Genomic DNA, 461,373 nt, shown 5'->3' on the forward strand with positions numbered 1-461,373 from the left:
AACACCATCGGGTGCTGTAATAGCAGGCTGATTACGAATCACTGGTGTTGCCAGTCTGTTTCCTGCTGTATCGAATAGGATAGGAGTACCACCTAAAGAGGTGAATGTCTCAGCCACAGGTGGCGTTACTCCAAATGCTGGTGTTTGTTGATAATATGCAGCCCCTACACCCTGACCGTTAGCAGATTGATTGTGTCCAAAGGAAGCTGAACTATTGGTGGCAAATTGATATGTGGTATTAAATCCAACATTAACATATTTGATGATGGATGGGTCTGGTCCGCCTACGGAGTTACGTTTGCCGATTGCTAGGTATGCCGTGCCAGAACCACTGGCTTGTAAAAACTCAAATGGGTCGGCATTCAAGTTATTACTTGTACTAGAGCTAATGAGATTGCTTGTAAAGCTAGGAGCTGCGAACAAAAACATATCCAAGTCGCTTTGGGAACCTGCACCGCCAGTGCTGGCAGAGGCAAAGGGCTGATCCCATTGCAGAACAGGTGTAAATTGACCGTTGTTGAGAGTAACTGCCTGGAAAGTATTTACTGTCCCACTGGGATCGAAATCATGAAAGGTATAGGATCGTCCGCCAGCAGTGATAACAGTACTGGGTCTGAACACGCTTTCATAGGATTGACGGGCTTGATTACCTGCTGAAGAAAAATAGGCAACGCCAGTTGATGCCACTTGATCTACTGCTTGGGTGACAATACCATCTTGGAAAAATGGTTCGTTGAAATAGAATACATCATCAACAATCACACTTGCCCCTGCGCCACCATTAGCTACTGGTTTGGCCAGATTCAAAATGCCATTGGCAAAACCAGCTTGTCCACCAACGAAGGCAGTATTAAAAGCAAGTGTCGCTCCTGGGGCTACGTCAGCGACAATCTGCAACATTGCCCGACCTTCGTCACTACCACCTGAACCTAAATCTTGCAGTACAATTACTCCTGATGGCAAATCCCCAGAAGTAACATCAGCAGCAGCACCACCTAAGTTATTGTAACTATCCGAGAGAACACCAATGGTGATACCTGCTCCATTCACACCATATAGTGAGCGAGCAATGTCTGAACGTTGAGCGGTGTCGCCCTGACTGGTAACGGAACCAACATTTGTTACAAATCCATCAGACGGACTGCTGACTAAATCGACATTTGTGCTTGGCTTGTAAACGGGACGAACTAAACGCAAGCTTGATAATGCAGCTACTTTATCCAGTTCTGATATGGGAATCAACCCTGAAACTACACGACCAAAAGCAGAAGTCTGTTGTAGTCCTAGTGCTTGTAAGTCAGACAATAATTGAGCAGGGTCACTATCTGCTGTCGCTTCAATGGCAATATTATCACCGATTATCTGTAGTGATGAATCATTAGCAACAAGACCACCAGTTGAGCTATTTACCGGGGAAGATGACGGATCAATTCCTGTGAATAGGGTAGCCAGATCCGAGCTAAGTTTTGCTAGTAGTCCATCTGTCAGAGCAAATAAGTTATACAAGTTTTGCTGTGCTAGTGGAATTACTGATAAGGTGTTTTCGTCATTGGTCAAATCGGGCAATGGGTTGATGTTGCTATCCATATAATTGATTAATTGGGTAAATGGTTGTCGAAAAAGTCAAATTGCAATCAACTAGTGTTAAGACGTTAGGAGGGAAGAAATCCTGAATAGTCAGCTTTGTTAGCCTTTTTTAACACTATTAATCATGTTTTATTTATGTATGCTGCTACTTCTAATTCATCATAATCACAAACATATTTATGAGTAAATACAGAAAGTTCAGGCATTAATACATATATGTATATAAAATTAATATCAATAACAAATTTCAACACAAGGTTAAAATTTAGGGCGTTGCATAATTGCGGGATGATTTGAGAATCTGCATCAATATATAATCACCGCGTCTCCCTGTCTCCGCGTCAGCCTCAATCATCCCCTTATTCAGCAACGCCAAATTTAGCTATGAATAATAGGGTGCAGGAATTTCTTCACCTACACCCCGTTTCCGGTTAACAGACTACACAACCAAACTCAAATCGTTAGAGAGTCCAGCAGTTTGAAACAAAGAATCACTACCAAATAGGCTAGACGGCGTTAATACAGAGGAAAAATCATCATTAATGATAGTTCCAGTTTTAGCAGTCGTCGTCCCAATGCTATAACCAGTTCCGGCAACTATTCTGATAGCCACGGTTTCATTACTTTCAATGACAGAGTCTGCGGTGGGGTCAATAATCAGATTGGCTGTATTTGCACCAGCAGCAAAAATAATGCTACCAGTTGTTGAGGCAAAACTTGTTGCACCAGTTTGGGTATAGTCGGTGTTGAAGATGGCTGTACCCCCAACTGCATAGTTCGTGGTTAGGGAATTGGTAGTGTCTCCTGTGCGGGTGAAGGTATAAACCAGATTGGTGGTTCCATCTTCAGTGACACTAATAGGATCTAAGGCTAAGGTGACTGATGTCGGCAAAAAATCATTATCAGCGATAGTGGCAGTAGCAGTGCCGGAACCACTAATACTGTAGCCAGTAGGAGCAGTAATAGTAGCAATGATGGTTTCATTAGGATCAACAACTGCATCATCAATGGTTGGTAAGGTGATGGTAGTTGTGGCTGCACCTGCGGCAAAGGTAGCTGTTCCGGCACCAGAGTCGGTATAGTCGGAACCAAATGTGGCTGTGCCACCAAGACTATAACTGACATTTAAAGCTGCTGTCAGATCGCCTGTACGAGTGATAGTAAATAGGCTGCTAACTGTCCCTGTTTCTGTACCATCTGTGGTTTTAGCGATGGACACCGTAGATGGTACAGCCAAATCATCGTTGATAATAGTTCCAAAAATAGCAGTCGTGTTGCTAATGTCATAACCAGTTCCTCTGATTAGTCTGACAGCAACTGTTTCATTACTTTCAATGGTGGTGTCTGCGGTGGGGTCAATAATCAGATTGGCTGTATTTGCACCAGCAGCAAAAGTAATTCGCCCGATGTTTGATGTGCCAATTGATCGGACAATTTGTCCACCAGTTTGGCTATAGTCGGTGTTGAGAGTGGCTGTACCACCAAGCACATAGTTCGCGGTTAGGGCATTGGTAGTGTCTCCTGTGCGGGTGAAGGTATAAACCAGGTTAGTTGTTCCATCTTCAGTGACACTCATGGGAGTTAACGCTAGGCTGATAACTGTCGCCAAAGAATTATTATCAGCAATGGTAGCAGTAGCAGTGCCGGAACCACTAATACTGTAGCCAGTGGGAGCAGTAATAGTAGCAATGATGGTTTCATTAGGATCAACAACTGCATCATCAATGGTTGCTAAGGTGATGGTAGTTGTCGCTGCACCTGCGGCAAAGGTAGCTATGCCAGCACCAGAGTCGGTATAGTCGGAACCAACAGTGGCTGTACCACCAAGACTATAACTGACATTTAAAGCTGCTGCGGTGTTTGTGCGTACTAGTGTAAAGACGCTGCCAACTGTACCTGATTCAGCCCCATCTGTAGTTTTGACGATCGCTATATTAGAAAGTGAAGCGATCGCCGCATCTACTTGAATTAATCCACTCCCGGTGAGAAAGTCATATCCAGGAGTATTCATGTCTAAGGCTGTATTCTTCAAGGCGTTGTAAATCTGGGTATTAGTTACGCCTGGAATTGCTTGACGGATTAAAGCTGCTGCTGCCGCCGCTGAGGGTGCTGCTGCTGATGTACCACTGAAATTGGGCTTACCATTGCCATCTCTATCATTTCCAAAGAATGTAGTATCAACACCATCGGGTGCTGTAATAGCAGGCTGATTACGAATCACTGGTGTTGCCAGTCTGTTTCCTGCTGTATCGAATAGGATAGGAGTACCACCTAAAGAGGTGAATGTCTCAGCCACAGGTGGCGTTACTCCAAATGCTGGTGTTTGTTGATAATATGCAGCCCCTACACCCTGACCATTAGCAGATATACTGTGTCCGTAGGAAGTTGAACTATTGGTGGCAAATTGATATGTGGTATTAAATCCAAAATCAACATATTTGATGATGGATGGGTCTGGTCCGCCTACTGTGTTACGTTTGCCGATTGCTAGGTATGCCGTGCCAGTTCCAGTGATATCGGAAAACTCAAATGCATCGCCATTCAAGTTATTATTTGTACTAGAGCTAATGATACCGCTGGCAAGGTCAGGAGAACTGAACAAAAACAGATCCAAGTCACTTTGGGAACCTGCACCGCTGGTGCTGGCAGAGGCAAAGGGCTGATCCCATTGCAGAACAGGTGTAAATTCACCGTTGTTGAGAGTAACTGCCTGGAAAATATTTACTGTCCCACTGGGATCAAAATCTTGAAAGGTGTAGGCTTGTCCGCCAACAGTGGCAACAGTACTGGGTCTGAACACGCTTTCATAGGATTGACGCGCTCCATTACCTGCCGCAGAAAAATAGGCAACGCCAGTTGATGCCACTTGATCTACTGCTTGGGTAACAATACCATCTTGGAAAAATGGCTCGGCGAAATAACCTATATCATCAACAATCACACTTGCCCCTGCCCCACCGTTAGCTACTGGTTTGGCCAGATTCAAAATTCCATTGGCAAAGCCCGTTTGTCCGCCAATGAAGGCAGTATTGAAAGCGAGTGTCGCTCCTGGGGCTATGTCATAAACAATCTGTAACATTGCCCGACCTTCGTCACTACCACCGATAGGTAAATCTTTCAGTACAATTACTCCTGAGGGCAAATCCCCAGAAGCAACATCATCAGCAGCATTACGTAAGCTATTGTAACTATCCGAGAGAACGCCAATGGTGATACCTGCTCCATTGACACCATATAGTGAACGAGCAATGTCTGAACGTTGAGCTGTGTCGCCTTGATTGGTAACGGAACCAACATTTGTTACAAATCCATCAGCAGAACTACTGGACAAATCAACATTTGTGATGGGCTTGTAAACGGGACGAACTAAACGCAAGCTGGATAATGCTGCTATATTACCCAGTTTTGATATGGGAATCACTCCCGAAATTACACGACCAAAAGCAGATGGATGTTGTAGTCCTAGTGCTTGTAAGTCAGACAATAATTTGGCTGGGTCACTATCCGCTGTGGCTTCAATGGCAACATTACCATCGATTATCTGTAGTGATGAATCATTAGCAACAAGACCACCAGTTGAGCTATTTACCTGGGAAGATGACGGATCAATTCCTGTAAAGAGGGTAGCCAGATCCGAGCTAAGTTTTGCTAGTGGTCCATCTGTCAGAGCAAATAAGTTATACAAGTTTTGCTGTGCTAGTGGAATTACTGATGAGGTGTTTTCGACGTTGCTGAGTTCGTCATTGGTCAAATCGGGCAATGGGTTGATGTTGCTATCCATATAATTGATTAATTGGGTAAATGGTTGTCTGAAATTTTTAGTTGTTACTCAGAGGATGTCTGAGAAGTCAAATTGCAATCAACTAATGTTGGTTTGATCAGTATTACCAACAGTCACTAATGTCACAATTTTCGTTAACTTATTTTTGTGACATTCTACTGAATATAAATATGACGTAATACTGTACCGATGTCAACTCCAGATTCTGGATACAGATTTTTAATTTGGGTACATTTGACTAGAAGAAGTGACGGAAACAGCGCAAATCAGTAACTGGGTTGGGTGATCTCAGTCTGTAATTCCTACTTATCGTGTTTTATCTATGTATATGTAGGTAGATGATTCCTCGTCATCACAAACACATTTACGAGTCAAGATAGAAAGTTCAGGGACTAATACATATATATGTATAAAATTAATATCAATAATAGATTTCAACACAGGGTTAAAATTTAGCTATGAATAGTGAAGAAGCATTAAGCTTGGTATGTAAACTATTTACTACCAAATACGAGATGCCCTTGACTCCTCTTGAACAAGAGATTATTCGTCAAAGCTGGGAAGGTAGAGAATATAAAGATATGCAAATTGCTGGCTATTCTTCTGCTTATGTTAAGACTAATATTGCACCGGAGTTGTGGAAAAAAATTTCTAAAGTTTTAGGAGTGACAGTAGGAAAAAAGAATTTGCGGGTGGTGTTCCATAATTTACCATGGGAGAAGTTTTCAACTAAGTTAGAAACACGGAAGGAATTTGTTCACAATTGGCAAAATATGTCCGATTTAGAAATATTTGGACGTGATCAAGAATTGGCAACTTTGCAAAAGTGGATTTTACAAGATGAATGTCGCTTGGTGGCAATTTCTGGAATGGCAGGAATTGGTAAAACCACATTAACTGGAAATCTTTTACAACGTTTAGCCAGTAATCAAGAGGTTAGATTTGCAAATATTATTTGGCTTTCACTGGAAAATGAACCGACATTAGAAAGTCTTTTGACAGAACTTATCGATTTGCTTGCACCTCAACAGTGTTTAGTTCCATCTATTGGAAATCTGATCTATCACTTGCGTTTACATCGCTACTTAATTATTTTTGATGCTGTAGAAAACATTTTTGCTAAAGCTAGTTTAGCTGGTAAGTATCGCCAGGGTTATGAATCCTATGGTAATTTGTTTAAACAAGTAAGTAAATCTCAACATCAAAGTTGTTTGTTATTAACAAGTATTGAGATTCCTAGAGAAATTAGTGTTTTAGTAGGCAATAATAGTCCTGTCCGCTTATTAAAACTTCAAGGTTTAGCGATTCAGCCCGCTAAGGAAATATTTCGCAATAGAGGATTAACAGAAGAAGGAAATTGGGAAAATATGATCAACTTATATCGCGGTAATCCTTTAGCATTAAAAATGTTAGCAATAATGATTTGGGAATTATTTAATGGTAAAGTGGGAAATTTTTTAGCAGAAAATACCATATTTATTGGACAAATTTTAGATTTATTAGATAAGCAATTCGTGCGATTATCTAATCTAGAACTCCAACTAATATACTGGTTAGCCAATATAAAAGAACCAGTTAATTTCACTTACTTGTGTTTACATTTTGAGCCAAATATATCTAAGTCCGAAATCATAACAGTTTTGGAGTCTTTAGTCATGCGATCGCTGATCGAAAAAAATCTTGAAAATGACGAATTTCTGTTTAGTCTTCAACCAGTAATTCAAAAGTATGTTCGGAATTATTATACTAAGTGATATCACAGTCGGAAAGTCAATAAATCAGATATAAACAGGAGAATAGAAAATTTTTAACTTTTTCTTTGCTTACTGCTATTTTCAGCTAAAAACCCATAACCCACGCCTGATTTGCCCAAAACATAGCATAATATTAAGTTTAAATATTCCTCGCCATCTAGCTTTCTTGACTATAAGGGAGAAATCCGCACCTTAAACAAGGCAAGCATCACGCTAGGATGTATTACAGTTAACGGCATAGTTTCAGGCGATCAGTTGCTATGGACATTTCCCAGATCAACGCTGTTCAATCCCCTTATTACGGCGATAGTTCCTATCGGACACCTCCACCAGATTTACCTTCTCTACTTTTGAAGGAGCGAATTGTCTATCTAGGAATGCCACTGGTTCCCTCTGTAACGGAATTAATCGTTGCCGAATTGCTTTATTTACAATCCGACGACCCCGAAAAACCCATTAAAATCTACATCAACTCTACAGGAACTTCTGGTTACAGTGGCGAACCTATCGGTTTTGAAACCGAAGCCTTCGCTATCTATGACACTATGAAATACATTAAGCCACCTATCCACACCATCTGTATTGGTTCAGCGATGGGTATGGCTGCAATGCTTCTTAGTGCTGGTACACCAGGTTGCCGTGCTAGTTTACCCAATTCCAGCATCATCTTACATCAGCCCAAGAGCTACGCTCAAGGACAAGCAACCGATATTCAAATTCGGGCTAAGGAAGTTTTGGTCAACAAAGCGGCAATGGTTGATATTCTATCTGTCACCACTAAACAGACAGCAGAAAAAATTAGCAAAGACATGGATCGTCTTCTCTACATGACACCCTACCAAGCCCAGGAATATGGTTTGATTGACCGAGTTTTTGAAAAAGAAGAACTCGCTAATCCCCCACTTCCTGCAAGTGTGCTTTAAAGAAGGTGACAGGTGACAGGTGACAGAAAGTAAGCGGCAAAAGTTTATTTTTCCTTTCTTCCGCTATTACCAATTACCAATTACCCATTACCCATTACCCATTACCCAATTACAAACGGAGTACCGAAAATGCCTATAGGCGTTCCTAAAGTTCCTTACCGGATGCCCGGAGGACAGTATACAGATTGGATTAGCATTTATGACCGTCTCTATCGGGAAAGAATTATTTTTCTGGGACGGGATGTTGATGATGAAATTGCTAACCAAATTATTGCCGTCATGCTTTATTTGGATTCAGATGATCCAGGTAAGGATATTTATTTATACATCAATTCTCCTGGTGGCATGGTTACATCTGGATTGGCAATTTATGACACCATGCAACACATTAAATCTGATGTTGTCACTATTTGTGTTGGGTTAGCAGCTTCAATGGGTTCGTTCTTGTTAGCCGCTGGAACTAAGGGCAAACGCATGGCTTTACCTCACTCCCGGATTATGATTCACCAACCTTCCGGTGGTACTCGCGGCCAAGCTTCTGATATCGAAATTGAAGCCAGGGAGATTCTACGGATTCGCCACCAACTCAATCAGATTTATGCTAATAATACTAGTCAAGCTTTAGCCAAAATTGAAAAAGACATGGATCGTGACTTTTTTATGTCTGCTCAAGAAGCTAAAGAATATGGCTTAATTGATCGTGTGATTGAAGAAAGGATGTAAATAGGGCAAAATTAATTCAAAATTTGAAGTTGAAAATTCAAAAGTAGGAATTCTTCATTTTGAATTTTTAATTTTGAATTTTGAATTGGAGTAAAGCGAAATGGATCTGGGAGATTGTTACCGTTTATTGGGGTTAAGGTCAGGAGCCTCTTTTGCTGATATTAAGTCATCTTATCGCCGACTGGTGCAGCAATATCATCCCGATATGAACCCAAATGATGAAAAAGCTAAAGATAAATTTATTGCTTTGACGGAGGCTTATAGATTCCTACAAACGGTAGTACCATCTGAGGAAATAGCCCTAAAACCGAATATTCCATCAAATTCTGTAAGTAGTTACACGGAGGTTAAAGCCCAAAGTCCAGCAACGGCAACTTCTGTAATGCCTCACCCACCAACATTAGAAGATATAGAACAACGGTTAAAGTGGAAAACTTATGAACAGTTGCAGCGGTTTTTGCAAGAAAAACGTTTTCCTCAAGCGATCGCTCTTGTGGAAGCTTTAGCTGCTAGATTACCAGAAGATATCGAAGTGCGCCAATGGCAAGCGATCGCTTATCAAATCTGGGGAAGGGCGCTAATTGCGGCAAAACAACTGCCCAAAGCCCGAATTTATCTCAAAAAAGCTGTGAAAACAGATCCCCACAACAAAGCTCTTTTGAATGAAGTCCAGCTGGATTTCCAGCGCTTGGGGCATAAGTTTTAACAGTTAACAGTTATCAGTTTTATGGCTGGCTACAAGTCCACCATTTACCTGATAGTTGCTAACTGTTTATTAAGTTATTTTTCTGCATGAATATAATCAACAAAATAAAATTGAGGAATGAGCCTGAATTTTAGCCAAGAATAAGCTCCCAGTCCCAAAAGTGCTGTAATTACTAGTGGTAGACCTAAATGCATACGTAAAGAATCAGGCAGAATCGCCACACCAGAAATAGTAATCACAAAATATACTAAGAGTAATATTTGCAATCCATGTATATTTTTCACGGCATTGCGACAACTACGACAATGTTGAGTATGTTGTTTGTAACGATCCAAAATTACAGCCCGATCATCATTGATTTTTGAGCTTTCTACAACACTAACTCCTGCCTGACTCCAAGGTAGCTGACCTTGACAATATTTATCAAACCAGTTACGAAACTCAATTACTAAACGGTCTGCACTTGTAGGTAACTTATAGGCAGTTTTCCAATTTTCACTGAATTGTTTTTGTTTCAAGAAATACTCTTGCTGATGTAGCAAAATCATATCTCCATCTAGAACCTGATTCCGAGTTTTGATGTGATTCCACCAACGGGGTATGAAACGATGCAGTGTTTTTGCAAAGTTGCGGGGAAACTGGGCGACAATTCTGCATTTACCTGGAGATACAGGAATACAGTAGGTGACAAGTCCCAGTTGCTTGTCTGAGTTGGGAATACTAATTGCGTATTCCAAGCGACAAGGTGGTTCAAAGGTGATTGTGGTTTGAAAGCTTCCAGCAGTAGCTACTTCAATCAAATTTGCTGTCGATTTAACAATGTTTATGGGTATGGGTGTTGCTGTTTCTCGATTACCCTGCACCCCATGATGTGCAAAAGAAACATGGCTTGGATCTGCTAAATTTTCTACCAGGGTTGCCCAATCGTATTCTAAATCCCGAACATAAGAAGACCACACAAAACCTTTAGTTGCATCTACCTGTGGAGATAACGGTAGCGGTGTAGTTGCAGCTAGTTCTGCTGATTTAGCATCAGGCCAGACCCAGAGTAAATCATTTTCCTGGCGTACTGGTAGGGAAACTACACAGAAATTTTCCTGATTTTTCCCGACAAGTTCAGGATTTTCAGCTTGGGGAATGTGTGTACAGATACCTTGCTGATCAAATTGCCAACCGTGATAACTACACATTAAGTTACCTGTTTTATCATCCACACGTCCTTCACTCAAGGGAGCAAGACGGTGAGGACATTGATCTAAGAATACTCGGTAATTCTCAGATGACTTAGGCTTCCAAATCACTAAGCGGATTCCCAGAAGAGTTACGGGAACTGGACGCTGTGGATCAAGGTCTTCAACTGGTGAGAGGGGATACCAGTGCTGAAAAAAGTTGAAATCAGCTTGCATTTAACTTCTTCTCATCATCAAATAAATTAGGGTGTAGAAAAATTGTATGTCGAAATCTGCAATTACTGTAACCGTTAAATTGTTCGCTGCCTATCAAGAGGCTTATGGCATGAGTGAACTAGTGCTGGAATTGCCTCATGGTACACCAGTCAAGGCGGTATGCGATCGCTTGATCACCGAACACCCAGAACTAACCAAATGGCGTGAAATTACTCGTTTTGGAATTAATCTCCTATTTGTTGAACCAGATACTTTGTTAACAAATGGTGATGAAGTCGTACTAATTCCACCTGTTAGCGGTGGTTGAGGGAGCAGGGGAGGCAGGGGAGGCAGGGGGGGAATTATCTATAACCTCTTCCCAATCACCAATCACCAATCACCAATCACCAATCACCAATGCCCAATGCCCCTTATAAAACAATATCCGACAAAAATAGTCGGGTATGTTTGACGTGTATTTTAGGGCGTGCTAGAGTAATCCAAAGTTGACGGATATACGGGGGACGCTAGTTTATGACTCAGGCGATTGCAAACCTAAACAAAGCAAATACATCTATACTGCAAGCCTTGAAGTGCAAGGAATGTGGTGCAGAATATAAACTCGAAGCTAGTCATGTTTGTGAATTATGTTTTGGTCCGCTAGAAGTTAAGTATGACTACGATGCCTTGCGTCAGTCCGTCAGCCGAGAAAAAATCCAAGCAGGGCCAAATTCAATTTGGCGTTACCGTCAATTTTTACCTGTTGCAACTGATAATGTTATCGATGTAGGCACGGGGATGACTCCTTTGGTGCGATCGCACCGTTTAGCCCGTCGCCTCGGTTTAAATAAACTTTATATTAAAAATGATGCCGTCAATATGCCCACCCTGAGCTTTAAAGATCGGGTGGTGTCAGTTGCATTGAGCAGAGCTAGAGAATTGGGTTTTACCACAGTTTCTTGCGCTAGTACAGGTAACTTAGCAAATTCTACCGCTGCGATCGCCGCCCATGCCGGTTTAGATTGCTGCGTATTCATCCCCGCTGACCTAGAAGCCGGCAAAATCCTGGGTAGCTTAATCTACAGTCCCACCCTCATGGCTGTAAAAGGCAACTACGATCAAGTCAATCGTCTTTGTTCAGAAGTAGCCAATACACACGGTTGGGGTTTTGTCAATATTAATTTACGCCCTTACTACTCCGAAGGTTCCAAGACATTAGGCTTTGAAGTAGCAGAACAACTTGGTTGGGAACTACCAGATCATATAGTTGCTCCCCTAGCCTCTGGTTCCTTGTTCACCAAAATCTATAAAGGTTTCAACGAATTCGTAGAAGTCGGTTTGGTAGAAGGCAAAAACGTTCGTTTCAGCGGCGCTCAAGCTGAAGGCTGTTCACCCATTGCCAAAGCCTTTAAAGAAGGACGTGACTTTATTCAACCAGTGAAACCAAACACAATAGCTAAATCAATCGCTATTGGTAATCCAGCAGATGGCGTTTATGCTGTAGAAATAGCCCAGAAAACTGGCGGTAATATTGAATCAGTCAATGATGCAGAAATTATCGAAGGCATGAAGTTACTGGCAGAGACAGAAGGTATCTTCACCGAAACAGCAGGTGGTACAACCGTTGCCGTCCTGAAAAAATTAGTAGAAGCCGGCAAAATTGATCCAGATGAAACTACAGTTGTTTATATCACTGGCAATGGCTTGAAAACCCAAGAAGCAATCCAAGGCTACGTTGGTGAACCTTTGACAATTGATGCCAAACTGGATAGTTTTGAACGGGCGTTAGAAAGATCCCGCACACTTGATCGCCTAGAATGGCAACAAGTCCTAGTTTAGTAACCAGTTAATGGTCATTATTCATGAGCAAATGACCATTAAGAATTGACCACTAATAACCGATCACTGAGAATTGATAGATAACTAAAGATGGCTGTAAAAGTTTTAGTTCCCACAGCACTGCAAAAATTTACGAATAACCAAGCTACCTTAGATTGCAGTGGTAGCAATATTTCTGAGTTATTTGATTCCTTAGAACAAAGCTGTCCTGGTATCAAGTCGCGTTTGTGTGACGAAGCCGGAAAACCAAGACGATTCTTGAATTTGTACGTCAACAGCGAAGATATCCGCTTTTTAGAAGGGACAGAAACCGCTCTAAAAGATGGCGATGAAGTCAGTATTGTTCCAGCCGTTGCAGGTGGTTGAGATATCTGCAACCTAAGCCTCCCCTGCCCTGAAAGCGAAGGAGTATTTTTTTATTTGGAAGTCCCTTGGGAAAGCACTAACAGACGGTGAGATGTAAATAGTTATAGCCATGCTTTGGTATGTCAAAATAAAAATAACTGACTATCCAAAGGTGAGCAACTCGCTCTCAAAGCTAGATTAAAGGATTAACCTGAGCAATGGCAGAAGAAACCAATCAAAATCAGGCGGGAGATGCTCCCAGTGTTGCTGCAACCGCCCCAGAAAAATCCCCAGCAGCCGCCAAAACTCCTAAAAAGGAAAAACCTCCAGCAGTCGAAGACAAGCCCTTTGAAGAGTTTATCCAGCAAGAATACTTACCAGCTTTGCAAAAAGCAATTGTTGCGGAGGGAGTACCAGATGTAGAGCTAACTTTTGCCAAGCAGAAATATCCTATTACTGGGTTTAACTTTGCAGAAGAATGCTGGCAAATTATTGGTAGTTGGCAAAATGGACAGCGCCAATTTAACGTTTATTTCCCTGATGCCGATATTCAAGGCAAAAAAGGCTTTTCCTGTAATGAAGGTAAAAAACCTAGTACCCTTGAGTCATTCTTAATCGATGAGCGCAAAATTACCCTTGACTTACTAGTATCTCGGTTGGTTTATCGCTTAAACGGTCAAAAATGGTTAGGTAGAAATTAATTATTGGTCATTAGTCATTAGTTCTAGACAAATGCCTATTGACTTTAAATTACGTGAAAATGATAGATATCGGCTCCAGTAATGGGGTCGTTGTCTATTTTAAGCTGTCGCGCATTTAAATTGTTGTTTGAGACAAGGGAACAGGGAACAGATAAGAGTTTGATAGCTTATTTTCTCACTTCACTAAATCCAATTTAGCTGCGTATTAGCTTAAGACTTACGCAGTGACAGCAAACATCAAATATGAGGTATGGGTTTCAGTATCTTTCGGGTGCGTCAGATATAGCAAATCTGTTAATTCTGCCAAATTATCGAGTCTGACGCACCCTACTAAATATGCTGTCCCAAAAGAAATTAAGAGAAATTTTACAACTTCTGTCCTGCATAAATTGATCGTACTTCTCCATTACGACGGATAATTGCCTCACCTTTACTCACATCTACTAGCGTCCAGCCACTAGAACCAATACTCTCTCCCAGATTAATCCGGCGAGTTACACCATTAACTTTAAACAAAGCAGCGGATTTATTACCCAATTCTAGCAATCCCTCTAACTCTGCCGAATAGCCAGGTAAAGATGCCTGTGCCTGGATAATAGTTGGGGCTTTTTCTGGAACCGCTGTTGGTGTAGTGGCTTTAGCAGTAGGCAGTTTTGGTGGTGCTATTTGCAGTGGCTGAGGATTTACTGCTGGTTTCGTAGCCGTCGCTGGGGTTTTCACAGATGTAGTTGAAACTTTTTCTGGTATCGGCTTGGCTACTGGTTGTACAGGATTAGGTGCAGAACCCTGTGTGGGAATTGGCGGAACCTGTGGCAATGGGCGCATAGGTTGGGGTGCTTGATAAACGGGGATATAAATCCGTTCAATCACGTTTGTTGTCCGACTCGGAACTGGAGGGACATTGTTAGCAGCCAAAGGTGGTGGTAGAGTCCCCACCGGTTGGGTACTGGGCAAAGCCAAAGAGTTTGTCTGGTTCAGATTTACATCTGGAAATCCAGGTTTAGCAGGTGTCTGATTATTGGTTACTCCTTGCTGGTCTATTACTGCCAGGGCTTCCAGCATATAATTAACCAACTCTGCTTGCGGGTCTGGTTTTAGTACCACTGGTGATGCTAGTTGGTCTGTTGGCAGCGTCTGGGAAGTCAATTGGGCAATAGGATTAGTTATTAATCTCGAATTTGTTAAGTAGACTGTACCGACAATTGCCAAGCCTAAGGACGCTCCCAAAATTAGCAGGTTGTTTAAACCACGACTTTTTTGCTCAGTTCTGCGACTAATTGCCGTCACAGTGGGAGCATTAACTACCAATGCACTCCTTTGCTGGTTTTTGCTTGGGGATATTGCCTTGACTGCTTGTTGTATTCTCTGTGGTAAAACTACTTCTGGCATCTTCACTGTGACCGTTTGCACAGATGCGTATTCTGTCCTTACGGTTTTGGCAGGTCGCTTCCTTCGACCGTCCAGAATGTCATCGATATCGGTGAAGATATCATCCATCAAGCCTTCAGCGTAAGTCTCTATCGACCAAGGCTCATTGGTGATTAAGTCCTCTGATGCTTCCGAAATAATAAGATGGGTGCTGGCTTCTGGTATCATAGACTTCTTCGGTTGTAGCTGCTAGGACGGGGAAACGACACTTTGATTGCCGGGAAATCGAATTTTTTAATCAAACAGCTAATAACTTATCCCAGAGGAAAAAGTTGATTGAGCCGTGGTATTAAATTCTACTGTGATTTGGAAATGATTGATAGATCACTTCCAAAATTCATGTCATCGATCATACCGATCCCCTATCCTACACTATACTCAACCTTGGTGATATTTGGTGGAAACTAGTACCGAAAAATCTGACGGAGTTTTGGTTTTACGTATTTCTAAATAAATGAGTAAGGCGTTGATATCAGCTGGATTAACTCCGCCAATTCGCGCAGCTTGACCCATAGTTAGGGGTTTTACCTTGTTGAGCTTTTCTCTGGCTTCTTTAGAAAGAGTATCAATTGTGGTGTAGTCTAAATCAGCAGGTAAGGGGCGGTTTGCTTGACGTGCAGTTTGCTCGATTTGGTGTTGTTGTCTGACTAGATATCCAGAATATTTAATGTCAATTTCTGCACCTTCTTTTTCCCCTTGGTTGAGGGTGGTGTTACCTAGTCCATACCTTTCCAAATCAACATAATGTATGCCTGGACGACGCAATAAGTCAGCGAGGGTAATTGAGCCTTTAATGACTTGTTGGGTATCCTGTGCGATCGCTCTCCCCACTTCCTCAAGTTCTTTAATTCTGGTAGAATGCAGGCGTTCTTTCTCCGCAATAATCTGTTCTTGTTTGCTGGTAAACAAATCCCAACGTCTATCATCAATTAAACCAATTTCTCGTCCCAAAGGTGTCAAACGTTGGTCAGCATTATCAGAACGCAGTAACAAGCGGTACTCAGACCTACTCGTCAGCATTCGGTAAGGTTCCCGTAAATCCTTCGTACACAAATCATCAACCAAAGTCCCAATATAACTTTGCTCACGGGGGAAAATAATCATTTCCTCACCCCGCACAAATCGCGCTGCATTAATTCCCGCTACTAAACCCTGTGCAGCGGCTTCTTCATAACCGGTTGTTCCATTAATTTGTCCCGCGCAAAATAACCCTTCTACCTTCTTTGTCATCAACGTCGGATAACACTGAGTTGCAGGTATATAATCATATTCCACCGCATAGGCAGGGCGCAGCATTACGCAGTTTTCCAAACCCGGAAGACTCCGCAACATCAGCAATTGCAGATTTTCCGGTAAACCCGTAGAAAAGCCTTGGATGTATAATTCCGGAATATCCCGTCCTTCTGGTTCTATAAAAATTTGGTGGCTTTCTTTATCAGCAAAGCGGACAATCTTATCTTCAATACTCGGACAATAACGCGGTCCCTTAGCTTCCACCCAACCACCATAAACAGGTGATAGGTGCAAATTTTCCCGAATCAAACGATGAGTTTCCGCAGTAGTTCGGGTCATGTAACAAGCCATTTGTTCCCGTTCTACCCACGCTTGGGGGTCAAAGCTAAACCAGCGGACTTCTTTATCCCCCGGCTGGATTTCCATTTTACTATAATCTGCCGAGCGTCTATCTACCCGTGCTGGTGTTCCTGTTTTTAATCTTCCCGTTTCAAATCCTAAGCGATTAAGAGTTGCTGTCAATCCTTCAGCCGCAAATTCTCCCGCACGTCCTGCTGGCATTGACTTGTTACCCACCCAAATTTTACCACCCAAGAATGTGCCGGTGGTGAGAATTAAGGCTTGACATTGAAACGTCATGCCAAAGTAAGTTTGTACACCAATAATTTCATCGTTAGCACCCAGCACCAAGTCGGTAGCCATTCCTTCCCGAATTGTCAAATTGTCTTGATTTTCGACAATGGTCTTCATGACTGTCGCATATTCGCGCTTATCGGTTTGCGCCCGTAACGCCCAAACAGCCGGACCTCGTGAAGAGTTGAGGACACGTTTTTGTAGATAGGTGCGGTCTGCGACTTTGCCAATTTCTCCACCCAAAGCATCTACTTCATGGGTTAATTGAGATTTGGCTGGGCCACCTACTGCTGGGTTACAAGGTTGCCAAGCGATTCTATCTAGATTAAGGGTCAACAGCAGAGTCCGACAACCGAGGCGGGCAGTAGCTAAAGCTGCTTCGCAACCTGAGTGACCTGCACCGACGACAATCACATCAAATGCGTCTTGGAATTCTGGGGAATCGTGCATGGTCATAAGCAGTTAAGAATTAAGAATTAAAGATTTAAAAATAAAAGCTAGTTACAGTCAGTATTTTAGCGTATATTTTGGTTAATTGTCTGAATCAGGATATCCAGGATTTAAGGATTTACAGGATTAAAGGATTTACAGGATGTTTATTTGCTCACCGGTAAAGGCAGAGGGCAGGAGGCAGGAGGCAGAAGGAATGTCTCCTCTGCCCACGACTGAAAGGAGTAAGGGTATGAAGCCCCTCCCAAATCGAAAATTTGGGAGCTTCCGATTGGGAGGGGTCACAATCCCTTTCCAATTGGTTCCTTCTGCCCTCTGCCCTCTGCCTCCTGCCTTCTTGAAATCTTGCACCTGGAAATAGAGATGTCAAAACCAGAACTACGTGTGAGAGGAATTAATCGCTCAATTTCCAGTAAAATAAGAGACACAACTATTTTGGGAAAAAGTGATTCAAGAGCAGTTTGTGCAGCCTTACCTGTTAGCAGGTGGTAATGGGAACTGAGTCTGCAAATAACTCCAGTGAGCTATAAGATAAGCAGTTAAAGAAAGAATTAGCCAGCGATACATCCCCAGGATTGTACTTTGACCAAAACGGTGTAAACCGAATACGAATTAAATCCCGTGTTGACCAAGGGTTGATATTTAAAAATCGGCTGTCCGGCACTTGAAGACTTTGTTTGAGAATGTATGGCTTACCGTTATTTGTAATGCCACCAAAAGACTTGACCGAGTAGTATTGAGACTGTAACTCATCACAAAGTAATTTGCTGTAAATCGCAAAAATTCAGATTTGTGAGGCAAGGATACCCGTGCAAAAACTGACTTCATCCTACGAATACCAAGTTGGTGGTCGTCTCAGAATTGATGCACCCAGCTATGTAGTCAGACAAGCAGACGAAGAACTCTACAATGCTCTAAAGGCAGGTGAGTTTTGTTATGTTCTCAACTGTCGTCAGATGGGCAAGTCTAGCTTACGGGTGCAGGTGGCTAAACGTCTACAAGAAGATGGTATCGCTTGCACAACAGTTGACCTGTCAGGTATTGGCAATAGCAATATTACAGCTGACCAGTGGTATGCAGATATTATCATGCGGTTGGTGAGGAGTTTTCGGCTTTCCACTCAAATTAATGTTCGTAATTGGTTAAAAGAAAGACAAGATTTTTCTCCAGTCGGTCGATTAGGTGAATTATTACAATGTGTTTTACCTGAATTAATAGAACAGTCGATGGTGATTTTTTTCGATGAAATCGACAGTACCATTAGTTTACCATTTAATACAGATGACTTTTTTACTTTAATTCGTGCTTGCCACGAACATAAACGTTTAACTTTTGCCCTGTTAGGAGTAGCCACACCTTCAGATTTAATTACAGATAAAACTCGTACACCTTTTAATATTGGACGTGCAATTGAGTTAAATGGATTCAAAATTGCAGAAGTTAAACCATTAGAAATAGGTTTGGCAAATCAAGTAGAAAATCCGCAAATAGCACTAAAAGAAATACTTAATTGGACGGGAGGACAACCATTTTTAACTCAAAAAATGTGTCAATTAATAGTACAGAATTGGGATGCAGTAATAGGACAAAAGGGTAATATTTCTGCTATAGAATCGCCCTATTTAAAGAAACTCATGCAGGAAATATTGACACCAAATGAAGCTATAGCTGATCAAGTTTCTGCCATAGTGCGATCGCATATTATAGACAACTGGGCTTCTTTAGATGAACCACCCCATTTAAGAACCATCCGCGACAGATTACTTTGTCATGAACAACGCGCCAGCAGATTATTAGGATTGTATCTACAAATATTACAAAACGGTAGTGTTCCTGCTGATGATTCACCCGAAAAAATAGAATTACTACTATCAGGCTTAGTTGTAAAAAAAAACAAGGTAACTTACAAGTTTATAATCGCATTTATCAAGAAGTTTTCAATTTAGAATGGGTGGAAAAACAATTAAAAAAGTTACGTCCCTACGCCGATTTAATTAACGCCTGGGTGGCATCAAATTATCAAGATGAAACCTATCTTTTGCGAGGACAAGCCCTCAAAGATACTCAAAACTGGGCAAAAGGCAAGAGTTTAAGTAACATAGATCCCACATTCCGCAGATGTGACCCAGATAATTGATATTTTTGAAAAATCCCAGCCAGAAAAATTTTATTTACCTAATTTTTCTGGTTGATTTTAACTTTATCTGCCAAAAAATAGAGAATATTACCAAAATGAATTTCACGAGGTTTTAAAATAGATTCTCTCTCTCAATCAAAGCAGTCATTTTTGGTAAAATCAACATGACAATTATAGCCAAGAATATTTCTATCCCCGCTAAAAATTTATATTTAACAATTTTACCCTTGAACTATCTGTATCTTTTCGTTCAAATAAACTTTCATCAAATAATTAGATAATATTTACTGCAACTCTTTCCTAAATACCTGACAATCTTTTCACGTTCCTCTGTTAAATTACTCATTTGTTTTTGTCCATTTATGATTACTAAGTGTACAGCCTGAAACATCTGAAATACCCACCTCATCGTCGGTTTATTTGTGATTTTCTTAACTTGATTTCTAATCCCAGCCTCAAATTTAGCTAGTTCTTGCCTTAACTTTCTTTGTGCAAGATTATAGACTAACAAACATAATCCCATTATCATGGCAATTGCTTCCACTCTTTCAGGTGTTTTCACACATACGCTTGATGTAAAAAACAACGGGTCTTTCAAAAATCTAAATCCTCTTTCGTTAGATTGTTGGGCTTTATATTCCTCTAATACCTGCTCATCACTCAATTCATTTTTATCTAAGATATTCGTTGCTAATATAAATCTCCCGGCTTTAATTTTTTCAGTTTTTATTGCTGATTCTGAAGTTTCTATCTTACCTGTAACTTGATATCTTATTTGATTGGGTTCGGCTAATTTATTTGGTCTACCTGCTGTTTTATATTCTGCCTTTTCTATGTATTCAATTTCTTTGATTTGGTGATATTTCCAGGATTTAGATAGCTTTTTTATTGCTATTTTAGCGTCTGGTTGACAAGCAAACTATTTCTTGTTTTATTTGATCTATTTCTTCTGTCTCTTGTCTGTACTCTCCTTCTCGTCTATTATTCCTGCTACTATTCCTAAATGGTCTATATTTAGGATTTGCATGGCAACTTGAGACTCTTTCATGGTTTTTCCTTTATCTATTTGACGCTTATTATTTTACAAAAAAATAGCCTGAAATGATTACCAGATAATCTTTTCAGGCTTTGCAATTTTACAATTCATAATTATTTAATCTGCTTCAATATCTGCGGAATGTGGGTTTTATTAACGGTGTTAGTCATTTTTTCAGGAATGAGTTATGGTTAGAAATTTATTTTTTTCTCTGTAGTGGATCTGGGTATTACGTTTTTTAAGGTTAAGTTACTTATATGTACCACCCGACTGCACGAAGATTGCACCACCATGTCCTTGACCATTCCGAAAGCCAGTACCACCAACAGCAGAATTGAAGAGAAATGAACTGTTGATGACGTTGAAGGTTGCGCGGTTAGAGACAAAAACTGCACCTCCTAAACCTGCACCACCGCCGTTACCTGGACTGTTGACGATGGTATCAGTTCCAGGTAAGGCTTCTGCCGCTGCTACAGCCTCTCGTAAACTTAACAGCCCGTCTGTAGAACTAACAACATCATTTAATGTAGTAATGGTAAAAATTGCCATTTTGATTATCCTTTAATTAATAAATTTATTCACTTTTTTGCTTTCGCTACGCTTGATTATCTAAGGCAACAATTTAATCTGTCGATACAGAAAAGTTAAGGATTCAATAGTCAGGGTTTGTTTTTATAGCAGGTGACAGGTGACAGTTCTAAAAAACTTTGCGCCTCGTTGCCATACTCTGTATGGGAATTTTTAGAAGGCTCTGCCTTATATTCAAACAGAGGTAGAACCTCTGAAATGACATTCCCAGTCGGAGACTAGGAACGAGATAAGAAGATAAAGTTGGTGATTGGGCATTGGGCATTGGTAAAAATCTGCCTCCCCATCTCCCCATCTCCCCTATTTCCTGTCACATATTATCAACTACTGCGCCTAAAGATTGCAAAGTGAAAATTGTCGCATATGTTAACCCTTTTACACCTGTAATATTCATTCCTTCATAAAGTCTTTTTGCCCTTAATAATCTTACACATTCACCTGTTTTCACATTCCAAATTCTCACGGTTTGGTCTTGAGAACCACTAGCGATAAAATTCCCATCTAAACTAAATGCTACTGCAGAAACTAAATGTGTATGTCCAATACAAATATGACAACATTCTCCTGTTTTCACATTCCAAATTCTCACGGTTTGATCATGGGATGCACTGGCTAGGGTTTGTCCATTGGGACTAAAAGAAATGGCAAATACCCAGTTTGTATGACCAATAAATGTATTAAGACATTCACCTGTTTGCCAATCCCATAATTTCACTGTTTGATCTGTGCTACAAGTTGCAATTATTTTTCCATCTGGGCTAAAAATAACTGAGTAAACCCGGTTGTTATGTGCTGGTAATGTCTTGATGCAATTTCCTGTAGCATAATCCCAAAATTTTACTGTTTGATCTGCACTAGCACTAGCTAAAATTTTTCCGTCTGGACTCCAATTAATTCCTAGTATTTTATCTGTATGTTCATTCCAAGTTTTCAGACATTGACCTGTATTAATATCCCAAATTTTAATTGTACAATCGGCGCTACCACTAGCAATAATTTTATCTTGGGGATGAAAAGCAACAGTATATAGCCAGTCTGTATGTCCTTGTAGAATTTGAAAACATTTACCTGTATTAACTTGCCATAATCTGACTGAAGAATCTGTACTAGCACTGGCTAAAATTTGTCCATCTGGACTAAAGGCAATACCATAAATAAAGTCTGTATGTCCTTCTAAACTTCTGATATATTTGCCTGTTTGCCAATCCCACAATTTCACGGTTTTGTCGTTACTACCACTAGCTAAAATCGCCCCAATTTCCTTTTTTAAGGGCGAAGAAATAGGACTAAAAGTTACAGGTAATGCCCAATCTGTGTTACCATACCAAGTTTTTAAACATTGACCTGTTAGAGAATCCCATAGTTTAATACTTTGGTCTAAACTAACAGCTACGAGTGTATGAGCATCGGGACTAAAGGCAACAGAACAAACTTCATTGGTGTGACCATGTAGAGTTTTAATGCAAGTATGGGTTTGAGTATCCCAAAGTTTGATGGTGCGATCGCCACTTCCACTCACTAAAATTTCACTATCAGGACTAAAAGCAATGGAATAAACGCTGTTAGTATGTCCGGTGTAGGTTTGCAGACATTCACCTGTATGATAATTCCAAATTTTAATAGTGCGATCGCCACTTCCACTAGCTAAAGTTCTGCCATCGGTGCTAAAAGCTACTGAGCGCACCCATCCTTTATGTCCTGTCAAGGTTCTCAAGCATTGACTCTCATGTACATCCCAAAGTTTAATTTTATGATCAGCACCACTACTTGCTAATATTTCACCATCTCCACTAAAAGCAACGCAGCGCACCCAGTCGGTATGTCCTGTCAAGGTTTGCAAACATTGACCATCACGGATATCCCACAGTTTTACCGTCTTGTCACCGCTTGCACTAGCTAAAATCTCACCGTCAGGATGAAAGGCTACACAAAAAACCTCATGTTCATGACCAGTTAAAGTTTTTATACAAACACAATCTCGGACATTCCATAGTTTCACATTCTGATCAGCACCACAACTAGCCAGAATTTCCCCATCTGGACTAAACACTACAAACCGCACCCAATTTGTATGACCTTGACAAATGAGTAATAATTTACCTGTTTTTACTTCCCATACCCGTATATGACAATCAGTATCGCAGGTTGCTAAAAGTTGACCATCTGGACTAAAAGCAGCAGCTAAAATATTACCTAAAGTTTCCGTAAAAACACAGCGAGATAAATCTGAATCTGCAAAATTAACATCATGCAAATTCACACCTTGAAGATAAGCTTGCCAAAGAGTTAAACCGGAAAAATCATAACCACTAACATTAATTTGTGCATGATGCAGTAAATTTAAAGAATTTCCCCCAGCATAACCTGTAATTTGTGGTGATTTTCTTCGCAGACTAGAAAGGATTTGAGTTAGATGATCAACTATATTTTCTAAACTGCCAATTTCGTTAATTAATTGATTAATAATAGGTTGAAGAATGAGGTTAATTTGAGTTTCCCTCACATAATCTTTAGCCTGTGCTTTAATTATTGCATGAGTTATAAATATGTGAGATTTTTGATTATTTTCCTTTTCCCCAGTCCCTAATCCCCAATCCCTAATTTCTTCAGCAACTTGATCAATTAACTGATTGCTGACATACTCCATAACTACAGGTTGTTGTGTAAACCCATTGGTGGTTTTTTCAATTAAAGAACGCCGTTGTAAAGAACTGAGTGATTCTAATATTTCTCTTATGGGAACTTTAGCAATCATATCTGTTTGCAATTCTGGTAAAGATACAGGTTCTCGGTTAATAGCTAACCAATACATGATTTCTGTTTCTAAAGCGGTGAGACGTTGAAATTGTTGATCCAGCAGATCACGAATATCATCAAAGATAAATGTACTTGCTTGAGAAATTTCCAAAAATTGGGCAACATCGCCATCAAAAAAGTCTCGAATTGAAGAGGCAACAATTTTTAAAGCTAGAGGATTTCCACTATAACGAGAAATTAAAATTTGCCATTGATCTTCAGAAGCAATAAATTTACCTTTAACATTAAATAATTCCCGTCCTGCGGTTTCTAATAAACCTGTAAGTTGTAGAGAACGGACTGGTAAACTATCACCTTCAAATTTAGCTAGTCCTTGGGGTTTTTCCCGTGAGGTAAGAATTAAACAACTTTGGTGAGAAGTTTCTGCGATATATTGTAAGAGTTGACCATAACCTTCACATCCTGGACGATAACGACCATTGCGATCGCCAGCCTGTAAAATTGATTCAGCATTATCAAGAATAATCAAACAACGTGAATTTCTTAAATATTTTAGTAATAGTGAAATTCTACCGTTTAAATGATTTGATAAATCTGTTTCTTGTTGTGCAGATAAAAATTGAATCAATTCTGCCAAAATATCATCCACTGGTGGCGCATTACGCAAACTTCGCCAGATGATATATTGAAGGGACTGGGGACACTTCGACAAGCTCAGTGCATCGCTGGTGACTGGGGACTGGGAATAATTTTCAATTATTTTTTGTGCTAACTTAACGGATAATGTTGTTTTTCCAATCCCACCCATTCCCAACAATGTTACTAGGCGGCAATTTTCCTGTATAACCCATTTTTTAACAATTTCTAATTCTTCATTTCGACCATAAAAAATAGATACATCAGGCGCTTCCCCCCAGTCAATAAGAGGAACGGGAGCAGGGAGCAGGGAGCAAGGGGGACTATTTTTTTCTCTGCCTCCTGCCTCCTGCCTCCTGCCTTCTGCCTTCTCTTCAACTACTTCTTCCCAATTTAAACCCAACACCTGACAATAGGCTTTAAAAGCTTGGGCGTTAATGGCCTGCTTTCCTGCTAAGAAACGTTTCCAAGTTCCTTCTGATATTCCAACCGCAAAAACTCCGTTATTTTCCCAAGAAACTCCTAATATTTCACTGGCTAATTCTAACCATCTCAAATCGTCAACAGACCAACCTTTCTCTGTTCTGGCTTGTTTAATTCTTGCGAGTCCTTGTTGAGAAGCTTTGAGAGTAGCCACGATTTATGAGTACGTTTTACTATACCTGAATCATTTATAGATATATTTACCGAATCTTAATGTTTTTTGCAATAGCATAAAATTCTGTAACTGCCAAGATCAATTATCTTCACCCCCAGCAAACCAAAACTGATCTTGGAAAATTCGGGTTATATAACGAATATTGAATAAATGTATAGAAATTATACGATGTTATTTCTTTACATTTCTTAATTACAAATTACCAATTAATATAATGTCTTTTCATTCTGGAGAACTCAGAGTTCAAACCCAAGCGGGGGTGAGGGAAGAAGCTCAACGTCTGTGTCATCTCATCAATGATACTATTAAGTCATCAGCCCAAGAATTTCTGCACACGCAACAACTCGCAGTTGCTAGTACAGTGGATGCAAAGGGCAAAGTTTGGGCATCTTTATTAACAGGAAGTCCAGGTTTTATACAAGTATTAAATACACAAAACTTACAAATTAATTCTACTCCTTTACAAACCGATCCAATCAACCAAAACTTACTTGTAAATCATGATATTGGATTATTGGTTATTGATTTAGCCAACCGCAGACGATTAAGAGTAAATGGAAAATCACAGTTAAATAAAGAGAATATAAAAGTACAAATTCAGCAAGTGTTTTTTAATTGTCCTAAATATATTCAAACCCGACATATAGAGAAATATGTAACTGATTTATTAGGAGAGTCTGAAGCTTTTAAAAAAAATGCTTTAAGTGCAGAAAATCAACTGTGGATAAATCAAGCTGACACATTTTTCATTGCTAGTTATCACCCAAAAAGTGGGGCTGATGCTTCCCATAGGGGAGGAATGCCGGGATTTGTACAAGTTTTAAACAGTAATCAATTACTGTTCCCCGATTATTCTGGGAATAATATGTTTCAGACATTTGGTAATTTGATTGTTAATTCCAATGCAGGTTTATTGTTTATTGATTTTGAGCAAGGTAATACTTTACAAATAACTGGAAAAGCAAAAATAATCTGGGATTTGGAAAGATTAAAAGAATTCACAGGAGCGCAACGTTTAGTAGAGTTTGATATTGAGCAAGTTTTAGAAACTAAAAATGCCTGTTCTCTACGTTGGCGATTTGGCGAATATTCTCCTGCAAATCCTGGATAATTTGTTGATAATTTGGGGATAAAGGCTTTAGGCTGAATTTAAGCAGTACCAAATCTGGTTAACAATTCCTCCCGTGATAATTCCAGTAACAAGCGACTATATTCTAGCGGTGATAACCTGAGTAAAGGTTCAACTATTCGTTCTAATTCTTCATCTAATGAACCAAATCGAACACGCAATAAGTTTTCTACTACTTGGCGCTGTCCTTCTTGTAAGGTAGTTTACCGCCATTCTAAATAAGCTTGCGATAAGTTCATAATTACCTCTTGGTCAAGAAAACAAGATATCTACTTGTCGAACTTCATCTGTGACTTCTCGACTTACTTATACTTTTCCAAAGGGGGAAAGTAATTCTTCTAAATATTGTTTAGCAAATTGGTCGTGTGGTTGTCGAGTCATGCGATCGCCAGTAGTTGATCATAAATCAAGCTCAAAAAATTTCTTGTGCATATTATTGCATGAAATTTATTACACTCATGCGTACCTTATGTCAAGGCCAGTTTTCTCAGTATTTCCTCCCTACAAAACTGATCTTTCATTAGGTAGTGCGATCGCGTCATCCTAGAAAGATAAACATCCGCAGACTACCAGGCGTTGATGACATGGAGTTAAGTTATGTCCCAACATCCTCTTAATATCAGTGAAGCAGTCCCCAGCAAGGTTATTAACTTCTCTACTTTCAAGAAAGCAGCAAAACATAGCGGACTTATAGCTTTTCCCAGCAAGAAGGATACAGAAAATTTACAGGCAGAACTAGCAGCTTTACAGCAAGAATTGGCAATTGTTAAACAAGAAAAAGCTGAATTAGAAAATCTCTTAAAACAAAAAAATCAAGATCATAAAATCCACGGAATACAAATCGAGATTGATGTCAATAAACTTGCACATCAAGTAGAAGAAATTACTCAAAGTGATTATTTTCAACAGTTACAACTAGAGGTTAAATCATTGCGGAATAACCCAATAGCTTAATTTAAAATGAGTCTTTTATGTCTAAAATTATTGCGATTCACTCATTTAGAGGTGGAACGGGGAAATCTAATTTAACAGCCAATTTAGCAGTAGTGACGGCACTACAAGGAAACCGAGTTGCTATTGTGGATACAGACTTACAATCTCCAGGTATTCATGCTTTATTTGGTATTGATGAGACAATTACTAGTAATACTTTAAATGATTATTTATGGAATCGTAATTCTATTGCGGATACTGCCTGTGATGTTACTTCTCATTTAGGGATTAATAAAGGAAAGGTTTTTCTCATACCTTCTAGTATCAATGCTGATGAAATTGCCAAAATTCTCAGTGAAGGATACAATATGAGCCTACTTAATAGTGGATTTCAGAAATTAATTAAAGAATTAGATTTAGATTATTTATTTATTGATACTCACCCTGGTTTAAGTCGAGAAACTTTACTGTCTATAGCTATTTCTCACCTTTTAATTGTGATTCTCCGTCCAGATCGCCAAGATTTTCAAGGTACAGCAGTCACAGTTAATATTGCCCGTCAACTTCAAGTTAGTAAAATGATGATGCTAATTAACAAAACCCCAAATCGCATAGATTTTATATCTTTACAGCAAAAAGTTGAAGAAACCTATAATGTGCCAGTTGCGTAAGTCCTGAATACATAGAATGTTGAACCAACTAACCCTGTACTTAATCCAAAATCTAGTTTCCTCCACTCACTTCCTTTTAACTGTAGAGCAAGCATGAAGCTCTCCTAAATCTTAGGACTTCTTGAGAAATAGGCTAAAAGTTATAGAAATTATCAAAGACGCTCAAACACACAATTCCACAATAATTATTACTTGTAATTAACAAATACAAAACAAAATCTCTAAAAAACATCTTTCTCAAGATTGAGATTAATATCATATTTCACTAAAGTTACAAATATTAATAAAAAAGACATAACTTTTTCATCTCCATGACAAACAATTGAAACATCAAGCTATTGAACTTATTAATAATATGTTCTCTACTCCCAAAATAATTATTAATTTGATGTTTCTTTTGATAGATTAAGTAGATACGATAAATTTATTAACCTAGAAATAGGTTGAAATTACCAACGTCCTGCTGCACATAACATAAATCTCGCAATCACCGGTAAAGGCAGAGGGCAGGAGGCAGGAGGCAGAAGGAATGTCTCCTCTGCCCACGACTGAAAGGAGTAAGGGTATGAAGCCCCTCCCAAATCGAAAATTTGGGAGCTTCCGATTGGGAGGGGTCACAATCCCTTTCCAATTGGTTCCTTCTGCCCTCTGCCCTCTGCCTCCTGCCTTCTTGAAAAAGAGTCTGTAATTCTCTTGGTATTAGCTATCTGCTGGCGGTATGGCGAATTGATATAACTGTTTATTTTGAATTTTGAATTGATTCATGCCTACGAAAGTTATTATTAATTCTGGTCTAATTACCATAAATGATGGTTCATCGTTTTTGGTGACAGCTAGTGATGGTTCTATCAATAGCAATTTACCCCAAGGTTTTTTTGTGAGGGACACACGCCTGATTTCTTACTATGAAATTTCTCTCAATCGCTATCCACTCGTACTATTAGCCTCTAGTAATATCACCCATCATAGTGCGCTTTACCAATTTACTAATCCCCAATTTCCTACCGTCAAAGGGAATTTACCTTCTGGTTGTTTGCTGATTAGCATTCGCCGCGACATAGTTGAGGGTATGCACGAAGATATTGATATTATTAACTATTACCATGAACCTGTAGAGTTCCAATTAATGCTGGCTCTGCGATCAGATTTTGCCGATATCTTTGATGTGAAAGCCCAGCATATCCTAACGCGGGGAGTCACAAACACAATATGGCAAGATGGGGTTTTAAAGACTGAGTATTGTAACGGTTCTTTTGTGCGGGGGATTGTGATTGAGGCTGTATGTTCTAGTTCTCAGGTGCGTTACGCCAATGGCCGTTTAATGTTTGATATAGACATCGCCTCCGGCAAATCATGGCACACTTGTATTAAGTTTACAGCTTTGGTTAATGGCAATGCCCTCAAACCCCAAATTACCTGCTGTGTAGACCACAATACCAAAGCAGGAAAAGTCCGAGATGAGTTTCTGACTCATGCAACCAAGCTCAAATCATCTAATGCAGAGATTCAAGAATTTTATCAGCAAGCATTGACTGACTTGGCCGCAATGCGGATACGGGTAGATGACAATGGACAAGAATTTTGGATGCCTGCGGCTGGTATACCTTGGTTTGTAGCTGTTTTCGGACGCGATTCAATTATCGCTAGTTTGCAATCGATGGCTGTTTATCACGAATTTGCTCGTGGTACATTGTTGAGACTAGCTCAATTACAAGCAAAAGAGTTAGATGACTGGCATGATGCTGAACCAGGCAAAATGCTACACGAGCTACGTCACGATGAATTAACTAAAATACATCAACTTCCTTATGATCCTTACTACGGCACAGTAGATAGTACCATCTTATGGATTGTGACTTTAGCTGAAGCCTACTCTTGGAATGCCGACTTGAGTATGCTGAACGAGTGTCGATCACCATTAGAGAAAGCCCTGATTTGGATCGATAAATACGGTGATTTTGATGGTGATGGATTTGTAGAATATTTAACTCGTTCTACTCACGGATTACGCAATCAAGGCTGGAAAGATTCGGGTGATGCGATCGTTTATCCCAATGGCGAGTTAGTTGAGCCACCAATTGCTTTGTGTGAAGTTCAAGGTTATGTTTACGAGGCTTGGCAAAAAGCCGCCTTTATTTATGAAGTGTGGGGAGAACAAAAACAAGCAACAAAATTCCGCCAAAAAGCAGAGGAACTTTATCAACGATTTAATGAACAATTTTGGATGGAGTCAGAAGGCTTTTATTGTCTTGGGTTAGATAATCAGAAACAACAAATTCAATCGATTGTTTCCAATGCTGGACAACTATTATTATCCGGTATCGTACCCCAAGAACGAGCGAAAAAGCTAGTTGAGCGACTTTTTCAAGCAGATTTGTGGTGTGGTTGGGGTGTACGAACCCTTTCAGCTAAAAATCAAGGGTATAACCCCATTAGTTATCAACGCGGTAGTGTCTGGCCTCACGATAACTCTATCATTGCGGCTGGCTTGAAGCGATACGGTTATCACCAAGAAGTTAATCGCATTGCTGAAGGAATTTTTGCGGCTGCTAGTTATTTTCAAGCTGGAAGAATGCCGGAATTATTTGCCGGAATTGAACGCCAAGACAATAACTTTCCTGTTCCTTATCCAGATGCCAATATACCCCAAGCTTGGGCTGCTGGCTCAATTTTACTTCTGATTCGCAGCATTTTAGGACTCGAAGCCAATGCACCACAACATAAATTAAAAGTACAGCCTCATCTCCCGGAGTGCTTACCAGATTTAGAACTGAAAAATCTAGCTGTAGGAGATGTTAAAGTGTCACTGCGTTTTTGGCGAGAGGGTGAACAAACACAATGGGAAGTTACCCATCAAGACGGTGAATTACAAGTTTATAAGTAGGTTGGCGTTAAAAATTGTCGTTATGACAAGGGAACAGGGAACCAGGGAACAGGGAACAGAGAAGAGGTTTTGGGAGATTTTACTTTTCGTTACATAGTAAGTAAATATTTCTCAATTTAGAATAGGACTTACGCAAGTGTCACACTCAAAATCTGTTGTAGGGTGCGTCAGACTGCATAAATCCTGCAAATAACTAGATTATTGATATCTGACGCACCCTACCAATGTGCCAGTTGCGTAAGTCCTGTAGAAATTGAGTTTGCTCAGGATTTATCAGATGAGTAAATAGCATTAGCTGTAGAGAGTTTAGAAGCTAAAATTTGTCAGAAGAAACATTCTGAAATTAAACAAATATTTATTGAAGTATTTATTGAAACGAAGTCTTTATCGAGTAGTGGAAAATATTCTCAAAAATACTAATTAACTCTCATATTTATATGACTATCTGTGCCTAATATATGGGAATAGTTAACAGCAAATACGTCTTTAAGGGATTTAAAAAAATTAGATTAAGTAAAAAAAAATAAACTTTACTAGTTAAAAAAACATCAATCATCATTCACAAAAAAGTAGATTATATGAGCGTATCAAAACCTGAAGTTGTTGTTATTACTGGAGCATCAGCCGGTATAGGAAGAGCCACCGTCCAAGCATTTGCCAAGCGGGGGGCGCACATCGGATTAGTCGCCCGTAGCCATGATGGGTTAGATGGAGCGCGTCAGGAAGTCGAAAAGGCTGGTGGTAAAGCGTTAGTGCTACCAACGGATGTATCTGATCCCGCACAAGTGGAAATGGCGGCGGCGATGGTAGAGAAGGAGTTTGGCCCTATTGATATTTGGGTCAATGATGCAATGGCATCGATTTTGTCGCCATTTTTAGAGATTACCCCAGAGGAATTTCGGCGCGTTACCGAAGTGACATACCTGGGATATGTGCATGGCACAATGGCAGCTTTGCGGCGGATGAAGCTACGAGATCGCGGTACAATTGTCCAAGTCGGTTCTGCCCTAGCCTATCGCTCAATTCCTTTACAGTCTGCCTATTGCGGTGCGAAAGCTGCCATTCGCGGCTTTACTGACTCCATTCGTTGCGAACTGCATCATGACCATAGCAATGTTCACATCACAATGGTACAAATGCCCGCAGTCAACACGCCGCAGTTTGACTGGATTAAGAACAATATGCCTCATAAATCCCAGCCAGTGCCGCCAATTTTCCAACCAGAAGTAGCGGCTGAAGCGATTGTCTGGGCAGCAACACACAAACGGCGGGAACTTTATGTAGGTACTTCCACAGTCGAGGCCATCTTGGGTACAAAAGTCGCCCCTGGATTACTTGATCGCTACCTTGGTAAAACTGGATATAAGAGCCAGCAGACAGCACAACCAGAGAACCATAACCGTCAAAGTAACTTGTGGCAACCATTACCGGGAGACCACGGGGCGCACGGTAGATTTGATCACCAAGCGCAGGATTATAGCACTCAACTTTGGGCAACTGAAAATCAAGATTGGCTGGTTTTAGCGTTAGGTACTGGTGTCGCGTTAGTCGCACTGGGGGCTTATTTGGGATATCAAGAAAAACCTCAGCGAGAGGATGAAGACAACAAAATCACTGAGTCAGATATTAATACTGAAGTAGCGCGACAGTTACATCAAAGCCTAAATCGCGGCAACAAACTAGATAACTGGAATTTGCTCACAGGATTGGCTCAATTTGCTTGGAAAGCATTGACCAAATAATTACTAATTACTAATTCGTAATTACGAGTAAATTTTGTCGATATATCTGTTTCTGAGCATCAGCAGCAGTCAATTATATCATGTCCAGTTGAATACTTATCATTTAGACTGACGTGGGGACGCGGAGAATTTTTTTTGATAAGTGATTAGGCGGACATGATATTATCTTTACCTTCTTTTGGATTGATAGCAATAAATGGGAAGAGCATAATTATACAGTTGCAGTTGATTAGATTTAAAATTTTCATACCTGAGTTAGATGTTTTGGCTCTAATATTCCAGTCACTTAGATAATTAAAAACTCTTTGAGCGCAGGAGAATATTAGTATGCCCCAATGGCTTGACAATCTAGCGATTATTTCATTAATCACTGCTGGCATTTGCTCTTTGATTATTGCGCTTGATATCTTGACTAAACATCCACAAAATATGTGGATTATGCAAGTAGTTTGGCCAGTTACAGCTTTGTGGTCAGGTCCATTGGGGCTTTATGCTTATTACAAAATAGGTCGATTAAGTACCAAGCAACGAGTTCAAAGAGCTAAAGAACGAGACGAAGAACCTCCCAATAAGAAAAAACCATTTTGGCAAAGTGTTGGTGTAGGAGCAAGCCATTGCGGCAGTGGTTGTACTTTAGGAGATATTATTGCTGAATGGTTCGTTTTTTTCGTGCCAATTGTCATCTTTGGTAGCCACATTCTTGGTACTTGGGTATTAGATTATATTGTCGCATTTCTTTTTGGTATTGCTTTTCAATATTTCACCATTAAACCGATGCGGGATCTCTCGATGGGTGAAGGTTTGAAAGCGGCGGTGAAAGCGGATACCCTCTCATTAACAGCATGGCAAGTTGGGATGTATGGCTGGATGGCGATTGCATTTTTTCTTCTTTTCTCACCAGAAACCTTACGCCCGAATAATCCCGTATTTTGGTTGATGATGCAGATTGGTATGGTCTGCGGTTTTCTTACTAGTTACCCGGTAAATTGGTGGCTACTGAGTAAAAAAATTAAAGAAGTAATGTAGATGTACAGCCGCAAGGCGGACAGCGATCGCCTCCATAGGGAAGAAGGCCGTACATCATGACTTTGTTTCAATTGACGGATAAATAACTATTTAGTCAGAGCAAATTTATGTCTACCAAAATTGTCAATCTGGTAGCACGCGATATTCGTTTCCCCACCTCCCGGACTCTCACAGGTTCGGATGCAACGAATAAATCACCTGACTACTCAGCCGCTTACGTGATTTTGCAAACAGACCATCCAGACGGTTTAGAAGGTCACGGTATGACTTTCACCATCGGCGAAGGGAACGATATCTGTGTCTTAGCCGAAAAGGATTTAAGCCATTTGGTTGTAGGACACACACTAGAGTCCTTTACAAAAAATATGGGCGAATTCTGGCGACATATTACCAGCGATAGCCAACTACGCTGGTTGGGTCCAGAAAAAGGTGTGATTCATCTAGCGACAGCCGCGATAGTGAATGCAGTCTGGGATCTCTATGCCAAAGTCGAGGGTAAGCCACTCTGGAGGCTATTATCAGAGATGTCGCCAGAAGAACTTGTGCGCTGTTTAGACTTCCAATATATTACTGACATGATAACGCCAGAAGAGGCGCTATCAATTTTTCAAGACAAGTTTCCCACACGGAGCGATCGCATTCAAAAAATTCAACAATCGGGCTACCCAGCGTACACCTCAGCCGCAGGTTGGTTGGGCTACTCTGATGATAAACTGCGCTCTATTTGCCATGATGCTCTAGCCGAAGGTTGGCAGAATTTCAAAATTAAGATTGGCGGCGATTTAAAAGATGATTTTCGGCGTGCGGAAATCATTCGCTCGGAAGTTGGCTACGATTGCAAATTAATGATGGACGCTAATCAAGCTTGGGAAATTAGCGAAGCTATAGAAAACATCCAACAATTAGCCAAATATCAACCATTTTGGATTGAAGAACCAACCAGTCCTGATGATATTCAGGGATATGTGGAAATTGCCAAAGCGATTTCGCCAATCAAATTAGCAACTGGCGAACAATGCCAAAATAGCATCCTTTTCAAACAATTTATCCGTTCTGGTGGCATTCACTTTTGTCAGATTGATGCCTGTCGCTTGGGTGGCGTTAACGAAGTCCTAGCAGTGTTGTTAATGGCAGCAAAATTTGGTCTACCTATTTGTCCTCACGGCGGCGGAGTTGGACTACCGGAATACGTCCAACATCTATCCATCTTTGACTATATCTGTGTCAGTGGCACTCTCGAAAATCGTTTCATCGAATATGTCGAACATTTACACGAAAACTTTTTAGATCCAGTCACAATTCAAAACGGTCATTATATGCCACCCAGCAAACCCGGCTTCAGCATCCAGATGAAACCTGAATCTCTAGATAAATACGAATATCCCAAAGTCAAAGCCTGGCAATGAAAAAAGCTAAGTACAGCCTTGCATAAGTTCGCAGTGAATTCTCCGCGTACCTTTGCGCTTACCTCCGCGTACCTCTGCGTTTAAATTTCAACCTTCAATTCACAAATGAGTATGAGTCTCTCCCCAATGCCAGATGTAGGTGAGAAAAATCAATCTCAACATGAAAGAAAGCTTGCAAAAGAATTTTTACACTGTCACAAACTTGATGTAAATGCGACACCACGTTTAAAAAGCACTAAAGTCTTAGGAAATTAAACATGGCAACTACAGCATCCGACGTTCTCGTTGACACCCTCATTGATTGGGGTGTCGATACTATCTTTGGTATTCCTGGCGATGGTATTAACGGTGTCATGGAAGCATTGCGCCAGCGTCAGGACAAAATCCGCTTTATCCAGGTACGTCATGAAGAAGCAGCAGCTTTTATGGCTTGTGCCTACTCTAAATACACAGGTAAATTGGGTGTGTGTCTAGCAACATCAGGTCCGGGTGGTCTGCATCTGATTAATGGTCTTTATGACGCGAAAATGGATGGTCAATCAGTGTTGGCAATTACAGGTCAACACTTCCATGATTTAATTGATACTCACTCCCAGCAAGATGTAGACCTTGACAAAGTATTTATGGATGTTGCGGTCTATAATACTCGTGTCATGGGGCCTGACCATATCGAGACTATTGCAGATTTAGCTTGCCGTGCTGCTATCTCTAAACGTGGTGTAGCTCATATCACCTTTCCCATTGATTTCCAAACGGAGAAGGTGACAAGAAAGCATTCCATGCACAACGTTCTCCATCATACATCTGATGTGAGAGGTAGTAGCGCCCAACTGCCCGGTGAGCATGATTTATTGCGTGCGGTGGACATACTCAATGCTGGCAAGAAAATTGTGATTTTTGCTGGTCGCGGAGCTTTAAAGGCAACAGATGAATTAGAACAACTGGCACAAAAGCTAGGCGCACCAATTATCAAAGCAATGTTGGGTAAAGCAGCTGTACCAGATTTCAGTCCCTATACTACAGGTGGAATCGGTTTGACTGGAACTAAACCATCCCAAGATGCAATGGAGGACTGTGATACTTTATTTATGGTAGGTACATCCTTTCCTTACATGGAGTTTTTACCGAAGCCAGGACAAGCAAGAGGTATCCAGATTGACATTGAGCCTCTAAAAATTGGATTGCGTTATCCCGTCGAAGTGGGGTTAGTCGGTGATAGCCGTCGCATTTTACAAGCAATTCTCTCACTAGTGGAAGCTAAAGAGGATAAGAGCTTTTTAGAAAAGGCTCAATCTGGGATGAAAGATTGGTGGGAGTTAATGGAAGAAAGGGGTACGCGACAGGATAAGCCAATGAAACCTCAGGTGGTGGCGTGGGAGTTGGGCAAACGTTTATCTGACACGGCGATTGTTTCTGCTGATTCCGGTACAAATACGACTTGGTGGGCGCGGCAAATTCCTGCCAAGCGGGGTCAAATGCACTCAGTATCGGGAACTATGGCCTCAATGGCTTGCGGTTTGCCTTATGCGATCGCGGCTCAAGTCGCTTATCCTGAAAGACAATGCGTGGCTTTTGTTGGGGATGGTGGCTTCTCGATGTTAATGGCAGAGTTTTTAACTTGTGTTAAATATCAACTCCCCATTAAGATTGTCATCATCAAAAATAACTCCTTGGGTCAAATTAAATGGGAACAGATGGTGTTCTTGGGTAATCCAGAATATGCTTGCGAACTACAACCAATGGATTATGCTGCCTTTGCTCGTGCTTGCGGTGCAACTGGCTTCACCATTGATGATGCTGCAACTTGTGGTGATCTTCTTGATCAAGCACTGGCTACACCAGGTCCGGTAATAATTGAGGCAGTGGTTGATCCCCACGAGCCACCTTTACCTCCGAAAATTACCCTAAGTCAAGCCGCTAAGTTTACCGAATCTCTGATTCGGGGTGAGCCTAACCGTGAAAAGATTATCCTCACAGCTGTGTCAGATAAAGTGAGGGAGTTGATTTAGAAAAATGCTCCTCATCTCCCTCTCACCTTCATCCCCACTAATGTTGCCTTTGGTCGGGGAGAGGAAAACCATGTACTCTATATCACGTCTGGTAAAAGCCTTTATAAGATACAGACGATGCACACTGGTTATTATTTACCTTTAAAGCAACCAGCCGCATCATATTAATTTGTTAATTTGTATTCCAAAGATAGAGGTGTGGGCTGGTTTCGCCCTACTTCAGATGGAGTTATAGCTATGTGAAGATGATACATGATTAAGGTAAGCGATGCCTATGGTGAGCGATGCCTATGGCGAGCGATCGCTAAAACTGCGGCAAGTGTTCATACCCCTGTTGTTGCCATGCCAAATGGAAATGTGCAGGGTAGTCAAGTCTTAATCTGTAACTAATTTTGTGGGAGTCTCCAGAAAAATGCAACCCAAGCACGACCCAGAGACTGGATTAGCATTGAAGACATTTTTGCATGATAGGAGGCTTACCAAGATCAAAACTTAAAATCAGGAATTAATAATTATGACTGGAAATCAACAATCTTTAAATAAACGAGACGAAGTTATTGACCTAACTGAAAGTACACAACCTTTAGCTAAACATCAAGAGAATTTAGAGTCAGAGCAACATCAGGCTGAGTCGTCAGGTACAGGTGTCGGTGCTGGGATAGCTGGAGCAGCAATTGGTGGTGTAGTTGGTCGTCAAGTTGGCGGAACTATTGGTGCTGTCGCTGGTGCTGTCGCTGGTGCTTTAGTTGGTAAAGGTACATCTGAAGCTGTTAATAAAACTGTAGAAGGGATAGTTGATGCAGCCAAAAGTGTGGCTGAGGGTGTTACCGAAACTGTAGAAGGTGTCGGAGACAAAGTTAAAGATGTAGTTGGCAATGTGAATGAAACTGTAGAAGGTGTCGGAGAAGCAGTTCAAGATACAGCGCAAGATGTCAGACCTGCGATTAAGGATGTCGCTAGTTCTGTTAGAGATACAGTAGAAGATATCAGACCCGCGATCGCCGAGGGAGTTCAGGGTATTGCTGAAGAAGCCAGACCTGCGGTTAGAGATATCGCCAATTCTGTCAGAAATACAGTAGAAGATGTCAGACCAGAGATAGTAGATGTAGCCCATAAAGTGAAGGAAACTGTTGAAGAAAGTAAGCCTGCTGTAGTTGAAGGAGTGAAGAGTGCAGCACAAGAGGTCAGACCTGCTGTTAGAGATGTAGCAGACTCCGTTAGAGACACAGTTGCAGATGTCAAACCTGCCGTAGTAGAAATCATCAGAACTACAGCCAAGCAAGTTACACCTGCTGTTAAAGAGGTAGCAGACTCTGTAAGTGAGACAGTTGCAGATGTCAAACCTGCTATCAAAAATGTGGCAGATTCAACTAAGAATATTGTGGAAAATATTCAGCCGATGACTAAAGATGTAACAGAGTCTCGTCACGAAATTGTTGAGGATGCTAATTCTTCAGAATATAAGTTTACCCTTGATCAGTCTGATGCTCCCAATGCCGAACCACATTGGCATTTACAGAAAAACGAATAATCTGGTGGACTATAGCATTAATTTTGAGATGCAAATGGGTTTGTAGTCAAGATTTTAGGGCTTCAGTATTTAAAAACTAAAGTGCTGACTACAAGCCTATAAATAGAAAAGTTTTTGTTAATAACTGCTCAATTTAAGGGAGTCATGATTATGCAGAAAAATCAATCTCACAAACCAATCATAGATTACTGGCGTGTCTGGACTGATGAAGAAGGTGTAAGTCACCAGTCCCGTCATCAAATTGAGGACTTTGTGCAAAAAGGTATAGCACCGGATACCTCTCCTCAGTGGCTGTCTCAGTTGAAGCAATCTGGTGCTACAGTCACTTTTACTGTGTTACCTGTTGGATGGCTAGGAAAATGGCATGAAAACCCCAAGCCACAGTGGATTATCCCGTTGTCTGGACGCTGGTTTGTAGAGACTATGGACGGAAAGCGCGTAGAGATGGGTTGTGGTGAGATTTCATTTGGAGGAGACCAGGGAACAAAAGCAGACGCGCAAGACCATAAGGGTCATCTCTCTGGAACAGTAGGTGATGAGCCGGCTGTTTTGATGATGGTGCAATTTGAAGAAACTCCAAGTATGGAGTAGCCATACTATCTAGTTCAATGCGTAGGGAATGTATTCTGTAATAAATTCTTTATTGCTTCATTAATTAGTTTGATTTTTTGACAAGTTTTCTTCATCTATTGCCTAAATATTTTGTTGTAGTTGGTAGTAGCTAAATTTATCATCTATCACTTTTTGAGATATCAAGTTTTTGAATTAGGAGTATTTACAATGAAAGCAGTTGTCTTTCACGGAATCGGAGATATTAGATTAGATTGGGAAATCTTGATAATTATTCAAAGTTATCTCTTGTCTAAATTAGGTTAGCTATGCCATCTAAACTTTGTAGTCATTCTTATTTTTTAACGCCCCGATCATATCAACCTAATTATCCACTATTTGTATTTTTACCAGGAATGGATGAGACTGGTAAGGAACTGATGTATATTCAAACAGCAGGTTTAGAAGCTGCTTTTGATGTCCGTTGTTTCGTCATTCCACCTGATGATTTAACAAGTTGGGATGAAATGACAGACGAATTAGCAAGTTTGACTCAAATTGAACTCAAAAAAGTACCACGCTCATCTGTTTATCTCTGTGCTGAATCATTTGGTTGTTGCTTAGGAATAAAAGTTTTAGAAAGATTTCCTCAACTTTTTACAAAAATTATTTTAATTAATTCGGCTTCTTCATTTCATCGCGTACCTTGGTTAAATTTAGGTTCGCGGTTATTTCCTTATACACCAAATTTTTTTTATAAAATATCTTCATTTATATCTTTGCCCTGTTTAGCGAATTTAAATCGTATTTCTCCTGCTGCTAAAAAAGCTCTTTTAAACTCAACCCGTTCTGCACCAAAAGCAACTGCTAGTCAGCGTCTAACTTTGATGAGGGAATTTGAAATGAACGAAATGAAATTAACTCAAATTACTCAACCTGTTTTACTAATTGCTAGTAAAAATGACCGACTTTTACCTTCAGAAGCAGAGGCAATAAGGTTAAGTAATATTTTTCCTAATTTCCAAATCATCAATCTACCTCATAGTGGTCATGCCTGTTTAGTTGAAAAAGATGTGAATATTTATCAGATTTTAATGTCAGTTAATTTTATTTTTATGTAATGGTAAAACTACATATAGCGACCTGCAATTATAAGTCCCCCAACCTGCAATCATCATTTTCTCCAACGTGGTTGTTGAATTTAGTAATCCTTTAGCGTTCATAGTAAAAAAAATGAGTCAGATTCAAGAGTTACATAAACAGGCTATGGATTTAGCTGCTAATTTAGTAGGAGAACCAACTCGTTCAATATTATTAGGTTCAGTAATATTTCTACTGTCCAACGCATTGATTAGTCTGCAATCCCTTTTGGCTCGATGGTTTGCAGTATTTCTTCTCCCGATTTCTGACTCGAATCTATTTTTGCGTCATGTCTCATATTTTATGATATTGCGTGTCCCTCGCGGACTTTATTTTTTTCTCCTACCCCTACTTATTGAGCCGATACCTTTTTAAGTATTTCTGAAAATCTGTAATATAATTAAAACCAAGTTGTCAATCAATTTTTTAATGAAACGTCATTCCCAACTAAAACGCCGTTTAAGAAAGATAACTTTTATTACCATCATTACTTTCATATTTTTGACTCTAGTTGCCAGTAGTGACATTAACTACTATGAATCATTAGAAAATACGGCAGTAATAAATAATGTCAATACAATACCATCTACACCATTTATTCCCAATCAGCAATTAGACGAACAACAGCGGTTTCTAGCTACCATTACCAATCAAATAGCAAATCTTCCCCAACCTAATACATTTGAATATATCATCCTGCGTGCTTACGGTACAGTATTTATCAATCAACAACCAGAAATTAAACTACCACCAAAAGTTATCTTAGAGAATGAACAACAAACCCAAGAATATCAGGGTAATATGCGAGTAGATTTAGTAGAGGGAACTACAGAATGTTATTTACAAAAAGTTGCTGCTGAAGCTTTTAATAAAGCTAGACATTTGCAAAAAATTTCTCTTAAATCTGGATATTCTGGTGACTGTACGCGAAGTTTTGCTACCAATTTACGATTTTGGCAAAAATACACTAATAGTCAAACTTTATCACAAGTAAAACAAGGTAAAGAAACAAAAATTTTGGGTACAGTTGCACCTCCAGGAACTTCACAACATCTCTGGGGATTAGCGATTGATTTACGGGTATCTAGCGCAGCACAGAGACAAGCCTTAAATCAAAATGGTTGGTTTCAGACTGTCGAAAATGATCTTCCTCATTGGACTTATCTTGGTTGGAATGAAGAGGATTTACCTAAGTTTGGGTTGAGGAATAAAACTGTTAACGGTATTACCTATTGGGTGACACCACTTTAGATAATTATCGAATTAATGAATACGCATTTTTACTAATTAGTATTATCTAACTTCTACATAATAAAATTCAGAATTTTTACTAACTTCATCAGCAGTTTCTAGGTATGCTTGAATAGCATATTTCATCTTATCTAAAGCCTCTTGTTCCGTTTCTCCAACTGTCCAACATCCAGGTAAAGCAGGACACCAGATAGCATAGACTTTATCTATTTTATTTAACTTGACTTGATATCGCATATCTCAATCACCGCTATTATCTCTAATTCTATATTAATAATTAAGATCAAAAAGGATTGGTTGATACTGCACAATCTCACACCCTTGCTAACTATAGGTAGAAAAGGCAAATCTCAGGAAATTTAGATAATGATGATACAAAATTATGCAATTTAATATGATTATTTTCCTATTTGTAGTAGCGTCAAAATTTTAATTAGTTGATTGGCATCAACTAAGAATTTTGCATTCATTCATGTATACACCATCAAAGTATGATTAAGTATAGTGCAATTGTAAAACTTCGATTTATTAAAGTAGCAATGAGATAAGTAATTCGGTAGTAAAAATAATTTACTTTATCACCCACGATAAAAATGATTACAATAAAATAGTTACACACCTAACATTTGGAGTTTTGACAGTGGGCTTATTTGATGATTTAAGTCGGTTTTTAGAAGAACGTTTAGAAGAATTCTTGCGTAATAATCCCCATTTGGAATTAGAAATGCTGTTAGAACAGCTACGAGAGCAAGAAGAAGATACTTTAAAGTTGATTGCTGAGTTACAATTACAGGAGAAGCGATCGCAAGACGACATTCTCTCCACAGCCCAAGAAATCCAACGTTGGCACATTCGCGTACAAAAGGCCAAAGCCTCAGGTAGACAGGATTTAGCCACAGCAGCACAAGATAGAGAAGACGCACTTCTGCGCGAAGGAAATCAGCGTTGGGGACAAATGCAGGGTTTAAAAGAACGCATTATCCAATCTCAGGAACTTCTACGCAAAATTCAGCAGCGTCGTCAAGAAGTACAAGCTAAAGCCACTGAAGCACAGACAGCGCGTGCAAAGACTCAAACTCAGCAGCGTTTAGAAACCAATGCTTGGCAAACTTCACCTAATAGTTTTGACGATTTAGAAGATACATTTCAGCGTTGGGAAACTCAAGACGAGTTAGAACAAATGAAACGTAATTTAGGGAAATAATTCCAAAAATATGAAGGATGAAATTCCCATGAGACAATTTCATCTTTGATAATTTATATATAGCTGTTCTATTTTGTGTGTGGAAATTATTTTTGTTTAACGAACCACAGAGACGCAGAGGACACAGAGTAAATAAAGTCTGGTTTTTATGCATGATTTAGGATTGCTATATTATTGATAATTGCTTTTACATAAATAATTTTGTTAAATCAGGTACAGTTTTACGTTTGTCTTATTTTCATGACACTCAATTATTGAAAGATTATTTAATTTCTTTATTAAAGTTTTCTTTAATGATAAATTTTAGTTAGGATATTTCATCTGCTTTTGAGTTTTCCTTTCCGCAGCTATTGAGTATTATTGCTTTCGTATTTATTCCCCAGCCGTTTCAGATCATAACTGAGGAATGGAAAATAGTATCTTGTTAGACGTTTTAGCTACCTTGCAATTGTTGTTTGTAGGTTATATTCCTGCTGCTGTTCTGGGTCTGTTTATCGGTTTTATCATTGGTATTAATGGTATAGTTTATCAGCTATTTACGCGGATATTTCAAATACCCAATAGCATCCCTGCTATAGCATTTTTACCTCTGGCGCTCATTGTATTTAAAGAGAAAGAACCTTCCGCTGTGTTCGTTGTTTTTTTTGGTGTCTTCTGGTCAATTATCATTGAAACAGCAACAGGTATCCAACAATTTCGCAAACAAGATAATAACTTTCGTGTAGCTATCTATCATATATTCAAAGCTTTGAGAATTGGCCTTTGGATAGCTTGGTTTACAGTCATTGCCACAGAAATGCTCATCGGCTCAAAAGGGCTTGGCTTTTTGGCTTGGAATGCTTATAAAACTGGCAACGGTAAATACATTCTTGAGTGCATACTCTATATCGCTATTATTGGCGTTTTGTTAGATCAGTTGCTGGATTTCACTAGCTATATTCTCTCGCAAATGGTTACAGATAAAGGTAAAAAACAATCACCATAAATTTGATTTTCATAAATTATTTCATCTTGCGAATTGCACCTTGCCAATTAAGAGTTTGTTGTGCAGAACGTCCCCCTAAAGAACGAATTGCCACTAATTTAATGTCCACATTTGTACCCGATTGCAGCGCCTCTCTAGGAATTTTGAGCTTACCTAAAGCCAGGGTAAAACGGTTATAATCACGAGTTACAAGTGTGGATGGAATTTCTCCTTCATAGAAAGTTTGGTAGTCAAAAGAACCAGAAAAATTGTCTCTTGCCCGATATTTAACCCGAAATTGAGTATTAATTAAATCAGATTTTGCAGCTAAATCAACAATTTTCAAATTGAGGTTTTGTCCTGAATCAGCAAACTCAGCTACTGCTAACCGTGTCACCTCTTTTTTGGGAATTGCATAATTAACAGTAAACTCTGTCAATTTACCCTGATTTGTGGCATTACCATCAACCCACAAATCTTCAGGAAAAGTAACTTCTACTTGTTCACTGTTATTTAAATTTAATGTTGCAGTTTGATTAGCAAAGCTGGTAATGGGTTGTTTCTCTTGCCAAATTAATTTAAAAGTTCCTTCTAGCCGCTTTTCAAACTCTCGATATTCATCAGCAATTACAGAACCAACAGCTAACAGAGAATTTGCTCCTTGTCGCTGCTGCCATTTATTTTTGGAAAGGTTAAACTGTTTATTTGCTAATTCACCAATTGCTAATTTTAAAGTTGGTGTATCATCCTTCAAAGGTTCTTTGCTGTTAATTAGACTTAAACTTCCTAAGCGTCCTAGCTTACCGTCTTGACCATAACTACCATCACGTCCATCGCTGCCATCGTAACATCTGTAAACTTGATTAGTACACTTATAATTGGGACTACCGGGAGTTCCTGTGCAGGTTTTTATTTCCCAACTCCGACGACGACAGTTACAACCTGCTGTTCCTCTACCACCTTGTCCACCGCGTCCACCTTGTCCCCCAACAGCGCGAACAAAAATTTTCTTTAAATCAGCCAAATTGCTGTAATAGACGGTGAGAGAGCCACCATTACCCCCATCTCCACCTTTACCACCAGCACCACCAACACTACCATCTGGTGCATTGATGTTGTAGTTGACGTTTTCACGTTCTTCTCTACAGCGAGGTCGAGAACCACGTTCTCCGTCTTCCCCGTCTTCACCATCTTGACCCGACAAATCAAGATTTACAGGTGTACCATCAGCAGATATAGTTTGATTTTGACCACTGCGACCATCTCGACCAGCCCGTCCATTGCTTCCTCTATCTCCATCTCTATCATAGCGGTCGGCTATTTTATGGTCTTTTTCAGAGCGATTTGCTGGACATACAACCGCAGCAGAGGCAGGTAGAAAGTTAGTAAATAGGCAGAAAGTCAACAGGAGTGGCAATTTACTTTTAAAAGTTTTGTGCATTAAATTATACATTTAATTTTTACTTGCTATATGGAACTGCTATTTGTTATCTCGTTCCCAGTCTCTGACTGGGAATGCTATCACAGAGGCTCTGACTCTACTATCACGTTAAGGCAGAGCCTTCTAAAGTTCATTCCCATACAGAGTATAGGAACGAGAAAAAAGTTCATTCCCATACAGAACATGGGAACGAGAAAAGAATTTAGGATTGCTATACTACTGCTGACGCTGACTTTCTGTAATTTGCTCCCTAAATATACTGATGAAAACAAAAAAAGTGGCTCTGTAGATCACAGAACCACCAAAGTTTTTGTAAAACTAGTCTAAATTAGCGAGCTTGACCATGAGCAGAAACCGCATCAATGGGTTTCATCAAGTAAAGCTTTAATAACTGCCAACCATGAGATAGGTAAATTGGAGCTTTTTGGAAGAATTGCAGGAATTTCGGAGTGCCAGAGTTGGAAATTGCAGTCAATTTTTCGTTATTTTTGACACAAACATCCAAACGCTGATAAAACTCTGGATTTTCTACATCTAGCATCAGTGGGAAGACTCTACCTGCGGTTTCGTTAGTCTTCTTAATCACATGGATGTCATATTCTCTCGCATCTAAGCCCAGAGAAGCATAAAAATCTTTGCGCTGGATGTCATTGAGATACATTGTCGCAAACACTGACAACAGGAAGAACCGACTCCATAGTTTGGCTTTCCAGTCATTGAGCATTTGTGGCTGCGCTCTCATGACGGCATCAAAGAAATCGCCATGACGGTTTTCATCCTGACACCAATTCTCAAAGAAGCGGAAAATTGGGTAAATCCGGTCTTCAGGATGTTGTTCTAAATGGCGATAAATTGTGATATAGCGCCAATAACCAATCTTCTCAGAAAGATAAGTAGCGTAAAAGATGAATTTGGGCTTAAAGAAGGTATAACTACGGCTCTTGGTCAAAAACCCTAAATCTAAGGACAGATTAAAGTCTGACATTGCCTTGTTTAAAAACCCAGCATGACGCGCTTCATCTCGTGACATCAAGTTAAAACACTCAGCCAATAGAGGGCTTGTATCCTTCAAGCGCCGGCCGAGTTCTTTGTAGAGCAAAAAGCCGGAAAACTCTGCTGTACAGGAACGTTCGAGAAATTCAACGAACAATTGGCGAGTTTCCCCATCAATATGATCCCAGGATTGCTCAAATTCGGAATCTCGGACAAAGTGATGGCGGTTGTAGTCAACACGAAATTCTTCCAGGATGGCTTTTAGCTCGTCTTCGTTGACGGAAATATCCATCCGAGCCATTTCATCGAAATCCGTTGTGTAAAAGCGGGGTGTTAAGAGGCTTTCTTTTGACGGGACTTTAATCCCGGGACGCATTTCTTCAAAGCCTGGTTTTTTTAGGGAATCTACCATGTCTTGACTGCCATGAGTGTTTTTCTTAATTTTTGAGTACACCAGAAAGCCAAAGCTTATGCTCTCACAAGGTGCAGCTAAGGACAATAATTACATTATGTATAAAGTTCAGTCTACCAAGCAGTTGGCGGGAAAAAGGCAAATAAAATATTAAGAGTTGCAACAAAACTTTATTTGTTACGGAATTACTGGTTGAAAATCGTTAGTCAGCTTGAATATTCAGCTTTTACAGGACTTACGCAACTGGCACATTGGTAGGGTGTGGTTCGGCAAGCTCACCAACCACGTCAGATATCAACAATCTGTTTATTTGCAGGATTTATGCAGTAGTAAAGCACCCTACAACTGGTTGAAAATCGTTAGTCAGCTTGAATATTCAGCTTTTAGCATCCTGTCTGTAGTCATCATCTTGCACCATAAGGACAACTCCCCTCTTTCCTGTTCCCTGCTCACACAAACAAATAGAGCTACGGCAACAGCAATCAAATGGGATCATATTTGTCAAGACAGTCGCTACAAATCAAGACTTTTTTTGATTTGGACAAGGTATTGCTACTTATAGCAGGTGACTCTTAACAGGTGACAGGTGACAGTGCTAAAACTCTTTTGGTGTCTAAGTTTTAGCATTGGTTGATGTCCTAACCGCCTTGTCTGTTGCTATATAAAGTATTTTGAGTTGCAATCATGAATTTAAGCTCATACACAGCAGGACACTTGTGTGGGCACATGTTCGGACTTGTAGACGCAATAGTGGTTTACAAAAGTACGCAACGTGTAAGTCGCTCAAAAAATAAGGGTTGGGAAGATACTATGAAGATACTATTATTGATTTTCATCACCCGATTCACCAACTCTATCTCTATAGATAGATTTTTTTATTAAAACTAAAGCTTTATCTATGGATTTACTCTCTTCTATCTATCAAATTAATATTTTGATAAAAAAATCCGTGATATCCGCACTTACAATAATTACGATCAAATGCTATGTTGAGATTTACTAAATAATTTGGCGAAAAATATTTATTTTTTCATCAAATCCACTTCATAACTTTATCTCAAATTGAAATTAAAGTCAATTTACTAAAAAGCCTTATGTCCAACTTTAATTCATCACTTAATGCGTCTATTCAGGCGCATAAACAGCATTCATTCATAAAAAATTCTCGAAATGTGATGGAAATGCTAGTTGTAGAGGAAGTAGAAAAACAAATTCAATCCTTACCCTTAAAAACTGCCAATTACATTAAAGCATCGGAAGTAGTTGCTTATGCATTAAATCGCTTGCCATGTCTCTATGCTACTAGTAAACGAGGGTGGCAGAGGCAATGGCATTATGGCAAAACAGACTTGTACCAGAAAATTTCTACAGCTGTACGTCAGGGACTTGCAGCTGTACAACGAGATCCTCTCCGCATTAACGAGCCACTAAATTTTTTAGAAGATCAGGCTGCACAGACTGCTTTGGAAGGATTAAGAGTATTACTGCAACGTGAAGATATATCCTGGGAAAATCTCAACAAGGTGGTTGAGCAAACCTTACTTAACACGCTGAATGGGAATATAACTTGGCGCAATAGTCGTTCAGAAAATCAATCATTTGACTGGGATAAGCATCGACAATAAATATAAAATGCAGTAAGTTCTATCGCTAAAATGTGACTGAATTGCTTCACTAGCATTTAAGGCTAAATCAATATTTAGGGCTTGTTAACATTAGCTTCTAATATTTTGACCTGAGTTTGCAGTTCTTCCACTACTTTTAGATGAGATTGCTCTAACAAGTAACCTGCCCAAACAAAGCTACCAGATAACACAGTAGCTGCACCAATTAAAATACTCGTGAGCAATTTTACCTGGGAACGAAGATGTTTCACTTCGTAAGTTTGGTAAGTTTGATATTGAGTCTGGGAAAGAGAATTTAGATTGGTATCCTGATTTTGTCTGACTATTTCTACTTTTGCCGTTTCTACTATTTTGAACTCAATTTTGCTTCGCAGCCAATTAGCAATTAAGTCAGGGCAATTCTTCTTGAACCATTGCCAAGCAATCATCCTGAATGTCGATTTAGACATTTTGGAAATTACTTTTAGCGTTCTATTGAGAGTGTGAAACTGAACCTTTTGATTAATCAGGTTAGTTGCTCCTACATCGTAGAGACAGTTCAAGATCGACTTAATTGTAGTTTCCTCCCTCTCAATTAAATTTTCTAACAAGAGGAGAACATCTTGCATGAGTCTTTCTTCTCTTTCCTTTTCGGTGGACAGTTTTGTTAATTCATTTGAGGTTTTTACTGGATTAGACATTTTTGTATAAAAAAGTATTGTGCATTAAATATTTATCTATAATTATATCCATATACAAAAATATTGTAGGGTTTGCTGAGAAAGTCTTTTTGTGGAGGTAGGTGACTCTTAACAAGTGATATCATGTCCGACTAATCACTTGTCAAAAAAAATCTCCGCGTAAGAGCATCTCTCTGTCTTGAGCGTCAGTCTAAATGATAAGTATTCAACCGGACATGATATGACAGGTAACAGTTTCAAGAGTTGGATGGGAACAATTTTTCCTTTGAGTAGGAATTAAATGCCAGGTTTTTAAGTTCCCACCTTATCAAAGCTTACACTTTTTTTCCTGTTTATCAGTCTCAACCCTTTGATTTTTGTGGTTTTTGGTTTTATTTGGCTAACGCCACGCTACGCTATCAGCAACCCCTATTGTAAAACTTTACTGGAAATAGACCCACTGTAACAGGACTTACGCAACTGGCACATTGGTAGGGTGCGTCAGATATCAACAATCTGTTTATTTGCAAGATTTATGCAGTAGTAAAGCACCCTACAACAGATTTTTAGTGTGACACTTGCGTAAGTCCTATGTAAGCTACACCCTTGACCCATGTCCAAATCATACATTTCGCCAAAGGCGAGGCTGCGCCAACGCGCAGCGTCCCCACTAAAAGAAAGTTTTATCCAGATTTGGTTTGAGACAAATTGCCAAAAAAGTCATAATAATCCAAAGCTTCCAAAATGCCCCAAGCATAATGCCCCTGAGCAAAATAAATCTGTGGACAGCCTCGCAGCTTTTCAATTTCTTGGCTGTAATTCCCTACTACAACGGCTAATGTATTACCCGCCAGCATAGATTCATCATTACCTGATGCCCCTGCCACCAAGAACCGTTGAACAGGTAAACCCCATTTCAAAGCCGCATAACGAATTGCATCTCCCTTAGAAGCGCGAATAGGAACTAAGTCAAGATACATATTACGGCTATAAATGCCTTTAACAGGAAGTTGATGGCGACGTAAATGACGGATAATTTCTCTGAAACTAGGCGATTTTTCTTCATCCACAAAATAGCTGATTTTAAATTTACCTTGAGCTTCTTGTGGCTGTAATTCAACTCCCGGAATATCCTTCATCGCTTCATGAATGATATTGGATTTCCAATTATAACCAATGTGTTTTTGCCAACTTGTGTCTAGTACAACCTGAGGTCCATAGTAGATTTCAGTACCTGCTGATGTAATTAGCAAATCCGGCATTGGAAATCGCCATTTCTCCAACATACTCAAGGTACTTTTGAGGCTGCGACCTGTTGCAATACCAACTCCTGTTGTATTGCCCTCATTCTCAATTCGCGCAATTAACTGTTGCAAGGCTTCTTCATCACCTAATAATGTGTTATCTATTTCACATACGAGGAAACGATCAGCAATTGGTAGGTGGTTTCTCTCAGGTATATTCCAATCTGGATGGTCGGTTGCTGGAGATGCACTCAGGGGACTCAGTAGAGATTGAACTCGTCGTTGAGGAAATAAATGCACTTGCTCCAGATATTGTTCTACGTGACTATCCCAGGAGAAATGTTTGCAGACATTAACCAAGCCATTGCTAGACCAGCGTTGCCATTTTTCAGTATCTGTCAGAGCAGTTCGCAAAGCATCTTGTATTTCTTGAATATTCAGAGGATCAATCAGTAGCCCATTCTTGCAAGCTGAGAGGATATCCCTTGGACCACCGTCAGCAGTAGCAATAATGGGGACACCACAAGCACTTGCTTCAATTAGAGTTAGCCCAAATGGTTCGGTCAATGCGGGATTGATGAAAACTCCTCGTGTTTGAGCAGACAATCGATATAAATCGGGGACATCGTCAGCATTATGATGTTTGGGATAAGCGATATGACCATAAAGATCATAGCGATCTATTAATTGCAATATCTCGATAAATACCTGGCGTGGTCCTGATTCCATCGTCATGATATCCTCGCGTTTGCCTAGTATAATTACCAGGTTAGCCAAGTTACGCAGTTCAGGATCTTCGCCATAAGCTTTTATGAGACTACTCACATTTTTACGAATAGCCGGGCGAGAAATTGCCATGATGATCGGCTTTTGTGGCTCTTTAAGAAAACGCTCTAATTCCTTTTGAATCGGTGGTTGCTGCCAATTATCTGCTGCTGGATAGAAACGCTCTAGAGTTACACCTGGAGGTATTACCACCATTCTTTGTGGTTGATAGTGGTCATAAATGCTGTACTGCTGCTCAACTTCTTGATGAGTACTAGCTATCACTAGGGCTGCACTACCAAGGGTAGTTTCCTCTGCTTCAATTCGCGTACTGATATGAAAGTGATCTTCAATGGTTTCTTGTTTTGTTCCCTGTTCTAGTAATCGTTGCTGCTTAACACGTCCGAGGGAGTGACCCGTATGTACAAGGGGCGTTCCTAACCAGCCAGCAACTCGACAACCTACATAGCCAGCATCAGCATAATGTGTATGAATCACATTTGGTATTTTTCCGACTTTGCGAATGTGTCTAAGCAATTCATCTGCAAAGGTATCTAAATGCGGCCAGAGAACTTCTTTGCGGAGATAGCGGCGAGGACCACAGGCAAGACGAATAATTTGGGCTTTGTCTGAGAGAATTTCTATTGGTTGAGCATAGTCAGAACTCACTTTTGGGTCATTTACCAACCGAGTGACTAAATCAACTCTTTCTACTTCTGGGTTTTTGGCTAATGTGCAAGCAAGCTCCACTACATATTTTGTTTGTCCACCAGTGTCAGCATCTCTTCCTAACTCTAGATTGTTACCACGAATTAAACCATGAACACTAACAAGTAAAATGTATAACCCTGGATTTTGTGACATCTTGTCTTCCTCCATAATTAATCGTATTGCAGGCTATGTATAACCTTTTTATACTGAATGGACTTGACTGTTATAAGTGAAACATCCATCATACAGGCAGGTTGAGCAGTTTAACATCCTAAGGACGAAATATCTGGTTAAATTGGGATTTATACAACAATTTTCCGAAACTACTGATTTTTCGCAGTGCGTTCAAATAGTTGATCTAAAATTTGTAGACTTAGTGCTTTTTCTAACAGCCCACGAAATAAAATTTTTGTTTTACTGAGCGATTTATCGCTTTTTTGCTAGGTTTGATAGGACTAAAGCCCTTACTACTTACAGCGAATCTCAGCGCTTACCTCTGTAAACCTCTGCGTTTAAAAACCTCCCGCACCTCCACCCCATGAGAATCCTCAAACCTTGATAAATCAAAGATGATAGATAGTGAGTACAATATTAATATTAATATAGATAGGATATTTACTACCTGCTAATCTTTAAAATATTGGCTATAAGTCGTCATAATTCATAATTAATAATTTGCAATTAATAAAAATGTAGGAAATAGCACAAATTCACTTCCTGAGTTTAGCTATTTACAATGCTTATCTTTTTGGTTTCTCTGCATACAGTTTAAACAACCAGAAAAGACACAGGAAGAAAAATCATGAACAAATATTATGCCACAATTGATGGTAATGAAGCCGTTGCGCGTGTAGCTTATAAATTAAATGAAGTAATTGCTATTTATCCTATCACCCCATCTTCAGCAATGGGTGAATGGGCTGATGCTTGGATGTCGGAAAATAAACCAAATCTTTGGGGTACTGTTCCCAGTGTCACCCAAATGCAAAGTGAAGGAGGAGCAATTGCTGCGGTACATGGGGCATTACAAACAGGGGCATTAAGTACAACTTTCACTGCTTCCCAAGGTTTGTTATTAATGATTCCCAATTTATACAAAATTGCGGGAGAATTAACAAGTTTTGTCCTTCATGTTTCTGCCCGATCTTTAGCTACACACGCCTTATCTATTTTCGGTGATCATAGTGATGTTATGGCTGCCAGAGCGACTGGCTTCGCTTTTTTATGTTCAGCTTCTGTCCAAGAAAGTCATGATTTTGCTTTAATCTCTCATGCTGCAACCCTAGAAACAAGAGTACCATTTATGCACTTTTTTGATGGGTTTAGAACATCCCATGAAGTGCAGAAAGTTGAGTTATTATCAGATGAAGATTTACAAGCACTTATTGCTTTTGAATTAATATCTGCACATCGTCAACGCTGTTTAACTCCAGATAAACCAGTATTACGAGGAACAGCCCAAAACCCCGATGTTTATTTTCAATCTCGTGAAGGTGCAAACCCTTATTATCACCATTGTGCTGATATTGTCCAAAAGATTATGGATAAATTTGGGGAACGCACAGGTAGATATTACAAACTCTATGAATATCATGGCGCACCAGATGCAGAAAGAGTAATTGTGATTATGGGTTCTGGTTGTGAAACTGTTCATGAAACCGTAGATTATTTAAATAACCAAGGGGAAAAAGTTGGAGTTGTTAAAGTGCGACTTTTTCGCCCTTTTGATGTAGCTAGATTTATAGAAGCATTACCAAATAGTGTTAAATCTATTGCTGTTCTTGACAGAACTAAAGAAGCGGGAAGCGCCGGAGAACCATTATATTTAGATGTGGTGACAGCTATTTATGAAGGCTGGAAAAAAACCACATTTCCAAAAATAGTGGGTGGTAGATATGGACTTTCTTCTAAAGAATTTACTCCAGCAATGGTGAAGAGTATTTTTGATAATCTCACTCAAATTAAACCAAAAAATCATTTTACTATTGGTATTAAGGATGATGTCAGTTTCACTTCTTTGAATTTTGATCCCAATTTCTCTACAGAACCAGATCATGTAGTTCGCGCTATGTTTTATGGTTTGGGTTCAGATGGTACAGTTGGTGCAAATAAGAACTCTATCAAAATTATCGGTGAAGGTACAGAAAATAACGCCCAAGGTTACTTTGTTTATGATTCCAAAAAATCTGGTTCCATGACAGTTTCTCACCTGCGTTTTGGAACTGGAAAAATTCGTTCAACTTATTTGATAGATAAAGCTAATTTCATCGGTTGTCATCATTGGGGATTTGTGGAAAGTATTGATATTTTAAAAGCTGCTGCACCGGGGGCAACTTTGCTGTTAAATAGTCCTTATGATGCAGATACAGTTTGGGAAAATCTACCACCAAAAGTCCAAAAACAAATCATCAACAAAAATCTGAAAGTTTACACTATTAACGCCAGTCAAGTTGCAAAAAATAGTGGCATGGGCAGAAGAATTAATACTATCATGCAGGTATGTTTCTTTGCTTTAGCAGGAGTTTTACCAGAAAAAGAAGCAATTGCTAAAATCAAACAAGCCATAGAAAAAACCTATGGTAAAAAAGGTGCAGAAATCGTCCGTATGAACCTACAAGCTGTAGATAATACTCTAGAAAATCTGCATGAAATCGAAATTCCCAAAAAGGAGAATTACCAATTACCAATCACCAATCACCAATTACCAATCATCAAACCCGAATTTGTAGAGAATGTTCTTGGGAAAATCATGGTCTGGGAAGGTGATGATTTACCTGTCAGTGCTTTACCTGCTGACGGAACTTTCCCCAGTGGAACTGCGAAATGGGAAAAACGCAACGTTGCGGAAGAAATTCCCGTTTGGGAGGCTGATGTCTGCGTACAATGTGGTAAATGTGTGATGGTATGTCCTCACGCTGCTATTCGTGCGAAAGCTTATCAACCTGGAGAGTTAATCAACGCACCTATCACTTTCAAATCAATTAACGCCAAAGATAAGGATTTTGCTAACCAGAAATTTACGATTCAGGTAGCCCCAGAAGACTGTACAGGCTGCGAAATTTGCGTGAGTGTCTGTCCTGCAAAAAACAAAGCAGAACCCACCCGTAAGGCTATTAATATGAGTCTGCAATTACCTTTGCGGGAACAAGAACGGGAGAATTGGAACTTCTTTTTGAGTTTACCAAATCCAGACCGGAGGACGTTGAAATTAAACCAAATTCGTCAGCAGCAACTTCAAGAACCCTTGTTTGAATTTTCTGGGGCTTGTGCTGGGTGCGGAGAAACGCCCTACCTTAAATTATTAACACAATTATTTGGCGATCGCTCACTCATTGCCAACGCCACAGGTTGTTCTTCCATTTACGGGGGAAATTTACCCACCACACCTTGGAGTCAAAACGCTGACGGAAGAGGTCCGTCCTGGTCTAATAGTTTATTTGAAGATAACGCCGAATTCGGTTTTGGTTATCGTCTATCTATAGACAAACAAGCAGAATTTGCAGGGGAATTATTGTCGCAATTCAGCAGTGAAATTGGCGATAATTTAGTTAATGAAATTCTCCAAGCTGAACAAAAAACCGAAGCTGATATTTGGGAACAACGGGAAAGAATTGTCATTCTCAAACACAAATTAGATGAGATTGCGGAAACTACAAAAGACGCAAATCTAAAATCCAAAATCCAAAATCTAAAATCCTTAGCTGATTATTTAGTCAAGAAAAGTGTGTGGATAGTTGGGGGTGATGGTTGGGCTTATGATATAGACTTTGGTGGAATTGATCATGTCCTTTCTACAGGCCGTAATGTCAACATTTTGGTCATGGATACAGAAGTTTATTCTAACACAGGTGGACAATCTTCTAAAGCCACACCAAAAGCCGCAGTTGCTAAATATGCGACTGGTGGAAAACCAGCACCAAAGAAAGATTTGGGTTTAATGGCCATGACTTATGGTAATGTTTATGTGGCGAGTGTGGCATTAGGTGCGCGAGATGAACATACACTCAAAGCATTTTTAGAAGCGGAAGCTTTTGATGGTCCATCAATTATAATTGCCTACAGTCATTGTATTGCTCATGGTATTGATATGACCACTGGTTTACAACAGCAAAAGGCTTTAGTAGACGCAGGAAGATGGTTATTATATCGCTACAATCCGGCATTACAATCACAGGGAAAAAATCCCTTACAATTGGATATGAAAGCGCCTTCTGAATCGGTGGAAAAGTCAATGTATCAAGAGAACCGATTTAAGATGTTGACGAAAAGTAAACCAGAAGTGGCGAAGTTGTTGCTAGAACAAGCGCAAATGGAAGTTAACGCAAGATGGGAAATGTATCAATATTTGGCGAATAGGTAATTATCACGAGATTGTAGGTTGGGTTGACGCAAGGAAACCCAACATTACCAACATCAATTATATAATTTCTGTAAAAGTTCTTGATAAGTGACAATTTCAGTATTTTCAAATTTTGCAATCACTAATAAATCTTGATCACCTGTAATTAAAAAATTAGCATCACTATCTTTTGCTAGTGCTAAAAGATAATTATCCTTCGCATCTCGACATATAAAAACTTCTGATGTTATATTTATAAATACACCGATAGTCTGTAAAAGTTGAATTAATTCGTGGACTTTGTGAGACGGGAAATATTTTTGTAACTTAGGACGTTGAGTTACTAAAGTAATCTCTTCTAATATTTGCTCAGAAATTACTACTTGAATTGTTTCTTGAACTAAAAGATTTTTTAATTCTTTCAATTCCTTACCAATCAAAAAACTAATCCAAAGATTAGTATCAATAATTATCTTAACTGTTGTGTTTTCTAGCATAAATTTGAGAACGGACAATTTCAACTTCTTCCGTAATTTCCTCTAATGACAATTCATCAGTTTGAAATATTTCTAATAACTCTGTTAATTTATTATTCAAGGTTTCTTTTTCTAGTTCTTTACTAAGTAATAATTTTTCAGAGTCAGAAAGTTGTTTAACTAAGGTAAGAATCTGATCAAATGTCAAAGGAAGTTGATAGATATTTTGTAACATAGTGGCAATTATCCTGTTTTAATACATTATTCATTTATTTTCATTTTATATAGTTCTATTATAGCAAGATTTTTTAAATCAACGTCTAAATCAGTTTCATCATAATGAATATGAGTGTTTCTCATAGCCAATTCATTTTAAAATTGCAGTAAGGGCATTTTAGCGAGTTGGGATGCTTTACCGATACTAATTTTTTTACTTTGAAATAAGAGGATAATCAATTCTAAAACTAATTCTTTTTCTGATAATCCACTTGCTTGGACAATATCTTCGGAAATGACTAAGCTCATTGTGATCCTTCTGTTGAAATAACTTTAGATTAATTATAACTTAACAGATTTTATTGATCGCTAAAACCCACGTTGAGAAACTACAGGTTTTTTGGAAATATTACAGGTGTAGGAAGATTTGATAGAGGGTAGGCGAATCCAACCTACCCCTGAAAAATACTTATTTCTTCGCAATTATCCAAACTGCGTGAATGATTCCCGGAAGATATCCGCACAAAGTCAAAACTATATTAATCCAAAAGTCTAGACCAAAACCAACTTGTAGAAATACTCCTAAAGGTGGCAGAAAAACCGCGCATAAAATCCGTACTAAATCCATTTCAGCCTCCTGTTAATCTCAAAGATAAACTCACATCTTACAACTATAATTCCTGAAAAGATACGGGAAACCGTACTCTTCAACCACCGCTAATTTTGGCTTTGTAACCAAGTTTGACCAAAATCTCTAAAATCTTCTGTTTATGGTCTCCCTGAACTTCAATTTCGTCATCTTTCACAGTTCCACCTGTACCGCATTGGGCTTTCAACTGTTTTAATAAAGCAGCCAAAGTTTCGGGTTTAGTTTGAAAACCAGTAATGACTGTGACAGTTTTACCTTTGCGTCCAGCACGTGTGGCTTGGATTCTCACATTTTGCTGATTTGGGGGTAAATCTTGGATTCCGCGTTCTACAGCGCGTTCGAGTGCGGGTGAACTACCGTTACCAAATTCTTGGTAGACAAAGCGTTTGTCAGATTTGGGATTAGAAGCCATAAAATTTAATGCAGATCAATATAGACTTGGGACATTCTAATTTTATAGACAAATATCTTTTACTTTCACCTTCAAAACTCTCTTTGCACCTCTGCGCGACGGACACTTTGCACAAGTCGGGAAACCTACCCAAGCAAGTGTCCTCCTCTGGTTCTTTCTCATTCCACCAGCCAAGAAAACACCATCCCCACACCTGTAAATGCTAAAATCAATGACTTGAATAATAAAGAGAAGAATTATTTATGGCATCCATCCGCGAGTTGCACGAACAGCTAGTAAAAAAAGAACGTTCTGCCGTTGAAATTACCCAAGAAGCCCTAGATCGCATTCAAGCATTAGAACCAAAATTGCACAGTTTCTTAACTGTCACGGCACAACAGGCTTTAGAACAGGCTCGTACTGTGGATGCAAAAATCGCCGCTGGGGAAGAAATTGGTATCTTAGCAGGAATTCCCATTGGTGTAAAAGATAATATGTGTACCAAGGGAATTCGCACCACTTGCGGCTCGAAAATTTTAGAAAATTTTATCCCCCCTTATGAATCAACGGTAACACAAAAACTAGCCCAAGCTGGGGCAGTAACGGTTGGTAAAACCAATTTAGACGAGTTTGCAATGGGAAGTTCTACAGAGAACTCTGCTTATCAAGTTACGGCTAATCCTTGGGATTTATCACGGGTTCCCGGTGGTTCTTCTGGAGGTTCGGCTGCGGCTGTTGCGGCTGAGGAATGTGTTGTATCGCTGGGTTCTGATACGGGGGGTTCGATTCGTCAACCGGCTTCTTTTTGTGGTGTGGTGGGGATGAAACCAACTTATGGGTTAGTTTCCCGTTATGGTTTGGTAGCTTATGCTTCCTCTTTGGATCAAATTGGTCCCTTTGCTCGCAGTGTGGAAGATGCGGCGATTTTATTAAATGCGATCGCAGGTTATGATCCTCAAGACTCCACCAGTTTAAAAGTCGAAATTCCTGATTACACCGCCAATTTAACACCAGATTTAGAAGGTAAAAAACTCAAAATAGGCGTAATTAAAGAAACCTTTGGTGAAGGTTTAGATTCTGAAGTAGAAGCATCTGTAAAAAGTGCGATCGCTCAACTAGAAAGTTTAGGTGCAGAAATTCATTATATTTCCTGTCCCCGCTTCCGTTATGGCGTACCCAGCTACTATATCATCGCCCCATCGGAAGCATCTGCGAATTTAGCTCGTTACGACGGCGTTAAATACGGTTTGCGTTCTCCAGATGCAGACAATTTACTTTCCATGTACACCCGTACACGCTCCACCGGATTTGGTGCAGAAGTCAAACGCCGGATTATGATTGGTACTTATGCTCTTAGTGCAGGTTATTACGACGCATATTATTTACAAGCCCAAAAAGTCCGCACATTAATTAAAGAAGACTTTGAAAACGCCTTTGCACAAGTTGATGTTTTAGTTTCTCCTACTGCACCCACCACAGCATTTCAAGCCGGTGAAAAAATCACTGATCCCTTGAGTATGTATTTAAATGACTTGATGACTATTCCCGTCAATCTTGCCGGTTTACCTGGTATCAGTGTCCCCTGTGGTTTTGACAGCAAAGGTCTACCAATTGGATTACAGCTAATTGGTAAAGTTCTCAGAGAAGACCAATTATTACAAGTAGCCTATGCTTATGAACAATCAACTAATTGGCATCTTCAAACCGCAAAAATAGCTTAACAGGTATAAGTTGTCAGTGGTTTGTGGCTAATTAGAACATACCTATGGCAAACTCCCCATCAGCGGTTATACGAACAAGCTTCTAAGCAGGTAGACTTAGTTTGTGTAGCCGCAATTTCTATTGATCCAGTGTTATTATTTGCCATTTGGTACATGAATATAAGAACTACCAAGGTGGTCAAGACATTAACTGATCATAATACTTAGACACAAATAGACTTTCAACCCTGTTAATACTCACCTGCTATCATTACGAGTATTTGCCATTAATAGCAGAAAATGATACCTAATAATCCGGATGAGTCAGCCATATCTAGAAGAACTGACACAGGTAAAACCATTTTTGGCTCTAGGACAGGGAGATACTTAGATCATGACTATGGCATCTGCATACTTATTCAAGATTCCTGGCAATCCTACTATTCAAATTAGTCAAGATGAATTGCGATCGCTTCTGACTAACATCGAAGCTGAACTACATCGTAGTCAAGTTTACAACCGTGCGGTCGCTAACTTACAAAAATTGCTTGGCTCATCAAATGAACAAGCCCGACTTTTATTTAAAGCTGTAGGTAGAGAAGCAATTACTTTAGCATTTAAGCAATTCGCACGACAGCATAAGTTAGATGCAAATATCAATTCACCTACAAATAATACTGAGTCACAAAATGTAGATTTAGAACAATCTAGCAACTTGCCACAAAGTAGCGAAAGTATTAAATTAGACTCAAAATTGGAGTTGGTAAATACTAGCCAAGAAAATTTACCATCACAACCTCAATCTCATGTATTAGAAAATACAGAACAGGAAAGTCATCGTCCAAAGCACAATCCAATCAAGTGGTCTTGGCCACATCAAAAACTAGGAAAAATTAAATTAGCTGATCAAATAGCGGCAGAAAAGCGGTTAGAAAGCCTACGTCAAATCGGTGAACAACTCAAGCAAGCAAGGGAGTCACAAGGTCTGACTCTGCAAAAACTGCATATCTATACCCATATATCAATTCATCAAATGGAAGCAGTGGAAAATGCTAATTTTGATTTATTGCCAGAGGATGTTCTCATTCGTGGTTTTATCCGTGTCATGGGCAATGCTTTGGGGATAAACGGTATAATTTTAGCTGCTTCCTTACCCATGTCTAATCAAGCTAAATCAGTTTTGCCCTCTTGGTATCACGTCAAAAAATCCGTTAGCATATTGGACTTAGAAATCCGCCCCGTACATTTGTACATGGGATATACAGCCCTTGTCGCTGGGGCTATTGGAGGATTATCATTCATGACTCAGCAATCACAAAATAATTCTGTATTAAATTCAGAAATAATTATTCCTACTACCTCATCACTATGTCAGTCCACTCAAAAAACTCAAGCAAATATTAAGCCCGGTATCAACTCTAGTAGTACTGGTGTCTGTGTGGGATCTGATATTTCTCCACCAGAGGCTTTTTAGCTATAGTAGTTCTCATGTCCACTTACAGCAATTTTAAAAATTACGGAGATAGATAATTACTCTCTCAGGATTCTCTTAACACATATCCCACACCCCGCACCGTTTGAATCAGACGCTTGAGACCATTTTCTTCAATTTTTAACCGCAAGTAGCGAATGTATACTTCAATCACATTTGATTCACCCATAAAGTCGTAGCCCCAGACATTTTCTAAAATTTGTTCGCGGGTTAATACTTCACGAGGATGTTCCATTAAGAACTTTAATAGTTCAAATTCCTTCATTGTCAAGTCAATCGCTCTACCATTGTGGATAGCGCGACGGGTTCCTATATCTAAAACCAGCTCGCCAAAGCGTAATTGCTCTGTAGTATCAACATCAGGTTTAAGATAGAGGCGAATCAACTTCAAAAAATCTTCCGCGCGATAAGGTTTAAGAATGTAATCGTCGGCACCTGCTTCTAGACAAGCTACTCGGTCATCAACGGTATCCCTAGCCATTAAAATTAGCACAGGGGAACAGTTACCCATGGTGCGAAGATTTCTACACAAAGATAGTCCGGATTCTCCTGTCAGCATTCTGTCTATAACTATTAAAGCCGGTTGGCGATGGTTATGACTACCGTCGGTATCACGGCAGTGTTCTAAACCGCTAACCGCATCATGAGCCAAAATGGCATCATAGCCAGCTTCTTGTAAATCAAAAGCTAGTTGATTACCTAGACTTTCATCGGGTTCGATCACCAAAACACAAGGACTGTGAGCAAGTATCATATTAATGGGTAATTGGTAATTGGTAATTGGTAATTGGTAATTAGTAATTAATTGGTAATATGAGTTATAACCTATTACCCTCTTACTGAATATTTCACACAATACTAACTCAAGTTATTAATTTTCCGATTACACCTGTATACAAAGTACCGCCACTAAATCAGAACAATAATAATTTTTGCTCAAGTGCTGTCATACATAGAGCAACACGGGTATTGATGTCTTCTTGCTCAAATTCATCAACACCCAATTTCACTTTCAGGTGTTGGACTTGATTCTGCACAGCCCTAAGTGATATGTGAAGACGATGCGCTATGGCTTGATCTGTCAAGGATTCATCACATAACAGCCTGAGAACTTCCAACTCTTTCTCATTCAAGTTTAACTCTTGACGTAACTCTCTAGGAAGTTTCAATTCTCCATTCAGCGCACTTTCAACACCCTGTAAAAAATATTTGCGTCGTTCCATCTTATTTACCACCACAAACCCACCACAGTGGTGATTAATAGATTTGACAAGTTTGATCATCCAAGCTGGTTCACTGCTATAGATAAGAATATTTAAAGAAGTATAAGTATCAATAATTAACTCTAACAGTTCTAAAGAAGATTTAGCCGATTGAGAGCCAGAAGGTAAAGCAAATTGTAAATCAAGGACAATTAAATCTGGTGTTTCTATTTTTAGACGTTGTATTGCTTCTTGGGGAGTAGAAGCAATGACACATATAGCAGAAGAGTCGAATTTTGTCAAAAAATCACAATTGTTTTGGGCTACTTCTGGATGATCTTCTACAACGAGAAACCGCAGAGGCTTGATATTCATGTCCTGGGTGATGATTATATACGTATATTTTACATTAAGTACGTATACTTTTCACGACTTAGATCCCCGACTTCTTAAAGAAGTCGGGGATCTGATGAATATTTTTAGCGGTTTCAACGAAAACCCATATTTTGATATATAGAATCACGTAATCTATTAAGAGTTTTTGGGTCATGTCCAGCAACTACAATAAAGACTGTATCGTTTTGACAAGATATTTTTGCTCTATTATTGTTAATATCTCCTTGTAAAATGTAACCTAAATTAGAATTTCCTCCTGTTTTGAGATTAATAAAATTTGCTCTTTCTATAGCTTTATATCCTCTTTGCTGGCATTCTTGAAGACTCATATTATGCTTGACAATTCTCCATTTTATCTCAGGAGGATTTGCTGTTTCTGAAGGGGATGTATAGCCTGTCCAGTTGGGTGGTGCTGGTGGTCCACAGGTAATGTCACCAAAAGCATTCACGGTACATACACCACCTTGCCAATCCGCACATTTCATATCTCCAAATTGATTTTTAACACAATTATAGCCACATAGTTGTCGCCCAAAGTTATTAGTAATACACTGTCCTTTGGGAATTTCTTCAGCAGCAGCATAAGGTATTGGGTTACTAACTACAGTAGTTAAAGTTAAGGTTGCAATAAGATAATTGCGCCAATTATTTTTTTTCATTAAATTCATAATCAAATATTATTCCTACTCTATGTAGCTACATGGGTACAGCAGTTCTTCTTCTGATATTAAGTTACCATTATTGGTCATAATTTTACCATTGGAATAGTACCAGGTTGCTCCTTTTTCTCCTGCACGAGTTGTCATAATTTTACCATTAGAATAGTACCAGGTTGCTCCTTTTTCTCCTGCACGAGTTGTCATAATTTTACCATTAGAATAGTACCAGGTTGCTCCTTTTTCTCCTGCACGAGTTGTCATAATTTTACCATTGGAGTAATATAGAGTGTCCCCATTACCTCTTTGGGCTGCTTTGCATAACTTATATAGTTCTTTTGTTTCTAAACTACTATTTATGCCAGATTGAAAAGCACTGGAACAAGCCTGTTGTGCTTTATTTTGTGAAACACCAAGGGGAATTAGTTGGTTGATACAGTCACTTGTATCAGCCTTTGCAGATCCAGCAAAGAAGGTCAGACTAGCAACAGTTGTAACAGAGAAAAGAGTTTTTAACAATTTCATCATATTTTGTAAATAGATTTTATTAGCTATTTAGGGAGACCAGATCCCCGACTTCTTTGAGAAGTCGGGGATCTGAAAGAATACTAAAGATAACATCTTATAGTCAAAGCTTATGCCGCAAAGACAGATTTCTCTACAAATTGGGAACTTTTATCATGTTTATAATCGAGGAAATAATCGCCAAGCAATTTTCTTTGAGCGTGAGAACTATATTTATTTTCTCCGATTGGTAAGGGAACATCTCATCAGCAATGCAGTAGATATTGTTGCTTACTGTTTAATGCCCAATCATTATCATTTTTTGGTCTATCTAAGAGATGAAACCCTATCTGATGCCATGAAATCTCTCTCTCTTGCCTACACAAAGGCAATTAATAAGCGTTTTAATCGTTCTGGGGTACTATTTCAGGGCAGGTTTCAAAGTATTCATATTTTAGAAACTGATTATCTGATCAATCTCTCCCGTTATATTCATCTCAATCCAGTTAAAGCAGGACTGGTACAGCAACCTGGAGAATGGGAGTTTTCCAGCTATTTGGAATATGCAGGATTACGAGCAGGAACACTACCCAAAATAGGGTATATTAAAACGCAAATTGAGCAAGAGTCAGTTTACCAACAATTTTTGGCAGATCATAACCTACCTGATAGCACTGGCTTCAAAAAACTGTTGCTAGATGATTAGTCTGCGAGATAGATCCCCGACTTCTCTAAGAAGTCGGGGATCTGAATACTAGGATCGCCCAAAATCATCCTATTATCGAAAGAGCGATCGCTTAGTTACTCATTAACGATGTATGAAGCTGTAGTACCATCCCAACTCCAACCAAGCCATTCATCCCTTCCACTTCCACTCGATAGGGTTAGCCTTGACGATACTGCTCCCAAATTTCGACCATCAAAGGGACGTACATAAAGAACGGTTTTTGTTTTTGATACCCTAGAGTTTTGAGCGAAGGCGCTTGAGTTGATGGAAGGTGGTATTAGAGTAGAAGCTGTTCCTAAAATACAAGCTGATAACAGCCCAGACAAGATAAATAATTTCTTCGGTGACTTAAGATTTTTAATCATTTGCTTATTGCTCCAAAAAAAAATTACTGTGAATTGCTAAGTTATTGATTTAGATTGCGATTAACTAAGCTTTTACCGATAGTATTTTTACCCACCAAAAAAATCAATGTGTATCACCGCAGAAAAATGTGCGAACTCCCGCAAATTTATTTGCGAACTTACGAACCCATCTAAAAACCCAAATCTGATAAGTGTGAGAACATCATTTCTCCACCTGTTCAGACAGCAATTATGAAATTCCCTATCCAAACACTGCATATCATCCTCACAGCATCGTTACTGTGGGGACTCAGTACACCCGCTTTAGCTCAACAAATTTGGTCAGGAACAGGTAAAATTGTCAGTGGCGCTGGTGAAGGTGGCACAGTTGGGTTAAAATTGGAGATTACAGACAACAACGTGCAGTTTCTCTCAGGTCCCTCAAAAAATGAACCACCATTTCAGCTAAATAACACTACAAATATCAATGAAACTGTAGAAACAAAAGCCGGAACTTGGCAATTTTTCCAAACAGAGAAAGAATTAGGAATCAGCTTGTCTCAAAATAATCCCTATCGAATTATTCGCTATCGTCTATTTCCCAAACCTTAACCAGATGTTGTGGAGCAAAAGTTCGCAAATTAAATTTCTCAGTTTAGGAATCACTTGCAGTGTATTCTACAATTTCATCTTTTACCAAATTCCTGTAGTTCAGAAATTGGAATTACAACTTCAAGATACTTTCCTGAGATTGAACCAGCCAAAAACTCCACCACCAGAAATTATATTAGTCAAAATTCAACCAAAGGATTTAGCGAATCAAAAGCTATCGTTAGGAAGATTATTCTATGCAGATTTAGTTGAGCATCTTTTAGAAGCTGGTGCTTCTGTAGTCGTTTTGAACCTGCACAATGACTGGGAAAAATCACCAGAATTGGAGTACCCAATCAAAATTACTGAAACAATAAATAAACCTTTAAAAAATCTCGTGAAAAATCATAGTCAGCAAATTGTTTTAGTCACACGCACCAATTCAATTACTAATTCTAAAAAACCAAAATTTTTTATCTACAATCATCTTATTCCTTTCGATAGCGAACGACTTCAACCTTTAATACAACCTGAAACTATTCAGGGGTTTTTTGAATACGAACCTGAAGCAGAAGCACCCACACATTTAAGTAGCACGGCTCGCAGTTCTCATTTAGTTGGGAGATTCTTTCTCTCAGAAAAAATTGACGAAATTCAAACTTTTAAATCTGTTCCGCTTCTAGCTTTAGAAAAGTGGGAACATCAACAGCAAAAAGTTCAGCTTTATTCACGACTTGCTAAAATTACAACTCCCGTAGAAATCAAATTTTGGGGAAAGTCGGGAACTTTTCCTTTTCTAGAATTAACATCTATTTGTCAACCAAATAAAGACAAAAAATGTCTAGTTGTGTCTCCTCAAAAACTCTCTCAGCAAGTCCGCAATAAGGTGGTTTTTATTGGTTTTGTAGAAGCGAATAACATCCAAACAATGGCTATGTTGTCACCTTTCGGTGATAGTATGGCGGGGGTAGAAATTCAAGCCAATATCATGGCTAGTTTAATGACAGATTCATTTTTACAAATTCCCAGCCAATGGGTTGAGTTAATAATTGTTATTTTGGGAGGATTTTTAATCAGTATAGGTATTTATAATTATCAAAATTGGCGGTTATTATTCATAGTTTTCGCAATATTTAGCGGTTACTTGGGACTATGTTTAATTGTATGGAAATATAAATGGATATTATTGATTATTCAACCTTTATTTGTGTGGACAGTAACAGGAATATCTATTTTTATCTATTTGATTTTTGGACGACAAAAAGAAGTTATTGCATTACAAAACTATCAAATTACCCAACTCAAAGCGGCTGAACAAGAAGCGATTCTTTCCCGCACCCGTAAAATACTCAATCGCATTGCTGCTGATATCCATGATGGGGCTTTACAAGAATTAAAATTGGTGATGGATAAAATCGAATTAGAATCTAATTTAGATATAGATTTAATTTTAGATAAGTTGACAGCTTTAGGGCAGGAAATTAGGGATAAATTGAGCAATATTCGAGATTTAACTGAGAAAATGGCAATGAATCCAATACTTCAAAAAGGATTAGATATAGGAATAAAAACCACATTAGAAGAATTAGAAAGTTCTGGAAAATTAACGCTGAAAGTAATTACAGAAATTCAGCCTCTTCAAGAACCACAATTCAACAGTATTTGGATTGAACATAGAGAGGAAATTTACCGCTTTTTCCGTGAAGCATTGAATAATGTCATCCAACACGCTCAATTACCTCACGGTACGGCTACCCAAGTATTTGTTAGTTTAGAACAAAAGGGAGATAAATGTACTTTAGTAATAGCTAATGATGGAGTGATTTCAACATCTACTATCTATGGAAGCAAAAAAGGTGGCTATGGTACGAAAATCATGGATACTATAGCCGATGAACTTATCAATGGTGTATGGGAAATATCAACTTTACCTCATGAAGAAGTGCGAGTTACATTAAATTGGCATTTACCACCAAAGAAAACACTAACTGACAACTGACAATTAAGGCAATTCTACAGAATTGGGTTTAGCAATATGTGGTAAACCCCAACCGAGTTTTTCACGAAGAACACGGAAAAATTCTGGTGACTGGAGACGAATAAACCTAGCAGCGTATGGCGATCGCTCTAAATATACCCGATCTTCTGACATTACATAACATCCTCCATTGCCATCTACCACCATCACCAATCGCTGAATGTTGACAGGATAGATATTAACTGGTTCATTATCGGGAAACACCAAAGCCCTAGAAGCCAGGGAATGGGGACAAATTGGGACTAACTGCAATACAGGAACACCAGGAGTAATTACTGGACCACCTGCGCTTAATGCATAAGCAGTCGAACCTGTTGGGGTAGAAACAATTACACCATCAGCCGCAATATCCACAGGTGAATGTCTTCCCACCGCGATTTCAAAATGGCACATACAAGTTAAAGGTTCTCGATGTAGCACCATTTCATTTAAGCAGAGGGCTTCCCACTTCACCGCATCTCCCCGAATAACTTTGACGGTGAGCATACCTCTATCTTCAACTTCATATTCACCCGCCATCACCTGTTCTATGGCTTGGGGCAATTGGTTAAGATAAGTTTCCGTCAAAAATCCCATGTGACCAGTATTAACTGTCAGCATGGGGATACCACAAGGGGCGACTAGGCGTGATGCTGCTAATACAGTTCCATCTCCCCCTAGCACCACTGCAAATTTCATATCTGAGTCAAAGCCAGGGGGCGTAAGACCTTCAATGGGGGTGTGAAAGACAGGACTATCTGGTTGAGAATAGCCCAATATACCACCGATACTCGCAGTGATGTAAACATCCCAACCAGCAGCGGTGAGTTTGTCTTTTAGTTCAATAGCGACACTAGTCGCTATCGGTTTAATGTCGTTGTAGATAATGCCTGCTTTCGGCACACTCAAATATCCAAGTTTAGGCGATGCTTGACGTTTTTTAACTTCTCTCCGGTCTATAGACGGGGAGATTCTACAATCATGTGTAAAAATTAGGTTAAAACCTAATTTCTTTCACTTTTTGCCCCTAATTCCTACCTGAAAGTTCTGCATGATTTAAGCAGGATTTTCACGATGGTAGAGGAGTTTCACCTTGGCGTTTTAATTTTACCAGATTTTTGACAGCACCTAAGTAGAAAGGTGTTTTGCACCCATCCCAATCCCAGAAGGAGCGGGATGAACAGTTCAGTCACTGTAATAGTTACACATTTTTGACTGATGTAGTCATCAATCTTAAATTTATTGACTATTGACTATTGACTTTTGAAGATTGTTTAAAAGGAGTCTTTTTATTGTTCTGTTTTTTGGTTTTAGTTTTCTGGTAATCTAACTCCTTCAGTTTTTTCATAATTCGGCTGAAGTATTCTTGCAAATAGGTTTCTACAGTAGCCGTTTGTTCTTTGTCTAAACCAAATACTGTATATACTTCATCCATTGAGGCATTGAGGGGGGAACCACTAGCTAATACTTCAGTAAAGGCTAGTCTGTCAGCAACATTCCATCCCCACTGAAAAGACCGCAGTAAACGCTGTACGGTACGCAGTAAGCCAATGGGCATTCTTGTGACTCTGGCATCTTTTCCAGATAAGCGTTCGCAAATGCTAATAATTTCTTCTGCACTCCAAGCACGAGTACCAACAACAGGGAATGATTGCTTACGGGTTTCAGGTACACTCAAAGCACGGATAGCAAATTTAGCGATATCCTGAGTATCCATATAGGCGATTGGGGAAGATGCTCCTGTCACCCACACCGGCTGGTTTTCTAAAATAGGGATGCCATATTGACCAATTAAGCCTTGCATAAAGCCAGCTAAACGTAAAATGGTGTAGTTTAAGCCGGACTCAGTTAAGAATAGTTCTGTACAGCGCTTAATTTCCATCAGCGGTACATTGGGATACTTCTCGGCATCTAAAATCGAGAAGAAGACAAATTGTTCAACGTTAGCAGCTTTCGCAGCTTGAATTAATGCTACTTTGCCATCCCAATCCACCTGCTTAATAGTGAGTGAGTCTGTGGGGCGAGATGTAGACGCATCAATAACTGCGGTTACACCTTCTAATGCTCCCTCTAAGGTTTGGGGATAACACAAGTCACCTCTTACGAGTTCTGCACCCCATTCTTTCAGAAAAGCAGCTTTTTTGGGACTGCGAACTAAACAACGCACTTTATACCCCTCATCGATTGCACGACGAGCCACTTGTCTTCCTAAGGTGCCAGTGGCACCGACGATTAATAATGTCATGGGGTCTTTATAAATTTTAATGTTTTATGAAAAGAATCTTAACAGAATTATCCTATGTAAATAAAAATTTACATTAATTTTTAGAAAAAGGAATTGGGGATTAGGGACTGGGAACTGAAAAAATCATCTCTTCTTCCCTCTGCTCCCTGTCCCTCTGCTCCCCGCTCGTCTATTCTTCTGCACCCTGGATTTTAAGTAATAATGCACCTAAGGCCCAACCTACGAAGATTAAACCGAAGGATAATAAAGCTGCATTTAAGATTTCGCCGCCCATTTGCTGTGATTCTCCTTTGTGAATGGCTTGTTTATGTTTCCCGTTGTGGTGACTACTCGATTTGACTTGAAGGTTCAAATCTCATTTTTGCTAGTCCAGGGACTCAGGTAAACTAGGTCTAATAGAAACTCCACAAGAGGTACTTTTAGATTAGACCTGTGTGAACAATTTTAAACTACTTTAGCAGTTAATCTCCACGGGTTGGGCGGCAAATCCTTGTGCTTGTCGGAAGAGGGGTAAATTAATGACAATTACTATGAATGCGATTTAGGTAGCAAATGAATCCTTTTAAAGATAAACGTCCACGTTTGGCGCTGACGCTGGGAGATCCTGCGGGAATTGGCACAGAGGTAATTTTGAAGGCTTTAGCAGATCCGGAAGTTGGCAAAAACTGTGATCTGGTTGTGGTAAGTAGCGGGGATTTACTGTTACGTACTTACAAAAATTTAACAGCAAGTTCAGTATGTTTGGCAAATCCAGCAGAATTGTCTGTGATTGATGTGCCTACTACGGGTGAAATTATTCCCGGTGTGGGTAATGCAGCAAGTGGGACGGCGAGTTTTGCTTATATGGAATATGCCATATCTCAAACTTTAGCTGGTGAATTTGATGCTATTGTGACAGCACCGATTGCTAAATCTGCTTGGAAATCGGCTGGTTACAATTATCCTGGACAAACGGAACTTTTAGCCCAAAAGGCTGGTGTTGAGCGTTTTGGAATGTTGTTTGTAGGGCGATCGCCTTTTACTGGTTGGACAATCCGCGCTCTACTTGCTACCACACATATTCCTTTACGTCAAGTAGCTGATACTTTAACACCGCAATTATTAACTCAGAAACTTGATTTATTAGTGGAGTGTTTAGAGAGAGATTTTGGGATCAAAAATGGGAGAATTGCGATCGCAGGTTTGAATCCCCACAGCGGTGAAATGGGACAACTGGGAACCGAAGAAATAGATTGGTTAATTCCCTGGATAGAGTCAGAAAGGTGCAAGCGTCCAAATATGCAGTTAGAGGGACCAATACCACCAGATACGATGTGGGTGAAACCGGGTATTGCTTGGTATGGAAATGCTGAAATCAAAAATCCGGCTGATGGGTATTTAGCACTTTATCACGACCAAGGTTTAATTCCGGTGAAGTTGATGGCTTTTGATCGGGCTGTAAATACTACGATTGGTTTACCTTTTGTACGAACTTCCCCTGATCATGGAACAGCTTTTGATATTGCGGGTAAGGGAATTGCTGACGCGACGAGTATGAAAGAGGCGATTAATTTGGCGGTAGAATTGGTTAATCGCAGGTTGGCTGTGTAAGTTGTGGTGTGTCTTATTCACCCACCCTGAATATCTAACCTAGAGAGATGTAAGTTGTGAGGTGTAGTTTAAATACTAAACACCATGAACATCCAACCCAGAGAACTCAGGAATTACCTAAAAGTAGATGGTACAAATCCTTTTGATAATTGGTTTGATTCTCTAAGAGATAGAAAAGTCAAATCTAAAATTAGAGCCAGACTTGATAGAGTTGAAGATGTTAATTTAGGATACTGCGAATCTGTACGGTTGTTTTTAAGAAAGCCTACAGTGTAGGTTATCGGGTGTACTTTCTGACAAAAGACCCCCATGAACATCCAACCCAGAGAACTCAGGAATTACCTAAAAGTAGATGGTACAAATCCTTTTGATAATTGGTTTGATTCTCTAAGAGATAGAAAAGTCAAATCTAAAATTAGAGCCAGACTTGATAGAGTTGAAGATGGTAATTTAGGAGACTGTAAATCTGTTGGAGAAAGTGTATTTGAACTTAGAATCGACTATGGACCAGGCTACCGTATATACTTTGGACAAGAAGGGTTAAAAATTATTCTGCTCTTATGTGGTGGTGACAAAAGCACTCAAGTCCAAGATATTCGTAAAGCTAAAGAATATTGGGAAGATTATCGGAGTCAAAATGATGTCTAGAAGTACAAGCTATCACGAAAAACTAATTAAAGACTTACAAGATCCACTAGAAGCAGCAGCTTATATTGAAGTAGTTATAGAAGAAGGCGATCCAAAAATGTTAAATAAGGCGCTCAAAAATGTGATTGAGGCTCAAGGTGGAATTGATAGATTTTCCGTAGAAGTACAGCAATCTTACGAAAAATTTGCACAAATTCTTTCTGAAAAAGGAGAAATTGAATTTTATTCTTTAAGTACCTTACTTGATGCTTTAGGATTGCAGTTAGCAGTAACAGTGAAGTCAGCTTAAATTATCCGAATTATATGATCAATGACATTCCCGGCTTCATCTGTAAAATTGTGAGGGGGATATTGTAATTTTTCTGATTTTTATCTGCAAGAGAAAAATTAAAGCTTTGTATTGAGGCTTGAGTAGACACAAATTCCCTGGGTTTTGGTGGTTACAATGTACAAAAATAACATGAATTATCTAATCAAGCCTCAATAAACGTACTTAGGGAATTCAAGTATTAAAAGCAAGTTGTTAAGCAAGAACAGCAATATTGTGGTGATGAGTTGCTTTTTCTAAAGTTTAAATTTTGCTACCTTCGGGTGGTTCAAACTTGTAACCATATCCCCGTACAGTTTTGATAAACTCTGGCAAACTAGAATCAACTTCCATTTTTTTCCGTAGCTGACCAATATGGACATCGACAACTCGTCCATCTCCTACGTAATCACAACCCCAAATTTTTTGGATCAGTTGGGGACGACTCCAAGCTTGACCTGGATGACTGGCTAAAAAATGTAAAATGTTAAACTCCAAAGCGGTTAAGGCTAAAGGTTTATCGTTTAGCGTTACCTCTCTACCTTCTGGGTTAATCGCTAACTGTTTAAAGATCAGGCGCTGTGATTGACTGGGATGGATATAACGAATGCGTCTTAAAAGTGCTTCTACTCGGACTTCTACTTCTGCTAAACTAAATGGTTTAGTCATGAAATCATCTGCACCTGCTGCCAGAACCCTAATTTTATCAGCTTCATCATTCCGGCTAGTGAGTATCAAAACTAAAACATTGGTACGACTTTGCATTTCTTGACAAAGTTTGTAACCATTAGCGTCTGGCAAATTCCAATCCAGAATTACTAAAGCGGGGTTGAATTGTTCAAATAAAGCCAGCGCAGTTTTACCATCTGCGGCTGATTCTATTTGATATTTCCGACTTAAAAACCTGTATACGAGATTTCGGACGCTGAAATCATCATCTACAATCAGAATTTTGGGAGTATTAGTGGAAAGCGTATCCATAAGGCAATGCAGTCTATGATTGGTTTGGCAATTTGCTGTAGCGATAGATGGGGGTTTAAGTGTTGTTTTTCAGAGTTCATTCGCTCCTAATGTAGCTTGAAGTGAAAAATCCTGTAATACTACCTGTATATCCTAAATTTTCCATAAAGTTCATCAAAACTTCAAACATGATAATGCTTAAAAGATGTATGCGTAATGTATGATTTAAGGATTTTTTGCCAAAGTTTAGGTATAAATTCGACAATCAACCCTGGAAAGTCATGTAATTTTTAAGCATCCCTAGAACTGCAAACAGCCCAAAAAACTGATAGACATCATTTATCTGTAGCAATCATGATTATTTGAGTCAAATCGTTACATTTTATTATTCAAATCAGATTAAGTGAATCGGGTCATAAATCTATACAGTTCGGTTAAGAAAAATTATCTGTCTCAGGAAAGATAAATAAAGTTTATGTATTTTGTTAAGTTGCTGTTAAGGTAATCAACAATTAAAACAATGACTAATAACCTTTTCAGTAGTATTATTTCCCACCAGCAACCCATAGAAGCTGAGTCTGATGTTCATGCAATTAAATCTCGCTTGGAATGGGGGGAACCAGCTTTTACAATTTTAGATGTGCGCGATCGCTCAATTTATAATCAGGGTCATATTATGGGAGCAATGTCTATGCCCATAGATGAACTAGCAAACTCGGCAAGATCATCTTTAGATCAAAAGCGTGATATTTACGTTTATGGTCTCAATGATGGGCAAACTGCTCAAGCTGCTCAAATACTCCGTTCTGCGAAGTTTTTCAATGTCTCTGAGATCATTGGTGGTCTGAATGCATGGAAAGCTATCGGTGGTCCAACAGAAGGTATTATTGAATCCACCACTCCCGCAGATACAGACAATGATAATTTCGTATCTAGGATACAAACTCTCTTAGAAAAATAACAAAAATGAAATTCGTAATTAATAATTGAATTACAAATTACGAATTTATCACTGGCGCTGTATGAATTTTCAATTTTTGAAGAATGAATCCTCAATGTTCAAATAAATCTTTGAATTGCAACAAATCCAAAGACACGATTGTTGGCAAAACTTGAAAGCATTCTTGGGCTAGTTGCCAACGCCCTTCTCGTTGCAGCATTTGCGTCAGCTTTTGCTGTATCTTCAGTAGGTAACGAACATCATTGGCAGCATAATTCAGTTGGGCTTCAGATAAGTTAGCAGCGTTACCCCAATCAGAACTTTGAGAGCTTTTATCTAGTTCTACTTGTTCCAACTCTTGCACTACATCTTTAAGTCCGTGACGGTTAGTATAAGTACGGGCTAACTTACTGGCAATCTTGGTACAAAAAACAGGCTGAACCTTAATTTCTAGGTTGTGAAGCAAAGTAGCAACGTCAAAACGGGCAAAGTGAAATACTTTGAGGACATGGGTTGCTTCCAAGAGTTTTTTTAAATTTGGGGCTGTTGTTTGTCCTTTAGCGATGCGGATAGCTGTGACTTTTCCCTCTAGATTACACAACTGGACGAGACACAAGCGATCGCGCTGTGGTAGTAATCCCATTGTTTCGGTATCGACTGCGATTGCATCAGATTCTAAATACTGCGAGAGAGTAGCCTCATCGAGATCGTGATCGTTAACCTGAAAATCTGGTAATGTCATGAATGGTTCACAAAATAAATGATTGTGTCTAGCAGACAAATTATTCATCAGACACTACATCATTATTGTGCAAGAAATTCAGTAATAAAAACTATCTTGCGTTCAAAAATATTTGCGTGAGGTAGACTTCTCCTTTTGCATTAGTGGCTACACCGACTCCTGTCAGCTTGTATTTTCCTTGTATATTTTTCAGATGTCCAGGACTATTAAGCCAACCAATCACAGCTTGGTTAGCCGGATTGCTATATCCAATGTTAAAAGCCACATTTTCGGCTGCACTGTCCAGAGTCAGAGGGATGGCCTTGACTCTCTGTTCAAATCCATGATGACTAAACTTAACTACTCCTTTAGCCATGTTTTGACTGTGAATTCTAGCCTGCTGAGTAATATTGGCATTTAAAATTAAGTTTGGTAGTCCCTGAGAAGCCCGATATTGATTAATTTGCTCAAAAACTGATTTTTCTAGTTTAGTAGTTTGAAAATTAAGATTCGATATTGCTGCTTGACTAGAAGTATTCAATGACTGCTGATTTTGAGCGTTTTTTTTGGTAGAACTATTGCTGGTTACAGGGGCGGTCATGAATCCACTAGCAAAGACAAGCATACTTAAAGCGATGCCAAAAGCAGTTTGTCGAAACATAGAGAATTAAGTAGTGTATGGATTTATCAGACATATACTCTATCTTCTGATTCTGAGAATACATACCAGGATACTATTAAGTCTTCATGATCTGAGTAATTATCGACATTTTCAGAGTTATGAGTTTATTTTTATGACTATTGCATTTTACTTCTCTGAAAATCTGCCAATTTTATGACTTTTTCATCACCATAGTATCCATTGGTTGATGTCTCTGGTAGATGCCGCTGAAAATGTTCCTGAAACTACATTATTAATCAAAAAATCTCCAAAAAATAGTATCCACTGACAGATGTCGTGGACACTAAAACTCTCAGGAAAACATTTCTATAAAAACTGATCTGGTGTGAATGACTTACTAAGGAATTAGAAATTTTGCTACTGTTTGTACGTCTTTGTCACCCCTTCCAGAACAGTTGATGATAATTTTGGGACTACCGGCAAGTTGCGGACAGAGGGTTTCTAGATAAGCGATCGCATGAGAAGTTTCCAAAGCTGGTATAATCCCCTCTAATTTCGATAGCCGTTGGAATGCCTCCAAAGCCTCAGCATCGGTAACACTGTAATATTCAGCCCTGCCAATATCCTTCATATAGCTGTGTTCTGGACCCACACCAGGATAATCTAAACCAGCACTAATGGAGTGAGGTTCAATAACTTGTCCGTCATCATCTTGCAAAAGATAACTCATCGAACCATGCAATACACCAACTTGTCCTTTTGTCAAGGTAGCGGCGTGTTTGCCAGTATCCACACCTTCACCAGCAGCTTCCACTCCAATTAACCGCACAGATGGCTCTTTCACAAATTCGTGAAATAGTCCCATGGCATTAGAACCACCACCCACACAAGCCATGAGAATATCAGGTAAACCGCCCCATTTTTCTAATGCTTGAGCGCGGGTTTCTTCACCGATCACAGCATGAAAATCCCGTACCATCATCGGGTAAGGATGGGGACCAGCCACGGAACCGAGGATGTAATGGGTAGTTTCTACATTCGTTACCCAGTCCCGAATGGCTTCAGAAGTGGCATCTTTGAGAGTTCCCGTACCGGCAGACACTGGGCGAACTTCTGCCCCCATTAACCGCATTCTGAACACGTTTAAAGCTTGGCGTTCCATATCGTGAACACCCATATAAATCACACATTCCAAACCAAACCGAGCGCAAACTGTGGCCGTAGCTACGCCATGTTGTCCTGCACCGGTTTCCGCAATTACACGCTTTTTACCCATGCGCTTGGCTAATAATACCTGACCAAGAGCATTATTAATTTTATGTGCGCCAGTATGATTTAAATCTTCACGTTTTAAGTAAATTTGCGCTCCTGTACCATCAGGACGGGCATAATGAGCGGTGAGGCGTTCGGCAAAGTATAAAGGTGTAGCCCGTCCTACGTAATCTTTTAATAAACCTTGTAATTCGGCTTGAAAACCAGGTTCATGGCGATATTGCTGATATGCGGTTTCTAATTCAGCTAACGCCGGCATGAGGGTTTCGGGAACATACTTACCACCAAAGCGGCCAAAACGTCCTAGAGTATCAGGAACTGAAGCAGTTTGTGAAAAATTAGGAGAGAGGGGAGTAATAGTCACGGATTGGGTAAAATAAGAGAACAAAGTTAATTTTAATTCTAGAACTGTTGAGGATGCCCACAAAGAGCATTATTCCCTCGTTCCCAGTCTCCAGACTGGGAATGCCATCTTAGAGGTTCTACCTCCAGGTATAGTATAGGCAGAGCCTCTCAACTGCATTCCCACGCAGAGGATGGGAACGAGAGATAGGCAGAGAACTACATTCCCACCCAGAGCATGGGAACGAGAGAATTCCTTTATTCCTGAGATTGCTCTTTTTGTAAAGCCTGAATTTGCTCAAGAGATAATTCCGTAATTTCGGCAATTTGTTCTAAACTCATGCCAATTCGTAACAATTTTAAAGCAAACAGTCTTGTTGCTTCAGTTTTACCTTCTGCTACAGCTTCTTGATAAACCTTAGTTTGTTTCAACTCACTTAAACCTAACATAGCTTCAATCTCCTCTCGGCTCTTTTTGGGTAATTTATAGACGATAATTGTCTCAATTAGATTAATTAAATCCCGTTTAGTATTTGCATTCGTTAGTTGTTGGTTTGCTTGGGCAATTAAGCGTTTTGCTAATGCTGGTGCAGCTTCTTCTGTTTCTATCACCAGTTTAACAACTCCCACTCCTAAAGAACTCTCTCCCAACTCATCTAAATAAATGCGTCTAACTCGCTCAAGCAGCAAGATTTCCCCAAATTGTAAATTCTGTTCTCTTTCTATATTACGACTAGGATAGATAATCACAACCTGCCAAGGATGAGAAGTTTTGTATTGTCGCAGATAGAGAAAAAGTTCTGCAAATAGACGATAATATAAATCATCATCGGGCTGAAATTGAACTTCAACAATATAAAATGGTTTTTTGGGATCTTTGGTGGTTGGTAGAAATAAACCATCTAAACGAAAAGCTAGTTGTTTGACTTCACGAGATGTGAATTCATATGTACCTGCTTCTGTAGGAGATTGGTTAATTAATTCAAAGAAAATGCTAGGAAATGCTTGAAATAAGCTATAGAAAATTGTATCTGTTTTCACGGTAATTGAGTAATTTTTATATCTAATCTAGTTGAGGTTTCGCGCAAAGATACAAAGGTGCAAAGATGCAAGAGCCGAAAATTCTAGTTCCCACGCAAAGCATGGGAACTAGAGAATGCCACATATTCTTATTCGATCCTGTATACTATTATTCATATATTTTTAAGCACTAATAGCCGTATTGTGACTAAACTGGCAGGACGTTACCAAATTATAAGAGAATTAGGCGGGGGGACTTTTGCCGTTACTTACCTCGCTCAAGACGATATGCAGCCAAGCAAACCCTTTTGCGTTGTCAAGCAATTGCGTCCTATTTACACAGATGCTCAAGTTTTAGGACTATTTGAAAAAGAAGCTGTAATTTTAGAGAAATTGGGTAAACATCCCCAAATTCCCACATTATTGGCACACTTTCAAGAAAATGATAAATTTTATATAATTCAAGAATATATTGATGGACATGACTTGAGCAAAGAAATCTTTGCAGGTAAGCGGTTGAGTGAAGGTTATGTAATTAAGTTATTGCAAGATATTTTAGAAGCGTTGGCTTTTGTTCACACGCAGGGAGTTATTCACCGTGACATCAAACCCGCAAATCTGATGCGCCGTAAGGAAGATGGTAAAATTTGCTTGGTAGATTTTGGAGCAGTTAAACAAATTGGTTCAATTATTCTCAACCCCCAAGGAGGAATTACACCAAGTATTATTATTGGTTCTCCTGGATATATGCCTGGTGAGCAAGGAATTGGTCAACCCTGTTATGCTAGTGATATTTACGCTGTAGGAATGACAGCTATTCACGCTTTGACAGGTATTAATCCCACCCATTTACAAGAAGATCCGCCCACGGGTGAGATAATTTGGCCGTATGATCAATTACAGATTAGTGAATATCTAGCGGAAGTTTTAACTACAATGGTGCGGCGTTATTTTAAAATGCGCTATCCTTCGGCTTTGGAAGCATTAGCAGCTTTAAAACCCCTGTTAGAAGCATCTACAGGAACAATTCTTTTTACTCCTGCCAAAACTGCATATTGCAATGAAGTTCTGAAACGCCTGAAACAGGGAAATGGTAAACTATCTCCTGTGGCGTTACAACTATTAGAAACGGAAAGGAAAAAGTTAAGCTTATCTTCAGCAGAAGCTAAGGAAATGTATGAGTTTGCATTTTCTCAAGCACAGGAATATGCACGGAAACTAAATGAATATGAAGACTTATTTTTTAAGGTTGTTAAAGTCCAATTTCCCTTTAATCAAGAAACAGAAGCAGAATTACAAGAATATCGTGATTCTTTAGGTTTAAAACCGGAAGATGTGGCTAATATTGAAGAACGGGTTTTGGCACAAAGGCAGCTAGAATATGAACGTCAACCAAAAAAACCAAATCCTCCACCACCACAACCAGAAAGATTTATAGGTATTCCTGTTACTACTTTTGAATTTGAAACAGCTAAGTTAATTTTAAAATCTGGTGTTTTTGGTTTAGGAAAAGGTTGGGAAATTCAACGCAGTCGCAAAAAAGCCAGATTATTTATTCAAAACTTGGGAAATGGTGTAAATCTAGAAATGGTGGCTATTCCTGGAGGGACTTTTTTCATGGGTTCTCCAGAAAATGAGGAAAGTCGAAGTTCGAGTGATAGTCCACAACATCAAGTTAATGTTCCCCCGTTTTTCATGGGTAAATATCCAGTTACTCAGAAACAATGGCAAGCTATAGCTGCTTTACCAAAGGTTAAGATTGATTTAGAATCTGATCCATCTAATTTTAAAGGTGATAATTTACCAGTTGAGAGGGTATCCTGGGACAGTGTTCAAGAATTTTGTGCCAGACTGTCTCAAAGAACAAGTAAAGCCTATCGCTTACCTAGTGAAGCTGAATGGGAATATGCTTGTCGCGCCGGAACAACTACCCCGTTTTATTTTGGGGAAACAATTTCCACCGATTTAGCAAATTATAATGGTAACTACACTTATGGTAGTGGTGTAAAAGGAGAATATCGAGAAAAAACTACAGATGTCGGAAAATTTCCGGCAAACGCTTTTGGTTTATACGATATGTGTGGTAATATATGGGAATGGTGCGAAGATGAGTGGCACGAAAATTATATAGATGCGCCTACTGATGGTAGTGCGTGGCTTGATGGTAGCAACAATAACACACGGATGCTGCGTGGTGGTTCGTGGGACTTCGATCCCTGGTTCTGTCGCTCGGCGCTTCGCCTCGGGAGTTGGCGCGGCGCTAGGTACAGCCACCTGGGTTTTCGTCTTGCGGTTTCTCCCCCCAGGATTCTGTAGCTCTTTATACTCTTGCTCTTTTGCGCTCTGCGCTCTTGATTCTTTATACTTCCCTAGCGTAACGGAGTGGAGCGATCAAAAATATTTTTTTAGATTCGGGAATGCATGATGAGTGATTTACCTATAATACAGAAAACTTACGATTTAGTCAAGTGGTATGTACCAATCATCAATCGTCTGCCCAGAAATCATAAATATCTGTTAGGTGATAGAATCATTACAGGACTCTATGATTTACTAGAAGGGTTAGTTGTCGCTCGTTATTCCCAAAATAAGTTAGTGCAATTAGAAAACTTAAACACAAAATTGGATGTTATTAGATATCAAACTCGGCTTTTGCTAGATTTTGATTTAATTAAAACAGAGCGTTATGAATATGTGCAAAAATTAATAAATGAAATTGGTATAGATTTAGGTGGTTGGATAAAACAACAAAAATCTACTGGGCGGTTAGAAACCGCGTCTAGATAAGCAAAACCCACCTGCGTAGGTTCAAAACCTTAATTTTTTATTAGTTTGTATAGCCTCGACTTCTCATCACCAGGGCATAAAATGAAAAGACATGGTAATCTCTGGGAGGATATCACAGGTTTTAGCAATTTATTAGCAGCAGCTAAACAAGCACAAAAGGGTAAACGTTTTCGAGATAATGTTTTAGAGTTTAACTACAATTTAGAAAGAGAACTATTTAATTTACAAGCAGAACTCATATCCAAAACTTATTTACCAGGAAATTACAAAACATTCTATATTTTTGAATCTAAACCCCGCCTGATTTCTGCTGCACCTTATCGAGATCGGGTGGTTCACCATGCGCTTTGTCATGTAGTTGCACCAATTTTTGAACGCACATTTATTGATACTTCTTATGCTAATCGAATTGGATTTGGTTCTCATCGGGCGTTAAAAAAATTTACAGAGTTTGCGCGTTCTAGTCAATATGTATTATTAGCTGATATTTGTAAATATTTTCCGAGTATAGACCATGAAATATTAAAGTCAATTATTCGCCAAAAAATTAAATGTTCTGATACCCTATGGTTGATAGATAATATCATTGATCATAGTAATCCTCAAGAACCAGTCAATTTTCATTTTATCGGTGATGATTTATTGTCACCTTTATATAGAAAACGCGGTTTACCAATTGGTAATTTAACTAGCCAATTTATGGCTAATGTCTATTTAAACTACTTTGATCATTTTATCAAAGAAACCCTAAAAATCAATAAATATATTCGGTATGTTGACGATTTTGCTTTATTTGCTGATAAAAAAGATTCATTAGAAAAAGCGAGATTGCAAATTGAAGCATATTTAGCAACTTTAAGGCTCAAAATTCATCCAGTTAAAAGCCAAATATTTAGAACTAAATATGGAGCTAATTTCGTTGGTTTTCGAGTATTACCAGATAGGATTAGAGTCCGTAGTGATAGTCTGCGTCAAGGAATGAAAAAAAGAAAGATGATGCTAACAGACTACAATCAAGACAAAATTAATGATGAAACATTATCTCAATCAATACAGAGTTGGTTTGCTCATTTAAAGCATGGTGATACATGGCGATTAAGAGAGAATCTTATTAACTCCTTAGCTATTTTCGGAGAGTTCATGATTTGAATATTTTATGTTAATCTAATTATTGGGGTAGGCAATTTCGGATGCTGCGTGGTGGTTCGTGGAACAACAATCCCAGGAACTGTCGCTCGGCGAATCGCAACAGGAATAGGCGCGACAATAGGAACAACAACCTGGGTTTTCGTCTTGCGGTTTCTCCCCCCAGCACTCTTCTAATGTCAGAACTGATAAATGGGAATTTATCGGGCGTATCCAAGAAGAGTCCAGACCTACTCCAGTGATATTGGTAACAATATCCGAAAATAAAACCGAGTCGGATAGCTTAGTAGGCTGTAAAGTTGAACGGTTGTCCGATTCATTAAAATTATAGGCGTTGCTGAATCATCGGATGATTTCATCCAATTTTGAATGAACTTTCAATGGTTTCAACAGCCAATTCATCCCGCATTTATGCAACGCCAACAAATTTAGAAATTTTTAAAAGCTAAGTAATATGGTTAAGATAATTACACGAAATTACGTTGGTAAAGAAAATGTCTATGACATTGGAGTTGAGCGTGACCATAATTTTGCCATCAAAAATGGTTTAATCGCCTCTAATTGTTTCAATAAATCTCACTCTACTGCCTACGCTTACGTAACTTATCAAACTTCATACTTAAAAGCCAATTACCCATTAGAATATATGGCGGCGCTGTTAACAGCTAACAGTGGTGACACCGACAAAGTGCAGAAATATCTAAACAACTGCATGAGTATGGGTATTCAAATAGATCCACCAGATATTAATCGCTCTGGCTTGGATTTTACACCCGCAGAAGGGAAGATTTTATTTGGATTTTCCGCAGTGCGTAACGTGGGACAAAATGCAATCGCAGGTATTTTAGAAGCGAGAGCAGAGGGAGGAGAATTTAAATCCCTGGGCGATTTTTGCGATCGCATTGATTTGCGTGCTGTTAACCGTCGGACATTGGAATCACTGATTCACTGTGGAGCCTTTGACAAAATTGAATCTAACCGCCAACAATTAATTAGAGACTTAGAATTAGTCTATGATTGGGCGCAATCCCGCGCTAAAGATAGAGCCAGTGGACAGGGAAATCTATTTGATTTAATGGGGGGTGGATTTGCAACTAATAATCATCAACAAAAAACTAATAATGCTTTTGAATCTGCTCCCAAAGCTGAACCAACTCATGATTTTCCCCAACAAGAAAAACTGCGATTAGAAAAAGAATTATTAGGATTTTATGTATCTGCTCACCCACTCAAAGACATTAAACAATCCTCATCACTACTTGCACCAATTAACCTTTCACAGCTTGGGGAACAAAAAGAGAATATAATTCTTTGTGCCGTTGTCATCCTCAATAATGTCAAAAAAGTGGTGACAAAAAAAGGCGATCCAATGGCAATTTTACAAATAGAAGATTTAACCGCATCATCAGAAGCAATAGTCTTCCCCAAAAATTATGACCGGGTTGGTTCACTACTTAAAGTTGATGACAGACTAATTATTTGGGGTAAAGTAGACCGACGCGATGAACAAACTCAATTTATAGTAGAAGATGCAGAACCAGTGGAAACAGTCCAGATGGTAATGGTTGAATTAAATCCACAAGAAGCAGGTACTATTGAAATCCAACATCGACTGCGATCAATTTTAAAGGAACAATCAGGAGATAAAGATAAAGCCAAAGTTCCAGTAATTGGCATTATTCAATCAGGAAATAATCGTCAATTGGTGCGATTCGGAAAGCAATTTTGGGTACAAGATTCCGTCACGACTAAACAAGTCCTACAAAATGCTAGATTTAATGCTCACGTCAAGCAACTGACAGATAATTAACTTGACATACTCCCCACGCCTTCAGGCGTGGGGATTCTAGGCTCAAACAGCAATTGCAGGCATAGCCCGACTTACATCACCTAACCCAATGGTCGATGCCCCAACCATTTGAATGTTTTTAGCGGCGTTCTCGTCCCTGCCATTAACTGATTGACACTCCTGGCAACGCCATTCTCTAACTGATAAATCTAAACTTTCTAAAACGTGTCCACAACAAGAACAAGTTTTGCTGGATGGATACCATTGGTCTATGAATACAACCAGTTTGTTTTTCTTTTTGGCAATCCATTCTAGAATTTGCAAAAACTCACCAAAAGCCAAGTCTGATATTTTTCTACCCCAAAGACGCTGCATTCCCTTAAGGTTTAGGGTTTCAAAACACAGCACATCAAACCTATCGGTTAATTCATGGGCTAACTTCCAAAACCAATCGCGTCTGCGGTGAGAAATATCTTCGTATTTGCGTACTATATCTTTTCTTGCCCGTTCTCGGTTGGCTGAACCTTTTAGTTTTTTGGAATGACACTTGCTGGCTTTTTTAACAGCATTTAATGATTGCTTGAAGAATTGGGGAGACTCAATTTTTGTGCCATCTGTTCGCGTAGCGTCTCCGGAGGAGAAACAAGTGAGGAATGTCTTTAAACCAAAGTCAAAACCAGCGATTTTACCCGTCTTAACTTCAACCTCTGATTTAATACAGTCATCAACCACTACAACCATAAACAATTCACCCAACGATGTGCGTTTAATGGTTAAAGTTTTGACTGTTCCCTCAATCTCTCTAGACTTCCAAAGTTGATATACTCTATTACCAATTTTTACTCTGTTGCCACCTAAAAACTTATAGCCTGCTTGCTTAAGGGTGAATGATTTATACTTTTTAACTTTCTTAAATCCCGGTGGTCTAACTCCTTTTTTGTTGTGTTTAAAAAACAATTGGTAGGCTTTCTCAATCCGTTGACAAATATCTTGTACTGCTTGAGAGCCTACGGATTGCCAAAACGGGTTACGCTTCCTCTGCTTGGCGATATGAGACTGAAGTTTTGCACAACTCAAATGCTTACCCCACATTCGGTAGTACCGACGATGAAGAGCAATGCAATGGTTATAAATCACCCCAGAAGCGTTAATCATTCGCTTGAGGTGTCTATTCCGCTTGTGTTGATAGAGCTTAAACTTCAGTGTTTTCATATTACCTATGATACCATAAATGGGTAGCCATTGGATAGCAACATGAAAGAAAGACTGAGTATACGGGTTGACCCCCAGAGGCTTGAAAAATTAAGAAGAGTTGCCAAACAAAAGCATAAGACGATGACTCAGTTGATTGAAGACTGGATTGACAGGCTACAGGAAGAAAAGCCGTCCTAGAAAGACGGAGCTTTAGACCCAGTTTTTCGGTAAGCTGCTAGTTAGAAGAAGAAGAGGACGCGGGGAAAGAGGGAAAGAGGTATTAACGACTGGGGTTAATTAGTAATTCACAATTTGTCATAAAAATCGTCATCTCCGATGATGTAACAGTTATGCTAGTTAAATTGAGAAAAATATCAATCAGAGCAAAATAGAGGTAAATATGAAGGTGTTAAGTAATTGGACAAAAATATTTACAGTCATTGCGAGCGAAGCGAAGCAATCCCAGCCCTTGCGATTGCGTCATTCCACTGCGTTCCATTCGCAATGACATTGTGTAATTAATTCTGTCCTAGTACTTATCTAGAAGGTGTAGGCTATTTAGTAGGCGATATTAGTTGCCAATTTAATGCTCGCTCTGGTTACATCCGTTGTGCTGTCAATCCTAGCGGTCCCTGTCAAGACTGCCGCTACTATGAACCCAAAGAATTAGCTAGTACCGCAGGGTAGAATTAAAAATTAAAAATTAAAAATTGAAAATTAAAAAAGCTGATGACAACATCAAAATTTTGAATAATTACGACTAAATTAGCCGATACTTTTTCTCGCTGCTAATTTATATATTCTCAATTCCAAATTGACAGGTAATGTACGAATTCTATGACAATCTATTTTTACAGCAGTCGTGAGGAATATGGTTGTTTTTCTAACTTCTCACCACACGGCTTTACTCTAGATGATTTATATTGGACTACCAGCGAACATTACTTTCAAGCACAAAAATTTATTGGTACACCCCATAGCGAACAAATTCGCCTCGTTAAAACACCAAAAGATGCAGCAAGAATGGGTAGACAAAGAAATCGTCCCCTGCGTTCAGATTGGGAACAAGTGAAAAACAATATCATGCGGAAAGCATTGCTATGTAAATTTTCCAGCCACTCAGATATTCGAGAAATTCTCCTTTCTACAGGCAATCAAGAATTAGTTGAAAATTCGCCCATAGACTATTATTGGGGATGTGGATCTGATGGTAGTGGTAAAAATATGCTGGGCATAATTTTAATGGAAATAAGAGATACACTCCGCAATAGCTAATACCTACTATAGAAACATTGCTAATTTTCAAGTATAATACTCTTATTCCCATCAATCTTTGGCGTAGTTAATCTGTTAAGTATGTATTTAATGGATTGTTGGGTAAATCATAAAATTTAAAGTAGTAATTACCGTATTAGGAGTATAAATACTATGTCTACATTACAAAAAGTCAAGAAATATTACAAATGGTTCTGGGATGTAACTCTTGGTGGTGACTATGACGCTTGGGGTACTAGTACCTACTTTATGGAAATTGGTGGCGATTTGTATGCTCGCAGACAAATAGAAGTTTATGAAAATGGCAATGTATTATTTTATGATAGTAGCCATTTTTCCGATAATCATGGGATGTTATGCGATAAAAAGATAGATGATGGAAATATTGAAGAATTTGAAATTTCCAAAACCGAATTTGAACAAGTATGGCAAAGCAAAACTCCCATTAATAAATAACAAGATCAGGAGGTGACAAAAAACAAGGTTAGCTTTTATATAAGTCAAGCAAATGCCAGGCGCTAAACAATCTTTTCGGATCGATGATCTCCTAGTGCAGATTTACAATTCTGAAGCGGAAATGGCGCAAGATGTTGCCGAAATCGCACATCAGTATTTACTGCAACTACTCCAACAACAGGATACCGTTGCTGTGTTATTAGCGACGGGAAACTCCCAAGTTAAATTTCTCGATGCTTTAATCGCTCTAGGTGGAATAGATTGGTCAAGAACTACCTTATTCCATTTAGATGAATATTTGGGAATTACAGCTGACCATGCTGCTAGTTTCCGGCGTTATTTGCGAGAGCGTGTCGAGCAACGGGTGTTTCCTAAAGAGTTTTATTATATAGAGGGTGATACATTAGAACCGATAGCAGAATGCGATCGCTACACAAAACTTCTGCAAGCTCAACCAATTGACTTATGCTGTCTTGGTGTTGGTGAAAATGGACACTTAGCTTTTAACGACCCAGCAGTAACTAATTTTCAAGATCCCGCTAAAGTTAAACTCGTAAAACTTGATCAAGTGAACCGTCTCCAACAAGTGAATGCAGGACAGTTCCCTAATTTAGAAACCGTTCCCCAATATGCATTTACTGTGACAATCCCCATGATTTGTACAGCTAAAAAGATTATCTGCCTAGCACCAGACACACGCAAAGCCAAAATAGTAAAAGAGATATTGCATGGGTCGATTAGCACAAACTGTCCAGCTTCTATTTTGCGTAAACAACCTCAAGCTACTTTATTTTTAGATGTACATTCTGCTAACTTATTATAATTTGTAATTTATAATTTGTAATTTACTTCCTTGGTGTTGAAGCTTCCAAGCAGATAAGCAAGCTTCCAGATGAGAACATTCTTCACATTTAATTTCTTGTCCAGGATTAGAACATCCGCAAGGGGGATTTACAAAACATTCATCAGGATGTTTAGGAATCCAAGACCTTTTAAAGATAAAGTATGAAGTTGCTTCCTGTAGGCAAACAATCAAATCTTGAACCATAATGAATATAACCTATATAAGTACCGGAATTCACATTCTAAAACTATGAATACGCAAATATTTGGACAATGCTTATATTGTCCCTAACCAAGAAAATCATCACATCATACTTAAAGTAGATAAATAGCGATCCTAAGTAAGATGTCATATAGAAGTCATATTTGATTTTTGAGAAAAATTAGGTATTGTAGGGTGCGTCAGATATTACAAATCTGTTTATTAATAGAATTTATGGAGTCTGACGCACCCTACGTATCTTTTCATAAATCAAATATTATTCCTATAGCTCTTTTTTCTCTGCATCTAGAGTAGTTGATTAAATAAATCCAGTCATGTCTACGATCACCATTAGAGATACGCAAATCAGATAGGATGGCTATATAATTTTAATAATTTTACCCTTGAGAAATAACTTGATCAACAATCAAACTTGTTTAATTATCCGACCATCTTCCATATGAATAATGCGGTCAGCAATATCTAGAATTCGGTAATCATGAGTGACAATTAAAATAGCACAACTCTGCTCCTTAGCTAGTGCTTGCATAAGTTGAACAACATCTCTACCTGATTTACTATCTAAAGCCGCAGTAGGTTCATCAGCTAAAACTAATTTGGGATGACTAACTAAAGCACGAGCAATAGCTACTCGTTGTTTTTGTCCTCCTGAAAGATCAGATGGGTAGTAATTAACCCTATTTTCCAAATTCACAGCATGAAGCATAGCTTCTGATTGTTTACGAGCTTCCCATTCAGAAATATTTTGTTGTAGTTCCAGCGACATTTGTACATTTTGTCTAGCTGTCAAGAAATCCAGTAAATTGTGAGCTTGAAAAATATAGCCAATTTGGCGACGCACCTCCACTAACTTTTTATTGCTGGCTCCAAATAATTCCTGTCCAATAAATTTGAGACTTCCCTCTTGAACAGAACGCAAAGCACCAATTAGACTTAATAGAGTTGTTTTTCCTGAACCAGATGGTCCAGTCATAATCACAATTTCCCCAGAATTCATTGTCAAATTAATGTCAAATAAAATCTGGTTACGCAATGTGATTTTACCAAAATATTGATTGAGGTTTGAGACCTCTAAAATAAATTTTGATGGCAACATTTTTAATGAGGTTTTAATTATGTTAAAAAATTTCTGCTGGATCTACTTTGCGGAGCTTATTTGTAGATAAAAATCCCGAAACCAAACACATGATAGTTGCAGATATCAAGACGGAGAATGCTTTGTTTATATCCATATTAATTGGTAATTTAGTTACATTCTTCGCAAGATCATAAAGTCCAATAGATATAGCAAAGCCGGGAATATAACCCAAAGCTGCTAAAATTAAAGCTTGTTGAAAAACTACAATCAAAAGATATTTATTTTTAAAACCCATTGCTTTGAGAGTGGCGAATTCCACAATGTGCATTGCGACATTACTATAAAGTATTTGATAAACAACAATAACACCAACAACAAAACCCATAACTACCATCAAGTTAAACACAAAACCAATAGGTGTTCTGAGAGTCCAATATTTTTTTTCAAAATCAATAAAATCTTTGCGCGTGATAATTATGACATCTTTAGGTAACTTAGCTGATAAACTTGCTAAAACTGTTTGTGGATCTGCATCAGGTTTGAGGCTAATTGTGCCTATATCTATCTTTTCTGCTGAACGTCCTTCAAAGATTCGCATGAAAGTAGACGAACTAACCATCAAATTTCCATCAACCCCAAAAGAAGGACCAAGACTAAATAAGCCACTGACTTTAACTTTATAACCTACTAAACCTTGATAACTAAATATTTCCAAACTCATAGGTTGCTTTTGCTGAAAATATTGAGCAATTGGACCAAACTCTGGACGAGCAGCACGGTCAAAAAACACCTGATCAGGTATTTGCAGTAATTTAAAATTTTCCTGAACTTCTGGTAAGTTAAAGATTGATTTCGCTGGATCAAAACCCAGCACATATATAGGATACTTGCGACCATTAAGCGGATTTTTAAGCTTGGCAAACTGCACATATAAAGGATTGACTGATTCGACACCAGGAAAAGCTAATGCTTGGTATAACCGACTGCGAGAAAAGCTTTGATTGGAAGTTAAAGATTTATACTGAGCGCTAATGATAAATAAATCTCCTTGCAGATTTTTATGTAACTGTGTAGCACTAGCATAGAGAGCATCTTGAAAGCCGATTTGCATAAACATTAAAACAGCAACAAAAGCAATCCCGGCTAAAGCCACAAAAAAGCGTACTTTTTGTTTGGCTAATTGTAGCCAAGCAAGAGGAATATTGAGAATCATGTTAAAAACCTCTGAGAGTCTAGACTATATTTGTCTAATACCGATTATTTATGAATTGGTAAGTAGCTTAACTGAGAGTCTAAGTAAATAGAAAACAACTTTAACCTTTTCCAATTTAAAATTTGAACCTGTTTAACCGCACAGTTTTAACATGGGTATTAATATTAATTGCCAACAGAGTTTATATCTTAATTATTACCTGCACCTGTAAATTAGTTAATGCTGCAACTCGTTGGTTATCTGTTGGTTTATCAATGCGAATTTTGACATCAACTATTTTGTTATCCGTATCGGCTCCAGGATTATTATTGAAGATATTTTGTTTACCAACTTGCAAACCAATATCTGTAACTGTTCCCCCTAACTTACCTGTAAAAGCGTCACTAATAATTACAGCCGACTGACCTAAACGCACTCGTTTAATATCAGTTTCATAAACTTCTGCTACTACATACATCTGGTCAGTACGACCTAATTGAGCTATGCCATTACTACCAATTATTTCTCCTGGCCAAGCATTAATTTTCAGAATTTGACCATCTATAGGTGAGCGGATAGAACTTAAATCTAACTCTGCTTGAGCTTGTTTAACTGATGCTTTTGCACTTTCAACATTAGCTTGGGCTGCTTTGACATCAGTAGGACGAACTTCAGCAATACTCCTAAGTTTAGCCTCACCTTCCGTTAACTGTTTTTGAAGAGTTTCTACAGTCCGGTTGAGGGAAGCATTAGCTTCATTTAGTTGCTGTTGTACCGTATCCCTTCGCAAGCGTTTAGTATCTGCATTAGAAGCAGAAATAGCACCCTCTTGATATAATTTTTGATATCGCTGATTCTCTGTTTCTGCATTTTGCAACTCAGCTTCTAGACGAGCAATTGTTGCTTTTTGGGTAAAAATTTCTCCACGTAACTCAGCTTCTAAACGAGCAATTGTTGCCTTTTGAGCATAAATATCTCCTTGCTTTGCTCCTGCTTCTACTTGCTTAAGACTAGCTTCGGCAACTTGTACTTGTCGTTTGGCTTTTTCTAAGGCTGCCAGATTACGAGCATAACTATCCAGAATTGCTACTGCTTGTCCTTTCCTGACTTTGTCGCCTTTATTTATTAGAAGTTTGGCAACTCTCACACCTCCTCCTTCGGAATTGGGAGCAGACAAACGAATAATCTCTCCTTGAGGTTCTAAACGTCCTAATGCAGCAACAGCAGTCACTTTAGGAGGAGAAATACTAGGAGGAGTTGGAGAATTTAATTTAGATGTGAAATGAAATCGTGAAAAGCTGTAGATAGATACTGCAACAGTCGCCACAGATGTAGCAATTGCCAAAGTTATCGATAACCAACCTACAGGTTTTGTCAATGACTGCTTGTCTTTGTGTACCATAATTTTGCCTTTTAAATTAGCAATTAGCACGTCGTCTTACTCCCTCTTAGGAGTTGACATAAATTCCTGTCTCTTCGCTTGAGACAAAGAAGTACACTCGATAGCATTCCCTGATAACTTTGGTTCAATTCTAAATATTTGGCAAAGATAAAGATAGTATCGCAAGGCGGAATTAAAAATTAAAAAAGCCAGCCGAACCAGCTTTTTATAAACTTCTTATTGTCTATCTATTTACGCCATGATGTACTAGAAAGATGGATAATATCAAGTTCGGATGAACACTTATAATTAGCGTTGATGGGTGGTAGTTTTGAATTTTAAGTAGTTAACCGAACTTGATATAAATCCTAAAATTATCCATCGATTATACCAAATTAGGATAGTTGATATTGTTTGAGATTTTTATAACAGTCTTTTAGTAAAGACAGTTAATGTGAAATCTAAAATCCAAACTTGGTATGATCTTTATCGACTGTCACTAGAGTTATTTATTAAGCATCACTTCTTTTTTCTTTTTGACAATTGCTAAGTATTCGTTGCGAGTTCCATCGACACGATAATGGTCACAAATTTGGCAGAGTTTGAGGATATCCAATCGGCTGAATACTTTTTGATGCTCAATACCATTGTCGTTGCGCCACCGCCAGAAAGTTGTTCTATCAATCCGGCGGTTGCTTTCAGTCCATCTTCGCCGTGATAGAAAATCTACCAATTCGTCTTCATAAAATGAGTAGCCTTTTGGTAATTTGATAAGTTCTTCTCTCAACTCATTTAGCGGTATGAGTGGATCTAGTTCAGATAGTCTCATGCCAGCAAGCCCTTATAGTTTCTTGTAAGTCCAATTTGTCACAAAGCTCAACGCAATACGGTTAAACTACATAAAGTTGTGCTAGAGTACTGCACGGTTAAGAGTGGATAGAGTAATGAATTGATCAGGTGAATTTATATATTGACTCTACCTAACTTTCTATCTAACCACTACCTTCAACCAACAGCATGGATTTACATTATTTAATCACAAACAATAAACTGATTAATACTCAATTTCAACCCATATGCAACAATTTTATTCAGAAATATTCAGTGATATGTCTAGATAAATGTTGTGGTCAGTTGTGTTAAATAATTATTTGCTATTTAACTAGATTTATCTTTGTTACTCATGTCCTGAAAATCATGAGATTTTTTATTGAAAAGACTAATTTTTTCATACTTTAGATATAGTAACTAGTTATTAACTTTACATTAATTTTCAATTATTGCTCAGAAAAAAGATTCTTTTTTCTAACAATCAAGTAGTTGATAAATATGGAAAATGTAAATTAGATATTAACTTAAGATAGATGCACAGTTTTCTCTTTGATGGCAAGAATTTACAAAATCTTAACTTAAAAATTCTGACTCTGTGGCTTACGGTTAATACAATGTTTGTAATATTGTAATAAATAAAACAATATGTATAGCCAGTAAAAAATAATTAACATCAAGTCAGGTATTGATAATTATGAAGATTTCAATAATCTTAAATAAAGAATATTTTTAATTAATGCAACATTATTAAAAATTCGTTGATATTAGCTCATACTTGATCAGTAATTGGATTAGGAAATATCTCTCAAAGATGACTCTAGTAACTTTATAGTTTGCACGACTTTATTTAGTTGCATCTAAGTTGCATATGAGTTGTAAAAGCTTTGTCACTAGCCTAATATAAACCTAAGCGGCAATTTCAGGAATGATACAGGGAAGAAAATTGATTTTTCTGCATAAAGCTGTTTAAGCTTTAGCCGCAAAGCGATGCATCATACCAAATTTTAGCTAACAATCAATAATTTATTAGTTAGTGAGAGAAGATTGTTGTCTCTAGATTCTGACTTTTAATAGTTCTAATTACCAGAGAGAACAACTATTTCAGCCCCTATACATTGCATGAGCAAAATAGTGAAGATATAGTCATGGCTGCTTGCCAATTTGAAGCTGCATTCGCACAATTGCAATCTGAAATTAGCAATTGTGAAAAAGCCCTGCTTAAGCTGATTAAGGTAAAAAAAAATATGCATACAAACAAAAATAATCTCAGTCAAATTAATGCAAAATTGCAGCAAACTAATGTGGCAATTATTGGCATGGCTTCTATATTTCCCCAATCAAAAAATTTACAGGAATATTGGGACAAAATTATTCAAAAAGTTGATTGTATTACTGATGTTCCTCCTTCTCGTTGGAGTATAGACGATTATTATGATCCCAACCCGAAGACACCGGATAAAACTTACTGTAAACGGGGTGGATTTATTCCCGATATTGATTTTAATCCTCTGGAATTTGGCTTACCTCCCAATATCTTAGAGGTGACAGATATTTCCCAGTTACTAGGATTGGTAGTTGCTAAAGCAGCGATAGAAGATGCTGGTTACGGGGAATCTCCACAGTTGAACCGCGATATTTACGATCGCACTGGGGTAGTCTTAGGAGTAGCCATTGGTAGACAATTAGCAATCCCTCTCAGCAGCAGGTTACAATATCCAGTCTGGGAAAAAGTCCTCAAAAGCAGCGGTTTATCAAACGAAGACACCCAAAAAATCATTGCCAAAATCCAAAGTGCATATGTGCAATGGGAAGAAAATGCCTTCCCCGGTATGTTAGCTAACGTCATTTCTGGACGTATCGCCAATCGCCTCGACTTAGGAGGGTTGAACTGTGTAGTTGATGCAGCTTGCGCCAGTTCCTTAGGTGCGTTAAAAATGGCAATTAGCGAGTTAGTTGAACATCGCGCCGATATGATGATTACAGGTGGCGTTGATACCGATAACTCCATTTTGGCCTATATGTGTTTTAGTAAAACACCCGCCGTTTCTCCTAGTGAAAACGTCAAACCCTTCGATGTCGATTCTGATGGGATGATGTTGGGAGAAGGGGTAGGGATGTTGGTACTCAAGCGTTTAGAAGATGCCCAACGAGATAATGATCGCATCTATGCAGTTATTAAAGGCATTGGCACTTCTAGCGATGGCAGGTATAAAAGTATCTATGCACCCCGTTCGGAAGGACAAGTTAAAGCCTTACACCGTGCTTATGAAGATGCGGGATTTTCACCGTCGAGTGTGGGTTTAATGGAAGCACATGGTACGGGAACGATGGTGGGAGATCCTACAGAATTCAGTTCTATCAAAGAAGTTTTTGGGGAAAACAATCCTAAAAAACAATATATTGCTTTGGGAACTGTCAAATCTCAAATTGGACATACCAAAGCCGCCGCAGGTGCAGCAAGTCTGATTAAAACTGCTTTAGCATTACATCACAAAGTATTACCACCCACAATTAACATTACTAAACCACATCCAAAACTGAATATTGAGACTTCTCCATTTTATTTAAATACAGAAACCAGACCTTGGATTACTAACCAACCCAGACGGGCGGGGGTGAGTGCTTTTGGCTTTGGGGGAACTAATTATCACGTCGTTTTGGAAGAATACGAACCTGAACATAATCACTCCTATCGTTTACACAATACTGCCAAATCAATACTGTTATTTGCACCCACAACTCCAGAGTTATTATCTCGCTGTTTAGATATCCAACAAAAGTTGCAATCAGAAGATAAAGAACGGCATTATCAACAATTAATTACAGAATGTGAATCTGTAAAAATTCCTGTCAATCATGCCAGAGTGGGGTTTGTCGCTGATTCTTTGACGCAAGCTGGAGAATTTTTGCAAATCATTATTGACTCGCTGAAAAATAAGCCAGAAGCCGAATCTTGGGAACATCCGAAAAGAATTTACTACCGCCAAAGAGGGATAGAAACTTCAGGTAAAGTGGTGGCTTTGTTTTCTGGGCAAGGTTCCCAATATTTAGAAATGGGGCGGGAAGTTGCAGTTAACTTTCCTTACTTGCGTCAAATCTATGCTCACATGGATAACTTGTTGTGTGAAGATGGGTTACGCCCCCTATCCGAAGTAGTTTTTCCACCGCCAGTGTTTGATACAACACAAAAAGCCAGTCAATTAGCAGCATTGCAAATGACGGAATATGCACAGCCTGCAATTGGTGCTTTTAGTGCTGGGTTGTACAAGATATTGCAACAAGCTGGGTTTAAGCCAGATTTTGTTGCCGGTCATAGTTTCGGAGAATTGACGGCTTTGTGGGCTGGGGGTGTGTTGAGTGAGGAGGATTACTTGTTCTTAGTGAAAGCTAGGGGACAAGCGATGGCTACACCAGCAGATTCTCAATTTGATGCGGGAGGGATGTTAGCGGTACAAGGGGATGTCATTCAGGTGACAGAATTGATTCAGAATTTCCCCCAAATTGCGATCGCTAATTGCAATTCTCAGCGTCAGGTAGTATTGGCTGGGAAAAAGACCGAAATTGCCCAAGTGCAGGATTTTCTCAAGCAGAAGGGTTTTTCTACTGTTTTACTGGGAGTTTCCGCAGCTTTTCACACACCTTTGGTAGCCCATGCACAGAAACCTTTTGCTAAAGCAATTGAAAAGGTGACTTTCAACGCTCCACAAATTCCAGTTTATACCAATGTCACAGGCGGATGTTATCCCAATGAAGCCTCAGCAATTCAAAAAATTCTCAAGGAACATTTGCTAAATCAGGTATTGTTTCAGCAGGAAATTGAGAATCTTTATAAGTCTGGTGGGTATTGTTTTGTGGAGTTTGGCCCCAAAAATATTCTTACCAAGTTGGTGAAAGATATTTTGAGTGGAAAACCACATCTAGCTGTGGCTTTAAATGGGAATCCTACTAAGAATAGCAGCGACGATGATCGCACTTTACGAGAAGCAGTAATACAGTTGCGGGTGGCTGGATTACCGTTGCAAAATTTAGACCCTTACCAAATTTCTACCAAAATTCCCAAAGTTGATCAAAAGAAGGTTTTGAATGTGCGTTTGAATAGCACTAATTTGGATGACAAAACTCAACAAGCTTTTGCAAAATCACTGCAAAATGGGCATATAGTTAATGTCCAAACAGCCACAGTCAAGGATTTAGAAGCAGTTAACAATAACGGTAAATCTGTAAATAACGGACATCATTTAGAAGCAGTTAACAATAACGGTAAATCTGTAAATAACCAGAAATTGGATCAAGTGGAAATTCAACCGCAGAACTACGAACGAGTGATTGACAGTTTAGAGTACTCTCTGTCAGAATTCGAGCGCCAGCAACGTGATATTATGCACGTTCATGAACAATCTTTGACAAATCAGACAGAGTACACAAAAAACTTTGTCCAGTTAATGCAACAGCAGCATTCCTTATTAAAAAATTGTCAAGTAACTGAAGATCAGACACAACAAAATGCGATCGCTAGTTCTGAGCGTAGCATAATGCGGTTTCACGATCATCAAACTGACACCCTCCACATCCATCAGCAATATTTAAACTATCAGCAAGAATACATTCACAAATACTTCCAACTGATTCAGGAACATTATCAGGTTTTACTTCCAGATGATACTTCTCAACCTCAACCAGAATCCAGAGATATTACACACAACATCACCACAATATCACCATCCTCAGCACAGGAAGAGTTATATCATAATCCATTAAATGCTGATCATCAAGACAGCAAGGAGTATGAAAAAGAAGAGTTTAGCAACTTCTCCACAACTACGGGAATTATCACTAATCAACCGGACTTGATATTAGAAGAAAAATCCCACCATGATCATCATATAGAAGCAAAAGACATTGCCACTATCACCGTAGCACCCACAACACTCAACAGTATTGATCTTAATCATCTCCAACCCACTCTACTCAACATCGTTAGTGATAAAACAGGTTATCCAGTAGAAATGTTAGACCTGTCAATGGATATTGAAGCAGACTTGGGAATTGATTCCATCAAACGGGTAGAAATTCTCGGTGGTTTGCTAGAATTATATCCCGATTTACCCAAACCAAACCCAGAAGAATTAGGTCAATTACGTACTCTGGCACAAATTGTCGAGTATATACAAACTCAAGTGCGAGACTTACCTAATAATCAAGTAGAAGTTTCAGAAACAACTATTTCTCCACCACAGACTTTAATTGAAATTCCTCACCAAATCCCCAAATCTAACTCAGAAAATATCTCCACACCTCCCATAGATTTTGTAGCAAAAGAATTAGCAACAAATATACCCGCAGACTTGAGTAATGTTCTCCTCAACATTGTCAGTGATAAGACAGGTTATCCAGCAGAGATGTTAGACCTGTCAATGGATATTGAAGCAGATTTGGGAATTGATTCCATTAAACGGGTAGAAATTCTCGGTAGTTTGCTAGAAATTTACCCCGATTTACCCAAACCAAACCCAGAAGAATTAGGTCAATTGCGAACTCTGGGTCAAATTGTCGAATATGTACAACATCAGATCAAGGGAATATCATCTGCGGTTGAACAGGATAATAAGGCGACACAAAAAGTTGTTTTTGATCAGCAATTAGCGGAACTTGATATTAATCCTAATCCTAAAATTTTCCGCAGTCCAGCCAAATTAAAGCAACTTCCCCAACCAGACATTTTAGATTTTACCATTCCTGACAACCATATCATCTTGATCACTGATGATGGTTCCACCACCACAGAGAAATTAGCAGCAGCTTTAACAGCACAGGGTTGGAAAACTGTAGTTTTAAGTTTTCCCTCTCTTGAATCAAAGTTAGCTGAAAATATTAATCGAGTAGTACTGACTGATTGGAATGAAGAAAGTTTACAATATCAGTTGGAAAATATCTCTCATCAATATGGCGCTGTAGCTGCATTTATTCACCTGCACCCCTTTCACAATATCAACCATCTGGAAACAGAAAAAAATATTCTCCGCCATGTCTTTTTAATCGCCAAACATCTCAAAGAACCACTCAATCAAGCCGCAAATCAAGACCGCAGTTATTTCTTTACCATAGCACATCTAGATGGACAATTTGGACTCGGACACACAACCAAATTCAGCGCCATTACGGCGGGACTATTTGGACTTACTAAAAGTTTAAATCAAGAATGGGAAAATGTATTTTGTCGTTCCTGTGATTTAAGTCCTGATTTAGATGAAGAGACATCATTAAAACAGATTCTCGCTGAACTTAAAGATCCTAATCTGTTAATTACAGAAGTCGGATATAGCGACAAAGGAAGATTCACTTTAGTTGCGGATACTCCCATCCAATTACCCATTAGCAATGATCCATTATTTATTACCAAAAATCAAGTATTTTTAGTCAGTGGTGGCGCAAAAGGAATTACCGCCCAATGTGTAATTAAACTAGCCCAAGAATCGCAATGTAAATTTATCCTTTTGGGGCGTTCGAGTACAGAATCAGAACCTGTATGGGCTGAAGGTTGCGAAAATGAAGCTGAACTAAAACAGCGGATTATGGAGGATTTTCAGGCGAAAGGAGAAAAACCAAGCCCAATAATGGTGCAGAAAAAATATCAAGCGATTTCTGCCCAACGAGAAATTCAAAATACTCTCAAAGCTATTGAAAAAGCCGGAGGAAAAGCTGAATATTTGAGTGTAGATGTGACTGAAAGAGTTTTGTTACAAGAAAAACTTGCGCCTGTAATTGAACGTTTAGGGGCAATAACTGGAATTATTCACGGTGCGGGTAATTTGGCAGATAAGCGAATTGAGAAAAAATCTATTCAGGATTTTGAAACCGTTTATGCCGCCAAAGTCAAGGGTTTAGAAAATCTGCTGCACTGTGTACCACCTAGCCAACTGCAATATTTAGTTTTGTTTTCTTCTGTGGTTGGCTTTTATGGTAATGTTGGACAATCGGATTATGCAATTGCTAACGAAATCCTCAACAAATCTGCCCATCTTATCAAACTTAATCACCCCGATTGTCATGTAGTTGCTATTAACTGGGGTCCTTGGGATAGTGGCATGGTATCACCAGAATTAAAGAAAGCTTTCGCAGAACGCGGAATTGAAACTATTCCCATAAAACTCGGCGCACAGATGTTAGTTAATGAACTGAAAAATCAGAATCACGAAACCGTGCAAGTGGTAATTGGTAGTCCTTTAGTTTCTGTCCCCACTACCTTAAAAAGCGAATTAAAAAAATATCGCATTCACCGCCAATTAACATTAGCAGCTAATCCATTTTTACATGATCATGTAATCGTCGGTCGCCCCGTTCTTCCTGCTACTTGTGGACTATCATGGATGGCTAATAGTTGTGAACAACTTTATCCTGGTTATCAAGCTCTTTGTTTTCCCAAATTCAAAGTTTTGAAAGGAATTATATTTGATGAAACTTTAGCCAAGCAATACACTTTAGAATTGCAAGAAATTGCTAAGATTGAAAACAAAGAAATAGAATTTACTGCTAAAATTAGTAGTAAGAGTCCAGATGGAAAAATCCGTTATCATTTCAGTAGTAATATTATCCTGAAACGGTCAGCTTCTACTCCCCCTAACTATGAATTCCTGAACTTACAGCAGGATGACCAATTCCTTTCTAAGAATCAATTACTTTATCAACATGGGGCAAGTAGCTTATTTCACGGAACTACCTTTCAAGGCGTTAAATCTGTATTAAATGCCAGTCCCGCTAAACTCACTCTAGAATGTTATTTACCACAACCAACATCACAGCAACAGGGACAGTTTCCAGTCCAGACATTTAATCCCTATATTGCCGATGTACAGATACATTTCCTCTGGATTTGGACACAGCAATTTCATCAATTAGGTTGTTTACCGGCAGAGATACAAAGTTTTGAACAGTTCGCACCTGTCCCATTTGATGAAACGTTTTATGTTACTTGTGAAATTAAATCTCAGACTGCATTAACTGCAATGGCTGATGTTATTACTCACAATCGTCAAGGGCAAGTTTATAATCGCATGATTGGTGCTAAGGGAACTATTTTGAGTCAACCAATTTGAGGATTTTTAACCGCAGATTTTTATATTACAGCGATTTTCAGCAAAAATCTGTTGTAGGGTGCTTTACTACTGCATAAATCCTGTAAATAAACAGATTGTTGATATCTGACGCACCCTACCAATGTGCCAGTTGCGTAAGTCCTGTTGATAAGTGATTAGGCGGACATGATATCAGACCTCAAATACAGCGGATTCCTTTGTTATAAGGTACATCATAGCCCTCTCATTGCTTGCTTGGGGGTGGGGTTCTTGTACCTCATGAAACTGAGAAGTGCTGTAAGGACTAAAGTCCTGACTACAAACCTTGAATTATTCACCCTGCTCTACTTAACTGAACCAGATTGCAACATAATGGAGAATAATAATGAAAGAATTTTACCAAAATCAATCTCAGAAAATGGCAATAGTGGGGATGAATTGTCATACTGCTGGTTGTCAGGAATTAGATGCCTTTGAACGCTGCATTTATGAAGGTAAACAGCATTTTGTTTCTGCCAATTATGCCAATGAAGCATTACCTTTAATTGATTTTTACAAATTGCCAATTACCCCAGAGGAAATTAATCAACTCCCACTTCCACAATTGTTAATGCTGAAAGTGGCTGCTCGTACTCTCCAAGATGCCAAACTGCAACCAGAAACAAAAATAGCAGTGATCATGGTGAGTACACCTCAAGGTGATAAACCCAATAAATTAGCTAGTTATATTTCCCGTCTTTGGGATGCCACTAGTCCTGCTTTCGGTGAAGAAAATTCAGTTTTTTCTGCCTTACATTTGGCACAAAAGTTATTAATTAATCAGCAAGTAGATGCTGTTTTAGTTGCCGCAATGGATTTTGCTAGGGAGAAAAATCACGTCGCAGGTGTCAATACCCTTAGTTATGATCAAAAAGCTGATGGTATTCTAGTAGGAGAAGGTGCCGGCGCTGTGGTCTTGCAACTTCACAACATAGCCAAACAAAAACATCACCGCATATATGCAGTAATTGATGGTTTGAGTGTGGTGCAGAATTCCCTACACAACTCAGAAGCAGTCACCCAAGCTTGTGAAATGGCTTTTAATCTTGCAGATATTCAACCTCAAGATATTAGCTATTTGGAACTTTGTGCTAGTGGTATTCCTCAACAAGATAATGCGGAAATTCAAGGTTTAGTTCAAGCTTATGGAACTACAAATGCAAAATTAAGTTGTGCAGTTGGTAGTGTCAAAGCTAATATTGGTCATACTCACGCCGCTTCAGGAATTATCAGCCTCATTAAAACAGCACTTTGTTTATATCACCGTTACATTCCCGCTGTTCCCCAGTGGTCTAGCCCCAAACAGCCGGAAGTGTGGAATGACAGTCCCTTTTATGTAGCCACACAATCTAAACCTTGGTTTGTAGAACCAGGTGCAGATAAAAGAATAGCTGCTGTTAATAGTTTGGAATTAGATGGCAGTTATGTACACGTAATTTTATCAGAAGAACCCACTCAGATAGAACGTCACAGCCAATATTTAGCACAAATACCTTATTATCTTTTTGCTTTGGCTGCTGATAATCGCTCTTCTCTATTAGAGCAGCTAAATAGACTCCAACAAACTATCCAAGATTCTCTCTCCCTATCTCACACCGCCAGCCAGAACTTTAGAGAATTTCAGAAGCGTCAAACAGCAACCTACGCTTTAGCAATTTTGGGACGGAATCAAGATGAATTAACACGAGAAATTCAGCGAGCAATTCAAGGTGTTACAGTTGCTTTTGATACTGGCAAAGACTGGCAAACCCCTATCGGAAGTTATTTTACACCCAAACCACAAGGAAAAATTGGTAAAGTCGCCTTTGTTTACTCTGGTTCTTTCACTTCTTATATTGGACTATGCCGTAATTTATTTCATATGTTTCCTCAACTTTATGAGGACAAAATAGTTAAAAGTGTTTACAACCGCGTTGCTAACATTGAAAAACTTCTTTATCCCCGCAGCGTCAATAAATTATCAAATAGACAACTAGAAGCCTTAGAACAGCAATTAATTGATGACCCAGTAGCAATGCTGGAATCAGAAGTTGGCTTTGCTGGACTCATAACCGCAATTCTCAAAAATTATTTCCAAATCCAACACCAATGCGCCTTTGGTTACAGCCTTGGCGAAACTAGTATGATGTTAGCCCAAGGTGTCTGGACTAGCTTTAAACAAACTAGTGATTACTTAAACTCATCACCCCTTTTTAAAACCCAGCTATCCGGTCCTAAAAATGCCGTTCGTCAATGTTGGGGATTACCATTAGATAATCAAAATCTAGGATTCTGGAGTAACTATATTCTCATCTGTCCAGTATCCCAGGTCAGGGAAGCTATTAAACATGAGAAACGGGTCTATATACCTTTAATTAACACACCAGAAGAAGTTGTAATTGCTGGAGAAACACAAGCTTGTCAAAGAGTAATTCAACAACTAAATTGTGATGCTTTTCCCACTTCTATCGATCATGTAATTCATTGCGACCCCATGCGCTCTGAATACAAAGAACTGCAAAAAATTAATACTTTACCCATTCAAAACATCCCCGATTTGACTTTTTATTCCGCCGCCGAATATGAACCAATTACCATCGATAGCCAAACAATTGGCAACAACATAGCTAAATCTCTTTGTCAAGAACTTGATTTTCCTCGCTTAATTAACCGGGTCTACCAAGACAACTACAGAATATTTATTGAAGTAGGTGTTGGTGGTAATTGCTCCAGATGGATTAGTGAAACACTCAAGGAAAAAGAACACGTCGCCGTATCTATAAATAAAAGAGGCGTAGATGACCATACCTCAATTATTAGAGCCTTAGGTAAACTCCTCAGTCATCGAGTTGCATTAGATATATCACCTTTGTATGTTCCTTCTTCAGCAGACAATCAGCCAAATTTCAAAGTAGAAAATAACCCACAGCCTCAAAATCAATCTTTAACTTCTCATCCCCATAAAATTTGGAAATCAACCCCCTCACAACTTCCAAATTTACGCAAATACCACCGACAAAAATTGAGTCATAACAATGCAGTTATGACAAAAACGCACAGTTTTTTATTAAAGTCTCGCCAGGAATCACTAGAGCAAATACATCTCTTGATTCAGCAACAAATAGACTTTTATAAACGGATAGTTTAAAGGTATTCATAAACTCTCCAATGATTGTCATAGCATAACTAAAATACTATGGGTTGGGCTGAAAAGCCCACCCGAATAATACCAAAATAATACCAATTAGATTTCCAGAGGAATACTAACGTGTTAAACACAAAAAATATCCTAGAACAGCAGAATAATTCTCTCAAAATATCTAGCTTATTGAGCCACTATCACCAACCTTGGCAAGGAAATATAAATACTGTTTCATTTGATGCAGAAGGTATTAAATCTAAACTGAGGAATTTAGAAAAACCATGTTATATACTAAAAAAAGAAGGGCAAATAGGAATTAGCAATGAATTAAATATAGTCCATTATAATCATAGCAACTCAGCCAAAATAGAAACCTTAATTTCTGTTCCATCTTTATCAATTCAACAATTAGGTGATCCAACCTTTCTTGATTTTTACGGAGTCAAATATGCCTATGCTACAGGTGCAATGGCTCAGGGAATTGCTTCCGAAGAATTAGTAATTGCGTTAGGAAAAGAAAGGATTTTAAGTTCATTTGGTGCAGGAGGTTTATCTCCTCACCGTGTCGAATCAGCCATTAACCGCATTCAACAAGCTTTACAGCAAAAACCTTACGCATTTAACTTACTTCATAGTCCCAGTGAACCAGCTATTGAACGTCGTAGCATAGATTTATATCTGCAATATCAAGTCAGCATAATTGAAGCTTCTGCATTTTTAGATTTGACTGATAACATCGTTTACTATCGAGCCGCAGGACTAAGTTTAAATTCAGCCAATCAAATCGAAATCAAAAATAAAGTCATTGCTAAAGTTTCACGTCGAGAAGTTGCAACTAAATTTCTTCAACCTGCTCCCGTAAAAATTCTCAAACAATTAGTTAAACAAGGTCTTATTAGTGAATTACAAGCCACTCTTGCCGAAAAAATTCCGATGGCTGATGATATTACCGTAGAAGCAGATTCTGGAGGTCATACAGATAATCGTCCGCTCATTTGTTTATTACCTTCTATTTTGGAATTGCGAGATGAAATTCAAGCTAAATATTGTTATAAACAACCAGTAAGGATTGGTGTAGCAGGTGGAATTTCTACCCCACAATCAGCATTAGCTGCTTTTATGATGGGTGCAGCTTATGTAGTCACCGGCTCTATTAATCAATCTTGCATTGAAGCTGGAACTTCTCAATATACCAAAGAATTACTAGCTCAATCAGAAATGGCTGATGTGATGATGGCTCCCGCAGCGGATATGTTTGAAATGGGAGTAAAATTGCAAGTTCTCAAACGTGGAACACTCTTTCCTCTCCGCGCTCAAAAATTATTAGAATTATACAAAAACTATAACTCAATTGAAGAAATTCCTCCAGCAGAACTGGAAAAATTAGAAAAGCAAATTCTGAAAAAGACAGTACAAGAAGTTTGGCAAGAAACTGTTACTTATTTATCTCAACGTAACCCAGAAAAATTAAACAAAGCACTTAGTAATTCCAAGCTAAAAATGGCTTTAATTTTCCGCTGGTATCTGGGACTATCTTCCCGCTGGTCTAATACTGGTGAAAAAGGTCGAGAAATTGATTACCAAATTTGGTGTGGTCCAGCCATGGGTAGCTTTAATAATTGGGTGAAAGGTTCCTATTTATCTGAATCCAAAAATCGAAAAGTCGTGGATATTGCTGACCATATTATGACAGGTGCAGCATTTTTGTACCGCATTCAAAGTTTAAAAATTCAAGGATTAACAATTCCAGATGAATATGGTCAATATCGTCCAGAAGGTTGATAAATATGTCCGATAATAGAAAATTGGGCAATGTAGAACAAGCGATGGAAATCCTCAATAGGCGTGCTAAAACCTGGAATTTAGTCACTATTAGTCGCATCAGAGGTAATTTCCAAGAAGCAGTTCTCAGGCAATGTATAGACATTATTCAGTATCGTCATCCTCGTTTAAATTCACACATTCTTCATTTGCGAAAAGGTTTTTATTTTCAAACCACAGGTACAGAAAAAATTGGTTTACGAATTGTTAATCATATAAATGAGGAACATTGGCAAGAAGTTGTTAATGAAGAGATGAATCAGGAAATTGATAGTAGTAAATCTCTGATGCGAGTAGTGCTAGTTCATATCCTTAATGAGCAAAAAATTAGTTACTTAATTACTACCCTACACCATGCAATTTCCGATGGCTTATCAAGCATTCAACTGCATTCAGAAATATTGAATTATTATCAAAGGCTGACATCTTGTGAATCCATTCAACCAGTTAAAAGATTAGAACCTTTGCCACCTATTGAAACCCTAATACCCAAATCTAAACAGGGGTTTACAGGTAAGATTAGCGGACTTTTATGTTTGTTAAAATTGGGATTTTATAAAATATGGAATCAACCCCAAACATTAGGATTTGAAAAATATGTCTCCGTCTCTCAGCGTCGTTCCGCTATTATTCACAGACAGATAGACACAGAATTAACTCAAAAATTTGTTCAGCGCTGTCGGCAGGAAAATACCACAGTACATAGTGCGTTATCTGCCATTCTCATGTTTACAGTAGCCAGAAAAATTATCAAAAAAAATCAAAAAGATGTGCGAGTAAACAGCTTATCATATCTTGATTTAAGAAAACGATTGGAACCTAATATTAATGAAGAAGATATGGCTGTTTTAGCCACATCAATAATGGGATTTTACAGTATAAAATCCAATACATATTTCTGGGATATAGCACGGGAAGTTAAGCAAAATCTAGAAGCTGGAATCAAGCGTCAAGATATCTTTAACATGATATTAATTGCCAAACAACTTATAGACTTTAGTTTAATTTTTCCCAAACAAATAGCTGCTACAGTCTCAGTATCCAATATTGGCAAAGTAAATATTCCCGCAGCTTATGGAGAGTTAGAACTAGAAGAGATTAGTTTTGCAGGTTCCCATAGTTTGTATGCAGGTGTTTTAGTAATTCATGCTGCAACATTTCAGGGAAAAATGCTATTAAACTTTGTATTTTCTCAGCCTTCAATTAGCAAAAAAACAATGGAAATACTTGTCACAAATGTTATTAATCTTATCGCTGATGTCACGTTTAATTCTTTACAACTGAGAGGTACATAAATGAGTAATTCTCTTTCTAATTCTTCACAAAAACCAGCTTACTCTACTTTAGAGATTCAAGCTTGGCTCGTTTCTCATATTTCCTCTTTATTGGGAGTCAATCCAGATGAAATAGATATTCGAGAACCTTTGGATAGCTATGGTTTAGATTCAGCACAAGCAATGACTCTTGCTAGTAAAGCCGAGAAAATGATGGGAATTAAGTTATCTCTTATCCATCTTTGGTACTACCCTACTATTGAAGAACTTGCTCAACGGTTAGCCGAAGAATTGGAAAATTCCCAAACCGAAATTTTGCAGATGTGAACTCTCATAGTAGTTGTTTATTAGCTACAACAAGAGCAACTACTATGCATCTAAAGCAATATAGAATTTTAAGTTTTTTCCTCCTATAAGACGGACACTTCGCAGGATTGGGGGAAAACCATTCCAGTGAAGTGTCTTCTTTTTTTCTCTTCTTTGTACTTCCTTAAAAACTGGGAGATTTAGTAATGAACGCATCCGAAATTCTCGCAAAACTTACTCAACAAGGTGTTCAATTTTGGGTAGAAAATACTAAACTAAATATTCGCTCTCCCAAGGGTGTAATTACACCCGAAGTACAGGCAGAAATAGCCGCCTATAAAGCAGATATTCTGGCATTAATACAGGAAATGAATATCACACCCAAATGCGAATCTGAGCCTCTAAGTCAAGGAATTAGCTTAGAAACTATTGGCAGATTAATTGGTGGCTTTGCAGGAGAATCATCTCTGGAATATCAACCACCAGTTATTAACCCTAAATCGATGGCTCAAAATCTCAGTGTTACATTTAGGCCTTTACCTAATGGTTATCAAAATCTAATAATTATTAAATTTCGTCAAGAATTAGCTGTTAAACTCAAAAACTTTGGCGTGAAAATTCTGCCTTGGCAGGAAGCTACAGCAGATTTTTTTTATGATATTAAAATTCCCATACTTAACAAAAAAATCTCCTTTAAGTTCCGGGGAGTAAAAGCAGAAATTAATGCAGTTATAGATATTGAAAGACCGAATTCTTGGCTTAGAAACATAGGAATATTCATAGCAGAGAATCTATATAAATTTTCTTCTCGCTGGCTGGCGAAAAATCGCCAAATGTCGGTTGTGCAAATTGCTAAATTAAGTAGTTGGGCTGAAGATCATGTAGCCAAGTATGTTGAAAATCCAACAAATACACAAGTGGTTATTCTTAGCGAAATAGATCATAAATTTGTGAATCCAATCACACCATATCCAGAAAAAATTAGCATTGGCATCAACACATTAATTAGAACATTTTCAGAAATTGTTATTGGCGTATCTAGTAATCAGATTTCTATCCTGAATATGAATTTATCAGATTCTATTTTTTCTAAATATGAACTAGATAATTTTGTCTCCAAATCCCTAATTCCTAAAGTTTTCGTTCCCATTGCCCCACTATTAATGAGTCGATTTGAAATAGGAGCTTATAATCCTCATCTATCTAAATATGCGAAAATCCTAGGAAATTTAGGACGAGAATTAGCCTCAACTGGCTTATTTCCGGCTGGCTTTAAACTAGCTGAAGTTATTAAAAGAAAGTCTCATAGAGATATTGTCAACATCATCGTCAATGGTAGGACAGGAGTTTCTTATGGTTTCGTGGCTTATGCAGAACCTCCTCACTATGTAGGCAAACTAGAAATAACTAATTATGAATGGGAAAATTTATTACCAACACCTGGATTTAGTAGTGATGAAATTCGCCAAAATGAAGCAAATAGACGTTATATTAAAATTATTATTGACGGGAAATATGTATTTAAGCAAATTCCTGATATTTGGCTGGTTAGTTCTCGTTCAGGCTCAAATAAAACCGATTTAAATCTTGAACAAGATATCATCCGCATTGGGTTGCAAGATAAATTACATCTGCAATTACCAATAGAAGCACAGCAGCAAAAAATAGATGTCAAACCTTCTTATGATATCTATGTCATGCTGGCAATTAGTCTTTCTGCTGCCTTGTTTACACCGGAATTAATTGAAAATGGTGCGCCAATTGTTCACTTTCACGGCTATCCTGCATTTGATTGGTTTCAAGAAAATGAATATTGCGTTGGTGTCACTAATCCTTCAGTACCCTGTGGCACATATGAATCAGGTGTATTGAATTTTTTGGGTTTCTCTAATTTAGCTAATCAAAAAATCAAAAATATCAAGTTAGTAAGTTTGATAGAACCAGATCATGGCACAAATTTTATCGCTCATGATGTCGAGTATCTAATTGATAGGTTAAAATATGGTTGCATCGCGGATCAAATTGAACTAGGTGGTAAAAATTTTGCTTCTCTCAAAGCAAATTTAGGTCATGGTGATATTTAAATTTATCAGCTTACAGTAGCACTCAGTAGAGGTTTAGCATTTTGCTTTACCTCTACATCAACATTGTGGAAAAATTTTGCACTTTATTTATAGCAACAGACAGGGTGATTAGGATACCAACTGATTATCAAACCTAGACACCAAAAGACTTTTCAGACTATCACCTGCAATCTGCTGTACACAAATATACTAAAAATGAAATTTTAGAATAATTTATTTTTTGAATTACTCTTACATTAGTTTTCATGTATTTGTATCACACGCTAATTTTTCTATTCCTTTCTTCCTTTGCATGAAATAGAAAAATGTGGTTAATTTACCCGAAAATCGCTGTAATTACAAGTCTGGTTGTGTCTAATCAGATATTTCCCAAGTTTTCGGCAAATATGAATTTAGACTTAATACTATTTTCCACTTCTTTATCTAACTAATCTTCCTGTACCCCCTTCTCCGTATTCTCAATAAACAATTCTATTCAGTAGTTAGATTGACTATATATTTGCGCCATAAAGCGAGAATTATGGCAGGATGGAGAGAAGATCATGCAACGAGAAGTTCTCAAGCTGGTTTTCACTCTTATGGAACTTCAAAGGCGTTTTCCTCCTGGGAATCTGCGAATAAAGAAGCGGGTAAATCTCCCTGTCTAGTAGTACCTTATGAATTGCGGGTCATCCAGACGATCAGATTCAACCTTTATTGTCAATTTTTTCCCCAGGTACTCCTACTTTACCTGCCAATGAGAAACTAGATCAAGGTTTTCATGAAAGCCATCACCTGGCAAAATGTCGTTAGTTTCGTATTGTCGGCAAAGATTCTGGCAAAAGAATATTCATTATCGTCGGAATGTTTGTCTTTGACTGCGAAAACAGAATATATGTACTCCAACCTTGACTATTAAATGAATCCAGACTACTCAGAAACTTACATAAATCATCCTACGTGGGGTTTGCTATATAGGATCTGTCTGGTTGATGATAACCAGGATCTGTTCACTACACTTTATGCCCAACGTTTATTTTTCTTGGTCACAAATGACGTTAAAGGGATTAAATTTCAGTCAATTGGACGTACTGAAGCCAGAATGATGCTGGAAAATCGCTTACGTACTTTACGTCGCAATGGCAAGTCCCAGGAGTACGATCAGCTTCAGAGTGTTTTCCAACGCACCTTCCAATGAGTAGTTCAATTAGTGAACGTATTGCTGTCATTCGTGCCTCACTTCCTGATTCAGTGCGGTTGATTGCTGTTAGTAAACAAGTTCCCACCGCACTAATCAGGGAGGCATATGCCGCCGGAATTCGTGATTTTGGCGAAAATCGCATTCAAGAAACTGCCAGTAAACAATCCGAATTGCAAGATTTATCGGATATTACCTGGCACTTGATTGGCAATTTACAAAGTAATAAAGCTAAAAAAGCTTTAGAACTATTTGACTGGATTCATTCTGTCGATAATTTACAGATTACCCAGCGTCTTGATACTCTGGCGCAACAAATAGGTGTTAGTCCCCAAGTCTGCTTACAGGTCAAAATTCTCCCCGATGCCAATAAATCTGGTTGGATGGTTCCAGATTTATTAGCTGACTTGGCGGCACTTAACCAATGCAAAAATTTACAAATTCAAGGTTTGATGACAATTCCTCCCTGTGGCTTGGCTGATGCGGAGATACTCAATGTATTTAATAGTACTAATAAATTAGCAAAAGCCATAGAATCACAAAATTGGTCAAATATTACAATGCAACATCTATCAATGGGTATGTCAGGGGATTATCAATTAGCAGTGCAAGCAGGTGCAACGATTGTTAGATTAGGTACTATCTTATTTGGGGAGAGAACCTGATCTTTTTGTCTCTAGTTTGGGGTTAATTATCAAAATAGAGACTCAGCTTACTTAAAACCAATTCAGTAACTTACGGTGAAGTCCGTGTCTTGAAGATATAATATTGACAAATGTAATTACTAAGACAAAATGAAATAGAAAGGATTTTACGTTGACCAAAACTTAGGATATAATTTTGACTCATTGTTGTGTCCAGTTAAGGTATAGTCCTTTCTAGAACTGTCTTTTTTTTATGAAAACCTGTACTAGAGGCTACTAAGGGCAATAAAACTGCCCTTGTTGAGCAGCTAATATAGCAATTTCCACTGGCTGTCAATAATCAATCGAAAGCCAAAGCAATTAAGGTAATTTCCACTGGGAGCGTACAAAATGAACAATATATTTTCCAAACTTAGAGACTTTGTAGGGTTGAATGAGCAAGTAGAGTACGAGTACTACGAAGAGGAAGCAGATACTGATAGCTACCAAAATATGTATCAGCAGGAAAATCCTCAACCTGTTCCACAAGAATCCACAACTCCCAATCGACGTTGGCGCGAACCCATGCCTACAATGGGAGAAGAAGTAGCCGCAGCAGGATCAAAGCCTATGAGTAATGTGATTGGTATGCCAGGTGCAATTAATGGAATTTCCGAAGTTTTAGTACTTGAGCCACGAACTTTTGAAGAAATGCCTCAGGCAATTCAAGCATTACGCGAGCGCAAATCTGTAGTATTAAACTTGACGATTATGGACCCGGATCAGGCTCAACGGGCAGTCGATTTTGTGGCTGGTGGTACGTATGCTCTAGATGGACATCAAGAGCGGATTGGTGAAAGTATCTTTTTGTTTACTCCCAGTTGTGTGCAAGTTAGCACTCAAGGCGGTTTTTTACATGAAGTACCGCAACCAGCAGCACGTCCCGCTCGTCCCGCAAGTACAACTCCAGCTTGGGGAACCGAAGTTAACCGAGCAGCGCAATAATCAAGTTAAATTAGTCATTAGGTGGACTAATGACTAATATCTATTCACAAATGACTATTAAATTTGGTTTGATTGGCGGTGGGGTAATGGGAGAAGCATTGTTATCCCGCCTCATAGAGCGAGGAATTTATCAAGGTTCAGAAGTTATAGTTAGTGAACCACAAGCTTCTCGCCGCAGTTTTTTACAGCAGCAATATGGTGTAGGTGTGACGACGGATAATTGCCTGGTTTTAGCTGAGGCTCAGGAAGCTGTGATGTTGGCAGTTAAGCCCCAGGTATTTAGTGCGATCGCTCAAGAATTTGCAGATATACTACCTACAAAACATTCACCCCTCATTATTTCTATCTTGGCAGGTGTGCCTTTAAAACCTCTAGAAGCAGCTTTTCCCCAACTGCCAGTGATTCGCGCTATGCCTAATACACCCGCTACAGTGGGAGCCGGAATAACAGCAATTTGTTTGGGTGCTTACACACACCCTATCCACCAGCAAACAGCACAGCAAATTTTTTCCGCAGTAGGGGAAGTTGTTGAAGTTCCAGAAACGCTGATGGATGCGGTGACAGGTTTATCTGGGAGTGGTCCTGCTTATGTCGCGTTGATGATAGAAGCTTTATCTGATGGTGGAGTTGCAGTCGGTTTACCTAGAGCAGTTGCTAAACAATTAGCTTTACATACGGTGTTGGGAACAGCCAAACTCATAGAGGAAACAAAAATCCACCCCGCAGAATTGAAAGATAGAGTTACTAGTCCTGGTGGAACCACAATTGCTGGTGTGAGCGAATTAGAAAAGGCTGGATTTCGTTCCGCTTTAATTGAAGCCGTCAAAGCCGCTAAAGAACGTTCTCAAGAATTGGGGAAAGGGTGATAGGTGAGGTTGTTTATCTTAGCCCTTTCAAGGTGACTCAAAAAATATTTTTTCTACTCTGCGGTTCAAAGATAATTTATCTAACCACAGAGGCGCTGAGAACACAGAGAAAAAAGGTTAGAAAACTCTTTTTTAACCAAATTTTTTACTCACCTTGAAAGAGATAGATGCTTAGAATTAAGAATAATGAAGAGGACTTTAGTTATGAGTATTATCATCTCTGATGAACTTCTAACGGCGACTCGAATGAATGAAGCGGAAATGAAGCAAGAAATTGCCGTTTTGTTGTTTCAGAAGGAAAAACTTACTCTTGCTCAAGCCAGTCGATTTGCAGGGATGAACCGTATCGCTTTTCAACATCTACTAGCAAGCCGTCAAATTCCGGTGCATTATGGTGTTGAAGATTTTGAACAAGACATTAAGAATCTGCGGGAGATGGGTAGGTTGTGATCATTGTCATTGTCAGCGATACATCACCAATCAATAACCTTGCAGCAATCAACCAACTCTATTTACTTCAGCAACTTTACGATGAATCACAATACTGGATGCCTAGTATTGGAACTTGGACAAATGGAACAGGTGATCATCCTCATAAAGACTTCTTATTTTCACCAACTTGGTTGGTTTGTGAAGCATCAGGGACAGCATCTGGTGCTAGAAGTATTGCAGGGGATAGTATGCGTACTTTCATTGCTATTCTTTGCTCTTGTTTAGATGATCAAATACCTAACCTTCTAACTAAGAGTGGAGCAGATCCAACTTCCTATTCAATTCAATTTCCAGATGATGCAAGTCGAGCAGGATGCGGTTCTATAAGTGCAGGAATAGGTAATCTATTTCCACCTTTATTGGTTGACAATTGTCTTCATGTATCATCCGATATATTATCCGAAATACAAAATTGGTATGCGTTAAAGGATAATACTTCAGACTTGGCTGCACAACGAGCGACTACGGCTGCCCATTTTATTAACTATGGAATTGTTTATGATGGTACAGAGCGTTTTATTCACTTCTTCATTGCCTTAGACGCTCTTTTTTGTGAACACAATAAAGTTCGTAAAAATCTTAAAGAAGGTATCAGAAAAACATTTCCTGATCAAAACGACTGGGAGAAGCGTATAGATGAACTTTTTCAACTTCGGAACGAACTTGTACACGGTGGTATAAGTAGTATTAAAAAGTGGGATGGTTTAGATAATTATCGACAGCGTTTTAAGTCCCATCCTATGAAAGATATACAAACTGCTGCTATGACTGCATTAAGGGTCTACTTCAGTAACCAAGTTTTTGAACATCTTTTTGTGACTGAAACTATCACTACTATCGATGAAACAGAAAAAAGATTTGGTTTGAATCGCAGTGAATCTCAGGATTTTTTTACAGAATGGCATGATCAATTACCTGAGATTAACCCTAATGACCGCACTAACCTAGAAATTTTAGGTCAGCGTTATATTTATCACCGATCTGGCGGGCATTTATTAGAAAGTACGGTGATGCTATTACTCGTCTCTCCATTACTGACCGTTGCAGGTTTATACGACCCACCTTTTCGCATCAAAGCTGAAGAATCTGTGCAAATAACAGTAGCTGATAGCGAAGAAACTCTACAGGGTCGAATAGATGTGCTGGTATTGCGCGATGCCTCTGGCGAGCGAAGCTATCGCTTTTGGATAATTGTTTTAGAGTCCAAAAAAACCATGCTATCAGTTTGGTCAGCATTGCCACAAACACTTGCTTACTTGATGGCCAGTCCAAATGTTGATGTGCCTAATTTGGGAATGCTAACCAATGGTGACGATATTGTCTTTGTCAAGCTAGAAAATCAACACTATGCCATATCACGAGTATTTGCCCCCCTGTCTACCCAAAGCGAATTAGAGAGTGCGTGTCGAGTCCTACGGAAAATTGCAGAAACATTGAGATGACTAACAAAGGCTAACTCATGCCCCCAGAACTTGTGGTTTTACTCTCAACGTAGCAAATCACGAATCACGTTATGATAGTAGACAGTCTGGTTGCAAAAGATGATTGAGTGAACTATCCTGTCCCATCTTCAGAAATTGACTTAAAGTCAGTATTTCCCTTTGAATTAGATCAATTCCAACAAGAAGCGATCGCCTCCCTCAATGCTGGACGCTCCGTAGTTGTCTGTGCGCCCACTGGTTCAGGTAAAACATTAATTGGCGAATATGCCATTTATCGCGCCTTGTCGCGGGGAAAACGTGTATTTTACACCACTCCTCTGAAGGCATTGTCAAATCAAAAATTACGTGACTTTCGAGAAAAATTCGGTTTTGATCAGGTCGGACTATTAACTGGAGACGCTTCTGTAAACAGAGATGCGCCCATTTTAGTCATGACCACCGAAATCTTCCGCAATATGCTCTATGGCACACCCATAGGACAAATTGGCATCTCCTTAGTAGACGTTGAAGCAGTGGTGCTAGATGAATGCCACTACATGAACGATCGCCAACGGGGTACAGTTTGGGAAGAATCCATTATTTATTGTCCCCGCGAAGTGCAACTAGTAGCCCTTTCCGCCACAGTTGCCAACAGTGACCAACTCACCGACTGGTTAAATCGTGTTCATGGTCCGACAGACCTGATATACTCCGATTTTCGCCCGGTTCCCTTAGAATTCCACTATTGCAATCCCAAAGGGCTGTTTCCCCTACTCAATGACAGCAACAGCAAAATTAACCCCCGCCTCATTAAGCGTGGTAAAAAAGGATCAGGAGAACGGGGCAAAGCTGGCAGACCAGAAGCCCCCGGCATTATTTATACCCTCAGTCAACTCCAGCAACGGGATATGTTGCCAGCCATTTACTTTATCTTCAGCCGCAGAGGATGTGATAAAGCTGTGGAAGAAGTTGGTGATTTATGGCTAGTAAATAACGACGAATCCCAAATATTACGGCGACAAATTGATGACTTTTTAAGTCGCAATCCCGACGCTGGACGGACAGGACAAATTAAACCCCTATACCGAGGCATTGCCGCTCACCATGCCGGCATCTTGCCAGCATGGAAAGTGTTAGTAGAAGAACTATTTCAACAGGGGCTGATTAAGGTGGTATTTGCCACAGAAACCCTGGCAGCGGGAATTAATATGCCCGCCCGCACCACAGTTATTTCCACCCTTTCTAAGCGGACTGACAACGGACATCGTTTATTGAAAGCTTCCGAATTCCTGCAAATGTCGGGTCGGGCAGGTCGTCGAGGCATGGATCTCCAAGGTTATGTAGTCACAGTCCAAACTCCCTTTGAAGGGGCAAAGGAAGCAGCGTATTTGGCCACATCGGCAGCAGATCCTTTAGTTAGCCAGTTTACGCCTAGCTATGGCATGGTACTTAACTTACTGCAAACCCACTCCTTAGAGCAAACCAGAGAACTGATCGAACGCAGCTTTGGCCAGTACATGGCGACTTTGCATTTAAGACCAGAGTACGACGAAATTGCGGAAATACAAGCAGAATTAACGCAAATACAAGATGAATTAGCCGCAATTGATGAAAATGAATTGGCGCTATATGAAAAATTGCGTCAACGCCTGAAAGTAGAACGCCATATACTAAGAACCTTACAAGAGCAAGCGCGGGAAGATAGACAAGAACAATTGGTGATGATGCTGGATTTTGCTGTGTCTGGGACATTGTTGAGTCTTAAAGACAAAAACATCACAGCGACTTTACCGATGACAGCGGTATTAGTTCACAAAGCGCCAAATACAGGTCAAGCTTCTTACTTCGTATGTTTAGGGCAGGATAACCGCTGGTATGTAGTCACAAATGCAGATGTAGTTGATTTATATGCCGAATTGCCAAGAGTTGAAGTGTCTGTTGACATCATCCCACCCTCAGAACTGGCATTAAAACGGGGACAGTGTGTTCGTGGTAATCAAGAAACAGCAGCGATCGCACAAAGCATACCCGATCCTGGCGAATTTATGTATATGCCACAGGAAGTGGTAGAACAACTCAGTCGTGTTAACGCCGTGCAAGCCCAATTAGAAAGCCATCCCTTACATCAATCAGGGAACATTGGCACGATATTTAAACGCAGAGCGCGTTGTGTAGAATTAGAAGCAGAACTGGAAGAAATTCAAGGACAAATAGAACAACATTCCCAACGACATTGGGAAGAGTTTCTTAACTTAATTCAAATCTTGCAGCACTTTGGCGGTTTAGATAACTTAGTCCCCACACAATTAGGACAAATGGCCGCCGCTATTCGGGGCGAAAATGAATTGTGGTTAGGTTTAGTCATCGCTAGTGGTGAATTAAATAATTTAGATCCTCATCATTTAGCGGCTGCAGCTGCGGCTTTGGTGACAGAAACACCACGTCCAGATAGCAAAGTAAACTTTGGACTGAGTGAGGATGTAGCCGATGCTTTGAAGAAATTACAAGGGATTCGTCGGCAAATTTTCCAACTGCAACGGCGTTATAATGTGACGCTGCCTATCTGGTTGGAATTTGAGTTAATAGCGATGGTAGAACAGTGGGCTTTAGGTGTGGAGTGGGTAGAATTATGTGCTAATACCACCTTAGATGAAGGTGATGTAGTCAGAATTTTACGCCGGACATTGGATTTATTATCCCAAATTCCCCATGTTCCCCATGTTCCCGACTCTCTGCGGCGCAATGCTCAACGGGCTATGCAGTTGATTGATAGATTCCCTGTCAATGAAACAATGGAGTAAGGGACAGACACAGTGACAGGAATATTCGGCGTTCCTGAATAAGGAGATGATTGAGGCTGACGCGGAGACACGGAGACACGGAGACGCAGTGATTATGTATTGATGCAGATTCTCAAATCATCCTGCAATTATGCAACGCCGAATATTCATTTGTAGCTAGAACTTACGCACTATACAAATATGATACAAATCAACCATAATTGGTGATTGTAGGCTTTTGACAGAGAATATTAGTAGGGTGCGTCAGACTTGATAATTTGACACAATTAACAGATTTCCTATATCTGACGCACCTGACAAGAGACGGAAACCCACACTCTATATTTGATGTGTTCTATCAATGCGTAGGTACTATAAGTCCACGATTTGATTGATTTTTGAACAAGCTGTAAACCATAAACCTGATCGAATCAACTCAGTATAATTAACAAGAATCAAACCGGATTCCTATAGCAATACCTTGTCCAAATCGAAAAAAGTCTTGATTTGTAGGTTGGGTTGAAGCATGAAACCCAACAAATGCGTCGGGTTGCGCTGTCGCTTAACCCAACCTACAAAAAATGGACAAGGTATTGCTGTAGATAACTACTCGTACAAAATAAATTATCAGGAAGTTAAAATGTTTAAGCAAAAAATATTACTAAAACTTCAATTTTGTACAGGAATTTTTCTTGCTGTTTCACTGAGCATCATCTTACTTTTTCCCCCGCCAGCATTATCGCAGAAAGCAGTTGTTTTGAATATGTTGATGACTGCACCTGATGCCCAACCTTGGCAGCAAGGCATCATCAAAGACTTTGAAGCCAAAAATCCCGGCATTCGGATCAATCTGATTGAAGGTCCAAATGCGACAAACTTGCTAGAAGATTTGTATACTTCAGCATTTATCTTGGGAGATTCTCCCTATGACTTGGTCAATATGGATGTGATTTGGTCATCCAAATTTGCATCTGCTGGATGGTTGTTAGATTTAAGCGATAAATTGACGAAAGAAGAATTAGCTGCATTTTCGTCCAAAGATATAGAAGCGGGACGTTACGAAGCCAAGCTCTTCAGAATTCCGATCCGAAGTGATTTGGGAGTCCTTTACTACCGGAAAGACTTACTCAACCAAGCCGGGTTTCAACCACCAGAAACCTTTGCAGATTTGCTAAAAATTTCTAAGTCTTTAAAAGAACAAGGAAAAATTAAATGGGGTTATCTTTGGCAGGGTCGGCAGTATGAAGGACTAGCTGCCATGTTTGTCGAAGTTTTGCAAGGTTTTGGTGGATTTTGGGTCAATCCTGATACTTTAGAAGTAGGTCTAGATAAACCTGAGACATTAAAAGCGATCGCTTTTCTCAAAGACACCATTCAAGAAGGAATTTCTCCCTCTGGAACCACAACATATATGGAGGAAGACACAAGACGTATATTTCAAAATGGTCAAGCCGCATTTTTACGCAGTTGGCCTTATGTTTGGCCTCTAGCCAATGCTGAAGATTCTGCTATCAAAGATCAAATCGGCATTAAACTCATGGTTGCTACTTCTGGCAACAATGGAGGAACCTGTTTAGGAGGTTGGGGTTTGGGAATTGCCAAATCCTCTCAACATCCTCAAGAAGCTTGGAAAGCAATTCGATACTTTACGAGCGAAGAAGTACAGCGCCAATTTATTTTGCAAGCCGGTTTTGTCCCCAGCCGACGCTCACTGTTTACAGACCCAGAAATTATCAGTAAATACCCTCATTATTCTCAGCTACTGAAGATATCTGATAGCGCCGTTTTACGTCCACCTATCGCCCAATATGCTCAAGTATCAGATATTTTGCAACGTTACCTCAGTGCGGCACTCACAAATAGCATGACTCCTGCAAGCGCGATGCAAGCTGCTGCTAATGAAACCCGGCGACTACTGCGGACTGGAAAGTAATAATCAAGAAACTTTGTATACAAGGTCAATAACTAATGACTAATCTACAAACAATCAGCAGTCGAAAACAACGAACAGCGTGGATTTTTTTGTTACCCGCTTTGCTGTTGCTGTTACTCGTCTTTGGCTATCCCATAGTTCGAGCTTTTTGCTTAAGTTTCTTTACTCAAAATTTAGGAACAAAGCTGGAACCTGTCTTTTCTGGTTTTAGCAATTATGTGCGAATGGCGGGGGATGGTCGTTTCTGGGAAAGTTTCAGGACAACAACAGTATTCACTTTATCAACAGTATTTCTAGAGTTACTCCTGGGATTAAGTATTTCCCTAGTCTTGAATAAGCAGTTTTTTGGCAGGAGTGCAGTCAGGACAATCGCCATTTTACCTTGGGCTTTACCTACTGCCCTCATCGGTCTTGCTTGGGCTTGGATTTTTAATGACCAGTTTGGAGTTGTCAATGATATTCTCCTGCGGGTAGGTTGGATTGAAACTGGAATTAACTGGTTAGGAGAACCAACATTAGCAATGATCGCTGTGATAGTTGCAGATGTATGGAAAACGACTCCATTTATTAGTATTTTGCTATTAGCTGGTTTACAGTCAATTTCACCTGACTTGTATGAAGCTCATGGGATTGATGGAGCAACACCCTGGCAAAGCTTCTATCAAATTACCCTGCCCCTGTTGATGCCACAAATTCTTATTGCCATGTTGTTTCGGTTTGCTCAGGCTTTTGGAATTTTTGACTTGATTGCTGTGATGACTGGAGGCGGTCCTGGAGGTTCAACAGAAGTAGTATCACTTTATATTTACTCTACCGTGATGCGCTACTTAGACTTTGGATATGGAGCAGCTTTAGTTGTAGTCACTTTTCTTTTATTGATTGCAGTAGTAGCTATTACTAGTTTTTTACTCAACAAATCCCGAATGAAGACGTTTTACTAATCTCTACACCAAAATCTCATACCAATTTTATGTGAGGTTGCACATAATTCTAAAATTCATTGATTTATCTGTCTTTATCCGCGTTTATCTGCGTGCATCCGCGTTCAATTATTCTATGTAGCTTCATATTAATCTCGTATCACATTGGGAATTTTTATGACTGTCACGCCAAAAAAATTGATTACAACTCCCAAAATCAACACAAGAGTCAAAAATTTAGGTAAAAACATCATACTTTGGATGGTAATTGCCTTAGTAGTGCTTTTCTGTTTAGCACCAGTAATGTGGCAGTTATTAACCTCATTTAAGTTAAATCAGGATATTGCCAAAATTCCTACCGTTTATTTTCCTGCTCGAATTACTTTCAATCACTACATCGAATTATTCACCCGTCATCCGTTTTGGCGCTATATATTCAATAGTGCTTTTGTGTCTATTGTTTCTACAGTTTTATCTTTAGGATTAGGTGCGCCGGCTGCCTATGCTTTAGCACGATTGCGTCCTTGGGGTGGCAAAGCCATCATTGCAGCTATTCTGATTGTCACTTTATTTCCAGGAATCTTATTGTTTTTGGGAATGTTAGAAATTGTCAAAGGGCTGCATTTAGGTAACAACTATTTATCGCTGATTATTCCTTATACTGCGATCAATTTACCATTAACAATTTTGGTGTTACGCAGCTTTTTCCAGCAATTACCAAAAGATTTGGAAGATGCTGCCAAAGTGGATGGCTACAATACCGTACAAATGTTATTGCAAATATTACTACCCATGACAATTCCTGCTTTGGTAACAACTGGAATTCTCACATTTATTTTTGCCTGGAATGAGTTTATTTTTGCGCTCACATTTATTACTCGTGAAGAGATGAAAACCATCCCTGTTGCTGTGGCACAACTAGGCGGTGCCACAGTATTTGAAATTCCCTATGGACCTATTGCTGCTGCGACCGTTGTTGGCACATTGCCGTTAGTTTTACTCGTTTTGTTCTTCCAGCGCAAAATTATTCAAGGTCTTACATCTGGTGCTGTCAAGGGATAACGATTATAAATAATTCGTAATTCGTAATTCGTAATTCGTAATTCGTAATTCTTCAGAGGGAACAGGAAGCAACTCTTAACAGAAAGAACTCATGTTTAAAAACATGAGATTGAAATAATGACACTGTTTTTTTCGTGTCACTCTCCTTGTAAAAACATCCTTTTTTTTGACTGAGCTTTAAACTCTTAAACTTTAGTTTTTTATTTGTTCCCTGTTAAGAGTTCCCTGTTCCCTTCTTTTGTAATTCGTAATTCGTAATTAAGTTTTGTAATCGGGATTTAACCTTAATACAAAACTTGCTAACTGTAGAAGTAGGGGTATTCAACCCTTTCATTTACTGTCATATCCTTCATTCCGTGAAATCGATACAATTAATAATTAAAACCGGAAAAATGGCGAAACTAGAACTGAAAAGCTTAAATAAGACCTATAGTCCGAAAAATATACCAGTTAAAGACATTAATTTGACTGTAGATGACAATGAATTTCTGACTTTACTTGGTCCGAGTGGCTGTGGCAAGTCTACAATACTGCGAATGATTGCCGGGTTAGAGGAATTGACTCGCGGTCAGATATTGCTTGGGGATGAGGATATCACATTGAGGCGACCAGGCGATCGCAATATGGCAATGGTGTTTCAAAGTTATGCCCTTTACCCCCACATGACTGTATACGAAAACTTAGCCTCTGGACTGAAGTTGAAAAAAATCCCTCCTGTTGAGATTCAGCATCGAGTCACAGAAGTTTCAAAACTGCTAGGATTGGCAGAACTATTACAGCGCAAACCCGGACAATTATCAGGGGGACAAAGGCAAAGAGTCGCTGTTGGTCGGGCTTTAGTCCGTCATGCTCAAGTTTACTTACTAGATGAACCACTGAGTAACCTGGATGCCCTTCTGCGTGAAAGAGTCCGGGCTGATATTAAGCAAATATTCGCTACCCAAAAAGCTCCAGTGGTCTACGTCACTCACGACCAAACAGAAGCAATGACACTTTCCACAAAAGTGGCTGTACTCAATGATGGTTTTATTCAGCAACTTGACTCACCAGAACGCATATACAATCAGCCAGCTAATTTATTTGTAGCTGGATTTGTTGGTAGTCCACAAATGAATTTGCTAACACTACCCTGTAAAGGGCGATATGCAATGTTAGGTAATACAAAAGTGCTTTTGCCAGATATGCCCACAGTACCACCGAAAATTATCTTGGGTATCCGTCCCGAAAACGTCTGTATTGCACAACCAGATGATACAGAGATGATTCGAGGAAAAGTGCATCTGGTGGAAAACTTGGGTATGCACAATTTGGTAACTGTGCGTGTTGATAGTTCTGAAACAGAACCGTTGACCGTGCGTGCCTTATTAACTCCAGATCAAAAGTGGAATGAAGAGATTGAATTAACTCTGTCATCCAAGAGTATACACTGGTTTGATATTCAATCAGGGGATCATTTGTGGTTACACTAGTACCGCTTTCTCGGAAGTCAAAAATCACAAGTCAATCAAATTGAGTCAACATTGAAATTCGTGTTAATTTATACGATTTTAAATTCCGACAGTGGTTATACTCATTGCTTAGGTTCTACCTGGGAATTGATGAAGTGGCTTCGCCACTTCATTTTTATTGGCAAAATGTGAGATTTTCAATCATTAACTAGCTCATCACGCCATTTCTCCCGGTTTTCTCGTTTTTCTATATCTCGCACCTCAGCATCACGCGATAGCTCCCCTGAACGAGGGGATCGCTCTGAATTCCCAATTGCCCAAGTCTCCCATTGTAAGCTTTTTTGTCTTTCTAGGTGGTTGATAAAATGTATAATCGACTGGTCAGCCTGGATGGGTGTTTTTAAATTAAACTGAATTGTCTGGAAAATTTTGCTGTCATTCTTAATGAAGTAGTTAATTAAAATTTCAGTTAGCCAGAGCAGAAATCGATTATACATTTTTCCAAAAATACTTGTGCGTTTCTTAGTAATAAAAACTGCCTGACCCTCTGTTTTTGCATTTTCTATGAGACGTAAAGTAAACATAATATAGAAATGCAGGAAGTCTGGACCAATCGTCATCATTCCAGTCGTACCATACCAATAACAAAGACTGTAAGTAATAGAATTTTTATAGAAAGGACGAATCAGTTTAATCAAAAAAGCATCTTCGCTATCCGGTGTATTTTTACTGAAAGTAATGGCATTCTCATTTAGTTCTTGTTTCTCAAAAATAAATTCTGATAGCAGCTTGTGGACTGTATTAAAATGCTGAGTATCAATGGCATTAATCATCACGACATTAGGGTGGCAGTTCGTAATAAAACGCGCTCCAAAACTACTATCACACTCCTCCATTTCTAACTCTGGAATAAAGGGTAAAGGTTGTTGTGGTGTTTCTCCAGTCCAAACCCAAATCATGCCATATTTTTCGGCGGTAGGCCAAGTTTTGGCTTTGACATTAATCGGCTCATCTAAACAGGGAACATCGACACAGAATCCTTCTGCATCGTATTGCCAATGATGAAAAAAACATCGCAATTCATTACCCTCAACTTTACCTTCGGCAAGATGAGCGCCCATGTGTGGGCAGTAAGCATCAAAAATAACTGCTCGTTTATCTTGACCACGATAAATTACTAATTCTTTCCCTAAAACTGTTACAGGTTTTACTTCATAAACCCTTAATTTTCGGGAGGGTATTACCCAATACCACCCCTCAATAAAACGTTCTGGGTTATTGAAATTTTTCAGTTTCCGGGGGTAACTAACATTCTCAGCGTTGACGTTCATTTTTATGGTTTCACTTGCCGTGAAGCGGTTAATCTAGAACTATCATGGCAAGCTAATAAAAACAGTTATTTTCAGTACTAAGCTAAAACGTAAGCAGTCAGATGCGTGAGGACAAAAGTTATAAGAACAAGGTCAATTGAGGATATGGGAATCATAAATAAGTAGTCGTGCAAAATAAATTGTACATTTAGGAGAGGGAACAGGGAACAGGGAACAGGGAACAGGGGGCAGGGGGCAGGGGGCAGGGGGCAGGGAACAAATAAAAAACTAAAGTTTAAGAGTTTAAAGCTCAGTCAAAAAAAAGGATGTTTTTACAAGGAGAGTGACACGAAAAAAACAGTGTCATTATTTCAATCTCATGTTTTTAAACATGAGTTTTTTCTGTTAAGAGTTGCTTCCTGTTCCCTCTGAACTAAAAAGTCTTCTCTGTTGCCTGTTGCCTGTTGCCTGTTCCCTTGTCATAACGATAATTTTTAACGCCCACCTACTTACAACAAAGGATAAATTGCATCTTCATAAACAAACGCTATAATCCCTGGTTATTTGCGCTAAAAAGCAAAGGAACAGGAGAAAAAGTTTTTCTGGCGTTGCATAATTGCGAGATGATTTGAGAATCCGCATCAATATATAATAATCACCGCGTCTGGAGCGTCTCCGTGTCCCCTGGTCAGCCTCAATCATCCCCTTATTCAGCAACGCCGTTTTTCTCTCTGTTCCTCCATTAACATGACTTTTAGGTTACAAGTGCGGATTTACCATAATTTCCAATCTATAATTTGCTCCGTCTGAGATTCCAGTATGTTAAGTTAAAACGGAGCAATATTCACCGTTATGATTATCAAGGAATATACTGAGCTAGAGTTTTAGCTAAACTAGTTTTTGGTACAGCACCCACAACAGTATCAACTTGCCGACCTCCTTTAAATACCATCAACGTGGGAATGCTACGAATACCGTAATGGCTGGCAACGGTGGGATTCTGATCTGTATTCAGTTTTACCACTTTCACCTGTCCTTCATATTCAGCAGCGACTTCATCTACAACAGGAGACAGCATTCGACAAGGGCCACACCAAGGGGCCCAAAAATCCACTAAAACTGGAGTCTCACTTTCCAAAACTTCTTGCTTAAATGTGGCTTCTGTGACATTGGTGACAGACATATTTGTCCTCGTGATTTAATTCACTAATTCGATATTATCGAATAAACCTGAAAGCGGGACATTTTCCTATGGTTAAGGGAGTTAATCTCGATGGCTTAATTTGAGAGCAAATTTCAGATTAATGCCTGTAGGGCAAGTTGGCCAGACTCTACAGCCTAAATATCTGAGTTATTTAGCGATTTTACTCCAGAAACTGTTTTTTTTGGGAATAGAATTACTTAAATCATTATTACAATCCATCTGTATCCAGAGGAGGTGTTATTACCTAACAGTTAAAATAGAAACAGAAAAATTATGAAAGGAATTTATGATGAGCGATCGCGACTATACCTTAATCCTTGACAAAAGTGGTAGTATGTCAACCCCTGACCAAGCAGGTGGTAGAAGTAGATGGGAAATAGCTCAAGAGTCTACCTTGGCTTTAGCTCGCAAATGCGAACAGTTTGACCCTGATGGACTGACAGTTTACGTCTTTTCCGGCAGATTTAAACGTTATGAAAATGTGACATCATCTAAAGTCGCACAGATATTTCAGGAAAATGACCCCGCTGGAACAACCAACTTAGCTAGTGTACTTCAAGACACTCTGAATAATTATTTTCAACGCAAAGCTTCTGGTCAAACAAAAGCCAATGGAGAAACAATTTTAGTTATTACTGATGGTGAACCAGATGACCGCAAAGCAGTATTTGAAGTCATCATTAACGCTACGCGGCAAATGGAACGAGATGAAGAATTAGCAATTTCTATGATTCAAGTCGGTTCAGATCCTCAAGCTACAAAGTTTCTCAAAGCTTTAGATGATCAGCTGCAAGGTGTTGGCGCTAAATTTGATATTTGCGACACCGTAACTTTAGATGATTTAGAAGACATGAGCCTTGCAGATGTGTTGATGAATGCCATCAATGATTAATTAGTGAATAAACATCTTGCAAAAGTACATTTTATTTGCATCTATCTGCGCTTAGTTATTCCTTTTTTGTATTTTTGTATTTTTACAAGATGTCTAATTTTGATGTTTTTTAAAGATACTTACCGGAGATTTATTTGGGACAACATGAAAAACCACAATATCAAATTAAATCACTCATTACTGGAGCTATCTAAATGCTAGAGAATCGGGATTACACACTCATTATTGACCATAGTGCTAGTATGGCTAAACCATCTGAAAAAGGTGACACTAGCAGATGGTTATCATTACAGGAGTCTGCCTTTGCTTTAGCTCGTAAGTGTGAGGAATTTGATCCTGATGGGATAACTGTGTATCTGTTTTCTCGAAAATTTGAACGTTTTGATTATGTTACATCAGCTAAAGTCAAGCAGATTTTTGAAGAATGTATTCCTGCTGATACGACAAATTTAGTAGGTGTTCTTCAAGATGCCATTAATAATTATTTTACCCGCAAAGCCGCTGGGAAAAGTAAGCCGAATGGGGAAATAATTTTAGTTATCACTGACGGTAGACAAGATGACAAGCAAGCAGTATGTGAAGTTATCATCAATGCTACTCATAAGATGGAACATGAGAAGGAATTGGGAATTTCCATTATTCAAGTAGGTAATGATCCTCAAGCTACAAAGTTTCTTAAAGCTTTGGATGATCAGTTACAAAGTATTGGTGCTAAATTTGATATTTGCGATACTGTAGCTTTAGATGATCTGGAAAACATGAGTCTTGTAGATGTTTTGATTAATGCGATTAATGACTAATTTTAGTTTATAAAGTTTGAGTTAAAAATGGAGAACTTATCAATGCTAGAAAATCGTGATTACACCTTGATTATCGACAAAAGCGGTAGCATGGCTACTCCTGATCAAAAGGGTGGGAGAAGTAGATGGGTAGTAGCACAAGAATCTACTTTTGCTTTAGCTAGTAAGTGTGATCAATTTGATCCAGATGGTATAACTATTTATTTATTTTCTGGTAGATTCAAACGTTATGAAAATGTCACAGCCAGTAAAGTTGTGCAGATTTTCCAAGAAAATGATCCTTCCGGGACTACTGATTTAGCAGGTGTATTGAAACACGCCACTGATGATTATTTTCAACGCAAATCAGCTAATCAAACTAAGGCAAATGGGGAAATAATTTTAGTTGTTACTGATGGTGAACCAGATGATCGTAAAGCAGTGATGAAGGTGATTATAGAAGCTTCTCGTAAGATGGATAGAGATGAAGAGTTAGCTCTTTCTTTTATTCAAGTAGGTACAGATCCAAATGCAACCAGATTTCTGAAAATATTAGATGATGAGCTTCAAGGTGCTGGGGCAAAATTTGATATTTGCGACACAATTACAATGGAAGATATGGAAGATATGAGTTTATCTGAAGTGCTGCTAAATGCAATTAATGATTAACTCTTTACTAAAGCATATTCTTCAAAGCGAAAATCCACATTTTGCTGACATTAAAGCAAATTGAATTATCATGAATTAAAAAATTTTCAAACAACCTGAAAAAACTGCTTAGTAAGCATTTCAGGCTGTTTGAAGATTAAAATAATCTGCTCAAGAAAAAAAGAGGTAAAAACTTGATCAACCTGTGATCTACCACACCGACTAGCGGCACAAATTTTTTTCAATTTTTTTCCCATATTCGATATTTTAACCATATTTTAAAAATTGTAACCCATGATATAATCGTCCATTACAAAGCCACAACCAAAATCCTTGACTTGACTATCAATAATTCTAAAACCAAATCGAGAATAAGCTTTAATCCCTTTTTCATTCCTTTTATTGACATTGAGGATTATTTGTTTCAAGTCCATTTCTAGTGCTTTTTTGTATACATGAAATAACATATTTTGACCATAGCTAAAACCATGGAGTGATGTTAATAAATAACATTTATGTAATTTCAAATAATTAATATTATCTTTTGTTTCTGAACCATAGGATAAATAACCAACAAATTCAGAACCATGCAAGACTTTATCATAAAATATCCCTTGGTTATAAATTTCATCTTCAATTACTCCGGTTCCGTACATTTTAGTCAGCATATACTCGATTTGTTCATTGCTGATGATTGTAGAATAATGAGTACACCAAATTTCTCGACTGACTTTTCTGAGTTTTTCTAAATCTGTATCTAATAACTGGGTAATGGTAATTGATAAATCGTTCATAGTGAGAATTATATTTTAATAAAAATCAGTTGTGAGAATTCCCAGATTTAATTTACCATTTAATTGACTATCGTTACCAAAAAAAATTATGATGATTTAAATAAATCATCACCAAGGATAATTCTATGAGTTACTATATTGCTCCTAGCTTTCTTGATAAACTTGCAGTTCATATCACCAAAAATTTCTTAAATATTCCTGGTATTCGAGTTCCTCTGATTTTAGGAATTCATGGCCGCAAAGGAGAGGGAAAATCCTTTCAATGCGAGTTAGTCTTTGAAAAAATGGGTATTGAAGTGACTTTGATCTCTGGAGGAGAATTAGAAAGTCCAGATGCTGGAGATCCTGCGCGGTTAATTCGGTTGCGTTATCGAGAAACAGCAGAATTAATCAAAGTGCGAGGGAAAATGTGCGTACTGATGATTAATGATTTAGATGCAGGTGCAGGACGCTTTGATGAAGGAACTCAGTATACAGTAAATACCCAGTTGGTAAATGCCACACTGATGAATATTGCTGATAATCCCACAGATGTCCAGTTACCGGGAAGTTATGACTCAAATCCTTTGTGTCGTGTACCGATTATTGTCACAGGAAATGATTTTTCTACTCTCTACGCACCATTAATTCGTGATGGGAGAATGGATAAATTTTACTGGGAACCTAACCGCGATGATAAGGTAGGAATTGTGGGGGGAATCTTTGCACCTGATGGACTTTCACAAAAAGAAATCGCACAATTAGTTGATACTTTTCCTAATCAATCAATTGACTTTTTTAGTGCTTTGCGTTCTCGAATTTATGATGAACAAATCCGTCATTTTATCCATCAAATTGGTTTTGAAAATGTTTCTTTGCGGGTTGTGAATAGTCTGGAAGGACCACCAGTATTTACCAAGCCAGATTTTACGTTATCTCATTTAATTGAGTCTGGTAAATTTATGGTGGGTGAACAAAAACGGGTGGAAACTTCTCATTTAGTTGATGAATATAATCGCTTAAATCGAGGTAAAGGTTCTCAAGTAACTTCACCAGTTGCAGAAATTTCAGTTAGTAAACCTGTGGTTAATCAAACTACTCATTTAACTTTAGAAACTCAAGAACAAGTTCGCCAAATTTTATCTCAAGGTTACAAAATTGGGATTGAACACGTTGATGATCGGCGTTTTCGTACTGGTTCTTGGCAAAGTTGTGGTTCTTTTAATATTGATGCCCATTCCGATGCTATTTCTACTTTAGAATCTTGTTTATCTGAATATAGTGGTGAGTATGTTCGCTTAGTAGGAATTGATCCGCAAGCAAAGCGTAGAGTAGTCGAAACGATTATTCAGCGTCCGAATGGCAAGTAATTAGTATTGTTTGGATGTAGAGACGTTCTATCAAACGTCTCTAATTTAATTTAAAATTAGCTAATTGGTGTTAAAAACAGTTTAGCTTCTGCCTGTCTTCTCCGTTTTAATCCTGCTTCTACATTGCTGCCCGGATTCCTATATTTTAGAAAAGTTGTTTCAATCTCATCCCACTTCTTATCTCTCAAAACTCTAGTCATACTTTGGAAGTTGGAACTACCATAAAAATTAGCGCCCAAATTATAAGCAAAACTCAATAAAGCACCCTGTTGATTGACGTTTAATTCATTCCAAACGGGAATTTTGGTTAGAGGTGGTAAATACTTAGTTTCTAACTGTAGAATTAAAATTTCTTCTGCTTCTGCTTTGGTAATTGTTTCACCTAATTTCCATTCACTACCATCTTTTTTGCGAGTAGTTCCCCAACCAATGGTGATAGGTTTACCTCCAGAGAGAGGATCAGGATAAGCTTTGAGAAATAACCCTTCAAATTCTTTAATCAGCGCAACTCCAGGAAGGGGTACTTTTCCAGATGAACCACCATAAAGACCTGTTAGATTAGTATTGAGACTTATTTCCTGAACTACTGCTGGTTCTTGGGATTTATTTGGTGTGACTATGAAGTTTTTGAGAGATTTATTTAAAGCATTTTGAGTTATTTCTCCTACTACTCCATCTGCTATTAAACCCTGTTGTTGTTGAAATTGTTGTACTGCTGCAACAGTCTTATTACCAAAATCACCATCTATTTGACCAGGATTAAATTTCAAATCTGTTAAAATTCTTTGTAGCTGTTCAACTTTTGAACCTTGAGAACCTTTTTTGAGAATTTCATTAATAAGATAAAGTTCAGAAATAGGTGGTTTTTCAGAGAATGAAGCATTCGTACTTATTTCCGCAACTACTGCTGCTTCTTGAGATTTATTTGGTATGACTATGAAGTTTTTCAGAGATTTATTTAAAGCATTTTGAGTTATTTCTCCTACTACTCCATCTGCTATTAAACCCTGTTGTTGTTGAAATTGTTGTACTGCTGCAACAGTCTTATTACCAAAATCACCATCTATTTGACCAGGATTAAATTTCAAATCTGTTAAAATTCTTTGTAGCTGTTCAACTTTTGGACCTTGAGAACCTTTTTTGAGAATTTCATTGATACTGAGGATTAAGGGTGTTGTCATGATGCTTTCCTTACACGGTTAATTTTTGGAAACCTTATTTTCCAAATAATCCATCATTAGTATCTAGCTAATAATATCTTTCAGGTAAATCTTCGTAAAAAAAATCAACATACTGGCTGCTTTAAATTATTAAATCTCTAGTGAAGAGTAAATGTGTAATGATTTGTACTGAGATATTACATAAATTATCCAAATCTATGAATTAGCACAAATACGATAACAAATCATGATCATTTGTGCTAGACGAGAGATTGCTAATCTACAATTTAAAATTGATATGCCTTGGTTTGTAAAGATTGAAGCAGGTAAAGTGGATAAAACCACCTTTGATCAATATGTACCCGCCCACAGAGCTTATGTACAAGACTTGATAAACAAAGGACATAAAGCTAAAACAGGCTATTGGTCTCAACGGGGAGGTGGGATGATGCTGTTTGAAGCGGCATCAATGGATGAAGCACAGGCGATAGTGGCTGGTGATCCCTTGGTACAGAACGGTTGTGTCAGTTATCAGCTTTACGAATGGAAAATTGTTATGGAATGACACACAATTACTGACTTTTGATGTTATTCTTATAGAAGACCTGGATCTATGCGACTTCAACGCCCAAATCTTGTCAGGACCGGAAGGTAGCAGCAATACGGGATGCTTGTGGTAGGCGTAGTCTCCGGGTCGCCCCATTTTTAGGAGCGCTCTACAGCAATGCCTGGTTTTGGAGATATTGTTCAAAAAGCTTTTTACCTCGGTGTTGGGTTAGCTTCTTACGCTGGCGAAAAAGCTGGGGGGAAATTAACTGAACTGCGATCGCAAGTCCAAAAACTAGCTGATGAAATGGTGGCTAAGGGCGAAATGAACACCGAAGAAGCTCGTCGTTTCGTAGAAGAGATGATGAAGCAAGCCCAGCAGCCCGCAACATCTAGTACACAGCCTGAAAAAACAGCCCCTTCTGAACCTCGTCGCATCGAAATTTTGGAGGTAGATGAAGAACCAACTGTGAAACAAGCTGCACCTGAAAATGTTGATCATTTACGGGAACAAGTTTTAGAACTGCAAAAGCAGCTAGAAAAATTGAAACATGATCAGTAACATCTATATTTTGCTTTGATCATCAGCACAGTCGGTAAGTTAGAAATAGCGTGATACTTAAAGCTGGGTTAATGTGTATCAATGTGTATTTTAGCACCACAAACCAAGCCTAATCAAGCGCTCTATTTGTAGGCACTAAGGGCGTTAGTTTTATGGAACCGTGGCAAAAAGATTTAATAGACATAATCGAAACTGTGAGTGATGAAGTAGAGCGCTTCTTCCTAGGAATAAATGACATGGTTGATGCATTTTTTGAACTAACGGAAGAAATTACTGAGCAAGTAAGCACCAATATTGGCACTGAGATTGATCAGTATTTACAGGAATTGGCTGAACCACTTATGGAAATTTACTGGGAACTGGAAGACGTAGTAGCCGATGTAGATCCGGGTTTTCCTTACTCAGTTGCAGCTACAACAGAAAATAATTCTGCTTGCATAGGTTGTAGCAATTATCATGGTCAAGTTTATGGCGGTAATTTGTTAGTTTGTGCTATGCACCCAACTGGTTGGGACGATATAAGTTGTCCAGACTGGGAAAAGGGGACTGAATTATGAGTGAGTAATAAGTGTTAAATTAATGTTTATGAATCTCTGCATTTTTTTGGCATAAGGCATAATTTTATGAGTAGTTCCTTACCTGAGACTGTAACCCCAGCTAGTCAAGAAATGAAATATGGTGAACGCGAGATTGAGGAAGGAAAACTAATTACATTTCCAAATCCGCGTGTAGGTCGGCGTTATACTATAGATATTAGTTTGCCAGAATTTACCTGTAAATGCCCATTTTCTGGTTATCCTGATTTTGCAACGATATATATTTCTTACATACCTGATGAACGAGTGGTAGAGTTAAAGGCTTTGAAACTTTATATTAACAGCTACCGCGATCGCTATATTTCTCACGAAGAAACAGCTAATCAAATTTTAGATGATTTTGTTGCGGCTTGTGACCCTTTAGAAGTAACTGTGAAGACAGATTTTACTCCTCGTGGGAATGTTCATACAGTGGTTGAGGTAAGACATCAAAAGTAAAAGATATTTGGACAGAGGTATTAAAAAAAATACAAAAATCTTAACTCCAACTGAATAAAACCCTACTGATATTTTTACTTAGCAAAGCCATCTCAGGAGATTTGTTATGAAACAAGCTCTTGACTTTTAGAGAATATATGGCAAACTAATATTTAGGGAATCTAATTATTTGAATAAGGAAGTAAATCCTACTCGTGACGAAACTTACGGGAAAAACAGAATCTGCGGAAATACCTGCACAAGTTCCAAAGCCAGTAATATTGCAAACATTGGAACTGACACGTCGATTTGAAAAGTTTACAGCCGTTGATGCGTTAAATATTTCCGTAACAGCGGGAGAAGTTTTTGGTTTACTCGGTCCGAATGGAGCAGGGAAAAGTACAGTAATTAAGATGTTAACTACCTTGCTACCAGCCAGTAGCGGGAAAGCACACCTAGCCGGTTATGATGTGACTCGTCAACCTGATGCAGTCAGAAGAGTAATAGGTTATGTACCCCAGGCTTTATCCGCAGATGGTAGTTTGACGGGTTATGAAAATCTGTTAATATTCTCTAAATTGTACGATATTCCCTCTCGACGGAGAAAACAGCAAATTGCGGAAGTGCTTGAATTCATGGGTTTGGAGGATGTGGCACATCGCTTAGTTGGTACTTACTCTGGAGGGATGATTCGTAAATTAGAAATTGCTCAAGCCATATTACATCAACCGCAAATATTATTTCTAGATGAGCCAACTGTAGGATTAGATCCCGTTGCCAGAACGCAAGTATGGCAGCTGATGGAAGAATTACGGGTAAATTTTGGCACAACTATCTTTTTAACTACCCACTTTTTAGAAGAAGCCGATCATCTTTGTCACCGAGTAGTGATTATGAACCAGGGTAGAGAGATGATCACTGGTTCACCCGCAGACTTAAAAGCAGCTATAGAAAAACCAGACGCAACCTTAGATGATGTTTTCATCCACTATGCAGGAAATAAATTAGTATCAGGAGTGAGTTATCGTGAAACCGCAAGAACTAGACGTGCCACTCAAAGGTTGGGCTGAAACAAGATATAATCGCCCTAAGGGCATTTTTTATGCCATTAAAGAACTATTTACCAAAACCCTAGTGATTACTGAATTGGAAGTGCGGAAACTCCGTCATGATCCTAGTAATTTAGTGATTCGGGCTATACAACCAGCTTTATGGCTGCTGATATTTGGGCAAGTATTTACCCGAACTCGCGCTATTCCTACAGGTAATATTCCTTACTTAGATTTTATAACTCCGGGTATTTTGGCTCAGAGTGTGCTGTTTGTTGCTATTTTTTCTGGGGGAATGGCATTAATTTGGGAACGTGATGTAGGGATTTTGCATAAATTCTTGGCTGCTCCCATACCCCGCGCAGCGATTGTGATGGGTAAAGCATTTGCTGCTGGTATTCGTTGCTTTTCCCAAGTGATATTTATTTACATTTTAGCATTGTTGTTAGGCGTACATCTCAATCTCAATCCTTGGGCTTTTTTACAAGTAGTGATCATCATATTTTTGGGAGCAGGTTGTTTTTGTACTTTTTCACTCATCATTGGCTGTTTAGTAAAATCACGGGAAAGGGTTATGGGAATTGGGCAATTGATGACTATGCCATTGTTTTTTGCCAGTAATGCGATCTATCCTATTTCACTAATGCCCAATTGGTTACAGCTCATTTCCCGATTGAATCCTTTGACTTATCAAGTGGATGCCTTACGCGGTGCAATGCTGGTAAATGGCTCAAGTATTTATGGGTTTGGGTTAGACTGCACAATTCTCTTGCTAACATTAATAATTTTGATCTGGATTTGTGGACGACTTTATCCACGGGTGGTGATGTAATCTGGAGAAAAATAGTTTTATGAGTTTGGATAAACTCTCTGAAGAATGTGCCGCTAGGGTGATGGAAACAGTCCCATTATTGATTCGGTTTATCCGAGCAGAGATGCGGACTCATAGTGCTGACTCTTTATCTATATCTCAGTTGCGATCGCTCTCATTTCTCAATCACAAACCTGGTGCTTCTTTATCTGAGGTAGCAGATCATCTCGGTGTCACCTGTGCCACAGCATCAACAACTATCGAAAGATTAGTCCAACGTCATCTGGTGCAACGCACTGATAACCCTCAAGAACGACGACGAGTAGTCCTGAATTTGACAAAGACAGGAAAACAGTTGTTGGAGCAATCCCAGGAAAAAACTCGTACTGAAATTTCAGAGATTCTAGAGGGTTTGACACCAGAGCAAGTATCACATATCGAATCCGGCTTGACTCTACTAAAAAATGTCTTCGAGCAAACAGAAACCAAATAACCATAACAATCAGGCTGCACAACACGATCCTTTTGCAGCCATACGATTTCGAGATTATCGGCTATTTACCATTGGACGTGTACTCCTCTTTACCGCCGGACAAATGCAAACCGTGGCCTTGGGTTGGGAGCTATATGAACGGACGAATTCAGCGATGGTATTAGGTTTGATAGGTCTGATGCAAGTTTTACCAATGATTGCGCTGACTTTGATAACGGGACACTTTGCTGATAAAAATGACCGGAAAAAGATTACTTTATGCTCAATTTTACTATTAAGCCTTTGTTCAATAGCTTTAGCGGTTATTTCCTATTTTCAAAGTGCAGTCTTTCTAGTTTATGCCTGTTTATTATTAACAGGTGTAGCCAGGGCATTTCTCAAACCTGCCGGTGATGCGCTGATGTGGCAGTTAATACCAACAAGTGCTTTTACCAATGCAGCCACTTGGAATAGTAGTACCTTTCATATAGCGTCGGTAATTGGTCCGGCTTTGGGAGGATTTAGCATAGCTCTTTTTAGGAGTGCGACATGGGTATATATATTGTCAGCCTTGGCGGCACTATTATGTTTTTGTCTCACCGCAGCAATCAAACCCCAAAAAACCAACTTTGTCAAAGAACCAATATCCCTGAAATCCCTGGCTGCGGGTGCTGAGTTTGTTTGGAATAATCAACTAATTCTGGCAGCCATTACCCTAGATTTATTTGCAGTCTTGTTAGGTGGTGCAGTAGCATTATTACCCGTTTTTGCTAAAGATATTCTACACGTGGGGCCTGTGGAATTAGGCTATTTACAAGCGGCTCCATCTATAGGTGCATTGATTATGGGCGGATTGTTGGTATATTTACCACCTATCCGCAAAGCCGGTCCAGCGTTGCTTTGGTCGGTTGTTGGCTTTGGGATTGTGACAATTATTTTTGGATTATCCCGTTGGGTGTGGTTGTCATTATTAATGTTGGCATTAAGTGGGGCATTAGACAGCATTAGCGTAGTCATTCGTCATACCTTGGTACAAATTCGCACTCCTGACCATTTACGAGGTCGAGTTGCGGCTATCAATAGTGTATTTATCAGTGCTTCCAATGAGTTGGGGGGTTTTGAGTCTGGTTTGACTGCGGCTTTATTTGGTCCGGTGTTGTCTGTTGTTGGTGGGGGTATTGGGACGATTTTGGTGGTGGTGGCTACGGCGATGATTTGGCCGGAGATCCGCAAGTTGGGGGCAGTGCATGAGGATTTATAGCAGGTGACTCTTAACAGGTGACAGTCTGAAAACTCTTTTGGTGTCTAGGTTTTATAATCAGTTTGTGTCCTAACTGCCCTGTCTGTTGCTATAAGTACTAGGACAGAATTAATTACACAATGTCATTGCGAATGGAACGCAGTGGAATGACGCAATCGCAAGGGCTGGGATTGCTTCGCTTCGCTCGCAATGACTGTAAATATTTTTGTCCAATTACTTATAATAGTTGAAACCCTAGGACAAGCTACCTTTAACCATTGTAACCCGTGGCGATCGCACACCGTCCTGAGTTTCTTATTAATGCCTTAAATTTAGCTGAATATCTGGCTTTACGTAGGCATGATTTACGTTCCCTACTTCAGAGGTAACTCTTAATGGGCAATTCTTAACAGAAAAAACTCATGTTTAAAAACATGAGATTGAAATAATGACACTGTTTTTTGACTGAGCTTTAAACTCAGAACTAAAGTTTTTTATTTGTTCCCTGTTCCCTGTTCCCTTCTTTTGTAATTCTTTTAACCCACAATCGGAAATACAGCATTAATTAACCGGAATAATTAACCGGAATAATTAATTGCAAATATGACGTTCATCTTCTCTCACATTTGGATTATTCTGAAGATAGTTTTTTATCTTTGCACATCCTCTTCCCAACAAATCATCTAAATCTAAATCCCACACCATTACCCCAGCATTTTTACCACCACTCACTAATATTTTGTTGTCAGAACTGAAGCTAATACTGTTAATTTGATTTGGATATCCTAATAAAGTTTTGATTAATGCACCTGTTTCCACATTCCATAATTTGATAGTATGGTCAGCACTTCCAGAAGCTAAAATCTGACTGTCAGTAGTAAAACTGAGACTAGTTACACCGTCATTATGTCCGCTGAAAGTATTTATTAGTTTTCCTGTAGCTACATTCCAGATTTTGATAGAATTGTCCCAACTAGCAGCAGCAATAATTTTACCATCAGGACTAAATTTTACAGATGAAATAGCTAAACTATGTCCTATACAATCTCTAACTAAAGTACCATCTATTCGCCAAAGTTTTACCGTATTATCAAAACTACCAGAAACTATCATTTGACTGTCAGGACTAAAATCAACACTTGTCACTTCATCAGTATGTCCTGTGAATGTTTTTAATAATTTACCATCAGCTAAACGCCAAAGTTTAATGGTTTTGTCAGCACTACCAGAAGCAAGCATTTGATTATCTGGACTAAAACTAATACTTGTAACTCGGTTTTGATGTCCGGTAATTGTTTTCAGGAGTTGATAATTTTGAGAATTCCAGATTTTAACAGTTTTATCAGCACTTGCGGTGGCTAAGATTTTACCATCATTACTAAAACTTACTGCATTGATAATATCTTTATGAGCTTGAAATTTAGTAACCTGATCTTTTTGCCAAATGCTCACTTTTCCATCCCAACCAGCAGCAGCAAGGACTCTATTTTTACTAAAATTCACACTATTAATATCCTCAACTTGAAATTGATTACTCCCTTCTTTCTTCTTTCTTCTTTCTTCTCTTCGAGACGCTACGCGAACGCGCTCTTCTCTTCGAGACACTTCGTGAACGCGTCTTTGCGGTTCATTTAATCCATATTCTTCTAATAGAAAAGGAGTAAGTATTACTTGCCAGAATCTAATAGTTTTATCAGCACTTGCAGAAGCGATATATTTACCATCTAGACTAAAACTCACATCTCTAACTTGTTCACCATGACCTTTCAAAGTAGTTAATAAACTACCATCTAAACGCCAAAATTTGATATTATTATCAGCAGAGGCAGAAGATATAATTTGATTATCTGGGCTAAAATCAATACTATTTATTTGTTCACTATGTCCTGCTAAAGTTTGTAATAATTCACCTTGATTATCCCAAAGTTTAATAGTTTTATCACCACTAGCAGAAGCGATATATTTACCATTGGGGCTAAATTTAACTTTAGTAATACGTCCTTGATGTCCAGATAAAATTTTAATTAGCTTACCATTGTTAGTTTGCCAAAGTTTGACCAAATTATCTTCACCACCAGAAGCAATAATTTTGTCATCAGGACTAAAGCTAACAGTATTTACCCAACCATTATCAGGATTCCATGTTTTAATTAAAGTACCATTAACACGCCATAATTTAATCGTTTTATCTAAACTACTAGAAACAATTAATTTACCATCATGGCTAAAACTGATATCAGTAATATTATCAGTATGTCCAACTAATTCATAAATTAACCTACTATCAAGAGTGTAGATTTTAATATTATGACCTTCACTAACAGCCAATAACTTACCATCTGGACTAAAATGAATTGCTGTAACTCTATTTTCAAAACCTGTAAAAGTTGTGATTAACTTTCCCTGAAAATCCCAAATTTTTACCGTTTTATCATCACTTGCAGAAGCCAATTTTTTACCATCTGGGCTAAACTTAACTGCATTAACTTGTTGACTATGACCTTGCAAACGATTTATTTCTTGAGTTTGCTGAATAGCTTGTTGTAAAGTAGCCGCAGTTGCGATTTGAATATCCTTCCCTGGTACAAAAACTGATTTAAGTTCTCGTCCAGCTTTCAGACTAGCAATTACAGATTCTAATTGTTGATTAGATAATAATAATGCTGTTGATGAAGCATTCAAAGCCGAAATTTCTCGAAACTCGGCTGCTTGTTTTTGGAAATATGCAAAACCACCTAAAACACTAGCAGAAATTCCTAAAATACTAATAACTGCGACAGCCCTTTGTGCTTGTTTGAGGCGCTTTTTTTGCTCAAATTCTTGTTGTTTTCTAGCTTCTAAACAAGCAGCAATAAAGTGTTGGACAGCTTGAGATAATTCATCTGTATATTTAACATATATTTCTTCAGCTTCAGCCAAACGAATACCCTGTAACAAAAAATCAGCTTGTTCGTGGTGATGTTTCCATAAACTAGCAGCTTGTTCAATTTGGCGTTGCGATCGCAGTCTACTACGATTTTCCTCCAACCACCAGCGTAATGTTGACCAATGACGAATCAAAATTTCATGGGCTACTTCAATTGTCACCAAACCCGTTGAGGGAAGCGGTTGTATCTCTGTACCTTTTCCACTTCCTATCTCCTCTTCTACATTCACCACTACCAATTTTCCCGCAGTTAAAGTTTGCAGAGTTCTATCTATCAAAGCTGCGGGATATTTGTTCACCACCAACTCAGATTTAAAAACCCTGCGTCTGGTATCTTCCGTTCCTTCTCCCAATTGGGTTAATGACAGAAAAATCCAGCGGGTACACTCTTGCGCCGACTTATCTAAACTTTCATAAACTGCTTGTGCTTTTCTTTCCAACGCACCTTTAATTCCTTCTACTTGCTGCTGATAAGCCGTTAAAGTTAACTCACCCTCTTGACGAAATTCCCACAACTGTTCCAACACAAATTCTAAAAGTGGTAAATCTCCTGCGGAATGATTTAATTCCTGTAACAAAATTTCTACCAGTCCCGCTTCTACTTTTAAACCTACTTGTTCTGCTGGGTTAACAATAACACGGCGATAATCATCATCACTCAATTTTGGTGGAACTAAAACACTAGAATTTTGTAATAAATTAGCTAATTCTGGAACTTCTAAACAAGGAGAAATAAAATCAGCCCTTAAAGTAATTACTAATTTAAACCTATCCGGTGCATATTCTAACGCCCCCAAAATCAATTCTAAAAATTTGTTTCTATCTTCAGTTGGTGCAAGAGTAAATAATTCTTCAAATTGGTCAATTACCAAAACTATCATTGGTTCTGGTCTGTTACGTAACCAATAAACAAAACCTTCTACACCTTGATATAACATTCCTTCTAACAAGAGGTGTGGAGAACTAGAAGTTTCATTTTCTGTAGTTCGTATATTTGCAAGTTTCTGTACTAAGGCTTCTAAAGGAAGTGAACCAGGGCGTAAACTTTTTATCAACCAAGAATCACTCCCAGGAAGTTGTTTACCTAAACGTAATTTAGCAATTAATCCTGCATTAACTACAGAAGACTTACCACTACCAGAAGCACCGACTACAGCCAAAAAAGATTTCTTTCCTAATTCATTAATTAATTGTTGAGTTAAAGATTCTCGGCCATAAAAAAACTGTGCGTCTCCTTCGCTAAAAGCGCGTAAACCTCGGTAAGGACAAATTTTTAAATCTAATCCTGATTTTTGAGTTCGTGTACCAATAGTTGCGGGAATTATTTCTATGACTCCCTGTATACCTGAAAGCCAAATTTGCAAATTTAACAGCCCAGCTAGATATACTTGTAATTGAGTAATCCAACCAGCTACCGATAAACCAGAGGGTTGAGATACTGATTTTAAAGTATTACTGAGTGCTTCTATAAATTGTTCAGAATTATTTTTCGGAGAGTTTGCAGCAATAATACATTGTCCTTTTACAGTACCAATTTGTAAATCTTCTACCCATTCTTGAAGAACCGAAATATCAGCCCCTGGACAATCTAAAATAATGATTTGTTGAGTAACTTGAGAACGGTGTAACTGTTGACGCAACCAAGAACGACTCAAATGTATTTCTTCTAATAAAATTAATGCTGCTTCACCTGTGGGAGTTTCCTCTAATCTTCCCCACAAATATAACAAAGCTGTGCGCTGTTGTTCAGTAGTTGAATTTAAAAGTTCTTGAATTTCTGTCTGCACATTTTCAGATGTTTTCGGTACTGTATAAGATAAATACTGTAGCTCAAAATCTCCAGCACTAGCCAATATTTTACTAAAATCTAGTACTATTTGTGTGTTACTACCTCCGGCAATTACTAACGCAGTTCTGGAAGGATAAGATGCAGTAATTTTGGGAATTTTCCCTAAAATTAATTCTCCGACACTTTCCACAATTCGCTTCGGCGTTTGTAGTGGATATTCACTAAAAAGCTGAGTTTCTCCTTTGCCTCTTTTTTGCTGATTAATTAACCGTAATTGCTGATTAATTTTATCTATATATTGTAAAGTTTGGTGAAAAACATAATTGTAAATTCCATCAACAGAAATCATTCCTTGTGCATTTGCAGATTTCCCATTTAAAGCCTGAATTAAATAATAAGTAAATACTCCATGTCCTAGTTCGCTAAATTCCCAGGATTGCTGGTTTACGTCACATGAAAGTAAGGCATAAAAACCTTTACTTTTGGCTGCACGTTGTTGTAGTATTTCTAGTAATTGCCGTGTAGGGTTTATCCCTTTTAGGGTCATTCCACCGCTATGACAAGCATCAAGCCAAATCAACTGATTTTCTGCTCGACTATTGTCTAATATTTGTAATAGTTCTTTAACAGCTAACCCTGTATTTTGAATGTTATCTTTTTGGGTATCTGCTAAACATAAAAATGCTTCCTGTGTCTCTGGTTTTATGATCCCATGACCAGAAAAATAACAGAGAATTGTATCTAGTGGTTGAGCAGTAGCAGTAATTTGTTTTAAACTGGTAGTAACAGTTGATAAAAGTGGCAATTCTTGAGTAAAATCATGAAAAATTACCACTTCTGTTTGGGAAAATTGCTGCTGAGTAGCACTAGTTAAAGCTTCAGCTAATCCCTGACAATCAACTGCTGAATAACGCAAAGGAGGAAGTTTTTGATCTTGATATTGGTTCACTCCTACTAGTAACAACCACAGTTTAGCAGTGATTGTTTTTTGAGCTTGATATGATTGACTGGTAGTAATACCGCGTGGACACATAGATACTATGTTTAAAGTTTATTCAATAAAAATTGAAGGTTGGGAAATCATCACTTTAGACGGGTTTCCCTGCTGGAGTCGAATGGGGTTTGACACAAGAAAATCCAACATGATTAAGATTTTATTTGGTTACGCTGTCACTGAATCCAAATCAAGCAGAAATTTACTTTTAGTTCCATAATAACCACATTTTTTACAAATAGGTAACAATCTGAAAATGAATGAAGATAATCATCAGCAAAATAGTAATTCTTCAAAAAAGACCTCCTTCCCTCTCAGTATGTTTTTATTAATGGTAATGATTTTTCCATTACTCAATCCAGGCTATAATCCACCAACTATACCTATTTTAGGCTTTCATCGAATAGTTTCTCAAAGTAATATTCGTAAATTTCAACAATTAGATATGGACTATAAAAAACAAGAAATGGAAAAATTATTAGAGTATTTAGTTGTTCAAGATTATTGGTTTTTAACTAGCCAAGATTTATATGATTTTTTTATCACTAAATCTAGAGAAGTCCCCTATGAGTATCGTAACAAAAATGCCATTATGTTGACATTTGATGACAGTTATAAAACAGTATACACAAATTTATTGCCTATTTTATCTAAACTGGAAAAGAAATATGGTAAAAAAGTCAAGGTAGTTTTGTTTGTCAATCCAGGTACGTTAACAAATGAGGATAGGGTCAGTTCAACTCACTTAGGATGTCGGGATTTAAGGGAGGGTTTGCAAAAAGGTTTTTTTGATATTCAATCTCATGGAGATAATCATAAAAATCTGACAGAAATTTCTCAGCAGGAAATAGTAAGCGAACTATTATTGGCTAGAATTAAACTCAGAAAATGTACAGAAGATTTAGACCCCGAACAAAATGTTGCATCTCATCTTGCTTATCCCTATGGTGCTTATAATAAACAAGTAGAGCAGTATGTAAATAAGTATTATTTATCTGCATATCTATATAATGATAAATTACTAAACTATAGTTGTTTAAAGGATAATTACAAAATTCCTAGATTAATGGTTAATGGACAAAAATCTAGTCAAGAGTTAATAGAAGCCATTCAAAAATTTTCGCCAAACAAGAAGAATATTTTTAAAGAGCAATGCTAGAAAACTAATTTTACTATTAAATCAGCATTTTCATGAACAATCGATATAAAATACCTAGAGAAGGCATATTGAAATTTTTAATTTGAGCTAAATTTTCACTAACTTGTGTATAATATTATTGGTTAATTGTGAAAATCAATTCCTAAAGTATGCCAGCTTTAACCAACAATTACAGGAGATGCATTAATGCCGAGCATTTTGAGAATCAAGGATAATATTGGTACTACTACTTTCAAACAAAGTACACAACAATTTAAAGATTTGAAAAAAAATGACCCGACATTTTTAGCACGAGCAGGTCAGACATATTTTGCCTCGATTATTGATCGCGGTTCTAGTGATCCTAAAAGTGCTAATTACTATGGTGGTGATCATTGGAAAGTTACTTTTAAGGATAGCTTGAAACCTCAAGAAGGAGGTAACTCTATTTCAACTTGGTTTGTTTTTAAGGGTGACGTAGAAGAATATAGACTTGTTCCTTAGTATTTACAGTTAGCGCCATAGCGCTAACTACAAACTTAAATTTGCATGATCAATTGAGGAAAATCAATTAATCAAATATCGGAAGAATTTTTCAGAGGGAACAGGAAGCAACTCTTAACAGAAAAAACTCATGTTTAGAAACATGAGATTGAAATAATGACACTGTTTTTTTCGTGTCACTCTCCTTGTAAAAACATCCTTTTTTTTGACTGAGCTTTAAACTCTTAAACTTTAGTTTTTTATTTGTTCCCTGTTCCCTGTTCCCTGTTCCCTGTTCCCTGTTCCCTGTTCCCTGTTCCCTGTTCCCTGTTCCCTGTTCCCTGTTCCCTTCTTTTGTAAGAATACCGTAAATATCCGCTGTAAGTCTCAGATTATAGTTAAAGAAACTTGGTTCGGTAACATCCGAATTCTGGGAAAATTACGCAACTGAATCCGAAAAAATTGTTAAGCCCTCTCCTCTGCTCCGGGAAGCAGCTATAGTCCTTTGCGGTTTGTTTATTTCATATCTTCTGCCTTCTTGCACTAGCAACTACCCCTCAACCTCAAAAATCCTCTTGCTATTTATTGTCAAAACAACAATATTTGTGACAATTACGCTAGAATTATTAAAGGTTCGTTACAGATTTGGTAAATCACCTCCAATTCTGTTACAGCAGCCAAACATTTAGCTTCTTAATCTAAAAACCCTAAAGTTCACCCCAAGCCTCTATGACGCTCCCAATTCGTAACGTCGCCATCATCGCTCACGTTGACCACGGTAAAACCACCTTGGTTGATGCTCTCCTCAAACAGTCCGGCATTTTCCGCGAAGGCGAAGACGTTCCGGATTGTGTCATGGACTCCAACGCTTTGGAGCGGGAACGAGGAATTACTATTCTTTCCAAAAATACAGCAGTCCGCTACAAAGAAACTCTGATCAATATAGTTGATACCCCTGGACACGCTGACTTCGGCGGAGAAGTAGAACGGGTACTCGGAATGGTTGACGGTTGTCTGCTCATTGTTGATGCCAATGAAGGACCAATGCCCCAAACCCGCTTTGTGTTGAAAAAAGCGTTGGAAAAAGGGCTGCGTCCTATTGTCGTAATTAATAAAATTGACCGTGGACAAGCTGACCCTCACGTGGCTGTTGATAAAGTCTTGGATCTGTTCTTAGAATTAGGTGCAGATGAAGACCAGTGCGACTTTAAATATCTATTCGCTTCCGGTATGGCTGGTTTCGCTAAAGAAACTTTGGAAGAGGAAGGGGTAGATATGCAGCCCCTATTTAATGCTATTCTCCGTCACGTCCCTGCACCAGTGGGAGATCCTAACAAACCGCTGCAATTGCAAGTTACCACCCTAGATTATTCTGAATATTTAGGACGGATCATCATTGGTAAAATCCATAACGGGACTATCCGCGCTGGACAACAAGCTGCTTTGGTAGTAGAAGATGGCAGCATTGTCAAGGGGAAAATTACTAAGCTGATGGGATTTGAAGGCTTGAAGCGGGTAGATATGGAAGAAGCTACCGCAGGTTATATTGTGGCTGTAGCTGGTTTTGCTGATGCTTACATTGGGGAAACCATTACAGATCCCAATGAACCCCAAGCTTTACCACTAATTAAAGTTGATGAACCAACTTTACAAATGACCTTCTGGGTGAATGATTCACCTTTTGCAGGTCAAGAAGGTAAGTTGGTGACTTCTCGCCAAATTCGCGATCGCTTATTCCGTGAATTAGAAACAAACGTAGCTTTGCGCGTTGAAGAAACCGACTCTCCCGATAAATTCCTAGTTTCTGGTCGTGGTGAATTACACTTAGGAATCTTAATCGAAACCATGCGTCGTGAAGGTTTCGAGTTCCAAGTATCTCAACCTCAAGTAATTTACCGCACAGTTAACGGTCAACCTTGCGAACCGTTTGAACTTCTGGCTTTAGACGTTCCCGCCGATGCAGTTGGTAGCTGTATTGAACGTTTGGGACAACGGAAAGCAGAAATGCAAGATATGCAGCCTGGTGGAGGCGATCGCACTCAACTAGAGTTTATCGTTCCCGCCCGTGGTTTGATTGGTTTCCGGGGTGAATTCATGCGGATGACTCGTGGTGAAGGCATCATGAACCACAGTTTCCTTGATTATCGTCCCTTATCAGGAGATATTGAAGCCCGTAACAAAGGCGTTTTAATCTCCTTTGAAGAAGGTGTTTCTACCTTCTACGCCATGAAAAACTCTGAAGATAGAGGCGCATTCTTTATCAGTCCAGGAACCAAGGTTTACAGAGGCATGATTATCGGTGAACATAATCGTCCTCAAGACTTGGAATTGAATGTTTGTAAAACCAAGCAGCTAACTAACCACCGTGCGGCTGGTGGTGATGAACTTGTCCAGTTACAAACACCGATAGACATGAGTTTGGAACGGGCGTTAGAGTACATCGCTCAAGATGAATTGGTGGAAGTTACACCTGAATCGATTCGTCTCCGCAAGATGGCGAAGAAGTTAGCAAAACGCTAATCTATCAAGGGTGGGTTTTTCCCACCCTAATTTTTTATCTGCGTTCTATTAAATTAACTTATCTCTGGTTTTCCGAAATTCCTGAAAAAAAGATTTTCGCAATAAACTCCCCCCTATTCTCAATATTATTGATACTATTCTCAATTATTTAACGAAGTTTGGTTTTTTCAGCGATTGATTATTGACATTGTTCTGACTTTTTGGTAAATTTAGTTAAAATACCAAGGGATTGATATTTGGTTTTTGGATCTTTTTATCACGCAGAGACGCGGAGAGAAGAAAGATTGAATATTTATAAACTATAGCCAAGATAAAAACCTGATGATAAAAAATCTTGGGTTAACACAAGGAAAAATTATTTTTCCAGAAACCATGACTCTAGAGGAGTTTTTTAAACTTCCCTATATTGAAGAATCACCTGCTTGGGAATATATTAATGGAGAAGCAATTCAAAAACCGATGGGTGGTGGTAAACACAGTCTTTTACAAAAGCGTTTAGTTGCAGTGATTGATCAATTGGGAACCAACTATGAAGCCTTTCCTGAATTGCGCTGTACCTGCGGTAATCGTTCAGTTGTTCCCGATGTGGCGGTAATTTCTATTAATCAAATACCGTTGGATGATAGTGGTGATATTATCAGCAGTGGTATTGATTTTGCACCCGCTTGGGTAATAGAAATTCTTTCTCCTGGTCGGTTATCGGTTGAGTGAGGTATAACAACCCCACCCCGCAAGCGATGAGGTACTTATGATGTACCTCATGTGAAGAGGAAACGCTATATACTAATAACTATCTACCATCCAGATGCACCTATCTTTTTGCACACTGCTACCATTGGTGATCCTAGTATAGATTTTGGATTAAATTCTATTTCTTCTACTTTTGTATCTTGACTTAAAAGTTTTGGTTGATTGTTGTCAACTTTATAAAGAGCATAGTTGATTATAAATAACCTAGATTCATTACATGATGCCTGAAGAGTTATTTCAGTCATTCTTCCGCCATTTCCGATATATATTTTATAAGTAGTTCCAGCCTGACTTTCCGTATCGAATAGGACAGGCATTCCTTGATGATCTCCCAGATAGATGTATCTTGGTACATTTTGGGCAGATGCTACTCTGTTTAAGCCAAAAATTGCTGAAACAACTATCAATAAACTTGTAAATAATTTTAAATAATCCATATTGACTTCATGAGTTAATAAAAACGGCTAGGATAAGTAAATCGGCACGATAAAAAGAATGTTTCTTTGGGTTTGTATAAACTGATTTATTTGTTATCTATTTCAGTATCAAATTCTTCTTGACTTAGAAATTTAACTTCATTATCCTCCAGTATTTCTGTAAGTAAAGACTTGTACTTATCCTCAAACGCATCACTCCATTTAGAATAATACTTTATTTTTTCTAGAAGAGATTCTCTGGCTCCATAGGGTTCTTCTTTTGTTCCTTCTAATGCTTTAGACATCTTAGTAAAGTGTTCACTGAATTTTTCTGCATCTTGAGTTATTAACTTCAACGAATCTTTCTTTAACAAATCATGAGCAATCTGATTACGATATTTATTTACATCTTTAGCATATTCTATGATTTCCTTTTTTTTATCAAAATCAATAGAACTCTCAATTTCTTGAATGAAGCCATTGAGATGCAAATTATCAGTTGATTTATGTTTGATTCTTTCTGGATAAAGCATTAAATCAATTAAAAACCGAATAAGTTCCAATAAATCATATAACCACTCTTCTGCAATTTGATGATATATAATGACAGAAGATATAGCTCCCTCTATAAAAGAATTATCAATATTTTCTGCACTATTTAAAAGTTGATCAAGAATCCCTTGCTTCGTTTTGCTGCGACCGTTTTCCATATATTGGCGGTTAATAAGCTTTTGGTATAGAGAGTGAGAGTATTCAATCTCGTCATCTGATAAACCAGCGTGTTGGATCTTATCATGCAAATATTCTATATAATCTGTCATAATACCTTATAAAATAAGTTTTTAGGGTGAGTTAATCACTTAATTCTCCATTTTAATCAACAATCTCTAAATCAGCAACAATGCCAAAATGATCAGAAGGATAAAGATAACGATTATTTGCTGCTGGTTGATTGAGAGTTATTCGACAATCTTTCACTTGTAAATGTTGATTGATAAAAATATAATCTAAAGTTCCCTGCCAGCGTTTCCAAGTTTTATTAAAAATTAAAGTTCTCCAAAATAGCTTAAATCTTCTTCTCCAACTAATCTTATCTAAATGATCTAAAAGTGTAGGACAAGTATATTCTGGCTCATTTCCATGATATACTTCATAAGCTGACCTATATTTTTCTTTAATTAACTTAATTCCTGATGTATCGGGAGTACCATTAAAATCTCCCACTGATATAATTGGCATTGTCTCAGGAAATTCTGATAACCAATCTAACATCATTTGTATTTGCTTATTTCGTTTTTGGTGTGAACCTGGATGCCAAAAATAATGACCATTACAAATTACTATTGATTTATGATTATCTAACTTAATTTGTGCATATTGGGCTATTCTTCCCTGATGTTCTAAATTTAGTGCTGCTGTATTTTCAATCGGATAACGACTGAGAATAGCTAACCCAAATGGTAAATCACTTTCTGCAACTTCTTGGGGAATAACTTTGTAAATATGGGGAATATTTAATTGTTCAGCAATCCACGCGGCTGTATCTTCTGATAAACTCACTTCTTGTAATGCAATAACATCAGGATTTTCAGCTTTGAGTCCTGCTATTAATAATTCTCGGCGTTGTGGCCAATGGTCTAGTTTAAAAAGAATATTAATTGTGATAATTTTCATGATTTTATTGTTCAATTGGTAAATAGCTATTATCTAATAATTGTGTCATAGTGTAAGGACATTTTTCAGTAGAAATAGTTAAATCAGTTTTAATCTGCACAAAATCAACTGCACTTTGATAAACATTTTCTAAATCCTCCTGTAGCTTGTTTATTAAATTCGTCGTTAAATGATTATTTAAGTCATATCTAAAAGTTTTAATTTCTCCAATCCAATGACGATAGTTTTTATCATATTCTACCTGCCAATATTGAAGTAATAATAAATGAATAATAATTTGCCTTAAAAAACTTTTCCCTTTAGCTAAATCTCTTTTACCCCAACGGATTAATTCCTCAATTAAGTTTTCTACATCAAGTTGGTTAAACTGTTTTTGTTTTAATAATTCAATAGTTTCTTCCAACCATAAATTATCATCGGTATCATAGAGTTGTTTTAAGTTGGTAGTAATTGTCATATTTTAAAATTCCACCTACATTCCTTAATTTAATCATACACACTTACAAATTTATCAATGCAAATGGCTAAAATACTGGGCATTTCAGCCATTTTTGAGTTAAAAAAGAAACTATGAAAATCACCAAAAACATCACCAATTGGTTAGAAACCCACGCCTCATCTCCTACCTACGGGGGTTGGGTATTAATAGGCGTGGCAATTTGTTATTTAGGCGCTGCAATCAACACAATGGCGGGCTGGTTATATGTAATTAGCGGGGTCTGTCTTGCCCTTGTGGGTGTATCAGCTTTTTTAGCACCGCGATCGCTCAAAAATTTAATTGTTAACCGCTCTCCCATCCCACCAGTCACCGTCGGTGACGAACTCACCATTGAAATAGAAATTCATAACCCCACCCAAACACCTATTACCCTATTGCAAGTATCGGATATACTTCCCTTTGTCTTGGGAAAACCAGTCAAACAACCAATTGACACCATTGGTGCAAAAGACTCTCACCGTTGGATATATTACCACCCGACCCAACGCCGAGGCTTGTATCGTTGGGAAACAGTAGAATTGGGAACAGGTGCGCCATGGGGCTTATTTTGGTGTCGTCGGCAGCGAAAATCTCCAATTAGAGCCATTGTCTATCCCACCGTTTTACCCCTGACAAACTGCCCCCTCATAGATGAAATCGGTCAAGACGAAAGTCAAAAAAACGATCCTCGTGGTGTACCATTACAATTAGCCACGACAGGATTAGTGCGATCGCTCCGTCCTTACCGCATTGGAGATCCCACCCGTCTCATCCATTGGCGTACCAGCGCTCGTTACGGAGAATTACGAGTCCGGGAATTAGAACTAATTACAGCCGGACAAAAAATTATTATTGCCCTTGATAGTGCTGACAATTGGCAACAAGAACAATTTGAACAAGCCGTCATCGCTGCTGCATCCTTGTATTTCTACGCCCACCGCCAAAAATTACAAGTAGAACTTTGGACAGCAGCCACAGGTTTAGCCAAAGGTGATATTCCCGTTCTCGAAACCTTAGCAGCAACCAACCCCCTAGAAGAAACAAATACCCCACCAGATAACTGCCCATTAATTTGGCTCACCCAAAACCCCTTAACCCTATCCGAGTTACCTCTGGGCAGTCGTTGGATTTTGTGGGAGAATGTAACTTCACCCTCAGAACCAATCCTAGTCAGCCGAGATTATCCCGGCATAACCTGGGAAAATGGACAAGAAATGCAACTTCAGTTACAAAAACCATTAAGTTCATTCTAGAGAACAAAAATCAATTAATAACAAATAAAAAACTTCTACCTCCTGCCCCCTGCCTTCTGCCCCATGGTTACTGCCCCATGGCTCCCGCCTGTTGTACAATGCAAAGAAATATTTAAATTTATGAGCGTCCGAGCCAATGATTCCATCAGAAGTTAACACTAAATCCAGCGATAAAAGCCTAGAGGCAATGCGGCATTTTTCCGAGCAATACGCCAAGCGGACTGGAACGTACTTCTGTTCAGAACCTTCCGTTACCGCAGTTGTGATAGAAGGACTAGCCAAACATAAAGACGAACTCGGTGCGCCTTTGTGTCCCTGCCGCCACTATGAAGACAAAGAAGCGGAAGTCAGCGCTGCCTATTGGAACTGTCCTTGTGTACCCATGCGAGAACGCAAAGAATGTCACTGTATGCTGTTCCTCACCGCCGAGAGCGACTTTGTTGGTGACACACAAGAAATATCTCTCGAAACCATCAAAGAAGTGCGAGAAAGCATGGGATGAGTGAAAACCTGCCCCAAGAGTTTTGGCAAGGAGTAGAACAGTTCAACTCTGGGCAGTTCTACGCCTGTCATGACACCTTAGAAGCCCTGTGGATTGAAGCAACTGAACCAGAAAAAAGTTTATATCAGGGTATTCTGCAAATCGCTGTAGCACTCTATCATCTGGGTAATCGCAACTTACGAGGAGCAATGATTCTATTGGGAGAAGGTAGCAATCGTCTGCGACGTTACCCAGAAAGTGACTACGGCATCAATGTGGAAAAATTATTCACTCAGAGTGTGGAATTGTTGAAAGTACTCCAACAAACAGATCCCGAAAAAATACTTAGTAGTGATGGGGGTGAAAATATAGCCTTGCTTTTACCCACGATTTCTATAAATGAAAGATAACTTTGGGGTTTTTCCTGAATGCAACCTTCTGGGGAGAAAAACGTCAATAGTTTTCAGTAGCCAGCAAATATTTATCTACAAGTATTCTTGATAGTAGATTTTATTTTTGGATAAACTGCTGGAGATAATAAGAACATAACCTCAAGATTTCTATCCCCAATTACTATGATACCTCCCTATAAATTGCCAAATTCACAAATACGGCGCTTTGGTTTAGCCTTGATGCTACCAGTTGCACTGTTGGCAACAATTGCCTTCCCTAGCCAAGTGCAAACCGCTACCGCGCAATCAGCAGGAAATCGCCCACTCACCATTCGCTCTGATGTGCAAGAATATGATGCTAAAACCCAAGTAATTACCGCCCGTGGTAATGTGCAGATGTTGTATCCCGCTCGTCAGTTGCAAGCAACATCTGCCCAAGCACAATACTTTAGTAAAGAACGGCGAATTGATTTCAGTGGCAACGTTTATATTTTGCAACAAGGTAACAATAGTATTCGGGCTGAGAAAGTAACTTATTTGATTGACGAAGGCCGATTTATCGCCTTACCCCAGTCCAACCGTCAGGTAGAATCTGTCTACATGGTGGATGACACTAATGTGAACGGACAACCTGCTAAACCGGCTCCAAAAACACCAGCCCTCAAACGTTCTAATTAATAATATCTACCACCCAAACAAGACACTAATAGTGAAAATTTTTTTAGAGAATATTCACAAATCTTACGGCAAGCGCGTCATTGTCAATCGCGTTAGCCTTTCTGTTGCTCAAGGTGAAGTGGTTGGCTTACTCGGACCAAACGGAGCCGGTAAAACAACAACATTTTATATCGCCACAGGCTTAGAAAAACCGAATCAGGGAAGAGTTTGGTTAGATAATTGGGATATTACAGGAATGCCAATGCACAAACGAGCAAGATTAGGCATTGGCTATCTGGCACAAGAAGCCAGTGTTTTTCGCCAACTCTCAGTCCGGGATAATATTCTCCTGGTATTTGAGCAAACGAATGTGCCACGATGGGAGTGGTCGAAGCGGTTACACAATTTACTAAAAGAGTTTCGCTTGGAAAAAGTGGCAAATAGTAAAGGTATTCAACTTTCTGGGGGTGAACGACGACGAACTGAGTTAGCCAGGGCTTTAGCAGCAGGTAGAGAAGGTCCAAAATTTCTCTTTTTAGATGAACCATTTGCGGGAGTTGATCCCATTGCCGTTGCGGAAATTCAGGAGATTGTGGGACAATTGCGCGATCGCGGTATGGGAATTCTGATCACAGATCATAATGTCCGCGAAACCTTGGCTATCACTAATCGTGGTTATATTATGCGGGAAGGGCAAATACTTGCTTTTGGTACTGCCGATGAACTTTACAATAACCCACTCGTGCGACAATATTATTTAGGTGATAACTTTTTTAACTAAATCAACTTAGGAAATTTGAAACAGGAAATACGGCTAACATTTTCTGATCAAGAATTTAGCACTTATCAATGAATTCTCATCATCAAACATTTAATTTCTTAACTAAAAATTGTCATCAATCTGTTTTTATTAGCAAGTTAAATCACAATAATCAATATACTTGATAATCTCTATTTAATTTTTAAACTTACTTATGATATCTAAACAGCTTAAATCTTTTTACGGCCTTAGTTCACTGCTGCCTTTTTCCATCATGGATCGCTACTTGGCTGTACAGTTGCTTCCCCTATTTTTATTTGGTGTCGGGGCATTTACTTCTGTAGTTTTGGCGATTGATAGCTTATTTGAATTATTGCGAAAAGTCGTAGAATCTGGGCTACCAATTACTATTGCTATGAAAGTTTTTTTATTAAAGCTGCCCTATGTAATGGTTTATTCTTTTCCCATGTCTACCTTACTGGCTACTTTGATGACCTATAGTCGTCTTTCTAGTGAGAGTGAACTGATTGCCCTACGTGGGTGTGGGGTAAGTGTCTATCGTATGGTACTAACTGCTGTGTTATTGAGCAGTTTAATTACAGGGATGACATATGTTTTTAATGAGCAAATTGCACCAGCGGCAAACTATGAAGCAACTCGTACCCTAGAAGCAGCCTTAAAATCAGATCAGCCTTCATTTAAACGAGAAAATATTTACTATCCTGAATATCGGGATGTTAAACAACCAGATGGTACTAAAAATAAGGTACTTGCACGCCTATTTTATGCTGACCAATTTGATGGCAAGCAAATGATAGGTTTAACAATTATAGACCGTTCTCGAGAAGGACTGAATCAAATTTTAGTCTCAGAATCTGCCCAATGGAATGCCTCAAAACAAGTTTGGGATTTTTATAATGGTACTATTTATCTAGTCGCCCCAGACCGTTCTTATCGCAATATTTTGCGGTTTGAACATCAACAATTACAACTACCACGTACACCTTTAAATCTAGCAGAAAACAGCCGAGATTACGGCGAAATGAATATTTCTCAAGCCCTAGAACAACTACAAGTAGAACGCCTAGCAGGAGATCCTCAAAAAATTCGGAAATTAGAAGTACGGATTCAACAAAAAATTGCCTTTCCCTTTGTATGTATAATTTTTGGTTTAGTTGGTTCGGCAATGGGAAGCATACCGCAACGCACTGGCAGAGGAACTAGTTTTGGTATTAGTGTCATAGTTATTTTCAGTTATTATCTACTGTTATCAATTTCCGGTGCTTTAGCACAGGCAGGTATTCTCTCTCCCTTGATAGGTGCTTGGTTGCCTAATTCATTCGGTTTGGTAACAGGTTTATTCTTGTTGATGCGAGTTGCACAAAGATAAATCAATCTACTAGTAAGTAGCACAGGTTTGAATTAAAAATCAAAAAAGCAAATTAAACAAGCTTTTTAAATATTTTCTATCGTCAGTTATTTTCGCAATTGTCAAAGAATATTTATCACTAACATGGCAGTATAAACTTTGATGAGTTAGTATAAGGTTGCATGACTTTATACTCTAACCCAAGTTATTATATTATGCCAGATCGTAACTATCCTCCTGCTTACTTACGCTATTTCAAAGCCAGGTTATCGAATTTATTGCGCCCTAGTTTTTGGGGAACTGGAATTTTTTTATTGGTTATGGGAATAGTAATTCGGGAATATTGGATAAATCCAGACTTTTTTACTAAAGTGCAACCTAAAGAAATTGCTGCTGAAAAAACTGCTGATACTTCACTTTCACAAGAAGATCAAGCTATTGCCGCCGATATTGATAATGTGCCGACTTTGTTGAGTGATTTTGAACAAACAAATTTATCTGCAAATGTAACTACCTTCCCAAGTAATCTTCAGTTAAAGAATAGTGATTTTTTTGTAGAGGATTTAATTAATCAAAAAAATGCTTTTACTGATGAAGAAAAATTCAAATCTAATGTGGCGATAACTAATAATATTAGCTCACCACCTGCAAAAAATCTTGTTGTGAACCGACCAGAAAATTTATTGAAGTCGGACAATGGTGATTATAAAAATCAGTTTTTAGATATTAACAACTTCGCTATATCTCCAGAAAGAACAGAAATCACAGATGCCTCTAATTTGACTAGGGGATTAACTACTCAGACTACAAATAGTCAAAGTCAAAACACTGAGGTCATGAGTCCTTTAGCAGCAGCGATGAAAAAATATAGTAATACAAATAAACTCAGTTTTTCAGGTAGTAATGTAGGAGTAAAGCCAATTTCACCTACTAGTAGCTTACCTAATCAGGGTTTATCCTCAGGTTCAATTATGGGCTATAATCAACTAAAACCAACTAACTCACCACAAAATTCCTACGGTAATTTGAATACCATTGCCACACCGCCTAATGTAGGAACATCAATAACAGGAACATCTGCTATACCAAATTATCCTGTTCCAATTCCTAGTCCAGGTGTGAGCAACTCGACTTCTCCAGTAGGATATGGAATTAATAGTAATGTACAACAGCCTAATCAAATACCGCCAGCTAATTTAAATTATCCTGGACAGTTACAACAGTATCCTACTAGATAATCTTTATACCAATTTATTTTCAAGGGTCATCACTATTTCATGTCATTGTTTTCATGCTGTTTACATCTGATACTGAAAGAGATTTTTGACAATTTTTCCGACTTTGCAAACATTCTCTTAGCAAACTTGCAATTCAGGTTTCTGTACTTGCTGATTCTTGACCCCATAAAAAATTAACCCAGACTGTTTGTATCAATCTGGGTCAACTGAAAATATTGGCGTTGCTGAATAAGGGGATGATTGAGGCTGACGCGGGGACACTCCAGACGCGGTGATTATATATTGATGCAGATTCTCAAATCATCCCGCAATTGTGCAACGCCAAAATATTTAAACCTATTTCAGAAACGGAGAGGGAGGGATTCGAACCCTCGTATACATTTCTGCATAACAGACTTTCCAGGTCTGCGCCTTCAACCACTCGGCCACCTCTCCAGGTGTCATGAATTTCAATAATAAAACAAAAACCCAAAAAATGCAAATATTAAACAAGATATTTTTACAATAAACTTAAAATCCCCCATTCCCACCCCAAAATGAAGATGGTTCAGACCCACACAATCAGAGTATACAATCGCGCTAACGGCACATCATACACCCTACAAGTCCCAGAAGACCGCTATATTCTACACACAGCCGAACACAACGGCGTAGAATTACCCTTCTCTTGCCGCAACGGGGCTTGCACCACTTGCGCTGTCAGAGTCATCTCTGGAGACATTTACCAACCAGAAGCCATTGGACTATCCCCCGACTTACGTCGCAAAGGTTACGCTTTGCTATGTGTCAGTTATGCTCGTTCTGACTTGGAAGTAGAAACACAAGACGAAGATGAAGTGTACGAACTCCAGTTTGGGCGCTTTTTTGGCAAAGGCAAAATTAAAGCCGGTTTACCCTTAGATGAAGACTAAAGGCAAAAAATGAAAATTGTGGCAGGGTGCAGATACTTACAGAGTAGAATGGCAGCTTTCAAAGGGTGTTTGAGCATCTTGGCGCAAAAAATAGCAATATTATCTTGCTTGGTGCTGTTGGTAAGTTGTCAAGGCAAAAATCAACCTACCAACATTCCGGCTGAAGTGAAAGTAGCACGGGTTGTCAGTGGACAAACCTTGGAAGTACTAGGTATGTCAGAACAACCCAATTTAATTTCTCCTCTGCGGTTAATTGGTTTAGAAGCGCCAGATTTACGTCAGCGTCCTTGGGGAGAAGACGCTAAAGAACTTTTAGATAGTTTGATTGGTGGTGCAGATAAACCAGTCAAGCTGGAGTTGGACTTAGAAGCAAAAGATAAATTTGGGCGAACTTTAGCCTATGTGTGGAAAGATCAGCTGTTGTTAAATGAAGAAGTACTGAAACAAGGGTATGCTTTATTTGTAGCGCGATCGCCTAATCACAAATACGACGAGCGCTTAGAACGCGCCCAACAATGGGCTAGACTCATGGGAAAAGGAATTTGGAACCCAGACAAACCCATGCGTCTAACTCCTGCTGAATTTCGCCGTCTTTATCGTTAATTAATTACAAAAAGTGATCAATCACTAATGACTAACTTACCAAATTTCCTAGATATTGCTACTGAAGCTGCTTTAAATGCTGGTATAATTTTACAAGACTATTTAGGGAAAGTAGCAGATGCAACTACCGAAAAAGGACGACCAGGTGATTTAGTTACCGCAGCTGATAAAGCTTCCGAAAAGGTGATTTTAGAAATCTTGCACCGCCATTTTCCCCAACATTCTATCCTCGCAGAAGAATCTGGGAAACTCGGCAACCAAGAGAATGAATACCTGTGGGCAATTGATCCTCTAGATGGTACAACTAACTACGCCCATCAATATCCCTGTTTTGCAGTTTCCATTGGCTTGTTTATTAATGGCATATCGCAAGTAGGTGTGATTTATGACCCTTTCCATAACGAACTATTCCGGGCGGCTGCTGGCTTAGGTGCAACGCGCAACCGCCGTCCGATTAAGGTTTCTCAAACTAATGAATTGAGCAAAAGTTTGTTGACTACGGGATTTGCTTATGACCGTCGAGAAACTTCAGACAACAACTACGCAGAATTCTGTCATCTCACCCATCTTACCCAAGGCGTGAGACGTGGCGGTTCAGCATCTCTAGATTTAGCTTATGTTGCCTGTGGCCGTGTTGATGGTTATTGGGAAAGAGGAATTGCACCTTGGGATATTGCTGCTGGTATAATTTTATTGCAAGAAGCAGGGGGAAAAGTCACTGCCTACGATAACACTCCTTTCCAAATTGATTCCGGTAGAATACTGGCAACAAATTGTTGTATACATAATAATCTGAGTCAGGAATTAATGAAAGTTACCCCTCTTTCAGCTTGGTGAGCAAAGACAATGATAGCTAACTGATAGCTAAACATTATAGGTAGGGTAAACTAATAAAAATTGCTGTTTGGGTGCAACACGCAACACTTATATTCTTATGTCTCTAAAATTAGATTGCGGACTTTTCAAATATGATTTCATAGATCACCATGCAATTTTGTGTGTTCCAGTGGATGCAGATGCCAAAGAGGTTCGCAAACGCTATCTGAAAATCGCTCGGCGCTTGCACCCAGATAGTTCTACTGTAGTCGGTGAAACAGCAAAACAAGTAGCCAATGAGTTGTTATCTAAGTTAGTTAATCCAGCTTACGAAAAACTATCTGTAGAACGTAATCGAGCCGAATATACTTTAGTTTTATCGCAAATAGGCAAGCGTTTGGCACAATCATCAGAGTCAATAGAACTCACCACAGATGTAGCCAAGCAATTATTGAGTGCGCCTAATATAGACTTGTTGTACAAAAATCAACTCACTAAAATTTCCACAACTCAATTTGATGATTTGCAGCAAGCAAGCCAAATAATTGCTCAAATTAGTGAATTAAATTTAGTTTACCTGATGCGGACATCAGGGCATTCAATTATCAAGCCCCAATTACCTAGCTCCAATCCTCCGAGGACAAATATAGCACCACCACCACCGCCACCACCACCTAAAGAAGACTCGGCTGTAGAACAGTACCTTCGTCGCGCTCAAACTTTACTGCAAAAAAACCAATTTGCTCTAGCCAAAGTAGAATTGCAAGATGCCTTAAGGCTAGAGCCGAGAAATAGTCGTTGCCATAGCTTGATCGCAATGGCATATTTAGGGGAAAATCAGCTGAGAATGGCAAAAATTCACTTGGACAATGCACTGAAATTAAATCCTCAAGAGAAATTGGCTTTGGAATGGAAACCCAAAGTAGACAAAGCTTTAGGAATTAAACCCAATGCTACTCAGGTGAATTCGTCTCCAAATCATGGAGATAAGCAACCAGATAAGTCTGGAAGTGGCGGTTTGTTTGGTGGTTTGTTTGGTGGGAAAAAATAATGGTGTATCAACCAGCAGCGGGAGCTAGGGATTTACTCCCTTTAGATGTGGCTCAAAAACGCTGGATTGAAGATAGGTTACAACAAGTGTTTCATCGTTGGGGATATCACAGGATTATCACCTCAACTTTGGAACGCATGGATACTTTAATGGCGGGTGAAGCAATTCAGCGCCAAATGGTGATTGAACTGCAAAATGGGCAAAATGAAGCATTGGGCTTACGTCCAGAACTGACAGCTTCTATTGCCCGTACAGTCGTTACTCGTATGGCTGGTGCGACTTATCCCCAACGGCTGTATTACAATGCCAACGTATTTCGCCGCAACTGGGAAAAACGGCATAATCGTCAGCAAGAGTATTATCAAGCTGGGGTGGAATTGCTAGGATCTGGTGGGTTGCTGGCAAATGCTGAAGTGCTATTGTTGGTAGCTAATTGTTTAGCAGCTTTAGATTTACAGGGCTGGCATTTAATCTTAGGTGAAGCTGGTATTACTCGCTCCCTACTTAATGCTTTTCCTGCCAATTTACAAACTCAGGTGCGGAGTGCGATCGCTCATCTTGATCGCATTACCATAGATACTCTACCTCTAACTGACGAACTCCGCGAACGTGCCAGAATCATGCTGGATTTGCGTGGTAATAGTGCAGATGTTTTGGCCAAAGTCAGCAGCTTAAATCTCGACTCCGAGCAGCAAGAGGCGGTAAATAATCTCAAATCTCTAGTAGATTTACTAGAATCCGACCGCAAATTTCCCTTAATTCTTGACCTGAGTTTGATTCAAACTATTAATTACTACACAGGTATTGTGTTTGAAGTAGTCAGTGATACGGATGGTCAAGCCAAGGTTTTAGGGCGTGGGGGTCGTTATGATCAACTTTTGGGGCTATATCATCCCCAAGGGGACAACATTCCCGGTATCGGTTTTGAATTGAGTATTGATGATTTATACCAAACTCTTCTCTTGACTCAGCAATTACCTCAGGATATACCCGCAAGTAATTGGCTAGTAGTACCAGAAAGCAAAACGGCTGAAGCGGCAGCTTTTGCTTACGCCCAGAAGTTGCGAGATACTCCTGATTTAGTGCGAGTAGAAATCGATTTGGGGGGAAGAGATACAGAGGCTATCCGTCAATATGCAAGCGATCGCTCTATCGCCCAAATTGCCTGGATTAAACCCGATGGAACACCAACAATTGAAGCAGTAAGTTAACAGATAACTTGACAAATTGTGATGCTAAAAACTACTGATTCATTCAAGAGAGGGAATCGATAAAATGCCACATACAATTGTAACTGATGTTTGTGAAGGCGTTGCTGACTGTGTAGGAGCTTGTCCTGTAGCTTGCATTCATGAAGGCCCAGGTAAAAACGTCAAAGGCACTGATTGGTACTGGATTGACTTTGCTACCTGTATCGACTGTGGCATCTGTTTACAAGTTTGCCCTGTAGAAAATGCAATTCTGGCAGAAGAACGCCCTGAACTGCAAAAAACACCCTCTTAGGTGACAGGTGATAGGTGACAGGTGACAGGGAAAAATTAATTAATTCTTGCCTATTGCCTATTGCCTATTGCCTGTTCAGAGTTCCCTATTCCCAATTTATTGCTAATGACTAATGATTATTTATTAGAAGTGGAAAATGTCTACGCTGGATATATCAAAGATGTAGATATATTACAAGGTGTAAATTTTCGAGTATCACCTGGCGAATTAGTTACCGTTATTGGTCCTAATGGTGCAGGTAAATCCACTTTAGCAAAAACCATATTTGGACTTTTAACACCCCATACAGGCACAATTACCTTCAAAGGGGAAAATATTGCTGGGTTAAAGTCAAATCAAATCGTCCAAAGAGGGATGTGTTATGTCCCACAGATAGCCAATGTTTTTCCTTCCCTGACGATTGAAGAAAATCTGGAAATGGGAGCCTTTGTGCGGAATATTCCCCTCAAACCCCTAAAAGACAAAATATTTACCATGTTTCCTAGATTAAGCGATCGCCGTCGTCAACGAGCAGGAACTTTATCTGGTGGGGAAAGACAGATGTTAGCGATGGGTAAAGCTTTGATGTTAGAACCCAGTTTACTACTTTTAGATGAACCTTCGGCAGCTTTATCTCCCATTTTAGTAACGCAAGTATTTGAGCAAATTAAACAAATTAACCAATCGGGTACAGCCATCGTCTTAGTAGAACAAAATGCCCGTAAAGCCTTGGAAATGGCTGATCGTGGTTGTGTATTAGAATCAGGAAGAGATGCTATTTCTGGAACTGGTAGAGAATTGTTAACTGATCCCAAAGTGGGAGAATTGTATTTAGGTGCAGGAAAGGGGCATTAAATCAGTCTTTATAAGACAAACTTTACCACAGATTTAGACATCCTTAAGGTAGCTTCTCGAAATTAGCAATTCTAAAATAGATAGGACTTACGCAAGTGTCACACTAAAAATCTATTAGACATCTCCGGAAAAGAATGTAGAGACGTTCCATGGAAAGTCTCTACAAGGGTTCTAGAAAACGCACATTTAGTTTTCACCAGATGTCTATTGTAGGGTGCTTTACTACTGCATAAATCTAGTAAATAAACAGATTTTTGATATCTGACGCACCTTACCAATGTGCCAGTTACGTAAGTCCTGATAGAAACAAAACGAGTAGTACACAACCTCTAAAAACATATCCTCTTAATCTGCGTTTATCTGCGTTTATCTGCGTTTAACAATCAAAAATGAACCTCAAACTCCAGCCAGAACATTTACAAATTATCAACAATCACGCCGAAAGCACCTATCCTGAAGAATGCTGTGGGATAATGCTAGGCTATATGGCTGAAGATAGCAAAACCCTAATTACAGTCATACCCACAGAAAACGCCTGGAATCAAGAAGCGGTGAATTTTACAGTAGAAGCCCAGAGTACCAAGAGAAGATATGCGATCGCACCCGCTTTCATGTTACAAATGCAAAGGGAAGCCAGAAACCGTAACTTAAGTATAATTGGTATCTATCATTCCCATCCCGATCACCCCGCTATTCCTTCAGAATGGGATAGACTCTATGCTTGGCCAGAATACTCATATATAATAGTTTCCGTTGAAAATGGTAAAGCGGGCAAACTCCAAAGTTGGAGTCTGGACGAAAATCACCAATTTCAACTTGAGACAATCGAACATATAAACTTAACAATTTTAAGTTAACATTAATACTCCGCGCTTTCCCATTCAACTGCTATGCTAAATCCCAATCTGGATGAAATCCAGTTGACAAAAGACGACTACGAACGCTACTCCCGTCACTTAATTTTGCCAGAAGTGGGACTGGAGGGGCAAAAACGCCTAAAAGCTGCCAGTGTATTGTGTATCGGTACAGGTGGACTAGGATCACCATTGCTGTTATATTTAGCCGCAGCTGGTATTGGACGCATTGGTATTGTAGATTTTGATATCGTTGATACCTCCAATCTGCAACGTCAAGTTATTCACGGCACATCTTGGGTAGGTAAACCCAAAATCGAATCAGCGAAAAACCGTATTCACGAAATCAACCCCCATTGTCAAGTTGATTTATACGAAACTCGCTTAAGTTCCGAAAACGCCCTCGATATCATTCGTCCTTACGATATCGTAGTTGATGGTACTGATAACTTCCCCACCAGATATCTAGTTAACGACGCTTGCGTATTGTTAGACAAACCTAACGTCTACGGTTCCATTTTCCGTTTTGAAGGACAAGCAACCGTATTTAACTACGAAGGTGGTCCCAACTATCGTGACTTGTATCCAGAACCACCACCACCAGGAATGGTTCCCTCCTGTGCAGAAGGTGGTGTATTAGGGATTTTACCAGGAATGATTGGTATCATTCAAGCCACAGAAACAGTCAAAATTATTCTTGGTAATGGTAATACCCTCAGCGGACGCTTGCTGTTGTACAATGCCTTAGAAATGAAATTCCGAGAATTGAAACTGCGTCCTAATCCGATTCGTCCAGTCATTGAAAAGTTAATAGACTACGAAATATTCTGCGGTATACCGCAAGCGCAAGCAGAAGAAGCGAAACAGCAAATGGAAATTCAAGAAATGACGGTGACGGAGTTGAAGGCATTAATAGATAGTGGTGCGAAAGACTTTGTATTGGTCGATGTCCGTAACCCCCACGAGTATGAAATTGCCAAAATTCCTGGTTCAGTATTAATACCTTTACCCGATATTGAAACCGGTGATGGTGTTGCTAAGGTGAAGGAAATACTCAACGGACATCGCTTAATTGCTCATTGTAAAATGGGTGGACGTTCTGCAAAAGCCCTTGGTATCCTCAAGGAAGCCGGAATTGTGGGAACTAATGTCAAAGGTGGAATTAATGCTTGGAGTCAGGAAGTAGATTCTTCTGTTCCTCAGTATTAAATTATAGGTAATAGGGAATAGGGAATAGGGAACAGGGAACAGGGAACAGAGAATGGAGAATCGAGAATGGAGAATCGAGAATAAATTAATTCCAAATTAATTCCAAAAACTCCCGTTACCTGTTACCTTTCCTATCCGTAGGAAATCGAAAATCGGATGAATACCTCAAAATCTCAACCAAGTATTTTATGGGTACAAGTTTGGGTTTTAGCAGGGTTACAGGCAGCAATTACCCTCACTTGGTTGGTTTATAATACTTATCTACCCCAACTTTTGACTCAATTTGGTTTTCCGCCATCTTTAGCAGTTGGTATATTAGTTGTAGAAAATGCCTTGGCTGTGGTGATGGAACCACTGATGGGGGGACTTTCAGATCAAGCTAGACTAAAATTAGGAAGTCGCTTTCCTTTCATTTCGGTAGGTGTAATTCTCGCTTCAACTTTATTGATTGCTATCCCCTGTATTGTAACTTTCATCCCACCAACTGAGGTGATACGGGGAATTTTACCCTTAGCTTTGGTAGCTTGGGCTTTAGCAATGACTGTTTTTCGTTCTCCCGCAATGTGCTTATTAACAATATATGCTATGCCGGCTGAGTTGCCTTTAGCATTCAGTTTTGTGACTTTAGCGGGAGGAGTAGTTGGTGCTTTTCGGGGAATTGCAAATCAGTTTATTCTTAGTTTAGGTGCAATTTTTGCTTTTGCGATCGCTTCCTTTGTTCTTCTTGCTGCTGCATTTGCGTTACGCTTTGTCCAACCCCCAGCAATACCAACAGCACAACAAAACCTAGAAACACCCAAAATACCTTTCAAAAACTTAGGTTTAATCCTAGTTACCGGTTTTTCTGTCGGTTGGGGTTCCCGGTTACTCATTGATGCTTTAAGCAAAACCCTGAAAACTCAACTTAATACTAATGATATAACTACAATCATGGTTTGGTTTGGATTAGCTCTCGCTGTTGCTGCCTTACCCGCAGGTTTCTGTGCAGTCAAGCTGGGAAATCGTCGAGTTATGCTCGCAGGTGTCGGTATAACTGTTTGCTCAATTCTGGCAATGATATATCTGCGCGCACAGATTCCCATTATATTTTTTATAATAACTGGATTTAGTTTAATTGTCAATGGGGTAATTCCCTTTGCTTTGGAGTTAATGCCTCAGCGCTGGGCTGGGTTAGGAATTGGGATGTATTTTGGGGGATTTTCCTTGGCAATGAGTTTATTTGGTGTATTTTTTCCGCCAGGGATGACAGCTGTAGCCAGTGGATTTAGAGGTGCGGTGGCGTTTTTGGTGGCAGGTGGGTGTATTTTTTTAACGCAGAGCAAACAGGGGGAAATAATTCGTAATTCGTAATTCGTAATTCGTAATTCGTAATTCGTAATTCGTAAACAGGGAACGGGGAACGGGGAACGGGGAACAGGGAACAGGGAATTTTTAATTTTCCCCGCGTACCCGCGTCCCCACGTCTCCCCATCTCCGCGTCTCCACGTCCCCGCTTCCCCATCCCCGCGTGGGAGTATGAATTAAATACCCAGCCTTTGATAAACCTGATCTAAATGTCTGAGATGCTGCTGTGGATCAAAACAGGTTTCTATTTCTGCTGATGACAAATTTTGAGTAACACGAGGATCTTTGCTAATCAAATCGCGGAAATTACCTTCTGGTTGATTCCAAGCTGTGTGTGCGTTTTGTTGAACGATCGCATAAGCTTCTTCGCGGTTTAGTCCTTTGTCGATCAAAGTCAATAAAACTCTTTGGCTGAAAACTACGCCACCATAGCAGTTGAGATTCCGTTCCATGTTCTGGGGATAAACCAGAAGATTTGTCACCAAGTCGGTGATTTCATGCAGCATAAAGTGAGTTAAAATGCAAGCATCTGGTAAAACTACCCGTTCTACAGAACTGTGAGAAATATCTCGTTCGTGCCATAAAGCTACGTTTTCTAAAGCTGCACCTGCATGACTTCTCACTAATCGCGCCATTCCCGTCAGTCGTTCAGAACGAATAGGGTTACGTTTGTGGGGCATAGCACTGGACCCTTTTTGACCTTTAGCGAAGAATTCTTCAACTTCCAAAACGTCGGTTTTTTGGAGATTGCGAATTTCTACAGCAAAGCGTTCAATGGATGCAGCAACAAGAGCCAATTGCTGTACATAATCAGCATGAATATCGCGGGAAATTACTTGTGTAGAGGCGGTATCAGGTTTGAGTCCGAGCTTTTGACAAGCGATCGCTTCTACACGAGGTTCAATATTAGCATAAGTTCCCACTGCACCAGAGATTTTACCTACAGCTATGGTTTTGCGGAGAATTTGCAAGCGTTCTTGGTGTCGCAACACTTCTGCCAACCACCCAGCTAACTTAAAACCAAAAGTCATCGGTTCAGCGTGAATACCATGCGATCGCCCAATCATCACAGTATAACGGTGTTCTCTAGCTTTATGGCGAATAGCTTGAATTAAATCTTCCAGGCGTAGCAACAGCACATCCAAACTCGCAACCAATTGCAGCGCCAAAGCCGTATCCAACACATCCGAACTTGTTAAACCCAGGTGAATATAGCGCCCCGCATCACCTACATATTCATTGACATTTGTCAAGAAAGCGATCATATCATGGCGGACTTCAGCCTCAATTTCTAGCACCCGCTGAGGGTTAAAATTCGCCTTAGACTTAATTTCTGCAACCGCCTCTGATGGAATGTAACCCAATTCCGCCTGTGCTTCGCAAACAGCAATTTCTACTTGCAGCCAGGTTTGTAGCTTATAGTTTTCATTCCACAGATTGCCCATTTCGGGCAAAGTATAACGCTCAATCACATTCGGGCATATAATACAACCGTCATATTTTACATTTTAATTAGTGTATGGCACGCCATATTGGTGGAGAATAATAAAAAGGCAAAATAAGTATTATTTTATCTAATTAACTCAGTATTTTCCGATTAAGTACAAAAATACTAGCAGCAATTCCCCAAATTAAGTAAGTAAATATATTTAAATCAGTCATTTTAGGACATTTTGTCTGAATTTAATATGAATCCTTAACTTTTAGTTAAAGGCTAGATGCTAGGATTTAATGCATCCGTCCGCTAGATTCTCAATCAATTTAGTTATATGTTTTACCCAAGCCCTCAAATTTCATGTAAGTTCGATATTGCGATTACATAATTCGCTTGTAAAGTTTTAATTCTGCACAAATACTTAGAATAATATCTTGCCTAGCACTAATATTTGCTAAATCATGTTGAAAATACTAGTACCGCTGAACGGAAATAAGATAACTGTTCAAAATTTATAAATAGTCTTTCTCATAAAGCTTTTTTAATTTTGTATACCTAACAGAAGTCTATTTTTCAATTCCGCCCAGCAATATTAGCTTAAGTAGTCATGCAGATTTTAAGAATCACAAATATTAAATATTAAGGATTGTCAAGATGCTGGCTATGCATAGCATGAAAAGTGCTGATGAGTTGAACTTAAAACCAGATTCAACTTTGCAGGAACTACCAGTTTGGATTGTTAAAATTGAGCTAGATCATCCAGGAAACGAATTGGCTAAAATTTTTGAACAAGAGCCTTTACTTCCAGGAATTATCTTGACTAAAAATCAGCAATGTGTGGGCGTAATTTCGCGACGGCTATTTTTTGAACAAATGAGCCGTCCTTATGGTTTAGGTCTATTTGCTGGACGGCCTGTCGAATATCTCTATAATTTTCTCCGCCCAGAAATATGTATTTTACCTGAAGAGATATCAATTGTGGAAGCGACACAGATAGCTTTAGAGCGATCACAACAACTGGTTTATGAGCCAATTTTAATTACCGATTCATCTTGCCAACATGGATTACTAGATTTCCATCAATTACTTTTAGCCTACTCTCGCATCCATATTTTAACAATAGCTCGATTACAAAAAGAAAAAGAACGAACCAGAATAGCACGAGCAGATTTCCGTGATCTTCAACACAATTATTCTCGATTGCTACAGAATGAAAAAATGATTGCCTTGGGACAACTTGTAGCTGGTATTGCACACGAAATCAACAATCCTATGAATTTTATCTATGGCAATCTCAGTTATGCTACTGAATATGTTAAAGACTTACTATATCTAATCCAATGTTATCAACAGGGACAATCTTATTCTGATGTAGTATCGCAAGTAAAACATCAGGGAATTGAAATCGAATTTATTTTAGAAGATTTGCCAAAATTATTATCTTCTATGAAAGTAGGTGCTACTAGAATTAATGAAATTGTCTTATCGCTACGCAACTTTTCTCGGCTAGATCAGGCAGAAGTTAAATTTGTCGATATTCATGAAGGCATAGAGAATACATTAATTATTCTCAGACATAATCTAAAAGCTAAACCTGATCGTCCAGAGATTCAGGTTACTAAAGAATACGGAAATCTACCTTTAGTGGAGTGCTATCCTGGGCAACTTAATCAAGTATTTATGAATATCATAGCTAATGCTATTGATGCTCTTTCAGAAAGTTATAAATCATCAGTTTCTAGCAATAATGTGACTGCCAAAAATCACGAAGAGATGAGAATATGCATTCATACTGAAGTAACTAATGAAAATCAAGTTATCATTAGTATCGCAGATAATGGACTAGGAATACCAGATAATATAAAAAAGCGCTTATTTGATCCCTTCTTTACTACCAAACCCGTAGGTCAAGGAACTGGCTTAGGATTATCAATCAGCTATCAAATTATAGTTGAAAAGCATAGTGGTGAGCTTATTTGTGTATCCATCCCCGGACAAGGTGCTGAGTTTATAATTAAAATCCCTATTGTTTTAGAGGATTTGGGAAATAAAGAGACTAGTTAAATAATCATAAATTTAAGATAGTTTTAGACTCTTATTTATATCAAACCTGTAGCTTGCTTAGAGGATAGTTTAAAAGTATTCTATACAACAAATAAGCCTGAGAAATCGCCGTACACTCATTATATATTCTATCATACTCTCATCTCCTCACACATTAATAATAACTATGCCAATCAGTTGGATTTACCTCATAATGGCAATTATTTTTGAAGTCTTCGGCACAACTTGCATGAAATTGTCTGAAGAATTTACTAAAATAATTCCTTCAATTTTTATCTTTGTCTTCTATGGACTTTGTTTAACTTTTTTGACACTTTCTCTCAGAAAAATTGAGGTCAGCGTCGTTTATTCTATTTGGTCTGGCTTAGGTACTATCGTAATTACTAGTATTGGAATTACCTGCTTTAATGAGTCTTTCTCATTCGTCAAACTTATCTCTATAATTTTAATAATTATCGGGGTGATTGGTCTAAATTTAGGTGACTATTTGGGAAATTAAAAGAATTAATATTGGATTGACAAACCAGGGTTTAGCATCGCTAAACCCACAAAATTTATTGAATTTGTAACAGTTTATTAATAGAGATATAATCAGTAATATCCAATCTCACTTGTGATTTTTATTCATATTTACAATAGTTATGTTATACTGCTGACGGTTGACAATGTAACCAAACAGTACAACCTTCCCCATAGACACGGAGTGGTTTCCCACAGGGTAGACTTCTTGGCAACTGGGAGAGGCTTAGAAATTAATATTTATTTGGATTATACCAAAGTAAGGTTTCTCAGCTTTTTGGTGTATCTTGTGCATGGTTATTTTATGAACGAATGTTAGTAGTAAAAAGAAACTTTAAGCAATTAACAATTTTTTAGCCATTATTTTCAGGAACAACGCAGCCATGAAAAATATAATCGCAGCGAGAATTAAAGAAGACTTACATAAAGTTTTAGGACAATTAGATAGTTTTGAATCATGTGCATTGCTGAACTATCCAGATCATCTAAATTTGGGAGATCATTTAATTTGGTTGGGGACTGTGATTTACTTAACTGATGTACTAAAAACAAAAATTAATTACACTTCTAGTATTGCAGATTTTTCCCCAACAGTAATGGAAAAGAAAATTGGTAAATCTCCCATATTTCTGCATGGAGGAGGTAATTTAGGAGACCTTTGGCCTATTCATCAGCAATTTCGAGAGCAGATTATTACTAAATATCAAGATCGACCAATTATTATTCTTCCACAAAGTATTCTATTTAACAATTTAGATAATCTCCAAAAAACAGCAAATATATTTAATTCTCATCCTAATTTAACTATATTTGTCCGTGATGATCGTAGCTATCAAATTGCTAAGGAGTCTTTTGATAAATGCCGAGTGATTAAGTCTCCTGATATGGCTTTCCAATTATTAAATTCACCAGGTGTATCTACTAACCGTCAGCCAAAACAATCAATTCTCTTTCTCTGTAGAAAAGACAAAGAATTAAATCTTAAATTTTCAGTAGATAATGTAAAAATTCCTAATTTAGTTGTACAAGATTGGGTTTCATATAAATGGGTGCTAGGAGTTCAGTCCAGCGGGATAAAACGTTTTGTGACACAAATGGTAAGGGAGGTTTGGCAACGTGGCTTGATGACTCCAGTGGAGTGGATATATCGGCAGAAATGGCAATATTTTTATGGCAATGCTGATAAATTCAATCAGATGTATAATCCTGCTATGCACAAACTTTTATGGAGTTTTATGTACAGTGGAATTTATCAATTTCAGCAACATCAAATAGTAATTACAAATCGGTTGCATGGACATATTCTTTGCACACTGTTGAGCATTCCTCATGTTTTTCTACCTAATGCTTATTACAAGAATGAATCTTTTTATGAAGCATGGACAAAAGACATCCCATTTTGTAGATTTGTTAAAGATCCTACCCAGATTGAATTCGCTGTAAAAGAATTATTAGAATTAAGTAAATCAGGTAATATAAATGGCTAATTCTGTAATTGTTGTTGATCCAAATCTAGAACAGCAATCGCATTTTCTTAAAACTATTCAACCTTGATTTTTACCAGTGGAAAGACTGTTATTCACAGTAAATCAGATCAAATTCATGAAGTATCTGGAATAAAAACTTTAATCGGATTATCCCTTTGGTCTAAGGAGTATTTATAATGTCTAAAATCCATCTTTGGCAAGAAGAAACTACAGAAGCTGAAGGTTCAATTACGATCAGTGTCACCATTGAAAATCCTCAACAAACTCGCACTCGTCTTTGGTATCGTCTTCCTTCTGATTATAAAGAATCGGTGAGTAATAGTTGTGATGCGTTTATAGTTGCTACTTTGATGATGGCAATGAATCGGTCAACAGATTTAATTGTACATGGTGAAGTTTCTCCGTCTTTGCTGCGAAATTTGACAGAATTTCAACTTGCTTGGAATTGTTGGCTACCCAATGATTACAGTTTAATTGATATCATTGCAGATGTAGAAAAAGAACAAATTAATAATCAAACATCAGAAAAAGCTATTTCAGCATTTTCTGGTGGGGTTGATAGTTGCTTTACTATGTTCCGTCATCGTACAGGTAGTTGTGGAAGATGGCAACGTAACCTTACGACTGGTTTAATGGTTCATGGCTTTGATATTCCTTTACAGCAAACAGAAGTATTTGAAAATGCTGCCCAAAGATCCCAGATTATGTTATCTAGTCTCGGTGTGGAAATGATTCCCATAGCTACTAATTTCCGCGTAAAAGATAGTTTGCCCCCTCAATTAATACAGAGATGGCATAAAATCAAAAATATGAAATCTAAGAAATAACACCAAAAAAATTTCAACATTCAAGCCTTGTAATCAAAAGGCTTGAATGCACATATAGCAGTTCCCATGCTCGTGAGGTACAAAGTTTTTTAGTTTTAGGGAACTCTTAACAGGGAACAGGGAATAAATTTGTGTGTACTTCATTAGATTGGAAAACGCTATATTTTAAATCTATAAATGAATTGCATTTCTTCCATATCTGAGTCTTTGATTTTACTGTTTAATTATTTTCCAATGATAAAAAGGGCTGAGAGATAAACTTAAAAGCAATTCCATTTCTCCATTTATCACCACATCAGTTTTTAAAACATTCTTGTTCTTAATATAAAAATTAATTGCTTTTTGAAAATCATTAATCATGTATATAATACTCATCACTGGTCTTTGCCAAGGTTGATAATTCAGCATTCTAAAATAATATCGACATATCCCATTTTGGCGGAAAAACTTCCTTAAATAGTCTTTTTCAAACCGGGATTTAGGAATTAAATGATCTAATTTCATTTCAGCATTAAACCAGATTTTCCAGTCTTGTTGCCAAAGATAATGTAACATCTCCAAATCTTCATTTGTTTGCGGCAATAAGGGATGTTCAGGAATACTTTCTAACCAAGCTTGTTTACGAATGACTATTCCTGCTCCGGGAGGAAACATTCTTTGTCTATTTGATTGATATTTTTCGTTATAGCAATAAGTTTTATTCCCTTCTATAAGTGCAAAAAAGCGAGCAATTCTTTCAAATCCTTGGGGTGGTTCGACTTCAAATTTGCCATAAATTTGTCCTCCATATGCACCTGCATCTCCATGAATTTGTCCAAATTTATAAGCTTCTATTACCCAATTAGGATATGGTAAATTATCATCATCTAAAAATCCAATTAAATCACTTTGTGCTTCTCTAATAGCACACCTGCGGGCAAAAGCGAGTCCTTGTTCTGGTTCAAAAAAATATTTCAGAGAATAGGTTTCAGTCCAATTAGATAAATAGTTTTTTATTACTTCAGCAGTGTGATCAGTGCTATTGTTGTCGATAACTAGAATTTCCCAAATAAGTTTCTCTGTCCCAATTTGCAATCGCAATTTTTCTAACACATCTAGGACACGGTTTCCCCCATTGTAGGTACAGATAGCAACTGTAAAATCAACCATAAAAACTTATCCCTATTGATTCTATGGGTTAATATCGGTGAATGTAATACCTATACTGAGCCTAAGTTAACACTAATTTCTTGAGTGCTGTAAAAACTCAATTAAATGGGTAATTATCATACTTGTATCGCAAAAAAAGTAATTTGACAATAATATAGCTGATTCAGCACATTATGCTCCTTCATGTTCTCGTGATCAAGCTCGATAATTGTATCCAAAATTTTCAGTACAGCGCCGAAAATATTGTAGATTTTGACTTTTTTATTACAAAAATTTACAATCAAACCCTGAAAATACGACGGTTGTCTAGTTTTGTCTTTCTTTTCCCAAACCCTGGAAGTAATTGTTACTTATATATTGTTAATTCTGACACATTTCGATACTTTATTACATAAGCTATTATTGACCAAAGCTATAAATACTATCTTGCTATATATGAAACTCAGCTTGTGTATGATTGTTAAAAACGAAGAAACTGCCTTGCCAAAGTGCCTGAGTAGTGTTAAAAATGTTGTCGATGAAATTGTAGTTCTAGATACAGGTTCAACTGATAATACACCCCAAATCGCTCAAAAATTTGGGGCTAAGTTACATCATTTTGAATGGTGTAATAACTTCAGTAAAGCTCGCAATGAAGCTCTGAAATACGTCACAGGGGATTGGGTTTTAGTATTAGATGCTGATGAAAGTCTGACACCAGAAATTGTGCCGCATCTGAAAGCAGCAATTAATATAGAGGAATATCTATTAATTAATCTTGTGCGTCAAGAAGTCGGAGCCACACAATCACCTTATTCTTTGGTTTCACGACTGTTTCGTAACCATTCAGATATATGTTTTGATCGTCCTTATCATGCCTTGGTTGATGATAGTATTACTGCTATTTTAGCTCAAGAATCTAATTGGCAAATTGGTTATTTACCAGGGGTCGCAATTCTACACGCAGGATATCAAAAAGCGGTAATTAACCAACAGAATAAATATACTAAAGCCGCTGCCGCAATGGAAGAATTTTTTGCAGCTAATCCTAATGATGCTTATGTTTGCAGTAAATTGGGAGCTTTGTATGTGGAAATGGGGAAAATTAAGGATGGGATGGAGTTATTAACCAGAGGTTTAAAGCAGGTGCTGGGGAATCAAAATACCACAGAAAAAAACCGCCCACGCGGATTTAAAGATTTTCAATCTAAGAGAGGTAGAAATATTATTCATGAAACCATTACGACCAATGAAATAAATTATGATATCTTGTATGAATTACATTATCACTTAGGAATTGCTAATACACATTTAAAAAATGGAAATCAGGCTCTTTCCCATTATCAAGCTGCTGTAAAATTGCCTATTTATCCTTTGTTGAAGTTAGGAGGATATAATAATCTGGGTAATTTATTGAAAGCTGTGGGAGATTTACAAGGTGCGAAAAATGCTTATGAAACAGCTTTAAAGATTGACCCTGGTTTTGTTTTTGGTCATTACAATTTGGGTATGGTAAATAAAGCAATGGGTTTATTTGCTGAAGCTATTGATGCCTATAACCAAGCTATCCTGTTAAATCCTGACTATGCAGAAGCTTATCAAAATTTGGGAGTAGTGCTGTTAAAGGTGGGCGATGTTGAAACCAGTTTAGCAGCTTTTGATAGTGCGATCGCTATCCATGAACTACAAAACCCCCAAGAAGCGCAACGACTCCGCCAAGGTTTACAAGAAATGGGATTAATTCGTAATTCATAATCCTGGATTTCTCATGTTGGGAGAGCTACGCTAATACTAATTCTATGTGAAGCTGCGCCAAATTTATTTGCTAGAGACGTTCCATCGAACGTCTCTACAACAATGAATAATATCATGTCCGGTTGTTCGCGTAGCGTCTCGTCAGAGATATACTTATCATTTAGACTGACGCTCAAGACAGAGAGACGCTCTTACGCGGAGATTTTTTTTGATAAGCGATTAGTCGGACATGATATAAATTGCATTTTCATAAAAAAACGGTATAATTTAATTGCCAATTTTCTAACCTGTTATGTAACCTATGACATTTTTCATCCTCAACGACAGACTAAAGTCATGGTGGTAGTAATGACTTTTGTAACTAGCAAATTCAAAATTCAACTTCTACGATAGCTGGTATGAGAAATCAAACAATCACAAAATTTGATTTACTCAAACTGAAACTATTTGTTAATAGGAGAACTTTGATGAAAAAGATTATTACAGGTATTATGCTAAGTATACCTTTAGCTATGACGACTTTATCAGCACCAGCATCTGCGTTAGAGATTGTCGTTAAACCACAAGCTCGAAATACCAGACAAGTACAAGTTGTTCAATATCCAATTCACAACCGTAGACCAGTACAAGTTGTGAAAACAAAACATAAGGTTTGGGTTCCTGCCCATTGGTCGCAACAAGGTAGACACAGAGTCCGGGTTCCTGGTCACTATGAATGGAGAAATTAATTAGTTAATTATCATTATTTTTTATCTCCCTAACCTTCCAAAATCTGGCTGGTTAGGGAGATATAATTAATTTGTCTGTTTATATGATTATGGAAAATTGATGAGATCATTCATTAAATATATGACTAACAATTAAATTGGCATTTCCTATAACTTTTATAGAGACGTTCCATGAAACGTCTCTACTTTTTTTTCTGGAGATGTCTATTGCTGTTAAATTCGAGAACGCACAAATTTCTCTAACCTATCCATTCCCTTTTCAATTGTCGCCATATCAGTAGCATAGGAGAGGCGAATATTATGATCAGCACCGAAAGCCACACCGGGAATAACTGCAACTTGATGTACTTCTAATAAAGCGTTGCAAAATTCCAGAGAGTTTAAACCGATTTTGCTGATATCAGGGAACAGGTAAAAAGCACCATCTGGTTTAGCAGTACTCAAACCGGGAATAGCATTGAGTCTGTCGAACATTACCTGACGACGTTTAGCGAAAGCTTGGCGCATTTCTTCCACACAGTCTTGGGAACCTTCCAAAGCAGCGATCGCACCATATTGAGCAAAAGTACAGACATTCGATGTACTATGCCCTTGAATGGTACTAGCAGCTTTAATAATTTCCACAGGCCCTGCTAAATAACCAAGTCGCCACCCTGTCATCGAGTAACCTTTAGCAAACCCGTTACTAATCAAAGTACGCTCAAAAATTTCCTTTCCTAGAGAACCAATACTGACGTGTTCTGCACCGTCATAGAGGATTTTTTCGTAAATTTCATCAGAGACAACATAGATATCTGCATCAACTACAACTTTCGCCAAAGCTTTAATTTCCTCCGGCGTGTACACCATCCCTGTGGGGTTAGATGGAGAGTTGAGGACGAATAACTTAGTTTTTGGGGTAATTGCCTTTTTCAGTTGTTCTGGGGTAATTTTATAGCCAGTAGAAGCGTCCGTTTGCACAATTACTGGTTTACCAGCAGCTAAAATCACCATTTCTGGATAACTTAGCCAATATGGTGCAGGGATAATGACCTCATCACCCGGATCAATTAGCGCCATCATCAAATTGTACAAAGAATGCTTACCACCATTGGTGACAATGATATTCTCTGACTTATAATCAAGACCGTTATCTGTTTTCAGCTTTTGGGCGATCGCTTCCCTTAACTTTGGTTCTCCAGCGGCTGCACCATACTTGGTTTTACCTTCATCCAAAGCTTTCGCGGCTGCGGCTTTGATATGGGCTGGAGTGTCAAAATCCGGTTCTCCAGCGCTAAAACTACAAACATCTGTACCCTCTGCTTTCATCGCCTTAGCTTTAGCTGTAATCGCTAAGGTTATAGAGGGCGTTACCTGACTTACTCTTGCTGCCAGCTTCATTCTACTTTATTCGGCGAATCTCTATCCTATCTAAGGATATCTCAGAACCTCAGTCGAGATTTGCCTTTTCCAAAAACCTTAACTCAAATCAAAACTTTCAACCTCAGCGTCCCTCTGCGCTAACCTCAGCGTTCCTCTGCGTTAAAAAAAAAGCGATAGCGCCAAGCACCATCGCTCTTTCTACTAACTAAACCGATTAACCACAGCACTTACCAAGCTGTGAGTAATCGGTAAACTATCAACCACCATCGCTAGACACAACAGCATCATGTAAGAAATCGAATAAAGAAATAACTCTTTAGCCACAGTTCGATCCTCTGGATTTTGCAGCAAGCGCCAAGCCTTGTGAACAAATATCCCCCCCAATGTCAAGGCGACAAACGCATAGACAATACCACTGGCGTGTAAAGGATAAAACAGCAGTACAGTTGCCGTTACGGTAATCACGGTATAGTACCAAATCTGGCGTACCGTGGCTTTATCACCGACTACCACCGGTAACATGGGTATTCCCACTTTGGCGTAATCATCACGAATCATCAAAGCCAAAGCCCAGAAATGAGGAGGAGTCCACAAAAACACAATGGCAAAAATCAGCCAAGCTGCCCAGCTTAAAGTATCTGTTACAGCCGCCCAACCAACTAGGGCTGGAATCGCCCCTGCCGCACCACCAATGACAATATTTTGAGTGCTGTGACGTTTTAGCCAGTGGGTATAAACTAAAACGTAAAATACAATACCAGAAAATGCTAAAAGTGCGGCTAATAAATTGGCAAAAACTGTGAGTAGGGTAAAAGAAGCCACAGCCAGGGCGATCGCAAAAATCAACGCATCACGGGGCTGCACCCTACCAGAAGGCATAGGACGATGGCGCGTCCGCTCCATATCATAATCTATATCTCGGTCATAGATACAGTTAATAGTCTGAGCGCTGGCAGCAGCCAAAGTACCACCCATCAGGGTTACTAGTAATAGGAAAGGGTCCACTTGTCCCTTAGCAGCAATCCACATACTCCCAGCAGTGGTAATTAACAGCAACGGAATAATGCGTGGCTTAGTTAGCTGGTAGTAACTTTGAATTACTTGTAAAAATGTATCGTGGTGGCGAGAGACATTAGTCTCAATCATGTTAGCTCTACTTCCTTTCTCAGTTATCAGTTATCAGTTACCAGTTACCAGTTACCAGTTACCAGTTATCAGTTATCAGTTACCAGTTATCAGTTATCAGTTACCAGTTACCAGTTACCAGTTATCAGGTATCAGTTATCAATTTCATCCCTTGGGTATAAATCTCCCTATAAGACTGGTGGGAGGCTTTCGTGGCGCTTTTTATCTCTCACATAATTACTGATAACTGCGTACTGTTTACTGTGTAATGATTCCATTTGTTCTGTCGCGTAGCCCTAAAACTGTAAACACCACTAAAGTACCCAGCAAAGTAGCACCTACAGCTTGGTGAGTAACGGTTAGCGGCTCAACTTGTAGATGTAAGCGAAAAGTAGCGACTCCCAACAGCAGTTGTAAAATCAATAAGCTTCCAGCCATATTTGCTAATCGGCGCAAAGCTGGGTGTAAAGCTGGAGTGCGCCAAGAGATAAATACGATTGCCAAAGTAGCCAGCGTTGGCGGGATTAAGCCAAAAATATGGCTGTACATGACTCGGCAAAGTTGAGAATCACCAAAGCATTGGTGTAGCGCCCAGCGAGAACCTACCACAGCACCTAGTAAACTTTGTAGGTATACCAAAACAGAAGCTGCTAAACCCACCCAAGGCAGCTTTCCAACAGTTCCAGTCCCCTGATATGGGCTAAGTGCCGTACCGATGACTAAGAGAGTAGTGAAAAACAATAGCGCCGTTCCCAAATGGGCGGTAACGATATCAAATCGCAACAATTCGGTGACAGTGAGTCCACCCAAAACGCCTTGGAAGACGATTAAGAACAGGGCAAATGTAGAAGCCCAAGGTAGCCAGTTGGGTAAAACACGACGATGCCACCAGGATAAACCGGCAAGTGCGATCGCGCTAAAACCAATCAAAGCTGCGTCCAATCTGTGAAACCACTCCAAGAACACCTGGAGATTCATTTGCTTGGCTGGCACCAATTCCCCATAGCACAAAGGCCAATCAGGGCAAGCAAGTCCAGCATTCATCACGCGGGTGGCACTGCCTATCGCCATCAAAATCAAGGTGGCTATGCAAATTTTCCACACCAAGCGACGAATTACTTCCTTGGGGCTATTGTGTTGGGCTGCCGCTTCATTTTGTTGTTGTAGGACAAATTCGTTCATCAACGATACCTTCCGCCCGCTTGAGGTAGATATTCTTAAAATTATCTATTTGATCAGAAAAGACCTATCTACACCCTAACCTATGAGCTAGGGTTTAAAGATTGGCTTTCACTTATACTTTGAATCACTTCAGGTACTTTTAGCTGTAAGATTTAGGTATTTTTTAAGATATGAATTAGTGATGAGTGGCAATTAATTAAAATTTCCTAAAGTTTTCCTTAAATTTTGCTAGTAATTGTCATTTTTTTGGAGGGTTATAGCACATAAATCGGTTTTACTCAAGATTGATTAACTAATCAAAAAAATTAATAAAGATTTCAGATATTCAGAGTCCATATCCTATAGGCTGCACTACCTTAGTAAGTGAGTGACTTTGAGATAACGTCGTAAATTCCATTTAAGTAAGCCGTGAAAATTCCAAGTTCCATCTGGACATTACTAATTGGCATTGTGCTAACCCTAGCCAGCCTTTGGTACGGTCAAAATCACGGTCTGTTACCTACAGCCGCATCTGATGAAGCCGTCTTAGTAGATGGTCTATTCAACACGATGATGATCGTTTCTACAGGTATATTTTTAATAGTCGAAAGTGTTTTAATTTACGCTGCATTTAAATACCGTCGCCGTGCAGGTGACAATGAAGATGGTCCACCCATCGAGGGTAATGTACCTTTAGAAATACTCTGGACGGCGATCCCAGCAATTATCGTTATTGGGATTTCTGTTTACAGCTTTGATGTCTACAACGAAATCGGTGGATTTGATCCTCATGCAGTCCATGCAGCCCCGGAAACACCGATGATGCAACAATCAATGTCAATGCCAGGAACTGCTATTGCTGCCACATTAAGCGATACACCGACCAGCACAGAACCAAATCTGAACCAAGAAAAATCTGATCAGGCCATGGAAGACCCGGCCACAGCAGCAGTCCGCAATCCTGAAATTCCTCAAATTCGCAATGCTCCCGGCGTAGGTAGCGTAGCTCCGACTTTGGGTACAAGTCGTGAAAAAGCTGGACAACCACCACAATTAGTTATTAACGTCTCTGCACTCCAGTATGCTTGGATTTTTACCTACCCAGATACGGGCGTGACCACTGGTGAACTCCATGTACCAGTCGGTCAACAAGTGGAAATGAACATGACAGCTAACGATGTTATCCATGCCTTCTGGGTTCCAGAATTCCGCCTTAAACAAGATGTGATCCCCGGTAGACAAAGTGAGATTCGCTTCACACCCAATAAGGTGGGTGAGTACGCCTTAATTTGTGCTGAACTTTGTGGCCCCTACCACGGAGCGATGAGAACCCAAGTAGTGGTAGAGTCCCAAGAGGCTTATGACACTTGGATGCAAGAACAGCTAGTTGCTAGTAAAGATACCCTGAATCAAGCCGTTGCCGTCTACCCGATAGATGTATCCCCAGATGAATTTCTTGCCCCCTACACTAAGGACATGGGAATTCACTCAGAAATGCTCCATCAAGTTCACCATTAATCAATGGTTAGATAGTCGCAGATCACGGCTAATGAATAATCATTAATGACTAATAACTAATTGACTATGACTCAACTACAGTTGCAAGAAACTGCCAAAATCCCTGATATTGAAGAATTAGGGGAAAGACATTGGCGAGACTTTTTTGGTTTTAGTACCGACCATAAGGTGATTGGCATTCAATACCTAGTCACTTCCTTTGTTTTTTACTGCATTGGCGGTGTGATGGCTGACTTGGTGCGGACAGAACTCCGTACGCCAGAGGTAGATTTTGTCACGCCAGAAGTCTATAACAGTCTGTTTACACTCCACGCCACGATCATGATTTTTCTGTGGATTGTACCAGCAGGAGCGGGTTTTGCTAACTATCTCATTCCCTTGATGATTGGGGCTAGGGATATGGCTTTTCCACGCTTAAATGCGGTAGCTTTTTGGATGATTCCCCCTGCGGGTATACTACTGATCGCTAGTTTGGCGGTGGGTGATGCACCAGATGCTGGTTGGACTTCCTACCCTCCTTTAAGCTTGGTAACAGGTCAAGTGGGTGAAGCGATTTGGATTGTCAGTGTCCTGCTGTTGGGTACATCTTCAATTTTGGGGGCGATTAACTTTCTCGTCACCATCCTGAAAATGCGTGTTCCCAGCATGGGAATCCATCAAATGCCCTTGTTTTGCTGGTCAATGTTAGCAACTTCGGCGCTGGTATTGATATCTACACCAGTTTTAGCTGGGGCGCTAATTCTGCTTTCCTTTGACTTATTAGCAGGAACAACATTTTTTAACCCGACTGGTGGTGGTGATCCTGTGGTTTACCAGCATATGTTCTGGTTTTACTCTCACCCAGCGGTTTACATTATGATTTTGCCGTTTTTTGGGGCAATTTCCGAAATTCTGCCAGTTCATGCCCGTAAGCCGATTTTTGGTTATAAAGCGATCGCTTATTCGTCTCTAGCTATCAGCTTTTTGGGGTTAATCGTCTGGGCGCACCACATGTTTACCAGCGGTATCCCTGGTTGGTTGCGGATGTTCTTTATGATCACAACCATGATCATCGCTGTTCCCACCGGCATTAAAATTTTCGGTTGGTTAGCAACTATCTGGGGTGGCAAAATTAACCTCAATAGTGCCATGATTTTTGCCATGGGTTTCTTGGGAACCTTTGTGATTGGTGGGATTAGTGGGGTGATGTTGGCATCAGTACCTTTTGATATTCACGTTCACGATACCTATTTTGTTGTCGCCCACTTACACTATGTCCTTTTTGGTGGTAGCGTACTCGGAATTTTTGCAGCGATTTACCATTGGTTCCCGAAAATGACGGGACGAATGATGAACGAATTTTGGGGTAAGGTTCACGCGATTTTGACCATTGTTGGTCTCAATATGACTTTTTTACCCATGCACAAACTGGGGATGATGGGTATGAATCGCCGCATTGCCCAATATGACCCCAAATTCACTTCTTTGAATGAAATCTGTACTTACGGGTCTTATATCTTAGCGATTTCGACTTTACCATTTATTATCAATGCGATTTGGAGTTGGTTGTACGGACCAAAAGCTGGTAATAATCCTTGGAGAGGACTCACCCTAGAATGGATGACAACTTCACCACCAGCAATTGAGAATTTTGAAAAACTACCGGTTTTGGCTACAGGCCCCTATGATTACGGCGTGAAAGAGAAAAAAGTTGATGTCAATCAAGTATTAAGCGCCAAACCTGACGAACCATATCCAACTATTGAGTCTGGTGTGTAATTCGTAATTCGTAATTCGTAATTCGTAATTCGTAATTGAAAGAAAATTATGAATTATGAATTATGAATTCTGAATTATCAATTATTAATAACCCATTACCTATTGAGAAATTCATGCAAAGTCAAATAATTGACCCAGCGAAAATTGAACAGAATCATCACCACGCAACCGCAGATTCTCATCACGAAGCACATCCAGACCATCGTCTGTTTGGTCTAGTTATGTTTCTAATTGCGGAAGGGATGATTTTTATGGGTATGTTCGGAGCTTATTTAGCTTTCCGCGCTACCCTACCTGTCTGGCCTCCCGCCGGTACACCAGAGTTAGAACTGCTGTTACCTGGTGTAAACACAATGATTTTGATTTCTAGTAGTTTTGTCATGCACAATGCTGATACTGCAATCAAAAAAAATGATAGCAAGGGAATGCGTACCTGGTTGGCAATTACTGCGGCTATGGGTGCAATTTTCTTGGTGGGACAGGTTTATGAATATACCCATCTGGAATTTGGTTTAACTACCAATTTGTTTGCAAGTACGTTTTATGTTTTAACTGGCTTTCACGGTTTACACGTGACTGTAGGAGTTTTAGCGATTTTGGCTGTTTTGTGGCGATCGCGTACTCCCGGTCATTACAGCAATGAAAAGCACTTCGGTATTGAAGCCGCTGAACTGTACTGGCACTTTGTAGACGTAATTTGGATTATTTTGTTCGGATTACTCTATCTACTGTAGGTATTAATTATTTAGTTGTTCACTCCACTTGAATAACTCATAAACCTCCATTTGGGGGTTTTTTTATTGCCATTAAAATTGAGGTTTAATAAAAGCATTCCATACAGTTTTCAATTGGTTGGCATCTAATTCAGAAATTAGTCCGATTTTCGCTATTAATAAACTCTTTTCTAAGCAATCCAGCCTAGATAAACGTACAATTGAGGGAACACGCAGACCTGCAATTGACCAATCGTTTAAAAATACATCTGTTTGTGAGCGTGGTTGTGCTGAAGTAACTACAGCGGCTACAACATCATCACCATCTAACCAAAGTACAAGGATGGGGCGTTTTTTATAACTTGCACCACTTGTAAAGAGAATATCAGCTACCCAGAATTCACCCGGTTGTATAGTCGTCATAGAGTCCTTCATCTTCTGAGGTGTAGCCTTTTAAAAATGCGTCATGACTGCGGGTAACTGGAGAAGAATTTGGTTTTGGTTGGATAGTAATTATCCAATTTCCTGCTCCTATATTGTTCGTTAAAGATTCAGGTAGAGTCAATTTTTCTCCAGGGTTAAGTTCAATTTCATAAGTTATATTAACTACTTGAGTTTTCATGGTTTTTGGGATAATTTGAGTTAATAGGTGCGATACTCTATCTTAAATTTATTGTAATCCACGCAATTATAGAAACCACCAAGCTGTGTCAAACGAGTTTTATGCCACTGCCATCCATCACTCTTGACATCTCTATAACCACATTCGATTCCAATACGTAAACTGTACCAGAGAACATCTCCAAGTTCTGGTGCTAAATCAGTCACAATCAACCAAGGATCTTGATAACCTTCATCCCAACGTGCAAATAAAGTACAATTCAAAGGATGTGTTTTAAAACAAGTAACAACTCCTGACCAACTCATTCCAGTTTGAGTTACTACTGTGTCGAGAAACCGCCATTCCTTCTCACCTCTAATTTGAAATGTTCCTTGATGATTAATTCTTAAAAAAGGATGCCAATTCAAAGCACAAATATCGGAGAACAACCAATCGGCATAAAGACCTCTATCTGCTAAGACAATTACCTGCCAGTCAGGAGGAATGGCATCTTTTAAGGATTGAAAGAGCTTGTGCCAATGAGGTTTCCAAGAGCCTTTTTCTGTACCTTTGACAATTTTCCAAGCCACGGGAATAGCACAATTTTGATAAAGAACGTGAAGAGAAAGAACTGTAAAATTCTGACCGATATTGGTAGTATCTATCCCTAGTGGCAGCCATTTTTCGTCACTATGCCACATACTCAAAATCCATTTGAGTAAAGGCGCAAAGCATTCATTGACATCTAACTCACTTCGTTTTTCCCCTTTTTTGCTATTGGCATCTTGATACCATTCTTTTAATCTTTGTCTGACTGTATTACTTTTTTCTTGATTTAGTCTACTAATAAATTGTGATACTCTTGTTATACTACTTGAACCTGTCATCACCATTCCAAAACTCCAAGTTGCCAAACCTGTCACTTCCGGTAAGGACAGATGCGGCAGATGATAACTAACAATTCTTGCCCATTCTTTGAGATGTTCATTCTTCAACATTGTTCTACATTTCCCATTGAGAACAATACTCAATTGTTACCCATTAACCAACTTTCTGGATGATTAATCATTTTTACTAATCCACTTAAAACTTGATTGTATGTACTATATAAATCTCTTCCTTCCTCTACGGAAATATATTGACATTTCACTGCAAATTTTAGCCACACTTGGGTTTCTGCTGCTTCCGATTCACAATCATTTAATTTAGCTATAAATGAGGCTTGATACCTTCTTTTTCTCCATGCCTCTGCAAAATTCGCACATACTGAACGAGAAGAACGGCGTATTTGGTCAGTCAGAGAATATCTTTCTTCTACAGGAAACTGTTTTGATAATTCAAAAATTGTCATCGCTGCATTAAACGCTTTTTGATAGATAACTAAATCTTCATGGGTTTTAATTCTTCCTTGTCCACTTTCCTTCCTTGTCTACCTTGTCTTTCTCCATTATAAATCTCTATGTAAAAAACCTACCCCTGTGAGGGGGGTTGGGGGTGGGGTGCTTGTACCTCATAACACCGGGAAGTGCTGTAAGCCACATTTGCGGAAATATGTTGATTAATTTTGAATTTCTATAGTGTAAAAATATTTAAGCCTGAATTAAAATTATGTCTTTGCCACAGTATAAAAAAGGCGGATATCTAGCCGCAGCTATAGGTAGTTTAATAGGTACTTTCCTACTGATGTATCCAGGTTATTTTTTAGGTGTGGGTTATGTGAAAATATTTATGCCCAATGCCACTCTAGACGGATTTATACCCCCTTTTCTCAGTTTTATTTTTGGCTGGTGGGTTGGACAAGTATTGGGATGTTGGCTGTCCTTGAGATTGCTACACTATCACAGGGCAGCAAGAACAGCTAGATTATTAGCGATGCTTACTCCTGTTGGCATTTTCTTTTGGGTGCTATTTCATATCTTCTTGAGCAACTGGATGGGGCGTAATTGGAATCAATTAGATTTATTAGCACAGTTAATGCATATAATTATGCCAATAACTGTCTGTTTTACCGTCATTACTTTAGGTTGTTATGCCAGGTTTTTAGCACAACAAAATACTTTTGAGATGTAGTAAAATTACTGAGCCAGCCAAATATTAATTTTATCGTCAAATCCACCACTGGCCAGCATTTTTCCATCGGCACTAAAAGCGATCGCACTTACCCAGTCACTATGACCATTGAGTGTGTCTTTTAATTCACCTGTTGTTAAATCCCATAATTTTATGCCATCTTTGCCAGCACTGGCTAAGGTTTGTCCATCTGGGTTGACTGCGATCGCATTTACCCAGCTATTATGTCCAGTTAGGGTATATACAGTCTCTCCTGTTTTAACATCCCAAATTTTAATCGTTTTATCCCGGCTGGAACTAACCAATCTTTCTCCGTTAGCTGTAAAAGCTAGAGCAGTAACTAGTTGCGAATGTGCTTTTAACTGCTGGATTAATTTCCCGTTACTCAAATTCCACAGTTTCACTACACCTTTATTATCACCACTAGCTAAAGTCTGTCCATCAGGACTAATGGCTAAGGTGTAAATTTCATTATCAAAGCGGACTAAAGTAGCTAGTGGACGTTGTTGGGGCAAATCCCACAAGCGAATTCCATCTAAACCACCACTGACGAGAACTTTACTATCAGAGGAAGCCACCAAAGATAAAACTTGGGCTGTGTGTTCTACAAAGGAGCGACTAAACGCCAGAGTTCTGAGATTCCACAGGTTAATTTTGTAGTCACTACCACAACTGACAAGGGTTTTACCATCTGGTGTAATTAAGACGGCATTCACAGATGTTTGATGCGCTCTGTTAATCGTACCTACTTTTTTGCCATTTCTCAGATTCCAGAAGTATATTATTCCCTCATTTTCTGCGCCACCACTGACCAGAAGTTTACTATTGGGACTAAAGGTTAAAGATTTAACAGTTCCTGTATGTCCTTTTAAAGTATGAAGCAGTCGGGGATTGGCAAAACTTTTACTATCTGAGGAGTTGGGTATGACTTCGTTAGCAGCATGAGCAGGATGAATATAAAAATCCTGCCCAATATAAATTGCTAAGGCAAAAGCTGCCATAAATGCCGAAATTATCTTTAGGCAAATAACAACATTTCCTCTGCTTTTGGCCTTACTTACCACCAGTTTGCCTCACTTCTTCAATCAAATAAACACTCACCACTTAATAGTCTTTCTTGGGTGGTTTTTTCTTAGCAACCGTCAGTACTGGTAAAGGTGGACTAGAGGACTGAGAAGGTAAATAATGTTGCACTACAGGCTCCTCTGGTAAAGGGGGACGCTGTTGTCTCACCCATACCTTCAAGGCCAGGGCTATTCCTGCTGTTCCTAAGCCAAAAGCAAATAACGACCAGCTATCATCTAAGCCACCAATTAGCGCGTCTACGACTCCCATTGTCGTTAAAGCACTGATTATAGGTTCTTTCCGGTAGGCTGACTTCAAAAAACGAGGTAGTACAGCATTCATCACAGCTTGTTTGTTTCCCGTTAAATTTCTATGTAAGTTTTATCTACAATAGTTCCAAAAGGCATAAAATTTGATCTCATGCTATTTGTTAGCCGGGAATAATCCCCACAGGACGAACTATAACGCCCCCTATCCCTAGACTAAACGCTGTTGGGACTACTGTTGTTAAAATATTTAAACTAGCATTTACATCAGGGTGAATCAATACACTATTCCAGCTAATAACATTATAATTTCCTGCCAAATAAATTATCTAGCTAGGGAAGGGTCAACAGTAACAGAATAGAGCGATTTTATTCCTGTTCAAGAATGTCTAAATTATTTTGCCTAAGTATTTTTTTTCTAGGAATCAGCAAAGCTTACAACTGTATAGGACACATATAACCAGATGGAAGTTCCAACTGGTTAGGATTTTTTTAGTTACTAGTTTTAGTTACTAGTTTAGGACTTACGCATGAGTCACAGAATACTGAATATCAAACCGCAGGGGACGCAGAGGACAGGGGGAAATTAAGTGTTTGAGGGTTTTTTGCGTAAGTCCTCTAGTTGATGATCGCAAGCTTTTGATGTTCGGCTAGAACTACTTCAAACCTAGCCAAGATAATACACCTTGATTTGTGAGGTATTCAATTAGTACCATCAGGATGAAGCCAATCATTGCTGCCCGACCATTTAAACGCTCGGCATATTCATTAAAGCCTAGTTTTGGTTCTTCTAGTTTTGGTGTAACGGTGGGTTGTGTCATGGTCAAAAAATTCCTTTTTTATGAACTGAGAATGAAACTTTACAGTTTGTAATTATTCTTTGTCTATTTTAATAAGACTGGCGGATTAGTCAAGATGTTGTCAAAAAACAATTGCTAACTGTCTATCAATACCTTGTCCATTTTTGGTAGGTTGGGTTAAGCGACAGCGCAACCCGACAAATGCTTACAAGTGTTGGGTTTGATGCTATTGCTTCGCAACGCTGACACGAACAACCCAACCTACTCATCAAGACTTTTTTCAATTTGGAGAAGGTATTAGTGTATGTGAGGTAATTTTACTAATTTTTTAGTTTTATTTTGGCATTTTGAATTAGTGAATACGGAACTAGCGATATAGATACTGGCAGGCTAAAGTGAAACAAAAAAATATCAGAGGCTATAAATGGAAATCGGCGTTCCTAAGGAAACTAAAGATCAAGAGTTTCGTGTCGGTTTAAGTCCTTCTAGTGTGAGAGTACTACGGGAAAATGGACATCATGTGTTTGTTCAATCTGAAGCTGGTATTGGTGCGGGATTTACAGATGAAGACTATAGTGTGGCAGGAGCGGAAATTGTCTCTACACAGGAATCTGTTTGGAATCGGGAACTAGTCGTTAAGGTCAAGGAACCTTTGGTGAGTGAGTATAAATTTCTGCAAAAAGGACAATTATTATTTACTTATTTGCATTTAGCCGCAGATCGTAAATTAACAGAACATTTAATTGATTGTGGCATTTGTGCGATCGCTTACGAAACTGTAGAACAACCTGGTGCGAATAAACTGCCTCTGCTTACCCCCATGAGTATTATTGCAGGTCGGTTAGCTGTACAATTTGGAGCCAGGTTCCTAGAACGTCAACAAGGTGGCAAGGGTGTACTTTTGGGGGGCGTTCCTGGTGTCAAACCGGGCAAGGTGGTGATTTTAGGTGGTGGTGTTGTTGGTACAGAAGCGGCTAGAATTGCTGTAGGTATGGGTGCGACTGTACAAATTCTTGATGTCAGTGTTGAACGTCTATCTTATTTAGAAACTCTTTTTGGTTCTAGAGTTGAATTACTTTACAGCAATTCTGCTCATATTGAAGCCGCAGTTAAGGAAGCTGATTTACTCATTGGTGCAGTTCTTGTCTTGGGACGGAAAGCTCCAACTTTAGTATCCCGCGAGTTAGTTAAACAAATGCACGCTGGTTCGGTAATTGTGGATGTTGCTGTTGACCAAGGTGGATGTGTAGAAACATTACACGCTACATCTCACACCAATCCAGTATATATTGATGAGGGAGTGGTACATTATGGTGTTCCTAATATGCCAGGGGCAGTACCTTGGACAGCAACTCAAGCACTCAATAACAGTACTTTACCTTATGTTGCACAGTTAGCTAATTTGGGAATTAAGGCTTTGGATGTGAATCCAGCTTTGGCTAAGGGTTTAAATGTGCAGAATGGCCGTTTGGTACATCCGGCTGTACAAGAGGTTTTTCCTGATTTGGTCAGTTAATCGTCAGCTTTTTTGCGCGGATGGGTGGGTGTAAAATTTAGATGTTGTCAAATAATGGCTGTATCTCTTGATGGGCTTGGCTTTGCGGCTATTAATGTTGATGAACCATCCGCGCACCTTACACTGACTGGGTTTCAGCGTTTTTTGTTCTTGACACAATTCCTGGAATGGACTATGATGACCATGCTCGCGCAATCGAACCTTGAAAACCAAATACACAAAGGCTTTCAGCTTCCCGCTATTGCAATTTTCATTACTCCCTATTAGGGATTGAAACTATTTAACCATCATTACTATTGATGGGCAGAACAAATTGCAATTTTCATTACTCCCTATTAGGGATTGAAACATAGCTGCATTTACATTCTGTGCCTACCAACCCCGGAGGATTGCAATTTTCATTACTCCCTATTAGGGATTGAAACCTGTGCAATTACCAAAGAATCAAATAATTCACCAGTATCATTGCAATTTTCATTACTCCCTATTAGGGATTGAAACTCTTTGATTATTTGGGTAGGTAAGTTAAGCTACGCAATTGCAATTTTCATTACTCCCTATTAGGGATTGAAACTCCGATGTTTCAGGACTCATCAAAAAGATATCTATTAGTTATTGCAATTTTCATTACTCCCTATTAGGGATTGAAACGCCACCAATCGAGATGAGATTGACGAAATGCTTGCTAGGTATTGCAATTTTCATTACTCCCTATTAGGGATTGAAACGCTGCGATCGCACTTGAGACACTTTTACTACTATTGCAATTTTCATTACTCCCTATTAGGGATTGAAACTGAAACTACGGCATTATATGAAGCTTGGAACGGCAAAATTGCAATTTTCATTACTCCCTATTAGGGATTGAAACTGCAATTTTGGCTTGTTCTTGCTCAAATTCAAATTATTGCAATTTTCATTACTCCCTATTAGGGATTGAAACACAAACTACAATCCAAATTTTTCTAGAGCGAAAAATTCATTGCAATTTTCATTACTCCCTATTAGGGATTGAAACAATTGGTGTAGTTAGTCCTGGATCAGAAATAGCTAAATTGCAATTTTCATTACTCCCTATTAGGGATTGAAACAACTAATCATCTAATAATCCTTCTACTAAATCCTCAAGTAATTGCAATTTTCATTACTCCCTATTAGGGATTGAAACGCATCCAGACTCATAACCAGGAATCCAGAAAGGACAAATTGCAATTTTCATTACTCCCTATTAGGGATTGAAACTTATGGTTGGAGATTTTGGAGGTAATTTATCTTTATTGCAATTTTCATTACTCCCTATTAGGGATTGAAACTCTTGAGAATTCATGACGGATTCTATTTGCATATTGCAATTTTCATTACTCCCTATTAGGGATTGAAACAGCTATGTTTATGAATAATTTTTTTAATGGCATAGCTACCACGCAAGCTATCATACAAAATTAGTATTACAAGAGAGAAATTCTCGACGATGCAACGGTTTAACTAAGCGCAAAGCATACAAAATATAATATATTTTAACTAACTTAATCTATATTAATTGCAACTTATAAGCGCAGAATATCCTGTTACACAAAATTGGAATAAATACAGAAATTAAGAGATTATGGAAATAATTGCAGGTATTTCATAGAGGATCAAGTCATCCATGAATAAATCATTAGATCCAACACTATCAACTCAAATAGCAGAAAGCATCAAAAGTAAAGCTAAAAAGCCCTTTGAAAATGCTTATAAAGCAGCCTTAGTAACTGAGGATTCAAGGTATGTTCAAGGTTTTTTAGTATTAACTGGTCAGCCATATAAACCAGTTGAACATGGTTGGATTGAGTTAGGTGATATTATTATTGACCCCACTTTTCCTTATCTGCAAAGAAATCCTGAAAATATTTGGTATTTTCCGGCTCAAAGTCTGACTATTAAAAAACTAAAAGCCATAATTGAAGAATCAAAAGAAGATTATCCAGAAGATGATCCTTTGCCAATTTATGGTAAAGCACCTTATGAATATTATGGTGATGTCATGTTAGGTGATCATGAATATTTGATAGCTTATCAAGCCGCTGAAGAAAAATGTCGAGAAATTAATCGATTAAATATTGATAAAAATTAAAACCTTGTAATTAGGGCTTCAGTTAAGAAACTTAAATGTAGGTTAATTCAAGGAACGCATAGCGTACCGTAGGCATAACCCAACATTTATAAGACTTACGCAAGTGTCACACCAAAAATCTATTGTAGGGTGATTGTAGGGTGATTGTAGGGTGCGTCAGACTCCATAAATCTGGTAAATAAACAGATTTTTGATATCTGACACACCTTACCAATGTGCCAGTTGCATAAGTCGTGATTTATAAGCATTTGTTGGGTAATTCAATAAAAGAAGCGATCGCAGTTCCGTTCTTAATAGATGTGCGATCGCTCTAATGAATTGATACCTAGCCAAAGGAATCAATCACAATCATTATATCGCCCATACTGTAATATCCGGGTGCAGTGTTAACCCCATCAGGTGTCTCACCCCGCATCTACCTCTATACTAAACACGGTGAGAACATGGACTTTTGCAAGATTACGAAAAACCTGAATGTGTAGGGGTTTAGCAGTGCTAAACCCCTATCTATAGAATTAAATGATTAAACCGTTTTGAGTATAATTTAACTTAAACAAGTCTACGTTTAACTTCTGCGGCTAAATCCACCAAAGCCACTTCTACCTGTTCACCTGATTTCAAATCCTTCAAAGATGATTTTTCCGCTGCGGCTTCATCAGCACCAATAATTACACAAAATTGAATTCCTTGTTTATCTGCGGCTTGAAATTGTTTACCCAAAGGACGTTTTTCAAAATTAGTAACAACATTAATTCCGGCTTGACGCAATTGTTGTGATACCTTTAAATAAACCGGCATTAAATCCTCTTGCATATTCACTACTACAACTTGGGTAGGTGTGGCAGATAAGGTATTAAGAATACCCGCCTTTAACAACCGACTAATTAACCGAGTTAAACCAATAGAAATACCCACACCAGGCATTTTCTCACCTAAAAACATCCCCACTAATTCTTCATATCTGCCACCAGAACAGATACTACCCAAAGCTTCGTGTCCTATTAAAGTAGTTTCATAAACCGTGCCAGTATAATAATTTAAACCACGGGCAATAGATAAATCAATACAGAAACGTTTTTCAGAAACTCCTAAATTTCTAACTCCATTAATTACGGTTTCTAATTCACTAACTCCTAAATTAAATTCTTCAGCTTCTGGTAAATTTTCTGTTAGATGTTTGAGTTTATCTAAAACATCATCAACTATGCCATCAATTTTCACAAACTCGATAATTTTCTCAGTTTTTTCTGGGGAAATACCGGATTTTTCTAACTCTTGTTTAACTTTAGCTTCCCCAATTTTCTCTAAATTATCAATAATACCAATACAGGCTTTAATTTGATTTTCTGCAACTCCCACTGACTGAAAAAAACCAGTCAGAATTTTTCTGTTATTGATGCGAATAACAAAATCACCAATATTAATTGCTTCAAATATTTCAGTGATAATTGCAGGCATTTGGGCATCATATAACAAACTGAGTTTACCACGAGCTACCACATCAATATCACATTGACGGAATTGCCGAAAACGTCCATCTTTTGCCCGTTCACCACGAAAAACCATATCCATTTGATAACGAGCAAAAGGAAAACTTAATTCATTTAAGTGACGCGCAATATAAGCCGCAAAGGGAACAGTTTGATCAAATTTTAAAGCCCTTGCTTCTGAACCAGTTTCCCCTGATTTATCCTTTTCGGCTTGGCGATTTGGTGGTAAAATAGGCTCAATTCCATATATTATGTTATCACCTTGATTTCCCTTCGCTTGCAGCACTTCCAACCGTTCTACTGCTGGGGTTTCAATCGGTGTAAAACCATAGCTTTCAAATACACGCCGAATTATATCAAGTAAATATACTTCTAAGCGCTTTTCGCTGGGTAGAAATTCGGGAAAACCGCTAGGGGTAAAAAAGTTTATTTTGTCGCTTTTTGTCATGCCTATACCTTGTCAAGTCGAAATTTTGGATATATTGCAATCCTACATTAAACAACTTGGGGATTTACAGGCAAGATTTATTCTGAGAACAGAAATTAGGAAATACTCAATTCATTTATAAAGTTTAAGTAAATTTATTACTTGTTATAACTGTTTTTCTAAATTAGCAGTTATACTGAGGGATATAGTAGCAAATAAAAAACCGTAAATTAATATAACTAGGTTACTAAGACTCTCATTTTTTTGATGCAGAATAAAAAAATACCAAGCAGATAAACAGCAGATAGTTGTGAAAGTGACCAATTTGAATAATTCAAATACTGGTCTGCAAGAATTAGCACCGTTAGCAAGTAGTAAATTAGGTAAGGAAGGGCTGGCATTCCCTGAGTCGTTATTATTACCTGCAACTAATCATCATCAACAGGAATCGTAAACAGCCACCAAATACCATCAATACTTTACTATCAATCCGTCTTCAGGGTTTGTGAAATTTGGATGTAGAATATTGACAAAACAGGTAGAAATAATTGATACTTACTTAATATCACTGATATTACACAGTAAAGCGATACCAAAAAGTAATTAAACCTGTTTTGAATTTCTTAAAAAGTTCTTTTGATCAGGCTTACTTAAAAGAAAGTTTTTAACGAAAACGTGCTTAAAAGAGAAAACTTTCACACAGAAATTTGGTTAGTTGTATCAGCTGATTGTTTTATTTACATCAGAAATAAAGTTCCATATCAAATCAACGAGGATAACGACGCATGAAGTACAGGATTAAATCCGCCTTTCAAAAGTTAGCTACTACGGCAATAACTCTGTCTGGGGTTATGACTGCTGCCGGTATTACTCTTTCAGCCGAATCAGCCCAAGCACTTAATTTCACACTCGCTCCTGGGAATTTTAGCGTTACACAAGGTATAGGTGATAACAATGCGTCTTCAGGTATAGCAATCAACACGCAAGCTCCATCAAACGGATTCGGAGGTCTATTCACAAGTAATTTTCTGCTCTTGGGTGCGAATAGTAACGATGCGAACATACCTAATGACTCGCTTAGGAACAATAATAGTACAGCTACTTCAATTCCTTTTGCCATTAGTTCAACTGATGCTGATCAACCGATCACAGTAACCTTTAATTGGGCATTTCAGGGTAACGCCACAGGAGTTATTAATGACGCTGATAGTTTTAGTATCGTCATCCAAAACACTGATCCCAATGCTAATGATGCTGCAATAATTTTCCAGAGAACTCTCGTGACGACTGACTCTATTCCTGGTTATGGCTCTGTAACTAACCAAACAGGAGACATTATTCCCGCAAACTCTTTAACACCTGGAGATTACGAAATATTGATCTCTTTGAATGAAAATACCAATAATAGAAGTTCCGCCGCAGGTTTCAACAACATTACCGTTTCTACCCCTGGCACACCTGTTCCCTTTGGATTTTCCACAAATATGAGTTTGCTAGCATTCGGTGGAATGTTTTATGGCATGAATCAACTGAAAAAAAAGATGGCGGTAAAAAAGTTTCAGGCGTAAACATAAAAAACAATACTCCTGAGTTTAGGTTTTAGCCTCCAACACTTCAATAAATTGGGGGCTAAATTTTTTAAACTATCCTTAAAAAAGTGAGTAAATATATACTCAAAACGGCTTAATCATTTGATTCTATAGGTAAGGGTTTAGCACTGCTAAACCCCTACATATCCAGGTTTTTCGTAATCTTACAAAAGTCCATATCCCAATCGTGTTTAGTATAATGTCTTGTCGTCAACTAAATCTGCATTTGAAGACAGTAAAACTTCACTAACCTCTCATTAGGTTAAGTTGAAAACAAACTTGACATTTTTATTTTTGACTTCTGTAACCTATTATTTTTCTTACTCTCCATCATTAAACCACCAAGGGTCTTTATTAGTATTAGTTTTAATCAAAAAAGCTTTTTTTCGCATAAACCGTTTTAACGCTACTGCACCCATGCGTGAACCTCCTAACCCAGAAAATTTAAAGGAATTTTTTTCTCCTTCGTGCATCATTGATGTTAATCCTGCATCATTAATACTAATAGCACCGACATCTATTTGTCTAGCAACTGCTAATGCTAATTCTTGTGTTTCAGAAAATACAGATGCACTCAATCCATAAATAGAATCATTTGCCAAATCTATTGCCTCTTCTACTGTAGAAAAAGACATCACTGGCATTATCGGACCAAAACTTTCTTCAGTCATAACTTTCATTGAATGGTTAACCTCAGTCATAACTGTAGGACGACACCACCAACCACCACCTAACTCTTCGACTTTACCACCACAATGAATTATAGCTCCTTTTGATATAGCATCTTGGAGATGTTCATTAATAGTTGCAGCTTGGTTTTCAGAAATAATTGGTCCAATTTCACCGCTTTCTAATTTGGGATATGCTAATTGTAAGCGAGCAGCTTTAGTTATTAATTGATGATAAAATTCTTCAAAGATAGATTCAGCCACATAAATTCTTTCTATTGATAAACATGATTGACCAGAATTTACAACAGAACCCCATAAAATCGCTGAAGTTGCTAAATCTAAATCTGCTGATTCTAAAACAATAGCCGGGTCTTTTCCTCCCAATTCTAAAAACGCAGGAATAAAATTTCTAGCTGCGGCTTCTGCAACTGTACGACCAGTTTCAATACTGCCTGTAAAACAGATTAAATCCACATCTTCAATTAAATCTGCTCCTGTTTGTCCCGCTCCTTCAACAAAATTCAACACATCGCGTAGTATAGGAATAGTATTAAGTGTAGTTACTAATGGTGCTACAAACCGAGGCGTAATTTCGCTGGGTTTGACTATCACAGCACAACCAGCTAATAAAGCAGGAATTGTATCAATTGTAGACAATAAAAGAGGAAAATTCCAAGGACTAATTACACCTACCAAAGAATAAGGAACAGCAGTTTGTTGTAAAGCTATAAACGAAATAGATGTATTTTTAGCAGTTTCTTGTAATAACTGAGGGGCTAAATTACACCATCTATCAATACTAGAAATAAAAGAGTTAATCTCTAATTCTGATGTCGATAATCTGCCTGTATCATTTACCAATGCGTCCGTTAGCTGTTTGCGTTCAGATAATATGGCTTGTTTCCACTGTTGTAAGGCTTCGATTCTCCCCTCAATACCCAATTCGTGCCAATGAACTTGTCCTCTGCGAAGACGGTGACATTGCTGGGATAGTAGCTTAGGTGGTGGTGGGATAATGACGTAATCAAATTTTCCAGTGCGGGGGTTACGGACTTCTATGGGTTTCGTCATTGGTAATTGTTGTGTAGCTTGACAAAATAGAATAAACTTTTTGCAGAGTTCAGGAAAAAAGGAAAGACGAGAATTTCCCTTTACCCTTTTCCTAACCATGACGACAAAAGTACCTTTTACAAGAGGTCTAAGTAGGTGAACGGAAAAAACCGTAGACGCGAAGCGGCTTCTCGAAGAGTACAACGAAAAGTAAAATCTCCCAAAACTTCTTCCCTGTTCCCTGTTCCCTGTTCCCTGCCTTCACAGATAACTTTTTCAGCAAGCCCTACTTATTGCTAGACTTACGCCTTTTGTGCGAGGCTGTTTCATTCCCAAATAGGAAAATAGCGTGTCAATTATAGAACATCAGATTAAAGTAGATTCTCTAGAATGGTTTTATCGAGAAGCAGAACCAATTGGTAGAAGTGATTTATTGCCCGTGTTATTGCTACACGGTATAGTTTCCCAAAGTTATAGCTGGAGAAACATCATACCAGCTTTGGCCGCACAAGGAACAAGAGCGATCGCACCAGATTGGATTGGTTACGGATTTTCTGCTAAACCTGAACAACGGGATTTTGCTTATACTCCCGACGCGTTTATTACAGCTTTAGAAGGATTTGTGAAAGCTGTAGAATTAGAACGTTTTTCCTTAGTTGTACAAGGATTTTTAGGCTCTGTGGGCTTACAATATGCCTTGCGTCACCCCGAAAAAATTGCCAACATAGCTATTTTAAATACGCCCATTTCCACTTCTGCTAAATTACCTTGGAAAATCAAACAAATGGGTTTACCCTTAGCAGGAGAAATGATGACTCAAGACCCTTTATTAGTTGACAGAACTTTAGAAAGTGGTAGTCGTTATCGTATTGAAGATCAAGATTTGGATATTTATCGCAAACCCTATTTGAAAAGTTCTTCATCTGGTCGTGGTTTGCTATCAACAATTCGTAATTTGCAGCTTGAACAAGCAATGATGTCCATAGAATCTGGATTTAAAGAATGGCAAAAACCCATTTTAATACAATGGGGAATGATTGACCCTTGGTTGTCGGTAGACACTGCCGAAAGTTTTGTAAAATCTGTTCCAGATGGTGAAATAATCAAACTAAATAATGTTGGACATTATCCCCAAGAACATTATCATCAAGTGATTTTACAAGACCTATTACCCTTTGTCCGTCGTTCGGAATCTAAATAGTGCAAACAGTCAAAAGCAGATTAAGCTTCTTAGAAATTGTGGAAAGTTAGTTAACAAATTCTTCTGAAACAGATGAAAATTGCCATCATTGGATGTGGTTACGTTGCTGATTTCTATCTAAATAACATCAAATCTCATCCTGACTTTGTTGTACAGGGAGCATTTGACCAAAATCCCCATCGACGCGATGAGTTTTGTCGGTATTTCTCACTCAATGCTTATCCGACTTTAGAAGCAGTTCTGGAGGATTCATCAGTCGAAATGATCCTCAATCTAACTAATCCCAGAAGTCATTTCTCTGTGTCTGCTGCTGCAATTAATGCCAATAAACACGTTTATACAGAAAAGCCCTTGGGAATGGATATGAACGAGGCTCGTCTCCTAATTAAGATGGCTCAAGAAAAAAATGTCCGCCTCGGTTGCGCTCCCTGTAATGTGTTAAGTGACACAGCACAAACTGTTTGGAAAGCTATCAGAGATGGTGCTATTGGCAAAGTGCGATTAGTATATGCCAACTTCGATGATGGAATGATTGCTCCTAAAATGCAACCCTGGTCATGGCAAACCCAATCAGGGGCGTGTTGGCCGGCAAAAGATGAGTTTGAGGTCGGTTGTACCTATGAACACGCAGGATACTTTCTGGCCTGGTTAGCCGCCTTTTTTGGTCCAGCGCAAAAAGTCACAGCATTCTCTTCCTGTCAAATACCGGATAAAGGAATTCAGGTTGATCAAATGGCACCTGATTTTTCCGTTGGTTGTATTGAGTACAACGACGGCGTTGTTGCCAGAGTTACAGCTGGATTAGTTGCTCCCCGGGATAAATCTCTAACAGTCATAGGTGATGATGGAGTTCTCTTTGTTCCTTATTTGCGTAATGACCAGGAACCGGTTTTAATTCACAAAGATTATGATTACGAAAATCAACAATTTGTAGAGCGTCTGCTAACAAGAGTCAAGTCCAAAGTTGAGTATGTAGCCAACAAGTTGCAGATAAAAACTGATAAATTGGGCTACTATCAAAAGTATCCAATGGTCAAAGGCAAATCATTTCGTCCAGCTGGGTCTGGAAAATTTGTCGATTTCTTTCGCGGACCTCAAGATATGCTTGATTCAATCCAAAATGACCAACCTCACCGACTTTCTGGTGAGTTAGGACTTCACATAGTTGAGTTGATTGAATGTCTTCAGTATCCGCAGCAGTTTAACTATCACAAGGAAATTCAAACCACTTTTCCCCCCATTCAACCCTTGATCTGAATATCCTACTGAAGTCATTTTTAGAGAACTCCACAAAAAAGATGAACTGCTTGCAGCAGCGCTTCGCTATCCAAATTTCTGCAACTAAAATCACCTTTCCTCCCCCTGCTCCCCGCTCCCTGCCCCCCTGCTCTCAAAAGGACGGGATATTTTTTTATTTGGAAGTCTCTTAGTGACTAGATGATTGAATCGTGTCAAGAAGTTGATGAATTGCCAGGGACTCGTTCAGCGGCATTATGGGACTTTCCGTTAAACCTAAACGTAGGCAGCGCATAGTTTCTTCCGCTTCCCTAATAAGGCCAATCCTGACGGGATTCGTATATTGCGGAAATAACCCAGTTAAAGGTTTGGCCATTCTTCCCAACTTCCTGCCGATTCGCTCTGTTAATCCAATTTCCTGAGCTTGGTTGCTAATCACCTGCATACTGGTTGGATCTATAAATGGTGATGGGATATGAATGCACCCATCTGTACCCACAATGTGAACATCATTGGACTGTGTACCGTTAATAGTGGCAGTGATGGAAACAGTATGGTTCGGATAACCTAGAATGACTGCACAATTGACATCCACACCTGCATCTGTGCGAATTACCTGACACTGGTGATTTTGCGGTTCCCCAAATAAGAAGAATGCAAGATTAAGGGCATAACAGCCAAAGACTAACATTGCCCCACGGCCATCTTCTGGTTGTCCTAACTTTGCTAAATCTTTTTTGTAACCGATTCCCGCGTTCAGCGAACAGATATCTCCGATGTATTTTTGTTGAATTAGTTGTTTGCATTCCTGAATGAATGGGTTAAATCGCATCCACATTGCTTCCATGCAGAATAGACCAAGTGAGCGGGATTGTTCCACTACCTGGTATGCTTCTTCCCATGAGCGAGTAAATGGTTTTTCGCAGAGAATAGCTTTTCCGCTGTTCAGTGCCATGAGGCAGTGTTCCTGATGTAAACTAGTTGGTGTAGCGATGTAAATTACATCAATCTCCGGATCATTGAAGAAGTCCTGAAGCGTTGGATGGGCATTAGCAAAACCGAATTGTTGGGAAAAACGGACTGCGTTATGGGGATTCCTTGAAGCTACTGATTGCTTGACTGCACTCTCAAGCCCTGTCAGACTTAAGGCAAAATTCTCAGCAATCTTACCTGTACCGAGAATTCCCCATCTAATCTTTTGAATATCCGAAGTCATTAAATATCTCCGAAAACTGACAAAATCATACCATTATATTTTTAACTATTGCTTACCCAAGTTTTTATTTCCATTTGGCATCATTTGGGTTGATTTTAATCATAGGTTTTGTAAATTAAGTAGTCGTGCAAAATAAATTTTATAGTTATACCATTTCTTTGTGAGCCTGCGCCAAATTTTTTGATCTTTTATTTCTTTCTTCGCGTCCTTCGCGCCTTCGCGGTTCGTTTCCTATCTAATTTGGCGCATCTTCATAGAGAATTGGTATTAGGAGAGGGAACAGGGAACAGGGAACAGGGAACAGGGAACAGGTAAGAAATACAGACATTCTTGTTTTCAATCAATATGTACAATTAATTTTGCTTGGGTACTTATAGCAATCGTGACGTACTCCACACACTACCTCTGCGCTCTCTGCGTCTGGAGCGGTATGGCTATAACTTGCATGACGACCTAGGAGTCATACGCCTCCCGTCAAGGATACGTTTTAAAAACTCCGTGCATAAATCAAATGTGCTTATCTACTCAATATTTTATCTCATTTTATCTCATTCCCAATCAAAGACTAGGAATGAGATAAAAGATCATCTGACTCTACTATCACTTCACCATGTTATTACAAAAAAAGTTCGATCAAACTAAATCCTTCACACTGGCAATTCCTTCACCACACCACGCTTGTAACAGCCATTTTTTAGATTGTTGATCAAGTGCTGGTAAAATGCGGAAGTTGAAAACATCCTGCCAAATTTCAACGTTATTTTCAGTAACAAAGGCTTTTTCCAATTCTTTAAACTGTAGATAATCACGATCATTAATAGAAATCAGCATGGGAATGATGATGCTGATGGAAATTTGAGTAGCAGCCATGCCTATAGATGTCATTGTGGGTAATCCTCAAAAATACAAATAAATTGATGATTTTAACCAACTCCTGATCTTTGCTGCTGGCAAGTTCCAAATAGATTCATGCCACAACTACTCAAATTATCGCTTTAATATTAGGAATAAGGGCAATAATTAATTCCCTACACCTAAACATAAACACTTATTGTGTATGACTATAGTTAAAGTCCCACCAAAACACTATCCTAAGGCAGAAATTATGCGTCGGGGCATGGCACTGGGGATAGATTTTCTTGGTGTTTGGTTAGTTGCTTCCCTGCTGGGAAGCGGTAATAGTGGCATTCAATTTGCTCAAATTTTCGTTTTTATCCTCACCTGGCTAGTTTTACGGGTGCTAGTGGTGTACAACAATCACGGGCAAAGTTTAGGGCGTTGGGCGGTTGATTTAAAAATTTTAGAACTTGATAATAATGGGCAAATAGTCGGCAGAATACCTCAATTACCAGCATTATTGCAGCGCGAAGTAATTATTTGCCCTTGTTCCTTGCTACTCTCCATTAGCTTGAGCAATATAATAGCTAATCCCACTGCTATACTGCTAGTACTTCCCCTGGCAATTGATTGTGGTGCCGCCTTATCAGATACTCAGATGCGGCAGGCATTACATGACCGCTATGCTAAGACAATCATCGTTTCCTCGCGGCGTGGCTATTCACTGGATTTAAAAATTAAGCGATTAGTTGAAAAAGTGCAGCGAAATGTGAGAAGATAGTCATTTGTGTTAAATCTCTCCAGGCTTTACTGTTTGTAAGATTATGGCTAAGAGTAAAGGTGCCCGCATAATAGTGACACTAGAATGCACCGAGTGTCGTACCAATCCAGACAAGCGTTCTCCAGGCGTTTCTCGCTATACCAGCACCAAGAACCGTCGGAACACCACTGGCCGCTTAGAACTGAAAAAGTTCTGCACCCACTGTAACAAACACACTGTTCACAAGGAAATTAAGTAAAGATGAGTTATTATCGTCGTCGCCTGTCGCCAATTAAGCCAGGAGAACCAATCGATTATAAAGACGTTGATTTATTACGTAAATTTATCACCGAGCGTGGTAAGATTTTACCTCGGCGGATTACTGGGTTGACATCTCAGCAACAACGTCACCTAACATTGGCGATTAAACGCTCTCGGATTGTGGCCTTGTTGCCATTCATCAATGCAGAAGGCTAAGTAGATTTTGGATTTTGGATTTTGGATTTGAGAAATAATCCAAAAAAAAGTAACGTTAGCAATACTTAATTAAACGTTCCTTTGAGTCCAAAATCTAAAATTTGACTAAGAGTAAAGGAATGTATAACAGCATTCCCCATTTCAAATCATCAGATTGGGGATTAGATAGTAATTATTTAATCCAAAATCTAAAATCTAAAATCTAAAATTACTAAAGTGCGAGAGTTGTGGACAAGGGGACGCTAGTTGAATTTAGGGTTCAAGGCGATAGCCGTCTAGGAATAGTAGATCGTCCAGACGGCAAGACCCGTTGGTTTGTAGTAGATGAACGAGGACAATCCCACAGCCTCGCGCCTCGACAAATAACTTATACAGTTAACGGACAAACTTACAAGCCCTCGGAAATTGCCAGCTTTTTAGAACAAGTAAAGCCTTACTTAGATGCTTCTAGCTTAGAAGTAGCTTGGGAATTGCTGGTGGAAGATGGAGAAACTGTCACCCCCAGCCAAATGGCCAATTTGCTGTTTTCTGAATCAAATTCAGTTCAGTGTTACGCTGCTCATTGCTTGTTATCAGAAGACAAACTCTATTTTAAGCAAAAAAGCGATGCTTATGAACCGCGTACAGCTACACAAGTAGCAGAACGCAAACACCAGATTGAAGTAGAAACCCAAAAAGCAAAGGGACAGCAGGAATTTTTAGGACGTGTAGAACAGGCACTTAAGGGTGAAACCGTAGAATGGCAACGCCATGACCGCCAGCGCTTGGAAGCACTGGAAAAATACGCGGTGCTATTGGCAGACATTGTGCGAACGGGGGTAAACTTCGACTCTTTAGCTCGTGCATATCCTCCCGGTGTACCAGTGTTAGAAACTATGAATATGCTGGGACGGTCTGCTACACCCCAAGCAGCCTTTCAACTATTAATAGACATAGGTTGGTGGAATAACCATGAAAACCTGTTCCTGCGTCGTTCTTCAATTCCCGTTCAGTTTCCCAACAAGGTGTTAGAAGTGGCGCAACAACGCTTAGATTTTCCCCCAACTGACTTAGATGTAAATCGTTTGGATCTGACTCATCTGAAAGTATACACAATCGATGACGAAAGTACTACGGAGATAGATGATGGATTAAGTTGGGAATTACTAGCAGATGGTCGGGAAAGGCTGTGGGTACATATTGCCGACCCGACTAGGTGGTTAATCCCAGAAGATGAGTTGGATTTAGAAGCGAGAAAGCGGGGGAGTACAGTTTATTTACCGACGGGGATGATTCCTATGTTTCCGGAGGTATTAGCTACAGGCCCGATGAGTTTGGTACAAGGGAAAATTTGTTGCGCTCTCAGCTTTGGCATTGTTTTAGATCAAACTGGATCTGTAGAAGATTACTGCATTCATCCTAGCTTGATGAAGCCGACTTATCGCCTCACCTATGAAGATGTAGACGAGATGTTGGAATTGGGAGTAGAAGCAGAACCAGAAATTGCTGCGATCGCTAATTCTGCACAACGACGCAAAGCTTGGCGGTATAATCAAGGAGCCATCAGCATCAATATGCCAGAGGCGATGATCAAAGTCAAAGACGATGATATCAGCATTGACATTTTAGATGATTCCTCTTCTCGGCAGTTGGTAGCAGAAATGATGATTCTTGCCGGAGAAGTAGCGGCACGTTACGGTCAAACACATAATATACCATTACCATTTCGCGGACAACCCCAACCAGAATTACCCCCAGAACAAGAATTACTACTACTTCCTGCCGGGTTTGTTCGTTCCTGTGCCATGCGTCGTTGTATGCCCAAGAGTGAAATGAGCATTACACCTGTGCGTCATGCTGGTTTGGGTTTAGATACCTATACCCAAGCAACTTCCCCGATTCGGCGTTACAGTGATTTACTCACCCACTTCCAACTCAAGGCACACTTGCGAGGCGAAGTTTTACCCTTCTCTGCTGAACAACTCAAAGAAGTGATGATGACTGTCACCAGTACCACTCAAGAAGTGACAATGGTGGAACGACAAACTAACAGATACTATGCTCTAGAGTATTTACGTCGTTATCCTCAGCAAGTATGGCAAATAACAGTCTTGATGTGGTTACGGGAAGATAGCAACTTGGCATTAATCTTACTAGAAGATTTAGGTTTACAGTTGCCAATGGCTTTTAGACGTTCTGTGAATTTAGGTGAACAATTGTTAGTTAAGGTTAGTCTGGCAGATCCGCAGAAAGATATGATTCAGTTTCAAGAAATAATTTATCAAGAAGCTCAGTCAACTGCTAATTAAGTCAGGGACGCGGAGAACTGTTTTGATCAGCAATTAAGTAGAGTGAAACCTTCTTTCTCCATACTCCCTGTCTCCTGCCATCTGTCTGTCACCTTCTATATTAGTCACAAAGTAACCACAACACTTATTTTAGAGTTTTAAATCACACCAAAAATGTCTAATTTCCCACCTTCATATAAAGGTGGGATTTTTAATATGATGTTGATCACAAAAAAATAACTTAAAATAGTGAGCTATTTTGCGAAAATTTCTGTAAAATCGAAGTCTAAATTACAAAAACCGCAATTAACACTTGAATTTTGAATAGCTTATGTTCCGTTTGCTAAGTTTGTTTTCTATCTTCCTGAGTGTTTTGCTAATGGGCTGTTCTCCACCAACCATAGCTAACTCTCCCACTACTACTACATCAGATTCCCAAGTGCAAGCACCAGTGTCTAAAGGTCAAAATCTGCCAATTACGGCTCAAGCTACTATCCCTAAAGGAACAAAAATTAAGTTAGAAGTAGCGCGAACACCAGAACAGCAGATGATGGGGTTGATGTATCGGCCTGCTTTACCAGATGATCAGGGAATGATGTTTGTTTTTCCTTCAGCACAACCCGTAAGTTTCTGGATGAAGAATGTACCTGTAGCCTTGGATATGGTCTTTATGGAAAATGGGAAAGTCAAATACATTCAAACCGCTGCACCTTCCTGTCAGGATGAGCCTTGTCCCACCTACGGGCCTAATGTACCCATAAACCAAGTGATTGAATTGCGAGCCGAACGAGCTAAAGAATTAGGCTTGCAAGTAGGTGATCATCTCGAAATTGAGTTCTTAAATCCTGGTAATTCTCAGTAATCAGAATGTGGAAGCTGACTTTGTGAAGGAACTGTAAAGTTTTAATGAAGATTTCTTTGTAAAAAAAATATTACGTAGAATAGTAAAATTCACAGATAAGAGGTTAATATTTACCAGTAGCGTTAATAACATCAAGCTTTATTGCTGCCCAAATCCAATTTTCATCTTTGCTTTCTAGACAGGATAACAATTTCAGAGTTTATGCAAAAATCTTCCCTTTGACGTAAGTGTAACTAGTCGTCAATAGAGGAGTATAGGCTATGAAATCTTTTTAACTCAATGTGACATCACATAAACAGTACAGAAAAGTACACAAGATCAAGTCAAGGAATTTTGGATTTTAGACTGAGGTATTGATCAGTTAACAGCATAGTGACACATAAAATACTGGCTACATAATACTCAGAAATAAGGAACAGATAGATGATAATACACTCTGCTCAAGGAGGTGAGATACAAATGGCACCATCAAGATATTCTCGATTAATTAATTTTCTCCAAGAAGATTTGGCAATTTCTACCGATTCCCTTTCTGTCGCCCTGCGTCATCGTGAGCAAGATCCAGGCTCATTAACCATGATTCTTTGGCAGTATGGGTTAATTACTCTAGAGCAGTTGGAACAAATTTATGATTGGCTGGAGACGGCATAGGTAAGCAATTGAAAATGCCTCTTGCAGAGGAGCTATGTTCACAAAATTAGAAATTCAAAATTAGAAAATGGATTGCTGTTGATCATTGTCAATTTAAATTGAGAACAGTTGAGCTAATTCGGGAGAATTGAAGTATGTCCCATCAACTCTGCCTTGTGCAAAGTTTGATAGATAGAACGATTAATTCAGACAGTTTATCCTCATTGACATTCAAACTAAAAGAGCGTGTTATTTGTTTAACACGCTCTTTTAATAATATTATTGGTCAAAGATTTATAACCAAATGGCCGAAAAATTTTAGATTTTAAATTTTAGATTTTGGACTATAGAATTTTGGGTACAAGCCCCGCCCCTTTAGGACGGAATTAATCCAAAATACTCGCTGCGTTGCTTACGCTTCGCTAACGCCTATTTAAAATCCTCAAGCTCCACACTTGAAGGTGGAGTAAATCCAAAATCCAAAATACTCGCTGCGCTGCGTACGCTTCGCTAACGTAAATCTAAAATTGATTGACTAATCAAGATTTTCCAAAAACTCTTGCTGCTGCGGCTACACCTGCACCAGAATTAAAGTTTTCCAGACCCAGTTCTAAGAGAACTACTTCCAAGGATGCTATACAACTGAGGATATCGCGATCGCTCACAAAACCCAAGTGACCAATGCGGAAAATCTTATTACTCAGATGATCTTGACCACCAGCTAAAGCAATATCAAACCGTTTTTTCATCAATGACCGAATTTTATCGGACTCTATTCCTGGGGTGGCTACAGCGGTAATTGCGGGACTTGCACATTCATCAGCAGCAAACAATGGTAAATTTAGGGCTTTCATTGCTGCACGAGTAGCATTTTTTTGCCGTTCGTGACGAGTAAAGATTGATTCCAACCCTTCTTTTTTCATCATCCCCAAAGTGGTGTGTAATGCCACCATTAAGTTAACTGGGGGAGTAAAAGGAGTTGTATTTTTAGCGGTAGCTTTACGATATTTACCTAAATCTAAATAATATTTTGGCAACTTCGCAGTTTTGTAAGCTTCCCACGCTTTAGGACTGACAGAAACAAATCCTAAACCGGGGGGAATCATGTAGCCTTTTTGAGAACCAGAAGCGACTACATCTAAACCCCAAGCATCTACAGGGACATTGTAAGCACCCAAACTGGTGACAGCATCAACGATAATTAAGGCTTGACCATGTTCTTTGACGTGGCGGTTGATAGCTTCAAGATCATTGATGACACCCGTTGACGTTTCGCTGTGGGTGATAATTACAGCTTTGATTTCCTTGTTGGTGTCTGCTTGCAACTTTTGTGCAAACTCTGCGGGGTCTAAGGGTTGTCCCCATTCTGCGGTAACAGTTTCGACATTAAGACCAAAAGCTTGGCCTACTTCTACCCAACGTTCACCAAATTTACCATTAGAACCAACTAAAATGCGATCGCCTGGTGAGAGAAAATTAATTATTCCAGCTTCCACTGCACCCGTACCACTAACATTCAGCATTAGCACATCACTTGCTGTTTGATGTAGCCATTTGAGGTTTTCTGTCACCTCACCCATCATGTTGCTGAATTCACTGGTGCGGTGTCCAATTGGGTGCTTGGCTAATGCTAGTAAAGCTGCTTCTGGAACTGGGGTTGGTCCAGGAATCATCAACATCAACTTATCGTCCATTATGTCTATCCTAAAAATCAAATAAAAGTCAAAATTGTGTGAGAATGATTAAATCTAATGGCAAATTTTAGATATTCATCTACAAATTTCGTCATCAGTTTATAGTACCTGAGAGAGCGACATATTCACTAGGTATTAATCAGGAGTAATGACTTTTTCCCCATGATGATTAAGTGACCAACGATGGTCAACCGCGATAGCAGCAGCTTGACAAATTTCCTCCAGTCGCTTCTGTTGCGCCGCAGCTTTTCGCATGGTAATAATTAGCTGAGTCACCTGATGCCGTAAATCTTGGTTTTGACTTACTGCGCTCATGGTTTGCTTCTCTAACAGTTGAAGTATAAGTTCATAATGGATAGGTGCAGGTAGAGGAAGTTGCTCCATGAAGTTAGTTTGAGTTGGCTTTCTTTGAGATTTCATCTTACTCAGAGTGTATCTCTTGTCCACTAAATTGTTACACAGCAAACAAAGTTTGGGGAAAAGGTGATTGGGGAAAAGGTGATTGGGGAAAAGGTGATTGGTGATTGGGGAAAAGGTGATTGGGGAAAAGGTGATTGGGGAAAAGGTGATTGGGGAAAAGGTGATTGGGGAAAAGGTGATTGGGGAAAAGGTGATTGGAGAAAAACCAATACCCAATCCCCGCGTCTCCCCCTCTCCGCGTCCCCGCGTCTCCCCCTCTCCGCGTCCCCGCGTCTCTCCCTCCTCGCGTCCCTATTCCCTATTGCTGTTATTTCCCAAAAAGATTAGTAATTGCTAATTTCGGGTCTGGTTGTTTGACTAACGACTCACCAATCAGCACTGCTGAAACACCTGCTGTTTCCACTACACTTATATCTTCTGAGTTATGAAGTCCTGATTCACTGACTACAAAAATATTCTTTTCTTGCAATTGACTACCTCTAGCGGATAGTAGCTGACAAGTAGTTTGTAAGTCTACAGAAAAATCTTCTAGATTACGATTATTTATACCGACTAATTTAACACCATCTAAGGGTAAAACTCGATCAATTTCTTCTAAACTATGGACTTCAATCAAAGCCGCCATTTTCAGCTTATTAGCGATTTTGACAAAATATTGTAAATCTTGATCGCTGAGAATTGCTGCAATTAATAAAATCGCATCTGCGCCATTAATTCGCGCCAAATACATTTGATAAGGATAAATGATAAATTCCTTACATAGTAATGGTAAATCTACGGCAGCACGAACTAAAGATAAGTTTTCAAAACTACCTTGAAAAAACTTAGTATCTGTGAGTACAGAAAGACAACTAGCACCACCTGCTTGATAAGATTTAGCTATTTCTACTGGGTCAAAATCTGCACGTAAAACACCCTTACTAGGAGAAGCTTTTTTAACTTCAGCAATCAGTGCGGGTTTGGTTTTACCTTGACGGAGTGCGGCGACAAAATCACGGGTTGGAGGTGCAGAAAGGATTGTTTTATGCAATTCTGCCAAAGGCTGCCTTTCCCGCATTTGCTCAACTTCTATCTCTTTTTGCCAAACAATTTCCTCTAAAATGTTATTTGGTGTGGAATCTGGCATCGCTATCTGATAGCGCAATATGGAAATATCAATAGCCTGACTAGGTGAACGACGACGAATTTGCATTTTGGGGAATAGGGGACTGGGGACTGGGGACTGGGGACTGGGGAACAGGGAACAGGGAACAGGGAACAGGGAACAGGGAATAGGGAAGCAAAGGAGAAATATTTAACTTTCTTACTTCTTAACTTCTGTCACCTGTCATCTGTTCCCTGTCACCTTCTTCTAACTTGCGATCGCTCTTTTATAGGCTTCATCTAGCACTTCTGACAGTGTAGGATGGGCGTGAATCAAATGAGCAAGGTGCTGTACAGATTGACGGTTAGCAACTGCTGCGGAGGCTTCGTGAATCAAATCAGAAGCGTGTAAACCGAAAATATGTACACCTAAAACTTCACCAGTATCTTTACGATAAATCACCTTAGTGATGCCATCAGTTTCATTTTCTGCCAAAGCTTTAGAATTACCTTTGAAATAACTTTTGCTAGTAGAAATTTCAAATCCTTCCGCTAAACCCAATTCTTGGGCTGCTGTTTCTGTTAAACCCACATAACTAATTTCAGGATGGGTAAAAGCGGCTGCGGGAATACTGCGATAGTCTACTTTTTTGTCTTTACCAAGGATATTTTCCACAGCAATAATACCTTGACCCGAAGCCGCGTGTGCCAGCATCATCTTCCCATTTGCGTCGCCAATAGCCCAGAGGTGAGGGACAACTTCACCAGATGAAAGTACCGCCATACTGTCATTAACAGGAATAAAATTCCGTTTATCCAGTTCCACACCTACAGAATCTAAACCGAGATTTTTGGTAGCGGGAATGCGGCCTGTAGCTACTAAGCAAGCATCTACTTCCAACACATCTACATCTTCTTTAGTTTGGAAGTCTGCTAACTCAATGACGACGGGAGAACCGGGAATGATTCTTTTGGCGTATATTCCCACTCTGGTTTCAATGGGACGAGGGTTAATTAAAACTCGTTCTGCCAGTTTAGCAATATCACGGTCAAATCCTGGCATTAATTGATCTAGGGCTTCAATCATCGTGACTTCACAGCCCAAAGCGGTGTAAATATCAGAAAATTCTAAACCGATGTAACCACTACCAATAATTGCAATCCATTCCGGTAGAGATTCTAATTTTACTCCTTGGTCGCTGGTAAATACAGTTTTACCATCTAACTCAATTCCGGGAGGAACAAAAGGAACAGAACCGGGAGAAAGAATGATATCTTGAGCCGTGATAGTTTTTTCACCTTTGTCTGTAGTGATGGTGACTTTTTGTGTACCAGCGACTTTTCCCCAACCGCGAATGATATCGACTCCCAACCGTTTGAGACTATTGGTTAAGTCTCCTTGAATTTTAGAAACAAGATTATCGGCATGATTTGCGATCGCTTGTCGATCAAATTCTACATTATCAATTTGAATTCCCAAAGATTTCAGGTGGTGGGCATTACGTAAGTCCCGCACCCTTCCAGAAGCAGCCAGCAGCGCCTTAGAGGGAATACAGCCCCGGTTAACACAGGTTCCTCCCATGTCTGCCGCTTCAATAATCGCTGTTCTCAGACCATAGTTAACGGCGTGTAGGGCTGCACCATGTCCACCTACACCTGCGCCAATAATAACTAAATCGTAATCAAATTCAGAACTCACGTTAGTTTCCCCGTTTCTTTAGCCTACTTGTTTTTAACTGTATATCCCCTCTGTTCCCACATTTCCGCTGCTGCGTTAGTGTTCAGAATGGAACTGGGTAAAATTATAGTTATATTTTGATAATAGGTTTTTCATCACACTGTGCAATTTTAGCGGATTTTCCGATAATTTAGAATTTCGGTACAGTGGATGTGTTGAATATTGAGAGTAAGGACAATTTTTGACTCATAATCTATGAGTCAATAGATTTAGTCGTCATTTTTTAAGCCTCCTACTCAACCAAGGTAATTTGTCGAAATTACCAATTTTCAACCCATTTTAAATTTTTAACTTAAGATAATGCCAATTGCTGCTCACAATTTAATTGTAACTGGGTTTCATGCCCTATCTGACCCGATTAGAATTAGCGTTATAGAACTTCTGCGTCAACGTGAACTTTGTGTATGTGACTTATGTGATGCTTTAGAGGTCAGTCAATCAAAACTGTCTTTTCACCTCAAGACCCTCAAAGACGCTGGCTTAGTTAATGCACGTCATGAAGGACGCTGGATTTATTACAGTTTAAATTTGCCCCAATTTCGGGTTTTAGAACAATATTTAGCAGATTTTTCCATCAATAATCTCATGCCAACACCTCGTTCTTGCCGTGATTAACAAGGTCGATAAGACCAAAATCATAAGTCTGCCATCCAACACATCAATTTTTTTTGATTAATTTTTGTATAGGGTGGTATCCTAGTACTTGACACATCAATTTTTTTTGAAATGATATATAAATACTGTCAGTATCAGAATACTTTGTGCAAATCGAAAAAAGTCTTGATTTGTAGATTGGGTTGTGGAACGTGAATGTATCCCTGCGGGACACTGCGTGTTCGCAAAGCAATAGCATCAAACCCAACAAATGCATCGGTTTACGCTGTCGCTTAACCCAACCTACAAAAAAATGGACAAGGTATTGATAAACAAAAGCAATTTGAATTTAATGAAGTCATTTTTCCAAGAAATTTATCAATTTAGGACAGAAGTTTTAGTAGAAGCAATTGGTACTTTTATCTTAGTATTTGCTGGGACTGGTGCTGTGATGGTAAACAACATCAGTCAAGGTGCTATTACCCATTTGGGAATTAGTTTTGTATTTGGGGCTGTAGTAGCGGCATTAATTTACAGTTTAGGACATCTCAGCGGCGCACATTTTAATCCAGCAGTCACACTAGCATTTTGGACTAGTGGATTTTTTCCCAAAAGGAGAGTATTACCCTATATTTTTGCCCAATTAATAGGATCTATATTTGCTTCTAGTTTACTACTAATTAGTTTGGGAAACGTTGCTAATTTAGGTGCAACTTTACCTCTCAATGGTAATTGGTGGCAATCTTTTATATTAGAAATAGTTCTGACATTTATTCTCATGTTTGTGATTTTAGGATCTGGATTAGATCGTCGCGCCCATATTGGTTTTGCTGGTTTAGCTATTGGTTTAACAGTAGCAATGGAAGCAGCTTTTATGGGTCCGATTACTGGTGCAAGTATGAATCCTGCCCGTTCTTTTGGTCCTGCTTTAGTAGGAGGAATTTGGCAACATCATTGGGTTTATTGGGTAGCACCAATTTTAGGTTCACAGTTTGCAGTCAAAGTTTATGGCATAATTTCTCATAACTTTAGAGATTTTCAAGAATAAAGGGAGTAACAATGACAAAATTCGATCATCCACCCAGAATATTATTTTTATATGGTTCCTTGCGCGAACGTTCTTATAGTCGTTTATTAGCAGAAGAAGCAGCCAGAATAATTCAAGAATTTGGTGCAGAAATCCGGTTTTTTGATCCTCGTGAATTACCAATTTATGGTAGTGTTAGTGATACTCATCCCAAAGTTCAAGAACTACGAGAATTGAGTACCTGGTCTGAAGGTCAAGTTTGGTCTTCTCCAGAAATGCACGGTAACATTACCGGGATTTTGAAAAACCAAATTGATTGGATTCCCTTGAGTATTGGTGCAGTTAGACCAACCCAAGGAAGAACTTTAGCAGTAATGCAAGTAAGTGGCGGTTCTCAATCTTTTAACGCCGTTAATACCATGCGAATTTTAGGGCGTTGGATGCGAATGTTTACCATTCCTAATCAATCTTCAGTAGCCAAAGCTTATCAAGAATTTCATGAAGATGGAACAATGAAAGATTCTGCTTATCGTGACCGAGTAATTGATGTCATGGAAGAATTATATAAGTTTACTTTGCTGTTACGTGACCAAGTTGATTATCTCACAGACCGTCACAGTGAACGCAAAGAAAAAAACAACTAGATCCCCGACTTCTCTAAGAAGTCGGGGATATGAAAACCTTTAAAAACCTTTATTTAACAACTACAAGAATCATGAAAAAAGTCATGTTTGTTTGCAAAAAAAATTCCCGTCGTTCCCAAATGGCAGAAGGTTTTGCAAAAACTTTAGGAGAAGGTAAAATTGCCGTTGCTAGTTCTGGTTTAGCATCAAGTCATGTAGATCCCATTACCGTTGAAGTTATGGCAAAAATCGGCATTGATATTAGTAATCAAAGTTCTAAAGCTTTAAGTGATTTTAATCCTGAAGATTTTGATGCTGTAATTTCCTTGTGTGGTTGTGGAGTCAATTTACCAGAAGCGTGGGTATCAAGAGAAGTTTTTGCAGATTGGCAACTTGATGATCCTGAAGGTCACGGTATTGATACTTTTTACCGTGTTCGTGATGAAGTTAAAGAAAGAGTGATGCAATTGATAGAAGATTTAACCTGTTAAATGTTGGTATTAGTTGATTTTTGAAAAAAGACTGACGACATAAATAAATAGCAGAGTTGAAGAGATTCTTTGACAAAAAAGACATTTTATCAATTTCTCTAACAATACCTTGTTCATTGTTTGTAGCGACTGTCTTGAATGTCAAGCGATCGCTCTTGTTGACGCAACAGGGGAACGCTGCGCTAGATTGGGCGGTGGTAGGCACGGGCAATCAAAAGTGTGCATTTTTGGTCTGAGAAATCAGAAAACTTGGGGATGACAGATAGCTGAAACTGTTAAGAGTTCCCTGTTAGGGGAATAAGAAGTTTTTTTTCATGTGTTCTGGTGTACACAGTTCATGATGGCTACTTAATTATATTTTGTGTAAGTAAGGTAAAACAAGTCGAATTTCTCACACTATGTTTGCTACCCCGGAAGAATAAGCCGTTGACAAAGCCTCTCGTCAAGAAAGTATCGCAAAAATACATGATTCTGTAAAATTAGGTAAACTGATTTTTTGACGTAATTCACCAAAGACCATAGTTAACTCATGCAACTGCAACTCAGAGGTTCTAAATCTACCGTAGCTTCCCTACTATTAATTGCCCCCTTTTTCCTTTGGGGTACGGCAATGGTAGCCATGAAAGGAGTCATACCTCATACCACACCCCTATTCATGGCAGGGGTGCGTTTGTTACCTGCGGGTGTGTTAATTCTGATAGCTGCCGCATTCATGGGTAAACCCCAACCTCAAGGGTGGTTAGCATGGCTGTGGATTGTTATATTTGCCCTTGTGGATGGTATGTTATTTCAAGGTTTTTTGGCAGAGGGGTTAGTAAGAACCAGTGCAGGGTTAGGTTCTGTCATGATTGACTCTCAACCCTTGGCTGTGGCTTTGTTGTGTTTATGGTTATTTCAAGAACATATTGGTTTGTGGGGATGGCTGGGGTTAGGATTGGGAGTTATGGGTATTAGTTTAATTGGCTTACCCCAAGAGTGGATTTTTCATCTTCTTGACTCAGGAGTAAATATCACAACCGATAATTGGCAACAATTATTTGCCAGTGGTGAATGGTTGATGTTACTAGCAGCTTTGTCAATGGCTGTGGGAACCGTACTCATCCGCTATGTATGTAAATATGCTGACCCGGTAACGGCTACAGGATGGCATATGATTTTGGCTGGTTTGCCTTTGTGGGGCATCTCCTCAGTGGTGGAAGTACAACAGTGGCAAAATCTAGTAATATCTGATTGGTTAGCTTTAAGTTATGCCACAATATTCGGAAGTGCGATCGCTTACGGTTTATTTTTCTACTTTGCTTCTAGTGGAAATCTGACTAGTCTGAGTTCTCTGACTTTTCTCACTCCCGTTTTTGCATTAATATTTGGTAATATTTTTCTTTCAGAAGTTCTCACCCCTATTCAATGGGTAGGAGTATTCCTGACTTTAATTAGTATTTATTTAATCAACCAACGGGAAACTTTAGCAGGGAAAAATCAGAAAGTTATTATTAGTGAAAACACTAATCAACAGCCACCAGTTTTAGAAGCATCTGTCAGCAAAAAGTAGCCCCAAATCACCTTAGTGCTGAGAGAATCTCAACCAGAAATTTTACCCGAACCAAGTCAGTGGGAGATTAGGCATATGAGGGATAAAATGCAACTACCAAATACCAATTATCAATCAATAATTCCCCAGTCCATTCTAATATTAACTTCTTTTATTGGACTTAGTTTCTACCCCAGCCGCGCTATCACGGCTACAGTTGACTTAACACCTAATTCGGCAACAGTTCTTACTCCAGGGGTTAAAGATGCAGTTGACTTAACACCTAATTCAGCAACAGTTCTTACTCCAGGGCTTCAAGATGCAGAAGTACAAGTCATTCAAGTCCAACTCAAAGCCTTAGGTTACTATAGTGGCTCCCTCGATGGAAAGTACGGTTCCAGCACCCAAAATGCTTTAGCTCAATTTCAGCAATCACAAGGTTTAAAAAGAGCAGATGGTATTGCTGATTGGGCTACTAGACAGCATCTTAAATCGGTTTTATCAGAGAAAATTAAATGTAATACTGCTGCTATCACTGAAGCGAAAAATCCTGAAATACAACACCAAAAAGATAATTTCATCTGGTGGAGATTGATAAGTTTTGGAGTTGTAGGGACTCTGGGTATATTGTTTTATCTTGCACAAAGGTTATCTGAAAGTAAACCAAGTATAGAATCTACAAACTCAGAACAACTACTTTTAAATCCATCCTCTCAAAAAAGTCCAAGATTTTTTTTAAATCCTGCACCCACTATCCCCTTTCCAGGATCAACAGAATTATTAACATCTCAACAATCTACTGTAATTTCCGCATTGAGTATTGCTGATGAATTGATGAAAGACTTACACAGCAATGATGCTACAAAACGACGCAAGGCTATTTGGCATTTAGGTCAGCAAGGAGATTCCCGTGCCATGAAGCCATTAGTAGACTTGATGGTAAGTGCTGATTCTCGACAACATAGTTTAATTTTGTCAGCTTTGGCAGAAATCGGCATTCGCACACTCAAACCAATGAACCGGGCTTTAGCTATTTCTATCCAAGATGAAAATCCCCAAGTCCGACAAAATGCTATTCGTGATTTATCTCGCATTTATGACATGATGGGTCAGATGAGTCAGATGTTACGCCATGCTTTGGAAGACGAAGATCCAGAAGTACAAGCTACAGCACAATATGCTTTAAATCATATCAATCGAGTGCGTGTTTTACCAAAACTAGATGAATATCTGGAAGATTCACGCCCAGAACCGCAAACTTAAGTCTATATAATTACTAATAAGTAGGTAAACAGAAAAATTTAAAGGTATGTGAAGAAAAGTAAATAGGGCTGAAACCCTCTTTCCCCCTGCTCCCTGCCCCCTGCCCCCTGCTCCCTGCCTTACCCCAACGACAATTTTTAACGCCCACCTACTTATTCTGAATGTTCATTCCCCCACCCCTCCAACCTGGTGATTTACTGCGCGTCATTGCCCCTAGCGGTGCGTTACGAGAATTTGAGGCTTTTAATAAAAGTGTAGAAATTTGCAAATCCCAGGGCTACCGTATCGAAATTAGCGATCGCATAGATGATAGATTTGGTTATCTTGCTGGTACTGATGATCACCGTCGTCAACAGTTAGCAGCAGCATGGCAAGACCCAGAATGTCGTGGTATTATCTGCGCTAGAGGTGGTTTTGGTAGTACCCGCATCTTGGAAGATTGGACTTGGCAACAAAATACAGCAGATCCTAAATGGTTGATCGGCTTTTCTGATATCACAGCCCTACTCTGGAGTCTCTATAACGCCGGAATTGCCAGTGTACACGGTTCCGTACTCACTACCCTGATGGATGAGCCAGAATGGTCAATACAGAGGCTATTTGACATTTTAGCAGGTCGTCCCCTCGCACCTTTAAAGGGTCATGGTTGGGGTGGTGGTACAGTTACAGGTGTGTTACTTCCTGGTAATCTCACAGTCGCAACTCATCTTTTAGGGACACCGATTTTACCTAACCTTGATGGTGTAATTTTGGCTTTTGAAGATGTCACAGAACCACCTTATCGCATTGATAGAATGTTAACTCAATGGCGATTAAGTGGAGTTTTATCTAAAGTTCGTGGTATTGCATTAGGAGGTTTTACCAAGTGTGACGCACCATCAAATATACCTAGCTTCAGTGTAGAGGAAGTTTTGCGGGAACGGTTAGGTGATTTAGGAATTCCCATAGTTTCAGATTTATCCTTTGGTCATGATAGCCCCAATGCTGCGTTACCCGTAGGGGTAATGGTTACATTGGATGCAGATCAGGGAATATTGGAAATTCCAGCATACTAGGAATTTTCTTCAAACCCACTTACGGTAACAACGAGCCGTGGTATAGTAAGGGTGAAAAATTTCCACAAACTTACTCTGAATAGTTTTGAAGAAGGCTTCTATTACTTGTGGGTCATCCAAATGAACAGGAAACTCTTGACTAAAGCCTTTGAAAAAATGCCAATTCAGAATTGTTTTACCCTCTGGTGTTAAGGCTTGATGGAACGAAAGCAACTGTTCACAGGGATCTGGTAAATGTTCTAAAACATCAAAAGAAATGATGGTATCAAAAGTTTCTTCTAGAGGCATTTCTGAACAAAAAACTATTTTTTGACTTAGCCCTAATTGTTCAGCTCGATGACGAACAAAATCACGATTCAGAGGATTAATATCACAATAAATTACTTGTTCAACTTGAGGACAAAGGGCAGCACAAATAGTATGAGTGCCAATTCCACCACCAAAATCTAACACCCGACCTTGGGCATGATTTACAATCAAAAATAACGTATTTTCAATATTTTCAGGGCATTCTAAATGCCATGCTCCCAACTCAAATAAATATATTTCTCCCACTTTGTCACGATAAAAAGTAGTTGCAGTTTCCCAATCAAAATCTCTATGTCCTAACTCGGCTAACTGTTGTGTACCTGTGGCTAATTTTTGCTCTAGTGTTTCTGAATCTAAATGCAAAAATTCTTGTAAATGGTGTTTTAAGTTAAATGAATCTTGATAATCATGATTTAAAGAAGCAGGAAGTGATACTTTAACCATAATTTGATAATGAAGTAAATTTTGTCTCTCTATTATAACAAAAATGTTACCATTTTTTTATTTAAATTTAATTATTTTTTTTAATCTTATAAACCTGTATTCTGATATCATCAAGAGTGTAAAATTCCTGTAAATCGGGATAAATTAATAATCGTATTTATTCGAGGAGTAAATAATTTATGGATAGAAACTTAATAATTGATGTTGGTGTTCACACAGGTCAAGATACAGAATTTTATTTAAAAAAAGGCTTTCGAGTTATTGGTATTGAAGCTCATCCTGACATTTATGAATCTGCAAAAAACCGCCTCAAGTCTTATGTAGAAAGTGGTCAACTTACCCTTTTAAATGTTGCTGTTTCACCCAAGGACGAACCTATCACCTTTTACGCGAACTTAGACAGAAGTTTTTGGGGTACTATTTCACCAGAGAGAGTAAAGGAAAGCGATCGCGCTTTTGGGACTCGTTCGGTGGAGATGACTGTCAAAGGACGCAGATTTGAAAGCATCTTGGAAGAGTTTGGTGTTCCCTACTATCTGAAAGTAGACATTGAAGGTTCTGATTTATTATGCGTTAAGGCATTGCAGGAGTTTGATACTAAACCACAATTTATATCCATAGAATCAACCAAAGCTTCTTGGAATGCTTTACTTGAGGAACTGGAGTTGTTGAAAAAACTGGGTTATCAGAAATTTAAAGCTATAAATCAAGCAAAAGTAACTCAACAAGTTTGTCCTTCACCAGCAAAAGAAGGTCAGTATATTCCATATCAATTTGAATATGGTTCTAGTGGACTGTTTGGAGACGAGACACCAGGTACTTGGCTATCAGAAATTGAAGTAATTAATCTATATAAAAGAATTTTTATAAACTACAAAATATTTGGAGTTCATGGAATTATCTATAGTTTTTCTATCGGCAAAATTCTCTTAGAAAGTCTGAACATCAAAGAACCTTGGTATGATACTCATGCTAGTTTATAAAATTACCAACTAATACATAATATTTTCTAGTCTACCGAGATACAAATTAATCTGAGTTTATGTTCTTCTATCTGCGGTTAATACTATTTTCTTGTACCTCATATAGATAGATTCAGATGAAATTCTATCCAGATAATCCAGATAAATTTTCACAGAGAATAATTATATGATATTTATTATTCTCTGATTCAGACTAACTTAACCTTAATTCAATTACTCAACTGACATAAATCTTCTATGACTCCTATAAACTTTGATCCAATTCCTGAAATATCTGTAGTCATCTGTACCTACAATAGAGCAACATATTTGGATAATACTATTAATAGCGTTATCAATCAAACTTTTACAGAATGGGAACTAATTATAGTAGATGATGGTAGTCTGGATCATACATTTGAAGTAGTGAATCCTTATCTAGAAAAATTCAACAATATTCGTTATTTAAAACAGCAAAACAAAAAACAATGTTATGCTAAAAATGCGGGAATTCAAGCATCATTTGGCAAATACATCACATTGCTAGATAGCGACGATTCATATAAACCAAACCATTTAGAATCTCGCATTGAATACCTAAAAGCTAATCCAGATATTGATTTGATTGAAGGTGGTTTCTTTAGTGAAGAAGAAATTATTGTTGCTGATTATTATCAACCAGGTAAATTAATTAATCTAAGAGAATGTGTTTTGGGTCCGACATTTTTTGGCAAAAGAAAAGTCTTTTTTGAACTAGGTGGATTTAAACATATTACCTATGGGGAAGATACAGATTTTTGGGAAAGAGCAGAAAAAATCTTTAAAACTCAAAAAATCACCGAACCAGAAACTTATGTTTATACAAGAGCAGAAACAAGTGTTACCAAAAACTTTTTAGCCACGCAATAATTTTTTTAGTTTATAGCAATTCCCATTCAAGTGAGGTACAAGCAGTAATAATTAAACGCAGCGAAAAGTTCCTCGAAGCCGGGTTTCCCGGCGTAGGAAACTTTTCAAGACAGATGAACGCAGATAAACGCAGATGATTTTGTAGTTCATTAGACTAGGAAATGCTATAGTTTATTTCATTCAATCGTTGTTTCTACTCTCAAATATTCCTGTGTTTACCCTGAATAACCCAATAAAATAGTGAAATCTAATCAGCATATTTGTCATTTAGTTTTGAGTAATATTGGTGGAGCGCCAAGGACTGCTGACTCGCTAATTTCGTCCCAGTCAAAAACTGGATATGAAGTCTCTACTGTAGTATTGACTGATTTAGATTCACGATGGATAGTAAATTTTAAAGCTGCCAAACAACTAATAATCATGAAAGTAGCCGGTAGTTCATTTTACATTGGTGGAGCGATACATCAAATATGGATAGCTATCCAATTAAATAAAGTAATTGCTGACTTAAAACCAGATATTATTGTTTGCCATACTGCATTTATAACCAAACTTTTTTATCTTTCTCGAAGTATTCCTGGGAGTTTATTAGTTCCATATATTAGCTATATTCATACTGATTTTATTTCTGAATTACAGGCTGAAAGCAAGACTAACTCACTGATAGGAATATTTCAAAACTTATCTATAAGTATTGATAATTGGATGAGTTTGCGTAGTCTTCAGCAAGCTAGTGGATTAGTATTTGTTTGTAAAACCCTATATGAAAGATTCTTAAATCTGGGCTTAAATCCTCGTCACATGGCAATATGCTATAATCCCGCTATCCCTGATTCAAATCATCAGCCTCTCAATTCTAGTGCCGAATCTTGGTTGAAAAATCCTGAGTTAATTACTTTTGTATCTGCTGCCAGATTTCATCCTCAAAAAGATCATCCAACATTACTTAAAGCATTTGCTCAAGCTAGTCAACATCACACTAATATCCGGTTAATTTTACTAGGAGATGGTGATTTAGAAACAGAAATGCAAGCATTGGCAACTGATTTAAAAATTGATGATATTGTTCTTTTTGCAGGAACTGTTCCTAATCCTAGAGCTTACTTCTCATTATGTAGAGCAGTTATACTGGCTTCTCATTATGAAGGATTTGGGATGGTGCTGGTGGAAGCTATAGCTAGTGGAGTCACTTTCATTACCAGTGATTGTCCAGTTGGTCCACGTGAGATTTCCGAATTATTAGAATCTGGAACTATAGTACCACCAAGTGATGTAGATGCTTTGGCAAAAGCAATTATTACTCACGTAGAAACCCCTCAAGAAACAATAAATCGTTCTGAGCAAATAGAACGACTATTTAGTGAGTCTAGTTGTGCCAATAGCTTAGAAATGTTGCTCCAGCAGGTTTTTAATCAACAAGTGTGATTAACTTCATGAGCATCAGAGATTTATATAAAAATAACCAATTTTTGTAGTGAATATTGAATATGAATATTAATTTTTTATTAGCGAAAATCAAAGAAAATTACAATTATTTTTTTAAATCTAACAAGCGTTTTACTAGTTTAGGAATGATTTTAGCTTTTTGTCTGATATCTATATGGGGTTGTCAGCAAATAGCACCAAAAGATAATGGGGTAATTCATCTAACTCTATGGCAATCAATAAATCCTCCTCAAAATCGTGATTTGTTTCAAACCCTGGTAAACAAATTTAATCGAACTCATCAGGATATTCAAGTTGAAGCTATCTTTCAGCCTGAACCTCAATTACCAAAAATATTAACAGCATTTGTGGGTAATGCTTTACCAGATATTTTATGTTTATACCCAGAATATACTGGTCAATTTGCAGAACTGGGAGCAATTCGACCTTTAGAAGATTGGGTGGAAAAATTGCATCTAAAATCAGATATTCGCCCTAATCTATTAGCAGGAATGCAGTTAGATGGTCACATTTGGTCTGTTCCTATGCACACTAGTAATATTGGTATTTTTTACCGTCCTGATCTTTTTAAAACCGCAGGTATAACAGAAATACCTAAAACTTGGGAAGAATTGCGAGCAGTTGCCAAAAAATTAACTATAGACAAAAACGGAGATAATCGACCTGAACAGTATGGAATATTGCTACCTTTAGGAAAAGGGGGATGGACTGTTTTTAGTTGGTTGCCTTTTTTGTTTGGGGCTAAGGGAGAGATTATTAGAAATAATCAACCGAATTTAATTGATGCAGGTGCGATCGCGGCCTTACAATTTTGGCAAGATATGATCGAAGATGGTTCAGTTATGCTTTCTGCTCCCGAACGAGGTTATGAAGAGGATGCTTTTCTTGCAGGTCGTGTGGCTATGCAAATTACTGGGCCTTGGACATTAATTATGAAATCTCAAGTTGATCATCAAGTATTTCCTATACCCGCAGGAAAGATACCTGCTACAGTCACAGGTACTGCAAGTTTTTTTGTGATGAAGTCAGCACCAGAAAGAGAAAAAGCTGCACTCAAATTTTTGGAGTATATCTTAAGTCAGGAATTCCAAACAGAATGGACTATGAAAACGGGTTTTTTACCTGTCACCTTTTCCTCGGCTCGCAGTCAAACTTATCAGCAATTTATTAATAACAACCCTTTATTAAAAGTCTTTTTTGATCAGTTACCTGTAGCACAGGCTTTACCTTCTCCATTGGGATACAATCGTATCGCTGATAGTTTAGGTAGAGCAATTGAAGCCACGTTATTAGGTAAGTCTTCTGCTCAAGAAGCTTTGAAAGAAGCACAAAAACGGTTAGAACTAATTTGGAATGAAAAATAACAAACATTCTGACTCCTGTATGGGCGAACGGCCGTTCGCTCCTCCTCAGCTATTAACGTTTTATTAAGTTAAGTAAAGCAATCCTAAGAGCTTTTGATATGTGTTGATAAAGCGTAATCTGAGGATGATAAGCTAAACAGTGACATATAAAAGTGACTTAGGATGAAGTGTTAAATGGGTGTTTCCTCAACGGCTCCTCTCCTCCTTCGGGCTGCACGTGGTGAAGTAGTAGATCGTCCCCCTGTCTGGATGATGCGACAAGCAGGACGATATATGAAAGCATATCGGGATTTGCGGGAAAAATATCCTTCATTCCGCGATCGCTCAGAAATTCCAGAAGTAGCGATCGAAGTTTCCCTCCAACCCTGGAGAGCTTTCCAACCCGACGGAGTAATTTTGTTTTCCGATATTGTCACCCCCTTACCAGGGATGGGGATTGACATGGATATTGCGGAAGGGAAGGGACCGATTATTTATTCGCCCATACGCACTCAAGAGCAAATTGAACAACTGCGTCCCCTAGATCCAGAAACAGCACTACCATTTATTAAAACGATTTTGGAATCGTTACGGAAAGAAGTAGGCAATCAATCCACAGTGTTAGGCTTTGTTGGCGCACCTTGGACATTAGCGGCTTATGCGGTGGAAGGTAAAGGTTCTAAAACCTATTCCATCATCAAAAACATGGCCTTCTCAGACCCAACTATTCTGCATCAGCTACTCACTAAATTAGCTGATTCCATTGCTGATTATGTCCGCTATCAAATAGATTGTGGCGCTCAAGTGGTGCAGATGTTCGATTCTTGGGCGGGACAATTAAGCCCCCAAGATTATGATACCTTTGCTTTACCTTATCAAAAAATGGTGTTCGAGAAAGTCAAAGCAACTCATCCTGACACACCATTAATTTTGTTGGTGACAGGTAGTGCCGGACTTTTAGAAAGAATGCCAGCTTCTGGTGCAGATATCATTACTGTAGACTGGGCAGTAGATATGGCAGATGCCAGAGCCAGATTGGGTAAGCACGTGAAAGTACAGGGTAATCTTGATCCAGGTGTATTGTTTGGTTCTAAAGAGTTCATCCGCGATCGCGTTTTGGACACCGTTCGCAAAGCCGGTAACTGGGGACACATCCTCAATCTCGGACATGGTGTACTCCCACAAACTCCAGAAGAAAATGTCGCTTTCTTCTTTGAAACCGCAAAAAACCTCAACGCTTTGGTTTAGTCGTTTGGGTGGGCATTGCCCACCTGATAATTAATTAAACCCAGATAAGTAGGTTGGCGTTAAAAATTGTCGTTATGACAAGGGAACAGGGAACAGGGAACAGGGAACAGAGAAGAGGTTTTGGGAGATTTTACTTTTCGTTACATAGTTCGGTTTTTTTCCGTTCACCTACTTAAATGCAGATAATTAAATATTGAAGATTGCTATTTTCTCAATAATTGTTTTTGAGTGTTCAATGATTTTATGGATTTTATGACCAAAAAACGCATTTTAGTTACAGGTGCAAGTGGCTGTATCGGTCACTACATAAGTGAAGCCCTAATTCAAAATACTGATCATGAATTATATCTACTAGTTAGAAACCCAAATAAACTACAAGTTGATACTACAGCCCGTCCAGGGATCACCATTTTACAAGGTGATATGCAGGAAATTACTAAGTTTTCTAATTTACTAAAAACGATTGATACGGCAGTACTAACAGCGACATCTTGGGGTGGGGAGGGCATATTTGATATTAATGTCTTTAAAACATTAGAGTTGATGAACCTGTTAAATCCAGAAAGATGTCAACAGGTGATATATTTTTCCACTGCTAGTGTATTAGATTACAACAACCAACCACTAAAAGAAGCCGGAGAAATCGGTACAGATTATATCCGCTCTAAATATGATTGTTTACACAAAATAGAAAAATTAGCTATTTTTCCCAAAATTACCACTGTTTTTCCCACCATTGTTTTAGGTGGTGATGACAACAAACCTTATTCCGCTGTCACAACAGGCATTCCCCAAGTTACCAAATATATTGATATAATTCGCTTCTTACAAGCAGATGGCAGTTTTCACTTTATTCATGGACGCGATATTGCTACAGTTGTGGAATATTTAATTGATTATCCTCCCCAAAAAGAAGAACCACGCCGATTTGTTTTAGGTCAATCGGGATTAACTGTTAATCAAGCCGTAAAGGAAGTCTGCGCTTATTTAGGCAAAAAGATTTACTTCCGCATTCCTCTATCTTTGTCATTAGCTAATTTGATTATTGTATTATTTCGGATTCAAATGGCTTCATGGGATAGATTCTGCATGAAATATCGTCATTTTACCTATGCTAATGCCATTAATCCCGCTAGTTTCAACTTACCAAATTACTGTGCAACCATGAGTGATATTTTAAAAATTAGCGGGGTGAAAAGTGGGATTTAGATTGCAACCATTTCCAGATAATTCAGAGGGAACAGGAAGCAACTCTTAACAGAAAAAACTCATGTTTAAAAACATGAGATTGAAATAATGACACTGTTTTTTTCGTGTCACTCTCCTTGTAAAAACATCCTTTTTTTTGACTGAGCTTTAAACTCTTAAACTTTAGTTTTTTATTTGTTCCCTGTTCCCTGTTCCCTGTTCCCTGTTCCCTTCTTTTGTAAGTGGGAGTTTTTTTAATAATCTTGTTTAAATGTCTGAATCAGGAGTGTATACTCAAAACGGCTTAATCATTTGATTCTATAGGTAAGGGTTTAGCAGTGCTAAACCCCTACACATCCAGGTTTTTCGTAATCTTACAAAAGTCCATATCCCAACCGTGTTTAGTATACATTAAAGAAACATCCTGTCAATCTTGATTCAGACAGTAGCTAGTTTTATCTACCCTATGCCTTTAATGTTAAGTCAATATTTTTGATGGAATTGATCTGACGAAATATAAAATGCCAGATTAGACCAATACCAATTAATCCTAAACCAATTAACCAATAGTACCATTCAATACAAAAAGCTAACAATAGCGAAGACGAAAAAGATAGCCAAGATATCCATTTCGGATACAACCGTTCCTCGTCACTTATCCGCAAAGCGGCTAGACTAACAATTGCACTTCGGTATAAAGCACCAAATGTACCAAAAGACCAAGTAACTCTTACGTCACCGATAAAAACTAGAAGGGCGATGGTGATACCTACAGCTATAACTGCTAAATTAGGTGTTGTCCCGGTACTGTTCAACTTGGTCAAAAAGCTAGGCATATCTCCACGTCTTCCCATTGCTAACAGCAAACGAGATACACCCAGAACTGTAGTTAATAGTATACTGAGCATAGAAGTAACAGCACCAACAGCTAATAAGTTGGAAACGATAGGAATGCCAAAGCTATCAGCTACTGCTTTTAAAGGTGCTGCATTCAATCTCGTCGCCTCTGCAAAAGCCTCTGCCCCAATTGATCCTAAGCTAACTACTGCCACGCAGATATAGAGCAGCATAGTAGCAACTATAGTGAAAATAATAGCTCTGGGTATGCTCTTTTTCGGGTCTACGATTTCTTCACCTACCATAGAAATGCGAGCCGCACCATTGTAAGAGACAAACATCAAAGCCACTGACTGAAGAAAATTAATTGTCCAATGATGAGAATTTGCTGGTGAGAAAGTAAATTTCTCAAACCCATGAGAAAAGCAGAAAAAGAAACCAGTAACAATTAAACAAAGTAGGGACAAGATTGTGATAGACACAACCACACTAGTTGATATTTTAGAACTCCGCATCCCCCCCAAAACAATGAAGGTGATTACAAATACAGCCACTTCCGCTACAGGTACTAAAAGACCAGCATCAGTGATACCTAGATTATTCAAAAGATAACCAGAAAATCCCAGGGCTGCTGTGGCAGCTACGGCGGTTTTACTTAAAAGATAGATCCAGCCTCCAGTAAAACCCAACCAAGGCGTTAAATATTTATAACCATATTCATAAATTCCCCCACTAACAGGATGATTAACAGCAAGTTGAGCAAGGTTGAGACTATTACAAGCTGCTAATAATCCAGCCACAATTAAAGCTCCAATCGCGGCTGAACCGGATATGCCCGCCGCAATGCCAATACTAACAAAAATTCCTGCGCCAATAACGGATGCTAATCCCATTATAGCTGCACTCAGCCAATCCAACTCTCGCTTGAGTTGCTTTGGCGGATTTTCATTTAACATAGTGTTCTCTTTGGATTGATCTAATTCCATAAGCGAGTGGAGACATGAACATTACCTGATAAAAGTAGGCGTACAGTTCGGACAATGCCCGCACGTTCAACAATCATGGCAGAATCGTGATTGCTCGTAACTAAAGAAACCTTAATTTTCCCTGAAGGATGTTCAATAATCACAATTTCATTTGCAGAACCTGTTGAATTAGTAATACCTTGGGCAACAGATCCTTTCAGGAGACTACAGCAACCAACACAAATTGCACCAGTCACCGCATGGGCGCTATGGCAAACATCGGGGACAAAATAACGGGAGGTAATGTTTCCCCCATGTTTTGGAGGTGCAATCATCGCCAATTTCGGAATCACACTATTTGCCACATTACCTAATCCCATCCGTTCACCAGCAATGCGGCGAATTTTTTCGATTCGTGCTAAAAAAGCGGTATCTGCGTCCAATTCTGCCTTTGTTTCATAGCCCGTCTTACCTAGATCCTTAGCCCGTGCTATGACCATAGGCATAGCGACATCAATACAAGTAACTTCAACTCCCTCGATTTCTTCACGGCAAGATCCTGTTGGTAAAAGCTGACCGGTTTTAGAACCGACAACTTCCATAAAGTTTAATAAAACTGGTGCTGCTGTTCCTGGTACTCCGTCAATGGACGTATTCCCATCATATATGACTTGACCTTGAGGAGTCAGGACTACAGCTTCAATTAATGAATTTGTATTAACGTTGCGGATTTTGACGGTTGTGGTCTGATCCATCGCTGTAACAAGACCTCTTTCAATAGCAGCAGGACCAACACCAGCAGCCATGTTACCGCAGGATGGACTCCAATCAATTTGAGATTGATTAATACTGACTTGACCGAAGAGAAAATCTATATCTGCCCAAGGATGATCTGATGGAGACAATATTGCAACTTTGCTAGTCACTGTTGTTGCACCGCCGATTCCGTCTATTTGGCGGTCATCTGGTGAACCCATTGCGGCCAGAATGATTTTGTCTCGGATGATCTCATCTGTTGGTAAATCTGACTGCAAAAAAAAAGGGCCACGGGATGTACCACTGCGGAAGAATAAACACGGAATTGCCAACTGTTTCATAAATCACCGCATGGGAGGTTGTCAACGTCACTATTGATTTTCTTTCGTCCCGAAGTATCGCTTTAATCTGAAAATAGAATATTACTTTACCAGAGTTCTCATTCTCACTTTGTCATCTTCTACAACGCTAAAATGACCATACCAATCATCACGCAATGCGATCGCTCTCACGACTTTTTCTGCTACTATTGCGCCAGAGGGTGCTTTTATTCTAAATAAAATAATGCCAGTTGTAGCAGGTAACTGTGAACGAAAAGCCAGTTATCCAAAATCTTTATCAAAGGTTAAGAGAATACGGTTTTCTGCTTGGGCGCGACTTAATACTTGAGGATCAGAAATACCAGGTGAGTCTGTTCTAATCCAAGCTACATCATGTCCGTTTTCTCTCAAAGCTTCAACCGCATCAAGAGGGAAATTTTCATTAGCTAAAAAACGCATGAGTTAAGCAGGAATAGCATAGACCTTTTCAGATTTTAAGGAAGCACTAGCATAGGCAAGACAGGCTTGGATATCTTCAATAGTAATACCTGGATAATTACGCAAAATTTCGTCATTACTCCAGCCTTGTGCAAGAAGATCAATAATAAATTCTACTGCTAGTCGTGTTCCTTTGATGATAGGTTTACCGACTAAGATGTTTGGATCAATGATAATTCGAGATTGCCAATCCATAGTTATTCAGAGTACAAATATATGAAGGTGTTTAATTAGTCTTCTACTAGAGGTGAGATCGCACTCCTCTAGTTTATCTCATGCGATCGCCTGATCATCCTAAACAAAGCACAGCCATCGCTCTCATGCAAATAAAAAAGGTGGGTTTATACAAAATCATATTTAGGCATACAATAGCTGATTGTGAATTTCATCAGCCATTAACGTATTTACCAAAATACCAACCCGTTGTGCGATTTCATAGGCATTTTTTTGAGGGACAACGATAATCCCAGAGTGCTGTTTGTCCTCCTCGATGTATTGAAAATGTAGTCGTTCAAAATCAACTCGGTTATGAGTGAGGATACATCTACCTAGAGAAGTTGCAAGTTCAAGCTGTTGAAGATCAGTTTTACCGAGGGTTGCTTGTTCAGGAACGGTTGTCACATCCAAACCACGAGAACGCAAAAGGGTGGCGACTAATGCGGACATATCTTCATCTATATAAAGTGCTGCAAAGATGGTCATAATGTGCCTAATGCAGCCTTTACAGCAGGATGTATTAATTCATTAGGTATTTGATTTCGTTCAATATAATCATTAATTTCTGCTTGATGATCTAAATAAAAACTCAAGGCATCAAATACTTGTGCGAGTGTTAAATGAGGTAAATGATTGGGGATTTCTTCTGGCATAATACCCAATCGCCATAGACCAACAATAGCACGGATGGATGTACGAGTACCTGTAATAATTGGCTCTCCACCTAAAATTTCAGGATTGCGCGTAACGTAGCGTGAGGAAGTTTCAGCAAACATAAGATAAGTTGCTCAATTAGTCTGATGTTTTCTCTAGTTTATCAATAGATTTGGTTATTCTGCGCCTTATGGCGAACTGACAATGTTTCTCAAGTTATTTGTTTCATTACCGTTTGATGATGATGCTTCTTTCATTTATGGCAGAATTCGTGCAGAATTATCAGCGAAAGGAATTATTATTGGTGCTAATGATTTACAATTTGTGATTTTTGTTTGAGAAATTGTTATTTATCATTTTCAGCAGCTTCTTCCTTATACTGTTTGTTTAGCATAGTATAAATTTGCATACATTGGGCTGGTTTGCGTTCAAATCCACTTTCAGCCATCTGCACAAATGATTTTAACGTATCCAAGTTGGTAGACCACTCATAACCTGCTTCCTTTCCCATTTTAGCAATACTAAAAATCATTGTTCCCAGGGTTTTTTCATCTTCAAAACATAGATTTTTTAGCTTTTTAAATTCCTTGTCGTAAAGTTCTAAGCTTGCTGGATCTTTTTTTCCATCAAGAATAGCTAAATTTTGACTCATTGGTTTTTCAGATATTTTACGTTCAACTTCAGAAGTTTCTTTTTGTGATTGCTTGACGCTTGTGCATCCTGCCAGTATTGCTACTAACAAACCTATAATAATTTTTTTCATACGCTCTACCTGGTATTGTCTATCTTCAATAAGATAACCGTAATATCACTAATTAAGGAATACCTACAATTTTATCTGAAACTGTCCAAGCAGCGTAGTTAAGTGCCTGTCGGATATCTTCATCTTCTAATTCTGGATAAGCTGCTAAAACTTCCTGAACCGAAAGGTTACTGGCCAGCAATTTCAAGACAAAGCTCACAGTGATACGCATTCCCCGAATTGTTGGTTGTCCAAGGCAAACGTTAGGATTAATAGTAATGCGATCTAATTGAGCCAGCACGGTGGGACTCCTGAAATATAAAAATTCTTTTTCTATTATATTATTTTAAGCGATTACGCCATTTTTTAGAGTCTTGAGAACAGTGAAACACCGTATATATAGTTACTAACTCAAGTTGCTAGTCATCTAATTGAGGTTGGTACTTCGACTATGGCTACACCACGCAGGCTATCGCTCAGTAACCAATGGGTAATTATTGATGAAATTCCGTCTTCATCCTGTAAATCCTTAAATCCTGGACATCCTGATTCAGACAGTTTCCCCATTCTCACATCCAACAGACAAATTGAGAAAAAAGTCAATTAGTCTTAATTTTGGTTACAGTTAGATCACAAATAAATCGTGAGGGGTGATACTATGCGTGTTTTGCTAGTTTATCCAATATTTCCAAGTACCTTCTGGTCCTATGAAAAAATCCTAGCACTCGTAAACAGAAAGGTGTTGTTGCCTCCTTTGGGTTTGGTGACAGTAGCAGCAATTTTGCCCCAAGAGTGGGAATTTAAACTTGTAGATCGTAACATCCGCGCCGCCACTGAAGAAGAATGGGCATGGGCAGATATTGTGATTTTCTCTGCCATGATTGTCCAAAAACAAGATTTACTGGATCAAATTCGGGAAGCAAAACAGCGTGGTAAGCTGGTGGCGCTAGGTGGTCCCTATCCTACCTCTACACCCCATGAAGTGGAAGCAGCAGGGGCAGATTACCTGATTCTCGATGAAGGGGAACTGACTTTACCCATGTTTGTGGAAGCAGTGCAGAAAGGTGAAAAATCTGGAGTTTTCCGCGCTACTGAAAAACCTGATGTCACTGGTACACCGATTCCCCGCTTTGATTTATTAGAGTTTAATGCATATGACATGATGTCGGTGCAGTTTTCGCGGGGTTGTCCCTTCCAGTGCGAATTTTGCGACATTATTGTATTGTATGGACGCAAACCCAGAACTAAAACACCTGCACAACTTTTAGCAGAGTTAGATTATCTCTATGAGTTGGGTTGGCGACGCGGTGTGTTCATGGTGGATGATAACTTTATTGGCAACAAACGCAATGTGAAATTGTTGCTAAAAGAGTTAAAAGTCTGGATGGCAGAACATCAATATCCCTTCAATTTTGACACAGAAGCTTCTATTGATTTGGCACAAGATCAAGAGATGATGGAGTTGATGGTTGATTGTGGTTTTAAAGCGGTATTTTTGGGCATTGAAACCCCAGATGAAGATAGTTTACAACTAACTAAGAAATTCCAAAATACTCGCAGTTCTTTAACTGAGTCTGTAGAAACTATCATTAAAGCTGGACTGCGGCCAATGGCTGGGTTTATTATTGGTTTTGATGGTGAAAAAGCAGGTGCTGGCGATCGCATCGTTAGATTTGCAGAACTAGCAGCCATACCCTCTACAACCTTTGCCATGCTGCAAGCACTACCCAATACCGCACTATGGCATCGTCTCACAAAAGAAGGCAGACTGCGGGAAAATAAAGACGGGAACATCAACCAAACTACGTTGATGAACTTTATTCCTACCCGTCCTCTGGAAGAATTGGCTAGGGAATATGTGGAAGCTTTCTGCGCTTTATATGATCCTGTTGCATATTTAGATCGCACCTATCGCTGTTTTATGATGTTAGGTTCTCCCAAATGGACAGCACCAGCAAAAACACCAGAATGGGTAGTTGTCAGGGCTTTACTAATTGTCATTTGGCGACAAGGTTTTAAACGGGAAACTCGCTGGAAATTCTGGCATCACTTATTTAGTATTCTCAAGCATAACCCCAAGGTAATTGAACAGTATGTTTCTACCTGCGCCCACATTGAGCATTTTATGGAATATCGCCAAATTGTGCGCGATGAAATCGAAAGCCAATTAGCTGCATATTTAGCCCAAGGTGCAGAAAAACCTTATGTTCCAGAAAAGAAAAAAGCACAAGCAGTAGCTTAATATCATTTTACGCAGAGGCGAAAAATTCCTCTGCGTACCTCTGCGTTAAAAAAATGCTATAACTGCAAAACTAGTACTTCTTCTCGTGGATAAACTAAGGTTTTTCCTACTGGTAAAATAGCTAAAGCATTTGTTTGGGCTAAATTAATTAAATTACCGGAACTATCATTCCCCTCGGCTTTGCGAAACTCGTAAACACCATTAATTAAATGTAACTTACCCCAAATATACGTTTCCATTTTACCATTAGAGTTTAATTGGGAATGCGATCGCACCTTTAAAAATTTTCCTTCCCAACCTTTAGCAAGTCCCGCCAGCTTTTTCATCGTCGGTTGTACAAATCTCCAGCAAGTCACTAACGCAGCCACAGGATTACCCGGTAAACCAAAGTAGAGTAAATTGGGGAAAGTTGCAAAAGTCAGAGGTTTTCCCGGACGCATTTGCACCGCCCGAAAGTGGATTTTTGCCCCTAGAGATTCTAAAGTACTATCAATATAGTCATACTTGCCGACAGACACGCCACCAGAAGAGAGAACAATATCAGCATTAGCGATCGCATAATCTATAATTTCTTTTAAAGCCGTAGGATCATCTTTAATAATTCCTAACAGCAAGACTTCTCCTCCCAATTCCCGCACCAAAGTAGCTAAAGCATACTGATTAGAATCAACTATTTGTCCTGGTTGCAGCGGTTCTTCCGGCATTACTAACTCATCACCACTAGAAAAAATTGCCACACGAGGACGACGAAAGACACCGACTTGATCACGCTGTGCAGCAGCTAAAACAGCAATTTCTGAGGCTGTTAAAATAATACCTGCTGGTAAAAGTTCTTTTCCGGCTTGATAAAAATCTCCCTTATGTCTGACAAACTCCTGGGGTTGAGGTGCTGCCAAAATAAACACGCGGTTTTCTTGCTGATGAGTGTTTTCTTGCATAATGACACTATCCGCACCAGCTGGCATCATTGCACCTGTAAAAATTCGTGCTGCTTGTCCTGGTTTAATAGTAACTTGGGGTTGATATCCCGCCGGAATTTCTTCTACAACTTCCAAAATAATTGGTTTATCAGTCCTCGCTTGCTGCACATCTGCATAACGCACAGCAAAACCATCCATTGCCGAATTATCCCAATGAGGAAAATCCAAAGAACTAATTATTGGAGTTGCCAAAATGCGATTTTGTGCCGTTAATAAATCAACAAATTCAATATCTCGCTGGTTATCCAACGGTTGCACAGCATTTAAAATAGTAGCTTCTGCATCTCTGACTGACAGCATAGTTAATGATGATAGTAAAATCTGGTTTATTTGCTAATCGCAATATAACATTAACAGTTGCACGTCCATTTTTGATAATGCCAGTTATCACGAATAATCACGCTCCATTTCTCCACTAAATGATGCAGCGACTTTATAACCAATACGAATCCCAAAAAGTCGAGCAAATCTGTTTTTATTCCGTAAATAATGCGCTGATTATATTCCTGTTTTATCAATAGCATATTCACCTGTTTCTATATCAATAATGATCATTTTACCGATGTTTTCTTCGGTTTCTACTTGCTGACGAATACCATTGTCATATAATTCTTTGGCACGTTTTGCAACTTCTTCGCTGCTGAGGAGAATGGCTTGCATTTTGTTTCATCCTTTTTCGTGATTAGTTTATTATACTTTATCAAGTATTTAATTTGATTAAGTAAGAGCGATTCCTACGGAGCGCTTCGCTATCGCACACCTTCACCATGAACTAAGAGCGATATCTTCGATAAGCTTCGCTAACGCACATCTTCTACTATTCTGTATGAGAAAAATATACTAACTTATACTAATTCAGCAGCTAAAAGTCTACCTTCAATCGGTTCATACTCATCTTCTAGTAACCATAACTTAGCTGTTTCATAACTATTACTAGAAAATACAACCTTATCACCCTGTTTAGGATCATAAATTCGACAATTTCCCTCACTATCACAAAGTAATAACAGAATATATGGAGGTGATAACATCGGATCTATCCATACTTCTGTAAATTCCCAGTTATTCTTCACTTGGTCTGGTGCGGGGTATGACGTGGTATTGGTTGTCTGCATTGATTTTTATCTCCCCATAATACTACTACCATCTGGACTAATTCTATAACCTATTGGTTGTGATCGCCTTTGGTACTGAGTTCCGCACAATCGCACTTCTTCCACCATTAACTAAGAGCGATCGCACTTCTTCCACCATTAACTAAGAGTGATCGCACACCCTCCACCATGAGCTAAGTAAGAGCGATCGCACTTCCCCCACTATTAGCCAACCAAAAGCGATACCTTCTGTCAGCTACGCGATCGCACTTCTCCACCATTAACTCAATAAAGGCGATCGCATTCCTTCACTATCAGCGCACCTCCCACTATAGCGATAGCCAACACTAAAAATGGATTTGTTGGGTTTCACTTCCTTCGAGTTCACCAAACACTACTAACTCATTCCAGTTAATCCAACACGCGCATCTCCAACATTATCCTGGTGTAGGTCATAACCCAAGTAGCTTAAATAAGCTTCAGGTTTTCCAATAACTCTAGGTTTACATATTGAAAATGGTTTAAAACCGTATTGATTGGCAATTCCTAGCTGCAAATCTCCCCCAATTTTTGGTTCATTCGGATCTTGAATATAATCTTGAATTATATGTTGAGGTATTCTAGATAAAGGTCTACCAGGTATATCGTCGCCGTTAAAAGCAGCTTGTATTTTTAAACATATATTATTTTTATCACAACCAAGATAAACAAAATCTTTCTTCTTTAAATCAGTAAATATTTCTTTTTTAAAGATGAAATAAATACCTTTTTTATCTTTTTCATGATGATGATAATGAAAGATATAGTATTTATTTTGAATAGGACACCATCCAAATAAAGCAACTTCAAATTCTGAACCTGGGTTCATGTATTCTTCAAAAACTCTATTTAAATACTTAGAAATGAATTCTGCTATATCCTCCATAGAAGGAGTATATGGTTGATCAGCTACTAAATTACTCAACAAAGGCATTAATGCTAAAAAAGAATTTTGTCCGAATAATGTGCTACCTGCAAAACAATAACCATAAGTGTGATAATGAGATATTTTTGAATAGCATCTATTTTCATCAGGATATTTACAAACTACTGGTAGTGTAAGTATCTTGACTGCATCATCAATTAAACGAGAGTATTTATCATTCCCTGTATCTGTTTTTTCTTTTTGTGATACGCGACTATCACCAGCTACCCATAAGCAAGGGTTATCAGGATTTTCGTCATTGAACCATATGGCAATAGCTGTCATTTATTTCTCTCCAATTTTTTTCTAATTATTGAAAATTCCTAGTTATGATTGATTTTAAAATCAACTTTCTATTCATTATACTCAACCACCACCGCAATAGCCGCAGCAATTTCTTCCATTATTTCACTCGAACATTCTCCAATCTTACGAATTAATCTTTGTACATCTACGCCGCGCAATTGTAAAATATCTACAGCAGAATCTTTTGACAAACTATTCTTGATATTGGCTTCAATCTTAACGTGCCAAATATTTTCAGAATAATATTCCTTCCAATCTGTAATTGGTGCAATTAATTTAATGGGTAACTTACCAACACCATCAGAACTGACAATTATAGCAGGTCTTACTTTTTTAATTTCTGCTCCCACAGTTGGATCAAAATTAGTCAGCCAGATATCACCCCGTTTAGGAATAGAAGAATTAGTAATCAATTAAGTCTCCCGTTTGTAATTCCTGCCATTCTGTATCTTGCTGGTAATGCTCTAACATTAAATCAGATTGTGCCGCTAAAATCTTTTTTCGTTCCTCTATAGGTAACTTTATAAGTTCACGACGGCTGAGAAACTGTTGTTTAAATTCATCAATATTTCCGGAAAAAGTGAGTTCACCATTTTCCTCTTCTCGCTTCGCACTTTGCAAATTTTGATAAATTTCCTCGCGGCGTTCTTCTCTTAAATATTGCTGCAATAACAATTGAATTTGTAACTTTTCTTCAATTGAAAACCCTTTTATTGCTTCTACCACATCAGTAAAAATCATAACTGGAAATACCTATTGTTACTTATCTCACTTAACATTTTAACCTATACAAAAACTTCTTTCTCTTCTTTGCACCTTTGCTCCTTAGCGCCTTTGCTCGAAACAAAAAAAACGGCAGAGAACCGAAATCCTCCACCGTTCAATTAACAATTAAAAATCCTAACTAAGACTCAACACCTTGGGGTAACAACTCCCGTGTTTGTTGAGAACTAACTTGAACAATGCCATTTTCATCAACGTCAACAAGAGCAGTATCGCCATCTTTGATGCGTCCAGACAGAATTTCTTCTGCTAAACTATCTTCTAACAAGCGCATAATTGCCCGACGTAATGGCCTCGCACCGTAGCTGGGACTGTAACCCTCAGTTATCAAGCGCTCCTTGAAGCGGTCTGTGACTTCTAAGACAATGCCTTTTTCCGTCAACCTACCGAACACTTCCTTGAGCATGATTTCAGCAATTTGAGTAACTTCAATCTTGTTCAACTGACGGAAGACGATAATTTCATCTAACCGGTTTAAGAACTCAGGACGGAAGTATTGCTTCAGTTCTTCGTTCACCAAAGAGCGAATTCTGTTGTATTGTGTCTCAGTCGCATCTTCAGAGAACTCAAAGCCGATACCGCTACCACCTTTTTCAATTACCTTAGAACCAATGTTGGAAGTCAAAATCAGCAAAGTGTTCTTAAAGTCCACCGTGCGACCTTTCGCGTCAGTTAAACGCCCATCTTCCAAAATTTGCAACAGCATATTGAACACATCAGGGTGTGCTTTTTCGATTTCGTCAAACAGCACCACGGTGTAAGGACGACGACGGACAGCTTCTGTTAACTGACCACCTTCGTTGTAGCCCACATAACCAGGAGGTGAACCAATCAATTTACTGACGGTGTGACGCTCCATGTATTCGGACATATCCAAGCGAATCATGGCTTCTTCCGAACCGAAGAAGTAGGAAGCCAAGGATTTTGCTAATTCCGTTTTACCTACCCCAGTTGGACCGGAGAAGACAAAACTAGCGATTGGCCGATTAGGATTTTTCAAGCCCACACGAGCGCGACGAATAGCGCGGGAAACAGCCTTAACAGCGTCTTCTTGACCGATGAGGCGCTGGTGTAAGGTGTCCTCCATGTGCAGCAACTTCTCGGACTCAGATTCGGTGAGTTTGTTCACCGGTACACCAGTCCAGGAAGCGACAATGTGAGCGATGTCTTCTTCTGTAACTACAGGTTCAATACCGTCACCACTAGCACCGTTACTCTTTGTTTGAGCAATAGTGCGGATTTCGGCTTTGATCTCCATTTCCCGATCGCGTAATTCTCCGGCTCGGTCAAAATCCTGAGAACGGACTGCGTCATCTTTTTCTTTTAAGATTTGTCGCAGTTCCTTGTCTAACTCTTTCGCTGCGGGGGGCAATTGAGAGTTAATCAAACGCACGCGAGAACCTGCTTCATCAACCAAGTCAATGGCTTTATCTGGCAAATAGCGATCGCTGATATATCTATCAGACAGTTTCGCCGCTGCTACTAAAGCTTCATCGGAGATTTTCAGCTTGTGGTGTTGCTCGTAGCGTTCGCGCAAACCATATAAAATTTCAATTGTTTCATCAACGGTTGGTTCACCCACCATTACAGGCTGGAAGCGTCTTTCCAACGCCGCATCCCGTTCAATGTGCTTGCGGTATTCATCTAAAGTTGTTGCGCCGATACACTGCAATTCACCCCGCGCCAAAGCTGGTTTGAGGATATTTGCCGCATCAATCGCCCCTTCAGCTGCACCCGCACCAATTAGGGTATGAACCTCGTCAATTACCAGGATGACATTACCCGCAGAGCGGATTTCATCCATGATTTTTTTTAGGCGTTCTTCAAATTCACCCCGGTATTTGGTTCCTGCTACGAGTAAACCAATATCGAGGGTAACAACACGCTTATCTTCCAAGATGTCAGGGATATCTTTGTTAGCAATACGCGATGCCAAACCTTCAGCGATCGCAGTCTTACCAACCCCTGGTTCACCAATCAGCACTGGATTATTTTTAGTCCGGCGACCCAAAATCTGAATCACGCGCTCAATTTCTTTCGCACGCCCTACCACAGGATCAAGTTTATTGTCCGTGGCCATTTGGGTCAGGTTGGAGCCAAATTCATCCAAAGTCGGGGTTTTTGTGCGACCAGATGGACCTCCTCCTGGTGAAACTTCGGCAGTTTCTCCCAGCATTCGGATTACCTGAGTTCTCACCTTAGATAAATCTACACCGAGGTTTTCTAACACCCGGGCTGCTACACCTTCCCCTTCGCGGATTAGGCCCAACAGCAGATGCTCGGTGCCTATGTAGTTATGCCCCAATTGGCGTGCTTCTTCCAAGGATAGTTCTAGAACTCGCTTTGCCCGTGGCGTAAACGGAATTTCCACGGCAACAAAGCCAGATCCTCGACCTATAATTTTTTCAACTTCAATTCGGGCATCTTTAAGATTAACGCCCATCGATTTCAGCACCTTGGCGGCCACTCCTGTACCTTCGCCAATCAGACCCAGGAGGATCTGCTCAGTTCCGACAAAGTTGTGACCTAAACGGCGGGCCTCTTCTTGGGCCAGCATGATTACCTTAATGGCTTTTTCTGTGAAGCGTTCAAACATGGCATTTTTCCCATCACCTGCGGTCGTGCCGGTATGCTGATTTTAGCACAGGCTAAAAGTTTGGATGTTTGTATACAAATTTTAGACATCCAATCGCCATCAGACATAGTGATGAGTTAATTTTTAAATTTTTATTACTTTTTATGTAACTTGTGTACTGAGGAGGTTGAATTTTCCAGCGTTTTTGGCACTAATACCAAAGGATAAACCGCTAATGTTGAGATTTTGTTGATATAATCCCAAACATTTATTTATACCATATAGATTGGTACATTGTCAATTATCTGCTCTAGCTATAAGCTTTGGTTATGAAAAGACTAAATTTAGTTTAAAATTCTGATTAAAATGAAGAGCATGGAAATTAAATTTTTTGTCATTAAGAGGGGAATTTTAGGAGTTATGTCGAGCCAGCCTATTTTCGTATGACCACTGGCATTGCGATCGCAGATTGGTTGCTTAACTTCTGGATTAGATATAGAACTATCCTCTGATAAGTAGGTCGGCGTTAAAAATTGTCGTTATGACAAGGCAGGAGGCAGAGGGCAGAAGGCAGGAGGGAAGAGGTTTTTAGGCAACTTTACGTTTCGTTACATACTTCTGTTTTTCTGCGCCTTTCTACTTAATTTCAGGAATGTTTTGGATAAAGCCAACGATAAAACAAGCGAGTTACACGGGGCATGACCAGATAAGTCAAACAAAAAACCGTCAGCGTGATTAACACCAAGGATCGCAGTAAGGGCGGTAAAAATGTTAATACAGGTGCTATGATTACCCCCAGTATCTGAGCTACGGCAAATACTGCTACGGCAGTTAGAATCGCCATTTTGTAGCGTTTGGGTGGCTGCTGAAAAGGTTTTCTGGGTAATGTGAACCAGGTTTCTAAGCCAGTCAGAATTTGGACATTTTGATCCTGTTGCACCAGAGGTTTTACCTTGTCGAGCCAGCGTTGGCGGACGGGGGAATCCATCCATTCCTTGAGATGTTTGTAGCAATCAAACCTCAGAATGATCGCATATTCAGGATGATCTGGATGTTGAGGGCGGATAAAACTGACCCCAGAGTGTCCCTGAAACTGTTGAGCAACCGCAGAAATATCACGCAGCCATTGTTCGTATTCTTGTTCAAGTCCCGGTTTGACTAGATGTGAAATAGCAGCAGTAATAGGTTGTCTGTCAGTATCGAGTGCGATCTTTGGTGTATTTTCAGATGTCATTTTAATTACACTTTTCATCAAAACGCAAAGACCAATTAGATTGACTCAGGCGATCGCTTACAAAGGTATGCCAATCATCTAAGTTTTTGAGAAATTTTGGCTGTTGTAAGTCCGAAAGCCAAAGAATCAGAGCATCTTCATCGTTATCTTTGTAGTAACGTGGTCTTCTGCCGGCAGTTTTGAAACCAAATTTTTGATATAAGCAGATCGCTCCCTGGTTGGAAGCGCGGACTTCGAGGGTAGCTCGCTCTAAACCGCGATCGCTCGCCCTCTTCAGTAAAGAATACAATAAAACCTGTCCCAAACCCTGACGGTGATATTGAGGATGAACCGCCAAAATCGTAATATGTGCTTCCTCTAAAATTGACCAAAAACAACCCATTCCCAACAGTTCAGAATTAGAATATGGGGAAAATAAACCCAGAAAATGACTATTAGGACTTTCCAACTCGCGTCGGTAGCCATCCATTGTCCATAACCCATCAAAACAAACTTTATCCAGTTCTAGCAATGCACTTAAATGCACTATTGTCAAGGATTGAATTTTTAAGTCTAATAAAATCACGGTTAAGGTAACAGGTAACAGGTGACAGGTGACAGGCAAGAGAGGGAGAAGAGACAATCACCCATTACCACGGAAGCGGTAAACTGGGAATTGAGAGAATAAGTCACGCCCGTAATTTTCACAAGGACAACTTTTATTATTTATGGTATCGACTCACCCCGTCGGGGTTCAACCTTCTGGCAATCAATATTTACCTGAAAAGCGAAGCAACACAACACTTTCACCTAATCAAGAACTCTTACCCTTGAGTGCCAGAGTTAATCGTCATAACTGCCTAGAAATCGGTGGGTGTGATGTCACAACGCTGGTTCAGCAGTTTGGTTCACCTTTATATATTTTAGATGAAGAAACTCTGCGGACAGCTTGCCAACAATATCGGGATACTTTCAAACAATACTACAAAGGCGAATCTCAAGTATTGTACGCTTCCAAGGCCTGGAATTGTCTAGCTGTTTGTGCGATCGCTGCCTCAGAAGGTTTAGGAATAGATGTAGTCTCTGGTGGTGAACTTTACACCGCCTTAAAAGCAGGTGTTAGTCCAGATAAAATCTACCTACATGGCAATAATAAATCTCGTGAAGAGCTAATTTTAGCTATCGAGTCTGGTTGTACCATTGTTGCTGACAATTGGCACGAATTACATACATTGGTAAACATAGCAGAAGAAAGACTCATAGCTTCTGAGTCTACACTGAGTACTCAGCACTCAGTACTCAGCACTCGGATTATGTTGCGGTTAACGCCAGGGATTGAATGTCATACCCACGAATATATTCGCACCGGACATTTAGATAGTAAATTTGGTTTTGATCCCAATGATTTAGATCAAGTATTTGCCTTTGTCAGCAAACAACCTAGTTTAAACTGTGTGGGATTACACGCTCATATTGGTTCCCAAATTTTTGAACGTCAACCTCATCGAGACTTGGGTGTGGTGATGGTACAGTGGTTGCGGGATGCGGCCAAATACGATTTAGAATTGACAGAGTTGAACGTTGGTGGTGGTTTAGGAATTAAGTACACAGAATCAGATGATCCCCCTAGCATCGAAGAATGGTCAAAGGCAATTTGTGAAGTAGTTCAACAAGCTTGTGCAGACCAAAATCTGCCCTTACCAAAATTATTATGTGAACCAGGGCGATCGCTAATTGCGACTGCTTGCGTTACAGCCTACACTATTGGTTCAGCTAAGGTAATTCCCGATATTCGTACTTATGTCACGATTGATGGCGGAATGTCTGATAATCCTCGCCCCATAACTTACCAATCAGTTTATCGGGCAGTAGTTGCCAATAAAATGTCAGATTCTTTGACAGAAACAGTCACATTGGCTGGTAAACATTGTGAATCAGGAGATATTCTGATTAAAAATGCCCAACTGCCAAAAACTGAACCAGGCGATATTCTCGTAGTTATGGGAACTGGTGCGTACAATTACAGTATGGCATCTAACTACAACCGTCTGCCCCGACCGGCAGCTGTTTTAGTAGCGAATGGCGAAGCAAATTTAATTTTGCAGCGCGAAACTTATCAAGACATCATTCGACAAGATTGCCTACCAGAAAGACTTAAATAGTGGTTAGTCATTGGTCATTGGTCATTAGACTGATCTGATAGCTGGTGTGGCGTAACCCATAAATTAGGTTTTAACCCTTAATTTGTAAGGCTTTAAGCTTCAGAAAGCGGATATGTCTATTAACTAAAAACCAATGACTAATGACTAATGACTAATTAGCACTGACAAACGACTAAACAGTAATCCAGATGTCATGAGAGATTGGTGGAAGCAATGGCTGATAAACCCAGGATGGTCACAGTCCTTGCTGCTTGGGACTCTGGATATTTTGTTGGTGCTGGCGCTGACATATATGATCCTAGTGATTATTAGTGAACGCCGGACGCTGTGGATGGTGCGGGGATTTATAATCTTGATGCTTGCCTCAGCATTGAGCGGTACTTTAGGGCTACCTCTACTCAATTTCGTTCTAGAAAAATTGGTAATTGGTTGCGCTGTAGCGATGGCAGTAGCACTCCAGTCAGAATTTCGCCGATTTTTGGAACAACTAGGACGGGGTGAATTCCGGCAGTTATTCCAACCCAACCGTTTGGCAGTTCCTAAATCTGATAGCGTCATTGATGAAATTGTTGATGCAGTTAAAGAACTGTCAAAAAATCGAATTGGCGCTTTGCTGATTTTGGAAACTTCTGGACCAATTGATGAGCGAGATTTTTCTGTACCTGGAGTCAAGTTAAATGCAGAAGTTTCTAAGGAACTGATACAGACAATCTTTCAGCCAAAAACTTTATTACACGACGGGGCAACTTTAATTCGTGGTTCGCGGATTGTAGCATCAGGTATAATTTTACCACTTTCGGGACGCACAGCCTCGCGCCAGTTGGGTACACGCCATCGGGCAGCAATGGGAATTACTGAGCGGGTCGAAAATTGCATTTGTGTCGTTGTATCAGAAGAAACGGGTTCTATTTCCTTAGCGGAACGGGGAACTCTATACAGACCACTGACGATTAAGAAGCTAAAAGAATCTTTAGAGGTTAGATTTTCGCCAACTGTAGATCGGGAAGCAGTTGCTCCTGGTCTTTTAAGTTTAATTCGTCAAATTGGTGGAAAAACACTAGCATTGGGTTCACGATTACTCGGTTTATTATCGACTGCTTCTCGAAGTAAAAAATGACAACACAACATACTGAACTACAATATTTACCTTCTGATTTAAAAAAAGAACTACTTCCCCAGCACGTTGCGGTGATTATGGATGGCAATGGTCGATGGGCTAAACGTCAAGGTTTACCCCGGATTATGGGTCATAAAGCTGGTGTAGATGCTATTAAGGATTTACTCCGCTGCTGTAAGGATTGGGGTATTAAGGCATTGACTGTTTATGCTTTTTCCACGGAAAACTGGAAAAGACCACAGGAGGAAGTAGAGTTTTTGATGACTCTGTTCCAGCGAGTTTTGCGTCAAGAACTGCGGGAAATGGTTGAGGAAAATGTGCAAATTCAGTTTGTGGGGAATTTGCAAGCTTTGCCAAAAGCACTCCAAGAGGAGATTTCTCGCTCTATGGCAGAAACTAAGGAGAATCGCAGTATCCGGTTTACTGTAGCCACAAATTATGGCGGTAGACAGGAGATTTTACAAGCTTGTCGAGCGATCGCTCAAAAGGTGCAACAAGGTCTCTTACAGCCTGAAGAAATTTCTGAAGAGGTCTTTGAAAGTCACTTGTACACCGCAGGTGTAGCAGATCCTGATTTACTCATTCGCACTAGTGGAGAAATGCGATTATCAAATTTCTTACTTTGGCAAATGGCTTATGGTGAAATTTATATTACTGATGCTCTTTGGCCAGATTTTGACCGTAGTGAGTTTCATCGGGCTTTATCTGCTTATCAGCAGCGGGAACGCCGATTTGGGCAAATTTAGGGGATTTGGTGACAGATAAGAGTTTTTCCTAATTACGAATTACGAATTACGAATTACGTTCGCGTAGCGTTTCCGATAGCTTGCGTGGCGTAGCCATAGGAAATATTACGAATTACGAATTACGAATTACGAATTACGAATTACGAATTACGAATTACGAATTACGAATTACGAATTACGAATTACGAATTACGAATTACGAATTACGAATTACGAATTACGAATTACGAATTACCCAAGTTATGGACCTGCAAAAACAGCTTGTTCTATATCTTCTCGACTTAAGGAATATTTAAAAGAACGTTGAATATCTTGACCGATCTCTCCTGCTTGAATATATCGGACTGTAATCTGTTCGATATCTAACCAAAGTTCGGCTTGCCAACTAGGTTTTTGCAATCGCCAACAATGTAGTTCGGTTTCATCTTGTTGACAACCTTGATTTTTTAGCCACTGCTCAATTTGTGGCAAAGAATGGCTATATAGAGGTGTGTCGGAAGGCAGAATAGACATAACTATTTTAGATTTTAGATTTTGGAATTTAGATGCAGAAATTATTGATTCTTGATTTTACTTGTTGTCTGTGTATTTAGTTGGTAGATTTGGGTGAATTGCTGTTGTGTATTCAGAGGTTGAGAAAGGTGAGTTTGGAAACTGGATTCACCACGAATGAGACCAATTGCGATCGCTAGTAGCAAACAACCAACAATAGTTAAACCTAACACAAATAATACAAAGATTTCTCCTGCTGACAGGGGGCGATCGCTTGCATCTAAATACATTGATTTTGAGAAATCATAAGGCTTATGTACGGAATGATTTAAATCCGTTGGGGCTTGAATGACACCAAAACGGGAATAGCCAATCTTCAAATCATAACTCAAACGCCGTTCGGGATGACTGAGAGTGGCGTAAGCTTCGTTAATTTGTTGAAATTTAGCAGTAGCAACTGTGGCCGGTAATTCTGTTGTATCAGGATGATACTGTTTACTCAGTTCTCGATAAGTGCGACGGATATCTATCACAGACGCTGATGGATGTAGTCCTAGCAAGGCATAATATGAGATTTCGCTGCTTTTTGGCATTACCCCATTGTAATTAACGGTTGTTTGAGTCACTTTGCTCAAATTATGTTTTTTTATATTTTAAATCTTTTATGAATTATGCTAGATATAAGTTCTCTAATCTATTTTCATCCTTAAATCCTGGAAGCCCTGTATATCTAACGGGAGGTGGATGACTCCCACGTCGTCACGCAAGCTTACGCCATTTCAGACATCCTCAAGATTAAACATCCACTCGTCGCCTTATTGCCTCCACCCCCGGAAAGAATCGCTCTGTGTTTACTGAAAGTGGGAAAGAACAGTTTTAGATTCTCAATCACTCCGAAGTATTTGAATTTCTGTGCGTTGGTTTTTAGAGTCATCGGGAGAAATACCTGGTAGAAGCTCACTATCATCTTTTCCCTCTGATTCGATGGTGTAATATTGTAGCTTACTATTATTGCTTAAGTATTGTTCTACTACCTTTGCCCGGCTTTCACTGAGGTTTTTGTTAAGGCTAGGAAAACGAGATTTAGAAGTGTGACCCATGACTTTAATAACAATTTTTTGAGGTTCATATTCTATAATCCGCTGAGAAATCTTATCAAGTATTGACTTGGCTTCCTGAGTCAATTCAGCTGAGTCCACTGCAAATTTTATCTCTTTCAATTTTCGTAATTTGCCGATAGAATTTCGTAATCCCCTGGGAGTAGGAGTTTCAGTAACAGTTGCTTCGGGAGCATCGCCAATATCTTCAGCCGCCTTTTCAACAAACTGAGAGGTAAACAAATCTTTGGGGTTTTTGGGGACTTGATTCAGTTTACCGTGAAGCTGTAGTAGAGCCGCTGTAGATTTAATGCGCTCTTCAAGAGTACCATCTGTCATCCATTTTTGAGCTTTACGGGAGTTAAAAAATTCAATCCCTTGATCTTTGCGGAGACTCCTATTGTAGTATGCTATCAGAAATGTGGTAATTTGCTCAGGTTGAGAAGAAATGATCCAGTCGGAAGCAACAAGTACATCGATAATTATATTTGGTACATAATCGCTAGATAGTATTTTTGTATATCCTTGTTTTGTAGCTTCCCCAATATCAGGTTCCCAGAGTACAGCTACAGCCACATTCTGGTTGGTATCTTTTAACAAATTCCAAGCCTCAGAAGAGTCTTTCACCTTCTTTTGTTCATGAAAATTTTGCAGATTAAACTCCTCAAAGTCATCACTGAGAAATAATGCTAGAAACTCGCTGGGGGTATTTTCGGCATAGGTAATTGTCAACTGTTGTCCTTGCGATTGTGCTTCCTTTAAATCCCGCAGTGACTTTAGCTGAGGATATTTTATATTATTCAGAAAAATAGCATCTCCCCCCACTGAACGGTCAATCAACCCAATAATTTTTCCTTGAGGCTTATGGATCAGGAACTGGTCGAGAGAAGTTACTAGTAAGTCAGCTTTTCCTTGTTCCAGACTTTTAGCCCGTTGAACTTGATCAAATTCATGTTGATAACTAAAGTTTAAACCTTTTTTTTTAGTGCGTTCTGAAACTCAGAACTTTGAAAAGTTTGGTAACCATTGAAGGAATTGCCTAAAAGCCTCAATTCAACATTTGTAGATGTTGGAGAAGGTGATGGGTTTTGAGAAGATGGTTGATTTGTAGGAGAAGAAGGAAGCGGTTTGTCTGGTGGTTTAATCAGAGTAAAATAACCAGTTACAAGTGCTGCAATAATTACGCCTGTGGCAGCTATAATAGCTACTTTTATCTCATTTGATATTGGATTATTATTCTTCTGTGTAAGTACAATTCGTTCCATTGATGAACGCTCAGGAGATATCTCGATCTTACGTTCGTAAGTGCCGTAACCGTCAGCTTCTATTCTTATTTCGGGATCAACTTTTTTTGTATCCTGTCTAATTGTGAATCTAAAATTTCCGTCTGTATCTGTATGTTCGGTCATCGGTATGTCTGAATATTGTAGGCTAACTTTAGCCCCTTCAATAGGGGTGTTTTTTTGATTAACAACCATACCTGTAAATTTAAACTCAGACATTATAACCTAAGCTCCTTTTTGCTTTTCTAATGAAACTGATACTCTAATTAAAAATTTAACCCTATTAATGATAATACATCTATCTCAGCTTATGGAATCAATTAAGCAGCCATGCAGAAAGTTACGATAAGGACTTGATAACCTATCGGTAATATTCTGATTAGCATTGATAAAACTGTACTGAAAACCTTGGACTTCGGTAGTGACACCCTACACTAAATTTATTATCAAAAGTTTTTTGCTGACGAGTAAGTGGATGCCGATTTATACCAGTCAATTGTCGGAATACCAAAAGAATTAATAACTTGAGAAATTTGAGGAAGAACACGCATAACTGATGCTGCAAGTACGAAGATTTCAATACTGTCCTTGACATCGATTTGACCACTAACACGCTTACACGCTATTAAAGCTCGATCAAAACCAAAATCTGGCATTAATTGATGAGAGAATTCAAGAAAGGCATAAAGTTCCTCTGGTCGCTCCACTACAGGCAAACCAGTGTCAGTGTTTCGTTCTTCCCCCCGCATTGCAACGACAGCAATTTCTGAATATATGTAACTCATGCGGGCTAGGTGACTAGAATTAAGATCCTGGATACTGCTAAGGCTATCTAAAGGTGTTATTTCAGTCCTGAGTAAAGCTTGAGCAAAAAGTGGAATTGGGGCAAAACCTGAATGAGCAGACTCATGACCAATATCGGAATCCCAATCCCAATCATGTCCCTCTTTTGGAGCCGTTGCCAGCCAAATCTGATGGTGGTTTTTTGGTGTTTTTCTCCAAGCAACACCATGATTCAACATAGATGTGCAGGGAACAGCACCCCATGGGGAATCTTCTACATCAGAATCTTGAGCTATAATATCTAATCCTCCATGTTGAGAATAGTAAAGCGCCCATGGTTGTACATGGCGATGTCCAGTTAATATGTGATGGATTTCGCGATCGCTCAATAAACCCAGAGACACAAACCGCTGCCGACGAGTATTTCTCAGACAAATCTCACGTTCAAGCCGGAAGGGAAGTTCTTCAAGAAAATCAAGTACGGCTGATTTTTCAATTTCCGAATCTGAGAACAAAGTTACTGAGAGCGGTAAATAATAATGTTGATTTGGCAACTTCTCGGTGAAATATGGGTAAAGTTCACCAGTTGAGCGAACTCTTGCATTATTCCAGGGTAAGTGTGTATCTTGAAATTCCATAATTACTATTTAATTAGATTTGTTATTATTTATCGCTTATTTTTTGGTTATTTTAAGCTTTAGCTTTTGCCTTTTCATTCCCCAATAACTTGCACTGGAAAACGTTCAAGTATTTCATCATACAGAGACTTAAAATCAGGAGTAATGAAATGGTCACGAGTTCGAGAGTCATTTAGTGGAGGGATAAAAATATCAAGAATTCTACCAGGAAGAGAACTCATTAAGATGATACGATCAGCTAGGATGAGAGCCTCGCTGATGTCATGGGTGACTAATAATACTGAACAACCTGAACCAGCAATAGCTTTGAGCAATAAGGCTTGCATACTTTTCCTTGTTGGTTCGTCCAAGGCTCCAAATGGTTCGTCAAGCAATAGTAGTTCTGGCTCAACAATCATTGTACGAGCGAGAGCAACTCTTTGGCGCATACCGCCAGAAAGTGTCTTTGGATAAGCATCAGCGAATTCGTTTAAACCTGTGAAACTTAACCATTGGGAAAGTTTTTCCTCATTTGATCGTGAGTTACTCTTGTTCAAACCAAATGCAATATTTTCCCGAACAGTCAACCAAGGAAATACGCTATATGACTGAAAAACTAAACCCCGTTGCCGATCTGGTTCTTGAATCGGCTTACCATGATACAAAACCTTCCCTGAAGTCGGTTTGTCTAGTCCTGCTGCCAATCTCAAAATTGTAGACTTGCCACAACCTGAAGGACCGATAATCACAATAAATTCACCTTGATGGGCAGAAAAATTAATGTTTTCTAGAGACTGAATCTTACGAAATTTGCTATCTACAAAAATTTTTGAGACATCCTGGAAGTCCAACAAACTACTAGGCATACTTAAATTGATTTCCATCGAAACAGCTTAGAAGCTATGATACGAAAAAGCATATCAGTCAAAGCACCTAGAATTCCCACGAATAAAATTCCTGCGAACACTTTCTCAGTTTGCAAGTATCTTTGTGATTGAATGATAAAATAACCTAAACCATTATTCCCAGCGACAAGTTCTGCTAGTACAAGGTAAGACCAAGCCCAACCAGCCGAAATACGCATATCATTCCAGATCGCAGGCATTGACCAAGGTAGCACAATCTGATGTACAATTTCCCAGTGATTTAAACCAAAGGTGCGACCCCCTTCGATAAATTCGTGAGGAATGGATGCTGTATCAAATGCAAATAGCAGAACAAGCTGAAAAACTACCCCAAATGTGATGACTGCAATTTTTTGCTCATCCCCAATTCCAAACCATAGAATACAAAGAGGGGCTAGGGCAGCAACCGGAAGATAGCGAGTAAATCCAAATATTGGTTCCAGTAAATATGATGCTAAAGTGAACTGACTGCAAAGTATTCCAATAGGAAGCGCAATTATAACGGATAAAAAAAAAGCAGTAGTTACTCTAAAAACACTCGTGAGAAAGTAATTTAAAATAAAGTCACCAGAGAAAAAAAGTTGCAGAAAACTTGAAAAAACTTGCCCAGGTGGGGGCAGAAATATGGGATCGATAGGAGTTGTTTGAGTTAAAAAATACCAAACAATTAGCAAAGTACAAAAAGGTGCAAAGTTTAATAATTGGGACTGAAAGACGGAGGGAACTTTAGCAATCAAAATAGACCTCTTTATATTAAATATTTATTGATGAATCTTCTCTTCTTTTCTCTTCGATTTTACTTGATACAAGATTCAACAGTTCCTGATTGCGAATGTTGTAGGAGTTCAACTAGTGGGAGCAGGACAGATATTTTTAAACTCTTCCGTTCTTGTAATTTCGTCAGGAAATCTTGTCTTAATTCTATCAAGTAATTGATCTGGTTTTATATTCAGATGAGGATCGATACGAAAAATACCTACATTTTGTGTATTAATTGCATTTACTTTTGATATTAGGGTATTTCTTTTGCGATTTGCTTCGACTTTAGGCAATTTTATAAAAATATTACTATCATCCCAACGTAAATAGCATATGCTTGTATTTTGAGCTTGATGTATGCAAAATGTTTCTTCGGGAGAACCTAAAAGTAAGTAAATGGTAATGTTACGTTGGACTTTGTGTAGGTTTGATGTTACAATATCAATATTATCTCTTATATAACGTTTACGTTCATCGGGTGTTTTTTCAACCCAATTAACTGTCTTATCGTACAATTCTTGTTCTTTTTTGGCTAAAAAATATTTTGCAACTGAAAGAGTTTGGAGTAGGGACGAAATATCATCAATAGTTTGATTTGTTATTTCCCCGCAATAGAAATAATACTCATAAGAAAACCTTTGGTCTATTTTTGAATGTACTATCTTGGCAAAATTATAACTTGCTTCTAATGGTTTTTGTGAGCATACCAGAATAGAATCTATGCTTGGAGATCGCTGTAATTTTTCTTCTCTATTTATGAGTCCTTCTGTAGTGATTACAGAAAACTCTTGTCCCTGAAATTTAAAAGTTTTACTGGATGGATTTATCTTCCTTCTTATATTATAAATACCTACCCCTATTGCACTTGAAATAAAAATAGTAACAGCTGGAAAAACTCCAGCTATCTCGGTTATGTTGCTGATAATCTTCACGATTTCCTTCCAATCAATTCCTTGCTGTGGTTTGGAAGGTATTGGTACTGAAGATGGCACATTTGCCTGAAATTCAGATGCACCATCAACAAACTTTGTTGATATGATTGACTTTGGATTTACTGCATCTTCGATCACACCAGCCTTCAGCCAAATATCTGAAGCCTGTTTAGCAACAGCAAAGATTGGTCCTGGATTTTCATTTGTACCAAAGTATTGACGATTACGGGCAAGATTATTAAATTTTGCACCACTCAGAATTGTTGCATACTTAGCGGCATCTACTTGGAAGAATGGAGCCATAATCTTGTTTGCCTCTTGTGGATTTTTCTCCCAATAAGCAATGGCTTTCAGTACCGCATTTACAATTTTCTGAACATCTTCGGGAGACTGATCAACAACCTTCTGATTAAATGCCAGACAATCCACAATAAGATTGGGATGTTCCTTTGTAGAGGCGAGAACATACCCTTTTCCTTTCTCTGTAGCTCTAGTTAGCCAAGGTTCCCAAACAACGGCTGCATCCACATCACCCTTAATAAATGCAGCACCAGCTAGGGCAGTTTCCATATCAATCTCCTTTAAGTCGGTCAGGCTCATTCCATTTTTCTGAAGTAAAGCCCGCACGAAAAACTCACTGGGCAAACCGCGTTGAAAGGCAACCTTTTTACCGCTTAGATCCTGGAAACTCTTGATAGACTTCTTAGCAACAATTCCATCGCCACCTACAGATTCATCTATCGCCATAACAATTTCTGTGTCTAGTCGATTGCCAGCAGCCGAGACAAAATAGTCAACAGGTGCAGCTAGGGCATCTATCTTCCCTGACTTGAGTGCGCTATTACGTTCAGCGAGACCCGTAATTACGGTTAATTCTGTTTGAATGCCAGCATCTTTGAAAAACCCTTTTTCCTGAGCAAGATAGAGTGGTCCAAAACCAATCCATGGTCCTAAGCCAATGTGATAAACTCGGTTATTTGACTGAGGTTGGCATCCTATAATTAGATAAAATACGGTAAAAAATATTGTCAGGATTAACAAGAACTTTGTCGGTAAGTTTCTGCATTTTATCAGTTTCAAGACATTCCCCCTAAATATCATAATTTACCTGAAATTCTTCTGGTACTAGAATACCAGTTTTGTACGTTTTGAATGTGATTTATCTCAATGAGTAAATAACCCTGTTCTGTCACTCTCCGAAAACATTTGCCATTTCTGAATTCTAGAGCTTTTATCTACCAAGCGATTGCACAATTTCTTTCTAATAACAAATACAACACCCATTTTTTTCTAATAGGATAGGTTGAATTCATTGGTTGATAAGGCTTTCAGAGATTGTCCTCCCGAAAAGTGACAAAAGAGGGGTATCTTGGTGGACACCCGTTAAGAGTTGCGCCATTAGCTACAGAGAAAATCCCTTAATAATTCCCACGGTAAATGGGCTAAACCCAAGGCGATTTTTTGGGTTTCTGGGCTTAAGCTTTGTGCTTCGCTAGTTTTAATTAAATCTAAATATATTCTTCTATCAGTATTTTCAACTAATGCCCGTCGTAACCATCCTTCTTTACCATCTAACCAAGAGTACAGTTTGCGTCCAATTTCTTGTAATTGGTTGATATCATCTATGTCTTGGCTGTAGTAATTTTTTTCACACTGTTGAATCAGATTACCTAATTCATGGGTATCTAAGCGGCGTGTACCATAATCACAACGCAGTTCAAAGGTTTGGTTTTGGCTGGGGGCAAAGGTGAAGTTAAACGGCATGGAGAGGCTGCACGAATGCTTAAGTGGTGATTATCGTTGCCTTCACCATGATACATTGGGTTTTCGGATTTTTGTCTCGCGTAGAGGCGGAGAGAGGGGGGTTTTTTGAGACTTCCTTGCTATTGGAAGAATATGGATTAAATGAACCGCGAAGACGCGTTCACGAAGTGTCCCGCAGGGATAGGTCGCGAAGGAAGAAGGAAGAAGGAAAGAAGAAAGGTAATACTAATTTTATGTGAGGTTGCACATAATTCTGAAATCCATTGATTTATCTGTCTTTATCCGCGTTTATCTGCGTGCCATCCGCGTACCCTTCGGGAAGCAAGCTACAATTATTCTATGCAGCTTCATATTAATTTGGTATAAGGTTTTTTAATATTCTGTAAAAAATCAACTTTATCAGGACTTACGCAACTGGCATATTGGTAGGGTGCGTCAGACCTGACATATGCTGCAAATAAACAGATACTTGATATCTGACGCACCATAAAATAGATGTTTGGTGTGACACTTGCGTAAGTCCTATTTATATCAAGTATATTGAAATTAGTAATATGGTGTTGATAACTTCTATGCTATTACTTCAAGAATTATCAGAACTGTTGCAAGCGCAAGATCCAGAAGAACGACAAATTATCACTGGTGTTAGCTGGGAAAGTTATGAAGCATTACTTGATGATTTAGGTGACAGTTTAGAATATAGAGTTACATATTTAGATGAAGTAATAGAATTAATGTCTCCTAGTCGTCGTCATGAAAAAGATAAAAACCGCGTTGGTCATTTATTAGAAATATACTTTGATGAAAAACGCATTCCTTATTTTCCCCTTGGTTCTACAACTTTCCGAAAGCAAGCAAAAAAAGGAGGATTAGAACCTGATGAGTCTTATTGTATAGGGACAGAAAAAGAATTTCCGGATTTAGCAATTGAAATTGTTGTTAGTAGTGGAGGAATTAATAAGTTAGAAGTTTATAAAAGATTAGGTGTCAAAGGGGTGTGGTTTTTCATCAATAATCAATTTACGGTTTATCATTTACGTGGTGAAAATTATGAAGTGATAGCAAGAAGTGAATTATTACCAGATTTAGATTTAGCAATTTTGGCAGAATCTGTAATTTCAGAATATCCTTTAGAGGCAGCACTAGCTTTTAGAGAGAAAATCAAATAGAGTGCAACATTTTAAATGGATACTCCAAGATCAAGATAATTGGGAGTTGAAATATCATTTTAATCCTGTTCATCCTTAAATCCTGGAAATCCTGATTTAGACTTTGCTGTTAAATTAAATCAGCACGGGGTTTAAAGGTTTCAATTTCCCGCAATTTTTCATAAAGTTCTCGTTCTTCAGAAGTGAGATTTTTGGGAGTGACTATTTGCACTTCAACTAATTGATCTCCACGTTTTCCGTTTTCCCCTGGATAGCCTTTATTAGCGAGACGAAATCTTTGTCCAGACCTCACCGCAGGAGGAATGGTCATTTTCACTGGACCGTCAAGGGTTGGTGCTTCTACTTGTCCTCCTAAAACTGCTTCACTAGGAGTTACAGGAACTTGACAGAAGATATTTGTGCCTTCTAGTTTAAATAATGGATGAGGATCGACGGTAATTTTTAAGTATAAGTCGCCGCCACCAATACCTTGATTTCGCAGACGGATGGTTTGACCTGTCACCATAGATGGGGGCATAGTTACTTCGAGCGATCGCCCATCTTCTAAGCGAATACGTTCATTACCACCTTGATAAGCTTTTTCTAGGGGTAAAGTCAAGCGGGCTTCTATATCTCTACGAGTAGTGCGAGGTGGTGTGTTGACTGTATAAGCAACTTTAGTTCTGGGAGTGCGAAATGGGTCGCTAGGGGTGCTAGAGGTGCTAGAACCTCCGCTATTTCTGCTATCTTGGCGACTGCTGACACCTATGACTTGATTAATAAAACTTTCAAAATCGGAAAATTCACTGGGGTCTACTTCCTGATTACTGCTGCGGCTGTTAGAACGATCTCCCCAACCTTTTGGTTTTGGTGTTTGTTTAGCACCAGCAAAGCCTTTTTGTTTCCAGTAGCGGCTAAACTGGTCATATTGCGATCGCCTACTGGGGTCGGAAAGGATTTCATAAGCCTCACCGACGGTCTTAAATTTTTCTTCTGCTTCCTTGTTACCGGGATTAAGATCAGGGTGATATTGCCTTGCTAATCTACGATAAACCTTTTTAATTTCTTCGCTAGAGGCATCTTTATCTACTCCCAAAATCTCGTAATAATCTCGAAAATTCTGCAAATTTTGCATAGTTTTTTATTTAAATTTAGATGTCACTAGTCAGTGTTTAGTTGTCAGTTGTCAGTTGTGCTTCTACTTATCACTGACGGGAGCAAATATTTGAACTTAGATTTTAGATTTAATCAAGTTAATCCCCAATCTAAAATCTAAAATCCACAATCTAAAATTGCTTTACAGCCAATCATCGTCATCATCCCAGTTATCCTGGTAGCTGGGACGCTTCTTCGGTGCTGGACGGCTATCATAGGGGGAAGAACGATTGTCCCTATCCCTACCATAGTCTCTGCCATTATCCCTACCATAGTCCCGGTTATAAGCATCCCGTTCCCGATAGGTGTCTCTAGAGGAATCCCGTTCTCGTTCTTTGTCACCCGTGAATATCTCACGAATTGCACCAAATAAGTCTTCGTCTTCATCCTCAGCATAATACTGACGGACTTCTCGGTTTAGCTCATATAGAGCATCTTGCAGGTCTGCGTAAGCTTGGTCAATTCCGCGATCGTCATTTTCTTTTAAACTTTCCCGCAGTTCACGAGAAATATTATCAATGCGTTGACGACGGTTACGGGCAAATTGCATTCCCATTTCTAAGGCTACTTCCCGCAGTTGCCGTTCGGCTTGTAAAATCAAGGCTTCGGAACGAGTGCGTTTTTCTACTCTTTCTTTGCGTTCTCGGTCAACTTCGGAGTATTTTTGAGCATCTTGAATCATGCGATTCACTTCTGACTCACTCAAGGTAGAAGCCCCTTGGATGGTAATACTCTGTTCGCGTCCAGTGGTGCGATCTAAGGCTGTCACCTGTAAAATACCGTTAGCATCAATATCAAATGATACTTGAACTTGGGGTATACCTCTTGGCGCTGGCGGAATACCATAGAGCTTAAACCGTCCTAAAGACTTGTTATTTGCTGCCATTTCCCGCTCACCCTGGACAACGTGGATTTCGACGCTGTTTTGGTTATTTTCAGAAGTAGAAAAAATGTCAGAGCGCCGTACTGGTATTGTTGTGTTGCGGGGAATGAGTTTTTTCATCACACCACCGATGGTTTCTAATCCCATAGATAGAGGCGTGACATCTAAAAGCAGTACATCCTTGAGTTCACCTGCGAGAATCCCGGCTTGAATAGCTGCACCCACTGCCACCACTTCATCAGGGTTAACGTTTTCGTTGGGTTCAGTCCCAATTAAGTCACGTACTAGCTGTTTCACCATTGGTATCCTTGTGGAACCACCTACTAGTACAACTTCTTCAATATCTACAGGGGAGAGTCCGGCATCTTTCAGCGCCCTTTTTACAGGGGTTCGCACTCGACTGATTAAGTCACCGCACAAGCCTTCAAATTGCGATCGCGTCATCCGAGTTTCTAAATGCTTCGGACCGTCCTCTGTGGCGGTAATAAAGGGTAAGTTAATATCAGTGACACTGACGGCAGAAAGTTCTATTTTCGCTTTTTCTGCTGCTTCCATCAACCGTTGCAAGGCTTGGCGATCGCGTCTTAAGTCTAAACCTTCTGCTTCTAAAAATTGGTCTGCTAACCAATCAACTATTTTTTTGTCAAAATCATTACCACCTAGCTGGGTATCTCCACTAGTGGATTTAACTTCAAATATGCCGTCGCCTACTTCTAGAATCGATACATCAAAAGTACCACCACCCAAGTCAAAGACTAAGATAGTTTCTGTGTCACCCCGATCTAATCCGTAAGCCAAAGAGGCCGCAGTTGGTTCATTAAGAATTCGCAGTACTTCTAAACCAGCAATTCTGCCCGCATCACGGGTTGCTTGCCGCTGGGAATCATTAAAATAAGCAGGAACGGTAATTACAGCCCCGGTGACAGGTTCCCCCAAATAGCGACTAGCGTCATCTGCCAATTTCCTGAGGATCATGGCTGAAATTTCTTCTGGGGCAAATTCCTTATTCAGACGCGGACAAGCAACTTTAATACTGCCCATTTCATCTTTGCGGATGGTGTAGGGTACACGCTTAGAATCTGGGTTTAATTCACCGTATCTCCTCCCAATAAAGCGTTTCACAGCAAAAAATGTATTTTGAGGATTGAGGACAGTTTGCCGTCTGGCCATTTGCCCAACTACCCTTTCACCTTCCTTACTAAAACCGACGACGGAGGGGGTTGTTCGCATTCCTTCTGCATTGGCAATCACCACCGGCTTGCCACCCTCCATAACGGCGACTACTGAGTTGGTTGTACCCAAGTCGATGCCGACTACCTTGCCCATGCGTTACTTTTCTCCTCAGCGTGTCTTATAAACTAATTATTATATGGCTGGACTACCTCTAGCTTGGTGCTAAATGATGAAAACCGCCCAATGGCATAATTATCATCATTCAATCAAGAATTAGAAAATTTTTAGCTTGAGGCGTTACTTGCTTGCACTAGGATAGCATTTGAAGAGAGGGAACAGGGAACTCTTAACAGGTCAGAATTTTACTAATCACCAATCACTACTTTGAATTTAAAACAGCGGTTACAAAATCACCTTCAGCAGATAGCCAGAGAACGCGATCCTTATATGGCGACTGCGGGACATTTCTTTGTTCAAGAATACATTCGCCAACAATTTGGACAATGGGGAAGTGTGGAAATCCACACCTTCCAAGTAGGAAGTAAAAGCTGTAAAAACTTGATTTTAAATTTACCTGCTGCCGCAGAAAAGCAAAAGACAGATTTACCTCCTATTTTAATTGGCGCTCACTATGATGGTGTACCTGGTACAGTGGCAGCTGATGATAATGCTACAGGTGTTGCAGTTTTATTAGAATTTGCCAGAAGTTTTGCCCAAAAACCAATCAGATATCCTTTGCGACTGGTTGCTTTTGATATGGAAGAATATGGCTTACTCGGTAGTGCTGATTATGCAGCTTTATTGCGCGAACAAAAGCAACGTATACGCCTGATGATATCTTTGGAAATGTTGGGCTATCGGGACTTTAGTCCGGGTTCTCAAAAATACCCATTTCCTCTAGAACTTTTTTATCCAAATTCTGGTGATTTTATTGCTTTAATTGGCAATTGGCGGACTTTTGGTGATTTACTTAGCCTAAGTAGAAATATTCGCCAATCTAGTGTGTCTAGTCAGTGGCTACTTGCACCAAATCGGGGTTTAATGGTTCCCCAAACTCGACTTAGTGATCATGCACCTTTTTGGGATCAAGATTATCCAGCGATGATGGTAACTGATACTGCTTTTATGCGAAATCCTCATTATCACAAACCGAGTGACACTATTGCGACTTTGGATTTAGATTTTCTGGCAGGTGTATGTGAGGGTTTGGAAAGGGGTATTAGGCAGTTATAAAAGATAGAATCAGAATGGGATTAGTTCAGCGAAATATAGGACTACTATATTTGATTTTTGATAGCGTAGCCATAGAAATTTCGTACAGGAAAAGCCTTTATGGGTAGGGATTTAGCACTGCTAAACCCCTACATAAATTAAATCTGACTGCTATATAATCAAGCAGAATAATAAATAGTTTAGAACAATACTTGTCCAAATCGAAAAAACTCTTGATTCGTAGGTTAGGCTGTTCGTGTCAGCCTTGCGAAGCAATAGTATGAAACCGAAAAAATGCGTCGGGTTGCGCTGTCGCTTAACCCAACCTTGTATCTTAGAGGTATGTTAGAGGAAGTGGTAGACCGTCCCAACCTTGGTTTTAAAAGACCGCTTTATAGCAAGGGTCACCACAACAATCTCCATGACAGAACTCGAACAGTCGCCTGGGGTAAAAACTATGAATTTAGACATAGATAATATCACCCGTATCGTGCAAGGATGAGTGAAATCAAGGGGATGAAAAATAGTAAAAATAAATTAGTTAAAAGTTGAGAGTTAAAAAATGAAAAATATCTCTCATTGGGTAGGCGTTGACGTAAGTAAAGCAACACTAGATGTTTATATCCGTCCAATAGGTAAAGCATTTAAAGTTGCTAATTCTGAAACAGAAATCGCTAATCTAGTTAAGGAACTTCAATCATACAATTTAAACTTAATTGTACTAGAAGCAACAGGGGGACTAGAAACAGAGCTAGTAATTCTTTTTACTTGCGGCACTTTTACCAATAGCATTAATCAATCCTCGTCAAGGAAGAGATTTTGCTAAAGCCACAGGTAAATTAGCAAAAACCGACGCAATTGATGCCCAGATTTTGGCACATTTCGGTGAAGCTATGAACCCGCAACTATATATGGGTGCTGTTGTTGCCATGCGTCATAATCCTGTTATCAAAACTTTTTATGAGCGCCTGGTTGAACGTGGTAAACCCAAAAAATTAGCAATTACTGCTTGTGTTCATAAAATGTTAATCATCTTAAATGCGATGGTGCGTGATCATCTTCCTTGGGGTCTTCAAGATAATTTACAACCAATTTCAAACAATTAAATTCACATAATTTAATTTGTTGTGATCAAAAACTAGGTTTGTTTTTTACATTTCCTAGATTGTTTTTTCATGCTTTTTAATAGTGCCTATTTAGGGTTTGCTGAGAAAGTCTTTTCGTGAAGGCAGGGAACTCTTAACAGGGAACTCTTAACAGGGAACTCTTAACAGTTTCAGCTATCTGTCATCCCCAAGTTTTCTGATTTCTCAGACCAAAAATGCACACTTTTGATGATAAACCCTTCAAAAACCTTGCACCTATTTTCTTGTTTATCAGCCTCAAAGCTTTGATTTATCTGGGTTTTGCATTTTTTCAGCAAGCCCTATTTACACTCTAAAACAAATTTCTCCTGAACATTACCCCACGAGTGATTTAGCAACTGGGGAAGATTGGGCGACGCAGTGGAGTGGTAGGGCGGGCTACAACTATCTAGATTACTAACTCAGAATCTTTTTGCCCGTGCCTACCACCGCCCAATCTAGCGCAGCGTTCCCCTGTTGCGTCAACAAGTGCGATCGCTTGACATTCAAGACAGTCGCTACAAAAATTGTTAACCGAACAGTATTGTAATTACACCTTAATTTGCTGATGTGTAATTTTAAGATTTAGAAAAGCAGCTACACTTTCCACCATCTCCACTTCATTTTTCCAATCTTTACCACAATATAAATATAAAGATATCCTTTTACCTCCAGACATCAACAAGATATATGTAATTGTACTATCATCACTTTTATCTATTTTTTCTTCCTTGATTACCTCCATAGCTTCACTCAACTTGTGTTCAGCAAACTTATTTTTTAACAAACCTCTTTGCTGAATAATGATTTTATGCGTAGTTTGATCAAAAGTTATCTTTCTGTAATAGGGAATGAAAATTATCCCGATCAAAAATCCCAAGCCGATAACGAGAAATAATAATCCCAGTAATAATTTTCCTATTTTTAGTTCTGAAGAAAATTCAAGTTGCAAACTATTGCTGTTTTTACCGACAATAAACTGGTTAATTTGAGATGCAATACTCTGGGCTTGATCTTCTGATTCATAGGTAACAAGCGTAAAATTATCATAAACCGTTTTCAACTTCACCAAATACAATGTTTTACTATTATCTTCTCCAGATAGAGTAGCTACAATTGCTGCATCTATTTCTTGGAAAAAATTATCTTGTTTTATTCCTAGCCATAATTCTTTTTCTCTAAAATCACAACTAGGCTTGCTTGCAGCAATTCTGTTGCAAGAGAATACATAATTTTTGGGTAAAGTTGAATAAGTAATGGCTAGTCCAGCAACTGTAAATCCTATGGTGAGAAGCCCAGAAAGAAATATTTCCCCAAAGGGGTTATTTTGCAATACTAACTTACTTTTCATGTTGTTTATGAATAAGGGTGACTTTGTGATTGTTGTCAACTTAATTCGCCAATATTCAATCGCATCCTGTAATGATAAATGCTGCCCAATAATAAGGATGATGGTAAGGGCGTTGATGAGATGCTAGTTTACTATTTTTGTCAATTTGTGTAGATAGATATTTCCTAAATTGCAGTTCATTGGGATGCAAATTATTCAGTAATTCTTCATACCATATGATCAGTTCTGCCGCAGTTATTTCTTTTAGCCAAGTTGTAGCTTCAGCTAAAGCGATAACGGGTGAAGTATGGAAAATCAATCTGCGATAGAACTCTATGCTGACTAAAGCAGTGGCAGATGATTCTATAGTCCAAATTGTACTCACTACATAGGGGACACCTGCATTTAATAACCCAGTTGCTAAACCCACATATTCACTGCTGATATTCTGACTGTTATTGCTGACATTTTCAGAATTTATCAGCGTAAAAAGACGGTAATTTTGAAAATTATGCTGGCAAATTTGTTCTAAAGTGATCTTTTCTTCACCTGCTAATACCAAAGCAGATTTTTGAGGTTCATGTAAATTGTTAATAGCATGACTAGTAAAATGACAGATGTTGTAATCTGCCAGTAAAGCATTTTCTAGATTATCTTTAGTAACTTGTGTACCCTGAATATGTTGGGCATAATCAAACATCTGTCTAACAATTGCCGATGTAAATTCAGCAGATTTACTCTCATTATTATTGAGGCTTTCTGGATTTTCAACACTGAGGAATTTTTGCTGTTGCCAATTTGATAATAACTCTGGTTTTAAAGAAAGTCCTATTTTGATACTGGGAAGATAATTAATGGTGTAATTCACCTGTGAATCTGGCTGGGAAAGCGGGAAAAGTGAATGAATAGGTAATCGATTTAAATCACGATGGGGAACTATGATTAGTTGGTTAATACCTTCTAGTTCTTGAATAATTGTGGAAATATTCAGGATCTTTTCCAGATGTAACAACCTTTGTTCCATTGCCAATTGCCAGGAATGGTTAGGTTGATTTTCGATATTGTCAATTTGGCGATATTCTTGATATATTTGCTGCCAATCTTCCAGCCAATTTTCAAATTCAACTAAGCGTTGTACGGCTTCGGGTATTGCTTCTATATCTTGGATGGGCGTTAATAGTAAAATGGGTGATGGGGCTTCATCTTTAATAATGAAAGTGTGTAAAGCAATAGGGCTAAGATGCCAATAAAGTATTGCTGTTGAGGAATTAAGTAGGCGTTGAATCGTGCCGTAGTTGGGGGAATAAACTTCTTCACTTCCACCAGAAAGTAGTAATGTTAAACAGTTATTTTTGACCTGTTCAGCAATTTCCCAAGCTTCAACTAAATCACCGACATTAACGGCTAAATCCACACCCAATTGTCTCAAACCTGCAAATTTCAGAGCTAGTTGTTTTTTATTGTGTTCAGGACGGGTTGTTTGATTGAGTAATTGTTGTAATAAGTTGAGTCCCCGTTGTTGTAATTCCTGTGCCAATACCGTTTGTCCCAAACCAACAAGCACCTTGGTGAGAGATTGTAAAACATCAAGATGCAATTCCGAAAAATCTTCAGCTGTGAGAGTTAATAGTGCTTGTTGGTATTCAGATACTGCTTTTTGCCAAAAATAGCGGGGTGCGGATTGTTTTTTACCGTGTTCGTAGTGTGTATTACCCATGGCTATATGCAATCTGCCCCAACCTTCCGGGTGAGTATCTGGACGGAGATATTTTAAACCTTCTTCATAGGTAGCTAATTTGCCTTCATAACCGCGCTGATTGAGAGCGGGATTGGCTGTAGCGATACTACTGGGTAAAATTAGGGATAATTTGTCATTAACTAAATTACCAACGGCTCCACTGCGTCCTAACCAAGCTTCCCAGTAGTCCAGTTTGATTTCTAAAGCGTGATCATAACAAGCGATCGCTTCAGGAAATCGGTTTAAATAGAATAAGGCTACGGCTTGGTTATACCAGGCCAAGTGAAAATCCGCTTTGATGCTGATAGCTTGTTTATAGGAAGTAATCGCTTCTTCACGTCTTCCTAAATTTTCCAGTGCTATACCTCGGTTGTACCAAGCTAAGTAGAAATCAGGTTGAATTAAGAGAGCTTGATCCCAGGATTCAATTGCTTCTAACCAACAATTCAAGTTAAATAATACGACCCCCCGGTCAATCCAAACTTCCTGGTAGTCAGGTTGGATATCTAAAGCTCGGTCATAGGATGCGATCGCCTCTTCATATTGCTCACCTACAGCTAGGGCTACTCCTCGGTAATACCAGGTTTCCTGGTCTCGGGGTTGTAAATTCAGGGCTTGGTCATAACTAGAAATTGCTTCCCAAATTAATCCTAACTTCAGCAGAGCTAAACCACGACTAGACCAAGCTGCTTGATAATCGGGTTTAAATTCTATAGCTTTATCAAAAGAAATAATAGCTTGGTCATAATCGCCAAACTCCCCCAAAATCCCGCCCCGATTGTACCAAGCCTTGTAGAAATCAGGTTTTAAGTAAATAGCTTGGTCATAAGCTGCGATCGCTTCCTCAAAACGTTGTAAATGAAACAATGTCAAGCCCTGATTAAACCAATACTCGCAAGCTTCTGGTTGCAATTTAGTAGCTTGATTATAAAAAGCCAGCGCTCCCAACAAATCCCCAGATTTAGCTTGCTGTAACCCTTGGAAAAACCAGGCTTGAGCCTGATTAGTAACGGTTAGTTGAAATGATGGTCGCTCAATTATGGCTTGACTATCGCGGATTGCTAGTTCCGAAGCAAGTTGCTGGACTAGATTGGTACTTTGCTCCAACCTCACCACCAACTCATCGAGGGTTTGTGCCACCTTCGGTTCTTTATTCACCAAAGAATCATCCCAAATTTCTGTCAAGTAGGAAGCTGCTACTTGCTCTAAATTTTCAAGATTTACCGGGGTATCATGTTCTGAATACTCATAACTGAAAACCACATCTGGATCTTTTGGCTGTTCATCTCCACTCAGCAGTGTCCAGACTTCTTCCAAGTTGGCAGATACTGGGCTAATATTTACAACTTCTTCCTGATCATAATTCCATAACTGTTCACCCAAATCGCGCAGCAATTGCTGACCAGGAGTATCTGCTGGTGCTTCGATGGGGTTTGTGCTTTCCAACTCCACAGGTTGTGGAGTTTCCTCATACTCTTGGATGTAATTACGGCTCAATAACTGAATACCAATCTCATAAGCTAGTTCGCCAACATTACCGATATTCAGTTCACCCAGTTGCATCATTCGCGTTGCTATCAGACTATTTGGTGCAGGTGAAGCTAATAATTTTTCACCAAATATCAGCAGCCAATCTAGCCAACGCTCAACAGTAATTCGAGGTTCCATCCGCTGTAAATACTTCAGCGCCCATTGTTGCCCTCGGGCTTGATGCACGCCTTCTAGCAACTCGTTAAACAAAAGTTCCAGATCGGCATTAGTTAATTCCGGTGGGGAGTCTACCACCTTCTGTCCCTTCGCAGCGTTGGCATCATGAGTCCAACCACCATCAAAGGGATACTTCAAAAATTTGTTAAGCCACTGCAATAGCCACCTGAGCATTTGCCACATTCTTGGATTTTCTCTCTCCTAGATTGTAGCCATCGTTGTGTCAAAAAAATCATGAATTACTTAACAGTTCAGGTAATTAAGCTCAGACCATATTGATATGGCGAAAAACTATACAAAAATGTATTCAGTAATTTTCAGCTAATTCTGCTATTTGGCTCAATTTTCCGGGCAAGAAGAGTTTACTCCTCTCCCTGAGATTGATTGATCAATATTTGGATAATAACTTGTGGATCATCTGTTTCTATTTCTAATTGTTGGGCAATTTGCTGGCGGAGAGTTTGATCCTGCTGCAACATGACAAACAATTCATCTAAGGTGACAGTTTGGTATTCTCCCTCTGGAAAATTCTCATGATCTATTTCTCCTGGTGGTGAGACAACTTGGCTAATAGCATCTGGCCCGTCATATTCCCAAATTGGTTCACCTTGATTGCGTGTCAACAATTGCATCCCAATATCATAGGCAAGATCACCAATTTCACCGATACCTAATTCACCTAAATGTACTAACCGCGCCGCTAATTCATTATTGGGTGTACGCGATGCTAATAATTTTTGACCAAAGCGTTGTAGCCACTCTAGCCAGCGTTGAGTACTGACACGATGGTTAATTTTATCTAACCAGTTTTGCGCCCAAGTCTGGCCTCTAGCTTGCTGAACTCCTGCTAAAAGTTCTGTAAACAGAAAGTCTAGATCTGTATCTGTTAGGGGTGGTGCTACTTTTTTATCCCCATGCTTGTGGACGGGAATGGGATTTTGTTTGCTACCAAACAAGCGTTGCCAAAATTTTCTGAACCACTGAACTAGCCGCTTGAGCATCTGTTGCACCATTGAATGTCGCTGCTTAAAATTTTAGCGATGTCAGTGACAAGCGGCTATTCATTGGAGAGGGAAGGGGTTCCCATTTTACGGTATGGAGAATAAAATACAAAAAATTATTTACATAATCGTCAGTAAATATATGCAGAGTATTTTTCTGAAGGAGAAATTGCCATGAGTTGTTAAAATAGTTAGACCCCAAACTCGACTGGGTGCTACCAATCAACTAACCAAGGCATTGAAACTGCTCTCCATGTCTTACGAACCCCTGCACCATAAGTATCGCCCAAAGAGTTTTGCTGAACTAGTTGGACAAGAGGCGATCGCTACTACCCTCACCAACGCCATTAGCTCGTCCAAAATCGCCCCTGCCTATTTATTTACAGGTCCTAGAGGCACAGGAAAAACTTCTAGCGCCCGGATTTTAGCAAAATCTTTAAATTGTCTTCAAGGTGACAAGCCCACCCCCGAACCCTGTGGCTTATGTGATATTTGTCAAGGCATTACTAAAGGTTATGCCACAGATGTAATTGAAATCGATGCTGCTAGTAACACAGGGGTTGATAATATCCGCGAATTGATTGAAAAGGCGCAATTTGCCCCGATGCAGTGTCGGTATAAGGTTTATGTAATTGATGAATGTCATATGTTAAGTACCGCAGCATTTAATGCGCTACTTAAAACTTTAGAAGAACCACCTAAACACGTAGTTTTTATTTTAGCGACAACAGACCCGCAGCGTGTATTACCCACAATTATTTCCCGCTGTCAAAGGTTTGATTTTAGACGTATTCAGTTAGAGGCGATGGTAAAGCATTTAACCCATATTGCCGCCATAGAAAAGATTAATATTGCTCATGATTCTCTGACCTTAGTAGGACAAATTGCTCAAGGGGGATTAAGAGATGCAGAAAGTCTACTAGATCAACTAGCTTTGTTAGCGGGAGAAGTCACACCAGATAAAGTCTGGGATTTGGTGGGTTCAGTTAGTGAAAAAGATTTGTTAGGTTTGTTAGAGGCGATCGCACAAGATCATCCTGAAGTCGTGCTAGACTCTACCAGGCAAATCCTAGATCGAGGCAGAGAACCCCTCACAATTCTCCAAAATTTGGCCGCTTTTTACCGAGATTTACTAATTGCTAAAACTGCTCCTAAGCGTCAAGATTTAGTTGCTTGTACTCAGCAAACCTGGACTGCACTAGTTAACTTTGCCCAAAGCTTGGAAATCAGCACAATTTTACGTGGACAGCAACATTTGCGAACAGCAGAGATCCAACTTAAAAACACCACTCAGCCGCGTTTGTGGTTAGAAGTGACATTACTGGGATTATTACCTAGTGCCAATATTCAGCCGCCAGCGCCTAGTGTACCTCAGCGAGTGCATACACCTGCGATCGCTCCAACTTCTTACCCACCAGTTTCTCAACCACCAGGTTATACCCAACCCAACCATTATTCACCACCACCTGTCAATCCTCCCGCCAATCACAACTCCATACCTAACACAGTATCTTCACCTCCTCCAGAACCTGTACATACTCCATCCCCACCTGTAACGATTTCCACACCACCCTTAGAGGAAGTTGTCGGCGGATCACAGTATGACTTAACTCAAGTTTGGCAACAGGTGCGTGCTAATTTTCCCATGCTTTCTAGACAAGCTTTACTGGGGCAAATGTGCCAGCTAATAGAGTTTAACGGTAATGTAGCGCGTGTTGCTGTCAGAGGAGCATGGTATGAAACACTTAAATCTGATCTGCCGATGATGAAGACAGCTTTCCAGAAGACTTTTCAGCGTGAAATCGAAGTCAATCTAGAAAAAGCGACTTCATCAAGTTCTACCTCAGCCAGAAAAAGTCCTCCTCCACAAGATTCTACTCGTGTTCAACAGCCAGCTACACCCAACTACAACCAGCAAGTTCAACCTCCTCCACCAGTACCACAACCAATTCCAGTAGCACCAACACCTGCAAGAACTGAGTCTGTAGATATCGACACAGCCCCAGTACAGACCTTGCCACCGCCACCGACTCCAGCACCGGCGACAAATTGGGATCATGACGAAGTAACAAATGCGGCTAAAAGTCTGGCACAATTTTTTTCTGGGGAAATCATCCGTCTCTCAGATGATGCTTTAGATTTGTCTGATATGGGGGTTTCAGTCGATACTGAGATATATGAATCAGAATATGATTATGATTAACATGAATTTACTTAATTAAAGCTACACAATGAATTTCAGCGTCCTCATTTTAAGGTGTAGGATGTGGGTTAAATATTTCTAATATTTGTCGGCAAATGTGTTTGAGCTTTTCCCCAATGGGAGGAGAAGGCACAGACTCACCAACAAAACTCCATTGTTCTATTGTTGAAAGTTGCCAAACTTGACCACGATGGTCAAATCCCGATACTTCAATACCGATTGCTCGCTGGGATTGATTGATAGGATCTTGATAAAAACGGATTTGAATCAAAATACTGCGACTACGCCAAGATTTACTGATTCCCGGAAAGTGAAACCCGATATCTATGGAATCTGGATCTACTAATTCCCTTGTTTCTGGGTCATTCTGCCAAGGTTTAAGATCAGATTTGGCATCAGGAAACTCCAATTTGAATAAGTTCACTACCGTAGCAATCTTGCTGGCAAGTTCAAGGTTTGTTGCCTGTTCAGATGCATTCATGACAAAACACTCCTAATCTGGGGTCAGCCTATGGGGGATGTGAAAACAGAAAAACCTCCAGAAGGCTGATATTATTAGTGTTTCAGCTTATCAATCCCTTGAAAATTTCGCAACTCTCAATCATCTTTTCCTCAGATTTTATGTTGGAGTCTCTACTCTAGTTGGTGAAAACCTGCTAGAGCAAATTCTGACGTAGAATGTAGAATCTCCGTGGCTTTAGCCCGGAGACTGTCAATGAGTAATCATACTTAAGAAAGTTGATAAAGCACCTGAAACTCTCTCTTTGGACTGGCTATTTGACAATTTAGGGTGTAGTTAGGGAATTTTCTGCAAAAACCTTTGCTAACAAGAACGATAAATAACAAAGGCGATTTAAAATGACACTGTAAATCGGTAAACAAATAGCAAATTTATTGGGATTTATGGTGCCTCAACGCTCTATTTTTTCATTGATTCTAGTATTATTGGCAACATTTCTGATCAGTTGTGGCGGACCTAGTGTTGCAACTGCACCTCCCACTTATACACCGGCGCAAGTGGTGAAAATTCAGGCATATGTTCCAGATATTCAGGTGGTGCGCGATCGCTCAGAAGAACTAAAAAGCTTGATTAAAGATGGTGAATGGATCAATGTAGGTAATTTTATACATGGTCCAATCACAGAAGCTAGGTTAAATATGACTTACATCATCCCCAACCTATTACCTCAAGACCAAGCAAAAGCACGACAAATCACCAAGGATTTATTAACTCACTTGGTGAAAATCGACCAAGCTGCTACTGTCGGTAACACTAGTCTGGCTTTGAGTAATTACAAGGAAACCGTTGCAGATTTTGATAAGTTCCTGCAACTGATTCCAGAAAGCACGAAGGAATAAAGAAAGAGACAGGGGGACGCGGGGACGCGGAGACACGGGGACGCGGAGACACGGGGACGCGGGGACGCGGAGACACGGGGACACGGGGACGCGGAGACAGGGGGACGCGGGGACGCGGAGACACGGGGACACGGGGACACGGGGACACGGGGACACGGTGCGTTCAAGGATCTGAGTCTCCCAGCACAAAGGAAGATTTGGTAGCTTCCAATTGGTGGATCTTTTAAGCCCCCACTATATCGGAATCCCCCATTTCCCCATCACCGCGTCTCCCCCTCACCGCGTCTCCCCATCACCGCGTCACCGCGTCCTCTTCTTCCCCATCACCGCGTCACCACGTCACCGCGTCACCGCGTCCTCTTCTTCCCCCTCACCGCGTCTTCAGTCACAAAATGCTGGGGTGATGGGGTGATAGGGTTAAGGAAGAAACTCCTGACTCTTCACCCCTCACTCTTAACAAAAGTCATGAATGTAGTAATTATCGGTTGTGGTGTAGTTGGGGCGACAATCGCCTATGAACTGAGCCAAATTAAGGGTTTGAATATCACGGTTTTCGATAAAAACCCACCAGCACAAGGTTCTACTAGTGCTGCACTTGGTGTACTGATGGGCATAATTAGCCACAAAATCAAGGGTAAAGCTTGGCAAATGCGCCAATCTAGTATCCAACGTTATGAAACTTTGATTCCTGAACTAGAAGCTGTTACAGGTCGCAAAATCCCTTGTAACCGTCAGGGAATTGTCATGCTGTTGTCAGAAGATGCAGAACACCCTTTGGAAAGTGGGGTAGAAGTGATGACAGAATGGGAACAATTACGAGAAGTTCGTAAATCTCAAGGTTGGCAATTAGCAGTTTGGGACAATGAACAACTCCAAAAATTCTGTCCGCAAATCAATCACCCCAAAATTATTGGTGCTGTTTATTCTCCTCAAGATCGTCAACTTAATCCCACAGCTTTAACTTTAGCTTTAGTGGATGCGGCTCAACGCAATGGGGTCAATTTTAAATTTGGGGTGAGTGTGCTAAGTAGCCCCACTCCATCATCTCAATTATTGCCGGCAGTTATTGAAGAACTTAAATCTATTGAAACTTCTGAGGGTCAAGTTACGGCTGACTGGTTTATAGTTGCTGCTGGCTTGGGTTCTACACCACTAACTGCACAATTAAATCAAAAGGTGAATATTCGTCCAGTGCTGGGGCAGGCCTTATACCTCAGTTTAGGGCGAGTTTTAGGAAATCCTGATTTTCAACCGGTGATTACTGGTAATGATGTCCATCTTGTACCTATGGGTAGTGGTGACTATTGGGTGGGTGCAACGGTGGAATTCCCTAATGATGGAGATGAGATTCCTCCCAACAAAGAATTGCTAGAATTTGTGAAGGCACAAGCGATCGCATTTTGTCCAGATTTAGCCACAGCTAAAATTCTTCGCACTTGGTCGGGTTTACGTCCCCGTCCTGAAGGTAGACCCGCACCAGTAATTGATAAATTACCTGGTTTTAGCAATGTCCTCTTAGCAACTGGTCATTATCGCAACGGTGTTTTACTAGCGCCCGCAACGGCTGTGGCTATTCGGGACATGATATATCCTGCGGATTCTCGATAAAATCAATGCCAGAGTCTTTTATGTGATCAAATGCAGAAAGTTGTTGTGCTGTGGGAAGTAATTCTGCAAGAGGTCTAATAAGTACCTGAGCAAAATTAATTGAATATTTTCGGAACAAATAAAAATCCCTATAGTGCTTATCTGTTCGCTGTTCCCTGTTCCCTGTTCCCTGTTCCCTCTCCTAAATGTACAATTTATTTTGCACGACTACTTATTTTTGATTTCAATAATGTTAACTTATAACCTGGCTTTGCCCTGTTGTCTTTTCTGGCTTTGGTTCCTCATCTATTCTCTAAGGTTTTCTCTATTTTGACTAGTTTGCTTGGTTGTATTTTGCTGTGATTTCTACGTCTCATCACTCCACTAGATTTGCACAATTACTTTGTAAGGTATTTATAAACCTATTAACTCGGCTAGAAACAAAATCCCTCCAGTATAAAATACTAGAGGGATTTTGAACATCATCAGCTGTTACGCAACTGGCATATTTTTCCTTGTAAGGTGCTTCAAGAAGGCAGGAGGCAGAGGGCAGAGGGCAGAAGGAACCAATTGGAAAGGGATTGTGACCCCTCCCAATCGGAAGCTCCCAAATTTTCGATTTGGGAGGGGCTTCATACCCTTACTCCTTTCAGTCGTGGGCAGAGGAGACATTCCTTCTGCCTCCTGCCTCCTGCCCTCTGCCTTTACCGGTGACAACTTGAGCAATTTTTAACCTAATAATAAGCTTTGTATTGTCACACGCCAACTAAATTGTGACAATTGCGTAAGTCTTGCATTAATTATTATTTGCAGGACAAATAATTTACTATTAAATAATTCTTCCTTATCAAGATTAACTATAGCAGATTCAGAACCGGAAGTCAACATCCTCAATACTTAAAAAGTGAAAATTAAAAATTGAAGAGAGTTATGCTTGCGGCTCTATATTGAATTTTCAACTACAAACTGCGGCTAAAGTGTGGGTAAAATTGGGGTAAGAAATAGCCGCAGCTTCGGCGCGGTGAATGGTTGTGGTTCCGGTAGCATTGAGAGCAGCGATCGCTAAACTCATAGCGATACGATGATCTGTATGGCTATCTACCTGAGTTCCCACCAAAGTCGTACCACCAGTAATTTCCATCCCATCTGGTAATTCGGTAATTTTAGCGCCCATTTGATGAAGCTGTTGTGCCATCACGGTAATGCGATCGCTTTCTTTAACTCGCAATTCCGCTGCATCCCGAATAATAGTTGTCCCTTCAGCAAAGGCCGCAGCTACTGCCAAAATGGGAATTTCATCAATTAATCTGGGTATAATATCCCCAGCAATGGTGCAGCTTTTCAACTGACTCGAACGCACCCGTAAATCAGCGACTGGTTCCCCAGCTACTTCGCGTTGATTTTCCAGTTGAATGTCTGCTCCCATCATTGCTAAAGCTTCTAAAATTCCGGTGCGGGTAGGATTGACACCGACATTTTCCACAACCAAATCAGAACCGGGAACAATAGATCCAGCGACTAACCAAAAAGCTGCTGAACTGATATCACCAGGAACAATCACTTTTTGACCGAACAATTTTGCACCACCAGTGATAGTCACGCTCTTAGTTTCTGAGTCTATACTTAATTCTGCCCCAAAAGCCCTGAACATCCGCTCACTGTGATCTCGTGATAAAGCGGGTTCAGTGACAGTAGTTTTACCTTCGGTGTTTAAACCTGCCAGTAGAATACAGGATTTAACTTGAGCTGAAGCGATGGGAGAATGATAGTGAATAGGTTTGAGGGCTTGTCCTTGAATAGCTAAAGGTGCTAAAGAGTTACCTTTGCGTCCCCAGATTTCTGCGGCCATTTGTTGTAAAGGTTTGACAACACGGGACATGGGACGCGATCGCAAAGAGTCGTCACCTGTAACCGTAAAAAAGCGCCCTGGGTGCGAAGCTAACAGACCTAACATCAATCTGATGGTTGTACCGGAGTTACCTGCATTCAAGACATCAATAGGTTCTTGAAAATTCCCCAATCCAATCCCTTTCACTTTGACAAATTCTGTATTTAACTCCGAAATTTCTGCACCTAGCAATCGAAAACAGCTAGCAGTGCTGCGGGGGTCTTCACCTAAAAGCAGTCCTTGAATCTCAGTTTCACCTTCAGCGATCGCACCCAACATCAAAGCCCGGTGAGAAATAGATTTATCCCCAGGAACTTGGATACGACCCTGTAGAGACAGTCCAGAGGAGGGTCGCTGAATAGTCAAGTTATGAGAACTGTTTTCTTGAGTTTCTAAAGTTATAACAGCAACCGACATTAGGATACACTAGCTTTTAAATAGATTGAAAATATCTTTAGTGACTTTTATGTACTTGTCACTTGGGACTTCATCTTTAGTATCCTATCGCTTTTCGTTATCTAAAAACAATCTCTCTACTTCGAGGATATATTCTGAGGAATTTGGGAAAATTCTTCTCAGACTACCTACTTGTATAAAAATTCCCATTTTTGTTTTTTCCCTCCAGAGATGAATTTTTGGTTTCCTAATTTGTCTAGATTAATAAATCAGTAGATTCAGTTAATATTAAGCAGGTTTTAGCTTAAACAGCAGTAGGCTAATACTGGTTTTGTATATACCCTAGTACATAATGACTTAAGTCAAGCCATGATTAAAAATTAGTAAAAAGCTTGTGTAATCGGCTTTTCTGACTCTTAGTTCCGTTCTGTGGTACTAATGTTAATTTAATTTATTCAATTGCTTCTCACCCTTGTTGCTCCCATGCTCACCAATCACCGCAAACCCGTGTGCTTATCGATTATTTCCACTGACCTACCAGTCTGGTCTGTGGTGGAAACCGCTGGAACTTTGTATCAAAAAGATACTGATCGCTTTCATCTACTATTGACTGCACCACCTTTAATTAGTTGTGAAGTTGGAAGTTCTCTTTATCCCGAAGAGACTCTGACCCACAACAATCAAAACCCTTCTCCCCCTAACAGTCCCAGAATTTTGTGGCTGGAGATTTCCCCTTACCGAGTAATTATGACTATGCAAGGAAATGGTCAGGTTAGTTACCGACATTTCTGGGAACAGGGGGTTTATGGCGTTAGTCGCTATTGGTTACCAACGGAGTCATTGCAAGCTAATAAACCCATACGTCTACGTAATTTTACTAGAAGTTTACATCTGATCGGAAAAAATTTACCAGAGGTTTTACGGTTGGAGTATGAATTGTGGTCGGAAAAAGTTCAACTAGGACACTATATTCTTAACTTAGAAATTCAACATTGATCATTAAGGCGAGTATAGCAGTTAAGCAAATTTGTCCTATTAAATGCAACTAGAGGAATCTGTTTTGAACTTACCAAAACAGTGCTGAGTAAAAAAGCAAGAATCGCAAGGGCTAAAATGACTTAGCCCACTTAAGTGGGCTAAGGGGTATCTTCATCAAAAAAGATATTTGTAAGTTTTCAATACAGCAGTCAGCCATCAGCTATATCTGCTGTTCTCATGAGTGAGTGTGGCTGCGTTGCGTAAGTTGTCGAACTAGATTCCTATAGATTTGTCAAAACACCGAAAACACCATGTCCGGTCAGTACTTCTAAAGCGATGAGAGAGATAAAGCCAATCATTGCTAAACGACCATTGAGCAATTCTGCATAAGAGGTGAAACCAGTGCGCTCGCCTTGTTCGTCTACATAAACTTTTGGCTCGATTGCAAAGTTGTTCAGTTTGCCTTGGTCATCAATAATAGCAGCATTTGTACGCATTGATTTATCCTTTTTTTCTTCTATGTTAAGAAGTGTAACATTAAAATTAATATTTGTAAATTTTTCTTGTAATGCGGCTGATGTCTGCGTACACCCAATAGATGCAGCCTCTAAGGTTGTCGGAAATGGCGGATTAGTCTATTAGACATCGACCTAATTTAAATATGTGTGACCCAAAACCCTTGTAGAGACGCTCCATGTAACGTTTCTACAATATTTACCACCAGATGTCTTTCAAAAATCGGTGGTGACGCTTGGGGTGAGATAGACGAGTTCAGCTGGATCACGCGCTGTAATACTTCTCATCCATCATATCTATATAGAAGTTGCAAAAACAGCATACACTTTTTGTTAATTAACCTCACAAAAGGAGTTGGCTGTGACTAATTTTTTGTTTGTCACCGATTTAGATCATACCTTCGTAGGCGATGATCAGGCATTATTGGAGTTGAGCGATCGCTTGCAAAGACACCGTGAAGAACATGGGACAAAGATAGTTTACTCTACAGGGCGATCTCCAACTCTATATCAAGAACTCCAACAGGAAAAAAATCTCTTTTCACCAGATGCTCTCGTTCTGTCTGTGGGTACAGAAATCTATTTAGATGGTAGCAACAATCCTGATCCACAATGGTCAAGTATCTTGTCTCAAGGGTGGGATAGCCAAAAAATCTTATCTATCACTGAGCAATTCCCAGAATTAGTGCTACAACCAGATACAGAACAACGACCTTTCAAGGTCAGCTTTTTCCTGAAGGCAGAATTGTCAGGCATATTACCACAACTTGAGTCTGAGTTGCAGAAAACTAAATTAAATGTAAAGTTAATTTATAGTAGCGGAATAGACCTTGACATTTTACCCCTGACCAGCGATAAAGGTCAAGCAATGCAATTTCTCCGTCAGAAGTGGAAATTTGCAGCCGAGCAGACTGTTGTTTGTGGCGATTCGGGTAATGATATTGCCTTATTCGCTGTAGGTAGGGAACGGGGAATCATTGTCGGAAATGCTCGTCCAGAGTTACTCCAATGGCATAATCAGAATCCTGCGGACTACCGTTACCTCGCACAAAACCGTTGTGCTGCTGGGATTATGGAAGGACTCACATATTTTGGTTTCCTAGAATGATTAGCTATCTCAAAGGTATTGTTGCTGGTGTGCAAACGGTTGGCTCTAATCGCGTCATGTTGACGTTAGAAGTAAATGGCATGGGTTATGATTTATATATTCCCCAACGTCTGGCTAACCAATTGACATCAACTGGGGATATAGTCCAAATTTTTACCCATTACCAGATTCGGGAAGAAGTACCCTTACTCTACGGTTTTTCTTCCCCTTCAGAACGGGATTTATTTCGTCATTTGCTCAGTGTTACTGGTATTGGTGCAGCTTTAGCGATCGCACTGTTGGATACTTTAGAATTACCAGAGTTAGTCCAAGCTATTATTGCGGCTAACACTCAAATGTTAATTCAAGCTCCCGGTGTGGGCAAAAAAACCGCTGAACGCATTTGTTTAGAACTGAAAAGCAAACTGATTGAGTGGCGCAAATCAGCAGGCTTCTTCGTGGCTACAGGTGGGCCTGCACCAGGAATTTTAGAAGAAGTGCAAATGACTCTTTTTGCTTTGGGATATACTGCCCATGAAGTCAGTCATGCTCTGCACGTAGTCAGCGAAAATATCGGTTTACCCAAAGATGCCTATGTGGAAGATTGGATTAAACAAGCGATCGCACATCTGAGCAATACTGAAGCTGGAGTGTAGGAGAGTATTGAGTCCTGAGTTAAGATTTACGCACACCTCCCGGAAAAACTAACCACAGAGGCACAGAGTTCACGGAGGAAAGAGGCTTTGAGAGATATTTTACGTAAGTCCTGTGAGTATTAAGTTCTAAGTAATGAATCATAATCCTTATGCTTGGATAGAGGAATCTCTGGCAACTATACATCAGGCTAACTGGTATCGTTCAGTACAGGCAATTCACGGTCGTCCTGGTGCAACTATGCTTTTATCTGGGCAAGAAGTGATTAATTTTGCCAGTAATGACTACTTAGGACTGGCAGGTGATGAACGCTTACAAACAGCCGCTATTGCTGCGATTCAAGAATTTGGAACTGGTAGCACAGGTTCTCGATTACTCAGTGGACATAGAGAATTACACAGAGATTTAGAACAAGGGATAGCATCTACTAAACAAACAGAAGAAGCAGTAGTATTTAGCTCTGGTTATTTAGCTAATATAGGTACAATTACAGCTTTAGTCGGTAAACGAGATTTAATCTTATCTGATCAATATAATCATTCCAGTTTAAAAAGCGGGGCAATTCTCAGCGGGGCTACTATTGTTGAATATCCGCACAATAGTACTGCAGTACTGCTGGAAAAATTACAGCAACAACGCCACAACTATCGACGCTGCTTACTAATTACAGATAGCGTCTTCAGCATGGACGGTGATTTATGTCCCTTACCTGAATTACTAGATTTAGCTGAAGAATTTAATTGTATGCTGTTATTAGATGAGGCGCACGCTACTGGAGTCATGGGAAAAACAGGCGCTGGCTGTGTAGAACATTTCGGCTGTACAGGTAGAGAATTAATTCAAATTGGGACTTTAAGTAAAGCTTTGGGTAGTTTAGGGGGATATGTAGCCGCAAGTAACGCCCTCATTGACTTTTTGCGAAATCGCGCCCCTAGTTGGATTTACACGACTGCGCTTTCACCAGCAGACACAGCAGCTGCTTTAGCAGCAATTAAAATAGTACAACAAGAACCCCAACGTCGTCAGCAATTGTGGCAGAATGTTGATTATTTGAAACAATTAATCAAAGAGCATTTACCTAATTTACAATTATTGCCTACAGAATCAGCGATATTATGTTTTCAATTATCTGATGCAGCGACAGCGTTAAATGCGGGAAAGCAGTTAAGAGAAGCGGGTATTTTTGCACCTGCAATTCGTCCTCCGACAGTCCCCACAAGTCGGATTAGAATATCTGTAATGGCGACACATGAAAAAGAGCATATTGAGAAATTGGTGGAAGTTTTGAAATCAATGCAATTATAGCCAGACAAGGAGAGGTGGAGATGGGGAGATGGGGAGACGCGGAGATGGGGAGACGCGGAGATGGGGAGACGCGGAGATGGAGGGAAGCGGGGAGTTTGTTTGAACAGCAATTAGCCGGACTTGATATACAGCAGATTGGAAGTTGCAGGAGGTACAAACTGAAAATCAAAATATGGCTTACGCCACGTTATACCAATTCTCTATGAAGATGCGCCAAATTAGATAGGAAACGAACCGCGAAGGCGCGTTCGCGTAGCGTCCCGAAGGGATAGGACGCGAAGAAAGAAATAAAAGATCAAAAAATTTGGCGCAGGCTCACAAAGAAATGGTATTACGCTATCAAATATCAAGACGTTCTACCGGAACGTCTCTACTGAATTCTGCTGTAATATCATGATCGGCTAATTACTTATCAAAAAAGCTCTCCGTGTCTCCGCGTTCTCGTGTCTCCGCGTCTCCACTTCCCCGCGTCTCCACTTCTCCGCGCGGTTCCTTAATGATAAGTCTTTAACCAAACACGATATTACTTAGGCTTTAGGCTTGAAAGTCGAAGCAACGTGCAGTTCTTTTAATTGTTTTGCATCTACACTTGAAGGTGCATCTGTTAACAAACAACGTGCTTGTTGTGTTTTTGGAAAAGCAATGACATCACGAATTGATTCTTCTCCTGATAACAACATTACCAAACGATCTACACCGTAAGCAATCCCGCCATGAGGAGGAGTTCCATATTCAAAAGCTTCTAATAAAAAGCCAAATTTACTTTGTGCTTCTTCTGGTGATAAACCAATAGCTTCAAACACCTGTTCTTGAATTTCGCGTTGATAAATCCGCAGACTTCCACCACCTATTTCAAAACCATTAAACACCAAATCATAAGCTTGAGCGCGGGCGGTTTTTAAGTCGTGCAAATCGTCAGGATGAGGTGCTGTGAAGGGGTGGTGTAATGCTTCCAGGCGTTTTTCATCAGCATTCCACTCAAACATGGGAAAATCTGTAATCCAGAGTAAATTAAGTTTATCTGCTGGAATTAAATTAAATTCCCTGGCTGCAAATTGGCGGAGTCTGTCTAAAGTTTTGTTTACAGTTGCGGTATCAGCTGCTGCAAATAATAACAAATGACCGGCTTTTGCACCTGTACGGGTTAAGATTTCCTGCTTTTGTTCGGGTGTGAGGTTATCTTTAATTGCACCGATAGTGTCAATTTCGCCATTTTCCCGAACGCGGATATATGCTAAACCTTTTGCACCGGCTTCTGCTGCTTCTTTGAAGATGTCGCCACCTGGTTTGATGCGAACATTAGAAATTGCGTCATTACCGTTAGGAATGGGGAGGATTTTGACAATACCGCCGTTAGCAATAGCTTCTCGAAAAACTTTAAACCCAGAATCTTTTAAAACATCAGAAACATCAACTAATTCCAAACCGTAGCGGGTGTCTGGTTTATCGCTTCCATACTTATTCATCGCGTCAGCGTAGGTGAGACGAGGGAAAGGATGGGGTAAATCGATGCCTTTAACGGTTTTGAAAATATGACAAACTAACTTTTCGTTGAGTTCAATAATTTCATTTTCAGACATGAAACTCATTTCCATGTCTAATTGTGTAAATTCTGGTTGTCTATCGGCGCGTAAATCTTCATCCCGGAAACATCGCGCAATTTGATAGTATCTATCCATACCGGATACCATCAATAATTGTTTAAATAGTTGCGGTGATTGGGGTAAAGCGAACCACTCATTGGGATTAACGCGACTGGGTAGGATGTAATCTCTTGCACCTTCGGGGGTGGAACGGGTGAGAATGGGGGTTTCGACTTCGATAAAACCTTCTAAATCTTCCAAGTAGCGTCGCATAGCTTTGATGACTTGGTGACGCAATTGCATATTTTGCGCCATGCGATCGCGTCGCAAGTCCAAATAACGATATTTTAACCGCAATTCTTCCCGGACTGGATCGTTGTTACCACTAGCAACTTGGAAAGGTAGTTGCTTGCGAATGGTGTTGAGTAATTCAATTTTATCGGCGTAGATTTCGACTTCGCCGGTGGGGATGCGGGGATTTAGGGATTCTGGGGGACGTTGGGTAACTCTGCCAGTGATAGCGACAACATATTCATTGCGTAAGGTGTTAGCCTCAGAGTAAGAATCGGGAGTACGTTGTGGATCACTGACAATTTGGACTAGCCCAGAGCGATCGCGCAAATCTAAAAATGTCACTCCTCCATGATCGCGGTAACGGTCTACCCAACCGTATAAAGTAACAGTTTCTCCAATATCTTCTTTTCGGAGTTCTCCGCAATAGTGAGTTCGCATAGTAATTAGTTCTTTTTTTCCGGGCTAGATTGGCTAGTAAATGTCAAAGCTTTCCCATTATCCAGCATCAATACTAATTCTAGTAGTTTTAGTCCCAGAAAAATCAGCCAATCTGCCAAACCGAATCTTTGGCAGTCTTTCTCTCGGAAATTATATGTTTTTATATTTACAAATTCATACTTAGGACTTGCTGAGAAAGTCTTGTAGGTAGGTGACTCTTAATAGGTGACAGTTTCAAGAGTTTAAGGTCTGATTTTTTAAAGCTTGAATTGCATTGTCATATTCCTTTTGTACATCTTGGCGGTCTAGTTCTTCTGGTAAACCCTCTTGGCTACCGCGCAAAATCATCTCTGCATGACGCTGTAAAACTGCTTGGTATTTGGGATTGTTGGTGTAAGTTGCAATATTTTTGATCGCTTCCAATAAACGAATGGTTACTGATGTATCAGAGCGTGCATATTGGCGAATTCCATTTAAGGCACTATCAACCAATCCTTCAAATGTTACCCCAAAAGCGATCGCACGTAATTTATGATCTTCATCGTAGCGGTAGGGTGAAGGAAAATCTTTTTGGGCTAAACGGGACAGTCCTGCTCCTAGTCTATCAACACAGCGAATTGCGGTAAATGGGTCATTAATCCCTGGAGAAAGCGCACGTAGGGCAATTTCTACTAACTGATCGATAGGAAACTCGATATCTTGCTGTTCGCTACGTTCTTTACCCAAAATAAAGCAATCGTTGATTTGTTTGGCTAATGTTTTATTAACAAATTCACCAGGAAAAACCATAACTAAATCACTTTCCTTAACAATAAACTTTCCCGGACGAGACTCGACGCGCAATAAAAGATTGTTTTTTCGGGCAATTTTCATCAATTCTTCGTCGTTAATTGCTTGTATGTAACCATTTTTATTAACTATTACAGGACTTGCAACCAAGTCAAAATCGTCAGGTATTTCTGCAATTTCTTGTCCGAATCGGATGCTACGTCCGATTTTTTTGGGAAACAAGCGATCAATGGCTCTATCTAAGTCATTACTAACGTTCTCAATGATGTGCGAAGCCTGAATTATTGTAGAAGCATGATGAATAAAATAAATCAAGACTCCGATGCTAATAATTGCGAGTAAAATACCGAACGTAACCGAAAACTGGGGTACAAACTGACTATATCCATCTCCACTACCATGAATAGTGCGAAGTATGAGCAAGCAGTAGATAAACGTACTGATAAACGTGCCAAGGACAATTTGATTGCCAGTGTCCTGCATGAAATTACGGAGTAAACGTGGTCCAAAATTGGAAGCAGCTAACTGAAGTGCCACGATTGTAATTGAAAAGGCAGTAGCCGCAACACTAATCATTGAACCTGCAACTGCTCCTAAAAGCGATCGCGCTCCATCTGCTCCACCAGTGTAGCTCCACCAATAACTAAGAACCGCCTGATCTGTGCGATCGAGCCTTAACATTGTGAATGCCAACGCAGTGGTAATTATAGCCATAATTGATGGAATGAACCAGTAACTTGAGTGGAGCGTATCCCACAGTTTGCCCAATTTGATATTGTTCATGTTTCATTATTGCCCTTTGCAGAATCTACTTTACTATTGCCATCATCTTTTTGAGCAAGTAACCTGAGAGTATCGCTAATCCGGCGGGGTTTTGGTATTTCACCTTTACCAGATGGCCAACCTTCACGCTGACGGGAGCGATCGCCATCTGTCTCTTCTGTCTGATTGTGGAATAAAATTTGTTGTGTGGGAAAAGGCAAATCAATGCCATTTGCAACGAGTTTTTTCTTAATAGCAGTAATCACTTTATCCCGCGAAATCAGATTATCTGCCCGTCGTGGTGGATGAACCCACCAGCGCACCCGAATATTGACAGTGCTTCCGGCTAGTTCCATTGCTAGTACATCAGGAGCCGGATCTTTTAAAACCTCATCGACGCTATGCATTGCATCTAGCATTAACTGTTTGGCTAGGTCAATATCGTCGCCGTAGCCAATGCCAACATCATACTCTAATCTGCGGTTGTCAAAGGCAGTATTCACGGTGACAGAATTGGTAAATAATTCCGAGTTAGGAATCACAATCCGCCTACCGTCATAAGTTCTGATTGTTGTGGCGCGTGTCTCGATATTTTCAACAGTTCCCTCAAAGCCTTTAAACACAATTTGGTCATCAATTTGAAACGGTTCAGTTAGTAGAATTAAAATCCCAGCTAAGAAGTTTTGCAGAATATCGCGGAAAGCAAAACCAATTGCCACACCACTAATTCCCAAAAGTTGCACCAAATCACTAACTTTAAATGAGGGAATCACAATAGAAAGGGCAATAAACAACCCAATCAAAATTGTTACCCCCTTCGCTAACCTTCCCAGTACTAATCCCAAATTTCCGGCGTAGCGATGGTTGCGAGTTACCTGCTTAACCATTGCTTTAATTTTGCCAGCAATAAACAAAAATAGTATAAAGACAATTAACCCTAAGATAATGTTCGGTAGCAAAACTATAAACTCGTTAATCATGCTTTCAACTTTATCCCAAGCTGCGGAGATTTCTGCATTCATAAATAAACTTTCCTCATTTAATTAAATTAAATTAAATTAATATTTGCTAACGTCAACGCTGTGAATTTTGATGCAATAATTCTTGAATTCCCCCCCCCGCAACGTTGCGATTTCTGTCTGAAGTGCTTGAATCGATTTCGCTCCGGCTAACTCTGCTTCATGATCAGAGGGATAATTACTGGCTGACCAACTGCGAGAAAGTTGGTTGAGGAATGTAGTAAGTTTACAAATACCAAAATCATTAAAATTCACAGATGATGAATTTGTGGAAATAGTAGATGCTAATAAAGATTTGTGTTTAGAATTATCGACATAAGGGAAATTAATTTTTATTAGGACTTACGCATTGACAGGAAGGAACAAATAGGGGGTACGGATTTCAGGGATTTAACCCTGGTTTTTTGACAATTTTTTAGCTATCGCTATTGATCTGAATTTCATCCTCCAAAGCCTGAAACAACCTAATTTTGTTCAATCACATGATGGTCAATTTGTACAGTGCGTAAGTCCTATTTATGTCACTAATGGGAGGAGAAACCGGAGATAGAAACTTAGAATTAGGTGGACAAGTTTGGTTTTGAAATCCTAAAAATACTGAAGGATACAGCATTGCTGTATCCCTAGATCACGTCACGCACTTTAATCTTGATTACGAGGGGCGTTAAAGGCTTCCCAGGCGGCTTTGGCTGCATTTTGGCAGCGATCGCTAAAATCTGCGATATCTTTAGACATTAAGTACCAATTTCTCTCCAATTCTTCTTGAATTCTCGCCCAAGAATATTCTAATCTATCGCGTTCAATGAGTTTGTCTCTTTCAATTACTTCCCGTGCTTGACGCACAGCATTTAAATAGGTTTCACGGGTGAGAGTACCAGCAGATTCAGCTTCAGCTTGGGCGCGTTTTTTAATCGCTTCCAATAGTGCTGTAGTTTCCTGCTTAACTTCATCGGTGTGTCCGTTTTCCCTGGCGTTTTCCCTGGTTTGAAGACTAATTTCTACGATTTCTATAGATTCGATGTTATTAGTAGTCATGGTTGCCACATCCTGTTGGTAAGGTTTACTTGCGGATGAACATTGCACCTATAATGATCATAATTTGGTCATCAGTTAATTGGGGATTTGCCAAGATACTTATGACCAAAGACAGATTATCAACGACTAATAAGTTGGCCTTCTAATTGAAGTAACGCTGCTACACGCGCTTCAGTCGCTGGGTGACTAGAGAAAAGATTCCCCAAAAACTGCCCAGAAATGGGATGAATAATTAATAATGGTTCAAAAGCTGGATTAGCATTCAAAGGCATTTGTTTGGCTGTGGCTTCTAACCGTTGCAAAGCCTTAGCTAAAGCGCGGGGATTACCTGTTAATTTTGCAGCACCAGCGTCAGCAGAAAATTCTCTGGTGCGGGAAATTGCCAACTGAATAATTGTCGCCGCTATGGGTGCAAGCATGACTGTTGCCAGCACTCCCAAAGGATTTCCGCCTCTTTCATTATCCCGCGAACCGCCACCAAACCAAAGGCTATAACTCAACATTTGTGCAAGGAAAGAAATCGCACCAGCGACAGTTGCAGCAACGGCTTGAGTTAAGGTATCACGATTAATAATGTGGGTGAGTTCGTGAGCAATAACACCTTCTAATTCTTCCTCTGGGAGGATGTTTAAAATCCCTTCAGTGACAGCTACAGCAGCGTGTTCTGGATCTCTTCCTGTGGCGAAAGCATTGGCAGTTTGTCCAGGAACAATGTAAACTCCTGGCATGGGGATATTAGCCTGTGCAGACAGTCTTTCTACCATGCGATAAAGTCCCGGTGCTTGGGCTTCGCTAACAGGTTGGGCATGATAAACTGCTAAGGCAATTTTATCAGATTGATACCAAGAAAACAGGTTAGTAACTGCGGCTAACCCAATGCCTATGATTAAGCCTCCCGTACCACCAATTACCCAATAACTAATTGCAATTAATAAGCCACTCAGAGTAGCCAGTAACATAGCGGTTTTTAGTTGATTTCCCATATTGATAACTCTCCTACTTATGCTGTGTTAATTTGTTTAACTTTGTTTGGAAAACAGCATCTTTTTAGCCACTTCTTGATTGTATCGAGTTCAACTTTCCGGTACAGTGATGAAAACCTGTTATTGGAGTACGGTTTTCCCGCTGGTAATTGGGAAATATGAACGAATTAGGCATATAAATTTGGATAACTAAAGACAAAATGATGTAGTGTAGATTAAAGATATCAACGGCGATGGAACTCGCCAAAACCGCCTTTTGAAAGGCTGATAGTTCCTACTTTTCCGACTTGCTGCGGGAGAGTAGGCTATGGCTAAAACCTAACTCCCCTGTAGAAAGTATCTATCTACAAATCGCACTTTCAGGAGTTAGGAATGTTACTGAGTATAATTTGGATTTTATTGATGGGCTTCTTTGTGGGACAAATTGCCCGTCGGTTAGGCGCTCCACCTTTAATTGGGATGATATTGGTGGGGATTTTGCTTGGTTCTCAAGTAGGGAATGTTATCAGCGCAGATGTGTTAAATGCTGCCGATGAATTAAGAACTTTGGCGGTGATGATTATTCTGATGAAGGCGGGATTGGGGTTAGATAGAGAAAAACTGGCTCAACAGGGAAGTGTGGCGCTGCGTTTGGGATTTTTGCCGGCGACTACAGAAGCGATCGCTATTTCCCTCGCTTCTATGGTAATTTTTCAGTTAGACTTTCCCACTGGCTTGCTGTTAGGCTGTGTAATTGGCGCTGAATCTCCCGCTGTGATTGTTCCGGGAATGCTGAGACTGAAAAGTTTAGGTTGGGGTGTCACCAAAGGTATTCCCGACGCAATTTTAACTGGTAGCGCCTTATCTGATGTGCTGCTATTGCTAGTCTTCAGCCTCTTGCTGAGTTTTTTGGGTAAAGGAGGAGTTGAGAAAATTACTCTTTTCGGCGGATTGACTTTAACAGCTTTGCAACTCCTGCCGTTACAAATTATCATGCAGATAGGCTTGGGGCTGTTGTTCGGTTATTTAGCCGCGCGGTTGCTGGTTTCGCTCTTAACCAAACAAAACTGGACACAGAACGCAGTTCAAGATACTATTATCGCTGCTGGGTTAGCTTTATTTCTGGTAATTGTCGCTCATGGGTTACCGTTTTTTTCTGGTTATTTAGCGACAATGGCTTTAGGATTCTTCTTAATTGAGTTAGATGCACCCTTAGCTAGAAGATTGCGAGGCGGGTTTGATAGCTTATGGGTAGTAGCAGAGATTTTCCTGTTTGTCTTGTTGGGTGCAAGCATTCAACTGCAAGTATTGTCTAAGATTTTGTTACCGGGTATTTTAATTCTGGCGATTGGTTTATTTATCGGGCGCACCGTGGGCTGGTATCTCTCGACTTTGGGTAGTAATTGGAATTGGCGCGAAAGACTGTTTTTGCTACCGGGAAACTCCGCGAAAGCCACAGTACAAGCGGCTATTGGGGCGATTCCCCTAGCTCAAGGTATAGCGGGAGGAGAGATCATTTTAGCGATCGCTGCCCTTTCGATTATAACTACTGCACCTTTAGGCGCTTGGGCAACTATGGCTTTTGCACCCAAATTATTAACCAGGGGAGAAGTAGATCCCACAAAGGTGACAGTTGCTACCCATACTCTGTTACTCGCAGCGGTGGATACCTCAGATTTAGCGACGGAAGTCTTGACAAAGGTAGCAGATTTAGCCCGTCGGAGTAATGGAGATGCGATCGTTTTACACGTAGTTAACACCGCAAACGAGCCAGCTATTAAACAATTACAGCAACAAGCCAAAAAGCTGCTATCAGATATTAAATATGAGTTTTTAACCGTTACCGGCGCGGTTCCTGAAGAAATTATTCGCATCGCCCAAGAGTATCATGTTACTGCAATTGTCATGGGAAAACGCGGACATCAACCTTGGGAGCAAGTGCTGATTGGTTCAGTATCCCAAGCAGTATTAGAAGCAAGTCCCATACCTGTAATCTTGCTAGAAAACCGTGAAGTTAAAGATTTTTAAATCATTCACGAATCATCCCTACAACTTAGCCAATTCAAATGCAAAACTTACAGAAAACACTGGTTTCTTGTATATGAAATACCTGCGTCAATTTGAGATATTTACTGCCTTACCTCACTTAATCAAATGGTTGCCAATTTCCTTTGTGGTTGGTATTCTTGCTGGCACAGCTTCTGCTGCTCTTTTAGCATCACTAGAATGGGCAACAGATTGGCGAGAATCTCACAAATGGATTATCACCTTGCTACCAATTGGTGGATTTTTAAGTGGTTTAATTTATCATAAATTTGGTCGGAGTATCGAAGCAGGAAATAACCTTTTACTCGAAGAAATCCATAACCCAAAAGATATTATTCCCTTCCGTATGGCTCCTCTAGTTTTACTAGGAACAGACCTGACACATTTATTTGGTGGTTCAGCCGGACGCGAAGGTACAGCATTACAAATGGGTGCTTCTTTAGCAGATCAATTAACTAAAATATTCCACTTTCAAGGAGCGAGTCGGCGAATTTTGTTAACTGCTGGTATCAGCGGCGGATTTGCTTCAGTTTTTGGTACTCCCCTAGCTGGAACTGTGTTTGGTTTGGAAGTTTTAGCAATTGGTAAAATTCATTATGATGCACTTTTTCCTTCCTTAATTGCCGCAATTGTTGGCAATCAAGTAACTTTGTTATGGGGTTTACATCATACAGGATATCAACAGGCTCCAATCATTCCCACAATGACAATTTGGGGGCTAATAGCTGCCATTATAGCAGGTATAATTTTTGGAATTGTAGCAAGACTTTTTGCTCAAGTAACACATAAAATCAATCATTTATTTAAAACTAAGATATCATATCCTCCTCTTCGTCCTTTAATTGGCGGTGCGATAATTGCCGTAATTGTTGGTTTGAGTGGTACAACCAAATATATTGGACTTGGTATTCCCACCATTGTTGATGCTTTTCAAACTCACCTATCTCCTTGGGATTTTGCAGCCAAATTGAGTCTCACTGCTTTAACTTTAGGTGCAGGTTTTAAAGGAGGAGAAGTGACACCGTTGTTTTTTATTGGTGCAACTTTAGGTAATGCTTTATCGTTATTTTTGGCGTTACCGACACCACTATTAGCAGGAATGGGATTTGTCGGTGTGTTTGCCGGTGCAGCGAATACACCTATAGCTTCCACATTAATGGGAATTGAACTCTTTGGATTGGAATCGGGTGTATATATTGGTATTGGTTGTGTGGTGAGTTATTTATTTTCGGGACATTCAGGAATTTACACTGCACAGCGTATTGGTTTGAATAAGTATTCTTCTGTGCATTTGCAAGAAGGGCTGACTGTGGCTACTTATAAACAGGTGAAAGCTGAACAATCTGATGATATTAAAGATGAGTAAATTTATTTGATAATGCTTAATTGATTATAACAAATCTTTTAAATTTTTCCTGATTTCTGTTTCTAAATCATTATCTTGATGACAAAAACACTGAACTTTGATTTTATCTTGTTCTCTTAAAATTGTCTGACAAGTTAATGTTCCTGATTTGTTAGAAGTATGTAAAATTGAATACAGTTGGCTATAATTCTCACCTTCAGACTTTCTTTTTTCAGAAAATATTTTATAAAATAAAATTCCTTTAAAATCTACATATATTTCTTCTTCATTATAACCTTGCTTTGGATTTAAGTGATTATTGAGAACAAGTAACATACATACTCTCGACATTGCAGAACTAAACTTTTCTTCAATTTTCTCTAATTCTTTGTTGTCTATGCTAGATTTTAATTCAATTAAAATAATATTTAACCTATAACTACTTTCATACTTTTGTAAAACTAAAATAGCGCATTCCGTAGTTCTGCTGCTAGTTGAGATACCCGGTATATCTTTTTCTAAGTTAATTTTCCAAATTTTTTTTACTTGACACTTCTCGTCAACATAGTTTAATTTCTGAATAGATACCTTTTTCAATTTTGCATTAGCATTTTTTTCAGTAATTTCAATAATTTCATCTTCAGTCACAGGAATTTCAACAATAAATTCTTCTTTAGATAAAGCTTTGTGTAATTCATCCCTGAGTAAAGGAATATTTGTATTGTTGGGATTATTTAAAAAATACTTACTCCTATTACTTTTACTCATCTTCAACCTCATCTTCTTGACTGTAGATATAATCAGTCAGAATGCGAAGCGATTTATCTAAATTATTTTCAACTTCTCTAAAGTTTCTAAAATAGATTCCATAATCACTGCTTTCATAGTCAATAATTTTATCACCTGTGAAGAAATAAACACCTACCTTTTCTTTTGCTATAGATACAGATGAATCAACATATTTTAATTGATTATCTTCAATAATTTGTTCTACATTAATACCATCTTGATTTTTCAGAATATCCAAATATATATTGTTATTAATAGCATTGGCTAAAATTGAACTATGGGTTGTGATTAATACTTTATTTCCTGTTTGACTTTGAATAAACTGGATTAATATATTTAAGAGTTTAATCTGATTTTCAGGATGTAAATTAACTTCTGGTTCATCTATCATTAAAAAATTATCTTTTTCTGATGCCCAATATTTTAAATATAAATAAATAAGTGTTAATTGATTAACAGATGAAGAAGCTAAATACATCGGTAAAGGTTGATCAATTGAATTAATTTTAAAATATAATTCTATTATACTAATTCCTTTCAGACTAATAGGTAATATTTCACCTCCAATAATTTCTTGTAACTGTTGAACAAGATTGATATAATGTTCTTCAACACTTTCTTCAATATTTAGAGAAAAAAGTTTTTCAAAAACCTGATTCATCGGTTCTGTATATTTTCTTTTAAAAACATCTAATTCTTCAACATCCGATAATTCAATTTTACCTTTTTTTCGACGATTTTCCAGTAAATCTACAAGTTTTTTGATATCTTGTTCACGTTGCTTTCTATCAACCTCATAAATATAACGATAGAATGTAGGAAAGAAAATTCGACTAGCAGGTAAGAAAAAAGTCTCATGCTGATGTTTCAACATTGTTCTAATTATTGTCGAAATTAGCAGAAATTTCTTTTCATCCAGTAAATCTCGGTCTAAATATTTTTTAGGAATTATTTCTTTAATAGTTTCTGGTAGTTGTTTTTCTTCAAATCTATATATTAAATGATCTTGTTCTTTCTTAACTTCTATATACTCTAATGTATCCTCTTCATCATGTGCTATTTTGACAACTACTTGAACTGGTTGCTCCTTTAATTCAGATATTTCATAATCAAAATTAATCTCAACATTATTTAATATTTTTGACTTATTACCTGTATTAAATATCTCTTTTTTCGTTTCTTTTTGCAAAAACAAGCTATATCTATCCAAAATTTGTCCCAGTACTTCAGAATTCACTTCTACATAGTTGACATTTTCAAGAAATTGATTATCAATAATATCTAAATTATTACGTGCAAATTTATGAATTATCTCTTGATTAAAAATTGCCCATAATAATTGAGCTACATAACTTTTACCACTGTTATTTCTACCAACAAATACAAAAAAATCTTTAGATAAATCAATGGCTTGAGTATTGTTTTTAATAGGTCCCAAATTTTTGATGATTAATTTCATAATAATAAATTTACCTCTCAATTAATATATTCATAACTCAAGTCTACCAAAAATTTAAAAAACCGTATATGCTTGATATGGGTAAGAGTTTAGCAATGCTAAACCCCTACGAGAAATTAATCTAGATCAGGATCAGAATTATACTAAACCTTAAACTTCTCAGTAATGCGTTTCATGGCTTCTTCCACATTTTCCCGACTGTTAAACGCAGAAATGCGGAAATAACCTTCACCCGCAGCACCAAAACCTGATCCTGGTGTTCCTACAACGTTGACGGTTTGCAATAACTTATCGAAAAATTCCCAACTGGTTAAACCATGAGGTGTTTTCACCCAAACGTAAGGTGCATTCACACCACCATAAACCTTTAAACCTGCATTGGTGAGTTGTTCACGGATAATTTTGGCGTTTTCTAAATAGAAGCTTACTAAAGCTTTGATTTGCGCTTGTCCTGCTTCAGAATAAACCGCTTCTGCACCTCTTTGGACGATGTAAGAAACACCGTTAAATTTGGTAGATTGACGACGATTCCACAGTTTCCACAATTCCACATTAGAACCATCTGCGGCTTTAGCGGTGAGTGTTTTGGGAACGACACTTAAAGCGCAACGTGTGCCGGTGAAACCCGCATTTTTGGAGAAAGAACGAAATTCAATGGCACAATCTCTCGCGCCTTCAATTTCATAGATAGAATGGGGAAGGGTAGGATCGGTAATGTAAGCTTCGTAAGCCGCATCAAAGAAGATAATTGAACCGTTGGCTTTTGCGTAATCTATCCAGGCTTTTAGGTGTTCTTTCGTCGCCGTTGCACCTGTGGGGTTATTGGGAAAGCAGAGATAAATTAAGTCAACTTTTTGGGTAGGAATTTCTGCGGTGAAGTTGTTATCTGCGGTGACAGGGAGATAAACTAAACCGTCAAATTCGCCTTTATCGTTGGCGTTCCCGGTGTTTCCCGCCATCACGTTAGTATCGACATACACGGGATAAACTGGGTCGGTTACGGCTATGGTGTTATCATGACCAAAAATATCGAGAATATTGCCGTTATCGCATTTAGAACCATCGGAAATGAAGATTTCATCAGCTTCTATCGCTGCGCCTCGTGCTTGGAAATCATGGGTGGCGATTTTTTCTCTTAACCAAGCATAACCTTGTTCGGGACCATATCCTTTAAAAGTTGTGCGATCGCCCATTTCTTCCACAGCTTTAATCATAGCTGTGCGGCAAGCCTCTGGTAAAGGTTCGGTGACATCACCAATACCCAACCGGACGATTTTAGCATCAGGATTGGCTTGTGCAAAGCTATTAACTCGGCGACCAATTTCAGGAAATAGATAACCGGCTTTTAGCTTCAGGTAGTTGTCGTTAATGGTTGCCATATTAGATATTGAAAAAAATGCACTTTTATCAGCTTATATCATGTTCACTTAATTACTTATCAAAAAAACTTAAACCATCAGTCTTAATTGTAAGTTTTTAGGACTTACGCAAGACTAACGGAAAAAACGAACCGCGAAGACGCGAAGAGCGCGAAGGTAAGAGGTTTAACAGGTTTTTTGGGTTAGTTGCGTATATTTTTGCAAAATTGGGATGCTCCCAAAAAAAAGAGGGTTTGAGAGATATTTTGCGTAAGTCCTGGTTTTTAACCGCACACGATATTAAACCTTGCCAACAACTACCTCTTCGGAATATGTTTAATTTTGAATTGGTATTAATTAGACATCCCCAGCAAAGGGAAAAGCAAAATCTGAAAATAGGCTATAACTATTATTATCGCCGCTAGTTTCTTGATCCAGAACTTCGATAACTTTGTTATATATATCTTCTGCTTGTTGGGGAGAATCGCCAATACTAGTTAATCCCAACTTGCCAAATTGGGAAAGGCAACCCATAAGATGAAATACTGTACCTATTTCGGTTCCGCTATCAAAATGTAATCTGTGATGGGCGATAATATCCATTAAATCGTTAGGTAGTAATCCTCGATAGCTATCTTTTTGTAAATTGTCTGTGGCAATATAATATTTAGCTCGTCCTTGCTGGCTATAAAATAAGCCACTGGATAAATCATAGTTGCCATTAGTTAATAATTTCAAAGTCATAAAAGGGTGAGTAGTTCCACCTTTGCGGAGGTTAATTTCAATTGCTTGAATATCCCACTTACCATTACCTTGATCAACTGTGACAAAATCAAGACCAAATCTTTCTAATGTGCCTTTTTGTGCCAGTTGTTTGCCGACTTTTAAGCCTAATTCTTGCAATTTTATTCGATAGCTGGCATCTGCGGGAAAGCGACAACCTAAATAAATTTGTCCGTCTGGTCCGCCGAGAATTTGGTCATGGGTGGAGAGGATTTCTACTTCTCCAGCGGGTGTAATGCGTCCTTGTACACTGGGAGAACGCTTAATTTCTCCTTCTACAAATGCTTCAACTATTGCACCTAATTCTGGGATACGTTGAGAGAAATTTGCCCAGGTTTCTTTTAGGGCTTGGAAGCGCATAGTTGAAAAGCGATGGCTAATTGCTGTTACTCTTTCACCATGAGAACCTTGACCGGGTGCAACATCTATCAATGGACGGAGATCCAATAGTGCATTTCCCTCCCCAGAAATGCCCTCATTTAGCTTAACTACCATCCGTTTTAATGTTGGTTGACGTTCCCATAAATTAGCCGCTGCTACAGCTAAATCTGAGGAATTTCTAATTAGTTCGCTACCATCTGGATGAAGTACATTACTTTGGGCAAAAATTTGCCGACTACCACTTTTTGTCCCCCAAATCTGTAAATCTGGTGCAGCCGCATAAAGGGGTACACCTAATTGCAATGATAATTCTGCTTCCCAAAAGGTGGAATTATAACAAGTCATAAAAGCTTTATCTAACCGTAAAGCTTTGCGAATTCGTTCTATTAAACGAGGACGTTCTAAAATCTTTTGACTGAGAGGTTTAAGGGAAGAATCATATGTAGAAAGTAGTAATAAACGATTCCGAGCATGGGAAAATGGGATGCCTGGCAGCATTTGTAGATAGTAATCAATAATACTTGGATGTAAGGGAGTAGAGGTAATATAAATTAAACGGGTGCAGGGATTTCGTAAGCGGATTAAAGAAAACAGTAATCTTTCTTCATAATGTTCACAACCTTCTACCTTTTGTAGTTCCCGTTGGTCGATGCTCAAAGAAGGGATAATTAAAATATCTGCTTCGCTGTTGTCAAATAGCTCGCTTGTTTTCCAGCGATCGCGTAAAGTTAATTGTAAATTGCGAAACTTATCAATCTGTTCTAACTCAGAAATATTTATTTTTACCATAACCCATACCCTGACTCGATCCTAATGCGGACTCACTATCTCAGGTATATCCTAAGGAGGAGTTAAGATGCTGATTTTGAGTGTATCTTTTTGTAAATTAATCAAATCAGTCTAAATTAAGCTCTATTTTGAATGATGAATTATTGATCCCCATATCCCGATCTATTTAATTAGAGGGATGAATTTATTTTAACTAGCTGATATTCTATCAGTCAATGTAAATATCCGCGTATTCAAGAATAACTACGTTTATGGTATCTTCAACACCATTACATGGTACAGAACTTGTAGATTGTGCTAGAGCTAATGCCAATTTGGGAATAGAAACGGCAGCTTATCAATGTGGCTATGGTGATAATCTCCAAAAATTTTCTCAAGAACTAAGTCAAGCCTGTGAAAAAATGAATTTAAGAGTGAAAGAACTCAATGAACTGATTACCGACCAGGATATGATTTTAAAATTGGGTACTGGGGAAATCATTGCTCCTGATACGGCATCAGAATTATAAAAGAGAGTCAATAAAATTAAAAAATCAAGAAAATTTGGTGAGAAATTCCAAGATTTTTTTAGTTTTTGGTGTTAGTAATGTTCGTCGATAAGTATCCGCTGCTTTTTTAATTGCTTCAGCTTGAGTTGGATAAGGATGAATCACACTACTGAGTTTGCTAAGACCGATTTTATTGACCATGGCGGTGGTTATTTCCGAAATCATTTCCCCCGCATGAGTAGCGACAATAGTTGCACCGAGAATTTGATCTGAACCCGTTTTGTGGTGGATTTTCAGAAATCCTAATTGTTCACTATCTGCGATCGCACGATCTACACTACTAAAAGGAATCTTAATCGTCGTGATATCAATACCCATTTTTTCTGCCTCATCTGCATACATCCCCACATGAGCAATTTCTGGGTCAGTATATGTTACCCAAGGCATCACCAGCTGACTGAGTTGAGTGCGTCCCACACCAAAGGGTGAAAATAACATATTTTTAATCACAATTCGCGCTGCTGCATCTGCTGCATGGGTAAATTTCCAATCCATGCAGATATCGCCAGCCGCATAAATTTTAGAATTTGTTGTTTGCAAATAATCATTTACCTTCACACCTTGGTGTTTGTCATACTCAACATCCACCATTTCTAAATTCAAACCTTCGACATTTGGCGCACGTCCAGCACCTACTAAAATTTCATTCACAGTCACAGAATCTCGATGACCATTCACAGAAAAATAAAGCCGTTTTCCTTCCGTAACTGTCACCACTTCTTCTAACTTACAATTCAGTACTAAGCGAATACCTTCAGCAATCAAAACCTGTTGTAAAATTGCTGCTGCTTCTCCATCTTCTTTATTTAAGATATGAGAACCACTATGAAATAATGTCACTTCACAACCCAAACGGCGGAATGTTTGTGCCAATTCGCAACCAATTGGTCCTCCACCAATTACTGCTAATTTATCTGGTTTTTGAATTAGGGAAAAAACTGTTTCATTAGTTAGATAACCTGCTGTTTCTAAGCCGTTAATTGCCGGTTTAACGGCTCTTGCACCAGTTGCAATCACAGCTTTTTTAAACTTCAGAGTTTTGTCACCAACCTGGACAGTATTGTTACTCGCAAACTTACCTTCACCCAAAAAGACATCAACACCTAAATTTTTAAACCTTGTTGCTGAATCATGATCACTAATACTAGACCTAATGCGCCGCATTCTTGCCATAACTGTAGCAAAATCAACCTCAATATGTTGGGAAATATTAATACCTAAATCCTTAGCTTTCCACATTTCCCCAACTGTACGAGCTGACCGAATCAAAGATTTAGATGGTATACAACCTACGTTCAAGCAATCTCCACCCATGAGATTCTTTTCAATTAATGCTACTTTTAAACCCAAATCCAGCCCCGCAGCACCCGCAGCCACAACTAATCCTGCTGTACCTGCACCAATTACTACCAAATCATAATCATCAGCAGGTTGCGGATTCACCCAATTTGAGGGATGAACATTAGCAACCAAATTTTGATTGTATTCATCCATTGGTAAAACTGTAATTCTCTCAAATTCTGTAGTAGACATTATGTATTACCTCTAAAGGGTGAAGTATAAACTATGTTTTTGATTTTAGTCTGTAGTTAATCTGTTATCATTACTATGAATATACCCTGAAAAATATTTTGTCAGTTTTGTATTTAACAATTCCTAGCTAAACGAATAATATCAATTATAAATGAGATTTTTTTTTACAAAACTTCTTCATCTAAAGCTTTTTTTGCCACACTGGTAATATAAACAGTGACAACTAATGTAGCGATAAAACCCACAATTTTAATAACCCATGTCAGAGTCTGATTTGTAGGTTGAGCTTCTGTACCAATTAATGCTATATTTCCGGCTAAGGAACCAAGGTAAACATACATAATTGTTCCCGGAATCATCCCTACAGAACCGAGAAAATAGTCTTTAAAAGCAACTCCTGTAATTCCTAAGGCATAATTTAATAAGTTGAAAGGAAAAATGGGAGAAAGTCGTGTCAGCAAGACAATTTTTAAGCCTTTTTTACTCACTGCTTTATCAATAGCAACAAATTTATTGTTATCTGCAATTTTTTTAGCTACCCAATTTCTAGCTAGATAACGTCCAACCAAAAATGCGGCTGTAGCACCGAGTGTCGCACCAATAAATACATAAACAGAACCCCAAGCTACACCAAAAACAACACCAGATCCTAATGTAAGAATTGAGCCTGGTAAAAAAGCAATAGTAGCAATAATGTAAATACCAATGAAAGCTATTGCTCCGATTGTACCCAGTCCATCAATCCAGTATAGTGCATTTTTGATGATTTCTTGTGGATGCAAATCAGATAAATTAAGAGATGCTTGTAATAAAATTTGAATATTCATATTTGCCAACATTTAGATTTTTTGTAGAAAGAGTTTAATTATTTAAACTTTAATTTAAGGTTTTTGAAGAGTTTTCATGATTCTTAGTTGCTATAGATTGTACACTTTTATCTAAAGCTTTTTGAGCAATTTTTGTAATGTAGATAGTCACAGTAATTGTGGCTAATAATCCTACAGATTGCATTACCCATTGCCAAATATGAGTTTCTGGATTTGTTGATTGATGGGCTGTGCTAATCATGGCAATATTAGCGGTAATAGAACCCATATAAACGTACATTACAGTTCCAGGAACTATGCCAATAGAACCTAATATATAATCTTTGAGAGAAACTTGTGTAATGCCAAAGGCATAATTTAATAAATTGAAAGGAAAAATGGGAGAAAGACGTGTCAGCAAGACAATTTTCCATCCCTCTTCAGCAACGGCTTGGTCAATAATTTTAAATTTAGGATGTTTTTCAAGCTGTTGGTAAATCCAATCTCTTGATAGGTATCTTCCCACAAGAAAAGCTAAGGTTGCCCCGATAATTGCCGCAATTAATACATATATAGAACCCCAAAATACACCAAATATAAAACCACCTTTTAGTGTTAGCAGGGAACCAGGTATTAATAGCAGTGTTGCTAAATTATAAATGATGATAAAAACGATTGGTCCAAAAAATCCCAGATTTTGAATCCAGACAACCGAAGTATGGAGATTTTCTTGAAGCTGGAAGTTTTTAGCAGCAATTATTAAAGTCACTACCAGAAAACCTAATAATAATAATTGGAGATTTAATCGGAATTTACTCTTTGGTTTCATGAGATAAATTTACTTTTTACTAAGTAAAATAACGTCAGCAATTAAAGGTTTGTAGTGAGATATGCTTATCGATACCAACTGCGAATTCGATCTGGTGAAACACCGAGTAAATATGCAAGAATGATGATTTGATTAAGTATGGTAATCGTGAGAATTCCCTGTTTTAGCCATTTCCGTGGAGATGTAATGACAGGCACGGAGACGATAGCAATTTTACCCAAGCGTTTTAGCTGTCGGATCAGTTCAAAGTCTTCCATAATCCGTAATTCAGGAAAACTGCCAATTTGCTTAAATGTGGCTTTAGTTAAAAAAATAGCTTGGTCGCCGTAGGGCATTTGCCAAAGGTGCGATCGCCATCTCACTCCCCATTCTACCAGTCTTAGTCCCCAGTTTGGTGCATTTATCCGCAATGCAAAAGCACCAGCTACAGTCCCAGATTGTTGTAATGTGGTGCGAATCATTTCATCAAACCCGAATGGTAAACAGGTATCAGCATGGAGAAAAAGCAGAATTTCACCACTAGCTATGGCCGCACCGGCATTCATTTGCATAGCACGTCCGGGCTGAGAAGAGATGACTTTTATACCTAATGATTGAGCTATTTGTAGTGTATTATCTTTTGAACCACCATCAACTACAATCACTTCTATGTTAGTGCTGGATTCAGTACTAGCTAATGTTGCTTTGATATTACTCGCTTCATTAAGTGCGGGAATAATAATAGAAATTCTGTCCGTCGTGATATTTTGATTCATGATGTTTAAATTGTATAAAATAAATGGGATAATCATCAATATTCAGTAAAATCAGCAAGAAATTATGTAGTCATACCTAAAAGTATATATAGAAGTCATATTTGATTTTTGAAAAAAATTAGGTATTGTAGGGTGCGTCAGATATTACAAATCTGTTTATTAATAGAATTTATGGAGTCTGACGCACCCTACGTATCTTTTCATAAATCAAATATTATTCCTATATAACGAGGTGATAATGAAGATATTGACACTAACTGACGATAAATTGGTAATGAAACACAAACCAAATAAGACCTGGTTTTTTGCAGGGTTGTTAATTATCTTTTTAGTTTATCAACTCAGTTTTTATTTGTATCAAGTATTTTTTATACCAGGTTCACTAACTCAACAAAGAGGAGACGCACATTTAATTTACGGTATATTTCTAATTTTTTTAATTGCTGTGACCAGTTCTCAAGTCTTAACTCCTGAAGTTACTTGTAGTTTCGATAAAAACATGAGTCAGGTAGTTATAGAATCCAAAAGTTTAAGTAATATCACAGTTACAAAGTATGCATTTGCAGATATTGAGCGTGCTGATATCGAACAATATCAGGAACGCTTCGGTCAAGTTGGTCGTCCTGTCCTAATTTTGAAATCTCTAAAAACTATCCCAATTCACACCGACTATATCAAAGCCCAAGATATTCGACATGATATTTACACTATCAATAAATTTATCAGGCAATGTCTAGAAGGGAAAAACTTTCTAGGTTGAGACTGATTTTTATTGCAACCGTGATATTTTTCCTTCTCTAACCCTAAAGAAGCGCTAAAATCGATCCAGCCTTTGCATTTTCGTGGTTTTGTCCCAGATAAATCAGAGTGCGGTTCACTGCATAAATCCCAACTGTCAACGTCCTTACCCCCAACCTTGGGGAAACAAATTTTGTAACAGCTGTGGCGCACCGCTACATTTGTTAGACCGTTATCACCCACTCGAACCCCTCGGATCGGGAGGATTTGCTCAAATTTACACTGTTTGGGATGAAAAAACCCAGACAGATAAAGTGCTGAAAGTCTTAGTGGAAGATTCCCCCAAGGCGCTGGAATTGTTTATCCAAGAAGCGGAAGTTTTAAGTAATTTCCGTCATCCGGGTGTACCCAAAGTTGATGCTGACGGGTATTTTCAAATCAATTTGACTAGTCCTAAACCGCACCAGTTGGCTTGTCTGGTGATGGAAAAAATTAATGGGCAAAATTTAGAAGAAATCCTCAGAAATTATCCTCAAGGATGTCCAGAGGACTTGGTGCTAAATTGGTTCGCCCAAGGGATCAAGATTTTGCAGGAATTGCACAAACGCCAAATTATTCACCGGGACATCAAACCTTCTAATTTAATGCTGCGTCATCCTTCGCCAACTGCACCTCTTCAGGCGGAACAATTGGTGTTGATTGATTTTGGCGGGGCTAAACAATTTACTGGGGCGATATTGCGATCGCACATTCCTTCCACGCGCTTATTTTCTTCTGGTTATAGTCCACCAGAACAAGTGATTGGTGGTAATGTCGGACCTGCTGCGGATTTTTATGCTTTGGGAAGGACGATAATTGAATTACTGACAGGGAGATATCCCCAGGATTTAGAAGATCCCATGACTGGGGAGTTACGCTGGCGCAATCGATGCAATATTAACCCCCGTCTGGCCGACTTATTAGATGAAATGGTACAGAAGGAAGTGCGATCGCGTCCTGCCCATGCAGCTATTATTCAAAAAAGATTACTAAAAATTGTCCCCACTGGATCACAACCAGGATTCTTTAGCCGAGTGGGAAAATCTATCCACCAAACAGTTACCAAATTTACCCAAACCGTAAGTAATACTACAGTATTCACAATTAGGACGATATTTCAATTTTTATTAGCTTGTCTAGCAACAATTTGGGCAATGATTTTGGGTAGTATCGGCGCTATTTTAGGTACAATCGTCGGTTTTATTCTGGCTTATCAAACAAAATTAGGCACTGACGTGGTGGAATTGATATCACTTCAACTAGCCCAACTAATACAAAATTATCAACCTACTTCAGCCCCAGAAATTTTAGTATTTGCTGTTGCTGGTTTTGGAACCGCTTGGGGACTTACCCTCTCTGGGAGTTTTGGTCAAAAGCGACGATTTTTAGTAGCATCGCTGATGGGTTTAATTGGTTATAGTTTGGGCTGGATAATTTGGCAATTCATCAAACCACATAATAGCGCTGAAGGTTTGGTTGCATGGATTTTGGTATCCGTTTCCTTACTTACATTGGGTTTAGGTTTTCGTACCCATTACCTAGCTTACGCTTTTCTAGCTTCCTTTGGCAGTGCAAACATTCTCGCAGCCTTGATTCATTTAGGAGTTCCAGCACCTATCTTCCATTTTTCCAGTCAGCCTAGCTGGGTTGAATTATTCCTACCCATAGTTTTTTTTGGTTTAATGGGCATTTTGATCAGTTTGTGCTTAGGGTTGAGTTACTACCTAATTGTGCCTTGCTTACGTTGGTTAGGGTGGCGATAATAAGCTTAGGACTTACGCAAGTGTCACACTAAAAATCTGTTGTAGGGTGCTTTACTACTGCATAAATCCTGCAAATAAACAGATTGTTGATATCTGACGCACCTAATATGCTGGAAATAACTAATTCCAGTTGATGCAGATCATGTTTCATTTGTATAGTGCGTAAGTCCTAGAAATTAGCAAGTTAAATGACGATTAGCTTATTACAGCCGCTTCTAACATTTTGATTGTTCCATTCTCAGCATCTATTTCTACTTCTACACCCATTGGTACTGTAAATTTATCTTGAATATGACCAATCATAGAACCATACCAAGCTGGAATACCTAAAGGCTGAATATGCTGTTTTAATATTTGCATTAATGTAAATGATGGTTCATCTCCCAATTGACAATTCGTACATTGTGCAAAAATAAAGCCATTAATTTGCTGTAGAATACCAGCATTTTTTAATTGCGTCAGCATTCGGTCTATGCGATAAATATCTTCGCCAATATCTTCCAAAAATAAAATATTTTTTCGCCAAGATGGTAAATAAACTGAACCCACCATTGCTGCTATCACGGACAAGTTACCACCAACAATTTTACCCCTGGCTTTTCCCGGTGAAATTACTTCTATTTTCCCAGCGCTATTGTGATTATTTTCCATGATTACAGTTTCGGCATTAAATAATATCCGTTTAAAATAATCAACTGTAAATTGATTCCAAGTTGATGTCGCAACTGCCCCATGAAAAGTAACTAATCGACTGCGAGCATTAATAGCTAATAATAAAGAAGTAATATCACTATAACCCATAATAATTTTGGGATGAGAACGGATCAGAGGATAATTAAGTAAAGGTAAAATCCGATTACAGCCCCAACCGCCACGCATGGCAATAATGACTTTTATCGATTTATCTGCAAACATTGTATTTATATCTTGGGCGCGGTCTGCATCTTTTCCGGCTAAATATCCGTCCCGATCTAAAATATGTACACCTGTTTTAACTTTCAGTCCTAAGTTTATAAAAGTTTGTTTTGCATCTTCTATATCTTTAGCTTCAACAATACCTGCCGGGGAAATTAATCCTACAGTATCGCCAATTTGTAAACATGGCGGTTTGATAATTGTGTTTGGTGAAAGTGACTTTTTGGCAATAACTGGAGGGATTTGGGTTGCTAAATGGGTTGCTAAAGTAGTTACTCCCAAGGTAGTGATAAATTGACGACGGTTGATGTTCATGGAGAATATAATTTTAATATTTACTCTTGTCTTTCCCGACATCCAGATTAAATAATTCTTAATAGTGCCTTCTTTTCTGTTCCCTGTTCCCTGTTCCCTGATAACTTGGTGATTTATTGATAACAGAATACCACTACAGAGATAAAGTAAAAGGTACAGAATTTAGAGAATTTACAAATGACACTAAAACGCTTTATCATCGAAATGGGAATGGGAATAGACCAGCACGGACAGGAACCGACTGTAGCCGCAGCGAGGGCGGTCAGAAATGCGATCGCTCACAATGCCTTACTTGGTATTATGGAAATAGCCGGGTTAAAAGACCCAAATGAGATGATTGTGGAAGTCAAGGTAGCAGTACCCTACCCCGAACAAGTCCGAGAAGCAGAGGTATTAGCTGTTCTTCCCTTTGGTCGTAAATCTCTCACCGTAGAAAGTGGGGGAATGGTAGTTGATGGTTTAGCAATACCGTCTCTCAACGATAAAAATGACGAAATGTTGATAGCAGTTGCAGCGGTGACAGTTTTAGTGGAAGTAGCATAATTACATTACAATTAAGTAGAGTAACGTAAATAATTAAAGGTTTGTAGTCAGGTCTTTAGACCTGAAATTCGGGCTAAAGCCCTAACTACGAGCTAGTTTCCGAATTTGTTACCTTACTTAACATAGTTCTATTTATTTTCGCCTAGTTACTTACCTCACAATTTCCTAATTATTAGGTCAGTAACGCTGACCTTTATTTTCTGCGCTAAACTAGATTTATGGGCATCATCTCTGGCAGTAAGTTCCATCAACCAACTATCTTCATCACTTCAGTTACAATGCCTCCAGAGCCTAAGAAATCAATCGAAATTCAAGATATCATCGGACTCAAACCGCAACACTTTGCTGACTTAATTAGAACTGCACAATTGGTTTTTGATCCAACTGCGGGAGTTACTGGTAGAAACTACACAGTTAACTGGCAAGAGCTTGGTATTCCTGGTAATGTATTAGATAATCTCAGAATACTTGGTCAGGAATATCAGTATGATTCTCCACATCTTCCCCCTGAAGTTGTCTGGAGTCAGTTAACACCAGAAACTCGTATTTGGTTCATTGAAAATAAAGATACCTTGTGGCGGTTTGAAGAATTTTTTCCTGCACTTGACGAAGATTAAAAAGCGGAACTGTTCTCAGCAATACAGTTTGAAAAGAGGATGCAATATATTTGTATTCTCTTTTCTATTTTTAGCATTTTAGTGAATTATATCCTAGGCTATATTTATACTTATTTTCACCGATTGATAATTTTTGGATCTCAACCCGGAACATAGCTAAAATTGAGAGAATTAAATACTAATATCTAACAGGAAGATAATGCTTATAAGAATTTGGGCTGCTAGGCTTTTTCTAACTTCTTTTTGGTTGATATTGGGCGCTATAACTGCGGATTTAAATAATAATAGGATTGTTTTAGCGGAAGCACCCCTAGAATATTCTCAGTCAATTAATGGTAAAAAGATTACCGTTGCTAAATCAGAGTTTGGGGTTAGGATAGTTGATGGTGAAGGTAAAGTTAATTTTTTCCCGACAACTAAAGTACCCTTAAAGAAAGGTGATGCCTATGGTTGGCAGATTAAACTTCCGAACCATCGAGGTAAAGTAAAATGGCGGGAGGTTCTCAGTTTACCCAAAGCACCAGAAACTTGGAGTACACAGGAATCTGAGAATTTTTCTATATCATCTGACGGAACTACAGCCATTACCAAGCGCACAGAAACACCTGTAAATGGTGTGATTAAAAATTTTTGGAAGATTGCTCCTGGTGATCCTCTTGGTAAACATAAAATAGAGGTATATGTTGAGGAAAGTCTAATTGCAACTTTTGAGTTTGAAGTAGTAGAATTTTAGTAGATTTTTATACGGCTTTTGATTAAGACAAACCCAATATCAGCAAAGTAAACCGATTTGGGATTGACTATTATTTTTCTGGGCTGGGGGACAATGGATCTGAGATTTTGGAATTTGTTGATCCCAAAGCTTCTCCATGTCCCCACATTTCTTGTTTAATCTTCCTCTAATTCGATTTCTTCTTCTTCCTCTTCTTCGGTAATCTTCGCCACAGAGTTAGCAGAAACTACAGCCCCCTTGTCTAATTTTTCACGAACTTGCCCTTCAATTGTGCTGGCAAATTCTGGCTTCTCTTCTAGATATTTGATAGCGTTATCTCGACCTTGAGAAATGTTGTCGCCGTTGTAGCTGTACCAAGCACCTTTACGTAGGAGAATGCCGGTTTCTTCTGCTAAGTCAACCAGACAACCCAGAGTAGAAACTCCTTTACCAAAAATGATGTCAAATTCGGCAATTCTAAAAGGTGGTGCTACTTTATTTTTTGCTACTTTGACTTTGACCCGATTACCAAATTCATCTGTGCCTTTTTTCAAGGTTTGAATCCGGCGAATATCGAGACGTACTGACGCATAAAACTTCAATGCGTTACCACCTGTTGTGGTTTCTGGGCTACCGTATGTAACACCAATTTTTTGTCGCAACTGGTTGATAAAAATGACTGTGCAACCAGATTTACCAATGTTACCAGTAATTTTACGCAGAGCTTGGCTCATTAACCGGGCTTGTAGACCAACGTGGATATCACCCATATCCCCTTCAATTTCGGCGCGGGGTACTAGTGCGGCTACGGAGTCTATAACTACAATATCAACTGCGGCAGAGCGCACCAACTGATCAACTATTTCTAAAGCTGATTCGCCAGTGTCCGGTTGGGAAACTAACAAGTTTTCTATATCTACACCTAATGCAGCAGCGTAAGTAGGATCAAGGGCGTGTTCAGCATCAACAAAGGCAGCGATACCGCCATTTTTCTGCACTTCGGCGAGGGCGTGTAGGGCTACTGTGGTTTTACCAGAACTTTCCGGACCATATATCTCTATCACGCGCCCTTTAGGTAAACCGCCACCCAATGCTAAATCTAAGGTGAGCGCCCCTGTGGAAATAGTCTCTACACGCATTCGGGTAGCATCGCCTAGGCGCATGATTGCTCCTTTACCAAAACTGCGCTCAATCTGGCTGAGTACTATATTCAGCGCTTTTTGCTTGCCTGCATTCTCAGTGTTTATTGCCATTAGAGCCTCTAAATATATGGATTTAAGGATTGTTGCGTTGGGAGTTTCAGTAGAACAGATATACTATTTTAGCTGGAAAATGTGAAAATAGAACTTTTCCAAAAAGATTGTGAGAAGATCGTAACGCGATCGCGCCATGATTAGGGTAATTGAACTCGACAATTTTGGAAAGAGGGTGATTTTTTTAACGCCAAGGTACGCGGAGGGAAGCGCGGAGGGACGCTGATGTGTTGAATAAAAATTTGTGATCCTGGTGTTGATGCTAAATTATTAAAATTTGACTTTTAACAAACCATGACAGGAACGAGTTACGCGGCACAGCACAAGCCCAACCAGTTGATTTACGGTTATGGGCAAACGGCAGTGATTACAGGATGGACGGTGAAGCAAGCGATCGCAAAACACCTACAACCATCAGAGTACGCTGTAATTGGTCAGTTGTATTCACCCACTAGGGGTATAAATTTACTAATTCGCAATTTGTTATTAAATCCCCATGTTCGTCATTTAGTAATTCTCAACGCTACTAAAGAAGATAAAAATGCAGGTGCTTGTCAATGCTTGCTCGACTTTTTTCATAATGGTGTTGAAGAAAATTTAAGCGACACTGGGCGTAAATCTTGGATAGTTATTTCTCCGATTCCTGGTTATATTGATATTGATATTGATATAAATGCTTTAGAAAAACTCAGACTTTCTATAGAAGTTCAAGAAGCTAAATCAATTACTGAAGCAGTTGCACAAATTAAGCATTACGCCCAAAAAGAAATAATTGATCCTTGGGGATTTCCTTTAGAATTTCCTATGGCTACCGTTGAACCCACAGTTTTACCAGGTTCACGCTATGGACACAGAATTGAAGGTAAAACCATAGCCGAAACTTGGGTAAAAATCATTCATCGCATTAAGACAACTGGAACAATTAGACCAACTGGTTATGATGGCAAATGGCAAGAATTAATAGATTTAATGGCAGTTGTCACCGATGAACCTGATGATTTCTATTTTCCTGAACCGAATTATTTACCAATTGATAGAAGTTTTTTAGAAGAATATATTTCGCAAATTTTAGATGATGCACCGAATCGAGAAGGTGTGAAATACACTTATGGGCAACGTTTACGTTCTTGGTTTGGACGCGATCAAATTCAACAAGTAATTGATAAACTAGTAGCTGATATTGATTCCGCAAGAGCAGTCATGTCTTTATGGGATGCTGGTAAAGATGATGATGATAGTCCACCTTGTCTAAATCATATTTGGGTGAGAATAGTTGATCACGAATTATCTTTAACAGCAACTTTCCGCAGTAATGATATGTTTTCTGCATGGCCTGCAAATGCTATGGGATTACGGGAATTACAAAAATATATTTATAATTCTATTGTTCAAAAATCTAATCATGCTTTAAAAATTGGTTCATTAATTACCATTAGTCAAAGCGCCCATATTTATGATGATTGTTTTGAAAATGTCGAAAATGTGATCTCATCTCAATATTCTCAAGTTTGTCAGCAAAGAGACTATTTTGATCCTGCCGGTAGTTTTATTATTACAGTGCAGAATAATATTATTATTGTAGAACATACAACTCCTGGTTCTGGAGAAGTAGTTAATTGTTATTCCGGTAAATCTGCAAATAAACTTTCCCGGAAAATAGTAGCAGATTGTCCTGGGTTACAAGTTGAACACGCGATTTATTTGGGGTCAGAATTACAAAAAGCAGAAATGGCTTTATTAATGAAAGAACAGATTATTTATGAACAGGATAAACCAATAAAATTGAAATAAAATCATGAAAATAACTCTAGCAGCTACCACCATTTTAACCCTAACTTTAGGAGTTTACACCCCAAAAGTAACGGCTGCACCTAAAAAAACACCCAAAACATTTCAGGAATGGTGTCAACAAAAAGCCAGTTTACCTCAAGAAACGAGACGAACTGTAGAAGCATTATTAAAAGTTACTAACACCCAAAATTGTAGTCAAGCTAATCAAACTCTGAGTAAATTGACTGAACTTAAACTTTTGGGAAATCAAATCAGCGATATCCAACCATTATCTAATCTGACTAATTTAACTACTCTAGACCTTTCGGAAAATCAAATCAGCGATATCAAACCTTTGTCTAATCTAAGCAATTTGACTGGTATTTCCCTTTTTAAAAATCAAATCAGCGATATCCAACCATTGTCTAATTTGACTAATTTAACTGCTCTTGTCCTTGCGGGAAATCAAATCAGCGATATCCAACCATTGTCTAATTTGACTAAATTGAATTTTCTTTACCTTTTTAAAAATCAAATCAGCAATATCAAACCTTTGTCTAATCTAAGCAATTTGAATTTGCTTTACCTTTCGGAAAATCAAATCAGCGATATTAAACCTTTGTCTAATCTGACTAATTTGACTCATATTCACATTTCGGAAAATCAAATCAGCGATATCAAACCATTGTCTAATTTGACTAAATTGAATTATCTTAACCTTTGGAGAAATCAAATCAGCGATATTAAACCTTTGTCTAATCTGACTAATTTGACTAATTTGACTAATTTGACTAAATTGACTAAATTGAATTATCTTAACCTTTGGAAAAATCAAGTCAGCGATATCAAACCTTTGTCGAATTTGACTAATTTGACTTATCTTAACCTTTGGGAAAATCCAATTATCTCTAAACAATGTCTCTTTAAAGATGAGTCTATCTGTAAGTTTTAGTCTAATGTTATTTTGGTGGTTTATGGATTTACGCACAATAAAAACACTCCATTTCACTGAAAATTACCATCTCATAAAACTATGTTTATTTCTGAGTTTGTGTATCTTTGATCAATGCTGCAAATATTCTAACAATAACAATCGCAAGTAATCCAACATTCTGATATAGTTTTTTGTTCGTTCATACCTGCCATTACTTTTAAAATAAAAATTTCCAATTGGGTACACACTAAAAACTCGCATTGCTTGTAATTGAGAAATTACCTGCTCCTTATTAATTATTTCACCTGTAGCTGCAATTTGACTGGCATAACCTCTTAAATTTACTGTTAAAAGTTCAATCTCTTCTAACAGTGAAAACTCTTCTTCTTCTGGAGGAAACTGAGTAGCAATTTCTTTTCTTTCGCTGCGAGTGTTTTGATATAAATTTGTCAATTGTGACAATAATTGAGTAATATTTCTCTTAGTCAATTCCTGCTCATTTAAAATTGCTTCAGTCATCGTTAACTCCATAAGTAACTATCTTTTCGCTACCATATTTGTCTGGTCTGATAATCAGATATTCATTACCTTTACGATATACTGCTGAACTATCTCCACGATATCCAGTTTTTGGAACTCTGATAGCTCCTTTTTTATTAAAGTTATGAGCTTTGCGTAAATATTTTAAAGGGTCAATATCTTTTCTTGCTGCATGGTCTAATATACTCTGAGCAACACTGCTATAAGTAGCAGCATCCCACTCGGTCATATATTTTTCCATCTCAGCTACTTCTGTTAAAGTATACCCTTCTAATAGTTGTATCAAAAATGGGTCTGAGATTGGTTCTTCTTCTGGCATGGTTATCTAAGTATATAATGGCAAGCCTGGCGTAACCTAATTGCTAACTAATGAGGTACAACTTATAATTCAGTGTATAATTAGTCGACAGTAATTTTTGATTTGGTAAAACTTATGAGTGTTATCCCATTCATATTGGATGGTAGCAATAAAACAGTTGTCGAAACTGAAGATGAATATTCTAAAGCAGGTGGACCTGAAGGTAAGGTCATTTGGATAAAAAATCTTGATACTAAACAACTGGATACTAAGCAACTTCTCAGTACAAAGTCTAGCAATGCAACTTATGACTTAAGAGTTGGACGTGAATACAGAGATCACAAAGAATCAGGTAAACATGATTTATTAGATAATGGTAAAATATCTCTTCAACCAGGAGCAGCAGTAATTATTGAAACACAAGAAGAGTTTAAATTTCCTAAAACTAGATTTGGTCATGTAGTTCCTAAAGTATCTCTTTTACAAGATGGTTTATCCAATACTTCATCAAAGATAGATCCTGGATATGGTGGAAAACTTTCCATCACAGTTTTTAACTTAGGCAAAAGAACTGTTGAACTTAAAAAAGGAGACCCTTTTTGTACAATCTATGTGCTTGATGTCCAAGAAGGAGTTATCCCTTACGATAAAGACGCTAAAAAAATTGTAGGAAACTATAAAAAAGGGTTTTTGAGTGAGATAAGGGATTTTATTGACACAAATCAAACGACATTTACTATTATACTATTGATTCTCAGTAGCTTACAAATTTTAATGACAATGATACCACAAGTATCATCATTTATACGCACTCAAACAATACAAACTTACCCTAAAGAAAATATAGAAAAACCTCAATAATTTCTCTTTTGACGGTTAAGATGACCTGAATTTATGTGATTGAAGTCATTGTTTTTATAACCAGCATAGATACAGAATATAGCTTTAAACAAGCTATTTTTTCAGAATATGTTCCATGTGCTGGTTTAAATATAGTGCCTATGTTATTGTTCTTGTGTTTAAACCCTAGCTAGAGTTACAACACCTAACTGGTCTTGATACTTACCCTGACGTGCTTCGTAATTCACAGCACAGGGCGCTCCTTCTAAAAACATTAACTGTACTATGCCTTCATTGGCATAAATGCGACAGTCAGCACTAGAAGCATTGGATAATTCTAAGGTCAAGTAACCGCGCCAAGCTGCCTCCGCAGGAGTTACGTTCGCAATTATACCACATCTTGCGTAAGAGCTTTTACCTATGCAAATTACTGTAATATTGTTTGGTATTTCTAGCCTTTCAAGAGCAACCCCAAGTCCATAGGAATGTGCTGGAAGGATGAAGTAACTACCATTTTCATCTGTATGGAGTTTTGTTTGCTCCAAGTTTTCAGGATTAAAATTCTTGGGATCGACTACTGTACCAGGAATATGCTTAAAAATACGGAAATCGTTGGGTGATAGTCTAATGTCATAGCCAAAGCTGCTAAGACCAAATGAAATTATGGGTAATTCCCCAATATGACGTATTAAACTCGGCTCAAAAGGCGAAATTAGCCCCTTTTGAGCCATTTCAGTAATCCAAATATCGTTTTTAATCACAAGTTCACGGGTAATTCAAATCGAATTAATAGAATATCGTAAATTGGTATCAGGCTAACAACTAGGAATCATATTTCAATACAATAATACGCTTTTATACTTATTAGGATGAAAATATCTAAAGCATACACCAAAAGAATTAGCGGACATATCCGCACTTATGTGATTTAATGCATCAAAAATAACCCTCAATTAGCAAATTCAGTATATTATTACTTATGACCTTGAGGGTTGATATTGAGTTAAAACGAGCGCGGCAGGGCTCGAACCTGCGACCGATTGCTTAGAAGGCAATTGCTCTATCCACTGAGCTACGCGCCCAAGACTAATGTCTGGCTTTCTTAAAAAGTCATCATACACCATTATATCTAATCTTCCTAATTATAAACAAGATCAAGTTGGAAAATTCACAATATCAAGAGTAAGATCCTAGTCATTAGCCAGTCGATGTACACTAAAAACGAAATAGATGAGATATTCGGATATATTGTGATGTCAAGGAGGAATTTGCCCATGAACGCTGATGCCCCATAGGGCGTATGCTGGTAAAACATTTGGCAAATGCCGAATTCTTCCTCAACATAATCTAAATAATTATACTTTTGGCAATCTTGCCCAAGTCCATGACATATCCCTTATCAAAACAGCCCCTGTGAGGAGTTATTTGCTAGTGCCATGTTTATTCTCAAACGCCAGGATGTTGAAATATCAAGTATTCAGCACCCAACGCGGGATCAGCAGGTGCCGATCCTCCATTATCAAGGGCAAACCTTTCGCCTGATAAGTGTCTTCAAAGCTAGTCAAGAGATTGAAGCTAAAGCTTTATGGAGATCCCTTACCGACAATCGTGGTAAAGCCTGTGTGCTGCTTGAGGAACCGGAACGCTATAGTGTCTGGGGTAAAATCCGCTTAGAACAGATAGACAATGACACTGGTAGCCATAGCAACACGGAAATTTTAGCCTTAGCTAGTATTTTATTGCTACAAGCCGTTTATCTAGACATTGAGGATTTATTAGGTAATCGGCAAGCCAGCTTGTTTGAAAAAGACATAACAGGAATACTACAGCAAAAGCAATTTCCCCAGATATCTTCCTCAGAGTCAGTTAAATCCTTACTAACTGTTGATCCTACACAAATGACAAAATTGCCTTCTTGGCAAGAAACTCATGTGATTATTCTCCTGGAAGAACTCCATCGACTAGGAAAAACATATTTTGGTGATACTAATTTTGCCCGTCAATTAAAGGATCGATTACAGGATATGCCAGAAGAAGAACAATTAGTGTTTATCGGTTGGTTAAGTCAATCTCCGCTAAGTAAACTTTGGCAGTAAGTAGGCAAAATTAAACATAACTATGTGAAGAAAAATTAACTTTGCTCAAACCTTCTTCCCTCTTGCCTTCTGCCTTACCCTCATAATAAATATTCACGCCCACCTAACTTAGCATGGATATTATTTGATCACGAACCATCCATTAGCACTTGCTTTCGGTGTTAAATTGTGTAAGACCTGATAGGTGAACTCCTGATCACACAATCAATTACGCCCAAAATATTGCTAGAGTGCATTTACTTAGTTGAGACCTATGAGTAACTCTTACAACAATTCATACCCTTCCAAGTCCATTTTTACTACTCAAAACATCATCTTAGTTAGCATGGGCTGGGCTTTACTAGCGCTGCTATATTTTTTGTTGTTTAGTGCTAAAATTCCCGGACCAAATAACACAGAAATCCGTGAAGATTGGTATGTGTTGGGGACAAATATTTTTGAAGCTGCGGCTTACTTGGGTGCAGGTGTCTTATGCTTAAGAAACTGGCGGAGTAGCCAAATTGTCAGTAGTAGAAAGGTTTGGCTTTTAATAGGTTTAGGTATGCTTGCCTATTTCATTGGAGGAATATTTTTCGGTTATACAGAAATAATCTTAAAGCAAGACCCAGAAGTATCGCTAGGGGATGTGTTTTTTGTAATGACCTATCTGTTTCTAGGCATAGGTATGGCTTTAGCTTTGTTCTCCAGACGAATCAATCTAGAAAAATGGCAATGGCTAATTGTCGCGTCAGTTGGAGGGCTAGGCAGTTTTGTCGCCTGGTTGATTTCTCCGCAAACAAAAGCGCCTTCAGTGGAACTAGAGCCGATAGTTGAGCAACTAGCCTTTGTTCTCAATTGGTTTTATGTAGTTAGTGATGTGCTGCTGTTAATTATCGCCACAATTATGCTGCTGGCTTTCTGGGGAGGGAAAGTTTCTCTATCCTGGAGAATGATTGCAGCGGCGGCATTTTCGCTATACATTGCAGATATGTGGTTTAAATACGCCACTAATTATCTTCCCGATTACCAAAGTGGAGACATCCTAGAAGTATTTTGGGTTTTTAGTGGAGTGTTATTTGGTATGGGCGCTGCTTTAGAATACGAAGCATCATTGAGCCTCAAGCGACGTACCAGTGGACGCAAACGAACTTAACAAAATTTGGTGTCTACCGTGAGAAAATTAACAGATTCTGACAAACAAGAAATTCTCAAGTTATATAGAGAGACTGCCGAAACGACCTCGACTCTGGCAGAGCGGTATGGTGTCAGCAACTCAACAATTAGCCGACTGCTCAAAAGTACCTTACCAGAAGAAGAGTATGAATACCTCGTTTCTTTAAAACGTGCTGCTAGAACCCCTGAAGGCAGAGCGCAGGTAAGCTATGAGCAGTTACCTCTATTGAGTCAACCAGAACTAGAAACCGAAGCATTCAGCAGCCATAGCCCTAGCTTGGAGTTTCCCAAGGTTGAACCACAACAGCCAGTCATAGAAGAAGTATCTGAGTCCGAACCAGGAACTCAACCAATTCCGGCTATTAGAAGGGTGAAAACACGCTCCTCAGCGGTGGAAAAACCTAAACCAGTAGTCAAGGAAATAGAAATCGTCAGACACAAGTTGTCAGAACCCAAGCCCCTAGAAATTCCCAGTCTACCTAAATTGGTGCTAGACGATGAACATCCAGTAGTAACCGCCATAGATGATGATATCTTTGACGAGGACTTGCTAGATGAGTCTGATGATTTGGACGATTTAGATGAGGATTTTGAGGACGACGAGGAAGACTTTGAGGACGACGACTTTGAGGAAGTACAACCTTTAGTGGCCAAACGCAGACCAGGGGAAGCACCAGTTCAAGTTTTACCATTGTCGGTGGCACATTTGCCGAAAACTTGTTATTTGGTCATTGACCGCTCTGCGGAATTAATCACCAGACCACTTAAGGATTTTGGTGACCTAGGTCCAATTCCCACCATTGAAACTCAACAAAAAACGCTGCCAGTATTTGATAACCACAGAGTAGCCAAGCGCTTTTCTACTAAGCGCGATCGCGTGATTAAAGTTCCCGACAGTAGAATGTTACACAAGGCTAGTACTCATCTACAAGCTAAAGGTATCACTCGACTGTTGATTGATGGTCAGGTTTACTCTCTGTCGCTGCTTTAAAGCAGATGTAAATCGCTCTTTGGGGCAGGGGGCAGGAGGCAGGGGGCAGGGGGCAGGGAGAAAGAGGGTTTTAATCTACTTAATTGCTGATTAAACAAACTCTCCGCGTCACCCCATCTCCGCGTCACCCCATCTCCGCGTCCCCGCGTCACCCCATCTCCGCGTCTCCGCGTCTCCTCCTCTTTGCGTCTTGAGCATCAACCCGGACAATATTTTTGCTGATGTTAGCATGATTCAATTTCAATCAAAATTTTCCAAACTTAAATTTAAAATCTGGAATTAGAGGATATAGCTGTGCAATTATAACTACGGGGGCAAAAATTTGCTGACTCACTTAATCCTCAATAGATTGCATCAATAGCAACCAGGATTTCAGCAAATATAAAAATTATCTGGAACATTTTTACCGGATATTCGACCTGTAATTTAACAGTAAAACTTCTAAAATGTGGTCAAGATTATGAAAAGCTTACTCAAGTCTTTTATCGCTATTTCTGCCTTATCTACCTTAGTAATTACTCCTGTATTTTTCAACGCTGGCAAAGCATCTGCCGAAACACAAAAGGGTACTGATGCTAGTTATATTGGTGCTGGTGTGGCAGCTGGTGTTACCAATGGTGGAAAAAGCGGTGATGCTGCTACCTTGGGGGGTAATATCACAGGAAGAGTGAAGTTGGGAAATACTCCTTTCTCTGCCCGTGGTAATGTCCTTTGGGGCGATGAAACAACTGCTATCATTCCCGAAGTTTCCGTAGACGTTCCTATTGCTAATAAAACAAATGCCTTTTTGACTGGTGGTTATTCTTTTGTTGAAAAAGATGGCAAACCTACACCTTTGGGTAATAGAGATGCTGTAGTTGTTGGTGCTGGGGTAGAATCAGAAGTAGGGAAAAACTTCCTCGTCTACACTAATGCCAAAGTTGGATTAGGTGCTTACCAAAATAGTGATGCTTCTGCTGTTAGCATCAATGGTGGTATCGGCTATAGCTTTAAGTAGAAAGTTACCTGAACTACTAACTTTTTCGGAGGGAGGAAAAAAATTGAAGGTTGAGACTGATACAATAAACTCAGTGAGTTGGTGCAATTCCATCTAATAGCTGCTGTTGGCATCAATCATAGATATCTCTATATGTCAACAAGTAAGAATAAAACTATGTCGTGTTTAATTACACCTATTTACTGCCATGCTGGTTTTGTTCAGTGTTAGATCACTGATAAAGCCAGCATTTTACCGTGTTAAGATAAAATTATTCTTCATAATTACGACCGAAATTTCGGTGTTTTAATAGCTGAATAGGTACTGTAAAATTGCTAATTCGGCTCTAACTGATGCATTATTGACAAACATAACTACTGTAATGGTTAACTCTGCTGCTTCCCCTCTCACAAACCGCAAACCTTCCAAAGTAGAAGGTATCAAAGAAAATAGTAATTTTTTGCGTGAACCTGTAGCCACTGAGATACTTCAGGATACAACTCATTTTAGTGAAGATGCCATACAAATTCTGAAGTTTCACGGATCTTATCAACAGGATAACCGTGATAACCGTGCTAAGGGACAAGAAAAAGATTACCAAATGATGCTAAGGACAAAAAATCCGGGTGGGTTTGTACCCCCTGAGCTTTATTTGGCTTTAGACAAGCTGGCTGATGAATATGGTAATCATACGTTAAGAGCTACTACCCGCCAAGGTTTTCAGCTACATGGGATTTTGAAAAAGAATCTCAAGAATGCGATCGCTACAATTGTCAAAAATCTAGGTTCAACTTTGGGTGCTTGTGGTGACATCAACCGCAACGTTATGGCTCCCCCTGCCCCATTTAAGAATCGCCCAGAATATCAGTATGCTTGGGAATATGCCCAAAATATTGCTGATTTGCTCTCCCCCCAAACCGGCGCTTATTATGAAATTTGGTTAGATGGTGAAAAAGCCATTAGCGCGGAAGAACATCCAGAAGTGAAAGCCGCCAGGGAACGAAATGGTCATGGTACTATTGTCCATAATAATGAGGAACCAATTTATGGTACTCACTATATGCCCCGCAAATTTAAAGTTTGCGTCACGGTTCCCGGTGATAATTCCGTTGATTTGTATTCCCAAGATTTGACTTTGGTAGTGATGACCAATAAAAAAGGTGAACTCCAAGGTTTTAATGTTTTTGCGGGTGGTGGTTTAGGAAGAACCCACAATAAAGAAGAAACTTTTGCGCGAATAGCCGACCCAATTTGCTATGTAGCCAAAGATGATGTTTATGATTTAGTTAAAGCCATTGTTGCCACTCAAAGAGATTATGGCGATCGCACCGACCGTCGTCACGCCAGATTAAAATATTTAATCAATGATTGGGGTGTGGACAAATTCCGTACTCAAGTTGAAGAATACTTTGGTAAAGCAGTCGAACCTTTTAAACAATTACCCAAATTCAAATATCAAGATTATCTAGGCTGGAATGAACAAGGTGACGGTAAGCTATTTTTAGGAATTTCCATCGATAATGGTCGGGTAAAAGATGAAGGTTCCTTTCAACTCAAAACCGCTTTGCGGGAAATTGTGGAAAGATTTAACTTACCAATTCGTCTCACAGGCAACCACAACGTCATTTTTTACGACATTGCACCAGAGAACAAAGAAGCAATTCAAGAAATTTTAGACATTCGCGGCGTTGTCTCTGACCCTGGTAAAATTGAACCGTTAACACGGTTTGCTATGGCTTGTCCCGCTTTACCTACCTGCGGTTTAGCGATTACAGAATCAGAAAGAGCAATTCCCGGAATTTTAGAAAGAATTCGTAACCTATTAGATAAATTAGGTTTACAAAAAGACCATTTTGTGGTCAGGATGACTGGTTGCCCTAACGGTTGCGCTCGTCCTTATATGGCAGAATTAGGTTTTGTGGGTAGCGCACCAGAATCTTACCAAGTTTGGTTAGGTGGTTCACCAGATCAAACACGCTTGGCGCAACCTATCATTGAAAAGCTGCATGACAATGATATAGAAAGCTTTTTAGAGCCGATTTTTGTCTTTTTTAAGAAATCACGGAAAGGTAAAGAGGTTTTTGGTGATTTTTGCGACAGAATTGGTTTTGATGCTATCCGCGAATTTTCAGATACCTATACACCTGGAACTCCTACCAGTAGTGGTAAATCACGTCATCGGGTGAGCTTGCGTGATGATGTTTATTTACATCTAAAAGAAACGGCTGAAAAACAAGATCGGCCTATGACTGATTTGGTACATGAAGCTTTGGATAAGTATTTCCAAAGTCTATAGGATATTCTCACGCAAAGGCGCTAAGACGCAAAGTTTTTAGTTTTTGCGTGAGATTTACAAGCAATGTTAAATCTTACATAACTAGGACTTACGCACTGTACGAATCTGCCATGATGTGAATGAACGAAATTGCGTCGTTTTCGCCTTTGGGAATAACTTATTGAGTAAGGTGCGTCAGATAGAGAGAATCTGTTTTTTGTGAAAATATCGTGTCTGACGCACCCTACAAGAAATATAATTCATATTACATATTTGAGGAATCTTGTCAATGCGTAAGTCCTAATAACTTACAGCAAACATCTCTAAAACTCTGTGTCCTCTGCGGTTCGTTACAATTAAGACACAAAGGACACGAAGAAAATAAGGGAGAGGAAATTTTCTGTAAAATCTTGGTTAAGACTTGACAAGACGAAAATTTTGTTTTATGCTCTATGTTAGAGGTGGAAAAGAGTGCGCCTATATATAACAGGTTTTTAATTATTACTAATTATTAACATTATTATTTGCGATCGCATCCTGTAAATCTTTAAAATGAAGAAATTTTGAATAGTAATTATTTCCCTGATGCGTTTGTCTGAATCAGGATTTATAGGGTGGGGAATTGGTAATTGCGAAAATGCTATAAACCAATCATCTAAAGAACATCATAAAACGACATTTTTATTTAAAATATCCCAACTTCCAAAAATCACCACTTCCCGAAAAACCATCATTCAATCACATCCTGAAAATCCTTAAATCCTGGAAATCCTGATTCAGACACAAAAAATCACCACTTCCCGAAAAACCATCATTCAATCACATCCTGAAAATCCTTAAATCCTGGAAATCCTGATTCAGACACAAAAGGTTTTTGTGTAAGTTGTGTTTTGAGAACTTGGAAAGTTGAGAATACGTTATATATTGGCGCACACTTTCTCACTCATAACATAAGGATAATAGAAGTTATGATTTTTGTCAAAGGTTTAGATCCCCGACTTCTGTAAGAAATTCATAGTTTGATGAGAAAATATTGTTAGAAGTCGGGGATCTGGAGAATAGTCTGAATCTGGATGTGGTTGATTAGTTTTTTAAAGAATTGAGTATTTATTGTTCGTGAAATTCAATTCTTCTACCATTTACAGGTTGTACTGGCCGGGCATTCACTTGATATAAACTTTGGAAAGCTTCAATCTGTTCTTCTGAAACCTGAATTGGTTTTGTTAATACATTCCATTTTACACTTTCACTACATGGTGGTGTAGTTAGTGAGCCACTGTAGCTGAAAAAAGTTTTATTATTAGGTAATAAATTGGCAGCATTAATCATCGAACTTTTGACAATATTGGTTTTTCCTACCGTGGGAATATGTTGCCAAATCTGCTCAATTAATTGATTAGCTGCACCTTTTTCCATCATTATTCCCACAACTGCTAATTGCTTTTTAGCATTGCGGTGTACCAAGTGCATTTCCAGCGCCGAAGCTTTACCATTAATAGTATGTTCACTTGGTGTGTGAAAATGAAACTGAAGCAGTTCATATTCTTCACCATTGATTTTAATAGTGCTACCTGGTTGGTAATTTACTTGGATAGTATTACCATTATTAACAACTGATAACGGTGTTGGTTTATAGTTAAACTCAATATTTGCAGGACTTCCCTTGACAGCATCATTAATATTAATGGGAGATTGATCTCTTCCTAGTTCACACAGAGAAAATTCACTATTTAGTTGTCCCCATTGAGTAGGATTACCTGCACCACCATAACTCCAATGTGGTGTCTTGTCCTCAGCTAAGACTTGTGTGGAAAATACAGCCATACCTATACAAGATGTGACTATAAACAGAAAATTTCTAAACACAAGATTTTTGATGCTCACACTGATGTTCATAATGCTAATATCTATACTTTCCAAAAAGTATAACATCCAAAAACAGATTTTAGACATCGGCCTTTCTTTAAATATGCGTTCGCCCTACCTTGTAGAGACTTTCTTGCTCGTAAAAGCCTGACTAAGGCTATATATCTTAGATTCAAGAATTCCAGCGGCTACAGATATGAGAGGTCAACTATACCATAGGCAATATAACAGTGACTGTTGTACCATTACCGGAATCACTGACAATTTTTAAACTACCTCCGTGTAAATCTACGCATTTTTGAACAACCACCAAACCTAATCCTGTACCGGGAATATTACGAACATTTTTACCTCGATGAAACGGTTCAAATAATTGATTTTGATCAGTTACAGGAATGCCAATTCCTTGATCAGAAATTTTAATTATTACTTCTTGTTTCTCAAAAATAAGAGAAAAATCAACTGAAGTATTTTCTGGAGAATATTTAATAGCATTTGATAACAGATTTCCTAAAATTGAACGCAATAATTTTTCATCTAAATATGCTTTTTCCCAGTTGCCTTCACAAATAAAAGTAAGTTTATGTCGAGAGGCATCACTCAGACGTATTTCTTCAACAAATTGACGTGAAAATTGTTCTAAATCTAGATATTTAGGGTTAAATTCCAAGTTGCCAGTTTCGGCTCGATTGATGGTTAAAATATCATCAAGAAGCTGCACCATATTTTTTACAGAATCTTGAATGCGGTGTAAATTGCGAGTTCTTTTTTGGTCATCTTGCCAAGCATGGGGAGAATTTTCTAGCAACTGAGCAGCTGCTAAGGTAACACTTAATGGTGTCCTAAATTCATGAGATGCCATTGAAAAAAAACGAATTTTCATAGAGCTTAATTCTTTTTCTTTTTCCAATGCTAATCGTACTTCTTCTAATCGTTTGCGTTCGGTAATATCACGAGAATTAACAACAATGCACGTTAGTTCAGAATCATCAACAAATTTCTGACTAATAGCTTCTAAAGTTCGCCAAGAACCATCTTCATGACGATAGCGAAATTCTACAGGTAAGGGAACATCAGGATTTTTAATGGCATTGGTAATGTGATAACAAGTTGTTACGAAATCATCAGGATGAATAGATGCAAAAAAGTTTTGATGAATCAAATTAGCAGATTGATAACCTAAGACTTTTTCTACCGATGGACTAATATATTGAATAGTTCCATCTGTATCGAGAATAGTAATAACATCTAGGGCATTTTCGATTAGTGAGCGAAATCTTTCTTCACTTCTTCGTAATGCTTTACTAATGCGATTTCTTTCTGTAATGTCAGCGACAACTGCTACTATACCGCTAATTATTCCCATACTATTGCGAAGAGGAGCGGCTGAAAATACAATATCAATTAATGAACCATCTTTTTTATATCTGCTTACTTCTAAACTAGGAGGTGTGATACCTTCAGCAACATTTTGTTTAATTTTTTTATATTCTTCCAAATCTTCAGACATGATAGGGTTCGGCTGATCTAATATTTCTATTTCAGTCCAACCAAACATCCTTTCGGCTGCTGGATTCCAGATTTTGACATTGTTGTTTAAATCTAGGGTAAAAATAGCACGGGGTGAAGCAGCAATCAGAGATTGAAGGGTTTGATTAGTGTGATTTAAAGCAACTTCAGTCCGTTTGCGTTCAGCAATTTCTGCTCGTAAAGAATTATTGGTTTTAGCTAGTTCTTCTGTGCGTCGTTGGACTCGGTTTTCTAGTTCTATATTCAGTTCTTGTAATTGTTCGTAGAGTTCTGACTGTTGAATTGCGATCGCAACTTGATTCGCTAATTGTACCATCAATTCAACTTCCCAAGGTTGCCATTCACGGGTATGACTACATTGGTGAGCAATCAACAAACCCCAAAGATAAGGTTGAGAATGGGGAACAACTTCCCGAACTTCTTGCAATATTGGTACTACCAATTTAGCTTTCACACCAAACTGTTTCACAAATTCTGCTAAACATGAATCTACATCGCTTTGATTAATATCAGTAATAGCACGGGTTTTTCCTTGAGTGTAGGCTTGATGATATTCTTTAGGAAAGACTTCTGCCGGAAATGTTTCTCCCAAAATACAAGGATAATCAGGTGATACTGTTTCGGTAATCGCGCTACCAGTTCCGTCTTCCCAAAGCCGATAAATCAGCACTCTGTCAGCTTGGAGAAACTGTTTTACCTCTGCAACTGTGGTGACTAGAACTTCATCTAAATTCAGAGATTTACGAATTTGGTGAGCTATTTGACTAACTAGACGTTCTCTTTCTGTTTGCTGTCGGAGGATATTTTCTGCTTGTTGTCGTTGAGTTATTTGTCGTTGTAGAAGGTAGTAAGTTGTGAACAGGGTGATGATAAATAATCCAATTGCAACACCGAATAGATTGAGCATAAGGATGTGTTATGAAAATCGTGTGAGTAAGAAGGGCTTGACATATACTAGTTATTTATGGTAACTTTGTACTATACAGTGATATTATAATTTCCAGTTATAATAGACTTATCCAAGTAGTAAACTTTAATATGACTTGTATAGAGCTTATATAAAGTCGAAATTTAATTTTATTATCAACGATAATAGTAGTTTGTTTGAGGAACTAATATGGCTACAGTATTTGATGTTGCTCGTTATATCCTTGAAAAACAAGGTGAAATTACATCAATGAAACTTCAAAAGCTTGTCTATTATAGTCAAGCATGGAATTTAGTATGGGATGAGTCTGAGTTGTTTGAAGAAAGAATTGAGGCTTGGGCTAACGGAGCAGTAGTTCGAGATTTATATAACCTTCATAAAGGTAAGTTTAAGGTTAATAAGGAATCTTTTACAGAAGGGAATAGCAATGCGCTGACAGATAGCGAAAAAGAGAATATTGATAAGGTCTTAGATTTTTATGGGGATTATACAGCACAGCAACTTAGTGACATTAATCACCAAGAAGATCCTTGGATAAATGCAAGAGGTGATTTACCAGCTATGGCAATCTGTAATAATGAAATAACTAGAGATGCAATTTTTGAATATCATTCTGGAATTTGGAATGAACCAGAATCAGATGAGTAAAAAAGAAGAGCGAATTAAGCGACAAGATGAGAAAAAATCAAAAGAAAAAGACAAAAAAGTTAGATTGGCACAAAATATTGAAGTGTCAAGTAAGTTAGTTCGGGTTACAGGGAAACCTGACTTAACAAAAATACCAAGAAGTGTTAATGCTAATGATTATAACAACCATTATTTTTCATGGTGTGTATCAAAAGCTGATTTGGAAGGTGTATGGAGTTGGGGCGAAGCAAGGAAGGGGGAAAAAGAAGAATACTTAGATAACATAAAAAGTCATCTTCAGTCTTTGAATAACAATTCATGGAAAGAGGTTGAAACTCAAACATATAACGGTGCATCAAACTATCGAAAGATAGTAAATAAGTCTCAAGCTTTAAATTCCATTTGCGAAGAAGCTCAAGAACGTTGGAAAGATCATTGGAAAGATATTGAAACAAGTTCACAATTTGAAGAATTGTTTAGATTAAGATCGGGTACAAGCAGAAGAATCTGGGGAGTTAGAGTGCAACATCATTTTTTCGCAGTTTGGTACGAGAAACATCACAAAATATGTCCTATTGAGAGTGATTAGTGCGATCTCTTCGCTGGCTGTAAACATCGCAAATCTCGTAGAACACCTTAATGAATTTTACCCTATTTACATATTCAAAATCATCCGAATCCTTTCTTTAACTACCTGGTCTGATTCTTCCGTCATAGCTTGGTAAAGGATAGTATTAATTTCCTTTGTCGCAATTCCTCCCAAAGAAACCGCCGCCGCATAACGCAACGCCCAATCTTCAGCATTTAATAAAGCCCAAGAAAGCTTATCAATTGCCTTTTGTCTTTTTTCAGAGTCAGTAGTGGAAATCACCATCTGTTCTAAGCCCCTAGCCGCCACACGACGCACATTTCCTTGGCAGTGATTAGCAACTTCTACACCTACTACATCCACTAGCAAATCTAAAGCCAAATCATCACCAAGTTCGGCAAGAATGCTGATAATTCGTGCCTGTATATTCTGATTTGGGCAAATGTGATAAGCCTCAATCAAAGATTCCAGACTTAGGAATGCAAGTTGATCTAATGTTATGTCTGTTTGTACATTTATCATATCTGTGAGGTTTGGTAATGAGAATTATTAATTATTTAAAGTTGGATTAAAAGTTGATCAATTATTTGAAATAGATTTTGTGTTGCTTGTTGTTTTTCAAACTCTGATTTATCGCTTTCTAATACTGTTTCTAAAATACGTTTCAGGTTTAACAACTTAAGACTATTACCAACTTTTGCTTGCACAATTGCTTCAGCCGCTTGTATGTGACCAATTGCCCCTAAATCAAAAGCCGCAGCCCAGCGCAAATAGGGATTTTCATGGTTAAGATTTTCAATAATGCGTTCTAAATATTCCGGTTTTTGGGTGATGAGATAAAGATAACGAGCCGCAGCACATTGAACTCGTTCTGAGGAATGCTGTAAAAATGGCTCAACCAAAGGACGTGCTTCTATTACCCGCAATTCTCCCAAGGCTTCAATTAAAGCTTCGTAGGGTTGGGATTTACCAGATTGCAAAAGTTTTAATAGGGGAAAAGCAGCAGTGGAATCGCCAATTTTCCCTAAAGCCTCAATGACAACTTCGCGCAATTGTTGATCTTCATCACAGTTTAGGGCATCTAGTAATGCGGGTACTGCTTGAATATTTTTGAGTTGTCCTAAAGCACGCGCAGCTTGACGACGTAAGGGATAGCCACCTTGGACTGTGCGATAACGGACATCTTGAAGTTGATGACAAAGTGCTGCACAGGCTGATTGAATTTGATGTTTTCCTAACCACCAAGCAGCGTAATATCTAATTTGATTATCCTCGTTATCTAAGGATGCGATAGCAGTTTCAGGTGAGAGAATGGGTTCAGTAGGAGAAGTAGTAACCATTTGAGAATCAGGATTTACAGGATTAAAGGATGAACAGGATGAACAGGATGAATTTGAAGATGATTAGTTCATCCTGTCTATCCAGCACTTTTACAATGGCTTGACGCTGATAATTTTGCCGCCTTGTTTGTGAATTTGCTGATATTTTTGGGAGAGTTGATCAAAGGATACGGTGTAAACTTGACGGCTACGACGTACTGCTACTTTTGTACCAACACCACCAGCGATGACTTCCATCACATACATCCGGTTGTCTCCGCGAGCGGAGGAACTATTTAATTGTCCACCACCAATAGCAGATGCAGATCTAATATATGTGGTAGGAGGAACAATAGTATTAGGCAAATTCATTGCCAGTTGTTGTCTTAAGCGGGGGGTTTTTGAGCCAGCATTATCGCTGTTACCATTACCCCGATATAGTGTAAACAAGCGGTTGAATCCTACTTGTTTCATGCCAGGAATTGACTTAAAACCACGGAAGTAGGGAACTGTATTATCACCAAAGGCGCTGGTGTATTCTACACTGTCGATGTAAGAGTCTATTTCTGCATCGTAGCCTTGGGAAGCATAGATATCGGTATGATAAGCAATTTCTGACTGATCGTAGGGAGCGCGTCCTAACAAGTGCTTATAATTCAGTTCAATGAAGCGAATTTGGGAGTTGTTATAAAAAAATCGCTCTTTGTAAAATTCTGATTTTGCTAATGTTTGCACAAATTGGCGTACACTAATTTGTCCATTGCGAAGCATTGATTCTGCATTAGCAAAAGTTCCGCCAATATAAACTCTTTCACGTCCAAATACGTGTTCGTAAGTGGCTTTAAATATCTGTTGTAATTCGTCTTCGCTGTAATTAAGGCGTAGTTCGATTTTTGTGTCTAAAACCGCACTGATGCCTAACCTTTGTTCCATTGAAAGGGTCATGGTTTTAACTCCTTATGATCAAATAAGGGGAAAAGAAAGTATTTTTCCCTTTCCCCTTACTGGTTTAACTTGTAAATTTTTAGCTCAATGCGTTGATAGCATAGTTGAGGTAAATGTTAGCTTCTCCAGCGACATCACCTGATAGGCCGTTGTTGTCACGGACAAATTCCAATGCGGCTACATACCAACTGGGAGATAAACCCAAAGCAGCATTAAATTCTTTTACACCGGCAACTACATACTCATCTAGTGGTCCTGTGCCACCAACCACACAGCAATAGCTGATGGTGCGGAGGTAATGGCTGATGTCACGAACGCATTTTGATTTACCTTCGGGGGTGGAAGCGTACTGAGAACCCTGCATTTGGGTGGTGTAGGGGAATTTTTTGTACACGTGGTTAGCAGCAGCTTCTGCCCATGCTTGACCGTTTTGGTTAAAGGCTTTAGCAGCATTTAATCCAGCTTGAGCGCGGCTAAAACGACCGAAAAGAGATTGTACTTCAGTGTTTCCTAAGTATGCGCCACGAGAATCAGCAGCAGCAATAGCCTCGGTTAGAGGGGTCTTCATGGTTAAAATTCTCCTGAAAATGTATTATTGATGATCAAATCAAAATTCAATTTAAAATTAAGCAACTGCTGCTGCTGCACGATCAAAGTAACTAGCTACTTCAGACATCAAGTTGCTGCAATCACCACGGGTAATACCATTGCTGTCATTAGCAATAGCGATCGCTGCATCTTTCATTTTACCAATGCCGGAAGCAACGGTAGCACCTGGTGTTCCTAATGCTTGATAGGTTTCGCGCAAACCGTTCAAACAACGATCATCCATAGTGCTGGCATCTCCAGTAGCTACGGAATAGGTGACATAACGTAAAATGAAGCCTAAGTCACGAATACAAGCTGCTTGGTTGCGGTGGTGGAAACAAGCGCCGCCAGGACCAAATACGTTAGGTTGTTCAGCTACTAATGCCCGATAAGCATTGGCTGTAATTGCGGAAGCGTTGCTGGTTAAACGGTTTACTACATCTAACCGTTTGTTACTGTCTGCAACCATAGCAGAGAGAGCGTTAATTTGATCATCGCTCAAATATGCGCCTTGGCGATCGCTTTGTTCAACCACTCTAGAAAAAGCATCAAGCATCTTCAATTTCTCCTAAATTTTTAGGTTTTGGAAACTAGACATTTCCTTTACCCGCCTTGATTTAGAAGATTAAGGGGTCTGGTGTAAATAAATAGGTAAGAAAATTGTAAATAAATCGGAAAGATTAGTATAAAAACTAAAATCGTTACAATTCGCAATTGAATTTGTTAAGAAGTATTGCAGATTTAGAAGAAGTATTTTCTGACTCACATCCTCAAAGTTCCGCTTTTTGCGGCTTTTATGGCTAAAATGTCCTAATTTACTGACCAATAAACCCAGCCCTTTTCCTGTAAAGTTATGATTAAGATTTGCTCTCTAGTCATCTACTCCGATGAGGATTCTTTTAGTTGAAGACGATATTCGTTTGGCTGAAACGCTGGCAGAGGCACTCACAGACCAGCTTTATGTTGTTGATATTGCCACAGATGGAGAAGCAGGTTGGGATTGTACCAAAGCTCTAAACTATGACCTGCTGCTGTTGGATCTGATGTTACCGGAAATTGATGGTATTACTCTGTGCCATCGATTGCGATCGCATGGCTATAAAATGCCTGTGTTGATGATCACCGCCTGTGATACAATCAGCCAGAAAATCACGGGCTTAGATGCCGGAGCAGATGACTATATCATTAAACCTGTTGACTTGGGCGAATTGTTTGCTCGAATTCGTGCTTTGTTGCGCCGAGGGAACACAGTTTCCCCTCCCATTCTAGAATGGGGAAATCTGCAACTCAACCCCAGTACTTATGAGGTAAGTTACGATGGTAATCCTGTTCATTTCACACCCAAAGAATACAGTTTAATGGAATTGCTACTGCGAAATGGTAGACGAGTCCTGAGTCGCAGCCTGATAATTGAACATATTTGGAGAACGGAAACATCTCCTGATGAACATACTGTAAAAGTTCATCTCAGAAGTGTACGACAGAAACTCAAAGCAGTCGGCGCACCTGAAGATTTTATTGAAACCATGCACGGTATGGGCTATCGTCTTAAATCTTGGAGTGAAAAACCATTTATCAATCAGTGTTAATTTAAGAAAGGTTAATCAACAAAAATTTGATTTTAGATCCAATCCCAAATTTAAAATCCCCAATCTAAAATCATCATGTCTCAACTCCAACGCATCACTGTTAATCCTTCCCAACTTCAAGAAACCCAGCTTTTATTAACACCCCAACAACAGCACTATTTATTGCGGGTATTACGGTTGCGGGATGGTGATAAATTTATTGCTATGGATGGAATCGGGAAATGGTGGTTAGCACAGTTAACAGGAGAACAAGGGGAGATTTTAGAATTACTTGCGGTGAAAACAGAGTTACCTGTATCTATCACTTTAATGATGGCTTTACCGAAAGGAAATGGCTTTGATGATGTGATTCGCTGTTGTACAGAGTTAGGAGTAACTTGTATTCTACCGATTTTGAGCGATCGCACCTTATTAAATCCCAGTCCACAAAAACTAGAACGCTGGCGACGCATTGCCGCAGAAGCCGCTGAACAATCAGAACGGGCTTTTGTTCCCACGATTTTAGAGCCTGTAGCTTTTAGCAATGCCATCAATGAATATAAAATAAATCACCGTTATATTTGTGAAGCTCGTGGTGATTATCCACATTTAAACCAAATTATGAATATATTATCTGGTGAAATTATAATTGCGACAGGCCCTGAAGGAGGATGGACAGACAAAGAAATTGAGATAGCTGTAACAGCGGGATTTCAACCTGTTTCCCTAGGAAATCGGATTTTGCGAGCAGTCACCGCCCCAATTGTCGCCATATCGTTAATTGCTGCTACTTGTGAAGTATAAATGATATATCTCAGGTATATCTCACGTAAAAGCGTATCGCTTCTCCTTACGTCTTGAAGTGAAATATTCTTCCCAGTGAATTAAAGGTTAGTCATGCTCGAAGAAGTTATCGCCGCCTTTGAACGCAAAGATTATAATACAGCCGCTAAATTAATTAAACATCTACTCAAAGAATCACCAGAAAATCCTTGGGTACAATTTTATCTAGGACGCTTACATGAAGTTTCTGGAGAACGTCAGCGAGCGGAAAAAATTTATCGACAACTACTACGGCTAACCACCCATAACAAAATTTTGTCACAAGCACGGCAAGGTTTACAGCGGTTAGAAGAAGTTAAGCAAGAAGAAAGACAAAGAGCTATTTCTCAAGCGACAGAGAAACCCACTAGCACCGAACCGGGAATATTAGTTTTAGAACCAATTAGTAACGAACTAAAAGTTACAGCCGCCCAGAAATTTGCCCAAATTATGCAGGTAGACTCCTACACAGCCAGACTAATACTACCAAGTCGTAGTTGGAGAATTTACCGCACCGGAAAAGTAGGCGAACTTGAATTTTATGGAAGACTATTACAACAGGCTGGAATTCCTTGCTTCTGGTTAAGAATCCCACAAATTCAACAAATTCAAGTATTTCAAGTTAAATATTTCTCGGAATCTCAACCCAAACCCACTGTCGTTTGTCACAATACAGCAAACCAAATTGGTTCCCTTAATTTTGATTGGTCAGAAGTGACAGCTAGGGTTATAGGATTATTGCCAATTTTTGAGCAAGTTGTAGATGTTAATGCTCGTCGTCAACTAGAACGCAAAATCCAAACTCAAGATTATGCCCAATTCTGTGATTTACACTTACCAGCAAGACGTAGCATTTTAAGAATTTATGACCAAGGTTATGAATTTCAGCAAGGTTTAGAAATTACTCCCCAAGTCAGTCAAAACACCATGAGAATTAATTGGAATGGTTTAATAAATTGGGTTGAACAACAAACACCACAAGTTAAGGCTTGGTCAGATTTTAAGTCTTTCGCGGAAAAAGTTTTAGATCAAACAGATGTGCTGAATCAAATTCCCTCCCACGTTGACTTATTTCAGAGAGAAAAGAGTAATTGGGATTCAGCATTTCAGTTATACAGCGGAATTATTTTTCTAAAAAATGGATTGAAAAAATAATAAATTTGGTAGAGACATTGTATACAACATCTCTACTTTTCTATAGCTATACTAATGCTCAATTACCCAGGAGTTTTCACCTGACTAGCCATATCTAGAAAGACATTCATGTTTGCGCCTGGACGACGACGAACATTAGAAGCTGAAGGAACTAGATACTTAGGTGCAAAGGTTGTTTCCGTGGGAACTACTGGTTTAGCAGGTTCTGCTTTAGGGGTTTTTGCTTTAGCAGGTTCTGCTTTGGAGATTTTTGCTTTAGCAGGTTTAGCTTTTGCTGCTGGTGCAGAGGTTGTTACAGTTGCTGCTACTGGCTTAACTGGTGCTGGTTTGGTTTCAGTTGCTTCATCTTTTAGTTCTAAGTAGTAACCGTTATCTTTTTTGCGAAACAGCCCAGTGATTAAACCCAAAATTCCACCAATTAAATTTTTGATAAACCCAAACATGACAATTTCTCCTGTTTTTAAAATCTGGCAATATCACCGTAATTATTAATTATTACAGCATAGTGTTACATTTTGTTGAGCTAGTTGTTTCTGGTAATAAGCATTAGTACTGCTTTCTCGGAATTAAAAATTAACAATTAAAAATTAAAAAAGCAGATTGTATCAGCTTTTCCAGAATTTTTAATGGTTGGTTGATTTACGCCGTTGTGTACTAGGGGTTTCTGCTCATGACAACTACTAACAATCTCTGAAGACCGCGAATTAATTATTAAATTTTACTGTCACTAGGAGCAAGATTCTGAGACTTCACTTAACAAAAATTTACAATAACTGGTGAGCTAAAAAAACTGTCATAACTTGGTGGCGGCTGAAAATGATACTCGGTTAGATTTTCTACAGAGTTGAGATATCAGAAAATCTATGAATACTGAACAGCGACAACGTCATCCTGTTTTATTAGTACATGGTCTGAATGACACTAGTGCAGTTTTCAATAAAATGGCGCTTTATCTCAGACAAAGGGGTTGGTCTGTACATACCCTGGATTTATTACCTAATAATGGTGCGGTAGTTTTGGATCAATTAGCACAGCAAGTAGCTGATTATGTTACTGCGACCTTTGAACCAGAACAAGCAATAGACTTGATAGGTTTTAGTATGGGTGGAATTGTTAGCCGTTATTATGTTCAAAGATTGGGGGGAATAAATAATGTGAAGCGGTTTATAACTATTTCATCACCTCATCAGGGAACTGTGGTAGCTTATGGTTCTTGGCTTCCTGGTTGTATGCAAATGCGTCCTAACAATTCTTTTCTTCAGGATTTAAATTCTGATGTCGAGATGTTAAAGCAGTTGAACTTTACATCTATGTGGACACCTTATGATTTGATGATTGTACCTGCTAAAAGTTCGCAAATACCATTAGGTAAGGAAGTTATTTTACCAGTTGTATTTCACCCTTGGATGTTAACAGATTCTCGGACTTTAGAAAAAGTATCAGCAGCATTGGTAGAACCAATTACACCCTATCCCCAATCAGGTTATGTTCAGAATTCTCAAAAATCGCCTCTGAATGTCGATAATACTTAAATTCCATTAAGTTATAAAAAGGATCTTCTAAAAAGAAAGTGTGATGTTCGAGAGGAGAACCAATAAAGCGGCTTTTCGGTTCTTCTCTAAAAATTAGCTGTTTGATTTGTGCCTTTTCTAGTAATTCCTGCCAATCTTGTTCATCAGTAAAAATTATCCCAAAATGTCGAGGATAAATATTTTTCTGAGGTGTTAGAGGTTCTTTTGTCACGTGTGCTACTAATTGATGTCCATAAAGATTAAGAATCAAAGCCTGGGAGGTTTGCCGTCCGGGAATACAACCCAAACCATCAACATAAAATACTTTAGTTTGGGGGATATCGATGACAGGAAAAGCGAGATGAAATAAAGTTTTTTGCATAGTGGATGTGGGTTAAATAATACAGCTTACCACTTCTCTACCCAGTAGACAATTTCTGATGCAGAACTATCAATTGCGACTCCATAACTATTACCATGATTCCATTTAAAGCCGGGTTGACCTTGATTTTGTGCTTTTAATACGAATATTTGATAAGTCTGAGGAAAGGCTTCAGTTGCAGAATCACCTGTATAAAAAAAAGTTGTTGGTAGGCCATTAGGTTTATTGCTATGCTCATTTGTGTCACCTCCACGATATTCGCGTACAGCACTTTTACTGTATTGTGAAAGCAATTTTTGAATCTTTTCAGAAGGTTCTTTTAAACGAACTTGCAAAAAACTACTACCTTGAACAGATTCAGGAGAGTAAGCCATATGCACAATTTTAGCATCAACAGGAATCTCTACTGGAAAATGTTTGATTTTGTCTAGGTCAGCCCACTTGTGATTGCGAATTTCTTGATAGCGTGATGTATCAGTAACTATTTGCGTTTTTGCTGTATTACTAGAAGCTTTTGTGAGGAGAAAACTGCCAGCAAATACAGTCAAACTACCAGCAGAAAATAAACTGACTGTAGCGATTGTAGCAAGAAAAGATTGCTGCATTTAGTTGGGTAAATCTAGGTTGTAGATTAATATTCCTACTAATCAAACTGTAGTCCTGATAATTTTGAATCTAGCCTCAGAGATATTCAATTAATTCGGTAGATGTATATAGCGTTTCCCAGTCTAATGAAGTACACACCAATTTATTCACTGTTCCCTGTTAAGAGTTCCCTGTTCCCTAAAACGAAAAAACTTTGTACCTCACTAGCATGGGAATGGCTATAAGGGGCAGAGTTTGTAATTACTTTGCCGATAAAACACTGAAATTGGTAATTGGTGGGTTACGTTGTCTCTAACCCACCCTACAATATTTACTTAAGGGTTACGTTGTCTCTAACCCACCCTAAGATGTTTACTTAAGTTTTGGAAGAGGGATTTAAACGTCCAACATTTGTTAAAAGGAACCACTAATCATTCCTGCTAAAATCAAAAATCCAATCCAGACATTTTGACGAAACATTTCACCATAAACAGGGTTAGGTAGTTCTGGCTGTTTCAACCGCAGAGATTGCCAAAACCAACCTAAAGCCGCAATAGCTAAGGTAATCCAGAAAGCGGTGTGAAGATGAACTAAGACACCAACTCCAGCCAGGAGAATGATAGTACCAGCAAAGAAAATTCCAATAGCGGTGGGGGCGTATTTACCAAAAAATAGGGCGCTAGAATTGACACCGATACGTTGATCATCTTCTTGATCGCTCATGGCGTAAACTGTATCAAATCCCAAAGTCCAAAGTAAAGTAGCGCCCCAAAGTAGCCAAGTTGGTGTAGAAATGTTGGCTGTGACTGCACTCCAGCTAATTAAAACCGCAAAACCCCAAGCGATGGAAAGTACCAGTTGCGGTACAGGAAACACTCGCTTTGCTCCTGGATAAAGTAAAATTACAGGTACTGCTGCCACCGACAACCAGAAGCTCAAGGGGTTAAGATAAAAAGCGAGAACTGCTGCACAGGCTAGGGCAATTATCCCCACAACTATCCCAACTTTAACGGAAAGGGCGCGAGAGGCAAGAGGGCGATCGCGTGTTCTCTCTACTTGGGGGTCTATATCCCGATCCCATAAATCATTAACTACACATCCTGCCGCACTGGTGGCAAGAGTACCTAATATAATTACACCCACTAGAGGTAAGGGTGGTTTACCAGCAGCTGCCAAAAACACAGCCCATAATGCAGGAATCATCAAAATTAACCTGCCTTCTGGTTTATGCCACCGGAGTAGCCGGATGATTATGAGTAATAATGGTTCTTGGTTGCTCTCTGGTGTATCTAGCATATTTGATTAATTCACATATCTTCACGTTCCTAGAATATCGTTATTTGATAATTGTCAACACATCAAATCCAGTTGCGGTCTGGCATACAAATTCACTACTTGAATTGTGAGTAATGTTACTAGACAATTTACCTGACAAGTATATAAATTACACGTAGTAAGTATTGAGTGCGGCTTGAATTGACACACCAGCATTGACTAGTAATTTTAGATTTTGAATTTTGGATTTGGGATTGAGGTTTTTCGGTTTATGCCGCGCCCCTTGTGGGCGAAACCAATCTAAAATCGTCTATCTAAAATCTAAAATTGATTGACCATTTATTTTGAACAGAGAGAAACTTAAATGCTGAATGTTCCAGCTAATTGGGGAAGTATGCTAACTCCACCAGTTAAGCAAAACCGGATTGTTGCGGCCATTGATATCGGTACTAATTCCTTACACATGGTAATAGTGCGGATTGAACCGATGCTACCAGCTTTTACGATGATTGCCAAAGAAAAGGAAACGGTGAGATTAGGCGATCGCAATTTGGAAACTGGAGAATTGAAACCAGAAGTGATTAAAAAAGCGATCGCCACTTTGGGTCGTTTTCAAGAACTTGCTAAAAGCCTAGAAGTAGAAAGTATTATCGCTGTAGCCACTAGCGCCGTCCGCGAAGCCCCCAATGGTCAAGATTTTTTGCAGAAGGTAGAAACAGAAGTAGGTTTAAGCGTTGACTTGATTTCTGGTCAAGAAGAAGCGCGACGCATCTACTTGGGTGTGTTGTCGGGAATGGAATTTAACAACCAACCGCACATCATCGTTGACATTGGTGGTGGTTCCACAGAATTAATTTTGGGTGACTCTCAAGAACCTCGCAGTCTCACCAGTACCAAAGTGGGTGCAGTGCGACTGACTGGAGAATTAATTACCTCTGACCCCATCAACGATATTGAGTTTCAATATCTGCAAGCTTATGCGCGGGGAATGTTAGAACGTTCGGTAGAAGAGGTACTAGGAAAACTTAAGCCAGGTGAATCTCCTAAGTTGGTGGGAACATCTGGCACAATTGAAACCTTAGCTACTATTCATGCTAGGGAAAAATTGGGTGTTGTTCCATCTACTCTCAGTGGTTATCAATTTAGTCTCCAAGACTTGCGAAGCTGGGTAAACCGCTTACGGCGCATGAACAATGTAGAACGGACAACGATTCCAGGAATGCCAGATAAGCGGTCAGAAGTGATACTAGCTGGGGCAGTAATTTTACATGAAGCTATGAGTTTGTTGGGTGTGGATTCAGTCACACTTTGTGAACGTTCTCTGCGGGAAGGGGTGATTGTCAACTGGATGCTGACACATGGTTTAATTGAAGATAAACTGCGCTACCAAAGTTCAATTCGTCAGCGTCATGTCCAGAAAACTGCCAAGAAATACCAGATTAACTTAGAACATAGCGACCGTGTTGCTGCATTTGCCCTAAGTTTATTTGATCAAACTCAAACCAAACTACATAGTTGGGGTAAAGACGAACGGCAATTACTTTGGGCTGCTGCTATTTTACACAATTGCGGTCACTACATTAGTCATTCTTCACACCATAAGCATTCATACTATTTAATTAGAAATGGCGAATTACTTGGTTATAACGAAACTGAGATTGAAATCATTGCTAATTTAGCCCGTTATCACCGTAAATCAGCACCCAAGAAGAAGCACGAAAATTACCGCAATTTATTGCATAAAGAACATCGGCAAATGGTGAGTCAATTAAGTGCAATTCTCAGATTAGCCGTTGCTTTAGATAGAAGACAAATTGGTGCTATTGCTCGTGTGCAGTGTGAATATATTCCTCATCTTCATGAATTTAAGATGTCAATTTTTACTTCCAGCTTAGGTGATGATTGTGCCTTGGAACTGTGGAGTTTAGATTATAAAAAAGGAGTCTTTGAAGAGGAATTTGGAGTGAAAATAGTAGCAAATTTAGTTAATACTGTTGGCTCTAAATTCTCTTAGTTTTTATTGTGCGTTAGCATAAGTTAACGCACTTTTTTAACAAGATAATAATGCCTAGATACAGGTGCGACGAAATATCGGTTATATCTTTCAAGCACATAATTTGTTAGGGTTTCTCGACGCTCAACAAAATGTCCAAATGCCTTTTGGGAATGATCATAATATTTCGTTTAAAGAAGCACAAGCAAAAGCCGCAGCAATGTTAACAACTGTGGGTTTAGGAGAAAGATTGAATTATTATCCTGATAATCTTTCAGGAGGACAAAAACAGCGGGTAGCTATTGCGCGTGCTTTGGTACATCATCCCAAATTAGTATTAGCAGATGAACCGACAGCAGCTTTAGATAGTAAGTCTGGTAGAGATGTGGTGAATTTAATGCAGCAATTAGCAAAAGAACAAGGTTGTACAATTTTGTTAGTTACTCATGATAATCGGATTTTAGATATTGCAGATAGAATTGTGAAAATGGAAGATGGATATTTGGTAATGTAGGGGTAAAGGACAATGCTAAATCCCTACCCATATCCCCGGCAATAATATTTCATAAACATAAAAATGTGATATAATATAGTCATTACAATTTATTTATTCCTGTGCATGAACAAATAAATTTACCAGTTTAAAACACGAATATTGTTAAAATTAATTACGTCAACTTCCACATTTTGAAGATAGTTCGCTAATTTCAAATCATCAGTTAGCACGAGATACTTGCTTTGAGCTAGAGTGAATATGCCACTGTCAGTCAGTCCAAATTTGATAAATTTATCAGCACTTACAGCTTCTTGGCTTTTGATGTAGTGTTCATTTAAAATATCTACATTTTGAACAAATCGCGCAAATATGGCAAAACATTGTGAACGTTCAGGTTCACCAAGTTGATTCGCAAGGCTATTGACTTCTGTGAGAATATTTGGAGTTGTGACAAGCTTCTGAAATTTTCCCATAAATTCTAGCAAAAGCTCATAATCTTCCGGGATAAATTGTTGAGTTCGATTAAATTTAGTTATCCTTTCTTTATTGACACTTCCAACTAAAAAAAGAAGTAGGATGTTTGTATCAATTAAAATTCCTTTTTGGTGATAACGACTAATCAGTTTTTTAATTAAATCTTTCATATTTTTCTAATTTTCATCGCCTCTACTTCTCCAGTTTGTGAGTTTACTTTGATGAGTTTGTATTCTCTTTGAGAAGTTGGCATAGGTAATCCAAGAGCATTATTTAAACTATTAACAGCATTTTTTTGGGGTTTTAGAGGCGCATCAAAACCCAAAGTAATTAACCAAAAAGATTTATCTTCTGATAACTCAACTTCCTCAAGTCTTAAATCTGGTAATGAAGAACCCATGATATCTTTAAGGGATTCTATATATTGAGAAGCAGCACTAACGGCAGTTCTTACATCAATCATAGTCTGATTATTTTATTGTTTAATTGTTCTAACTTATTATAATATAATTGCTGATTTCATGAATTGTGTTTATTGATATCTATAGTTAATACCGTTTTTTATGAAGCTGCAATTTATCCTTTTTTGTAGCATATTAGTATGGTGCGTAAGTTATCGGGTCTGACGCACCATAGAAGAAATAAAATCCACAACTCATATTTGATAAACTTTATCAATGCGTAAGTTCTCATATTTTTTAAATGAGAATTACAATAACTCGTTATGAATTATTCTCTGATGGTGGGGACGACAAGGACTGCCCCAACAAACTTGATTTGCTGGCATATTAGTAAAAACACTACTACGCGCCCCAATCACTGCATTATCACCAATTTCTATTCCTGGGGCTACAAAACAATCTGCTGCTACCCATGCACCATTCCCTATGGTAATACTTGCGGTCTTTAAACCAAAAGCTGGATCTTGAATATCATGACTACCTGTACACAGGTAACTTTTTTGGGAAACTACACACTGTTCACCAATGATAATTTGATCAAGGCTGTAGAAAACTACATCATCACCAATCCAACTGTAATCACCAATGGTAACTTTCCAAGGATAGGTGAAACGGACTGTCGGTCGAATTAATACACCTTGTCCAATCTTGGCTCCGAATAGTCTCAGCAGGGCGCGACGCAGTACATTTAACGGTTGGGGAGTGAGAGGAAAAGCGATCGCTTGCACCAACCACCACAATAAAACATACCAACCCGGACGACCTCGATCAAACCAGGATTGGTCATATTTACGTAAATCAACAAAGGGTGTGTCATTACCCATTACCCATTACCTCTTCAATGGCTGTTTTTTCCATTTCCTGAGACAAAGATGGGGCGGTTGATTTGGAAGTGTTGGCAGTATTTAGCTGTCCACCACAACTGCGTAATTCATAAAGTTTGACTCCAATTTGATATTCATATTGACTTAATAACCGTCCATAGATATATCCAGCTTTGCCATCTAAAAAGCCAAGCTGTACAACATAGAACAAAATAAACCTTAATAATGGTTTAAATGGCAAACGTACCCACACTGTTTTTAAGAAGCGTTTACGTTGTACTGCATCACCAAATAGATTTGCTCCAATGGTGCCACTATTCTCTTTACCTGTCAGCAAATTTAAATACACACGGGCTTCCCAATTAGAATAGCGGTTATGTCTTTCTAACCAGTGATAAAGATTGCGGAAATCTTCGTGGAGCATATCATGTTTGAGATACCCAACTTGTCCCTGTAAAATTACGTGTTCGTGAACTTCGTTATCGCCTGTGTTGGGGATATCTTCGGTATTCAGGTTTTCGTAGCGGCCTTTTTGATGTTTAAATAACCGGAGATTCCAATCAGGATATTTACCTCCGTGACGAATCCATTTACCTAAAAAGAATACACGACGATTGATATAATAACCATTACATTCATCGTTCTTAATTACTTCGGCAATTTCTGCCCAAGATTCAGGTGTAATCCGCTCATCACAATCAACAATTAGCACCCATTCATTCCGAAAAGGTAAATTTTCTAATGACCAATTTTTCTTTTTCGGCCAACTGCCATTAAATTTAAATTGTACGACTTTAGCCCCGTAACTTTCAGCAATTTCAATACTTTTATCACTACTTTGGGAATCGACTAAAAAAACTTCATCAGCTACTGCCAGACTAGTTAAACAAGCTGGTAAGTTAGATTCTTCGTTTTTTGCGGGAATGAGTACGGAAACTGGTATTTTAGATGACATAATAATTTTTACTTTAATTTATTTTTTGTTACCTGTAAAAAGAAGTCCTTGAATGGCTGCATTTAAGTAACCAATCTGACCATAAGCATAGACTAGTTTATCAAATCTTTCGGCTGGATCAGTAATATATTGTAATGATTTATATAAGCCACGTACAAACTTTTCACTGCCTCGTTGTAGTTGGCCAATACCAGCTTTACCCGCGAGTTGTTCCCGATAGCATTCACTAATACCTTGCCACCAACCCCGGTTTAAAAACCAGGATGGTTTTAGCCTTTCTGGGGCAACATTGTGAGCCACTAAAGCTTGGGGAAGATAAGCGACTTGCCAACCACCCTGAAGGGCAAATTCTGTCATTTGTAGTTCTTCATTAGATAAGAGGTTTTTGCCGACTCGTCCCAGTTGAGGGTCAAAACCGCCGATATCTTCGAGAAAACTGCGCCGAATGGAGTAATTTAAGCCTCTAGGGGTGGAACCAGGTTGTTGAATGTAGACTATGCTGTCTCCTAAATCGTAGGCTCCCAAGTTGGCAGCTAGTCCGGGAGATATCCACTTTGGCGGTTCAATGTTTGCAGGCCAGATGAGAGTAACTTTACCACCTGCGATCGCTATGTTGGGATTATTTTCATAGGCAGAAGATAAAACTTGCAACCATTGGGGACTAGCGACTGCATCATCATCTAAATAAGCGATAATGTCTGCGCTGGTAGCCTTAGCACCTGTGTTACGAGCTACTGATAAGCCCAGGGTAGGTTCAAAAATGTACTTGAGGCGGGTATCAGCCGCTCTTTGTTCGACAACTTCACGAGTGCGATCGCTAGATCCATTATCCACTACTACAATTTCAAAGTTAGTAGTAAAGTCCTGCGCCAATAGACTGTCAATCGCTGCACCTAAATAGGTATCTCGATTGTGAGTACAGATGATGGCAGAGATTTGTAAGTCCGGCATGGGATTGATGACTCTGGTTTTTAAATTTGGAATTTAGTTAAAAATATCCAATTCAACTTTTGCTTACTGGTTGTTAATCTACCCTATAAAGTACTTATTTACCAACCCAATTTTTCCAAAAATCATTTTTTGGTAACAAGTTTCATGAAAAAATTGTCACCTCTTTATCAATACTTTACACTTGTTTAATATGACTGTGTAAAGCCACAAGTGTTTCTGCTAAATGACTCAGCCGAGTTTCTAAATGTTGTTTGCGCCCAAACAGTTGACGTAATTTTTGATATCGAGCTATAGCCATACTGACAGTAGGAACCTGTTCTACTGGACATAAACGTGACCAGACTTTACCAGCCGCATCAACTCCACAGAGGCGGTAGTCAGTACGCAATGATGGAGGTGATACCTTATCTCCTGGCTCACAAATTTCTTCCACATAATCCATCAGACGCTCAACTTCCGCATGACGTAGGGTAGCCGTTCCTCCTGGTGTTGGTTCTTGAGGATTAGATTCTAACCAGCCATTAATAACTGGTCCATCTAAGTAAATATCCTGGATTTGTTGTAGAATTACTTGTAGTTCAGTTTGCCAATCAGCCACAGTCTCTTGAATTTCTTGTAAGAGATTCATGGCAAATGCTGGATTAGCTCCGTGGCGATGGTTACTAAAGCTCGGTGTTTTAAACTTAGGTAGGCTAGGTGTTTTATCTCCAGATGAGTGCGCGGGAAAAGTTTGTACAGAATTATCCTGGGAAAAGAAATTGGCATCTGCAGATGATTTACTGACAGAATCTCTGCCTAAGTCAACGGTATTTCTTCCTTCATCCTCTGAAGATTCGGTAATGTCTGTAGATTTGTGAGCGCCCACACTAATCCTAAAGGAAAAGGGGCGTTTTGTTGAATCACCTGTTTCTGCACCTAAGTCAGTGCCGCGAATCCCCAAATCATGTAGAGTTGCCTCAATCCGTTTTAAGCCTGCTTTCATAAAGAGATCCTGAAGCTTGTTTTGGTGGTATTGATTTCCGAATCAGTTTGTTAAAAGAGCAAATTATTGAGAAACTTTTCTTTATTCTATAGGTAGAACAATACTTTATGGAAGACCAAGATTGTGATATCTTATGAGTAAAGTTATTTTGGTAACAGGCCCTGCACGCTCAGGTAAAAGTGAATGGGCAGAAAATTTAGCAATTGAGTCAGGAAAATCTGTAATTTACATAGCAACAGCTAGAGAAAATTCTCAAGATCAAGAGTGGCAACAACGTATTCAAAAACACCAAAAACGCCGTCCTCAAGACTGGGTAACTCTAAATGTGCCTGTGGAACTTGCTGCTACCTTAGCTAAGGTTCAGCCTCATACCTGTCTTTTAATTGATTCTTTAGGAACTTGGGTAGCTAATTTTCTGGAACAAGACGACACAAGTTGGGAAAATACCTTGGCAGAATTGCTAAAAACAGTCCGTTTAGTTGATGCTGATTTAGTATTTGTAGGGGAAGAAACAGGTTGGGGTGTAGTACCAGCTTATCCTATAGGTAGAACATTCCGCGATCGCTTGGGTTCTTTAATTCGTCAGTTAGGTGCGATTTCTGAGTCAGTTTACTTGGTTACTGGTGGCTATGTTCTTAATCTCAGTCTTCTAGGTTCTCCCTTACCAGTAGCAAAGCCTGAATTCAGAATTAAAGAGTAAAATTTCTGAACTAAAACTATAATTAAAGATATGGCAAACGAACAAGAAGTTAAACAGTATATTGCACACTGGTTTCAGTTAGGCAAGAAAGTGATCGTAGGTAATGGTAATCATAGCTTCTTACCTAGCCCAGTACTCAAAGGTGATCGCTATAGTCCAGAATTTGAAGCATGCTGGCAAAGTATTCTGTCCTTAGAAATTAGTGACTGTTATTTAGAAGGCACTCACGAAACCATCGCCGAACTTCTCACACCAGCCTGGGAAATGCTCCCTTGCAGTCGTTGTACTATGCCAGTACCCATAAAGACTGTGGGAATGCCAGCTTTGTTTTGTCCCTGTAATAGTTTACCCAACTGGCCTAATACCGAACTACCAGCACCCCACGGACCGATTAATAGCCAAGAACATCTGATAGTAATTTGCGATCGCTTAATGGATAAAATTCCGGGAACATGAATTGGTAGAATCATAGCCCTACATTTAATTTCAAATTAGAAATTTAAACTTAGAAACTAATGCATTCAACAAATGAGACTCATAAAGTTTATCATAGTCTTCGTGAAGCAGGTTCGTCTCAATTTCTTGACTAGCCAAAGGTGGAGAAAACAAATAACCCTGACCCAATTCGCATCCAAGTTGTTGCAACCATTGAAGTTGTTGTGGTGTTTCAATCCCTTCTGCCACAACAGCTAATCCCAGTTGATTACTCAAGGCAATAATAGTACTCACAACCTGATAATTACGATTTCCTTCCTCCATCTGACTCACAAAGGAGCGATCAATCTTCAAATGATCAGCAGGTAAACGATGGAGATAATTAAGAGATGAATATCCAGTCCCAAAGTCATCAATGCTAATCTGAATTTTTCTATCCTTTAATTGAGTTAACAAATCAATTGTCTTATTTATATCTTCAATTAACATACTTTCAGTAATTTCTAAAACTATAGACTCGCCTTCTAAACCTGTTTGAGCCAGTATCCGATCAATATCTTCAACTAAACTAGTTTGGCGAATATCTTGAGCGGAGAGATTAATACTGACATAAAGCGGAAAGTGAACAAAATTTGTTTTCCATTTAGCCAATTGTTGACAAACCGTAGAAAACATCCAACGATCTATCTGCACAATTAGCCCAGTTTCTTCAGCAATAGGAATAAATTCTCCTGGACAGACAAATCCGCGAGTAGGTGAAAGCCAGCGCACCAACGCCTCAAATCCAACTAACCGACCGCCAATTAAATCAACAATAGGTTGGTAGTAAACAACAAACTCTTCTCGTTCTAGAGCTTTACGAATATCAGTTTCTAGAGTTAGTCGATTTACAGCTTGGGTATGCATTTGAGCATCAAAAATTTTATATGAATTTCGCCCTTGAGCTTTAGCTCGATACATAGCAATATCAGCATCTCGGAGTAAATCGGCAGCTTGACGATATTCTTTTGTTGCAAAAACAATCCCGATGCTCGTACTAATAAACATTTCATTGCCATTAATCATCAACGACGTTTGACAATCTATCAGAATGCGTTTAGTAATTTTAATTGTAGCTTCAATACTTTCAATATCTTCTAGCAAAATTACAAATTCATCACCACCAAGTCGAGCCACTAAATCAATGTCCCGCAGGTGAGTTTTTAACTTCTGGGCAATACTCTGAAGTAGTTGATCTCCAGCTAAATGCCCTAAACTATCATTGATAACTTTGAACCGATCTAGATCTAGAAACAAAACAGCATAATGATAACTTTCCAGCCGTTTCGCTCTGTTGATAGCGAGTTCCAGTCGCTCCTCCAAAAGCGTCCGATTCGGTAAACCCGTCAATGGATCGTGAAAAGCGTTGTGAATAAGCTGTTCTTCTGCCTGTTTGCGTAAACGAAGCTCGTCGTGGAGATTGGTAATATCTGTGCGGATTGCCAAGTATTGAAAAGGTTTACCCAAGGCATCCAAGAAAGGTACAATCGTGCTATTAACCCAGTAGAAACTGCCATCTTTTGACCGGTTCCGAATTTCACCTCGCCAGATATGCCCATGACTAATGGTTTGCCACATCTGAGCGAAAAATTCTTGAGAATGATACCCAGAATTGACTATCTGATGAGTATGACCTACCAGTTCCTCTCGGTTATATTGAGATATTTGGCAGAATCGATCATTAGCGTAAGTAATTACCCCGTTAGCATCTGTGATAGCAACGATAGCTGACTGATCTAAAGCATATTTGAAACTGGATAATTCCTGGAGGGTTTGATACAGTCTTTCTTGTGCTTGTTTGCGCTCTGTCCGTACCTGAGCGTCCCGAAGTTCTCGACGTACAGCCTCAGGCAATCGGTTTAAGTTATCCTTCATAAGATAATCATGAACACCGGCTTTCATCAGTTCTACAGCAGATACTTCACCGATTGTTCCAGAAACTAGAATGAAAGGAATATCTTTTTGACTCTGCTTTGCTATTTCCAGAGCCGTAGGTGCATCAAATCCAGGCAATCGGTAATCGGAAATTATTACATCCCAAGTACAGCTACCTAGGGCTGCACATAGCTCTGGGGCTGTTTGGACACGCTGCCAGATGGGATTGAAACCACCGCGACGCAGTTCATGGAGAACTAACAGAGCATCAGTTTCTAAATCTTCAACAAGCAGGACATTCAAGTCTTCACTCATACCTTATACCGATTTACTTTAAGGTTGATACAAATGGAAAAACGTGAGAACACGGGGACACCAGGACTGCAAGATTCATTTGTAGCTTTAATTTAATTTAATGAATTGATATTACAATCTCCTTGGGATCTTTTGAGAAAACCGACTCAGTGAGCTTGACAATTCCAACTCTTGAAACTGTCACCTGTCACCTACCTCCACAAAAAGACTTTCTTACCAATCCCTAATTAGAGTCTTTAATTAGAGTCTTTGCAAATAGCAGCAGGATTTATGTAGTTTTTAGTTATAATTCTCTGAGCTAAACGTCGAGAAGTTCCAGAGACACTGGAACTCTCAAACTAGATAGCTAAATTAATATAAAACCAGTCCCTACATTTGGAGTCAGTTAACAGAACTTTTGTTACTTTACTCAACAAAATCAACCTATTAATTAAACTGCAACCTCCTCCGCTTCCAACACATTAATCTCATCTAAAATCCGCCAAATTTCCTGCATCATTGGCTCTAAACCAGTACGAGTCACAGCGGAAATTATAAAAACCCGCGCATAAGAAAGATGATTTAATTGTGTAGCTAAAGCATCTAAATCAACAGTTTCTCTATCAACAGCATCAATTTTATTCAAAGCTAAAATTTGCGGACGTTTAGCTAACCCTCTGCCATAGGCCTTAAGTTCTTCTTGAATGGTATGATAATCAGCTATGACATCTTCACTTGTCGCATCAATTAAATGTAATAAAACCCTAGTGCGTTCAATGTGACGTAAAAAATCATGACCTAAACCGGCACCATGAGAAGCACCTTCAATTAATCCCGGAATATCCGCAAAAACTGTACCATCACCAGTAGGCTTTTTAACTACACCCAAATTAGGAATTAAGGTAGTAAACGGATAATCAGCTATTTTCGGACGTGCGGCTGATAAAGAAGAAATTAAAGTTGATTTACCAGCATTTGGTAAACCAATAATTCCCACTTCTGCTAACAATTTCAGCTCTAAACGTAGCATCTTCCTTTCTCCTTCCAGTCCAGGAAGTGCATATTCGGGAACGCGGTTGCGGTTACTCAAAAAATGTTGATTTCCCAGTCCACCTTTACCACCTTCAACGACTCGAAAGCGTTGTCCAGGTTCAGTTAAATCGCATAACAAAGCGCTGGTATCAGCATCATAAACAGCAGTACCACAGGGAACTTCGACAATTAGATCTTTTCCACCTGCGCCGGTGCAATTATTGGGACCACCACGTTCCCCATTTTGTGCCTTAAACAAATGCTTGTAGCGAAAATCTAGCAAGGTTTGGAGGTTTGTATCAGCCACAAAAATGATTGAACCACCTCTTCCTCCATTCCCACCAGAAGGTCCGCCGGCTGGGACATATTTTTCACGACGGAAAGCAACGATACCATCGCCACCTTTACCTGCTTCTACTTCAATTACTGATTGGTCAATAAATTGCATATTTTTAGAGTTCTGAGTTCTAAGTGATGAGTTATCAATTATAAGTTTTTCATTAACTTTAAATTCCTCACTCTTTACTTGTAACTCAATCCTCAGCACTCAGCACTGAAATATGCACTTAAATATAAGGTGAAATATCTTCACCACAGTCATCTGCGAGGTAAGACAGGGCGCGGAAGCGTAAACCTACCAATTGTTCATACAAGGGATTAATTTTACACATTGGTGGGATATGAATTATTTTCCGTCCAAATAGGGTGACATCTTGCTCAAAAGGGCATTGGGAGGGAATCATTTTACACAAAAACTTAGCAACTCTGGGATCTTGAATATCTAACCCATCTAACCAGTCACGTATGGGGCGGAGTGCGTCTGGTAGGGGTGCTTGTAGTGCGTCCGGTAGGGTAGAGGTTTTTGCTTGTTCTGTGTCTTCTAGGGTATGACGCAGGGCTGCTAGGGCTTCTGTTTGCAGTTCCAAGGCTTGGCAAAATTGTTGTAGAAGTTCCTCTTCGCTGGGAGAATAGATTCCATCTGCGATCGCTACCATCACTGCTGTCCGCAAGAAATTTTCCGCTACTGGCGTGCCTTTACCTAAAATCAGAGCTAATTCCTCTGGTGTAATTATCCCTAAAGAATCCCAGTTAATAGAAGGAGCTAATTCATCCTTAGTGATGCTGGCAATTAACTGTTGTTCTTGGGGATCAAAATTACCATCTGACCAAGCAATAGTCAGTAGTCCACGTAACCAAGCGGCTATTTGTTCGCTGCTGTATGAGGTTTTAACAGCACTGATCATAAACTCGCTCCTCAAATTTTTTCTTTGCTAATACTAAACTACCTTAATTGTAAATCTTGCGCTAAAATTCCTCTGAAGAGTAATATTGACAATTCTTGCTATTTATATATGTTTTATTTCGGTATTGAACATGAAGTTGCTTTTCTGAACCATGAAGGCAAGTTTGCTGATTTCTCCTGCACAAAATTTGCTGAGTTTAATCAAATTGTGGACAAGCTACCTATATACCCTAATGATTACCCACAATTGAGAGTAGGGGATGCTGGCATTAAAAAAAAGCGTTGGTATATTGAAGGATTTGAAAGATTTTCTAATTCAGAAGAGGTAATTGATTGTGTAGCGAAAGGCATCGAAATTAGAACAACCATACATTCTGATATTCAAAGTGCAATTAATGAATTAACAGAAAGTTTTAATCTACTACGTCAGGTAGCTGCTAGTTTTGGCTTCACACCAATTTTAGTCAGTTTTAATCCTTATACCTGCGTTTTCGAGCCACACCCGCCATTAAATGATTTTGAAATTAGGCAATTACAAGCTTACCCTGATGAACAAACTGCCAATATTTATATGGTTTCCTATGGACCAGATTTAAATATTTCTGTAGCAGATTTACCCATTGAAGATGTAATTGATATGGGTAAAAAACTAACTTATTACAGTCCTTATATTGTTCCTTTTAGTTACAGTTCTCCTTTTTATAATGGGAGTTTGTGGGAAGGTTTATCAGTTAGGACATTTATCAGAACTGGCAAAAGATCAGCAACATTAGTTTTTGTAGAAAACGAAGAACAACTAATTAAAAGCGTACCTTCATTGACCAAAGTTGCCCGGATTCCAGCAGAACTAGGACGCATAGAATTTAAAGCCTGTGATAGTTGTGATGATTTTTCTATTTATGCAGGGTTACTAGCTTTATTAAAAGGTCTAATATTAGATCAAACCTTGCATGGTCGAGCAACTACACCTAACACTGCTTTGCATCAGATTTCGGCAAAATATGGGTTTGATGATGAAGAGATTTTTCTGAATACAACCAAGATTTTCCAAGCGGCTGAAGTTGCTTTAGTAAATGATCCAGATATTGAACTTTTAAAACCGCTAAAAGTTATTTTGGTAGAGAGAAAAACAAAATCTCATCAACTAATTGAGGCTTACCAAAATTTAGGTTCAATTGAAGGAACACTCAAGCAAACTTACAACAACGGTTCTGAGTAAGTAATGAGACGGAATTAATTACACAACTGATTTTCTGTTCCCTGTTCCCTGTTCCCTGTTCCCTGTTCCCTCTCTCAACGAGTGAATTTAATTTTGTCCAACTACTTATTTTTTACTGGGAGGAATTTGTTCCATGGGAATCAGCGTTTCCATCACAGTCTTAACAATTGGTGCAGCGACGGTAGAACCATAGGCATTCTCTCCTTTTGGCTCATCAACAACAGCGAAAACCACATAACGAGGAGATTCAACCGGGAGAATAGCCACAAAACTAGTGATTCTAGCACCGGGGATGTAACCACCTTTGGGACTGGCTTTTTGTGCTGTACCAGTTTTACCACCAATCCGATACCCGTCAATTTGTGCTGCTTTCCCAGTACCTTGAGCAATGACTGTTTCCATCATTTCTACTACCTTTTGGGTAGTTGCAGAAGAGAAAATTTGTCTTGGTGCTGGGATATCAGGAGCATAATGACGTTGTCCTTTGCTATCAATTAGACCTCGGACTACGTGTGGTGTTACTAACTTACCTCCATTAGCTAATGCTCCGTGCATTTGCACCAGCTGTAATGGTGTTAGGGAAAAGCCTTGTCCAAAAGAGGTAGTTGCTGCTTCAATAGGTGAGGCCATAAATTCTTCTTGACTTTTCAGCCGACCACCAACTTCAAATGGTAAATCCGTATCAACTTTTTGTCCTAGTCCCAGACGTTCTAGCCAGTTGTAGTATACAGGGGGGCGCAATCGCTGGATAATTTGCACCATGCCTATATTACTAGAGGTTTGCAAAATCTGAGCAATATTAATTCGGCGATAACCATTGTTTTCAGCGTTTTTGATGATGCGGTCAGCAACTTTCAGAGTACCTGAGTCAGTGAAAACATCATCTGGTTTAATAACACGATTTTCTAGAGCGATCGCAATATTCAACGGTTTAAAGGTTGATCCTGGTTCATAAAGATCCGCTACCGTCCAGTTTTTAAACAGTGAAATATCCGCTTGAGAATATTCATTTGCATTATAAGTAGGCTGGGCAACCAAGGCCAATAATGAACCATCAGTGGCATCCATCACAATCACCGCACCCCGTTTGGCCTGAAACTTTTCTATCTGTTGTTTGAGAGCAGCACGGGCAGTCCTTTGTAAGCGACTATCAATAGTGAGTTGCAGTTGTAAGTCATCAAAATGTAGAAAACCCTCTGGAGCATGATCTGGCATCAGCGCCCCATTTCCTGCCCGACTCAGACGCACCGTTTGCACAGAACGTTCTAGTAACTTCTCCTGACTGTATTCCACACCCGCCTGTCCAATCCTGTCCAGGTTAACGTAGCCCACCACATCAGCCACTAAATCACCTTGTGGGTAGAAACGGGAATATTTTTGAATAAACTCCAAGCCGTTCAAACGTAATGACATTAAGCGATCAGCAATATTCTCTGATACGCGATTAGCCAGAAGAATCCCACTTTTTTTACTTTGAAAAGTTTTAACTAACTCATTAACATCTTTATTGAGTATAGGTGCAAGTTGCTGTGCCATCTCTTCATTAGACTTATCAAACAGCTTGGGATGGGTATACAAAGTGTACACAGGGCGATCTATCGCCAACATATTATTATTGCGATCAACTACTGGCCGGCGAGGCATGAAAGGACGCAAATTCACCATTTGCTGGTTTCTTGCCCGCTGGGTAAGCTTTGACCCCTGAATAATTTGCAGCTTGTACAAATTCAACATCAACCCTATACCAGCAGCAATTAGTAGACCCCAAACTATCAACAGTCGAGACTTAATTTTTGCCGACTGGTCTTGAGTTTTATGAGTACTATTGCCTGATATATCTGGTCGGGAAAATTTTCGCTGTCTTTTGAATTCTAAATTCTGCAAATTTCTCAGTTTTTTTCTGTTTGATGACTTCTGCATTGGGTTAGTCCGTTGTCCTTTGCCATCTGTCAGTTATTCCTGTATAATCGATGATCAGTAGACTTCTGGAAGAAGTTGGGATAATATCAAGTTCGGCTAATTGCTGTTTAAAAAAACTCGACCCGTTACCGCGCAGTTCGCTAATTAAATGACTAATTAAATGATTAATAACCGTGGACATTAATATCCCAGCGGAGAGGGTATTTGTCGCTGAGTTTCTGAATTTATGGTTGTAGCTGCGGGCGGTTGTGAATTAGGAGTATTCGATGATGGTAACAAGAAAATTGTCCCCCCCGGATTTGGTGATACTAATCCAGCTGTTGGCTGTTCAGCTTCTTCAGCCATTTTACTAGTCAGTGTTGCATTAGTTGTAGTCAACTGCCGCTCATAACGCTGTAAGCTTTGTAAAGTCCGGTAAGCTTGACTCCAAAGTTCTTGAGAATATACCGTCCAACCATAAACCACCAATGTTGCAGACACACACAAAAACACCGCAGCTGACGAATAACGATGAAAGGAATACAACCTCAGTAACCACAAAGGCGCAGCCCCAGCATTAGACATCATAGGTAAGCGATCGCTTGATTGCTGTTTTAAGTTTGAAGTTGGTTGTTTACCCGACTCTTTCATCAAATTGGGTCTTTTTGGTTCATGGGTGGGAGAAACTAATAAATTTCTCGCCGAACTGCTTTGTCTTCTCGAACGTATAGGTGTGGATTCATTAGCAACTGTCGAGGATCTCGGTGTCATTAGTCCCAAACGCCTGGAACGTCGGCGACCCCACGGTAGGATAGAATCTTTTTTGAACCAATTACTTTTTGTCGAAATAGGTGATTTACGGGCAACAACCATAATTTTTATGTCAGTAAGTAAATATTCTCTTTATTTAGCCGATTGTTTTTACCAAGGTTAAATTTATTTAGCAAGTAGCAAATATAACAGCTTTTTCGGAGTTGTCAAGGGTGGCTAGACCAATTTTTGCCTCTCTCCAATAGTGTAAGGCTTGATTTTGGGCGATCAGCTACTACGATCAACTGACTAGTTAGAGATTATATCTAAGATTATGGCAACATGAAGCAGTGACAAGCAAGAGGCAATAGATAAGAAAAATCTCTGGCAATTGCCATACCTCTTAAAAGATAGATAACTACTTAGTATTATCTTTTTCTTCCTTTTAAAACCACTCTGAAAGCAGTTAACAAAAAGCAACAAATAGGGTATCGTATTCATGAGGCAATAATTTTTATTGCCCTAAATTGGTGAAAGAGGAGATTATGAAAACAAAAATCTTTGGTTTGGCTTTAATGTTAAGTCTGGCTACTATGCTCGGAGCTTGCGAAGGTGGTGGTGAACCTGCTGGAACTCCTACCAGTTCACCTGCTGCTACAACAGGTGGTGAACCGACTGACGGCAGTAGTCCTGCTGCTAGTCCCGAAGCTAGTCCTGCTGCTACACCCACTACAACTCCCTAATTAAGTCAGGATAGCGCTCCTCACTACATCGCTATTGCTAACTTTAATCAGGCTCGAGCAAAAGTAACAGTACTCTCATACCGAGAGTGCTACAATACTTCTCGAATTTAGTTAAGACATCAACTGAAGAAAAAAACCTCTTAAGTTAGATTTTTTATTAAAGTTGAAAAAACTTTCATTTATTTAGAGAAGTAGCTTTATGTTGCTACTACAATTTAGCACATCTCACTATTGTCGAAAAGCCCGCCTAGCTCTAGGTTATAAGCAAATTGATTATAAGGTAGAAAATCTCACTCCTGGCTTACATATGCTCAAACTGAAGCCCCTGACAGGTTTGAGTACACTGCCAGTGTTGTTGCCCCAAATTCAGGGACATCCGCAAGCAATAGGTGACTCAACCCAGATTATCAAATTCCTAGAATCTTATCAGCCAGAACCTGCACTATTTTTAACCAACCCGGAACAGCAAACTGAAGCTTGGATGCTTGAAGACTGGTTAGATGAAAGCATTGGTACAGCTACAAGATTTGTATATTATCAGTTTCGGGCGAAAGAAGGAAAGCAAGTTGATCCATCATTCTTGAGCCAAATGCTGATTAGAGTCGTGCGACAACAGTATGGCATCAACGATGCTACAGTCAAATTAGCCACCAGCAGATTAGCCACATCCTTAGCAGAATTATCGCTGCGCTGGCAAAAGAGCGAATATTTAGTAGGTGATAGCTTGAGTGTGGCAGATATTACCGCAGCTGCCTTACTCAGTCCTTTAGCACTCATTCCTGATTACCGTCAGGGATATCCCTGGTTGTTTGAGCGCATCGTGCAAATTCATCAATTGTGTGGAGAGAAACTACCACCGGGACTTTAAAAATTTAAAATTCAAAATTTAAAATTCAAAAATCAAAATATGAAGCCGATAAAAATTTTGGTTTTGAGTATATGTACGAGTATTTCAGTTGTGGTAAGTAGCCATTGGGGGAAAGTAGTCATGGCATTACCACCACCAGAGGATACACCAGAGGAAATATTGCGGACAGAGATTATTACCGAAGCGCGATCGCCCATTGATGGTAAGCGCCTAACTGCTGCCGAATACGCAGAATTACAAGCCCAATTGCAAATGAGTCCACCACCAAAGCTCGATGCCAAAATTCGAGACCAAATATTCCTACTACGGTTACGTAAGGCATTATTACAGATTTTCCCATTTTTAGGTATTTAGTTCAGTCGTCAAGCCGGGGGGCAGGAGGCAGGGGGCAGGGGGCAGAGGGCAGGGGGTAATTATTTCTCCCCATCTCCGCGTCTCCCCATCTCCGCGTCTCCCCATCTCCGCGTCTCCGTGTCTCACCAACTCCCCATCTCCCAATCAAGATACATTCTGAGGTACTATGACGGTGACGACAAAACTGCAAATAAATGTAAAGAATATATTATAGATATTTAAAAAAGCAGATTTAGTCAATCACCTTAATTTCACACAGGTAGCTTCATGTCCCTAACCACGATCGCCCCTGAACAGGTTCATCGCATTGTTCGGAATCAGCATCATGATCCTTTTGAAATACTTGGTTCCCATGCCATAGAACAAAATGGTAAGCAAGTCTGGGCTGTAAGAGCATACCTACCAAATGCCAGCGCTGCATGGGTAGTGGTTCCTGAAGAACGCAAAGAATACCCAATGCAGACAGCCCATGATCCCCATTTTTTTGAGTGCATAATCGAAGCGAACGAACTCACAAACTACCAGTTACGGATTAAAGAAGGGGAACATGAGCTTGTCACTTACGACCCTTACGCTTTCCGTTCTCCCCATTTAACTGACTTTGACTTACATTTGTTTGGTGAAGGCAATCATCACCGCATTTACGAAAAATTGGGAGCGCATCTCACAGAAGTAGATGGCGTGAAAGGTGTTTATTTTGCTGTTTGGGCCCCCAACGCCCGCAACGTTTCCCTGCTGGGAGACTTTAACCTATGGGATGGACGCAAACACCAGATGCGGAAAGGACATACCGGCATTTGGGAATTATTCATCCCTGAACTCGGTGTGGGAGAGCATTACAAATATGAAATCAAAAATTTTGAAGGACATATTTACGAAAAATCTGATCCCTACGGTTTCCAACAAGAACCGCGTCCCAAAACAGCATCAATTGTTACTGACTTAAATTCCTACACCTGGGCTGATGAAGACTGGCTGGAAAAGCGCCGTCACACAGACCCACTGACTCAACCAGTTTCCGTATACGAAGTACATTTAGGCTCTTGGTTACACGCGGCTAGTGGGGAACCCGCCAAAGGAAGCAATGGGGAAATTCAACCTGTTGTTACCGTCTCCGAACTAAATCCGGGCGCACGCTTTCTTACCTATCGGGAATTAGCAGAAAGACTGATTCCCTATGTCAAAGAATTGGGATACACCCATCTGGAATTGCTACCAATTGCTGAACATCCCTTTGATGGTTCTTGGGGTTATCAGGTAACTGGTTACTTTGCCCCAACTTCCCGTTTTGGCAGCCCAGAAGATTTTATGTATTTTGTTGACCAATGTCACCAAAATGGTATTGGTGTAATTGTGGATTGGGTTCCTGGTCACTTCCCCAAAGATGGGCATGGTTTAGCTTTCTTCGATGGTAGTCACCTGTACGAACACGCAGACCCTCGCAAAGGCGAACATAAAGAATGGGGAACTCTGGTATTCAACTACAATCGCCACGAAGTCCGCAATTTCTTAGTAGCCAATGCCCTGTTCTGGTTTGATAAGTACCACATTGATGGGATTCGTGTTGATGCTGTTGCTTCCATGATTTACCTTGACTATTGCCGTAAAGAAGGGGAATGGTTGCCCAACGAATACGGTGGGAGAGAAAATTTAGAAGCTGCTGATTTCCTGCGTCAGGTAAATCACAATATTTTTAGCTATTTTCCTGGTGCGCTTTCCATTGCGGAAGAATCTACCTCCTGGCCAATGGTATCTTGGCCTACTTACACAGGAGGGTTGGGCTTTAACTTAAAGTGGAATATGGGCTGGATGCACGATATGCTGGACTACTTCAGCATGGACCCTTGGTTCCGCCAGTTTCACCAAAACAATATCACTTTTAGTATGTGGTATAACCACAGCGAGAACTTTATGCTGGCTCTGTCCCATGATGAAGTGGTGCATGGTAAGAGCAATATCATTGGCAAAATGCCGGGTGATAGATGGCAGAAGTTAGCCAATGTGCGGTGTTTGTTTAGTTATATGTTTGCTCACCCAGGTAAGAAAACCATGTTTATGAGCATGGAGTTTGGGCAATGGAGTGAGTGGAATGTCTGGGCTGATTTGGAGTGGCATCTATTCCAGCATGAACCACACCAACAGTTAAAAGACTTTTTCCAGGCTCTCAATCATCTTTACCGTTCTGAGCCAGCTTTGTACACCCAGGATTTTGCCGAGCCGGGGTTTGAGTGGATTGACTGTAGCGACAATCGTCATAGTGTAGTTTCCTTTATCCGTCGCGATCAGAATTCTGAAAATTTTGTGGTTGTGATTTGCAACTTTACTCCCCAACCTCATTCTCACTATCGCATCGGTGTTCCTGAATCAGGTTTTTATACCGAAATATTCAATAGTGATGCCCGTCAGTATGGCGGTAGCAATATGGGGAATTTAGGCGGTAAGTGGACTGATAATTGGTCTTTGCATAATCGTCCTTATTCCTTGGATTTGTGTTTACCACCTTTGGGAGTTTTGATTCTCAAATTGGATCAGCAGAAGACAGCCCAAGTGATGGAATAATATCCAGTCGGGTTGTCAGCTTAGTTGTTAATTACAGGGTAGTTTACCAAAAAGAAGCATAAAGGCAGGGGGGATTCGTCCCCTTTTCTCTTTTTCAAGAAACCGATACTCGATTAAATAAAACCCAATAAAACCCCATCTGCTGGACTGCATAGTTAAATTGCTCAAAATCTACAGGTTTGACGATATAGCTATTTACTCCAAGTTGGTAACTTTCAATCACATCTTTATCTTCGGCGGAAGAGGTCAACATCACAACCGGAATCGTTTGTGTACGTGGGTCAGATTTTAGTTGCCGTAACACTTCCAATCCACTCACTTTTGGTAGCTTCAAATCTAGCAAAATGACTTTAGGTTGATTTGTCATATTCCGATGGGCATAGTTTCCACGACAAAAGAGAAAATCGAGGGCTTCTACTCCATCTTGGAGCCATTGAAGTTGATTGCCAATTCTGCCGCGACGCAAGGCTCGGATCACTAGTTCTGCATCAGCAGGATTATCTTCAACCAACACAATAGAAATCGGTTGCTGATAAGATGTATCAGTGGGTTGGTCAGTCATTGGTTATGGCAGGGAATAGGGGAATGGGGCAGGGGGCAGAAAATTCCTACTCGGTACTTGGTACTCGGTACTCACTACTCACTACTTGGTAGGTTGAAATAAAAGGTTGCACCTTGATCAACAGCTGCTTTAACCCAGATGCGCCCACCGTGGCGTTGAATAATCCTTTGAACGATCGCTAGTCCGATGCCTGTACCTTCAAATTCTTGTTCACGATGTAACCGCTGAAATACTCCAAATAGATTATTGGCATACTGCATATCAAATCCTGAGCCATTATCGCTGATAAAGTATACTCCTTCACCATCTATAACTTCATAACCTATTTGAATATGGGCAATGGATTTGTAGCTAGTGTATTTAATCGCATTTGATAACAAGTTGATCCAGACTTGTGTAAGCAGGGAAAAGTCAGCTTGACAGATGGGTAAATCAGCGATCGCAAATTCAATTTGACGACCAGACAATTCTGGGGTCAAATCACTCAGTACCTGTTGAATTAACTCATTGACTAAAACTGGTTGCGTAGATATTTCTTGGCGATCCAGACGCGATAAATTCAGCAGATCATCAATCAACTCACCCATGCGTTTAGCATTATCCCGGACAACTTTTAAATAACGATTGGCTTCTGCATTCAGTTGTTGACTGTATTCTTCCTGGATTATTCTGGAAAAGCCATCAATTGCTCGTAAAGGCGCTCGCAAGTCATGGGAAACGGAATAAGAAAAAGACTCCAAAGCTTTGTTAGCAGTCTCTAATTGGGCAGTTCGTTGTTGGACTCTGTTTTCTAAAGACTCATTCAGTTGGTATAGGGCTTCAATTGCTCGTTGACGCTCCAATTCTGCTCCTGCTCGTGCGGCAAATACTTCGAGAATTGTCTTGATTCTTGCCGTATCTGGCAGTGGTTGAAAGTCGAGAATGCAAAGATTGCCAATGGGGTCGCCGTTGGCATTTTTTAAGGAAATCCCCAGATAACTATCTGCCTGCATTGCCACTAAAGCTAAGTCTTCCGGGAACATTTGCTGAATCAGGGTCTCGCAGTAAAACAGTCCGTCTCTCAAGGCCAATTCACAGGGTGTACGCGCCGGAAAGTAGGAGATTGATGGTTGCAATGCCCCATCCGCCCAAAAAGCCAGAGCTTTAAGTTCACCATTTACTAGTTCGGTGACAAGAGCATAGGATACGTGCAGAGCTTCGGCAATATGACAAACCAAAGCTGGGAAAAAATCTTGTCCTGTCACTGTAGCCGTTCCTATCACCAAACTTTGCAGTGTTGTTTCGGCGCTTCTAAGCTCTGCTTCCCGACGTTTTACTTCACTGATATCCCGCATGATGGTAGAGAGATATTCCAGAGTGCCATCTGTGGTTTTGTGGGAAATAATCATCTGAGAAACGGGAATTTCCTCACCTTCACCTGTCAATAAAGCCGTTTCACCAACCCAGGTACCATCTTTAATAGCTGCGGGAATGCCGTGATTTTGGATAATTTCTAATGCCCATTGGGGATGGTAGTGAGTAAGTCGCAAGGTAGAGTAGTCTTCTGAGAAGCTATTAGCGAGATTTTTTAATGAGGTGTTATTCCATAAATTATTACCTTGAGGATCAGCCATGCCAATATAGTCCATGGAGGCTTCGAGAATGGCAACTAAGCGATCGCGGTCTTTCTCTACCCGTTTACGCTCGGCAATCTCCATTTCCAATTCTAAATTTGTTTGTTGTAGTGCTTGAGTTCTTTTCTGTACTCGTTGTTCTAACAGTTCATTAGCCTGGTTAATTTCCCCAAACTTTTGTTGTAAACTGGCAGCCATCAACCGAAAGTTCTGCAATAATAGCGCCAACTCAGACACCTGACTCTGCATCCAGTTAATCGGTTTCTGCTCTAGCAGTTTATTTGGTAAGTTAGTGGTGACTTCTGCTAATTGAGACAAAGGTTTGACTAATTGACGACTCACTAAAGTAGCAGAAATCAGAGCTACTCCTGAGACAAATAGGAGTATTGCCATGTTCCGGGTATGAAACCACTCAATCTGCCGTACATGAGAGATTGCAGTCATCTGTACAATCAATCTCCAGGGAATTATCTCACTAATGACAGACTCTTTCACAAATAGGGAATTTTGCCACTGTACCATAACCACAGGACTACCAGTGGTTGGCCGCCAATGGTAGGTTTGAGTCCCTATCTGCTCAACCCTGCCATCTTTACGCCAATTGAATATATGATTACCAATCAATTCGGGTTTCGTGCTGGCTGCTACTGTTTGTTTCTGATCAACTAAGGTGATATCTAGTTTTTCTTCACCTAAATTAGACTGTAACAAATTTGTGATGTTGCTTAAATCAATCTCTGTAAAAACCGCACCCATGAGTTTTGTATCCCTTAGGATTGGCACACCCAATAAGACAACGGGAAAAGCCGATTTGCCTGGTAGCAGCAGAACGGGAGAGAGAAACGGTTGGGGCAATCGCTGCATTTGCTGAAAATATTTGTCTTCATTAAAAGCACTCTCAGAAGCAGAAACATTGTTCTCAAAATCGAGAATGGGTTTTCCTGTCTCATCTAAAATATGAATATGTCGAAACTCAGGAAAAGTCCGGCTCACGAAGGCTGCATTTTGCTGTAAAACGTTGCTTTGATAGGAGTTGAGCATCGCTAATTCGGCAAGTCCATTAACAGAAGCCAAACGCCGCTCATACCAGCCACGCACCTCAACTGTCAAGTAACGAGACGCATCATTTAAATCTAAACGAGCCGTGTTTTTAATATCATTTACCACCTGATTACTTGCTAACACAATCAAAATTAGAGTAGGAACTGAGACAAAAGCGACTAGCAAATTAAACAGGGTTTGCTGTAGGGAAAGGGTACTGATAGCTGGTTGACGGTTAACCCAACGATGAATTGGTAAATGTGTGAGTAATAAGTTGGCAATAAGTGCGTTAAAAATGGCATTAGTGGGCTGTTTGAAGAGAATAATTCTGGCTTGAGTGGGATCGACGTGCAGAACGATAGCGTAAAATAGCCATATTAATGGCATCCCAATCATCAACCAAAAAGCAGCATCCAGTAAAACAATATTATCTTGCTGTCGTCGATGAAACAGCCAACCGACAAATAGGGCTTCTGCTGTAAAAGTCAAGGTAGTGTAAGGGTGATGCCAAATCACATAAGTACAAGTTCCGGCAATGAAACCCGCTAAAGTTCCCCATCTAACTCCATATAGACAAACGACAATCCAAACAGCGATTGAACCAAACAGAAAATCAATATCGAAAAATAATGTCCACCGGAAGTAGTTTCCCAAAAAGCCAGCAATAATTAGTAGGATTAACCCTCCCAGTTGCCTATTGCCAGGTGATTTCGACCTCAAGGTTTCTGTTAAATACATTCTGCCTATCCTTCAGATAACTTTTGCCATAAATTAGTCTTAATACCCCAGGCACTTTCATAAATTATTTTAAATCGTTACGTTAAATAAACCTGATCTTAGGCGCAAAGTTTTTATTAGCATCTTTACGCCTTCACGAGCAAAATTTACACTTTAATAAACCAGCGTTTCTGATACATCAAAACTGCTACACCATACCACAAAAACACAGTGACAACGCCAAATACAAATGAGCCGTTGAAATTTCCCGCCCATGATGCAAAAAGATGACGGTAAATCCAATCATAGATACTAACGGCGGTTTCACCTGTACCAAGTTGGGTTTTGGCTGTAATTTTGATTAACATTACAGATGCAATAAAAAGAGCAATGGCATTTAATCCCATGATCTCAAATGGTTTACTCCAGCGTTTTATTACCCTCACTTCTATTAACTCATAACAAGCTGCTAATAACATTAACGCCCAACCAGCAGTAAACAAAACATAGGAACTAGTCCAAAGTTTCTTATTAATGGGAAATGCTACATCCCAAATAATCCCAATTACGAAACAACACAAACCAAATAAAACTAAATCCATACTGGTTTGTGAAGTAGCTTGTTTTTTGTCTTTTATCCATTCCCCAGTAAAATAACCAGCTAAAACACTAACTATCGCCGGAATAGTACTGAAAAGTCCTTCAGGATCTCCCAAATAATTAAACCCATCACCTTTATATAAATGCTGTTTGGGAATAATTAATCTGTCAATAAATGCGCCAAAATTACCTTCTCTGGTTAACATTCCCGCACCATATTCAGGAACTGGAACATACATCATTGTTAACCAATAGCCAATTAGTAAGCACACCGCTAATATCCATTGACTTTTGCGCGGTAGTTTTAAAACTATCAAAGATGCAAAAACATAAGATAGGCTAATACGTTGCAATACTCCCATAAAACGGATACTACTTAAATCAAAAGTCCAAACGCCTTGATTCCAAAAGCCGTTCAGTAGTAATCCTAAAATAAAGAGAATTGCAGCACGGCGCAGAATACGTAAGTAAACTTCTTTGGTGGGCTTATTGTCTGCGGTGTACTTTGATAGAGAGAAAGTCATTGCTACACCGACAATGAACAAAAAGAAGGGAAATACTAAATCAGTTGGTGTACAACCATTCCAGGGAGCATGATCTAAAAGGGAATATTTATCATCTGCAACTCCCACCATATTGACGAGAATCATACCCGCAATGGTGATACCGCGAAACACATCAAGTGAAGTCAGGCGCATAGGCGGAATAGTTTTTTTAATAACTATCTACCCTACCCTGCCTGATGTACGTTATCAAGGAAAATTGAGAACCTAAGTTACAAGGTAAAATTTTGTTAATCAACCATGATAAAAGACACCTGCTTAATAGACAAAAAATCTGAAACTACTTAATTTGCCTGGAAAATATGGTTTATGTGCGTATATTGACGATTATAAAGTACAAATTTAATTTAAAATAAGAATTGAACCACTTTGCCTCAAAAATGGAACGACAGAAGCTAGTTCAATCTGGAGAACTTCATACGAGCCTAACAGTTGACATTGATGGCTCGTTGCTTCCGTTTGACAAATTCCGCAAAGCCCAAGAAGAATTGGCAAATATTTTACATGAAGTAGATCAGAATCTTGGTGAAAAAAAACGCCCATCTGTAAATTGGGTTGTTTCATCGGTCACGAGTGGTAGCGTTCACCTAACAATTGAAGGTGTAGCTACTGATCGTGTAGCAATGGCTACAATAGCTGAAGTTGTTACTACAGTAGAAAAAGGAATTGCTACGCTTGAGGAATATCCTAAACGGCCACCTTTCTTTTCAGACCGGGCGTTAGCAAGTGCTAAATGTTTAGCCAGTTTAATTGGCGAAGATATATTAACTATTCAGGTAGGATCTAATTCTACAAGAGTTAATCTTACACAACATTTAGTTGCCAATGTTGATGAAATTATAACCGCTCATTATAAAAGTTTTGGTTCTGTAGAAGGTGTCCTTAAGGCAATAGATTTAAGCCGAAAGCCTTTATTCAGAATTTATGATCTACTTACTGGCAAAGGTGTTAAATGCCATTTCATACCAGAACGTATTGACTTTATCAAGGATGCGCTTGGAAAAAGAGTATCTGTCTATGGTCTTATCCGTTCTAGAGAAGATGGACAAAAAGTTAGTGTAGAAGTTGAAGACATGGAAGTTTTTCCAATTGAGACACAGCTTCCCAGCATTAAAGATATTATTGGTATTTTAGGAGGCAAAGATTGAAACGTTCATCCAAGCCTCGTCATTACTGGGATTCATGTACTTTTTTAGCTGTGCTTAAAAACGAAGATGATAAAATTAGTGAATGCCTTTCAGTAATGAAAGCTGCTGAAGCTGGTGAAATTATCATCGTTACATCTGCATTAACATTTATAGAAGTTATTAGGCTTGAAAAAGGTAAACCCAAACTTTCTAAGGATGTTGAGGAGAAAATACGTGCTTTTTCAGGCATGAATGGATTTACATATATGATGTTGATAGAAAAATTGGAGAATTAGCTAGAGATTTAATGTGGCAGCATGAAAGTTTAAAACCCAAAGATGCTACCCATGTAGCAACCGCAATACAGGCTAAAGTGGATGTTTTAGACACTTTTGATGATGGATTGCTCAAACTGTCTGGTATAGTAGGCGATCCCCTTTTACCTATAAAAAGACCTTATTTTCCACAGAAACTAGAACTAGAAAAGCAACTAGAATTAGGGCTTTTTGATGAGATATAGATAATACTACGAAGACAGAAATTTTCGACCTTGGTTATAGCAGTTAACTATGTTACTAATTATACTAATTTAGTATTTAGTAGTAGAAATATGCTACCAATGACAAATAATTTAGTTAATGTAGATTTGTTAAGCAATAATTGATCGCCACTATGTCTATCAAAGTTGGAGATACTGCGCCTGATTTTAATCTAACTGCCCAAAATGGTGCAAATGTTAGTCTTGGAGACTTTCGTGGTAAACAGGCTGTCGTCCTTTATTTTTATCCCAAGGACGATACGCCAGGATGCACTATGGAATCTTGTGCTTTTCGGGATCAATATGAAGTGTTTAAAGCCGCTGGTGCTGAAGTTATTGGCGTAAGTGGTGATTCTCAAGAGTCTCACCAGCAATTTGCAGCCAAGCACAACTTACCTTTTACACTGTTAAGTGATAAAGGCGACCAAGTGCGGAAACAATACGGTGCAACTACTGCTTTTGGTTTTATCCCCGGCCGGGTGACTTATGTAATTGACCAAAACGGTATTGTTCAATATGTATTTGACTCCATGTTGAACTTTAAAGGTCACGTTGAGGAAACCTTAAAAACATTGCAACAATTGGCTGCAAAGTAAATTCCTCGTAACTGGGAAGGGGCAGGGGAGCAGGGAAGATGAAACTCTTTACTGTCACCTGTCACCTGTCACCTGAAATTAGGCTTTGGACTTTTCTGGTACAGCAACGTTAGCTGTTTTACCGTTTTTACCGTTACCGTTACCGTTGCGGGGTTGAATTACACCAAAACCACCGTGGTTACGTTCGTAAATGACGTTGATATCTCCTGTTTCGGCGTTACGGAACATATAAAAATCGTGTCCCACGAGTTGCAGTTGTTCTTGCGCTTCTGCCAGAGTCATGGGGGGCATAGAAAAATATTTGGTGCGGACGACTTCTCCTGGTAGTTCGGGGGTGCGATCGCCTATTAAATCTACTACTGGTTCAGCAACTACCGCTTCAGTAGTTGGTATAGGCTGGGTTTTGTGATCTTGTCGTCGTTCTTTATATTTACGCAGTTGACGGGCTATTTTATCTGCAACCAAGTCAATACTGGCATATAAGTTTTCGCTGCTTTCCTCCGCCCGGATGATGCTCCCATTAGCATAAATAGTTACTTCTGCCGCTTGTTTGGTACTAATTCGGGGATTGCGAGCTACGCTCAAATGGACATCCACTTCATTGGTGATGTTCTGAAAGTGACTAACTGCTTTTTCAATCTTTTGATGTACATATTCCCGAATCGCATCGGTAATTTCAATATTTTTGCCGTGGATGACAAGCTTCATGTAAACTCTCCCGCTCAATATTTATTTGATGTGAATTGTGTTTTGTATGAACAGAAATTGCGGTAAGGTCTATTACTGCCGCCAAGACAAATCGTAAGCTGCTGATGATTTACTACTGTGGCATCGGTTCTCAAGTTGCTGCATCTTTAGTTATAACTACCTCTCGTCTTGATCTAATTTGTTAACCTCTGCGCTGAGTTCCAAATGCTTGCTAGACAATTGGATATCTCCAGAAACCCCCTAAATAAAGCAGTGTTACTGATACTGTATCTGCTTTGTGAGTTAAAGCAACCTTTATAAAATTAGGAGTAGTTGCTCTTGTTCTTATTTTGGTAGCTTGCTCACTGTTAATAGAGAATACAAGCCTTTATGGAAGTTTTATCCTGATAGATGTATACAACTTATTGAGATCCCATCAGCCAGTGCATTCATTCTTATTGTCTTGGCTTGATGCTTATTGCAGAGAATTCCTCCCAACACCATTGAGGTTATATATTCAAATTAACACTTTGTGGTTGATATTGCTGATTCCGTTGACGTTCCTTTAAAATCCTTTGCATAGCTTGACATTTGTTGACTAAATTTCTGTGATTTGAAATATATTTCCTTATTTACCCAATTGATTTTTGACATGATTCATAGTGACGCAACGCATAAATATCGGTGTTTTTTATATAACCTAGGATTAATGCCCTATTTAAAGGCTCTTCAATGGCAGCGATCGCTACTCACCGAACGGATTCACAATCCCAGTCTAGATGATGTACTCATCTTGCTAGAACATCCCCCAGTCTACACTTTGGGACAAGGTGCAAACCCAGAATTTCTCAAATTTGACTTTGACAAAAGTGAGTATAATGTGCATCGAGTTGAAAGAGGTGGCGAAGTCACGTACCATTGTCCTGGGCAACTGGTGGGGTATCCAATTTTAAATCTGCAACACTATCGTCAAGACTTGCATTGGTACTTGCGCCAACTTGAAGAAGTGTTAATTCGCGTTTTAGCTAATTATCAATTGCAGGGGGAACGCATTCCTGGTTTTACTGGTGTTTGGTTGGAAGGGCGTAAAGTCGCGGCCATAGGGATTAAAGTTAGCCGCTGGATTACCATGCACGGTTTTTCCTTAAATGTTTGTCCAGATATGACAGGCTTTGAGAACATTGTCCCCTGCGGACTGACTGATAAATCTGTCGGCAGTTTAGCGGAATGGATTCCTGGTATAAAATGCCAAGAAGTGCGTTTTTGCGTAGCAAGCTGCTTTGCTGAGGTATTTGACGTTGAATTAGTCGATTCTCAACCAGAAGAATTTGTCTTATCTCCGTAATTTAACTGAGAGTAAATTGTTTTTGAAGATGATGATCTGCGTCACTTATACATTTCCGTTTTTACACTAGAATATGGTCATTTGCCTATGAATATGTTCACTTAGTGTAAAAATTAATAACGTAGTGCTTGTGAATTACTCGGATAATCTACAGGTAAATTCTTCTCCATACACCTCCCTCAGAGAACGCGACTGGGAGGCTTTGATATTACTGTTTGATAGAGACGACAGTGATGAAATTGAAGCGGAAATCAAAAGTAAATTGGTGTGGTTAGTACCAGAACCATGTTGGGAAGATAATCCCTTTGAATTCTTGCACGAGTTTCTGTGATTACTACTGAGTACTAAAGCCCACACTGTATGAGAACTCTCCGAATACAGTGTGGGTAGTTGACGTTTTGAAATTATGCCGGATAAATCCTTAACCGACGATTTGGTTCTTCCCCAAAACTGTCAGACTTGAGTCGATAATGTTCTACCAACTCATGCTGCATTTTTCTAACCTGAGAAGAACGAGGTAATAACTCAACAGGCTGACCCTTAGGAATGACAATTTGCTCAACCGCAAGTCTTGCTTCTTCCAAAGCGTCCATCTCGTCATCACTGCCATTGTGAAGTAACAATTGTAATTCTCGGTCATCGCCCAGTTCTGGATCATCCATGTTCAGCAACCGCCGCAAACCACGAGTAATTTGGGGAATGGTGCTGGACTTAATCACATGAATTGGCACATGACGAGCTTTTGCCATTTGCCTTAACTTAGCGTGGTTTTTAACGTGCGATCGCAATGCTAAAATTGCATCAGCATTATCGATATCTTTTGTTAATGCCACAGGCAAAGTGAGGACATTAATCACCTGTTCCAATTGATGACGACTCACCCCATAGGGGTAAATATGTAATGGTAAATCTTCCCCATTTGGTCCGGCTAGTTTAGGAGTACTGAAATCAATACTGTCTGAATAATTGAAAGATTCATCCAACAAGCGGTCAAATTCACTGCGTCCGTTCGGACGTTCCCGTTCTAGAGATAAAGGCGGCAGAGCGACCATTTGTCCAGAAGCACGCCAGCCATTGACCTGCCTAGCAGATGGGAAAGATTCTTCATCACTAGCCAACTGTCCACCGCGACCATTAACCACAGATAGCTGTCTGGTAATCGCCACCTTTCCCTGTTCATCAACAGTTCGTGTTTGTGGGCTGGCTTGCCGACCTCGCAACAGAGTATCAACTGTGTCAGCTACACTTTCATGTACTACCCAGCGCTGTCGTTCTAGCATTTCCACAGCAATCTCAAACGTGGGAGGGGCTTTGCGTTCCAAAACTGTCTTTTGAGAACCCCTTCTTCTGGCTTCATCATCTCCTAACGTCACAGCCTGAATACCACCAACCAAATCGGAAAGGGTAGGGTTTTTAATCAGGTTTTCAATCTGATTTCCGTGAGCAGTACCTACCAATTGCACACCCCTTTCCGCAATAGTACGTGCGGCTAAAGCTTCCAGTTCCGTACCAATTTCATCAATAACGATGACTTCTGGCATATGGTTTTCTACAGCTTCAATCATCACTTGGTGCTGTAGTTCTGGTTTAGCTACTTGCATTCGTCTAGCACGACCAATTGCCGGGTGAGCAACATCACCATCTCCAGCGATTTCGTTAGAGGTGTCAATAATTACCACTCGTTTATGTAAATCATCCGCCAACACACGGGCAATTTCCCGTAAGGCGGTAGTCTTCCCCACACCTGGACGACCGAGCATGAGAATCGATTGACCAGTTTCGACCAAATCGCGGATCATGGTAATTGTGCCAAATACTGCCCGACCAACACGACAGGTCAAGCCAATAATTTTACCAGTACGGTTGCGGATGGCACTAATCCGATGCAAAGTTTGCTCAATTCCCGCCCGATTATCTCCGCCAAAGGTTCCAACTCTTTGAATGCAATCATCTATTTGTGCTTGAGTAACCGGTGTTTCGCTTAGATACTCAGCTTCATTGGGAAAGCGAGCTTCGGGGCGACGACCTAAGTCCAAGACCACTTCAACTAAACTATCTCGTTTGGGATGATTCTCTAGTACGTTTCGCAGGTCTTGGGGCAAAATGTCTAACAACTTTTGGAGATCTTCTGTAATCGTCATGCTTTCTATGGTGACGTTTTTAGAGATAACGAATGAGCGATTAGGGATACCGCTGTGACTTGAGTTGGGAAACGAGAGAATGGGCAAGCTCTACAGCCTGCCAGAGTAATTCTGGTTCTTCTTCCAGACGGCCTGTTGCCTTAATACTAGTGTGACTCACCTCCTGATTCTCTAATTTTTCAAGAATGGGTGACAGCAATACACGGGCGTAGCTACCGTAAGCAATGCCGGCTATGGAGGCAGAGGGGCGGGGGGCTGGGTGCAGAGGAGAGGAATTTTCTCCCTTACTCCCTGCTCCCTGCACAAGAGCCTCTTGAAGCAGTCCCATTGCCTTTAACTTGGGGACTGTGTAGCTATTAGTACCGCCCGCTAACTGCACATATCCTGGTAGATTTGCTGCCAAAACTTTTTGCCCTAATTTTATGGCTGCTATAGTGGTTCCATCGCCAATGTCACCACTCATAGAGCGCCCGTCTGTTTGCCAAATTACAACTTGAGGACGGGGGGCAATGATTTTATAAATTGCTTGCAGGTAATCAATTAGTCCTTCATGATCGTTACAGCTGATAGCTATTACCTTTAATTTATCTACTCCAGATGCCAACACAGACCATAAGCGCTGAAATTCTGCCAAACGCCCTACTTGTGTATGAATTTCTATGGCTTCTATTCCCGTTGACATGATCAGTGGTGCGTTGCCTCTGGCAAGCGAAGCTATGGCTTCTGGAGTTGAGACATATGATACTGTATCAATTATGTCATAGGGACAAGCTGGGATGCAACGACCGCAGCCATAACACTTCTGAGCAACAATTCCTGAAAAACTATCTTCTATATTGTTAAACACAATTGCTTGTGCTGGACAAATTTTTTCACAGGGTCTAGAGCAATCCGGGGGACAATGACTAGAATTAAACTCTGCTTTTCTAAAATGGGGGTCTTCTCCATCGTTGAGGCTGACCATTAACAAGGGTAAATTGCCTTGAAAGCCAAAGCCTCGCTCTTGGGCATCCCTCACTAAATCCTTGGCTGCTAGTAAACCTGCTTGGGCTGCGGCAATCACAGCTGGATCAGCTGCCACATCTATGCAGTCAGCGCCCGCCAAAGTGTAGGCTAATGTTAAACTTCTGACCGCAGGTAGATGTTGGTAACTGGCTCCACAAATTAACTTGAACCAGCGACCTTGTTGTAGGGATTGTAAAGGGGCTAACAGATTAGTCACTCTTCTATTATGCGTTTATCGGCCGGAAAATTACACCCTGTAATTTAGAAAAGCTCCCATTTATATTTCTTTACATAGTTATTTCGGGTTTGCACCTGGTTATGAGAGTGCAATTTGTCACAATTTGGTGGATTCGCTACTTGACATTTTGCAATATTCTCAATCAAATATATATCAAAGAATTTTTCTACCTGTTAAAACTTCTCTCACTTCTAACATGGCAGAATAGGTGGGGAGAATGTGTAAGGTTTCATTGGCTGGTGTATGTGCCAATGCTGTAGCGATCGCTTGCCGCAAGTCTTCTTCTACAATCAAATTTAGGTTACTCTGGGCGGATTTTTGGCTATAACGTAAACGTAACGCCATATCATACACGCGATCGCCACTCACAACCAAAGTCCCACCTCTTTCTACTAATTTTTCTGTATCTACATCCCAAATCCATGATACATCAGTACCATCGGGGGTGCGGTCATTCAAAACCAACAAAGTTGTTTTATCTGTACTTTCAGTAACAACACGAATAGTTTCATTTGTCCCCACAGGATTTTTAGATAATAAAATCCTCACCCGTTTTCCATCAATTACTAAATCTTCGGCACGACCAAAAGCCGCTTGGAAACTATTAATTGTCTCTCTAATTGTGACTTCATCAATTCCTAATTCTTTGGCGGCGGTAGCTGCGGCTAAAGTATTATATTTATTGTATAAACCAACCAGAATTTGTGACCATTCACCACTTTCTAAAGCTGGTTTACTCTTAGTAAAACCACAACTTGGACAGGTGAAATCTCCTAAATGGGATAGGTAAACCCCTTGATAATCAAGAGAATGTCCACATCTCGGACAATAGATAGAATCTACAGCGTGAGGAATTGCTTCTAAATAATGTTCTGGTTCATTTAACCCAAAGAATAACACTTTTTGGGTTAATTGCTGACCGAGATTTGATAAAGTTGGATCATCAGCATTGGGAATAACTACCGTTGCTTCTGGTAATGTAGAAATAACCTTTGTCCAGCGCTTGCTAATGGTGTCAACTTCGCCATATCTATCGAGTTGGTCACGGAACAAGTTTAAACAGAGAATAATCCTGGGTTGAAGAGGTTTTAAAACTTTGGGAACAATATTTTCATCAACTTCCAAAATGGCGTAATCTACATTTAGAGAACCTAGTAAGTTCGCGTTGTCTATTAAAGCTGTGGCTAAACCATTTTCTAGATTTGCTCCAGTAGCATTATGGGCAATTTTGTACCCTTTGTGTTCTAAAATCGTAGATAATAACAGGGCTGTAGTGGTTTTTCCATTGGTTCCCGCAATCAGAATTATCCCATTTTTAATTTGCTGACTCAGTAATTGTAAAATTCGGGGTTCAATGCGTCGCGCAATAGACCCTGGTAATACACTAGCAGCACCGAGACGGAGCGATCGCACGAAAAATGTGACACTTTTAGCGATTGATACCGCTAAACCTAGTTGTAGTCTATCTATAAGTTCTATTTTCTTTCCCACAGCTGTTGTTAACGAATAGTCTTTAATTACAAATTTAATCTTGCAAGTGTAGCGAATCTTGGCACAAAAAGCCACACATTAATAATTCAATATTTATGAGTCATTGAGAATAGGGGGACTCGGAACTGGGTAATAGTTTTTCCCAATTACCAATTACAGGGTATCTTAAAAAATGGTGCGTAGATGTAATTATATATCTAGGTTACTCCCTTGCCACCAGAATAATCTTGATTAAATGAACCGCGAAGACGCAAAGGACGCGAAGGAAGAAGGAAGAAGATAACTAATCTTAGAGGTTGTTGGAAAAGTTTAATTTATTACTTCGCCCAGGCGACTGTAAGTCACGGCTACACAGACAAGACACAAAGTGGCTTCCCGGAAGGAAGGCCACCTGCGTGGGTTTGAAAACCCTGATTTTCTGTTAGTCCGTAAAGGCGGACTTAGCCTGTGTAGGAGCGTTTACGGAGCGTGCCAATGGCTCTATTATATTCGCCCAAAACTTTTAAAACATCCTCTTATATCATGTCCGCCTAATCACTTATCAAAAAAAATTCTCCGCGTAAGAGCGTCTCCCTGTCTCCGCGTCAGTCTAAATGATAAGTATATCTCTGACGAGACGCTACGCGAACAACTGGACATGATATTAAAGTGGGAAGGGTTGAATTCAGCACAAACTTAGGGAAAATAGTAGCTTAAAAGGTTCTAGTTGATGAATAGCATGAAGTGGCTTTTTTTACAAACTAAAATAATTGCTAACTGGCGACGGTTGGTGTCAAAATGCTTATTGTTGGTGATTTGTCTACTTATCATAAGTATACAGCCAGCTTCGGCAGGTATGAAAGATGATAGATACGAAGGGAATATTTTCGTAATTTATGCTGGAAATGGTTCTTTGGTTCCTCCCAGACAAACCCTAGCCCAGACTTTAGCACAACATAAACCCGCATTGCTGGCATTTTATGTCGATGATAGCAAGGATTGTAAACAGTATGCGGTATTTATTTCTCAAACTCAGGCATTCTATGGACGAGCAGCGGAGATGATTCCGATAAATGTTGATACAATGCCCATTAAGGCAAGCTATGACCCCACGGAACCAGGATACTACTACTCAGGGGGTGTACCGCAAGTTGTGATTTTTGACCAGTCGGGTAAGGTGGTTTTGAATAAAAAGGGTCAAGTCCCTTTTGAAGAGATAGACGATAAATTTCGAGAAGTCTTCAATTTATTACCTCGTGACCAGTCAATTGAGTTCAAGCAACGTTCATTTAATGAGTTTAGCAGTGAGTTAAGTCAATAAGCACTTTCATATACGATAATTAACTTATCTAGAAGTCCGCACCAGCGGACTTGTTTTCTATATTCATCATTTTTTATATCCAGGTAAATATTTTTAGTTTTACCTGATACTGCATTTCTATTCCGGTTAAGAGATAATGGTTAAATTACGCTTCACCAATGACTAATTACTCATAACTAATAACTACTAATTAGGTTTGTTCCGATGTCAAAAGTTTATACTACCCAGGAACTCATCCAAATTTTAGCAGATGAACGCCAAGCTTGTCTGAAAGGAGAGCGTCTTAAATTAGAGGTGACTGCCTCTGGCAATCCCGTTCTCGACCAGTTTATCACAAGTGAAGGGCTACAAAAGTTTACGGCATATCAAGACTTTAAAGCATCGATTCATGAATATCAACGAGAAAATGGAGTTTCTGGGATTGTCTGGAAAGATTTGATAGTTAAGGGAAAAATTCTACATTATCCAGAAGTTGACGCGCAGTTAATTGCTTTAGAAAGTGATTTGGAAATTTTGAAAACTGCAAAAAATTCTATTCTGGAATTTTGGAATGCTGTTACATCTGAAATGGAGTTATATTTAAGTGTGAGTAATGGTAAATTACACGAAAAAATCACTACTTTAGATGTTGATAGAATTGCTAAAAGAACAGAATGGGCTAGTTTGTTAAAATGGGAAAACACAAACTTTTTAGAAGTTATTTTGCAGTTGGGTTGGGGTCAACCAGAAGAAGCTGCTTATAAACGAGGAAGACCACATTCAGGTAGTGAATTTATTCATGCGGTGAATCCTGGTAATTATCCGATTGGTTGATTTCATCTGCGTTTACCTGCGTTTATCTGCGTTTAATTAATCAGGATTTTCATAACTTATATCCTATCCATTGCGTAACTTGAGACATTCCCTTCCAACCTAAAAATTTACCAATTGGTTCTGCGCGTTGAATAGAAATTCGTGTGAAATTTCCCCCCACTTTTTCATACCATTGAAATAAAGTTTGTTCACCTTCTAAAGTCACAACATTTGCAACCATTCTTCCCCCAGGACGTAACGCATTCCAACAAATATCAAAAAGTCCTGGTGCGGTGACTCCACCACCAATAAAAATCGCGTCTGGTGTGGGTAAGTTGTGAATTATTTCCGGTGCTTTTCCGGTGATGATTTGTAAATTGGGAGTACCTAAAGCTGCGGCGTTATCGACTATATAATTTATTCTAGTTTCGTTTTGTTCAAGAGCGATCGCACGACATCGAAAATTACTCCGCATCCATTCTATCGAAATTGAACCACAACCCGCACCGACATCCCAAAGCAACTCTCCCGGTAAAGGTGCTAAACTCGATAAAGTAATTGCTCGCACTTCCCGTTTCGTCAATTGTCCATCATGGTGAAAAGCACTATCAGGTAAACCGGGAAATCTCGATAAAGGCATTACCCCAACATCCGCGATACAATCAACTGCAATGGTATTTAAAGCTGCGATTTCTGTTTCTTGCCAAAATGCAGCGATACCTTCTAAAATGCGTTCATGAATACCGCCCATTCTTTCCAAAACGGTAATTCTACTACCACCATAACCGCGATTTGTCAATAGTTCGGCGACAATTCTCGGTGTTTCCTGTCCTGAACTCAAAATCAATAACTTCGCACCTGGGTAGATGTAAGATTGAAGAAGAGAAGCTGGACGACCGCATAAACTCAAGGTTTCCACTTCTGGTAAGGACCATCCTAATCGAGAACAAGCGAGACTAAAAGCCGAAGGTGCAGGAATAATCGTAATTTCAGAAATAGGAATATGCTTTGTAATACTTGCACCCACACCGTAACACATCGGGTCGCCACTAGCTAACACGCAAATTGCTTGACCACGCCGCTGAATAATTTCTGCTACTGAAGCGCTAAAAGGAGATTTCCAAGTTATTTTTTCGCGGTTGTCGTTTGGAGGTAACATAGCCAGATGACGTTCCCCACCGACAATAATTGTAGCTTGGTTAAGGAGAGAAAGAGCGATCGCGCCCAATCCTGGGATGCCGTCTTCACCTATTCCGACTATTGATAGCCATTTATTCATAAATAATAATTCGTAATGATTCAATTAAATACTACGAATTACGATTTATTTTAATTGGTTTCATTTTCTTGTTCCAACCAAACTCCTAAATCATCCAAACTGACGAAATCTAACAACTCTTCCCCCAAAGTTTCCAACTGTTCCAGTGATAATTTCTCAATTTGAGATTTTAACTCACTAGGAACTTCACCAAATCGCTTGGTTAATTGACGTAGAACAATTGATTTTTCACCCTCTTGTCTACCTTCTTGTCTACCTTCTTGTTTACCTTCTTGTCTACCCTCTTCTTTGACATCTTGATAAAATTGAGTTTCCTGTAAACGTATCCCCAACATAGCCTCTATCTCCAAACGACTTAGACGAGTGAACCGATAAGACAGAATTGTGGTAATAATCTCTATTATGGCGTTATTGCCTTCTGTTTTCTGTAACTCTTGCTGGGAAAGGTTAAGCAAATATCGCGCTGCTGCTGGTGCTTCATCCTCATTTAGCGTCGTTAACACCAATAAACCTACTTCAAGGGGTAAATCTTGAATTTTCCCCAACTCATCTAAATATACACGATGCACCTGCTCACTAACCAAAAGACACCGATAAGGTTCAATGTCTCCCTGTTCCGTACTACGAGTTGGATAAATCACCACCGCTTGCCAATTGCAAAAACGGTCTCGTTGACGATAAAAATATAAAAACAATTCCCCAAATAAACGTTCATAAAGTCGTTCATCCTTCTGAAACTGCATCTCACAGAAATAAACAACCCCTGCACCCTCAGTTTCCGGTGGTAAAAAAACACCATCAATTTCAAATTTAGGTTCTTTTACTGCTACTGAGTCAAAGCGATAACTAGCCGCATTCTCAGGTGCTTTTTCCAATAAATCAAATAACAGTGTCGGATATTTTTGGAAAAGAGTATAAAAAATCGAGTCACGTCGCATACAAGTTCAATCAAACCACAGCCATCTCTCTTAAAATTATCGTGTAATTCTAAGTAGTTGTGCAAAATAAATAACTTGCTAAGGGCAGGGAACGGTAGAACCAAAATTACTTTTTGAAATATTCAAACCGATAAATACCGCCTTGTGCTAAACTGCTAAATCTTAGAGTTGGGAAACTTCGGTGAAATTCCGGGACTGTGCCGCAGCTGTGAAGCAATTTTAGATTTCCGAACAAGAGATTTTAGATTGTTGGGGGTTGACTCAGAACCCCAGACTCGGAAAAACACGGGTAAGAAAATAATCCAAAATCCAAAATCCAAAATCCAAAATTGAGTAAGTCAGAATGCCATCTATAAGGAGTTTATCAAGTTCTGTCTCTGCGTCACACAGAGAAGGAGTTTTAATTTTGTTGTCCGCATTTACCGCCTGTCCAGGCTTATTTTACACCACACCCGCTCAAGATGGGATATTGTCTCGCATCAGAATACCAGGCGGAGATATTAACAGTGAACAGTGTCTATTGATGGCAAACATAGCCGATAATTATGGTGGTGGCTATGTAGATGTAACAAATCGAGCCAATTTGCAAATCCGAGAAATCAAAACCGGGATAAATATTGAAGTTCTCCAGCATTTACAGCAATTGGGTTTAGGTTCTGCCAATCCCAATGTAGACCATATTCGCAACATTATGACCAGCCCCACTGCGGGTATTGATTCTCAGGAATTAATCGATACTCGTCCCTTAGTCAAAGCTTGGGATAATTATATTACAGAACATCCTCATTTAGGCGGACTATCTGCTAAATTTAGCGTTTGCTTTGATGGTGGTGGTAAAGTTTCCGTATTGAATCAGCTGAACGATATCACCTTTGCGGCTGTGTTGGTTGAAGGTAATGTTTACTTCCGTCTTTATTTGACTATTGGTGAAAAAGGAGAACCAGCTAGAGATATAGGAATTTTATTAAAACCAGAGGAATGTTTACCAGTTTTAGCAGCTTTAGCAGATGTTTATTTACAACATACAGATCATAACAGTCTTCGCAAACCACGTTTGCGGGAAATTATCAATGATTTAGGGATCGAAAATTATTTGCATTTAGCTTTTAAAAGCAAATCCCTTACTTCCCAACCCCTAGTTTGTCATAGCTTTTCCCAATTACCAGCCCAAACAGATATCATAACTGTTCCGGCAGACTCAATTGGTATTCATCCCCAAAAACAAGTAGGATTATTTTATATTGGTGTCGTCTTACCCCTAGGAAGGGTAGAAAGTTTACAAATGAGAGGTTTGGCTGATTTAGCAAAAAAATATGGTAGTGGTAATATTAGGTTGACATCTTGGCAAAATTTGCTGATTACCGATATTCACGAAAAACAAGTTGTCGAAGTAGAAAGGGAAATTAGCAACTTAGGACTAAGTTGTTCTCCGGCTAATATTAAAACTGCATTAGTCGCTTGTTCTGGTAAACGAGGTTGTGCTGCTTCGGCAACTGAAACTAAAGACCACGCTTTAACATTAGCAAAATATCTCGAGAATTGTATTACCCTAGATTACCCAGTGAATATTCATTTTAGCGGTTGTGCAAAATCTTGCGCCCAACATAATCAAGCTGATATTACCTTGCTTGGGGTCAGCATTGAGTCAGAAAAGGAAACTTTAGAAGGATATCAAGTGTATGTCAGTGACGGTAGTTTACAAAAGTTTGGTCATCAACTTTACGAATATGTGAATTTTAGGGAACTGCCGGCATTAATTGAACAGATGTTAAAAACGTATAAAATACAACGATTAAATCATCAAGAAAGCTTTGGAGAATTTACTAAACGAAATCATGCTCTACTAGATTATCCACCCTTATCTGATCTGATTGAAAAGACACGGAGAGCCACACAGGAAGTAGTTCCGCAACTATCCGCAGCAATTGGGTCGGAAACACCATTTTAAAGGTTTCTCACATTCCCTGTTCCTTCTTCAACTGCGGTTAACAATCCCAAACCAAAATCTAACATATAAAATCTAAGAAAATGTCAAACTATATACGTGATGCAGATGAAATATACCGTAGTTCCTTTGCTATTATCCGGGCTGAAGCAAATTTAGACATTCTTCCAGAAGATGTAGCAAAAGTTGCAGTACGTTTGATTCATGCCTGTGGAATGACGGATATTGTCAATGACTTGGGATATTCAGAAACTGCTGTGGAATCAGGTAGAAAAGCCTTAGCAGCCGGCGCACCGATTTTGTGTGATTGCCGTATGGTAGCCGAAGGTGTCACCAGAAAAAGATTACCTGTCAACAATAACGTTATTTGTACTCTCAACGACCCAGAAGTACCACAAATAGCGAAAAGGTTGAGAAATACGCGGTCAGCAGCAGCTTTAGAATTATGGCGTTTCCATCTAGACGGGGCAATAGTAGCTATTGGCAATGCACCCACAGCCCTATTTAGATTGTTAGAAATGCTAGATACTGGTGTTCCCCGTCCAGCATTAATTTTAGGATTTCCCGTTGGGTTTGTGGGTGCAGCCGAATCAAAAGCAGCATTGGCAGCGGATAGCCGCAACGTACCATTCTTAACTTTACATGGAAGACGGGGCGGAAGTGCGATCGCAGCAGCTGCCATTAACGCCTTAGCCACAGAGGAAGAATAATCATGAACACAGGAGGTCGTCTGTATGGAATTGGTGTAGGGCCTGGAGATCCAGAACTATTGACCCTCAAAGCATTGCGGCTATTACAATCTGCCCCCGTCATAGCTTATCAATCAGCCACAGACCGGGAAAGTATTGCCCGCAAAATAGTGTCGCAATATTTACCCGGTAATCAAATCGAGGTTTTGTATCATCTCCCCCGTGCCTTAGAACCCGACAAAGCCAAATCCATCTACGACCAAGAAGTTGAACCGATTGCCGACCATCTAGCCTCTGGTCGGGATGTGGTTGTTTTATGTGAAGGAGATCCGTTTTTTTACGGTTCCTTCATGTATATTTTCACGCGTTTATCTGATAAATACCAAACGGAAGTTGTCCCTGGTATTTCTTCACTCATGGCCTGTCCAGTCTCCCTGGGCGTACCATTCACCTACTACAACGATATTCTCACAGTTCTACCTGCCACACTGCCCACAGAAATGCTAATTACACATCTATTAGCAACAGACGCAGCTGCAATCATGAAACTGGGTCGCCATTTTACCAAAGTCCGCGATGTTCTCCATCAATTAGGAATAGCATCACGGGCAAAATATATTGAACGGGCAACAACGACACAACAGCGAATTTTACCACTCGATGAAGTGAATCCCGAAGAAGTTCCATATTTTTCGATGATTGTCATCCCGACAAAACAGAAACTCTAAGATGTCATACATCTAGTAGTCTATCAAAACCTAATTGACGGGTAAATAAATGTTTCCTTCTTCCCTCTCTTCTTCCTTTGCTTCTTCCTTCGCGCTCTTTGCGTCTTCGCGGTTGATTACTCTATCCCTCTATCCATCAAAATGTATTTGACAGACTACTAGTTTACACATTAAAAGCGCAGGGGGAAGAGGATTGGATGTTTTTACCAAAACACAACAATATGCAAGTTAAATGTCGAATAGCTTAAAATCTAAAATATGAACACAAGGGTTGCAGCTGCCGTTATTATATTGAGTCAAAATAGTGTAGCAGTAGGACGGCAAATTACCAGTATTTTACCAGGGGCGAAATTATACGGTTTAGCAAATCGCACCTCAGATGTTGATGTTAGTTTTACGAATTTTGGCGAAACATTGCGAGAGTTATTCTCTACCGGCACACCATTAATTGGTATTTGTGCAGCTGGTATTCTCATCAGAACTTTAGCACCTCTAATTACAGATAAAAGTCAAGAACCTCCTGTATTAGCTGTAGCTGAAGATGGTAGCGCAGTTGTCCCGCTTTTAGGTGGACTAAGTGGAGTCAATGATTTAGCCCGTCAAATTGCGGAAGTGCTAAATGTCAAACCAGCAATTACGACCACAGGTGATTTGCGTTTTCGCACAGCATTGTTATCTCCTCCTCCTGGATATCATTTAGCTAACCCAGAAGATGGAAAAAAATTTATTGCAGATTTATTAGCAGGGGCAAAAGTTAAATTAGAAGGAACAGCCCCTTGGTTGAGTGAGAGTCAATTACCAATAGACCCCAATGGAGAGTTAACAATTCAGATTACTGAAAATTTGGGAACTCCTCAACCTAACTGTTTAGTTTATCATCCCGCTACAGTTGCGATCGCCACCGATTCCGAAACCAACGGAAACAAACAAGGAAAATTAGCCATAATTGGCACTGGTCCTGGTGCATCAAAATGGATGTCTCCTCAAGTCAAAGAAATCCTCAATGCTGCCACGGATTTAGTTGGTTATAAAACTTATATCAATTTAATCGGTTCTCTGGCTGATGGTAAACACATTCATGAGTCCGACAACCGAGAAGAAGAAGCAAGGGCAAAAATGGCGCTAGACTTAGCCGCCCAGGGAAAATATGTAGCAGTGGTTTCATCAGGCGACCCCGGTATCTATGCAATGGCAGCCGCAGTATTTGAAGTTTTAGACCACTATAACAAACCAGAATGGCAAAACATCGAAATCCAAGTCGCTCCTGGAATATCCGCCATGCAAGCCACAGCAGCCACCATTGGCGCACCATTAGGACATGACTTCTGTGCGATTTCCCTATCTGACATTTTAAAACCTTGGGCAATTATCACCCAACGCATTACCGCAGCTGCCCAAGCTGATTTTGTCATTGCCTTTTATAATCCGGTTTCTAAAGAACGTACTTGGCAATTAGCAGAAGCTAAAAATATCTTGCTAAAGTACAGAAAGCCAGATACTCCAGTAGTATTAGGGCGGAATCTTGGCAGACCCGGAGAAGCAGTCAAAGTTATCACCCTTGACCAGTTAGAACCAGCTTCAGCCGATATGCGAACTTTGATTCTCATTGGTTCCTCTCAAACTCGCCAGATTCAACGCAGTGATGATAAAGTATGGGTTTATACGCCACGCCGTTATAAACCCTAATCAGCAATTCAAAGTTATCAGAAGATTGGCTGAAAACCCTTATCGATAAATATAATTTCTTTTATGAAGCTTGAGTTTGAATATTAGAAATTTTGCTCAAAAAGATATAATTCAAGTGATTATGTCTTGTTAATTGATTTCAAAGGCTTGATTTTTTAGTTCTAATCATCAACAATAAAAACAGCATCTTCCATGCATGATTGTAGCCAAAAAAGTAAAAAAAGCCCTTATCAATGTCCGCTAACGCGGGCATTTTTTTATAGACAGTTATGTTTTCATGAAGTGAGGATGCAAAAATAAAAAGACATAACTAATATAGAGTTATGTCCGAAAATTTTATTCAGCAAGCCCTAGATATGGATAGATAAATCCATTTTTTTGGGAAAAAATACAGTTAAGAGTAGAGGCAAAGAGGCAGGTAATTACTAATTTTCTTCGCCCATGTCTCTAGAGAATTAGCAAGTCCCAGCCCAAGTTATCCATTGATGAGATAAACCGATATGCAAAATTTCGCCGGTCATCTCTAGTTCAGTGATAATTGCTCCTGCTAAATCTGTATTATTGAATTCTGATTCATTGATATTGCTACCAATTAAATTGGCTTTGTTGAGATTAGCACCATTTAAAACAGCACCACTCATTTCTACTTCGCTGAGGTTTGCACCTAGTAAGTTTGCTAACATTAAATTTGCACCACGCAAATCTGCACGACTTAGGTTACTTTCTTTGAGGTTAGCTTTCATTAAATCAGCCCCAATTAAGTTGACTTCACTCAAATTGGTATATTGCAAATTTGCGCTATTTAAGTCAGCATTCGTCAAATTTGCTCTGGTTAAGTTACATCCACTCAAGTTAGCTTGACTTAAGTCAGCACCACTCAAATCAGCTTCAGTTAAATTAACCCCACTCAAGTTAGCCTGATTTAAATTTGCCTGATGTAGAGTTATGCCTTGAAAATCTCGCTCTCCTGATTTATATTGACTCAGGAGTTTTTTAGTATCCATATTTCACCTCGTTATACCTATAGGTGAGTTAGATACTCCTCAAACCACACCAAAGACTATTTGGTAGTTCTATTGTGCTAAAGATTTTGGTATTTTGAACTTTTCCTTAATGGAAAGATATTTAACTTAATGGTAATGATTTTATCGTTTTCCTTATATATAAGCTAATATGAGTCTGCTTACTCCTATGCTTTGTTAAGGAAAATAAAGGTTAGAATCTATCAAGATAATGAGCAAATGCCGATAAAAACCTAAATTAACAACGTTATCATGACTGCTGATTTGACATCTACCATTACGCCTGATTTTCTCAAAATTCTCTCCCAAACTGCGGCTGCGTATCGACAAGGGAACAAACCTCCGACGGCTGAGGTAGTAGTTAATGCTTTGCTGCAAGCAGAAAAATTTGGTAAACAACAACGGCTTAATTATCCCTTTTCATCTCTAATTGGTAAATGGCGGCTGTGCTTTGCTACTGGTACGAAAAAAGTCAGACAGCGCGGAGGGATTGTTTTAGGTAAGGGTTTTTATGTACCTAAATTGGCGAAAATTTATATTTCTTTTAATGCCACTACGGAAGATGCTTTAGTTAGAGGCGAAATTGCTAATCAGGTACAATTAGGCTCGATATTATTAAAGTTGACAGGACCTGCACAATATTTAGGTAAAAAAAATCTATTAGCTTTTGACTTTACCCAAATGCAGATTAGTGTATTCAATCGTGTTATGTACAATCAGCCAATTCGTTCTGGTAAAGTCCAATCTGAGGATTTTTATAACCAACCTATAGCTAAATTACCCTTTTTTGCCTTCTTCTTGGTAACAGGTCAGTAACTCAGCCCTAAAGGGACTGAGCTTGTAAGACATTACAAGCTGTACTGACCAGTCTAAGTCTTAACTGACTACGTTTTTTGAGTCACGACACCCTGGAATGCGAAGCCAGTTCCCTGCTCTGTCATTTGCAATTAAAGAGTTTTAAAGTCACTGAAACAGTGTTGCAAATCTAAAAAGCTCTTAAAACATTGACGAGGCTAACATTACCCGCAAGGAGGGACTTTATGTCCAAAGTATTTGTAATTAACACCGACAAACAACCATTAAATCCAATTCATTCAGCCCAAGCTAGACAACTATTAAGAAATGGTAAAGCAGCAGTTTTTAGACGTTTTCCTTTCACAATTATCTTAAAAGAATCTCGCCCAGATTTTTCGGTATCACCTCTAAGATTAAAGATTGATCCAGGGGCAAAGCATACAGGAATAGCGTTAATCAACGATACTACTGGTGAGGTTGTATTCGCTGCTGAATTAAAACATAGAGGTTTTGCAATTCGAGATGCTTTAACTTCTAGAAGACAATTAAGACGTTTTAGACGTACTAGAAAAACTCGTTACAGACAACCAAGATTTTTGAATAGAACACGCTCTTTAGGCTGGTTAACACCGAGCTTGCAGAGTCGGATTGAGAATATCAAAACTTGGGTTAAGAAGCTAAGTAGAATTGTCCATTTTGTTGCTATCAGTCAGGAACTTGTACGTTTTGATATGCAATTAATGGCTAATCCTGATATTCAAGGTAGGGAATATCAACAAGGAACTTTGGCTGGTTATGAAACCAGAGAATACTTACTAGACAAGTGGGATAGACAATGTGCTTACTGTGGAGTGAAAGACGTTCCTTTTCAAGTAGAGCATATTCATCCACGAGCCAAGGGTGGTAGTGATTCAATTACAAATCTCACTTTAAGTTGTGAAAAATGTAACACCAAAAAAGGAACGAAAGATATTAAAGATTTCCTCAAAAAAGACCCATCAAAATTGGAAAAAATATTGAAACAAGCTAAAAGATCACTGGCTGATGCAGCCGCAGTAAACACAACTCGGTTTGTATTACTATTCGTTTTGAAAGCGACTGGATTACCTGTAGAAACAGGTTCAGGAGGTTTAACTAAATTCAATCGTAGTCAACAGAAACTAGAGAAAACGCACTGGATTGACGCGGCTTGTGTTGGTCAATCAACTCCAATTCTCAATATCAAAGGTGTTAAACCATTGCTAATTACAGCTAACGGTCACGGCACTAGACAATCTTGCAGAACTGACAAGCATGGATTCCCAAATCGTTATTGTTCTAGAACTAAATTTCATTTTGGTTTTCAAACAGGAGACATCGTTAAATCAGTTGTCAAAACTGGTAAAAAAGTTGGTGAATATATTGGAAGAATAGCAACCCGTGCTACTGGAAGTTTCAATATTTCAACTAGAAATGGACTACTCCAAGGAATTAGTTATAAAACCTGTAAAACTATCCACAAAAAAGATGGTTATAGCTACTCAAATTAAAAGATTAAATGCGGTTAAAACCGCTCGTGCCGCTTCCCTCTCAGCACTGAAGTGTCTGAGTTTCTCACTTACCGCGAGGTCTTATGATTTCATTGCAGCGCGTGGACGTGGTGGAGGTTTGGCAATCTGGGTTAAAGAGATTTGAATAGGGTGACGTACTCCACACACTCCCTTATGCCTTACGGCACGCTACGCGAACAGGTGAGTGTGGGCAACGAGCGCGACTCTTCTATGAAGACGTTGACTGAGCTTTAAGACCGTGCGCCCCACGGTTCTTTGGTTGAGCCAAACAATTAGCTTTTATTTTAATAGGCTGCTTTTGAGCATTTAATTGGATTACACCTACTGGTTAAAATTATATCAAATATTTGGAAAAAACCAAGAAAGTGTTCATTCCGCACTTCGTGCCGCTTCGCTAACACCGACCAACATTGCTGATTTCGCTATGCTCAATTTCGCTCGTTGCTCAATTCGTCACTCACTCACAATTCATCCCACGCTCCTAAGAGTGAGACGTGGGGCAACATGGCTGCTTATGCTAAAATACAAACTTAAAAATTGTCGTTGGGGTAAGGCAGGGAGCAGGGGGCTTTCTAGCAGGGGGAAAGAGGGTTTCAGCCCTATTTACTTTTCTTCACATACCTTTAATTTTTTCTGTTTACCTACTTAGTTACGTTCCCCGCAAGCAACGTTCAATTACCTCACTCACAAATTTATTTCCTTTGAGGTTCATGTGAATATGATCTTGATATAAGCCTTGTGGGTTAACAATTGAATTAAATTGTGGTAAAAAATCTATATAATTAATTTTTTCAGCTTTAGTAAAATCACTGAGGCGTTTACGGGCGATAATTTCATAGTCATGGGAGCCAGGTTCACCAATTTCTCTCAGTAAAGGAGTCATAGCCAGTATGAATTGACTATTATTTTTTTGAGCAAAACTGTGAATTTTACTAATTGCTTCTAAATTTATACCGACGCGATCACCTTTTTCATTCTGCAATACTTCAAGTTCAGGAATCGGCTTTTGTTTGAAAACGTAACGCTGTAATACTTCCAGTATTGCTAATGGTGGTTTATGATTTGGGTAGTTGCGATCGCGCCCCACAGGTAAAGAAGTAGGAGCAGTCGCAAATAAGTCATCTGTATTAATTAGTAAAACTATGACTTGAGCTTGAAAATTACCAAACTTCTGTAAATAAGCTAGTTCGTTTCTTGGACCCCAAGAATTAGCTGAAGCATTTAGCACTTCTACTTCTTCGTCATGATTCTGAGATGACAAAGAAGCCATCAACAGACTAGAAATAGTATTTTTTTGATCTATCCACCAACCGCCATTAGCAATAGAATCACCTAAAAGCAAAACTCGCAATGTCGAGGGTTGAGGTAGCTTTTGGATGGGCGCACTCCGCATAGAATACTCATTAATGTCAATCTGATTTCCCATGCGACGGGTGCTTTGATTAGGTGCTAATAAATAACCAATTTGCTCATCACCAATGTAAACTAAGGGATTCCCGAAACCAAAGAGCGATCGCAATCCTAACTCTATAGCTATCAATAATCCCAATAACACTGCCAAAATGACGATTATTACCTCTTTCACTGACAATCTCCCTAAAATAATACAGTAATAAATTATACGAAATTTCCCAAAAAGCAGCGTCCAGATTTAAAACAAATTTAAAAATTAACTAAAATTAACTATTGTGATGAGAAAGTGTTTTTACTTAAAAAACCGTTGCAAAGCTTAAAGAAAATAATAATGTGAATTTAACATCATCTTCCAACAGAAGGATTACAATCAAGACGGACAGATTAGCACTGTAACAAAGGAGGATTACAAAGCTATGTCTGACTTAAATCGCGGAATTATGAAATTTGAAGGCGCAGATTCCCCAAAAGTAGTGACTGTCTCTACTGTTTTGCTTCTGGGGTCGATAGCAGCGCTCATTCTGTGGGCTTTACAATCTGCCTATGCCCTAAACTAGAATCATTAGTTAAGCTATAAGGACACTAGCAACAAGGTTTTCCATCGCTGCCTAGTGTCCATAAAGCAAATAATCAAACCAGCGAAAAAAAATAATCAAAATTTTGATTTGCGATTTGCGATTTTAGATGGAAGATAGGTCTAAAATTCATAATCAAAAATAAATGTTTCAGTTTTGGGGTATCTTAGTTATTTTAATTGCTTGTCCACTCCTAGGGGCAATGCCCATAATTGCCTGGATTACCTATTTAATCAAGGGTAAGCGATTAACACAAATCGGTACAGGTAATATTAGTGTCTCCGCAGCTTTTTATCACGGCGGCAAACTAGTGGGTATTCTGGCAGTGATGTCAGAAGCTTTGAAAGGAATAGTAGCGGTATTAATTGCGCGTGCTTTCTTTCCCAGCGATTCATTTTGGGAATTGATAGCTCTAATTGCCTTAGTCATAGGTAGATATTTTTTAGGCAGAGGTGCAGGAACAACAAACGTCGCTTGGGGATTGTTGATCCATGATCCCCTAGTAGCAGGATTTGTTAGTTTAGTCGCAGCCATTGGCTTGATAATTCTGCGTTCTAGACAGACAATCAAATATGGAGTTTTGGTTCTCTTTCCCCTCTTGGTGGCACTCCTGCACGCTGAAGATTTGCCCAGAATTGTTGCTGCGTTTGGATTAACAGGGTTACTCGGCTGGATTTATAAACAAATTCCCGATGACATGGATTTATCAGTCAAAGAAGCCCAAACACAACCAATGATGGAATACCTCAGCGGTGGTGAGACAGCGATTGTCACTTTAGATGATGAATTGGATGCAGCGATATTTGGAGCCAAGGCAGCCACATTATCTCAAATCAAACGCTGGGGTTATCCAGTGCCAAAAGGATGGATTTTATCCCCTTTTGATGATCCTGCCCTATTGATTGATTTTCTGCAACCATCGGCATTGTCACCCTTGGTAGTGCGTTCCTCAGCCATTGGGGAAGACTCAGCACAAGCCTCAGCCGCTGGACAATATGAAACAATATTGAATGTTACTAGCCAACAGGGTTTAGTAGATGCGATCGCCCAAGTTCAAGCTTCTTATCATCATCCCAGCGCTGTCCAATATCGACGCGATCTTGCTGCCAAAGATGCAGCAATGGCAGTACTGATTCAACCCCAAGTCCAGAGTGTATATTCCGGTGTGGCTTTCAGTCGAGATCCCATTGTTCAACAAGGTGATGCTGTAATTATTGAAGCCCTGTCTGGTAGCCCCGTACAAGTTGTTTCTGGAAAAGTGACCCCAGAACAATATCGGCTATTTATCGTCGGTGAAGAAAAATTATCTTGTCTCCAATTTGAGGGTGAAGGGAAAATTCCCCCAGCATTAATTAAGCAAGTAGCATACTTAGCCCGCCGACTAGAAAACCGTTTTTATGGGATTCCCCAGGATGTGGAATGGAGTTACGATGGGCAAACTATCTGGGTATTGCAATCACGCCCGATTACGACTCTCTTACCGATTTGGACAAGGAAAATCGCCGCCGAAGTAATTCCTGGAGTGATTCACCCCTTAACCTGGTCGATTAATTTACCCCTCACTTGTGGAATGTGGGGAGAACTTTTTACTTTAGTACTGGGTAATAGTGTGGGTGAGTTGGACTTTACCAAAATGGCAACGCTGCACTACTCTAGAGCCTACTTTAATGCTACTTTCTTAGGAGAGATTTTTCTAGAAATGGGTTTACCGCCAGAAAGTCTGGATTTTTTAACCAGAGGCGCAAAAATGAGTAAACCTCCTCTAGCTTCCACTTGGGAAAACTTGCCAGGATTAACAAAGTTATTCCAACGGGAAATCAGTTTAGAAAAAGAATTTAAGCGGGATTATCGGCGACGCTTCATTCCTGGGTTGACAAAGTTGGCGAATGAAATAATTGAGGACTTAACGCCATCTCAGTTGTTAGTCAGAGTGGACTTAATTCTAGATTTACTCAACCAAGGTACTTATTACAGCATTTTATCCCCTTTGAGTGCTGCCATCCGTCAAGCAATTTCCGGGGTGAAAGAGGAGCAAATTGATCATAGTATTACTCCAGAAGTCGCATCATTGCGATCGCTCCACATCTTAGCCGCAGATGCCAAAGAAATTCTACCGGAGTTTGAGCCGGAGAGCGTTTTTGAACAGTTGGCGCAAACCCCAGAAGGGGAAAAGATTTTGTACGACTTTGAAGAACTTCTAGAAGACTATGGTTATTTAAGCGAAGTTGGGACTGATATTTCCGTTCCCACCTGGCGAGAACAGCCGCAGTTAGTCAAACAATTGTTTGTTCAATTGATGCAGGGAAATGAACTTCCAAATCAAGATGAGTCCAGAAAGCGCCCAGAAGGTTTTGTGCAAAGACGTGTGGATCTCAAAGGACGAGTCACAGAAGTTTATTCTCGCTTGTTAGCCGAACTGCGCTGGACTTTTTTGGCTTTAGAAAAGATTTGGCTACAAACCGGTTTATTGCTACAAACAGGAGATATCTTCTTTTTGAAATTGGGGGAAATACGGCGTTTAGCGGCAAATGCTGATGTCGTGCTGAGGAATCAGTTGCCGGAATTATTACAAAATCGGCGATCGCAATTTCTCGAACATAGCCAGATTATCGAAATCCCTCCTCTAGTTTATGGCAACAATCCTCCCCACCCTATCCCCTCTCCTATTGATACTTCTGACAATATCTTACTTGGCATTCCCGCCAGTCAAGGTCAAGTCGAAGGACGAGTGAAGGTGTTACGTAATTTACAAGAAGTCGGTGAAATTAACAAGGGTACAATTCTCGTCGTTCCTTATACAGACTCCGGTTGGTCTCCTATTTTAGTTAGGGCTGGAGGAATAATTGCTGAGGTAGGTGGTAAACTTTCTCATGGTGCAATTGTTGCTCGTGAGTACGGTATTCCCGCAGTCATGGATGTGCGTGGAGCTACATATTTGCTCGAAGACGGACAGCAAGTAAAAATTGATGGCTCTAAGGGTATTGTGGAACTACAGGAAATCTCACTTGAGTAGATATAGATCAGGGAGTTATATTGTGTTCGGCTTATATTAGGGGAGATGGGGAGAAAGAGGGACGCGGAGACACGGAGACGCGGAGACGCTTAAAATGGGGAGATGGGGGAGGAAGACGCAAAGACAGTGGGACGCGGAGACGCGGAGAGTTTGTTTGATCGCAAACGGCTGAAAGTAGAGTAAAACCCTCTTTCTCCCTGCCCCCTGCATCCCTGCACCCTGCCTTATCCCAACGATAATTATTTACGCCAACTTACAGAAATATCCGGCAAGCGTAAAGCTCAGTCACAAAGCGTGCTGAGATACAAGCGACACGGGCGGTTTTAACCGCCTTCAATTGAAGATTTGAGAATTAAAAATCTGGTGAAAAATCATTGTTTAGCTAAGTCCATTAATGACGCATCTTGGTATCAGTTTCGTGTCTGGATCGAATACTTTGGGAAAGTGTTCAAGAGGGTCACGGTAGCGGTTAACCCGCAATACACTAGCCAAGAATGCTCTAGCTGTGGTGAAATTGTCAAGAAAACGCTATCCACTAGAACCCACTCTTGTAAGTGTGGTTGTGTGATGGATAGAGACGAAAACGCAGCTAGAAACATCCTTAGTCGAGGATTGAGTACGGTAGGGATATGGTCACTTTTGCGCTAGACGCAAGCAACGCTTTAGGAGATAAGACCTCTACTTGTGCTGGAGAAATCCTGTATGAGCAAGTCATATCGTCGATCAAAGAATCTCAGTGTCTTTAGACCTGAGAGTGTCAATTGTCTTTGATGGTTATCATTGCCTAAAATCTATAAACTTCGTCAAAAAATACCTAAGCATAGTTTAACTATAATAGTTCTCATAGAAAAAACTCTATAGAGTAGAGAAGTCGGGGATAATTTAGCCCAATATATAAGTTTTTACTTATATGTTTAATCTAATATTTATTTAATAATTGCCGTGCCAAATTGATCAATTTCATAAAAAACCCTGTAAACTAATTTTCAACAGGTCAAAGATGTTTACCCATCCCACCCACTGACCCAAAGTAATTAAACTTGGCTGCCATAGCTTAGTTGCCCATTTTCTATTGGAAAATGTTGACTTTGCATGACTACATATATTTTGATTGTAGTAGCAATAAATTTAATATTGCTGTAATTTTCATGCTTAAAAAACAAATTTGCAAATCCAGGAGTTGTATTTATGTCTGACTTTTTTAACCAAGTGTCTCGCCGTAAATTTATCGTTACTGCTGGAGTTTCAGCCAGTGCAGTATTACTTAAAGGATGTCTAGGAAATCCACCAGAAGCGGGTAACACTACTGGAACATCCGCCCAAACTACTACTCAACCAGTAGCTAATGCCAACTCTGGACAACAACCAGAAACCGTAAAAGTCAAATTAGGATATGTTCCCATTGTTGAAGCTGCACCATTAATTATTGCCCAAGAAAAAGGCTTCTTTGCTAAATATGGCATGACTGGTGTAGAACTTTCTAAACAAGCTTCTTGGGGTTCGGCTAGAGATAACGTAGAAATTGGTTCTGCTGGTGGTGGTATTGATGGTGGCCAATGGCAAATGCCGATGCCACATTTAATTACCGAAGGGAAAATTACCAAAGGTAATAAACCCATTCCCATGTATGTATTGTGTCAATTAATTACACATGGTAACGGTATTGCGATCGCTAATAAACATTTAGGGAAAGGTGTAAGTTTACAACTTGCAGGGGCTAAATCTTTATTTGCCCAGATGAAATCATCACCCACACCTTTCACCGCAGCGCAAACATTTCCCGCAGTTAACCAAGATTTTTGGATTCGTTATTGGTTAGCAGCAGGAGGAATTGATCCTGATAAAGATGTGAAATTGCTGACAGTTCCTTCAGCCCAAACTGTGGCTAATATGAAAACAGGAACAATGGATGCTTTCAGTACTGGAGATCCTTGGCCATTTCGCATTGTGAAAGACAAAATTGGCTTCATGTCTGCTTTAACTGCAGAAATTTGGAAAAATCACCCTGAAGAATATTTAGCAATGCGTGCAGACTGGGTTGATCAAAATCCTAAAGCCACAAAAGCCTTATTAAAAGGCATCATGGAAGCCCAGCAATGGTGTGACAATTTTGAGAACCGCAAAGAAATGTCAGACATCTTATCACAACGAGCATATTTTAATGTTCCAGTTGATATTTTAATTGACCCATTCATGGGTAAATATGATATGGGCGATGGACGCAAAATTGATGATAAATCAATGGCAGCTTTGTATTGGAAAGATGAAAAAGGTAATGTTTCCTATCCCTACAAGAGTCATGATTTATGGTTTATCACTGAAAGCGTCAGATGGGGCTTTTTACCAAAAGATTACATCATCAATAAAGGTGCAAAAGCTAAAGCGTTAATTGATAAAGTCAACCGCGAAGATATTTGGAAAGAAGCTGCCAAAGAAGCAGGTTTTACATCTGATATTCCTGCCAGTACATCTCGTGGTGTAGAAACATTTTTCGATGGTATTAAATTCGATCCTGAAGACCCAGAAGCATACCTCAAGAGTTTGGCAATTAAGAAAGTCAGCATTTAGTCATTTAGTTAATTAGTCGTCAGGAAATTTGAGGAGAAAACATCCCATGACATTAGCCCAAAAACGCTCTGTTAGTCCTAAGCTTGATAATAGCTTTATATCCTGGATAAAAAAGCAGATTCCTGAACTTGTTCCACCTGCGATCGCTTTAGGTATATTTCTCGCACTTTGGCAAATATTTGCATTAACTCCCGGTGCAACTTTACCCGGACCAATTAAAGTAATTCAAGACACTTGGGTATTAATTTTGTATCCTTTTTATGACAAAGGTGGCATTGATAAAGGATTGTTTTGGCAAATTTTTGCTAGTTTACAAAGAGTGGCAATTGGTTACTTTTTTGCTGCCGTAATTGGTATCAGTTTAGGAGTGGCAATTGGCATTAATAAAACACTATCTAAAGCTTTAGATCCTTTATTTCAGCTGTTAAGAACTGTACCACCTCTAGCATGGGTTCCCATTTCTTTAGCAGCATTACGACAAAACGAACCAGCAGCATTATTCGTAATTTTCATTACTGCTATTTGGCCAATTCTAATTAACACTGCGGTAGGAGTCAAAGAAATTCCCCAGGACTACACTAACGTTGCTAAAGTTCTGCAACTTTCCCAAAAGGATTATTTTCTAAATATCCTTATTCCTGCGGCTTTACCCTACATTTTCACAGGTTTAAGAATTGCCATTGGTTTAGCTTGGTTAGCGATTATTGCAGCAGAAATAGTCATGTCCGGTATTGTGGGAATTGGTTTCTTTATTTGGGATGCTTACCAAAACAATTACATCAGTGAAATTATTTTGGCACTAGTTTATATCGGTGTAGTTGGTTTGTTACTAGATAAAGGCATGGCTTGGTTACAAAATAAGATTTTGCCAGAACAAAAATAAATAACTCGTAATACCGCAACGTAATTTGTAATTAAGAAATTGCAATCACCAATCACCAATCACCAATCACCATGTCTGTATTTGTTGCTATTGATCAAATCGATAAAGTCTTTGAATTAACTGGTGGCGGTCAATATATCGCCCTCAAAGGCATTAATTTAGAAATTAAAAAAGGTGAATTTGTTTCATTAATTGGTCACTCTGGCTGCGGTAAATCAACTCTTTTAAATATGATTGCTGGGTTAGATTTACCCACAGAAGGTTTAGTCACTCTGGAAGGGCAAAGAATTAAAAAACCTGGGCCAGATAGAATGGTAGTATTTCAAAACTATTCACTTTTACCTTGGCGAACTGTTAGAGAAAATATCGCCTTAGCGGTAGATTCAGTATTAAATGGAATGCCAGCAGCCGAACGTAAAGCCATAATCGACAGACATATAGATATGGTGGGTTTACGTCCCCATGCTGATAAACAACCAGGGATGTTATCAGGTGGACAAAAACAACGGGTAGCTATAGCTCGCGCATTGGCAATTCGTCCTAAACTATTACTATTAGATGAACCCTTCGGCGCTTTAGATGCACTAACTCGCGGTAATTTGCAAGAGCAATTAATAAAAATTTGCGAAGAAAACGAAGTTACCGCCGTCATGGTTACACACGACATAGACGAAGCCGTTTTGTTATCTGACAGAATTGTTATGTTAACTAACGGACCAGAATCAAAAATTGGCGATATTTTAGAAGTAGATATTCCTCGTCCTCGCAAACGGATGGAAGTTGTAGAACATCCCAGCTACTACATTTTGCGAAGTGAAATGATTTACTTCCTCAACCAACAAAAACGCATCAAAAAATTAAGGGCAAGAAAAACACCAGCTATTGCTCGTCATGGCTTAGAAAAAGTTAATTTAGAAATCGGTTTCTTACCTCTTACAGCTTGTGCGCCCCTAGCAATAGCTAAAGAAAAAGGCTTTTTTACAAAACATGGTTTAGATGAAGTTAATTTAGTACGAGAAAGCAACTGGCGCGGTATCGTTGATGGTATTTCCGGCGGTTATTTAGATGCAGCCCAAATGCCATCAGGAATGCCAATATGGTTATCGTTAGGAGGCAACAAAAACCAACCCTTACCAGTTGTCACCTCCTTAACAATGACACGCAACGGTAACGCCATTACCCTAGCAAAGAAATTTTATGAAGAAGGTATATACAGTCTTTCTGACTTCAAAAATTACCTCCTCAAAACCCGTGAACAAATGCACAGAATGGGGGTAGTACATCCAGCCTCAATGCACAATTTACTTCTGCGTTATTGGTTAGCAGCAGGAGGAATTGATCCTGATGTTGATGTGGATATGAGAAATATCCCTCCTGCCCAAATGGTAGTAGATTTAAAAGGTGGTACTATTGACGGTTACTGTGTTGGTGAACCTTGGAATTATCGCGCCGCAGTAGAAGGTTCAGGCTTTACAATTGCCACAGATTTAGAAGTTTGGTTAGGACATCCTGGTAAAGTTTTAGGAGTCAGAGAAGACTGGGCTAATAATTATCCAAATACTCATATTGCCTTAACCAAAGCATTATTAGAAGCCTGTAAATATTGTGCTGATCCTCAAAATGCCCAGGAAGTCAGAGAAATCTTAGCAAGTCGAGAATATGTCAGCACCGACATTGATTTTATCCAAATAGAAGATCCTGATAATCTGAATACTTGCGATTTAGATCATCCCATGCGCGAGTATGCCCATCATCAATTTTATTCTGATTCGGCTATCAATCGTCCTAGCAGAACAGAGCAAATTTGGATCATGACACAGTTAGCAAGATGGGGTGAAACTCCCTTCCCTCGTAACTGGGTAGAAATTGTTGAAAGAGTTTGTCGAGTTGGTGTATTCAGTACCGCAGCGAGAGAATTAGGTTTAGATATTAGCTACACTCGTCAACCCATTCAATTATTTGATGGTAAACCCTTCAACGCTGATGATCCTTTTGCTTATCTCACCAGTTTAGATATTAAACGTGATTTCTCTGTCGCAGAAGTCGTTCTCGATACTCCTAGAAAAATAGCAGCTTAATTACAAATTCTCGTTCCCATACTCCTCGTTCCCATACTCTTCGTTCCCATACTCCTCGTTCCCATACTCTGTATGGGAATGAATAAAGTAAGGCTCTGCCTTACACAATGATAGAGGCAGAGCCTCTTAATAACATTCCCAGTCTGAGACTGGGAACGAGTAAAACAGCCGCTTAAAATATTCCTTTCTTTTTTTATACCTCTGCCTCTCTGCTTGATAAAAACTCTATCCCCATTCCCAAACAATGCAAAACCGTACCCTAACTACTACCAAATCATCTACCAGAATTAATAACCATCAACCATTTTTACAAATTCAAGATGTTTGTAAAGTCTACCCCACTAAAACCGGACCATTTACAGTGCTTGATGGTGTCAATTTAGAAGTTGAAAAGGGTGAATTTATTTGTGTAATTGGCCACTCTGGTTGTGGTAAGTCAACGTTATTAAATATGGTTTCTGGTTTTAATACTCCTACCACGGGAAAGGTATTATTAGAAGGACAAGCTATTACTAAACCTGGACCAGATAGAATGGTGGTTTTTCAAAACTACGCTTTATTACCTTGGCGTACTGCATTTGAAAATATTTATTTAGCTGTAAATGCAGTTTATCCCACCAAACCAGAAGCAGAAAAACGTGCTATTGTCCGGGAACATTTAGCAATGGTGGGACTGTCTGATGCAATGGAGAAGAAACCTATGCAAATGTCCGGGGGTATGAGACAGCGGGTTTCTATCGCTCGTGCTTTGGCTATTCGTCCTAAAGTATTGATTTTAGATGAGCCTTTTGGGGCTTTGGACGCTATCACCAAAGAAGAGTTACAAGAAGAATTGTTGAAAATTTGGAATGAGAACCGCTGCACCGTGTTGATGATTACTCATGATATTGATGAGGCTTTATTTTTGGCTGATAAGTTAGTAATGATGACTAATGGACCTCATGCCAAAATTGGGGAAGTGATGGAAATTCCATTTGGTAGACCACGGGATAGAGCTAGAATTATGGAAGATCCCCAATATTATCAACTCCGTAACTACGCGCTAGACTTCCTATTTAACCGTTTTGCCCATGATGATGTCGGTTAGTAAAAAAGTTGGCGAACTTAAGTTCGCCTATTTCCTACTACTTCATGTCTAAATAAGAGCTATCATAAATAGAATCTTATACATTGACTAACACAGGGAATTTTTCAAAGATGTATAAGTATTTTTCTATATCAAGTATCTAATATTTATTTAATAATTCATGCCTTTGCGTTAATTTTTTAGACCGCAAAGGCTGTATGCTATTTTTAATCAAACAGTTGAGCCAAGTTCCAGGTCAAACGCCTAAAATTACACAATCTTGCGTGATTGTGTACCAGGTTAGCCAAGGTTTCACCTTGAGTAAAACCTTAAATCACAATTTATGTAGATTTTGCAAAGCAATTATAAAGCCAGCAAGATATTTTTCTTTTTGCTGTATTTTGTTTTGAAAGCACAATTAAGCAATACTTGAGGAGCATTTACAAATGAATTTTGAAAACATTAATTCCATAAAACTTAAATATTGTCAACAAATATATTAGATCAACATTAATATATTATCTCCCCCCCCACATAAAACTGCAAAGGCTGTTAATAAACGAGATTTATTTGTAATTTTAACAGCTGAGATTTTCTGGCTTACATCAACCAAAATTAGCCAACACTAATATTTTCAACTCATCATAAACTGGGTAACTAAAATTTGCGTTGTTACCGAAGATTCTGATTGCCAAATTATCATGGTTGCATTTGAAAAAAGGTATTTTGTTTTGGCTAAATGCTTGTAAGTCAACAGCGAAAAATTTTTTGTCTCCCCACATTATTTATTTCCCTTTCATGCAAATAACCAATACCATTCATTTTCGCAATTTACGCGGCGATATTTTCGATGGTGTCACAGCTACCATTGTCTTTCTACCATTAGCGTTAGCCTTCGGTGTCGCTTCCGGTGCTGGTGCTGTAGGCGGTCTTTATGGTGCTGTGTGTGCAGGCTTTTTTGCTGCCTGATTTGGTGGTACACCTACCCTCATTTCTGAACCCACAGGTCCGATGACTGTAGTTATTACTGCTATTATCAGTTCTCTAACAGCACGTGATCCAGAAAATGAGTGAAGCACCTCACTCTTACTTTTTTTAACTCTTTAAAGTTCATTTATTACAATACTCCTCATTCGGGGAGAAGGAGGCATTCGTGGATTTTTTGTCCTTATTTTTCACGGACTTTGTTAAGCAGTTGCAGTCCCCAACACTCGGCTTTTTGATTGGTGGGATGATCATTGCTGCCCTTGGTACCGAATTAGTAATTCCAGAGGCTGTTTGTACGATCATCGTCTTCATGCTGCTTACCAAAATCGGTCTGACCGGTGGAATTGCGATCCGTAATTCCAATCTGACGGAGGTATTGTTACCCGCATTGTTTTCTGTAGTCACAGGGGTTGTGATTGTATTCATTGCCCGCTATACATTGGCCAAGCTGCCGAAGGTTAAAACAGTGGATGCGATCGCCACTGGGGGGTTGTTTGGTGCGGTGAGTGGCTCTACTATGGCTGCTGCCCTAACACTACTGGAAGAACAAAAGATCCAATACGAAGCATGGGCTGGCGCACTCTATCCCTTCATGGATATCCCAGCACTCGTAACTGCGATTGTCATAGCCAACATTTATCTCAATAAGAAGAAGCGTAAAGAAGCAAACGACTCTACCATGCAGGAGGCTTTCAGCAAGCAGCCCGTTGCGGCTGGTGATTATCCTAGCACTCGGCAGGAGTATCTCAGTAAGCAGAAAGATCCTGGGGATAATCGGGTCAAGATATGGCCGATCATCGAAGAAAGCCTCCGGGGTCCGGCCTTATCGGCAATGTTGTTAGGCCTCGCTCTTGGCCTATTTACCAGACCAGAAAGTGTCTATGAAAGCTTCTACTCTCCCGCCTTTCGTGGTTTGCTTTCGATCCTGATGCTGGTCATGGGTATGGAGGCTTGGTCAAGGATTGGCGAACTGCGTAAGGTCGCCCAGTGGTACGTTGTGTATAGTGTGATCGCACCATTTATACATGGGTCAATCGCCTTCGGTCTAGGTATGATTGCCCACTACGCCACGGGATTCAGCATGGGCGGTGTCGTTATCCTGGCTGTCATCGCTTCCTCTAGTTCAGACATCTCAGGTCCGCCCACGTTGCGAGCCGGTATCCCGTCCGCCAATCCATCCGCCTATATAGGTGCGTCCACAGCGGTCGGTACGCCAATTGCGATTGGTGTGTGTATACCTTTCTTTATCGGTCTTGCCCAAGCGATAGGCGGCTAATCCCAGAAGGTTCGTGGTCTGTTGGCGCTCCTTGAACCGGCAGACTAAGCAACTTAGTATTGGGTTTGAATAACAAAAATATATAATATCAATTTACGTAAGTAAGGAGGTAAGCAATATGTCGAAGCGTGCCAACAAGCTCGTCATCGTCACGGAAAAGGTTCTGATCAAAAAGGTCGCCAAGATCATTGATGAATGCGGGGCGACCGGTTATACGGTGGTGGAAACTGGAGGTAAAGGTAGTCGCAACGTGCGCTCTACTGGTAAACCCAGCACTTCCGACACCGATTCAAATGTAAAGTTCGAGGTACTCACCGAAAATCGGGAGATGGCCGAAAAGATTGCGGATCTGGTCGCGGTGAACTTTTTCACCGATTATGCGGGCATTATCTATATCTGTGAAGCAGAGGTACTGTACGGAAGACATTTCTGTGGGCCAGACGGCTGTTGAGTCGAAACGACGCAGATTTAAAAAGCCGGGGCATGACCCCGGCTTTTTTGTGGTCGTTACTCAAAAGGTTAAATGATATCAACCACAGAAGTTAACAGATAATAGAAATAAGTACCTGAGCAAAATTAATTGAATATTTTCGGAACAAATAAAAATCCCTATAGTGCTTATCTGTTCCCTGTTCCCTGTTCCCTCTCCTAAATGTACAATTTATTTTGCACGACTACTTATAGGAATCATATTTGATTCTTGAAAAACGCTCCTTACACTTCCCCTGTTCCCTCTCTACAGAGATAATTTCAAAAATCAAATACCAGTCCTATAGATGTTGAAGACTTAAATTATAAGTGAGACTAATAATTTCAAAAAATGGTTAGAAAATTTAGGCGTTTTGAGTTTGTTACCTCCTCATCATTTGATGGTAGACCGTAAGGAAGCACTCAAGCAAGCAGTAGCTTTAGTTGATAGTTTTGCTAAACCGATTGATACCTCAATTTCCTAACCACTAATATCATAAATAACAAGACCTCAGCATTGCTAAAGAATTCCAGGTTATTGTCTTTTATATGCTATAAGACATACAGAAGAGTTGATCACTTCACCCAACTTTAAGATTAAAATTCTAGCAAGGTCGAAAGACATGGAGAATCCAGACATCTAAACTACAAAAGGTACGTCCCATGAATCCCCGCGCACTGCTGTTAGTAAATCGTCATTCCCGTCAAGGACAAGAACGCCTCTTGGAAGCTATTCATTGTTTGGAGACGCTTGGTTTTCATGTAATTCAAGAATCTACAGAAAACCCAAAAAATTTAGGTGATATTATCCGTCGTTACCAACAGGAAATTGATTTGGTAATTGTTGGTGGTGGTGATGGTACTCTTAATGCTGCTGTAGATGCTATCTTTGATACTCAATTACCTTTGGGGATTTTACCTTTGGGAACTGCTAATGATTTGGCTAGAACTTTAGGAATTCCTAACTCTTTACCGGAAGCTTGTCAAATTATTGCCGGTGGGCAGTTGCGACGAATTGATTTAGGTTGGGTAAATGGTAAGTATTTTTTTAATGTTGCTAGTTTGGGTTTGAGTGTAAAAATTACTCAACAATTAACTAAAGAAGTAAAACGGCGCTGGGGAATATTTGCCTATGCTGCTATTGCATTGCAAGTAATTTGGAAATCCCGTCCTTTTAGTGCAGAAATTCGCATCAATAACCAATCAGTTCACGTCAAGACTGTACAAATTGCTGTAGGCAATGGTCGCTATTATGGTGGTGGTATGGCTGTATTTCATGATGCTATGATAGATGACCAAAGACTGGATCTTTATAGTTTAGAAGTTAAGCATTGGTGGGAAATCATACCTTTACTGCCGTCAATGCGCCAAGGCAGACATATACATTGGCAGAATGTCCGCGCTATACAAGGGCAGGAAATTGAAGTATACACTCGTAAACCTCGCCCTATAAATACAGATGGTGAAATAACTACACATACTCCCGCTGTGTTTCGTGTGATTCCTAAAGCTATAGGTGTTTTGGTGCCACGACTATAATCTATCTATGTGCGGACATTCCTATCACCTGGCAACAAAATGCATTTGAGATTTTCTCAAGACATTAAGTCTTTACTCCAACGTTTAGCCCAACAGCCACTGACTCTAGGTCATATTCTGACGGAAACTTCCGAACGGGGTTTTAGCTTAGTTATTGCATTATTAGTTTTGCCGTTTTTGTTTCCGATGCCACCAGGGCTGACTGGACCATTTGGTGGTGCTTGCTTAATATTATCATTGCAAATGGTGTTAGGTAGGCGATCGCCCTGGTTGCCCAGAAAAATCGCTAACTACCAGTTTCCTCGCGCCTTTGCTCAGATTATCTTAAAAAATTTGCATCTGGTAACTAGGATATTAGAGAAAATTGCCCGTCCCCGATTGGCAAGAATAGCAAATCATCCTTGGACTTGGCAATTAAATGGGCTTTGTATCTCTTGGTTGACGATATTGCTAATTTTACCCATTCCTTTTACCAATCCTATCCCCACTGTCAGCATATTACTTTTGGTAGCTGCCACTATTGAGTCTGACGGTTTACTGATGTCTATTAGCTATATTTTTACAGCCTTGACTACCTTGTTATTTGGGTTTATTGGTTATGCACTGTGGTTAGCCCCCAATTTGCTACCTAGGATTTTTGCGCCTAGCTAATGTCAGTGAATCACATAGCTCTAGATAAATGAAGTTTGTTACAAAAATACATACTATTATTGGTTGTAATTTGTTAATATGAGGTACTCAGGATAAAAACTGAGGAAAAGTAAATCAAGCCAAAAATCTTGATTTTTCGTCTCTATTCGGAAAAATTCTGCTTGTTAGAAAACTTTTCTGAATCAGAAAAATTCATAATTAAGCAATCTAAAAATTGCTAAAATAAAACCCCCAACTAAAAGCTGAGGGATATAATCTAAATTAAGGTGCATCTACTATTTTCTTATCCATCTGAGTTCTGACCATATCCGGAAGATTTCGGTTAGTCAAACAATTTATTGTATAGAACTTAGAAAAATGTTGAGTTAAACCCCCAGTTTCCACTCTGAGGGCAGTTAGTCAATTAAGGTATATATCCTTCCGTCTGTGTTTTGGCTTAATCAGGATGAATTGAAGAGAGAGTCTCTCAAATGTGTAAATTAACCCTACGCTGGTTGGGAAACTTAAATTTTTCCTGAGTCCGCGTAGGTTAATCGCATTTATATCGCCTTTTTCTAGATGCAAGATGTGAGTACAAAATAGACATCTCTGGAAAAGTAGAGACGTTTCATGGAAAGTCTCTACAACCTATCTTCCGCACCCTCAACTGTCACAATCGGTTTTTACTCTTTTTTGTGATGATATGAGGATGTATTGTATACCACATCTCAATGAATTAACGGATACATGATGTCGATAAGGCATAATTTATATCCAAAAATCAAGAGAGAATTAAGTGATAATACTATGTGACACCCCAGGGTGCGGAATGTGGGCTACAAGGGTTCTCGGAAACGCATATTTAATTTTCACTCCTATGTTTAATGATTATTGGATTTTCTGCAATACTTGCCGAATATGATCTGATGTCACCTCGTCAGTAACTTTCACTTCACCAATTTGGCTTGGTAAAACAAAGCGCACTTTACCGGATTTGACTTTTTTATCTAATTGCAAAGCATCAATAATCGCCTCAATATCTAAACCTGCTGGTAATTGTGTTGGTAAACCAGATTTTTTAATTAAGGCATTTTGACGTTCTGTGTCTGTTTGTGACCACAACCCCAATTTTACGGCAATTTCCCCAGCTGCTACCATACCAATTCCCACAGCTTCACCGTGTTTTAACAGACGATACCCTGTCAAGCTTTCTACAGCATGGCCGATAGTGTGACCATAGTTAAGAATTGCCCGTAATCCAGATTCTTTTTCATCATTGCTGACAACATCTGCTTTCGCTTGACAAGAATGGGTTATTATGTAATTTATCAGGTCGGATTTTACATAGCGGAGTTGGTCAAGGTGTTTACTCGCTTCCAATTGGGTAAATAATTCAGCGTTCCAAATTACGCCGTACTTGATTACCTCCGCCATTCCCGCCCGAAACTCTCCTGCTGGCAGAGTTTTTAAGACCTCTGGGTCAATGACAACTAGGCGCGGTTGATGAAATGCGCCAATTAAGTTTTTACCATGGGGATGATTTACGCCGGTTTTACCACCAATTGCTGAATCTACCATTGCTAAGAGACTGGTAGGAACTTGGACAACATTAATTCCCCTTAACCATGTAGCAGCTGCAAACCCAGTCATATCACCAACAACGCCTCCTCCCAAAGCCACCATTGTAGAGGAACGTTCTAGGCGATTTTCGAGGGCGATATCATAGATTTTTTGAATAGAGTTAAGAGTTTTATAGCGTTCTCCTGGCGGCAGGTTGTAACTTGTGACTTCAAAGCCGGCATTTTTCAGAGATGCGATCGCTCTTTCACCATAATATTTAAATATCATCGGGTTAGAAACCAGCAAAACTTTGTTACCTAGCTGCAAGCTGGCCATCTGTTCACCTAGTTTATCTAAACTCCCCGGTGCAACAGTTATCTCATAAGAATTGTCTGGTATATCTACTTTAATTACAGAAGTCATTCAAAAACCCCAATATAATCACTCGTCCGCGTATTTTACCGCAGTTTGGCGACTGGGGACTCTTTACTGGAGACTGAGAAAGAATTCTTGTGAATTAGGAATTAGGAATTACGAATTACGAATTACGAATTACGAATTACGAATTATTAATGATTCAATATAAATAAGTAACTAATGTGGAGAAACACAAATGGCTGTAGTTGAATATATTGTATTCTTAGGCGTGTTCATGGGTGTAGCCGTCGGTTTGCTGTTCGGTCTGCGTTCTGCCAAGATCATCTAATCCCTGGTTAATTTACCCGAAAACCCTATTAAGCCCCCTTTTTTAGGGGGTGGGGGGGATTTAAACAGTCACAGCCGTAGGCATTTTTTCCTGCTTTTGAAATGGTGGACGCATTTCTAGACCCAGCAAATTCAACATTTCTCGATCAGCGTCATAATCAGGACAGGGCGTTGTCACTGTTAACATTTTGTGATCATCACTGGAAAAGATGGAATTAGCGCCCGCCATAAAGCATAAAGATTGTTCTACTTGGGAGAGTTTTGCCCTACCGGCACTTAAACGCACATCAGATTGAGGCATAACAATTCTAGCAGTAGCAATCATTCGCACCACTTCCCAAATTGGGACTTCGGGTTGATTTTCCAAAGGTGTACCGGGAACCTGTGAGAGAATATTAATAGGTACAGATTCTGGATGTGGCTGTAAATTGGAGAGAGTGTACAACATTCCTACACGATCTTCGACGCTTTCGCCTAAACCGAGAATGCCGCCAGAGCAGACAGTAACATTAGTTTGGCGGACATTTTCAATTGTATTCAAGCGATCGCCATAAGTCCGACTAGTAATCACAGTACTATAATATTCTTCAGAAGTATCCAAATTATGGTTATACGCGTACAATCCTGCATCTTCTAAGCGTTTCGCCTGATTTGCACTCAGCATTCCCAAAGTACAGCAGACTTCTAAACCCATAGCAGTGACATCCTGCACCATATCCAAAACTTGCTCAAATTGGGAATTATCCCGCACTTCCCGCCAAGCCGCACCCATACAAACGCGACTCACACCGATTTCTTTGGCTTTCTTAGCAATATTCATCACCGTTGCTTTTTCTAACAGTGCTTCCGGCTTTACCTCGGTTTTATAGCGAGAAGACTGGGCGCAGTAACTACAATCTTCTGGACAACCCCCGGTTTTAATAGAGATTAGTTTACAGACTTGTATTTGTTTTGGATCATGAAATTGGCGATGCACACTAGCAGCTTGATAAATAAGCTCTAGAAATGGTGTATTGTAGATGTCCAAAATCTCTGCTTGCTGCCAATTGTAGCGTATTCCCACCATCATCATCCTTTTATAGATTGGATTTATCAATAAATGCTATAATACCATCACGATTTTTCACAAAAAAATTCAGTTAAGTGCAGCCGCCTTCAAACTTCAAAATTTAAGCAAGAGATGCACAGACACGAAGACATTTTCAAAGGGGATTGAGACTCAGACTGCAACATAAGCCATCGGTAGACTTTCCTTCCTAATCAAACAAGTTATAACATCTCAAGCGTGTTAGTAAGAGACATATTCTGAATAATGTAGCTTATGCAATCAGAACTACCATTAATTACAAGTGAGCGCCTGTTACTAAAAATAGCCACTCCCAAGGATACACCTGAAATCATCAATTATTTTCTCAAAAATAAAACTTATCTTACTCCATTTTGTGTAGCTTGGATTGATGGCTTTTTTACCGAAGAATATTGGCAAGACCAGATAGAAAAACAGTGTTTTGAATTCATTAATGACTATTCATTAAAATTATTTATTTCTACCCAAAAATATCCCCAACAAATTATTGGTACTGTCAACTTTAGTAATTTTATCCGGGGAGCCGCTAATTTTTGCAATGTTGGATATACTCTAGCAGAAAATGCACAAGGTAACGGCTATATGACAGAAGCCCTAAAAGCCGGAACTGAATATATTTTTCAACAATTAAATTTTCATCGGATCATGGCTAATTATATGCCCCATAATCGCCGGAGTGGTAACGTACTCAAAAGACTCAATTTTGTCATTGAAGGATATGCCAGAGACTATTTATTAATTAATAATAAATGGGAGGATCATATTCTCACCAGTCTCACTAATCCTCACTGGAAAATACAGCATTTCTAAATAGGCATAGCTGTAAAAAAAATTGTAGAGATGTAAGATTAAAAGAAGATCAATTAAAATTTGCTGATAATGACTCTGGCTGAAACTCCAAATCATACCAATTCTAGTAATCCTTTACTCACCCTTAACTACGAAAGCGCCTTAGAATCTCTAGGTAGCGACTACTATGATGAAGTTACAGCAGCAGAATTTCCCCAACATATTCTGCGTTGGCGCAATAATGCACTACTCCCACTTTTAGGACTAGATTCCCGAATAGTCAAAGATGAAGACTTTATCACAGCTTTTGGTAAATTTAAAGAACGCAAACCCTTATTAGCACTGCGTTATCACGGTTATCAATTTGGTGAATACAACTCACGTTTAGGTGACGGTCGAGGCTTTCTCTATGGACAAGTACGGGGAACTGATGGTGAATTATACGACTTTGGTACAAAAGGTTCTGGGACAACACCTTACTCCCGTGGTGGTGACGGAATGCTTACCCTTAAAGGTGGAGTCAGGGAAGTTCTAGCAGCAGAAGCACTCAACCGCTTAGGTGTGAGAACCTCACGCTGTCTGAGTATGATTGAAACAGGTTTAGACCTGTGGCGAGGTGATGAACCTTCACCTACTCGGTCATCAGTAATGATACGGATGAGTAAATCCCATATCCGGTTTGGAAGTTTTGAAAGACTCCACTATTTAAAGCGTCCTGATTTAACCAAAAAGCTGCTAGATCATGTCATTGAAACTTATTATCAACATCTAAATTCTGAACATGATAAATATGCCTTATTTTATGCTGAATTAGTGAAGCGAGTAGCCGAACTAGTAGCCCAGTGGATGGCTGCTGGTTTTTGTCATGCAGTCCTGAATACTGATAATATGTCGATTACTGGTGAGAGTTTTGACTATGGTCCATACGCCTTTATTCCCACTTATGATCTATCCTTTACTGCGGCATATTTTGATTATTATAAACGCTATTGTTACAGTCAGCAGCCAGGGATTTGCAAACTGAATTTAGAATTGCTGCAAGAACCCTTAAAGGCAATAATTGATATCGGTGATTTGCAAAATGGTTTATCTAAATTTGCCGAATATTATCTGGCTGAATATCGAAATCTGATGTTGAAAAAGTTGGGATTTGAAGATTTGCAATTTGCTGAAGCTGATGAACTTTTGCAACTAACTATTACTTTTTTACAAGATAGCCAAATTGGTTATCATCAATTTTTCTCAGATATGGCTCGCACTTTTGATAGTAAATGGCGAGACGAACCCGCATTTGTGATGAATTCTTCCGTGATTACTCCTGCTTTGGGAACATCAGCAATTTTTGATAATTGGTGTTTGATGTATCATCAAATTCTCAATCATTTTGATCCCCATGAAATGGAAATAATTGCCCAAACTCTAGCTAAATATAATCCGCAAACAGCATTATTAAGACCTGTAATTGAATCAATTTGGGAACCTATCGCCCAGGAAGATAATTGGCAACCTTTTTATGATTTAGTTCAGCAATTCCAATAACAGATGATTGGTGATTTTTCTCATTCCCTCGCAGAAGCTGACGACTAGTACCGCAGGGCGGAAGTCAAAAGTCAAAAGTCAAAACGAAGACAGCATAGGATTGTCGGAGATTTAGAATGGTTAGTTTATTTACGCCGTGCTGTACTAGTAAATGACGGTATATCGTTGACTATTTGCACATTATCCGCGATTCTCTAGAAAAAGAAGCTTGGGGATGTCTTTCTCATTAGTCTCAAAGCAGGAGGTACAGGACTCAATCTCACCGCTAATGAAATTACATCAAATTTCTGAGTTACCCTAATCTTTGCAATTTAAGCATCGTAATACATATCATCAACCACAAAAAACCAACTCCATAACCAGCAATTATGTCTGTCGGCCAATGGACTCCTAAATATAAACGGCTGATACCAATAGCAACAATTAAAATAACCGTCAAACTGTAAATAACTTTGGAAAAATGAGGATAGTGAGTTGCCAATTCGTAAGCAATAAAACCATAAAGCACCATAGAACCTAGTGCATGACCACTAGGAAAACTAAAAGATTTTTCCGAAATCAAACGATGCCAAAGTTCAGGGCGAGGTTTAGAAAAAAACAACTTTAGCCCTGTATTTAAAATTAATCCTCCCAAGCAAGCAATTACAAAAACTTTCGCTTCTTCTCGATAACTTCGCCACCAAAGTAATAAGACAGTAATACATGCAACTATAACCACTGTAATAGGATTACCAAGATTTGTCAGAAACAGCATCAAATGATCTAAACTTGGATTGGCGAAATGATGTAGCCATAATAAAAAAGTAGTATCAAAAGCAAAAGTTTCTCCTTCCAAAACCTCTTCAGCTAGTTTTGCTAAAACAAAAAGTATAAGCAGACAACTAGCAAGTCCAACAATCCCAATTGTGGCAATTAAGGAAGCTAAACGAGGATGTAGATGACGCAACCAGAAATTAGAAATTTGTCGAAGCATAATTTAATATTATTCATCGTTATAATATGTCGTTTTAAATACTCAGCTAAAGGTTTAGCAATGCGATTGTCATCTTCAATTATCAAAATTCTCATAATACCCTAAGGTTATGCGGCTAGTAGTTTGTCTCTTCCTTTTCTCCTGTGTCTAATCACGTTAAATTTTCAGATACAATCCGGTTTCTTCCCTGGGCTTTAGCTGCATAAAGTGCTTTGTCAACAATTTCAATGAAGCTATTTGTAGCAATCTCCAAATTAGGAAAAATAGTTGCAACTCCTATACTCAAAGTTACAAAGTTATCAACTCTAGATTTAGCATGGGTAATCTTGAGATTATATACCTCTTGTCTGATTTCTTCAGCTAGATATATAGCCCCATGAAAATCTGTATTGGAGAGAATTATGACAAATTCTTCTCCTCCATAACGTGCTAATAAATCAGCTGGACGCTTAATTAATAATCTTAGTGTTTTGGCAATTTGCTGTAAACAATAATCTCCCATTAAGTGACCATAAGTATCATTATAATTTTTGAAAAAATCTACATCACATAATAATAGAGATAGAGGTAGTTTTTCACGGGCAAGTCGTTGCCATTCTAAATTTAAATAATCATCAAATTTCCTGCGGTTGGCAACTCCTGTCAATCCATCTAAAAGAGCAAAAAGTTGTAGTTGTTGATTAGCAGACAGCAAAGCTTCTTCCATTCTTCGACGTACCTTTATTTCTTCCTGCAATTGGTAATTTTGTTCAATAAGTTGCTGCTGTTGCTGATAAAGTCTCAATTGACTTTTTACCCGCGCTAATACTTCTAACTCTTGAAAAGGCTTGGTAATGTAGTCTACTCCACCCATTTCAAACGCCTTCACTTTATCTACAATTTGGTCCAAAGCGCTAATAAAAATTATGGGAATATTTACAGTTTCTTCTTGATCTTTTAATTGCCGACAAACTTCATAGCCATTTATTTCTGGCATATTAATATCAAGTAGAATTAAGTCAGGAGGTTCTATTTTTGATGCCTGAATTGCAACTTTTCCACTGACAGTTTTCTTGACTTTAAACCCTTTTGATTCTAACATCTTAGATAGTAGTCTAAGATTATCTGGGTTATCATCAACAATCAAAATCAGTCCCAGGTTTTCATGGTTGTAATATCTTGATAAAGGCATAATTTTATTTTATTGGTATTTTATTGGTATTTTATTGGGGAGAAGTAAGACTAATAATTGTCTCTATATGGAAATTATCAACTAAATTTTCTAGTGTATCAGTTATTTGCTGGTGTTCTGGTGGAATTTGTTGAAAAAGTTTGTGTAGTTTTGTCTCATCAAGCACGAGTGCTGTTTCATGAACTTGAGCAATCCAATTAGGAGACATAATCTGTAAATCAGATTTAGTTAATTGGATTAATTGATGATCTAGTTTAGAACGATTTTGTTGATGAGTTTGATCGGAATAGACATAGCGTACATTGAGATGATGTGCCATTTTTTCAAAGAGAATATTTTCTTGAAACGGCTTGGCAACAATATCATCACAACCAACTTGTAAAATAGCTTGTTTATCTTCTTCAAAAGCACTTGCAGTCAGAGCAATCATCGTCAATTTTTTACCTTGACTCATAGATCGAATTTGCTTGGTTGCTTCATATCCATTCATCACAGGCATTTGTATATCCATCCAAATTAAATCAGGTTGCCATTCTTTATATATTTCAATTGCTTCTAAACCATTGTTGACTGCACATACATCAAAACCAACATATTTCAGCAGTTTGACAAGTAGTTGCCGATTTTCTATAATATCTTCAACAATCAAGATTCGATAGTTCGGCTGTCCTGGTTCTAGTCCAACTACTCGTTTAATATTTTGGATGGGAGAGATCACATCGATGTTATTAGCGACAGTAAGTTGAACGCAACAAGTAAAAATTGTTCCTTCACCTAAAATACTGTACACTTTCACATCACCTCCCATGAGTCTAGCAAATTGACGACTAATAGCTAGTCCCAGGCCAGTACCCTGCATAAACTGTCGTCCACTTCTAGCCTGTAAAAATGCTTCAAAAATTAATTCTTGGTCTTCATCAGCAATACCTGTCCCAGTATCTTCAACTTTAAATTCAACAGTTATTTTGCCTGTTTCTATGGCTGAAAAAGTATAGTTTAGGGGATAAGAAACCTTGATAGAAACCTGACCAAAAATAGTAAATTTGATAGCATTACCTATGAGGTTAATGATTATTTGCCTGAGCTTACCTTCATCTCCATAAACATATTGACTTACCTTCGGATTGAATTCAGTAATTAAATTTATGCCCTTATCTGTGGCTTTGAGGGTAAACATTTCTTGAATTGAGTAAATTAGACGATGTAAGTCAAAATAAACTTCATTGAGGGTGAGTTGACCTGCTTCAATTTTAGACATTTCTAAAACGTCATTAATTAAAGCCAGTAAATGCTCACCACTACGACTAATAATGTCTAAATTTTCTTGGTCTTCTTCAGATAATGAGCTATTGCGGTTTAATATTTGAGTAAAACCCAAGATAGCATTGAGTGGAGTTCTTAATTCATGACTCATTTGAGCTAGGAATTGACTTTTAGCACGGTTGGCAATTTCTGCTTGTTCAGCTGCTTGCTGTAATGCTAGTTGGGAAAATTCTAATGCGGCCAGCATCAGACTATTTCTCATTTCTTGTGCTACTTCAATTTCAAATGCTTGCCAGGGGAGTGATTTATCTTTAACTGTTTGTTTCCATAGTTCAAAGGATTTACGTGGGGTGAGGTACTGGTTATTATCTGAGTTAATAGATATTGCCTTGTGAGGATTCCCTGCCCAATTCACAGTTTGAATTTGTTCTGGTCTAAACCAAATGATATGATAAGAACGTTCGTGTATAACAATAGAAATCGCTAAAATACCGCTGGCTATATTGTTAACATTAGTAGCATTTGGATATATTTCTGTGAGAGAATCTGTGTAAAAAATCTCTTGTTGATTCTTTTGATTCATGATCCAGTCTACTAACTGTCTTGTATCTTTTTCTAAGGGAGTCTTACCAATTAAGATTAATTGTCCTTGTAATAAGACGGCAGCACCAGTAGCTCTCAGTAAATTTAATAAACTTGATTCATTACGTTGAAAAACATTGCCAATGTAATCTAATTCATTGGTTAAATTATGATTTAATTGTTCTTGAATTAATTTGACTTGTTGACGATAGAAATTTAATGACCGTTCCCGTTGATTAATTAATGCAATAGAAGCAAATTGACCAATGACTTTGCAAATTTTGCGAGTCTCATAATCAACATATTTAGTTGAATAATGGTGACAAGCAATCAAACCCCAAAGCTTATTTTCCTGAATGAGAGAGATGGACATCGAACAAGCAACACCCATATTCTGCAAATATTCTAGATGACATGATGAGATACTTCTCAATATTGAATGACTTAAGTTAAGGGGTGTATCTGTAACAGGATTATTTGTGGGAATAATTTTGACAGGTTGATAATTAACATCTGGGATGACTCGCAGCAAATTTTGGTAGTAAAGTTGTCTGGCTTGATTGGGAATATCAAAAGCAGGATAATGTAGTCCTAAATAACTGTCTAGATGATTTTGCTTATCTTCAGCAATAACAACACCACTATAGTCTGATTCAAATCTGTAAACCATCACCCGGTCAAAATGGGTTATATTTCTAATTTCTTGGACGATAGTTTGTGATAGTTGAGGTAAGTTTTGTGTGTTACTGATGTTAGATACTGCTTCTTTTAGCAGATTAATATGTATAAGTAAATGTGTGTTATTATGAGTAGAATGAGGTTCCATTTCTAGAATTAACACATTGTCAGAACGATGAATAATTCCTAAAAAAACAGGGTATTTTTTTTGATTAGGGGATTTTATTTTTAATATATGAATAGATAGTTCTTCTGTATTTAAAGAGTTAGCAATTGTCTGAAATTGTTGTTGAGATAATAAACAACTTAAATCTTGACCAAGTAAAGATTCTGCGGAAATTCCGAAAAAATGATTGGTATTTTCACTAGCTTGTAAAATCTTCAGATTTGGTATTTGTAATGTGAGTAAAATACCATGTGGCTGAATATGTCCAGAGATATGGATTGGTTCTTGATCACAGTCAGTAGTGTCAAACTTTTGTTCTATATTAATATCTGAATTTTTCATATATCTTTGATTGAGTTTTTAATATTACAATTTTACCATTGAAGAAAAAATCCCAAAAAATAAAGGATGTTAAAATCCAACAAGAGTCCTAATATATTGCTTTAATTGCGTGTTCAGGGGAAATTTTGATGATTAAATTAGCCAAGTGAGATGTTATCAAAGGCTTGATAAATAATTCTGGGTGCAATGCTCGCCAAAAATACTTGACAAATTCTTCTATTTCTGAATCAGTCATGCCTGTCTTCCCAGTCGCAATCATTTGCTTTTCTGCTTGTTTACGCCACTGTAAAGAACAGCGATAATCAGTAGGATAGAGGACAATTAAACTATCCAAACGTTGCCAAAGTGGGAGATAATTTCTGAGTTGATCATTCATGTCACGAGCAAAAACTCGGTCTTCATCTGTGATAATTGGATCTGGTGCGGTGGTAAAAGATTCTGGGTCAATTGGTTGCACACCAACAAACCAGCCTTCAAACAGGATAATATCTGCTACATATGTGATAACTTCTGGGGTAGTGCGATCGCCAGCACCTGAGTAAGCAGATTTATCAAAGCGGGGAACACTCACAGGACTCTTGCCTTGACGAAGCTGATCAAGTAAACTTAAACCTAAGTCGATATCGTGGGTTCCTGGTGGTCCTCGCCAAATCAAACGGGGATCTTGCTGCATTAAAGCCAAGCGATCGCTATAAGTTTTGTACAAGTCATCCAAAGACAAACTCAAAGTCCGGTATCCTAACTGCTGGAGAATCAGACTGAGAACCCGCGACATTGTGGTTTTACCAGTACCTTGTCCACCCAAAATCCCCTGAATCAGAGGTCTACCCAAATCTTTGCGACTTGACGCTAGTTTGATTCCCAAAGGTAGCCATAAATCCCACAGCACCTGTATCATAGAATGATGGGGGATGTTTAGTTCATTTTGGCAAAATTGGCTAAAAGTGGGTAAAAATAGATTGAGTAAGTGCGATCGCTCTTGAATGACTTGGGAAACATTTTCAGAGGTAATATCAAATACTTTTGCTCTCAAAGAATCTACTAATTCAGCTTCGGACGCTAAAACTTGCCAAGACTCATCCTTGCCACCGGACATCAAAATTTCATTTAACCAACCAATAGTCATAATTAGCACTAATAACCAAAAAACTACGAACCCAGCTTAAAGGCTTCCAAAAATAGACTGTAGATGAAACCAACCTTGAAAAAATTAAGTGCTTCTACCCAAAGCGCCTGTTTCGCAAAAAAGCTACGACTATAAAATAGTCTACTGGTAATTTCCGTCATCAAGACTAAAACAGCAGCTGCCACAACATCCAATTCAGCCTTTTGTCCAGCAGTAGTAGACACCACAGATCCCATAAAAAAACCAAACAACCAACTAATTAACAATAGTGATAATCGCCGCCAAGGATTGATAAACCATTGCCCCAAGTTCCTAGCAATGGTATCTAATAAATTATTAAGACGAGTATTTTGCATGAACGAGACTGGGGGGTAAAATTAAATTAGCTACTAGTTTTCGCTCTCATTCAGTCTAAGAGGATGTTTTCAAAGTTTTTAATGTATAAATAAACCCCTCTGGTAAACCTCTCACCACCCCCCTACCTGACAGGTGTAGGTTTTTTACATTCTTGTGAGGGCAAGACTTGGGCGACAAGGTAGACAAGGGAGGAAAACCGCAGAAAATTATGTTAATACTTTTCAAATAACCTCTAAGCTTATTTAATGTTGTTATAAATAACTCTTGAGTTTTCAGTGTACATCAAAAATAATACAAACAATATTTTGAGTCAGGAAAATTTTCCAAAGATTACTCTCCTCTAGGGTTGTATCTTCTAGCCTTCCAGAGTTATCTTAAATATAAAGCGTGAACTATCCAAGCTGAAACTAGGCTTCTAAATCAGAAACGGACTAAAGTAGATAGGCTTAATTAAATATTAAGACTTCTCTCCAAATATCTCCTTTTACCTATCAGGGAAAGGATTGGGGTCAAGTCTATATTAATATTTTTTTACGCCCACCTAGTTAACCATAGACTCTGTTAGCAGTAATATCTGACTGTCAAAAATTATGTTCTGTAACCTATATAAGAGATTTATTAACATAGATACTCTTCATTATCACGATACCTAATATAGAGAACACGCTTTAATTCTCATTGAGAATTATGAGCTACCCTGACGTTAAAGCTAATAAAAATCATATCTCTAAAAGTATAATTATGAAATTTTCCATCTATCGTAACTTCGCTATTGTGGGTTGTGCATTGGGACTACTAGGAATAATCATGGGATGCTTGGACATGAGTGTATCATTTGAGTCAGATAAACCAACATCATCATCAAAAATCCCTCAACAAACCTCCACCTTAGAACAGACAATATCTGTACCTGCTACTTCAGAAGAAGTGATATCTGGTAGTGCAGCTAATGTCACAAATAGCCCAAATAAGCAATTAGAAAAACCTATTCCAGAAAATTCATCTCATGTCTTAGCATATCAAGTTGACTCCGCTAATAAAAGCAAAAACTTAGGCAGTTTGCGAATGAGCAATCAAACAAATCAGCCTGTACGTTTAGCCCTATTAGCGCAACAGTCAGCAGTAAAAAACTCCTCCCAGCCCAAAACCAAGTATAGTATTCCGGCTCATTGGGATTTTGCTCCCCAAGAAGGTAGTCAGAAAGGTTTAATTTTATCCCTGCCACAGGGTAATCTAAAACTAGAACAGGGAGATATTTTAGTGGCTTTTGCCCAAGATGGTTCTCGACGCTATTGGGGACCTTATGTTATTGGGGAAACTTCCTCACCCAAATGGAATTCCCAAACCAAAGAATGGCAATTGCTACTAACTCCATAATTGGTATTAGTAAGTTGGCAAAAATGTCTAATGTAAACCCAGAGAATAATAGTTTGTATTGATCTAGAGACAGAAAATTTTCTGTTTCTGCCGATATGCCTTACAGTGAAGTTTGTAGTTTAATATTCGTTAACGCAGGCAGCGTTTTGGTGGTAGCTTAGTGCCTAAATTATATCGATAAAGCCGCTTAAAATCTACAATAGCTTGGCGGTAGTGTATTGGTTGACCAGATACTGTGCGTTTACCATAGGGTATGGCTTTGGCAACTTGCAAAATTCCTTCCTTGTCCCAATTTACTAGACGCGAACCTTGAGCTTTGGCAGGTATATGTTGACGACCAATACCACCTATAAATTCTAAACCTTCACCGTAAAAGCTATCTTTAAAAGTGCCTTGCAAACAAAGCGCATTTTCCCCTAATGTTCTAGTGTCGTAATAAGTACCAACAACTTGATTTCCTTGTTTCCGGAATAAAAAGCAATCACCAATTATCGCATCTGGAGGAGCTATATTACTTGATTTGGGTTGTTGACTACAAAAGCGATAGTTGCCATTTTTGAGTGTATTGAAGGAACGGGTGGCGGGTTGGGATAGACTCTTAGAACCATTCATCGCACTGCACAACAGCACAGCTACAGTTATCAATGGCAAAGTAAATGGATAATAACGGTTCATATTGCTTTAAGTAAGTAGATAGGCTGCAATTACATAGTTGGATACAGGTGCGTTAGGCGCTTTCCAGAAATGTTTGTCCTGACAAATAGAAATTATGCACCAAGATTATTTGTGGAGATATGGTGTGGGGTATGGTGAGAACAAAATCGAACTTATTAACGACTTTTGAATTATTGTGTATGAGAAAGACGCGATTCACCGTGTCTGTGAGTATGGATTTATGAGGCTGAAATTGAGCGTTACCCGCCCTGTTGACCAATTTTTTCACAAGATAGAACAGCGTCCAGCCCTTGCTGTGACTATTTCCATCTTGTGGTTACTGCTGATTAACTGGATAGCTTTTGGTTGGAATTTGGGCAATATTGGCTTGGTTGACGAAACTGAGCCGTTGTTTGCTGAAGCTTCCCGGCAAATGCTAGTTACAGGTGATTGGATTACCCCATTTTTTAATGGTGAAACTCGTTTTGACAAACCAGCGTTAATTTATTGGTGTCAAGCGATCGCATATTCTATTATGGGGGTGAATGAGTGGGCAGCCCGTATCCCTTCCGCACTGGCAGCAACGGCTGTAACAGCTCTGGCATTTTACGCTGTACAGTGGCATTTTGCTAAAAAAGATGAGTTAGAGCAAGTTGCAAATCCTACTCGTCGTTACTTAACAGCTGCTGTAGCATCGGCTTTAATGGCATTTAATCCCGAAATGATTGTTTGGGCTAGAGTCGGTGTTTCTGATATGTTACTCACTGGTTGCATGGCATCTGCTTTGCTATGCTTCTTTCTAGGATACGCTCAAAAATCTTCTCCTTCCCCGTTCCCCAATAAATGGTATTTGGCTTGTTATGTATTGATTGCTGGGGCAATTTTAACTAAAGGACCAGTCGGAATTGTCTTACCAGGGCTGATTATGATTGCCTTTGCTGTATATTTAGGCAAATTCTGGGAACTGTGGCGAGAAATGCGTCCTATTTTGGGTATGGGAATAGTTTTCGCTATATCTGCTCCCTGGTATGTCTTGGTGACTTGGCGTAATGGCTGGAATTTTATTAACTCCTTTTTTGGTTATCACAACATAGAACGCTTTACAGAAGTTGTGAATGGTCACTCAGCCACTTGGTATTTTTACTTTTTAGTCGTGTTGTTGGGTTTTGCACCATACTCAGTGTACATTCTCACTGCTATGGCTAGGTTAAAATTTTGGCAGCGATCGCACTGGCTTAATCAAGAACGTTCTCAACAATTGGGTTTATTTGCTTGTTTCTGGTTTTTTGGTGTCTTTGGTTTTTTTAGCATTGCTGTCACCAAACTCCCCAGCTACCTTTTACCTTTAATGCCAGCTACAGCTATTTTGGTAGCATTATTTTGGAGTGACCTGTTCTCAAACATACAAACTCATAAATCTTTCCGCATCAGTAGCTGGATAAATGTTGCCTTTTTATCGACAATATCAGTAGGACTATTTAATCTATCTAAAATAGTGGGTACTGATCCTGCTGCACCTGAATTATATGAACTAATTCAAAAATTGGGGTTAACAAATTTAGGAGGTATAATTTGGCTTGTTAGTGCGATTAGTATCGCGGCTTTAATATTGAGTAATTATCTGCGTCCCATCATTTTTATTAATTTAATAGGGTTTGTGGCATTTTTATCAGTGGTGTTAATGCCTACTTTGTTTGTGATGGATCAACAGCGTCAACTACCTTTAAGAGAATTATCTGCGATCGCAGTCCAAGAAAAACAACCCAATGAAGAACTAGTTATGGTCGGTTTCAAAAAGCCAACAGTGACTTTCTACACCCAACATAATGTTAATTACCTCAAATTTTCCCAACAGGCACTAGACTATATTCAAAATCAAGCAAATGCGAAAATCCGGCCGCCATCAATACTACTTCTAACGGAACAGAAAAAGTTGCTGGAAATGAACTTACCACCAGATAATTACAAGAATATAGCCACCAAAGGTGCTTATAATCTCATTCGCATCCCTTTTAAAAAAAGTAAAAAAGAAAAACTGGACATTTCGTAATTCGTAATTCGTAATTCGTAATTCGTAATTCGTAATTCGTAATTCGTAATTCGTAATTCGTAATTCGTAATTCGTAATTCGTAATTCGTAATTCGTAATTAGAAGAGTTCCCTGTCACCTGTCACCTGTCACCTGTCACCTGTCACCTGTCACCTGTCACCTGTCACCTGTCACCTGTCACCTGTCACCTGTCACCTGTCACCTGTCACCTGTCACCTGTCACCTTTTACCAAAGCTTGATTAATCTGATTTAATAAGTCTTCCATTGAGATAGAACGGGGTAATATCTGGGTAGCGATACCGCCAGTCAGATATTCTAACTCACTAGCACAATTAGTTTGCAAATATTGATTTCCGTTTTTTTTTGCTGGACTAATTTCTGGATTTTTCACCTGATTTAATCTTTGGTCAAGTACTAAAATTGGTGGCAAATTCAACGGTAAATCTGACAAAGCTTTAAGTGCTTTTTGCATTTCTTTATGAATTGCCGATTCTCCCAAACAAATTAGTAGTAAATCCACACTTTGGTGGCGAATTTGTTGCAGAACTTCTGCCCAGCAGTTACCCATAGATGCTTTAAAACCGGCAGTTTGTAAGTATTGAATTAAAGCTTGGAACCACTCAGATCCCCGTTCTGTATTTGGTGAAGATGAACCCCTTCTGTACTCATTTTTAAGAGAAGAGTTTCTTTCTAACCGATAGCCCTTCACTTGCTTAGGTCTTACCTGTGGTAAATCGCGCAACATAGTCACATCGACCACTAAAATATGAGGAGGGCAGCTAAGACCCGAAGCAATTTGTAACACCGATAATAAAGGATCTGGTTTTCCTTTGTGATTACCACCTTGCTTACTTAATGGAATTAAACAAGGAAACACACCTAATCCTGGTATTTGGGAAGCTGCTAAAGTCGTGGCCACATCACAAGTTACTAGTGGTAAAGCTGCCAAACGTGGATGTTTAATCAATTGTTGTAGATAATTTTGAGCGGTAGAACTTTCCACATCTAGCAAAACTACATCAAACTGCCACACTCGCGCTAAAAGTTCAGCCTGATCTAGATCATCTACTTCAATTACTCGATGTTCTCGGAGTGAAGGGTTAGGAGTAACAGATTCTAATTCTGGATTTACCAACCGGAGAATACGCAGAGGAGTTATTATCGGTGGGATTTCATTATTTTCTACATTTATCTGCTCAACTTCTGGTGCAGTACACAATCTTTCTAAAATTGGTAATAATCCCGAATGCTCTACTGGTAAGCTCACAAAATCATCGGCTCGGTTAGCAAATGCCTGTTCTTTTTCTGCACCTGTAGCTGTGACAATAACAGGAATATGGCGAGTTGCCGGATCAGACTTGAGTAAAGTTAGCACATCCCAACCTGACAGTAGGGGTAACAACGGATTCAAGAAGATAGTTTTCGGTTGCAAGCGTCGGGCTTTTTCTAGTGCTTCTGTTCCCGCACGAGCAATTACCACCCGATAACCCAAACCTTTAAGATGTTGAGTTAAGTCTTCAATATATCCAGCTACTGCCTCAACTACTAACACTAACCGTTGGGAGGAAACCTGTTGATGTGATTCTGAATTTCCTGCCTCTGATTCCGCAAAACTTGTTTTTGGCGGACTGGGTGGTAATAGTAGTGTAAACTGACTACCTTTGCCTTCACGAGACAAAAAGCTGACATCTCCACCATGTAGACGAGCTAATGCTCTTGTTAATACTAGCCCCAGACCAGTGCCTTCAAATTGGCGAGTCAGGGGATTTTCTAGTTGTTGGAATTTTTGAAATATTAAATGTTGTTGATGTTCGGGAATGCCAATGCCAGTATCCCAGACTGTAAAAGCAATCCACCCTTCCCAACGATTTACCCGCAGTCCAATTTCTCCAGAAATTTCCGTGAACTTAAAAGCGTTGGAAAGTAAGTGTACCAGCATTTGGCGCAAGCGTAGCTCATCTGCAACCATTTGCTCTAAGCCTGGTTCAATGGTGAGACTGAATTGATGATCATCCGATGAACGTTTATTTTCAGACTGGTAAGATTGGCTAGTTTTGCTGGTTTGATTTTGGAGTGTTTTTACTTCTAATAAAGCGCGATCGCACACTTCCCTAATTTTAACTGGAGATGGGGCAAGTTCCATCTGTCCAGTTTCCATCCGCGTCAAATCTAAAATGTCATTAACCACACTCATCAAATGACGGCCACTTTGATGAATTAAACCTGCATAACGTGCTTGACGCTCATTTAGTTCTCCTAATTGTTGATCTACCAGTAACCTGGACAAGCCCAAAACTGCCGTTAGTGGTGTTTTCAGTTCATGGCTAATACAAGCTAAAAACTCATCTTTTAAGCGATTTAGTTGAATCAAATCGGCATTTTTTGCTGCCAGTTCTTTGCAAAGTTGTTGCTGTTCGGTGACATCAGTTGCTAAGACTAACCACAGCTTTTCATTGCCCAGTTCTGGGTTCTGACTGCTAAGTGTAACTTCAGAATCAGCACTCCAGACTTTTAACTCAGGTCCATCTAGGGGAATTCTAGCAAATTGCCAAATTCGCTCCTGACCATTTTGTACTTCCACGACACAAGTACAAGTACCTAATTGAGTATCTAAATAACAGTAACTAGATGCTGTATTCCCCGGTACAAGTTGCTCCTGCATCATTGGTAAAACAGATGGGGCGTAAGGAGGTAAGCCTGTTTGAGGAGTAGCTGCACTTGTTAGCGACCCGCGAACTGACGCACTATCACCCTCAGAATGCTGTTGACTCGGCGACAGGGATGCGTTCCTGGCTCGATCATGGGCATAAACTTTCACTGCTTGTTGATTGTGTTCAGGAGCAAGTATGGCCTCTACCTGTTGCCTGATTCCTTCTGGATCTTTCAACTCTCCCAATTGTTCCCACCAAGCTGGATTTTGCGTCACCACTTCCCCAGCACTTGTTTGTAGCATTAAAGGCCAAGGCAGTCTTTCCAACAACTGTACTAGGGGATTGTGCGTGATCAACTGGTGTTGATTTTGTTTGTTAGCAGCTGTTTTGGCGCTATTATTCCCTTTTTGAGCAGTTCCTGGGGCATTTGAAACAAGTGCCACTTTTTCCTTAGCTAAAAACCGTAGTAAGCGTGAGCTATCCAGTAACCCCAAAAATTTTCCATCTATATCAACTAACGCCCAATCTAAGTTGCGGTTTTTTTGGGTTTGTGGGTAACGCAAAAACAAGTTAAATTTTTCTAGATGATCACAAACGGGTATTTTATGTATTGGCTCAATTAGGGTTGATCCCAAAGTTGAGATTGGCTGCTGTAAATTGAGAAATTGCTCACCACTGGCTGCTGCCAATAATTTGGGGATTAAACGGGCAGAGTACAACAATCCTATGGGGCATTGCTGTTGATTCACTACTACCAAGCGATCGCACTGCTCTTTCTCTAAAATCTCCAGCACCACCGCCAGAGTGCTTGTTTCTGGGCAGCTGGGTACGGTTGCTAGAAAGTCATAAAGCGGGTACTGTAGCATTAACATAGGGCTTAAGGGGTCATTCTTCCTGTGGTTACTTTTGGCATAAACATCTACCAAAGTGCTGATGGTCTTTATGCCTGCAGCAATATCCTCCAAGAAGAGTCACATAAGCGATTTTCGTGACATTTTAAAGGATATTGAAACAATCAACTCGGCTCTGACGGACAATTGGTTGCCTCCAAAAATTCCCAAGGTGCTGCTTTTCGAGACCTACTCTTTTGTTCTAGCGACCATCTTCACCAGCAGGATACTGGTGTTGAAACTCTTCATCGATGGTTATAGCTAGAACAATTATCGCTCCAAAGATTCGTTTTAGAACCTTGAGGAATTATAATGATTTAAAATGAAACGATGATTTAACTTTGTTTATGTATCTTATCAAGGAGTGAAATAAAAATATCTATATTCCGATAGATATACATACTGGACACCAGCATTCAACTACATATCTGATTTTCAACGCTTGTTCAACTCTAATTTATACTGGTCAGTTGCGGCAACTCACTTTTTGAGTGGTTAGTCCTAAATATTTTTGACAGAAAGCGTTTTTTAGCTAGTCCCGACTGAAAATCTTTTACAAAACTTAATTAACCCATACAGTTGAGTTTGGTTAATCATCCTACTAAATATATAGGAGTCCTGATTTTTGTGAAAGTGTCTTGCACTCTGTGCTGAAAAAAAACTAGTACACTTCTTTCCACAGTTTCTAGTTAAAAGCCTCCATGAGTAAGTATGACTACGCCACCTCAGCTATTAGTATCAAACCGGATTCCCATATAAACAATAAATGTTATTACCAATATTGATTTGGCAACCAAATGTTAAAAAATATTTATATGCTCTCACTCATATGAGCAACCTACAATATTTAATTGGGCAAACGTGGAATCTCATCGATCACATGATCACCCCAATATGGTGTTTTTATTTGCCTATAACTATCCCTGTCAGTATATACTCTTTAAACAAAACTACCCACCAACACCACAATCAACAACTGAATGAGGATGAAAAATATAGCTATGTATTAGCCTGCAACAAACAAAAAAACCAGCAGTTATTTCAGCGCATGAGTCCAGGGGATAAGCAGGAATTGCTAGAGCAACTTAAATTAGACTACCGTAAAATTCTTATAAATTACTATCTTACAGATAAAACGCTGCAATCTAGCATTGATAAATTTATTAATGCTTTATTTTATGCGAATATTCCTGTACCAAAAATTATAGAAATCCACATGGAACTTATTGACGAGTTTTCCAAGCAGCTAAAATTAGAAGGAAGGAGTGATGAAACATTGCTTGATTACAGACTAACATTAATAGATATTTTGGCAAACCTGTGTGAAGTCTATAGATGTAAAGTTTCTAAAATCGAATAAAGAAAGTTAAACTTCCAATTTATAGTAACCGCCAAGGTTGTTATAACATTAACTAGTCATAAAACTTAGACACAAATAGGCTTTTAAAACTGTTACCTGTTATATCATTTGTAAGTTCAGACAAATGCATCATCATATTTTGTATTCCTATACTCAGAAATAGCCTGTAATTTTATGAATAAATCCAAGAAGACCTATGTTCTCAAGCTTTATGTAGCAGGGAACACTCCCAACTCCGTGAGAGCATTAAACACCCTCAAAAACATATTAGAACAAGAGTTCAAAGGCGTTTATGCTTTAAAAGTAATCGATGTCCTTAAAAACCCACAACTAGCAGAAGAAGATAAAATATTAGCCACACCGACATTATCAAAGATTTTGCCGCCTCCAGTCCGCAAGATAATCGGTGATCTTTCAGACAGAGAAAGAGTTTTAATAGGACTAGATTTACTGTATGAAGAGTTGAGTGAAGAAGACTGGGAAGAATAGAAATCTGATTCACAAAAATCGAGTCTAATTTTTAGTAATTTAAAAAATAGGGTTAAATACCCAAATGTGATAAAAAAATGAGTTACAAAGACCAAAAAGAGCCAAAAAATCCACTAATTGGGGGTGTAGAGAAAATTCGCACAATGATTGAGGGCTTTGACGACATTAGTCATGGTGGCTTACCAGTTGGAAGAACAACCTTAGTCAGCGGTACTTCTGGTACAGGTAAAACTTTATTATCTCTACAATTTCTGTATAATGGCATCACCTACTTTGATGAAGCAGGAGTATTTGTTACCTTCGAGGAATCACCCAGCGATATTATTAAAAATGCTCATATTTTTGGCTGGAATTTACAACGTTTGATTGAAGAAGGAAAGCTGTTTATTCTCGACGCATCACCTGATCCTGAAGGTCAAGATATAGTCGGTAACTTTGACCTTTCAGCCCTAATTGAGCGCTTACAATATGCGATTCGTAAATACAAAGCTCATCGGGTTTCCATTGATTCCATCACAGCAGTATTCCAACAATATGAAGCTATAGGCGTAGTCAGACGAGAAATATTTCGGTTAGTAGCACGACTCAAACAATTAAACGTTACCACCATAATTACAACAGAGCGTGGTGAAGAATATGGGCCTGTTGCTTCCTTTGGAGTAGAAGAATTTGTCTCTGACAATGTAGTAATTGTTCGCAACGTTTTAGAAGGAGAACGCCGCCGCCGCACAATTGAAATTCTCAAATTGCGCGGGACAACCCACATGAAAGGTGAATATCCATTTACGATTACAAATGCAGGAGTCAATATTTTCCCATTGGGCGCAATGCGGTTAACACAACGTTCTTCAAATGTCCGCGTATCTTCTGGGGTGAAAACCCTGGATGAAATGTGTGGTGGTGGTTTCTTTAAAGACTCGATTATTTTGGCCACAGGAGCCACAGGTACTGGTAAAACTCTGTTAGTTAGCAAATTTATTCAAGATGGATGTGTTAGCGGCGAGCGGGCGATATTATTTGCTTATGAAGAATCCCGCGCTCAATTGTCTCGCAATGCTTATTCTTGGGGAATTGACTTTGAGGAATTAGAACACCAAGGCTTATTAAAAATAATTTGTACATATCCCGAATCAACCGGTTTAGAAGATCACTTGCAAATTATTAAATCAGAAATTGCCGATTTTAAGCCAGCTAGGATTGCCATTGACTCCCTCTCAGCACTAGCTAGAGGCGTAAGTAATAATGCTTTTCGGCAATTTGTCATTGGTGTTACAGGTTATGCTAAACAAGAAGAGATTACAGGCTTCTTTACTAACACCAGTGACCAATTTATGGGGTCACATTCAATTACTGATTCTCACATTTCCACGATTACTGATACAATTTTAATGTTGCAGTATGTAGAGATACATGGTGAAATGTCACGGGCAATAAACGTCTTCAAAATGCGCGGTTCGTGGCACGATAAGGGAATTCGGGAGTACAATATTACGGCTGACGGTCCTAATATTAAAGATTCCTTCCGTAATTACGAACGAATTGTCAGTGGCGCTCCTACCCGCGTTAGCATAGACGAAAAAGCAGAACTTTCTCGCATTGTCAAACGTTTTGAAGAAAAACAGAGTTCTGATTCTTAAATTCGTTGGGAAAGCTTGCACTGTAACGCCTAAGCGTTCAGCGTCGGGTAGTTCACTCTCGTGCTATATTCTGTGTGAAGACAAGTTTTCTGCCGCTAGATAGATTTTCGTGTGAGGGGATGCGGTGAAAGGACAGCAATTATTTCATAGTTTCTTACCTGGTGTAACAGCAGCGGTATTAACAACTCAGTCGGCTTGGGCGGGTACGGTCAAAGTAGGTGAAGTTAAAACAAATTCTTCTCCTACTGTATTGACTGCAACCGGTGGAAAAGCCTCAGTTGCGGACAATATGAATCAGCAACTACCCAATCAGGGAGTTGATAATTCTCCAACCTTAATACCTACTCTTGATTTTAGTAACCTCAATGTGAAGCCTGTAGGTAATCATAGTGTTCCAGAAATCTCTGGGGTTAATCATAAAAGTCTGCCAGGAGACAAAATACCAAAAACAGTTTTACCAGCTTCAGTTACTGGGACAAAGTTAGCAGAGTTATTCGAGTCCAAAAAATGTTTACGGACAAAGCAGAACAGTCAAGCTGCCTTGCTTTCAGCCTTAAAAAACTGTTCACAAACCAAACCATCCAGTGAGCGGGTAGCTCAGGCAAGTATGCCTACTGAATCAGAAAAAACTGATACTTTAGAGCAGCCTGTTCAAAGCTCAGACACTGTAACACCTACACCTACAGGTTCCATAGAGACTCCTGAATACTTGAATCCCAGTCCCAATCCTTTAATATTTCCTACAAAACCAGAGGAAGTGACAGTTCAGGCAAATCAGCCAATTACTTTGCAACAGGCTCTAGAACTGGCAAAGCGCAACAATAATGATTTGCAAGTGTCAATATTGCAGTTAGAACGTAGTAAAGGCTCTCTCAAGGAGCAACAAGCTTCGTTATTGCCAACAGTGGGGCTGACTAGTCGGATTACTAACAGCCGCAGTAGTAGCAGTACATTGTCAGCTAAACGAACACAGGAGTTAAATCCCAATGCACCGGATGCTACCTCTGATACCAGTTTTACTGGTGCAGCACAATTGCAATATGACCTTTACACCTCTGGAAGACGAAATGCGGCTATTAGAGAGGCTGAGGAACAAGTACGTTTTCAGGAGTTGGATGTAGAGCGGCAATCTGAGGATATTCGCTTGAATGTTGCTAGGGAATACTATAATTTGCAACAAGCAGATGAACAAGTACGTATTTCTCAATCAGCAGTGCAGAATTCTGAGGCTAGTTTGCGAGATGCACAGGCTCTAGAAAGGGCTGGTGTGGGTACGCGATTCGATGTGTTGCGATCGCAGGTAAACTTAGCAAATGCCCAACAAGACCTAACTAATGCTCGTTCCCAACAAGAAATTGCTCGTCGTACTTTAGCAACTCGGTTAAATATTCCTCAGTCGGCAAATATTACTGCCGCTGATCCTGTACAGTTAGCTGGTCTTTGGCAGGAAACTCTCGAACAGAGTATTATCTTAGCTTATCAACATCGTCCAGAACTGCAACAGCGATTGGCAGAGCGGAATGTTAGCGAGCAGCAAAGAAGACAGGCTTTAGCTTCTTTAGGACCACAAATTAGTTTAGTTGCCAGCTATGACTTGTTAGATGTGTTTAATGATAGTATCAACGTTAGCGATGGTTATTCAGTCGGCGTGCAAGCAACCCTAAATTTATACGATGGGGGAACAGCAAAAGCTAGAGCCTCTCAGGCCAAATCTAATATAGCGATCGCTGAAACCAATTTTTCTGAACAACGTAACCAAATTCGTTTTCAGGTAGAACAGGCTTATTCTACTCAGCGTGCTAACTTAGAAAATGTCCAAACCGCTAATGTGGCTTTAGAACAAGCTAAAGAGTCTTTACGGTTAGCACGTTTGCGATTCCAAGCAGGTGTCGGTACTCAAACTGATGTGATTAACTCAGAAAATGACTTGACAAGATCGGAAGGTAATCGAGTCACAGCTATTTTGAATTACAATCGGGCTTTGACTGAATTACAACGGTATGTCACTTCCAGAGCTTTTAATAAGTAAATAAATACAACCTTTTTTAAAAGCCCCAAAAGCCTCATTTAGCAGTGTAATTACTAGCAAATGAGGCTTCTTAGTCAAAAAAGCTATATTTGGTAGAACGATAACAAATAAAAGAACTCATGACTAAAGTCACATCACAAGAAATTGCCCAGTTCCGCTCTCAATTGGCAGATGATCCGCAAGCAATGGAAGCGCTAGACTTGATAGAGGATTGTGACGGAGATTTAGAAGATGCAGCCATGTCTCTAGCAATTCGCGCTGGACAACAACCAGAAAGAACAAATGCTGAGTGGTTAGACGCTTTGGCTAGAAAATGGCGAGCAGTGATTTGTGAACAAGAATATCGAGAAGATTTGGTGAACAGCTCAATTACAGCAATGATGACACATCTAACGACAATACCTGCTTTTCCGAAAATTTTAGCAACCCCAGTTTTAATATATATTCTCAAACAAGGTATCAATAATTTTTGTGCGCCATTGGATTCGTTAAAGTAATATAGTTGCCGCTTTCCTTCTGAGATATGAAACCAGTGCTGATACGCTGTTAATTAAGTAGAACCCCTGTCAGATTAATATTTTCATTAAAATCAATGAATTACCTTGTAGCCGTATTATCAGACCGTATTCAAGCCGAAGCCGCTTATTTAGACTTAGAAAAAGTAGGCATAAAAAGTAGTATTCTCGGTAGAGGGTACAAAACCGCTGATGAGTTTGGCTTAATTGACCCAAAAGAGCAAGCCAAAAAGCAAGCGCAACTTATGGCATTATGGCTGGTTCCCTTTGGCTTTTTTGCAGGTTTTACTTTCAGTCTCATCACTGGGTTGAATACCTTTGATTGGGCAGGAGAAATTGGTAATCATGTTGTTGGTGGGCTGCTAGGTGCTGGTAGTGGTGCAATGGGTAGCGTATTTGTTGGTGGTGGAATTGGTTTAGTTGCAGGAGGTGGAGATGCTTTACCCTATCGCAACCGCTTAGATTCTGGTAAATACATAATTGTAGTTGAGGGTTCAGAAACTTTAACTCGCCAAGCTACACGCATATTACGTCAGTTTGATCCAGAAAATATCCAGGGTTATGCTGAAACTAACTAATTGGTCAGTACTGAGTGCTGAGTGCTGAGTATTGAGTGCTGAGTGCTGAGTGCTGAGTGCTGAGTGCTGAGTGCTGAGTGCTGAGTATTGAGTGCTGAGTATTGAGTGCTGAGTATTGAGTATTGAGTATTGAGTATGAATTTTCTTCTGTTGCCTCCCCTACACCCTACATCTAGTCCCATGTTACCCAGAGAAGAACTTTTAAAAGGTGTTGAAAACCGTGAGAGTATCGCCCGTGTGATTGACCAGGCAGAACAGGCTATTAAGACCTGGGAAGTGGTTTTTACTGATTTTTTGTCTCCGCCAGAGTTAGCAGAAATTCAACGGGTGTTTAGTCGATTAACAGACGTACATTTAGTAGCGTGGGGTGGATATCCCCAAGCTGAACGCCAAAGAATTGCGATCGCACGTTCTGAATTACCATTAGATTCATCTCAAGTTGCTATCAGTACTTTAGAAATTGCGGGTAATTTCCTGTTTGATACCGCAACTCACCGGGACTATTTAGGTGCAATGTTGGGAACGGGAATTGTCCGGGAAAAGACAGGAGATGTGATTGTCTTGGGAGAAAGAGGGGCGCAGGTAATCGTCGTCCCGGAATTGGTAGAATTTCTGGAAATGAGTCTCCAACAAGTGCGTTCAGTTCCTGTAAAAACTCAGCGGATTGATATCAATGAGTTAAAAGTCCGGGAACCGAAGAAAAAAGAATTGACAACTGTGGAAGCTTCTTTGCGTTTAGATGCGATCGCATCTGCCGGTTTTGGAATGTCCCGCAGCAAAATGGTGGATTTAATTGACTCTCATGATGTTCGTGTCAATTGGAAAGAAATCACCCAAGCCAGTTCTCAAGTTAAATCAGGCGATTTAATCGCAATTCGCGGTAAAGGACGTTTAGAAGTCGGCGAAATTGCTGTTACTAAAAAAGACCGTTACCGCGTGCAATTAACTAGGTTTATGTAGGGACTCTTAACAGGGAACAGGGAACAGGGAACAGGGAACAGGGAACAAGTAATTCTTCTAATTACGAATTACGAATTACGAATTACTTTAAACTGTTTTGCCACCAAACTTACTAAAGACTCTCTTGGTAAAAATCTGTGCATATTAACAATGACTTGATTTCCTAAACCACCACTAACTACTGACGATTCACCTTTTTCTAAAGCTTGCAAAGCATCATCCACAACTTGTTTAGGAGTGGCTATTTTATTTGTTGAACCTGCCAAAGCTGCGGGAAACTTTGCTTCTGTAAAAAAGTCTGTTTCTGTTGGCCCTGGACAAACTACCAAAACCCGGACACCATAATCACGATTTTCTGCCCATAATGCTTCACTGAAACTGAGAACAAAAGCTTTAGTGGCTGCATAGACAGAAAGATAAGGCATTGGTTGAAATCCCGCAATTGAAGAAACATTAATAATGCTTCCCGAACGGCGTTCTCGCATTAAAGGTAGAAATTTATGAGTTAAATCTACCAATGCCATAATATTTAATTGAATCATATTTAATTGTCGTTGCCCGTCTCTTTCGGCAAAGTCGCCATAATCGCCAAACCCAGCATTATTGATTAACAAATCAATTGTTAATCCTTTAGCTTTGATCAAATCAAATACATCATTAGTGGCATTAGGTTCGGTTAAGTCTTTGGCTATAATCTCGACTTGAACTTTGTGTTTTTGTTGTAATTGTGTGGCTATTTCTTCCAACTTCTCTGCTGAACGTGCAATCAGAACAAGATTTGTTTGACGTGCAGCAAGTTCTTCTGCAAAAGCTTTGCCAATTCCCCCAGAAGCCCCGGTAACTAAAGCTGTTGACATTTTAGGTATTATCTGATTTATTCAATCACCTTATTTATGGTAACAATTCTTTCCAGAATCTGTGGTAATTTCAAAACGTTGATTAATTCCTATAGCAACTCTACTAAATGATTTGTGAACAAACTTGTTCCCGTGTCCTGATAATTTATATATGTATTATTTTCAGCGAAAGAAAGGGAATACTAGTTTAAGTAGCAATTAGGTATGACTATGTTCGGGAAAATCAAATTAGCAGCTATTCTTATCGCAGGTACAGCGGGGGTGGTATGGGTTGTAAACTTACCTTATCCCATGATTCGCAAACCTGTAGCTCAAGTAGCACCAATTCTGCTGTTACCTAGTTTTATGAGTATGGATCATCATTATCGAGGTGCGATTGATTCCCTAGAACAAGCAGATCAGTTAGTAAGTCTAGCTACTAGCACTGCGGATATTGAACTAGGTGGGGAAAAAGTTAAAGCTGCAAAAAAACACTTGGAAAATTTACCAGTTTGGTTTTTGGGTTACTATCCTCAGCGTTATTGTAGTTTGTTTAGTTGTTCCTGGCAGTTTACTTTAGATGAATTTGAACAGGCACGAAAACGGGTAGCACGACTAGATGCGGTAGTTTTCCAAGACAAAAATGCTTTGATTCCCTTGAATGAAGCCAAAAAGGCTCTATTGGCAGCAAAGTTGCAATATGAACAAGCTACAAATACAAAAGATAGAGAGAAAGCGATCGCATCTTGGCAAATAGCGATCGATCAATTAGAGGAAATTTCTCAACAAACATTAGCAGGTAAAACTGCCCAAACTCAACTTACAGCTTACAAACGGGATTTTGATAATGCGCGGATTGGTAATTTTATCGCTGCTGCACAAGAATTTGATTTAGAAGCTCAGAAAGTTCAACCTACAAAATCTCAAGCTGCATCGGAATTATGGCTACAAGCAATTAACCGACTCGAACAAGTTCCCAATAACAATCCTCGCTATTTAGATGCACAAAAATTAATTGCTGCATACCAAGTCAAACAAAAAACGGTGGTTGATATCCGCAGTGGTACATATGTTGAGGGGGCAAAACAGTTTGCCTTAGCAGCTGCTAAAGCTTCTCAAAATCCACCTCATACGGCTCTTGAGTGGGAACAAATTGGTAATTTATGGGAAAGAGCAATTCGGCAATTAGAGAATATTCAAGTTCAAGAACCAAGTTATGTGGAAGCGCAAAAACTACTAGCGCAGTATCACACCAACTTGGGAATTATTAAAAATCGTCGTCAAACTGAAAACGACGCGCAGGAAATTCTCAACCAAGCTAACAAGGAAATCCAAAGATTGATTGCCAGCACACCTGCTAATAATAATGAGATTAAAGCCGAGATTCAAGGAATTATCACTCAGTTGAACAGTGTAAAATCAGGAACAACTGCATACCCTGAAGCACAGCGATTGTTGACATTGGCAAATAATAAGCTCAAGCAACTACAGGCAAAATAAAGAATTAGCAGCTAATTATGCTTGACAATTGCTAGGAGGATATGCTAACTTAGATGTTCTTGTGGTTAAGGACGGTTAGCTCAGTTGGTTAGAGCACTACGTTGACATCGTAGGGGTCGTTGGTTCGAATCCAATACCGTCCATGAATTATTTATGTTAGTCTACTTAATTTTGTACTAATTCTGCTAACACGGGGAATCATAGTAATTTTAAATTGTAGATTATTTTAGGTTGGAATTAGGGTTTTGATCAAACTGAAAGAAATCAATATCAATAATTTATCTCTTTGGTTACAACAAGCTAAAAACCAAACTGTACAGGGACGAGTTATTGAACGTATTCCCCTTTTATCAGTAGCTAACCCTAGCTGCTTTGCTGTTAATATATGCGGTGAATCAGGTGTAAGTTACAGTTTAGGAGATACAGCTTGTGTATTTCCTTTAATGAGTGTAATTAAGCCATTCTCTCTACTATATCTGCTCGAATATTTTGGAGCAGAAAAGGTGTCAGAATTGGTTGGATTTGAACCCTCAGCAGCACCTTTCAATTCGTTAGAACAGTTAATTTCTGATAATGGATATCCACGCAATCCGATGATTAATAGTGGTGCTATTACCCTAGCTGATAAGTTACCAGGAAAGGATGTGAATACTCGGACGCAGTTATTCTGTCAATGGTTGAATCAATTAGCAGGTACTCAACTACATATAGATTTGGAAATGTTGACTTCAGTTCGCGCTACTCGTTCTCAGGTCAATTTAGCGATCGCTCACTATCTTATCAAAACTGGACATATCAAAAATCTGGAAATTGCTCTTGACACTTATGAACAAATATGCTGTATTTCTGGAGTTGTACAGGACTTAGCCTTATTGGGAACTTTATTAGCTTGTAACAGCAGTTTTATAACTTCAGAAAATCGCAACATCGTCCACAGTGTGATGTTAAGTTGTGGATTATACGAGGCTTCTGCTGAGTATGCTGTCAAGATTGGTTTACCGATGAAATCGGGAATTGGTGGGGGTTTATTAGCAATAGTACCAAATCAGGGAGCTATCGGCTGCTACAGTCCTGCCTTGGATAGTATCGGCAATCCTCTGGCAGGACTGGCATTTATGGAAGCTTTATCCCAAGGATTAAAATTAAATATGTAAACTAGTTGCGCTTTAGCTGATTACTTTTGGCTTGGGATCTGGTGCTGCAAATTTAATAGCGGGAGGTGTGGGTGTTAACTCAGGTTGCGGTTCCGGTGTTTTTTCAACTTTGGGAGTTGGTACAGTCTCCGTTTCAGGAACTAGTGGCTTTTCTAACTCAGGTTGCGGTTCCGGTGTTTTTTCAACTTTGGGAGTTGGAACAGTTTCCGTTTCAGGAACTAATGGCTTTTCTAACTCAGGTTGCGGTTCCGGTGTTTTTTCAACTTTGGGAGTTGGAACAGTTTCCGTTTCAGGAACTAGTGGCTTTTCTAACTTAGGTTGCGGTTCCGGTGTTTTTTCAACTTTGGGAGTTGGAACAGTTTCCGTTTCAGGAACTAGTGGCTTTTCTAACTCAGGTTGCGGTTCCGGTGTTTTTTCAACTTTGGGAGTTGGAACAGTTTCCGTTTCAGGAACTAGTGGCTTTTCTAACTCAGGTTGCGGTTCCGGTGTTTTTTCAACTTTGGGAGTTGGAACAGTTTCCGTTTCAGGAATCTTAGTTGTATAGTTCTGGTCTACAATACCGCGAACTTTATCAGCTGTTAGTTCCCCGCTGATGATTCTCGAAAGCGTATCTTTAGCGGTGGGTTGGTAGTTAATTAATCTGACTGTACTATTGAAAACATTTTTGACAGGGTTTCCCTGGTTATCGAGAAATTCTAGTTTTACCCAAGTTTTACCAGGTTTGAAGCCTTTGATATATGGTGTTTGCCAACGGTCAAGAACAAAAATTTCACCGTTAATCGTGCAGCGAATACGCCAATCACTCATAGTGTCTTCAGGATTCTCTTCAGCAACAATATGTAAAGGCGCATTAGTTAGATAAAAATCCAGCATAATCGGTTCTGCACCGTAACTGCCATAGGGACGACTGTAAGTCAGTACTGGTAAATGGGATTCAGGATTGTTATCGTCAGTTTTAGTAAAAATGTGAAATGTTGTTTGGGCATAAGCGCCCTCATTTTTAAAGCTTTCATCCCAAGGACGAGAGGCAAAGACTCGGAGAGTATGAGTCCCAGGAGATAAGTCTGGTAAAACCAAAGGCTGATTTAAGTCGTAAATAGCTATGTCAGGTTGATTATCCAGAATTAGCGTTAAATGTGGTCCAAGTTGCCATTGAGGATCTTTAAATATTGGCAGATCCTTGACTTGCAAACTGACTTTAACCGTATCATCTTGTATAACTTCATCCACTTGGGGACTCAGAATAGTCACTTGTGGCTGATAACCTTCCAAGCTGGGACGTAGTTCTTGGATCACATCTGGCGGAGTAGTTTCTGTAAAATGCCCAGAAATTGTGGAAACTGTCGGCGCTTTTGCTTGATTATCAATTGATACTTCTTGACTGCCTGCCGTCTCAACACAACTGCATAAACTTAAGACCAACACCAATTTTATTAGCCATTTGAGGATCGGGAAACTCCTAGATTTGAGTTTCTCTAAAGCAGTTTTACGCTTAGAGTTCATTCCTTCCACCCTGTGATAGTCTTCAACGTTTGACAGATGATTGTGGCGCAAACTGTGCCTAGCGAACTATAGCGCAAAAGAGCAAATTTGCTACCCTCAATAGTAACTATAAGTTTTAAGAATTGTTATTCTTTGTAAATTAAATAGATAATCTATTGACATTTTCACAATTTCTTTTACTTTAAAAGTCAGATAAGACAAGAAATCTGGCAATTTTTAATTATTGTTAAAATGTCTCTAACAAAGTACAAGTGTAGACTCTATAATTCAACAGAAACAACTATCCACACAGCGCGATGATCGCGGTTCCAGAAAATCGCTAGAATTGCGAGTAAAGCTAAGTATGTGGTATTCCCAAGTCCTCATTCCTTATTTAGAGAGGAGGTCGAATGACGATTAGTCCTCCGGAGCGAGAGGAAAAGAAAGCAAGAGTCATCGTTGACAATGATCCAGTACCTACCTCATTTCAAAAATGGGCGCAACCTGGACATTTCGACAGATCCTTAGCCAAAGGTCCAAAAACCACCACCTGGATTTGGAACCTGCACGCCCTCGCCCACGATTTTGACACTCATACAAGCGATTTAGAAGACATATCCCGTAAGATATTCGCCGCGCACTTTGGCCATCTGGCTGTAGTAGCAATCTGGTTGAGCGGGATGTTATTCCATGGCGCTAAGTTCTCCAATTACGAAGCCTGGTTGAGCGATCCATTAGGCGTTAGACCCAGCGCTCAAGTAGTTTGGCCTATTGTTGGACAAGACATTTTAAACGGTGATGTGGGCGGTGGCTTCCACGGCATTCAAATCACCTCTGGCTTGTTCCAAGTATGGCGAGGCTGGGGTATAACTAGCTCCTTCCAGTTATACGTAACTGCGATTGGTGGCTTGGTACTAGCAGGCTTGTTCCTATTTGCAGGTTGGTTCCATTACCACAAACGCGCTCCCAAACTGGAATGGTTCCAGAATGTGGAGTCAATGCTGAATCATCACTTATCAGTATTACTAGGTTGTGGTTCTTTGGGCTGGGCTGGTCACTTAATCCATGTGTCCGCACCAGTTAACAAACTGTTGGATGCAGGTGTTGCCATCAAGGACATTCCCTTGCCCCACGAGTTCATTTTGAACAAAGACTTAATCACAGAGTTGTATCCCAGCTTTGCCAGTGGTTTAGCACCTTTCTTCACCTTGAACTGGGGAACTTATGCTGACATTCTGACCTTCAAAGGCGGATTGAACCCCGTAACAGGCGGTTTGTGGATGACTGATATTTCTCATCACCACTTAGCGATCGCTGTACTGTTCATCATTGCCGGTCATATGTACCGCACCAACTGGGGTATCGGTCACAGCATCAAAGATATCCTAGAAAACCACAAAGGACCCTTCACTGGTGAAGGTCACAAAGGTCTTTACGAAAACCTGACCACCTCTTGGCACGCTCAGTTGGCTACTAACCTGGCCTTCTTGGGTTCCTTGACAATCATCATCGCGCATCATATGTACGCGATGCCTCCCTATCCATATTTGGCAACTGACTACGCTACACAGTTGTGTATCTTCACTCACCATATTTGGATCGGTGGCTTCCTGATTGTTGGTGGTGCTGCTCACGCAGCGATCTTCATGGTACGGGATTACGATCCTGTTGTTAACCAAAACAACGTCCTGGATCGCGTGATTCGTCACCGTGATGCTATCATCTCTCACCTGAACTGGGTATGTATTTTCCTTGGCTTCCACAGCTTTGGTTTATACATTCACAACGACACAATGCGTGCCTTGGGTCGTCCCCAAGATATGTTCTCCGACGCAGCAATTCAGTTGCAACCTGTGTTTGCTCAGTGGGTACAAAACCTACACACACTGGCTCCAGGCGGCACAGCACCCAATGCGTTAGCACCAGTTAGCTATGCTTTTGGTGGCGGTGTGTTGGCAGTAGGCGGCAAAGTCGCAATGATGCCCATAGCTTTGGGTACCGCAGACTTCCTAATTCACCACATTCACGCCTTCACCATTCACGTCACTGTTCTGATTTTGCTCAAAGGTGTACTGTACGCCCGCAGTTCTCGTCTGATTCCAGATAAGGCAAACTTAGGTTTCCGCTTCCCTTGCGACGGTCCAGGTCGTGGCGGTACCTGTCAAGTTTCTGGTTGGGATCACGTGTTCCTAGGACTGTTCTGGATGTATAACTCCCTGTCAATTGTGATTTTCCACTTCAGCTGGAAAATGCAATCTGATGTTTGGGGAACTGTAGACGCAGATGGCACAGTAAATCACATTACTGGCGGTAACTTCGCTGAAAGTGCCATCACCATTAACGGCTGGTTGCGTGACTTCCTGTGGGCGCAAGCTACACAGGTCATCAACTCCTACGGAAGTGAATTTTCTGCTTATGGACTGATGTTCCTAGGCGCTCACTTTGTTTGGGCATTCAGCTTAATGTTCCTGTTCAGTGGTCGTGGCTACTGGCAAGAACTAATTGAGTCGATTGTTTGGGCGCACAATAAACTGAAAGTAGCACCAACCATTCAACCTCGTGCTTTGAGCATCACTCAAGGTCGGGCTGTAGGCGTAGCTCACTATCTATTAGGAGGAATTGCCACCACTTGGGCATTCTTCCATGCACACATCCTTTCAGTAGGGTAGCAATCAGTTTGTAGAGTGCTGAGTGCTGAGTGCTGAGTAATCAGTTAAAACTCAGGACTCAGGACTCAAAACTCAGAACTCTAAACACTGACACCTGATGGCTAAAGGTCAGAGGACATATCAAAACCTATGGCAACAAAATTTCCAAAATTTAGCCAGGATCTCGCACAGGACCCGACTACTCGTCGGATTTGGTATGCGATCGCTACAGGCAACGACTTTGAAAGCCACGATGGCATGACGGAAGAAAATCTTTACCAAAAGATTTTCGCTACGCACTTCGGTCACTTGGCAATCATCTTCCTGTGGGCATCCAGCCTCCTGTTTCACGTAGCCTGGCAAGGTAACTTTGAACAGTGGATTAAAGATCCCCTTCACGTCCGTCCCATCGCCCATGCGATTTGGGACCCACACTTCGGTTCTCCTGCGATTGAAGCTTTCACCCAAGCTGGTGCAAGCAATCCTGTAAATATTGCTTACTCCGGTGTTTATCACTGGTGGTACACCATCGGGATGCGGACAAACACAGAACTGTATACCGGTTCAGTTGGTCTTCTCCTATTGTCAGCAGTATTCTTGTTTGCCGGTTGGTTGCATTTGCAACCCAAGTTCCGTCCTAGTCTTTCTTGGTTTAAGAGTGCTGAACCCCGCCTGAACCACCACTTAGCTGGTTTATTCGGTGTTAGCTCCTTGGCTTGGACTGGTCACTTGGTTCACGTTGCTATTCCTGAATCTCGTGGTATTCACGTAGGCTGGGATAACTTCTTGACTGTAGCTCCCCATCCAGAAGGCTTAACTCCCTTCTTCACTGGTAACTGGGGTGTTTACGCTCAGAACCCTGACACCGCAGGTCATCTGTTTGGTACTTCCACTGGTGCTGGTACAGCGATTCTCACCTTCTTGGGCGGTTTCCACCCCCAAACAGAATCCTTGTGGTTGACCGACATGGCTCACCACCACTTGGCGATCGCTGTTATCTTCATCATCGCCGGTCATATGTACCGCACTAACTTCGGAATTGGTCACAGCATCAAAGAAATGCTGAACTCCAAATCCGGTTTAGTTCCCGGTAGCAAGAGTGAAGGTCAGTTCAACCTGCCTCACCAAGGTCTGTACGACACCATCAATAACTCCCTGCACTTCCAACTGTCTTTGGCATTGGCAGCACTAGGAACTATTACCTCCTTGGTGGCGCAGCATATGTACGCCCTGCCTCCTTACGCATTCATTGCTAGGGACTACACAACACAGGCAGCATTGTACACACACCACCAGTACATCGCTGGTTTCTTGATGGTTGGTGCATTCGCCCACGCTGCCATCTTCTGGGTACGTGACTACGACCCCGAACAAAACAAAGGCAACGTATTAGACCGGATTTTGCAGCACAAAGAAGCGATTATCTCCCACCTCAGCTGGGTATCTCTATTCTTAGGCTTCCATACCTTGGGCTTGTACGTTCACAACGACGTAGTAGTTGCTTTCGGGACTCCTGAAAAGCAAATCTTGATTGAGCCAGTATTTGCTCAGTTCATTCAAGCTGCTCACGGTAAAGTACTCTACGGTTTAGACACATTGCTGTCTAACCCCGATAGCATCGCTTACACAGCCTATCCCAACTACGGTAACGTTTGGTTGTCTGGCTGGTTAGATGCCATTAACTCTGGCACTAACTCCCTCTTCTTAACAATCGGACCTGGCGACTTCTTGGTTCACCACGCATTCGCTTTGGCTATTCACACCACCACCTTGGTACTTGTTAAAGGTGCTTTGGATGCTCGTGGTTCTAAACTGATGCCCGATAAAAAGGACTTCGGTTATGCGTTCCCCTGCGACGGTCCAGGCCGTGGCGGTACTTGCGATATCTCCGCATGGGACGCTTTCTACCTGTCTATGTTCTGGATGTTGAACACCATTGGTTGGGTAACCTTCTACTGGCACTGGAAACATCTAGGTATTTGGCAAGGTAACGTTGCTCAGTTCAACGAAAACTCTACCTACTTGATGGGCTGGTTCCGTGATTACCTCTGGGCTAACTCTGCTCAGTTGATTAACGGTTACAACGCCTACGGCATGAATAACTTGTCTGTTTGGGCTTGGATGTTCCTCTTCGGACACCTGGTTTGGGCAACTGGTTTCATGTTCCTTATCTCTTGGAGAGGTTACTGGCAAGAGTTAATTGAAACCTTGGTTTGGGCGCACGAGCGTACTCCTCTAGCTAACTTGGTTCGCTGGAAAGATAAGCCCGTTGCTCTCTCCATTGTTCAAGCTCGTGTGGTCGGTTTAGCTCACTTCACTGTTGGCTATATCGTCACCTACGCGGCGTTCCTCATTGCTTCTACTGCTGGTAAGTTCGGTTGATCTTGACTACTAGTTGTAGCTAATTAAAAATCCCCTGCCGTAAGGTGGGGGATTTTTTTGTTTGGGTGGGCAGCTTAGGTGAATTACGACAACAGTTACATCCGTCTTGTCCGTCTATTTTCCGGTTGGCTATGTCGCAAAGGGACTACTTCCGCTTCACTACTTTCCCTTGCTACTCGAATCAACAATCCCGCAGATACCAAACTAGCAATCATGGAATTACCACCATAACTAAACATAGGTAAGGGTAAACCTGTAGTTGGGAGAGAACCTGTAGCCACACCAATATGCAGCAGTGATTGTCCTACCATCACAACCGTTACGCCAATTGCTACCAATCGATGTACAGAATTTTTGGCTTTTAGCGCTACAATTAATCCCAGTGTGGCGAATACTGCCAAAAGTAACAAAAGTAAGATACTGCCAACAAAGCCAAATTCTTCAGCAAAAACAGCAAAAATAAAATCGGTGTCTTGAATTGGTAAGTAAAATAGCTTTTGTTGAGAAAGCCCAAATCCAGCCCCCCAAGTGTTACCTGAACCTACCGCTAGTAAACTTTGCACTAATTGGTATCCATCTCCTGTCGCGTCAGCCCAGGGGTTGAGGAAAGACATCACCCGCTTGCGTTGATATTCTTTGATGCTAATACTGAGTACTGCTAATAGGACTCCACCAATAGCTGTTCCTCCTAAGTATTTGTATGGTAGTCCCGCTGCTAGGGCAATTAACCAAATTGTCATACCGCAGAGTGCTGTTGTACTTAAGTTAGGTTGAGCCAAAATGCCTAATAATACAAGACAAAACACACCCAGCCAAGACAAACGAACCCCCCAACTTAATTTTTCCCATTGACCAAAGATTCGCGCACTTTGCAATACTAAAAAGGGTTTAATCAATTCTGATGGTTGAATGGGAATTGGTCCCAAGGCTATCCATCTAGCTGCATCAAAAGCTTTCTTTCCTAATCCTGGGATAAGGGTGACGAAAATTAACAATAAAAACAGCATTAAGAACCAATGAGATACCCCCAAAATTTTTCGCAATGGGAGATTGGCAATGATGTTGAAGATGATTAAGGAAGCTAAAACCCACAGAACCTGGCGCTTAAAATAGTACAATCCGTCACCCTGACGTTCATCAGCAACAGGATAGGAAGCGGAAAAAAGCATAATTAAGCCGACAAACAGCCAAATTAATGTTAACCAGCGCAACAATCGCGCTTCTAAAGCCCAGGTAGAGACGGAATTATCAAAAATTGGTATTAGTTGGCGTAGATTCACGAGGTATTAACATAGAGGAATATAAGTTATTTTAGATTCCACTCGCAAATTAACTCTTAAATCAATTTAGCTAATCCTTTTCTTTCTCTACACTCCATAACCAGCCTAAACAGATAAGTTGGTGATTTACTGAATATATCTTCGAGAAATGCTTAAATACTTAAGACGAAGAATAATTATAGACAACTATTTTCGGAAATATTACGTATTGACTACACTATTCTCAATTGGATTATGGCAAATAGGTGCTTGGTCTACTTTAGAGTTACTCGGATTTAATTTATTGTTCTCTACACGCAACTATCTACCTCATCCCAGTTGGGATTCACGCATAGTCGTTATTGGCATTGATGATGCTACATTACGTCAATATGGACAGTTTCCTTTGTCACGCGATCGCTATACTCAATTATTAGAAACACTAGAAGCCTCTCCTCCTGCAACCATTGGCTTTGATATTTTATTTACTGAACCTACCAGCTACGACGAACAACTGGCCGAAGCAATGGCAATCAATGGCCAAGTTGTTTTAGCAATTGCCCCCGGTTTACAAAAACAAACCCTGCTGCCAGTCCCAATTCTAGATCATGTCACTGCCAAAGGACACATTGCCAAAAATGCCGACTTGGATGGAGTAACACGTCAATTATCTCTCTACATTAATCAAGTTCCTTCCTTCAGCATGACATTACTGGAAAAATACAATCATAGTTTGCAGCAAACCTTTAGCGCCAATAGTACTAACTCCAGGAAATCATTGGTTCAGTTACCACCTCTGCAATCGACAGTAAACGCACAATCAGTTTTGATTAACTGGTTAGGTCCTACTCAGGGAAATCAAGGAATCCCCACCTACTCCTTTATCGATGTTGTCGAAAAAAAGGTAGATACAGCTAAATTAAAGAACAAAATTGTCTTGGTGGGACTGACTGCAACGGGAGCAAACGATCCTTTGAAAACTCCCTTTGATCAAATACCCCCAACCTCTGGTGTCTACCTACACGCCGCCGTTATTGATAATATACTTAATAAACGACTGTTAAAAAGATTACCTGCTAAGTTTGAACTCTTGATATTATTTCTTATTGGCATCGGTTCTAGTCTAATACTAGTTCCTTTGCAATTTCAGGAACGAACTCTTTTTTTAGGGCTGTTGCCCATAACGTGGTTTAGCGTATCAGTTTTAGGGCTAACAATCTCTAATCTTTGGTTGCCTACAGCTGCACCTATCGGTACTATCCTCTTAGCAGGGCTAAGTATTCAATGGCAAGAACAAAAGGAAAAACAACAATTGATGAGTTTATTTGCTCGTCATGTTTCTCAAGAAACAGCAGAATTAATTTGGAAGCATCGGGACGAGATTTTTCAAAATGGTCAATTAGATGCCAAAGAAATGGTAGCAACGGTTTTATTTACCGACATTCGGAGCTTTACTACAATTTCTGAGGGTATGAAACCACGAGAATTACTCAACTGGCTAAACTCTTATCTAGGTGCTATGGCTGAGTGCATTCAACAGCATCACGGAGTAGTTGATAAATACATTGGCGATGCTATTATGGCTGTTTTTGGTATTCCCTTCCCCCACACCCATTCCAAGGAAATTCAACAAGATGCCATTGATGCTGTCTTGGCGGCAATTTCCATGCAGGAAAAATTAGTGGTTTTAAATCAGGAATTAAAACGGCTGGGTCAGCCCACCATTAGCATCGGTATTGGAATTCATACAGGTCTAGTAGTTGCTGGCAGTATTGGTGGATCTCAACGATTAAATTATTCTGTATTGGGAGATGCTGTGAATATTGCCGCTCGTTTGGAACAACTCAACAAAAATGTAAAAGAGGAAAATCCTCATAGCATCTTAGTAAGCGAAACAACTTTTCAGCTGATTAAGCAACACTTTTATACCCGACAAGTACAGCAATTACAGCTGCGAGGCCGCAAAAAAATAACAATGGTTTATTCTATTACCGGGAATAAACGTGAATTTGACAAGACCCAGGTGTAAAAACCAGACATTCTTGAAAAAGAACTGATACAGTAAATTGTAGCCAATCAAAGAATTATTTGACATTTCTTTGGTTATTGAAAAAGCTCTAACAATCTGGTGAGTAGGTGCATCGGTGCATAGGTATCTGATTATAGCAATAGTTACTGCTGTTTTATGGGAAACTTTATCATGTAAGGCCGGGACCCAGCCACCCCCTTGCATTCCCAACAGCCTGCCTGAAGTTAGCAAATCCCTCAACAGTATCCAACAGAACAATGTAATTGTCATCGGCAAAATTCCAGCCCGTCCGTATGTGGTAGCTGTCCCTGGCCAATCCGATGAATTATTAAACCTCGTCAGAAATCATATTGCTGATGCGTTTCTGGCACAGCACAGGTTGGGAATTTATGTATATGCTGGAGCATCTTCAAGGAGAGAAGAGGCTGAATGCTTGTCTCATTTTTTGAGATCCGAAGGGCTAGATGCACGAGTTGTTTATTTTCACCAAAAAACTACTCAGTAGGAAACCTTTGACTGGATTATTCAGTACAGACAATCATCTGGAGATAGATATGAAAACTTGGTGGGCTGGCAACTTGATATTCTTCATGTTTGCACTAGTTATTACCCTTCATGCTTCCGCAGCAGATAATCAATTACAGGTTAAGATAAATCGTTGGATAGAAGTAACTCGTATCAACGGACAGGTACTATATTCTCGTGGGCAGTCATCTCAACCTGCTCGCAGCGGTATGCGTCTAGAATCTGTAGGGGATACCATCACTACCAAGCAAGGTTCCAGTGCCGTTTTGATAATTGATACAGGGACTGGTTTTATCAATGTTTCCGAAAATACAACTATATCTGTAGATAAACTTCAGATGGGCGAGAATGGTGAACGGATTACAGAACTCCAGGTAAAGACTGGGCAAGTTCGTCTGCAACATCGTCCATTAACTAATCCATCCTCTCGTTTGGAAATTCATACTCCTGCTGGAGTAGCTGGAGTGAGAGGGACTGAATTCGGTGTGAGTGTACAAGATAATGGCAAAATGGGAATTGGTACTATGAAGGGTAGTGTGGCCATAACTGCTCAAGGGCAAACAAAGTTAGTAAATGCTGGGTTCCAAAATCTGACAATTCCCGGAGAGCCACCTTCTGAACCAGTTCCTCTACGTGAGGATACTATTCTGGATATTCGTCAACTCATAGCCAATAACAAGCAGGTGAAAATTGTCGGTATTATTGATCCTGTTAACTTGCTAGTGATCGCCAAGCAGCGGCTGAATATCGGTTCTAATGGTCAGTTTAATATTACTCTTCCTTTACCCACTAATCGTAGATTGGAAGCCTTTGTAGTTACTCCTTTAGGTAAAAAGCAGTTATATGAACTTGCAGTCCCTTAAAGGATGTTTGTAAACTCATAAAGTTTACCGATAAATCTCTTTTTCAATAGAATGCGATGCTAGACAAGCAAAGTTGAACCTACTCGGACTAATACACAATGAATGCTTTATAAATCACTCAGATAAATTTATATCTGGTAATAGTTATGTATATTTCTGCTTATCTGTAAAATATAATCGCTGAAGCAGAAATTAATTATAATTCCCAAATACTCTTTTAAGCAAATAATAATCAATCTTATAATAGCAGTTAATCTTTATGTTATGTAATCAAGCATTAATAACTGCATCTAAATTAGATATTGTTTAAGATATAAATACTTTAATGAAACTTATACAAACTAAACCTGTCAGCGAAAGACAAAGAAACAGGACTTACGCAACTGGCACATTGGTAGGGTGCGTCAGACTGCATAAATCTAGTAAATAAACGGATTTTTGATATCTGACGCACCCTACAATAGATTTTTGGTGTGACACTTGCGTAAGTCCTAAGAAATTGTCATAAATTTCCTAATTAACCAAGTTTTTTAGTAAAGTTGACGCTAAATTAATTAACGATATTGGGTTTATTCGGTTTTTGTCATGTAAAATAAATTTACGGGCGTACTTAAAGCTCAAATTAAAATTTGACTTTTCTTTTTAAGAAATGTATAAAAGTAATGTAAAGATTGGTGAACTTTACTAAGGATTGTTCAACAATACATCAACTTTTTTAATCATTTTTAGTGGAGTGGCGATAATCGCCAAAATAAAAACAGTATTAATACGGATATAAAATCATCAAATAGGAAGTAAAATAGAATGTCAGTGGCAAAGGCGCATTCGTGTGGGGATATAACAAATTTAACTAAGCATGGAAATGTTATCAGGGTGTAGGGTACAAAGCATTAAATGAAGCCTCCGTTGATTTATATTTACTAATATTCTCAATCGAAGCTTAAGAATACTATCTACCAAGTATATAGAAAATCAATGGGTGCTACTCATATTAGTTGACGGAGTTTGCGATCGCTAACATTAAGATGCTTGCTAACTAATACATAGCTAGTATGGGTGTTCTGGAGACTGACTTATTGATTACAAGGAATAAAGTATGACCAACTCAGAACTCATAGAATCTCATAACTTATTAAATGAGTTTAAAAGCTGCACTCAATTACAATACAACGGAAAATTAAGCATTAAGAGTTCCAAGGGACGACAATGGGCTTTCTACTATCGTCTGGGCAGGTTAGTTTGGGCGACAGGGGGAACTCATCCTTTCAGGCGTTGGCGCAGACAAATGGCTCAACACTGTCCTCATGTCGATTTAGATAAAATCCGTTGTCGGGATGAAGACATCGCTATCGATTACTGGGACTATAACCTCTTAGATATCTTATACAAAAGACAGAAAATTCAAAGGGAACAAATTCAAGCTATTGTCGAAAACACAATTGCAGAACTTTTTTTTGATTTAGCACAGGAAGTAGATTTTGCATCTGTAACGTCTAATCTTAGCCAGGACGTTATTTTAGATATGCCAATGAGCTTCACGAGTGCAGATATGTCTATAAAACAGATGCAAGATTCATGGGCAATTTGGTCAAAGGTAGGTTTGGCTAATGTTTCTCCTAATTCATCACCAGTGTTACGGAGACCAGAACAACTTCAGCAAATGGTCAGTCCATCTGTATACAAAAACTTTGTTAGTTTAATTAATGGCAAATATACTCTGCGAGAGCTAGGTGTAAAAATGAGGCAGGATGTCATGCCGATTGCTCGTTCCTTGCTTCCCTATATTCTTAAAGGAATTATTGAATTAGTAGAAGTCCCAGATGCACCTTTACAAGTTAGTGAAGTTGAGAATTCTACACCTAGACAGCCCAAAAATAAAATTGCTCCCTTGGTGGCTTGTGTTGATGATAGTCCCCTGGTTTGTAAAATGTTAGAAGATATCATCACTTCTAATGGACTAAGGTTTATCAAGATCGAAGATGCTGTACAAGCTTTGCCTATTTTGATTCAGCACAAACCTGACTTGATTTTCTTAGATTTAGTGATGCCAATAGCCAGTGGCTACGAAATCTGCACTCAATTGCGACGCATTCCTACCTTCAGTAATACACCAGTAATTATCTTAACTGGCAATGATGGTCTTTTAGATAGAGTTCGCGCTAAGGTAGTCGGTTCTACCGATTTTATATCCAAACCGATAGTCTCTGAGCGAGTTATGGGTGTAATACGTAAATACGTATCAATGCAGGCTGGCTCAACAGTTAAAAACACAGCAAATTTAGAAGTTTCCAGTTAACATGACTTGATAGTTGGCGCTGATACCAATTTATTAATACAAGTTAGCAAAAAATCATGATATTCATGAACTCGTCTGTATGTATTCAAGTTTATTTGTGTGCATTGGCAATAGTTTTCCTTCAATCTTGGTTCTACGTAACTTTATTTGTTACTAAAGTATAGCTATCATCAAAAAAAAAATGATTTAGTTTAGGTTTTTGAACTCAGGGTAAACTTTTTTGATTAGTTATTAACAGCACCTCAATTTAGCAGTTAGATATGTTAACTTATATTGAATACGTAGGTTTTATTAGGAAAATATATATACAATGACTTAGATAAGATAGAATAAAAATGAGGGTAATCAGAATTCAGTAAAAATACTTAAATAGTTCAAAGTAGATCAAAATATGTTATGTAAACATTGTTGCCTTCTACTTATTAACTCCAGTCTTTTTGCACTAGCATTTATTCAATGAGTCTGATTGCATATTCGAGTTTTTGTTTCCATAATAAGCATAATTTAATAGGTGTTCCCATGAGTACTGTTTTAGTTGTTGAAGATGGCTTGACTGATATGGAAATTATTAGCCGTTACTTGCAACAGGCAGGCTATTCTGTAGTTTGTGCGACAAGTAGTGAAGAGGCACAAGAAAAAATTGACATTAATAAGCCAGATGTCATATTACTGGATGTGATTTTACCCGGTAAAAGTGGGTATGAAATTTGCCGAGAACTACAAAATAATCCCATTACTAGCCAAATACCAGTGGTTTTTTGCTCTACAAAAAACAGTGAAGTAGATAAGATTTGGGGGAATATGTTAGGTGCTAAAGCTTATCTATCAAAACCAGTAGATAGAGAAGAATTAGAAATAACTCTGAGAAAATTAATCAATAAGTAGAAAATACGCATTGATTACCAAAACTAGTCACTATTTATAATTTGGTTTTAATCACTAATTAATCAATAGTGGTTAAACCCAATAATTTAAGACAAAGGAAGATTAACTTTGGAGACAAGAGAAAAATTTTTAAGTTTTCATTTGGGAGTCAGAGATACAGCAGTAATTTCCTTACACCACATCACCGAAGTATTACGAATATCAATGACAGAAATATGTGGAGTTCCACAAATGCCAAATTGTGTATTAGGTATTTATAGTTGGCGTGGGGAAATGCTTTGGCTGGTTGATTTAGAAGAAATGTTAGGTTATCCACCTGTTTTACAAAGTTCAAATTTACTCTCAAAAATGATGGCAGTTGTGTTAGAAAATGAGGGTAAATATCTGGGTCTTTTGGTACGCCAATTGACAGATATTGAATCGCTAGATACCCAGCAAATGAAAACACCGTCTCCTGATCTATTTCATTCAGCAATATCACCGTTCTTACAGGGATATTTTACTAATGGTTCAGAGGAGATGATTTTTAATTTAGATGCTTTAGCTATTCTTAAATCGCCCATGTGGGGAAGTCATAACTAAATAGTTTCCCTGTTGATAGTGGTTAAACAGGTAATTGGCATCTTCAATCATTAAACATTTTCTAGCTTGAGAAGTATCAATTTATTACTAATAGTATTGAAGGAGATTCAAATGACAACTTTATATCAAAATAGTGAAGATAGAGGAAATATTTTTGCAGAAGTAGAAAAACCAGACAAACCAAATGGTAATAAGGATTTAAATGTATCCAATGCAATTACTCAAGAATTTAAAGCCTGGCGGCAGCGATTTCAAGATATAACAACCCAAATGCGTCAAGTTCCAGATATGGAAACTTTGCTGCAAGTAACATCTGCACAAATCAGAGATAAAATTGGTAGCGATCGCGTCTTGATTTATCAATTTACTAACTCTGATTCTGGAACCGTTTTAGCAGAATCAAGAACCACAGGCTGGACACCATCTCTAGGCGAAAATTTACCAGCCATTTTGTTTGGTTTATATACCAGTCAAGATTATGTCGAACCGATATTAATTGATGACATTAATCAAATACAAGTTACTCCTTATCAAAAGCAACTACTGGATAAATTTCAAGTTAAAGCTAGTTTAAGTTTGCCAATTTTTGTTGGTACTAAAGTATGGGGTTTACTGGTAGTGCATAGTTGTGGGTTATCTCGTCAGTGGCAAGAGGCAGAAACCACACTACTAGCTCAAATCGCTACAGAAATTACCTACAGATTGCAGAGTTTTAAATTACAAAAAGAATTACAGCAGTCTACCTTAGCCAAGCAATCAGTAGCAAAAGTTATTAGCAAGATTTTACAACAGCCAGATGTCGATAAAATCTTTCAAACCACCACTCAAGAAGTCCGTCAATTATTGAAATGTGATCGCGTTGGTGTTTATCGATTTAACCCAGATTGGAGTGGCCAATTTGTCTCCGAGGCAGTAGGCAATAATTGGACAAAAGTCGTCACTCCTGATTATAAAATGGTTTGGGAAGATACCCATTTACAAGAAACCAAAGGTGGTCGATATGCCAATGGAGAAACCTTTGTTGTTAATGACATTTATAAAATAGGTCATGCTCAATGTCACGTTGAGATTTTAGAGCAGTTTGACACCAAAGCTTATGTCATTGCGCCCATCTTCTCTGGGGAAAAATTGTGGGGTTTATTGGCAGCTTATCAAAATACTGGGGCGCGGGAATGGCAAGACTGGGAAGTTAGCTTTTTAACGCAGATTGGTTTACAATTTGGTGTGGCTATCTCCCAAGGAGAATATCTAGAACAAGTGCGGAAACAATCTGAACAGCTCGCGCAGATTGCCAAACAAGAAAAAGCTTTAACTAAGATTGTTAACCGGATTCGTCAATCTTCAGAATTAGAAGAAATCTTCAAAACCACCACTCAAGAAGCCCGTCAAGCCCTCAAATGCGATCGCATCGCCATATATCAATTCAACCCAGACTGGAGTGGCAATTTCGTCGCTGAATCAGTAGGATCTGGATGGGTAAAACTGGTAGGTTCTAGTATTAATACCCTAGTGGAAGACACCTTCTTACAAGAAACCAAGGGCGCTAGGTTTGGAAAAGGTGAAAGCTTGTGGGTAAATGACATCTACCAAGAAAATCTTACCCCCTGCTACTTGGAACTATTAGAGCAATTTGAAGCCAAAGCTTATATCAACGTCCCCATCTTCTTTGGAGAGAAATTGTGGGGTTTGTTGGCAGCTTATCAAAATTCTGAACCTCGGGAATGGCAAATCTCAGAAGTCAACTTTTTGACTCAAATTGCCTTGCAGTTTAACCTAGCAAAATCCCAAATAGATTATCTGCAAACAGTCCGCTTAAAAACTGAAGAACTAGCACAGATAGCCGAACAAGAAAAAACTATCAACAAGATAGTCAACCGCATTCGTCAATCTTTAGATGTAGAAGAAATCTTCAAAACTACAACTCAAGAAATCCGCCAAGCCCTAAAGTGCGATCGCGTTGCAGTCTATAAATTTAACCCTGATTGGGGTGGTGAATTTGTATATGAATCAGTAGCTACTGGTTGGACAAAATTAGTCGGGCCAAATATCAAAACTGTCTTAGATGACACTTACTTACAAGACACAAAAGGCGGTAGATATGCCAAAGGTGAAACCTTCGTAGTTAACGACACCTATACAATCGGTCTTGCCCCCTGCCACATTGCCATTTTAGAACAGTTTGAAGCCAAGTCTTACATAATTGTGCCTATCTTCTTGGGTGAAGATTTGTGGGGATTACTGGCAGTTTATCAAAATTCTGGACCCCGTGAATGGAAAACTTCAGAAGTCAACTTCTTACAGCAAATTGGCTTGCAATTTAGCCTAGCTAAATCACAGGTAGATTATATAGAACAAGTGCAGTTGCAATCTCAAGAAATAAGTCAACTGGCTGAACAAGAAAAAACAGTCAACAAAATAGTCAACCGCATCCGTCAATCTTTAGATTTAGAAGACATCTTCAAAACAGCTACTCAAGAAGTCCGCCAATCACTAAGATGCGATCGCGTCGCCATTTATTGCTTCAACCCAAATTGGGGTGGGCAATTTGTCGCCGAGTCTGTGGCTAATGGATGGATAAAAGTTGCTACATCCGACTTTAAAATGGTTTGGGAAGATAGCTACTTGCAAGAAACCCAAGGAGGTAGATACGTCAAAGGTGAAAGCTTTGTTGTTAATGACATTTATCAAGCAGGTCATGCTCAATGTCACCTGGAGATTTTAGAACAGGTTGAAGCCAAAGCTTACATCATAGTTCCTATCTTCTATGGAGAAAAACTATGGGGATTACTAGCTGCTTATCAAAACTCTGGAACTCGTCAATGGCAACCGAGAGAAGTGAGCTTTTTAGAGCAGATTGGTTTACAAATTAGTCTAGCAAAATCCCAGATAGATTATCTAGAACAAGTACAGTCCAAATCTGAAAAACTAGCTCAGATAGCTGAACAAGAAAAATCCATCACCAAGATAGTCAACCGTATTCGCCAATCCTTAGAAGTAGCAGAAATCTTCAAAACCACAACTCAAGAAGTTCGCCAACTTTTAAAATGCGATCGCACAGCCGTCTATCAATTCACATCTGATTGGGGTGGTGAATTTGTAGCTGAATCTGTAGTTAGCGGTTGGGTGAAACTAGTCGGACCAGGTATCAAAACCGTATTAAACGACCCTTGCCTACAAAGTAACGAAGGTGGTCGCTATCAAAAAGGCGACACATTAATTGTCAACGACATTTATAAAGCCACTCTTGATCCTTGCTACATCGAAATAATTGAAAAGTATGAAGCTAGAGCTTACATAATTACACCGATCTTATTTGGCGAAAAATTATGGGGCTTAATGGCTGCTTATCAAAACTCTGGAACTCGTGAATGGGAAGAATCGGAAATTAACTTATTAACAAGAATTGGAGATCAGTTAGGAATAGCTTTACAACAAGCAGAGTACTTACAACAAGTACAGGCACAATCATCCAAACTAGCAGAAGCAGCCCAGAGAGAAAAAGCCGCTAAAGAATTGCTACAACAACGTTCCATTCAACTGCTCAGAGCGATCGCACCTGCACTTAGTGGTGATTTAACAGTCCGCGCCCCCATTACAGAAGATGAATTAGGGACAATTGCCGATGCCTACAATGGCACTCTGCAAGCATTACAGCAAATTGTTATTCAGGTACAAGCAGCTTCTCAACAAGTTGCCCAAACCTCTATCAATAGCAATTCATCACTAGTAGGATTGACTGATTTAGCCAAAGAACAGTCTGACGAAATCACCCAAGCCTTAAGCGATATTCAACAGATGGTAGATTCTACCCAAGCAGTAGTAGCAAACGCGCAATTAGTGCAAGTAGCCTTACAACAAGCCAACAAAACTGTAGATTCTGGTGATACCGCCATGAACCAAACAGTAAATGCCATTCAAGCCATTCGTGAAACTGTCGCCCAAACCAGCAAAAAGATTAAACGCCTCAGTGAATCATCACAAAAAATCTCCAAAGTGGTGAATTTGATTAGCAACTTTGCGACACAAACAAACGTACTGGCTTTAAATGCGGCGATTGAAGCTACTCGCGCCGGCGAATATGGCAAAGGCTTTGCAGTGGTAGCAGATGAAGTTCGTTCCTTGTCTCGTCAGTCAGCAGCAGCAACCATTGAAATAGAAAAATTAGTTCAGGAGATTCAAACAGAAACTGGAGAAGTTGCTGTGGCAATGGAAACAGGTATTCAGCAAGTAGTAGAAGGAACAAACTTAGTTAGTGAAACCCGTCAAAACTTGAACGCCATCGTTTCTGCAACGGCGGAAATTAGTCAACTTATTGAGCGGATTACTGAAGCAACTCAAAAACAAATGAGTCAATCTGTAACAGTAACAGCATCAATGAATGATGTAGCCTCAATTGCTAATAAGACCTTTGGTGAATCTCAAGAAATTGCCATTGTTTTCCAAAATTTATCAGGAATGGCACAAGATTTATTAACAACAGCTAGTAAGTTCAAAGTTAAGTAATCCCAACTTTCCTAAGTGTGAGGTAGAACAGGCAATATATGCTTGTTATCGGCAGGTAATCAGCCTGCCCTACCAATTTTATCAATCACTAGTGATTGAAAGTTAAAAATATAAAATCCAACATTGGTATGAATTAACATCAACCAAAAACAAAAAAATAAAACAAAAGATTATGATTACAGACACGGAAATTCGAGAACAGGGATATGCTTATTTTCTAGCTGAAACCCCAGAACTATTACAAGCAATTGAACAGGATTTATTTACTTTAGCAGAAAGTTATAGTATTGCTAAAGTCCATAACTTAATGCGAGCAACTCACACAATTAAAGGTGGAGCAGCTACTGTTGGCTTAGATACTATCAAGATGATAGCCCACTCTCTCGAAGATGTATTTAAGGCTCTATATAGTCCAGATGTAGTCATAAATACTGAATTGCAAACACTCTTATTAGAAGGTTACGAATGTCTTCAATTAGCTGTCACCGCAGAACTGACTGCAAGTAATATCAATAGCGAAGAACTTCTCCAGCGGGCAACTTCCGTATTTGCACAACTACAAACAAAATTAGGTGATGCTTTTGGGGCTGAATCTCATATTCCTACTTCTGAAGAATTGGGATTTGATATTGTTCAATCTATCTTTGAAGTAGGAGTAAAACAACGGTTAGAGAGTATTTCTGAAGCTCTACTTCAGTCACTCAATAATGAAGAATTAACAGAGGTTTTACATTCTCAACTTGATGTATTTCTGGGTTTGGCAGAATCGTTAAATCTACCTGGTTTAAAAGAACTTGCTTGTACAATTATGTCCGCTTTGGAAGCCAATCCCCAAAAAGCGCACCAAATTGCTGAAATTGCCTTAGCTGATTTACAAGAATCACAAAAAGCAGTTTTAGCAGGCGATCGCATTTCTGGTGGTTCACCTTCTTTAGCTTTGCAAACACTGGCAAAAGCCACAGAACAGGAATCAGCTATTACACCTGCTAATAGTTCATTAGTTAGAGTTCCGAAAAACCAGTCTTTTATTGTACCCACAACCAAATCTTTTGCCACCCAATTTTTCAGCCTGACGACGGAGTTCTACCAATTTTTAATTATCTCTGATGGTAAAAATAATGAGAATTTAAAAGCAGCAAATGCCAAATATACATTAAAAGTAATTCGCTATATTTTTGGCTGGTTTAATCACCAGCGCGACATACCAGAAGCTAAACTAAGTTTAAATTTGCTGATTCCTCAAATCAGTCTCAATAATAATCCACTCAGTTATATTGAAAATTGGTTAGAGCAATTTCTAGCCTTTGTCGAAGATGAAAAAGATAGCCATAACCTCTGTCTTTATCGTCGAGGTGTAGTTTTAATTATTCTCCTTGACTTAGCCAGATTTGAATATTCAGTTGCAAAAAATGATAGTGTTATCTCTATCATCCAAAACCTCAAAAAGCAGATTCGGCAAGTAGGAAATGAATATAAAAACTATCCTCCAGTAAATGAGCAAGAAAAAAAATGGCTTGATCACCCTAAGCTACAAGAATTGCTAGTTATTAAAGAAATATTTCCCCTCATAGATCATCCAACTGACGATAGTCTACTCGAATCTATATGGGGAGGAGAAACTCTCTTAGATATTAATAACGAAGCTATTATCACCCAGACAGTAGAAGATATTAAAAATGATCATTATTTAGAAAGTGTTACATCTTCAGTAGTCAGTGATCAGGTATTTACAAATCTTTCTGAAGTGGGCATAGAAATTGTTGCTGATAACACCATAGAAGTTAATAAGCAAATAGGAGATCAATCTCCCAACTCTGCCAACAAAAATTCTCGCCAACCTGCCTTTGTGCGAGTCGATGTAGATGGACTGCAACGTCTTAATTATTTAGCAGGAGAATTGCTAATTTACCAAAAACGTCGCACTTTATATGATGAACAGATTATAGACTTGGTGGAAAGATTAAGTCAGCAATTGAGCAAACATAAATTAATTTTGAATCAATTGCGCGATTTGCCATTGCAGGGAAATAATTTTTCTGTAGAAAAGACACAAAAAGTCTCTGCTGTGCAGTTTGATGTTCTAGAAATGGATGTCTATACAGAATTTAATCTGACATTACATGAAGCATTAGAAGAAAATTTACAGTTAGAAGAAACGGCTGAATCTCTGGAACTACTAATCAAACAATCTTCTCAAATCAGCGAGAAAAAACATAATCTAACTCTCAGCATCATAGATAATTTAGTAGAGGCAAGAATGTTACCTTTAGGAACTATCCTAAATCGCTTTCCTCAAATGGTAAATAAGTTAGGAAATGTTTATGCAAAACTCGTAGAATTAAAACTTACTGGCACACAAGTCCTCATAGATAAAGCCATTGCTGAAAAGTTGTATGATCCATTGTTACAACTAGTACGTAATGCTTTTGATCATGGTATTGAGGCTCCACAAATTCGCCGTGATCTTGGCAAAAATGAACAAGGTTTAATAGAAATTTGTGCCTATCATCAGGGAAGTCAAACTGTTATCGAAGTTCGAGATGATGGTCAAGGTTTAAATTTAGAAAGTATCCGCAAGAGAGCTATAGAACTTAATCTGGTTCCAGGTGATTATGACAACCAAGGATATTTGCATAATCTGACTGAATCTGAATTGATAGAAATGATGTTTTCACCTGGATTCTCCACTGCGGGTAGAGTAAGTGAAATTTCTGGACGTGGTATGGGATTAGATATTGTCCGTACTCAATTACACTCCCTCAATGGCTTGATTTCAGTTCAATCATCACCTCATCAAGGGACAACATTCATACTTAAAATCCCCTTTTCTATGACCACAGATAAATTAATGTTAGTCCAGGCAGGAGGTATTGTATATGCCTTACTGCTAGATAGTATCGAAAAAATATTAATTCCCTCTGAACAGCAAATCAAAGAGTTTGAAGGCAAACAAATTTTGCATTGGCATTCAGGTGAGGATGAAATTATGGTCAGTCTCCTGAAACTATCAAATTTGATGTATTATAATGGGTCACTTGTTGGCAGTTATTTAAACACTATACCCATTACTCCAGATACAGAAATAATGAAAAATCCTGTGCTTTTACTGCGGAGAAATCAAGGAATTGTGGGTTTAGAAGTTGACCAAATAATTGGTGAACAAGAATTGGTAATCCGACCTTTAGGAAATGCTATTATTCCACCAAAATATATTTATGGTTGTAGTAGCCTAGCTAATGGCAACCTTATTTTAATAATTGATGGGACTCTCCTGGTCGATTCTCAGGAGATGCAAGCAACACTTGATGTTAGGAGACTGCCAACAACTCCTGTATCTAAAAAACCAGCCTTGCCAATGTCAAAAGATACTATTGAATCTATACCTCTACTGGCTGAATCTACTTCCAGAAATAGTAAAGAAACTCAACCAATTTCTCATGTAGGAATAACTAACAAATTACCAAAAGTAGTTTTGGTCATAGATGATGCTATTAGTGTTCGACAAACTATTTCTCTGACTTTGCAAAAATGTGGTTATCAAGTAATACAAGCACAAAATGGGGTAGAAGCGCTTGAACAGTTGCATTTACATCCAGAAATTGAAGTTATTGTCTCTGATTTGGAAATGCCACGAATGAATGGATTTGAACTATTAAGTCATATCCGTCAAAACCCAGATTTAGCTAAAAAACCAGTTGTGGTTCTCACTTCTCGTAGTTCGGAAAAACATCGTCAGTTGGCTCAAGAATTGGGGGCAACGGCTTATTTAACTAAGCCTTATTTAGAGCATGAGTTTATCTCTACTGTTGATAGTTTAGCTAATAAAAGTACGGAAGATTTAACTCAGGTAACAATGACAATAGCTAGATAAATATAACAATTTATTGCCTTTTTGAGGGATATAGCTTATGTAAGCGTTCTGCTTCTTCAACGGGTTTAATTCCTGAATTATGAAATGCGGAATCTCCCTTAATAGCTTCTTCAAAAAACTTAGCTGCTTCGTCGATTTTTCCATCCATTGCAGCGTTTAGTCCTTCTTTTAATTGCCGGGAAGCCTTAAATAAATTTTCTGCTTCTTCCTTTGGTTTAAAACCTAAAGTCTGACCTCGTTCTTGAGCTTCGTTAAACTTAGCGATCGCTTTTTCAATCTTTCCTTGACGTGCTAAATCTCTTCCCTGCTCAACAAGCAACTTCGGATCAACTTCTGGTATATTACAGAGACTGCGAATCTCTGAAGTTCTAGAAGGATTTGCGCGTAGATAACCACTAGATAAAGTACAACCCTCTTCTAATAATTGCTCAAGATTCAAATTCCAAAGAATCACTCGATGGTCATCCCCGGCAGAAGCTAGAGTTTGACCATCAGGACTGAATTGTACACTAGATATCACACCATCATGCTTGTTAATAGTATGTAATAAGTTACCATTTCTACCCCATAAAATTACCTTTTTATCAGCACCCACAGAAGCAAGAACTTGACTATCAGGTCTGAAATCAATATCAGTGACTTTGCCTGTATGACCATAGAGTGTGTTGATTAATTTTCCGTTTATATCCCACAATTTTACTGTACGATCATCACTTGCAGAGGCTAAGAGTTGACCATCCGGGCTAAAAATAACTCTTTTAATGGAGTTTCGATGTCCTTCTAAATCTCTTATTAACTTCCAAGAATTACCTTCTCGCCGCCAAAGTTTAATTACGTTATCTAAGTCAGCAGAAGCTAACCATTTTCCATCAGGACTGAAACTCACACTGCGAACATCATTTGTATGATTTGGAAGGACTTGCTTTTGAGTCAATGAATTTCCTTCATATTCCCAAATGATGACATTCTTGTCAGCATCACCTGAAGCTAACAATTTTCCATCAGGGCTAAAACTAACGCTATAAAAAGACTTGCCTATATTTGCCGAGGAAGCAAGAAGTTCACCTTGTTTACTCCAAAGATTGATAGTTCCGTCCCAACTAGCAGATGCTAATTTTTCACCATCAGGACTAAAACTAACTTGCCAAATTAATCTTTTATGTGCGGGAATTTTAGATTTTTCCTCCCAGCTTTTTCTATTTTCATTCCAATTCCAAAGATGAATAATACCCTCGCTGTTAGTTTCAGACTGACCAGATGAAGCGATTGTTTTGCCATCAGGACTAAAGCTGACACTCTTGGCTTTTTCTTTTTCATGTTTGAGTTCTTGGAGCCTGCTATCAATATTCCAAAACTTAACAGTTTTATCGTTGCTTACAGAGGCTAATATCTTACCGTCAGGGGTAAATTCTACGGCTGAAACCTTATCTTCGTGTCCTGCTAATTCTAATACTTTTGGCTTTAATTCTTCTTTTATGGGTGGATTGATATCGTAGTCTGACCTAACAGACCAAACTCTGACACTTTGATCCCGACTTGCAGAGGCTAACAAATATTCACCAGATGCGCTTATATTAGGACTAAAGCTTAAGCTCAGGATCTGATCGTTATGTCCACTATCATCTTTGTCAGGTCCATCAATATACCCAACATAAGTTCCGTCTGACTTCCAAAGCTTAATTGTACGGTTTTCACTAGCAGTGGCTAAAAATTTTCCATCAGGGCTAAATCTTACAGCCCAAATAGTGCATTTGGTATTATTACACTGTTTAGTAGGAATAGTTTTGATTGGCTTTTCGTCTGCTGAATTCCAATTCCACAACTTAATGATACCGTCCTTTGAATTATCAATAGTACCATCTTTTAACTTGTCACGACCACCGTTTGTTTCTGAGGAAGCTAAAAATTTGCCATCAGGACTGAAAGTAATATCTTTAACTGATGAGCCTACTTTGATAGTTCTAAGTAATGAACCATCCAACGACCAAACCTTAATTGAACCATCATCACTTGCTGATACTAAGTTCTTTCCATCAGTACTGAAAATAATTTTATTAACTGCTCTGCTATGTCCTAAAAACGTTTGGATAAGTTTGCTATCCGCTAAGTTCCACAGCTTAACAGTACCATCACCACTTGCAGAAGCAAACATTTTGCCATCGGGACTGAAGCTAATACCGTTAACATAACGGCTATGTCCGTGAATTGTTTGCCGCAATGTTCCATCTGAGTTCCAGAGCTTGATCACACCATCATCATCTACCGAGGCGAGGGTCTTTCTATCTGGGCTAAAGCCAACATTTTTGATTGCGCTTCTGTGTCCTTCAAGACTATTCATTTCTTTTAAATCATAAATTGCTCGTCCTAAAGCAGCTATCACTTGAATTCGGGTATTGGGACTGATGACAACAAGTGAAGCTTTCAGGGCTTTGGCTGATTTTAGACTTTCAACTAGGGCATCAGCTTCTTTATTAGAGTCAGAAAGGCGATTTGAGTTTTGAGATAACCTGACAATTCCAGCGTTTTGGCTATTGTTCCATATCCAAGCCAATACCCCAAATAAAACAGGTACTGTTAAGCCAAGTACAATTCTATTCCTTAAAAGACGCTGCTTTTGTTTTTTAAGTTCTTCTTGTTTTCTTTGGAGTTGTTGTTGAATTTCTCTTTGTTTTCTTTCTTGTTCTTCTTTCTTTCTTTGAATGCGCTCTTGTTCAATTCTTTGTTCTTTTTCTTGTTCTTCTTTTTCTCTTTGAATACTTTGTTGAACAAATTGCTTTGCATCTTTGTCAAAGAAAACTTTATCAGGGTCTTTTTGAATATCTTCGAGAAAGACTTCTGCTTCCCTTAGTTTTCGACCTCTTAGCAAGTATTCCTCCGCCCGATCGTTCGCTAACCATTCTTTAGCATCAGCCTCAATTTTTCGCTCTCTGCGGATATCATCTCGACTCTTATTTAACCAGTCGCTCAAACGATCCCAATGGCGAATTAGTGCTTCGTGAGCAACGTCTACAACTTCCAATCCAGTGGAAGAGTCTTTGGGTTTATCTGTAACCAGTAACCTAGCTTCCTCTTGGGCGAGTTTCTGGATAATTTGCTCGACAACTTCGGGGTTAGAATGGGAATTCAACAAATCTTGCTTTGGTACTTGTCGGCGGGTATCCTCAGTGCCTTCTCCAAGCTGGGTGAGTTCTAAAAAGATTTTCCGGGCTACTTTTTGTTCTACAGGTGAGAATTCGTTGTAAATTGCATCAGCTCGTTTTGGTAAGGCTCCTCGGATACCACCTAATTTAGTGTAGGTTTGTAGTGTTAAGAGATCGCTCGCACAGCGCCCGCAATGTATCGGCTCACATAGTGTCCGGAGAGTATATTGCAACATAGGAAGTAACCTTCCTTTAGACTCCATAACCTCAGCAATCATTTGATTAACTAGTTCTAATTCAATTTCTAGTCCAACTTTTCTAGCAGGTTCTGTGATAGCTTCTTTTAACTCATTCTCTTCCATCGGACAAATAATGACTTGATGATCCTGAATTTTTTGAGCTAAATCACTGTATTCAGCACACTTGCCAAGAAAATCTGCCCGCATAGATATTACTAGACGGTACTTATTATCTGTTCGCTTTAAAGCACCTAACAAACAATCAAAAAATCGCTGTCGTTCTCTACTGTTCCGGCACAGCGTAAAAACTTCTTCAAACTGATCTACCACCAGCACCACACACTCGGCTTTATTAGCCGTAATCAGATTCACCAATCCCTCAACAGGATCTTCCCCAATCAACTTCTTTATTTTGCCTAGTTCGATAGCATGATCAGCTGTTGATAACCCAGGCTGTACAAGTGCCTCCACTAAACGCTGAAATGGATGCTCACTTGGTCTAAATATAGATATTTGCCAAGTATCGCTACCCGACAATCTGTGTCCTAACTTTAATTGATAAAGTAAACCCGCTCTAATAACACTAGACTTACCACTTCCGGAAGCTCCTAGCACAGCTAAAAAATTCCCAGATTTTACTTTTTGCAACAAATCATCTGTCAGTTTCAATCGACCATGGAAATATTTCGGATCTTCATCATTAAAGTCAAAGTAAGCCAAACCCTTGTAAGGGCAAATAGGGTTTTCTGATTTAGCAGCAACTTCTTTTATAGGTGCTGCCAAGCTGCAAGTAAGGTTGATTTTCTGACCTGAGTTCTCACAAACCGAAACCTGCGGAAAGGGGTGGTCTTTCCGATTCATAAAAGCTGCCAAATCGAGGTTAGTAACCCACCCTTTTTGGCTAGGTTCCAATCCTTTTAGCAGTACTTTAGTCAGTACACTGTGTGTACTATCAATTTCTTCATAGGCTTTCTCGAAATCACGACAAGCCGCAATAAAACATCTATCTCCTTTTTTACCTCTATTGCCTGGGTCTGCCTCATCAAAATTTAGTAATTCTCCGCTATGGCAGCAATCTAAAATGATAATCACCTGGGACACATCACTTTCTTGTAGCAGTTGCCGCAACCATTTCAGAGATAATCCCCACTTGCCGTCTTTTGGGTTAATATCGGTTGCTGCCAAAAATCCTTCCTGAACACCTCGGTCTTTAAGCAGCCCATGTCCGGAAAAGTACAGTAAACCTGTTTCTGGTGGCTTACCTTTTGGTTTAAAAAGTTGCACTATTGACTCTTCTAGCTGAGTCACAGTCACACTAGTTTTCTGACCTATGCAAATAGTGTTATTTTGCCTATCTTTGACAGCAGGTAGCCGCGTTACTTTAAATTCTCCGTAATTTTCTAACAGTTTTGCGATCGCCTCCGCATCCTTTGCAGGTGCTGTTAATGGAGGCAAGTGATCATAGCTATTAATACCGACTACCAATGCATCACGGCTCATAGCACAAACTCTTACAATTGCTGATACCAAAATTATTACTTAGATATTATTAAATTTCAACTCAATTTTCCGGAAAGAGTAATTCAGTAATTGTGGTGCTTACTTAGCTGTTTACTCTCCATGTTTCATTATGACCAAGTTACTACCTATTGAACTAGATAGCAATACAATAATTTATATCGAAGCGAACGAAGATGTGGATTCTTCTTTAGTCAGCACAGAAGTATCTACTGAAGAAGAGGAAGAAGCCCTGACAGATAAGGGAATGAATCCTCAAGAAATACGACAAAAAATGATCCAAAATTTTCAGGTAATTCAAGGCACCATTCGGGCTTACACGGTTTATACGTTAAATGCCTTTAAGCAAATTCCAATCGCTAACGTAGATAAAATCACCTTAGAGTTTGGGATTGAATTAGGTGGAGAAGCAGGTATTCCCTATGTAACTAAAGGTACAGCCAAAAGTAATATGAAAATTACTGTTGAGTGTTCTTTTCCTGAAAATAAACTTGAAATAAAATAAGCGATTTAATCTCAAATTTACGTAAAGATATAAATCGGGGGCAGACGTATCCAAAACTATCTGACGTTTGCTTCTTTTTTTATTGTTTGGGTTTGACTTCACCAAATTTAATCAAAAGAGAGATGGCTATACTCACCATCAAAATCAACGTCATACTCAAAGCTGAACCAAATCCCCAATTTTGGGTAGCACCGAGAAACTGGTTATAAACTAACCTTGCTGCTGTCATACTCGAAGCACCACCCAATAATTCTGGGTCGATAAAGTCCCCCAGTGCTGTGATAAATACCAACAGAGAACCAGCAGCGATACCTGGAAAAACTTGAGGTACAGTGACTTTCCAAAAAGTTTGCATGGGATTTGCGCCTAAATCAGCTGCTGCTTCTAACAATTGCTGGTCTAGTTTTTCTAAAGAAGCGTACAACACTAAAACCATGTAAGGTAATAAGCTGTAACTCATACCAATTAACACTGCTGGACTGCGGTTAAGCAATTCCAAAGTTGGTAAACCTAAATCAGTGAGTAAACTGTTAAGTAATCCCGTGGGACGCAAAATTGTAATCCAGGCATAAGAACGCAGTAAAGAAGAAGTCCATAAAGGTAAAACAAAGCTTAATAACAACAAATTACGCCAGCGCTGCGGTGCCATTTGAGCAATCCAATAAGCGACCGGAAAACCTAAAATTAAACAAATAATTGTGGTGCTAATTGCCAAAAATAATGAATGTAAGATTACTTTTAAATAAATTGGTTCAATGATTCGGATGTAGTTATTAAATCCACTAGGATTTACCAAATCCCCTGGTCGAATATTTGGGACTAAACTCAACTCAAAAATTATTAATGTTGGTAGCAACAACAATAGTAATAACCAAATTCCCGATGGTACAAGTAGCGCCAAAGGAGTAAGCCAGTTGACACGATGGCGTTCTAAATTCGGTAATTTAGCCATATTAATGGGAGATTTTAATTGGGAATTATTACTTTGAATAGGCACAACAGCTTACCAATTTTAGATTTTAGAGCGAGAATATAGATATTTACTTCTTTACTTTAAGCGAGCAATTGAGTCCAGTACCGATCATAAACTTCTTCAAAATTACCGACAGGAGTCAGTCTTTCACAGTTTTCTAAAAGTGATTCTGGAGGAAATAAATTAGTATTCTCTTGCAGTTGTTTTGGTAATTGCTCAAATCCTGCATGATTAGGAGTGGAAATATTTAGTCTTTGGCTGATTTGAGCCGCGACTTCTGGTCGTAAAATCAAGTTAATCCAAGCATAAGCTCCAGCAACATTAGGTGATATTTTGGGAATTACAATAGTGTCTGTCCATAAAGAGGAACCACTACGAGGAATTACAAATTTCAGGTTGGGGTTTTCTTTAGATATTTTCACTGCATCGGCAGAGTAACACATAGCTAATAATAAATCACCTGCGAGAATTTGGTTTTGCCAAGCATCAGTATCAAAAGCAGCAATTGCCGGTTTGAGTTCTTTCAATTTCTCATAAGCTTGTTTAATTTCTTTTTCATTTTGTGAATTATAAGAATAACCTAGCATCCGCAATGCTGCACCCATCACCTCCCGCACATCATTAAGTAAAGTCATTTTCTTCTGAAGTTTATCTTTATTTTGCCAAAGATATTCCCAATCTTCTGGTGCAGTTGAGAGTTTTTCCGAGTTATAAAGTAAACCCGTTGTTCCCCAATTGAAGGGAATACTATAACGGTTATAAGGGTCATAACTAGGATTCTGGAATCGTGGGAATAAATTCTCTAGCCCAATTAAGCTTTGATGATTGATTGGCGTTAACAAATTTTTATCTACCATTTTCTGCACCATATAGTCAGATGGATAGATAATGCTGTAACTGCCACCACCTCCAGCTTGTAACTTAGCCAGCATGACATCATTAGAATCATATACATCCGCCACTACTTTCATGCCAGTTTGGGCAGTAAAAGTGGATAGTAATTCTTGATCAGTATACTGTGTCCATGTATATAAATGTAATTCGTCGCTTTGATTTGAACCAGTATAATTGTCTCCGACATTAGCCAATCTCCAGCCGCAACTACTTAAAGACAGGCTAGAAAGTGCTGCTATTTTTCTCAGAAATTGCCTTCTGTTAGTCATTAGTTATTAGACTATGAAATTTGGGTTTTTGATTCTTGACTAATAGCAATACAGTCAGTTTCTGCCCACCAAATATAAATGGGTGTGTTGCGGTCTGGTAAGCTGCCAAAAGTGTTAGGTTGTAAAACATTGATATTGATGCCGTTGACTAATTCCACAACATAATTAACATGAGTACCTAAGTACATAACATTGACTAATCTACCTTCAAAGCAGTTTGTGGGCAGATTCGGTTGATAAAGAGAAATCTGAATTTTTTCTGGGCGGACACTGATGACTACTGCTTGTAATAATTCAGTTGGTGTATCTTCCGAACGTGTAGTGACGATAGAGAGTCCGGTTTTGGTCAAAATTTTCACCCATTCAGGATCTACCGTGGTGATTTCACCGCTGAATAAGTTTGTATCGCCAATAAAATCAGCAACAAAGGGGGTTTGGGGGTGTTCATAAATTTCGCTGGGAGTACCAACTTGCTCAATTTTGCCTTGATTCATCACAGCAATGCGATCAGATAAGCAGAGTGCTTCTTCTTGATCGTGTGTCACCATCACAAATGTCAATCCTAAATCTTTGTGTAAATTTGATAACTCAACCTGCATTTCTTTGCGGAGTTTGAGGTCTAATGCTCCCAATGGTTCATCTAGAAGTAAAACTGCGGGACGATTAACCAAAGCTCTAGCTAAGGCTACTCGTTGCTGTTGACCACCAGAAAGTTGAGAAGGTAAGCGCGATCGCAAACTTTCCATTTTTACGAGCTTTAAAGCTTCTATGACTCTGCTGTCAGTTTCTGACTTGGTTAATTTTTGCAACCGCAGCCCAAAGGCGATGTTATCCCATACATTCAGATGGTTAAAAAGAGCATAGCTTTGAAATACAGTATTTACAGGTCTTCGATAAGGAGGAACATTGGTCATTGACTGACCCCGAATCAATAATTTACCTGCATCTACTTTTTCAAACCCAGCAATTAAGCGCAGTGTAGTTGTTTTACCACAACCAGAAGGGCCTAATATACTAAAAAACTCTCCCTGTCTAACATCCAAATCTACGCCATGTACAGCTGGCTCTTGGTTAAAAAACTTGAATACGTTACGCAATTCAACATCAAGTGGTTGAAAAGACGTTACACTCCTCTGATTTTGCATCACAGTTTGAGCCATATTCTTCAGTAGAATGCCCTAATTTTAGAAAACTTAGCCAAGCTAGGTAGGGTGTTAAACAGAATACAGATCATAGTCGGGATTGTATACGGCAAAAACACTCTTATTAAGAATATACTTTCTATTGTTTCACTATGAATACTGAGTAATATTTTGGTAGAGACATTTTGTGTGTTCGCATTTCCGGGAGCGATCGCTATCACTAGTAGTAATAAGTAGCTATGATTAACTGTCTCTACCAACACGAAAGATTAATGTAAATGGTAGTGCTAACATGATGACAAAGCATTTCATAACTTGTAACTAGTAGAGATTTTTGCTTTTCAATCTCAATGTGTTTATTTTATATGTTGCAAAAGCGTAAAATGCACTTATGAAAGCCTCACATCTGGCACCTAAGCAAAGAGTTGACAAAAAGGAGCGAGCGTAGTATTAGTTCTAGTCATTCTCACATCTGAACAAAACAGTTGCATATATTAATAATTGTCAATAATTGTCAAATTCTCCTAAGCGTATGAATTTATTACAACCACCCGTACTAGGCGGACAGAAAAATACACGCACAGTCGGGCGCAATTCTCAATCAATATTTTTAATTGTATTCACTTTATTGATGACATCTGCAATAGGCGCTCGTTTAGCTTATTTGCAAATAATTGAGGGTGCAAAACTCCGACAACGTGCTGAGTCCAACCGGATTCGGATGATTGCTAAACAACCAGAACGAGGCAACATTTTTGACCGCAATGGCAAACTGTTAGCAACTACTCGCTATCCTCGGTCAGTGTATTTGTGGCCTATGGCACATACTAAACCATCTTGGTCTGTGGTGGGATCGCGTTTGAGTCAACTGCTTGACATTCCTCAAGAGGAAATGGAAAAGAAACTAGTACAAGCTGGAGCTAATTCATCTACCCTGATTAGAATTGCTCGTGACTTAAATGAAGCGCAAATCACAGCTTTAAAGGAGTATGAAAACGAACTGACAGATGTAGAAATCAATACAGATGCTGTGCGTTATTATCCTCAAGGCAGACAATTATCCCATGTCATCGGCTACACCCGTGAACTGACCGCAGAACAGTTAAAAAAACGAAAGTCAGAAGGCTACCGTCTAGGAGATGTCATTGGTCAGATGGGTGTAGAAAAAGCTTATGAAAAAACTCTCCGGGGTGAATGGGGTGGTCAGCAAGTAGAAGTAGATGGTGCAGGTAGACCGCTGCGGGTATTGGGAGAAAAACAAGCAAAACCTGGTAATGATTTACACTTGACGATAGATGTAGAATTGCAAAAAACAGCAGAAAAGGCTTTAGGTAATCGCAACGGGGCAATTGTGGCACTAAACCCCAACAATGGTGAGGTATTAGGAATGGTATCCCATCCTACCTTTGACCCCAATATTTTTTCTAAACAAAAACTCTCTCAAAAAGACTGGAAAACCGTCCAAGGAGAGGATCATCCTTTGGTGAATCGGGCTTTGAGTGTCTTTCCCCCTGCGAGTACTTTTAAAATTGTTACCACAACTGCGGGACTAGAATCGGGTAAATTTTCTCCCAACACAGTCCTACAAACCTATGGTTCTTTGAATATTGGTGGGACAAGGTTTGGTGAGTGGAACCACGCCGGATTTGGTCCATTGGGTTTTGTGGGTGCATTACAGTGGAGTAGTGACACTTTCTTTTATCAAATAGGTAAGGGAGTAGGTGGTCCGAAATTAATTGAATGGACTCGCAAATATGG

The 461,373-nt window shown here is 39.2% G+C and carries 390 protein-coding genes, 3 tRNA genes, 1 other RNA gene, 11 pseudogenes, 1 CRISPR repeat array and 1 riboswitch (1 of these 407 only partly in view); of the genes and pseudogenes, 232 read left to right on the forward strand and 173 right to left on the reverse strand.

Annotation, left to right across the window (positions count from 1 at the left end; all coding sequences use genetic code 11):
* The coding region (locus ANA7108_RS27535) for a hypothetical protein (RefSeq protein ID WP_016951955.1) at positions 1–1,587 on the reverse strand (1,587 nt) is incomplete at its 3' end.
* Positions 1,588–2,026: 439 nt separating this feature from the next.
* Entirely contained in the window at positions 2,027–5,368 is a 3,342-nt protein-coding gene (locus tag ANA7108_RS28240) for a Calx-beta domain-containing protein (RefSeq protein ID WP_016951956.1), read from the reverse strand.
* A 458-nt stretch (positions 5,369–5,826) separates the two neighbouring features.
* Between ANA7108_RS28240 and ANA7108_RS0116750 the strand changes: the two genes are divergently transcribed.
* The 4 genes from ANA7108_RS0116750 (at position 5,827) to ANA7108_RS0116765 (ending at position 9,474) form a co-directional block, all read left to right on the forward strand.
* Entirely contained in the window at positions 5,827–7,122 is a 1,296-nt protein-coding gene (locus ANA7108_RS0116750; RefSeq protein ID WP_016951957.1) for an NB-ARC domain-containing protein, read from the forward strand.
* Positions 7,123–7,382: 260 nt separating this feature from the next.
* Positions 7,383–8,045, forward strand: coding sequence for an ATP-dependent Clp protease proteolytic subunit (locus tag ANA7108_RS0116755; protein ID WP_016951958.1), 663 nt, complete (start codon positions 7,383–7,385; stop codon positions 8,043–8,045).
* 129 nt (positions 8,046–8,174) lie between these two features.
* Positions 8,175–8,768 (forward strand): ATP-dependent Clp protease proteolytic subunit, encoded by a 594-nt coding sequence (locus ANA7108_RS0116760; protein WP_016951959.1) that lies wholly within the window; start codon positions 8,175–8,177, stop codon positions 8,766–8,768.
* Between the two features lie 100 nt (positions 8,769–8,868).
* Positions 8,869–9,474 carry a J domain-containing protein gene (locus tag ANA7108_RS0116765; protein WP_016951960.1) on the forward strand — a complete coding sequence of 202 codons (606 nt, stop codon included), beginning with the start codon at positions 8,869–8,871 and terminating at the stop codon, positions 9,472–9,474.
* A gap of 74 nt (positions 9,475–9,548) precedes the next feature.
* Here ANA7108_RS0116765 and ANA7108_RS0116770 read toward each other — a convergent pair whose 3' ends face one another.
* Positions 9,549–10,880, reverse strand: coding sequence for a Rieske 2Fe-2S domain-containing protein (locus tag ANA7108_RS0116770; protein WP_016951961.1), 1,332 nt, complete (start codon positions 10,878–10,880; stop codon positions 9,549–9,551).
* A gap of 46 nt (positions 10,881–10,926) precedes the next feature.
* Between ANA7108_RS0116770 and ANA7108_RS0116775 the strand changes: the two genes are divergently transcribed.
* From ANA7108_RS0116775 to ANA7108_RS0116790, 4 genes are all read left to right on the forward strand, one after another.
* Positions 10,927–11,187: a MoaD/ThiS family protein gene (locus tag ANA7108_RS0116775; RefSeq protein ID WP_016951962.1), complete on the forward strand. Its 261-nt coding sequence runs from the start codon at positions 10,927–10,929 to the stop codon at positions 11,185–11,187.
* 206 nt (positions 11,188–11,393) lie between these two features.
* The gene (thrC, locus tag ANA7108_RS0116780; protein WP_016951963.1) at positions 11,394–12,698 is read left to right on the forward strand and encodes a threonine synthase; all 1,305 of its coding nucleotides are present in this window, start codon (positions 11,394–11,396) and stop codon (positions 12,696–12,698) included.
* Positions 12,699–12,788: 90 nt separating this feature from the next.
* Positions 12,789–13,064, forward strand: coding sequence for a MoaD/ThiS family protein (locus ANA7108_RS0116785; protein ID WP_016951964.1), 276 nt, complete (start codon positions 12,789–12,791; stop codon positions 13,062–13,064).
* Between the two features lie 197 nt (positions 13,065–13,261).
* Positions 13,262–13,744, forward strand: coding sequence for a DUF2996 domain-containing protein (locus ANA7108_RS0116790; protein WP_016951965.1), 483 nt, complete (start codon positions 13,262–13,264; stop codon positions 13,742–13,744).
* A 366-nt stretch (positions 13,745–14,110) separates the two neighbouring features.
* Here ANA7108_RS0116790 and ANA7108_RS0116795 read toward each other — a convergent pair whose 3' ends face one another.
* Both ANA7108_RS0116795 and mnmG read right to left on the reverse strand, forming a co-directional pair.
* On the reverse strand, positions 14,111–15,340 hold the full coding sequence (locus ANA7108_RS0116795) for a hypothetical protein (RefSeq protein ID WP_016951966.1): 1,230 nt from the start codon (positions 15,338–15,340) through the stop codon (positions 14,111–14,113).
* Positions 15,341–15,550: 210 nt separating this feature from the next.
* Positions 15,551–17,494 carry a tRNA uridine-5-carboxymethylaminomethyl(34) synthesis enzyme MnmG gene (gene mnmG, locus ANA7108_RS0116800; protein WP_026104246.1) on the reverse strand — a complete coding sequence of 648 codons (1,944 nt, stop codon included), beginning with the start codon at positions 17,492–17,494 and terminating at the stop codon, positions 15,551–15,553.
* An 803-nt stretch (positions 17,495–18,297) separates the two neighbouring features.
* On the opposite strand from mnmG, the pseudogene ANA7108_RS27550 reads away from it, so the two are divergent.
* Positions 18,298–19,601: pseudogene (locus tag ANA7108_RS27550) on the forward strand (AAA-like domain-containing protein); the annotation flags it as partial.
* Positions 19,602–19,890: 289 nt separating this feature from the next.
* Here the strand turns inward: ANA7108_RS27550 and ANA7108_RS27555 are convergent.
* The 3 genes and pseudogenes from ANA7108_RS27555 to ANA7108_RS0116830 form a co-directional block, all read right to left on the reverse strand.
* Positions 19,891–20,532, reverse strand: a pseudogene (locus tag ANA7108_RS27555) (IS1634 family transposase); the annotation flags it as partial.
* 378 nt (positions 20,533–20,910) lie between these two features.
* A complete protein-coding gene (locus tag ANA7108_RS0116825) occupies positions 20,911–21,210 on the reverse strand; it encodes a hypothetical protein (protein ID WP_016951971.1) in 300 nt (99 codons plus the stop codon).
* 349 nt (positions 21,211–21,559) lie between these two features.
* Positions 21,560–25,279, reverse strand: coding sequence for an NB-ARC domain-containing protein (locus tag ANA7108_RS0116830; protein WP_016951972.1), 3,720 nt, complete (start codon positions 25,277–25,279; stop codon positions 21,560–21,562).
* Between the two features lie 235 nt (positions 25,280–25,514).
* On the opposite strand from ANA7108_RS0116830, the gene ANA7108_RS0116835 reads away from it, so the two are divergent.
* The gene (locus ANA7108_RS0116835; protein ID WP_016951973.1) at positions 25,515–26,411 is read left to right on the forward strand and encodes a pyridoxamine 5'-phosphate oxidase family protein; all 897 of its coding nucleotides are present in this window, start codon (positions 25,515–25,517) and stop codon (positions 26,409–26,411) included.
* A 38-nt stretch (positions 26,412–26,449) separates the two neighbouring features.
* Here the strand turns inward: ANA7108_RS0116835 and ANA7108_RS30985 are convergent, their stop codons facing one another.
* Positions 26,450–26,590: a hypothetical protein gene (locus ANA7108_RS30985; protein ID WP_016951974.1), complete on the reverse strand. Its 141-nt coding sequence runs from the start codon at positions 26,588–26,590 to the stop codon at positions 26,450–26,452.
* A gap of 436 nt (positions 26,591–27,026) precedes the next feature.
* Here ANA7108_RS30985 and ANA7108_RS0116845 point away from each other — a divergent pair, with 436 nt between their 5' ends.
* The 14 genes and pseudogenes from ANA7108_RS0116845 to ANA7108_RS0116910 all read left to right on the forward strand — a co-directional run bounded on the left by ANA7108_RS0116845 (position 27,027) and on the right by ANA7108_RS0116910 (position 41,571).
* A complete protein-coding gene (locus tag ANA7108_RS0116845) occupies positions 27,027–27,383 on the forward strand; it encodes a hypothetical protein (protein ID WP_016951975.1) in 357 nt (118 codons plus the stop codon).
* 17 nt (positions 27,384–27,400) lie between these two features.
* Positions 27,401–28,030 (forward strand): annotated as a pseudogene (locus ANA7108_RS0116850) (MinD/ParA family protein); the annotation flags it as partial.
* Positions 28,031–28,796: 766 nt separating this feature from the next.
* A complete protein-coding gene (locus ANA7108_RS0116855; RefSeq protein WP_016951977.1) occupies positions 28,797–30,917 on the forward strand; it encodes a glycogen debranching N-terminal domain-containing protein in 2,121 nt (706 codons plus the stop codon).
* Positions 30,918–31,495: 578 nt separating this feature from the next.
* Complete coding sequence (locus ANA7108_RS0116860; RefSeq protein ID WP_016951978.1) at positions 31,496–32,659, forward strand: SDR family oxidoreductase; 1,164 nt, start codon at positions 31,496–31,498, stop codon at positions 32,657–32,659.
* Between the two features lie 327 nt (positions 32,660–32,986).
* Positions 32,987–33,685, forward strand: a complete 699-nt coding sequence (locus tag ANA7108_RS0116865) for a DUF4396 domain-containing protein (protein WP_016951979.1) — start codon at positions 32,987–32,989, stop codon at positions 33,683–33,685.
* A gap of 107 nt (positions 33,686–33,792) precedes the next feature.
* The gene (locus tag ANA7108_RS0116870) at positions 33,793–35,091 is read left to right on the forward strand and encodes an L-fuconate dehydratase (RefSeq protein ID WP_016951980.1); all 1,299 of its coding nucleotides are present in this window, start codon (positions 33,793–33,795) and stop codon (positions 35,089–35,091) included.
* A gap of 111 nt (positions 35,092–35,202) precedes the next feature.
* Positions 35,203–35,346, forward strand: a complete 144-nt coding sequence (locus ANA7108_RS30275; protein WP_158318369.1) for a hypothetical protein — start codon at positions 35,203–35,205, stop codon at positions 35,344–35,346.
* A 2-nt stretch (positions 35,347–35,348) separates the two neighbouring features.
* Positions 35,349–37,100 carry a thiamine pyrophosphate-dependent enzyme gene (locus ANA7108_RS0116880; protein WP_016951982.1) on the forward strand — a complete coding sequence of 584 codons (1,752 nt, stop codon included), beginning with the start codon at positions 35,349–35,351 and terminating at the stop codon, positions 37,098–37,100.
* A gap of 252 nt (positions 37,101–37,352) precedes the next feature.
* Positions 37,353–37,490: a hypothetical protein gene (locus ANA7108_RS30280; RefSeq protein ID WP_158318370.1), complete on the forward strand. Its 138-nt coding sequence runs from the start codon at positions 37,353–37,355 to the stop codon at positions 37,488–37,490.
* A gap of 124 nt (positions 37,491–37,614) precedes the next feature.
* A complete protein-coding gene (locus tag ANA7108_RS28245) occupies positions 37,615–38,631 on the forward strand; it encodes a hypothetical protein (RefSeq protein ID WP_016951983.1) in 1,017 nt (338 codons plus the stop codon).
* A gap of 150 nt (positions 38,632–38,781) precedes the next feature.
* Positions 38,782–39,222, forward strand: coding sequence for a hypothetical protein (locus ANA7108_RS0116890; RefSeq protein ID WP_016951984.1), 441 nt, complete (start codon positions 38,782–38,784; stop codon positions 39,220–39,222).
* A gap of 287 nt (positions 39,223–39,509) precedes the next feature.
* Positions 39,510–40,301, forward strand: a complete 792-nt coding sequence (locus ANA7108_RS0116900; protein WP_016951986.1) for an alpha/beta fold hydrolase — start codon at positions 39,510–39,512, stop codon at positions 40,299–40,301.
* Between the two features lie 112 nt (positions 40,302–40,413).
* Positions 40,414–40,695, forward strand: a complete 282-nt coding sequence (locus ANA7108_RS29705; RefSeq protein WP_016951987.1) for a hypothetical protein — start codon at positions 40,414–40,416, stop codon at positions 40,693–40,695.
* Between the two features lie 54 nt (positions 40,696–40,749).
* The gene (locus ANA7108_RS0116910; RefSeq protein WP_016951988.1) at positions 40,750–41,571 is read left to right on the forward strand and encodes a D-alanyl-D-alanine carboxypeptidase family protein; all 822 of its coding nucleotides are present in this window, start codon (positions 40,750–40,752) and stop codon (positions 41,569–41,571) included.
* Positions 41,572–41,613: 42 nt separating this feature from the next.
* Here ANA7108_RS0116910 and ANA7108_RS0116915 read toward each other — a convergent pair whose 3' ends face one another.
* A complete protein-coding gene (locus ANA7108_RS0116915) occupies positions 41,614–41,808 on the reverse strand; it encodes a type II toxin-antitoxin system HicB family antitoxin (RefSeq protein ID WP_016951989.1) in 195 nt (64 codons plus the stop codon).
* A 403-nt stretch (positions 41,809–42,211) separates the two neighbouring features.
* On the opposite strand from ANA7108_RS0116915, the gene ANA7108_RS0116920 reads away from it, so the two are divergent.
* Positions 42,212–42,775, forward strand: a complete 564-nt coding sequence (locus tag ANA7108_RS0116920) for a TIGR04376 family protein (protein WP_016951990.1) — start codon at positions 42,212–42,214, stop codon at positions 42,773–42,775.
* Between the two features lie 406 nt (positions 42,776–43,181).
* Complete coding sequence (locus ANA7108_RS0116925) at positions 43,182–43,760, forward strand: ABC transporter permease (RefSeq protein ID WP_016951991.1); 579 nt, start codon at positions 43,182–43,184, stop codon at positions 43,758–43,760.
* Positions 43,761–43,776: 16 nt separating this feature from the next.
* Here ANA7108_RS0116925 and ANA7108_RS0116930 read toward each other — a convergent pair whose 3' ends face one another.
* Positions 43,777–45,180 (reverse strand): hypothetical protein, encoded by a 1,404-nt coding sequence (locus ANA7108_RS0116930; RefSeq protein ID WP_026104249.1) that lies wholly within the window; start codon positions 45,178–45,180, stop codon positions 43,777–43,779.
* Between the two features lie 328 nt (positions 45,181–45,508).
* Complete coding sequence (acsF, locus tag ANA7108_RS0116940) at positions 45,509–46,585, reverse strand: magnesium-protoporphyrin IX monomethyl ester (oxidative) cyclase (protein ID WP_016951994.1); 1,077 nt, start codon at positions 46,583–46,585, stop codon at positions 45,509–45,511.
* Between the two features lie 1,094 nt (positions 46,586–47,679).
* Here acsF and ANA7108_RS0116945 point away from each other — a divergent pair.
* Positions 47,680–48,210: a late competence development ComFB family protein gene (locus ANA7108_RS0116945; protein ID WP_026104250.1), complete on the forward strand. Its 531-nt coding sequence runs from the start codon at positions 47,680–47,682 to the stop codon at positions 48,208–48,210.
* A gap of 74 nt (positions 48,211–48,284) precedes the next feature.
* Here the strand turns inward: ANA7108_RS0116945 and ANA7108_RS0116950 are convergent, their stop codons facing one another.
* Entirely contained in the window at positions 48,285–48,890 is a 606-nt protein-coding gene (locus ANA7108_RS0116950; RefSeq protein WP_016951996.1) for a hypothetical protein, read from the reverse strand.
* Positions 48,891–49,552: 662 nt separating this feature from the next.
* On the reverse strand, positions 49,553–51,742 hold the full coding sequence (locus ANA7108_RS0116955; RefSeq protein ID WP_016951997.1) for an HAD-IIB family hydrolase: 2,190 nt from the start codon (positions 51,740–51,742) through the stop codon (positions 49,553–49,555).
* A gap of 649 nt (positions 51,743–52,391) precedes the next feature.
* Here ANA7108_RS0116955 and nifJ point away from each other — a divergent pair.
* Positions 52,392–55,949, forward strand: a complete 3,558-nt coding sequence (nifJ, locus tag ANA7108_RS0116960; RefSeq protein ID WP_016951998.1) for a pyruvate:ferredoxin (flavodoxin) oxidoreductase — start codon at positions 52,392–52,394, stop codon at positions 55,947–55,949.
* Between the two features lie 53 nt (positions 55,950–56,002).
* Here the strand turns inward: nifJ and ANA7108_RS0116965 are convergent, their stop codons facing one another.
* From ANA7108_RS0116965 to ANA7108_RS0116985, 5 genes are all read right to left on the reverse strand, one after another.
* Positions 56,003–56,425: a putative toxin-antitoxin system toxin component, PIN family gene (locus tag ANA7108_RS0116965; RefSeq protein ID WP_016951999.1), complete on the reverse strand. Its 423-nt coding sequence runs from the start codon at positions 56,423–56,425 to the stop codon at positions 56,003–56,005.
* A complete protein-coding gene (gene vap15 / locus ANA7108_RS0116970) occupies positions 56,403–56,639 on the reverse strand; it encodes a type II toxin-antitoxin system VapB15 family antitoxin (RefSeq protein WP_016952000.1) in 237 nt (78 codons plus the stop codon). The genes ANA7108_RS0116965 and vap15 overlap by 23 nt, the downstream gene beginning before the upstream one ends.
* 137 nt (positions 56,640–56,776) lie before the next feature.
* On the reverse strand, positions 56,777–56,929 hold the full coding sequence (locus ANA7108_RS30990; protein WP_016952001.1) for a UPF0175 family protein: 153 nt from the start codon (positions 56,927–56,929) through the stop codon (positions 56,777–56,779).
* Between the two features lie 160 nt (positions 56,930–57,089).
* Positions 57,090–57,248, reverse strand: coding sequence for a YqaE/Pmp3 family membrane protein (locus tag ANA7108_RS28970; protein WP_016952002.1), 159 nt, complete (start codon positions 57,246–57,248; stop codon positions 57,090–57,092).
* A gap of 79 nt (positions 57,249–57,327) precedes the next feature.
* Positions 57,328–57,681 (reverse strand): translation initiation factor, encoded by a 354-nt coding sequence (locus ANA7108_RS0116985; protein ID WP_016952003.1) that lies wholly within the window; start codon positions 57,679–57,681, stop codon positions 57,328–57,330.
* Between the two features lie 242 nt (positions 57,682–57,923).
* Between ANA7108_RS0116985 and gatA the strand changes: the two genes are divergently transcribed.
* Positions 57,924–59,381, forward strand: coding sequence for an Asp-tRNA(Asn)/Glu-tRNA(Gln) amidotransferase subunit GatA (gatA, locus tag ANA7108_RS0116990; protein WP_016952004.1), 1,458 nt, complete (start codon positions 57,924–57,926; stop codon positions 59,379–59,381).
* Between the two features lie 373 nt (positions 59,382–59,754).
* Complete coding sequence (locus ANA7108_RS0116995; RefSeq protein ID WP_016952005.1) at positions 59,755–60,834, forward strand: RodZ family helix-turn-helix domain-containing protein; 1,080 nt, start codon at positions 59,755–59,757, stop codon at positions 60,832–60,834.
* Positions 60,835–60,898: 64 nt separating this feature from the next.
* Here ANA7108_RS0116995 and nblR read toward each other — a convergent pair whose 3' ends face one another.
* The 4 genes from nblR to ANA7108_RS0117015 all read right to left on the reverse strand — a co-directional run bounded on the left by nblR (position 60,899) and on the right by ANA7108_RS0117015 (position 63,634).
* Entirely contained in the window at positions 60,899–61,606 is a 708-nt protein-coding gene (nblR, locus tag ANA7108_RS0117000) for a response regulator transcription factor NblR (protein ID WP_016952006.1), read from the reverse strand.
* 160 nt (positions 61,607–61,766) lie between these two features.
* Entirely contained in the window at positions 61,767–62,429 is a 663-nt protein-coding gene (locus tag ANA7108_RS0117005; protein WP_016952007.1) for a response regulator transcription factor, read from the reverse strand.
* A gap of 113 nt (positions 62,430–62,542) precedes the next feature.
* The gene (locus ANA7108_RS0117010; protein WP_016952008.1) at positions 62,543–63,118 is read right to left on the reverse strand and encodes a hypothetical protein; all 576 of its coding nucleotides are present in this window, start codon (positions 63,116–63,118) and stop codon (positions 62,543–62,545) included.
* 15 nt (positions 63,119–63,133) lie between these two features.
* The gene (locus ANA7108_RS0117015) at positions 63,134–63,634 is read right to left on the reverse strand and encodes a hypothetical protein (protein WP_144052397.1); all 501 of its coding nucleotides are present in this window, start codon (positions 63,632–63,634) and stop codon (positions 63,134–63,136) included.
* Between the two features lie 109 nt (positions 63,635–63,743).
* On the opposite strand from ANA7108_RS0117015, the gene ANA7108_RS0117020 reads away from it, so the two are divergent.
* Positions 63,744–64,316 (forward strand): transposase, encoded by a 573-nt coding sequence (locus tag ANA7108_RS0117020; RefSeq protein WP_016952010.1) that lies wholly within the window; start codon positions 63,744–63,746, stop codon positions 64,314–64,316.
* 95 nt (positions 64,317–64,411) lie between these two features.
* Here the strand turns inward: ANA7108_RS0117020 and ANA7108_RS29715 are convergent, their stop codons facing one another.
* Positions 64,412–64,702 carry a hypothetical protein gene (locus ANA7108_RS29715; RefSeq protein ID WP_144052398.1) on the reverse strand — a complete coding sequence of 97 codons (291 nt, stop codon included), beginning with the start codon at positions 64,700–64,702 and terminating at the stop codon, positions 64,412–64,414.
* A 231-nt stretch (positions 64,703–64,933) separates the two neighbouring features.
* Between ANA7108_RS29715 and ANA7108_RS0117030 the strand changes: the two genes are divergently transcribed.
* Both ANA7108_RS0117030 and ANA7108_RS0117035 read left to right on the forward strand, forming a co-directional pair.
* Complete coding sequence (locus ANA7108_RS0117030) at positions 64,934–65,293, forward strand: hypothetical protein (protein WP_016952012.1); 360 nt, start codon at positions 64,934–64,936, stop codon at positions 65,291–65,293.
* Between the two features lie 4 nt (positions 65,294–65,297).
* Positions 65,298–67,271, forward strand: coding sequence for a CHASE2 domain-containing protein (locus ANA7108_RS0117035; protein WP_016952013.1), 1,974 nt, complete (start codon positions 65,298–65,300; stop codon positions 67,269–67,271).
* A 3-nt stretch (positions 67,272–67,274) separates the two neighbouring features.
* Here ANA7108_RS0117035 and ANA7108_RS0117040 read toward each other — a convergent pair whose 3' ends face one another.
* The 3 genes from ANA7108_RS0117040 to ANA7108_RS0117050 form a co-directional block, all read right to left on the reverse strand.
* Positions 67,275–68,192 carry an NAD(+) kinase gene (locus ANA7108_RS0117040; RefSeq protein WP_016952014.1) on the reverse strand — a complete coding sequence of 306 codons (918 nt, stop codon included), beginning with the start codon at positions 68,190–68,192 and terminating at the stop codon, positions 67,275–67,277.
* Between the two features lie 343 nt (positions 68,193–68,535).
* Positions 68,536–69,534, reverse strand: a complete 999-nt coding sequence (locus ANA7108_RS0117045; protein WP_016952015.1) for an SDR family oxidoreductase — start codon at positions 69,532–69,534, stop codon at positions 68,536–68,538.
* Positions 69,535–69,703: 169 nt separating this feature from the next.
* Complete coding sequence (locus ANA7108_RS0117050; RefSeq protein WP_006199111.1) at positions 69,704–69,808, reverse strand: PetM family cytochrome b6-f complex subunit 7; 105 nt, start codon at positions 69,806–69,808, stop codon at positions 69,704–69,706.
* Between the two features lie 278 nt (positions 69,809–70,086).
* Between ANA7108_RS0117050 and pdxA the strand changes: the two genes are divergently transcribed.
* From pdxA to ANA7108_RS0117070, 4 genes are all read left to right on the forward strand, one after another.
* Positions 70,087–71,124, forward strand: a complete 1,038-nt coding sequence (pdxA, locus tag ANA7108_RS0117055; protein ID WP_016952016.1) for a 4-hydroxythreonine-4-phosphate dehydrogenase PdxA — start codon at positions 70,087–70,089, stop codon at positions 71,122–71,124.
* A gap of 84 nt (positions 71,125–71,208) precedes the next feature.
* Entirely contained in the window at positions 71,209–71,400 is a 192-nt protein-coding gene (locus ANA7108_RS0117060) for a hypothetical protein (RefSeq protein WP_016952017.1), read from the forward strand.
* A 33-nt stretch (positions 71,401–71,433) separates the two neighbouring features.
* Positions 71,434–71,772, forward strand: a complete 339-nt coding sequence (locus ANA7108_RS0117065) for a type II toxin-antitoxin system RelE/ParE family toxin (protein ID WP_016952018.1) — start codon at positions 71,434–71,436, stop codon at positions 71,770–71,772.
* Entirely contained in the window at positions 71,765–72,061 is a 297-nt protein-coding gene (locus tag ANA7108_RS0117070; RefSeq protein WP_016952019.1) for a DNA-binding protein, read from the forward strand. Before ANA7108_RS0117065 ends, ANA7108_RS0117070 begins: the two co-directional genes overlap by 8 nt.
* 282 nt (positions 72,062–72,343) lie before the next feature.
* Here the strand turns inward: ANA7108_RS0117070 and ANA7108_RS0117075 are convergent, their stop codons facing one another.
* A complete protein-coding gene (locus ANA7108_RS0117075) occupies positions 72,344–73,060 on the reverse strand; it encodes a response regulator transcription factor (RefSeq protein ID WP_016952020.1) in 717 nt (238 codons plus the stop codon).
* 499 nt (positions 73,061–73,559) lie between these two features.
* Here ANA7108_RS0117075 and ANA7108_RS0117080 point away from each other — a divergent pair, with 499 nt between their 5' ends.
* Entirely contained in the window at positions 73,560–74,000 is a 441-nt protein-coding gene (locus tag ANA7108_RS0117080) for a rhodanese-like domain-containing protein (protein ID WP_016952021.1), read from the forward strand.
* Positions 74,001–74,091: 91 nt separating this feature from the next.
* Here the strand turns inward: ANA7108_RS0117080 and ANA7108_RS0117085 are convergent, their stop codons facing one another.
* The 4 genes from ANA7108_RS0117085 to ANA7108_RS0117100 form a co-directional block, all read right to left on the reverse strand.
* On the reverse strand, positions 74,092–74,721 hold the full coding sequence (locus ANA7108_RS0117085) for a ribonuclease H-like domain-containing protein (RefSeq protein ID WP_016952022.1): 630 nt from the start codon (positions 74,719–74,721) through the stop codon (positions 74,092–74,094).
* A gap of 91 nt (positions 74,722–74,812) precedes the next feature.
* On the reverse strand, positions 74,813–75,361 hold the full coding sequence (locus ANA7108_RS0117090) for a CAP domain-containing protein (protein ID WP_016952023.1): 549 nt from the start codon (positions 75,359–75,361) through the stop codon (positions 74,813–74,815).
* A gap of 358 nt (positions 75,362–75,719) precedes the next feature.
* Positions 75,720–76,958 (reverse strand): tryptophan synthase subunit beta, encoded by a 1,239-nt coding sequence (gene trpB / locus ANA7108_RS0117095; RefSeq protein ID WP_026104251.1) that lies wholly within the window; start codon positions 76,956–76,958, stop codon positions 75,720–75,722.
* A gap of 236 nt (positions 76,959–77,194) precedes the next feature.
* Positions 77,195–77,977: an Rpn family recombination-promoting nuclease/putative transposase gene (locus ANA7108_RS0117100; protein WP_016952025.1), complete on the reverse strand. Its 783-nt coding sequence runs from the start codon at positions 77,975–77,977 to the stop codon at positions 77,195–77,197.
* A gap of 183 nt (positions 77,978–78,160) precedes the next feature.
* Here ANA7108_RS0117100 and ANA7108_RS0117105 point away from each other — a divergent pair, with 183 nt between their 5' ends.
* From ANA7108_RS0117105 to ANA7108_RS0117120, 5 genes and pseudogenes are all read left to right on the forward strand, one after another.
* Positions 78,161–80,272, forward strand: coding sequence for a bifunctional serine/threonine-protein kinase/formylglycine-generating enzyme family protein (locus ANA7108_RS0117105; RefSeq protein ID WP_016952026.1), 2,112 nt, complete (start codon positions 78,161–78,163; stop codon positions 80,270–80,272).
* 108 nt (positions 80,273–80,380) lie between these two features.
* Complete coding sequence (gene avd, locus ANA7108_RS0117110) at positions 80,381–80,743, forward strand: diversity-generating retroelement protein Avd (protein ID WP_016952027.1); 363 nt, start codon at positions 80,381–80,383, stop codon at positions 80,741–80,743.
* 81 nt (positions 80,744–80,824) lie between these two features.
* Positions 80,825–81,892: an RNA-directed DNA polymerase gene (locus tag ANA7108_RS0117115; RefSeq protein WP_016952028.1), complete on the forward strand. Its 1,068-nt coding sequence runs from the start codon at positions 80,825–80,827 to the stop codon at positions 81,890–81,892.
* 32 nt (positions 81,893–81,924) lie between these two features.
* Positions 81,925–82,131, forward strand: a pseudogene (locus ANA7108_RS29720) (SUMF1/EgtB/PvdO family nonheme iron enzyme); the annotation flags it as partial.
* A 212-nt stretch (positions 82,132–82,343) separates the two neighbouring features.
* Positions 82,344–83,699: a trans-splicing intein-formed DNA polymerase III subunit alpha C-terminal partner DnaE-C gene (locus tag ANA7108_RS0117120; protein WP_016952029.1), complete on the forward strand. Its 1,356-nt coding sequence runs from the start codon at positions 82,344–82,346 to the stop codon at positions 83,697–83,699.
* Positions 83,700–83,741: 42 nt separating this feature from the next.
* Here the strand turns inward: ANA7108_RS0117120 and ANA7108_RS0117125 are convergent, their stop codons facing one another.
* Complete coding sequence (locus tag ANA7108_RS0117125; RefSeq protein WP_026104252.1) at positions 83,742–84,890, reverse strand: RNA-guided endonuclease TnpB family protein; 1,149 nt, start codon at positions 84,888–84,890, stop codon at positions 83,742–83,744.
* A gap of 42 nt (positions 84,891–84,932) precedes the next feature.
* Between ANA7108_RS0117125 and ANA7108_RS30550 the strand changes: the two genes are divergently transcribed.
* From ANA7108_RS30550 to ANA7108_RS0117145, 5 genes and pseudogenes are all read left to right on the forward strand, one after another.
* Positions 84,933–85,070: a DUF6364 family protein gene (locus tag ANA7108_RS30550; RefSeq protein ID WP_016952031.1), complete on the forward strand. Its 138-nt coding sequence runs from the start codon at positions 84,933–84,935 to the stop codon at positions 85,068–85,070.
* A 339-nt stretch (positions 85,071–85,409) separates the two neighbouring features.
* Positions 85,410–85,559: pseudogene (locus ANA7108_RS30995) on the forward strand (DUF6464 family protein); the annotation flags it as partial.
* Between the two features lie 150 nt (positions 85,560–85,709).
* The gene (locus ANA7108_RS0117135) at positions 85,710–86,147 is read left to right on the forward strand and encodes an NADAR family protein (protein ID WP_016952032.1); all 438 of its coding nucleotides are present in this window, start codon (positions 85,710–85,712) and stop codon (positions 86,145–86,147) included.
* Between the two features lie 153 nt (positions 86,148–86,300).
* Positions 86,301–86,603 carry a hypothetical protein gene (locus ANA7108_RS0117140; RefSeq protein WP_016952033.1) on the forward strand — a complete coding sequence of 101 codons (303 nt, stop codon included), beginning with the start codon at positions 86,301–86,303 and terminating at the stop codon, positions 86,601–86,603.
* Between the two features lie 52 nt (positions 86,604–86,655).
* Entirely contained in the window at positions 86,656–87,426 is a 771-nt protein-coding gene (locus ANA7108_RS0117145) for a glucosamine-6-phosphate deaminase (RefSeq protein WP_016952034.1), read from the forward strand.
* 649 nt (positions 87,427–88,075) lie between these two features.
* Here ANA7108_RS0117145 and ANA7108_RS0117155 read toward each other — a convergent pair.
* The 4 genes from ANA7108_RS0117155 to ANA7108_RS0117170 form a co-directional block, all read right to left on the reverse strand.
* Complete coding sequence (locus tag ANA7108_RS0117155) at positions 88,076–88,765, reverse strand: DevA family ABC transporter ATP-binding protein (protein WP_016952036.1); 690 nt, start codon at positions 88,763–88,765, stop codon at positions 88,076–88,078.
* A gap of 22 nt (positions 88,766–88,787) precedes the next feature.
* The gene (gene devC, locus ANA7108_RS0117160; protein WP_016952037.1) at positions 88,788–89,960 is read right to left on the reverse strand and encodes an ABC transporter permease DevC; all 1,173 of its coding nucleotides are present in this window, start codon (positions 89,958–89,960) and stop codon (positions 88,788–88,790) included.
* A 181-nt stretch (positions 89,961–90,141) separates the two neighbouring features.
* Positions 90,142–91,341: an ABC exporter membrane fusion protein gene (locus ANA7108_RS0117165; RefSeq protein WP_026104253.1), complete on the reverse strand. Its 1,200-nt coding sequence runs from the start codon at positions 91,339–91,341 to the stop codon at positions 90,142–90,144.
* 484 nt (positions 91,342–91,825) lie between these two features.
* Entirely contained in the window at positions 91,826–92,149 is a 324-nt protein-coding gene (locus ANA7108_RS0117170; RefSeq protein WP_016952039.1) for a hypothetical protein, read from the reverse strand.
* 1,147 nt (positions 92,150–93,296) lie between these two features.
* On the opposite strand from ANA7108_RS0117170, the gene ANA7108_RS0117175 reads away from it, so the two are divergent.
* The 17 genes from ANA7108_RS0117175 (at position 93,297) to ANA7108_RS0117265 (ending at position 122,616) form a co-directional block, all read left to right on the forward strand.
* On the forward strand, positions 93,297–100,244 hold the full coding sequence (locus ANA7108_RS0117175) for a type I polyketide synthase (RefSeq protein WP_016952040.1): 6,948 nt from the start codon (positions 93,297–93,299) through the stop codon (positions 100,242–100,244).
* Between the two features lie 364 nt (positions 100,245–100,608).
* Complete coding sequence (locus tag ANA7108_RS0117180) at positions 100,609–103,389, forward strand: type I polyketide synthase (protein WP_016952041.1); 2,781 nt, start codon at positions 100,609–100,611, stop codon at positions 103,387–103,389.
* Between the two features lie 120 nt (positions 103,390–103,509).
* Positions 103,510–105,165: a PfaD family polyunsaturated fatty acid/polyketide biosynthesis protein gene (locus ANA7108_RS0117185; RefSeq protein ID WP_016952042.1), complete on the forward strand. Its 1,656-nt coding sequence runs from the start codon at positions 103,510–103,512 to the stop codon at positions 105,163–105,165.
* 5 nt (positions 105,166–105,170) lie between these two features.
* Positions 105,171–106,499 (forward strand): condensation domain-containing protein, encoded by a 1,329-nt coding sequence (locus tag ANA7108_RS0117190; protein ID WP_016952043.1) that lies wholly within the window; start codon positions 105,171–105,173, stop codon positions 106,497–106,499.
* The gene (locus ANA7108_RS0117195; protein ID WP_016952044.1) at positions 106,500–106,805 is read left to right on the forward strand and encodes a phosphopantetheine-binding protein; all 306 of its coding nucleotides are present in this window, start codon (positions 106,500–106,502) and stop codon (positions 106,803–106,805) included. It abuts the gene before it with no gap.
* Between the two features lie 185 nt (positions 106,806–106,990).
* Positions 106,991–108,868 (forward strand): hypothetical protein, encoded by a 1,878-nt coding sequence (locus tag ANA7108_RS0117205; RefSeq protein ID WP_016952046.1) that lies wholly within the window; start codon positions 106,991–106,993, stop codon positions 108,866–108,868.
* Positions 108,869–109,766: 898 nt separating this feature from the next.
* Complete coding sequence (pipX, locus tag ANA7108_RS0117210; protein WP_016952047.1) at positions 109,767–110,045, forward strand: transcriptional coactivator PipX; 279 nt, start codon at positions 109,767–109,769, stop codon at positions 110,043–110,045.
* Positions 110,042–110,710: a YggS family pyridoxal phosphate-dependent enzyme gene (locus ANA7108_RS0117215; RefSeq protein WP_016952048.1), complete on the forward strand. Its 669-nt coding sequence runs from the start codon at positions 110,042–110,044 to the stop codon at positions 110,708–110,710. Before pipX ends, ANA7108_RS0117215 begins: the two co-directional genes overlap by 4 nt.
* Positions 110,711–111,079: 369 nt before the next feature.
* Positions 111,080–111,673, forward strand: coding sequence for a cell division protein SepF (locus tag ANA7108_RS0117220; RefSeq protein WP_016952049.1), 594 nt, complete (start codon positions 111,080–111,082; stop codon positions 111,671–111,673).
* 50 nt (positions 111,674–111,723) lie between these two features.
* Positions 111,724–112,539: a pyrroline-5-carboxylate reductase gene (proC, locus tag ANA7108_RS0117225; RefSeq protein WP_026104255.1), complete on the forward strand. Its 816-nt coding sequence runs from the start codon at positions 111,724–111,726 to the stop codon at positions 112,537–112,539.
* A gap of 204 nt (positions 112,540–112,743) precedes the next feature.
* Entirely contained in the window at positions 112,744–112,989 is a 246-nt protein-coding gene (locus tag ANA7108_RS0117230) for a UPF0175 family protein (RefSeq protein ID WP_026104256.1), read from the forward strand.
* Positions 112,986–114,473, forward strand: a complete 1,488-nt coding sequence (locus ANA7108_RS31410) for a HEPN domain-containing protein (protein WP_016952052.1) — start codon at positions 112,986–112,988, stop codon at positions 114,471–114,473. Before ANA7108_RS0117230 ends, ANA7108_RS31410 begins: the two co-directional genes overlap by 4 nt.
* A 107-nt stretch (positions 114,474–114,580) precedes the next feature.
* Entirely contained in the window at positions 114,581–117,253 is a 2,673-nt protein-coding gene (locus ANA7108_RS0117245) for an RNA helicase (RefSeq protein ID WP_016952053.1), read from the forward strand.
* Between the two features lie 619 nt (positions 117,254–117,872).
* On the forward strand, positions 117,873–119,165 hold the full coding sequence (locus ANA7108_RS0117250; RefSeq protein WP_042491147.1) for an ABC transporter substrate-binding protein: 1,293 nt from the start codon (positions 117,873–117,875) through the stop codon (positions 119,163–119,165).
* A 35-nt stretch (positions 119,166–119,200) separates the two neighbouring features.
* Positions 119,201–120,106 carry a carbohydrate ABC transporter permease gene (locus ANA7108_RS0117255; protein ID WP_016952055.1) on the forward strand — a complete coding sequence of 302 codons (906 nt, stop codon included), beginning with the start codon at positions 119,201–119,203 and terminating at the stop codon, positions 120,104–120,106.
* Positions 120,107–120,262: 156 nt separating this feature from the next.
* Positions 120,263–121,147 carry a carbohydrate ABC transporter permease gene (locus ANA7108_RS0117260; protein ID WP_016952056.1) on the forward strand — a complete coding sequence of 295 codons (885 nt, stop codon included), beginning with the start codon at positions 120,263–120,265 and terminating at the stop codon, positions 121,145–121,147.
* Positions 121,148–121,539: 392 nt separating this feature from the next.
* Positions 121,540–122,616, forward strand: coding sequence for an ABC transporter ATP-binding protein (locus tag ANA7108_RS0117265; protein ID WP_016952057.1), 1,077 nt, complete (start codon positions 121,540–121,542; stop codon positions 122,614–122,616).
* 176 nt (positions 122,617–122,792) lie between these two features.
* On the opposite strand, the gene ANA7108_RS0117270 is transcribed toward ANA7108_RS0117265, so the two are convergent.
* Positions 122,793–123,926 carry an aromatic ring-hydroxylating dioxygenase subunit alpha gene (locus ANA7108_RS0117270; RefSeq protein ID WP_016952058.1) on the reverse strand — a complete coding sequence of 378 codons (1,134 nt, stop codon included), beginning with the start codon at positions 123,924–123,926 and terminating at the stop codon, positions 122,793–122,795.
* A gap of 838 nt (positions 123,927–124,764) precedes the next feature.
* Positions 124,765–125,088, reverse strand: coding sequence for a thioredoxin (gene trxA / locus ANA7108_RS0117275; RefSeq protein WP_016952059.1), 324 nt, complete (start codon positions 125,086–125,088; stop codon positions 124,765–124,767).
* 307 nt (positions 125,089–125,395) lie between these two features.
* Between trxA and ANA7108_RS0117280 the strand changes: the two genes are divergently transcribed.
* The 3 genes from ANA7108_RS0117280 (at position 125,396) to ANA7108_RS0117290 (ending at position 127,449) form a co-directional block, all read left to right on the forward strand.
* Positions 125,396–126,001, forward strand: coding sequence for a VWA domain-containing protein (locus tag ANA7108_RS0117280; RefSeq protein WP_026104258.1), 606 nt, complete (start codon positions 125,396–125,398; stop codon positions 125,999–126,001).
* Between the two features lie 194 nt (positions 126,002–126,195).
* Positions 126,196–126,801 (forward strand): VWA domain-containing protein, encoded by a 606-nt coding sequence (locus ANA7108_RS0117285; RefSeq protein WP_016952061.1) that lies wholly within the window; start codon positions 126,196–126,198, stop codon positions 126,799–126,801.
* 42 nt (positions 126,802–126,843) lie between these two features.
* Positions 126,844–127,449 carry a VWA domain-containing protein gene (locus ANA7108_RS0117290; RefSeq protein WP_016952062.1) on the forward strand — a complete coding sequence of 202 codons (606 nt, stop codon included), beginning with the start codon at positions 126,844–126,846 and terminating at the stop codon, positions 127,447–127,449.
* 257 nt (positions 127,450–127,706) lie between these two features.
* On the opposite strand, the gene ANA7108_RS0117300 is transcribed toward ANA7108_RS0117290, so the two are convergent.
* Positions 127,707–128,222: a GNAT family N-acetyltransferase gene (locus ANA7108_RS0117300; protein ID WP_016952064.1), complete on the reverse strand. Its 516-nt coding sequence runs from the start codon at positions 128,220–128,222 to the stop codon at positions 127,707–127,709.
* Positions 128,223–128,347: 125 nt separating this feature from the next.
* Here ANA7108_RS0117300 and ANA7108_RS0117305 point away from each other — a divergent pair, with 125 nt between their 5' ends.
* Positions 128,348–129,571 carry a ribulose bisphosphate carboxylase small subunit gene (locus ANA7108_RS0117305; RefSeq protein WP_016952065.1) on the forward strand — a complete coding sequence of 408 codons (1,224 nt, stop codon included), beginning with the start codon at positions 128,348–128,350 and terminating at the stop codon, positions 129,569–129,571.
* 56 nt (positions 129,572–129,627) lie between these two features.
* On the opposite strand, the gene ANA7108_RS0117310 is transcribed toward ANA7108_RS0117305, so the two are convergent.
* Both ANA7108_RS0117310 and ANA7108_RS29730 read right to left on the reverse strand, forming a co-directional pair.
* Entirely contained in the window at positions 129,628–130,428 is an 801-nt protein-coding gene (locus ANA7108_RS0117310; protein WP_026104259.1) for a peptidoglycan-binding protein, read from the reverse strand.
* A 114-nt stretch (positions 130,429–130,542) separates the two neighbouring features.
* Positions 130,543–130,752, reverse strand: a pseudogene (locus ANA7108_RS29730) (peptidoglycan-binding protein); the annotation flags it as partial.
* A gap of 277 nt (positions 130,753–131,029) precedes the next feature.
* On the opposite strand from ANA7108_RS29730, the gene ANA7108_RS0117315 reads away from it, so the two are divergent.
* The 9 genes from ANA7108_RS0117315 (at position 131,030) to ANA7108_RS0117350 (ending at position 136,445) form a co-directional block, all read left to right on the forward strand.
* On the forward strand, positions 131,030–131,296 hold the full coding sequence (locus tag ANA7108_RS0117315; RefSeq protein WP_026104260.1) for a YciI family protein: 267 nt from the start codon (positions 131,030–131,032) through the stop codon (positions 131,294–131,296).
* Positions 131,297–131,333: 37 nt separating this feature from the next.
* Positions 131,334–131,430: signal recognition particle sRNA small type (gene ffs, locus ANA7108_RS28985), an RNA gene on the forward strand.
* A 25-nt stretch (positions 131,431–131,455) separates the two neighbouring features.
* Positions 131,456–131,839, forward strand: coding sequence for a phasin family protein (locus ANA7108_RS0117320; RefSeq protein ID WP_016952068.1), 384 nt, complete (start codon positions 131,456–131,458; stop codon positions 131,837–131,839).
* Between the two features lie 152 nt (positions 131,840–131,991).
* A complete protein-coding gene (locus ANA7108_RS0117325) occupies positions 131,992–132,396 on the forward strand; it encodes a hypothetical protein (protein ID WP_016952069.1) in 405 nt (134 codons plus the stop codon).
* Between the two features lie 66 nt (positions 132,397–132,462).
* On the forward strand, positions 132,463–132,873 hold the full coding sequence (queF, locus tag ANA7108_RS0117330; RefSeq protein ID WP_016952070.1) for a preQ(1) synthase: 411 nt from the start codon (positions 132,463–132,465) through the stop codon (positions 132,871–132,873).
* Between the two features lie 194 nt (positions 132,874–133,067).
* On the forward strand, positions 133,068–133,922 hold the full coding sequence (locus ANA7108_RS0117335) for an ATP-binding cassette domain-containing protein (RefSeq protein WP_016952071.1): 855 nt from the start codon (positions 133,068–133,070) through the stop codon (positions 133,920–133,922).
* Complete coding sequence (locus tag ANA7108_RS0117340; RefSeq protein ID WP_026104261.1) at positions 133,879–134,733, forward strand: ABC transporter permease; 855 nt, start codon at positions 133,879–133,881, stop codon at positions 134,731–134,733. Before ANA7108_RS0117335 ends, ANA7108_RS0117340 begins: the two co-directional genes overlap by 44 nt.
* A gap of 19 nt (positions 134,734–134,752) precedes the next feature.
* A complete protein-coding gene (locus ANA7108_RS0117345; RefSeq protein WP_016952073.1) occupies positions 134,753–135,205 on the forward strand; it encodes a MarR family winged helix-turn-helix transcriptional regulator in 453 nt (150 codons plus the stop codon).
* Complete coding sequence (locus ANA7108_RS0117350; protein WP_016952074.1) at positions 135,177–136,445, forward strand: MFS transporter; 1,269 nt, start codon at positions 135,177–135,179, stop codon at positions 136,443–136,445. Before ANA7108_RS0117345 ends, ANA7108_RS0117350 begins: the two co-directional genes overlap by 29 nt.
* Positions 136,446–137,015: 570 nt before the next feature.
* On the opposite strand, the gene ANA7108_RS0117355 is transcribed toward ANA7108_RS0117350, so the two are convergent.
* Positions 137,016–142,172, reverse strand: a complete 5,157-nt coding sequence (locus ANA7108_RS0117355) for a caspase family protein (protein WP_016952075.1) — start codon at positions 142,170–142,172, stop codon at positions 137,016–137,018.
* Positions 142,173–142,389: 217 nt separating this feature from the next.
* Between ANA7108_RS0117355 and ANA7108_RS0117365 the strand changes: the two genes are divergently transcribed.
* The 4 genes from ANA7108_RS0117365 (at position 142,390) to ANA7108_RS27585 (ending at position 146,985) form a co-directional block, all read left to right on the forward strand.
* Positions 142,390–143,292 carry a polysaccharide deacetylase family protein gene (locus ANA7108_RS0117365; RefSeq protein ID WP_016952077.1) on the forward strand — a complete coding sequence of 301 codons (903 nt, stop codon included), beginning with the start codon at positions 142,390–142,392 and terminating at the stop codon, positions 143,290–143,292.
* 186 nt (positions 143,293–143,478) lie between these two features.
* Complete coding sequence (locus ANA7108_RS0117370; protein ID WP_016952078.1) at positions 143,479–143,775, forward strand: hypothetical protein; 297 nt, start codon at positions 143,479–143,481, stop codon at positions 143,773–143,775.
* Between the two features lie 708 nt (positions 143,776–144,483).
* On the forward strand, positions 144,484–146,274 hold the full coding sequence (gene typA / locus ANA7108_RS0117375; protein WP_016952079.1) for a translational GTPase TypA: 1,791 nt from the start codon (positions 144,484–144,486) through the stop codon (positions 146,272–146,274).
* A 321-nt stretch (positions 146,275–146,595) separates the two neighbouring features.
* Positions 146,596–146,985, forward strand: a complete 390-nt coding sequence (locus ANA7108_RS27585) for a Uma2 family endonuclease (RefSeq protein ID WP_016952080.1) — start codon at positions 146,596–146,598, stop codon at positions 146,983–146,985.
* Positions 146,986–147,068: 83 nt separating this feature from the next.
* On the opposite strand, the gene ANA7108_RS0117385 is transcribed toward ANA7108_RS27585, so the two are convergent.
* The 4 genes from ANA7108_RS0117385 to ANA7108_RS0117400 form a co-directional block, all read right to left on the reverse strand.
* Complete coding sequence (locus ANA7108_RS0117385) at positions 147,069–147,461, reverse strand: hypothetical protein (protein WP_016952081.1); 393 nt, start codon at positions 147,459–147,461, stop codon at positions 147,069–147,071.
* A gap of 86 nt (positions 147,462–147,547) precedes the next feature.
* Positions 147,548–148,261 carry a hypothetical protein gene (locus ANA7108_RS0117390; protein WP_016952082.1) on the reverse strand — a complete coding sequence of 238 codons (714 nt, stop codon included), beginning with the start codon at positions 148,259–148,261 and terminating at the stop codon, positions 147,548–147,550.
* Positions 148,262–148,313: 52 nt separating this feature from the next.
* Complete coding sequence (locus ANA7108_RS0117395) at positions 148,314–149,114, reverse strand: endonuclease/exonuclease/phosphatase family protein (RefSeq protein ID WP_016952083.1); 801 nt, start codon at positions 149,112–149,114, stop codon at positions 148,314–148,316.
* A gap of 4 nt (positions 149,115–149,118) precedes the next feature.
* Positions 149,119–149,571: a DUF29 domain-containing protein gene (locus tag ANA7108_RS0117400; protein ID WP_016952084.1), complete on the reverse strand. Its 453-nt coding sequence runs from the start codon at positions 149,569–149,571 to the stop codon at positions 149,119–149,121.
* Between the two features lie 113 nt (positions 149,572–149,684).
* Here ANA7108_RS0117400 and ANA7108_RS0117405 point away from each other — a divergent pair, with 113 nt between their 5' ends.
* From ANA7108_RS0117405 to ANA7108_RS28250, 7 genes are all read left to right on the forward strand, one after another.
* Positions 149,685–150,845: a DUF58 domain-containing protein gene (locus ANA7108_RS0117405; RefSeq protein ID WP_016952085.1), complete on the forward strand. Its 1,161-nt coding sequence runs from the start codon at positions 149,685–149,687 to the stop codon at positions 150,843–150,845.
* Positions 150,846–150,981: 136 nt separating this feature from the next.
* Positions 150,982–151,347 carry a ferredoxin thioredoxin reductase catalytic beta subunit gene (locus ANA7108_RS0117410; RefSeq protein WP_016952086.1) on the forward strand — a complete coding sequence of 122 codons (366 nt, stop codon included), beginning with the start codon at positions 150,982–150,984 and terminating at the stop codon, positions 151,345–151,347.
* A complete protein-coding gene (locus ANA7108_RS0117415) occupies positions 151,344–151,736 on the forward strand; it encodes a DUF309 domain-containing protein (protein WP_016952087.1) in 393 nt (130 codons plus the stop codon). The genes ANA7108_RS0117410 and ANA7108_RS0117415 overlap by 4 nt, the downstream gene beginning before the upstream one ends.
* Positions 151,737–151,901: 165 nt before the next feature.
* Positions 151,902–152,396 (forward strand): LptA/OstA family protein, encoded by a 495-nt coding sequence (locus tag ANA7108_RS0117420; RefSeq protein ID WP_016952088.1) that lies wholly within the window; start codon positions 151,902–151,904, stop codon positions 152,394–152,396.
* A gap of 31 nt (positions 152,397–152,427) precedes the next feature.
* Positions 152,428–153,156, forward strand: a complete 729-nt coding sequence (gene lptB / locus ANA7108_RS0117425; RefSeq protein WP_016952089.1) for an LPS export ABC transporter ATP-binding protein — start codon at positions 152,428–152,430, stop codon at positions 153,154–153,156.
* A 193-nt stretch (positions 153,157–153,349) separates the two neighbouring features.
* Entirely contained in the window at positions 153,350–154,525 is a 1,176-nt protein-coding gene (locus ANA7108_RS0117430; protein ID WP_026104263.1) for an LptF/LptG family permease, read from the forward strand.
* 194 nt (positions 154,526–154,719) lie between these two features.
* Complete coding sequence (locus ANA7108_RS28250) at positions 154,720–155,742, forward strand: hypothetical protein (RefSeq protein WP_144052400.1); 1,023 nt, start codon at positions 154,720–154,722, stop codon at positions 155,740–155,742.
* 348 nt (positions 155,743–156,090) lie between these two features.
* Here ANA7108_RS28250 and ANA7108_RS0117440 read toward each other — a convergent pair.
* Positions 156,091–156,177, reverse strand: a tRNA-Ser gene (locus ANA7108_RS0117440).
* 107 nt (positions 156,178–156,284) lie between these two features.
* On the opposite strand from ANA7108_RS0117440, the gene ANA7108_RS0117445 reads away from it, so the two are divergent.
* From ANA7108_RS0117445 to ANA7108_RS0117490, 10 genes are all read left to right on the forward strand, one after another.
* The gene (locus ANA7108_RS0117445) at positions 156,285–156,653 is read left to right on the forward strand and encodes a 2Fe-2S iron-sulfur cluster-binding protein (protein WP_016952092.1); all 369 of its coding nucleotides are present in this window, start codon (positions 156,285–156,287) and stop codon (positions 156,651–156,653) included.
* Between the two features lie 48 nt (positions 156,654–156,701).
* Complete coding sequence (locus tag ANA7108_RS0117450; RefSeq protein WP_016952093.1) at positions 156,702–157,256, forward strand: thermonuclease family protein; 555 nt, start codon at positions 156,702–156,704, stop codon at positions 157,254–157,256.
* A 27-nt stretch (positions 157,257–157,283) separates the two neighbouring features.
* On the forward strand, positions 157,284–158,093 hold the full coding sequence (locus ANA7108_RS0117455; RefSeq protein WP_016952094.1) for an inositol monophosphatase family protein: 810 nt from the start codon (positions 157,284–157,286) through the stop codon (positions 158,091–158,093).
* Between the two features lie 97 nt (positions 158,094–158,190).
* Positions 158,191–159,123 (forward strand): J domain-containing protein, encoded by a 933-nt coding sequence (locus tag ANA7108_RS0117460; RefSeq protein WP_016952095.1) that lies wholly within the window; start codon positions 158,191–158,193, stop codon positions 159,121–159,123.
* On the forward strand, positions 159,123–160,334 hold the full coding sequence (locus ANA7108_RS0117465) for an ATP phosphoribosyltransferase regulatory subunit (protein WP_016952096.1): 1,212 nt from the start codon (positions 159,123–159,125) through the stop codon (positions 160,332–160,334). The genes ANA7108_RS0117460 and ANA7108_RS0117465 overlap by 1 nt, the downstream gene beginning before the upstream one ends.
* A gap of 64 nt (positions 160,335–160,398) precedes the next feature.
* Entirely contained in the window at positions 160,399–160,626 is a 228-nt protein-coding gene (locus ANA7108_RS0117470) for a ferredoxin family protein (RefSeq protein WP_016952097.1), read from the forward strand.
* 105 nt (positions 160,627–160,731) lie between these two features.
* A complete protein-coding gene (locus ANA7108_RS0117475; RefSeq protein ID WP_016952098.1) occupies positions 160,732–161,460 on the forward strand; it encodes an ABC transporter ATP-binding protein in 729 nt (242 codons plus the stop codon).
* 389 nt (positions 161,461–161,849) lie between these two features.
* On the forward strand, positions 161,850–162,317 hold the full coding sequence (locus ANA7108_RS0117480; RefSeq protein WP_016952099.1) for a Mov34/MPN/PAD-1 family protein: 468 nt from the start codon (positions 161,850–161,852) through the stop codon (positions 162,315–162,317).
* Between the two features lie 33 nt (positions 162,318–162,350).
* Positions 162,351–163,523 carry a molybdopterin-synthase adenylyltransferase MoeB gene (moeB, locus tag ANA7108_RS0117485; RefSeq protein WP_016952100.1) on the forward strand — a complete coding sequence of 391 codons (1,173 nt, stop codon included), beginning with the start codon at positions 162,351–162,353 and terminating at the stop codon, positions 163,521–163,523.
* A 156-nt stretch (positions 163,524–163,679) separates the two neighbouring features.
* Positions 163,680–164,873: an MFS transporter gene (locus tag ANA7108_RS0117490; protein ID WP_016952101.1), complete on the forward strand. Its 1,194-nt coding sequence runs from the start codon at positions 163,680–163,682 to the stop codon at positions 164,871–164,873.
* A 170-nt stretch (positions 164,874–165,043) separates the two neighbouring features.
* Here the strand turns inward: ANA7108_RS0117490 and purB are convergent, their stop codons facing one another.
* Positions 165,044–166,339: an adenylosuccinate lyase gene (gene purB / locus ANA7108_RS0117495; RefSeq protein ID WP_016952102.1), complete on the reverse strand. Its 1,296-nt coding sequence runs from the start codon at positions 166,337–166,339 to the stop codon at positions 165,044–165,046.
* A 617-nt stretch (positions 166,340–166,956) separates the two neighbouring features.
* Between purB and ANA7108_RS0117500 the strand changes: the two genes are divergently transcribed.
* The 4 genes from ANA7108_RS0117500 to ANA7108_RS0117515 all read left to right on the forward strand — a co-directional run bounded on the left by ANA7108_RS0117500 (position 166,957) and on the right by ANA7108_RS0117515 (position 171,199).
* Positions 166,957–168,366, forward strand: coding sequence for a sensor histidine kinase (locus ANA7108_RS0117500; RefSeq protein ID WP_026104264.1), 1,410 nt, complete (start codon positions 166,957–166,959; stop codon positions 168,364–168,366).
* Between the two features lie 166 nt (positions 168,367–168,532).
* Positions 168,533–168,865 carry a multidrug efflux SMR transporter gene (locus ANA7108_RS0117505; RefSeq protein WP_026104265.1) on the forward strand — a complete coding sequence of 111 codons (333 nt, stop codon included), beginning with the start codon at positions 168,533–168,535 and terminating at the stop codon, positions 168,863–168,865.
* A 403-nt stretch (positions 168,866–169,268) separates the two neighbouring features.
* Positions 169,269–170,372, forward strand: coding sequence for a polysaccharide pyruvyl transferase family protein (locus tag ANA7108_RS0117510; RefSeq protein WP_016952105.1), 1,104 nt, complete (start codon positions 169,269–169,271; stop codon positions 170,370–170,372).
* Between the two features lie 176 nt (positions 170,373–170,548).
* Entirely contained in the window at positions 170,549–171,199 is a 651-nt protein-coding gene (locus ANA7108_RS0117515; protein ID WP_016952106.1) for a hypothetical protein, read from the forward strand.
* Between the two features lie 213 nt (positions 171,200–171,412).
* On the opposite strand, the gene hpsE is transcribed toward ANA7108_RS0117515, so the two are convergent.
* Complete coding sequence (gene hpsE / locus ANA7108_RS0117520; RefSeq protein ID WP_016952107.1) at positions 171,413–172,348, reverse strand: hormogonium polysaccharide biosynthesis glycosyltransferase HpsE; 936 nt, start codon at positions 172,346–172,348, stop codon at positions 171,413–171,415.
* A 453-nt stretch (positions 172,349–172,801) separates the two neighbouring features.
* On the opposite strand from hpsE, the gene ANA7108_RS0117525 reads away from it, so the two are divergent.
* Both ANA7108_RS0117525 and ANA7108_RS0117530 read left to right on the forward strand, forming a co-directional pair.
* Positions 172,802–174,082, forward strand: coding sequence for a tetratricopeptide repeat protein (locus tag ANA7108_RS0117525; protein WP_016952108.1), 1,281 nt, complete (start codon positions 172,802–172,804; stop codon positions 174,080–174,082).
* A 467-nt stretch (positions 174,083–174,549) separates the two neighbouring features.
* Entirely contained in the window at positions 174,550–174,810 is a 261-nt protein-coding gene (locus ANA7108_RS0117530) for a hypothetical protein (RefSeq protein ID WP_144052402.1), read from the forward strand.
* A 213-nt stretch (positions 174,811–175,023) separates the two neighbouring features.
* Here the strand turns inward: ANA7108_RS0117530 and ANA7108_RS0117535 are convergent, their stop codons facing one another.
* Both ANA7108_RS0117535 and ANA7108_RS0117540 read right to left on the reverse strand, forming a co-directional pair.
* Positions 175,024–176,190 carry a pyridoxal phosphate-dependent aminotransferase gene (locus ANA7108_RS0117535; protein WP_016952110.1) on the reverse strand — a complete coding sequence of 389 codons (1,167 nt, stop codon included), beginning with the start codon at positions 176,188–176,190 and terminating at the stop codon, positions 175,024–175,026.
* 183 nt (positions 176,191–176,373) lie between these two features.
* The gene (locus tag ANA7108_RS0117540; RefSeq protein ID WP_016952111.1) at positions 176,374–177,318 is read right to left on the reverse strand and encodes a heme o synthase; all 945 of its coding nucleotides are present in this window, start codon (positions 177,316–177,318) and stop codon (positions 176,374–176,376) included.
* Here ANA7108_RS0117540 and ANA7108_RS27595 point away from each other — a divergent pair.
* A complete protein-coding gene (locus ANA7108_RS27595) occupies positions 177,317–177,541 on the forward strand; it encodes a hypothetical protein (RefSeq protein ID WP_016952112.1) in 225 nt (74 codons plus the stop codon). The two genes, ANA7108_RS0117540 and ANA7108_RS27595, sit on opposite strands and share 2 nt — an antisense overlap.
* Before the next feature lie 14 nt (positions 177,542–177,555).
* Here the strand turns inward: ANA7108_RS27595 and ANA7108_RS0117550 are convergent, their stop codons facing one another.
* On the reverse strand, positions 177,556–178,479 hold the full coding sequence (locus ANA7108_RS0117550; protein ID WP_016952113.1) for a heme A synthase: 924 nt from the start codon (positions 178,477–178,479) through the stop codon (positions 177,556–177,558).
* 408 nt (positions 178,480–178,887) lie between these two features.
* On the opposite strand from ANA7108_RS0117550, the gene ANA7108_RS0117555 reads away from it, so the two are divergent.
* From ANA7108_RS0117555 to ANA7108_RS0117565, 3 genes are all read left to right on the forward strand, one after another.
* Positions 178,888–179,976: a cytochrome c oxidase subunit II gene (locus ANA7108_RS0117555; protein WP_016952114.1), complete on the forward strand. Its 1,089-nt coding sequence runs from the start codon at positions 178,888–178,890 to the stop codon at positions 179,974–179,976.
* Between the two features lie 66 nt (positions 179,977–180,042).
* Positions 180,043–181,734, forward strand: coding sequence for a cytochrome c oxidase subunit I (ctaD, locus tag ANA7108_RS0117560; protein WP_016952115.1), 1,692 nt, complete (start codon positions 180,043–180,045; stop codon positions 181,732–181,734).
* Positions 181,735–181,847: 113 nt separating this feature from the next.
* Entirely contained in the window at positions 181,848–182,468 is a 621-nt protein-coding gene (locus ANA7108_RS0117565; RefSeq protein ID WP_026104266.1) for a heme-copper oxidase subunit III, read from the forward strand.
* A 72-nt stretch (positions 182,469–182,540) separates the two neighbouring features.
* Here the strand turns inward: ANA7108_RS0117565 and ANA7108_RS0117570 are convergent, their stop codons facing one another.
* From ANA7108_RS0117570 to ANA7108_RS0117585, 4 genes are read right to left on the reverse strand one after another with little or no spacing between them, the layout of a single operon-like run.
* Positions 182,541–182,870, reverse strand: a complete 330-nt coding sequence (locus ANA7108_RS0117570) for a type II toxin-antitoxin system PemK/MazF family toxin (protein ID WP_016952117.1) — start codon at positions 182,868–182,870, stop codon at positions 182,541–182,543.
* Positions 182,848–183,069, reverse strand: a complete 222-nt coding sequence (locus ANA7108_RS0117575; RefSeq protein WP_016952118.1) for a hypothetical protein — start codon at positions 183,067–183,069, stop codon at positions 182,848–182,850. The genes ANA7108_RS0117570 and ANA7108_RS0117575 overlap by 23 nt, the downstream gene beginning before the upstream one ends.
* Before the next feature lie 20 nt (positions 183,070–183,089).
* Positions 183,090–184,046 (reverse strand): transposase, encoded by a 957-nt coding sequence (locus tag ANA7108_RS0117580; protein WP_016952119.1) that lies wholly within the window; start codon positions 184,044–184,046, stop codon positions 183,090–183,092.
* A gap of 29 nt (positions 184,047–184,075) precedes the next feature.
* Positions 184,076–184,399 carry a four helix bundle protein gene (locus ANA7108_RS0117585; protein ID WP_016952120.1) on the reverse strand — a complete coding sequence of 108 codons (324 nt, stop codon included), beginning with the start codon at positions 184,397–184,399 and terminating at the stop codon, positions 184,076–184,078.
* Between the two features lie 257 nt (positions 184,400–184,656).
* Here ANA7108_RS0117585 and ANA7108_RS0117590 point away from each other — a divergent pair, with 257 nt between their 5' ends.
* A complete protein-coding gene (locus tag ANA7108_RS0117590; RefSeq protein ID WP_016952121.1) occupies positions 184,657–185,118 on the forward strand; it encodes a hypothetical protein in 462 nt (153 codons plus the stop codon).
* 5 nt (positions 185,119–185,123) lie between these two features.
* On the opposite strand, the gene ANA7108_RS0117595 is transcribed toward ANA7108_RS0117590, so the two are convergent.
* The 3 genes from ANA7108_RS0117595 to ANA7108_RS30555 form a co-directional block, all read right to left on the reverse strand.
* A complete protein-coding gene (locus ANA7108_RS0117595) occupies positions 185,124–186,119 on the reverse strand; it encodes a WD40 repeat domain-containing protein (protein ID WP_016952122.1) in 996 nt (331 codons plus the stop codon).
* 103 nt (positions 186,120–186,222) lie between these two features.
* Positions 186,223–186,525, reverse strand: coding sequence for a hypothetical protein (locus ANA7108_RS0117600; RefSeq protein WP_016952123.1), 303 nt, complete (start codon positions 186,523–186,525; stop codon positions 186,223–186,225).
* 580 nt (positions 186,526–187,105) lie between these two features.
* The gene (locus tag ANA7108_RS30555; protein ID WP_016952124.1) at positions 187,106–187,270 is read right to left on the reverse strand and encodes a CAB/ELIP/HLIP-like protein; all 165 of its coding nucleotides are present in this window, start codon (positions 187,268–187,270) and stop codon (positions 187,106–187,108) included.
* 403 nt (positions 187,271–187,673) lie between these two features.
* Here ANA7108_RS30555 and ald point away from each other — a divergent pair, with 403 nt between their 5' ends.
* Both ald and ANA7108_RS0117620 read left to right on the forward strand, forming a co-directional pair.
* A complete protein-coding gene (gene ald / locus ANA7108_RS0117610) occupies positions 187,674–188,765 on the forward strand; it encodes an alanine dehydrogenase (RefSeq protein ID WP_016952125.1) in 1,092 nt (363 codons plus the stop codon).
* Between the two features lie 240 nt (positions 188,766–189,005).
* A CRISPR array of direct repeats spans positions 189,006–190,147; the repeat unit is 37 nt; unit sequence ATTGCAATTTTCATTACTCCCTATTAGGGATTGAAAC.
* A gap of 266 nt (positions 190,148–190,413) precedes the next feature.
* Positions 190,414–190,878 carry a hypothetical protein gene (locus ANA7108_RS0117620; protein ID WP_016952126.1) on the forward strand — a complete coding sequence of 155 codons (465 nt, stop codon included), beginning with the start codon at positions 190,414–190,416 and terminating at the stop codon, positions 190,876–190,878.
* Positions 190,879–191,427: 549 nt separating this feature from the next.
* On the opposite strand, the gene hisS is transcribed toward ANA7108_RS0117620, so the two are convergent.
* Entirely contained in the window at positions 191,428–192,816 is a 1,389-nt protein-coding gene (gene hisS / locus ANA7108_RS0117625; protein ID WP_016952127.1) for a histidine--tRNA ligase, read from the reverse strand.
* A gap of 289 nt (positions 192,817–193,105) precedes the next feature.
* Here hisS and ANA7108_RS30295 point away from each other — a divergent pair, with 289 nt between their 5' ends.
* Positions 193,106–193,249 carry a hypothetical protein gene (locus tag ANA7108_RS30295; protein WP_016952128.1) on the forward strand — a complete coding sequence of 48 codons (144 nt, stop codon included), beginning with the start codon at positions 193,106–193,108 and terminating at the stop codon, positions 193,247–193,249.
* Between the two features lie 397 nt (positions 193,250–193,646).
* Positions 193,647–194,363, forward strand: coding sequence for a hypothetical protein (locus ANA7108_RS0117635; protein ID WP_237741524.1), 717 nt, complete (start codon positions 193,647–193,649; stop codon positions 194,361–194,363).
* Positions 194,364–194,704: 341 nt separating this feature from the next.
* Here the strand turns inward: ANA7108_RS0117635 and ANA7108_RS0117640 are convergent, their stop codons facing one another.
* Positions 194,705–196,126, reverse strand: a complete 1,422-nt coding sequence (locus tag ANA7108_RS0117640; protein WP_026104270.1) for an aldehyde dehydrogenase family protein — start codon at positions 196,124–196,126, stop codon at positions 194,705–194,707.
* A gap of 328 nt (positions 196,127–196,454) precedes the next feature.
* Here ANA7108_RS0117640 and ANA7108_RS0117645 point away from each other — a divergent pair, with 328 nt between their 5' ends.
* Positions 196,455–197,306, forward strand: coding sequence for an alpha/beta fold hydrolase (locus ANA7108_RS0117645; protein WP_016952131.1), 852 nt, complete (start codon positions 196,455–196,457; stop codon positions 197,304–197,306).
* 72 nt (positions 197,307–197,378) lie between these two features.
* Positions 197,379–198,563 (forward strand): Gfo/Idh/MocA family protein, encoded by a 1,185-nt coding sequence (locus ANA7108_RS0117650; RefSeq protein ID WP_016952132.1) that lies wholly within the window; start codon positions 197,379–197,381, stop codon positions 198,561–198,563.
* A 169-nt stretch (positions 198,564–198,732) separates the two neighbouring features.
* Here the strand turns inward: ANA7108_RS0117650 and ANA7108_RS0117660 are convergent, their stop codons facing one another.
* Entirely contained in the window at positions 198,733–199,758 is a 1,026-nt protein-coding gene (locus tag ANA7108_RS0117660) for a Gfo/Idh/MocA family protein (RefSeq protein WP_016952134.1), read from the reverse strand.
* Between the two features lie 633 nt (positions 199,759–200,391).
* Positions 200,392–200,643 carry a hypothetical protein gene (locus ANA7108_RS0117665; RefSeq protein WP_026104272.1) on the reverse strand — a complete coding sequence of 84 codons (252 nt, stop codon included), beginning with the start codon at positions 200,641–200,643 and terminating at the stop codon, positions 200,392–200,394.
* A gap of 172 nt (positions 200,644–200,815) precedes the next feature.
* Here ANA7108_RS0117665 and ANA7108_RS0117670 point away from each other — a divergent pair, with 172 nt between their 5' ends.
* From ANA7108_RS0117670 to ANA7108_RS0117690, 6 genes are all read left to right on the forward strand, one after another.
* A complete protein-coding gene (locus ANA7108_RS0117670) occupies positions 200,816–201,376 on the forward strand; it encodes an RDD family protein (protein ID WP_016952136.1) in 561 nt (186 codons plus the stop codon).
* Positions 201,377–201,419: 43 nt separating this feature from the next.
* Complete coding sequence (rpmG, locus tag ANA7108_RS29000; protein ID WP_013193232.1) at positions 201,420–201,614, forward strand: 50S ribosomal protein L33; 195 nt, start codon at positions 201,420–201,422, stop codon at positions 201,612–201,614.
* 2 nt (positions 201,615–201,616) lie between these two features.
* Positions 201,617–201,832: a 30S ribosomal protein S18 gene (gene rpsR / locus ANA7108_RS0117675; protein WP_016952137.1), complete on the forward strand. Its 216-nt coding sequence runs from the start codon at positions 201,617–201,619 to the stop codon at positions 201,830–201,832.
* Positions 201,833–202,059: 227 nt separating this feature from the next.
* The gene (locus ANA7108_RS0117680; RefSeq protein ID WP_016952138.1) at positions 202,060–204,120 is read left to right on the forward strand and encodes a ribonuclease catalytic domain-containing protein; all 2,061 of its coding nucleotides are present in this window, start codon (positions 202,060–202,062) and stop codon (positions 204,118–204,120) included.
* A 310-nt stretch (positions 204,121–204,430) separates the two neighbouring features.
* The gene (locus tag ANA7108_RS0117685) at positions 204,431–204,961 is read left to right on the forward strand and encodes a DUF192 domain-containing protein (RefSeq protein WP_026104273.1); all 531 of its coding nucleotides are present in this window, start codon (positions 204,431–204,433) and stop codon (positions 204,959–204,961) included.
* 423 nt (positions 204,962–205,384) lie between these two features.
* Positions 205,385–205,612, forward strand: a complete 228-nt coding sequence (locus tag ANA7108_RS0117690) for a DUF2949 domain-containing protein (RefSeq protein ID WP_016952140.1) — start codon at positions 205,385–205,387, stop codon at positions 205,610–205,612.
* 518 nt (positions 205,613–206,130) lie between these two features.
* Here ANA7108_RS0117690 and ANA7108_RS0117695 read toward each other — a convergent pair.
* The 4 genes from ANA7108_RS0117695 to lpdA form a co-directional block, all read right to left on the reverse strand.
* On the reverse strand, positions 206,131–207,285 hold the full coding sequence (locus ANA7108_RS0117695) for an alanine--glyoxylate aminotransferase family protein (protein ID WP_016952141.1): 1,155 nt from the start codon (positions 207,283–207,285) through the stop codon (positions 206,131–206,133).
* 135 nt (positions 207,286–207,420) lie between these two features.
* Complete coding sequence (locus tag ANA7108_RS0117700) at positions 207,421–207,669, reverse strand: DUF5340 domain-containing protein (RefSeq protein ID WP_026104274.1); 249 nt, start codon at positions 207,667–207,669, stop codon at positions 207,421–207,423.
* A gap of 343 nt (positions 207,670–208,012) precedes the next feature.
* Positions 208,013–208,897, reverse strand: a complete 885-nt coding sequence (gene trpC / locus ANA7108_RS0117710; protein ID WP_016952144.1) for an indole-3-glycerol phosphate synthase TrpC — start codon at positions 208,895–208,897, stop codon at positions 208,013–208,015.
* Between the two features lie 159 nt (positions 208,898–209,056).
* Entirely contained in the window at positions 209,057–210,487 is a 1,431-nt protein-coding gene (gene lpdA, locus ANA7108_RS0117715; protein ID WP_016952145.1) for a dihydrolipoyl dehydrogenase, read from the reverse strand.
* Between the two features lie 339 nt (positions 210,488–210,826).
* Between lpdA and ANA7108_RS0117720 the strand changes: the two genes are divergently transcribed.
* The 7 genes from ANA7108_RS0117720 to ANA7108_RS0117750 all read left to right on the forward strand — a co-directional run bounded on the left by ANA7108_RS0117720 (position 210,827) and on the right by ANA7108_RS0117750 (position 217,107).
* Positions 210,827–211,141: a helix-turn-helix transcriptional regulator gene (locus ANA7108_RS0117720; protein WP_016952146.1), complete on the forward strand. Its 315-nt coding sequence runs from the start codon at positions 210,827–210,829 to the stop codon at positions 211,139–211,141.
* A 331-nt stretch (positions 211,142–211,472) separates the two neighbouring features.
* Entirely contained in the window at positions 211,473–212,168 is a 696-nt protein-coding gene (locus ANA7108_RS0117725; protein ID WP_016952147.1) for an MIP/aquaporin family protein, read from the forward strand.
* Between the two features lie 11 nt (positions 212,169–212,179).
* The gene (arsH, locus tag ANA7108_RS0117730) at positions 212,180–212,791 is read left to right on the forward strand and encodes an arsenical resistance protein ArsH (protein WP_016952148.1); all 612 of its coding nucleotides are present in this window, start codon (positions 212,180–212,182) and stop codon (positions 212,789–212,791) included.
* Between the two features lie 71 nt (positions 212,792–212,862).
* Positions 212,863–213,261: an arsenate reductase, glutathione/glutaredoxin type gene (gene arsC, locus ANA7108_RS0117735; RefSeq protein WP_026104275.1), complete on the forward strand. Its 399-nt coding sequence runs from the start codon at positions 212,863–212,865 to the stop codon at positions 213,259–213,261.
* Between the two features lie 529 nt (positions 213,262–213,790).
* Positions 213,791–214,810 (forward strand): DMT family transporter, encoded by a 1,020-nt coding sequence (locus ANA7108_RS0117740; protein WP_016952150.1) that lies wholly within the window; start codon positions 213,791–213,793, stop codon positions 214,808–214,810.
* 87 nt (positions 214,811–214,897) lie between these two features.
* Positions 214,898–216,052: a HEAT repeat domain-containing protein gene (locus ANA7108_RS0117745; RefSeq protein ID WP_237741525.1), complete on the forward strand. Its 1,155-nt coding sequence runs from the start codon at positions 214,898–214,900 to the stop codon at positions 216,050–216,052.
* A 161-nt stretch (positions 216,053–216,213) separates the two neighbouring features.
* The gene (locus tag ANA7108_RS0117750; RefSeq protein WP_016952152.1) at positions 216,214–217,107 is read left to right on the forward strand and encodes an LD-carboxypeptidase; all 894 of its coding nucleotides are present in this window, start codon (positions 216,214–216,216) and stop codon (positions 217,105–217,107) included.
* A gap of 9 nt (positions 217,108–217,116) precedes the next feature.
* On the opposite strand, the gene ANA7108_RS0117755 is transcribed toward ANA7108_RS0117750, so the two are convergent.
* Complete coding sequence (locus ANA7108_RS0117755) at positions 217,117–217,860, reverse strand: bifunctional 2-polyprenyl-6-hydroxyphenol methylase/3-demethylubiquinol 3-O-methyltransferase UbiG (RefSeq protein WP_016952153.1); 744 nt, start codon at positions 217,858–217,860, stop codon at positions 217,117–217,119.
* Positions 217,861–218,039: 179 nt separating this feature from the next.
* On the opposite strand from ANA7108_RS0117755, the gene ANA7108_RS0117760 reads away from it, so the two are divergent.
* The 6 genes from ANA7108_RS0117760 to ANA7108_RS0117785 all read left to right on the forward strand — a co-directional run bounded on the left by ANA7108_RS0117760 (position 218,040) and on the right by ANA7108_RS0117785 (position 224,977).
* On the forward strand, positions 218,040–218,843 hold the full coding sequence (locus ANA7108_RS0117760) for an FkbM family methyltransferase (protein ID WP_016952154.1): 804 nt from the start codon (positions 218,040–218,042) through the stop codon (positions 218,841–218,843).
* Positions 218,844–219,080: 237 nt separating this feature from the next.
* A complete protein-coding gene (locus ANA7108_RS0117765; RefSeq protein WP_016952155.1) occupies positions 219,081–219,731 on the forward strand; it encodes a glycosyltransferase family A protein in 651 nt (216 codons plus the stop codon).
* 240 nt (positions 219,732–219,971) lie between these two features.
* The gene (locus tag ANA7108_RS0117770) at positions 219,972–221,156 is read left to right on the forward strand and encodes a glycosyltransferase (RefSeq protein WP_237741526.1); all 1,185 of its coding nucleotides are present in this window, start codon (positions 219,972–219,974) and stop codon (positions 221,154–221,156) included.
* A 62-nt stretch (positions 221,157–221,218) separates the two neighbouring features.
* The gene (locus ANA7108_RS0117775; protein ID WP_016952158.1) at positions 221,219–222,541 is read left to right on the forward strand and encodes an ABC transporter substrate-binding protein; all 1,323 of its coding nucleotides are present in this window, start codon (positions 221,219–221,221) and stop codon (positions 222,539–222,541) included.
* A 174-nt stretch (positions 222,542–222,715) separates the two neighbouring features.
* Positions 222,716–223,768 (forward strand): uroporphyrinogen decarboxylase, encoded by a 1,053-nt coding sequence (gene hemE / locus ANA7108_RS0117780; RefSeq protein ID WP_016952159.1) that lies wholly within the window; start codon positions 222,716–222,718, stop codon positions 223,766–223,768.
* A gap of 252 nt (positions 223,769–224,020) precedes the next feature.
* Positions 224,021–224,977 (forward strand): NAD(P)-dependent oxidoreductase, encoded by a 957-nt coding sequence (locus ANA7108_RS0117785; RefSeq protein ID WP_026104277.1) that lies wholly within the window; start codon positions 224,021–224,023, stop codon positions 224,975–224,977.
* A 443-nt stretch (positions 224,978–225,420) separates the two neighbouring features.
* Here ANA7108_RS0117785 and ANA7108_RS0117790 read toward each other — a convergent pair whose 3' ends face one another.
* From ANA7108_RS0117790 to ANA7108_RS0117815, 6 genes are all read right to left on the reverse strand, one after another.
* The gene (locus ANA7108_RS0117790) at positions 225,421–226,749 is read right to left on the reverse strand and encodes an APC family permease (RefSeq protein ID WP_042491162.1); all 1,329 of its coding nucleotides are present in this window, start codon (positions 226,747–226,749) and stop codon (positions 225,421–225,423) included.
* A gap of 20 nt (positions 226,750–226,769) precedes the next feature.
* Entirely contained in the window at positions 226,770–227,855 is a 1,086-nt protein-coding gene (locus ANA7108_RS0117795; RefSeq protein WP_016952162.1) for a 4-oxalomesaconate tautomerase, read from the reverse strand.
* Positions 227,856–228,116: 261 nt separating this feature from the next.
* Complete coding sequence (locus ANA7108_RS30720; protein WP_016952163.1) at positions 228,117–228,293, reverse strand: DUF5615 family PIN-like protein; 177 nt, start codon at positions 228,291–228,293, stop codon at positions 228,117–228,119.
* 3 nt (positions 228,294–228,296) lie between these two features.
* On the reverse strand, positions 228,297–228,527 hold the full coding sequence (locus ANA7108_RS0117805) for a DUF433 domain-containing protein (RefSeq protein ID WP_016952164.1): 231 nt from the start codon (positions 228,525–228,527) through the stop codon (positions 228,297–228,299).
* A 162-nt stretch (positions 228,528–228,689) separates the two neighbouring features.
* A complete protein-coding gene (locus tag ANA7108_RS0117810) occupies positions 228,690–229,034 on the reverse strand; it encodes a DUF5615 family PIN-like protein (protein ID WP_016952165.1) in 345 nt (114 codons plus the stop codon).
* Positions 229,031–229,324 carry a DUF433 domain-containing protein gene (locus ANA7108_RS0117815; RefSeq protein WP_016952166.1) on the reverse strand — a complete coding sequence of 98 codons (294 nt, stop codon included), beginning with the start codon at positions 229,322–229,324 and terminating at the stop codon, positions 229,031–229,033. Before ANA7108_RS0117815 ends, ANA7108_RS0117810 begins: the two co-directional genes overlap by 4 nt.
* 82 nt (positions 229,325–229,406) lie before the next feature.
* On the opposite strand from ANA7108_RS0117815, the gene ANA7108_RS29010 reads away from it, so the two are divergent.
* On the forward strand, positions 229,407–229,541 hold the full coding sequence (locus tag ANA7108_RS29010) for a hypothetical protein (protein WP_016952167.1): 135 nt from the start codon (positions 229,407–229,409) through the stop codon (positions 229,539–229,541).
* Positions 229,542–229,548: 7 nt separating this feature from the next.
* Here the strand turns inward: ANA7108_RS29010 and ANA7108_RS0117825 are convergent, their stop codons facing one another.
* The 3 genes from ANA7108_RS0117825 to ANA7108_RS31010 form a co-directional block, all read right to left on the reverse strand.
* Complete coding sequence (locus ANA7108_RS0117825) at positions 229,549–229,965, reverse strand: hypothetical protein (RefSeq protein WP_016952168.1); 417 nt, start codon at positions 229,963–229,965, stop codon at positions 229,549–229,551.
* A gap of 52 nt (positions 229,966–230,017) precedes the next feature.
* Entirely contained in the window at positions 230,018–230,245 is a 228-nt protein-coding gene (locus ANA7108_RS0117830; RefSeq protein WP_016952169.1) for a DUF433 domain-containing protein, read from the reverse strand.
* A gap of 122 nt (positions 230,246–230,367) precedes the next feature.
* A complete protein-coding gene (locus ANA7108_RS31010; protein WP_237741527.1) occupies positions 230,368–230,511 on the reverse strand; it encodes a hypothetical protein in 144 nt (47 codons plus the stop codon).
* Between the two features lie 91 nt (positions 230,512–230,602).
* Between ANA7108_RS31010 and ANA7108_RS0117835 the strand changes: the two genes are divergently transcribed.
* Positions 230,603–232,186: a B12-binding domain-containing radical SAM protein gene (locus tag ANA7108_RS0117835; RefSeq protein ID WP_016952170.1), complete on the forward strand. Its 1,584-nt coding sequence runs from the start codon at positions 230,603–230,605 to the stop codon at positions 232,184–232,186.
* A gap of 56 nt (positions 232,187–232,242) precedes the next feature.
* On the opposite strand, the gene glp is transcribed toward ANA7108_RS0117835, so the two are convergent.
* The 9 genes and pseudogenes from glp to rimI form a co-directional block, all read right to left on the reverse strand.
* Positions 232,243–233,466 (reverse strand): gephyrin-like molybdotransferase Glp, encoded by a 1,224-nt coding sequence (gene glp / locus ANA7108_RS0117840; RefSeq protein WP_016952171.1) that lies wholly within the window; start codon positions 233,464–233,466, stop codon positions 232,243–232,245.
* Between the two features lie 87 nt (positions 233,467–233,553).
* Positions 233,554–233,826 (reverse strand): annotated as a pseudogene (locus ANA7108_RS27605) (hypothetical protein).
* Between the two features lie 185 nt (positions 233,827–234,011).
* Positions 234,012–234,281, reverse strand: coding sequence for a hypothetical protein (locus tag ANA7108_RS0117850; RefSeq protein ID WP_016952173.1), 270 nt, complete (start codon positions 234,279–234,281; stop codon positions 234,012–234,014).
* Positions 234,282–234,657: 376 nt separating this feature from the next.
* On the reverse strand, positions 234,658–235,509 hold the full coding sequence (locus tag ANA7108_RS0117855) for a hypothetical protein (RefSeq protein WP_016952174.1): 852 nt from the start codon (positions 235,507–235,509) through the stop codon (positions 234,658–234,660).
* A gap of 68 nt (positions 235,510–235,577) precedes the next feature.
* Positions 235,578–235,943, reverse strand: a complete 366-nt coding sequence (locus ANA7108_RS0117860; RefSeq protein WP_016952175.1) for a type II toxin-antitoxin system PemK/MazF family toxin — start codon at positions 235,941–235,943, stop codon at positions 235,578–235,580.
* Positions 235,933–236,271 (reverse strand): hypothetical protein, encoded by a 339-nt coding sequence (locus ANA7108_RS31015; RefSeq protein ID WP_016952176.1) that lies wholly within the window; start codon positions 236,269–236,271, stop codon positions 235,933–235,935. Before ANA7108_RS31015 ends, ANA7108_RS0117860 begins: the two co-directional genes overlap by 11 nt.
* A 163-nt stretch (positions 236,272–236,434) precedes the next feature.
* On the reverse strand, positions 236,435–238,909 hold the full coding sequence (locus tag ANA7108_RS0117870) for an ATP-dependent Clp protease ATP-binding subunit (protein WP_016952177.1): 2,475 nt from the start codon (positions 238,907–238,909) through the stop codon (positions 236,435–236,437).
* Positions 238,910–239,534: 625 nt separating this feature from the next.
* The gene (locus tag ANA7108_RS0117875) at positions 239,535–240,122 is read right to left on the reverse strand and encodes an antibiotic biosynthesis monooxygenase (RefSeq protein WP_042491167.1); all 588 of its coding nucleotides are present in this window, start codon (positions 240,120–240,122) and stop codon (positions 239,535–239,537) included.
* Between the two features lies 1 nt (position 240,123).
* Positions 240,124–240,687 (reverse strand): ribosomal protein S18-alanine N-acetyltransferase, encoded by a 564-nt coding sequence (gene rimI / locus ANA7108_RS0117880; protein WP_016952179.1) that lies wholly within the window; start codon positions 240,685–240,687, stop codon positions 240,124–240,126.
* A 142-nt stretch (positions 240,688–240,829) separates the two neighbouring features.
* Here rimI and lysA point away from each other — a divergent pair, with 142 nt between their 5' ends.
* The 3 genes from lysA (at position 240,830) to ANA7108_RS0117895 (ending at position 244,126) form a co-directional block, all read left to right on the forward strand.
* Entirely contained in the window at positions 240,830–242,263 is a 1,434-nt protein-coding gene (lysA, locus tag ANA7108_RS0117885; protein ID WP_016952180.1) for a diaminopimelate decarboxylase, read from the forward strand.
* 193 nt (positions 242,264–242,456) lie between these two features.
* A complete protein-coding gene (gene cdaA, locus ANA7108_RS0117890) occupies positions 242,457–243,380 on the forward strand; it encodes a diadenylate cyclase CdaA (protein WP_026104279.1) in 924 nt (307 codons plus the stop codon).
* Complete coding sequence (locus ANA7108_RS0117895; protein ID WP_016952183.1) at positions 243,377–244,126, forward strand: isoprenyl transferase; 750 nt, start codon at positions 243,377–243,379, stop codon at positions 244,124–244,126. The genes cdaA and ANA7108_RS0117895 overlap by 4 nt, the downstream gene beginning before the upstream one ends.
* Positions 244,127–244,366: 240 nt before the next feature.
* Here ANA7108_RS0117895 and ANA7108_RS0117900 read toward each other — a convergent pair whose 3' ends face one another.
* The 9 genes from ANA7108_RS0117900 to ANA7108_RS30560 form a co-directional block, all read right to left on the reverse strand.
* Entirely contained in the window at positions 244,367–244,639 is a 273-nt protein-coding gene (locus ANA7108_RS0117900) for a DUF3143 domain-containing protein (RefSeq protein ID WP_016952184.1), read from the reverse strand.
* A 41-nt stretch (positions 244,640–244,680) separates the two neighbouring features.
* Positions 244,681–245,211, reverse strand: coding sequence for a J domain-containing protein (locus tag ANA7108_RS0117905; protein WP_016952185.1), 531 nt, complete (start codon positions 245,209–245,211; stop codon positions 244,681–244,683).
* Positions 245,212–245,502: 291 nt separating this feature from the next.
* Positions 245,503–246,555 carry an OmpA family protein gene (locus ANA7108_RS27615; protein WP_016952186.1) on the reverse strand — a complete coding sequence of 351 codons (1,053 nt, stop codon included), beginning with the start codon at positions 246,553–246,555 and terminating at the stop codon, positions 245,503–245,505.
* A 128-nt stretch (positions 246,556–246,683) separates the two neighbouring features.
* Complete coding sequence (locus ANA7108_RS28255) at positions 246,684–247,217, reverse strand: carboxypeptidase-like regulatory domain-containing protein (protein ID WP_016952187.1); 534 nt, start codon at positions 247,215–247,217, stop codon at positions 246,684–246,686.
* A 227-nt stretch (positions 247,218–247,444) separates the two neighbouring features.
* Positions 247,445–248,419 (reverse strand): hypothetical protein, encoded by a 975-nt coding sequence (locus tag ANA7108_RS0117915; RefSeq protein WP_016952188.1) that lies wholly within the window; start codon positions 248,417–248,419, stop codon positions 247,445–247,447.
* Positions 248,420–248,493: 74 nt separating this feature from the next.
* A complete protein-coding gene (locus tag ANA7108_RS0117920) occupies positions 248,494–249,282 on the reverse strand; it encodes an ABC transporter ATP-binding protein (RefSeq protein ID WP_016952189.1) in 789 nt (262 codons plus the stop codon).
* Positions 249,267–250,040 carry an ABC transporter permease gene (locus ANA7108_RS27620; RefSeq protein ID WP_016952190.1) on the reverse strand — a complete coding sequence of 258 codons (774 nt, stop codon included), beginning with the start codon at positions 250,038–250,040 and terminating at the stop codon, positions 249,267–249,269. Before ANA7108_RS27620 ends, ANA7108_RS0117920 begins: the two co-directional genes overlap by 16 nt.
* Before the next feature lie 108 nt (positions 250,041–250,148).
* The gene (locus ANA7108_RS28260) at positions 250,149–252,074 is read right to left on the reverse strand and encodes an ABC transporter substrate-binding protein (RefSeq protein WP_158318373.1); all 1,926 of its coding nucleotides are present in this window, start codon (positions 252,072–252,074) and stop codon (positions 250,149–250,151) included.
* A 318-nt stretch (positions 252,075–252,392) separates the two neighbouring features.
* Positions 252,393–252,758: a hypothetical protein gene (locus ANA7108_RS30560; protein WP_016952192.1), complete on the reverse strand. Its 366-nt coding sequence runs from the start codon at positions 252,756–252,758 to the stop codon at positions 252,393–252,395.
* A gap of 572 nt (positions 252,759–253,330) precedes the next feature.
* Here ANA7108_RS30560 and ANA7108_RS0117945 point away from each other — a divergent pair.
* A complete protein-coding gene (locus tag ANA7108_RS0117945) occupies positions 253,331–253,927 on the forward strand; it encodes a Uma2 family endonuclease (RefSeq protein ID WP_026104280.1) in 597 nt (198 codons plus the stop codon).
* Positions 253,928–254,036: 109 nt separating this feature from the next.
* On the opposite strand, the gene ANA7108_RS0117950 is transcribed toward ANA7108_RS0117945, so the two are convergent.
* Together ANA7108_RS0117950 and dnaK are read right to left on the reverse strand one after the other, a co-directional pair.
* Positions 254,037–255,041 (reverse strand): DnaJ C-terminal domain-containing protein, encoded by a 1,005-nt coding sequence (locus ANA7108_RS0117950; protein ID WP_016952195.1) that lies wholly within the window; start codon positions 255,039–255,041, stop codon positions 254,037–254,039.
* Between the two features lie 162 nt (positions 255,042–255,203).
* Positions 255,204–257,270 carry a molecular chaperone DnaK gene (dnaK, locus tag ANA7108_RS0117955; protein WP_016952196.1) on the reverse strand — a complete coding sequence of 689 codons (2,067 nt, stop codon included), beginning with the start codon at positions 257,268–257,270 and terminating at the stop codon, positions 255,204–255,206.
* A gap of 231 nt (positions 257,271–257,501) precedes the next feature.
* Between dnaK and ANA7108_RS0117960 the strand changes: the two genes are divergently transcribed.
* Both ANA7108_RS0117960 and ANA7108_RS30565 read left to right on the forward strand, forming a co-directional pair.
* Positions 257,502–258,350, forward strand: coding sequence for a M28 family peptidase (locus ANA7108_RS0117960; RefSeq protein WP_016952197.1), 849 nt, complete (start codon positions 257,502–257,504; stop codon positions 258,348–258,350).
* 541 nt (positions 258,351–258,891) lie between these two features.
* Positions 258,892–259,435 (forward strand): annotated as a pseudogene (locus tag ANA7108_RS30565) (transposase).
* 568 nt (positions 259,436–260,003) lie between these two features.
* On the opposite strand, the gene ANA7108_RS0117980 reads toward ANA7108_RS30565, so the two are convergent.
* The 3 genes from ANA7108_RS0117980 to ANA7108_RS0117990 all read right to left on the reverse strand — a co-directional run bounded on the left by ANA7108_RS0117980 (position 260,004) and on the right by ANA7108_RS0117990 (position 265,241).
* A complete protein-coding gene (locus tag ANA7108_RS0117980; protein ID WP_016952199.1) occupies positions 260,004–260,804 on the reverse strand; it encodes a hypothetical protein in 801 nt (266 codons plus the stop codon).
* Positions 260,805–260,859: 55 nt separating this feature from the next.
* A complete protein-coding gene (locus tag ANA7108_RS0117985) occupies positions 260,860–264,411 on the reverse strand; it encodes a tetratricopeptide repeat protein (protein ID WP_016952200.1) in 3,552 nt (1,183 codons plus the stop codon).
* 179 nt (positions 264,412–264,590) lie between these two features.
* Entirely contained in the window at positions 264,591–265,241 is a 651-nt protein-coding gene (locus ANA7108_RS0117990) for a hypothetical protein (RefSeq protein ID WP_016952201.1), read from the reverse strand.
* Between the two features lie 241 nt (positions 265,242–265,482).
* Here ANA7108_RS0117990 and ANA7108_RS0117995 point away from each other — a divergent pair, with 241 nt between their 5' ends.
* Positions 265,483–267,432 (forward strand): DNA polymerase III subunit gamma/tau, encoded by a 1,950-nt coding sequence (locus tag ANA7108_RS0117995; RefSeq protein WP_016952202.1) that lies wholly within the window; start codon positions 265,483–265,485, stop codon positions 267,430–267,432.
* Positions 267,433–267,481: 49 nt separating this feature from the next.
* Here ANA7108_RS0117995 and ANA7108_RS0118000 read toward each other — a convergent pair whose 3' ends face one another.
* Positions 267,482–267,913, reverse strand: a complete 432-nt coding sequence (locus tag ANA7108_RS0118000; RefSeq protein ID WP_016952203.1) for a hypothetical protein — start codon at positions 267,911–267,913, stop codon at positions 267,482–267,484.
* Positions 267,914–268,335: 422 nt separating this feature from the next.
* Between ANA7108_RS0118000 and psbQ the strand changes: the two genes are divergently transcribed.
* Complete coding sequence (gene psbQ / locus ANA7108_RS0118005) at positions 268,336–268,791, forward strand: photosystem II protein PsbQ (protein ID WP_016952204.1); 456 nt, start codon at positions 268,336–268,338, stop codon at positions 268,789–268,791.
* A 465-nt stretch (positions 268,792–269,256) separates the two neighbouring features.
* Entirely contained in the window at positions 269,257–270,399 is a 1,143-nt protein-coding gene (locus tag ANA7108_RS0118010; protein WP_016952205.1) for an FAD-binding oxidoreductase, read from the forward strand.
* A 934-nt stretch (positions 270,400–271,333) separates the two neighbouring features.
* On the opposite strand, the gene aroA is transcribed toward ANA7108_RS0118010, so the two are convergent.
* Positions 271,334–272,683: a 3-phosphoshikimate 1-carboxyvinyltransferase gene (gene aroA, locus ANA7108_RS0118020; protein ID WP_016952207.1), complete on the reverse strand. Its 1,350-nt coding sequence runs from the start codon at positions 272,681–272,683 to the stop codon at positions 271,334–271,336.
* A 462-nt stretch (positions 272,684–273,145) separates the two neighbouring features.
* On the opposite strand from aroA, the gene ANA7108_RS0118025 reads away from it, so the two are divergent.
* Positions 273,146–273,658 (forward strand): hypothetical protein, encoded by a 513-nt coding sequence (locus tag ANA7108_RS0118025; protein ID WP_016952208.1) that lies wholly within the window; start codon positions 273,146–273,148, stop codon positions 273,656–273,658.
* 263 nt (positions 273,659–273,921) lie between these two features.
* Here the strand turns inward: ANA7108_RS0118025 and ANA7108_RS0118030 are convergent, their stop codons facing one another.
* Positions 273,922–274,137 (reverse strand): chlorophyll a/b-binding protein, encoded by a 216-nt coding sequence (locus ANA7108_RS0118030; RefSeq protein ID WP_016952209.1) that lies wholly within the window; start codon positions 274,135–274,137, stop codon positions 273,922–273,924.
* 379 nt (positions 274,138–274,516) lie between these two features.
* Between ANA7108_RS0118030 and ANA7108_RS0118035 the strand changes: the two genes are divergently transcribed.
* From ANA7108_RS0118035 to bioF, 3 genes are all read left to right on the forward strand, one after another.
* A complete protein-coding gene (locus ANA7108_RS0118035; protein WP_016952210.1) occupies positions 274,517–275,263 on the forward strand; it encodes a sucrose-phosphate phosphatase in 747 nt (248 codons plus the stop codon).
* A complete protein-coding gene (gene ruvA / locus ANA7108_RS0118040) occupies positions 275,260–275,898 on the forward strand; it encodes a Holliday junction branch migration protein RuvA (protein ID WP_016952211.1) in 639 nt (212 codons plus the stop codon). The genes ANA7108_RS0118035 and ruvA overlap by 4 nt, the downstream gene beginning before the upstream one ends.
* 133 nt (positions 275,899–276,031) lie before the next feature.
* Positions 276,032–277,201, forward strand: coding sequence for an 8-amino-7-oxononanoate synthase (bioF, locus tag ANA7108_RS0118045; protein ID WP_016952212.1), 1,170 nt, complete (start codon positions 276,032–276,034; stop codon positions 277,199–277,201).
* A 527-nt stretch (positions 277,202–277,728) separates the two neighbouring features.
* Here the strand turns inward: bioF and aspS are convergent.
* From aspS to ANA7108_RS0118080, 5 genes are all read right to left on the reverse strand, one after another.
* Positions 277,729–279,516, reverse strand: coding sequence for an aspartate--tRNA ligase (aspS, locus tag ANA7108_RS0118055; protein WP_016952214.1), 1,788 nt, complete (start codon positions 279,514–279,516; stop codon positions 277,729–277,731).
* 234 nt (positions 279,517–279,750) lie between these two features.
* The gene (locus ANA7108_RS0118060) at positions 279,751–281,088 is read right to left on the reverse strand and encodes a DUF2254 domain-containing protein (protein ID WP_016952215.1); all 1,338 of its coding nucleotides are present in this window, start codon (positions 281,086–281,088) and stop codon (positions 279,751–279,753) included.
* Positions 281,085–282,089 carry a mechanosensitive ion channel family protein gene (locus ANA7108_RS0118065; protein ID WP_016952216.1) on the reverse strand — a complete coding sequence of 335 codons (1,005 nt, stop codon included), beginning with the start codon at positions 282,087–282,089 and terminating at the stop codon, positions 281,085–281,087. Before ANA7108_RS0118065 ends, ANA7108_RS0118060 begins: the two co-directional genes overlap by 4 nt.
* 639 nt (positions 282,090–282,728) lie before the next feature.
* Positions 282,729–283,121, reverse strand: a complete 393-nt coding sequence (locus ANA7108_RS0118075) for a hypothetical protein (protein ID WP_016952218.1) — start codon at positions 283,119–283,121, stop codon at positions 282,729–282,731.
* Positions 283,122–283,240: 119 nt separating this feature from the next.
* Positions 283,241–284,104, reverse strand: a complete 864-nt coding sequence (locus tag ANA7108_RS0118080) for a zinc metalloprotease HtpX (RefSeq protein WP_016952219.1) — start codon at positions 284,102–284,104, stop codon at positions 283,241–283,243.
* A 220-nt stretch (positions 284,105–284,324) separates the two neighbouring features.
* A riboswitch (Fluoride riboswitch) is annotated at positions 284,325–284,388 on the forward strand.
* Between the two features lie 88 nt (positions 284,389–284,476).
* On the opposite strand from ANA7108_RS0118080, the gene ANA7108_RS0118085 reads away from it, so the two are divergent.
* Together ANA7108_RS0118085 and ANA7108_RS0118090 are read left to right on the forward strand one after the other, a co-directional pair.
* Positions 284,477–286,111 (forward strand): sodium:proton antiporter, encoded by a 1,635-nt coding sequence (locus ANA7108_RS0118085; protein WP_016952220.1) that lies wholly within the window; start codon positions 284,477–284,479, stop codon positions 286,109–286,111.
* A gap of 73 nt (positions 286,112–286,184) precedes the next feature.
* Positions 286,185–287,495, forward strand: a complete 1,311-nt coding sequence (locus ANA7108_RS0118090; protein ID WP_026104283.1) for a voltage-gated chloride channel family protein — start codon at positions 286,185–286,187, stop codon at positions 287,493–287,495.
* A gap of 24 nt (positions 287,496–287,519) precedes the next feature.
* Here the strand turns inward: ANA7108_RS0118090 and ANA7108_RS0118095 are convergent, their stop codons facing one another.
* The 4 genes from ANA7108_RS0118095 to ANA7108_RS0118110 all read right to left on the reverse strand — a co-directional run bounded on the left by ANA7108_RS0118095 (position 287,520) and on the right by ANA7108_RS0118110 (position 293,033).
* A complete protein-coding gene (locus ANA7108_RS0118095) occupies positions 287,520–288,242 on the reverse strand; it encodes a hypothetical protein (protein WP_016952222.1) in 723 nt (240 codons plus the stop codon).
* The gene (locus tag ANA7108_RS0118100; protein WP_016952223.1) at positions 288,235–289,722 is read right to left on the reverse strand and encodes an AAA family ATPase; all 1,488 of its coding nucleotides are present in this window, start codon (positions 289,720–289,722) and stop codon (positions 288,235–288,237) included. Before ANA7108_RS0118100 ends, ANA7108_RS0118095 begins: the two co-directional genes overlap by 8 nt.
* 143 nt (positions 289,723–289,865) lie before the next feature.
* Positions 289,866–291,101, reverse strand: coding sequence for an LL-diaminopimelate aminotransferase (locus ANA7108_RS0118105; RefSeq protein WP_016952224.1), 1,236 nt, complete (start codon positions 291,099–291,101; stop codon positions 289,866–289,868).
* A 336-nt stretch (positions 291,102–291,437) separates the two neighbouring features.
* Entirely contained in the window at positions 291,438–293,033 is a 1,596-nt protein-coding gene (locus ANA7108_RS0118110; RefSeq protein ID WP_016952225.1) for a peptide ligase PGM1-related protein, read from the reverse strand.
* A 251-nt stretch (positions 293,034–293,284) separates the two neighbouring features.
* Between ANA7108_RS0118110 and ANA7108_RS0118115 the strand changes: the two genes are divergently transcribed.
* A complete protein-coding gene (locus ANA7108_RS0118115; protein WP_016952226.1) occupies positions 293,285–293,542 on the forward strand; it encodes a hypothetical protein in 258 nt (85 codons plus the stop codon).
* A 24-nt stretch (positions 293,543–293,566) separates the two neighbouring features.
* Here the strand turns inward: ANA7108_RS0118115 and ANA7108_RS0118120 are convergent, their stop codons facing one another.
* From ANA7108_RS0118120 to ANA7108_RS0118135, 4 genes are all read right to left on the reverse strand, one after another.
* Complete coding sequence (locus ANA7108_RS0118120; protein WP_016952227.1) at positions 293,567–295,114, reverse strand: mercuric reductase; 1,548 nt, start codon at positions 295,112–295,114, stop codon at positions 293,567–293,569.
* A gap of 164 nt (positions 295,115–295,278) precedes the next feature.
* The gene (locus tag ANA7108_RS0118125; protein ID WP_237741528.1) at positions 295,279–295,941 is read right to left on the reverse strand and encodes a TVP38/TMEM64 family protein; all 663 of its coding nucleotides are present in this window, start codon (positions 295,939–295,941) and stop codon (positions 295,279–295,281) included.
* Positions 295,942–295,990: 49 nt separating this feature from the next.
* On the reverse strand, positions 295,991–296,749 hold the full coding sequence (locus tag ANA7108_RS0118130) for a TVP38/TMEM64 family protein (protein ID WP_016952229.1): 759 nt from the start codon (positions 296,747–296,749) through the stop codon (positions 295,991–295,993).
* Between the two features lie 65 nt (positions 296,750–296,814).
* A complete protein-coding gene (locus tag ANA7108_RS0118135; RefSeq protein WP_026104284.1) occupies positions 296,815–297,504 on the reverse strand; it encodes a TIGR04283 family arsenosugar biosynthesis glycosyltransferase in 690 nt (229 codons plus the stop codon).
* Positions 297,505–297,778: 274 nt separating this feature from the next.
* Here ANA7108_RS0118135 and ANA7108_RS28275 point away from each other — a divergent pair, with 274 nt between their 5' ends.
* Together ANA7108_RS28275 and ANA7108_RS0118145 are read left to right on the forward strand one after the other, a co-directional pair.
* Positions 297,779–298,264 carry a hypothetical protein gene (locus ANA7108_RS28275; RefSeq protein WP_026104285.1) on the forward strand — a complete coding sequence of 162 codons (486 nt, stop codon included), beginning with the start codon at positions 297,779–297,781 and terminating at the stop codon, positions 298,262–298,264.
* 82 nt (positions 298,265–298,346) lie between these two features.
* Complete coding sequence (locus ANA7108_RS0118145) at positions 298,347–300,044, forward strand: serine/threonine-protein kinase (protein ID WP_016952232.1); 1,698 nt, start codon at positions 298,347–298,349, stop codon at positions 300,042–300,044.
* Positions 300,045–300,239: 195 nt separating this feature from the next.
* Here ANA7108_RS0118145 and ANA7108_RS0118150 read toward each other — a convergent pair whose 3' ends face one another.
* A complete protein-coding gene (locus tag ANA7108_RS0118150) occupies positions 300,240–301,274 on the reverse strand; it encodes an LD-carboxypeptidase (RefSeq protein WP_016952233.1) in 1,035 nt (344 codons plus the stop codon).
* Positions 301,275–301,451: 177 nt separating this feature from the next.
* On the opposite strand from ANA7108_RS0118150, the gene ANA7108_RS0118155 reads away from it, so the two are divergent.
* The 3 genes from ANA7108_RS0118155 to ANA7108_RS0118165 all read left to right on the forward strand — a co-directional run bounded on the left by ANA7108_RS0118155 (position 301,452) and on the right by ANA7108_RS0118165 (position 303,167).
* Positions 301,452–301,817, forward strand: a complete 366-nt coding sequence (locus ANA7108_RS0118155) for a Lin0512 family protein (protein WP_016952234.1) — start codon at positions 301,452–301,454, stop codon at positions 301,815–301,817.
* A gap of 278 nt (positions 301,818–302,095) precedes the next feature.
* Positions 302,096–302,434, forward strand: a complete 339-nt coding sequence (locus ANA7108_RS0118160; RefSeq protein ID WP_026104287.1) for a hypothetical protein — start codon at positions 302,096–302,098, stop codon at positions 302,432–302,434.
* Between the two features lie 199 nt (positions 302,435–302,633).
* Positions 302,634–303,167, forward strand: coding sequence for a hypothetical protein (locus ANA7108_RS0118165; protein WP_016952236.1), 534 nt, complete (start codon positions 302,634–302,636; stop codon positions 303,165–303,167).
* A 155-nt stretch (positions 303,168–303,322) separates the two neighbouring features.
* Here the strand turns inward: ANA7108_RS0118165 and recA are convergent, their stop codons facing one another.
* The gene (gene recA, locus ANA7108_RS0118170; protein WP_016952237.1) at positions 303,323–304,399 is read right to left on the reverse strand and encodes a recombinase RecA; all 1,077 of its coding nucleotides are present in this window, start codon (positions 304,397–304,399) and stop codon (positions 303,323–303,325) included.
* A gap of 294 nt (positions 304,400–304,693) precedes the next feature.
* On the opposite strand from recA, the gene ANA7108_RS0118175 reads away from it, so the two are divergent.
* Positions 304,694–306,190, forward strand: a complete 1,497-nt coding sequence (locus ANA7108_RS0118175) for a thymidylate synthase (protein WP_016952238.1) — start codon at positions 304,694–304,696, stop codon at positions 306,188–306,190.
* A 4-nt stretch (positions 306,191–306,194) separates the two neighbouring features.
* Positions 306,195–307,121, forward strand: a complete 927-nt coding sequence (locus ANA7108_RS0118180) for a leucine-rich repeat protein (protein ID WP_016952239.1) — start codon at positions 306,195–306,197, stop codon at positions 307,119–307,121.
* 111 nt (positions 307,122–307,232) lie between these two features.
* Here ANA7108_RS0118180 and ANA7108_RS0118185 read toward each other — a convergent pair whose 3' ends face one another.
* Positions 307,233–307,622: a hypothetical protein gene (locus ANA7108_RS0118185; RefSeq protein WP_016952240.1), complete on the reverse strand. Its 390-nt coding sequence runs from the start codon at positions 307,620–307,622 to the stop codon at positions 307,233–307,235.
* Positions 307,615–307,962 carry a hypothetical protein gene (locus tag ANA7108_RS0118190; RefSeq protein ID WP_016952241.1) on the reverse strand — a complete coding sequence of 116 codons (348 nt, stop codon included), beginning with the start codon at positions 307,960–307,962 and terminating at the stop codon, positions 307,615–307,617. The genes ANA7108_RS0118185 and ANA7108_RS0118190 overlap by 8 nt, the downstream gene beginning before the upstream one ends.
* A 114-nt stretch (positions 307,963–308,076) precedes the next feature.
* Between ANA7108_RS0118190 and ANA7108_RS0118195 the strand changes: the two genes are divergently transcribed.
* The gene (locus tag ANA7108_RS0118195; protein WP_026104289.1) at positions 308,077–308,802 is read left to right on the forward strand and encodes a hypothetical protein; all 726 of its coding nucleotides are present in this window, start codon (positions 308,077–308,079) and stop codon (positions 308,800–308,802) included.
* Positions 308,803–308,960: 158 nt separating this feature from the next.
* On the opposite strand, the gene dcd is transcribed toward ANA7108_RS0118195, so the two are convergent.
* Together dcd and ANA7108_RS0118205 are read right to left on the reverse strand one after the other, a co-directional pair.
* Positions 308,961–309,512, reverse strand: a complete 552-nt coding sequence (dcd, locus tag ANA7108_RS0118200) for a dCTP deaminase (RefSeq protein WP_255345031.1) — start codon at positions 309,510–309,512, stop codon at positions 308,961–308,963.
* Positions 309,513–309,790: 278 nt separating this feature from the next.
* A tRNA-Arg gene (locus tag ANA7108_RS0118205) sits at positions 309,791–309,863 on the reverse strand.
* Positions 309,864–310,217: 354 nt separating this feature from the next.
* Here ANA7108_RS0118205 and ANA7108_RS0118210 point away from each other — a divergent pair.
* The 5 genes from ANA7108_RS0118210 (at position 310,218) to sir (ending at position 316,292) form a co-directional block, all read left to right on the forward strand.
* A complete protein-coding gene (locus tag ANA7108_RS0118210) occupies positions 310,218–310,877 on the forward strand; it encodes an Npun_F0813 family protein (protein WP_016952243.1) in 660 nt (219 codons plus the stop codon).
* A gap of 253 nt (positions 310,878–311,130) precedes the next feature.
* Positions 311,131–312,009 carry a hypothetical protein gene (locus tag ANA7108_RS0118215; RefSeq protein ID WP_026104290.1) on the forward strand — a complete coding sequence of 293 codons (879 nt, stop codon included), beginning with the start codon at positions 311,131–311,133 and terminating at the stop codon, positions 312,007–312,009.
* Positions 312,010–312,027: 18 nt separating this feature from the next.
* Entirely contained in the window at positions 312,028–313,020 is a 993-nt protein-coding gene (locus ANA7108_RS0118220) for a hypothetical protein (RefSeq protein WP_016952245.1), read from the forward strand.
* A 460-nt stretch (positions 313,021–313,480) separates the two neighbouring features.
* Complete coding sequence (locus ANA7108_RS0118230) at positions 313,481–314,017, forward strand: hypothetical protein (RefSeq protein WP_016952247.1); 537 nt, start codon at positions 313,481–313,483, stop codon at positions 314,015–314,017.
* A 361-nt stretch (positions 314,018–314,378) separates the two neighbouring features.
* On the forward strand, positions 314,379–316,292 hold the full coding sequence (gene sir / locus ANA7108_RS0118235; protein ID WP_016952248.1) for a sulfite reductase, ferredoxin dependent: 1,914 nt from the start codon (positions 314,379–314,381) through the stop codon (positions 316,290–316,292).
* A gap of 1,086 nt (positions 316,293–317,378) precedes the next feature.
* Here the strand turns inward: sir and ANA7108_RS0118245 are convergent.
* Positions 317,379–318,224: a carbonic anhydrase gene (locus tag ANA7108_RS0118245; protein WP_144052403.1), complete on the reverse strand. Its 846-nt coding sequence runs from the start codon at positions 318,222–318,224 to the stop codon at positions 317,379–317,381.
* 121 nt (positions 318,225–318,345) lie between these two features.
* Entirely contained in the window at positions 318,346–320,574 is a 2,229-nt protein-coding gene (locus ANA7108_RS0118250; protein WP_016952251.1) for a PAS domain S-box protein, read from the reverse strand.
* A 210-nt stretch (positions 320,575–320,784) separates the two neighbouring features.
* Here ANA7108_RS0118250 and ANA7108_RS0118255 point away from each other — a divergent pair, with 210 nt between their 5' ends.
* Both ANA7108_RS0118255 and ANA7108_RS0118260 read left to right on the forward strand, forming a co-directional pair.
* On the forward strand, positions 320,785–321,243 hold the full coding sequence (locus ANA7108_RS0118255) for a Panacea domain-containing protein (RefSeq protein WP_016952252.1): 459 nt from the start codon (positions 320,785–320,787) through the stop codon (positions 321,241–321,243).
* Positions 321,236–321,811, forward strand: coding sequence for a hypothetical protein (locus ANA7108_RS0118260; RefSeq protein WP_016952253.1), 576 nt, complete (start codon positions 321,236–321,238; stop codon positions 321,809–321,811). Before ANA7108_RS0118255 ends, ANA7108_RS0118260 begins: the two co-directional genes overlap by 8 nt.
* A gap of 66 nt (positions 321,812–321,877) precedes the next feature.
* On the opposite strand, the gene ANA7108_RS0118265 is transcribed toward ANA7108_RS0118260, so the two are convergent.
* The 5 genes from ANA7108_RS0118265 to ANA7108_RS0118285 form a co-directional block, all read right to left on the reverse strand.
* Positions 321,878–322,333, reverse strand: a complete 456-nt coding sequence (locus ANA7108_RS0118265) for a HEAT repeat domain-containing protein (RefSeq protein ID WP_016952254.1) — start codon at positions 322,331–322,333, stop codon at positions 321,878–321,880.
* A gap of 35 nt (positions 322,334–322,368) precedes the next feature.
* On the reverse strand, positions 322,369–323,151 hold the full coding sequence (locus ANA7108_RS0118270; RefSeq protein WP_016952255.1) for a HEAT repeat domain-containing protein: 783 nt from the start codon (positions 323,149–323,151) through the stop codon (positions 322,369–322,371).
* Between the two features lie 90 nt (positions 323,152–323,241).
* A complete protein-coding gene (locus tag ANA7108_RS0118275; RefSeq protein ID WP_026104293.1) occupies positions 323,242–324,075 on the reverse strand; it encodes a phycobilisome linker polypeptide in 834 nt (277 codons plus the stop codon).
* Positions 324,076–324,154: 79 nt separating this feature from the next.
* On the reverse strand, positions 324,155–324,643 hold the full coding sequence (locus ANA7108_RS0118280) for a hypothetical protein (protein ID WP_016952257.1): 489 nt from the start codon (positions 324,641–324,643) through the stop codon (positions 324,155–324,157).
* A 57-nt stretch (positions 324,644–324,700) separates the two neighbouring features.
* Positions 324,701–325,219, reverse strand: a complete 519-nt coding sequence (locus tag ANA7108_RS0118285) for a hypothetical protein (RefSeq protein ID WP_016952258.1) — start codon at positions 325,217–325,219, stop codon at positions 324,701–324,703.
* A gap of 331 nt (positions 325,220–325,550) precedes the next feature.
* On the opposite strand from ANA7108_RS0118285, the gene ANA7108_RS0118290 reads away from it, so the two are divergent.
* The 3 genes from ANA7108_RS0118290 to ANA7108_RS0118300 all read left to right on the forward strand — a co-directional run bounded on the left by ANA7108_RS0118290 (position 325,551) and on the right by ANA7108_RS0118300 (position 328,208).
* Positions 325,551–326,252 (forward strand): response regulator transcription factor, encoded by a 702-nt coding sequence (locus ANA7108_RS0118290; RefSeq protein WP_016952259.1) that lies wholly within the window; start codon positions 325,551–325,553, stop codon positions 326,250–326,252.
* 75 nt (positions 326,253–326,327) lie between these two features.
* Positions 326,328–327,035 (forward strand): 16S rRNA (uracil(1498)-N(3))-methyltransferase, encoded by a 708-nt coding sequence (locus tag ANA7108_RS0118295; protein ID WP_016952260.1) that lies wholly within the window; start codon positions 326,328–326,330, stop codon positions 327,033–327,035.
* 93 nt (positions 327,036–327,128) lie between these two features.
* Positions 327,129–328,208: a lipopolysaccharide assembly protein LapB gene (locus ANA7108_RS0118300; protein ID WP_016952261.1), complete on the forward strand. Its 1,080-nt coding sequence runs from the start codon at positions 327,129–327,131 to the stop codon at positions 328,206–328,208.
* Between the two features lie 62 nt (positions 328,209–328,270).
* Here ANA7108_RS0118300 and ANA7108_RS0118305 read toward each other — a convergent pair whose 3' ends face one another.
* Entirely contained in the window at positions 328,271–328,651 is a 381-nt protein-coding gene (locus ANA7108_RS0118305; protein ID WP_016952262.1) for a hypothetical protein, read from the reverse strand.
* 420 nt (positions 328,652–329,071) lie between these two features.
* Here ANA7108_RS0118305 and ANA7108_RS0118310 point away from each other — a divergent pair, with 420 nt between their 5' ends.
* Positions 329,072–329,740, forward strand: coding sequence for a triacylglycerol lipase (locus tag ANA7108_RS0118310; protein ID WP_016952263.1), 669 nt, complete (start codon positions 329,072–329,074; stop codon positions 329,738–329,740).
* Here the strand turns inward: ANA7108_RS0118310 and ANA7108_RS0118315 are convergent.
* The 3 genes from ANA7108_RS0118315 to ANA7108_RS0118325 all read right to left on the reverse strand — a co-directional run bounded on the left by ANA7108_RS0118315 (position 329,670) and on the right by ANA7108_RS0118325 (position 331,982).
* Complete coding sequence (locus ANA7108_RS0118315) at positions 329,670–330,101, reverse strand: VOC family protein (RefSeq protein ID WP_016952264.1); 432 nt, start codon at positions 330,099–330,101, stop codon at positions 329,670–329,672. The genes ANA7108_RS0118310 and ANA7108_RS0118315 overlap by 71 nt on opposite strands.
* A gap of 26 nt (positions 330,102–330,127) precedes the next feature.
* Entirely contained in the window at positions 330,128–330,706 is a 579-nt protein-coding gene (locus tag ANA7108_RS0118320) for a hypothetical protein (protein ID WP_016952265.1), read from the reverse strand.
* 394 nt (positions 330,707–331,100) lie between these two features.
* A complete protein-coding gene (locus ANA7108_RS0118325; RefSeq protein WP_016952266.1) occupies positions 331,101–331,982 on the reverse strand; it encodes a 4-hydroxybenzoate solanesyltransferase in 882 nt (293 codons plus the stop codon).
* 343 nt (positions 331,983–332,325) lie between these two features.
* Here ANA7108_RS0118325 and ANA7108_RS0118330 point away from each other — a divergent pair, with 343 nt between their 5' ends.
* Positions 332,326–333,975, forward strand: coding sequence for a Ppx/GppA phosphatase family protein (locus ANA7108_RS0118330; protein ID WP_016952267.1), 1,650 nt, complete (start codon positions 332,326–332,328; stop codon positions 333,973–333,975).
* Positions 333,976–334,033: 58 nt separating this feature from the next.
* Positions 334,034–334,468 (forward strand): annotated as a pseudogene (locus tag ANA7108_RS27645) (ATP-binding cassette domain-containing protein); the annotation flags it as partial.
* 119 nt (positions 334,469–334,587) lie between these two features.
* Here the strand turns inward: ANA7108_RS27645 and ANA7108_RS0118340 are convergent.
* The 6 genes from ANA7108_RS0118340 to ANA7108_RS0118365 all read right to left on the reverse strand — a co-directional run bounded on the left by ANA7108_RS0118340 (position 334,588) and on the right by ANA7108_RS0118365 (position 339,097).
* Positions 334,588–335,094, reverse strand: coding sequence for a PIN domain-containing protein (locus ANA7108_RS0118340; protein WP_016952269.1), 507 nt, complete (start codon positions 335,092–335,094; stop codon positions 334,588–334,590).
* A complete protein-coding gene (locus tag ANA7108_RS0118345; protein ID WP_016952270.1) occupies positions 335,091–335,387 on the reverse strand; it encodes a hypothetical protein in 297 nt (98 codons plus the stop codon). Before ANA7108_RS0118345 ends, ANA7108_RS0118340 begins: the two co-directional genes overlap by 4 nt.
* Before the next feature lie 246 nt (positions 335,388–335,633).
* Positions 335,634–336,209, reverse strand: a complete 576-nt coding sequence (gene hpsU / locus ANA7108_RS0118350) for a hormogonium polysaccharide biosynthesis acetyltransferase HpsU (protein ID WP_016952271.1) — start codon at positions 336,207–336,209, stop codon at positions 335,634–335,636.
* Positions 336,202–337,164, reverse strand: a complete 963-nt coding sequence (locus tag ANA7108_RS0118355; protein ID WP_016952272.1) for a glycosyltransferase family 2 protein — start codon at positions 337,162–337,164, stop codon at positions 336,202–336,204. Before ANA7108_RS0118355 ends, hpsU begins: the two co-directional genes overlap by 8 nt.
* An 18-nt stretch (positions 337,165–337,182) precedes the next feature.
* Positions 337,183–338,115, reverse strand: a complete 933-nt coding sequence (locus ANA7108_RS0118360) for a glycosyltransferase family 2 protein (RefSeq protein WP_016952273.1) — start codon at positions 338,113–338,115, stop codon at positions 337,183–337,185.
* A gap of 175 nt (positions 338,116–338,290) precedes the next feature.
* Positions 338,291–339,097, reverse strand: coding sequence for a hypothetical protein (locus ANA7108_RS0118365; protein WP_016952274.1), 807 nt, complete (start codon positions 339,095–339,097; stop codon positions 338,291–338,293).
* A 133-nt stretch (positions 339,098–339,230) separates the two neighbouring features.
* Here ANA7108_RS0118365 and cobU point away from each other — a divergent pair, with 133 nt between their 5' ends.
* The gene (gene cobU, locus ANA7108_RS0118370) at positions 339,231–339,797 is read left to right on the forward strand and encodes a bifunctional adenosylcobinamide kinase/adenosylcobinamide-phosphate guanylyltransferase (RefSeq protein WP_016952275.1); all 567 of its coding nucleotides are present in this window, start codon (positions 339,231–339,233) and stop codon (positions 339,795–339,797) included.
* A 30-nt stretch (positions 339,798–339,827) separates the two neighbouring features.
* On the forward strand, positions 339,828–340,253 hold the full coding sequence (locus tag ANA7108_RS0118375; RefSeq protein WP_016952276.1) for a hypothetical protein: 426 nt from the start codon (positions 339,828–339,830) through the stop codon (positions 340,251–340,253).
* A 30-nt stretch (positions 340,254–340,283) separates the two neighbouring features.
* Here the strand turns inward: ANA7108_RS0118375 and ANA7108_RS0118380 are convergent, their stop codons facing one another.
* The 3 genes from ANA7108_RS0118380 to ANA7108_RS0118390 form a co-directional block, all read right to left on the reverse strand.
* Positions 340,284–342,461, reverse strand: a complete 2,178-nt coding sequence (locus ANA7108_RS0118380) for a bifunctional diguanylate cyclase/phosphodiesterase (RefSeq protein WP_016952277.1) — start codon at positions 342,459–342,461, stop codon at positions 340,284–340,286.
* A 430-nt stretch (positions 342,462–342,891) separates the two neighbouring features.
* Complete coding sequence (obgE, locus tag ANA7108_RS0118385; RefSeq protein WP_016952278.1) at positions 342,892–343,920, reverse strand: GTPase ObgE; 1,029 nt, start codon at positions 343,918–343,920, stop codon at positions 342,892–342,894.
* 118 nt (positions 343,921–344,038) lie between these two features.
* The gene (locus tag ANA7108_RS0118390; protein WP_016952279.1) at positions 344,039–344,716 is read right to left on the reverse strand and encodes a Mo-dependent nitrogenase C-terminal domain-containing protein; all 678 of its coding nucleotides are present in this window, start codon (positions 344,714–344,716) and stop codon (positions 344,039–344,041) included.
* 108 nt (positions 344,717–344,824) lie between these two features.
* Between ANA7108_RS0118390 and ANA7108_RS0118395 the strand changes: the two genes are divergently transcribed.
* Complete coding sequence (locus tag ANA7108_RS0118395; protein WP_016952280.1) at positions 344,825–345,934, forward strand: glutamate--cysteine ligase GCS2; 1,110 nt, start codon at positions 344,825–344,827, stop codon at positions 345,932–345,934.
* A gap of 105 nt (positions 345,935–346,039) precedes the next feature.
* Here the strand turns inward: ANA7108_RS0118395 and ANA7108_RS0118400 are convergent, their stop codons facing one another.
* From ANA7108_RS0118400 to ANA7108_RS0118405, 3 genes are read right to left on the reverse strand one after another with little or no spacing between them, the layout of a single operon-like run.
* On the reverse strand, positions 346,040–347,854 hold the full coding sequence (locus ANA7108_RS0118400; RefSeq protein WP_016952281.1) for a penicillin-binding protein 2: 1,815 nt from the start codon (positions 347,852–347,854) through the stop codon (positions 346,040–346,042).
* 4 nt (positions 347,855–347,858) lie between these two features.
* Positions 347,859–348,035, reverse strand: a complete 177-nt coding sequence (locus tag ANA7108_RS30305; RefSeq protein ID WP_158318374.1) for a hypothetical protein — start codon at positions 348,033–348,035, stop codon at positions 347,859–347,861.
* Positions 348,035–348,706 (reverse strand): hypothetical protein, encoded by a 672-nt coding sequence (locus tag ANA7108_RS0118405; protein ID WP_016952282.1) that lies wholly within the window; start codon positions 348,704–348,706, stop codon positions 348,035–348,037. The genes ANA7108_RS30305 and ANA7108_RS0118405 overlap by 1 nt, the downstream gene beginning before the upstream one ends.
* A gap of 422 nt (positions 348,707–349,128) precedes the next feature.
* Between ANA7108_RS0118405 and ANA7108_RS0118410 the strand changes: the two genes are divergently transcribed.
* The 4 genes from ANA7108_RS0118410 (at position 349,129) to glgB (ending at position 353,107) form a co-directional block, all read left to right on the forward strand.
* The gene (locus ANA7108_RS0118410; protein ID WP_016952283.1) at positions 349,129–349,326 is read left to right on the forward strand and encodes a hypothetical protein; all 198 of its coding nucleotides are present in this window, start codon (positions 349,129–349,131) and stop codon (positions 349,324–349,326) included.
* A gap of 199 nt (positions 349,327–349,525) precedes the next feature.
* The gene (locus ANA7108_RS0118415; protein WP_016952284.1) at positions 349,526–350,194 is read left to right on the forward strand and encodes a glutathione S-transferase family protein; all 669 of its coding nucleotides are present in this window, start codon (positions 349,526–349,528) and stop codon (positions 350,192–350,194) included.
* Between the two features lie 39 nt (positions 350,195–350,233).
* Positions 350,234–350,548: a hypothetical protein gene (locus ANA7108_RS0118420; protein ID WP_026104294.1), complete on the forward strand. Its 315-nt coding sequence runs from the start codon at positions 350,234–350,236 to the stop codon at positions 350,546–350,548.
* A gap of 267 nt (positions 350,549–350,815) precedes the next feature.
* Entirely contained in the window at positions 350,816–353,107 is a 2,292-nt protein-coding gene (gene glgB / locus ANA7108_RS0118425) for a 1,4-alpha-glucan branching enzyme (protein WP_016952286.1), read from the forward strand.
* A gap of 94 nt (positions 353,108–353,201) precedes the next feature.
* On the opposite strand, the gene ANA7108_RS0118430 is transcribed toward glgB, so the two are convergent.
* The 3 genes from ANA7108_RS0118430 to ANA7108_RS0118440 all read right to left on the reverse strand — a co-directional run bounded on the left by ANA7108_RS0118430 (position 353,202) and on the right by ANA7108_RS0118440 (position 358,338).
* Positions 353,202–353,669 (reverse strand): response regulator, encoded by a 468-nt coding sequence (locus ANA7108_RS0118430; protein WP_016952287.1) that lies wholly within the window; start codon positions 353,667–353,669, stop codon positions 353,202–353,204.
* Positions 353,670–353,743: 74 nt separating this feature from the next.
* Positions 353,744–357,061: an ATP-binding protein gene (locus ANA7108_RS31020; protein WP_016952288.1), complete on the reverse strand. Its 3,318-nt coding sequence runs from the start codon at positions 357,059–357,061 to the stop codon at positions 353,744–353,746.
* Positions 357,062–357,207: 146 nt separating this feature from the next.
* Positions 357,208–358,338: an acyltransferase family protein gene (locus tag ANA7108_RS0118440; RefSeq protein WP_016952289.1), complete on the reverse strand. Its 1,131-nt coding sequence runs from the start codon at positions 358,336–358,338 to the stop codon at positions 357,208–357,210.
* A gap of 245 nt (positions 358,339–358,583) precedes the next feature.
* Between ANA7108_RS0118440 and ANA7108_RS0118445 the strand changes: the two genes are divergently transcribed.
* The 4 genes from ANA7108_RS0118445 (at position 358,584) to ANA7108_RS0118455 (ending at position 360,464) form a co-directional block, all read left to right on the forward strand.
* On the forward strand, positions 358,584–359,351 hold the full coding sequence (locus ANA7108_RS0118445; protein WP_016952290.1) for a hypothetical protein: 768 nt from the start codon (positions 358,584–358,586) through the stop codon (positions 359,349–359,351).
* Positions 359,348–359,626: a hypothetical protein gene (locus ANA7108_RS30725; RefSeq protein WP_016952291.1), complete on the forward strand. Its 279-nt coding sequence runs from the start codon at positions 359,348–359,350 to the stop codon at positions 359,624–359,626. The genes ANA7108_RS0118445 and ANA7108_RS30725 overlap by 4 nt, the downstream gene beginning before the upstream one ends.
* Positions 359,627–359,637: 11 nt before the next feature.
* Positions 359,638–359,850 (forward strand): hypothetical protein, encoded by a 213-nt coding sequence (locus tag ANA7108_RS30730; RefSeq protein WP_016952292.1) that lies wholly within the window; start codon positions 359,638–359,640, stop codon positions 359,848–359,850.
* A gap of 152 nt (positions 359,851–360,002) precedes the next feature.
* A complete protein-coding gene (locus ANA7108_RS0118455) occupies positions 360,003–360,464 on the forward strand; it encodes a peroxiredoxin (RefSeq protein WP_016952293.1) in 462 nt (153 codons plus the stop codon).
* 78 nt (positions 360,465–360,542) lie between these two features.
* On the opposite strand, the gene hpf is transcribed toward ANA7108_RS0118455, so the two are convergent.
* Positions 360,543–361,172: a ribosome hibernation-promoting factor, HPF/YfiA family gene (hpf, locus tag ANA7108_RS0118460; RefSeq protein ID WP_016952294.1), complete on the reverse strand. Its 630-nt coding sequence runs from the start codon at positions 361,170–361,172 to the stop codon at positions 360,543–360,545.
* Positions 361,173–361,803: 631 nt separating this feature from the next.
* On the opposite strand from hpf, the gene lipB reads away from it, so the two are divergent.
* Together lipB and ANA7108_RS0118470 are read left to right on the forward strand one after the other, a co-directional pair.
* Positions 361,804–362,496, forward strand: a complete 693-nt coding sequence (gene lipB / locus ANA7108_RS0118465) for a lipoyl(octanoyl) transferase LipB (protein ID WP_026104295.1) — start codon at positions 361,804–361,806, stop codon at positions 362,494–362,496.
* A gap of 130 nt (positions 362,497–362,626) precedes the next feature.
* The gene (locus tag ANA7108_RS0118470; protein WP_016952296.1) at positions 362,627–362,827 is read left to right on the forward strand and encodes a hypothetical protein; all 201 of its coding nucleotides are present in this window, start codon (positions 362,627–362,629) and stop codon (positions 362,825–362,827) included.
* 73 nt (positions 362,828–362,900) lie between these two features.
* Here ANA7108_RS0118470 and ANA7108_RS0118475 read toward each other — a convergent pair whose 3' ends face one another.
* The 3 genes from ANA7108_RS0118475 to ANA7108_RS0118485 form a co-directional block, all read right to left on the reverse strand.
* The gene (locus ANA7108_RS0118475) at positions 362,901–364,637 is read right to left on the reverse strand and encodes a R3H domain-containing nucleic acid-binding protein (RefSeq protein ID WP_016952297.1); all 1,737 of its coding nucleotides are present in this window, start codon (positions 364,635–364,637) and stop codon (positions 362,901–362,903) included.
* Positions 364,638–364,677: 40 nt separating this feature from the next.
* Positions 364,678–365,859 carry a circadian clock protein LdpA gene (ldpA, locus tag ANA7108_RS0118480; protein WP_016952298.1) on the reverse strand — a complete coding sequence of 394 codons (1,182 nt, stop codon included), beginning with the start codon at positions 365,857–365,859 and terminating at the stop codon, positions 364,678–364,680.
* A 174-nt stretch (positions 365,860–366,033) separates the two neighbouring features.
* A complete protein-coding gene (locus ANA7108_RS0118485) occupies positions 366,034–367,371 on the reverse strand; it encodes a Mur ligase family protein (RefSeq protein ID WP_026104296.1) in 1,338 nt (445 codons plus the stop codon).
* Between the two features lie 709 nt (positions 367,372–368,080).
* On the opposite strand from ANA7108_RS0118485, the gene ANA7108_RS0118490 reads away from it, so the two are divergent.
* Both ANA7108_RS0118490 and ANA7108_RS0118495 read left to right on the forward strand, forming a co-directional pair.
* Complete coding sequence (locus tag ANA7108_RS0118490; protein ID WP_026104297.1) at positions 368,081–368,671, forward strand: thylakoid membrane photosystem I accumulation factor; 591 nt, start codon at positions 368,081–368,083, stop codon at positions 368,669–368,671.
* Between the two features lie 204 nt (positions 368,672–368,875).
* Positions 368,876–369,484 carry a hypothetical protein gene (locus ANA7108_RS0118495; RefSeq protein ID WP_016952301.1) on the forward strand — a complete coding sequence of 203 codons (609 nt, stop codon included), beginning with the start codon at positions 368,876–368,878 and terminating at the stop codon, positions 369,482–369,484.
* A 49-nt stretch (positions 369,485–369,533) separates the two neighbouring features.
* Here the strand turns inward: ANA7108_RS0118495 and ANA7108_RS0118500 are convergent, their stop codons facing one another.
* Together ANA7108_RS0118500 and ANA7108_RS0118505 are read right to left on the reverse strand one after the other, a co-directional pair.
* On the reverse strand, positions 369,534–370,742 hold the full coding sequence (locus ANA7108_RS0118500; RefSeq protein WP_016952302.1) for a bifunctional cobalt-precorrin-7 (C(5))-methyltransferase/cobalt-precorrin-6B (C(15))-methyltransferase: 1,209 nt from the start codon (positions 370,740–370,742) through the stop codon (positions 369,534–369,536).
* Positions 370,743–370,792: 50 nt separating this feature from the next.
* Entirely contained in the window at positions 370,793–371,680 is an 888-nt protein-coding gene (locus ANA7108_RS0118505) for an Rpn family recombination-promoting nuclease/putative transposase (RefSeq protein WP_016952303.1), read from the reverse strand.
* A gap of 343 nt (positions 371,681–372,023) precedes the next feature.
* Here ANA7108_RS0118505 and cobG point away from each other — a divergent pair, with 343 nt between their 5' ends.
* The 4 genes from cobG to cobJ all read left to right on the forward strand — a co-directional run bounded on the left by cobG (position 372,024) and on the right by cobJ (position 376,728).
* The gene (gene cobG, locus ANA7108_RS0118510) at positions 372,024–373,628 is read left to right on the forward strand and encodes a precorrin-3B synthase (RefSeq protein ID WP_016952304.1); all 1,605 of its coding nucleotides are present in this window, start codon (positions 372,024–372,026) and stop codon (positions 373,626–373,628) included.
* Between the two features lie 80 nt (positions 373,629–373,708).
* Positions 373,709–374,335 carry a precorrin-8X methylmutase gene (locus ANA7108_RS0118515; RefSeq protein ID WP_016952305.1) on the forward strand — a complete coding sequence of 209 codons (627 nt, stop codon included), beginning with the start codon at positions 373,709–373,711 and terminating at the stop codon, positions 374,333–374,335.
* Positions 374,336–374,337: 2 nt separating this feature from the next.
* On the forward strand, positions 374,338–375,042 hold the full coding sequence (locus ANA7108_RS0118520) for a precorrin-2 C(20)-methyltransferase (RefSeq protein ID WP_016952306.1): 705 nt from the start codon (positions 374,338–374,340) through the stop codon (positions 375,040–375,042).
* Between the two features lie 258 nt (positions 375,043–375,300).
* Positions 375,301–376,728 (forward strand): precorrin-3B C(17)-methyltransferase, encoded by a 1,428-nt coding sequence (cobJ, locus tag ANA7108_RS0118525; RefSeq protein WP_016952307.1) that lies wholly within the window; start codon positions 375,301–375,303, stop codon positions 376,726–376,728.
* Positions 376,729–377,183: 455 nt separating this feature from the next.
* Here the strand turns inward: cobJ and ANA7108_RS0118530 are convergent, their stop codons facing one another.
* A complete protein-coding gene (locus ANA7108_RS0118530) occupies positions 377,184–377,732 on the reverse strand; it encodes a pentapeptide repeat-containing protein (protein WP_016952308.1) in 549 nt (182 codons plus the stop codon).
* A gap of 270 nt (positions 377,733–378,002) precedes the next feature.
* Between ANA7108_RS0118530 and ANA7108_RS0118535 the strand changes: the two genes are divergently transcribed.
* Entirely contained in the window at positions 378,003–378,566 is a 564-nt protein-coding gene (locus ANA7108_RS0118535) for a hypothetical protein (protein ID WP_016952309.1), read from the forward strand.
* Positions 378,567–378,790: 224 nt separating this feature from the next.
* Positions 378,791–380,074: an RNA-guided endonuclease IscB gene (gene iscB / locus ANA7108_RS0118540; protein WP_016952310.1), complete on the forward strand. Its 1,284-nt coding sequence runs from the start codon at positions 378,791–378,793 to the stop codon at positions 380,072–380,074.
* A gap of 670 nt (positions 380,075–380,744) precedes the next feature.
* Here iscB and ANA7108_RS0118550 read toward each other — a convergent pair.
* Positions 380,745–381,680 (reverse strand): SGNH/GDSL hydrolase family protein, encoded by a 936-nt coding sequence (locus ANA7108_RS0118550; RefSeq protein WP_016952312.1) that lies wholly within the window; start codon positions 381,678–381,680, stop codon positions 380,745–380,747.
* A gap of 548 nt (positions 381,681–382,228) precedes the next feature.
* Here ANA7108_RS0118550 and ANA7108_RS0118560 point away from each other — a divergent pair.
* The 11 genes and pseudogenes from ANA7108_RS0118560 (at position 382,229) to ANA7108_RS0118610 (ending at position 396,612) form a co-directional block, all read left to right on the forward strand.
* Positions 382,229–385,096 carry a glycerol-3-phosphate acyltransferase gene (locus ANA7108_RS0118560; RefSeq protein WP_016952314.1) on the forward strand — a complete coding sequence of 956 codons (2,868 nt, stop codon included), beginning with the start codon at positions 382,229–382,231 and terminating at the stop codon, positions 385,094–385,096.
* A gap of 339 nt (positions 385,097–385,435) precedes the next feature.
* Positions 385,436–385,842, forward strand: a pseudogene (locus ANA7108_RS29025) (RNA-guided endonuclease InsQ/TnpB family protein); the annotation flags it as partial.
* Positions 385,843–386,284: 442 nt separating this feature from the next.
* On the forward strand, positions 386,285–387,664 hold the full coding sequence (locus ANA7108_RS0118565; protein WP_016952315.1) for a CmpA/NrtA family ABC transporter substrate-binding protein: 1,380 nt from the start codon (positions 386,285–386,287) through the stop codon (positions 387,662–387,664).
* Between the two features lie 46 nt (positions 387,665–387,710).
* Entirely contained in the window at positions 387,711–388,547 is an 837-nt protein-coding gene (ntrB, locus tag ANA7108_RS0118570; protein ID WP_016952316.1) for a nitrate ABC transporter permease, read from the forward strand.
* Positions 388,548–388,618: 71 nt separating this feature from the next.
* Positions 388,619–390,625, forward strand: a complete 2,007-nt coding sequence (locus ANA7108_RS0118575; protein WP_016952317.1) for a nitrate ABC transporter ATP-binding protein — start codon at positions 388,619–388,621, stop codon at positions 390,623–390,625.
* A 244-nt stretch (positions 390,626–390,869) separates the two neighbouring features.
* On the forward strand, positions 390,870–391,712 hold the full coding sequence (locus tag ANA7108_RS0118580) for a nitrate ABC transporter ATP-binding protein (protein ID WP_016952318.1): 843 nt from the start codon (positions 390,870–390,872) through the stop codon (positions 391,710–391,712).
* A gap of 777 nt (positions 391,713–392,489) precedes the next feature.
* Positions 392,490–392,759, forward strand: a pseudogene (locus ANA7108_RS29030) (SulP family inorganic anion transporter); the annotation flags it as partial.
* A gap of 85 nt (positions 392,760–392,844) precedes the next feature.
* Positions 392,845–393,954, forward strand: a complete 1,110-nt coding sequence (locus tag ANA7108_RS0118590; RefSeq protein ID WP_016952321.1) for a sodium-dependent bicarbonate transport family permease — start codon at positions 392,845–392,847, stop codon at positions 393,952–393,954.
* 118 nt (positions 393,955–394,072) lie between these two features.
* On the forward strand, positions 394,073–394,405 hold the full coding sequence (locus tag ANA7108_RS0118595) for a hypothetical protein (RefSeq protein WP_016952322.1): 333 nt from the start codon (positions 394,073–394,075) through the stop codon (positions 394,403–394,405).
* Between the two features lie 680 nt (positions 394,406–395,085).
* Positions 395,086–395,961 (forward strand): lipid kinase, encoded by an 876-nt coding sequence (locus tag ANA7108_RS0118605; protein WP_016952323.1) that lies wholly within the window; start codon positions 395,086–395,088, stop codon positions 395,959–395,961.
* Between the two features lie 39 nt (positions 395,962–396,000).
* Positions 396,001–396,612 (forward strand): exopolysaccharide biosynthesis protein, encoded by a 612-nt coding sequence (locus ANA7108_RS0118610; protein WP_016952324.1) that lies wholly within the window; start codon positions 396,001–396,003, stop codon positions 396,610–396,612.
* Positions 396,613–397,479: 867 nt separating this feature from the next.
* Here ANA7108_RS0118610 and aroB read toward each other — a convergent pair.
* Positions 397,480–398,574 carry a 3-dehydroquinate synthase gene (gene aroB / locus ANA7108_RS0118615; RefSeq protein ID WP_016952325.1) on the reverse strand — a complete coding sequence of 365 codons (1,095 nt, stop codon included), beginning with the start codon at positions 398,572–398,574 and terminating at the stop codon, positions 397,480–397,482.
* A gap of 190 nt (positions 398,575–398,764) precedes the next feature.
* On the opposite strand from aroB, the gene petL reads away from it, so the two are divergent.
* Positions 398,765–398,857 (forward strand): cytochrome b6-f complex subunit PetL, encoded by a 93-nt coding sequence (gene petL / locus ANA7108_RS29035; protein ID WP_015215383.1) that lies wholly within the window; start codon positions 398,765–398,767, stop codon positions 398,855–398,857.
* Positions 398,858–398,917: 60 nt separating this feature from the next.
* On the opposite strand, the gene bioB is transcribed toward petL, so the two are convergent.
* Positions 398,918–399,922: a biotin synthase BioB gene (gene bioB / locus ANA7108_RS0118620; protein ID WP_026104299.1), complete on the reverse strand. Its 1,005-nt coding sequence runs from the start codon at positions 399,920–399,922 to the stop codon at positions 398,918–398,920.
* 255 nt (positions 399,923–400,177) lie between these two features.
* On the opposite strand from bioB, the gene ANA7108_RS0118625 reads away from it, so the two are divergent.
* Positions 400,178–400,753, forward strand: a complete 576-nt coding sequence (locus ANA7108_RS0118625) for a GNAT family N-acetyltransferase (RefSeq protein WP_016952327.1) — start codon at positions 400,178–400,180, stop codon at positions 400,751–400,753.
* 69 nt (positions 400,754–400,822) lie between these two features.
* Complete coding sequence (locus ANA7108_RS0118630; RefSeq protein WP_016952328.1) at positions 400,823–402,271, forward strand: YdiU family protein; 1,449 nt, start codon at positions 400,823–400,825, stop codon at positions 402,269–402,271.
* 292 nt (positions 402,272–402,563) lie between these two features.
* Here ANA7108_RS0118630 and ANA7108_RS0118635 read toward each other — a convergent pair whose 3' ends face one another.
* From ANA7108_RS0118635 to ANA7108_RS0118655, 5 genes are all read right to left on the reverse strand, one after another.
* Complete coding sequence (locus ANA7108_RS0118635) at positions 402,564–403,244, reverse strand: phosphatase PAP2 family protein (RefSeq protein WP_016952329.1); 681 nt, start codon at positions 403,242–403,244, stop codon at positions 402,564–402,566.
* 151 nt (positions 403,245–403,395) lie between these two features.
* Entirely contained in the window at positions 403,396–404,415 is a 1,020-nt protein-coding gene (locus ANA7108_RS0118640; RefSeq protein ID WP_016952330.1) for a diguanylate cyclase domain-containing protein, read from the reverse strand.
* Positions 404,416–404,446: 31 nt separating this feature from the next.
* Positions 404,447–407,446, reverse strand: coding sequence for a response regulator (locus tag ANA7108_RS0118645; protein ID WP_016952331.1), 3,000 nt, complete (start codon positions 407,444–407,446; stop codon positions 404,447–404,449).
* A gap of 88 nt (positions 407,447–407,534) precedes the next feature.
* A complete protein-coding gene (locus ANA7108_RS0118650) occupies positions 407,535–408,572 on the reverse strand; it encodes a hypothetical protein (protein ID WP_016952332.1) in 1,038 nt (345 codons plus the stop codon).
* A 23-nt stretch (positions 408,573–408,595) separates the two neighbouring features.
* Entirely contained in the window at positions 408,596–408,928 is a 333-nt protein-coding gene (locus ANA7108_RS0118655) for a DUF565 domain-containing protein (protein ID WP_016952333.1), read from the reverse strand.
* Between the two features lie 742 nt (positions 408,929–409,670).
* Between ANA7108_RS0118655 and ANA7108_RS0118660 the strand changes: the two genes are divergently transcribed.
* A complete protein-coding gene (locus ANA7108_RS0118660) occupies positions 409,671–410,306 on the forward strand; it encodes a hypothetical protein (RefSeq protein WP_026104300.1) in 636 nt (211 codons plus the stop codon).
* A gap of 129 nt (positions 410,307–410,435) precedes the next feature.
* Here the strand turns inward: ANA7108_RS0118660 and ANA7108_RS0118665 are convergent, their stop codons facing one another.
* Entirely contained in the window at positions 410,436–410,981 is a 546-nt protein-coding gene (locus ANA7108_RS0118665) for a hypothetical protein (RefSeq protein WP_026104301.1), read from the reverse strand.
* Positions 410,982–411,201: 220 nt separating this feature from the next.
* Between ANA7108_RS0118665 and ANA7108_RS0118670 the strand changes: the two genes are divergently transcribed.
* Positions 411,202–413,010 (forward strand): glycosyltransferase family 39 protein, encoded by a 1,809-nt coding sequence (locus ANA7108_RS0118670; RefSeq protein ID WP_016952336.1) that lies wholly within the window; start codon positions 411,202–411,204, stop codon positions 413,008–413,010.
* Positions 413,011–413,222: 212 nt separating this feature from the next.
* On the opposite strand, the gene ANA7108_RS0118675 is transcribed toward ANA7108_RS0118670, so the two are convergent.
* Positions 413,223–416,534: an ATP-binding protein gene (locus ANA7108_RS0118675; RefSeq protein WP_016952337.1), complete on the reverse strand. Its 3,312-nt coding sequence runs from the start codon at positions 416,532–416,534 to the stop codon at positions 413,223–413,225.
* 784 nt (positions 416,535–417,318) lie between these two features.
* On the opposite strand from ANA7108_RS0118675, the gene ANA7108_RS0118685 reads away from it, so the two are divergent.
* The 7 genes from ANA7108_RS0118685 to ANA7108_RS0118715 all read left to right on the forward strand — a co-directional run bounded on the left by ANA7108_RS0118685 (position 417,319) and on the right by ANA7108_RS0118715 (position 424,120).
* Positions 417,319–417,912, forward strand: coding sequence for a hypothetical protein (locus tag ANA7108_RS0118685; protein ID WP_016952339.1), 594 nt, complete (start codon positions 417,319–417,321; stop codon positions 417,910–417,912).
* Positions 417,913–418,086: 174 nt separating this feature from the next.
* Entirely contained in the window at positions 418,087–418,401 is a 315-nt protein-coding gene (kaiB, locus tag ANA7108_RS0118690) for a circadian clock protein KaiB (protein WP_016952340.1), read from the forward strand.
* 77 nt (positions 418,402–418,478) lie between these two features.
* Positions 418,479–420,038: a circadian clock protein KaiC gene (gene kaiC, locus ANA7108_RS0118695; RefSeq protein WP_016952341.1), complete on the forward strand. Its 1,560-nt coding sequence runs from the start codon at positions 418,479–418,481 to the stop codon at positions 420,036–420,038.
* A gap of 124 nt (positions 420,039–420,162) precedes the next feature.
* On the forward strand, positions 420,163–422,067 hold the full coding sequence (locus ANA7108_RS0118700; RefSeq protein ID WP_016952342.1) for a TolC family protein: 1,905 nt from the start codon (positions 420,163–420,165) through the stop codon (positions 422,065–422,067).
* Between the two features lie 119 nt (positions 422,068–422,186).
* Positions 422,187–422,564: a hypothetical protein gene (locus ANA7108_RS0118705; RefSeq protein WP_016952343.1), complete on the forward strand. Its 378-nt coding sequence runs from the start codon at positions 422,187–422,189 to the stop codon at positions 422,562–422,564.
* A gap of 95 nt (positions 422,565–422,659) precedes the next feature.
* Positions 422,660–423,160, forward strand: coding sequence for a hypothetical protein (locus ANA7108_RS0118710; protein ID WP_016952344.1), 501 nt, complete (start codon positions 422,660–422,662; stop codon positions 423,158–423,160).
* Between the two features lie 180 nt (positions 423,161–423,340).
* Positions 423,341–424,120: a photosystem II S4 domain protein gene (locus tag ANA7108_RS0118715; protein ID WP_026104302.1), complete on the forward strand. Its 780-nt coding sequence runs from the start codon at positions 423,341–423,343 to the stop codon at positions 424,118–424,120.
* A 68-nt stretch (positions 424,121–424,188) separates the two neighbouring features.
* Here the strand turns inward: ANA7108_RS0118715 and ANA7108_RS0118720 are convergent, their stop codons facing one another.
* Positions 424,189–424,977 carry an SDR family oxidoreductase gene (locus ANA7108_RS0118720; RefSeq protein WP_016952346.1) on the reverse strand — a complete coding sequence of 263 codons (789 nt, stop codon included), beginning with the start codon at positions 424,975–424,977 and terminating at the stop codon, positions 424,189–424,191.
* 210 nt (positions 424,978–425,187) lie between these two features.
* Between ANA7108_RS0118720 and ANA7108_RS0118725 the strand changes: the two genes are divergently transcribed.
* From ANA7108_RS0118725 to ANA7108_RS0118735, 3 genes are all read left to right on the forward strand, one after another.
* Positions 425,188–426,456 (forward strand): hypothetical protein, encoded by a 1,269-nt coding sequence (locus ANA7108_RS0118725; RefSeq protein ID WP_016952347.1) that lies wholly within the window; start codon positions 425,188–425,190, stop codon positions 426,454–426,456.
* 69 nt (positions 426,457–426,525) lie between these two features.
* Positions 426,526–426,599, forward strand: a tRNA-Val gene (locus ANA7108_RS0118730).
* A 102-nt stretch (positions 426,600–426,701) separates the two neighbouring features.
* Complete coding sequence (locus ANA7108_RS0118735; protein WP_016952348.1) at positions 426,702–427,610, forward strand: glutaminase; 909 nt, start codon at positions 426,702–426,704, stop codon at positions 427,608–427,610.
* A gap of 12 nt (positions 427,611–427,622) precedes the next feature.
* On the opposite strand, the gene ANA7108_RS0118740 is transcribed toward ANA7108_RS0118735, so the two are convergent.
* Entirely contained in the window at positions 427,623–429,113 is a 1,491-nt protein-coding gene (locus ANA7108_RS0118740) for a hypothetical protein (RefSeq protein WP_016952349.1), read from the reverse strand.
* A 389-nt stretch (positions 429,114–429,502) separates the two neighbouring features.
* On the opposite strand from ANA7108_RS0118740, the gene psaA reads away from it, so the two are divergent.
* Both psaA and psaB read left to right on the forward strand, forming a co-directional pair.
* Positions 429,503–431,761 (forward strand): photosystem I core protein PsaA, encoded by a 2,259-nt coding sequence (psaA, locus tag ANA7108_RS0118745; RefSeq protein ID WP_016952350.1) that lies wholly within the window; start codon positions 429,503–429,505, stop codon positions 431,759–431,761.
* A gap of 129 nt (positions 431,762–431,890) precedes the next feature.
* Positions 431,891–434,122: a photosystem I core protein PsaB gene (gene psaB, locus ANA7108_RS0118750; protein ID WP_016952351.1), complete on the forward strand. Its 2,232-nt coding sequence runs from the start codon at positions 431,891–431,893 to the stop codon at positions 434,120–434,122.
* Between the two features lie 95 nt (positions 434,123–434,217).
* Here psaB and ANA7108_RS0118755 read toward each other — a convergent pair whose 3' ends face one another.
* A complete protein-coding gene (locus ANA7108_RS0118755; protein ID WP_016952352.1) occupies positions 434,218–435,402 on the reverse strand; it encodes an FtsW/RodA/SpoVE family cell cycle protein in 1,185 nt (394 codons plus the stop codon).
* A 208-nt stretch (positions 435,403–435,610) separates the two neighbouring features.
* On the opposite strand from ANA7108_RS0118755, the gene ANA7108_RS0118760 reads away from it, so the two are divergent.
* From ANA7108_RS0118760 to ANA7108_RS0118795, 7 genes are all read left to right on the forward strand, one after another.
* Positions 435,611–437,410 carry a CHASE2 domain-containing protein gene (locus tag ANA7108_RS0118760; RefSeq protein ID WP_016952353.1) on the forward strand — a complete coding sequence of 600 codons (1,800 nt, stop codon included), beginning with the start codon at positions 435,611–435,613 and terminating at the stop codon, positions 437,408–437,410.
* Between the two features lie 554 nt (positions 437,411–437,964).
* Positions 437,965–438,798, forward strand: a complete 834-nt coding sequence (locus tag ANA7108_RS0118770) for a FecR domain-containing protein (protein ID WP_016952355.1) — start codon at positions 437,965–437,967, stop codon at positions 438,796–438,798.
* Between the two features lie 1,096 nt (positions 438,799–439,894).
* Positions 439,895–441,094: a response regulator gene (locus ANA7108_RS0118775; protein WP_016952356.1), complete on the forward strand. Its 1,200-nt coding sequence runs from the start codon at positions 439,895–439,897 to the stop codon at positions 441,092–441,094.
* 519 nt (positions 441,095–441,613) lie between these two features.
* Positions 441,614–441,979 (forward strand): response regulator transcription factor, encoded by a 366-nt coding sequence (locus ANA7108_RS0118780; RefSeq protein WP_016952357.1) that lies wholly within the window; start codon positions 441,614–441,616, stop codon positions 441,977–441,979.
* 108 nt (positions 441,980–442,087) lie between these two features.
* On the forward strand, positions 442,088–442,561 hold the full coding sequence (locus ANA7108_RS0118785; protein ID WP_016952358.1) for a chemotaxis protein CheW: 474 nt from the start codon (positions 442,088–442,090) through the stop codon (positions 442,559–442,561).
* A 111-nt stretch (positions 442,562–442,672) separates the two neighbouring features.
* Complete coding sequence (locus ANA7108_RS0118790; RefSeq protein WP_016952359.1) at positions 442,673–447,064, forward strand: GAF domain-containing protein; 4,392 nt, start codon at positions 442,673–442,675, stop codon at positions 447,062–447,064.
* Between the two features lie 172 nt (positions 447,065–447,236).
* Positions 447,237–450,935, forward strand: a complete 3,699-nt coding sequence (locus ANA7108_RS0118795) for a hybrid sensor histidine kinase/response regulator (RefSeq protein ID WP_016952360.1) — start codon at positions 447,237–447,239, stop codon at positions 450,933–450,935.
* Positions 450,936–450,945: 10 nt separating this feature from the next.
* On the opposite strand, the gene ANA7108_RS0118800 is transcribed toward ANA7108_RS0118795, so the two are convergent.
* Positions 450,946–455,814 carry a caspase family protein gene (locus tag ANA7108_RS0118800; RefSeq protein WP_016952361.1) on the reverse strand — a complete coding sequence of 1,623 codons (4,869 nt, stop codon included), beginning with the start codon at positions 455,812–455,814 and terminating at the stop codon, positions 450,946–450,948.
* A gap of 130 nt (positions 455,815–455,944) precedes the next feature.
* On the opposite strand from ANA7108_RS0118800, the gene ANA7108_RS0118805 reads away from it, so the two are divergent.
* Positions 455,945–456,337: a CU044_2847 family protein gene (locus ANA7108_RS0118805; protein WP_016952362.1), complete on the forward strand. Its 393-nt coding sequence runs from the start codon at positions 455,945–455,947 to the stop codon at positions 456,335–456,337.
* Positions 456,338–456,416: 79 nt separating this feature from the next.
* On the opposite strand, the gene ANA7108_RS0118810 is transcribed toward ANA7108_RS0118805, so the two are convergent.
* From ANA7108_RS0118810 to ANA7108_RS0118820, 3 genes are all read right to left on the reverse strand, one after another.
* Positions 456,417–457,289, reverse strand: coding sequence for an ABC transporter permease (locus tag ANA7108_RS0118810; RefSeq protein WP_042491185.1), 873 nt, complete (start codon positions 457,287–457,289; stop codon positions 456,417–456,419).
* A 101-nt stretch (positions 457,290–457,390) separates the two neighbouring features.
* Positions 457,391–458,473, reverse strand: a complete 1,083-nt coding sequence (locus ANA7108_RS0118815) for a spermidine/putrescine ABC transporter substrate-binding protein (protein WP_016952364.1) — start codon at positions 458,471–458,473, stop codon at positions 457,391–457,393.
* An 11-nt stretch (positions 458,474–458,484) separates the two neighbouring features.
* Positions 458,485–459,633, reverse strand: coding sequence for an ABC transporter ATP-binding protein (locus ANA7108_RS0118820; protein WP_016952365.1), 1,149 nt, complete (start codon positions 459,631–459,633; stop codon positions 458,485–458,487).
* Between the two features lie 514 nt (positions 459,634–460,147).
* On the opposite strand from ANA7108_RS0118820, the gene mrdA reads away from it, so the two are divergent.
* Positions 460,148–461,373 carry the 5' portion of a penicillin-binding protein 2 gene (gene mrdA / locus ANA7108_RS0118825; protein WP_016952366.1) on the forward strand. 580 nt of this gene lie beyond the right edge of the window, so only the first 1,226 of its 1,806 coding nucleotides appear in the window; it begins with the start codon at positions 460,148–460,150; its stop codon lies off the right edge, out of view.

Origin of the sequence: Anabaena sp. PCC 7108, from assembly GCF_000332135.1 — a bacterium.
Lineage (GTDB): Bacteria > Cyanobacteriota > Cyanobacteriia > Cyanobacteriales > Nostocaceae > Anabaena.

Bases quoted from the DNA above. Each gene is read 5' to 3' on its own strand.
- ANA7108_RS0117400 (WP_016952084.1), bottom strand. From the start codon at position 149,571: ATGACAATTACTACCAACTTAAAACAACTCTATGATACCGATGATAAT.
- ANA7108_RS0118080 (WP_016952219.1), bottom strand. From the start codon at position 284,104: ATGGGAAATCAACTAAAAACCGCTATGTTACTGGCTACTCTGAGTGGC.
- pdxA (WP_016952016.1), top strand. From the start codon at position 70,087: ATGAATCCTTTTAAAGATAAACGTCCACGTTTGGCGCTGACGCTGGGA.
- ANA7108_RS0118090 (WP_026104283.1), top strand. From the start codon at position 286,185: ATGAAATACCTGCGTCAATTTGAGATATTTACTGCCTTACCTCACTTA.
- ANA7108_RS0118230 (WP_016952247.1), top strand. From the start codon at position 313,481: ATGAAAAGCTTACTCAAGTCTTTTATCGCTATTTCTGCCTTATCTACC.
- hpsU (WP_016952271.1), bottom strand. From the start codon at position 336,209: ATGGGTAATGACACACCCTTTGTTGATTTACGTAAATATGACCAATCC.
- ANA7108_RS0116855 (WP_016951977.1), top strand. From the start codon at position 28,797: ATGCCTACGAAAGTTATTATTAATTCTGGTCTAATTACCATAAATGAT.
- ANA7108_RS0117595 (WP_016952122.1), bottom strand. From the start codon at position 186,119: ATGGCAGCTTTTGCCTTAGCAATTTATATTGGGCAGGATTTTTATATT.
- ANA7108_RS0118330 (WP_016952267.1), top strand. From the start codon at position 332,326: ATGCTGAATGTTCCAGCTAATTGGGGAAGTATGCTAACTCCACCAGTT.
- ANA7108_RS0117505 (WP_026104265.1), top strand. From the start codon at position 168,533: ATGCCAATCAGTTGGATTTACCTCATAATGGCAATTATTTTTGAAGTC.
- ANA7108_RS0117035 (WP_016952013.1), top strand. From the start codon at position 65,298: ATGTTGTGGAGCAAAAGTTCGCAAATTAAATTTCTCAGTTTAGGAATC.
- ANA7108_RS0117765 (WP_016952155.1), top strand. From the start codon at position 219,081: ATGACTCCTATAAACTTTGATCCAATTCCTGAAATATCTGTAGTCATC.
- ANA7108_RS30560 (WP_016952192.1), bottom strand. From the start codon at position 252,758: ATGCCGTTTAACTTCACCTTTGCCCCCAGCCAAAACCAAACCTTTGAA.
- ANA7108_RS0117230 (WP_026104256.1), top strand. From the start codon at position 112,744: ATGAGTATTATCATCTCTGATGAACTTCTAACGGCGACTCGAATGAAT.
- ANA7108_RS0118160 (WP_026104287.1), top strand. From the start codon at position 302,096: ATGCCTCCAGAGCCTAAGAAATCAATCGAAATTCAAGATATCATCGGA.
- ANA7108_RS0118115 (WP_016952226.1), top strand. From the start codon at position 293,285: ATGGTATCTTCAACACCATTACATGGTACAGAACTTGTAGATTGTGCT.
- ANA7108_RS0118100 (WP_016952223.1), bottom strand. From the start codon at position 289,722: ATGAAATTAATCATCAAAAATTTGGGACCTATTAAAAACAATACTCAA.
- ANA7108_RS0116795 (WP_016951966.1), bottom strand. From the start codon at position 15,340: ATGATACCAGAAGCCAGCACCCATCTTATTATTTCGGAAGCATCAGAG.
- ANA7108_RS0118535 (WP_016952309.1), top strand. From the start codon at position 378,003: ATGACTGCTGATTTGACATCTACCATTACGCCTGATTTTCTCAAAATT.
- ANA7108_RS0117255 (WP_016952055.1), top strand. From the start codon at position 119,201: ATGACTAATCTACAAACAATCAGCAGTCGAAAACAACGAACAGCGTGG.
- ANA7108_RS0117080 (WP_016952021.1), top strand. From the start codon at position 73,560: ATGACTAATAACCTTTTCAGTAGTATTATTTCCCACCAGCAACCCATA.
- ANA7108_RS27585 (WP_016952080.1), top strand. From the start codon at position 146,596: ATGATAAAAAATCTTGGGTTAACACAAGGAAAAATTATTTTTCCAGAA.
- ANA7108_RS0117010 (WP_016952008.1), bottom strand. From the start codon at position 63,118: ATGAATTTAATGAAAAAAAATAATTGGCGCAATTATCTTATTGCAACC.
- ANA7108_RS30280 (WP_158318370.1), top strand. From the start codon at position 37,353: ATGATTAAGGTAAGCGATGCCTATGGTGAGCGATGCCTATGGCGAGCG.
- ANA7108_RS0118565 (WP_016952315.1), top strand. From the start codon at position 386,285: ATGTCTGACTTTTTTAACCAAGTGTCTCGCCGTAAATTTATCGTTACT.
- ANA7108_RS0117430 (WP_026104263.1), top strand. From the start codon at position 153,350: ATGATATCTAAACAGCTTAAATCTTTTTACGGCCTTAGTTCACTGCTG.
- lysA (WP_016952180.1), top strand. From the start codon at position 240,830: ATGGTATCGACTCACCCCGTCGGGGTTCAACCTTCTGGCAATCAATAT.
- ANA7108_RS0116995 (WP_016952005.1), top strand. From the start codon at position 59,755: ATGACTATGGCATCTGCATACTTATTCAAGATTCCTGGCAATCCTACT.
- kaiC (WP_016952341.1), top strand. From the start codon at position 418,479: ATGAGTTACAAAGACCAAAAAGAGCCAAAAAATCCACTAATTGGGGGT.
- ANA7108_RS0118625 (WP_016952327.1), top strand. From the start codon at position 400,178: ATGCAATCAGAACTACCATTAATTACAAGTGAGCGCCTGTTACTAAAA.
- ANA7108_RS0118380 (WP_016952277.1), bottom strand. From the start codon at position 342,461: ATGAGTGAAGACTTGAATGTCCTGCTTGTTGAAGATTTAGAAACTGAT.
- ANA7108_RS0117550 (WP_016952113.1), bottom strand. From the start codon at position 178,479: ATGAACGAATTTGTCCTACAACAACAAAATGAAGCGGCAGCCCAACAC.
- ANA7108_RS0116945 (WP_026104250.1), top strand. From the start codon at position 47,680: ATGTCCAACTTTAATTCATCACTTAATGCGTCTATTCAGGCGCATAAA.
- ANA7108_RS0116750 (WP_016951957.1), top strand. From the start codon at position 5,827: ATGAATAGTGAAGAAGCATTAAGCTTGGTATGTAAACTATTTACTACC.
- ANA7108_RS0118295 (WP_016952260.1), top strand. From the start codon at position 326,328: ATGTCTCAACTCCAACGCATCACTGTTAATCCTTCCCAACTTCAAGAA.
- sir (WP_016952248.1), top strand. From the start codon at position 314,379: ATGGTTAACTCTGCTGCTTCCCCTCTCACAAACCGCAAACCTTCCAAA.
- ANA7108_RS28250 (WP_144052400.1), top strand. From the start codon at position 154,720: ATGCCAGATCGTAACTATCCTCCTGCTTACTTACGCTATTTCAAAGCC.
- ANA7108_RS0116925 (WP_016951991.1), top strand. From the start codon at position 43,182: ATGGAAAATAGTATCTTGTTAGACGTTTTAGCTACCTTGCAATTGTTG.
- ANA7108_RS0117695 (WP_016952141.1), bottom strand. From the start codon at position 207,285: ATGGACGATAAGTTGATGTTGATGATTCCTGGACCAACCCCAGTTCCA.
- ANA7108_RS0117345 (WP_016952073.1), top strand. From the start codon at position 134,753: ATGAGTTTGGATAAACTCTCTGAAGAATGTGCCGCTAGGGTGATGGAA.
- ANA7108_RS0117500 (WP_026104264.1), top strand. From the start codon at position 166,957: ATGCTGGCTATGCATAGCATGAAAAGTGCTGATGAGTTGAACTTAAAA.
- ANA7108_RS0117475 (WP_016952098.1), top strand. From the start codon at position 160,732: ATGACTAATGATTATTTATTAGAAGTGGAAAATGTCTACGCTGGATAT.
- ANA7108_RS0117320 (WP_016952068.1), top strand. From the start codon at position 131,456: ATGCCTGGTTTTGGAGATATTGTTCAAAAAGCTTTTTACCTCGGTGTT.
- psbQ (WP_016952204.1), top strand. From the start codon at position 268,336: ATGGTGCCTCAACGCTCTATTTTTTCATTGATTCTAGTATTATTGGCA.
- ANA7108_RS0117600 (WP_016952123.1), bottom strand. From the start codon at position 186,525: ATGAATGCTGTACTACCTCGTTTTTTGAAGTCAGCCTACCGGAAAGAA.
- ANA7108_RS0118445 (WP_016952290.1), top strand. From the start codon at position 358,584: ATGGAACGACAGAAGCTAGTTCAATCTGGAGAACTTCATACGAGCCTA.
- ANA7108_RS28240 (WP_016951956.1), bottom strand. From the start codon at position 5,368: ATGGATAGCAACATCAACCCATTGCCCGATTTGACCAATGACGAACTC.
- aspS (WP_016952214.1), bottom strand. From the start codon at position 279,516: ATGCGAACTCACTATTGCGGAGAACTCCGAAAAGAAGATATTGGAGAA.
- ANA7108_RS0117120 (WP_016952029.1), top strand. From the start codon at position 82,344: ATGGTTAAGATAATTACACGAAATTACGTTGGTAAAGAAAATGTCTAT.
- ANA7108_RS0118340 (WP_016952269.1), bottom strand. From the start codon at position 335,094: ATGAAAGATTTAATTAAAAAACTGATTAGTCGTTATCACCAAAAAGGA.
- vap15 (WP_016952000.1), bottom strand. From the start codon at position 56,639: ATGTTACAAAATATCTATCAACTTCCTTTGACATTTGATCAGATTCTT.
- ANA7108_RS0117030 (WP_016952012.1), top strand. From the start codon at position 64,934: ATGAAATTCCCTATCCAAACACTGCATATCATCCTCACAGCATCGTTA.
- ANA7108_RS0118640 (WP_016952330.1), bottom strand. From the start codon at position 404,415: ATGCCTTTATCAAGATATTACAACCATGAAAACCTGGGACTGATTTTG.
- ANA7108_RS0117285 (WP_016952061.1), top strand. From the start codon at position 126,196: ATGCTAGAGAATCGGGATTACACACTCATTATTGACCATAGTGCTAGT.
- ANA7108_RS29010 (WP_016952167.1), top strand. From the start codon at position 229,407: ATGTTTCTCAAGTTATTTGTTTCATTACCGTTTGATGATGATGCTTCT.
- ANA7108_RS0118405 (WP_016952282.1), bottom strand. From the start codon at position 348,706: ATGGTTGTTGCCCGTAAATCACCTATTTCGACAAAAAGTAATTGGTTC.
- avd (WP_016952027.1), top strand. From the start codon at position 80,381: ATGAGTGATTTACCTATAATACAGAAAACTTACGATTTAGTCAAGTGG.
- ANA7108_RS0118505 (WP_016952303.1), bottom strand. From the start codon at position 371,680: ATGCGACGTGACTCGATTTTTTATACTCTTTTCCAAAAATATCCGACA.
- ANA7108_RS0118245 (WP_144052403.1), bottom strand. From the start codon at position 318,224: ATGTCTAAAATCTGTTTTTGGATGTTATACTTTTTGGAAAGTATAGAT.
- ANA7108_RS0118030 (WP_016952209.1), bottom strand. From the start codon at position 274,137: ATGCGTACAAATGCTGCTATTATTGATGACCAAGGCAAACTGAACAAC.
- ANA7108_RS0117195 (WP_016952044.1), top strand. From the start codon at position 106,500: ATGAGTAATTCTCTTTCTAATTCTTCACAAAAACCAGCTTACTCTACT.
- trpC (WP_016952144.1), bottom strand. From the start codon at position 208,897: ATGCAAATTCGTCGTCGTTCACCTAGTCAGGCTATTGATATTTCCATA.
- ANA7108_RS0117450 (WP_016952093.1), top strand. From the start codon at position 156,702: ATGGCAGCTTTCAAAGGGTGTTTGAGCATCTTGGCGCAAAAAATAGCA.
- ANA7108_RS0118490 (WP_026104297.1), top strand. From the start codon at position 368,081: ATGAATAGCATGAAGTGGCTTTTTTTACAAACTAAAATAATTGCTAAC.
- dnaK (WP_016952196.1), bottom strand. From the start codon at position 257,270: ATGGGCAAGGTAGTCGGCATCGACTTGGGTACAACCAACTCAGTAGTC.
- ANA7108_RS0116900 (WP_016951986.1), top strand. From the start codon at position 39,510: ATGCCATCTAAACTTTGTAGTCATTCTTATTTTTTAACGCCCCGATCA.
- ANA7108_RS0118305 (WP_016952262.1), bottom strand. From the start codon at position 328,651: ATGTTTGGGTTTATCAAAAATTTAATTGGTGGAATTTTGGGTTTAATC.
- ANA7108_RS0118375 (WP_016952276.1), top strand. From the start codon at position 339,828: ATGGCAAACGAACAAGAAGTTAAACAGTATATTGCACACTGGTTTCAG.
- ANA7108_RS30305 (WP_158318374.1), bottom strand. From the start codon at position 348,035: ATGTCCACGGTTATTAATCATTTAATTAGTCATTTAATTAGCGAACTG.
- ANA7108_RS0118410 (WP_016952283.1), top strand. From the start codon at position 349,129: ATGAAAACAAAAATCTTTGGTTTGGCTTTAATGTTAAGTCTGGCTACT.
- cobG (WP_016952304.1), top strand. From the start codon at position 372,024: ATGCCATCTATAAGGAGTTTATCAAGTTCTGTCTCTGCGTCACACAGA.
- ANA7108_RS0117215 (WP_016952048.1), top strand. From the start codon at position 110,042: ATGAGTAGTTCAATTAGTGAACGTATTGCTGTCATTCGTGCCTCACTT.
- ANA7108_RS0116865 (WP_016951979.1), top strand. From the start codon at position 32,987: ATGCCCCAATGGCTTGACAATCTAGCGATTATTTCATTAATCACTGCT.
- ANA7108_RS0117515 (WP_016952106.1), top strand. From the start codon at position 170,549: ATGTCTAAAATCCATCTTTGGCAAGAAGAAACTACAGAAGCTGAAGGT.
- ANA7108_RS0116860 (WP_016951978.1), top strand. From the start codon at position 31,496: ATGAGCGTATCAAAACCTGAAGTTGTTGTTATTACTGGAGCATCAGCC.
- ANA7108_RS0116845 (WP_016951975.1), top strand. From the start codon at position 27,027: ATGTCCCAACATCCTCTTAATATCAGTGAAGCAGTCCCCAGCAAGGTT.
- ANA7108_RS0118560 (WP_016952314.1), top strand. From the start codon at position 382,229: ATGTTTCAGTTTTGGGGTATCTTAGTTATTTTAATTGCTTGTCCACTC.
- ANA7108_RS0118660 (WP_026104300.1), top strand. From the start codon at position 409,671: ATGAAATTTTCCATCTATCGTAACTTCGCTATTGTGGGTTGTGCATTG.
- ANA7108_RS0117585 (WP_016952120.1), bottom strand. From the start codon at position 184,399: ATGACAATTTTTGAATTATCAAAACAGTTTCCTGTAGAAGAAAGATAT.
- ANA7108_RS0117445 (WP_016952092.1), top strand. From the start codon at position 156,285: ATGGTTCAGACCCACACAATCAGAGTATACAATCGCGCTAACGGCACA.
- ANA7108_RS0117995 (WP_016952202.1), top strand. From the start codon at position 265,483: ATGTCTTACGAACCCCTGCACCATAAGTATCGCCCAAAGAGTTTTGCT.
- aroB (WP_016952325.1), bottom strand. From the start codon at position 398,574: ATGACTTCTGTAATTAAAGTAGATATACCAGACAATTCTTATGAGATA.
- ANA7108_RS0116760 (WP_016951959.1), top strand. From the start codon at position 8,175: ATGCCTATAGGCGTTCCTAAAGTTCCTTACCGGATGCCCGGAGGACAG.
- ANA7108_RS0118650 (WP_016952332.1), bottom strand. From the start codon at position 408,572: ATGACTATTGGTTGGTTAAATGAAATTTTGATGTCCGGTGGCAAGGAT.
- ANA7108_RS0118345 (WP_016952270.1), bottom strand. From the start codon at position 335,387: ATGATTGATGTAAGAACTGCCGTTAGTGCTGCTTCTCAATATATAGAA.
- ANA7108_RS28255 (WP_016952187.1), bottom strand. From the start codon at position 247,217: ATGTCTGAGTTTAAATTTACAGGTATGGTTGTTAATCAAAAAAACACC.
- ANA7108_RS0118010 (WP_016952205.1), top strand. From the start codon at position 269,257: ATGAATGTAGTAATTATCGGTTGTGGTGTAGTTGGGGCGACAATCGCC.
- moeB (WP_016952100.1), top strand. From the start codon at position 162,351: ATGCTAAATCCCAATCTGGATGAAATCCAGTTGACAAAAGACGACTAC.
- ANA7108_RS0117825 (WP_016952168.1), bottom strand. From the start codon at position 229,965: ATGAAAAAAATTATTATAGGTTTGTTAGTAGCAATACTGGCAGGATGC.
- hisS (WP_016952127.1), bottom strand. From the start codon at position 192,816: ATGACAAAAAGCGACAAAATAAACTTTTTTACCCCTAGCGGTTTTCCC.
- ANA7108_RS0118175 (WP_016952238.1), top strand. From the start codon at position 304,694: ATGACAGGAACGAGTTACGCGGCACAGCACAAGCCCAACCAGTTGATT.
- iscB (WP_016952310.1), top strand. From the start codon at position 378,791: ATGTCCAAAGTATTTGTAATTAACACCGACAAACAACCATTAAATCCA.
- ANA7108_RS27595 (WP_016952112.1), top strand. From the start codon at position 177,317: ATGTTAGCTCTACTTCCTTTCTCAGTTATCAGTTATCAGTTACCAGTT.
- gatA (WP_016952004.1), top strand. From the start codon at position 57,924: ATGGCATCCATCCGCGAGTTGCACGAACAGCTAGTAAAAAAAGAACGT.
- ANA7108_RS0117455 (WP_016952094.1), top strand. From the start codon at position 157,284: ATGACTAACTTACCAAATTTCCTAGATATTGCTACTGAAGCTGCTTTA.
- ANA7108_RS0118065 (WP_016952216.1), bottom strand. From the start codon at position 282,089: ATGAATGCAGAAATCTCCGCAGCTTGGGATAAAGTTGAAAGCATGATT.
- ANA7108_RS0118320 (WP_016952265.1), bottom strand. From the start codon at position 330,706: ATGCAGCAATCTTTTCTTGCTACAATCGCTACAGTCAGTTTATTTTCT.
- ANA7108_RS0117540 (WP_016952111.1), bottom strand. From the start codon at position 177,318: ATGATTGAGACTAATGTCTCTCGCCACCACGATACATTTTTACAAGTA.
- ANA7108_RS0117490 (WP_016952101.1), top strand. From the start codon at position 163,680: ATGAATACCTCAAAATCTCAACCAAGTATTTTATGGGTACAAGTTTGG.
- ANA7108_RS0116880 (WP_016951982.1), top strand. From the start codon at position 35,349: ATGGCAACTACAGCATCCGACGTTCTCGTTGACACCCTCATTGATTGG.
- ANA7108_RS0117045 (WP_016952015.1), bottom strand. From the start codon at position 69,534: ATGACATTATTAATCGTCGGTGCCACTGGCACCTTAGGAAGACAAGTG.
- ANA7108_RS0118085 (WP_016952220.1), top strand. From the start codon at position 284,477: ATGTTACTGAGTATAATTTGGATTTTATTGATGGGCTTCTTTGTGGGA.
- ANA7108_RS0118060 (WP_016952215.1), bottom strand. From the start codon at position 281,088: ATGAACAATATCAAATTGGGCAAACTGTGGGATACGCTCCACTCAAGT.
- ANA7108_RS0118635 (WP_016952329.1), bottom strand. From the start codon at position 403,244: ATGCTTCGACAAATTTCTAATTTCTGGTTGCGTCATCTACATCCTCGT.
- ANA7108_RS0117465 (WP_016952096.1), top strand. From the start codon at position 159,123: ATGGTGTATCAACCAGCAGCGGGAGCTAGGGATTTACTCCCTTTAGAT.
- ANA7108_RS0118315 (WP_016952264.1), bottom strand. From the start codon at position 330,101: ATGCAAAAAACTTTATTTCATCTCGCTTTTCCTGTCATCGATATCCCC.
- ANA7108_RS0117660 (WP_016952134.1), bottom strand. From the start codon at position 199,758: ATGACTTCGGATATTCAAAAGATTAGATGGGGAATTCTCGGTACAGGT.
- ANA7108_RS0117530 (WP_144052402.1), top strand. From the start codon at position 174,550: ATGAAAAAGATTATTACAGGTATTATGCTAAGTATACCTTTAGCTATG.
- ANA7108_RS0117460 (WP_016952095.1), top strand. From the start codon at position 158,191: ATGTCTCTAAAATTAGATTGCGGACTTTTCAAATATGATTTCATAGAT.
- ANA7108_RS0117855 (WP_016952174.1), bottom strand. From the start codon at position 235,509: ATGACAGCTATTGCCATATGGTTCAATGACGAAAATCCTGATAACCCT.
- ANA7108_RS0117115 (WP_016952028.1), top strand. From the start codon at position 80,825: ATGAAAAGACATGGTAATCTCTGGGAGGATATCACAGGTTTTAGCAAT.
- petL (WP_015215383.1), top strand. From the start codon at position 398,765: ATGGCTGTAGTTGAATATATTGTATTCTTAGGCGTGTTCATGGGTGTA.
- ANA7108_RS0117480 (WP_016952099.1), top strand. From the start codon at position 161,850: ATGAACCTCAAACTCCAGCCAGAACATTTACAAATTATCAACAATCAC.
- ANA7108_RS0118610 (WP_016952324.1), top strand. From the start codon at position 396,001: ATGCATTTGAGATTTTCTCAAGACATTAAGTCTTTACTCCAACGTTTA.
- ANA7108_RS28275 (WP_026104285.1), top strand. From the start codon at position 297,779: ATGAAACACAAACCAAATAAGACCTGGTTTTTTGCAGGGTTGTTAATT.
- ANA7108_RS0117775 (WP_016952158.1), top strand. From the start codon at position 221,219: ATGAATATTAATTTTTTATTAGCGAAAATCAAAGAAAATTACAATTAT.
- ANA7108_RS0117870 (WP_016952177.1), bottom strand. From the start codon at position 238,909: ATGTTTGAACGCTTCACAGAAAAAGCCATTAAGGTAATCATGCTGGCC.
- ANA7108_RS0117815 (WP_016952166.1), bottom strand. From the start codon at position 229,324: ATGTTTGCTGAAACTTCCTCACGCTACGTTACGCGCAATCCTGAAATT.
- glp (WP_016952171.1), bottom strand. From the start codon at position 233,466: ATGCTGTCAGTCAGAGATGCAGAAGCTACTATTTTAAATGCTGTGCAA.
- ANA7108_RS0118655 (WP_016952333.1), bottom strand. From the start codon at position 408,928: ATGCAAAATACTCGTCTTAATAATTTATTAGATACCATTGCTAGGAAC.
- ANA7108_RS0118285 (WP_016952258.1), bottom strand. From the start codon at position 325,219: ATGCTTGATGCTTTTTCTAGAGTGGTTGAACAAAGCGATCGCCAAGGC.
- ANA7108_RS0118300 (WP_016952261.1), top strand. From the start codon at position 327,129: ATGCTCGAAGAAGTTATCGCCGCCTTTGAACGCAAAGATTATAATACA.
- ANA7108_RS0117685 (WP_026104273.1), top strand. From the start codon at position 204,431: ATGTTCCGTTTGCTAAGTTTGTTTTCTATCTTCCTGAGTGTTTTGCTA.
- ANA7108_RS0118430 (WP_016952287.1), bottom strand. From the start codon at position 353,669: ATGACTGACCAACCCACTGATACATCTTATCAGCAACCGATTTCTATT.
- ANA7108_RS0118720 (WP_016952346.1), bottom strand. From the start codon at position 424,977: ATGTCAACAGCTTTAGTTACCGGGGCTTCTGGGGGAATTGGCAAAGCT.
- ANA7108_RS0116790 (WP_016951965.1), top strand. From the start codon at position 13,262: ATGGCAGAAGAAACCAATCAAAATCAGGCGGGAGATGCTCCCAGTGTT.
- ANA7108_RS0117205 (WP_016952046.1), top strand. From the start codon at position 106,991: ATGAACGCATCCGAAATTCTCGCAAAACTTACTCAACAAGGTGTTCAA.
- mnmG (WP_026104246.1), bottom strand. From the start codon at position 17,494: ATGACCATGCACGATTCCCCAGAATTCCAAGACGCATTTGATGTGATT.
- ANA7108_RS0117740 (WP_016952150.1), top strand. From the start codon at position 213,791: ATGCAACTGCAACTCAGAGGTTCTAAATCTACCGTAGCTTCCCTACTA.
- ANA7108_RS0117020 (WP_016952010.1), top strand. From the start codon at position 63,744: ATGCCGCAAAGACAGATTTCTCTACAAATTGGGAACTTTTATCATGTT.
- ANA7108_RS0117915 (WP_016952188.1), bottom strand. From the start codon at position 248,419: ATGGAATTTCAAGATACACACTTACCCTGGAATAATGCAAGAGTTCGC.
- ANA7108_RS0117420 (WP_016952088.1), top strand. From the start codon at position 151,902: ATGATACCTCCCTATAAATTGCCAAATTCACAAATACGGCGCTTTGGT.
- ANA7108_RS0117410 (WP_016952086.1), top strand. From the start codon at position 150,982: ATGATTCCATCAGAAGTTAACACTAAATCCAGCGATAAAAGCCTAGAG.
- ANA7108_RS0117170 (WP_016952039.1), bottom strand. From the start codon at position 92,149: ATGAGACTATCTGAACTAGATCCACTCATACCGCTAAATGAGTTGAGA.
- cobJ (WP_016952307.1), top strand. From the start codon at position 375,301: ATGAACACAAGGGTTGCAGCTGCCGTTATTATATTGAGTCAAAATAGT.
- ANA7108_RS0118665 (WP_026104301.1), bottom strand. From the start codon at position 410,981: ATGAACCGTTATTATCCATTTACTTTGCCATTGATAACTGTAGCTGTG.
- ANA7108_RS0117220 (WP_016952049.1), top strand. From the start codon at position 111,080: ATGAACAATATATTTTCCAAACTTAGAGACTTTGTAGGGTTGAATGAG.
- ANA7108_RS30555 (WP_016952124.1), bottom strand. From the start codon at position 187,270: ATGACACAACCCACCGTTACACCAAAACTAGAAGAACCAAAACTAGGC.
- ANA7108_RS0117270 (WP_016952058.1), bottom strand. From the start codon at position 123,926: ATGAACGTCAACGCTGAGAATGTTAGTTACCCCCGGAAACTGAAAAAT.
- ANA7108_RS0117950 (WP_016952195.1), bottom strand. From the start codon at position 255,041: ATGCAAAATTTGCAGAATTTTCGAGATTATTACGAGATTTTGGGAGTA.
- ANA7108_RS0118685 (WP_016952339.1), top strand. From the start codon at position 417,319: ATGTTATTACCAATATTGATTTGGCAACCAAATGTTAAAAAATATTTA.
- ANA7108_RS0118210 (WP_016952243.1), top strand. From the start codon at position 310,218: ATGTTTATTCTCAAACGCCAGGATGTTGAAATATCAAGTATTCAGCAC.
- arsC (WP_026104275.1), top strand. From the start codon at position 212,863: ATGAAAAAAGTCATGTTTGTTTGCAAAAAAAATTCCCGTCGTTCCCAA.
- typA (WP_016952079.1), top strand. From the start codon at position 144,484: ATGACGCTCCCAATTCGTAACGTCGCCATCATCGCTCACGTTGACCAC.
- ANA7108_RS0117790 (WP_042491162.1), bottom strand. From the start codon at position 226,749: ATGTTAAATGAAAATCCGCCAAAGCAACTCAAGCGAGAGTTGGATTGG.
- ANA7108_RS0118400 (WP_016952281.1), bottom strand. From the start codon at position 347,854: ATGCAGAAGTCATCAAACAGAAAAAAACTGAGAAATTTGCAGAATTTA.
- ANA7108_RS0117165 (WP_026104253.1), bottom strand. From the start codon at position 91,341: ATGGTACACAAAGACAAGCAGTCATTGACAAAACCTGTAGGTTGGTTA.
- ANA7108_RS0118675 (WP_016952337.1), bottom strand. From the start codon at position 416,534: ATGTTAATGCTACAGTACCCGCTTTATGACTTTCTAGCAACCGTACCC.
- glgB (WP_016952286.1), top strand. From the start codon at position 350,816: ATGTCCCTAACCACGATCGCCCCTGAACAGGTTCATCGCATTGTTCGG.
- ANA7108_RS0117755 (WP_016952153.1), bottom strand. From the start codon at position 217,860: ATGGTTAAAGTATCACTTCCTGCTTCTTTAAATCATGATTATCAAGAT.
- ANA7108_RS0117640 (WP_026104270.1), bottom strand. From the start codon at position 196,126: ATGACGAAACCCATAGAAGTCCGTAACCCCCGCACTGGAAAATTTGAT.
- ANA7108_RS0118515 (WP_016952305.1), top strand. From the start codon at position 373,709: ATGTCAAACTATATACGTGATGCAGATGAAATATACCGTAGTTCCTTT.
- ANA7108_RS0116870 (WP_016951980.1), top strand. From the start codon at position 33,793: ATGTCTACCAAAATTGTCAATCTGGTAGCACGCGATATTCGTTTCCCC.
- ANA7108_RS0117510 (WP_016952105.1), top strand. From the start codon at position 169,269: ATGAAAAATATAATCGCAGCGAGAATTAAAGAAGACTTACATAAAGTT.
- ANA7108_RS0117405 (WP_016952085.1), top strand. From the start codon at position 149,685: ATGAAAATCACCAAAAACATCACCAATTGGTTAGAAACCCACGCCTCA.
- ANA7108_RS0117565 (WP_026104266.1), top strand. From the start codon at position 181,848: ATGCAAAGTCAAATAATTGACCCAGCGAAAATTGAACAGAATCATCAC.
- ANA7108_RS0118575 (WP_016952317.1), top strand. From the start codon at position 388,619: ATGTCTGTATTTGTTGCTATTGATCAAATCGATAAAGTCTTTGAATTA.
- ANA7108_RS30550 (WP_016952031.1), top strand. From the start codon at position 84,933: ATGAAAGAAAGACTGAGTATACGGGTTGACCCCCAGAGGCTTGAAAAA.
- ANA7108_RS0118290 (WP_016952259.1), top strand. From the start codon at position 325,551: ATGAGGATTCTTTTAGTTGAAGACGATATTCGTTTGGCTGAAACGCTG.
- ANA7108_RS0117920 (WP_016952189.1), bottom strand. From the start codon at position 249,282: ATGGAAATCAATTTAAGTATGCCTAGTAGTTTGTTGGACTTCCAGGAT.
- hpsE (WP_016952107.1), bottom strand. From the start codon at position 172,348: ATGGTTGATTTTACAGTTGCTATCTGTACCTACAATGGGGGAAACCGT.
- ANA7108_RS0118255 (WP_016952252.1), top strand. From the start codon at position 320,785: ATGGCTACAGTATTTGATGTTGCTCGTTATATCCTTGAAAAACAAGGT.
- nblR (WP_016952006.1), bottom strand. From the start codon at position 61,606: ATGATACTTGCTCACAGTCCTTGTGTTTTGGTGATCGAACCCGATGAA.
- ANA7108_RS0117650 (WP_016952132.1), top strand. From the start codon at position 197,379: ATGAAAATTGCCATCATTGGATGTGGTTACGTTGCTGATTTCTATCTA.
- ANA7108_RS0118800 (WP_016952361.1), bottom strand. From the start codon at position 455,814: ATGAGCCGTGATGCATTGGTAGTCGGTATTAATAGCTATGATCACTTG.
- ald (WP_016952125.1), top strand. From the start codon at position 187,674: ATGGAAATCGGCGTTCCTAAGGAAACTAAAGATCAAGAGTTTCGTGTC.
- ANA7108_RS29715 (WP_144052398.1), bottom strand. From the start codon at position 64,702: ATGATTAAAAATCTTAAGTCACCGAAGAAATTATTTATCTTGTCTGGG.
- ANA7108_RS0117060 (WP_016952017.1), top strand. From the start codon at position 71,209: ATGAACATCCAACCCAGAGAACTCAGGAATTACCTAAAAGTAGATGGT.
- ANA7108_RS0118805 (WP_016952362.1), top strand. From the start codon at position 455,945: ATGACCAAGTTACTACCTATTGAACTAGATAGCAATACAATAATTTAT.
- ANA7108_RS0118775 (WP_016952356.1), top strand. From the start codon at position 439,895: ATGACCAACTCAGAACTCATAGAATCTCATAACTTATTAAATGAGTTT.
- ANA7108_RS0117690 (WP_016952140.1), top strand. From the start codon at position 205,385: ATGATAATACACTCTGCTCAAGGAGGTGAGATACAAATGGCACCATCA.
- ANA7108_RS0118390 (WP_016952279.1), bottom strand. From the start codon at position 344,716: ATGATCAGTGCTGTTAAAACCTCATACAGCAGCGAACAAATAGCCGCT.
- ANA7108_RS0117090 (WP_016952023.1), bottom strand. From the start codon at position 75,361: ATGTTTCGACAAACTGCTTTTGGCATCGCTTTAAGTATGCTTGTCTTT.
- ruvA (WP_016952211.1), top strand. From the start codon at position 275,260: ATGATTAGCTATCTCAAAGGTATTGTTGCTGGTGTGCAAACGGTTGGC.
- dcd (WP_255345031.1), bottom strand. From the start codon at position 309,512: ATGGCTCAAAAGGGGCTAATTTCGCCTTTTGAGCCGAGTTTAATACGT.
- ANA7108_RS0117140 (WP_016952033.1), top strand. From the start codon at position 86,301: ATGTCTACATTACAAAAAGTCAAGAAATATTACAAATGGTTCTGGGAT.
- ANA7108_RS0117300 (WP_016952064.1), bottom strand. From the start codon at position 128,222: ATGAACGATTTATCAATTACCATTACCCAGTTATTAGATACAGATTTA.
- ANA7108_RS0117085 (WP_016952022.1), bottom strand. From the start codon at position 74,721: ATGACATTACCAGATTTTCAGGTTAACGATCACGATCTCGATGAGGCT.
- ANA7108_RS0117745 (WP_237741525.1), top strand. From the start codon at position 214,898: ATGCAACTACCAAATACCAATTATCAATCAATAATTCCCCAGTCCATT.
- ANA7108_RS0118715 (WP_026104302.1), top strand. From the start codon at position 423,341: ATGTTACCCAGAGAAGAACTTTTAAAAGGTGTTGAAAACCGTGAGAGT.
- proC (WP_026104255.1), top strand. From the start codon at position 111,724: ATGACTATTAAATTTGGTTTGATTGGCGGTGGGGTAATGGGAGAAGCA.
- ANA7108_RS0117280 (WP_026104258.1), top strand. From the start codon at position 125,396: ATGATGAGCGATCGCGACTATACCTTAATCCTTGACAAAAGTGGTAGT.
- ANA7108_RS0117065 (WP_016952018.1), top strand. From the start codon at position 71,434: ATGAACATCCAACCCAGAGAACTCAGGAATTACCTAAAAGTAGATGGT.
- ANA7108_RS0118530 (WP_016952308.1), bottom strand. From the start codon at position 377,732: ATGGATACTAAAAAACTCCTGAGTCAATATAAATCAGGAGAGCGAGAT.
- ANA7108_RS0116955 (WP_016951997.1), bottom strand. From the start codon at position 51,742: ATGTCACAAAATCCAGGGTTATACATTTTACTTGTTAGTGTTCATGGT.
- ANA7108_RS0118310 (WP_016952263.1), top strand. From the start codon at position 329,072: ATGAATACTGAACAGCGACAACGTCATCCTGTTTTATTAGTACATGGT.
- ANA7108_RS31010 (WP_237741527.1), bottom strand. From the start codon at position 230,511: ATGGGGAAACTGTCTGAATCAGGATGTCCAGGATTTAAGGATTTACAG.
- ANA7108_RS0117945 (WP_026104280.1), top strand. From the start codon at position 253,331: ATGCTATTACTTCAAGAATTATCAGAACTGTTGCAAGCGCAAGATCCA.
- ANA7108_RS0118595 (WP_016952322.1), top strand. From the start codon at position 394,073: ATGTCGAAGCGTGCCAACAAGCTCGTCATCGTCACGGAAAAGGTTCTG.
- ANA7108_RS0118420 (WP_026104294.1), top strand. From the start codon at position 350,234: ATGAAGCCGATAAAAATTTTGGTTTTGAGTATATGTACGAGTATTTCA.
- ANA7108_RS0117050 (WP_006199111.1), bottom strand. From the start codon at position 69,808: ATGGGCGGCGAAATCTTAAATGCAGCTTTATTATCCTTCGGTTTAATC.
- ANA7108_RS0116755 (WP_016951958.1), top strand. From the start codon at position 7,383: ATGGACATTTCCCAGATCAACGCTGTTCAATCCCCTTATTACGGCGAT.
- ANA7108_RS0118000 (WP_016952203.1), bottom strand. From the start codon at position 267,913: ATGAATGCATCTGAACAGGCAACAAACCTTGAACTTGCCAGCAAGATT.
- ANA7108_RS0116825 (WP_016951971.1), bottom strand. From the start codon at position 21,210: ATGGCAATTTTTACCATTACTACATTAAATGATGTTGTTAGTTCTACA.
- ANA7108_RS0118475 (WP_016952297.1), bottom strand. From the start codon at position 364,637: ATGACGATTACAGAAGATCTCCAAAAGTTGTTAGACATTTTGCCCCAA.
- ANA7108_RS0117990 (WP_016952201.1), bottom strand. From the start codon at position 265,241: ATGGTGCAACAGATGCTCAAGCGGCTAGTTCAGTGGTTCAGAAAATTT.
- ANA7108_RS0117665 (WP_026104272.1), bottom strand. From the start codon at position 200,643: ATGACATCTATAGGCATGGCTGCTACTCAAATTTCCATCAGCATCATC.
- ANA7108_RS30720 (WP_016952163.1), bottom strand. From the start codon at position 228,293: ATGCGTTTTTTAGCTAATGAAAATTTCCCTCTTGATGCGGTTGAAGCT.
- aroA (WP_016952207.1), bottom strand. From the start codon at position 272,683: ATGTCGGTTGCTGTTATAACTTTAGAAACTCAAGAAAACAGTTCTCAT.
- ANA7108_RS0118105 (WP_016952224.1), bottom strand. From the start codon at position 291,101: ATGGCAACCATTAACGACAACTACCTGAAGCTAAAAGCCGGTTATCTA.
- ANA7108_RS0118135 (WP_026104284.1), bottom strand. From the start codon at position 297,504: ATGAATCAAAATATCACGACGGACAGAATTTCTATTATTATTCCCGCA.
- ANA7108_RS0118630 (WP_016952328.1), top strand. From the start codon at position 400,823: ATGACTCTGGCTGAAACTCCAAATCATACCAATTCTAGTAATCCTTTA.
- hpf (WP_016952294.1), bottom strand. From the start codon at position 361,172: ATGAAGCTTGTCATCCACGGCAAAAATATTGAAATTACCGATGCGATT.
- ANA7108_RS0118190 (WP_016952241.1), bottom strand. From the start codon at position 307,962: ATGCCAGAAGAAGAACCAATCTCAGACCCATTTTTGATACAACTATTA.
- ANA7108_RS0117390 (WP_016952082.1), bottom strand. From the start codon at position 148,261: ATGACAGATTATATAGAATATTTGCATGATAAGATCCAACACGCTGGT.
- ANA7108_RS0118415 (WP_016952284.1), top strand. From the start codon at position 349,526: ATGTTGCTACTACAATTTAGCACATCTCACTATTGTCGAAAAGCCCGC.
- ANA7108_RS0118110 (WP_016952225.1), bottom strand. From the start codon at position 293,033: ATGGTAAAAATAAATATTTCTGAGTTAGAACAGATTGATAAGTTTCGC.
- ANA7108_RS28970 (WP_016952002.1), bottom strand. From the start codon at position 57,248: ATGGATTTAGTACGGATTTTATGCGCGGTTTTTCTGCCACCTTTAGGA.
- ANA7108_RS0118180 (WP_016952239.1), top strand. From the start codon at position 306,195: ATGAAAATAACTCTAGCAGCTACCACCATTTTAACCCTAACTTTAGGA.
- ctaD (WP_016952115.1), top strand. From the start codon at position 180,043: ATGACTCAACTACAGTTGCAAGAAACTGCCAAAATCCCTGATATTGAA.
- ANA7108_RS0118520 (WP_016952306.1), top strand. From the start codon at position 374,338: ATGAACACAGGAGGTCGTCTGTATGGAATTGGTGTAGGGCCTGGAGAT.
- ANA7108_RS0118820 (WP_016952365.1), bottom strand. From the start codon at position 459,633: ATGGCTCAAACTGTGATGCAAAATCAGAGGAGTGTAACGTCTTTTCAA.
- ANA7108_RS0118270 (WP_016952255.1), bottom strand. From the start codon at position 323,151: ATGGTTACTACTTCTCCTACTGAACCCATTCTCTCACCTGAAACTGCT.
- ANA7108_RS0117535 (WP_016952110.1), bottom strand. From the start codon at position 176,190: ATGAAGCTGGCAGCAAGAGTAAGTCAGGTAACGCCCTCTATAACCTTA.
- ANA7108_RS0117370 (WP_016952078.1), top strand. From the start codon at position 143,479: ATGCCGAGCATTTTGAGAATCAAGGATAATATTGGTACTACTACTTTC.
- ANA7108_RS0117190 (WP_016952043.1), top strand. From the start codon at position 105,171: ATGTCCGATAATAGAAAATTGGGCAATGTAGAACAAGCGATGGAAATC.
- queF (WP_016952070.1), top strand. From the start codon at position 132,463: ATGAGTAGTTCCTTACCTGAGACTGTAACCCCAGCTAGTCAAGAAATG.
- ANA7108_RS0117175 (WP_016952040.1), top strand. From the start codon at position 93,297: ATGGCTGCTTGCCAATTTGAAGCTGCATTCGCACAATTGCAATCTGAA.
- acsF (WP_016951994.1), bottom strand. From the start codon at position 46,585: ATGGTAGATTCCCTAAAAAAACCAGGCTTTGAAGAAATGCGTCCCGGG.
- ANA7108_RS0118455 (WP_016952293.1), top strand. From the start codon at position 360,003: ATGTCTATCAAAGTTGGAGATACTGCGCCTGATTTTAATCTAACTGCC.
- kaiB (WP_016952340.1), top strand. From the start codon at position 418,087: ATGAATAAATCCAAGAAGACCTATGTTCTCAAGCTTTATGTAGCAGGG.
- ANA7108_RS0118250 (WP_016952251.1), bottom strand. From the start codon at position 320,574: ATGCTCAATCTATTCGGTGTTGCAATTGGATTATTTATCATCACCCTG.
- ANA7108_RS0117575 (WP_016952118.1), bottom strand. From the start codon at position 183,069: ATGAAAACTCAAGTAGTTAATATAACTTATGAAATTGAACTTAACCCT.
- ANA7108_RS0118705 (WP_016952343.1), top strand. From the start codon at position 422,187: ATGACTAAAGTCACATCACAAGAAATTGCCCAGTTCCGCTCTCAATTG.
- ANA7108_RS31015 (WP_016952176.1), bottom strand. From the start codon at position 236,271: ATGATTTTTACTGATGTGGTAGAAGCAATAAAAGGGTTTTCAATTGAA.
- ANA7108_RS0118215 (WP_026104290.1), top strand. From the start codon at position 311,131: ATGAGTAACTCTTACAACAATTCATACCCTTCCAAGTCCATTTTTACT.
- ANA7108_RS0117805 (WP_016952164.1), bottom strand. From the start codon at position 228,527: ATGGATTGGCAATCTCGAATTATCATTGATCCAAACATCTTAGTCGGT.
- rpmG (WP_013193232.1), top strand. From the start codon at position 201,420: ATGGCTAAGAGTAAAGGTGCCCGCATAATAGTGACACTAGAATGCACC.
- ANA7108_RS0117620 (WP_016952126.1), top strand. From the start codon at position 190,414: ATGAATAAATCATTAGATCCAACACTATCAACTCAAATAGCAGAAAGC.
- ANA7108_RS0117580 (WP_016952119.1), bottom strand. From the start codon at position 184,046: ATGTTGAAGAATGAACATCTCAAAGAATGGGCAAGAATTGTTAGTTAT.
- ANA7108_RS0118740 (WP_016952349.1), bottom strand. From the start codon at position 429,113: ATGAACTCTAAGCGTAAAACTGCTTTAGAGAAACTCAAATCTAGGAGT.
- ANA7108_RS0117350 (WP_016952074.1), top strand. From the start codon at position 135,177: ATGTCTTCGAGCAAACAGAAACCAAATAACCATAACAATCAGGCTGCA.
- ANA7108_RS0117590 (WP_016952121.1), top strand. From the start codon at position 184,657: ATGTCTTTGCCACAGTATAAAAAAGGCGGATATCTAGCCGCAGCTATA.
- ANA7108_RS0116930 (WP_026104249.1), bottom strand. From the start codon at position 45,180: ATGCACAAAACTTTTAAAAGTAAATTGCCACTCCTGTTGACTTTCTGC.
- ANA7108_RS0117260 (WP_016952056.1), top strand. From the start codon at position 120,263: ATGACTGTCACGCCAAAAAAATTGATTACAACTCCCAAAATCAACACA.
- ANA7108_RS0118125 (WP_237741528.1), bottom strand. From the start codon at position 295,941: ATGAATATTCAAATTTTATTACAAGCATCTCTTAATTTATCTGATTTG.
- nifJ (WP_016951998.1), top strand. From the start codon at position 52,392: ATGAACAAATATTATGCCACAATTGATGGTAATGAAGCCGTTGCGCGT.
- ANA7108_RS0118325 (WP_016952266.1), bottom strand. From the start codon at position 331,982: ATGCTAGATACACCAGAGAGCAACCAAGAACCATTATTACTCATAATC.
- ANA7108_RS0118710 (WP_016952344.1), top strand. From the start codon at position 422,660: ATGAATTACCTTGTAGCCGTATTATCAGACCGTATTCAAGCCGAAGCC.
- ANA7108_RS0117135 (WP_016952032.1), top strand. From the start codon at position 85,710: ATGACAATCTATTTTTACAGCAGTCGTGAGGAATATGGTTGTTTTTCT.
- ANA7108_RS0118780 (WP_016952357.1), top strand. From the start codon at position 441,614: ATGAGTACTGTTTTAGTTGTTGAAGATGGCTTGACTGATATGGAAATT.
- ANA7108_RS0117980 (WP_016952199.1), bottom strand. From the start codon at position 260,804: ATGAAAAGTAAGTTAGTATTGCAAAATAACCCCTTTGGGGAAATATTT.
- ANA7108_RS0118790 (WP_016952359.1), top strand. From the start codon at position 442,673: ATGACAACTTTATATCAAAATAGTGAAGATAGAGGAAATATTTTTGCA.
- ANA7108_RS0118605 (WP_016952323.1), top strand. From the start codon at position 395,086: ATGAATCCCCGCGCACTGCTGTTAGTAAATCGTCATTCCCGTCAAGGA.
- ANA7108_RS0118495 (WP_016952301.1), top strand. From the start codon at position 368,876: ATGTCAAAAGTTTATACTACCCAGGAACTCATCCAAATTTTAGCAGAT.
- ANA7108_RS0118260 (WP_016952253.1), top strand. From the start codon at position 321,236: ATGAGTAAAAAAGAAGAGCGAATTAAGCGACAAGATGAGAAAAAATCA.
- ANA7108_RS31020 (WP_016952288.1), bottom strand. From the start codon at position 357,061: ATGTATTTAACAGAAACCTTGAGGTCGAAATCACCTGGCAATAGGCAA.
- ANA7108_RS0117180 (WP_016952041.1), top strand. From the start codon at position 100,609: ATGAAAGAATTTTACCAAAATCAATCTCAGAAAATGGCAATAGTGGGG.
- ANA7108_RS0117525 (WP_016952108.1), top strand. From the start codon at position 172,802: ATGATTGTTAAAAACGAAGAAACTGCCTTGCCAAAGTGCCTGAGTAGT.
- ANA7108_RS0117075 (WP_016952020.1), bottom strand. From the start codon at position 73,060: ATGGATACGCTTTCCACTAATACTCCCAAAATTCTGATTGTAGATGAT.
- ANA7108_RS0117125 (WP_026104252.1), bottom strand. From the start codon at position 84,890: ATGAAAACACTGAAGTTTAAGCTCTATCAACACAAGCGGAATAGACAC.
- ANA7108_RS0117900 (WP_016952184.1), bottom strand. From the start codon at position 244,639: ATGTCTATTCTGCCTTCCGACACACCTCTATATAGCCATTCTTTGCCA.
- ANA7108_RS30990 (WP_016952001.1), bottom strand. From the start codon at position 56,929: ATGAGCTTAGTCATTTCCGAAGATATTGTCCAAGCAAGTGGATTATCA.
- ANA7108_RS0117835 (WP_016952170.1), top strand. From the start codon at position 230,603: ATGCGTGTTTTGCTAGTTTATCCAATATTTCCAAGTACCTTCTGGTCC.
- lipB (WP_026104295.1), top strand. From the start codon at position 361,804: ATGATTCATAGTGACGCAACGCATAAATATCGGTGTTTTTTATATAAC.
- arsH (WP_016952148.1), top strand. From the start codon at position 212,180: ATGACAAAATTCGATCATCCACCCAGAATATTATTTTTATATGGTTCC.
- ANA7108_RS0117905 (WP_016952185.1), bottom strand. From the start codon at position 245,211: ATGCCAAAAAGCAGCGAAATCTCATATTATGCCTTGCTAGGACTACAT.
- cdaA (WP_026104279.1), top strand. From the start codon at position 242,457: ATGAGAGATTGGTGGAAGCAATGGCTGATAAACCCAGGATGGTCACAG.
- ANA7108_RS0116765 (WP_016951960.1), top strand. From the start codon at position 8,869: ATGGATCTGGGAGATTGTTACCGTTTATTGGGGTTAAGGTCAGGAGCC.
- ANA7108_RS0117005 (WP_016952007.1), bottom strand. From the start codon at position 62,429: ATGAATATCAAGCCTCTGCGGTTTCTCGTTGTAGAAGATCATCCAGAA.
- ANA7108_RS0118165 (WP_016952236.1), top strand. From the start codon at position 302,634: ATGCTTATAAGAATTTGGGCTGCTAGGCTTTTTCTAACTTCTTTTTGG.
- ANA7108_RS0117750 (WP_016952152.1), top strand. From the start codon at position 216,214: ATGTTCATTCCCCCACCCCTCCAACCTGGTGATTTACTGCGCGTCATT.
- ANA7108_RS0118155 (WP_016952234.1), top strand. From the start codon at position 301,452: ATGACACTAAAACGCTTTATCATCGAAATGGGAATGGGAATAGACCAG.
- ntrB (WP_016952316.1), top strand. From the start codon at position 387,711: ATGACATTAGCCCAAAAACGCTCTGTTAGTCCTAAGCTTGATAATAGC.
- ANA7108_RS0118795 (WP_016952360.1), top strand. From the start codon at position 447,237: ATGATTACAGACACGGAAATTCGAGAACAGGGATATGCTTATTTTCTA.
- trxA (WP_016952059.1), bottom strand. From the start codon at position 125,088: ATGTCTGTCACCAATGTCACAGAAGCCACATTTAAGCAAGAAGTTTTG.
- ANA7108_RS0117635 (WP_237741524.1), top strand. From the start codon at position 193,647: ATGACTGCTGCCGGTATTACTCTTTCAGCCGAATCAGCCCAAGCACTT.
- ANA7108_RS0117305 (WP_016952065.1), top strand. From the start codon at position 128,348: ATGAGTTACTATATTGCTCCTAGCTTTCTTGATAAACTTGCAGTTCAT.
- ANA7108_RS0118280 (WP_016952257.1), bottom strand. From the start codon at position 324,643: ATGAAGACCCCTCTAACCGAGGCTATTGCTGCTGCTGATTCTCGTGGC.
- ANA7108_RS0116915 (WP_016951989.1), bottom strand. From the start codon at position 41,808: ATGCGATATCAAGTCAAGTTAAATAAAATAGATAAAGTCTATGCTATC.
- ANA7108_RS0117355 (WP_016952075.1), bottom strand. From the start codon at position 142,172: ATGTGTCCACGCGGTATTACTACCAGTCAATCATATCAAGCTCAAAAA.
- ANA7108_RS0118810 (WP_042491185.1), bottom strand. From the start codon at position 457,289: ATGGCTAAATTACCGAATTTAGAACGCCATCGTGTCAACTGGCTTACT.
- ANA7108_RS0117810 (WP_016952165.1), bottom strand. From the start codon at position 229,034: ATGACCATCTTTGCAGCACTTTATATAGATGAAGATATGTCCGCATTA.
- bioF (WP_016952212.1), top strand. From the start codon at position 276,032: ATGAATCATAATCCTTATGCTTGGATAGAGGAATCTCTGGCAACTATA.
- ANA7108_RS0116965 (WP_016951999.1), bottom strand. From the start codon at position 56,425: ATGCTAGAAAACACAACAGTTAAGATAATTATTGATACTAATCTTTGG.
- ANA7108_RS0117265 (WP_016952057.1), top strand. From the start codon at position 121,540: ATGGCGAAACTAGAACTGAAAAGCTTAAATAAGACCTATAGTCCGAAA.
- ANA7108_RS0117985 (WP_016952200.1), bottom strand. From the start codon at position 264,411: ATGTGGCAAATGCTCAGGTGGCTATTGCAGTGGCTTAACAAATTTTTG.
- ANA7108_RS0118395 (WP_016952280.1), top strand. From the start codon at position 344,825: ATGTTTTATTTCGGTATTGAACATGAAGTTGCTTTTCTGAACCATGAA.
- pipX (WP_016952047.1), top strand. From the start codon at position 109,767: ATGAATCCAGACTACTCAGAAACTTACATAAATCATCCTACGTGGGGT.
- ANA7108_RS0117725 (WP_016952147.1), top strand. From the start codon at position 211,473: ATGAAGTCATTTTTCCAAGAAATTTATCAATTTAGGACAGAAGTTTTA.
- ANA7108_RS0118075 (WP_016952218.1), bottom strand. From the start codon at position 283,121: ATGACTACTAATAACATCGAATCTATAGAAATCGTAGAAATTAGTCTT.
- ANA7108_RS0117290 (WP_016952062.1), top strand. From the start codon at position 126,844: ATGCTAGAAAATCGTGATTACACCTTGATTATCGACAAAAGCGGTAGC.
- ANA7108_RS0117700 (WP_026104274.1), bottom strand. From the start codon at position 207,669: ATGGAGCAACTTCCTCTACCTGCACCTATCCATTATGAACTTATACTT.
- obgE (WP_016952278.1), bottom strand. From the start codon at position 343,920: ATGCAATTTATTGACCAATCAGTAATTGAAGTAGAAGCAGGTAAAGGT.
- ANA7108_RS0117760 (WP_016952154.1), top strand. From the start codon at position 218,040: ATGGATAGAAACTTAATAATTGATGTTGGTGTTCACACAGGTCAAGAT.
- ANA7108_RS0118185 (WP_016952240.1), bottom strand. From the start codon at position 307,622: ATGACTGAAGCAATTTTAAATGAGCAGGAATTGACTAAGAGAAATATT.
- ANA7108_RS0118195 (WP_026104289.1), top strand. From the start codon at position 308,077: ATGAGTGTTATCCCATTCATATTGGATGGTAGCAATAAAACAGTTGTC.
- psaB (WP_016952351.1), top strand. From the start codon at position 431,891: ATGGCAACAAAATTTCCAAAATTTAGCCAGGATCTCGCACAGGACCCG.
- ANA7108_RS0118130 (WP_016952229.1), bottom strand. From the start codon at position 296,749: ATGAAACCAAAGAGTAAATTCCGATTAAATCTCCAATTATTATTATTA.
- ANA7108_RS30275 (WP_158318369.1), top strand. From the start codon at position 35,203: ATGAGTCTCTCCCCAATGCCAGATGTAGGTGAGAAAAATCAATCTCAA.
- ANA7108_RS0117670 (WP_016952136.1), top strand. From the start codon at position 200,816: ATGACTATAGTTAAAGTCCCACCAAAACACTATCCTAAGGCAGAAATT.
- ANA7108_RS0118815 (WP_016952364.1), bottom strand. From the start codon at position 458,473: ATGACTAACAGAAGGCAATTTCTGAGAAAAATAGCAGCACTTTCTAGC.
- ANA7108_RS0116950 (WP_016951996.1), bottom strand. From the start codon at position 48,890: ATGTCTAATCCAGTAAAAACCTCAAATGAATTAACAAAACTGTCCACC.
- ANA7108_RS0118580 (WP_016952318.1), top strand. From the start codon at position 390,870: ATGCAAAACCGTACCCTAACTACTACCAAATCATCTACCAGAATTAAT.
- ANA7108_RS0116785 (WP_016951964.1), top strand. From the start codon at position 12,789: ATGGCTGTAAAAGTTTTAGTTCCCACAGCACTGCAAAAATTTACGAAT.
- ANA7108_RS0116985 (WP_016952003.1), bottom strand. From the start codon at position 57,681: ATGGCTTCTAATCCCAAATCTGACAAACGCTTTGTCTACCAAGAATTT.
- ANA7108_RS0117785 (WP_026104277.1), top strand. From the start codon at position 224,021: ATGACCAAAAAACGCATTTTAGTTACAGGTGCAAGTGGCTGTATCGGT.
- ANA7108_RS0117250 (WP_042491147.1), top strand. From the start codon at position 117,873: ATGTTTAAGCAAAAAATATTACTAAAACTTCAATTTTGTACAGGAATT.
- ANA7108_RS0117395 (WP_016952083.1), bottom strand. From the start codon at position 149,114: ATGAAAATTATCACAATTAATATTCTTTTTAAACTAGACCATTGGCCA.
- ANA7108_RS0116775 (WP_016951962.1), top strand. From the start codon at position 10,927: ATGTCGAAATCTGCAATTACTGTAACCGTTAAATTGTTCGCTGCCTAT.
- ANA7108_RS0117070 (WP_016952019.1), top strand. From the start codon at position 71,765: ATGTCTAGAAGTACAAGCTATCACGAAAAACTAATTAAAGACTTACAA.
- ANA7108_RS0118095 (WP_016952222.1), bottom strand. From the start codon at position 288,242: ATGAGTAAAAGTAATAGGAGTAAGTATTTTTTAAATAATCCCAACAAT.
- ANA7108_RS0118500 (WP_016952302.1), bottom strand. From the start codon at position 370,742: ATGAATAAATGGCTATCAATAGTCGGAATAGGTGAAGACGGCATCCCA.
- rpsR (WP_016952137.1), top strand. From the start codon at position 201,617: ATGAGTTATTATCGTCGTCGCCTGTCGCCAATTAAGCCAGGAGAACCA.
- ANA7108_RS0118770 (WP_016952355.1), top strand. From the start codon at position 437,965: ATGAAAACTTGGTGGGCTGGCAACTTGATATTCTTCATGTTTGCACTA.
- ANA7108_RS0116770 (WP_016951961.1), bottom strand. From the start codon at position 10,880: ATGCAAGCTGATTTCAACTTTTTTCAGCACTGGTATCCCCTCTCACCA.
- ANA7108_RS0117315 (WP_026104260.1), top strand. From the start codon at position 131,030: ATGCCTTGGTTTGTAAAGATTGAAGCAGGTAAAGTGGATAAAACCACC.
- thrC (WP_016951963.1), top strand. From the start codon at position 11,394: ATGACTCAGGCGATTGCAAACCTAAACAAAGCAAATACATCTATACTG.
- ANA7108_RS0118275 (WP_026104293.1), bottom strand. From the start codon at position 324,075: ATGACCCTTTCAATGGAACAAAGGTTAGGCATCAGTGCGGTTTTAGAC.
- ANA7108_RS0117155 (WP_016952036.1), bottom strand. From the start codon at position 88,765: ATGTTGCCATCAAAATTTATTTTAGAGGTCTCAAACCTCAATCAATAT.
- ANA7108_RS0118440 (WP_016952289.1), bottom strand. From the start codon at position 358,338: ATGCGCCTGACTTCACTTGATGTGTTTCGCGGTATCACCATTGCGGGT.
- ANA7108_RS0117470 (WP_016952097.1), top strand. From the start codon at position 160,399: ATGCCACATACAATTGTAACTGATGTTTGTGAAGGCGTTGCTGACTGT.
- ANA7108_RS0117875 (WP_042491167.1), bottom strand. From the start codon at position 240,122: ATGACATCTGAAAATACACCAAAGATCGCACTCGATACTGACAGACAA.
- ANA7108_RS0117385 (WP_016952081.1), bottom strand. From the start codon at position 147,461: ATGGATTATTTAAAATTATTTACAAGTTTATTGATAGTTGTTTCAGCA.
- devC (WP_016952037.1), bottom strand. From the start codon at position 89,960: ATGATTCTCAATATTCCTCTTGCTTGGCTACAATTAGCCAAACAAAAA.
- ANA7108_RS0118265 (WP_016952254.1), bottom strand. From the start codon at position 322,333: ATGATAAATGTACAAACAGACATAACATTAGATCAACTTGCATTCCTA.
- ANA7108_RS0118150 (WP_016952233.1), bottom strand. From the start codon at position 301,274: ATGAACATCAACCGTCGTCAATTTATCACTACCTTGGGAGTAACTACT.
- ANA7108_RS0117850 (WP_016952173.1), bottom strand. From the start codon at position 234,281: ATGCAGACAACCAATACCACGTCATACCCCGCACCAGACCAAGTGAAG.
- ANA7108_RS0117570 (WP_016952117.1), bottom strand. From the start codon at position 182,870: ATGACGACTATACAACCGGGTGAATTCTGGGTAGCTGATATTCTCTTT.
- ANA7108_RS29705 (WP_016951987.1), top strand. From the start codon at position 40,414: ATGAGTCAGATTCAAGAGTTACATAAACAGGCTATGGATTTAGCTGCT.
- ANA7108_RS0117415 (WP_016952087.1), top strand. From the start codon at position 151,344: ATGAGTGAAAACCTGCCCCAAGAGTTTTGGCAAGGAGTAGAACAGTTC.
- ANA7108_RS0117145 (WP_016952034.1), top strand. From the start codon at position 86,656: ATGCCAGGCGCTAAACAATCTTTTCGGATCGATGATCTCCTAGTGCAG.
- cobU (WP_016952275.1), top strand. From the start codon at position 339,231: ATGAGTAAAGTTATTTTGGTAACAGGCCCTGCACGCTCAGGTAAAAGT.
- ANA7108_RS28245 (WP_016951983.1), top strand. From the start codon at position 37,615: ATGACTGGAAATCAACAATCTTTAAATAAACGAGACGAAGTTATTGAC.
- recA (WP_016952237.1), bottom strand. From the start codon at position 304,399: ATGGCAATAAACACTGAGAATGCAGGCAAGCAAAAAGCGCTGAATATA.
- bioB (WP_026104299.1), bottom strand. From the start codon at position 399,922: ATGGTGGGAATACGCTACAATTGGCAGCAAGCAGAGATTTTGGACATC.
- ANA7108_RS0117895 (WP_016952183.1), top strand. From the start codon at position 243,377: ATGACAACACAACATACTGAACTACAATATTTACCTTCTGATTTAAAA.
- ANA7108_RS0118025 (WP_016952208.1), top strand. From the start codon at position 273,146: ATGCTCACCAATCACCGCAAACCCGTGTGCTTATCGATTATTTCCACT.
- ANA7108_RS0118360 (WP_016952273.1), bottom strand. From the start codon at position 338,115: ATGCCGGACTTACAAATCTCTGCCATCATCTGTACTCACAATCGAGAT.
- ANA7108_RS30730 (WP_016952292.1), top strand. From the start codon at position 359,638: ATGTGGCAGCATGAAAGTTTAAAACCCAAAGATGCTACCCATGTAGCA.
- ANA7108_RS0118120 (WP_016952227.1), bottom strand. From the start codon at position 295,114: ATGTCTACTACAGAATTTGAGAGAATTACAGTTTTACCAATGGATGAA.
- ANA7108_RS0117365 (WP_016952077.1), top strand. From the start codon at position 142,390: ATGAATGAAGATAATCATCAGCAAAATAGTAATTCTTCAAAAAAGACC.
- ANA7108_RS0117015 (WP_144052397.1), bottom strand. From the start codon at position 63,634: ATGATGAAATTGTTAAAAACTCTTTTCTCTGTTACAACTGTTGCTAGT.
- ANA7108_RS0116890 (WP_016951984.1), top strand. From the start codon at position 38,782: ATGCAGAAAAATCAATCTCACAAACCAATCATAGATTACTGGCGTGTC.
- ANA7108_RS0117795 (WP_016952162.1), bottom strand. From the start codon at position 227,855: ATGAAACAGTTGGCAATTCCGTGTTTATTCTTCCGCAGTGGTACATCC.
- ANA7108_RS0116835 (WP_016951973.1), top strand. From the start codon at position 25,515: ATGTCTTTTCATTCTGGAGAACTCAGAGTTCAAACCCAAGCGGGGGTG.
- ANA7108_RS0118725 (WP_016952347.1), top strand. From the start codon at position 425,188: ATGTTCGGGAAAATCAAATTAGCAGCTATTCTTATCGCAGGTACAGCG.
- ANA7108_RS0117325 (WP_016952069.1), top strand. From the start codon at position 131,992: ATGGAACCGTGGCAAAAAGATTTAATAGACATAATCGAAACTGTGAGT.
- ANA7108_RS0118355 (WP_016952272.1), bottom strand. From the start codon at position 337,164: ATGTCATCTAAAATACCAGTTTCCGTACTCATTCCCGCAAAAAACGAA.
- ANA7108_RS0118670 (WP_016952336.1), top strand. From the start codon at position 411,202: ATGAGGCTGAAATTGAGCGTTACCCGCCCTGTTGACCAATTTTTTCAC.
- hemE (WP_016952159.1), top strand. From the start codon at position 222,716: ATGGGTGTTTCCTCAACGGCTCCTCTCCTCCTTCGGGCTGCACGTGGT.
- psaA (WP_016952350.1), top strand. From the start codon at position 429,503: ATGACGATTAGTCCTCCGGAGCGAGAGGAAAAGAAAGCAAGAGTCATC.
- ANA7108_RS0118365 (WP_016952274.1), bottom strand. From the start codon at position 339,097: ATGAAAGCAGGCTTAAAACGGATTGAGGCAACTCTACATGATTTGGGG.
- ANA7108_RS0116910 (WP_016951988.1), top strand. From the start codon at position 40,750: ATGAAACGTCATTCCCAACTAAAACGCCGTTTAAGAAAGATAACTTTT.
- ANA7108_RS0118645 (WP_016952331.1), bottom strand. From the start codon at position 407,446: ATGAAAAATTCAGATATTAATATAGAACAAAAGTTTGACACTACTGAC.
- ANA7108_RS0117720 (WP_016952146.1), top strand. From the start codon at position 210,827: ATGCCAATTGCTGCTCACAATTTAATTGTAACTGGGTTTCATGCCCTA.